Consider the following 325,071-nt stretch of genomic DNA (forward strand, 5'->3'; position numbering starts at 1 on the left):
CACCACAACCGCACCGCACGCCTCCCCAGCCTCGTCAGCCGCCGTCGCTTCGCTCCGGCAACTGACTCCAGCGAGGGACCGAAGGTCCCTCTGGCAGCCGGCGCGTAGCGCCGGCGACCTCGCGCACGCTGGCTTCGCGGCCTGCCGGCGGCTCGCAGGCACGCCCCACCGCGACGGTCGTTTACAACCGATACCGCGGCGGTCACCTATTTACCCACCCGCGCCCACGACCCGGCAATGACCGCTTCACGCGCGCCGGCCGAGCCGGCGGTCCGGGAGTTCGAAGCGACGGTCGACCGCGTCGACGGCCGCGAGGTCGTCCTCGACGAGACGTACTTCTACGCCGAGTCCGGCGGCCAGCCCGCCGATCGGGGGACGCTCGACGGCCACCTCGTCGACGACGTGACCGAACGGGGCGGAGACGTGGTCCACGCTCTCGACTCCGACGCCGACCCCGACTTCGCGCCCGGCGACGAGGTCACGGGCTTGGTCGACGACGCGTTCCGGACCTACTGCGCCCGCGCACACACCGCCTCCCACGTGCTGTACGGGGCCGCGCGCCGGATCGCCGAGGACCTCGGCTACGCCGGCTTCGACATCTCCGAGACGAAGGTCCGCGTCGACCTGACGACCGCCGAGCCGTTAGACGACGGCGACCTGATCGAGTTAGAGCGGCTCGCGAACCGCGCCGTCTGGGACTCGCTGCCCGTCTCGTGGGCGACCCACTCGGCCGAGGCGGCCCGAGATGTCGACGGGATCGCGTTCAACACGAAAACGGAGGAGGGTGCGATGAGCGGCGGCGCGGTCCGGGTCGTCACCGTCGGCGACGCGGACGACCCCTGGGACGTCGCCGCCTGCGGCGGGACCCATGTCGAGAACACCGCGGAGATCGGGCCGATCGCGGTGCTGGACCGGTCGAACCCCGGCGAGGGCGTCACCCGCGTCGAGTTCGCCGTCGGCCCGACCGCTATCGACGAGCTCGGCGCGGTCCACGCCGCCGCGCTCGACGCCGCGACGACGCTGGACGCGCGCGTCGGCGACCTCCCCGACGCGGTCGACCGCCTCCGCGGGGAGGCCGACCGGCTGGAGGCGGACCTCCGCGAGGCGCGCGGGGACCTGCTCGCCGCCCGCCTGCGCGACCTCCCGACGACCGAGGTCGACGGCGCGCAGTGGGCGGTCGGGACCGTCGACGACGCCGACCCGAACGAGCTCCGGGAGCCGGCGACCGCGCTCGTCGGCGGCGACGCCGACGCGGACGACGGCCCCGACGCCCTCGCCGCGATCGGTGCGGGTGACGCCCCGTTCGTCGTGGTCGCGGCCGCAGAGGACACGGCCGTCGACGCGGGCGACATCGTCGGCGCGATAACCGCCGAGTTCGGCGGCGGCGGGGGCGGCGGCCCGACGTTCGCGCAGGGCGGCGGCCTCGACGCCGACCCCCCGGCCGTCGCGGCGTGGTTCCGGAAGCGATGACGGGCAAGCTGGGTCCCGACGCGCTCGCCGCAGCGCTCGCGGCGACCGGCACGCCAGACGCCGCGGTGGCGCAGGGGCCGGCCTACGGGGAGGACGCGGCCGCGATCGACCTCGGCGACGCCGCCGAGACGCTCGTCATCGCGGCCGACCCGCTGTCGCTCGCGGCCGAGTCGGTCGGGACGCTCGCGGTCCACGTCGCCTGTAACGACGTCGCCGCGAGCGGGGCCGACCCGCGGTGGCTCACGCACACGCTCTTTTTACCCGACGGCGATCCCGACCGCCTCCGGACCGTCGTCGACCAGGTCGACGCGACGGCGCGCGAGCTCGGGTGCGCGGTCGTCGGGGGCCACACCGAGGTGCTCGACGCGCTCGACCGCCCGCTCTGCTCGATGACGGCGATGGGGACGACGGACCGCTTCGTGTCGAGCGGCGGGGCTGAGCCGGGCGACCGCCTCCTTCTCACAAAGGGGGCGGCGATCGAGGCGACGGCGATCCTCGCGACCGACTTCGGCGAGGAGTGCCGCGCGGCCGGCGTCCCGGCCGCGACGCTCGACGCCGCCGCCGGCTTCCTCGACGAGGTGAGCGTCGTCCCCGACGCGGCCGCGGTCCGGGACGCCGCGACCGCGCTCCACGACCCGACAGAGGGGGGCGTCGCGACCGCCCTCGTCGAGATGGCCGCGGCGAGCGACTCGGTCTTCGCCGTCGAGCGCGACGCGGTCCTCGTCCGCCCCGAGACGCGCGCCTGCTGCGACGCGCTCGGCGTCGACCCGCTCGCGACGTTCGGCTCCGGCGCGCTGCTGGCTGCGGTCCCGCCGGACCGGGTCGACGACGCGCTCGACGCCCTCGACGCGGTCGGGATCGGCGGCGCGGAGATCGGCTCGGTCGAGGGGGCTGCGGGCGACGCCGCGGGCTCGGGCGACGCCGCGGACTCGGCTCGCCCTGCGGGAACCGTCCGAATCGACGGCGAGCCGCTCGCCGAGCCGCCCCGCGACGAGCTGTACCCGCTGTGGGAGGCGCGCGAGGCGGAGGAGTAGGCGCGTCACCGGCGCCGGTGCCGAAGCCGTCCGGGACGCCGGGTCGGCCGGTCCCGCCGATCGCTCACCTTTTTCGGTGAGGGACCGAAGTCGGTGACATGACCGGAGCACGCGTCGGCTCGGCGCTCACCGACGAACAGCAGGCGGTCCGCGACCTCGTCGAGGAGTTCGCGGCCGAGGAGGTTCGACCGACGGCGGCCGAAGCCGACGAGACGGAGACGTTCCCGGAAGGCGTGTGGGACGGGCTCGCGGAACTCGGCCTGACGGGGCTGACGGTCCCGGAAGCGTACGGCGGGTTCGGCGCGGGGAAGACGACGTACGCGGTCGCCAACGAGGCGCTGGCGCACGGGTCCCTCGCGGTCGCGACGGCCCTGTCGGTCCACTGCCTCGCCACCTCCTGTATCGCCGAGTTCGGCAGCGAGACCCAGCGCGAGACGTGGCTCCCCGAGATGGCGGAGACGGGCCGCCCGGTGGGCATGTTCTGTCTCTCCGAGCCGCACGCGGGCTCGAATCCCGCGGAGATGTCGACGACCGCCACGTACGACCCCGAGGCCGACGAGTACGCGCTCAACGGCGAGAAGCAGTGGATCACGAACGGGAAGCGCGGCGGCGTGGCCGTCGTCTTCGCGAAGGTCGACGACGAGGCGCACGACCCCGACGACGACGCGATCACGCAGTTCCTCGTCCCCGCCGACACCGAGGGGTTCGAGGTCGGCAAGAAGGAGGAGAAGCTGGGCCTCCGGGCCTCGGACACGACCGGGATCACCTTCGACGACTGTCGCGTCCCCGCCGCGAACCGTCTCACCGAGCCGGGAAAGGGGCTCTCCGCCGCGTTCCGGACGCTCACCGAGGGCCGGATCGGCATCGCGGCGCAGGCGGTCGGCGTCGCGCAGGCGGCGCTCGACGAGGCGAAATCCTACGCCGAGGAGCGCGAGCAGTTCGACCGACCGATAAGTGACATCCAGACGATCCGGCACAAGCTCGCGGAGATGTCGACCGACGTGTCGGCGGCGCGGCTGCTCGTCCGCGAGGCGTGCCGGCAGGCGGAGGCGGGCGAGGACTATCGCGTCGCCGCATCGAAGGCGAAGTACCGCGCCAGCGAGGCCGCGATGTCGGTGACGAACGAGGCGATCCAGATCCACGGCGGCTACGGCTATACGACCGAGTTCGACGTCGAGCGCCTCTACCGCGACGCGAAGATCACGGAGATATACGAGGGGACGACCGAGGTCCAGAAGACGATCATCGCCCGCGGGGTGTTCGGCGAGTGACCGACGGTGACGGATCTCAGTTCGCCGCCTACGACGCGGTCGTCTACGACCTCGACGGGACGCTCGTCGAGCTCGCGGTCGACTGGGACGCGGTCGCCGACGCGGTTCTCGATGTGTACGCCGAGCGCGCCCTCATCCCCCCGACTGAGGAGCTGTGGGACCTCCTCGGCGCGGCCGACGAGTACGGGATCCGGGCTGAGGTCGAGGAGGCGATCGCGCTCCACGAGCGCCCCGGCGCCCGCGAGTCGACCCGGCTCCCGCTCGGGGACCGACTCGCGGCCGCGACCGCGGACGACGAGTCCGCGGACCCACACCCCCCGGCTGGCGTCTGTTCGCTCAACTGCGAGGACGCGTGCCGCATCGCGGTCGAGACGCACGGCCTCGGCGACGCGCTCGTCTCGGGTGCGATCGTCGGCCGCGACACCGTCGGAAGCCACAAGCCCGACCCGGCGTCGCTGCTCGCGGCGATCAACCGCCTCGGGGAGGCCCCGGAGGACACCCTGTTCGTCGGCGACTCGCAGAGCGACGCGGTCACCGCCGAGCGCGGCGGCGTCGACTTCGCGTGGGTCTCGGAGCTGCTCGCCGAGTAGCGACTCGCACCGCGCCGCCCGCGGGTCAGTCGATCTTCTCCCCCTCGTCAGTCTGTTCGTCGGTCGGCTCGGTAGACTCCGGCTCGGCGTCTCCGGCGTCAGCGTCGGCGTCCCGTTCCGCGCTCGCGTCGGCGTCGCTGCCAGAGCCGCCGTCGCCGGCCTCGGCGCGCCGCGCGTACAGCGCGACAGCGACCGCGGTGACGAACCAGATGGGCGCGCCGATCCGGACCGCGAACGCGGCGCGCGCGCCCCACGTCTCCAGCGTCACGAGCGTCGACAGCAGCGCCGCGGCGGGCGCGCCGACGAGGATGGTGACGACGAACGTCGTCTGCATCACCCACGCGTAGTCCACCCCCTCGTACTCGGCCCGCTCGACTGGTTGCACGCGACCGACTCGGCGGCCGAGCGGCAAATCGGTGGCGGTCGGCGGCGGTACCGGGGTCGCGCCGCCGCCCGGCCGCGCCGCCCCGCCTTTCCGGTTCCCGACGATTTTACGGCGTCGCGCGGGTGACTCCGAGGTATGACCACGACGCGGGGACTGCGGGAGGGCGACGATCCGATCACGATGTTGACCGCATACGACGCCCCGACGGCGGCGATCGTCGACGAGGCGGGGATCGATGTCGTCCTCGTCGGCGACAGCATGGGCAACGCCGCCCTTGGCTACGACTCCACGCTCCCCGTCACGCTCGACGAGGTGGCGAGCCGGACCGCGGCGGTCGCGCGCGCGACCGGGGACGCGCTGGTCGTCGCCGACATGCCGTTCCTCTCGTTCGGCGTCGACGAGGCCGAGTCCGTCCGCAACGCGGGTCGACTCCTAAAACAGGCGAACGCGGACGCCGTGAAGATCGAGAGCGGCCCCCACACCGTCGACACGACCCGTCGTATGACCGAGGTCGGGATCCCGGTGATGGCGCACCTCGGCCTGACCCCGCAGCACGTGAACCGGCTCGGCGGCTACACCCGACAGGGGACCGAGCAGGACGCCGCCGAGGAGATCATCGACCTCGCGGGCGCCCACGCCGACGCCGGGGCGTTCGCGCTCGTGCTGGAGCACGTGCCGGCGAACCTCGCGGGCGCGGTGACCGAGGCGCTGGATATCCCGACGATCGGCATCGGCGCGGGCCCCGACTGCGACGGACAGGTGCTCGTGATCAACGACGCGGTCGGGCTCGGGGAGTGGTCGCCGCCGTTCGCGAAGCAGTTCGGCGACGTGCGCGGCGAGATGGTCGACGCCGTCGAGGCGTACCGGGATGCCGTGACGAGCGGCGAGTTCCCGGCCGAGGAGCACTCGCACGTCGAGGAGTCGCTAGAGGACCTGTACTGAGGCCGCTCGATCGTCCGGGATCAGACCGGGAAGAACCCCAGCACCGTCGGCAGTTCGTTCGGGTCTACCTGCGTCACGGTGACGTAGAGGACAGTGAAGATCACGGCGTTGTGGAGGCCGTGGAGCAGCGCGGGGACGACGAGGTTCTCGGTGTACTCGTACACCGCGCCGAACACGAGGCTCGGCACGAACAGGATCGAGATCGTCGTCAGGCGCGCGGAGAGCCCGCCGGTCAGCGCCATCACGTGGATGGTCGCGAAGATGGCGGCCGCCAGCGCGATCGACGGGGCGGCCGGCAGCGACTCGCGGAGGCGCCCCTGGACGACTCCCCGGTAGAGGATCTCCTCGCAGGGCCCGATGACGAGGAACGACGCGGCGACGAACAGCGGGATGATCGCCGGATTCCCCATCGCCAGCTCCGCGCTCTGGTTCGCCGCGGTCTCCGTCCCGAGCAGCTGGACGATCGTCGAGACCACGAGGATCAGGATCAAGATCACGACCCAGCTGCCGAGGACGATCCCGATCTCCTTGAGGCTCGGCACCCGGACGCCGAGGTACGAGACGATCCCCTCGCGGTCGAAGCCGCGCCACGCGAGGTAGCCGACCGCGAGCCCGCCGAACGCGACGTACTGGCCGAACACCAGCGTGAGGACCACGCTCGCGACGAGCGAGAGCCCCCCGGTCAGCGAGTCGATCGCGAAGACGGCGACCCCGCTCGCGAGCGCGATGACCGGGCCGAGGACGCCGAGGAGGAGGGCCGTCGCGACCGCGACGCCCGGAGAGCCGGCGCCCCCGCCCGACCCGTCCGCGTCGCCGACGGCGTCCGGCCCGACGTCGTCGAACTCGTCCGAGACGCCGCCGTCCGTGGCCCGGTCGCCGCTGGAGGGATCTGTCATTGCCCCGCGTAGGGGCCGCCCGGCAAAATGGTTGTCCGTGTCGGAATCGACGACGGCGCGGTATCGTTCCGAGACGGCGACGGTGCGATATCGCGCGGAGACGGCGGCGCCACGACGCCGTGCCGAAACGGCGACGGCGCCGAAGGCGGGTCCCGACCGCCTACTGGTGGAGCAGCTCGTACCACAGCACCGCGGTGACGGCCCGCCCGTCGCGCAGCTCGTCGTCGACGACCGCGGCGAGCAGGTCGTCGTACGGCACCGTCTCGACCGCGATCGACTCGTTGTGGTCCAGCTCCCGCTCGGCGGTCGGCTCGCAGCCGGTCGCCAGCACGTGGTGGTGGACCGCGTTCGCCATCCCGTTCGTGGGCTCGACGGTCGTCAGCCGCTCGAACGCGTCCGCCTCGTACCCCGTCTCCTCGGCGAGTTCGCGGGCCGCGGCGCGCTCGACCGCGGCGGTCGTCGGCTCTCGGCCCGCGGGGCCGCCGTCCCCCGCCGCCCCGTCTTCCGGCTCCATCGTCCCGGCGGGAATCCCGCGGTTCACCCGGCCGACGGCCTGTCGCCACTCGTCGATGACGACGACGTCGCCGTCGGGCGTCAGCGGCAGCACGACGACCGCCGGCGGCTCGTCGACGTAGTGGAACCCGTCCGTCTCGCCGTCCGGGAAGCGCACCTCGTCCCGGCGCACGTCGAAGCCGGGGCAGGCGTAGTCGATGTCGCTGTCGAGCGTCTCCCACGCGAGGTCGGCGGAATCGTCCATGGATCGCAGTCGTCGCTCGGGGCGTAAATAGCCGGCCGTCGCGCGTTCGATCCGGTCGCACGCCCACGCCGGTCACGCGGCCCGGACGCGGTCGACCGCGAGACGGCCGACGGTCCCGGCGACCCACGCGAGCGTCCCCAGCGCGAGGGCCTCGACCCCGACGAAGACGAGCCCGTCGAGTCCGAGGAGCGCGGCGACGCGCTCCGCGAGGGGCCGCCCGGGCAGGCCCAGCAGGTAGTGGTCGGCGTTGCTCCCGAGCAGCGCTCCGTAGACGGAGAGCCACGCGAGCGCGACCCCGGCCCCTCGATAGGCGAGGCCCGCGGTCACGAGGACGCCGAGGGCCGCGGCGTCGAACGCGAGGAACACCACCCCGCCGGCGTGAGCGAAGAGCCCCAGCCCGTAGGCGGCGAAGGAGACGACAAAGAGCAGCGGCGGCACGAGGAGTCGGTACCGGCGCGGCGAGCCGTTCGAGTTCGAGCCGAGGAGGACGCGACGAGCGAGGGACATGTCTCCGGATCGTTTCGGCCGCCCCATGAATCCACGCGTCGGGCGCGGCTCACGACCAGTCGCCGAGCGACGCCTGTCCGTCCCCCGTCCGGCGCTCTGCCTCGTTCCCCGTCGCGTCGCCGTCCCCGGTCGGCTCCCCGTCTACCCAGTCGGTGAGCTTCCCGCCGTCGCCGTCGGTGCCGGCCGTTCGACCGACCGACCCGCGGGGGCGGTCGGCCGCGCCGTCGCTCCCGTCTCCCGGCCCGTCCCCCGGTTCGAATCCGCCGAGCGTCGCCTGATCCGTCTCGGCGAAGTCGAGCTTGGAGACGCGCACGCCCAGCTTGCGGACGCGGGTCTCGTCGAACTCGCCGAGCAGGTCGAGCGCCACCTCCTCGACGAGGTCGGGGTCGTCCACGGGACCGGGCAGGCTCCGGGCGCGGGTGTTGACGTCGAACGGCGGCTCGACCGCCTTGATCCCGATTGTGCGGTAGAGGCAGCCGCGCTCGCGGGCGCGGCGGGCAACGTCCGCGGCGAGCGCGGAGACGGTCTCGCGCTTCGTCGGCTCGTCGGCGGTCGTCGGGAGCGCCGACTCCCGCGAGAGGCTCTTGGGGAGGCCGGTCGGCGTCACCTCCCGGTCGTCGTCGCCCGCGGCGCGTCGGGAGAGCTCCGGCCCGCGCTCGCCCAGCTCCGCGGCGAGCCGGTCGCGGTCGGCCGCGGCGAGGTCGCCCGCGGTCTCGATGCCCAGCTCCGCCAGCGTCCCCTCGGTCACCGGGCCGACCCCGTGAACGTCGGCGGTCGGCAGCGGCGCGAGGAACTCCGCGACCGACCCCGGCGGCACGACGACCAGCCCGTCCGGCTTGTCGGCGTCGCTGGCGACCTTCGCGGCCGACATGTTCGGCGCGACGCCGACGCTCGCCGGCACCCCGGCCTCCCGCTCGATCCGGTCTTTCACGTGGCGGGCGTATCCCTCGGCGAGCGTCCGCGCCTCCGCGGGGCCGGCGGCCCCGCTCGGCGGCGGGTCGGTAGAATCGTCGCCGTCGTCCCCGTCACCGCCGTCGCTCGGACTCCCGCCGCCACCCCCGGCGACCGCCCACGAGGTCCGGTCGGTGGCGTCGAGGTACGCCTCGTCGATGCTCACCTCCCGGCGCGTGTCGGCGCAGTCGCGTAGGACCTCCTTCACCTCGCTCGCCACGTCCTCGTAGAAGTCGAGGTCGACGGGGAGGTACCGCCCGGTCTCCTCCGGGTCGGGCGCGTCCGGGTCGTCGGGGTCCGCGTCCGCGCGGCGGGGGAGCAGCTCCAAGGCCTCCGAGATCGGCATCGCGCTCTCGACGCCGAACTCGCGGGCCTCGTAGCTCGCCGTCGCGACCGCGCCGATCGACTCGCCCGGTTCGTACCCCATCCCGACCACGACGGGCTCGCCCGCGAGGTCGGGGCGGCGCAGCCGCTCGCAGGATGCGTAAAAGCAGTCCATGTCGACGTGGCAGACGACGCGGTCCGCGTCGTCGTCCCCGCCGCCGGCGCCCGGGAGCGTCTCCCCGGCGACTGGCGTCCCGCCGGTCATCGATCCCGACTCCGCGCTCCGCGGTCTTAAGAACCAGCCACGCGCGCCGGAAGTGGAACGCGGACCGCGGTCGCCGCCGCCCCCGGATCCAGATCCGATAGCCGGGTCGGTAGTCGTTTATTCCTCGCGATCGTTCGTTCACGTATGCCCGCCGCGATCGACGTGTTACACGTCGACGACGACCCGTCGGTCCTCGACCTCACGGAGGCGTACCTCGAACGCGAGATCGACTCCGTGGCGGTGACGAGCGTGACCGACCCCGAGACAGCCTTGGACCGGCTCGACGAGGCCGCCTTCGACTGCGTGGTCAGCGACTACGACATGCCCGCGATGGACGGGCTGGAGTTCTTCGACGTGTTCAGCGACCGCCACGGGGAGACCCCGTTCGTGCTGTACACCGGGAAGGGCTCGGAAGAAATCGCCAGTCAGGCGCTCAACGCGGGGGTCACCGGCTACTTCCAGAAGGGCGGTCCCGAGCAGCTCCGCCGGCTCGCGAACCGCGTCGATCAGGCGGTCGAGGAGCACCGGACCAAAGAGATCGCCGAGCGCTACTCGACGGTCATCGAGGCGCTCGGCTACCCCGTCTACGTCGTCGACGAGACCGGCGTCTTCCGGTTCGTCAACGAGCCGTTCGCCGAGCTCACCGGCTACGACCGCGAGGAGATCATCGGCCAGAAGCCCGGGTTCATCAAGGACGACGCGGCGGTCAAAGAGGCCGAGGACCGCCTCGGCACGATCCTCTCGTCTTCGGGGCCCGACGTCCAGCATTTCGGCGTCGACATCGTCCCGAAGGAGGGAGAGCCGATCCCCTGTCGCGACCACATGGCCGCGCTGCCGTACGAGGGCGACTCGTTCAACGGCAGCGTCGGCATCCTCCGAAACGTCTCCGACGAGCGCGAGCGCCGCGCGGAACTGGAGACGAAGACCCGCGCCCTCGACGAGGCGCCGGTCGGGATCACCATCACGGACGCGGACCGGGAGGACAACCCCATGGTGTACGTCAACGACCGGTTCGTCGAGATGACCGGGTACGACCGCGAGGAGTCGATCGGCGTCAACTGCCGGTTCCTCCAAGGGCCGGACACGGAGGAGGAGTCGGTTCAGGAGCTCCGCGACGCGATCGACGCCGACGAGCCGACGAGCGTCGAGCTGCTGAACTACCGGAAGGACGGGACGGAGTTCTGGAACCGAGTGAGCATCGCCCCGATCTGCGACCCGAACGGGACCGTCACGCACTGGGTCGGCTTCCAGGAGGACATCACGGCGTTCAAAGAGCGGGAGGCGGCGCTCGAACGACAGAACGACCGGCTTGACTCCTTCGCGAGCATCGTCTCGCACGACCTGCGGAACCCCCTCAACGTCGCGCAGGGCCGGGTCCAGCTCGCCCGCGAGGCGTCGGACGACGCGGAGAACCTCGACGCCGCGCTCGACGCGCTCGCCCGGATGGAGTCGATCGTCGAGCGGACCCTCGCGCTCGCCCGCGAGGGAGAGACGGTCGGCGACCCGGAGCGCGTCGACCTCGCGGACGTCGTCGCCGACAGCTGGTCAACCGTCGACACCGCGGACGCGACCCTCTCGGTCGAGACCGACCGCGAGGTGCTCGCCGACCCGGACCGCCTCCGGAACCTCTTCGAGAACCTGATGCGCAACGCGGTCGACCACGCCGGCGACGACGTCTCGATCCGGGTCGGCGACCTCTCGGACGGCTTCTTCGTCGAGGACGACGGGTCGGGGATTGACCCGGCGGTCGCCGACTCGCTCTTCGAACCCGGCGAGAGCGGCGGCGCGGGCACCACCGGATTCGGCCTCGCGATCGTTCAGGAGATCGCCACCGCGCACGGGTGGACGGTCGAGGCGACGACCGGCGAGGACGGCGGCGCGCGGTTCGAGGTCCGCGGCGTCGACAAGCGGACCCCGGCGACCCCCTGAGCCGCTCGGTCTCGGTCGACACCGAGACCGCGGTTCGACGCTCGTCGGCGACCGAAACCGGATCGACTCCCCCCGTTCACAAGCGCCTTTATCATCCGTTCCGAACCCAGAGTGAATGGGGCTCCTCTCCGGCGTCACCGACACCGACCGGCGCGTGATCGTGCTGGCGCTCGCGCGAATGGTCGGCGCCGCCGGGAACTCCTTTCTCATCGTCGTCCTCCCGCTGTACATCACCAGCGACCTCGTCGACATCGAGGGGTTACTCGGCGTCGAGGTCGGGGTCGGCGCGGCCGCGGTCACGCTGACCGAACCGCTCCTCATCGGCGTCGTGCTCTCGCTTTTCGGCTTTCTCAACAGCCTCTCGCAGCCGTTCACGGGGCGGCTCTCCGACCGCATTGGCGCCCGTCGTCCGTTCGTCCTCGCCGGAATCCTGCTCCTCGGAACCGCGAGCGGGCTGTACACGATCGCGACGAGCTACCCGGTGCTGGTGGCGCTGCGGGCGATACAGGGGCTCGGCGCGGCGCTCATCATCCCCGCCACGGTCGCCCTCGTGAACGAGTACGCCGCGAGCGACGCCGACCGCGGCGGCAACTTCGGCGTGTACAACACGTTCCGGCTCATCGGCTTCGGCTTCGGCCCGGTCCTCGCGGGCGCGGTCGTCGCTCGCGGGCCGTACGACCTCTCCGCCGTCGGGCTCCCGGTCCTCGACGGCTTCGACGCCGCCTTCGTCGCGGCCTGCGCGGGGGCGTACCTCAGCTTCACGCTCGTGTTCCTGCTCGTCCGCGACGCCGACGTCGAGGCCGAGGCGGGCGACGACGTGTCGATCCGGGTCCGCGGCGAGGACCGCCTGCTCGACCCCGTGTTCACGCTCGGGCTCGCGACCGTCGCCATGGGCGCGTGCATCGCCCTGTTCGCGACGCTCCAGAACCAAGTGAACGTGCGGCTCGACCAGCCCCCAGTGTGGTTCGGCGCCCAGTTCGCGGCCGTGACGATAGCGAACGTGGTCTTCCAGGTCCCCGTGGGCCGCGCCAGCGACCGGATCGGCCGCCGGCCGTTCCTGCTCGCCGGCTTCGTCATCCTCGTCCCGACGACGCTGCTTCAGGGGATCGTGACCGAGCCGGCGCTGATGATGCTCGTCCGGCTCGGCCAAGGGATCGCGGTCGCGTGCGTGTTCGCCCCGTCGCTCGCGCTCGCCGGCGACCTCGCCCGCGAGGGTGAGTCCGGGACCACCCTGTCGGTGCTCACGATGGGCTTCGGCTTCGGCGTCGCCCTGGGGCCGCTGGCGTCCGGCTGGCTCTACGGCTTCGGTTTCGTCGTCCCCTTCGCGGTCGGGGCCGCGGCCGCCGTGCTCGCGCTGATCGCCGTCTTCACGCAGGTGGAGGAGACGCTCGATACCGGCGACGAGCCGGCCGCGGCGGCCGGCGCGGACTGAGCGGGAGAGCGGGCGGAAATCCGCACCCGGCGCTCGTTTCGCGCGTCGTCAACACTCAGCTTCGGCGTAGTACATGCCTCCGCCGTTCTCGTCGACCGGACTGAACGCGGATACACACTCGTCGTCTTCACTCTCTTGTGCCACGCTCTCCGTGAATAGACTGGCTTCGTCGATCGAATCCGCGGATATCGTGAGTTCCAGGTCTCCCTCACCACTCATCCAACTTTCTTTTAAATACACTCCGCCCGTCGCTCCGCCTTGCTTCGGGCCGAATCGGAACCCGTCCTCGGATACGACCTCGTCGCCTCGCTCCGCAACTATCGTGACACCGACGGTCTCGTCCCGCAGATTCACCACGTCTATCTCCCGAATTTCCACCTGCGGGTCGTCGTCGGAAATACAACCGGCGGTGAGCCACCGCGAGGGCTCCGAGGACCTCGCGGCGTCTCCGTTTCGGCACTTCGGTTCACAATCCGGAAACATCGTTTAACCATGCGGCCCGTCGGAGTTCTCTGTTCCGACGAGTACAATCCGAGGCGCGTCCGGGTAGCAGACACGTCCTCTCGGCCCCCTCCGCAGTCAACAGAGCCAAACCGATCGCGGCCGAACCGCCTCGCGTGCCGAGCGACCGCCTCCGCTGCGTCGACTGCCGCGAGCCGATCCCCGCCGACGCGCGGATCTGCCCGCACTGCCGGACCATCCAGCCGTCGCCGCTGCTGGACGTGGGCGTCGTCGTCGCCGGCGTGTTCGCGCTGCTGTTCGGCGTCGTCCTGACGGTGATGACCGTCGGGACCAGTCGCCTCCTCGGGTTCGTCCTGCTCGTCGTCGGGTTCGGCCTCGCGGTCGGCGGGTATACGCGATACATCGATCGACGAGCGACGAGCCGGGCGCGGTGAGTCCGCCGCTCGCCGCCCGTTTTCCGTCCTCGCGGCTGCGACAATTTAAGTAGCAGCGCGCGCCACGGTACGGACATGCTCACCCCACTCAACGGCGGCTTGGTCCTCGCGGGGCTGGCGCTCGCGTTCGTCGGCGCGGCGGTCTCCGTCTACGCGGTGACGCTGACGGGGCTGCTCGTCGGCGCCGGCGCCGGCTACCTGCTCGCGCCGAACGTCGTCGGCCTCGTCGCGGTCGACGGCGCCGTCCTCACCGCCGGCGCGGTCGCGGTCGGCGGCCTCCTCGGCGGCTTCCTCGCGTACGCCGGGCTCTCCTTCGCGGTGCTCGGCATCGGCGCGGTCGTCGGCGGGTTCGCCGGGCGGTTCGCCGTCGGCCCCTTCTACGCGGCGGACGCCGCGGGGGTCGAGGGGACGGCGCTGCTCGTCGGCGCGACGCTGGCGGGCGTCGCCGTCGGCGCGCTGTTCGGGTTCGTCCTCACCCGGACGACGCTCGTGGTCTCGACGGCGCTCATCGGCGCGGCGTTCGCCTCGCGGTCGCTGACGCCCGCGAGCTTCGAGACGGCCGCCGCGGAGACGACCGTCCAACCCCTCCTCTTCGACCTCTCGGCGCCCGCGTTCCTCGCGGTATTCGTCCTCGGGGCGCTCTCGCAGCTGGGGCTGTTCCGGTTCGGCTACGTGACGAAGCTCGTCGGGCTGCTGCCCGGCGCGCGCCGGTGGACGGCGGACGACGACCGCGACGCGGACGCGGCCTGACCGCCTCTCAGACGCCCCGACGCGGTCACTCGTACTCGTAGAACCCGCGACCGGTCTTCTTGCCGAGGTCGCCCGCCTCCACCTTGCGCTTGAGGAGGTACGCCGGCTTGTAGCGGTCGCCGAGTTCGTCGTGGAGCGTCTCGCTTGCGTCGAGCGCCACGTCGAGGCCGATGTGGTCGGCGAGTTCGAGCGGCCCCATCGGGACGTTCGTGCCGAGCTTCATCCCGCGGTCGATGTCGGCCTTGTCGGCGACGCCCTCGTCGTACGCGCGGATCCCCTCGTTTATCCACGGCATCAGGATCCGGTTGGTGACGAACCCGGGCTTGTCGTCGGACTCCCACGTCTCCTTGCCCAGGTCCTCGGCGAAGGCGTGCGCGAAGTCGACGATCGCCGGGTCGGTGCGCTCGCCCACCACGACCTCGACGCCGTCCATGATCGGGACGGGGTTCATGAAGTGGAGGCCGACCACGTCGCTCGCGCGCTCCGTCACGCTCGCGATGGTCGTGATAGACAGCGTGGAGGTGTTCGTCGCGAGGACGACGTCGTCGTCGGTGACGCGGTCGAGGTCGCCGAACACGTCGCGTTTTACCTCGAGGTCTTCGATCACGGCCTCGACGACGAGGTCGGCGTCCGCGAGGTCGTCGAGGGCCGTCGTCCCCGTGATCCGGTCGCGGACCGCTTCGGGGTCCTCGTCGAGCGCGCCCTTTCCGGCCAGCCGGTCGAGGCTGTCCTCGACGCTGTCGAGGCCGCGCTCGACGTACTCGCGCTCCACGTCCCGCATCACCACGTCGTATCCCGCCGACGCCGCGACCTGCGCGATCCCGTTGCCCATCGTCCCGGCGCCGACGACGCCGACGACCTCGATTTCGGAAAGCGTTCGCATGTGACTCGCTGCCGCGCCGCGGCTGGTAAGTATTGCGAAAGCCGGGCCCGAACGCGTTCGCACCGGAGAAATTAACAATTCGAGTAGTAACGCGTTTCGAAGCCGATCGCGCAAAATCGACCCGAGGCGCCGCTCAATCGGCCGCTAAGTTTCTTTACGTCCGCCGACTTCACCACAGCCCTTTTTACGTATGTAACGGAACTACGAACTGATGCTTCCTCACGCCGCCGACGACATTTCGCGCGACGGTAAGTCGCTCATCCTCGCGTACGACCACGGGCTCGAACACGGGCCGGTCGACTTCGAGCCGAACCCGGACACGGCGGACCCGGAACGGATCTTCGAGCTCGCCACCCACGAGGCGGTCACCTCGCTCGCCGTCCAGAAGGGGCTCGCCGAGGCGTACTACCCCGACTACGAGGACGAGGTCAACCTCCTGTTGAAGCTCAACGGGACCTCCAACCTCTGGCGAGGAGAGCCGAACAGCGCCGTCAACTGTACGGCCGAGTACGCGGCCGAACTGGGGGCCGACGCGGTCGGGTTCACGGTCTACGGCGGGTCGAACCACGAGGTAGCGATGGCCGAGGAATTCCGCGACGCGCAGGAGGGCGCCCGCGAACACGACATGGCCGTCGTCATGTGGTCGTACCCGCGCGGGCAGGGGCTCCGCAACGACGCGAGCCCGGACGTCATCTCGTACGGCGCGCGGCTCGGCCTGGAGCTCGGCGCCGACGTGGTGAAGGTGAAGTACCCCGGCTCCGCCGAGGCGATGGGCGACGCCGTCGAGATGGCCGGCCCTGCCGACGTCGTCATGTCCGGCGGGACGATGCGCGACGACGAGGCGTTCCTCCGGAACGTCTCGAACGCCATCGACGCGGGGGCCACCGGCATCGCCGTCGGCCGAAACGTCTTCCAGCGCGACGAGCCTGAGCGCATCCTCGACGCATTGGAGGCCGTGATCTTCCAAGAGTCCGACCCGGCCGAGGCGCTGGCCGTCGCCGAGAGCGACGACTGATGTCCTCACCGGACTCGACCGTCGACGCGGTGTTCGACGCGGTCGCGGCGACGGCCCCCGAGATCCGCGCCGCGCTCCCCGGCCGCCGCGTCGAGAGCGGGACGGAGAACGAATCCGGCGAGTCGGTGCTCGCGGGCGACCTGTACGCCGACGAGCTCCTCGGCGACGCGATAACCGCGGTCGACGGCGTCGGCTCGTTCGTCAGCGAGGAGCGTGAATCGGCGGTCGACGCGGGCGGCGCCGTCGGGAGCGGCGCGGGCGACGCGCTCGCCGTCGCGATCGACCCCCTCGACGGCTCCTCGAACCTCCGGTCGAACAACGCGATGGGCACCGTCGTCGGCGTGTACGAAGCGCCGCTGCCCGCGAGCGGCCGCGACCTCGTCGCCGCCGGCTACGTCCTCTACGGCCCGATCACGACGATGGTCGTCGCCGACGAGACGGGCGTCCGCGAGGAAGTGGTCACCGCCGACGGCGACGGCGTCGAGAGGTCCGTCGTCGAGGCCGACCTCTCGCTGCCGGCGACCCCGACCGTCTACGGGTTCGGCGGCCGGGTCCCCGACTGGCCCGCGGACTTCCGCGCGTACGCCCGATCGATCGAAGACGAGCTGAAGCTCCGGTACGGCGGCGCGATGGTCGGCGACGTGAACCAGGTGCTCACCTACGGCGGCGTGTTCGCCTACCCCGCCCTCCGGAGCGCGTCCGAGGGGAAGCTCCGGCTACAGTTCGAGGCGAACCCGATCGCCTACATCGTCGAGCGCGCGGGCGGCGCGTCCTCGGACGGAACCGGCTCGATCCTCGACGTGGAGCCCGAGGCGGTCCACCAGCGCACGCCGGTTTACGTGGGCAACGAGGCGCTGATCGAGCGGCTGGAAGCCGCCGTCGACGCGGAGTAGCAGCGGGGTACCGCTCCGGACGAGCGGCGCGCCGCCCCGGGCCGCCGGCCGACGCGGGCCCGCCGAATCCCGCATGGAAAACTGTTTAGGATCCACCGCAAATCTTGCGTTCATGAAAGTCCACGTCGGCGCGGCGGCGACGCCCGAGGAGGCTGCGGCGATCGCGAAGTCGCTCGCCGAACACCTCGGCGTCGACGTCGACGTCCACGTCGAGGGCGAGGAGACGCCGGTCGCCAGCGCCGAGCCGTCCGAGCCGAGCTACCCGCTCGACGACGACCTCGGACCGACCGACCGCGAGCGCGACCTCCGCGCCGAGATAGCCGACATCCGCGAGGGCGGCCCGGAGAAGTACCGCGACCGCCTCTCGGAGCAGGGGAAGCTGTTCGTCCGCGACCGCCTCGACCTCTGGTTCGGCGGCGAGGGCGGGACCCGCGGGACCGGTGACGCCGGCGCCGCGGACGGCGACCCCGCGGGGGTGAAGTTCGAGGACGGGAAGTTCGCCGCGTTCGACGACTGGCACCCCGACGCGCCCGCCGGCGAGGACGAAGCGGGGAACGATCGCGGCGGCGACCGCCTCCCGGGCGACGGCCTGCTGACGGGCGCGGCCGAGTTCGAGGGGCGCGACGTCCACTTCATGGCCAACGACTTCACCGTGAAGGCGGGGTCGATGGCGTCGAAGGGCGTCGAGAAGTTCCTTCGGATGCAACAGCGGGCGCTGAAGACGGGGAACCCGGTGCTCTACCTGATGGACTCCTCCGGCGGTCGGATCGACCAGCAGACCGGCTTCTTCGCCAACCGCGAGGGGATTGGGAAGTACTACTACAACCACTCGATGCTCTCCGGCGCGGTGCCGCAGATCTGCGTTCTCTACGGCCCCTGTATCGCCGGGGCCGCCTACACGCCCGTCTTCGCGGACTTCACTGTGATGGTGGAGGACATGTCCGCGATGGCGATCGCCTCCCCGCGAATGGTGGAGATGGTCACCGGCGAGGAGATCGATCTGGACGACCTCGGCGGCCCCCGCGTCCACGCCGAGGAGTCCGGCTCCGCGGACCTCGTCGCGCGCGACGAGGAGCACGCCCGCGAGCTGGTCGCCGACCTGATCGGCTACCTCCCCGACCGGGCCGGCGAGAAGCCCCCGCGGCGCGAGACGAAGCCGCCGAAGCTCTCGCCCGACGGGATCGACGAGCTGATCCCCGAGTCGCCGAACCGCCCGTACGACGCCCACGACCTGATCGACCGGATCGCCGACGCCGAGTCGGTGTTCGAGCTGAAGGAGGGGTACGGTCCGGAGATCGTCACGGCGTTCTGCCGGATCGACGGGCGGCCGGTCGGCGTCGTCGCCAACCAGCCGACGGAGCGGTCGGGCGCGATCTTCCCGGACGCCGCGGAGAAGGCCGCGGAGTTCATCTGGACCTGCGACGCCTACGAGATCCCCCTGCTGTACCTCTGTGACACGCCCGGCTTCATGGCCGGCTCGCAGGTGGAGAAGGACGCCATCTTAGAGAAGGGGAAGAAGATGATCTACGCCACCTCCTCGGCGACGGTGCCGAAACAGACCGTCGTCGTGCGGAAGGCGTACGGCGCGGGCATCTACGCGATGGGCGGGCCGGCCTACGACCCTGAGAGCGTCATCGGCCTTCCCTCCGGCGAGATCGGCATCATGGGCCCCGAGGCCGCGATCAACGCGGTCTACGCCCGGAAGCTCGCCGAGATCGACGACCCCGAGGAGCGCGCCGCCGAGGAGGAGCGCCTCCGCGAGGAGTACCGCGAGGGGATCGACGTCCACCGCATGGCGAGCGAGGTCGTCATCGACGAAATCGTGCCGCCCTCGGACCTCCGCGCCGAGCTCGCCGCGCGGTTCGACTTCTATGAGGACGTTCAGAAGGACCTGCCGGACAAGAAGCACGGGACGATCCTCTGACCGGGTGAAACGGGCGGAGCCGGGCTACAGCGCCGCGACGAGGTCGCCGCCGAACAGCCCGACTGCGCTCTCGACGCCGAGCGCGACGGCCAGCCCGATTCCCAGGAGCGCGCCGGCGTAGGCGGCCGACCCGAGTAGCGACGCGGCGGCGAACCGCGGCGCGGACACCGACGACGCGCTCGCGCTGGGCACCGCGAGCCACCCGCGCGTCCCGGGGACGGCGTTCGAGGCGGCGACCGCCGGGAGCCCCCACCGGTCGAGCCAGCGCGTCGCGCCGTCCAGCCGCCCCGCGTCGACCGGGACGGCCCTCGACGCCGTCGGATCCAGGTCGAACCGACGGACGGCGACGAAGAGCAGCGACTGGCCGGTCGTCGCCCCGACGACGGCCGCCGCGAACACCGGGACGACCGCCACAGCGTCGACCCCCGCGGCGACCACCGCTGCGACAAAGAGCGTCCGCGCTGGCAGCACCTTCCCGACGAGGGCGCCTTCGAGCGCGAAGACGACGAAGACTGCGACGGCGCCGTAGGTGCCGACGAGGGCGAGCGCCGTCTCGGCGTGGGCTCCGATCACGACCGCCCTCCGGGCCCCACAGCTAAAACACCCCCCGAGCCGGCTGTTCGCACGCGTCAGGCCGCTCCGCGGACCCGGTCGCGGTCGCCGCCCCCGCCTCGGGTGGCTATTTATCGGCCGCGGGCCTCGTGGACGCATGGTCACCGTCGGCGACACCGCCCCCGACTTCGCCGCGCCCGCGGTCGGCGGGGCTCCGGAGGGCGACGCGGAGCGCACCGCAACCGAACTGGCGCTGTTCCGGTTGGTCGAGGCGCACGACGCCGTCGCTCTCTGTCTCGCGCCCGCGACGTTCGTGCCGCCCTGTACCGCGGCGCTCACCGCGGTCCGCGACGCCGGCTGGCACGACCGCGACGGCCTCGCCGTCGTTGCGCTCACGGGCGACTCGCTGTACGCGGCGTTCGCGTACGCCGACCGGTTCGGACTCCCCTTCCCGGTCGTCGCCGACTTCCACGGCGGCGTCGCCGAGTCGTACGACCTGCTCGCCGACTCGTGGGAGGGGCATTCGGGCATCCCGCGGCGCGCGACGGTCGTGATCGACGGGGACTGGACGGTCCGGTTCGCCGAGGCGACCGACGATCCCCTCGACCGCGCCGACCCGGCGCCGGTCCGGCGCGCGGCCGAGACGCTCCGCGAGATCGGGATCGACGTGGACCGGCCGCGGGTGAACTACGACGGGCCGTGGTGAGCGCGGCGCGGACGAGCGCGACGGCGGCGCGGTCCGTGACTCGCTCGGTCGCGTCACGCGTCGGCGTCGCCGTGGTTATTTGACGCCCCCGCGCGGAGGGGGCGACATGGACGCCGCCTTCGCGGAGTACCTCGACGAGTTCACGCGCCGCGACTGGGAGACGCTCGACCCGGCCGCCGTCGCCGACCCGGTCAGGGTCGCGGTCGTCGGCCTCGGCTGGTTCGCCCGGGAGTGGGCGCTGCCCGGCATCGCGCGGTCGGCGTACACCGAGGCCACCGTCGTCAGCGACGTCGACCCCGCGGCGGTCGAAGCGGTCGCCGCCCAGCGCGACCTGACGGGCCTCACGCCCGAGGAACTGCGATCGGGGGCCGCCGCGGACGCGTACGACGCCGTCTACGTCGCGACGCCGAACGCGACCCACCTGGAGTACGTCGAGGCCGCCGCACAGCAGGGGAAGGCGGTCCTCTGCGAGAAGCCGCTGGAGGTGACGCCGGAGCGCGCGCGGAAGCTGGTGGCGGCCTGCCGCGACGCCGGGGCGCCCCTGATGGTCGGCTACCGGATGCAGACCGACCCCGCCGTCCGGCGGCTCCGCGACCTCCTCGACGCGGGCGTCGCCGGCGAGGTGATCCACGTCCACGCGACGATGTCGCAGACGATGCTCGGCGAACTCGGAAGCGACACGGACCAGTGGCGGCTCGACCCCTCGCTGTCGGGCGGCTGCGCGGTGATGGATCTGGGCGTCTACCCGCTCAACACGACGCGGTTCGCACTCGGCGAGGACCCGGTCCGGGTGTCCGGCCGGACCCGGTCGGAGCACGAGGCGTTCGCCGACGTGGACGAGCACGCCTCGTTCCGACTCGAGTTCCCGGACGACGTCGACGCGTTCTGTACGGTGAGCCAGAACGCCCAGCACGCGAGCCGGCTGGAGGTCACCGGGACAGACGCCAGACTCGTCCTCGACCCGGCGTTCTATGAGCGCGAGGACCGCGGATTCGCCGTGGTTCGCGGCGGGACGCGGGTCGATGTCGACTTCGAGCAGGTCCACCAGATCGAAGAGGAGTTCGCCTACTTCGGTCACCAGCTGCTGGCCGACGAACCGTTCCACCCCGACGGCGAGCACGCGCTCACGGACATGCGCGCGCTCGCCGGCGTCTACGAGTCGGCCGAGACCGGGCGGCCGGTCGAACTCGGAGACTGAGCCGCGACCGCGGCTGCGAGCCCACTACTGTTCGATCCCGTACACGTCGCTCGTCCAGTCGCGGGCCGGGGTGTCGTACACCGGGGCGTCGCGGTCGCGCCCGTCGAGCCGTCGCCGATCGGCCTCGTCGAGCTCCCAGTCGAGGTCGGCGTTGGCCCGGACGTGCTCCGGGGTCGACGAGCGCGGTAGCGGGACGACGCCGCGGTCGATCGCCCACCGGATGATCACCTGCGCCGGGTGCTTGTCGTACTGCTCCGCCAGCTCGGCGACGACCTCGTCGCCGAACACGTCGGTCCGCGCGAGCGGGGCCGCGGCCTCGATCACGGTGTCGGTCTCGCGGCAGTAGTCGACGAGGTCGGGCCGCTGGAACCACGGGTGAAACTCGATCTGGTTGACCGCGATCGGCACGTCGGAAATGTGGTGCGCGCAGCTGAGCTGGTACGCGCTGAAGTTCGAGACGCCGATATCGCGGACGAGCCCCCGCTCGCGCAGCTCCACCATCGCCTGGAGCGTCTCGCGCAGAGAGATGGCGGGGTTCGGCCAGTGGATCAGGTACAAGTCGAGGTAGTCGGTGCCGAGCCGGTCGAGCGACGCCTCGCACGATTCGATCACCGACTCGTAGTTGAGGTTCTTCGCGAGCACCTTCGAGGTGAGGAAGACGTCGTCGCGGTCGACGTCGCTCGCCGCGAGCGCCTCCCCGATGACCGCCTCGTTGCGGTACCCCTCCGCGGTGTCGATGTGCGCGTAATCGGCGTCGAGCGCCGCCCGAACGCTGTCGGCCGTCTCGTCGTCGTCGAGGTCGTACGTGCCCAGCCCGAGCGCCGGCAGCTCCGCGCCGCTCGGGAGCGTCTTCGTTGGTACGGTCACGCGAGGGGGGTTCGCCGGATCACCGATTGAAAGTACCGGTCGGGGAATCTCGTGCGGCGGCGCGTGCCTGCGAGGCCGCCACGCGGCCGAGCAGCACGCGCGAGGGAGTCGCGAGCGAAGCGAGCGGAAGTCAGGCCGGTACATGACCGCAGGGAGTACACCGGCCGAGATTCGAACTCAGAATCAGACGTGCCCGCTCACGGCTCGCTCCGCTCGCCGTTCGCTGCGCGCGACTGATAGCGCTCAAGTCTCTCTCGGTGATTCTGCTCACTTCGTTCGCAAGTCCGCTGAGCGGAGTGAAGCGGACGCTGGCTGGCGCAGTCAGTCGGAAAATGCACCGGCCGAGACTCCCGCAAGCAGAGCGAGCGGGAGTCAGGTCGGGGCACGACCGCAGGGAGTGCACCGGCCGAGATTTGAACTCGGGTTGCAACCATGGCAAGGTTGCGTGATACCACTACACTACCGGTGCGTGCTTCGCATCCGATCGTAGTCCGGGTCGGAGATATAAGGGTTCCGAACGACGGTCGGCGGAAGGGTCATCGGTGCCGCGCCCCCACACGGATCCGTACCCGAACGATGACCGACCTGCCCGACCGCGCCGACCGACGCACCGTCCTCCGCGCGACCGCCGGGCTCGCCGGCATCGCCGCGTTTCCCGCCGTCGCCGGCTGTCTCGGGGGCGGCGGCTCTCCCGGCGGCGACGAGGCCGGAGGCTCCGGCGACGACGGCGGCGACGCCCCGCCGGACGACGGCGCGGGCGTCGCGTACGACGTCGAGACCGTCGCGGAGGGGTTCGAGAACCCATGGGCGCTCGCCTTCCTACCCGACGACGGTCGCCTGCTGGTCACAGAGCGACCGGGACGGCTCTCGCTTGTCGACCCCGCGGACGGGGCCGTCGAGGCGGTCGCGGGCGCGCCAGAAGTGTTCGCGGAGGGGCAGGGCGGCCTGCTCGACGTTGCGGTCCACCCGGACTACCCGGCCGACCCGCGCATCTACCTCACGTACGCGGCGGTGAACGACGCGGGCGAGGCGACGACGCACGTCGGGACCGGACGGCTCTCGCTCGACGGCGGCGACGCGCCGGTGCTCGACGAGTTCGAGCCAATCCGGGTCGCCGAGCCGTTCCGCGGCGGCGCGAACCACTTCGGCTCCCGGGCGACGTTCGGCCCCGAGGGGTCGCTGTTCGTCACGGTCGGCGACCGGCGCGACACGGACTTCGGACCCGACCACGTCTCGCAGGACCGTTCGAACGAGCTGGGCGCGACGCTGCGGCTGACCCCGGACGGCGACGCCCACCCCGACAACCCGTTCGTCGACGACCCGGACGCGGCCGACGCGCTGTACAGCTACGGGCACCGGAACCCGCAGGCGATGGCGGTGCGGTCCGAGACGGGCCGGATCTGGCAGTGCGAGCACGGCGAGGAGGACGGCGACGAGATCAACGTGATCGAGCGCGGCGGCGACTACGGCTGGCCGGTCGCCAGCGAGGCGTGCCGCTACGGGACCGACGACCCCTTCGCGCCGGGCCACGGGGACCGCGACGGCGTGATCGCGCCGGTCCACCACTGGCCGTGCGGGTCCGGCGGCTTCCCGCCGAGCGGCGCGGTCTTCTACGACGGCGACGCGTTCCCCGAGTGGCGGGGCGACCTGTTCGCGGGCACGCTCGCGGCGCGGTACCTCGGGCGGTTCACGGTCGACGGCGACGGCCTCGACGCGACCGTGACCGAGCGCGAGCCCCTGCTCGCCGACCGCGGGTGGCGCATGCGCGCGGTCGCGGTCGAACCGGACACGGGGAACCTCTACGTCGCGGTCGATGACGACGACGCGCCGGTGGCGCGGGTCGTTCCAACGTGAGGGGTCGCCTCCGCGGCGACGCGGATCCGTGTGACGAGTTGGCTCGGATTCGCGGGCGGAATCCCCGCGCAGACCCCGTGTGAACGCGGCACAGCCGGATATCGGGACCGCTATCCTTTTACCGTGCCGTCCGGAATCGAAGGTTACAGTCTCGCCACGATGCGTACCGAAGACGGACTCACGATCTGTGTTCCGTCTTCGCTCGTCCGGGAAGCCGAGGACGACCGCGAGGCGACTCGCAAACTCGGCTACGTCGCCCGTGCGGCGGCGGTGTTCCGGGCGGATCGGCTCGTGGTCTTCCCCGACCGGGAAGGCGACGGGCGACGGGGCGGGGAGTACGTCCGCACCGTGCTGGGGTACGCCGCGACGCCGCCGGAGCTCCGAAAGGACCTCTGGGGGCAGCGCGACGAACTCCGGTACGTCGGTGTGCTTCCCCCGCTCCGCGTGCCGTGGCGGACCGGCTCGACCCCTAGCGGGGAAGAGTCGAAAACACAGGGACTCGTGACCGAGGTCGGACCTGAAGGCCGCGTCCGGGTCAATTCCCCGCTGCGGGAACACCCGATCTCCCTGCTCGTCCCCTCCGGAATGGAGGTCGAGCGGGGGGAGCGCGTCACCATCAGGGTCTCTTCGAGAGAACCGGTCCGCGCCCGCATCACCGGGAAGCCGGAGGTCGGCTTCCAGGTCGCGGCCGCGGACCTGTCGGAAGCGCTCGCCGGCGACGGACTGGCCGTCGCGACGTCGCGACACGGAGCGGAACTCTCCGTCTCGCGGCTCGGCGACCTCGTCTCGGACGCCCGCGAGGCCGGCGGTTACACCGTCGCCTTCGGCGCGCCCGAGCGGGGGCTTCCGGAGATGCTCGGGCTTCCGCCCGACCGCATTCGGGCGGCCGTCGCCGACGGCCGCTCGGTCGAACCCGATCCGGGGTTCGACCTCTGGCTGAACACGATCCCGGCACAGGCGAGCGAGGTCGTCCGGACGGAGGAGGCTCTGTTCGCGACCCTCGGCTCGCTCACACTCACGGAGTAAACACATGCCACAACCAAGCCGACCACGAAAAGGCTCGCTGGGCTACGGCCCGCGCACCCGCGCAGACAGCGAGGTGCCGCGCATCCGTTCGTGGCCAGAAGACGACGGGGCCCCTGCGCTGCAGGGATTCGCCGGCTACAAGGCCGGGATGACCCACGTCATGATGGTCAACGACGAGGCGAACTCGCCGCGTGAAGGGATGGAAGAGGCCGTCCCCGTCACCGTCGTCGAGACGCCGCAGATGCACGCCGTCGCCGTGCGCGCCTACGAGAACACGCCGTACGGACAGAAGCCGGTCGAAGAGGTCTGGGCGACCGAGTTCCACGAGGAACTCGACCGCGCGCTCGACCTCCCGGCGGAAGACACCTTCGAGGCAGATGCCGACGAGCTCCGCGCGCTGCTCGACGACGACGTCGTCGACGACGTGCGCGTCATCACGCACACGGCGCCCTCGGAGCTCTCGAACGTCCCGAAGAAGAAGCCCGACATCATGGAGACGCGCGTCGGCGGCGGCTCCCTCGAGGAGCGCGCTGACTTCGCGCTGGACCTCGTCGCGGAGGGCGGCGCCCACGAGTTCGGCGATGTCTTCCGCGCGGGCCAGTACACCGATGTCTCCGGCATCACGAAGGGGAAGGGGACGCAGGGTCCCGTCAAACGCTGGGGCGTTCAGAAGCGGAAGGGCAAACACGCCCGCCAGGGATGGCGGCGTCGGATCGGCAACCTCGGTCCGTGGAACCCCTCCCGCGTCCGCTCCACCGTCCCCCAGCAGGGGCAGACCGGCTATCACCAGCGCACCGAGCTCAACAAGCGCCTCATCGACTTCGGCGAGGGCGACGACGCCTCCGTCGACGGCGGCTTCGTCAACTACGGCGAGGTCGACGGTGAGTACGCGCTCATCAAGGGCTCGCTGCCCGGTCCGGACCAGCGCCTGCTGCGGTTCCGCCCGGCCATCCGGCCGAACGACCAGCCGCGCCTCGACCCCGAGGTCCGGTACGTTTCCACCGAATCCAACCAGGGATAACCAATGAACGCAACAGTACACGACCTGGACGGCGAGGAGGCGGGCAGCGTCGAGCTGCCGGCCGTCTTCGAGACCGCGTTCCGACCGGACCTCATCGGTCGCGCGGTCGACGCCGCTCAGGCCAACCGGAAGCAGGCCTACGGGGCCGACGAGTTCGCCGGGCTGCGGACGCCCGCCGAATCGTTCGGCTCCGGCCGCGGGCTCGCGCACGTGCCACGTTCCGAGAACGTCGCCCGTCGCGTCCCGCACGCCGTGTCGGGGCGCGCCGCGCACCCGCCGAAGGCCGAGAAGGACCAGTCGAAGCAACTGAACGACAAGGAGCGACAGCTCGCGATCCGGTCGGCCATCGCGGCCACGACCGACGCCGAGCTCGTCGCCGAGCGCGGCCACGCGTTCGACGAGGACCTCGACCTCCCGCTCGTCGTGAGCGACGAGTTCGAGGACCTCGAGAAGACGCAGGACGCCCTTGGCGTGCTCGAAGCCGTCGGCGCCGACGCCGACATCGAGCGCGCCGAGGAGGGTCGCTCCGTCCGCGCCGGACAGGGCAAGGCCCGCGGCCGCAAGTACCGCCAGCCCAAGTCCGTCCTCGTCGTCACCAGCGAGGAGCCGTCCCGCGCCGCCCGCAACCTCGCGGGCGTCGACGTCGCGACCGCTCGCGAGGTCAACGCGGAGGACCTCGCGCCCGGCGCGCACCCGGGCCGACTCACGCTGTGGACCGAGAGCGCCGTCTCGGAGGTGGCCGACCGATGAACTCGATCATCGAGCATCCGATCGTCACCGAGCAGGCGATGAACGAGATGGACTTCAACAACAAGCTGCTGTTCCTCGTCGACGTGGACGCGACCAAACCGGAGATCGAGTCCGAGGTCGCCGAGCGCTACGACGTGGGCGTCGTCAACGTGAACACGCAGGTGACGCCGCAGGGCGAGAAGAAGGCGGTCGTCACCCTGTCCGCGGACGACGACGCGACCGAAATCGCCTCGCGTATCGGGGTGTTCTGAGATGGGACGACGAATCCAAGGACAACGGCGCGGACGCGGCGGCCCGACGTTCCGGGCCCCCTCCCACCGTTACAAGGCGGAACTGTCGCACAAGAAGCTCGAAGACGTGGACACGGTCACCGGCGAGATCGTCGGGATCGAACACGACCCGGCCCGCTCGGCCCCCCTCGCGGAGGTCGAGTTCGAGGACGACGACCGTCGGCTCGTGCTCGCGCCGGAAGGCGTACGCGTGGGCGAGACGATTCAGGTCGGCGTCTCGGCCGAGATCAAGCCGGGCAACACGCTCCCGCTGGCGGAGATCCCCGAGGGCGTCCCGGTGTGTAACGTCGAGAGCAACCGCGGGGACGGCGGGAAGTTCGCGCGCGCCTCTGGCGTGTCGGCGACACTCCTCACCCACGACCGCGACGTCGCGGTCGTCCAGCTCCCCAGCGGCGAAGTGAAGCGACTCGACCCGCAGTGCCGCGCCACGATCGGCGTGGTCGCGGGCGGCGGCCGGACGGAGAAACCCTTCGTCAAGGCCGGCAACAAACACCACAAGATGAAGGCGCGCGGCACGAAATACCCGCGCGTCCGCGGCGTCGCGATGAACGCCGTCGACCACCCCTTCGGTGGCGGTGGTCGCCAACACCCCGGCCAGCCGAAGTCCGTCTCGCGGGACGCCCCGCCGGGACGCAAGGTCGGTGACATCGCATCCAAGCGCACCGGACGAGGTGGCAACAAATGAGTTCAGACTACCGAACCGGCCGCGAGGGCGAGGAGTTCGCCTACCGCGGTCACTCGCTCGACGAGCTGCAGGAGATGGACGTAGACGAGGTCGCGGAACTGCTCCCCGCACGCCAGCGGCGAAGCATCGTTCGCGGACTCGGCACCGAACAGCAGAAGCTGCTGGAGACGGTCCGGAGCCGCGACAAGGAGACGACGGCGGACGACCCGATCCGGACGCACCTGCGCGACATGCCGATCCTGCCGGAGTTCGTCGGCGTCACCTTCGCCGTGTACAACGGCCACAGCTTCGAGCGCGTTCAGGTTGAGCCCGAGATGATCGGGCACTACCTCGGTGAGTTCCACCTCACGCGAAGCACCGTCGAACACGGTCAGGCCGGCATCGGCGCGACCCGGTCCTCGAAGTTCGTGCCCCTCAAGTAACCCATGGGAATCAACTACAGCGTCGAGGCCGACCCGGAGACCACCGCCAAGGGGATGCTCCGCGACCGGCCCATCAGCGTGAAGGACAGCAAGGAGATCTCCCGAGAGATCAAAGGCGAGACGGTCGCCGACGCGGAGGAGTTCCTCCAGGAGGTCATCGACGAGGAGACGTCGGTGCCGATGCGCCAGCACAACGCCGGCGCGGGCCACCGCTCCGACATCGACGGCTGGGACGCGGGACGGTACCCCGAGAAGGCCGCCAAGGACTTCCTCAAGCTCTTGGAGAACGTCAAGAACAACGCCGACGAGCAGGGGTTCGACGGCGAGGCGATGGTCATCAAACACGTCGCCCCTCACAAGGTCGGCGAGCGACCCGGTCGGAACCCCCGCGCCGCGGGCGCGACCGAGTGGAACACCACGCTCGCGGACGTCGAACTGATCATCGAGGAGCCGGAGGCTGACAACTAATGGCTGACGAACACCAATTCATCGAGGACGGCCTGCGCCGTTCCCAGATCAACGAGTTCTTCGCGGACGAGCTCGGCCGCGCCGGCTACGGCGGGATGGACGTCGCCCAGACGCCGATGGGCACGCAGATCGTCCTGAAGGCCGAAAAGCCCGGGATGGTGATCGGGAAGGGCGGGAAGAACATCCGCAAGATCACCACCGAGCTCGAGGACCGCTTCGACATGGACGACCCGCAGATCGACGTTCAGGAGGTCGACGAGCCCGACCTGAACGCACAGATCGTCGCGGACCGTCTGGCGAACGCCCTCGAACGCGGCTGGTACTTCCGGAAGGCCGGTCACACGACGATCGACCGCATCATGGACGCGGGCGCGCTGGGCGCCGAGATCGTCCTGTCCGGCAAGGTCACCGGCGCGCGCTCGCGCGTCGAGAAGTTCAACCGCGGCTACATCAAGCACAACGGCGAACCCGCCGAGGAGGTCGTCGACCACGGCCAGGGCGTCGCCGTCATGAAGCTCGGGACGATCGGCGTCAACGTGAAGATCATTCCGCCGGGGGCGACGCTCCCGGACGACTTCCAGATCCGCGAGGACGCCGAGGTCCCCGAGGTCGAGCAGGCGGCCGCCGGCGCCGGCGACGACGAGGGCGTCGAGGCGCTGCTCGAAGAGGATCCGGAGGAGGTTCCCGACGTGGGCGCCGACGAGGATGTCGATGTCCCCGACGAGGACCCCGCGGATGTCATCGACGAGGAGGTCGTCGAGGAGGTCGTCGAGGAGACGCAGGACACGGCCACCGAGGCGACCGACGTCGCCGCGGAGGAGCCGGTCGGCGACGCGGACGCCGACGAGCTCGACGAACTGGACGAAGAGATCGAGTCCGAGGCGGCCGACCTCGTCGCGGAGATGGAGGCGGCCGACGAGGAGGAGGAGGACGAATAATGGCGATCCTCTACACCGACGAGATCCGCGACATGACCGCGGCGGAGCGCCAGGTCGAACTCGAGGAGCTCGAGACCGAGCTGCTCAACTCGAAGGCGCAGCGGGCGGCCGGCGGCATGCCGGAGAGCCCGGGCCGCGTCAACGAGCTCAAGAAGACGATCGCCCGGATCAAGACGATCCAGGCGGAAGAAGGCGACTTCGACGAGGACGAAGCGTAAGATGATCTCCCCCGACACACTCGTCCGGCACGAGCTCGTCGGCCTCCCGGTTCGGGTGGCCGACGCCGACAGCGACGCCCACGTGGGTATCGCCGGTCGCGTGCTCGACGAGACGTTCGGTACCCTCGTGGTCCGAACGGCGTCGGGGGACAAACGCGTGCCCAAGTCGGGCGCGACGTTCGAGTTCGGCGTCGCCGAGACGCCGACCGCTCGCACAGATGAAGCCGCCGGCGACGGACAGTCGCCGGGGTCCGCGTCCCAACTCGGGTCGGATACTACGGGGGTCCGCCCCCGTCAGTCTGGCCCGTCCGGATCCGCAAGCGTCGTCGACGGTGACGGCGCGGGTCCGGCGAGCCGCCGAGGCGAGTGCAAAGACGCGGTCTACGCGACGGTGGATGGCGATCGGTTGCGATATCGGCCCGCCGAACGCACCGAATGAGGTGCCACACAATGGCGATAGGAATCGACGTACCCACGCCTCCGGAGCCAGACAACCCGGAGGATTACGACTACGAGAAATGCCCGTTCTACGGGCAGCTCTCCGTCCGCGGCCAGACCCGCGAGGGGACGGTCGTGTCGACGGATATGGAAAAGACCGTCATCGTCGAGCGAGAGTACGACGTGTTCGTACCGAAATACGATCGGTACATGAAGCGTCGCTCGCGCATCCCGGCCCACGTGCCGGGCGTGCTCGACTCGCTCGAAGTCGGTGACGAAGTGACGATCGCGGAGACGCGACCGCTCTCGAAGACGAAGTCCCACGTCGTCGTCGAGATCCGCTCGGGTGATCAGTGATGGAGGCGCTCAAGGCCGATGTCACGCAGGGGCTCTCGAAGGGCTCGCTGATCACGTGCGCCGACAACACCGGCGCCCGTGAGCTGAAGGTCATCTCCGTGTCGGGCTACTCCGGCACGAAGAACCGCCACCCGAAGGCGGGGATCGGCGACAAGGTGACCGTCTCGGTCACCAAAGGGACCCCGGAGATGCGGCGGCAGGTGCTGGAGGCGGTCGTCGTCCGCCAGCGCAAGCCGATCCGCCGTCCGGACGGCACGCGCGTGAAGTTCGAGGACAACGCGGCCGTCATCATCGACGACCTCGAGGAGCCGCGGGGCACGGAGATCAAAGGCCCCGTCGCCCGCGAGGTCGCCGAACGGTTCGGGAGCATCGCCTCGACCGCGACGATGATCGTCTAACTATGACGAAACAGCCACGCAAACAACGAAAACGGTCGGAGACCGCGCCGCTCCACGAGCGGCAGAATCAGGTCCGGGCCACCCTCACCGACGAGCTCCGCGAGGAGTACGGACAGCGCAACGTCCGCGTCAACGCCGGCGACACCGTCGAGGTGCTTCGCGGCGACGCGGCCGGCACGGAGGCGGAGGTCGTCTCCGTCGACCTGTCCGCCGAGCGGATCACGGTCGAGGACGTCACCGTCGAGAAGGCGGACGGGGAGGAGGTTCCCCGCCCGATTCCGGCGAGCAACGTCCGGGTGACCGAGCTGGACCTCGAGGACGAGCGCCGCGAGGCGCGGCTCCAGGAGGATAACGAATGACGCGACACCAGAAGCGACTGTCAGTACCGAACTCCTGGCCGGTCGAGCGCAAGACGAACACGTTCACCGTGAAGGCGGGCGCGGGCCCGCACGGCGAGGCGGGCGTTCCGCTCGTCGTCCTGCTGCGGGACGTGCTCGGCTACGTCGACTCGACGAAGGAGGCGCGCTACGCGCTGAACAACGACTCGATCCTCGTCAACGGGGACGCCGTCTCGGACGAACAGCGTCCGATCGGGATGTTCGACATCCTGGCGTTCCCCGAGCGCGGGGAGTACTTCCGCGTCTTCCCCGACGAGGGCGGTCGGCTCGCGCTGACTCCCGTCGACGAGGACGCCGCGGGCAGCCGGCTCGGGAAGATCACGAACAAGACCGTCGTCCCCGGCGGCGTCACGCAGCTGACGCTCCACGACGGGACGAACGTCCGCGTCGACGACGACGCGGACTACGAGACGAACGACTCGATCGTCGTCGACAACGAGACGAAGGAGATCGTCGCCCACTTCGAGTACGAGGAGGGCGCCTTGGTGACCGCCGTCGCTGGCCAGCACGCCGGCCAGATCGGCGAGATCGAGGACATCGACGTGACCCTCGGCTCCGGCGACAACACTGTGACCGTCGCCAGCGAGGACGGCGGCTACGAGACGGTCGAGGAGTACGTCGTCGTCATCGACGAGAACTTCACCGACGACGAGGGTGATGCGGATGAGTGAAGCCGAGAGCGCCGACCACGAGATGCGCGAGCCGTCCCTCGAGAAGGTCGTCGTCCACATGGGCGTCGGGCAGGGCGGTGAGCCGCTCGCGGACGCCGAGGAGATCATCGAGGAGATCACGGGCCAGCAGTCGGTCCGGACCACCTCGAAGCGCACCATCGCCGAGTTCGGGATCCGCAAGGGCGACCCGATCGGCGTCAAGGTGACGCTGCGGGGCGAGGACGCGCACGCGTTCCTCGAGACCGCGCTCGATCTCGTCGATGTCTCGCGGAGCCAGTTCGACGACACGGGTAACCTCAGCTTCGGGGTCGAGGACCACACCGACTTTCCGAGCCAGGAGTACGACCCCAACATCGGGATCTACGGCCTCGACGTGACGACGACGATCGTCCGTCCCGGCTACCGCGTCTCGAAACGCGACAAGGCGACGGGGACCATTCCCTCTCGCCACCGGATGACAGCCGAGGACGCGGCCGCGTTCCTCGAAACGAACTTCGACGTCGAGGTAACCGAATGAGCGAAGCGAACAACGACACGGGCGAGCACGCCGCGAAGCGCACCGACTCCCGGCACACGTGCCGGCGGTGCGACCGCGAGCAGGGACTCGTCGGCAAGTACGACATCAACCTCTGCCGGCAGTGCTTCCGCGAGGTCGCCCGAGACATGGGATTCGAGAAGTACAGCTGATCATGACGGGAAACGATCCATTCACCAACGCGCTCGCCGGCATGGACAACGCCGAGAGCGTTGGCCACCTGTCGTACACGGTAGAGCCCGCTTCGAACATCATCGGCTCCGTCCTCGAGGTCCTCTACGACCGCGGGTACGTCGACGGCTTCGAGTACGTCGACGACGGGAAAGCCGGGAAGTTCGAGGTCGAACTGAAAGGCGCGATCAACGAGTGTGGCGCCGTCAAGCCCCGCTACTCCGCGGGTGCGGACGAGTTCGAGAAGTGGGAGAAGCGGTACCTCCCCGCCCGTGACTACGGGACGCTCATCGTCACGACGAGCCACGGCGTCATGAGCCACTACGAGGCCCGCGAGGAGGGCATCGGCGGCCAAGTGATCGCATACGTCTACTAACAATGAACAGAGTCGAAATCGAGATTCCGGACGACGTCTCCGCCGAGACCGACCACCTCGAACTCACCGTCGAAGGACCCAACGGGAGCGTCACGCGACGCCTCTGGTACCCCGACGTCGACGTGACGATCGAGGACGGCGCGGTGGTCATCGCGACCGAGAACGAGGACGCGAAGACCAACGCCACCGTCGGCACCTTCGAGAGCCACGTCGCCAACATGATCCACGGCGTCACCGAGGGCTGGGAGTACGCCATGGAAGTGTACTACGCCCACTTCCCGATGCAGGTGAACGTGGAGGGCGACGAGGTCGTCATCGAGAACTTCCTCGGAGAGAGCGCCGCGCGGCGCACCCCCATCCGCGGAGACACGGACGTACAGATCGACGGCGAGACGGTCACGCTCTCGGGCTCCGACAAGGAGGCCGTCGGCCAGACCGCCGCCGACATCGAACAGCTGACGAAGGTGACCGACAAGGACACGCGCGTCTTCCAGGACGGCGTGTACATCGTCGAGAAACCCACCGGAGGTGCCTAACCGATGGCAGACGAACTGGAAGACATCAGCGGTGTCGGTCCCTCGAAGGCGGACGCGCTTCGCGAGGCCGGCTACGAGACGGTCGAGGACGTGAAGGCCGCCTCCCAGTCGGAGCTCTCCGAGGTCGACGGCGTCGGCAACGCGCTCGCAGCGCGTGTCAAGGCCGACGTCGGGGGGCTGGAGGTCGACGAGGAGGCGGACGCGGAGATTGAAGACGAGACCGACGAGGAGGAGCCGGTCGACGAGGCCGAGGAGTCCGAGACGGTCGAGACGGAGCTTCGGCCCCGCGGTCACGCCGACAAGACGCCGGAACTGGACGACGAGACCGCTCGCGCGCTCGCACAGAAGCACCGCGAGGGGAAACCGCAGTTCAACCGGCAGGACTACCACAAGAAAAAGCGGATCCCGACGTCGTGGCGCAAGCCGCGCGGCGGGCTCTCCAAGCAGCGCCGCCGCATGAAGTCGAAGGGGCCGGTCGTCGAGGCCGGCTTCCGTTCGCCGACGGCGTCGCGCGACCTCCACCCGAGCGGCTTCGAGGAGGTCCGCGTCCACAACACGGACGATCTTGAGGGCGTCGACGGCGACACGCAGGCGGTGCGGATCGCCTCGAAGGTCGGCGGTCGAAAGCGCGAACTGATCGAAGACGAGGCGGAGGAGCGCGGCATTCGCGTGCTGAACCCGACCTACGTCGAAGTGGAGGTCGACGATGAGTGATCTGAAGGCGCAGAAACGGCTCGCAGCGGACGAGCTCGACGTCGGCAAGGGCCGCGTCTGGCTCGACCCCGAGGCACAGGAAGAGATCGAGGACGCCATCACCCGCGAGGACGTCCGCGAGCTCATCGAACAGGGAACGATCCGCGCGAAGGACGCGAAGACGAACTCGCGCGGTCGCGCCCGCGAGCGCGCCGACAAGCGCTCGTACGGGCATCAGTCGGGCGCCGGCTCCCGCAAGGGTCGCTCCGGCGCGCGACAGGACACGAAAGACGACTGGAAGGCGCGCATCCGCGCACAGCGGGCCCGCCTGAAGGAGCTTCGCGACGACGAAGACGTGCTCGACGCCTCCGAGTACCGCACGCTGTACAACAAAGCGAGCGGGGGAGACTTCGAGGACGTCGCCCGTCTCGAGGCGTTCATCGAGACGCAGTACGGTTACGAGGTGACGGACTAATGGCGACAGGACCACGATACAAGGTGCCGATGCGGCGCCGCCGCGAGGTCCGGACGGATTACCATCAGAGGTTGCGCCTGCTGAAATCGGGCAAGCCTCGCCTGGTCGCTCGGGTGAGCAACGCTCACGTCAGGGCGCAGCTGGTGACCCCCGGATCCGACGGCGACGAGACCCACGCGGCCGCCTCCAGCGAGGAGCTCGGCGAGTACGGCTGGGACGCCCCCACGGGCAACCTCCCCAGCGCGTACCTCACCGGGTACCTCGCGGGCGCTCGCGCCGTCGACGCCGGCCTCGACGAGGCCGTCCTCGACATCGGGCTCAACACGGCGACGCCCGGCAACAAGACGTTCGCGGTACAGGAAGGAGCGATTGACGCGGGCCTCGAGATCCCGCACAACGACGACGTGCTGGCCGACTGGTCGCGCACGCGCGGCGAACACATCGCCGACTACGCCGAGCAGCTCGACGAGCCGCTGTACAGCGGCGCGTTCGACGCCAGCGAGCTACCCGAGCACTTCGACGACGTGCTCGCGACAATCCAGGAGGACCATGAGTAGACACAACGACGGCTGGGAACCGCGGACGCGACTCGGCCGCAAGGTACAGGACGGCGACATCACGTCGATGGAACAGGCGCTCCAGTCCGGGCTCCCGCTGAAGGAGGCCGAGATCGTCGACCAGCTCCTCCCGGGGCTCGAAGACGAGGTGCTGGACATCAACATGGTCCAGCGCATGACCGACTCCGGCCGCCGCGTGAAGTTCCGTTGCGTGGTCGCCGTGGGCAACCGCGACGGCTACCTCGGCTACGCGCAGGCCCGCGACGACCAGGTCGGCGGCGCGATCCAGAAGGCGATCGACGTCGCGAAGCTGAACATCATCTCGGTGGACCGCGGCTCCGGGTCCTGGGAGGACCAGCCCGGCGGCACCAACTCCCTGACCCGCACGGCGAAGGGCAAGGCCGGCTCCGTCACCGTCGAGATCAAGCCCGCCCCGCAGGGGCTGGGCCTCGCGGCCGCGGAGACGGTCCGCAACATCCTAGAGCTCGCCGGCGTCGAGGACGCCTGGACGAACTCCGACGGCAACACGCGCACGACGGTGAACCTCGCGAAGGCGACGTTCAACGCGCTGGAGAACGCGGCGCAGTCCCGTACGCCCCAGCACGCGCGCGAAGTCCACTACGACGAGGTGAGCGAGTGATGCAGGCGATCGTTCAGCTCCGCGGCGAGGTTAATCTCGGGTCCGGCGTTGAGGACACGCTCGACATGCTGAACGTCGGGCGCGTCAACCATGCGACGCTCGTCCCCGAGACGGACTCGTACAGCGGCATGATCGCGAAGGTCAACGATGTCGTCGCGTTCGGGGAACCGAGCGTCGAGGCCGTCGCGCGAACGATCGCGCGGCGCGGCGAGCCGCTCGAAGGCTCGGCCGACGTCGACGACGAGTGGATCGACGACAACACCGACTACGCCGACCTGGAGGCGCTGGCCGAGGCGCTCGTCGACGAGGAGACCACGCTGCGCGAGCAGGGTCTCTCGCCGACGCTGCGGCTCCACGCCCCCCGCGGCGGTCACGAGGGCATCAAACACCCCGTGATCGAGGGCGGCGAACTCGGGAAACACACCACCGAGGAGATCGACAGTCTCCTGGAGGCGATGCGATGACGAGCAAGAAACGACGACAGCGCGGCTCTCGGACGCACGGCGGCGGTACGCACAAGAACCGGCGCGGCGCCGGGCATCGCGGCGGTCGCGGCGCGGCCGGTCGCGCGAAACACGAGTACCACAACTACGGTCCGCTCGGCAAGCACGGGTTCAAGCGCCCCGAGGACGCTCAGACGGAGGTCCTCGAAGTGAAGATCCAGAAGCTCGACGAGGACGCGGCGCTGTACGCCGCGGACGGTCTCGCCGAGGAGGACGGCGACGCGTACGTCTTCGACGCGCGCGACGTCGTTGAGGACGGCCACGAGGCTGACGTGGTGAAGGTGCTCGGCGGCGGGCAGGTCCGCCGCGAGCTCCGCGTCACGGCCGACGCGTTCACCGCCGGTGCGGTCGAGCTCATCGAGGAGGCGGGCGGCGAGGCGACGCTCTCCGAGCGCGCCGAAGAGCCCGCTGACGAACCGGAAAACACTTCCGACGACGAGAACGACGAGGCGTAACATGAGCTGGAAGGAGGCCGCCGAACCGGTGCTCTCGCGGATGCCCGTCGTGGAGCGGCCCGCGGGACACGTCCCGTTCAGACGGAAGCTTACGTGGACGGCCGGAATCCTGATCGTCTACTTCTTCCTGACCAACATCAACCCGTTCGGGTTGGCGGTCGGGCAGGGGTCGGACTTCTTCGGGCAGTTCCGGTCGGTGCTCGCCGGGTCGTCCGGGTCGCTGCTACAGGTCGGTATCGGACCGATCGTCACGGCGTCCATCGTCCTCCAGCTGTTGGGCGGTGCGAACCTCCTCGGGCTCGACACCGAGAACGACCCGCGCGACCAGGTCCTCTATCAGGGCCTCCAGAAGCTGCTGGTGATCATCGTCTCCGCCCTCACGGCGGCGCCGATGGTGTTCACCGGGGGGTTCCTCCCCGCGGACGACGCGGTCGCGAGCGCGCTCGGCATCGGGACGTTCGGCGTTCAGGTGCTGATCTTCGCGCAGATCTTCGTCGGCGGCATCCTCATCCTGTTCATGGACGAGATCGTGAGCAAGTGGGGCGTCGGCTCCGGCGTCGGGCTGTTCATCATCGCGTCGGTGAGCCAGCAGATCGTCGGCGGCTTCTTCAGCTTCTCCGCACTCGGCGCCTCCGGCTTCTTCGCGAGCTGGTACGGCGTCATCTTCGGCGACGTGCCGGTGTCGATGTCGCCGTTCACGGCGGAGGGGCTCCAGAATCTCCTCTTCGATCCGGGGAACATTCTGGCGCTTTTCACCACGGTGTTCATCTTCGGGATCGTCGTGTACGCGGAGTCGGTCCGCGTCGAGATCCCGCTGTCGCACGCCCGCGTGAAGGGCGCCCGCGGACGCTTCCCGGTGAAGCTCATCTACGCGTCCGTCCTCCCAATGATCCTCGTTCGCGCGCTACAGGCGAACATCCAGTTCCTCGGCCAGATCCTCTCCTCGCAGTGGGCGGGGATGCCGGCGATACTCGGGACCTACAGCGAGCAGGGGCAGCCCATCGGCGGGTTGTTCTACTACCTGAACCCGATTCAGAGCCGGGGGCAGTGGATGTGGTTCCTCGGTGAGATACCGGCGTCTGTCGAGCCGTGGATGATCGCGATCCGGCTCGCAATCGACCTCGCGTTTATGATCGTCGGCGGCGCTATCTTCGCGATCTTCTGGGTCGAGACTACCGGCATGGGGCCGGAGGCGACCGCGAAACAGATCCAGAACTCCGGGATGCAGATCCCCGGGTTCCGCCGGAACCCGCAGGTCGTCGAGAAGGTCATGGAGCGGTACATCCCGCAGGTGACCGTCATCGGCGGCGCCCTCGTCGGGCTGCTCGCCGTGATGGCGAACCTGCTCGGCACCATCGGGCAGGTCTCCGGCACCGGGCTACTGCTTGCGGTCTCTATCACGTACAAGCTGTACGAGGAGATCGCCGAAGAGCAGCTCATGGAGATGCACCCGATGATGCGCCAGATGTTCGGCAACGAGTAGCGAACATCCACTCCTTTCCGTTCTTCTTCGTCCCTGAGCGACTGCGTCGTACTCAGCAGTCTCCTACCGGTGGGAGTCGAAGTGACCGACTCGGACGGCTTCTTCGAGCAACTCGACGAGACCGAGGCGATCGCCGACGATTAACCGGAATCTATCGAAACACCGGTCGAACAGACGGAAGCGGACGCCCCCCGCGCGGATGCGGATACAACGGCCGGCTCAACGTTCACCGAGCCACGACGACGTACTGGTACCTCCGGTACATCGCCAGCTGTCGATTCCGTCGGTGTAAATTCAAACGACACAGTATCGCGCCGAGTCGGTTCCTGACGCTTCGCGTCGACAACGGATCGAGAACTCGGCGTTAGGGGAGCGACCGGTCGGGTTCGGCCGCTATCGCCCGCGACTCCCGAGGTGTGACCAGATCGGGTTGTTCCGGCTGGTCGCCTTTCGCTCGGAGACGCACCGCTCGGCTCGATACCACCGAGGCCGCCGACCGCGGTCGCCCCGGCTATACGGCGTCGGACCGATCGCTCGCAGCGGCTTCGTCCGCCGCGTCCTCTTCGTCGTCGCTCATCTCCTCGGCAGCTTCTTCGACCTTTTCTTCGACGGTTTTCTCCACCGTCTCTTCGACTTTCTCGCCGACGGTTTCTTCGACGGTTTTCTCCACCGTCTCTTCGACTTTCTCGCCGACGGTCTCCTCGACGGTCTTCTCTACCGTCTCTTCGACTTTCTCGCCGACGGTCTCCTCGACGGTCTTCTCTACTGTCTCGCCCACGGTCTCTTCGACCTTGCCCGAGACCTCCTCGCTGACCGTGTCGCTGACGTCGTCGGCGACCTCGCCGACCTCCTTGTTGACGGTCTCGCCGACGCTCTTCTCGACCTCCTTGCTCACGGTCTCCTCCACCTTCTCGCCGACCGTCTCCTCGACGGTCTTCTCGACCTCCTTGCTCACCGTTTCGCCGACGGTCTTCTCGACCTCCTTGTTGACGGTCTCACCGACGGTCTTCTCGACCTCCTTGTCGACGGTCTCGCCGACGCTCTCTTCGACCTGTTTCCCGACCTGGTCGGCGACCTCGCGCGTCATCCAGTCCGGATCGAAGCGGGCCATCTTCCACACGACGTGGATCACGTACGACGCGAACACCCCGATCCCGAACGCGATCGCGACGTTGTTCACCTGCGTCGTCGCGATCAACACGATCGACAGGACGATCAGCGCGCCGTACGCGATGTCGGTCGCCGCGTCTACCCGCGCCGGGCTTACCATTCCCGGCCCTCCGTCTCCTCGTCGACCGCGCTCGCCCGCCGCGTGGGATATCCGTTCATACGGTTACCTTGCGAGCCCGCGGCGTAAAAGCCTCCCTCGTTGGGCGTCCGCGCCCCGCGCCCGGAGATCCGGAGCGCACCCCCGGACCCGGAGCGCGACCCTTTTACGCCGGATGGTCGAATCGAGCGTATGGACATCGAAGAGGGCGGACTCACCGTCTCCGTCCCGGAGGCTCGCGACGGCGCCAGCAAGGGCACCGGCGGCGGCGTCTTCTTCAACCCGACACAGGAGCTGAACCGCGACGTGACGGTCGCGACGCTGCGCGCCTACCGCGACCGCGAACCGCGCGTCGCCTCGTACCTCGACGCGATGGCCGCCTCCGGGGTCAGGGGGGTCCGCGCCGCCGCGGAGGGGTATCGGGTCACCTGCGCCGACGTCGACGCGGACGCGGTCGAGCTCGCCGCCACGAACCTCGACGCCAACGGCCTCGACGGCGAGGCGGTCCACCGCGACGTCAACGCCCTCCTGTACGACGAGGGGCCGTTCGACGTCGTCGATCTGGACCCGTACGGCACACCGATCCCCTTCGCGGACGCCGCGTTCGCGAACGGGCGCAACCTGGTCTGCGTCACCGCCACCGACACCGCGCCGCTGTGCGGCGCCCACCTCAACAGCGGGATCCGGAAGTACGGCGCGGTCCCGCGCAACACCGACTATCACCCCGAGATGGGGCTCCGAACGCTGATATCCGCCTTGGTGCGGACTGCCGCGCGCTACGACAAGGCGGCGACGCCGATCCTCTCGCACGTCTCCCGTCACTACGCGCGGACCTACCTCGAACTGGAGTCGGGCGCCCGCGCGGCCGACGACTGCCTCGACGGCGTGGGGTACGTCGACCACTGCGAGGACTGCCTCTGGCGCTCGGCGACGCCGGGGCACGTCGCCGACCCGGTCGACGCCTGCCCGGAGTGCGGGAGCGACCGCGTCCTCACGGCCGGTCCGATCTGGCTCGGCCCGGTCGCGGACGCCGACTTCGCGCGCGCCGTCCGCCGCGAGGTGACGGACGACATGGGCGAGGCGAAGCGTGCGCGCAAGCTGCTCGGGACGGTCGCTCGCGAACTCGACACCCCCACGCACTACGACCAGCACCGGCTGTACAAGGAGTGGGGTGAGCCCGCGATCGGGATGGACGAGTTCGTCGAGCGCGTCCGCGGGGCCGGCCACGAGGCGAGCCGCGCGCACTACCGTGGCACGGCGGTGAAGAGCACGGCGTCCATCCCCGAGATGCGCGAGGCGGTCCTCGGCGACAACGCGGACTGACGGGGCCGCGGCCGCGTTCGCTCCCGCCGCGAATTCCACCCCACGAGCGCCCGCCCGCGCCGCGCCCGGCACCCTCCCGCTTTTGTCGCGGTCGGTCGAAACGCGTGACGTGTCTCGACACTCGCGCACCGCGTTCGGGACGGTTCGACGCGTCGCCGACCTCGCGGTCGACAGGCAGGTGACGTTCCTCGCGGCCGCCATCGCCTACTACGCGTTCGTCTCGCTCGTCCCCGCGCTCCTGCTGCTGGTCGTCGTCGCCACCGCCGTCTTCGGCGAGACCATCGCCGCCGAGCTGGTGGCGTCCACGGGCGAGTTCCTCACGCCGGCCGGCGAGGAGGCGGTCGTCGGGGCCGTCTCCTCGGCCGGCGGGCGGACCGGCGCGAGCCTGCTCGGGGTCGGGCTGCTGATCTGGTCGACGCTGAAGGTGTTCCGCGGGCTCGACACGGCGTTCGTCTCGCTGTACGGCGGCGAGGAGGCGCCCGGCCTCCTCAAGCAGGTCGCCGACGCCGCCTCGGTCGTCGTCGGCGTCGGCGTCGGCCTCGGCGTGATGGTCGCCGTGGGCGCGTTCGTCGCGGCCGCGGACGCGCTTCCCCTGATCGAGGCGGCGAGCGTCCTCGCCCTGCCCGCTCTCCTCGCGGTCGTGTTCCTCCCGATGTACTACCTCCTGCCGCAGCCGGCGATCGCCGTCCGCGAGGCGCTGCCGGGCGCGGCGTTCGCGGCGGTCTGCTGGACGCTGCTTCAGGCCGGGTTTCAGGTGTACGCCGCGGGCGCCGCGCAGTACGAGGTGTACGGCGTCATCGGCGGCATCCTCCTGCTGGTCACGTGGCTGTACCTCGCCGCCGTCGTCGTCGTCCTCGGTGGCGTGGTCAACGTGGTGCTCGCCGGGCGGGGGACTGGCGGCGACGACTCCGGGGAGGCCGGGGGCGGCGGTCCCGCCGCCGCGTTCGACGGCACCGACGACGCCGCGGACCGGCAGTTACAACAGGACCGCGACCGACCCACGGGTATGAACGGCGAGTCGGATCCCGAGGGGGACGACGGCGAACGGCCGCGCGGCGCGCCGGACGTCGCCGCCCTCGAAGCGGAGGTCCGGGAGCTGCGGTCGCAGCTCGACGAGTTCGAGGACGACGTGGAACGCCGGACGGTCGACAAACCGGAGGTCGAGTCGGAGCTGAAGCGGTACGTCCGCTCGCGGATGCGCCGCGGCCACGCCCGCGGCTGGGGCCCGTACCTCGTGCTGCTGTACGGGACCGTGCTGACGCTCGCCGCGTTGACCTCCCTCGACGGGATCTACGCGGTCGGCGCCATCGTCGTCCTCGGACTCTCGACGCTCGGCCTGTACACGATCTTCGTCGTCGTCGGTATCGGCCTCAACCTGATCGAAACGCCGGGGAAGGCGCTCGACTACGCCCGCCGCCGCGGCGATGACTGACCGGACGACGGACGCGTGACGGGACTCGTCGCCGCCGAGCGTGGGATCGGCGAGTTCGCCGTCGTCGACGCCCTCCCGGAGGCCGTCGTCGTGGTCTTCGCGGCAGTCACCCACCTCGCGGACCCGTGGCTGCTCTTCGCCATGCTCGCCGTCGGCTACTGGTTCGCGAGCGAGGGGGTCGCGGGCTCGCCGCGCCGCGCCGGCGCCACGGCCATCGCGGCCGTCACCTGCGCGTACGCCGCGACGGCGCTCGGCAAGGCGTGGTTCGCGGCCCCCCGCCCGCCCGGCGCGATGCCCCCGGCGGACGTGCCGACGTGGCTCCCCGCGCTCCTGTCGGGCTGGTACGAGGCGCAGGTGCTCTCGGACGGGTTCGGCTTCCCGAGCGGGCACGCCACCGGCGGCGCGGCGGCGTACCTCGCGCTCGCGCTGCTGTACGACCGGCTCTGGACCGACCGCGCCCGCTACCTCGCGGCCGGGGCGGTCGCCGTCGCCGTCGCGGCCTCGCGGGTCGTCATCGAAGTCCACTACCTCGTCGACGTGCTCGCCGGCCTGCTCGTCGGCGCGGGGACCGTCGCCGTTGCCCTGCGGCTCGCCGGCGACCCGCGGGTCCGCGGCTCGCCCGGCACGGACGCGGCGGCCGGACCGACCGCCGATCTGAACCCCGCACCGGCGTTCGCCCTCGCGGCGGTCGTCTCCGCGGGCGCGCTGGCCGTCGCCGTCGCCGGCGGGCACACGGGGGAAGTCGTCGAGGCGGGGATCGGGATCGCCACCGGTGCCGGGGGCGCGATCGGCTGGCGGTTCGTCGACGGCGAGGAGCCGTCGGTCCCGCCCCGCGTCGCCGTCCCCGCGCTCGCGGTCACCGGCGGCCTCTGGGTCGGCGCGTACGCCCTCGCGGGGACGCTGCCGGTGACGCTGGTCGCGACGACCGCCGCCGTGGTCGCCGTCGTCGCGCTCCCGGCGCTGTCCGGGCGGATCGAGCGGTCGCTCGCCGAGTGACGCGGCGTCGGAAAAAGTCCCGTCGCGGACCGCGGTCAGGGGCTACTCGACTCGGACCGGGCTCAGAACGTCTCCAGGTAGCGGTCCTCCTCCCACTGCGACACCTGGGTGAGGTACTCGCTGAACTCCTGAGACTTCGCCTCGGCGAACTTCTCGGAGGTGTGCGGGCCGAGCGCCTCCTGGAGCACCTCGTCGGTCTCCAGCTCCTCGACCGCGGCGCCGAGGTTCGGGGGCAGCGTCTCGATGCCGTACTCCTCGCGCTTCGCGTCGTCGAACTCGTAGATGTCCTCGCGGACCGGGTCGCCCGGGTCGGCGCCGGTCTTGATCCCGTCGAGGCCGGCGGCGATGAGCGACGCCATGCCGAGGTAGGGGTTACAGGACGGGTCGGGGCTGCGGACCTCGAAGCGCGCGGAGACGCCCGCGGCGTCCGGGACGCGGACGAGCGCCGAGCGGTTCGTGTCGGACCACGCGACGTAGATCGGGGCCTCGTAGCCGGGCACCAGCCGCTTGTAGGAGTTCACGGTCGGGTTCGTGACCGCCGTGAACGCGGGGGCGTGGTTCAGGATGCCGCCCATGAACTGGTAGGCCGTCTCGCTCAGGTTGAACTCGTCGGAGTCGTCGGCGAAGGCGTTGCCGTCCTCGTCGAACAGCGAGATGTGGCTGTGCATGCCCGAGCCGTTGATGTCGGCGATGGGCTTGGGCATGAACGTCGCGTGGAGGTCGTGCTGCTCGGCGACCGCGCGAACGACGGCGCGGAACGTCGCGATGTTGTCCGCGGTCGTGAGCGCGTCGGCGTACTTGAAGTTGATCTCGTGTTGGCCCTCCGCGACCTCGTGGTGGGAGGCCTCGATCTCGAAGCCCATCTCCTCTAAGGTGAAGATGATCTCCTTGCGCACGTCGGACGCGAGGTCCTTCGGGGCGAGATCGAAGTAGCCGCCGTTGTCGTGCGGGATGGTCGTCGCGTTGCCGTCGTCGTCCTTCTCGAACAGGAAGAACTCCGGCTCCGGCCCGATCGAGACGGAGTAGCCCATCTCCTCGGCCTCGGCGAGGACCGACTTCAGGACCTGCCGCGGCCCGCCGACGAACGGCTCGCCGTCGGTGTCGACGATGTCACAGATGAGCCGCGCCGCGCCCGAGTCGCCGTCGTTGCGCCACGGGAGCACCGCGAACGTGTCGGGGTCGGGGACGAGCCGCATGTCCGACTCCTGGATGCGCACGAACCCCTCGATTGAGGAGCCGTCGAAGTAGATGCCTTCGGTGAACGCCTTCTCCGCCTGGTGGGCGGGGACGGAGACGTTCTTCACGACGCCGAGGATGTCAGTGAACTGAAGCCGCAGGAAATCGACGTTCTGCTCCTCGATCTCGTCGAGTACCGCCTGTTCCTCGGCCGTGAGGCCGCCGTCCGGTTTCGCGTGTTCGTCCGTCATGTTCTGGACGTTTGATTCGTTATCTGCCAGTATAAAGGCCTTATCGCTTGGCGCATGAACCGCCGGACAGGCAAAACTGCTGGACGTTCGTAAAATTCTAAACCCCCGAAAGCGTGGTTAGGTGTGATGACGTACGAAAACCTCGACGCGAAGCTCATCAACTCGCTGCTCAGCAACGGCCGCGCGAGTCTCCGGAGCTTGGGCGACGAACTCGACGTATCGGTGACGACCGTTTCGAACCACCTGCGCGACCTCGAAGAGGAAGGCGTCATTCGGGGGTACACGCCCGTCGTCGACTACGACAAGCTCGGCTACGACGTGACCGCCGTGCTCCAGCTCAAGGTCGAAGGGAGCGCGCTGCCGGACGTGACCGAGAAGCTGCGGCAGGAGAAACAGATGGTGAGCGTCTACGAGGTCACCGGGGATTACGACGTGATCGCCATCGGGAAGTTTACCGACACGGACGGGATGAACGACCAGATCAAGTCGATCCTCACGGACGCGGACATCAGGGAGTCGAACACGAGCGTCGTCCTCAACGCGGTCACGGAGAACGAGCAGTTCGACCTCGACGTCAAGGAGTAGTTCGGCCGCCGCCGGGGCCCTCTCCGCGCCGCCGACACCTCTCTTCGTACCGGCGCGAGCCGTCCCCGCGCTGCCCGCTGCCGGCTCAGTCTCTCCGCCGCTCCGCCGCCGCCTCCAGCGTCTCCACCGCCGGGAGCGGCTCGCCCGTCAGCGCGCGGATGTACGCGCCGCCCGCGATGGAGACGTGCGAGAAGTCCGCCTCGCTCAGCCCGTACATCTCGATGGCCCGCGAGGTGTCGCCCCCGCCGACGACCGAGAAGCAGTCCGTCTCCGCGATGGCGTCGAGGACGCCCACGGTGCCGTCGGCGAACCGCTCGTCCTCGAAGACGCCGAGCGCGCCCTTCACGAAGACCGCGTCGGACTCGCGGATCGCCGGCTCGTAGTCGGCGACCGTCGTCGCCCCCACGTCGAGGTACCCCGTCTCCTTCTCGCCGATGTCGTCGACGGGGACCTCAGCGCGCTCGCCGTCGGGACCCTCGTACGCAAGGTCGCTCGCGAGGCGGATCGCGTCGCCGCGCTCGTCGAGGACCGACTCGATCAGCTCGCGGTTCCGCTCCCACTGCTCGTCGAAGAGGTCCATCTCGCCCACGTCGCGGCCGACGGGGTGACCCGCGGCGCGGAGGAATAGCTCCCCGGCGACGCCGCCGAGGAGGAAGCGGTCGACGCGGTCGTCGAGGGCGTCCATTACGCCGATCACGTCGGTCGCCTTCGTCCCCCCGACGACCATCGTGACCGGGCCGTCGAACTCGTGGGTCGCGATCGCGGTGTTCGCCTCGTACTCCGTCTCCATCACGCGGCCCGCGTACGCGGGGAGGACGAGCGGGAAGCCGACGAGCGAGGCGTGCTTCCGGTGGGCCGCCGAGTAGGCGTCGTTGACGTACGCGTCGAACAGCGGCGCGAGCGTCCGGACGAACTCCGTCTCGGCCTTCTCTTCGGGCGACGCCTCCGGAAGCTCGTCGTCGCACATCCGCGTGTTCTCCAGCAGGAGGATCTCTCCCGCGTCGAGCGCGTCGATCGCCTCCAGCGCCTCGTCGCCGTACGTGTCGGCCACGAACCCAACGTCGCGGCCGACGCGGTCGGCGAGGATCTCGGCGTGGCCGCCGAGCGACGTGAAGTCGTCGCGACCGGGTCGGCCCTGATGGGCCAGCAGGACGACGCGGTGTCCCGCCTCGGCCAGCTCGCGGACGGTCTCCGCGTGGCGCTCGAAGCGGCGGTTGTCCTGCGGTGTTCCGTCCTCGATGGGCGAGTTGAGGTCCAGTCGGACGAGGACGCGCGAGTCTGCCGAGAGGTCGTCGAGGGTGTTGAACGCGGGCATGGGTGAGGAGTCGTCGATGAGCTCGTTAAGCGGTTGCGCTCCGGGGGAACGTTGCCGTCCGAAGGTCCGTCCCGTCGAACGGGCGGTGCGTGTCGAGCGCGTCGGTCCCGACGCGCCAGACGAACCGGCCGTCTACGCCTCGTCGTGGACGTACGCGGCCATGTCGAGCAGCCGGTTCGAGAAGCCGTACTCGTTGTCGTACCAGGTGAGGATCTTCAGCAGCTTCCCGCCGGCGATGACGTTCGTCGACTGGAGGTCGACGTAGCTGGAGAACGGGAGGCCGACGATGTCGGAGGAGACGACCTCGTCGTCGGTGTAGCCGAGAACGCCCGCGAGCGGACCGGAGTCGGCGGCTTCGCGGAAGGCGGCGTTGACCTCCTCCTCGGTGACGGTCTCGTCGAGGCTGACGACGAACTCGGTGAGGGAGCCGCTCGGGACCGGGACGCGCATCGCCATGCCGTCGATCTTCCCCTCCAGCTGCGGGAGGACCTTCTGCGCCGCGCCCGCGGCGCCCGTCGAGGTGGGAACGATGTTCTCGGCAGCCGCGCGGCCGCGGCGACGCTTGCTCATCGGGCCGTCGATGAGGCTCTGCGAGCCCGTGTAGGCGTGGACGGTGGTGAGGGTACCGGCGTCGATGCCGAACTCCGCGTCGAGCACCTTCGCGACCGGCGTGATGGAGTTCGTCGTACAGGAGGCGTTCGAGATCACGTCGTCGCCCTCGTACTCGTCGTGGTTGACGCCGTAGACGAGCTGTTTGACCGGCTTGTCGCCCTTCGGGGGCGCCGAGATGATCACGGTGTCGGCGCCGCCGTCGAGGTGCGCGCTCGCGTCGTCGCGGGTGCGGAAGACGCCCGTACACTCTAGGGCGACGTCGACATCGAGCTCGTCCCACGGGAGGTCGGCGGGGTCCTGAACGTTGAACAGCGGGACGGCCGTGTCGCCGACCGTCAGCTCATCGCCGTCGCGCTCGACGCCGTCGAGACGACCCATGACGGTGTCGTACTTCGCGAGATACCCCATGTCGTCGAAGTCCATCACGTCGTTGATCCCGACGAGTTCGATCCGCGGGCTCTCTAACACCGCGCGGAACACGTTGCGCCCGATGCGACCGAAGCCGTTGAGGCCCACCCGCACGACCTCGTCGTCGCTCACGTCGTCACCGGCCGCCAGATTCGATTTACTCATATTCGAAAAAGCCGAGCCGCAACTACTTAAATCCGGCCCAGTCGCGGCGAGACCGTCATAATCGTTGGAATTTGTTACGGCCGGTGTCGCGTCTCGCGGCCGAGGGCCGGCGACGGCGGTCGCTCGTCGTCCGCCGGATCGCTGCTTTCCCGCGGCGGATAGCGGCCGATACGGCGACCGACAGAAGGCTTATCGGGGTCACCGACCTCACGGAAGGTATGGACAGAGACGACCGCGACGATCCGTTCGGAGACTTCTTCGAGGAGATCGAGCGGATGATGAACGAGATGGCCACCGGCGACGCTCCGTCGGCCGACGACGCCGGGTTCGGCTCCGACACCCACGTCGACGCGTACACCACCGAGGAGTCGGTGCGTCTCGTCGCCGACCTCCCCGCCGTCTCGAAGGAGGACCTCTCGCTCCGCTGTGACGGCGACGCGCTCACCATCTCCGCGGTCTCCGACCGGCGCGAGTACGACGAGACGGTCGACCTCCCCGCGCCCGTCGACGAGCACTCCGCCGACGCGACGTTCAACAACGGCGTCCTCGAGGTCTCGTTCGACCGCGACGAGGACAGCGCGTCGATCGACCTCGTCTGAGCCGGCCCGCCTCCCGGGGCTCGCTCGCTCTCCTCACTCCTCCTCGGCGGTCCGCCGGACGAGCGCCGCGAACCGGTCGTAGAAGCCGTCCTCGTACTTCGTCGCGGCGTCGACCGTCGGCCGCGCGTTCGTCTCGTTGACGACGAGCCGGTCGTCGGTCGCGAGCAGGTCGACGCCGAGGTAGTCGATCCCCAGCGCCGCGGCCGCGCGCTCCGCGAGGTCGCGCGCTCGCGGATCGAGGTCGACGCCGCGAGCGGTCGCACCGCGGTGGACGTTGTGTTTCCACCGGCCGGCCGCGAGCGCGTCGGCGTCGAGTTCGCGTTCCACCGCCCCGGCGTACGCGCCGTCGACGACCATCGCGCGGTAGTCGCGCGCGTCGGGAAGGTACTCCTGAAGCAGGAACGACTTGTCGCCGGTCGCGCGGTAGTCGTGGATCAGGTTCAGGTAGTCGACGACGCCCAGCAGCGAGTCGAGGTCGGTCGCGGTCGCGACGCCCACCCCGCGGGTCGCGGAGTTCGGCTTCACGACGACCGGGTAGGAGAACTCGCTCGCGGCGTCGACGACGACCGACTCGTCGACGGGGTTCGACACGAGCGTCGTCTTCGGCGTCGGGAGGCCGGCGGCGGAGAGCGTCGCCAGCACGCCGGCCTTGTTGCGCGAAGTCACGACCGCGTCGCGGCCGTTCACCCACGGCACGCCCAGCCGCTCGTCGACGACCGCGCCCTCCATGAGCCGGGTGGGGTAGACGAGGCCGACGTCGAAGTCGGCGAACTCGTCGGGGTCGTCCGCGCCGTCTCGCGCCGCCGCGCCGCCCGAGACGCGCAGCGCTCGCTCTTTCGCTCGGACGTGACCGACGTCGATGCCGCGGTCCGCGAGGGGTCCGCGCACGCGCTCGAACGTCTCCGCGTCGGTGGTCATCGCGAGCCGGAGCATAACCGTGTTGGGGGCCGTTCGGACTTAAAAACGGCGCGAGCGGAACGACGGCAGCGACGCGTTCCGACGGCCGGTAGCGCGTGCCTCGCGGCCGGGGACTCGGAGGCGTTCACCGTCGATTCGCAGTCTGATACGTACGAATAAGCGGTCGAGGTGTCGGCGAGGTCTCCCGTCGATACGCGCGAAGCGACCTATTGGAGGTGGCCTTCCTCGCGGAGCTGTTCGGCCTCGCTCTTCTCGTAGCGCCACGAGATGTCGGCCTTCTCGTCCTGCCAGTCCCACGGCTCGACGAGGACGATGTCGTCTTCGCGGATCCACACGCGCTTTTGCATCCGGCCGGGGATGCGCGCGGTCCGCTGTTTCCCGTCCGCGCAGCGCACCTTGACGCGGTTCGCGCCGAGCATCTCGACGACCTCCGCGAACACCTCGTCGTCGTCGGGCATCCGGAGGTCGTTCCGACCGCCGCCGTCTCCGTTGCTCATGCGTACGCGGTGATACGCGCTCGCGGAAATAAAAGGGCCGCTCTCCGCCGGGACCGAAACGGCCCTTTTACCTCCGGGGACCGCCGAGGCGACGACATGCGTGACACGCTCGGACTCGAAGGCATCGCCGGCGTCCTCGTCGTCCTCGTCGGTATCGGTATCCTGACCCTCCGCGATCCGGTCGTCGCCGGCGCCCTGATGGTCGTGCTCGCCGGTCTCGCGCTGATCGCGAAGGGGCTCGTCGACACCGCCATGCGATCGTTCGGGCTGAAGTGAACCCTCGGCGGCGGTCCGACCGACTCCGGACGAGCGGCCGTCCGCTCGACGCGGCGTTCACCGTGGTCCCGAAAGAGTCATAATCGCCGACCGTCCCTCACCGGGTATGGTCGAAGTACCTGCCGTCGCGGTCGAACTCGTCGAACTCCTCGCCGCTGCCGTCGGCGCCGGCGCGGCCGCCGCGGTCGGCGTCGTGCTCGAACAGTTCGGGCTCTCCGCCGTCTCCGGCGGCGATCTCGTCCTCGGCGCGTGGGCCGTCGGCATGGGACTGATCGCGCTGTACGTCGGCCTCGTCGGTCTCGGCTACGAGCAGGCGCTCCCGCGGCTGCGCCGCCTCGCGAGCGGCGAGTAACTCACAGGTCCCCATCCGCGGCGAGTTCGCGCACTCGGTCGGCGCGCTCGCGGATCGCCGCCCACTCCTCGTCGTCCTTCTTGTCGACGTGCGAGTACATCAGCCCCATTCGCCCGGTGCCGCGGAGCGTCTCCTCGTTCTCCTTCAGGAAGTCCCAGTAGAGCGCGTTGAACGGGCAGGCCCCGTCGCCCGTGGTCCGCGAGACGGCGTACGGGCAGTCGGCGCAGTGGTCGCTCATCCGGTTGACGTAGCTCCCCGAGGAGGCGTACGGCTTCGAGGAGAGCACGTCCGTGCCGAACGACCCCATCGCGACGACGTTCGGCGTCGTCACCCAGTGGTAGGCGTCGACGAAGCCGAGGTGGAACCACTCGTTCACGTCGGCGGGGTCGGCGCCGTACACGAGCGCGAAGTTCGACAGCACCATCAGCCGCTCGATGTGGTGGGCGTAGCCGAACTCGCGGACGTGCCCGACCGCCTCCGAGAGACACCGCATGTCCGTCTCGCCGTCCCAGTAGGCGGGGGGAAGCTCCCGGTCCTGTTCCAACTGATTCGCCTCCGCGAGCTCCGGCATCGCCTCGCGGTAGACGTGGCGCATGAACTCCCGCCAGCCGATCACCTGCCTCACGAACCCTTCTACGGCGTTGAGCGGGACGGGGGCGGGCTCGTTGCCCCCGGCCGCTCTGCCCCCGGTCGCTCCGTCCTCGCCGTCCGCCGCGTCCCCGCCGAACTCGCTGAGCGAGGTCGCCGTCCCGCCCGCGTCGCCGTGGTCGTCTGGGTCGTACGCGCCGGGCTCGACCCCCCGCTCCTCGTAGGCGCGCTCGACCGCCCGCACCGGCTCGCGCGGGTCGAGCAGCCCGAGGTTGATCGCCGGCGACAGCAGCGAGTGCGAGAGGAACGGCTCGCCGCCGACCATCGCGTCCTCGTACCGTCCGAACGCGGACAGCCCGTCGCGGACGAACCGGTCGAGCGCCTCGCGGGCCTCTGCCCGCGTGACCGGCCACGCGAACCCGTCGAGCGCGTCGTTCCCCCACGTGTCGAACCGGTCGCACACCCACGCGTGGGTCTCGCGGGTCAGCTCGTCCGGCTCGAACGTCGGCCGCCCCGGCGGTTCCCAGTCCTCCGGCGGCGTCTCCTGATTCAGGTCGTCGTAGTTCCACTCCCCGCCGACCGGCTCGCCGTCGTCCATCAGCACGCCCGTCTCGCGACGGACGTGCCGGTACCAGTGCTCCTGCCGGTAGGTGCGCTCCGCGGCCCCGTCGGCGCCGATCTCGGTCCCCTCGTCGCCGGCCCACTCGCGCCAGTCCGCCGGCGTCGTCCAGAACAGCTCGTTGTCGACGAGTTCGAGGGTGCCGCCGCGCTCGGCGACCAGCCCGCGGAGCCGCTCGCCGGCGCCGTGGCTCGCGGGGCGCATGAGCCGCAGGCGCGGCCCGTCGTCGTCCTCGCCGTCGTTCGCCTCGGCCGCCCGACCGGCGAAGAACTCGTCGAGCCCCTCGCCGAACGACTCCGCCTGAACGTACGTCACGTCGTGGCCGCGATCGCGGAGGTCGTCGCGGAAGTGCCGCATCGCCGAGAACACGAGCGTCAGCTTGTGGGCGTGGTACGGCTTCCGGTCGGCGAACCCGTGCGCTTCGATCAGGAGGACCTCGTCGGCCGCGTCGAGGGCGTCGAGGTCGGGGTTGAGCTGGTCGCCGAGCAGCCAGCAGGTCGTCCGGTCGCTCACGGGACGAATAACGGTCCCGAGTCTCATAGCTCCGGCGGCGTCGCTCGGCCGCGACCTCCCGGAACGACGCGTCACCCGCGGACTTTTGTCGGCCCCCGTGTCGGGCGAGCCATGGACGAGATCCTCACGAACTGGCTGCTCGGCCTCATCGCCGCCCTCCTCGCCGTGCTGGTGCTCGACTCGACCGGACAGTCCTTCCTCGCGCCGCTCTCGCCGGTCGCGAACGTGCTCGCGCTCGTGACGTTCCTCGCGTTCGTCATCCTCACCGGGGCGTTCCTCGTGTACACGGCGTCGTTCCGGGACCTCTGATCCCCGCTTCGGGCCGAGCCCGTCGCTGCCGCCGCGCGTAGCTTTTTGTTCCGCCTCGAACTGGTGCGCGTATGGAGTACACCACGCTCGGCTCCACCGGCACCACCGTCTCGAAGATCTGTCTCGGCTGTATGAGCTTCGGCGACCCGGACTGGCGCGAGTGGGTGCTCGACGAGGAGGCGGGCCGCGAGCTCGTCGACCGCGCCGTCGAACTCGGCGTGAACTTCTTCGACACCGCCAACATGTACTCGAACGGCGCGAGCGAGCGCGTCCTCGGTGACGCCCTCGGCGAATACGACCGCGAGGAGTTCGTCGTGGCCACGAAGGGGTACTTCCAGATGGACGAGTCGAACCCGAACTCGGGCGGCCTCTCCCGGAAGGCCATCGAGCAGGAGCTGTCGAACTCCCTCGACCGGCTCGGCATGGAGACGGTCGACCTCTATCAGATCCACCGCTGGGACGACGACACGCCGATCGAGGAGACGCTCGCCGCGCTCGACGACGCGGTGCGACGGGGCGACGTGCGACACGTCGGCGCCTCCTCGATGTGGGCCCACCAGTTCGCCGAGGCGCTCCACGCGAGCGACCGCGAGGGGTACGAGCGGTTCGCCACGATGCAGAACCACTACAACCTCGCCTACCGCGAGGAGGAGCGCGAGATGCTCCCGCTGTGCGAGAAGGAGGGAATCGGCGTGATGCCGTGGAGCCCCCTCGCGCGCGGCTACCTGACGCGCCCGCACGAGGAGGTCGACGCCACCCTCCGCGGCGAGACCGAGGAGCACCTCTACGCGCACCCCTACCGCGAGGGCGGCGGGCGGGCGGTCAACGAGCGAGTCGAGGAACTCGCCGCGGAGGAGGGCGTGAAGATGGCGCAGATCGCACTCGCGTGGCTGTTCCACAAGGAGTGGGTCGACACGCCCATCGTCGGCACGACGAGCGTCGAACACCTCGAAGACGCGGTCGAGGCGCTCGACGTCAACCTCTCCGATTCCGACGTGGAGTGGCTCGAAGAGCCGTACGAGCCGGTCCGCGTCTCCGGTCACGAGTGACGGCGGAGCGCGACTCCGGCTGCGCGCTCGGCGACCTAAATCGTGTTTTAGGAATATGTCGATAAGTCATTTGTATGCTAGTGAATGTCTCACTCATATGGCCGACGACACCGACCGAACCCCGACCCGGTCGAGAACGGAGTACGCTCGCACCCGGATCCGGTGTCCGAACTGCGGCGACCGCGTGCCTGCGGCCGGCCGGGACACGGACTCGGCGGAGTGCCCGAACTGCCACCGGCTGATTCGGACCTGACGCCGGCTCGGGGCCGCCAGCGGAGCGCCGGTCCGACACCGCCGCCCGCCGGCTATTTATAAACACACCGTCGCGGGCGCCACGACAACCCTTTTCGGCGGCGCCGCCGAACCGTGGCGCATGGCAGACGACGACGCCACCGACCCCGAGAACGGCGAGGGCGGCGAACAGAGCGACGGCGACGACGGCGAGGAGAAGTCGTTCCGCGAGCGCGTCGAGGAGATCCGGGAGCGACGCGAGCAGGAGCGCGAGGAGGGCGACCGGCCCGACCCGGAGGAGATGATGGGCGGCGGCGGCGGCCCGCCGGGGATGGGCGGTGGCGGCGGCGGCAACCCCTTCGCGCAGATGATGTCCGGCATGATGGGCGGCGGCGGCCCCGGCGGCGCGGGCGGCCCGCCCGGCATGGGCGGCGGTCCAGGCGCGGGCGCAGAACAGGGCGCCCGCGGCGACGACGGCGGCAACGAGGAGCTCGTCCGCGAGGTGCGCCAGCTCCGCGACGAGGTCCGCGACGCCACCCGCCAGCTCCAGCGCATCGCGCAGGCGCTCGAAGACGACTGAGCCGACGGTAATCTCTTTTCGGTCCCGACCGCTTCACCTGACCCGAACAGCGTCACGCTCGTCTATCGACCGGTAGTGAACGCGCGCGGGAGCGTCAACGACCCGCAGAAAACCGCGCCGTCGACCGCCCGCTACCGACGTTCGCGCCGCCCGGCTAACACTCCGACCAGCCGCACGACTCGCACGTCTTACAGCCCTCGGAGTAGTAGAGGTTCATCCCGCCGCACTCGGGACACTCGGGCGACTCGCCCGCCGCGATGAGCTGCTGGGTCGAGTCGTCGGCGCCGGCCGCGTCGTCCTCGCCCGTCGGAGCGGTCCCGCTCGGGGCGCCGGTCGCCGCGCCGGCGTCGACCGCGCCGCCGTCGGTCTGGCTCGGCGGACTCGCGCTCGACGCGGCCTCCCCGACGTCGTCGAGGCTCTGCTGTTGAGGGATCCCCTTGTCGACGTCGTCGTCGAGGTAGCGCCGCAGCGCGGTGCCGATGGCGTCCGGGATCGACTGGATCTGCTCGCCCTTGTCCCAGGCGACCTTCGGGCTCCGGGTGCCCTGGAGCTCGTCGACGATCTCCTCGGGGTCGACGCCGGAGCGCAGCGCCGTCGAGATGACCTTCGCGAGCGCCTCGGTGAAGGAGTTGGTGTAGCCGCCGGAGTGGCCGATGTTCGCGAACAGCTCGAACGGTCGACCGTTCTCGTCCTCGTTGATGGTGACGTACAGCTTGCCGTAGCCCGTCTCGACCCGCTGGGTGACGCCCGACAGCGAGTCGGGGCGCGGGCTGCGCTCGCTGTAGTCGATCCGGGGCTGCTCGGTCGCTTCGAGCAGGTCCGCGACCTCCGCGTCGATCGCCGCGCGGACGTCCTCGTTGTCGAGGAACGCCTCGACGCCGCCGAAGACCTCGTTGATCTGCTCGACGATGGTCTCCGCGGCCTCGCTCTCGTCGGCGAACTCCGTGTTCTGCGCCCGCGTCGTGAGCACCTGCTTCGAGCGGGTGCCGTCGCGGTAGTAGGTGACGCCCTTCCCGCCGTTCTCGTAGATGTACTCGAAGACCTCCTTGGCGTCGCCCAGCGTCGAGTCGTTGGGCGCGTTCACGGTCTTCGAGATGGCGGAGTCGACGCCCTTCTGACAGGCGACCTGGACGCCGGCGTGGTCCTTCGCCGAGAGGTCGCCGGTGACGACGAACAGCTCGCCGATGGCGTCCGGGACGGTGTCGAGCCCCTCGACGCCGTCGAACGCGTTTTCGGCCATCTGCGCCTGCGCCTCGCGCTTGACGGCCTCGACGTCGACGTCGTTGGCCTCCAGCGTGCGCAGGAAGTAGTCGTCGAACTCGACGAGCATCTCGTCGCCCTGGACGTCGTCGGAGACGTTCTTGTAGTAGGCGACGTTGTAGATCGGCTCGCAGCCGCCGGTCGTGTTGCCGATCATCGACGTCGTGCCCGTGGGGGCGATCGTCGTCGTGTTGTGGTTCCGGATCGGGAAGCCGTCCGCCCACTCGTCGGCGTCGAGCCCGGTGAAGTGCTCGAACCAGTCGCGGTGCTCGGTCGGGTTCGCGTACTTCGAGTCCGCCCAGTCGTTGAACGTCCCGCGTTCCTCGGCGAGATCGTGGGAGGCAAGCTTCGACTCGTGGTTGATGTGGGTCATCAGCTGCCGGGCGATCTCGTTGCCCGACTCGGAGCCGTAGCGGACGCCGAGCTGGACGTACAGCTGCGCGAGCCCCATGATTCCGAGCCCGATCTTCCGCATGTCGCGGACCTTCTCCTCGATCTCGTCGACCGGGAAGTCGGACATCGTGACGACGTTCTCGAGGAAGCGGGTGCCGTACGCGATCCGCTCTTCGAACTCCTCGAAGTCGATCGCCTCTTCGAGGAACGCCTCGACCGCGGCCGCCTCGGAGTCGTACTCGTCAGCGTGCTCGTCCGACCAGACGCGCCAGTCGGGCGCGTCGAGGTCCGCGAGCGTCGAGAGGTTGATGTGGCCGAGGTTACAGGCCTCGTACTCCTCTAACGGCTGCTCGCCGCAGGGGTTCGTCGCGAGAATCTGGTGCTCCGGGTGCTCCTCCACGTCGAAGGAGTGCTCCTTGTTGATCCGTTCGAGGTAGACGACGCCCGGCTCCCCGTTCTCGTGGGCGCCCTGGATCATGTGATCCCAGATCTCCGCCGCCGGGACGGAGAGCTCCTCGCCGACCTCGACGTGCTCGCCGAGCCCGAACATGTCGTAGAGCTCCTTCGTCTCCGGGGTGGCGACGTGGGGCTCCTCGGTGCGGGGGTTGGTGAAGGTGAACTCCTCGTCGTTCGCCAGCGCCTCCATGAAGTCGTCGGTGACGCCGACGCTGATGTTGAAGTTCGAGAGGTGTCCCTCGACCGCGTTCCGGAGGTGCTCGGGCACCTTGCCGTCCTCGTCGATGAGCTCGCGGGCCTCCTCCAGCGCGTCCGCGAAGGAGTTGTGCGTGAAGTCGTCGGGGTCGTTGAGCCGCAGCGAGTGGGCCAGCGAGACGTCCTTGTTCTTCGCGTGGATGAACTGGATCACGTCCGGGTGCGAGATGCGCATGACGCCCATCTGGGCGCCGCGGCGCGCGCCGCCCTGCGCGATCGTCTCGCACATCTGGTCGAACGTCCGCATGAACGTGATCGGCCCGGAGGCGATGCCGCCGGTGGAGCCGACGGAGTCGCCGTACGGCCGGAGCTTCCAGAACGCGTACCCCATGCCGCCGCCGGACTGGAACACCTCGGCCGCCTCCTTGGCGGTCTGGTGGATGTCGGTGATGTCGTCGCCCGGCGAGTCGACGAAGCAGGCGGAGAGCTGCTGGAGCTCGTCGCCGGCGTTCATCAGCGTCGGGGAGTTCGGCATGAAGGAAAGCGACTCCATCCCCTGTCGGAACGTCTCGGCGGTCGCCTCGACGTGGTCGCGCACCCCGTCGGGGAGCTCGGGAACGACCGTCTCGTACGCGAACTTGTTGACGTTGTGGGCCGTGAGCGTCGCCTCCGCGTCGTCGTCGGCCGTCGTGCCCGCGCCGAACACGTCCTCGGCGAGCTCGTCGCGCCGCGGGTGGTCGGGCTTCAGCTGGTCGGGCGTGACGGTGACCTCGACGCCCTGGTTTTCAGCCTCGAAGACGGCCTCCGCGAGCGCGACGTTTCGCGCGACGCGGTCAAAGAGTTCCTCCTGGTCTTCGATCGGTTCGCCGTCCGCGTTCTTCCGGAGGTAGCGCGCGGGCAGGATGTTCTGGTAGGCGTTGCCCGTGAGGCGCTCCTCCATCGTCTCGCCCGTGGTTCGTTTGATCGGCAGTTCGACTCCGTCGGCGGAGACGCCGTCGCTGCTCATTCGGCGGCCACCCCGCTGGCTTTGCGTGGAATATGGATCATCTGTAGTGTTAGTGTACTGGCGAGGCGGGCCCTTGTACGTTCGGATGTTCGGCCCCGCCCGGCTTCTACATGTCCGATTCGGTATGTAACGTCTCTCCGGTGCGCCTGACGCTGAATCCGGTACGTCGGTAAGGAATGGGCTCTGGACACATAAGCATAGGTAGACCGGAGTGAAACTGGTCGTCGATCGAAAAAACCACACGATGTGAGCGGTCTCCCACGGGAACAGAAGGGGGGTCGATCGAGGCGGCAACCGCCGGCCCAGCCGGCGCCCGATACCGCCGTGTCGGCCGATGTCGGGCGGATCCACGCTCGGCCCCATCACCGGAATGCCTGAAGACCTATCAGAACTAGCAAACGACTTCCGGCTCCTCCCACAAGCTTATGCCCGGCGTCGCCGTGGTCCGGGACATGACCGCAACGTCGCTCGCGCTCGCGGGGCTCGCCGCGCCGGCACAGGCCGCGCTGCTCGGCAGTCAGGTCGGGCAGCTCCTGGTCGCCCTCGTCGCCGTCGCGCTCGTCATCGTCGTCGGCAAGTTCGTATTGAAGCTCGCGTGGCGGCTCGTCACGATCGGCATCGTCGTCGTCGCGGCGTTCTACCTGCTGTCGACGCTGGGACTTGTCTAAAAACCGCCGCGGGCCGGCCGCCGGTTCGGGTCGAAGCGCCCGGCTTACTGGAACGCCGCGCCCGGTTCGGCCTCGGTGCGGTCGACCTCCGACCGCTTGAACTGCTTTTCTATCTCCTCGTAGCGCTCGCGCGTCTCGGGGGTGACGCTCGGGTTCACCTCGCTCAGCGCGTCCTCGAAGTGCTCCATCGTCACGCGGACGTTGCCGACGGACTCGCCGACCTCCTCGCGCGTGACGCTGCCGATGAACTCCCGAGAGGCGTTCATCGACGCCTCGCGGGCGACCGCCTCGATGTCGGCCCCCACGTACCCCTCGGTCTTGCGGGCGAGGGCGTCGAGGTCGACGTCGTCCGCCAGCGGCTTATCCCGCGTGTGGACCTCGAAGATCCGGCGGCGCGCCGCCTCTTCGGGGACTGGCACGTGGACGTGCCGGTCTAAGCGACCAGGGCGGAGCAGCGCCGAGTCGATGAGGTCGGGGCGGTTCGTCGTCGCGACGACGACGACGTCCTCCAGCGACTCGAGGCCGTCGAGCTCCGTCAGCAGCTGGGAGACGACGCGCTCGCCCACGCCGGAGTCGCCGGAGTTCTTCCCGCGCTCGGTGGCGATCGAGTCGATCTCGTCGAAGAACACGATCGTCGGCGCGTTCTCGCGGGCCTTGCTGAACACCTCGCGGACGCCCTTCTCGGACTCGCCCACGTACTTGTTCAGCAGCTCGGGCCCCTTGATCGAGATGAAGTTGGACTCGCTCTCGTTGGCGACGGCCTTCGCGAGCAGGGTCTTCCCCGTGCCCGGCGGGCCGTACATCAGGACGCCCTTCGCGGCCTGCATGTCGAGCTCGTCGAACACCTCGGGGTACTCGAGCGGCCACTGGATCGTCTCGCGGAGCCGCTCTTTCGTGTCGCCGAGGCCGCCGACGTCGTCCCAGGTGGTGTCGGGGACCTCCACGAACACCTCCCGCAGCGCGGAGGGTTCGATCCCCTTGATCGCCTCCTTGAAGTCCGACTCGGTCACCTGGATGCTGTTCAGCACGTCGGCGTCGATCTCGTCCGATTCGAGGTCGATCTCCGGGCGGATGCGCCGCAGCGCGTGCATCGCGGACTCCTTCGCCAGCGATTCGAGGTCGGCCCCGACGAAGCCGTGCGTGTTCTCGGCGTACTCGTCGAGGTCGATCCCGTCGGTCAGCGGCATGTTCCGCGTGTGGACCTGAAGGATCTCCTTGCGACCGTCCCGGTCGGGGACGCCCACCTCGATCTCGCGGTCGAAGCGGCCGCCCCGTCGGAGCGCCTGATCGATGGCGTCGACGCGGTTCGTCGCCCCGATGACGACGACCTCGCCGCGCTCTTCGAGCCCGTCCATCAGCGAGAGCAGCTGCGCCACGACGCGGCGCTCCACGTCGCCGCCCGCCTCCTCGCGCTTGGGCGCGATGGAGTCGAGCTCGTCCATGAAGATGATCGACGGCGACTCCTCGGACGCCTCCTCGAACACTTCGCGGAGCTGCTCCTCGCTCTCGCCGTAGTACTTCGACATGATCTCCGGGCCGGAGATCGTGTGGAAGTTCGCGTCGATCTCGTTGGCGACCGCCTTCGCGATCAGCGTCTTCCCCGTGCCCGGCGGGCCGTGGAGCAGGACGCCCTTCGGCGGGTCGATGCCGAGGCGCTTGAACAGCTCCGGGTGCCGCATCGGGAGCTCGATCATCTCGCGGACCTGTTCGAGCTCGTCGTCGAGCCCGCCGATGTCCTCGTAGGTCACGTCCGGCCCCTCGCCGGTGCCGCCCGCGGCCTCGCCGCGGTCGGCGATCTCCTCGGCGGAGATCTCGGAGATGCTGATCTCCGTCTCGTCGGTGATGACGACCGTGCCGCCGGGGCTCGTCTCGGCGATCTTCATCGGGACCGCCTGCGACTGGCCGCCCATCAGCCCGAAGCCGAGCGAGGTCCGGATCGTCTGCCCCTCGGTCACCGGCTGACCGGAGAGCTTGTCCCGGATGAACGGGGCGATCTGCCCCCGCACCCGCAGCTGGCTGGGGAAGGCGATCGTCACCGCGTCCGCCCGCGAGACGTCGACGTCCTCGACGGTGACGCGGTCGTCGATCCCCACGTCGGCCTCCTGGCGGAGGCGCCCGTCGATGCGGATCACGCCCGTCCCGTCGTCCTCGGGGTAGCCGGGCCAGACGCGGGCGATCGCCGCCCCGTCGGCGCTCTCGACGCGGACGATGTCCCCGCCGGAGAGCCCGAGCTCGTCGGCCGCGACACGGTCGATTGCCGCCAGGCGACGGCCGGCGTCCTTCTGTTTCAGCGGCTTGACAGTGAGCTTCATCGGTCGCCCTCCACGGTGAGCACGCCGTTGTTCACCGCCACGTCGGCGGCCGTCCCGGGCAGCTCGAACTCCGATTCGACCGGCCCGTCCGGTCCCTCTACGACGACGATCGCCGTCTCGCCGACGGTGTCGACGGTGACGGCCTCGTCGTCGACGTCGAGGTCGGCGGCGACGGTCCAGCCGTCGTCGTACTCGTACCGGCGCAGCAGCGCGCCGTCGCCGGTCGATCGGGTCTGTATGTGATTCATCCTAACTACGAGTTAGTCGCGTAAGTATTTAAACTTGACGCTCAAAATCGCATGACGTGAGTGCCTCTTTGTACTAACGGTAGTGTAGCGGTTCGAGCGATTCCACCGCCGACCGTCCGCCGTCGTGCGGTCGGACCCGCGGCGCCGATCGAGTCGCCGAGCGCGCGTCGGCTCCCTCGGGCGCTTATACCGCTCGGCGCCGAACCGCCCGGACATGGAACGGGTCACCCACGACGGTCGCGCGACGGCGTACCGCCGCTTCGACCGCGGCGGCGACGGGCCGACGGTCTGCTTCGTTCACGGCAGCGGCGGCACGAAAGACATCTGGAAGTCGCAGGCCAGGCTGGCCGACCGGGTTTCGAGCGTCGCCGTCGACCTCTCCGGGCACGGCGACAGCGACGACGTCGCGACACCCGCCGGCCCCGAGACGCTCAACGCGTACGCGGACGACGTGATCGCCGTCGCGGAGGAGACGGGGGCGACAGTCCTCTGCGGCAACTCCCTCGGCGGCGCGGTCGCGCTGCGGGTCGCCTTAGAGCGCGACCTCGCGCTCGACGGTCTCGTCCTCGCGGGCACGGGCGCGAAGCTCGCGGTGGCCGAGCCCCTCCGCGGCGCGCTCGCCGACGATTTCGAGCGGGCCGTCTCGCTGCTCCACGAGCCGGACCGCCTCTTCCACGACGCGCCGCCCGAGTACGTCGAGCTCTCCGAGGCGGCCATGCGCGAGTGCGGGCGAGCGGTCACCGAACGCGACTTCCTCACCTGCCACCGGTTCGACGTCCGGGAGCGACTCGACGAGATCGGCGTCCCGGCGCTCGCGCTCGTCGGCGCGCACGACGAGCTCACGCCGCCCGCGTACCATGAGTACCTCGCGGACGGGATCCCGGCCGGAGAGCTCGCGGAGGTCCCCGACGCCGCGCACCTCGCGATGCTCGAAGCGCCGACCGCGTTCAACGACGCGCTCTCCGCGTTCCTCGGTCGATTGTAGGCCGCCCGTCTCGCCGGTCGTCGGCTCGCGACCGCGGGGACCCGCCGACCGCCGCGAGATTTAGGTCGGTCGCGCGTCCCGTGGGCACATGGTCGACAGCGACGACGGCGATACCGGTCGTGCCGACGGGTCCGGAGCGCCGGCGGGCGCCGAACAGCCTCCGGCCGAACCGCCCCCGGGCGACCCCGACATCGACGACCTGCTCGCGAAGCTCGACGCCCTGCGCGACACGGTCGACGAGGGCCACGAGCGCGAGGAGGTTCGACAGACGATCTCGCTCGTCGAGCGGATGCCCGGGAGCGGCGCGCTCGCGGAGCGGATCACGAAGTACACCTCCAGAGACCTCGCCGAGTCGTTCGTCGGGGCGGTGCTGTTCGCGCTCCCGCTGCTCGTCGAGGGCGGCGTCTTCGAGATCGCGGCCTGGTTCGCGGCGACGACCGTCGCGGGCGTCCCGGTCCTCCTGATCGGCCACGTCGGCTTCGTCTTCGTCGCGACCGCCGGGCTCCTCTACTACGCCGACTTCCGGCAGATCGCGATCCACCACCCGATCCTCGGCGTCATCCCGCGCCGCTACGCCGGGGTCCTCCTCGTCTCGCTCGCCACGTCGGCGGCCATGCTGCTGTTCTGGGGGCGCCTCCACGAGGGCGACCCCACCGCGCTCGAACGGGTCAGCCGGGTCGCGGTCGTCTGGGCCGCGGCGGCGTTCGGCGCGGGCCTCGGCGACATCCTCCCCGGCGAGTCGCAGGGGGACGACCTCGGGAAGTTCGACCTCGACATCGGCGACCGCGACTGAGCCGCCTCCCCGGGAGCCCCACTCGCTCCGCGCCACCAGCGGCACTCGCTCCGCGTCACCCGCGGTGGATCTCCCGCCCCGATCCGCCTTTTCCACAGGTTTTTCGCCGCGGCGATCCTACCGACCCCTATGTCAGCGCTACGCGACGCGCTCCGGGACCTCCCGGACGCGGTGTTTGCGGACCTACTCGAGTCCGACGACGGGTACGTCCTCGTCGTCGACCTCCCGGGCGCGACCGCAGCGACGACCGAGGTGCTCGTCGAGGACGGTCGTATCGACATCGAGGGTCGCCGCGAGAAGGCCGTCCCCGACGGGTTCGAGTACGTCCGGGAGGACCGCCCGCTGTTCCTCGACGCGGAACTCCCCCTCCCGAACGACGCCGACGGCGCGGGCGCCGACGCCGAGATCGACCGCGGCGTCCTCGAAATCTCCCTCCCCAAGCGAGAGCGTGACGTCTCCCGGACCATCCCCGTCGACGACGCGGACGGCGAGGGCGACGCCTGACGGGTGGTCACGCTGGTCAACCTTCGCGCCTACTGGCGGTTCGTCGTCGTCCTGCGGCAGTTCTCGCCGCTTATCGTCGCCTACTGGCGTGACCGCCGCCGCTACTTCCTGTTCGGCGGGAGCCGAGAGGTCGACGCCGAGACCCAGCGCGAGCGCGCCGCGGTGCTGCTCGACATCCTGCTCACGCTCGGGCCGACGTTCATCAAACTCGGACAGATCCTCTCGACGCGTCCCGACATCCTTCCCCCGGCGTACATCGAGGTCTTGGAGGGACTCCAAGACGACGTTCCCCCCGCGCCGTGGGAGGAGTCGCGGGTCGTCCTCGAAGACGAGTTCGGGCCGGTCGACGAGACGTTCGACGACTTCGACCGCGACCCGATAAGCGGCGCGAGCCTCGGACAGGTGTACACCGCCACCTACGAGGGCGACGAGGTCGCGGTGAAGGTGCGTCGGCCCGGCATCGAGTCGCTCGTCGAGGCCGACCTCCGCACGATCCGCTGGTCGATCCCGCTGGTCAAGCGGTTCACCGGCGCCGGCCGGTCGTTCTCCCTGGAGAACCTCGCCGACGAGTTCGCCAAGACGATCCGCGAGGAGATGGACTACGCCCGCGAGCGGACGATGCTCGAGGAGATCCGCGGCAACTTCGCGGACAACGATCGGATCCGGATCCCGGAGACGTACGAGTCGGTGTCGGGGCCGCGGGTGCTCACCATGGAGTACGTCCCGGGCACGAAGATCAGCGACATCGACGCGCTCGACGAGGCTGGTCACGACCGGACGGCGATCGCGGAGATCCTCCAGGAAGTGTACCTCCAGATGATCATCGACGACGGCGTGTTCCACGCCGACCCCCACCCGGGGAACCTCGCGGTCGCGGACGACGGGTCCGTGATCTTCTACGACTTCGGCATGGCGGGGCGGGTGGACCCGTTCGTCCAGGAGAAGATCGTCGAGTTCTACGTCGCGGTCGCGCGGCAGGATATCGACGCCATCCTCGACACGCTCATCTCGATGGGGACCCTCTCGCCGGAGGCCGACCGCGAGGTGATGGGGAACGTGATGGAGCTCGCCATCGCCGACGTCCGGGGCGAGGACGTCGAGCAGTACCAGGTGAACCAGATCATCGAGCAGGTGGAGTCGTCCATCTACGAGTTCCCGCTCCGGCTCCCGCCGAACCTCGCCTTGGTCCTCCGGGTCGCCACCGTCGTCGAGGGGGTCTGTGTCACCTTAGACCCCGAGTTCGACTTCATCTCGACGGCGACCGACTACCTCCGCGAGGAGGGGTACTACGAGCAGACCGCCCGTGACCTCGCCGAAGACGCCGGCCGGCAGGTGCAACAGACCACCGAGGCGCTGTTCACGGTCCCGCCGAAGGCCGACGAGTTCCTCGACCGCGCCAACCGCGACGACCTGACGGTCAACGTCGTCTTAGAGGACGACACGAAGGTCTTAGAGAAGCTGGCGATGCGGATCGCCTACTCGGTGCTACTCGCCGTCGGCGTCCTCTCGGCGACGATCCTCTACTCGTTCGCGAACAACTGGCGGCTCGCGCTCGTCGTCCTCGCGCTGGCCTCGCCGCTCGCGATCGCCTTGTACCGGTCGTTCCGGAAGAAGCGGGGACTCCGCACCACGCCGCAGTTCACCCGCCAGGGGATGAAACAGCGGCGCGACGACTGACTCGGCGACGGGGCGCCACTCAACGGCACAGCGACCGGACCGGCGGCGCGGCGACCGACTCAGCGGCCTTTTATCGACTCTCCTGTCGCCCGACAGATCCACACGTCTTCCGCTTCCTCGACCGCGTACTCCCGCGCCGTTAGCCACTCGCGGAGGGCGGCGGAGTCCGGGCTCATCGTCCCCTCGTCCGCCGCAACTCCCTCCGCTGACCCCGACTCGTGGACCTCCACGACGAGCAGCGGACGGTACGTCGCGAGCGTCTCCGCCGCGCCCCGGAGGACCGCCCCCTCGCGGCCCTCGACGTCGACCTTCACGGCGTCCGGCGGCGGGACTGTCCCGCCCCCGTCGGCTCTCTCGTCGCCGACGCCCTCGACGAGTTCGTCGAGCTGTCGGACCGGGACCGACTCCGTCCCGGCGACGCTCGCGCCCCACCTCGTCGCCAGATCGCGGTCGAACGCCGAGCACTTCGAGAACGTCGACCGATAGAAGGTAAGCGTCGCGTTCGCGTCGCCCGCGCCCGCCCGCCTGAGGTCGAGCCGATCGCCGAGCCCGTTCCGCTCGGCGTTCCGCGCCAGCCGGTCCGCGCTCTCGCCGTTCGGCTCGAACGCCACTACGCGACGGTCGGTCCCGCGGGTCAGCGGGATCGCGTGTTCGCCGACGTGCGCGCCCACGTCGAGGATCACCGCGTCCTCCGGGAGACGGTCGAGCGCGGCCAGTCCGGGGTCGTCGCCGTGGGGGTTCGTCGGCTCGTAGCTCCAGTACGTGCCGGCGACGGTCCGCTTCGGCGTCGCGACGCCGAGCGCGTACGTCAGGTCGGCGAGCCGGTACAGGGTTCGAAAGCCGAGCCGCTCGACGCGCGACCGAACCAGCGACGGCAGCCGTGCTATCGAGGGCATCGCGGTGTCACGCGCCGATGACTTGAATCGGGACGAGGAGGAAACAGAGCGCGCCGACGGCGAACGTGACGGCCCCGACCGCGATCCGCGGCAGCCCCAGTCCGTCCTCGTCGGCCGGATTCGCGGGTCCGTTGAACGCGATGACCGTCGCGAACACGCCCCAGAACGCCCACAGACCCACCGACTCGTTCAGGCCGAGCCCCCGCCAGAAGTAGAGGTAGGCGGCGATGGCGAACAGCGCGCCGGGGACGAGCGCCGCCACCGTCTCCTGTCGCGGCCCGAGCATCGCCCGGACCATGTGGCCGCCGTCGAGTTGGCCGACCGGGAGGAGGTTCAGGACGGTGAAGAACATCCCGACCCACCCGCCGATCACCACGGGGTGGGCGGTGAGCCGCGGGTCGCCGTAGCTCGTCGGCTGGCCGAGGGCGCCGGCGATGAAGTCCAAGAGTGGCGGGTTGTTGAACCGGATCACCGCGCCCGACGAGTTCGCGAGCTCCGCCGGCACCTGGATCGGGTCGAGCGAGAGGCCGATCGCGGTCACGACGACGGTCGCGAACAGCCCCGCGATCGGTCCCGCCGCGCCGATATCAAAGAGGACCTTCCGCGACGGCATCCGGCCGCGGATGCGGATCACCGCGCCGAGCGTGCCGAACGGGAAGATGAAGGGGATAACGTACGGCAACGAGACGGGGACGCCGTGGTAGCGACCGGCGGCGTAGTGGCCGAGTTCGTGGGTCATCAACACCCCGAGAACGGCGGCCGTGAACGGCCACGCCCGGAGCAGCGTCAGGGGGTTCGACTGGATCTCCGCGAGCGGCACGTAGTACCAGCCGTACGCGCCGACGAACAGCGTCGACAGCAGCGTGGCCGCGAACATGGCGACGTTCACCCACGGGATCCCGTCCCGGCCGCGGTCGAACGGCGTCGCGACGACGACGTGGCCGCCGTCGACGACCTCCACGTCGACCTCGTACCCCGCCTCTCGAAAGTGGGGGGTCAGCTTGCGCAACAGCGTCCGCTCCGGGACGTACGACTCGCCGCGGTATCGCACGCGACCGTCCTCGCGGCGGACCTCGTCGATCCGAAAGAACGTCCGGAGCGGCTCCGGACGCGGCGCGCCGTCGCCGGCCGTCGCCGCGTCCTCGTGTTCTGGCATCGTGGGGTCGTAGCTGGTCGGCGAGTATAAACCCCGCGTCGGCGGGCACGGGTACCGCAGACACGGCGCGGCGCGTGGGCTGGCGGAACTCGACGCGGACGCGCTCGCGGTCAGAAAAGCGCGGGACGGGGACCGGTTCGTGAACCGAGTGCGCCTCGGAGCGGTACTGCGTTCGTCGGTCGGCGGAGCGCGTCCCTCAGGCGGGTTCGACGCGCCAGGTCGTCGCGCCCGTGTACGACCACTTCTCGACGGTGAGCTCCGTCGCCGAGTCGCGGAGCTTCACCATCAGGGCGCCGATCTCCTTCGGCGAGAGGTCGACGTCGTCGGAGATGAACTTCCCCTTGAAGTACATCTCGCCGTCTTGGGCGCGGTCGAGCAGGTACTGCTTCAGCCGCTCTTCCTTGCTGCGGTCGTCGTTCGCGCTCGCGTTCGTGGAGGGGTTCGCAGTCGCGCTCATAGTACACCTCACCCTTGCTCCCGGAGGGTGTTATAAAGGCATCACCGTTGGGCGACGTTCAGGGGGTTTCAGGGCGTTTCACCGAACTCGCCGGGGTAAAACGTGTCTGACGGACTCTTTACAACGCTTCTAGAACACGCTAGAAATTTTACAACCCGTTTTGAACACGTTTCTCCGTCGCTGACTCGGTACGCGAGTAACTCGCCGCCGTCCGGTCCGACGGCCGGAAAGAAACAAAAAGCGCCGCGTATTCTCGGTCTCGGCGCGCTCGCGCGTCCTCCCCGCGACCGCCGAGACGACCTCTTGGGACCGATCGCGGCCGCGACGAAACCGGAAGCGGCGACGCCGCGCGCCGGTCAGTCCCGGCGGTGGACCCAGAACGTCTCCGACTCCGTCGCCTCTTTCTTGAAGATCGGCACCTCGTCTTTCAGCCGGTCGATCCCGTCTTCGACCGTCCGGAACGCCTCCCCGCGGTGCCCGGCCAGCACGACCACGAAGACGATGTCCTCACCCGCCTCGATCACGCCGGTGCGGTGGTGCATCCGCACGTCGAAGACCCCATCGCGGGCCGCTAGCTCCTCCGCGATGGCGGCCATCCGATCCTCGGCGACCCCGTCGTACTTCTCGAACGCGAGGTGCGTCGTCCGGTCGTCGTCCGGGCCGTCGCGGGCGCGCACGCGGCCGGTGAACGTCGCTATCGCCCCCGCCCGGTCCGCGTCCGGCGACGCCTCGGCGCGGCGCACCAGCGTCTCACGGGTGATCCACGGCTCCGCGCTGTCGAGGTCGGCGACGACGTCGCCGAGGTCGACCCTGTCGGGGGCGGTCGCGCTCACGACGACCGTCCCCGGCACGCGCTCCGGGTCCGGGTCGGACCCGAGGAGGACCGCGGGCACGCGCAACCGCGGCTCGCCGACCGCCAGCAGGTAGTCGTGGTCGGGGGCGAGCCCGTCGAGCAGGTCGTCGAACCCCTCGACGCTCCCCCGACCGCGCCAGTTCCCGTCTGCGTCGAACGCGACGGCGGTGTCCGCGCCCGAGCGCTGCGCCGGACCGACGACCCCCCCGTCCGCGGCCGGGTCGCTCCGTGTCGAGTCGCTCTCGGGGGCGCCGTTCGGGTCGTCGTCGCGCTCCACGACGGCGACTCGCCCGTCGAGTCGGTCCGCGAGCCGCCGGGCCAGCGTCGCCGCCCCGTCGCCGACGATCGATATCGGTCGCATACCCGAGAGCGGGCCGCGACCGATTTAGGCGTTTCCCGCCCGACGCGTCGGGCCGGATCGGGCTCGGGGCCGCTTCCACCGCGTCCGGGCTTGACAATCCTTAAGACTGCGACAGGGGTACTCCTCGGCAATGAGAATCGTCGTTTCTGTCGGCGGGAGCGTGCTCGCGCCCGACCTCGACCCCGAGCGCGTGGCCGCGTACGCCGAGGCGATCGAACGGCTGGTCACCGACGGCTGCGAGGTCGGGGTCGTCGTCGGCGGCGGCGGCGTCGCCCGCGAGTACATCGAGACGGCCCGCGAGATCGGGGGCAACGAGGTCGAGCTCGACCGGCTCGGGATCGGGACGACCCGGCTCAACGCCCGGCTGCTGATCGCCGCCCTCGGCGAGCGCGCGAGCCTCGCGCCCGCGGTCGACACCGAGGAGGCGGCGGCGGCCCTCCGCCGCGACGAGGTGTCGGTGATGGGCGGCGTCACGCCGGGGCAGACGACCGACGCGGTCGCCGCCGCGTTCGCCGAGTCCGTCGACGCCGACCTGCTCGTGTACGCGACGAGCGCCGACGGGGTGTACGACGCCGACCCCAACGCCGACCCCGACGCGGCGCAGTTCGCGGAGCTGTCGCCGGCCGAGCTCGTCGAGGTCGTCCTCCCGATGAGCCGCGACGCCGGCGCGTCCGCCCCCGTCGACCTCCTCGCGGCGAAGCTGATCGACCGGGCCGAACTCCGGTCGATCGTGCTCGACGGGACCGACCCGAGCGCCGTCGTCGACGCCGTGCTGCGCGGCGATCACACCGGAACGGACGTGGTCCCCCCGGGCGCCGGCGAACCGAGCCGCTGGACGGAGGCACGATGAGCGCGGACGACGCCTCCGACGACGCGTCCGCCGCCCCCGACGACTCCCCGCACATCCTCTCCGGGGGGTCCGCCCTCGACGACGGCGAGGACGCCGCCGAGGAGTCGACCGAGACCTTCCACGCCTTCTGGGCCGACGTCGTCGCCGACGAGGTCGAGGCCCGCGACCCCGACGAGCCGATCGTGATCAAGGGCGGTGTCTCGCCGTCCGGCGTCGCGCACCTCGGGAACTTCAACGAGATCATGCGCGGCTACTTCGTCGCCGAGGTGCTCCGCGACCGCGGCCACGAGGTCCGGCAGGTGTTCACCTCCGACGACAAGGACCCGCTGCGGAAGGTCCCGCGCAAGCTGGCGAACGCGGACGGCGAGATCGTCGGGCTCGGCGAGGTCGACGCGGGCGCGCTCGGCCGCAACCTCGGGAAGCCGTACACCGAGATCCCGGACCCGTTCGGCGAGGCCGAGTCGTACGCGGCCCACTTCGCGGGCCTGCTCAAGGCCGACGCCGACCGCCTGAACGTCCCGGTCGAGATGCTCTCGAACACCGATCTGTACGCCGACGGCGACTTCGACGAGGCGATTCGGACGGTACTCGCCGACGTCGAGCGCGTCCGCGAGGTGCTCTCCCCGTATCAGGACAAAGTTGACGACGAGTACGTCCCGTTCAACCCGGTCTGTGCGGAGTGCGGCAAGGTCACGGAGACGGTGACGGCGATCGACGCAGAGGCCGAGACCGTCGACTACGTCTGTACCGACATGGACGCCGGCGGCAACACGATCGAGGGGTGCGGCCACGAGGGCACCGCGACGTTCCGCGATGGAAAGCTCCCGTGGCGGTTGGAGTGGCCCGCGCAGTGGGGCGTCCTCGGCGTCGACTTCGAGCCGTTCGGTAAGGACCACGCGGAGGGGTCGTGGCCCTCCGGCGTCGACGTCGCGCGGAACGTCTTCGGCGAGGAGCCGCCCGTGCCGATGGTGTACGAGTGGTTCACGCTCAACGGCGACGCGTTCTCCTCCTCCGAGGGCAACGTCGTCACGGTCCAAGAGCTCCTGGAGCTGATCGAGCCCGAGGTGTTGCGCTACTTCTTCGCGCTCCACCCGAAGAAGGCCCGCGACCTCGACATTGAGCGGCTCGACCAACTGGTCGACCGCTTCGACCGGTTCGAGCGCGCCTACTTCGGCGAGGTCGACGACCCGGATCTGGTCGCCTTCGCCGAGCGCGCCTACCCGTTCGTCGTCGGCCGGCCCGACGACCCGCCGGCGGAGAAGCCGATCCGGCTCCCGTACACGTTCGCGGCGGTGCTCGGCATGGTCGACGACCCCGACTTCCGCGAGCGCCTCGCCCGCGACGAGGGCCATATCCCGGACGACGCCGACGCCGACATCGTCGACGCTGCGCTCGCCCGCGTCGAGCAGGCGCGGAACTGGGCCGAGCGGACGGGGAACGAGTACGACTACCGGCTCCAGACCGACCTCCCCGCGGTCGAGTTCGACGGAGACGTCGCGGCCGCGCTCGACGACCTCGCCGACTTCGTCGCGGCCGGCCACGACGGGGAGGAGATCCAAGGGGCGATGTACGAGACTGCGCGCGACCACGACATCGAGGTGAGCGAGTTCTTCGCGGCGGGCTACCGCCTCTTCTTCGACGACACGCAAGGGCCGCGGCTCGGGGAGTTCCTCGGCGAGCTGGAGCGCGACTACGTCGTCGACCGGCTCCGACGGGAGGCGTAGATGACCGAGGACCGCTCGCTCGACGACTTCGCCGCGGACGACGACGGCGACGAGTCCGCGGAGAGCGCTCCGGACGACGCGGAAGGTGACGGCGTCGACCCCGACGAGGCGACCGACGCCGCTCCCGCGACCGACGCCGCTCCCGCGACCGCCACCTCGACGTGGCACGCCGACGGCGCCGAGTGCGACCGGTGCGGCGAGCGTGTCGACCGCCGCTGGCGCGACGACGACGCCTTCGTCTGTCCTGACTGCGCCTCGTGGTGACCGCGCCGCCGCCGGTCGCCTCCCTGACCGGCGGTCAAAACTTAAGCCGTCGGCCGTCAAGGTGTTCCGTGAACGGAAAATTCGTTTGGAGTTAAACTAGATATAAATGAAATATATTCCGGACCTACTCCACGGGCGGTCGGCGACCGCCCTCACGGCGGCGTACCTGTGTATCGCGGCGGCGTCCGCGGTCGCGGTCGACCTCGCCGTCGCGTCGACGATTGGGGTCGCGGGCGGGTGGACGCCGACGCGTCTCGTCGGGGACTGGCTGCTCGTCGCCGGGTCCGGCGGGCTCCTCTACGGAGCGGTCACGCACCACCGCCAACGGGCGGAGACCGCGCGCCGAAACCTCGAAACCTCTAACCAGCAGATACAGGTTCTGAGTCGTGTGTTTCGGCACAACGTCCGCAACGATCTCAACGTGATCCGGGGGTACACCGACCTGCTGGCCGACCGGATCGACGACGAGCGGAGTCGAGAGTGCTTGGAGACGGTCCGGGAGACGACCGACGACATCGTCGAGATAAGCGAGAAGCTCCGCGTCATCGAGGACGCGTCGCCCGAGCGACCGGACGGCCGCGTCGACCTCGTCGCCGCGGTCCACGAGGCGCTCGACGTCGTCGACGCCGACGGCGCCGCGCTCACCGTCGAGACCCCCTCTGAGGCGTGGATCCGCGCGGACGACACCGTCGAGTTCCCGATCCGCGAGGTGTTCGAGAACGCGGTCACCCACAACGACGGCGCGACGCGCCGCGTGACGGCGACGATCCGCGAGAACGGGACGACCACCTGTCTGGAGGTCATCGACAACGGCCCGGGGATTCCCCCCGACGAGCGTGAGGTCTTACAGGCGGAAGAGGAGACGCCGCTCTCGCACGCGAGCAGCATCGGGCTGTGGCTCGTCAAGTGGATGTGCGAGACGCAGGGGGGAACCGTCCGGTTCGACGCGACCGACGACGGTACGACAGTCCGGCTCCGATTCGAGTCCGCGTCGCCGCCCGCTACTCCAACTCGGTGATCGTCACGGCGTACACCGCGCCGCAGTTCCCGCATTCGACGTGGACTCCCCGGCTCGTCTCGCCGCGGGTGAACTCGGAGATCTCCTCCGAACACGAGCACTCGAACTGGACTTTCATTACCTCTCCTTCATCCTGCTGATATTTAAAAGAAACCGACGCGGAATCAGCGGTGAAAACCGGTGATCGCGGTGCCGTCTCTCACCCGCCGTCGCGCACGGCGTCAGTCGTCGTCGACGATCACTTCGACCGGTCCGTCGCCGTCGTCGGCGGCGTCCTCGTCGGAACCGCCGGACAGGTCGGCGCCGCCGGACTGCTGCTGCTGGTAGTAGAGCCCGCCGGCGACCGCGAGGACGATCCACGACCGCCAGTTGGCGAGGTTCAGCGTGTAGCCGATGCCGAACGGCTTCTCGACGAGCATCCCCTTGCCGGGCTGCCAGTACGACGAGAGCAGCCGACCGAGGCTCGGTCGCTCGAAGTTGTACGGGATCCCGAGAACCTCTCCCGAAGACGGTTTGTCTGCCATATGAGTCTATCTGTCGGCCGACACCATAAATCGTGGCGACCCGGCGCGCCGATCGGAACGGCGCTGCGGCCGTCGCCGGTCAGGGCTCTGACCCCGGCCGAGCCGGCGGTTCGTCACCGGTAGCGGCCGCGGTCCGCCACGTCTCGGAGTCGGTCGAGGACCGCTTCGTCGCCGACGGCCTCGTACCCGCTCTCGAACGCCGCTAGCAACGGGCCGGGTTCCGTCGCGGTCGCTCGGACCGATCCCTCGAACACGTGGAGGTCCATCGCGTGGTCCTCGACGTGGCCCGTGTGGTAGCCGAGCCCGAAGTCGATGAGGTACGTCTCGGGCGGCGGGCTCGACCGCCCGTCGCGTTCCGTGCGCTCGCCGCGCTTCGACACCCGAACGTTCCGCGTCGTCGGGTCGCCGTGGACCATCTCGGCGCCGTGGAGCCGCGCGAGGTGGCGACCGACGGCCTCCGCCGTCCCCTCGTCGAGGGCGGCCGCGAGGTCGCGCTCCCCGACGTGCTGGAGCGTCAACGTCGCCTCCGCGAGGTCGACGTCGTACACGAGCGGCGTCGACACGCCGGCGCGCCGCGCCTCGCTCGTCAGCCGGGCCTCCGCGACGGTCCGGTCGCGCCTGATCGTCCGGTCGAGTTCGGGGTGTCGGTACGACTTCGGCACCCGTCGCTTGACCACGCGCCGGTCGCCGTCCGTCCCCTCGACCGTCACGGTCGCCTCCGCGCCGCGGCGGTCCGCCTCCGCGTCGCGCGCCGCGCTTCGCGACTCGGCCCCCCCGCGTCCGCGCGCGACCGACTCCCCGTCTCGCCACGTCACCGGCACCTGATCCGGCCGGAAGCTCGGGTCGACCGCGGACTCCGCGATCGGGACGGTGTCCCCGGCGGCGGCCATCTTCGCGCCCAACACGGCGATCATCCCGGCGTTGTCCCTGAGGAATCGCGGTTCCGGCGCGTGGAAGTCGGCGCCGCGGGCCTCGCACATCGTCGCCAACATCTCCCGCAGCCGGTCGTTCTGTGCGACGCCGCCGCCCAACACGAGCTCGTCCGCGCCGGTCAGCGACAGCGCGCGCTCCGAGACCTCCGTCAGCATCGCGAACACGTGCTCCTGGAGCGAAAAGCAGATCTCCTCGACGGGGACGCCGCTGTCCGCGGCGTCGTTGGCGGCCGAGCTGATCCCCGAAAACGAGAAGTCCATCCCCTTGACCACGTAGGGGAGATCGAGGAGGTCGGTCTCGGCGGCCGACCCCTCCTCGCCTCCGGCCCCTTCCCCTTCGCTGCCGACCTCGCCCGCGCCCGTCGCGAACTCGGCGGCCGCCGACTCCACCTTCGGTCCGCCGGGGTGGCTCCACCCGACGTGGCGCGTGAACTTGTCTATCGCGTTGCCCACCCCGGCGTCCATCGTCTCGCCGAGGACCCGGTACCGCCCGTCGTGGTAACCGAGCAGGTGCGCGTTCGCGCCGGAGGCGTTCAGACAGACCGGGTTGTCGAAGCCGGAGCGGTGGCGACCGATCTCGAGGTGCGCCACCATGTGGTTGACGCCGATGAGCGGGACGCCGAGCGTCCCGGCGAGCGACCGCGCCGCGGTCCCGACGATCCGGAGGCAGGGACCGAGCCCGGGGCCGCGAGAGAAGGCGACCGCGTCGACCGCGTCCGGACCGTGTCGCTCCTCGGCGGCGGTCAGGACGCTATCGACCACCTCCGGGATCGCCTCCGACATGTGTTCGGCGGCCTCGCGCGGGTGAATGCCGCCGCTATCCGGCTCATATGGGTCTGATTCGATGAGAACTGAGTCGGCCTCGGCGTCGTACAGCGCGGCGCTCGCGCACCACGCGGTACCCTCGATGCCGAGAACGCGCATCCGGCGGAGTTACGCTTCCTCGGCGTCCGCCTCGTCGCCGCCGATCTTGTTGCGCTCGAGCATATGGTCCTGCTCGACATCCAGCGCGTCGGCCGCGGAGTCGTACACCTTCGCGTAGCCGACCGTCTTGCGCATGCCGAACTTCGTGTCGAGCTCGTGGACGACGACCTCCTCGGAGTCCTTGTCGAGCTTCGCCGCCAGCGAGTCGCGGACCGACAGTCGGGAGGGCGTGGCCTCCTCGTGGGTCGTCTCGAAACGGATGTCCGTGCGGTGCAGCATCGGGTTCTCCTCCTCGGAGATGATATCGACGTCCATGGTTCAGTTAGGCGTATATCCCCTCGAAAGCTGTAAAAGGATTTCGAAGCGGGGGTGTCGCCGCCGAACTCCGGACCGACCGCCGACGAGACACACTGTTCGGCGTCAGGGTTTCCCCCCTCCGGTGCGTGCGTACCGTTACCACGCGGATGTCAGACGACACCCGATTCGACCCTACCGACCGGTCGCAGTACGAACTCACTCGGGCGGCGAACGTCGTCGTCCCGCTGTCACCCGTCCGAAAGGCCCGGATCTGCGGGACGCTGGCTCTCTTCGGGGCACTGACGGGCCCGCTCGTCGCGACCCTCCCCCCGGCCGTCCGCGAGGCGAACTTCTCTGGGCCGCCGCTCGCCGCCCACCTCGGCGTCGTGGCAGTCGTGTTGGCGGGGACGGTCGCCGCCGGCGGAGCCGGCCTCGGGCTCGTCGCGCTCCAGCGCCGGCTCGCGCGCGGTCCCGAACCGAGCGACGACCAGGTCTGGACGTTCCTCGCCCTCGAGGACGCGCTGACCGGGATCGGCTTCGTCACCGGCGGACTCGGCGTCGGCGTCGGCTTGGTCCTGCTGGCGAGCGGGCACTGGGGCGTCGAGGCCCTCGAAGCGCTCCGCCGCAACGGCGTCGAGCCGTACCTCTCTATGGGAGCGATTCCGACGACGCCCCTGCTAGCGACGGCGGCCGGACTGATCGCCGGTCTCGGGGTCCTCACGGCGACCGTCGTCGCGGTCGACGGCGAGTGATGCCGGTCGAGGCCGCGTCGCTCGGGCGGCCGTCACGCCGGATCCGTCGGATCTCTCCCGTCCGGGCCACCATCGTCGCTCTCACTCAGCTCGACGCCGAGGGCGTCGTAGCCGGCCGCAGTGTCGCCGGCGAGCCCCTCGAACAGTTCCCGAGCCCGTCGCCGGGCTTCGGGCGTGACCGCGACGCGGACCATCCCCTCGCCGGGCTGTCCGTAGACGACGGTGGACCCGAGCGGGGCCGCGAGCATCGCCGGCAGCGCCGCCAGGTCCTCCTCGCCGGTCACTTCGATCGTCACCGGCTCGTCCGCCGCGAGCGCCTCGGCGAGCGCGTCGAGCAGCGCCGCTGACAGCGCCGCGGCCGGGTTTTCGACCGCGATCCGCCGCTCCTCCGTCGCCGCGAGCGCGGTCTCGATCTCCTCGCGGACCGCCTCGCGCTCCGTCTTCCCGTCGACCAACGCCACGTCCGGGACGCGGCCGGCCTCTCGGAGGTGGTAGGTGACCACGTCGCCGACCGCGATCAGCTGCGGCGGTCCCCCCGCGGACGAGCCGCGTCGCTCGCGGGCCTCGTCGACGGCCTCCAAGAGCGCGCCGGCGTCCGTCGTCACCGGTCCCAGCGGCTCCTTGAAAGCGTCGCGGAGCGATTCGGGGAGGGTGAGAAGTGGGTCGCTCATCGGCTTCGTCCGGCGGCGCGGCGTTGGGTCACCGCACCTTGAGCGCGTACGCGCCCGCCTCGGAGACGTTCATCTCCTCGGCGATATCGCTGTCCTCGGGCTTGGTGATGATGACGTAGCCCGCCCAGTCCTCCGTCAGCGACGACGACCCGCAGAGCGCGCAGGTCTGAGCGTCCGGGTCGTTGACGTGGTGACACTCCCGGCACGCCAGGCGGTCCTCGGCCATCAGTCGGCCTCCTCACCGGTCTGTTCGCGGTGCTTCCGCTGCCCTTCGAGCCAGTCGTGCTTCCCGAGGCCGGGCTGTTTCGCCGTGAGCCCGATCTTCGAGTCCCGGGGGTTGCGCTCGTCGATGCTCTTGGTGACGACGCGGACGCGCACCGCGTCGTCGACCCCGAGCGTCTTGTCGGAGTCCGACGAGGCGAGCTGCTGGTTCGCGCCGTCGAACGTGAGGTACTCGTCGGTGATCTGCGAGACGTGGAGCAGCCCGTCCACCGGTCCGATCCCGACGAAGGCGCCGAACTCGACCGTCTCGACGACGGTTCCGTCGGCGACCTCCTGCATGTCGGGGTCGTAGGTGAGCGCGTCGAACTCCGCCTCGTAGTAGACGCCGGGCCGGTTGTGTAACACCGCCCCCTCGCCGATGTCGTGAACCTCGATGACGCTCACGACGCTGCCGACGTCCTCGTCCATCCGTCCTTCCAGCTTGTCCTGAAGCAGGGCTTTCACCCGCTCGTCGGTGACGTCCGCCAAGTGCTTCGGCGGGACCTCGACCGTGTCCTTGAGTCGAACTCGTTTGTACATGTTGTTGGTTGTCCGCGGCCGCTAGGGTTCCGTTATCGCCAGTGTGTTCCGACCCCTTAAACCGATTACTGGTGCGTCCGCCGCCAGCACCCGTTTCGCGAGGGGGCCGTCGTTGGTGACGACGGCGTCGACCCGGCCGGCCGCGGCCAAGGCGACGAGCGCGTCGTCGGCGTACGATTCGTCCGTCTCCACCGCCTCCGCCCGCTCCGCGAGGTCCGCGCCCACGCTCGCCGCGGTCGCCTCCGCGCCGTTCCCGGCCTGAAGCCCGTCGAGCTCCGCCAGGACCGCCGCCGGCACCACGGTCTCGTAGCCGCCGAGGAGCCGATCCAACTCCTCGAACAGCCGCAGGTCGGCCTCGACCGGCGCCATCAGCGCGCTCGCGTCGAGCGCGACGACGGGAACGCCGCTTCCCCCGAGCCCCTCTGCGCGGTCGTCGTCCGCGGGCGTCGCGTCGGGACCGTCTGCGGGGGCGTCGTCGGCCACGCTACGTGAGCGTTCCGACGCCGATGAGCCGCCAGCGCGCGCCGACGCGCCGGTTGATCGCGATCTGCGCGCCCTCCTCGGCGCAGACGGGCCGCTTGAGGCTCACCTCGCACTCACCGTCGCGCGCGCTCGTCACCGCGCCGACCGTCGTCGCGGTACCGACCGTGAGCATCAGGGGCTCGCCGGTGCTGATCTCCTCGATGTCGCTCTCGCCGCTCTCGTCGTCCTCCTTGCCGACGACGCGCTCGAGCAGGTCGACCGTCATCTCGAACTCCTCGCGGGTCGGGGGGAGCGTCCCCGGCTCGCCGGCGACCTGGCCGGCGAGGGCGTCGCCCTTCGTCAGGCTCGGGTCGAGCCCGGTGCCGACGCCGAGGAGGCCGCCCGGGTGGGCGGTGTCGACGTCGCGGTTGCCGGCTTGGAGCGACCGGACGGTCGTCTCCAGCGGCCGCCACTCCGTCTGGCCTTCCTCGTCCACCTCGCGCCCCGGTCGGATCTCCAGCCCGTCGCCGACCGACAGCTCGCCGCTGACGAGCGATCCGCCGACGACGCCGCCCTTCAGGTCCTCGGCGGTCGCGCCGGGGCGGTTGATGTCGAACGAGCGGGCGGCGTACATCCGGGCGCTCTCGCCCGGGTCGCGGTCCGGCGTCGGGATCTCGGACTCGACCGCGTCGATGAGTAGGTCGAGGTTGACCTCCTGCTGGGCCGAGACGGGGACGATCGGCGCGTCCTCCGCGACGGTTCCCTCGACGAACTCCTGGATCTGCTCGTAGTTGTCGACGGCGCGGTCGCGGCTCACCAGGTCGACCTTGTTCTGCGCGATGACGATGTTCTCGATCCCGATGAGATCGAGCGCCATCAGGTGCTCTTCCGTCTGGGCCTGCGGGACGTCCTCGGTCGCGCTCACGACTAGGACCGCCCCGTCCATGATCGACGCGCCCGAGAGCATCGTCGCCATCAGCGTCTCGTGGCCCGGCGCGTCGACGAACGACACCGTTCGGATCGGTTCGCTCTCGGAGCCGTCCTCGCACTCCTCGTCGACGGTGTAACACTCGGGCTCGTCGACGCCGGGGCAGCGCCGGAACGTCGCGTCCGCGTACCCCAGCCGAATCGAGATGCCGCGTTTCATCTCCTCGCTGTGCTGGTCGGTCCACGAGCCGGACAACGCCTGTACGAGCGTCGTCTTCCCGTGGTCGACGTGACCGACGAGACCGATGTTCACCTCCGGTTGTGTGTTGGCTTCAGTCACTGTTGGACCTCCTAACGGAGTAGTCTTATGCGAATTTCGCCCCGTGCGAGTGATAAAGTTGCTGTTATAGTGGCGTCAGCGCGCGCGACGACCCGGGGCGAGGTCGCGAGCGGTCGCCGTTCGGCGCGGGGCGCTCCACCTTCGACGCGGCTTTACGGCTCACCCGCGAATCTTCGACCGACATGGGATACGCGTGCCCCGTCTGCGACACCCCGCAGCGCGACGGCGAACACCTCGCGCATCACCTCGCGTTCACGGCGATGCTCCACGGCGGCGACCACGAGGCGTGGCTCGACGAACGCGTCGACGACTGGAGCGACCGCGAACCGGCGGAACTCGCGGCCGAGGTGACGCCGCACGCCGACGACGCCGAGTACGACGAGGTGTTCGAGGACACGGTCCCCCGAGGCCGCCCGGACGTCGGAATGGGGTCGGGCGGGGACGCGGCTCCCTCAGACCACGCTCACGACCACGGCCACGCCGACCCCGCTTCCGGGGCCGGCGTCCCGGATCCCGACGCCGTCGACGACCCAGCGGTCGCCGAAGCGCTCCGCGAGGCGCGCGAGATGACCAGAAACGCGGCCGCAGACGACGCCGATGAGGAGTCCGATTCCGCCGACCCCGACCCCGACGCGTAGCGGAACGCCCTTGCCCGCCCCCGGTCAATCGTGTCCATGGAGACCAGAGGCACGTTCGCCCCCCAGACGCGCGCCGAGGCGCTCGAACGGTACGAGGAGGTCGGTCCGGTCGCGCAGGTGGTCGTCCGCGAGGCGACGAAGGCGATGTCGTTCGGCGCCGATGAGTACGACGAGCGCGTCACCCCTGAGGTGATCCGAACCGCCCGCGACGCGACGTTCGCCGAGCTGCTCGCGGTCCACGTCGGCGAGGGCGACGAGTTCGACGCGTGGCTCGCCGACAGCGAGTTCGACGAGGACGCGGTCGTACGGATCGGCTCCGACAGCGTCGACAACGTCGTCTGGCACCCGATTCCCTTCGCGGACACCGTCGTCGCGGCGACGTACCAAGAGGAGCCGGACGCGGCGGCCAGCACCCTCCGGCGCAACGCCTTCGGGCGCGTGTACCGCGAGGAGTTCTACGAGTCGGGGCGGTAATCGGCCGACCGACACGAACGCCGGAGCGGCGGCTCTCCGAGCGGAACGGAAACCGCAAAAACCGGACCGCGGGTGCCGTCCGAACGGCGGCCCCGGCCTTACAGGCGACCGACGTTCTCGACGTTGACGGACTCGACGTCCTCGACCTGCGAGAACGCCTCCTCGACGGCCTCGGTGCCGCCGGCGCCGTCGGGGACGATGACGGTCGGCAGGAGCGCGACCAGCCCGAACGCGACGTCGTCGCGCTCGAAGCCGCGGATCTTCGCGCCCTCGGGGAGGACCTCCTCCAGCCGGTCCTGTAGCTCGTCGAGGTCGACCTCGGGGCTGTTCGGCATGACCTTGATCTTGGCGGCGACGTCGCCCATCTCAGGGCCCCCGGAAGCCGCAGTCGTGGCACTCGTAGAGGTTGCTCTGCTTCCGGCACTTCGCGCACCGGTAGATGGTGGCGCCGCAGTCCGGGCAGGAGAACTGCGCGGCGTTCATCCCGGACACCTGAATCCCACAGGAGACGCACTGCGGGGTGGCTTGAGAGTCGCTCTGGCTCATACACGTACCTACCGGCCGCGACTTTTAACCGTTGTTCTTTGCCTCGGAACCCTCCGTGCGTGACGGTACCGTGCCGCTGCTCGGGCGATCCGCCGCGTCCCGCCGCGGTCTCCGCGACGTCTCACCCGGCGATCAGCGGTCCGATCAACACGCCCATCAGGTGGACGCGCCGCGCGCCGACCCGGGGCGGGGCGAGCCCCAGCGCGCCGGCGACGATCAGGACGCCGACGCCGAACGCCCCGGCGAACGCGTACGAAACGAGCGCGAGCAGCCCCAACACGCCGACAGAGAGCCGGGTGTAGTCGGCGTTCCCGACGTCCGGAGGTACGGGTCGCCGACGAGCACGACCAGCGCGAACCCGAAACACGCCGCGGTCGCGGCCGCGACGAGCAGCAACGGGAGCGCGAACGGCACGCCGGCGCGGTCGATCGCCACGGTCACGCCCGTGCGCGGCGTCCCGAGCGCGACCAGCGCGAACAGCGCAAAGATCGTGTTCGCGGTGTTCGCGCCGCTCGTCGCCACCACGAACCCGCGGTCGACCGACTCGGAGGGCACCGCCGGCATCGCGGCCACGGCGGCGATGGCTGCCGACACGCCCGGCACGTAGCCGACCACCGCGCCGGCGAGCGAGCCGGCACCGGCGCTCGTTCCGAGGTCGCGCGCGTCCATCGCGATCTGCGGGTCGGCCTGCGGCGGGACGCCGTCGCCGCCGAGCGCGTCGACGAGGACCGGAACGCCGAACAGCCCGGCGAAGAGCGGCGCGAGGACGCCGCCGGTCGACAGCGGGGCCGCGGGGTCGGCGTCGAGCGTCGCGAGGCCGAGCGCGGCGCTCGCGAGGAAGGCGACGAGTCCGCCGACCGCCGCCCGCCGCGACGACTCCGTCAGGACGAGCGCGACGACGACGGCGCCGAGCAGCAGCGGGAGGTGCGCCCGCAGCGTCGGGTACCACCGGATCATGAGCCACGTGATCGGGACCGCCAGCGGCACCGCGAGCGCGACCGCCAGCCCGGAGCCGACGGCGGAGAGGCGGACCGCCTCTCTCCCCCGCCCCGCGATCACCAACCGATGACCGGGAAGCGCGGCGACTGCGGTCGCGGCGTCGGGGACGCCCAGCGCGAGCGCGGGGACGATGTCGAGGAACGAGTGGACGACGCCGGCGCCGAGCATCGCGACCCCGACGAACAGCGGATCGGCGGGTACCGACGGCGCGAACCCGGCCAAGAGCAGCGCGAAGTTGTTGGCGTGGAGCCCCGGGACCAGCCCGCTCGCGGTCCCGAGCGCGACCCCGGCGAGGAGGAAGGCGAGCGCCCCGGCCGCGAACGCCGGGTCGACCGTCGGCCGCACGAGCGCGTCCATCGAGGCGGCGTGGCCGCGGCTCCGGACTTAAGCGGTCGGACGGTCGGACCCGTCGGCAGAACCGGACGATTCGAACCGAGCGGTTACGCGTTCTGCGCCGCCTGCGACTTCTTCTGGGTGACGTAGCCGGCGATCCGGTTACGGACGCCCTTCGACTCGACGGTCGTCAGCGCCGTGACGCTCTCCTTGTTCGTCTCGAAGTCCGCGTTGAACGAGTCGGGATACTGCTCCAGCAGGAGGTTCCCGAGCTGTTTGATGTACTTGGGTTTGATGGCCATACCGAGCGGTACCGGCGGCCCGAACTAAAAGGGTTCGTTCCGCCGCGAGCGGCCGCGAGGCGCGCTCCCGGCGGCCGAAGCGAGCCTCGGTCGCTCCCGCCCCGTCACTCGCCGTCGCGCTCGCGCCACCCGGTCGCCTCGTCGATGCGATCGAACGCCTCGCGCTCGGCCGGCCCGCCGCAGCGCTCCACCACGTCGGCGAAGTAGCGGAGCCGGTCGAGCAGCTCGGCCGTGTCGAACGACGGCACGTCCAGCCGCGAGGCGGCCACCGTCGCGTCGACGACCGCGCCGAACCCCCGGTTGACGGTGGGAACGCGCTCGGCGACGACCGCCGACTCGACCGGCGACAGCTCCCACGTCCGGATCGTGGTCTCGCCCTCGGCCTCGGCCGCGACCTCCTCCGCGCGCACCTCGACCCACGCGTCGGCGCTCGGGAGGACGGGGTCGTCCGTCTCCCGGACCGTCAGCGCCGCGTCGACGAACGTCCGCGGGTCGACGGTGAACTGGACCACGCCGCCCCCGCGCTCGGCGAAGTTCCGCCACGTCCGGGTGCGGCCGTAGGTGCGCGCGGTGACCGGCTCGTCCGGCTCGTCCGGGGCGTGAACTCCGAGCGCAGCGACGTTCCACCGGTCGTTCGGCCCGCGCGTCGTCACCACCGACTCCGTGACGCCCCGGAGCGGCACCGGCCACCCGTCCGGGGCTACGCCGACGGGCCCCCCGTCCGGCGCTCCATCGCTCACGGCGCCACCTCCGCGCCGCGCCGGAGCGCGACGAACAGCGCCGCGCAGGTGAGGTCGGCGGTCGTGCCGGGGTTGATCCCCTCGGCGACGAACGCCGCCGCCAGCGACTCCGCGGCGTCGAGGTCGGCGCCGTGAACGGCCTCGGCGTCGACCGCGGAGACGTCTCCGACGGGGTCGCTCGGGTCGCTGCCGTCCGGATACAGGATCTCTCTCGCCCGCGCGCTCGCCTCGCGGGCCGTCTCCGCCCCCCGAGTCGACGCGACGAGGGTGTCCGGCTCCGCGGCGAGCAGCCCGAGGAACGCCCGCGCCGCCCGGTCGGCCAGCGGCCCCTCGTCCGTCAGGATCCACTCGGCCGCGCGGAACGTCCGCGGGAACCCCTCGACCCACTCCGCCGCGTTGCGGTCCGGGACGCGGTCAGAGGCGGCCGAGCCGCCCGCCGCCCCAGCGTCGACCGGGTCCGCTGACAGCGCGAGCACGTCCCGAAGCGTCGCCTCGCGCTCGCGGAGCGCGGGCTCGGCGGCGCCCCCGCGGCGCACGTCGAGGTCGGCCGCGCCCTCCGGCGGGTCGTCGACCGCGACGTCGACGACCTCGAACACCCGGTAGAACGCGACCGCGTCGTCGACGGTCGTCGACCGACAGACCGCGTCCACGCCGGCGGGGGAGAGGTCGCGGTCGGGGTCCGCAGCCGCCCGCACCAGCGGGACGAGCAGCAGGAGACAGCCGAACTGGGTGTTCGTGCCGGCGCGTGCGGCCATCCCCTCCACGGCCCGCTCGAAGGCCGCGCCGACCGCGGGCCGCTCGGCGACGCCGCCGTCGGTCTCGGCAGCCAGTTCGAGCCCCGGCCGGGCGCCGACCGCGCCGCCGAGGAACGCCTCGAACCGGAGGTCGTCGAGGTCGCGGCGGCGGTCCACGTTCCCGGGCTTCGGCGTGCCGGCCACCTCCACCAGGAGCGCGAGCGTCGCGTCGTCGACGGGGTCCGTCGCCCCGCTCGGCGTCACGTCTCCCGCCGGTTTCGTCGCATCTCCTGTCGGGCGCTCGTCACCGCTCACGGCCGCACCTCCGGCCCGGGATCCGCTTCGCCGGCGCGCTCCCGCAGCGATCCCGCCCGCCACTCATCGACAGCGTCCGCGACGCGCGCGAGGACCGGCGGGTCCTCCGTCGGGCGCCCCGCGCTCACCGCGTCGGCCCCGTGCGCGGCGTATTCGGCGACCGTCTCGCGGCCTCGGACGCCGTTGTTGGCGACGACTGTCAGGTCGGCGAGGCGGTCTCCGCCCCCGGATGCCGCGTCGACCGCCGCTGCGAGGTCCGCGATCACCGCCTCCGAGTCCATCGCGTCGACGTGGAGCCAGTCCGCGCCCGCGCTCGCGACGCGCTCCGCGACGGCGACGAGGTCGACCCCGGGCACCTCGGCGCGGACCTTCACGCTCGTCGTCGCGCCCGTCCCGCTCGCGGCGGCGACGTACCGCGTCAACCGGGCCGGATCGCGGAGCAGCGACTCGCCGCAGCCGACCGCGCGGAGTTCGGGCTGCCGACAGTGGGCGTTGACCTCGCAGACCGCGCCGCGGTCGGCGCAGATCCGCGCGGCCTCCCGGACCGGCTCCGGCGCCGCGCTCCGGACGTTGACCCCCGGCCGGACCGGAACCTCGGCGAGCGCGTCGATCTGGTCGGCGACGAACCCGAGCGGGTCGGTCGGGAGGAACTCCGATCGCCCGCGCGCGACGAGATCGCGGGCGGCCGCCCGACTGGCGGGATCGAGCGCGACCCCGCCGAGTAGCGCGGCGTCGACGTGCTCGGCCGCAGCGCGGGCCCACTCGCTGTCGGCCGCGCCGCTGAGGCTCGCGGCGACGAGGAACGGATCGTCGCCCGCGGACGCTCCGGCCGCGTCGGCGCGCCGGGTCACTCCGCCCCCTCCCGCGGCGCCCCCGCGTCCGCCGCGCCGCCGGCGACCGCCGTCAGCGCTCGTTCGCAGGCCCGGGCGACGCGCTCGGCGTCGTCGACGCCGTCGATCTCCGTGTCGGTGCGCTCGACGTGCCGATCGAGGTCGGTCGGGTCGTCGTCGTCGAGGACGAACGCGTCCGCGAAGGGGTACGCTTCGGCCACCCCCGCTGTCGAGGGCTCGCGGCCGACGCCCGCCATCAGCTCCGCGGCCGGGCCGGAGAACACCTCGTCGCCGACGAACGGCGAGACGGCGACCACGGGCGTCTCGCGGAGCGCGCGCTCGAACCCGGGGAGCGCCAGCATCGGGCCGAGGCTCGTCACCGGGTTCGAGGGGCCGATCACGACCGGGTCGGCGAGCGCCGCCAGCGCGGCGTCGGTCGGTTCCGCGTCGGCCGCCCCCCGGAACTCCACGTCGGCGACCGCGGGCTCGGCGCGGCGCGCGACCCAGTACTCCTGGAAGTGGATGGTCTCGCCGCCCTCGGTGTGGACCAGCGTCGCCACCGCGTCGTCGGACATCGGGAGGAGGTCGACGTCGAGGTCGAACGCCGCGGCGAGGACGCGGACCGCCTCGGTGAGCGACTTCCCCTCGTCGAGCAGGCCCGTGCGCGTGAGGTGGACCGCGCGGTCGCGGTCGCCGATCTCCATGAACTCGCCGACCGCGGAGAACCGCCGCCAGCGGGCGATCTCGCGGCCAGCGGTCTGCGTCGCGTCGTCGAGGTAGCGCGGGGTCCCCGGCTCGCCGTCGAGCGCGTCGCCCGCGGCGCTCGCGAGGCGGGAGAGCTCCTCGTGGGTCGCGGTCGTGTCGCCGTCGATCCCCCACCACGTCTCGCGGTCGAGGACGCCGCCGCCCGCGAACAGCACGGTGTCGACGTCGGGGCAGACGAGGTGACCGCCGATCTCGACGTCGTCGCCGGTGTTGGCGACGACCGCGGTCTCGGACGGATCGAACACCCGGGCCGCGCCGTCGAGGAGCTTCGGCGTGCCCGTCCCCCCGGCGAGGAAGGTTACCATACCGGCGCAAGGCGACGGTCGGGCTTGTATCCTCGCCTCCGCGGGCGACGAGGTACGACCGGTGCTACCAGTGGCGGTCCCCTCGAGTCACCGTCGCGGGGGCAGTCGACGGAGGCGCTGAAAGCCGCCAATAGGTGTCGAAAGCTACATATCAGACGAACCGAAAGAACCGTCTCGACACCGTCCTGTCCCCTCATGAATTTCACGACCGAAGCACACCTCGATGAATATATCATCGACGGAGAAAACACGGTCTCGTTTTCTGCGTCCGACGGGGAACTCACCTACCGTCGGCCGTCCGCGGACGAACCCGTCTCGATCCCGGTCCGCGATATCACAAGCGTCGAGTTCGAGCGGGACACGAGCCTCCACCGGCACACGTTCCTCGGACTGTTCTTCCTCGTCCTCTCGCTCGTCCTCACCGTCGGCGCTATCGGGCTGGTGTACACCGGACGCGTCGAGACCCGCCCCGAGATCGCGTTCGCGGCGTTCCTCGGGCTGTTCGCGGTCGGCGGCTGGAACACGACCCGCGACTTCCTCTCTCACTCGGACCGCGACGTGATCGACGTCTACGTCAACACCGAGGCGGAAACCCACGTCCTCTGCGGCGAGGTCGGTCACGCCGGGTTCGTCGACGCCTGCGGACAGCTCATCGACTCCGACGTTCCCACGACGAACCGCAACCGAAAGCTCGCGACCGCCCTCGAATAGCGCGGGTCCGTCGCCCGGCCGGGACGCCGCCTCGCCGCGCCGGACTCGCCGGCGGCTATTCGTGTGCGACGCTCGTCTGCATCCCCTCGGTGTTGAACGCGCTCCCGGCCGCGTCTGCGCCCGCCGCGGTCGGGTCGAGGACGATGACGCCCGCCCCCGACCCGGTCAGCTCCTCGAACTCCGCGATCGCCCGGTCCGCCGCCTCCTGCGCCCCGAGGCCGTCATCGAGGTGGCCGACCGCTCGTCGCGAGAGCGTCACCCGCGCGATGTCTTCGCCGGCGCCCGTCGCGCTCGCCCCGCCGGCCTCGGTACAAAAGAAGCCGGAGCCGACCTGCGGCACGTCGCCGACGCGCCCCGCGAGCGCGAACGACCGCCCGCCGGTCGAGGTGACCGCCGCGACGCGCTCCCCGTCGGTCGCGACCGCGCCGACGGTGTCGTGATCGGAGGCGCGGCCCGACGCCTCGACCCCCGTCCCGTCGCCGTCGTCCGGCCGCTCGCCGGCCCGATCGTCGCCCGACCCGAACCGCGACGCGAGCCAGTCGAGGTGCTCCCGCGGGCCGCCCCGCGGCGGGTCCTCCGCCTCGTATCGCTCCCGCGTCTCGTCGGTGAGCAGGGCGGCGCCCGTCTCGACGCCGAACTCCGCCGCGAGTTCGACGGCGTGTTCACCCGAGACGAAGACGTGCGGCGTCTCGTCACGGACGATCCGGGCGACGCTCGCCGCGTGTTCGACGCCCGGCATCGAGCAGGCCGCGCCGATCTCGCGGTCCGAGGTCATCACGCCCGCGTCGGTGCGGACGACGCCGTCGGACTGGACCGCGCCGCCGACGCCCGCGTTGAACCGGGGGTCCGATTCGAGGACGGCGACTGCCGACTCCACCGCGTCGAGCGGCGTCGCGGCGTCGGCGCCGCGCGCGGCCGCCTCGTCGAGGACCGCCTGCCTGGGCTCCGGGTCGTCCGGGGCGCCGCCGGCGCCGCCGTGAACGATGACTCGCATACCGGAGGCTCCCGCGGCGGCCACATAAGCGTCCGGAAGCCGGCGGCGACCGCTGGGGTCGACCGGCCTCCCCCTCCGCCGCCGCAAGACCTATTCCCGCCGCTGGGCGAGTCGGAGCCATCGTGACGACGGCCGATTCCGCCGGCGGCGCCGCCCCACGCCGCGCCGCGTCCCGGCTCCGCGCCGCGCTCCGCCGGCGACTCGGGATTGACCCCCGCGCGCTCGCCGCGTTCCGGATCGCGCTCGGCGCCGTCCTCCTCGTCGACCTCGCGCTCCGGTCGCGGAACCTCGTCGCCTTCTACACGGACGCCGGCGTCCTCCCGCGGGCGACGCTCACCGACGCGTATCCACTCGGCGCCCGCTTCTCGCTCCACGCCGTCTCCGGCGAGGCGTGGGCCGTCGCGCTGCTGTTCCTCGCCGCCGCGCTCGCCGCTGTCGCGCTCGCGGTCGGCCACCGGACCCGCGTCGCGGTCGTCGCCTCCCTGCTCCTGCTCGCGTCGCTTCAGGCGCGGAACCCCTTCGTCCTCAACGCCGGGGACACCCTCCTCCTCCAGCTGCTCGGCGCCGGACTCCTGTGCCCGCTCAGCGCTCGCTGGTCGGTCGACGCGGTCCGCCGCCGCGCCCCCGATGCCGCGGCCCCGCCCAGCGGCGACGGCCGCGACCGCGTCGCGGGCCCCGCATCGGCGCTTCTCCTGACGCTCGCGGTCGTCGTGTACGTCGCCAACGCGGTCGAGAAGTTCCGAGGGTCGATGTGGCCCGGCGGCGAGGCGGTCGCGCGCGTGTTCCGGCTCACCTACCTCCACGGCCCGCTCGGCGGGCTCGTCCCGGAGTGGCCGGCGCTGCTCTCGGCGGCCACCTACGGCTGGCTCGCGCTGCTCGTCGCCTCCCCGCTGCTGGTCGCGGCCGCCGGCCGGGTCCGGGCCGCGCTCGCGGGGACGTTCGTCGCCGCGCACCTCTCGATGGCCGCCGCGCTACAGATCGGCGTGTTCCCCGCGATCTCCGCGACCTCGCTGCTGCCCTTCTTCCCGCGGTTCGTCTGGGACCGCGTCGAGCGCGCGGTCGCCCCCGCCGCCGACCGGCTCCGCCGCCTCGCGGAGCGTCGGACCGTCTCCGCGGGACGACCGGCCGGTCCGCGGTCGCTCCGGGTCCTCCGCGAGGGAGTTGCGGCCGCGATCCCGGTCCTCGCCGCGGTCCTCCTCGTCGCGGTCGTCGCGTGGAACGGAATGGCGCTCGGGGCCGTCGAGACGCCCGACGCGGTCGCGTCGGTGTCCGACCCGACGGAGGGCGGCTGGACCATGTTCGCGCCGAACCCGCCCTCGACCGACGCGCGCGTGTCGGCGACCGCCGCGACCGCCGACGGCGACCGGATCGACGCGCTGTATGGCGACCGCGTCGCGCGCGACCGACCGCCCTCCGACGCCCGCGCGTACCCGACCGCGCGCTGGCGGAAGCTCCTCACGGCGCTCGCGAACAACCCTGACTCGGCCCGCGTCGACCCGCTGCTCGCGCACCTCTGCGACCGGGCGGGGGGCTTCGCCGAGGGTGGAGACGGCGCGATCCGATCGGTCACGGTGTCGGCCGTCGACGTCGACGTGAGGGACGGGGAGACGCGGGTCGACGAACTCGGGACGCGCTCGTGCTCGGCGCCGTGAACGGGGCGCGAGACTCGATCGCGGACGTTTACTTTCGGACCGCCCGATACCCCTGTCGTGACAGCTCCGGAACCGACCGCGTCGCCGGGAAACTCGACGCCGGTGTCCGTCCTGCTCCCGACCGTCCGCTGGACCGACGCCTGCGACGAGGTGGCGGCCCAGCTCCGCGGGTCCGAGGCGCTCGGCGGTGAGGCGAGCGGCGCGGCCGACGACGACGCGGACGCCGACGAACTCCTCGTGATCTGCGACTCCCCGGACGACCCGGTCGCCGACCGGCGGGGAGACCTGCCGCCCCGCGTCCGGATCGTCATCGCCGGCGAACCGGAGGGGTGTTCCGGCAAGGCCAACGCGATCGCCGCCGGGATGGCGGCGGCCGCGAACGACCGGATCGCCTGGACGGACGACGACTTCCGCCATCCGCCCGACTGGCTGGCGACGCTCGACGCCGACTACGACCGGCAGGGGCCCACCACGGAGGTCCCGGTGTTCGTCGGGCTCGACCCGCTGGCTCGCCTGTTCGAACCCGCGTACGTGATCGGTGGGACGCTCGCGGTGTTCGCGGCCGGCGTCGCGTGGGGCGGCGCGGTAATATTCGAGCGCGAGGACCTCCGCGCCGGGGAGGCGGCGTTCCGCCGGGACCTCCTGCGGACGGTCAGCGACGACGGGACGCTCACCGACCACCTCGACGTGGCGTCGGTCGACCGGACGCGGTACGTCCGGGCGGGCGGGTCGGCCCGGGACTCGCTGGAGCGGTTCGTCCGCTTCCTGACGATCACCCGGTACCACGCCCCCGGGGCGACCGCGTTCAACGCCGCCTTCGGCGTCTCGATGGCGGCGCTCTGCCTGTTCGCGCCGGTCGCCGGGGTGACGCTCGTCACGGCCCTCGCCGGGGCGGCGTACGCCCGGTTCGGGATCCGGCGCGCGACGTTCCTGCTCGCCGCGCCGGGCGTGCTGATCGCGCCCCCGCTGATGGCGTACGCGTTCGCCCGCCGGACGTTCGTCTGGGGCGGGCGCCGCTACCGCTGGCGGTCGCTGTTCGACGTCGAGGTCGAGCCGATCTGACCGCGGGACACCGCGGGGAGGCGTCGGGGCCGCCCGCGGTGAGAACGGGAGAGACTGCGAGAGCGCCCGCGGCGAGAACCGGCAAAGGCTGCGAGCGCGACGCTCACGCCGAAAACGGCAACCACTTTAGGGGGCCACGGAAATCGTCGAACGTTCATGAGTTACGATAAAGTCGATGTCCCTGACGACGGCGAAGCGATCACGCTCGCCGACGAGGAGACCGGCGAGCTGAACGTGCCGTCGAACCCCATCATCCCGATCATCCACGGCGACGGAATCGGCACCGACGTCGGGCCGGCCGCACAGCAGGTGCTCGACGCCGCCGCGGAAGCGACCGGCCGATCCATCTCGTGGATGCGCGTCTACGCCGGTGCCAGCGCCCGCGAGAAGTACGACGAGAACCTCCCCGAGGACACCGTCTCGGCCATCCGCGACCACCGCGTCGCGATCAAGGGCCCGCTGACGACCCCCGTCGGCGCCGGCTTCCGCTCGCTGAACGTCGCCCTCCGCAAGACGCTCGACCTGTTCGCGAACGTCCGTCCCACCTACCACCTCGAGGGCGTCCCGTCCCCCGTCAAGAGCCCCGAGGAGATGGACATGGTCACGTTCCGCGAGAACACCGAGGACGTCTACGCCGGCGTCGAGTGGGAGGCCGGCACCGAGGGCGCGGAGCAGGTACGCGACTTCCTCGAGGACGACATGGGCATCGCGGACGTCATCCACGACGGTCCGGTCGGCATCGGCGTCAAGCCCATCTCCGAGTTCGGCTCAAAGCGCCTCATCCGCGAGGCCGTCGACTACGCGCTCGCGAACGACCGCGACTCGGTCACCCTCGTCCACAAGGGGAACATCATGAAATTCACCGAGGGCGCCTTCCGCGACTGGGGCTACGAGGTCGCCGAGGAGGAGTACGGCGACGACGTGATCACCGAGGACCAGCTCTGGGAGGAGCACGACGGCGAGCAGCCGGAGGGCACCCTCGTCGTGAAAGACCGCATCGCGGACAACATGCTCCAGCAGCTGCTGACCCGCACCGACGAGTACTCCGTCATCGCGACGATGAACCTCAACGGCGACTACATGTCCGACGCCGCCGGCGCGCAGATCGGCGGCCTCGGCATCGCGCCCGGCATCAACCGCGGTCACGGCCGCTGTCTCGCCGAGCCCGTCCACGGCTCCGCGCCCAAGTACGCCGGCGAGGACAAGGTGAACCCCACCGCGATGATCCTCTCGGGCCGCGAGATGCTCGACTACCTCGGCTGGTCCGACGCCGCGGACCTCGTGCGCGACGCTGTCGAGGAGACCATCGCCTCGGGCAAGGTCACCTACGACCTCCACCGGCAGATCGAGGGCGGCGAGAAGCTCGCCACCAGCGAGTTCGCGGACGCCGTCGTCGACAAGATCGACGAACTGGCGTAAGGCTCCGTCGTCGACCCCGCGGTCAACGACTCCTCTTCTCTCCAAATCGTCGCTGCGTCCCCGCCTATCCCAACCGCTCGTCGAGGATGAGCCGCGTCTTCGTCGACTTGACCTCGTCCATCTCTCGGGCCTGCGTGATCAGTTCGTTGACCGCGCGCGTGTCGACCGCGTCGACGACGAGGACGACGTCCTCCTCGCCGGACACCTGCCAGACGAAGTCGACCTCCTCCCACTCCACCATCCGCTGGCCGACCGCGTCCGTGTTGACGTTCATCTCCACCGAGATCTCGATCATGGCCTTCACGTTGCCGGTGCGGGTCGTGACCGTGAACCGCTCGATCACGCCCTCGTCCGTCATCCGGTCGACGCGGTTGCGCACGGTCCCCTCGGAGGTCCCCACCCGGTCCGCGATCTCCGTGTACGGGGTCCGCGCGTCCCGTCGCAGGATCGAGAGGATCCGTCTGTCGAGGTCGTCCATACCGATCCGTCTCGGTCCGCCGACTTACCCGTTACGAATATCGTAACTAACCTTCGAACGACGCATTTATTATCCTTTACGCGTACGTTTCTCGTAATGTCGGACGCCTACATCGCGCTGGCCGACGGTCGCGTGCTCGAAGCGCGCGCCCGTGCGCCGGGGCGGACCCGCGGCGAACTAGTGTTCACGACCGCGTACACCGGCTACGAGGAGTCGCTCACCGACCCCTCCTACGCCGAACAGATCCTCACCTTCTCGTACCCCCTCATCGGGAACTACGGCGTCCGAACCGAGCGGTTCGAGTCCGAATCGGTCCGGCCGAACGCGGCGGTCGCCCGCGAGATGACCGACGACGTCGCCGACTGGCTCGCCGCGGAAGGCGTTCCGGCCGTCGACCACGTCGACACCCGCGAAATCGTCACCACCGTCCGCGAGGAGGGCGCGATGGCCTGCGGGATCGCCGCCGGCCCGGACGCGACCGCCGAGGACGCCGTCGAAGCGATGGAGGCGTGTGAGCCGATGAGCGACCACGTCGATATCGGCGCGCAGGTGTCCGTCGCGGAGCCGACCGTCCACGAGGGGGGCGGCGACGCCGACGTGGCCCTCCTCGACTGCGGCGCCAAAGGATCGATCATCTCCTCGCTCACCGACCGCGGCGCGGACGTCCACGTGCTCCCGTACGACGCGACCCCCGAGGACGTGGCCGCCGTCGGGCCCGACGTGCTCTTCGTCTCGAACGGCCCGGGCGACCCGGAGAACTTCGTCGCGGCCCAGGCGGTCGTCGACGAGTTCGCCGGCGACCTGCCGATGGCCGGCATCTGCCTCGGACAGCAGGTGATCACGAGCGCGCTCGGCGGCTCGACCGAGAAGATGGCGTTCGGCCACCGCGGCGTCAACCAGCCGGTGAAGGACCTCCGCACCGACAAGGTCGTGATGACCACCCAGAACCACGGCTACACGGTCGACGACACCGGCCCGCTGGAGGTGACGCAGGTGAACGTCAACGACGACACCGTCGAGGGGCTCGACAGCGAGGATCTCGACGTGATCACCCGCCAGTACCACCCCGAGGCGAACCCCGGGCCGCACGACTCGCTCGGCTTCTTCGACGAAGTGCTCGACCTGGCGACCTCGTCGCGCCGCGTCGCGGCCGACTGAGCCGGCGGTCCGCCCTCCCCGCTCCCGGCGGTTCCGACGCCCTCTGACTGACCACTCGGAGTACCACTCGGTCGGCGCTCGCGACGCCGTCTTCGCTCTCCGCTCTCACCTCTCGGTCCGTCCTTCGGTCTCCGCGCCCCTCGCCGCGGACCGGCGACGTTTTCTCCCGTCCCCCCGCACACCGTCGTATGCCAACCGAGATCCTGCTCACCAACGACGACGGGATCGACGCCGTCGGGCTTCGGGCGCTCGCGGACGCGCTCTTGCGCGACCACGACGTGACGGTCGTCGCGCCCGCGACGAACCAGTCCGGCGTCGGCGGCGCGCGCTCGTGGTGGGACACGACGGTCGACTACACCGAGACGGACCGCGGCTACGCGGTCGAGGGGACTCCCGCGGACTGCGTCGCGGTCGCGGACGTGGCGCTCGGGCTCGACCCCGACGTGGTCGTCTCCGGCTGCAACCACGGCCCGAACATCGGCGCGCACATCCTCGGGCAGTCCGGCACCGTCGGCGCCGCGATGGAGGCCTCGTTCCTCGGCACGCCCGCGATCGCCGTGTCGCTGTACGACCGCGGGAACCTCCCCGTGCCGCCGACGCTCGACAACGGCGACTTCGCGGTCGCCGGCGAGGTCGTCGCCGACCTGATCGACCGCGCCGAACGCGACGCCGGCGACGGCGCCCTCGAACTCCCGTTCGGCGCCGACGTGTTGAACGTCAACGTCCCGGCGGCGGACGACGAGGCCGCGGAGGACCCCACCTACCGGCTGACCGAGCCCGCCCGCGGCTTCGACGTGATCGAGTTCCGCCCGGGCGAGGAGGGACCCGACGACGAGAACGTCCCCGAGGGCTGGGAGTTCGGCGAGCGCCGCGGCGAGATGGGGATGGAACTGCGGGACCGCTTCTGGCGGGAGTTCCTGCGCGGCGACGTGGCGGACGATCCCGGGTCGGACCGCCGCGCGGCCGTGGAGGGCGAAGTGAGCATCTCCCCGCTGTCGAGTTCGCGCGCCGTCGCGGGCGAAAAGGCGGGCGAACTCGTCGAGCCGGTTCGAGGCGCAGAGACGGGAGCCGATTAACGGCGGTCGTCGGTCGGAGTACGACCACTATCGACCACTTCAGCGGCGCAGTCTGCTGATTTAGCGGCGCGGTCTATCGATTCAGCGACGCCGCCGGGGCCGTCGCCCGCTCCCGCTGAACTCCGCGGCGAGCCGACCGAGGTACCACACGACGACCAGCCCGACGAGGAAGCCGCCGCCGAGCGCGGCGAGCAACTGGAGAGGCGACGGGTCCAACTGGAGGGCGAGGAGCGGCGGCGAGGCCGTGACAATCGCGAGCAACGCGATCCTGATCTTCCGGTTCCCCGCGTCCCGTTCGGACTCGGAGATGGGTCCTACCACCGCGATCCCCTCATCTGTGTTCCGACGACTCCCGGCGCGACGCTCATGCGCCCACCACGTCCCCGGCGAACATCAAGGCGACGAACCGAACCCGTTCGTCCGAGTTCGGTGCCGCCGGAGCGACCGCGGAACTATCGTCGCCCCGGACCGTCCGTCGGACGTGCCCACGTCGACGGTCGATCGGTGCGTTCGGTCCCGCACGGGCAAAAAACTCTCGACCGTTCACGCCGTCTCTGGGCTCTCTCCGCCGTGAACGGTCTGGGTCGTTTAAGCCCGTTCGGCGGCTCGTGTCGAGTGCCCCTACCCGCCGTTCCGGTGCGACGGGCGCCGCGGCGACGCCGCCCTCGCCCCGCGTCGCCCGCTCCGCTCCGGGACTCGCCCCTCCCCGCCGTTTCGCGGCGTTTTTGACCCGACCCCGACAAGCGAGCGGCATGGACGACGAACTCCGCGAGCGCGTCGCGGCGGCCGGCGAGGCCGCGGCGCTTTTCAACGCGCTCAAACACGGCAGCGACCCGGACGTGGGCGCGATCATGGGGCCGATCATGGGCGAGAACCCCGAGTTCCGCCCGCACGGCGACGAGATCCCGGGCGTCCTCGCGCCGGTCGTCGAGGAGGTCGGCGAGATGGACGAGGCGGCCCGCCGGGAGCGGCTCGGCGAACTCGCCCCCGATAAGCTCGCGGAGCTGGAGGCCGACGACGAGGACGACGACCGCGTCCTCCCCGATCTCCCGAACGCCGAGGACGGCGAGGTCGTGATGCGCGCCGCGCCGAACCCCAACGGCCCGTGGCACGTCGGCCACGCGCGGATGCCTGCCGTCATCGGGACGTACAAGGAGCGCTACGACGGCGAGTTCATCTGCCGGTTCGACGACACCGACCCGGAGACGAAACGCCCCGACTTAGACGCGTACGACGCCATCCTGGACGACATCAAGTACCTCGGCTTCGAGCCCGACCGCGTGCTCTACGCCTCCGACCGGCTGGAGACGTACTACGAGCACGCCCGCGACCTGATCGACGCCGGCGGCGCGTACACCTGCTCGTGCTCCGGCGACGACTTCTCCGAGCTGAAGAACGCGGGCGAGGTGTGCCCGCACCGCGAGAAGGACGCCGAGACGGTCCGCGAGGAGTTCGCGGCCATGGTCGACGGCGAGTACGGCTCGGGAGAGATGGTCCTCCGCGTGAAGACCGACATCGAGCACAAGAACCCCGCGCTGCGCGACTGGGTCGCCTTCCGGATGATCGACACGCCCCACCCGCGCGAGGCGGCCGCCGACTACCGCTGCTGGCCCATGCTCGACTTCCAGTCCGGCGTCGACGACCACCTCACTGGCGTCACCCACATCATCCGCGGCATCGACCTCCAGGACTCCGCGAAGCGCCAGCGGTTCGTCTACGACTACTTCGACTGGGAGTACCCCGAGGTGCTCCACTGGGGCCACGTCCAGGTCGACGAGTACGACGTGACGCTCTCCACCTCGACGATCAAGGGACTCATCGCGGACGGCGAGCTGACGGGCTGGGACGACCCGCGCGCCCCGACCATTCGGTCGATGCGCCGTCGCGGGCTCCGGGGGCAGGCCTTGGTCGACTCGATGACGGAGCTGGGGATGTCGACCTCCGACGTCGACCTCGCGATGTCGTCCGTCTACGCGCACAACCGCGACCTCGTCGACGACGAGGCGGACCGCTACTTCTTCGTCCGCGACCGCGACGACGCGCCCGCCGTGGCGCTCCCGGTCGTCGACGGCGACGCGCCCGCGCCCGCGGCCGGCCATCCGCCGCTCCACCCCGACCACGAGGACCGCGGCGACCGCGAGGTGCCCGCCGGCCGGGTCCTCGTCGAGTCCCCCGACCTCCCGAGCGAGGGCGAGCGCGTCTGGCTCAAGGGGTACGGCTGCGTCCGGTACGAGGGCGACGAGCTCGCCTTCGTCGACGACGGCATCGAGGTCGTCCGCGAGGGGGACGTGGACGTAGTCCACTGGGCGCCCGCTGAGGAGGGCCTCCACACGCTCCTCCGGACCGTCGACGGCGACGTGCGCGGGATCGCCGAACCCGCGCTCGCCGACGTCGACCCCGACACGGTCGTCCAGTTCGTGCGCGTCGGCTTCGCCCGGATCGACGGGTTCGACCCCGAGGCGACCGACGAGGAGGACGGCCCGAACGGAACCGAGGACCTGCTGGCGTACTACGCGCACCCGTAGGCCGAGGTCGGCGATGTCCGGCCGCCCGGCGGCGCTGCGCTCGGTCGACCGAATCCGTTCGTCGGGGAATTTAAACCCGCGACCGGCGAAGCGAGGGCAACGATGGCCATCGACTCGAACTTCGAAGCGAACCGCGAGCGGGTCGGCGAGGAGGACGGCGTCACCGTGTGGGGGCCCGTCGAGCCGCCGGAGAAACAGGGGATCCGCGGCACCCACGTCGCGGTCGACTTCGACATCTGTCTCGCGGACGGCGCGTGTCTGGAGGACTGCCCGGTCGACGTGTTCGAGTGGACGGACACACCCGGCCACCCCGAGTCCGAGCGGAAGGCGAACCCAGCGGACGAGGACCAGTGTATCGACTGTATGCTCTGCGTCGACGTCTGTCCGGTCGACGCGATCGATGTCGACCCCGGACGCGAGAACCGATTATAAGTAGTCGTTCTCGTTGTGGTGGCGGTCTCTGTGTGCCGAGTTGTTCTTTTATAAATGGTCAACAGCGGATCGCCGTCGAACCTCTCCAAAGCCCCAGTCGCGAGGCGGATACACGCTCGCTGCGCTCCTCGTCGCTCACTTCGTTCGCTCCTGCGGTGCTTGCGTCGCCTGCGTCCGCCTCGCGACTGCCCCTTTGAGTCCCGCCCCGACCGCACAGCACGGCACCTCACGCCTCCCCAGCCTCGCGGTTCGCGCTCTCCGAGCGCGAACCGTGTCCCTCGCGCGTGCTCCTCACGCCCTACGGGCGTTCGGAGGCACGCGCCACCGCAGACCTGTTAGCAAGCGGCCGTAGCCGATCCGCTCATTCGCCGGTGAACCGCTCCCGTTCCGCGAGCGCGAAGTCGGTCCCGTACCGCTCCACGAGGGGGGTGTAGGCGTCGCCGAGCGCCCGCATACACGCGCTCGTCGAGGCGAAGCCGAGGTCGTCGGCGACTTCCTCCCACGGCCGGCCTTGGAGGACCTTCCGAACGAGCAGGCGCTCCGCCCGGTCGTCGAGGTCGGTCCCCTCGACCAGCGCCGCGAGCGCGAGGTCGCGGAACGCGCCGGGCGCGCTGTCGTACATCCCCGGCCCGACCGACGCCCCGACGACGGAGCGCCACTCGGTCTCGGTGAGATCGACCGGGACGGAGGCGGAACACGCACCCAGCGCGCCGCGGATCACGTCCGGGTCGACGTCGCGGTGCGCGTCGGAGAGCCCGTCGCGCTCGCGGTCCCGGAAGGCGACCGCGTGGCGGGCGAGCAGGTCGCGCCCGGCCGCGGTCTCCGGGCGCAGCATGATCGCGGAGTGCTCCCCCGAGGCGTCGTTGCGGCTCGTCGAGAGGTGGCCGATCCGGTATCCCGCGCGCTTCCAGAAGCGGAGCAGGCGCGGCGTCGCGCCGTAGCCGACCGAGAAGTAGTCGACCGGCTCTCCGTCGTCGTGAGTCGCTTCGCCGTCGCCCGCCACTTCCCCCCCGAACTCCGCGTGGACCTCGCCGAGCAGCCGCGAGCCGAACCCCGCGTCCCGGAGCGCGTGGTGGGTCGCGATCCGGACCGTCCGCAGGCCGCGCGGCTCGGCCGCGGCCTCGTCGCGGAGTTGGCTCGTGAGCACGTCCGGCACCATGTTGCCGCGGACGCGCTCACCCTCGTACATCCGCCGCCGCGTCTCGGGGTCGAGGCCGCCCTCCCGCGCGAGGAGCGCGACCGCGACGACCCGGTCGTCCGCGACGAGCGCGCGCGCGACGAGGTTCGGCGCGTCGAGCAGCCGCGCGAGGTCGTTCGGCTCCGTCCGGTAGTGTGCGGTGACGAGCAGCCCGAACGCCTCGCCGAGCAGCGTCTCGTCCGCGCGCAGTTCCTCCGGGTCGAGCGCCCGATACGTCGCGTCGTCGACCGACGCGTCCGCGACCGCGTCGTCGACCGCCGGGCGAGCGTCCAACAGGAGCGCCCGCGACGCCCACGCCTCCACCGGGTCGTTCCGCGCGTACCGGATCGGCTCGTCGAGCCGCACGTCCCGGACCGCGAACCGCGAGCCGACCAGCCGCTCCCGGAACCGGACCGCGAACCCGCGGCCCGCCCCCTCGTAGCCGTGGACCGTCGTACAGAACGCGACCGCGGGCGCGTCGAGGAACCCCTCCAAGAGCCGCACCGGGAGCGCCGCCGCCTCGTCGACGACCGCCGCGTCCGCCTCGCCCGCCGCCGCCGCGGCGGCCGCCGGCGGCAGGAAGCGTACCCAACCTCCCGCCGGCGTCCGGAGGTCGCGGTCGTCCGCATCGCCGTCGCGGTCGATCCCGTCGCGTTCCCAATCGGTCTCGCTCTCGATCAGCTCTCGGGCACGCGCGAACACCTCCGCGGCGTTCCGGAACGCGGGCGCGGTGACGAGCACGTCGGCGCCGCCGAGCGCGAGCGCGCCCGCCGCGATCCCGGCCGCGCTCGACTTCCCGCGCCCGCGGTTGGACTCGACGACGACCGCCGATCCGGGGTCGGCGAGCGCCTCGAAGGCCCGCACCGCGCGGGCCTGGTCGTCCGTGAGACAGGCGCCGTACGCGGCCGCGGGGAACGCCGCACCCGGCGGCGGGCTCGGCGCGTCGCGGTCGTCCGCGTCGTCGGGTTCGCCCTCGCCACCGCGTTCGTCCCCACCGCCGCGCTCGTCGCCTTTCTCCGCGGTCAGGCCGTCTCGTTCGAGGGCGTCGCCCGCGGGGTCGTCCCCCAGTGCGACGACCGCGATTCCGGGGTGCGTCCGGAGCGTTGAGACGAGGCGCTCGCGGAACCGCCCGGTCACGTCGCCGACGCCGTACGGGGGGACCGCGAGCGAGTCGTCGAAGCGGTCCCGGACCGCCGGCCAGTTGTCGAGCGGAGGCGTCAGCAGGATCAGGAGCCCCCCGCCGTCGACCGCGCCGACCGCGCGGCCGAGCGCGTTGGGGACGAACCGCTCGTGGCAGTCGAGGACGACCGCCTCGCGGGTGCGTCCGAGCAGCTCGTCGGCGCTCCGCGGGCGGTGCTCCTCGAACCGGAACCCCTCCCGGGTCGAGACGAGCGAGACCGCCTCGTCGTCGACGCCGAGGGACACTATCGCGTCGTAGGCGGCGTCGGTTCCCCGGTCGCGGTCGCCCGCCAGCACGAGGACGCGCCGCTCGTTCGTCCGCTCGGCCTCGGCGCGCAGTTCGCGCGCGACTCCCGCGATCATCTCCGCTCGTGGTTGCCGAGGCGCGGTCATGTGTCTTCCCCTCCGCGCGTCGCCGAGGCGAGTTGCTCGTTCACGACGCTCCGGCGACGCCGGCAAAGGCGGGAGGCTTACGGCCGCGCGGCGCGTCGCTCCCGGCATGACCACGGTCACGCTCATCGGGACTCGGCTCGCGGACGTGGGCCGCGAGTTCGTCTACGAAGGGGAATCGGCCGGCTGCGAAGGGTGTCCCTACCGCGGCCAGTGTCTCAACCTCACCGAGGGGAAGCGGTACCGGGTGACAGACATCCGCGAGAACGCCCAGACGCTCGACTGCGCCGTCCACGACGCGGGCGTCCGCGCGGTCGAGGTCGAGCCCGCGTCGGTCCCGGCGAACGTCCCGTCGAAGCGCGCGTACGCCGGGAGCAAGGCGTCGCTCGCCGGTCCCTGCCCGCACACCGAGTGCCCGAGCCACGGCTACTGCGTCCCCGACGGCGCCGACTTCGACGAGGAGCGCGTCATCGATCAGGTGCTCGGCGACCCCCCGCACGAGACGTGCGCGCTCGACCGCGACCTGACGCTCGTGGAGTTCCGCGCGGAGGAGTGAGTCCGGCCGCGGGGCCGCTCGCTTCGCTTACAGCGAGGTGATCGCGTTCAGCGTGATCCGGATCGCGCGCTCGACGTTGTCCTTCGCCTTCTCCGGTAGTTCGTCGTCGGAGTCTGCCCCCTTCTGCGTGCCCGCGACGAGGTTACCGTCCACCGTACAGATGGCGCCCGCCGCGAGCCCCTTGCGTCGCGCGAGCGAGAAGACGGTCGCCGCCTCCATCTCGATCGCGAGCAGGTTCGCGTCGTTCCAGTCCTCGACGTACTCGTCGTCCTCGTTGTAGAACGCGTCGTCCGAGACGATGGGGCCGACGTGGATCTCCTCGTCGTTGTCCTCGGCCGCATCGACCAAGCCGGTGAGTACGTCGTAGTCCGGGACCGCCGGGTAGTTCGCCGACTCGTACCGCTTGCTCGTCCCCTCCTCCTTGGCCGCGCCCGTCGCGACGACCATGTCGCCGACCTCCATCTCCGGCTGGAGCGCGCCGCAGGTGCCACACCGGACGAACGTCTCCACGCCGACCCGCGAGAGCTCCTCCACGGCGATGGCGGCCGACGGGCAGCCGATCCCGGTCGAGCAGATCGTGAGGTCGACCCCGTCGTAGGTCGCGTTGACGACTTTGTACTCGCGGTTCTGCGCGACGACCTCGCTGTCGTCGCACAGGTCGGCGATCCGGTCGACGCGACCCGGATCGCCCGGGATGACCGCGATCTCGTGGACGTCGCCCTCCTCGACCAGCAGGTGCGGCTGTTTCGCCATACGCGCCGCAACAGCGGCCGCGCGCAAAAACGGACCGGTCGGCGGGCGGGGATCACGCCGCAAACACAATTTGATATCGCGCTATGCGATTTACAACAGCGATCGAACGGCCGCGGTCCCCCCAGGCTGGACCGCCGACTCCACCGGATCGGACCGTTTTATCGCCCGAGGCCGCGACGTTCGACTATGACCGACGCTGACGCCTCCGCCGATTTCGGTTCGACGCTCGGTGCGCTCACCGTCGCGTTCCTCCTCGTGACACTCGTCGCCGGGACGCTGCTTGGCTTCAACTGGACGCAGGCGGTGTTGCTCGGCGGGTTCGCTGGCGTCGTGGCGGTCGGGTCGGCGTGGCTGACCGAGCGACGGACGGGCGGATGAACCGAACGACGGGCGAACGGATGAACCGAACGACGGGCGAACGGATGAACCGAGCGACGGACGGGCGGATGATCCCCGGTCTCCGCAGTTGTCGTCCGAGTATCGTGACTGAGAGGTCGACGGAGGCTTTTATACCCGCTCGGCGTCGACACCGCACAATGCGATTCAGTCGCGACCGTCGAGGCCAGTCGGTCGTGGTCGGGACGGTGATCCTGTTCGGGTTCCTGATCGTTGCGCTCGGAATCTTCCAGATTCAAGTCGTCCCGACGGAGAACGCGAACGTCGAGTTCGAACACAGCCAGCAGGTCGAGGACGACTTCGGCGACCTCCGCAACGACGTCCTCCGCGCCGGTTCGACGGGCTCGACCGGGTCGACGCAGGTCCGCCTCGGCACGCGGTACCCGGCCCGGACGTTCTTCATCAACCCGCCGCCCGTGTCGGGGTCGCTCGAAACGGAGCCGACGGGGCCGATACGGGTCTTGAACGCGACGGTCGGAGACGGCGCCCACCAGAACGCCCGCGACTTCTGGAACACGAGTCCCTCGTTCGAGACGCGCTCGCTCCGCTACGACGCGGAGTACAACGAGTTCGACGGCGCCCCCGAACTCGTCTACGAGCACTCCGTCGTCGCCGCCGAGTTCGACGACGCGGTCCTGCTCCGGACCGGCCAGACGGTCGTCTCCGAGGAGCGGATCTCGCTGACCGCGCTGAGCGGCTCGGTGTCGGAAACCGGCGTCGTTCCGCGTAGCGTCGACCCGCGCGCCGTCTCCGCGAGCGACACCACGGTTCCGCTCGAACCGAGAGGCGGGCAGATCACCCTCGAACTCCCGACCGCGGTCGGGAACGCCTCCGCCCTCGCGGAGCGCTGGAATGGTGCGCTCCCGGCGGGCGCGACCGCAACGCGGAACGCGACCGGCGAGGCGATCAACGTCACGCTGGCGAACGGTTCGGATCCTTATCGGCTGGCGCTCTCCGAGGTGTCGCTCGACGCGACCGGAAAGACGGAGCCGGCGTACGTCGTGCCGGTCGGCTCCGAGAGCGCCGCGGTCGGAGAGACGGTCACAGTCGAGGTGCGCGACCGGTACAACAACCCGGTGCCCGACGCGACGGTCGCGTTCGACGGCGCGAACCGCACCACCGGCGACGGGGGGCGCGCGTTCTTCGAAGTTAACGAGACCGAGGCCCTCATCGCGACGATCAACGGGACCGGCGGGCCGACCTACGAGCGGGTCACCTTCGACGTGTCAGAGGGCGGCGGCACAGCCGGAAATCAGACGTTCGATGTCAGGTGGATACCATCCTCGCCGGTGAACGCCACTGAGAACACCGATACGGATCTCGAAGTTCAGATATTTGACCGACAGAGCGGGGACCTGATTAACGACGCCACAATAGATTATTCTTTCGCACCGCTACAAAACGGGGGCTCTCCGAGTTTGAACCCACTATCATCTCCAGAACACGACGGCTCTGACACCCTCGTCTTCTCCCCGAACAACGCGGACGTCGGTGATGAATTCCACGTGTACGCAGCAGCGGGTGACGATGTCGATAGACTCCTGGTGCGAGTCATCGAGAGCGGTCAAGGAACGATGGCCGACCGCACGACTGTAACCGGAGAAGACACGGCGGGTGGAAACAACGATGTCACGTTCACCATCGGATCGTCCGGTCCGGACACACAAAGCATCGAAATAACCGACATCACAGTTGAGTCAGTTGAGACCAACACAGGGAATACCGATGTCGATAACGTCGAAGACACCGAAGGTGACACGTTCGTCAATGCTGGAACTGACACCACGTTAGTCAGCGGGCAAATTGATGTCGGCACTACGGCGACGCTGAGCCCTACGCTCCAGATCACGGGCGGAAACAGCGCGGACGTCCGGCTCGGCCAGTTCAGGGACGGTAACCAGAACGCGAACATGAACAAGGCAAACGTCGAACTAACTCTCCAATTTAGTGATGGGAGCAGTAAGACATTCCTGCTGACCCTCTAACCGAACGGCCTCAGCTGACGGGATTATATCGGGCCATCTCTCCATGACCGACGTATTTTATCAAAAGGTAATTCAAGTTCACGAGCGATCAATTGCGACCGCGGTAAAGAACGCGGTATTAAGATCTAACCGAGTAGCTGAGACTATGCGTAAAAACGGCTGATCTTGAAATAAATTGGCTGGGATCAAATCGTTATTTAGCAGGAAGTCGACACCAAACTCGGTTCGCGAACACTGACTGAATGGGACTCAGATACCTCTCTCGATCTGAAAAGAATCGATTCCAACAGAACGTCACAGTCTGATACGAGGCACGCCGGAACAGCGATGAACTCTCAGTGGGCTACCAACGGCTAGTTGGGTAGCAGTAAGTCTCAGTTTCTACGCTTATCGCTGTTGATATCTGCGACCGCATAATAAAATACCGCACCGGAAATAGTTGACCTGACTGTTCTCTCTATGCCTCGCCCCGCAACCGCCCGCGCTCAGTCCGAGACGGTCGGAATCATCCTCCTGCTCGCCGTCTTCGTCGTGAGCGCCAGCGCGATCGGGGTTGCCTACGTCGGCGGCGTAGGATCTAACGTCGACGAGGTTGTCGTCTCCGCGGACTTGAGCGCGGACGGGAGCGACCTCCGGGTCGACCACTTGGGAGGCGACGCGCTCCCGAACGACGAGCTGACGGTCGTCGTCAGGACGGACGGCAACGCGACTCGCTACCCGTTCGCGCCCCCGCCGGGCGAGTTCGGTCCGGGCGACCGCCGCACGTTTTCGGACGCGCTCGTCGCGAACGCGTCGAACGAGGTCCGGCTCTACCACGACGGTTCGGGCGGGGAGATCGAGCGGGCGACGCTGACGCCGGCGCCCGAACCGAGCGTCGAGACCGGCGCGATCGAGGGGACCGTCCTCGGCCCCGGCGCGAGGTCGATGCGGGTCGCCTCGGGTGCGTCGCTCGGACTTCGGCAGGTGGCCACTCCCCTCTCGGGCGCGACGGTCGTCGTCGACGGCGCCGGTCGCGTCGCCGAGACCCGGACCGGATCCGGTGGGGGATATCGTATCGACGGGCTCGCACCGGGCGAGTACGACCTCTCAGTGACCGCGCCCGGTTTCCTCGCGGTGACACGGTCCGTCACCGTCGAAGCCAACCGGACGAAGACTGTCAACGTCACGCTCGATCCCATCGAACCCGCCGAGTTCGAGGTCCGGATCGACGATACCGAGGCTCGCGTCGTCGGTACCGAGCCGGTCACCGTGAACGCGACCGTCGAGAACGTCGGCGACGAGGAGGGGACCCAGCGGATCGATTTTTCCGTGGCCGGCGCTGTCGTCGAGTCAGAGCCACTCACGCTCCCCGGCGGCGAGCGGCGAGAGCTCTCCATCACGTGGCGTCCCGACCCGACGGACGTCGGAACGGTCGAACTCGCGGTCGCGAGCGAGAACGACACGGCGACGACGACCGTCGAAGTGCTTGCTCCCGAGAGCGACGGCGTCGCGTACGTCGACCGTGACGGGGACGGGACCGCCGACGAGACGTTCTCTGCGGCGGAGTTGGCGGATCGCGGTGAGTTTGACGGCCACCTCGTCATCTTTGACGACGCAGAGATCCGTGGGGAATTCTCTGCTGAGGCCGACCGCATCACGGTTCGAGATGGGGTCTTGCTGTCGGCGGAGTCGGTCGACCTTGACGCGGACGGGGATGTCTCAATCGCTGGCGCGAGGATAGACGCCTCGTTCACCGGCTGGCTCGGTCTGTCCGGCGGCGACATCGATATCGACTCGGGCGGCCGAATCGCCGCCCGCGGGGCTACGGTCACCACTACGGCGCTCGTGGCTCCCGGCGACGTCGACCTGTCCGCCGCGGACGATATCGACCTCACGAACGGCGTGTTCAGCGCCCAGGCGACCGCGCTCGGATCCGACGGCGCGATCGCGATCGCGTCTGACGGCGGAACCGTCACGACCGACGGCGCGTGGTTCGCTCCCGATCCGACCGTTGAAGCCGGTGACGAGGACTGAGGCCGATCGCCGCGCTCGCATCCCGCTTCCTCGCTAGAGTCTCCGCCTGTGTTCCACAATCAACGTACTTCTCATCGACAAAGCCATATGCCGGCCGCATGAACGTCCGTGTATGACCGCAGTCGGGATCGACGGCATCGAGATCTGGACCGGGAAGCTCAAACTCGACCTGCCGGGCACGTTCGCGCCGGAGAAGGGCGACGACCCCGAGAAGTACACGAAGGGGCTCGGGCTCACCAACTCCTCGTTCCCCGACGTGTACGAGGACATCGTCACGATGGGCGCGAACGCCGCGAAGGGGCTGATGGACCGGAAGGGGCTCGAACCCGAGGACGTCGGCCGGATCGACGTCGCCACCGAGTCGGCGTTCGACCACTCGAAGCCCGTGTCGACGTACATCGCCGGCTGCCTCGAACAGGTGTACGACGGCGACTTCACCCACGCCAACAAGGGCGAGCGCAAGTTCGCCTGCCTCGCCGGAACGCAGGCCATTGACGACGCGTACAACTGGATCCGCGCCGGCCGGAACCGTGACCGCCCCGCGCTCGTCATCACCACGGACACGGCGCTGTACGCTCGCGGTGACCCCGGCGAGGCGACGCAGGGCGCCGGCGCCGTCGCGATGCTGATCGACGAGGACCCCTCGATCGTCGAGCTCTCGACGGACCAGGGGTACGGCTCGAAGGACGAGACTGACTTCCTCAAGCCGAACCAGCAGTTCCCCAGCGTCGACGGGAAGCGGTCGGTCCAGGTGTACCTCTCCCGGATGCGCGAGGCCCTCGAAGACTACGAGTCCGTCACGGACGACATCGAGCTGGAAGACTTCGCGTACGCGCCGTTCCACACGCCGTTCCCCGGCATGGTCCGGAAGGCGGCGCTCCTCGCCTACCGTCACGTCATCCGCGATACAGCACACGAGGACGCGCTCGCCGACGAGATCGGCCGCCAGCCCCGCGAGGGCGAGTACGACGACCGGGAGGCCTACGAGGAGGCGATCCGCGGGTACATGGACGAGCTGAAGACGACTGAGCAGTACCGGACGTGGTACGACACGGCCGTCGAGCCGACGCTCGGGCTCTCGCGCGAGGTCGGCAACTGGTACACGAGCTCGGTCCACATCGCCCGCGTGAGCGCCCTGCGCGACGCCCTGACCCGCGACCGCGAGTTCGTCGGCGACACGCTACTCGTCGCTTCCTACGGCTCGGGCGCGCAGGCCGAGATCCACGCCGAGACGATCCGAGAGGGGTGGCGCGCCGAGATCGAGAGGCTCGACATCGACGACCAGCTCGACGCCCGCTACGACCTGACGTGGGAGGAGTACGAGGACGTCCACGACGTCCACGAGTACGACGCCGACCTCGGGCGCGAGGTCGAGGAGTTCACCCAGCCCGACGGGGAGTTCGTCTTCACCGGCTGGGGGCGGATGAACGAGCGCCAGTACGAGTACGCCGAGTAGCGCCGCGACCGCCGCTGACCGGCACGCTCACCGAACCGTGAGTCATCCGCAGCGGCCCGCAATCCCGTGAAAACGGCTCACACGGGTCGTTCGCGATACGATGCTTTTAAACGACGCTGGCGTGAATCGACACACAATGGTGACCATCTACGACGTGCCGGCCGACGACCTCATCGAGGCCGTCGCCGCCCGCCTCGAGGACCGGATCGAAGAGCCCGACTGGGTCGAGTTCGCCAAAAGCGGCGCAGGCAAGGAGCTCCCGCCGGAGCAGGACGACTTCTGGTACGTCCGATCCGCGAGCCTCCTGCGAAAGGTCGCGCAGAACGAGCCGATCGGCATCGAGCGACTCGCGACCGAGTACGGCTCGAAGAAGCGCGGCTCCAATCGCTACATCGTCCGCCCCGGCGAGCACGAGGGGGGCTCGCGTAAGCTCATCCGTTCGTCGCTCCAGGCGCTCGAAGAGGACGGGCTCGTCACGACCGCCTCCGGCGAGGGTCGCCGCCTCTCCGACGAGGGCGAGGCGTTCCTCTCCGAGGTCGCGACCGAGGTCTTCGAGGACCTCGACCGTCCGGAACTCGAACGCTACGCGTAAACCGATATCTCTGTTTCTGGCCGCTTTACCGCCGTAGCGACTGCTTTCTCGGTCACATCGCACGCGTCTCGCAAGCGGCTGCTTCGTCTCGCGAGTTCGCCCGTTGCGCACGTCGTAAACCAAACACCGCTATACAAAATCTGATATCGGGTAAATCGACACATACGCGTCGGCCTTCTTCTCCTCGGACGCTCTCCTTCGGTCGCTCCCCCGCTACCTTCTTGATCCCGCGTCTCGGAGTGCCGGCGTGAGTCGCGCATGACGGAGTCACGCGTCGGCACGGTCGAACGAATTCACGTCGCCTCTGGGACGGGCGGCGACCCGGAGCCCCGGGAGGCGGTCGAGGCGGTCGCGGACCGCGGGCTCCGCGGCGACCGCTACTTCGACGGCGACGGGATCTACAACGAGCAGTCGGAGTTGGAGCCGAGCGACATCACGCTGATTGAGGCCGAGACGCTTGCGGCCGCGGCCGCCGAACACGGCGTCGACCTAGAGGCGGGCGCGCACCGGCGCAACGTCACGACGCGTGGTGTCGACCTCGGGGAGCTCGTCGGCGAGCGGTTCCGGGTCGGCGAAGCGACCGTCGAGGGGACGGGTCGCTGCGAGCCCTGCGGCTACATGGCCGATCTCGCGGAGGAGTCCGACGCGGTGACCGCGCTCGACGGTCGCGGCGGGCTCGACGCCCGCATCGTGGAGTCGGGAACGGTAGCGGTCGGCGACGAGATCGTCTGGTAGCGACCGACCCCGGGTTATCCGGTGTTTTTCATCCCGGCGGCGATGCCGTTGACGGTGAGCCGCAGGGTGCGCTCCTCCTCGTCGGTGCGGTGGGTGCGTCCGAGCAGGTTCGCCTGGAGGAGGTTCAGGGGGTCGACGTAGGGGTTCCGGCGGTCGAGGCTCTCTTCGAGCCACTCGCGGCGGAGCAGCTGGTCGCGGCCGCTGATCGACAACACTAGCTCGCGGCCGCGCTCGTACTCGTCGACGAGTTCGGGGAAGAAGCGCTCGCGGAGCTCGTCGTCGGCGAGGTCGGCGTACTCGGCGGCGATCTCCGGCTCAGTGCGCGCGAGCGCCAGCGAGGCGTTGTCGAGCGTGGTCCGGAAGAACGGCCACTCGTCGAACATCTCGCGGAGCGTCTCCATCCCCTCCTCCTCGCCGACCTCGTCGAGGTAGGCGTCGATCCCCGAGGCGATCGCGTACCAGCCGGGGAGGATGAGCCGCGTCTGGGTCCACGAGAACACCCACGGGATCGCGCGGAGGTCCTCGACGCTGCGCTCGCCGGAGCGGGAGGCGGGCCGGGAGCCGAGGTTGAGGTCCTCGACGACGCTGATCGGCGTCGCCTGCTCGAAGTAGGAGACGAATCCGTCGCTGTTCAGCAGGTCCCGGTACGTCTCCCGGGCGGCGGGCGCCATGACCTCCATCGCCTCCACCCAGCGGTCCGGCACGTTCTCGACCGGCTCCTCGTTCGCCTCCTTCCGGGCGCGGATCTGGGCGTCCAGCATCTGTTCGAGCTCGCGCTCGGCGATCCGCGGGTTGGCGTACTTCTCGGCGATCGCCTCCCCCTGCTCGGTGAACTTCACCTGTCCGGTGACGGTCTCGTTCGGGAGCGCGGTCAGCGCCTCGTTCATCGGGCCGCCGCCGCGCGAGATGGAGCCGCCGCGGCCGTGGAACAGCCGGAGGGTGACCTCCTCCTCGCGGCAGAACCGGGCGATCCGGCGCTGGTTCTCGTAGAGGTCCCAGTTCGCGGCGAGGAACCCGTTCTCCTTGTTGGAGTCGGAGTAGCCGAGCATGACCTCTTGGACCTCGTCGCGTGCCTTCAGCGCGGCCGCGTACGCCTCGTTCTCGAAGAGGGTACCGAGGATGCGTTCGGCCCCGTTGAGCGCCGATTCGGTCTCGAGCAGCGGGACGACGTCGACCGCGCAGTGGTCGGGTAAGGAGACGACGCCGACCTGGTCGGCCAGGAAGAGCACCTCCAGCACGTGGCTGGGTTCCTCCGTCATCGAGATACAGTAGGTGTCTATCGCCTGCTGGCCGTACTCGTCCTGCCAGCCCGCGAACGACGCGAACCGGCGGAGGACGCGCTCCGTCGTCTCGGAGACGTCGCCGGGTTCGTCGACGTCGACGACCGGGTCCTCTTGGAGGATCGCCTCGGTGAGGAAGTCGACGCGCTCGTCTTCGTCCATCTCGGCGTAGTCGACGCCCTCGGCCGCGACCGCCTCGGCGACGGCCTCGGTGTGGTTCTCGCGGTGGTCGCGCAGGTCGAGCGACGCCAGCGTGAGCCCGAACGTGTCGACCTGCCGGCGGAACGGCTCGACGAACGACTCCAGCACCGACTCCTGTCCGTCCTCGCGGAGCGACTCGGCGATCACGTCGAGGTCGTCGAGGAACGCGTCGCCGTCGGGGTACTCGCCCGGCCGGACGTCGTTGACGCGGTCGAGGCGCTCGCGCATCAGCCGGAGCTTCTGCCGGTACGGCTCGTCGGGGTACCGCTCGCGCGCCTCCTCGACGACGGTCGGGAACCGCTCGGCGTCGGCCGCGAGCGACTCCGCGAGCGCGTCGCCGTCGGCGTACCGGTCGCCGTCCTGGCTCAGCACCGCGGAGAGCCGCTTACAGCGGTCCCGGTACTTCTCGACGGCGACCTCGCGCTGGCGTTCGAGCGTCTCGTCGGTCACCTCGGGGGTGACGAACGGGTTGCCGTCGCGGTCGGAGCCCGCCCACGAGCGGAACTCGAAGAGCTTGGGGCAGTCGACGTCGTCGTACTCCTTCGAGATGGTCTCCTCGAACTCCTCGTAGGCGTCACCGACGACGTCGAACAGCGTGTTCTCGAGGTACCACTGGACGTTGCGCGCCTCGTCTTCCGGCTCGGGGGCCCGCTGGCGGACCTGTCGGGTGCCCCACAGGCTGGTTACCTCGGCGGTGACGTCGCGCCAGACGGCGCGCCGCTCGCGGTCGGTGAGGTTGCGCTCGTCGAGCTCGCCGAGGTGGTTCGCGATCGAGCGGAGCTTGGACTTCACGGTTGACCGCCGGGCCTCCGTGGGGTGAGCGGTGAACGTCGGCTCGATGAGCACGTCGGCGAGCAGCTCCTCCAGTTCGTCTGCGTCGACGCCGGCCTCGGCGAACTCGGCTATCGTCGCGTCGAAGGAGTCGTGGAGGGCGGTCCCGTCGTCGGCGTTCCGGACCGCGCGGACGCGCTCGCGCTCCTCGGCGAGGTTGATGAGCTCGAAGTACGTCGTGAACGCGCGGGCGACGACCTCCTCGCGTGTCGTCGAGAGGTCGGCGACCGCCTCGTGGAGGGCGGCCCGGTCCGCGGCGTCTCCCCGCCGGTAATCGATCGCCGCGTTCCGCAGCGTCTCGACCGTCTCGTACGCGTCCGTCGACGCCTGTGCGGCCAGGACGTCTCCCACCAGCGCCCCGAGTTCTCGAACGTCCGTCCGCACGTCCCGATTATGCAACTTCATACCACAGACAGTTCGGTCGGGATCGGTTAAATCCGTGGGCTAGACGAATGCTTGCCCCGGTTCCGAGTAAATTCGATCACGAACGTTCCTTGCCGACCCCGGCCGGAGGCGATGGCGGCGGCGACTCGTCGGTCCCGGGCGCGGCCCGGTTCCGAAGCGTCGCCGTCGACCCGGAATGGCTCCGATTCTCGCCGCTGTGGAGGGTTCGTCACCCTTTTTACCGATCCAACCTCAGTAGCGAGCATGAGTGCGTCCGATAAGTATCCGTCTGAGTCCGGGCGGCGACGCTTCGTGAAGGGCGTCGTCGGCGGCGCGGCCCTCGCTGGGGTCGGCGCGATGGGGTCGGCGACCGTGAACACCCTGACGACCGCCGGCGGCGTCGGCGGCGGGTCGACGATCGCGAAGACCATCGCGCAGACCGGCGGTCCGGCGCCCCGCGGGCTCCCGCAGATCCCGGTTCAGGTCAACGACGACGGGTACATTGAGGGCATCTGGCCCGAGACGACGACCATCACCCAGGAGGGACAGGAGATCGAGGTCGCACAAGAGGAGCTCGGCGGGACGACCTACTCCGGCGCGTGGTTCCAGTACTGCGGCGTCGAGTCGCAGGAGAACGTCCAGCCGAACTTCGAGTCCGACAACCTGTTCCGCGCCGCGAGCGGCCCGCCGTACGACTGGCAGTCGAACACCTACTCGGGCGGCGACCGGATCCACATCGACGACTTCGACGACTACGAGGAGTGGGGGAACGGGATCGGCAGCGACGGCGTCGGCAAGCCGGCGATGACCACGTGGCGCTCCGAGGACTCCGATACGAACCTCAACGCGATCGTGATCCGCTCGCCGGAGATCGAGGAGGCGGCCCAGAACGACGAGTGGCTCCAGGCCTCGACCGATCAGGGGTTCATGGCGTACCTCAACGTCTGTACCCACTTCTGCTGTATTCCGGGCTACAAGGAGCTAGAGGAGTCGGCCCGCTACGACGCCGCCGACGGCTCGTACTGCGTTTGCCACCAGTCGACGTACGACCCGTTCACCATCGAGGAGGCGCTGTTCATCGCGCGTCCCCGACCCGAAGAGTAATCCCAGCCCGAGGAGTAACCCCGCCCTGTCGCGGCTCCGCCCTCCTCTCCGCTCGTCCCTCGGACGTCTCGTGTAAGTCGTCGCCGCGCTTTTCACCTCGCTCGTCCGAGGGAATGACATGAGCGACGACCCCGCTTCCGACGAGTCCGTCTCCAAGGCCGCCGGCGACGACGACCGATCCGCGGCCGCCGGCGGTGCGGACGCCCCCGCGAGCGACGACTTCGAGGCGGAATTGGCCCGCGCCCGCGACCTGCTCGACGGCGACGACATCGACGCGGTCCACGTCGGCGTCGTCCGCGACGGCGAGGTCGACACCACGTTCGCCCAGCGCACCGACGACGACCCGGAGGGGGCGGGACTCCGCGCGCTCGCGCTGCTCGCCGCACACGTCAGGCTGGTCGCGGGCGAGGCCGGCGTCGAGCCCTCCACCGTCGCCGGCGACGCCGCGACGCTCGCGGGGCAGGTGGAACAAATCCCGACGGACACCGAGCAGATCCCCGATGAGTAGCGGGCCGGCTCGTCGTCGCCGGCTGTCTCCGGCGCCGGTCTACTCGGACCCGCCGGACTCCGCCGAGCGGATCCGACGGAGCTGGTGGGCCACGCCCGCGAGCGCGACGAGCAGGACCGCGAGGTTGAACACCGCGAGCGCCACGGACTGGTAGGCCGGATCGAACCACGTGCGGATCGCGTTGCCGGACTGGCTGTAGAACCCCCAGCCAGCCACGACCGCGAGCAGCGACAGCACTGCCAGCCCGACGCGGTCGAGCAGCCCGCGGAGGTCGTCGGTCGAGAGGCGGCCGAAGCCGCCGGAGCCGGCCGGCTCTGTCCAGTAGTCTGTGTCGGTCTCTTCCGGGTCCGTCCGGTCGGGACCCGTTTCCGTGCGGTCGGTCGCGTCGGTGTCGTCTGTCATTGGCTGTGGTGGGTCGCGGGTGCGGTCGTCGTCGGCAGTCGCGCGGTCGTCGCTCGGGCCGTCACGTGGCGGTTCGTCGGTCGTATCAGCACGCGGCGGTTCGTCAGTCATCGTCGCCTCCGTGCGAGCAGCGCCGTGACGACGAGCGCGACGAGCGCGACGAGCGGGCCGAAACCGGGCGTCGCGTCGCCGCTGGCGCCGCCGTCTCGCGTCGCTCCGTCGTCACCGGCACTGTCGCCGCCGACGCCCCCCTCGCCGCGCTCGAAGTCCTCGACGGTGAACTGTACGTCGCGGACCGTCTCGTTCGCGGAGAGGGTCTCCTGCGGGTTCAGGTTCGCGACGCCCTGCGTCTCGTCGACGAGCACGTCGTCGTCGAACAGCGCGGCGTCGACGTAGTAGTTGTAGCCGTTCGGCACCTCGACGGTCGCCGTCACGGTGTCGGTGCGACCGGGGCGGACGGTGCCGACGGTCTCCGTCGCCTCCCCGGCGATCACGTTCGACTCCGCCTGCCGGAGGTAGAGCCGGAGGTCGACGTCGTCGCTCGGCTCGTCGCCGCGGTTCGTCACGGAAATCGACGCCGACAGCGTCGCCGTCTCGTTGTCGGCCTCGGTGACGCTCACGGCGACCGTCGGCCAGACCGTCCCGTCGGTGAAGCCGACCCTCGTGTCCGCGTAGTCGGGCGTGAGCGCCGCGACGCCGCCGACGCGAGTGGTCTGTTCCTCGCGGCGCTGGCCGTCCGCGAAGACGACCGTCTCGATGCGGTAGCCCCCCTCGCGCTCGACGTCGACCGTGCCGTTGACCGTTTGCTCCCCCTCGAAGTCGACGTCGCCCACGTCGACCGTGGTCTCGTCGACGAGGAGGCCGGACTCGCTGCCGATCGCGCGGTGGCGGACCGTGACGTTCTCGACCGTCGAGCCGCGGTGGCGGAGGTCGGTGCCGAGCCGGAGCTCGGCGGTCTCGCCGCGCACCTCGCCGGGCGCGACGGTCGCGCCGGCGACGTCGATCCGGCCGGGCGGCTCGTTCGTCTCCCGCGGGTCGGTGATCGCGCCGGGGACGGCGACGGCGCCGACCGCGCTCGCGACGAGGAGGGCGGCGGCCGCCGCCAGGAGGGCCGTGCGGGTGTCCATACGCGACCCCTCACGAGCGTCATATAAGTGCTTTGTCCAGTCGGCGTCTGCGCTTGGAACCGAGCTCAGAGGAGGCGATACCGCCCGTTCGACTCGGTGAGTTCGCCGCGGTGCGCGAGGCGGGTCAGGATCTCGCGGGCCGCGTCGGCGGGGACGCCGTCGGCCGCGGCGCGATCCACGACGGCCGCCTCTGTCGGGTCGTCGAGGGCGTCGACCGCGTCCCGGACGACCTCGGTGCGGCTCCGGGAGCCGCCCCCGCCGCCCTCGGCGCGCGAGGCGGCCTCGTCGACGGCGTCGGCGTCGATGCCCGACGACTCGAGGTACTCGCGGTCGCCGATGCCGGCGTCCTCGACGGCGGCCTCGAGGTCGGCGACGTGGTCCACCTCGGCGAACGCCGCGCTGTCGCCGCGCTTCTTGGCGAGCAGCGCGGACCGCGCCTGGCGGGCCGCCGCGCGCTCCTCGGACTCGAAGAAGCGCTTGAGCTTGGCGGTCCGGTGGGTCTTGCCGCACCGCGAGCACTTCGCCGTCTCGCTCGTCTCCGGGTCCGTGACCAGCCACATGTTGGCGCACTCGTTACAGCCGACGACCGCGTACATGCGACGGGGTTCGCCGGCCCCGAAGTTGAACCCTCGGCTCCGAGACGCGGCCGGGCCCTCGACAACCCAACACGATGCCGTGGCGCGTGCCTCCGAGTGGCCGCCTCCGGCGGCCGCGAGGAGCACGCGCGAGGGAGTCGCGAGCGAAGCGAGCGACGAGGCTGGGGAGGCGTGAGGCGCGGTGCGGGGCGGGACTCGAAGGGGCAGTCGCGAGGACGACGCAGGCGACGTAAGCACCGCAGCGAGTGAACGAAGCGAACGAGCGAGGAGCGCAACGAGCGTGCGTCGTCCTCGCGACTGGGGCTTCGGCGGTGTTCGCCGTCGATCCGCCACCAGTCATTTATAAACAAGCGACTGTGGCTTCGGCGGTGTTCGCCGTCGATCCGCTATCAGCCAGTTATAACTGAACGGATACGGCGGCTATCCACCGATCGGCGACCTCGATTTATCACCTAACGACTCGGCACTGACCAGCAACGACTACGGACTCCGCTTATCAGTCTGATTCGATCTCGTTCGCGGCCGCGAGCACCTCGTCGTGGAGTGCGCCGTTCGAGGCGACCAGCCCGGTCGAGTCGTGCCGCCAGCGGTTCCCGTCCAAGTCCGTCACGCGCCCGCCGGCCTGTCGGATCGCGAAGACGCCCGCCACCGTGTCCCACGGGTTCGCCGCGACGTTCGTGATCGTCCCCTCCAGCCCGCCGGCGGCGACGGTGGGCAGGACCACCTGCGCCGCGCCGAGCCGGCGCATATCGCCGAAGCGGGTGACAATCGCCTCGCAGGCGCGGGCGTACTCGTCGCGGGCGTCGTATTCCCACCAGATCGTCGGGTCGACGGTCGCGTGCCGGGTCTCGGTCACGCCGCTCACCGCGATCGGTTCGCCGTTGCGGTACGCGCCCTCGGCGTCGGCGATGTAGGTGTCGCCGAGCGCGGGCGCGACGATCGCCGCCGCCACCGGCTCGCCGTCGACGACGGCGGCGACCGCGGTGGCCCACACGCGGATGTCGCGGACGTAGTTGTGGGTTCCGTCGATGGGGTCGATCACCCACGCGGGGCCCGACTCGGGGACCGTCTTGCGCTCGTCCTCTTCCTCGCCGACGACCGCGTCGTCGGGGTACGACTCGCGGATCGACTCGATGACGGCGCGCTGGGCGGCGCGGTCCGCCTCGGTCACCACGTCGTCCTCGCCTTTCGTCTCCACCGCGATGTCGCTCCGGAAGCCCTCGTTCGCCACCGCGGCGCCCGCCTCCGCGGCACGCTTCGCGACCGCGGCGCGTTCGTCGACGTCGCCCGCGCGGGCCGCGGGAGCGGGGACTTCCTCGCGCCCGCCCGAATCGGCGCCGCGCTCGTCTGCGTCGGTCATGCGCCCAGTCGACGCCGCCGCGGAGTATAAACGTCGGTTCGACGCGGGGCGCGAGTCGAAATTAACTCAGTTCCGAATCCGAGTACATTTAAGTAGGTCGGAGTCGGACAATTGGATATGAAACCCGAGGAAGCGGTCCGTCAGCTCGAGTACACCATCGACGCCTCGCTCGACGAGATCGGTCAGCGCGCCGCCGCCGGCTACCGGCCCACCTTCGAGCGCGTCGCCGAGCGCGCCGACGGGGCCGCGGTGTACGACCTCGCGGGCGAACTCTCTGAAGAGGTCGTCGACGGCTCTTGCCCCTCCCCGGCGGAGGCGAACGCGGCCGCCGAGCGCGTCCTCGACGACTGGGCGTACACCGACGGCGGGGAGTAGGAACGTTAGCCTCGCGGTCCGGCTCTTCTCTCGCGTCTCTTGTCTCGACCGCTACCCACGGCGATCACCGCGGCGCGCGCCGAACTAGGAATAGCGTCGCGAGGACGATCCCGACGAGCGCCGCGAGCCCCGCGAGGTCGCTGAGATCGAACTCGGACAGCTCTGGATTCGACCCGCCGCCGTCGTCCGCCGATCCCGGCGCTCCATCGTCGCCGTTCCCTACTCTGTCTCCGGCGTCAAACTCGGTTCCGTCGTCGCCCGAGCCCTCCGCTTGATCCGTCACCGTGACGGATCCGAGGATCGGACCGTCCCCGGTCGCTCTCGTCTTGACCGCCTCGCCCGCGAGAACGAGGTCGTACTCCCCCGGCTCACTGAACCGAACCGTCACCGACTCGGTCGCCGTCGCGCCCGGGCCGATATCGACCGCGACCGCTTCGTCGCTCGCGACCGCCTCGGCGTCGGCAGTCTCGACCCGGATCGTCTCGTCCCTTGCGGGGGCCGGCCCGCGGTTCTCGATGTCGACCGCGACCGTCAGGGGCTCGCCAGGCGCGACCTCCTCGTCGGAGAGGTTCGTCTCGGTCGGGGCCAGCGCCGGGCGCTCGGCCGCGACCGCGAACGCGGAGAACTCCTCGGTGGCGGCCCGCAGCCTGACCGTCTCGCTCCCCTCGTCGACGACGCGCATCTCGGCGCGCTCCCAGCCCGTCTCGGTCTCGCGGTAGGCGGCGACCCGCTCGGGGGCGACCCCGGCCGCGGCGAGCCGGTCGCGGTCCACGACGATCTCGGCGGTCGCCTCCGCGACCGGCTGGCCGGGCTCCGCGAACTCGACCGCGTAGTACCCGAGGGGGTCGACGCCAGGCGGTGGCGGCGGCGCCTCCGCAGGCCGGTCGCTCAGTCCCCGCACCGCGAACTCGACGTCGCCGGGCGACTCCCGGACGAACGTCAGCCGGTCGAGCCGGATCGCGGGGTCGCCGACGCGGAGCCCCCGCAGGTCGACCGCGGTCTCGTCCCCGCCGACGACCGACCGGAGCGTCACCTCTCGGACGCTCGGGGACGCGCGAGCGACCGAGACGATCGGGTCGGTGGTGAGGCTCGGGTCGTCGCCTTCGTCGCCGTCGTCGCTCGAGTCCTCCCCGCCGGACGGTTCCTCCGGCTCCGCGACTCTGGCGTGGACCGCAATCTCGTCGATGAGTCGGTCGCCCGGCGCGATCTCGGCGATACGGGTGTCGATTTCGACGCCCACCGGCACCGCGTCGTTCTCGGGCGTGAGCCGCGCGGCCCGCTCGGGGCTCTCGACCGACTCGCCGTCGACGACGAAGGTGACGCCCGTGCCCTCGTGTTCGATCCACGCCTCGGCGGTCGCGTTCCCGTCGTAGGTGATATAGAAGAGGCCGTCTTGGATGGCGACAGCGTCGACGTTGATGCCCTCGTGTTCGATCCGGGGGTTGTCCTCGGTGATGTCGATCGCCAGTTCGCCGTTCTCGTCGAGGTAGGCGTAGGGGTTGTCGCCGGGCTGGAGGGCGACGTCGTCGGTGATGGGGTCGGTGGGCTGGTCGACAAATGCGGCTCCTGTGGAGAGAATTAGGGCGATCGCTGTAATCCCGGCGAGCGTCACTAGCGTCGTCGCCGAACCCCGAGTCGTCATCACAGAGAGATAGAGGGATTATAGACACCAAAGTAATCTGTCCTCGATAGCGTATTGAGGATCGATTGTTCTCAAATAAGACACTAAGCTCCTGTTGAAATTTTCAACAGTGATAATTCTTGCCTCGGTGTTGTCAATACAGCATATGCGATGATTACTTGTCGTGTGGTGGCACGCCTTCAAGCGCCCAGTAGGGTTTGAGGAGTCCGCGAGAGACGCGACGACCGAAAGTGAGCCGCGACGCGTGGGGGCTTTGCGCCGCGGGATGGGATTCAAAATGGATGTTGATATCGGCTACTTGAGGCGAGTAATGCCTTACTGTCACGAGGAGCACACAGGCGACAGAAAGGTCGCAGGAAGCGAGCAACGCGAGTGACTGAGGGGACCAAAGCGAGCGTGTACGCTCCTCGCGACGGAGTATTAGAATCCTCAGCGACTAACCTCTGTGTCGTAGTACCGAGCGGCTGGGCTCTGGTTTCTGTCCTGAGCCTGCGGCGGTATTAACATAAGGTCGCAGAATGAGGCGGTAAAAAGATCAAGTGGTTCATGCGCTCGTTCGACCGCATCAAGAAGGGAGATTGATTGTACCGGTTTAGATTTTCTGGAGCGAGAAGCGACGCCCGAGCCGGTGATGAGGCTCGGTATCCAGCTCCATGTGGTTGGACTACCACTTCGGCATACCGTTTCCGTTTACGGCGCTAGACTGGAGATGTTTGTCTGTGCCTCAAGCGTCGTCGCATCCTGCTCACTGTACGCTTCGACAGCCAAGAACTGGCCAGAGAAAAGTTCATTTTCCTTCTCTGGACCGCTGAGTTCATACAATTCGCTGTTCACAATAACGCGTGCAATGACTTCGATGCTTTCACCAGCCCCAAGCAGGAGATGGCCCGTCTTGCTATCATCGCCGAGTGTGTTATAATTGCCTGCGTAGCTCGGGATCTTTGTCCGTGCTGAAACGTTACCTGACGGATCATTGAAATTACCGCTGTTGAAATTCGGTGCAGTGTCTCGATCGATGAGCGCCACACTGCCTCCCGAACTGTTTGGATCAATAAAATCGGAAGTAGCTGCAATGAACTGTACGTCAACTCCTGCAGGAACATCAACTTCTCGGTTGCCGCTTTGGCCCGTAAACGCGTCGTTAGTAGCAGGACTGGTGTATTCCGGGTTCCGGAGTGGGTTGGCGACCTCAACGTAGAGGTCATTGGTCGTCTGATTCTTTAGCGTGTACGCCGGGCGGGCTGACGTAACTCCGTCAGTGTTGACGCCTTTACCCCCGTTGTGGTCGCTAGCGAAATCAAGTCTGACTTGACCGTTGGTATTGACCGTGTCGACGAACTCGGAATCCGTGTTCGGAATAATACCGAGGTACGCTGCTCCGTCTCCTGCGACATCGACTGCCATCCCCCGTTCGGTACGGACGGTATCCAGCGCACCAGTCCCCGTTGCAGCTGCCCCGCCGGCAGCGAGCGATCCCATACCGATCAGGAATTTGCGTCGTTCCATGTCGTATCTCACCTGTGTTCGCGCACCCCCGCAACCCGGTCGTCCGGGCCGGGAGCGCTCGGATAATCCATACGGGGCATGGTACTTCGTTATGAAATTCTCGACACGATCACGCACCGGGCTCGATAACGCGACGTGAGCGCCTCAATACGGGTCGACCGCTCCTCGCGGCCCGTATCGAGCCGCGCTTGAACCCGACGTGGAGACGCTGAAGCCGGCACCTGAAGCGCTCGCCGCGTCTCAAACACTCCCTGAAAACCCGCGACGACCCCGCTCCGCGGTTCAACTGTCTCTCGAGGAACCGACGAGCCGAACGTTTTCTCATCACGTTTCTTAAATTAACAGGTTAATTATCCAACCTATTTATGATAGACACAATCACACATTATAAGCGAAAATCGCCGGTTCACGGGAGGGGGACCCGCCGGCGCGGAACCAGGTGATCACATCGATGCTCTCCACAGCGACAACGACCTACGGGGCGGGGCGAAACGGCGGCGGCGAACTGTCCGAAGACGAGATCTTCAAACTGCTGTCGAACAGGCGCCGCCGGTTCGTCATCCACGCGCTCAAGCGCGCGGACGAGCCGGTCGAGGTCTCGGATCTCTCCACGCACGTCACCGCGTGGGAGCGTGGCGTCGATCCGGAGGAGGTCCGGTACGAGGACCGACGGAACGTGTATAGCACCCTCCAGCGGACGCACCTGCCGAAACTGGAGGAGAAGAACGTGGTCACGATCGACGACGAGGAGAACCTCGTCGCGCCGACGCCCGAACTCGAGGAGCTCGACATCTACGTCGAGGTACTCCGGAGCAGAGAGATCCCGTGGAGCCTCTACTACGTCGGGCTCGCGGGCCTCGCCGCTTCGCTCCTGCTCGCCGTCGCTACGGGAACGCCGGGGTTCGCCGGGCTCGAAGCGATCGACGTGGGAGTGTTCACTGCAACCGTCTTCGGAATCTCTTCGGTCGCTCACCACGTGATCGGCCGCCAAGCACGCCTCGGAAACACGGAGAAACCACCCGAAATCCGCCGGCGAGAATGAGTATCCCGGCCCGGATGTCGTCGACCCGCGTGCGGCCCCTCCGCGCGCTGAGCCTCGTGCTCGCGTTCACCGCTGCGGTCGGACTGGTCTTCGGCACCGCCGGATTCACCGCGATGGAGGCCGAGCGGGGGCTCGCGGTCACCGTGACGAACGACACGAGCGCGTACCTCGGCTACGCGCCGCTCAGCGACGAGGTCCGCGACGGAGAGCTGACGGCAGTCGTCGAGTACCGCAACCGGTTCGGGAGCGGCCTCGACGACATCGACGTCGACGTATCGATCGCGCCGTCCGGATCGCCACGTGCGACGATCGAGTCAGTCGACTCCCCCTCGTCGCTCGACGAGGGCGCCGCCGCCGCGGTCGACGTCACCCTGCGCTGCCCGGTGCGGGAGCGAGTCCCGCTCGTCTTCGAGGTCGACGGGAACGGCGGCGGGGTGAGCGTCTCGCTCAGCCGCGTCCACACCGTCACCTGCGTCCCGACGAGCTCGATGGTGACCGGCGTCCGGTACGCGGGCGTCGGGAACGCCTTCGTCGAGGCGGGCGGGGAACGCGCGACCGTCGAGGCGACCGTTTGGCTCACCGACTCCGTCCCGGGTGCGAACGGTTCCGAGGGGAGTCTCCGGTCTGAAACTGTCGCGAGCCTGAATCCGTCGAGTCCAGTGCGGCCGCAGCTATCGACTAACGCGTCGAACGAGCGGATCGTCGGCGTCGCGTTCCCCGAGCAGGGGGTCGCGTACTTCCACCCGGGGTGGAACGGAGCGAACCACGTCGCTCCGAGAGAGGGCCCCGGCGTCAGACGAACGGGGGTTCCGCTCGACGCCGAAACCGTCCGGAACACGTCCGTCGTCGAGGACGAGTGACCCCGTTCACAGCTCGATTCGCTCGCCGACCTCGGGCGCGCTCGCGTCGACCCCGTCCGCGCGCAGGTCCGCGGCGAACGCCTCGCAGCGGTCGCCGTGGTTCACCAGCACGCGCGCGTCCCGGTACGCGTCGAGGAACGACTCCAGCCCCTCGCGGTCGGCGTGCGCGGAGAAGTCGTACGACGCCACCCGCGCGCTCACGGGCCTGACCTGCCCGTTCAGCTCCAACTGCCCGCGCTCCTGTAGCTCGCGGCCGGGCGTCCCCTCCACCTGATACCCCGTGAGCGTCACGAGGTTCGTCGGGCTCGTCCTGATCTCCGGGAGGTACGTCTGGACCGGGCCGCCCGCGAGCATCCCGGAGGTGGTGACGATCAGCGCGCTCTCGGCGGCGACCCGCTTCCGCTGGCCGTCGCGGCCCGTGACGACGCGCGCCTGCCCGACCGCCTCCCCGAACGCGTCGGCGTCACGGAGGAACGACGGGTACCGCCGGAGCGTTTCCGTCACCCCGACGCCCATCCCGTCCACGTACGGCGTGAGGTCGTTCGCGGCCGCGACGAGGAGCATCTCCTGCGTCCGGCCGATGGCGAACGCGGGCGCGACGACGGTGCCGCCCTCCCAGAGGGTCCGCTCGACGCGCTCGGCCCACGCCGACTCCACCGCGGCGCGGTCCTCGTGCGTCACGTCCGCGTAGGTGGACTCACAGATCACCGCGTCGGCGTCGGGGCGCGCCGTCGTCCCCGCGACCAGCCGCTGGTCGTCGGTGTGGAAGTCGCCGGTGTACAGCAGCCGAGTGTCTCCGTCGTCGACGAGGACGTGCGCCGAGCCCGGAATGTGCCCGGCCGAGAACAGCGTCACCTCGTAGCCGCCGCCGTCGATCCCGCCCGCGACCGGGAAGGGGTCGCCGTAGCCGTGTCGCACCTCCACTTCGCCCAACCGCGCGACGTGCTCGGCGCCGAACGGGCACAGCGGGCTGTTCCCGTGGAGCTTCAGCGTGTCCTCGGCGAGCGTCCGCGCGAGCTCCCCGGTCGGCGGCGTCCAGTGGATCGGCGGGCGGCGGTCGCCCTTCAGCAGCGCGGGGACCGCGCCGACGTGGTCGAGGTGTCCGTGCGAGACGACGACCGCGTCGGGCTCGGGATCGCGAACCGGGTACTGCGGCGGCTCCGCGGTCATCAGTCCGTAGTCCACGAGCAGCGCGTCGTCGACGAGGAGGGCGCTCCGCCCCACCTCGCGGGCGCCGCCGAGGAACTCGATCTCCATCGAGGGACCGTAGCGGCCGCTGGCGTTAGTGTCCGTCGGTCGGCCGAGCGGCGCTGTCGACCGCAGTGAGTCACTCACTTGGGCGACCGACCTCGCCGACCGCGGTCAGTCGATCCGCTCGGCGGCGTCGCGCTGGACGAGCGGATCGACGTTCTCGACGGGCAGTGAGACCACGTCCTCGCTCGCGAGCTCGTACTCCCGCTCGTCGACGCCGAAGATCGCTCCCACGTCGCGGGTGATCCGCACCGTGGCTCGCTCGGTGGGCCGGTCAGGCTTCGAACCGGCACCCGGCTCCGCAGCCGCGTCCGATCCGCCCCCTGCCGGCGACTCGGGGATCGCTCCCCCGTCCGTCGTCGCGCCGGGGTCGGCCCCCTCGTCCGTGTCTCCCGCGGGGCGATCGCCCGGGACCGTGCCGCTGTCGCCAATCGCGCTGTCGCCGATCGTGTCGTCGGCGTCGGCCGCGTCGTCGGCCCCGACCGCTCCCGGAGGCGCCGGTTCGGGGGGCACCGGCGTCGGACCCTCGCCGCCGTTGGACGCGGACTCGGGGTCGGGCGCCGGGCGGTCCTCGTTCGGCTCCGGCTCGGCGTCGGCGGAGGAGTCTCCCCCGTCGCCGCCCATCGCGCCGGCGAGGGCGCCGGCGTCGCCCGACGCCGTAGCGGCGTCCGACGGCTCGGGTTCCGGGTCGGCGGGAGCCGCGTCCGCGTCCGACGGCTCGGGGCCACCGTCGGGTGAGTCGGTGTCTGCCCGACTCGGGTCCGGCGTCCTCGCTTCGGGGGCCGAGGACCCCTCCTCGGTCCTGAGCGGCCGGTCGTCGCCGTCCGCGGTCGCGGACTCGTCCGGGACCGGCGACTCGCCCGCGAGCACGTCGAGCACCGCTGACTTGTTCGCGCTGATGCGCTCGACGAGGTCGTCGAACAGCCGCCGCTCCTCGGACGTCATTCCCTCCTCGTCGACGGACATGTCGGCCGCGGCGAAGGAGGCGAGCTTGACGACCTTCCCGACCCGGCGCTCGTAGAGCGCCTCGGCGACCTCCTCCGCGGTCTCCACCTCGTCGGAGAGCCGGCGGACGTCGTCGTCGGAGAACGGGTTCTCGACCTGCTCGGCGCGGCGGTCGCGCGCGGCGCGCAGGTCCGCGACGTACGCGCCCACGTCGTCGTAAAACGAGTCCCGCAGGTGCTGGAGGCTGTCCTTCCGGCGCTCCTTCGCCTGCGCGGATCGGAGTTCGTCGAGGTTCATTTGTCGTCGGTCATCGTTCGGGAGCTTTCCGCGCCTCGCCGCGGGCCATCAGGAAGGCTCCCGCGAACTCGGGCACGGTGTTTCTACCGGATTCAACTCTGACGCGCTCGCCGTTTAATTCTACCGTCCGATCCGCGTCCGTCTCGATCCGGATCTCGCGGCCGACGAACCGGTCCGGGACCGCGTCCCGGAGCGGGTCGAAGTCGGCGAGCTCGTCGCGGTCGAGCGGCGTGACGACGAGCGCGGAGCCGCCGTGGAGCGTCCCCGGGAGCCGGATGAGCCGCCGGGTATCGGTCGTCACCGGCTCGTCGATCGGCGCGGCGTCGGTCGCGGCGACGCGCGCGGCGAGCGCGGAGACGAGCCGGCGGACGCCCGGCCCGCCGGCCTCCACGTTGCCCTCGCGCACGGCGGTCGGGTTCCGGTCAAACGCGCCGCGGATCGTCTCCGCGCGCCCCTCGCCGATCCCGTCGAGTTCCATGAGGCGCTCGCGCGCGGCCTCGTCGCCCATCTCGCGGAGGTCGTCGGCGTACTCGACCAGCGCGTCGTGAACGCGCGCGCCCCACCCGCCCTCGGTGCGGAGGACGCGCTTCGTTGTCCCCCGGTCGGAGACCGTCCGGATCAGTCCGTCGCTGTCGAGGTCGATGGCGCGCACGTAGTCGACGATCTCGCGGCGCGCCTCGCTGTCCAACTCCCGCACGCTCTCGTCCCGGACGTGGACGTGGTAGCCCCGCCCGCCGGAGAAGACGACCGTCACGTCTTCGAACGCGAAGTCGTCGTCGATGAAGTCCAGCAGCCGCACGAGCGCGTCCTTACACGCCGCCAGCATCTCCGGGTAGGAGGTGGTCTCGGGGTCGACGCCGGGGAGGTGGTCGGCGTCCAGGTCGAAGACGAGGTCGGCGTTCCGCCACCCCTTCTGCCCCATCGTCGTCGCTCCGGGGTCGTCGTAGCGCGCGGCCGAGAAGTAGGCGTGCCGGGGCGCGTTGTCGGCGAAGAAGGTGTCCACGTCGCCGAGGTCGTACAGCGACTGGTGACGGACCATCGTCGTCCCCGACCCGGGGGTCCACGGGATGTGCCCCCACTCGCGGAGGTTCGCGTCGGGGGGGAGCGACAGCGACACCGACCGGTAGTAGTCGCCGAACCGCCCCCGGAGGTACTCGCGAGTCCGGTCGTCCATTCGTCTCCTCTTGTACCCGCGGTCGACGTATCAACGTTACCGTTCGCCGGTGTCCGCGACAGCACTCATCGAAAAGACGCGGCGGCGCGTGGCGACGAGCGCTCGAAGAGCGCGAGCCGCGAGGCTGGGGAGGCGTGGGGCGCTGCGCGGTACGGGCGCGGCCCCGCGGCTGGGAATTTGCGGTGTCCTCTGTCGAACTACGATCCATATGTGTAACCAGGCGGCCGTGATTTGGCCTCAGGCCCTCTCCTCGTCACTGACCGTCGACAGCATTTAGTCCGGCACCGTCGTCGGCCGAACACGGCCGGTCCCCATGCTCGACGAGACACTCGACCTGCTCATCGACGAGGTCGCAAAGCTGGTCCCCGATGTCGTGTTGGGCGCGATATTTCTGGTGACCGGTCTCCTGACGGCGATGCTCGGTGTGGCGACGCTTCTCGGCGTGGCGACGGTCGGGTGGTCACCGCGGTTCGGCGGGGTACTGACCGCCGTCGGCGCACTCCTCGTGGTCGGCGTGGTCGTCTGGTGGTATCGATGACCCTCCGGATCCGGTGAGCCCTCAGTCAGTCGCGAGAGTCTCGGCGACGGCGCCCCGTCAACCGCTCGACACCCTTCCGGCCACAACACTATCCGGGACCGCTCCGTACCGAGTGGTATGCGTTCGGAAGAGGAGATCAGAGAGCAGTACGAGTTCCTGCGCGAGCAGTTGGACGACGAAGAGATGAACCACCGCGGCGTCGAGGAGCTGTTCGCGCACTACAAGCGCGCGCTCGGCTGGGTGTTAGAAGAAGAACACATGTGAGCGGCGTACAACACGTTTATTACGCTCTACCTGCTATCGTCAGGTGACGCTTCGTCTGGAGGGCCGAAGCGTCAGCGGGGACCAATCGGCAGGCTCGACGCGGCTTTTTTCCGCGTCGGGCGTGCCTTCTTCGAGCGCGAATCCGACAGCGTCCGGCATATCCTGCTTCGATAGCGCCTCGCACGCCCTGATCCGATCGCGCCTCGCCTCCGTCTCGTCGCGCCCGATCGGAGCCGCTCGGTTTCTCTCCGATCGGCGCCCTGCTCCGACAGCCAGTCGTTCCTGTGAGCCGCGGGTTCCGGGCACGTATCAGGTAACCGTAACGACTTCCCATCGCCGAATACCCGCTCTATTTCGGATGACAGTTACGGAGTTGACAGAACGAACCCGTCGGTTACGGAGGCGTAGGTGCCGCCGGCTGGTCGTATGAGGACAGATGTAACGGTATATTTATTTATTTTCGGATAATATGTCTAAGCAGTCGTATGTATGACCTCACAGGTTTTCAGCGAGACCTGCTCTACGTGATCGCGGGGCTCGACGAGCCGCACGGGCTGGCCATCAAGGAGGAACTCGAAGAGTACTACGAAAAGGAGATCCACCACGGCCGCCTCTACCCGAACCTCGACACGCTCGTCGAGAAGGGGCTCGTCGAGAAGGGCCAGCGCGACCGCCGCACCAACTACTACACGCTGACCCGCCGCGGCCGCCGCGAGATCGAGGCCCGGACCGACTGGGAAGCCGAGTACATCGAGCACTGACCCGGCCGCCCGCCGCTCCCGCACTCGGTCGATAGCCGTCGGCCTCTCTTCTTCCTCGCCGTTTTTGCGATGCTCCTGTCGCGCCGCCTCGAACGGTTGGATTCAAGTCCGCCCCGGCGGAAGCGGAGCGTATGCAACCGGGAGATCGCGTCCGCGTCGAGCGCGGGGGCGTCACCAACGAGGGCGTACTGCTCCCCTCCACGACGCGCGACCACCTCGTCGTCAAGCTGGACGGCGGCTACAACGTCGGCATCGACCGCGAGGCGGCCGATGTCGAGGTGCTGGACTCCGCCGCCCGCGAGGTCGACCCTGCGGCCGAGACCGACGACGAAGCCGACGCCACCTCCGAGATCACCTTCGACGAGGACCTCCCCACCGTCTCGCTCATCTCCACCGGCGGGACGATCGCCTCCACCGTCGACTACCGGACCGGCGCCGTCACCGCGCAGTTCGACGCCGAGGACGTCCTCCGCGCCGTCCCAGAACTCGCCGGGCGCGCGAACTACCGCGGGCGCGTCGTCGCGAACATCCTCTCGGAGAACATGGAGCCGTCCATCTGGCGCGACCTCGCCGACGCGGTCGCCGAGGAGATCGAGGCCGGCGCCGACGGCGTCGTCGTGATGCACGGCACCGACACGATGCAGTACTCCGCGTCCGCGCTATCCTTTATGCTCGACTCGCCCGTCCCGGTCGTGTTCACGGGGAGCCAGCGCTCCGCGGACCGGCCCTCGTCGGACAACGTGATGAACGCGGTGTGCGCCGTCGAGGCCGTGAAGGCCGAGCATAGCGAGACCCTCGTCTGTATGCACGCCGACCCCTCCGACGACGCCTGCGCGCTCCACCGCGGCACGCGCGTCCGCAAGAATCACACCTCGCGCCGGGACGCCTTCGAGACGGTCGGCGCCGCGCCCCTCGGGCTGATCGACTACGAGCGCGCCGCGGAGGCGGGCGCCGACGGTGACGCGGCCGACGCTGCGATCGAGTGGAACCGCGAGCCGCGCTCGCGGGGCGGAACCGACGGGAGCGACGCGGCCGACGGCGACGCGATCGCGCTTGAGCCCTACCTCGACGGCGACGTGGAGCTGGTGAAGTTCACGCCCGGAATGGACCCGGCCGCGTGGGCGTACCTCGACGACAAGGACGGCGTCGTGATCGAGGGCACCGGGCTCGGCCACGTCCACACCGACCTCATCCCGCGGATCGAGGAGCTGGTCGAGGGCGGGACTGTCGTCGCGATGACGAGCCAGTGCCTCGAAGGTCGGGTCTGCGACCGCGTGTACGACACCGGCCGCGACCTGCTGGACGCCGGCGTCGTCGAGGCGGGCGACACCCTCCCCGGAACCGCGAAGGTGAAGCTGATGTGGGCGCTCGCGAACCGCGCGGACCCCGCCGACGCGATGACGCGTGACCTCGCGGGCGAGCTGACAGAGGAGTCGCGGCCCTGGCGATGAGCGAGGCAGCCGACGACGCCGACGAGGCCGACGCAGCGCCGACCGTCGTCGTCCGCGAGGCGCGCCCGGCCGACGCCGACGCGGTCGCGGCGTTCACCCGCGACACGTGGGGCGAGCGCCACGAGGACTACATCCCTCGCGTGTTCCCGGAGTGGGCCGCGTCCGACGACCCGGACCGCGGCACCTTCGTGGCGACGCTCCCCCCGGACGCCGCCGACGTGGGCGACCTCGACGGCAGAGACGCGGGCGACACGCACGTCACGGGCGACGGCGACGGCGCCGCCGACGCGGGCGACCCCGAGGCGGTCGTCGGCTGTATCCAGGGCGCGCTCCTCAGCGAGTGGGAGGCGTGGGGACAGGGGATCCGCGTCGACCCCGCCGCGCGCGGCCACGGCGTCGGGACCGCCCTCTCGGAGGCGGTGCTCGACTGGGCGCGCGGACGCGGCGCGACCGTCTGCCGCAACATGGTGTTCTCGTGGAACGTCATGGGACTCGGCCAGTCGCGCGCGGTCGGCTTCGACCCCGCGACGGAGTTCCGGTTCGCGGAGCCGGCGCCCGACCCGGACGCAATCGACCGCGACGCCGCCGGTCTCGACCGTCTCCCCGACCCCGACCCGAACGCGGCGTGGGCGTTCTGGAGCGACAGCGCCGCCCGCGACCGCCTGCGCGGCCTCGCGCTCGACCCGGACGAGTCGTGGGCCTGCTCCCGGCTCACCCGCGACGAGCTCGCGACAGCGGCCGCCGAGGACCGACTGCTCGCGGTTGCCGACGCCGACGCGCTCGCCGGCTTCGCGGTCCGGACCCGCGTGACGGAGCGCGAGGTCGACGGCGAGCCCACGCGGACCGCGGTCTACGGCGTCGCCGCGTGGCGCGACGTCGGCGCGGCGGGCGCGCTGTACGACGCGATCGCCGCCGACGCCGCGGCGGCGGACGCCGACCGCGCTCGCGTGCTGATCCCCGAGACGGTCGAGCACGTCAGCGACACCGGCGCGAACCGCGTGCCGGTCGCGGCGGAGCCGGACTTCGTCATGTGCGCCGACCTCACCGGTGGAGACGGATGACCCTCTTCGGTCTCGCTCTCCCGTGGTCGCTGCCGCTCACGCTCGTGATCTACGGCGTCGTCGTCGCCGCCGCGGTGTGGATCTACCGCGACGCGAGGGCGCGCGGGAGCCGCTACGCGGTCGTTTGGGCCGCCTCGACGCTCCTCTTCACGATCGTTCCGGTGCTGGCGTACCTCTATCTCCACCGCGACGCCGGTCCGGCGCGCTAAATTGGTCGCGCGCGGCACCGGTCCGAGCCCCCCGCCGAACCCCCGGCCGCTTATGTACGCCGACCCGGAACGACCGACGGATGCCCTCCTCTCGCCCGCCCGACGGGTTGCGCGCGCTGGCCCGCGGCCGTCGTCCCCGAGTCCTCTCGGTCGCGCTCGCGAACCTGCTCCCGCTCGTCGGCGTGGTCTCGCTCGGCTGGAACGCGGCCGCGCTGATGACGCTGTACTGGTTCGAACTCGGGATCGCCTCCGGGTGGGCGCTCGTCCGCGCGCTGTTCGCCGGACGCCCGTCCGAGATAGAACGCGACGGGCTGCTCATCGGCCCGCTCGCACAGCGACGGGTCGCCCTGTCGATCCCGTGGACCGGCGTTCAGGTCCGGCTCTCGTCGCTGCTCGTCCTCCCCGTCGCCGCGCCGATCCTCGCGGTCGTCTGGCTGGTCGTCGGCACGCTCACGGTCGGCGTCGTCGTCGAGGAGGGGACCGTCTCGACCGTGGTCGACACGGTCGCGCTCGCGACGCTCGCCCTCTTCATCGGCGAGGGGGTCACGACGCTCGTCGAGTACTTCGGTCGCGGCGAGCACCGGGATCACAGCGCGCAGACCGCGATCCAAGGCGTGTTCGCTCAGGGCGCGGCGATCTTCTTCGGCGCGCTGTTCACCGTCACGATCGTCGGCGCGGGAACGCTGGAGGAGGACACGCCGATCTCTGCGATCGATCCGGACGCGATCGGGATTCCCCTCCTGCTCGGCATCGTCGCGGTGAAGTTCGCTTTCGACCTCGCGAGCCTGTACGGCGACCGACTGGCCGCGTTCGACGAGTCGTCGTCGCTCGATCTGGGGCTCTCCTACGACCCGCCCGCGGCCGAGCCGGTCGACGGATCGCTCGCGAAGCCGACCGAGACGGTCCGCCAGCCCCGCCGCGCTCGTCTCGCCGGGGCGCTGACGACGCCGCTCGGCCACCCGGGGCTCTGGTACGTCGGCGGGGGCCTCGCGCTCCTCGGCCTCCTGTTCGCGTTCGGCGGCGACTGGGGGACCGTCGCCCTCCTCCTCGCGGCCGCGCTCGCGGTCCCGCTCGCGCTCGCCGCGCTCGACCACGAACTCCGGCACGGGCTCGTCGAGTACCGCGCCGGCGACGGCGCGCTCGTCGCGCGCGACCGCCTGTCCGGCGCGACGATGTGGCGCGTCGAGCCGTGGGACGAGACGGATCTGCGGGTGGAGCGCCGGCGGCTCGACCGGCGGCTCGGGACCGAGACCGTCGTGATCGAACTGCGCGACGACGAGTACCGGATCCCGGGCCTCGACGACCCGGAGCCTGTCCTCGACGTGTTCGATCGGCGGCCGGACCGGCCGGACGGCTGACGGCTATCGATATCGATACGCGAACCCGAACGCCTAATTGGTCCCGTCTCGCCCGTGGAGACATGGTTGCGACGCTGCCGGACCTCCTCCGACTCGTCGTCGTCCCCGTGTTCGCGTGGGCGGCGATCCGGGACGTCCGGACCCGGCGCCTCCCGAACAGGCTGTGGCCGCCGCTGTACCTGTTCGGCGCGCTGCTTCTGGTCTGGGAGATTGTGACGATCTGGCCTCTCGGGGGGTTCGTGGAGATGCGATTCCTGGTGCGAGTCGCGATCAGTCTGCTTTTCGTCGCGCCGCTGGGCTACGCGTTCTGGTACCTCGGGGCGTTCGGCGGCGCCGACGCCAAGGCGATGATCGCGCTCGCGGTGCTCTTCCCGACGTTCCCGGCGTACGACCTCGCCGGGGTCACGCTCCCGCTCGTCGACACCCAGCTCGGCGTGTTCTCGCTGACGATCCTCACGAACACCGTCCTCCTCGGGCTCGCGTACCCGGTCGGCCTCGCCGTCTTCAACCTCGTCCGCGGCGAGGCCTCGCGGCTCATGTTCTTCGCGCGACCGGTCGCGACCGACTCGCTGCCCGACCGGCACGGGCGGCTGTTCGAGGACCCCGACGGGCCGACCCGGAACGGCCTCGATCTCGACGCGCTCCGGATGTATCTCCGGTGGCGCGGCCGCACGCTCGCCGACGTGCGGGCCGACCCCGACGACCTCCGCGACCCCGCCTCGGTCGGCGAGACGTTCGCCCCGACCGACGGCGGGACCCACGTCGGTCCGCGGACCGACGGGGGGCGCGCAGTTGACGACGCGCCTACCGACGGGGGGCGCGCAGTTGACGACGCGCCCACCGACGGAGGACGGGCAGTTGACGACGCGGCCCCGGACGGCGGGCATGCGGCCGACGCGGAGACCGACAGCGACGCCGACCGCGAGTCCGACGACCCGTGGGCGGCAGAGCGGTTCCTAGACGAGATCGATCACGGCGCGTACGGCACCGACGCCGCGACGCTCCGCGAGGGCCTCGACGTCGTCGCCCGCGAGGACCGCGTGCTGGTCTCGCCCGGGATGCCGTTCGTCGTCCCGATGGCGGTCGGACTCGTCGCCTCGCTGACGTACGGCGACGCGCTGTTCGCGGCGCTGGGCGCGCTCGGGCTGGTGTGAGCCGACACTGACGACGCCATTTATAAACATATGAGCGGTGCGGCGGCGTGTGCCGACGAGCGGCCGCAGGCCGCGAGTCGCACGCGCGAGGGAGTTGCTGGCCCCGGAGCGAAGCGGAGGGCGCCAGCGACGAGGCTGGGGAGGCGTGAGGTGCGGCTGCTGTGCGGTCGGGTGAGACTCAAAGGGGCAGTCGCGATTCCCGCGAGCGAAGCGAGCGGGAATCGCGGCTGGGGCTTTGGAGGCGTTCGCCGCCGATCGCCAATCGCTCTTTTATCGGCGAGCAGCTGCGACTTTAGCGGTTTTTACCGCCGATCGGCGATCGACGATCCGTAAGCGATCAACGACGACCTCCCCGTCTCGCTAGCTCCCAGCGCGGAGGGCGGCCGCCGTCAGTACCCGCGTTCCGACCGGGCGCTTCACGAACTCCCCGAGGTCGCGGCCGACGAGGTCGCCGACCCCGCGCTGGGCCGCCACGTCGAGCAGCCGCTGGTCGACGGTGCCGTCGACAACGACGGCTCGCGGCGCGGGCTCGGCCCCCTCCACCGCGTCGAACGCGTCTCCCGCGTCGACCTCATCGACGACGCCGAACTCGTCGCCGAGGAGCCGGGCGCGGCCGGTCTCGCCGTCGACGACCTCGTCGACGTGCGCCGCGATCGACCGCGGTTCGTCGTGCTCGCCGGTCGCGCCGTCCGTCGGTTCCTCGTTCGCGGTCGCGCCGTCCGAAGGTTCCTCGTCCGCGGTCGCGTTGTCGCTAGCCATCTCGTCCGCGGTCGCGTCGCCTCCGGACACCTCGTCGGTCTCTCCGGCGGCGTCGTCCGCGACGGTGTCGGTACCGCCGGCTTCTTCGGGAGTTGACGCCGAATCCGCCGGTTCTACTTCGCCACCGGAGGCGGACGCGCCGCTCGTTCCGGCGACTTCGGCGTCGGCGTCCGTCGCGTCGCGCGATTCGGTCGTCGACCCGGCAGTCGGCGGCTCGGTCGATTCGGGCGACGGGTCGACCGCGTCGCCGCCCGCGGAACCGCTCGGCACCGCGCCGCCGTCGCCGACGCGCGCGGCCGACTCGGGACCGTCGTCGTCGGGTGCCACGTCGTCGGTAGTCGTCCCGTCGCTGACGGACGCCCCGTCGCCGTCCTCGGGATCCTCGTCGCCGGCGGCCGCTCGGAGATCGCCGGCGTCCGCGAGGCTCGCGTACGGGACCTTCCCGCGGAGCGCCTCGAAGACGGCGTCGCGGTCGAGGTCCTCGACGGACTCGCCGGGCGGCGCGAACGCGACGTAGTCCACGTCGCCCACCTGCGCGAGCTCGCGGAGGATGAGCTCCCCGCCGCGGTCGCCGTCGAGGAACGCGGTGACGGTCCGGTCGGCGGTCAGCTCGGCGACCGCCTCGGGGACGTTCGTCCCCTCGACCGCGACGGCGTTCTTGATCCCGCAGTCGAGCAGCGTGAGCACGTCGGCGCGGCCCTCGACGACGATGACGGCGTCTGAGTCGCCGACGCGCGGCCCGGCCGGGAGCCCCTCGTAGTCGACGATGCCCTCGACGCGGGCGGCGTCGCGCACCTCGTCTAACACGTCGCTGCTCGCGAGGCTCGTCTCCTCGAAGCCGCCCGCGATCAGCTCCTTTGCGCGCTCGACGACCTCGCGGCGCTTGGCCGCCCGTACGTCCTCGATGCTCGTCACCTCGACGGAGGCGTGACAGGGGCCGATGCGATCGATCGTCTCCAGCGCGGCGGCCAGGATCGCGGTCTCGACCTTGTCCAGGCTCGACGCGACGGTGACCTCGCCGAACGACTGGCCGTTCTCGGACTCGACGGAGACGTCGATCCGACCCACGCGCGAGGACTCCTGGAGGTCCCGGAGGTCCAGCTCGTCGCCGAGCAGCCCCTCCGTCTGGCCGAACACCGCCCCGACGACGTCGCTCCGCTCGACGACGCCGTCGGCCGCGATGGTGGCGTGTATCAGGTATTTCTCTGTGTCTTTCATGAGTGGTGAATGGTGATAGCGGGCGGTAGCGCCCGTCCGTGTATCGTTGCGCTCCTCGCGGAAAATAGCTATCGCCACGTCCCTCCGGCAACAGTTATCGAAGAAAATTTCTCTTCGATATGTGTGTTCGAACTTATTCGATAGCTCTTTGTGTTTATAGTCGTAGTTTCATTGTACATGACGCGCTTACGGAGCGATCTCGTTTGGATACCGACGTTCGCGATACTCGTTGCGTTCGCGGTGCCGTGGCCGCTGTGGGGCGTCGACCGCGTCGCCGCCGGGCTCCCGGTGTGGATCTGGTGGCACGTGGCGTGGCTCGGGCTGTGTGCGGGCCTGTTCGCGCTGTTCGTCCGGAGCGGCGCGTGGGAGCGCGGGATGGGCAGGCGGGTGGGGACCGACGCCGTGGCCGCAGATTCCGCGGCCGCCGACACCGTGGCCACAGATTCCGCGGCCGCCGACACCGTGGCCACAGATTCCGCCGCCGTGGACGGCGCGACGAGCCGCGACCCGTCGGAGCCGACCGGGGGTGACCGCCGGTGACGCTCGGCCTTTCGCTCGGCGTCGTCGTCGGCTACCTCGTCGTCGCGCTCGCGCTCGGCCTCGTCGCGTACCGCGTCTCGGAGACGACCGCCGAGGACTACTACCTCGCGAACCGGTCGATCGGCACGCTCGTGCTGCTCTTCACGACCTTCGCCACCCTGCTGTCGGCGTTCACGTTCTTCGGCGGGCCGAACCTCGCCTACCGCGCCGGCCCAGAGTGGCTGATCGTTATGGGGACCTTAGACGGCGTCCTGTTCGCGGTGCTGTGGTACGTCATCGGCTACAAGCAGTGGCTGATCGGCGCTCGTAACGGCTACGTGACGCTCGGCGAGATGCTCGGCGACCGCTTCGGCTCGACCGGGCTGCGCGCGCTGATCGCCGGCGTCAGCCTCCTGTGGCTGTTCCCGTACGTCATGCTCCAGCAGATGGGCGCCGGGGAGGCGCTCGTCGGCCTCACCGACGGCGTCGTCCCGTACTGGGGCGGCGCGGCGCTCATCACCGGGTTCATGATCCTCTACGTCGCCGTTGCCGGACTCCGCGGCGTGGCGTGGACCGACACGCTCCAGGGGCTGTTCATGCTCTCCGTCGTCTGGGTCGCCGCGGCGTGGGTCGTCTCGGCGCTCGGCGGCGTCGGCGCCGCGACCGAGGGGATGCTGGCGGCCCGGCCCGAGTTTGGGGGCTTCGGCGGCGGCGCGTACACGCCGGAGTTCATCGTCTCCACGGCGATCACCATCGCGTTCGGAGTGACGATGTTCCCGCAGATCAACCAGCGCTTCTTCGTCGCGAAGTCGGCCGCGACGCTGAAGCGGTCGTTCGCGCTGTGGCCCGTCCTCGTCCTGCTGCTGTTCCTCCCCGCGTTCATGCTCGGCGCGTGGGCGGCCGGGACGCCGGTCGAGGTGCCAACGGATGCGAACGTGCTCCCGGTCGTGCTCGGCGAGTACACCCCTGCGTGGTTCGCCGCGCTCGTCGTCGCGGGCGCGATGGCGGCGATGATGTCCTCGTCGGACTCGATGCTGCTCTCGGGGTCGTCGTACTTCACCCGCGACCTGTACCGACCGCTCGTCGACGCCGACGCCTCCGAGCGACGCGAGGCGTGGATCGCGCGGATCGGCGTGGCGGCGTTCGCGACGCTCGCGTTCGCCGCGAGCCTGTTCCGCCCGGGGACGCTGATCGAGGTCGGCGACACGGCGTTCTCCGGGTTCGCGCTGCTCGCGCTCCCCGTGATCTGCGCGCTCTACTGGCCGCGGACGACCCGCACGGGGATGATCGCCGGCGTCGCGGTCCCCCAGGCGGCGTACCTGCTCGTCGTGCTGTCCGCCGTCGTCGGTGCCGTCCCGACCCTGCCGAAGACGGTCCTCGGCGGCTGGGACGTTGCGCTCGGGCTGATGGCGCTGTCCGGCGCGCTCACTGTGGGGGTCTCGCTGCTCACGGCGCCGACCGAGGAGGGCGACGCCTCGCGGTTCGCGGTGGCCGGGGACTGACTCGGCCGATCCCCGTCAGTCGGGATTCGACCGCCGTCGGTCTCACTCGTTCCGCAGGAACCGGAGCGTCTTCGGATCGGGCCCGTCGTAGTACCGGTCGAGCGCGGTCCCGAACGGACCGTCCCCGTCCGCGACCGCGTCGAACAGCGTCATCGACGACCGGAACTTCAGGTCGTCCGGCGACCCGAACACCTCGTGGGCCGACCGCCCCTCCAGCCCGTTGACGATCGCCGTACACTCCCGCAGCCGCGGCCCCAGCGTCGGGTGCGCGAGGTACGCGGTCGCCTCCTCGCGGGAACCGATCGCGTAGCGCTGCGACCTCCGACTGGTCCCCAACCCCTCGACCTGCGGGAACACGAACCACATCCAGTGGCTCCGCTTCCGTCCCGCGCGCAGTTCCCGCTTGGCCGACTCGATCACGCCGGCCTGCGCCTCGACGAACCGTCGGAGGTCGTGGGAGTCGTTCGGGTCGGCCATCTCCTCGGGGACGTTCTCGTCGCTTGTTTATAAGAGTGGCCGGCAGTGCCCGTTCCCGCCGCGTCGAACCCGGCGAAAGCCAAAAGACCGCTTCGCCCCGACAACGCGTATGAACGAGCCCGGCACCGAGGGCGTGCTGTTGGACCAAGAGACGCTCCACGATCGGCTCGACGACGCGTCGCCGTGGTTTCAGGAGCACTACCGGACCTTCCGGGAGTCGATGCTCGGCGAGCGCGACGGGTCCCCGTTCCCCTGCTACTTCGGGATCGAGGTCGAGCGCGAGGGCGACATGTTGTACGCCGCCTGCGAGTCGACCACGGACCCGGCCGCGCTGTTGCGGCTGCGCGATGTCCTCTCAGAGTACCTCGACACGTACCCGGACCACGCCGACCGCGCGCCGCTCGCGGTGTTCTTCAGGCCGCCCGACGACGACCGCGGCGAGGCGCACTACCACGAGCGGCTCTGGCACGTCCTGGAGTTCCTCCACGTCCACGACCCGGAGCCGTGGCCGGACGACATCCCGGTCGACCCCGACACCCCGCGGTGGGAGTTCTGCTTCGGCGGCGAGGCGCTGTTCCCGACCTCGCGCGCCCCCTTCTACGACGACCGGAAGAGCCGCTACTCGCCGGTCGGCTTAGAGATCACCTTCCAACCCCGGAGCGTCTTCGAGGGGATCACCGCCGACACCGAGGCGGGCGAGCGCGCCCGCGAGACGATCCGAGGCCGGATGGAGGAGTACGACGGGGTCTGTCCCCACGCCGACCTCGGCGACTGGGGCGCCGAGGGCGACCGCGAGTGGAAGCAGTACCTGTTCCGCGAGGACGACGACGCGAGCCCGGACGCCTGTCCGCTCGACCCGACGCGCGAACACCCCAAGGCGTCCGAGTCGCTGCTCGAACCCGGCGCGTGGCGGGCGTTCGACGCGGCCGACACCGGGAGCGAATCCGACGCGCCCGTCAGTTCCGGACTCGGCGATGACTGACGACGCGGTCCTCCTCCTCGTCGACTTCCAAGTCGGGTTCGACGAGCCGGGGTGGGGCGAGCGCAACAACCCCGACGCCGAGGCGGTCGCGGCCGCGCTCCTCGACCGCTGGCGCGAGACGAACCGACCGGTCGCGCACGTCCGCCACGCCTCGACGGAACCCGACTCGCCGCTGCGTCCGGACGCCCCCGGCTTCGCGTGGAAGCCGGAAACGGCGCCCGCCGGGGGCGAGCCGACCTTCGAGAAGTCGGTCAACGGCGCGTTCCTCGACTCCGGGCTCGACGAGTGGCTCCGCGAGGCCGGGTACGAGTCGCTCGTCGTCTGCGGACTCACCACCGACCACTGCGTCTCGACGACGACGCGCGAGGCCGAGAACCGAGGCTACGACGTGCGCGTGGTCGCCGACGCGACCGCGACGCACGCCCGCGAAGCGCCCGACGGGGAGCGGATCGACCCGGAGACCTCCCACCGCGTCGCGCTCGCGCACCTGAACGGCGAGTTCGCGACGGTCGTCGAGAGCGACGACCTGCTCGCCGACCGCTGAGGAGAACCGCCCGTACGGCCCGTCGGTGACGGCGTCGCGGTCGACCTCGAACGTCGAGGAATTCGGTATTCCGACGGAGCCACCAAGCGCGGGGATCTACCGCGACCCGCACAGCAGAGAACGGAGGGACGCCGCGCCGGTCGCGGCCGCTCCGTGCCCCGCACGCGGCCGCCCGGCGCCCGCGAAGGGAAACCTCTTAATGGACTACGCGCGGAGTTCGTGGTATATGAGCAACGGCGATGATGACCCGGCCGACGCCGCGGACGACGGCGAGCCGGCGGAGACGGCCGCTCCGACGCTCCCCGACGACGCGACCGAGGAGTCCCTCACCGAGTACCTCGACGAGATCGCCGACCGCCTCGAGGCCGCCGAGACGGAGGCCGACCTCGACGACGTTGAGGCGCTCTTAGCCGACGCGGAGACCGGTATCGATGAGGCCGACCTCCCCGAGCCGGACGAGGACGATGAGGACGCGGACGACCCGCGCGGCGACCTCGAAGACCGCGTCGCGGAGCTTCGCGACGGCGTGGACGACGCCCGCGGCCCCTACGGGGAGGACGTCGTCGACGCGATCGAATCCGCCGCCGGGACGGTCGAAGACACGGAGTGGACCGACGACGGGCGCGAGGACGTCGCGGCCGCCGTCGAGTCGTTCGTCGACGCGGCCGCCGACGCGATCGACGACGCGCTCGGCGACGCCGACGAGGATCCCGAGGCGCTTCTCGCGGAAGGCGAGGCGGCCGACGCCGCGGCGCCGGCCCCCGTCGATCAGCTCGTCGCGGCGCTCGACGCGGTCGCCGGCGCGGTCACTGACGCCGACCTCGACGCGGACGACGACGCCGACGACATCGCCGCGCTGCTGGACGCGACCGACGAGCTGGAGGCCGGCCTCGACGACGCCGAGGAGTGGGACGACCTCGAAACCCACGAGCAGCTCCGTGCGCAGGGATACTACGACGTGCTCGGCCACTACAAGGACTTCCCCGTCGAGTGGGCGGCGCTGAAGGAACACGAGGCGCGGGGCAACGTCGACATGATCCTGCTCGCGCTCGACTCGCTCCAGTCCGAGTTCATGGAGCGCCACTGCCTGGAGGCGTTCGAGCGGATGGGCAAGCGCGGCAAGACCGAGGCGTCGGTCGAGGAGATCCTCGGCCGCGCCGAGAAGCGCGACCAGCCCGCGATCCGGATCCTCGGGACGATGGCGGCCGAAGAGGCGACCGACACCCTCGTCGAGTACGTCCCCGAGGACTCGAACCCGCAGCTCCAGAAGGTCGTGTTCAAGGCGCTCGGCGAAATCGGCGCGTCCGAGGCGGTCCAGCCGCTCGCGAACCAGCTCGACCCCGACGGCGACACCGACGAGCTCGTCCGCCCCCACGCCGCCCGCGCGCTCGGGCTGATCGGCGACACCCGCGCCGTCGACCCCCTCGCCGACGCGCTCGAGGCGCACCCGTCCGACGACGTCCGCGCGGCCGCCGGCTGGGCGCTCCGCCAGATCGGCACCCGCGAGGCGCTCGAAGCGGTCGCCGAGTACGCCGACGAACACTCCTTCGTCGTCTCGACCGAGGGCGAGAAGGCCCGGGACGCGCTCGACGACGAGGCGGAACCGGCGCCGACCGCCTGACGCGGCCCGCGTGATGCGGACCGCCTGACCCGACCCGCTCCGCCCGCCGTTCGACCGACCCTTTTCACCGATACCGAGGGCACTCCCCTCGTGTCACCCGCTCCGTTCCGTGTCCCGATCCACTCGACCGCGAGCGTCGCCGCCGTCGTCGCGCTCGGACTGCTCGTCTCCGCGGCCGTCGTCCCGGTCGCCGTCGCTGGCGATGCCGGAACCGGCCCGGGAGTCGGCAGACTCGACCCCGGCGGCGCCGCCACCGCACCGTCGAACGAGAGCCCCGAGAACCTGACGCTCGTGTCCACAACGCCGCGGATCGTCGAGCTGTTCCCGAACCCGACGACCGCGGAGAACCGCGGCGAGTACCTCGTCGTCCGGCTCCCCGAGCGCGGGAACTGGTCGCTCGCCGACGGACACCACGAGGCGGAGGTCCCGGCGAACGCCAGCGGCGTCGTCGCCCTCTCGATGGACCCCGCGAACGCGACGCCCCTGCTCGCCGACGAGACCGCGGTCGCCGGCAACGGCGGCACCGGGGACCCGACGCTCCGCGCGCTCGACGACCACTTCCCGCTCGCCGCGTCGGGCGACCGGATCGCGCTCCGCCGGAACGGGACGACGGTCGCCGCGGTCGACTACGACCGCGCGCCCGAGGGACACCGGTGGCGCGCCGACTGGGGGGAGTGGCGACCCCGCGGGTACGAACGGCGGTCGCCGCGTCGGACCGCGAACGCCGCCGTGACGCCGTTCGTTCTCCCCGACAGCCCCGGCCTGCCGGTCGAGCCGCTCCGCGACGCCGAGGACCGCCTGTTCGTCGCCGGCTACACGCTGACCTCGGAGCGGGTCGCCGACGCGCTCGTCGCCGCCGCGGACCGCGGCGTCCGCGTCCGCGTGCTGCTGGAGGGGTCGCCGGTCGGCGGTTTCCCGGCGCGGAGCGCGGAGCTGATCGACCGGTTGACGGCCGCCGGCGTCGAGGTCCGGATCCTCGACGGCGAGGTCGAGCGGTTCCGGTTCCACCACCCGAAGTACGCGGTCGCCGACGACCGCGCGGTCGTCCTCACGGAGAACTGGAAGCGGTCCGGCACGGGCGGGCGGAGCAACCGCGGCTGGGGCGTCGTCGTCGGAAGCGACGACACCGTGGACGCGGGCGGTCCCGGGACCGAGCGCGACGCGCTCGTCGCGGAGGACCTCGCCGCGCTGTTCGCCGCGGACTTCCGGGCGCGGGACGCGCGCTCGTGGCGCGCCTTCCGCGCCGACACCGAGTTCCATGGCGGCGGGCGCGTGAACGGCTCGTACCCGACGCGGTTCGACGCGCCCGCGAAGCCCGCCACGGCGAACGTGACCGTCCTGACCGCGCCGGGGAACGCCGCCGACCGGATCGTCGCGCGGATCGACGCCGCGGACGAGCGGGTGCTCGCGGTCGTGCCGCGGGTCGGCGGTCCCGACGATCGGATCGTCCGCGCGCTCCGACGCGCAGCCGACCGCGGGGTCGACGTCCACCTGCTGCTCTCGGACGCGTGGTACGACCGGGAGGGGAACCGGAACCTCTCCGAGTCGCTCAGGGACGAGCCGATCGCCGTCGACCTCGCCGAGCCGCGCGGCCGGTTCGAGAAGGTCCACGCGAAGGGGCTGGTCGTCGACGACACGGCGCTCGTCGGCAGCCTCAACTGGAATCCGAGCGCGGAGACGAACAACCGCGAGGTGGTGCTCGCGGTCGAGAACGAGTCGGTCGCCGACTTCTACGCTCGCGCGTACGCGGCCGACTGGCGGGGCGGCGGAATCCAGCTTCCGATCGCCTTCGTCGCCGGGTTCGGCGTCGCGCTCGCGGGAGCCGGCGCCGTCGCTCGACGGGAGCTCGCGTTCGGCTGAGAAACGAGGTCGGTGCGAACGGCCGCGGCGGTCGGCTCAGTCGTCGAGCGCGATCGTCGACGAGAGCGCCTCGTCGATCTCCGCCCCCGCCATCTTCTCGACCAGCGTCTCGATCACTTCGCTGCGGCGGCGCTTCACGAACTTGATCGAGCCGACGACGAGGTGGCCGCCCCCGGAGACGCCGGCCTCGGGGAGTTCCTCGTTCAGCTCGGTCACCATGTTCGGGATGTCGAGCCGGACGCCGTCGGACCGGAGGACGCAGAAGTCGGGGCCGTAGCCGATGGTGATGACGGGGTCGCCGGTCTCTTTCACTCTCGTGTCGTGGAGCTCGCCGGTCGTCTTGCCCGGCGCGGGGTAGGTGAATCGGTGCGCGTACTCGTCTAAGTCGATCCGGTAGAGGTGCGCGCCGGAGGCGAGCCGCTCGTGGTCGACGTGGTCCTCGACGGCGTCGAGCTGGCGCTCCACGTCGCGCTCGGCGCGCTCCGAGAGGAACTCGACGAGCTCCTCGTGGCGCGCCTCGTCGTCGCAACCGACGTTGAGCGCGTCGTTGACCAGGGTCTTCCCCTCGGAGTAGCGGAGCCAGTGGGCGGCGTAGTCGAGCGCCTCGCCGATGTCGAGGAGGTCGGACTCGTCGTACCCCGCGCCCTCGGCGAGCGCGACGTAGTCGTCCATCGCCTCCGCCTTCGAGCGGTCGGAGAGGCCGGCAACCGCCGGCACGTGTTCGAGCTCCTCGGTGAGCGACGGGTCGACGAGCCGGGCGAGCTCGACGCACATCATCCCGGTGGTGACCCGGTAGTCCTCGCCGTGGAGGTAGGGGTTCACGTGGGCGTCGAGCAGCGGCCCGACCGCCTCGGGGTCGGGGTGGTGGTGATCGACGGCCGCGATGGGGATGTCGTAGTGCGCGAGGTTCTCGTAGGCCGGCACGTCCTCCTCTGTCGACCCGTTGTCGAGCATGAGGAGGAAGGGGAGCTTCTGCCCGTGGCGCGCGCGGCCCTCCAAGGCGAAATTGAGGTCGCGGGTGACGTCCTCCATCTCGTAGTAGGGCGCCTTGCTCGGGAGCCGCTTGAACAGGTGTCGGGCGGCGTCGGGGTCGCCGTGGACCTCCTCGATGAGGTTCTCAACGGCGAGCTGTACCGGGATCGCGGCGCACATCCCGTCGCCGTCGGCGTGGTGTCGGACACGGATCGGGCGGCCGGCGAGGACCGTCCGGCGGAGCAACCGCGCGAGCTCGCGGAGGTCCTCGTGGATCGGCTCGAACGCCTCCCAGTCGACGAGCGGCTCGACGTCGGCCGGCTCGGCGCGCTCGTCGAGGGCCGCCTCGAAGCGATCGCGGGCTTCGGCGGCGCGCTCGTCGGGGAGCCGCGTCAGCGAGTCGACCTCCAACTGGAGCGCGTTCTCGCGGCTCTCGATCGCCCCCGAGACGTGGACCATGTCGCCGACCTCGACCTCGGGGTACGCCCGGACCCCGGCGGACTCGAAGGCGGCACAGGAGAGGACGCCGGAGGCGTCCGCGACGGCGAAGACGGTGGGACCCCCCGTCTGTTTCGCCTGAACGACCTCGCCCTCGACGGTCACCTCGTCGCCCGGCGTGAGGCCCCGGACCCGAGAGACCGTCGGCTCGTGGGCGACCGTCTCGGTGCGGTAGTCGTCGGGGTCGACGTCGTCGAACGCCACGTCGCCGTTCTCCTTGACCTCGGTGAGCCGGACGATCAGCCGGTCGCCGACCGCGTAGTCGCCGTCGAGGTTCGACTCGTGGACCAGCCCGCTCACGGCGTCGGAGAGGTCGACGAACACGCCGTAGTCGACGACGCCGTTGACTTCGGCGTGGTACAGCTCGTCGACTGCGGCGTCTTCGAGGGTACAGTCCGGCGCCAGATCGTAGACGGTCGGCCGGTCGTCGGCCGCCCCCTCCGCCGCGTCGGCGTCGGGTTCGGGGCTCGAATCGCCCCGCGTGCCGGAATCCCCGGCGAAGTTTTCGCTCATGGGCAGCCTTCGGGAACGGCCGGTGTTAAGCCTGTTCTCTCGGGGCTCGGGCCGGGAGTCCGCGTCGCGTTCCGCGGTCCGGAACCCCTATGAGGCGACGGCGACTTATCCCGCTTATGCGACTGTTCCGCTCGGACGAGCTCCTCGGCATCGCCCGAGAGACCCTGGATTTCGTCCTCGAGGCGAGCGAGGAGACGCACCCCAACGAGTACATGGGGTTCCTCCGCGCGGACGACGCCCGGAAGCTCGATCTCGACCGGGACGGACAGGTGATCACCGACGTGCTCGTCATCCCGGGCACGGAGTCGAGCCCGACGAGCGCCAGCGTCCGGACACACATGAAGCCGAACGACATGCGCGCGGTCGGGTCGGTCCACTCCCACCCCAACGGCGCGCTGCGGCCGAGCGACGCCGACCTCGCGACCTTCGGGCAGGGGAAAGTACACATCATCGTCGGCGCCCCCTACGGCTGGGGCGACTGGAAGGCGTTCGACAACGAGGGGCGACAGACCACCCTCGACGTCCTCGACGTGGAGGTGCCCGACGAGCACTTCTTCGATTTCACCCAGGAGGACATCGACCGGGAGCTCGACGAGCGCGACCGCGGCGGCTTCCTCTCGTGGTTCCGATGACGCGGGTCGTCGCGCAGGGGACGTTCGACCTGCTCCACCCCGGCCACGTCCACTACCTGGAGGACGCCGCGGCCCGCGGCGACGAGCTCCACGCCATCGTCGCCCGCCGGACCAACGTCACGCACAAGCCCGCACCGGTGCTGTGCGCCCGCCAACGGCGCGACATGGTCGCGGCGCTCGACGCGGTCGACGAGGCGCACCTCGGCGATCCGGGGGACGTGTTCGTCCCCATCGAGCGGCTCGACCCCGACGTGATCGTGTTGGGGTTCGACCAGCACCACGACGAGGCCGACATCGCCGACGCGCTCGCGGACCGGGGTATCGACTGCCGGGTCGAGCGCGCGTCCGGCCGCGAGCCGAAGTACGAGGACGAACTGCTCTCCAGCGGCGACATCGTCGACCGGATCCTCCGAGAGCGCGGCGGCGAGGCGGACGCGGACCGGGACTGAGCGCTGACGGACGCCATCCACTCGGGTCCGCGTTTTCGCCCGCCGCTTGCCGCCGTTTTGTCGAAGCGCGGAACATATATGGGTCCGATTCGTAATTCACGCCACGTGACGCTCCCAGACAGATTCCCCGCGGTGTTGGCCGCGGCCGCGATGGGCGTGTACCTGCTCGTCGTCGTCGGCGCCACCACCTCGCTCACCGAGGCGGCGACCGCCTGCGGCGCCTGGCCGGCCTGCGGGAACGGCGCCGCCCTCCCGACGGCGACCGAGGGGTGGATCGCCCTCGGCCACCGCGCCCTCGCCGCCGTCGTCGGTCTCCTCGTCGCGCTCTCCGCCGCGCTCGCGTGGCGGGACGGCGCCGACCGCCGGGTCAGGGTCGCGCTCGCCGTCGCGCTCGTCGTCTATCCCGCGCAGGCCGGCGTTGGCGCGCTCGTCGCGCTCGGCGACCTCCCGGCCGCGCTCGGCTCCGCGCACCTCCTGATCGGTATCGGAATCTTCGGGGCCGTCCTCGCCGCGCTCGCCTGGTGGCTGGAGGCCGAGACGGGCGACCCGGACGACGCGCCCGACGAGTTCGAACCCGGGACCGACGACCTGCCGCCGGTCGAGGAGGCCCCGGAACCGGACATCCCGTCGGCGGCGCTCCCGCGGCTGAAGGCGACCGCGACCGCGTACTTCCGGCTGATGAAGCCGCGGCTGATGTGGCTGCTCTGCCTCGTCGCCGCGGCCGCGATGGCGCTGGCGGGCGGCTCCGGTTTCACGCCGCCCGTCGTGGCGGCGACGCTCGCCGGCGGTGCGCTCTCGATCGGCGCCTCCGGGACGTTCAACCACGTCCTCGAACGCGACGTGGACAAGCGGATGCAACGCACCAGCGACCGCCCGCTCGCGACGGACCTCGTGCCCGTTCCGCACGCCCTCGCGTTCGGCGGTCTGCTGACGCTCGTCTCGCTCGGCCTGTTCTGGACGGTGAACTCCTTGACGGCCGCGCTCGGGCTCGTCGCGATACTGTTCTACAGCGTCGTCTACACGCTCGTCCTCAAACCGAACACGGTCCAAAACACCGTCATCGGCGGCGCGGCCGGCGCGCTGCCGGCGCTCATCGGGTGGGCCGCAGTCACGGGCGAGGTCGGCGGCGGCGGGGTGCTGCTCGCCGCGGTCATCTTCCTGTGGACGCCCGCACACTTCTACAACCTCGCGCTGGCGTACAAGGACGACTACGAGCGCGGCGGCTTCCCGATGATGCCCGTCGTCCGCGGGGAGACCGCGACGCGTCGGCACATCCTCTGGTACCTCGGCGCGACGCTGGTCGCCGCGGTCGCGCTCGCCGCGGCCGCCGACCCGCTCGGCGCGCTGTACGCGGTCGTCGGCGTCGGCGTCGGCGGGGTCTTCCTCTGGATGGTCGTCCGGCTCCACTACGAGCAGACCGAGGGGGCCGCCTTCCGCGCGTTCCACGCCTCGAACGCCTACCTCGGCCTGTTGCTGTTCGCCGTCGTCTTCGACGCGCTGGTGGTCTGACACGGCGATATCGTCGCGAGCGCGCCGCGACCGACCGGGACCTGTCCCTTTAATCCTGTTCGTGTCCTACGCTGTGCCATGACACGCGTTGAAGTCGAGTACTGCGTCCCCTGTGGCATGTTGAACCGCGCCCGAGACGTCTCCGAGGCGATCCTCAAGCAGTTCGGCGAGAGCGTCGACGAGGTCGCTCTGGTGACCGGCGACGACGGCGTGTTCGTCGTCCGCGCTGACGGCGAGGTCGTCTTCGACAAGACCGAAGACGAGTACGACGTCGACGCCATCGTCCGCGCGGTCAAGCCGCACGTCGGCGCGACGGCGTAGTCACTCGGCTGTTCTCAGACTGGAGACGCCCGAGGAGGACTCTTCGACGGGTTACATTGATCACTGTTCTCACGCCGCAAGCTAATTACGACTCGCCGACAAATCTCGGTGACGATGTCGGACTCATCGGAACGGACCCGGACCGAGGCGGTCGCCCCCGGCGATCCGGCGGTCGACGCCGCCGCCGAGAACCGGTCGCGGCTCGCGCGGACGTGGTACCGGTCGCGGTTCGGCGTCGGCGTCATCGCCGCCGACGTGCTCCTCACCGTCGGCCTCGCCGCCGGGGCGCTGCTGGTGACCGACGGCCCGTTCCCCGGGTTCGCCGGCCTCGGTTCCGGAGTCGTTCCGCCGTTCGTCCCCCTGTTCAGCCTGCTCGGCGCTCTGGGGTTCGTGTTCACCGCCCTCGTCGAGCGGTTCGACGCCTCCGTCGGCACGCTCGTCCGGTACAACCTCCGGCTGCCGGCCGCCCTGCCGCTCGGCGTCGGGGTGTACCTGCTCTCCGACATCCTTCTCGGCGGGACGACCGGCGACGCGCCCCTCGTCGCCGGCGTCGTCTTCCTCTCGGGACTGTACGTGAACCTCGCGTACAAGCGCCTGGGGGCGTTGGCGCGCCGCCTCCTCCCCGCGAGCGCCGATCGGAGCGCGGGCTCGGGAGACGGGGAGAGCTGACCCCGGCCACGCCGGACTCAGTCGGGGTCGAACACCGCACGCGCGGAGTTGGTCACGACGAGGATGCTGCTCGACGCCATCGCGAGCGCGGCCAGCAGCGGGTTGAGGACGCCGGATAACGCCAACGGGATCGCGACCGCGTTGTAGACGAACGCCCAGCCGAGGTTCTGTTTCAGCCGTCGGTTCGTCCCGCGCGTGACGGCGAACAGTTCGGGGACCGCCGAGAGCCGGTCCTCCAGGAGGACGGCGTCGGCCGCGTCCGCGGCGAGGTCGGTGCCGGAGGCGATCGAGACCCCGAGGTCGGCCGCGGCGAGCGCCGGCGCGTCGTTGCTCCCGTCGCCGACCATCGCGACCGAGCCGTCGGTGCCGAGCCGCCGGACCGTCTCGGCCTTCGCCTCCGGCGGCACCTCGGCGAACACCTCGTCGATCGCGGGGTGCTCCGCGAACCGCCTCGCGGCCGCGGGCGCGTCGCCGGTGAGCACCACCACCCGACGGCCGTCCGCGTCGAGGTCGGCGACCACCGACTCCCACCCGTCGCGCACCTCGTCGCCGACCGTCAGGACGCCGCGGCCGCGACCATCCCAGCCGACGTAGACGGGCACGTTCCCGCGGTCGCGGGCGGTCGCTCCCGCCTCGCGGAGCGTGTCCGGTATCGGCCAGCCGCGCTCGTCGAACAGGCCGGGGTGGCCGACGACGACCTCGTCGCCGTCGACGCGCCCCGCGACCCCGCGGTCGAAGACGTCCACGTCCGTCGCTGACGGGCCGCTCGGGGCGGGCGCGTCGTCGGTCTCGCCGACGCCGTCGGCGGTCGAGTCCGCCGCGGTCGCCGCGCCGCCGTCGGTCGCCGGCCGCTCAACAGTTCGCCCCTCCGAGTCCCCCAGCACTCCGGAGACGATCGCCTCGGCGACCGGGTGGACCGAGGCGCGCTCGACGGCGGCGGCGCGGTCTCGCACGCGGTCGACCGGCGTCCCCGCCGCGGCCGTCGCGTCGAGCAGCCGCATCTCGCCGTCGGTGAGCGTCCCGGTCTTGTCGAGGACGACGGTGTCGACGTCGCTCGCCGACTCGAAGACGGCGTCGGAGACGACGACGATGCCGCGGTTCGCGGCGTCGCGGATCCCGGCGGCGACCGCGAGCGGCGTCGCCAGGCCGAGCGCACACGGACACGAGACGATGAGCACCGTCAGCCCGACGAGCGCGGCCTCGATCGGCGCCGACCCGAGCGCCAGCGTCGCGGCGGCGCCGACGGTCGCGACCGCGACGACGAGGGGGACGAACACCGTCGCCAAGCGGTCGACGAGCCGCTGGACGCCGGACCGCGAGCTCTGGATCTCCCACAGCAGCCGCACGAGGGTGTCAAGGGTGTTCGCCGCGTCCTCGCCGACCTTGACGACGACCGGCGAGTCGGTGACGACGGTCCCGCCCCGGACCGCGTCGCCCTCGCGTTTCGTGGCGGGGAGGGACTCGCCGGTGACGAGCGCCTCGTCGACAGCGGCCGTTCCCTCGGCGACGGTCCCGTCGAAGGGCACGCGCTCGCCGGGGCGCACGAGCAGCCGGTCGCCGGGGTCGACCGCGTCGGCGGCGACGGTCTCGCCCGCCTCGGTCCGCACCGTCCGGTCCTCGGTCGTCGTCAGGTCGGCGAGCATGCCGGTCGCCCGCCGCTTGATGATCGACTCGTAGTGGTTGCCGGCGGTGACGACCAGGATGACGGCGATGGTCACGTCGAAGTAGAGGTCGGTCCGGCCGACGAACAGCGCGAGCGTGCTGTAGACGTACGAGCTCGCGGCCGCGAGCGACACCAACAGGTCCATGTTCGGCTGCCGGGCCCGGAGGCTCACGTACGCGCCCCGCAGGATCGGGTAGCCGGTGTAAAACAGGACGATGGAGGCGAACACCCAGATCTGCGCGAACAGGTACGTCCCGGAGACGCCGCCTAAGTCGAGTATCGGCTCGTACCCGAAGTAGGTCGGATACAGGAAGAGGACGTACCACAGCATCGCCATCATGCCGAAGAACCCGCCGCCGATCAGGAATCGCACGACTGCGTCGTTGTCCTCCGCGTCCGGGTCCGCACGGTCGCTCGCCGAGTAGCCCGCGACCGAGAGCTGCCCGGGAAGCTCCTCGGCGCTCACGGCGTCGGGGTCGTAGTCGACCCGGATCGTGTCCGTGGCGTAGCTCGCCTCGGCGGCCGCGACCCCCTCCTGCTCGCCGGCCGTCATCTCGAGGAACGACTCGCAGGTGGCGCAGTGCATCCCGTCGACGTGGAGGAACGTCGTCTCGCCGTCGAACTCGTCGCCCGGCGTCGCGTCCGGCCGCTGCTCGTCGAGGTCGTCGAGGTCCTCGACGTCGTCCAGCGACCGCGCGACGGTCAGACAGCCCCGGCAGCAGAACTCGCCGTCGACGTCGGGCGCGGTGTGCGGGTCGTCCCCAGTCGGGAGGTCACAGAGCGTACAGCCTGTCATTGGTGGTCCGTTCGCGGTCGGTGGGGCGGTCCGCGGACCGGGGGCGGCGGGTCCCGCGGTTCGTGATCGATTACGCGTGCTCGGAGTCGGCCGAGTCGCCGGCGAACCCCGGGAGGGCCCCGCCGGTCGCGATCCGGAGGCTCCCCCAGATGAGCAGGACGTTCACCAGCGTCACCGCCACGACGAACTCCGCCCGATCGGCGATGAACACCATCGCGGGGACGAGTCCGCCGAGGACGAGGAGTACGGCCTGTTGGATCGAGAAGTCCATGCCGTAACCATGCGCTCGCCGGAAATATATAACACCCGTGTTTTCAGGGTGCGAGAACGGGTAGATCTTATATGGCTCTCTACTGTCAAAGTCGCCTATGGGCCAAAGTGAGGCAGCAAACGCTCCGACTGACGATGTCGGCGGCGAGGGAGAGGATTTCGACCCGATCGGCACGCTCACGCTCATCGGAATTTACTTCGCAATCTTGGTACTCGCGTGGGTGTACATCTACTTCGTAGAGTTCCTCGGCCGGGACCTCGTCGTGGTGGGGTGATCACACGTGCACATTCACGCCTACGAGAAGCTCTGGCTCGCGCTGTCGATCGTCCTGATTCTCGCGCTCATCGGCACCGTGACCTACGGGGCGGTCGGTCCCGGCGTGGCGATGGTCGCCGACTCGCAGTCGACGGTCGACGCCGCGGCGCTCGACGAGGACGAGCGGTTCTCCGAGCCCCGCGTCGAGCAGGTGGGCGAAAACGAGTACGAGGCGTACATCGTCGCCTACCAGTTCGGCTTCGAACCGTCTCCGATCGTCGTGCCGGCGAACAGCACCGTGACGTTACACGTCACCTCTCGCGACGTGATACACGGCTTCGAGGTCGTCGGCACGAGTGCGAACACGATGGCCGTCCCCGGCGAGGTCTCGGAGATCACGGTCGAGACCGAGGAGCCGACGGAGTACGGGCTCGTCTGTAACGAGTACTGCGGCGCCGGTCACCACGTCATGGAAGGAAAGATCAACGTCGTGAGCCAGTCGGAGTTCGAGAGCCGCGGAGGTGACTCAGAATGAGCACCGCCATCGAGTCCGAACAGACGTTCGTCGACAAGTTCCCGGACGAGGCGAGGGTCGTCCGCGCGGCCTTCCTGAGCTCCTTCTTCGCCCTGTTGCTCGGCGCGATCTTCGGGATCATCCAGACGCTCCACCGGACCGACGTCGCGCGGATCATCCCCTCGACCGACTACTACACCGTCCTCACCGCGCACGGCGTGTTCATGGTGATCAGCTTCACGATATTCTTCCTCGTCGGGCTGTTCACCTGGGCGCTGACGCGCAGTCTGGACCGGCCGCTCCTGAACATCAAGATCACGTGGACGTGGTACGGGCTGATGGCGACCGGCATGACGCTCACGGGGATCTCGATCCTCGCCGGGTTCGTCGATTCCATCGACATGAGCGCGGACGTGCTGTACACGTTCTACGCGCCGCTTCAGGCGCACCCGCTGTTCTACGCCGGGCTCACCGTGTTCATCGTCGGGACGTGGATCGCGGGCGCCGACTGGTTCCGGACGTTCCTCGCGTGGCGGCGCGAGCACCCCGACGAGCGGATCCCGCTCCAGACGTTCATGGTGCTGACGACGATGACGATGTGGTACATCGCCTCGTCCGCCGTCGCCGCCTCCGTCCTGCTGTTCCTGCTCCCGTGGTCGCTCGGCTTCATCGACCAGGTGAACCCGACGCTCACCCGGACGCTGTTCTGGTTCTTCGGCCACCCGGTCGTCTACTTCTGGCTCATGCCGGCGTACATGCTCTGGTACACCGTCCTGCCGAAGATCGCCGGCGGCCGCCTCTTCAGCGACCCGCTGGCCCGGGTCGTGTTCGTGCTGTTCGTTCTCCTCTCGACGCCGGTCGGGATCCACCACCAGTACCTCGACCCGGGGATCGCCGAGGGGTTCAAGTTCATCTCGATGACGAACACGATGTTCCTGCTGTTGCCCAGCCTGCTCACCGCGTTCACGGTCGTCGCGAGCGTCGAGTACGGCGCCCGTCAGCGCGGCGGCACCGGGCTGTTAGGCTGGCTCACGAACCTCCCGTGGCGCAAGCCGGAGTTCACCGGCATGATGCTTGCCGGCCTGATGTTCGCGGCCGGCGGCTTCTCGGGCATGGTCAACGCCGGGATGAACATCAACTATCTCATCCACAACACGCTGTGGGTGCCGGGTCACTTCCACCTCACCGTCGGGACCGCGGTCGCGCTGACGATGATGGCCGGGACCTACTGGATCTGGCCGCAGATCAGCAACAAGCCGATCTACAGCAGCCAGATCGGGCTGTTCCAGGTCGTCCTCTGGTTCATCGGCATGGCGCTGATGTCGAACGCGATGCACGCGCAGGGGCTCCTCGGCGTCCCGCGACGCACCGCCGAGCCGGAGTACTCCGGCTTCGACTACCCGACGATGTTCGGCGGCTTCGAGGAGCTCAACATCCAGATCGCGATCGGCGGGACCCTGCTCTTCGTCTCGACGATCCTCTTCCTCGGGAACCTCGTGTTGACGATGGGGAACCCGAAGGTGTCCGGGCTCGCGGAGCCGCTCCCCAGTCCGGTCTCCGGCGCGGAGGACGCGCCGCAGGTGCTCGATAACCTCCGCCTGTGGGTCGGCATCGCGCTCACGCTCGTCGTCCTCGCGTACGCGCTGCCGATCGCGGCGATCATCAACCGCGGCGGACTGCTCGGACCGGGCGTCGGCACCTATCCGGTGTGGCTCGCGCCGCTGTTCGACGCGCTGGCGGACGCGGCCGCCCCGCTGTTCGGCGCCGTCGCCGACCTCTCGGCCTCGCTCATTGAGGTGGTCCGATGAGCGTCGACATCTCTCGCGGCGGGCTGCTCGTGACGCTCGCGATCTTCGGCGTGATCGTCTACGAGCTCCGGACCGTGCTCGACTTCGTCGGTGTCGAGCTGCCGATCATCCCGTACATGGGGGCCGTCTTCGTCCTCGCCGGGGCCTCCGTCTGGTACGTCACGCTGAAGGGCGGGTGGCGGACCGAGCCCGAGCCCGACGAACCGGCGTAGCGACGCCGGTCATTCCCGCCGACGCGCCCTCGCGCTCTTCTCTCCGACGCCGACCGCGTCGACGGAAGCAGTTATCACCGTCGACGCCCAATAATGCGTATGGAATCCAATACTGCCTCGAACGCCTCCGAGGCGCCCTCCTCCGGATCGTCCGGCACCGACCGGCCCGTTTCGCTCGCGGACGAGGACGCTCTCGACGCCTTCGTCGCCGACGCGGACGCCGCGCTCGTGGAGTTTTACACCGACGGCTGCGGCATCTGTGCCAGCATGGAGCCGGTGATCGGGAACGTGGCCCGCGGCGCCGAGGCCGACTTGGCGGTCGGCCTGGTGAATCCCCGCGACGACCCGCCGCTGGTCGAGCGGTTCGACGTGCGGAGCGTCCCGCTGTTCGTCCTCTTCGTCGACGGCGAGCCGGTCGCGCGGCGCGCCGACGGGTTCATTTCGGGCGACGACCTGACGGCGTGGGTCGACGAGCACGCGGCCTGACCGAGGCTGATGTGTCGGTTCGGACTCGTTCCGGGGGTCGCCGACGGACACCACTGAAGCCCCAGTCGCGAGCCGGGCGCACGCTCGTTGCGTTCCTCGCTCAGTCGCTCCACTCTGTCGCTGTGGTACGTACACCGCCTTTGCCCGCCTCACGACTGCCCCTTCGAGTGCCACCCCGTACCGCTCGGCCCCGCACCTCACACCTCCCCAGCCTCGGCGGACGCACCGGCGCGGGCGCCGCCGCGCCGGCCCGCCGCCTCCCTCGCGCGTGCTGGCTTCGCGGCCGCCGCTGACGGCCGCTCGCAGGTGCGCGCCACCGCACTTTCCGTACTCACTCGTCGTTTGGCTCTCACCTATTTATAAACGATCGCGCTCGACGGAACCCTTTTGAGCCGGAGCGGCGTACTGTGCGCCAGTATGGGACTGGGCTCGGACATGTACCGACAGCAGATCCTCGACCACTACAAGAACCCGCGAAACTACGGGGAACTCGAGGATCCGGACTTCACGCACGTCGGCGAGAACCCCTCCTGTGGCGACACGATCCGGATGGACGTGGACCTCGACGACGAGGAGCAGACGATCGAGGCGGTGCGGTTCACGGGCGACGGGTGCGCCATCTCGATGGCCTCCGCGAGCATGCTCTCGGAGCGGCTCCACGGGATGAACGTCGACGAACTCGACGGGCTCGACACCGACGACGTCACCGAGATGCTCGGCGTCGACATCTCGCCGATGCGCGTGAAGTGCGCGGTGCTGGGGCGACAGGTCGCGCAGGACGGCGCGAAGATCCACCGCGGCGAGCTCGACCCCGACGACCGGACGGTCACCGAGGAGTGAGCCCGCGGGCCGACGGCGCCCGTCGGCTCCCGCCACGGCTCGTCCCGAGCCCACCGGACTTTTGCCCGCGAACCACGTTCGTCAGCCCATGAGCGACGACTTCGACAAGGAGGCGGAACGCGAGAAGCTCCGCGAGAAGTTCGCGGACGACGAGCAGAAGCGCGAGCACACCCAGCGGATGTCCGAGCTCCTCCTGAAGGGCGCGACGATGACGAACCGCCACTGCGAGGAGTGCGGCGACCCCATCTTCCGTCACGACGGTCGCGAGTTCTGTCCCACCTGCGGGAACGAGGCCGGCGGCGCGGCGGGGGCGAACGAGGCGACCGGGACCGCGGCGGAGCCGGACGCGGCGGGAGGCACCGAGGCGACGGGAGCCCCGCCGGACGTGGACGCCGGCGCGGCGGACGGCGTCGCCGAGAACGGCTCGGTGGGTGCCGACTCCGGTGTGACCGATCCCGCCACGACCGAGTCCGGTGCGACCGAGAGCGCGGGGCCGCGGCCCTCCCGCTCGGCCGCCGTGCAGTCACAGGGGTCGGCGCCGCCGCAGGGGTCAGCGCCGCCGCAGCAGTCCGACTCCCAGCGGCCCGAGCCGCGGCGGCCCGACTCCCGACCGCCCGAGTCCGGGCGACCCACCCCGCCTCAGTTGACGGACGACGCCGAGGGCGTCGGCGCCGCCCGCGCGTCGCTGACCCGGACGCTGACGCGGTTCGCCCGTGCCGCCGAGGAGACGGACGACCCGCGGCGCGCCCGCGACCACCTCGAAGCGGCCCGCGAGGCGGCCGAGGCGCTGGCGGCGCTGGACTGACGCTACTTATAAACACGTCTCCGTGTCGCGGCCGCGGTCGAGGTCTCGGCTGTCGGTTAACAACCTGATCCCGGTAGATCGGCGGCGAGCCCCACCAGAGTCTCGGCCGACCGTTTATGAGTAATCGACTGCGGATCGCCGGCAATCACCGCCAAAGCCCCGCGACCGCGCCTCACGCCTCCCCAACCTCGCGGCTCCCTCCGCTTCGCTCCGGTCGCCGCGTCCCTCGCGCGTGCTGTCTCGCGGCCGCCGGTGGCGGCCGCTCGTAGGCACGCGCCACCGCAGTTTCGATTATCAAATAGCCTGCGCTACCGCCCGCTCTCGACGGCGACGCGCATGTCCGCCGCCAGCCGCTCGGCGCGGTCGGCGTCGGCGGACTCGGCGTAGATCCGGATCTTCGGCTCGGTGCCCGAGGGGCGGACCAGCACCCACGCGTCGCCGTAGTCGAGCCGATAGCCGTCCGTCGTGTTCGGCTCCGCGTCGGCGGTCTCGACGTAGGCGCGGGCGGCCGAGAGCATCTCGTCGCGCTCGTCGTCGTCCGCGTACTCGACGTTCTCCCGCACGAAGTGGTAGTCGGTGTACGGCGCGACGACCTCGCTGACGGGCGCGCCGTCCGCGGCCGCGAGCAGTTCGAGGAAGCGCGCGCCGATGTACGCCCCGTCCCGCGAGAGCCGGTACGGCGGGAAGAACAGCCCGCCGTTCCCCTCGCCCGCGATGGGGACGTTGACCCCCTCGTCGTGGAGGTCGCGCGTCCGGGTGATGATGTTCGTCGCGCCGATGGGCGTCAGTTCGAGGTCGGCGTCGTTGGCGGCGCAGACGTCGACGAGCCGCTGGGAGACGTTGACCGCGCTAACGACTGCGTCGCCCGGTTCGAGACAGGCGTCCGCCAGCGCCGCGAAGGAGGTGTCGCCGTCGACGAACCGCCCCCGCTCGTCGACGAAGACGGCACGGTCTGCGTCGCCGTCGTGCGCGATCCCCACGTCGGCGTCGGAGGTCGCGACCAGCCGCGAGAGGTCCGCGAGGTTCTCGGGGACCGGCTCGGAGTCGCGGCCGGGGAAGTGGCCGTCCGGCGTCGCGTTCACCGTCAACACCTCGCAGCCGAGTTCGCGGTAGATCCGGGGGGACGCGACCGAGGCCGCGCCGTGACCGGGGTCGACTGCGACCGTGAGGTCGGCGTCCGCGACCGCCTCGCGGTCGACCGCAGCGGTCAGTTGGTCGGCGTAGTCGTCGACGGCGCCATCGATCGGCGTCGTCGCGCCGGCCGACCGCCAGTCGGCGTGGTCGTACTCGTCGTCGAGGACGCGCCGCTCGATGCGCTCTAACACGTCGACGGAGAGCTCGACGCCGTCGGCGCCCACCAGCTTGATGCCGTTGAACTCCGGCGGGTTGTGCGAGGCGGTGACGAGGACCGCGGGGACCCCGTCGGCCTCGCAGTAGTTCCCGACCGCGGGCGTGGGCACGACGCCGAGGCGGTCGACGTCGCAGCCGACCGCGGCGAGGCCGCTCGCGGCCGCGTTCGCGAACAGCTCGCCGGTGGTCCGCGTGTCGCGCGCGACGGCGACGCGGTCGGCGTCCCACACCGTTCCGGCCGCCTTCGCGATGTCGAGGACGAGCGCGGGCGTGAGGTACCGCAGCGCGACCCCGCGGATGCCACTCGATCCGAACAGCTCCATGCGGGGCCATCCGCCGGCCGAGGGGAAAGCGGTTCCGAACCGCTCGGCCGGTCGCGTGTCGCTCGACCGACATCCGCGGTCGTTCCCGCGACGACGCGTGCGGTTCATGCCGGTGGCGTTCGTTCGACCCGTATGGACCACACGCGACGCGACGCGCTCGCCGGGAGCGCGCTCGCCCTGTCCGTCGCGACGGCGGGCTGTCTCGACTTCGCGGCGGGCGACGGACCGCAGGGCCCGGAGGGAACGCCGGCGACGCTGACCTGCGACGACGACGGGTTCGTCCGCCTCGGTCAGCCGTTCGAGGCGTCGGTCACCGAGACCCTCGTCGAGACGGACGAGACGACCGTTGAGCTCTCCACGGAGGGAGCGACCGAGACGTACGGCCAGTCGCTCCGGCTCGTCCTCCGGAACACCGGCGACGCTCCCGCCGCCACGCTCGGCGAATCCGCCTACTCGCTCCAGCGCGAGACGGGGGAGGGGTGGCTCGACATCCGCGGCTCCACCTCGGGCGAGGCGGTCGAACTCCTCCGGACCGAGGCGTCGCTCGACACGAGTTCGGCGTACTCCTGGGACATCACGTTGACCGAGTCGGCGATCGCCGACGCGGTCGACGGCGTCGACTTGGAGGTCTGCCCGCCGCTGGGCGACGGCACCTACCGGTTTGTCTACTGGGGGCTCGTCGACGCGCCCCCGATCGGCGCGGAGTTCGAACTGGTGGGGTGAGGCCGGTTCGACGCGAGCCGCGGGGATCTCGGGCCACGGTGCGGCTCCCGGCTCAGAAGGGCTCCCAGTCCGACGGCTGGCCGACCCGGCCACGGACGCGGAACTCCCGCGCGTCGTCGTCGACGCGGGTCTCGACGACGACCTCGAACGGCTCGTGGAGGGTGTGAACGACCTGTTCGTCGTGGGCGGTCGAGCCGACGACCCCGACGAACGGCCACCCCTCGCCGGAGGTCTGCGAGGTCATTACCCGGGTGAACCGGTAGATACGCTCTGGCTCCCAGTACATCAACAGCTGGGACAGCGAGTAGACGCCGACTGCGCGGTCGCGGCCCACGGAGGACTCGACGATGTCGGTAAACTTGATCCCGATGTCGGTGAGGTTGCCGGCGCTGGCGACGTACTTCGTCGCCGGCGTGTCCTCGCGCTTGTCGCCCTGCTCGTGGGTGACGCAGTCGATGACGACCACGTCGTCGCCGTCCGCCCCCGTCAGCTCCTCGTAGTCCTCGCGGACCTTCTCCGCGGTCCGTCCCGTCGAGATCACGACCGGGCCCGTGGACCACCCTGCGAGCAGCCGGTTGAACAGGTCGTACTTCCCTCTCATCGGCGGACCGCTGATGAGGACGCTGTCGGCACCGCGGACAGCGTCGGGAAGCACAGTCATTTTGTGGACGTGAGAGTGTGTCGGGTAAAACCCTTCCGAGGGATCACTTTCGAAGCATGGAGGGGAGGTCGAGCGACGAGGGCGGGCCCTCCCGCGGCCCGTCGGTGAGTGTCAGTTCGCGTATCGCCCCGGGGAGCGCGGCCGGCACCGGAGACTCGCGCGGTGCGCCGGCGCCGTCGACGAGCGACGACCAGACAGCCTCGTCCTCCGGGTCGTCCCGCTCCGCTTTCGCCTCCAGCGCCTTCGTTCGCCCCTCGTCGTAGGCCAGCTCGACGATGCTCCGGTCGTAGCTCCCCGAGAACGTCTCCAGCACGCGGTCGAGCTCTTCCGGGCGGGGGTTGTCGACGCCGGCCGCGACGCCCAGCGCGAAGGCGCGCTCGACCGCCTCCTCGCGGGAGAGGTCGTCCCACTCCGTGCCGAACGTGCGGTCGTACATCAGTGCGTCACCGTCGCCGCCGGGCCGACGCGGAGCCCGCCGTCGGTGAACTCCACGTCTTGGATGTCGGTGTCGACGTCCGTTCCCCGCATTTTCAGCACCTGGACCCCGCGGCGCATCCCCTCGTCTTCGAGGTAGTTGTGCATGAAGACGACGCCGTGCGCGAGGTAGTGCTCCTCGGAGTACGCGCTCGGGTCGGTCATCTCGGAGATCAGAAGCGTCGTCGCGTCGGTCCGCTTCAGCGAGGAGAGCAGCTGGATCATCGTGTCCTCGTCGTCGTCTAAGAGGAACCGCAGCAGCATCGTCGAGTCGAAGACGACGCGGTCGATGTCGCGGGAGTTGATGAACCCGGTGAGCCGGTTGGTGACCCCCGAGCGGTCGCGGCGGTCGCCGGGGAGCCCGAAGAAGCGCCGGCCGTCCGACGAGAAGGAGTCGAGGAAGGTGACGCGGTCGGAGTCGAGCGCGCGGTCGAACCCGAAGTCGTAGCCGCTCATGTCCTCGCGGATCCCGTCCTTCGTCTCGTGCATGCTGATGTAGAGGACGTCCTCGCCGTTCCGAGCGCCTTGGGCCGCGAACTGTGAGCAAAACGTCGTTTTCCCGCTCCCGGGCGGGCCGCTGACAACGTAGAGGCGGTCCTCGGGGAACCCGCCGTCGACGAGGTCGTCGAACCCCGGGACGCCGCTTGAGACGCGCATACGTAGGGACCCGTTGGACGGCTGATAAGCGTTGGCACCCGGTTCTCACCCGTGAGAACCGATCGCCGGCGGACGCCGACGCGGTCGCCCGGCGCTCGCTCCGCCCTCTCGGCTACGCTTCCGCGGCCTCGACGTCGTCGAGGTCGCCTGCGATGGCCTCGTCGACGTCCGGCGAGACCCACACGACAAACCGGTCGTCCGACTTGACGATACCGCGGACGCCCTCGTCCTCGACGGTAGTGCTCTGATCGACGTCCTCGGGCGAGACGTCGCGAACCTGGAACACCTCATCGACCATCCAGCCGACCGTGCCGCCCTCGTCGATCTCGTCGTCGTCGAAGACGACGATCCGCTCTCGCGGACCGGCCTCGTCGATGTCGAACAGCGTCTTCGGGTCGACGATCGTCGTCGTCCGGCCGCGGAGGTCCATGACGCCCTCGACGTGGTCCGGCGAGTTGGGGATCCGCGTGAGCTCGCCGGCGTCGACGATCTCGTCGATGACGCCGATGTCCAGACAGTACGTCCCGTCGCCCAGGCCGAACTCCAGCACCTTGGTCGGTTCGGCGTCCGCCTCTGTGGCTGCCATGCCCGTACCTGCGGTGAACCGACAAATAACCGTGTTCCCTGAATTATCAGGGGTGATTACTGGGTCCGTGGATTTATGCTGATTCTGGGCGCGCTGTGGAGTATGAGCAGGACGACGGATCGGCGCGGCGGTCGGGACGGGTCGCCGCGGGTGGTGGTCGTCGACGATTCTCCGTTCATGCGGGGATTGATAAGCGACCTCTTGAGCGACGCCGGGGTCGCGGTCGTCGGCGAGGCGGGGGACGGAGAGGAGGCGCTCTCGGTGGTGGCCGAGACGCGCCCCGACGTCGTGACGATGGACGTCGAGATGCCCGGAATGGGCGGGCTCGAAGCCGTCGAGCGCCTGATGGAGGAGACGCCGACGCCGGTGTTGATGCTGTCCGCGCACACGGACGAGGGGGCAGAAGTCACCTTCGAGGCGCTCGACCGGGGCGCGGTCGACTTCTTCGCGAAGCCGGGCGGCGAGGTGTCTACCGGCGTCTCGCGGGAGTCGGACCGGCTCGTCGAGGCGGTGCGCTCGGTTGCGGACGCCGACCTCGACGCCGCGACCCGCGAGCGTGACGATCCGAGCGCCGCGGCGTCGCGCTCGCCGGGCGCCGCGTCGGAGGCGGACGCCGCGGACGTCGACGGCCCGCTGACGGTCGTGATCGCGGCCTCGACCGGCGGCCCGAACGCAGTCGAGCGCGTGCTGTCGGCGCTGCCGATGGCGGACTGCCGCGTGGTGATCGTCCAGCACATGCCCGAGGCGTTCACCTCGCGGTTCGCGAACCGGCTCGACGAGGCCTCAGCGTACGACGTGCGGGAGGCGAGCGACGGCGCCCGGATCGGCGCCGGCGAGGCGCTCGTCGCCCGCGGCGGAAGCCACACACGCATCGACAGCTACCGGTCGGGGCGGCTCCGGGTGAAGCTCGACGAAGACGACGACTCCCACACTGTCACCCCCGCGGCGGACGTGACGATGCGCTCCGCGGCCGAGGTGATCGACGACCCGCTCGTCGGCGTCGTGCTGACCGGCATGGGCTCGGACGCGGCCGAGGGGATCCGCGCGATGGCCGACGCCGGGGCGTACACGCTAGCGCAGAGCGAGGACACCTGCGTCATCTACGGCATGCCGAAGCGCGCCGTCGAGACGGGCGGCGTCGACGCGGTGTGCGACCTCGACGACGTCGCCGGCGCGATAGTGGGGGGTGAGGCCTGATGGACTCCCACCGCGCCGCGTTCGTCGCCGAGGCCGAAGACGGGATCACCGACCTCAACAACGCCCTGCTCGCGCTCGAAGCGGACCCCGAGGACGCCGAGGCGATGGACGACGTGTTCCGCGTCGCTCACACCCTGAAGGGCAACGCCGCGGCGATGGGGTACGAGGGCGTCTCCGACTTCGGGCACGCCCTCGAAGACCTGCTCGACGCGGTCCGACAGGGCGAGCGCGAGGTGACGCCCGAGCTGATGGACCTCCTCTTCGAGGGGGTCGACACCGTCGAGGCGATGGTCGACGAGATCGCCGACACCGGCGAGGTGTCGACGGACCCCTCCGACCTCGAATCGCGCCTGCGCGAGATGGAGGAGCACGGCACCGTCGGCGGGAGCGACGCCGGCGGAGACGGCGATTCGGCCGGCGGCGCCGGCGATGCCGCGGCCGACGAAGGCGACGCCGGCGGTGACGATGATGGCGGAACCGAAGCCGACGCGGACGGGGAGGCCCCCGACATCTCGGTGCCGGAGCCGCCGGCGGCCGCGGACGACCTCCCGGACCCGGTCGCGTACGCGGACGTGACGATCGGCGAGGCCCAGATGCCGGGCGTCGACGCGGCGCTCGTCCTCCAAGCCCTCGACGAGCAGTTCGACGGGCACGTCACCGATCCCGCGCCCGAGGCGCTGGAGGACGGCGAGTACGACGAGGGGTTCGACGCCTTCGTCGGCGGCGCCGACCCCGAGGTCGTCGCCGAGGGGCTCCGGGCGCTCACGCAGGTCGAGGCGGTGACGGCGGCCGCGGTCGGCGGCGGCGACGCCGCCGAGGTCGAATCGAGCGACCCGGACGCCGAATCGGCGGCCCCCGAGCAGTCAGCCGCCGAGTCGGGCGACGCCGGGCCCGAACCCGCCGACCCCGGCGACGCTGACTCGGGCGAGATCGACGCCGAAGGCGCGGCGGAGCCGGCCGCGGCCGACGCGGACGACGAGCCCGACCAGTCCGACGACGACGGCGAAGCCGAGCCGTCCGCTGACGACTCCAGTTCGCCGTCGGACGACTCCAGTTCGCCGTCGGACGACTCCAGTTCGCCGTCGGACGACTCCAGTTCGCCGTCGGACGACTCCGGGTCCGCCGGCGGGACCGACTCCAAGTCCGGCGACGAGATCAAGTCGATCCGCGTCGACGTCGATCAGGTCGACGAGCTGTACGGGCTCGTCGAGCAGCTGGTGACGAGCCGGATCAAGCTCCGCCGCGAGATCGAGGGGACGGACGCGGAGTCGGACGCCTTAGACGAGCTCGACAAGCTCGCCTCCAGCCTCCAAGACACGGCGATGGACATGCGGCTCATCCCGTTCTCGCAGGTGTCCGACTCGTTCCCGCGGCTCGTCCGCGACATCTCGCGGGACCTCGACAAGCGGATCGACTTCGAGATCGAGGGCGACGACGTCGAGCTGGACCGCACGATCCTCACGGAGATGCGCGACCCGCTCGTCCACGTCCTGCGGAACGCGGTCGACCACGGGATCGAGTCGCCCGAGGAGCGCGAAGCGGCCGGCAAGGACCCGACCGGCCACGTGTCGCTCACGGCGGAGCGCGAGCGCGACCACGTGATCATCGAGGTGTCGGACGACGGCGGCGGGCTTGACCCCGACCAGCTCCGCGAGAAGGCGGTCGACGAGGACGTCAAGAGCCGCGAGGCGGTCGAGGCGATGGAGGACGACGAGGTGTACGACCTCGTCTTCCACCCCGGCTTCTCGACCGCGGAGGAGGTCACCGACGTCTCCGGCCGCGGGGTCGGGATGGACGTGGTCCGGACGACCGCGCGCGACCTCGACGGCTCCGTCTCGATCGAGAGCGAGCCCGGCGAGGGGAGCACGGTCCGGTTCCGGCTCCCGGTCACCGTCGCCATCGTGAAGGTGATGTTCGTCGACGTGGGCGGCACGGAGTACGGCATCCCGATCAAGTCGATCGCGGAGGTCGCCCGCGCCGACGACGTCGAGGAGGTCCACGGCGACGAGGTCGTCAGACACGAGGACGACCTCTACCCCGTCGTCCGGCTGAACGAACGTCTCGGCGAGATCGATCCGACCGCGGCGGAACGGCCGACCGAGACGCCAGCCGCCGACGGCGGCGTCGCGGCCGACGAGCCGGGAGACGACGGGTTCGTCCCGGCCGACCCCGCGGCGCCCGACGGGTCCGGCGAGGGCCCGAGCGACGACGGCATGCTCGTCCGGATCCGCGAGGAGACGCGCAAGGTCGCGCTCCACTGCGACGCGGTGCTAGACCAGGAGGAAGTGGTCGTCAAACCCCTCGACGGCCCGCTCTCGGGGACGCCGGGCCTCAGCGGCACGGCCGTCCTCGGGGACGGGGACGTCGTGGCCGTCCTCGACGTGGTGAGCCTATGAGCGGGTCGGCGGACGACGGCGAGACGGCGTTCGAAGGCGTCCTCCGGCAGATCGACGACACGGTGCCGTTCGAGCCGGGGTACTACAACGAGTCGTACCTCGACCGCCGGATCACGGCGCGGATGCGGCGGCGCGACACGGAGTCGCACGCCGAGTACGAGCGGATACTCCGCGAGGACGCCGACGAGCGGCAGGCGCTGATGGACGCGCTCACGATCAACGTGACGGAGTTCTTCCGAAACCCGGAGATGTGGGACGTGCTCCGGGACGTGCTCCGCGAGCGGACCGCAGACCAGCGGCGCGTCCGCGTCTGGTCCGCGCCCTCGGCGGACGGCCGGGAGCCGTACTCCGTCGCGATGCTGGCCCGGGACGACCCGGAGATCGACGAGTCGCGGATCGAGGTGCTCGGCTCCGACATCAGCGAGGAAGCCCTCGAAAACGCCCGCGAGGGCGTCTACCACACGACGCGCACAACGGACATCGCCGAGGAGCTGGAGCCGCTCTCCGACCCCGACAAGTACGTCGAGCGCGACGAGGACACGTTTCAGGTGCGCCCGGCGGTCAAGCGCCTCGTCGACTTCGAGACGCACGACCTGATCCGCGACGGCGCCCGCGACCCGTTCGACGTGGTGCTGTGCCGGAACCTGCTGATCTACATCGACGTGGACCACAAGGCCGCCCTGTTCGACACGCTGGAGGCGTCGCTGGCGGACGACGGCGTCTTAGTGTTGGGGATGACGGAGAGCGTCCCCCCGGACCGCACCGACCGCTACGAACCGATCGACAAGCGACGACGGGTGTTCGGGAGGCGCTGATGTCGCTGTACCAGCACGCCCGGGACGGGAACGCGGAGCGCCTCCGGGACGCGCTCGGCAGCGACAGCGCGGCCGTCAGGCGGCGGGCGGCGGAGTTCCTCGGCGAAGTCGGCGAGGAGAGCGATCAGGCGACGGTCGACGGGCTGCTCCGCGCGGCGACGACGGACGACGACCCAGAGGTCCGCGGGTCGGCGGTCGACGCGCTCGACGCGATCGGCGAGGAAGCGCTCCAACAGCTCCTTGAGGAGCTCACGGGCGGCGGCGGCGACGCCGAGGCCGAGTGGGTCACCGCGCGGAAGTTCGCCCGCGCGCTGAAGGCTGACCGCCCGGAGCTCCGGATGGCGGCAGCGAACGCGCTCGGGCGGCTCGACGACGCGAGCGGGGTCCAGCCGCTCGTCGGCGCGCTCGACGACGAGGACGCCCGCGTCCGGCTCCGCGCGGCGCAGGCCTGCGGGACCTTCGCGGACGCCCGAGCGGTCCCCGGCCTCCGCGAGCGGCTGGACGACGACGACCCGCGCGTGCGCCGCGCCGCGGCCAACGCGCTGGGGACGATCGGCACCGACGAGGCGCTGTCGCCGCTGTTGGACCTGCTCGACGACGGCGACGAGTCGATCCGCCGGATCGCGGCCGGGGCCCTCGGGAAGGCGAGCACGCCCGAACCGGTCGAGCCGCTCGCGCGGGCGCTCGGCGACGAGAGCGCGGTCGTGCGCAACGCGGCGGTGTACTCGGTGATCGAGCTGCTCTCGAACGTGCCCACCCAACAGAGCCACGCGGTCCGCGACCAGGTGGTCTCGGAGCTGAAGGCGGCCGACGACGCGACCGTCGTCGAGCCGCTCGTCGAGATCCTCACCGACGGCCAGCAGAGCCGCCAGCGGCGGAACGCGGCGTGGATCCTCGGCCGGGTGGCGGACCCGGACGCGTCGACGGCGGTGGAGGCGCTCGCCGACGCGCTCGCGGACGACGACCCGCAGACCGCGCAGTTCGCGGCCACGAGCCTCAAGAGCCTCGGCGGGCCGGTCGTCGAGGACCGTCTGCTCGACAAGCTGAGCCCCGAACACCCGGAGGACGCCCGCGCGAAGGCGGTGTTCGTCCTCGGACAGATCGGCGGACAGGAGACGCTCAACCGCTTGGAAGAGTACGCGGACGACGACAGTCAGGCCGTCAGGAAGCGCGTGTTCTCGGCCGTCTCGAAGCTCCGCGCGGGGGGTCCGTAAATGGCGCAGGACCAGGGCGAGTACAAGATCACCGACACGCAGGCGAAGTTCGCGGTCGCGGTCCGCGAGGGGCGGAAGGTGAGCGACGTCTCGTGGACGCCCGGGCGCGTCCTGCTCTCGAACCGGCGGCTAATCCTGGCCGGCAACGACGGGAAGCGGACGATTCCGCTGTCGAAGCTGGAGCGGCTCGGCGGCCGCCACGACGCGAACCAGTCCGTCGCGCGCGTCTCCAACTACGTGAGCTTCGACTTAGGCGATCAGGTCATGCTCGTCGCCGCCTCCGACCACGAGTCGTTCGAGCGCGACGTCTACCGCGCCCTGCTTGACCAGAAGACCGTGATGGCGAAACACCCCGCGATCGAGGGGGGCGTCGTCCAGGACACCGAGTGGGAGCAGGCCCGCGTGAAGATCGACGAGAACGGGCTCAACGCCGCCTTGGAGCGCGGCGCGTTCGTGAAGTTCGACCTCGACGACATCAGCGGGCTCGACGCCGCGAAGCGCACGGTGAACGGCGAGAAAAAGCCCGTCATCGAGGTGTCGCACACGGACGACGAGGGGACGAGCATCGAGACGCACGTCGCTGGCGACCCGAGCCGGATGCGGTTCGTCGAGTCGTGGCTCCGGAAGGGCGAGGAGCGGTCGTCGACGAACGTCGACCTCTCCAGCCGCGACCGCGAGGTGCTGATGGCGCTGTACTCCGGCGTCTCGCCGTTCGAGATCCCCTCGTTCCTCGGGATGGACGTCGACGACGTCGAGGAGACGTTTGAGCGGCTGGTCGAGCTCGAAGTGGTCGAGGAGGTCCGGATCCGCCGCGAGGTGGCGCTCAACTCCCGCGGCCGCAACATCGCCAGCGAGGCGATGAACGAGCAGTGAGGCGCGGTCTCCGCTTCTCGACCGCGCGGTGTCGCCGCGTCGAATCACAGTTAAGTCGGTGCCGCGTCGAGTCCGCACATGAGCTACGAGGCGGTCCTCTTCGACCTCGACAACACGCTGTACCCGTACGCCCCCTGTAACGAGGCGGGCAAGCGGGCCGCGCTCGACGCCCTCCGCGAGCGCGGGTACGAGCTCGACCGCGCGGCGTTTGACGACCTCTACGCGACCGGTCGACGGGAGGCGAAACGCGAGACGCGAACCACCGCCGCCTGCCACGACCGGCACGTCTACTTCAAGCGCGGGCTGTACCGTCGCTCCGGCGAGCCGGACGTCGCGGCCGCGCTGGCGGCCGGCGACGCCTACTGGGACGGATTCCTCGCGGAGATGTCGCCCTGCGACGGCGTCGAACCGGCCTTCGACGCGCTCGACGCGGCCGGGATCGACGTCGCGGTCGTGACCAACCTCACGACGCGGATCCAGCTGCGCAAGCTCACGGCGCTCGGGGTCGACGACCGGATCGACTTGCTCGTCACCTCCGAGGAGGTCGGCCGCGAGAAGCCGAGCGCGCTCCCGTTCACGACCGCGCTCGCCGAGCTGGACCGCCGGCCGAGCGAGGCGCTGGCGGTCGGCGACAACCCCGAGACGGACGTCGCCGGCGCGAACGCGGTCGGTCTCGACACCGCCCTCTTCGTCGCCGACGGCGACGCGCCCGCCGAGGCGGACCTCTCGGCGCGGCAGCGCCCCGACCGTCGGCTCGACGCGCTCACCGAGTTGACGGAGGTGGCGGCGTGACCCGCGACGACGCCGGGGGAGACCCCGAGCCGGGAGCGAACCCCGACCTCCTGCGCGAGGCGCGCGACGCGGTCGCCGAGTACGCGCCGGCGCTCGCCGATCTGACGCCCGGCCGGACCGGAAACCTGAGCGTCCGCGACGGCGACGCGGTGGCGGTCACGCCCACCGGCGTCCCCTACGACTCCTTCGACGCGGGGGACGTGCCCGTGGTGTCGCTGGACGGTGAGCGGCTCGCCGGGCGCATGGCGCCGTCGAGCGAAGTGCCGATGCACACGGGCATCTACGGGCACGACCGGCCGGGCGCGATCGTCCACACCCACTCGCCGTGGGCGACGACGATGGCGACGCTCGGCCGGAAGCTCCCGCCGGTCCACTACATGATCGCCGCGGTCGGCCGTGAGGTGCCGCTGGCCGACTACGCGCCGTACGGGACCGAGGAGCTGGCCGCGAACGTCGTCGCCGCGATGGCCGAGGCGGACTCCGACGCCGCAATCTTAGCGAACCACGGGCTCGTCGTCACCGGCCCGGACGTGGAGACGGCGGTCGAGAACACCCGCCACGTCGAGGACATCTGCCGGCTCTACCTGCGCGCGTCCGCGGTCGGCGAGCCGCACGTCCTCACCGACGAGCAGATGGCGACCGTCGAGGAGCGGTTCGAGAGCTACGGCCAGCAGCCGGACGCGGAGTAGGGGCGGCGGCGCCGGCAGTCGGCCGGTTTTATAAATACACGGGCGGCTACCGGATCGGTATGACAGACACGGAGCCGGCGCCGGCGGTCCGTGAGACCGCCGAGTCGATCGCGACGATGGAGATCCGCGGCGCGGCGACCATCGCCTCCGCGGCCGCCGAGGCCCTCGCCGAGCAGGCGGAGGCGGCGGCCGCGGCGGACGCGACCGCGAGCGACCCCGCGGCGTTCCGCGCGTCGATGCGCGCCGCGGCCCGCACGCTCCGCGAGACGCGCCCGACCGCGGTGTCGCTGCCCAACGCGCTCCGATACGTCCTCCAGCGGATGGAGGGCGACTCGGTCGACCGACTCCGCCTGAGCGTCGCCGACGCGAGCGAGGCGTTCGTCCGTCAGCTCGACCGCGCGCAGGAGGACCTCGGGCGGGTCGGCGCGAACCGCCTCGCCGACGGCGACACGGTGATGACCCACTGCCACTCCACCGACGCGCTCGCGTGTATCGAGGCGGCCGTCGAGCAGGGGAAGTCGATCTCGGCGGTCGTCAAGGAGACGCGCCCGCGCCAGCAGGGCCACATCACCGCCGAACAGCTCCGCGACGCGGGCGTCCCCGTCACGCTCATCGTCGACTCCGCGGCGCGGCGGTACCTCGACGAGGTCGACCACGTCGTCGTCGGCGCGGACTCGATCGCCGCCGACGGCGGCGTCATCAACAAGATCGGCACCTCGGGGCTCGCGGTCAACGCCCGCGAACGCGGCGTCCCGATCATGACCGCGGCACAGACGATCAAGCTCCACCCGGAGACGCTGACGGGCCACACCGTCGAGATCGAGATGCGGGACGAGAGCGAGGTCATCGACGCCGAGACCCGCGGGGAGATCGGTGAGATCGCGGTCGAGAACCCAGCGTTCGACGTGACGCCGCCGCGGTACATGGACGCGATCGTCACCGAGCAGGGGCAGTTCCCGCCCGAGAGCATCGTGACGCTGATGCGGGAGCTGTTCGGCGAGGGCGCGGCCGAGCCGTGGGCGGAACCATGAGCGGACGCGACGGCGCGGGCGACGACGACATCGCGTCCGAACCTGGCGACGGCGAGGGCGTCGACGACTGGGACGAGACGGTCGCGGCGTGGGGCCGCGAGGTCGACGAGTGGGAGGGCGAAGGTTCCGAGGATCGAGGGGACGGCGACGGCGGCACCGCGACCGACGGGGCAGCCGACGACGGCGCGGGGAACGACGGCGCGGGGAACGAGGCCGCCGACGGCGGTGCGCCCCCCGCCGGCGACGGGGTCGACCCGTCGGTCGACCGCGACCCCGACCTGAACCCCGACGACGCCGACCGCGTCCCGAAGGTCGTCTCGGCGGGCCACATCAACTGGGACGTGACGATCCACGTCGACCGCCTCCCCGAGCCCGACGGCGAGACGCGGATCGACCGGCTCGAACAGTCCGGCGGCGGCAGCGCCGCGAACGTCGCGGTCGGGCTCGTCGACCTCGGCGGCCAGTCGGTCGTCTACGGCAGCGTCGGCGGTGACGAGTCGGGCGCGCTGGCGCTGCGCGAGCTCGCCAGCGCCGGCGTCGATCCCGGCCAGGTACTCGTCGACGCCGCCGAGCCGACCTCGGTGAAGTACGTCATCGTCGACGGCGGCGGCGAGCTGCTCATGCTCGCGAACGACGGCGCGAACGAGTCGTTCTCCGCGGCCGGGCTCGACCGCGACACACTCGCAGCCGCCGACCACCTCCACCTCACCGGCCAGCAGCCCGAGACCGCCGCGGCGCTCGCGACCGCGGCCGCCGAGGCGGGTGCGACCCGGAGCTTCGACCCCGGGCGCCGCGTCGCGGACCGGGAGTTCGACGCCGCGCTCCACGCGAGCGACGTGCTCTTCGTGAACGACCGGGAGGCCGACGCGCTCGCGGCGGCCACGGACGTCGATCCGTGGGAGCCGGAGGACCGCGTCGTCGCGATCAAGCTCGGCGACGAAGGCGCGACGGTGCGGACGCCGCACGGCAGCGTCTCGCACCCCGGGTTCGACGTCGACCCGGTCGACACGACCGGCGCCGGCGACGCCTTCGCGGCCGGGTTCCTCGCGGCCGCGCTGCGGGAGCCGGAGATCACCGGCGACGGGTTCTCGCACGACCCGCGCGACTACCAGGTCCCGATCCTGGTCGGCAACGCCTGCGGCGCGGTCGCCACCGAGTCGGTGACCGCGCGCACGGACCTCTCGTGGGACCGCGTGCGGGACCGGATGGGCGAGTCGCCCGAGACGGACCTCCTCATCGAGGTCCGCGGCTGAGACGCCGCGGTTTGACGCCGGGCCGCCGCGTCAGTCCTCGTAGTCGAACGCGACGGCGAGGTCGTCGGCGCCGAAGAAGACGAACCGATAGCGGCCGGGAACGAGGTCCGGACAGACCCGGAACGCGTCCGCCTGCGGCCCGTCCCCGACGAGCCCGGACTCGCTCATCTCGAACTCCCACGTCAGCGTCCCCCCGGGCGGGACGCCGATCGCCACGTCGTCGTAGCCGACGGCGGGGTCGCCCTCCGTCGCGCGGAGCTCGGTCCAGCCCGCCTCGGTCAGGATCTCCAGGTTGTACTGCCCGCGACTACCGACGTACGCCGTGCGACCGGAGACGTTCGTCAGTTCGATCCGGAACGCAGTCCCGCGGCCGATCGCGAGCGGATCGGACCCGGGGGCGTCGTCGCCGGGGATCACAACGCGGAGCGCGAGCGGGCCGTCGCCGCCGGCGCTAGTGCCGACCCCGCCCGCGCCGCCCCAGTTGACGCCGCCCTCGTAGAGCTGTGGGTGACGCTCGGCCCCCTCCGCGCCGCAGTCGAACGAGGCGGGGACGTTCGACGGCCCGTGGTCGGGTCGGATCTCCCCGGCGAGCCCCTCCGGGTCGCGGATTCCGTCGGCGTCGCGCACCGTCCCGGTCTCGCCCCAGCCGTCGGTGACCGAGAGCCGCGCCGCCCGGGGGAGGGGATCGCTCGTGACCCGGAGCAGCGCGGCCGAGTAGGTGATCGCCTCGCCGCAGGTGACATCGTCGCCCCCCGGCCCCTGAACCGTCGCGTTCGCGACGAGGGTGCCGTCCTCGACCGCGACCCCGCCGAACGCGATCTCGTCGTGACAGGTGTCCGGCCCGACGGACTCGACGTAGCAGAGCCTCGACGCCGCGAAGTCGGTCTCCTCGACGAACGCGCGGACCCGTTCGGGCGCGTCGTCGAACAGCCCCGTGCCCTCGCCGTGCTCCTCGGTGATCAGCGCGCAGAACCCGCGTCGCTCGTTCCGGTTCCACGCCGGCCCGGAGAGGGCCGCGCCGACCTGCTGAACCGCCGTCGTCACCCCGTCGCCGCCGTCCCCGCCGTCGCTCGCGTTACCGTCGCCGTCGCGTCGGTCGCCGCCGTCCGTTCCGTTTCCGCCCGGGATCGGGTCGCCCGCCTCGGTACATCCCGCGAGCGCGGCGACGCCTCCGACGGCGACGCCGTGGAGGGCCGCTCGCCGCGTGAGACCAGTCATACCTCGCGGTACGCTGTCGATACGTAAGTCCCTCCTGTAGACGCAAACGCGCGTCTAACCAACCGGTCCGCGGCCGGTCCGGGAGCGCGGGACGCGTTCCGGCCGGCCTACGCCGGCGGTGCGAACAGCGCCTCGACCCCCTCGGCGTCGAGGTCGGCGGCGAGGCCGAGCGCGAGCGCGACGCGCGCCTTCGGGGCCGGGAGGTCGCCGGCGAACGTGACGCCGTGGTCGGCGAGCGTGACGGCGCCGCCGGCGGTCCCGTACACCGGCTCCGTCGGCCCGGCGGGCGGGCGCCCGGCCACGACGACCGGCACGGACTCGACCGCTTCGCCGATCGCCTCTCCGAGCGCCCCGGTGACGTTCCCGAGACCGGTCCCCTCGACGACGATCCCGCCGACCCCCGCGTCGAGCGCGTGTTCGAGCGCGCCCGCACCGACGCCGGTGCCCGAGTGGATCACCGGGACCTCAGGCACGTCCTCAGCACCCTCGACGGCGTCTGCGAGGGGATCGACCGAGACGCCGCGCTCGGGGGTGCGGACGACGCGCGAGGCGGCGCGGGTGAACGTCGCGACCGGACCCGCGCCCGGCGAGGTCATCGTCGACAGCGCGTTGCTGTGGCCCTTCACGACGTCGCGGGCGGCGTGGAGTTCGTCGTCGAACGCGACGTGGACGCCGCGCGAGAACCGGCTGTCCGCGGCCGCCCGAACCGCGAGCGCGAGGTTCGCCGGTACGTCGCTGGAGGGCTCGTCGAGCCGCCGCTGCGCGCCGGTGACGACGACCGGCGCGTCGAGGTCCGTGAGGAGGTCCAGCGCGAACGCGGTGTCCGCCAGGGTGTCCGTCCCGTGGGTGACGACGATGCTGTCGGCAGCCTCGTCCGCGCTCACGCCCGTCCGGTCCGGGCCTTCGCCCACCGCCTCGCGCGCCGCCGCCGCGGTCGCGAGCACGTCGCGCCACCGGACGTCGAACCCCGGCCGCGAGCAGACCTCTCTGGCCGTCACCCGCGCGTGGTCGCTCACGGCCGGCACCGCCGCCACGAGGTCGTCGCCGGTCTTCTCCGGCGCCGCACCGTCCTCGCCCGGTTCCGAGGCGATAGTGCCGCCGCAGGCCACCACCGCCACGCCCGGGCGACCGCCGTCGGTTCGCGCCGCGGGTCGCTCTCGGTCGCTTCCGGTGCCGCCGCGCCGGCCGTTCGAGTCGCCGCGCCGGTCGCGGTGATCGGTCTCGGTCATACCGGTCCTCGCTCCCCGACGGACAAAGCGATTGGTACCGCGGCAGGCGCTCGGCTCGGCGCGCGCCGGACCGCGACCGGGGTCGACTACCGGCGGCTCGCGGCGGTCGGACTGCTCCGCGGGCCCAGACGCTCCGAAACCCTCGGTTCGGCACAGATCTCGAAACAAAGGATTAGCGGAGCCGATAAACAGTTAAAATATCTCTGAGCGGGTTTTAAAACGTCCAAACCGACCGAGAAACGTGGTGAAATTCGTCGAACCCTCGTCGGGCTATATGTGGTCCCCCTTCCTACGGAGAGGTGTCCATGTCAACCCCCGCTCCCACGCAGATCGCCTCCGGCGAACGGCTCGCCGGGCTGATGACCGGCACCGTGAAAGCCGCCGCCTTCTGGGCGGCCATCGCCATCCCGGCCGCGTACCCCGCCCTCCTGTACGCGGGCCTCGACGGCGGCACCGGGCAGCTGTTCGTCGCCCTGCTGTTCGCGAACGCCCTCGCGCTCGCGCTCGGTCACGACCACAAGCGCTGAGACCGCCGCCGCCGACTCGACCGCTCGCCGACCGCCGAGGCGTCGCGTGGACACCGACGCTGCGCCCTCCCGCCCTCCTCCGGGCCGTTCTCCTATCTCCGGGCCCTCCTCCCGGCCGCCCCCGCGCGCTTTCAGGCCGCGCCGTTCCGCTCTCGAAGCGCTTACCCCCGTCCCGGGCCGACTGCGGGTATGAGCGACGAGACCCGCGTCGAGTGGCGCGACTGGGGCCCCGAGGCGTTCGCCGAGGCCGACGAGCGCGACCGCCCGGTGCTGCTCTCGCTGTCGGCCACCTGGTGCGAGGGCTGTCACGAGATGGACGCGATCACCTACGCGGAGCCGCGGATCGCTGCCAACGTCAACGAGGGGTTCGTCCCCCTCCGCGTCGACGTCGACCGCCACCCGCGGGTGCGCGAGCGCTACAACATGGGCGGGTTCCCGACGACCGCCTTCCTCACGCCCGAGGGGAGACTGCTGACCGGCGCGGGCTACCTCGACGTCGACGGGATGCGGCAGGTCCTCGAATCGGTCCGACAGATGTGGACCGACAAGGGCCGCGACGCGGGGCGCGTCCCCCGGGCGCTCGACGCCGACCTGCCGCCCCGCGGCGACGTGACCGACGGGATAGAGAGCCACCTCGCCGGGCAGCTAGAGGCGAAGTACGACGCCGAGAACGCCGGCTGGGGGACAGACGCGAAGTTCCCGCTCCCGCGGACCGTCGAGTTCGCGCTGAAGCGGGACCGGAACCGCGCGCTCCGGACGCTCGACGCGGTCCGCGACCACCTCACCGACGACGTCGACGGCGGATTCTTCCGCTACGCGGGGACGTCCGACTGGGGGGACGTCGCCTACGAGAAGCCGCTCGACACAAACGCCGCCGTGACCCGCGCGTTCGCGAACGCCTTCCTCTACACCGGTGACGAGGCGTACCTCGACCCAGCGCTCGACGCCGTGGACTTCCTCACCGACGACCTCTGGACCGGCTACGGCGTCGGCGGCAGCCTCGGTCCCGGGCTCGGCCGCGCCTACTACGCCGCCCCCGCCGAGGACCGCGCGGACCTCGACGACCCCCGCCGCGACCTGACCGTGTTCGCCGGCGGCAACGCGCTCGCCGCGGACGCGCTGCTCGCGGTGGCCGCCTACACCGACGACGAGGGGGCCCGCGAGTACGCCGACCGGATCCTCGACGGCCTCGAACGCGACCTGATCGACGCCGACAGCGGCGCGGTCACCCACTACCGCGGCAGCGACGAGGCCGGCGAGTCCGACCTGTTGGAGGACGCCGCCCGCGTGGTCGGGGCGTACGTCCGCGCTGCCGGCGTCCGCGGCGAGGGGGCCGACGTGGCCTGCGCGGTCGCGGACCGAGCGATCGACCGGCTCCACGTCGAGGGGTCGTTCGTCGACGGGCCGCGCTCGGGGGCGGGACTGCTCGACCGGTCGTTCCGCCCGCTCGACGCCAACGTCGAGATGGCGACGGCGCTCCTCGACCTCGCGGCGCTCACCGGCGAGGACCGCTACCGCGAGGTCGCCCGCGAGACGGCCGAGGCGTTCGCCGGCGCGACCGAGCGCCTGAGCGTTCAGGTCGCCGCGTACGGGAGCCTCGCCGCCCGGCTCCGGCGCGGCACGACCGTCATCGCGGTCGGGACCGAGCCCGGGAGCGACCTCCACCGCGCCGCGTGGCGGGTCGCCGACCACGAGAAGGTGATCGCACCGAACGCACACGAGGCCGACGCGCCCGCGCCGCGGACGGTGCCGGAAGGAACCGCGGTCGTCCTCGCGGGCGACGAGACCTCCGAGCCGGCGGAAACGCCCGACGAGTTGATGCGTCGCGTCGGCGACGTCCTAGCGTAAGTCGCGCCGATACGCCGGGCAAAAATCGCCGCGTCGCGCCGGTGGCGGCGAGGACGCCCGATCGGTCGGTCCGGATCGTAAACGGGCGACGCGTTTATACGGGTGCCGCGGCATCCCCGGGTATGGCATCTCTCCGCGACCTGGGGCTCTCAGAGTACGAGGCCCGGGCGTACCGCGCGCTCCTCCGGACCGGTCCGACGACGGCGAAGGACCTCTCTCGGGCCAGCGAGGTCCCGATGGGGCGGATATACGACGTGCTCAACAGCTTAGAGCAGCACAGCCTCGTCCGCAGTCAGGCCGCCAGCCGACCGAAGAAGTACGTCGCGGTCGAGCCCGACGCCGCGTTGGACCGCCTGCTCGACGAGAAGAAACAGGAGCTGCGGACGCAGGCCGAGCAGTACGAGTCGGTGGTCGACGACCTCTCCGCCGAGCTCGACGCCGGCGAGCCGGTCGACGGCCAGTTCTGGACCGCGGCGGTCGGGGCCGAGGAGGCGACGGACCTCCTCTTGGAGCGGATCGCCGCCGCGGAGCGCAGGGTGGTCGTGGTCGCGGGCGCGCCGGCGACTGGCTTCGACCTCGGCACGATCGGTGAGCGCGTCACCGCCGAGCTGGAGTCCGCGCTCGAACGCGGCGTGGAGATCCGGGTGCTGCTGTCGCCGGCGACGGTCGACGAGCTCCCGCGGAGCGTTGGCAGCCGGTACACCTCCGAACTCGCCGACATGGACGGGTTCGAGGTCCGGACGTCGCCGAACGTGGACGGGACGTTCAACGTGTTCGACGAGATCGAGGTGTGCATCGAGGTGCCACACCCCCTGTCGGCGGACGAGCCGTTCGCGATGATCGACGTCAAGGACATCGACTTCGCGACGAGCGTGAAAGAGCAGTTCGAGCCGCGGTGGGCGGAGGCGGAGCCGCTGACGTTCGGGTGAGCTGACACCGAGACGGGACGCGGCGCGCGGTGCGAGACGCTTACCGGCCGAGTTCGCCGCGCAGGTCGCCTAGTCTGACCTCGCGTTCGGCGTGGGCGTTGTGCTGGTGGATCGACTCGTCGTTCGACTGTTTCATGCGGATCACGGCGTCGTCCGAGAGGTGCGGGAACTCCTCGACGGTGCCCTCGGCGAGCGCGCGGACGCAGTCCTCGACGAACTTCGCGTCGGCGTGGGCCTCGTAGGTCATGTGGTCCTCGTCGGGCCGCTTCGCCATGTTGTAGATGCGCGCGCTCATCGAGTCCCGGGCGACGTCGATCACGTCGCGGAGGTCGACGTCGGGGTGGCCGTCGGTCGTGATCGTCAGGGTCGCGTGGCCGCGCTGGGAGTGGCCCGGCTGCGGGACGGCGTCCAAGAACTCCTCGGTCGTCTCCTCGTCGATGCCGAGTTCGGCGAGCTTGTCGCGGGCCCGCGACTCGCTCATCCCCTGCGAGCAGGGGCAGACGGTCATCCCCGTCACTTCGGCGCCGATCTCCTCGCGCGTGCCGTCCTCGGTCGCCTCGGCGCTGGCGACGATCGTCGCCGTACTCTGCGTCTCGATGTCGGAGGCGGGCGTGTTCTCGCGGGTGACGAGCTCCGCCGTCATCGACACCTCGGCGGTGGTGGTGTAGTCGTGTTTCTCGAGGAGTCGCTCGGCGGCGTCGCCGCAGACGTCCTCGACGCGGTACGCCTCCTCGCGGGTGATGTCTTCGAGGATCTCGTCGACCGTCGCGAGGTTCCGCGACATGTCGATCCCCTTGCGACCGCTCGGGAGGTCGACGAACACCTCGAACTCCGCCATGAGGACGATGGGCCGTTTGTCGCCGCGCGCCAGCTTCACGAGCTTCTCCACGCCGGTGACCCCGACCTGCGACAGCCCGACGGTGACATCGGGGGCCGAGGCCTGTACGTCCGGCAGCTGATGACTCATTACGAACATGATAGTGACTCTCGGGATTAGCCCTTTCGGAAGGGGGAGGTACGTCGGGTAGTCGCGCGCGTGCGTCCCGGCCGCGCACGACGCGAAACGTGAGGGGCACCGCCGATCCGCGCGTGTGAGACCTCCACGCCCCGCGGGCCGTAACGCACGATTTATAACGGCGGCAGCGGAAGGTGTTCCAAGACCATGCCGAGTTCCAATGGGCCGCAGAAGGCGACTCGCGACAAGCTCTCGAACAAGCCCCGCAACCGCGGCACCTCCCCGCCGCAGCGAGCGATCCAGGAGTTCGAGGAGGGGTCGCAGGTCCACCTCAAGATCGACCCGAGCGTCCCCAAGGGGCGCTTCCACCCGCGCTTCGACGGCCGGACGGGCACCGTCATCGGCAAGCAGGGGTCGGCGTTCAAAGTCGAGATTCCGGACGGCGGCAAGACGAAGACGCTCATCGTCACCGCCGCTCACATGCGGGCGCAGCAGAACTGAGATGACGATCTTCAAAGAGAATCCCGTTACTGCGCGTTAGTATTCAACGCCGCTGTTTTTCTCGGATCACCGCGCTCAGAGAGACGGGTGTGCCTATGATCTCGCTCTTATGTAGAACTACGGAAAGCCCCCATAACAAGGCAGTCAATGGTGATATCGACGGATGCGCCTGTGAGATTCAGCGATCTAATGATCCCGAATGTATGAGCGGCCTGTTCCAAGCCTTGCTTGGACAGGCCGCGGAACTTCCGCAGCCACGGTTGAACAAGCGAAAACAGGCATTCTGCCTGATTGATGTGGACTCCGTCAGGCGATACGTACCTCTCTTTGTGGACGACCGTTCGGTGATCCCGATCCATCTCGCGGTACGCTTGGAGTCCATCTGTCCAGACCTCTCCCAGCCGCTGGGAGAGGTCTTCAGCTTCCTGAATCACTGGCTCAAGATCGCCTTCGTAGTCGATCCCACGCTGTCCGCGAATCACACGAAGCGAGTCGCGGCACGCCGCGACGAGCGTCAGCTGGTCACCGTGACGCCCTCGCCAGCGTGATCGGCCAGTGCGCGACGAGCCGCCGCGAGAACGACTGTTTCGCGGCGGCTCTTGACCTTTGTAACCAGAACAGACTTTGCCAGATTCGTCGACCTGTGTCGGTCCATCGATGGTCTGGTTAAACAGTTCCCAGGTGAGGGGGAAGCCGCGCTGAACCGCGGCTTCCGCCTCCCGAATCGCCGTGTGAATGGTTTTGTAAGCACGACCGAGCAGCGGCGCAATCTGGTTGATGCTCAGCAGTGTATCTGCGTAGAGGGTGAAAGCGAGAAGCACCTCACCGCAGGAGAGGTGCTTCTCGTGAAATGGCGTTCCATGGGTGTATACTGGCTTAAATTCGCAATTACGACACCGAACTCGGTCGTGTTTTTCCCACGTCATAATGCTCTGGTGACCGCAGCGAGGACAGGATGTATTCTCCCAGAACTGCTTGAGCCGCCGCTCGATGCGGGCATCGAGCGGCTCGGTGTTGATCTCGATAACTCCGAGCTCGATTAGCTGCCGAAACATCCCGCCGAACGCTGACCCAGTGGAAGACATATCGCCAGATTAGAACTGTCTGAGTGTAATTATACGGGCTTTCCGCGTTTCTACATAAGAGCGTATGATCTTAACCAACGAGAACGGCGGTTGTCGGATGTTGTTGGTTAATAGTATCTCCCCGTCTTAGGCAAGGCTGGTGGAGGCCAGCCCGTGGGTGTTGTCGCTCACCCGACTATCACGCTCCGTCAGTCTCTGCGCTCGCCCCAAGTTAGTTTGCCATCGGTGGTGAGTTGTAGGCATGGCTGTCAATACAGCGGTGAACTTCCTCACGTTCGTCATCGAGGAGGTCGGGGCTTTCGCTTTCGGTGCCGCCGTTGTCGGGTGGGTGGCAAGGGATCTAATCAGCCAGCACTTCGACAAGGAGTTGAGCAAGTATCAGGCGGAGGTCGACAAAGAACTGAATCGGTATCAAACCGAATTGGAGAAGGACAAACTACAGTTCTCCGAGCTACATACCCAACGGGCGGAGATAACTGCGGAGCTATACGAGCGGTTCGTGGAGTTCGAGGAGGACATGCGGAGTCTCACAGACCTAATGGAACGATCAGATGAACCACCGAAAGACGAGAAACTGGAAATAGCAGCAGAGTCAGGGAATCAGTTCATCAACTTCTACATGAAGAACAAGATATACTTCCCCCCGCAAATCTGTGAGACAGTCGAGGAACTGAACGAGGAAATGAGAGACATATTTGTAACATTCAGGATTTATATGACGTACGACGGTTCGCCAGGCGACCCACACGACCTTGACCAATGGCATGAGTCTTGGAAAAGGGTAACAGAGGATGAAGTCCCTGAACTGAAATCCGAGCTGGAAGACCGCTTTCGAGATCTCTTGGGTGTCGAATTTGAACGGGATAACGACACTCTACGAAAGGTGGAAACGGAGCAAGAGTCCGAGACGGACACAGCGAAAGAATAGAACGGACTGCGGGTGCTTTACGCTAGCTCTGCCGTCAGCTCCACCGACTCTATCTCATGTGTCTCCACGTCGGCGCGGATCGTCGCACGGATCACTCCGTCCCGATCCCGCCCCTCGACGTGGAGCGGTTCCGCGAGATAGACGACGATCGTCTCCTCTATGATCTCGGGGCGGGTCGGCTCGGGATTGAACAGGAGTTGATCGAGGGCAATCTGTGGCGGAACTAAGCCGTGCGTGTTGGCAGTCACCACGTCGGCGTCGGCATCGAGGCAGCGGGCGTTGCCAGCCACGTCCCGAACGGCGGAGTCCGAAGGGATCGGAACGGTCGACATACTGCCAAAGTCGGGGGTGCGCTCCGTGTTCCACGTCCAACTGTGTGACTGACTCATAGTGAATCACCGTGATTCGCCGCGTAAGGCGCACATTTCGCTATCTCCGCTCGGAGCGGATGCGGAGCCGTCGCCGCCGTCTCCGTGATACTCTCGTCGCTGTTGCGTCCGTCGTTGGGCTTATCGCCCGTGGTTGCGTTGGTCGACATGGGTTCTGCTCTGACATCGAACCCACCCGCTCGCGGTCCCTACACCGCGGGCATCTTCTGCCTGGGGCGGGTTCGACGTATAGACTGTATCGCGGATACCACTTGAAACTATTGGATTTTGATACTTCTTTAAACAGACACCCAAACAGAGGCGTTTTAGGCGCTCTAACCCACCACCACGTTGATTACAGAGCAGACAGAGTATATCAACATGTAGGGAGGTGTTCCCCTTCGCGCCGTTTTGCCGTGGATATTCACGGGTTACAGGCACCCCTGCGGGCAGGGATACCGCTGTGCGTTCCGCACAGGATAGGTCGGCCCGCAGGACTCCCCACGGGGATTGTTGTGTGAGGGAAGAATCCCGATCACCCCGCCGACTCACTCACAGAATTTTACCAAATAGTGTCAAACATCTACCTACGTCAAATCGTTCACCCTCACGTCAGGTAGTCCCGAGCAAGTTGGTGGGCCGACAACTGTTAGTCGGATACGTTCATAGCCAGATCTGTGTCCTCAGTAAACGAAACCGAAACATTCTGATCAAAGTATGCCTCTTGATTTACTTGAAGCTGAGCCGATGACGTATCTTCTGGCACAGAAAATACGGTCAGCCCTGAGTATGACGCACCAGGGTTGAGAGAGACACTGGATAGGCTGTTACCAGAGCCGAACAGTCCCTGGTAATCATATACGACTCCATTAGATTCTAATCGTAGTAGCCGTGGTGTCAACTCTATCTGATTGTCGCCTGTGTTTGTGATTTCCATCCGTACAACGACAAACTTCTCTCCATCATTAGATCTATAAGTGGAAAGATCCTCCGCGTCCAAATCGACAGCAGACTGTGCTCGGGAGTTCCATCTGATTTCAAGTGATTGACTGGCGTCTGGTGGTGAAGCATCTTGAGCTGAGACACTAACATTCGAGACATCTGCTCCTGGGATGGAACCACCGCCGCCACCTGATAACGCGACAACAAGAAGAACGGCGACGGCAGCTATTATTGCGAACGTTCCGATTCCAATAGTAGCACCACGCGAAAAATTAATCCCTGCTCTACTAGCGATTAAGCGTCTAATCGGCGGGAGAATGAGCAGTCCTAGCACTAATGGCACTAAGCCAAGGAATGACTGAATCGTAAGCAGCAGAGAAACAAGAACCAGCGGTATGCCAACTACATAGCTAACAATTTTACCAAGTGTTATGTCCATATGACTACATTACTACTATACACATTATACTTTTGGGAGTGAACATTACGCACGTCGAGAGTCGAGGAGTTACAGGAACTGAAATATACGCTGGTCCCTGTAAATCAGACACAGCCTTTGTGTATCACAACAGCTCCCCGATCTATTCAGTAAATATAGTGATTATAGATAGTGGTTTAGCCATCATCCCATATCCCACAGAGATCGATGGCGACTGGAAGATTTCGCAGTTGGAGGAGAAAATTGGGCAGATTCTAACTAATGATGTAGGCCTGTTCTATGACAGGCTGAAAGAAGCAGGCATCGACGTTACGGACGATACAATTACGCCGCGTTGGCGCTATTTGCTGAGGGAATAAGTTCACCTCTGTTTGCCCGCTTCTCGGGTATGTTCTGTAATGGACTACGGCGGGCAACCACCCCGCCGTCCCGTACCGTCCCTCAACGGGGAGGATACGTACCCTTCGTAGGGTGACATGCGCACGCGCGCAAAACCCTGCCAAACGCTTATTGGTTGACTCGCTGTCCGTTTGTGTAATGGCTGACGGGTGGGACTCGTACCCACACGACTGGGATGAACGTCGCCGTGCGGTCTACCAGCGGGACGAATATCAATGTCAGAACTGTGGTCGACGTGGTGGCGCGGCAGGGAACGCCGAACTACACTGCCATCATATTGTGCCTAAAAGCAAGGGCGGATCACACGACACGAGCAATCTTGTGACGCTCTGTCGGGATTGTCACAACCAAGCCCACGATCACCACATCCCGAAGATGTCGAACGTGAGTAGTGGGAGTCGTGGACAGAACGCAGGGTTAGACGACTGGCAGTCCTCGACGCAGGCAAGTGAGAGCCTTCAGGCAGTTGCGGATGAACACTTTGAGTCCAATACAGAGAACCACAACGATTCAGATAGTGCCAATACATCCAGCAAAGAAGCGTCTGCGGGCGATAGTGGTCCTTCTCGTCGGATGCCTACTCGGACGTGGGTCGGCTCGTTCGGTTGGATTCTGTATGGGACTATGTTGTTTGGATTTGTGGTTCTCATTCTAAGTGGAAGCTCCGACGTGGGCTTAATCAGCCTCAGCTCATCGTTCTACCTCTTTGGTATCCCGATAATCCTTCTCTGGACGAGTCCGTATAGAAAGGAGACAATTAGTGTACTCCTGTTAGCGGTCCCTGTTTGTTTCGCACTTGGTATTGTTGGAGGGATAGTACCAGAGGGAAGTCTCATTAGATCTTGGACCGCTCTCATGGCAGTCGCATTTTCATACGCTCTGTCCCGCTGTGAGACTTCAGGCACCTCCTACTACGGAAAGATACGAGAACGGTATACCATGGACATGGAGACCAACGGACCAAACCACAACTAATCTGGTCGACCCTATGGGATAGACTCCGCCTCAAATTCTCGAAGGGTGTCCATCGCATCAGCAAGTTTCGTGTGATTCTGACTGCCGCCGAACGTGTGGCGGTTGTCTGAGGCAACATCGATGAACGCTGCTGTCTCGACCGCGGCGTCAGGTTCGGCCCCTTTGAGCGCGAGTTGCGGGAATTGCTTTGCGAGGTAAATCGCCCCACGGGATTGTACGTCGCCGTCGGTGAGTCGGTCTGCGCCCGTCTCGTCACGAAGGATGTCGTCAAACACACCCGTCCCGCTCGTCTTTGCTGACAGTCTCTCGGGGTTGGCGAGGAGTGGGTCAGGTTCGACACGAACGACGCCGTCCGTGAGTTCCACGTCGTCGGGGGCGTACTCGACGGGCTGACTTTCGACGGCGGCGGTGTCGTTGGCGGCGGACTGTTTGGTGGTTTCACCATCGAAGTCCCCACCGCCACGGGAGTCCCCGCCGTCATGCGGTTTCCCGTCATCCCCGTCGTCTTTGATCTCTATGTGTGACTCCACGGACCCGAAGGCTGCCGCGTTGAGGTATCTCGTCACCATCCGAGTGAAATCGGAACGTTCGACGGCGTCGAATCGGTCATAGTAATACAGGTAGCAATGGACGTGCGGCGTGGCCCAGTCATCGGTCCCTGCGAGGCTCCACACGTACGAGAGAAGGCCCTCTCCGACGTTTCTCGGAATTTCGTCGCGGGCTTCGGCCCATGAGTCCTTCGTATCTTGGACGAGCGTGTACGGCGTCACGAGCTTCTCACGGACATCTGTGGGCGACGGACGGAGACTTACGAGCACCGTCGTAATGTGGTCCGTACAAATCGGCCCGTTGGCGGTGTAGCCGTCGCCGTTTGTTGGATTCGGGCCGTTTGCTCGGAACGCCGCCGAGTCCGCCTTTGTCGTTTTCGAGTATTTCTGTGTCCCGCGCTGTACGTCGTCGCCGTCGCGGTCATCGGCAGCGACGTTCGCGCCCTCGGCTTTGCGATAGATACGACGAGCGCCTGCGAGGGTCACGGGGATGGGTGCGGGACAGTCAATCGATCCCCCGTCGCCGTCAAGGAAGTGACGCTCGTCGCAGTTGCCGCACCCACAGGCGACATACTTCGCAGGGAAGTCCTCGCTATACGGGGCTGACGGCGGCGCGACCAATGACTCGTCTCTGTGCTGCTTTGTGACTCGGTAATCACTCGGTGTCACGTCAGTCGGGCCTTTATATACCCCTGTCCCGCGGTCTGAGTTGGGATTGCTGGTGTGAGTGGGTGACTCCGTAGATTGGGAGTCATGAGAAGGGCGGAAGTGGGGTGTTGTCGACAGTGTATCGTCCCACGCACCACCCCCCTCTAACGGGACTGGCTCGAAGCAGTCTGTGTCGTAGGGGTGGACTGGCGTCGAATCCTCTCGCTGGATATAGAAACTCGGTGGTTGCCCTGGCTCTGTTCCATCGACTCCTTCCAGCACGTCTGCGAAAACCCCGTCTTTTTCCGCGTGACGGATGTCGTATTCCTTCTTCGCACGACCGACGGTACTTTTCGACACATCAATATCAAACGCCTCGCTAATTGCCTCGGCAGCGTCTCGAAGCGATAAGACGTGTTTCTGAAACGCACAACGAAGGACCGCGGGCTGACGGTAGGGATCGCGTCCGTCGTCAGGGTCGTAGCGATCTTGTAGATCGGCGGATAGTCCCGTCGACACTATTCGACCCCCCGTCCGCTGTCGTCGACATCCTTGATCTGTTCCGTCGCGTTACTGTCGTCGTTTTCGCTGGTGTCTGCCATCGTTGGATTGACAGACCCGACGGCGTCACTCGTCGCGGATCCGATTGACCCGAACCGTTTTTAGCGGAGAGAACGTAGAATGATACGGACACAGTCCCATCGTGTCTGTCTCACAGAGGCGTTAGTGCGCCTCGTTCCCCCACCTTATCGAGCGAAACTCGGACTGGTTAGTCTACTATGTAGTTCGTGGTGTGGATACAAAAATCTTGATTAGGTGTGTGAACGTAAGATAAACTTATATATCGGACAGCAAGGTTTCACGCTCGTTCGGTAGTTCTGCCGTGGGATTCAAATAGTGGACACACAAATCGTGTAATGCGAGAGATAGGACGTGATCCTTTGTTGGACAACCCGTCACACGGTTGCGCCGACAGGTCTTCAATGACAAAAGGACATACTCAGACCGTCACCACAGAACACGTCCGTACTCTCGCAGAGGCCGACAACCCCGCCGCCGACGTTGCCCGCTTCATCCTCGAAGTCGAGGGGGGCGGCGACGAACGGCAGGTGGTATCAGCCTCGGTCCGTGGCGAGACGGAAACGCCCGCCGACTGATACTCGTGCGGTGACGCACCCGTCGTTCCCGCGGGCCAAATCACTCGTCTCCCAGAAACTTCTCTACAAGCTCAGGGTTCTCTGCTGCGACTTCTGGATTCTCTTGGATATACGTGCGGACGGCGTCGACAGCGTCCTTTTCGGCGTCCGTGTCTGCTTCCATTGCGCCTTCGTGTACCGCGTCTTCTATCGCATTCTGTGCCGACTTCGCGTCGGGCGTGAACACGGTCCCGCACCGAACGCAGGCCTTCGCGTTGTCGGGTAGCGGCTCCCCGCAACTCGGACAGTATTCCTCGGGGGATAACGAGGACTCTCCCTCCTCGCGGATTCCCGCACCAATCTCGGCTTTGACGGCGTAGTCTTCCCCTGAAAGGTGGTTGTACGTCGTACTCATGACGTTGCTGTCGGGATCGTGGCCGATCAGAAATTTCACCGTTTCGTTGTCTTGGTTATATTCCCGTTTACAGATTGAGACGAAATTGTGTCTCATCATGTGGGGATGAAGTGGCTTGTCGATCCCCGTTTCCTCCTTTACTTTCTCCATCACCCGTGAGATAGTCCGATCCGAGACTGGCTCTGTGGGATCGACCCGCCCCCACTTCGGGCGTCCTGTAATGAGATACGCATCTTCGTTGTCGGGGTCGGGGTGGTACCGAAGCCACGCACGGATTGCCCCGACAGCGCCGAGAAGCGGGCGGGGCTGGTTCGGACGAGAAAAGTCTTTGAGTCCATCGGCGTCGGTATTCACGTAGTACCGCCCGTTCTCTGTGTCCAGATCGACATCCCCGATTCGGAGCGTTCGGAGAGCTGTGTTCCGAAGCCCCGTGTAGAGCAAGAGATAGACGACAGCCTCGTCCCGCGGATTATCAGGCGCTTCACGCACCTTATCGACCTCCTCTTGGGTTAGCATATCCGATGGGTCGACGCCCGTGCTCTGTTGTTCAAACACTTGTATCTCATCGTAATCTACCTCAAGATCGTCGTGGAAGCGATAGAAGATCCGCGCCGTATTTTGGTAGGCTCGGGCCGACCCTTTCGTTATCTCGTCTTTGTCGGCAAGCTCACCGCGGATCATCTTTCCCGCTACCTGATTGATCTCTTTTGCCGTCGTATCGGTGAGAGTGAGATACTTCGCCCAGATGGTCAAGTGGTACATCCAGTTGGCGAGCGTCGACGCCTCCCGATATGACGTAAGTCGTGAGGGAGCATCACTCCACGTCGGTTTCGGTACCTCGGGCCGATCCTCATCGAAGGCATATACCACATCCTCTATTGCCTCCTTATCCTCGGAAGCCACTTCCCCGCTCTCAACGGCTTCCGATAGATACTCCCGTTTGCGTTGATAGAAATCAGGATATGACTGTGGCATCAACCGATCACGTGGTATCACCCACGCACAGTAGCGTCAAAAAAGTTCTTGTGAATACCGACACCCTATGACAATATTCAAAGAGAAGCTCGACGAGGAGTACGTCACCACCTCCGAGGCGAAGGAGATCCTCGTGGAGATCGAAGACGAGCGCGCGGCCGACGAGGACCGCGATCTCCGCTACGAGCTTGCCCGCGCGATCGAACACGTCAACCGCTTCGCGGACCTCGACGCCGACGAGTCCCGCGAGCTCGTCGAGGAGCTGACCGACCTCGACCAGGTCGACGTGCCGACCGCCGTGAAAATCACCGACCTACTCCCGGAGGACCGCACGGAGCTCCGCTCGGTGTTCGCCCAAGAGCGCTACTCGCTCGACGGCGAGGAGCTCGACGAGATCCTCGACGTCGTCGCGAAGTACGCCTGACCGCGAGATTCTTCCGGCCCGGTGGGGGGTCCGTCGCCACGTTTTTTCAGATTTCCGCCCGTATGTCGAGCCGCATGTACCAGACCACCCTCGTTCCGACCGGCGAGGGCGTCGCCGCCCTCGACGCGGTCGACGACGCGATCGACGTCACGGCGGCCGACGGGACGGTACACGTCCTCGGCGTCGTCGAGGAGATCCCGATGTACGACCGGTCCGGCAAGCCGGAGAAGTTCGACGACGACGACCCCGAGCGCCGCGACGAGCTGGAAGCGGCGGTCGACCGGGTCGCGACGGCCGTCGCGGACGCCGGCATCGACAGCGAGACCGCGGTCGAGTCCGGCGTCCCGGCCCACGAGATCGCGGCGTACGCCGACGCCGTCGACGCGGACGCCGTCGTGATGGGCAAACGCGGCCTCGACGCGGCGGCCGGCGACCTGCTCGGGAGCACGACCGAGCGCGTCATCCGGAACGCCGACGCGACGGTCGTCTCCGTCCCGGTCTCCGAGTGAGCACGCGCGGCCGCCCCCGCCCCGCGTCGTCGGCCCCCGTGCGTCACCGGTTCCGGCCGGTCTCAACGGCGATCGTCCCGAAGAGCCGCTGATCGCGCTCCCGGACCGCGGCGCCGTCGTCGAGCGCGCGACGCGCGGCGGCGGTGCGCTCCGCGAGCCTGCCGAGCGGGTCGTCGCCCCGCGCGTCGAAGAGGCGACCGTTCACCGCCACGAACGCCCGGAGCGCGGCGTTCGCCGCTCCGTTCCCCTCCGGGACAAACGCCGCGACGACGACGGCGTCCGCGAGGTCGCACCAGCGGCTCACGACCCGGTACGGGTCGGCGAACAGCGACGTGACGAACGTCGCGAGGACGCCGTCGGCGGCCGCGACGGGCGGGCGCTCGGCGTCGCCCTCGACGAGCGAGACGTTCCCCCAGTCGTGCCGCTCGACGAGCCCGGCCGCGCGGTCGAGCATCCGCGGCGAGACGTCGACGCCGACGACGCGCCCGCTCGGCCCCACCGCGTCGCGGAGCGCGGGGAGGTTCACTCCCGGCCCGCAGCCGAACTCGACGACCGTGTCGCCGGGGGCGAGGTCGAGCGCGCGGACGCAGGCGGCCCGGACGCCGCCGACGGACGCCGTAGCTCGCGCGAACCAGTCGTAGACCCGCGCCCACGCGTCGTAGCCGCGGCGGATCCGACGCAGTCGACGCGGATCCGTTTCCGGATCGCCGGCCACCACGGAGTCGCCGTCACGGTCCCGGGTCACGAGTCGACGCCGACGGCCGCCGGCGGGGTCTTCGGCCACCACCGCGCCGGCCCGTCGCGCGCGACTGTCGAGCGACACCGCTCCGAGTCCGTACAGCCCCGCGGCCGCTGGTAGGCGATCCCCCGCTCGGCCAGGTACGACACGTACCCGTCGTCGACGCGGTCCAGCTTCTCGTGACAGACCCACCGGTCGCCGCACGTTCCGGCGGCGACGCTCCGGTACGGGCAGGTGAACGTCGTCTCCTCGATGCCCGCCTCGGACGCGGTCTCGTCGATCCGCACGCCGACGGAGCGGTACGCCAGCCGGAGTCGCCGGACGACCGCGCTCGGCGACGACGCGCCGAGGAACAGGACGTGCGCGAGCGCGTATCCGAAGTCGTGGAGCAGCCGCTCGCCGCGCGTCAGCGACGCTCGGTCCCCTTCCAGCCGCGTCCGGAGCGTGCCGTACCACTCCGCTATCTCGCGGACCTCGTCGCGCAGCGCCGCCGCCTCCGCGAGCGCCTCTCGCCGCTCCGTCAGGGGCGTCGGCCCGTCGGAGAGGCGGAACGACGGCACCGCCTCGACGTGTTCGAGCACGCGCTCGCGGAGGCAGTCGCCGTCCGCGTGCGCCGCGGCTCGGCGGCGGAGCTCGGGGTACCAGTCCCGCGTCAGCGCGCCGTACGCGCCGTCGAGGAGCTCGTCGACCCGTGCCGCGTCCTCCGCTCCGCTCGCTCCGCCGCGATCCGTTCCGCCCGCCCCGGCGGTCCCCCCCGGGAACGTCTCGACGAGTCGCATCACCGCCGTCGGCTCCGGTTCTGCCATGGTATCACGTGTCACTCGACGCTATTGAATCCGCCCGGCGGCGGCCGCCGTCGCCGCGGCCCCGGCAGCGGTTTTTTCACCGCTCGGAGCGTTAAACGATACATGGACAACGCCGACGGCGACGGGACGCCGGAGGACGACCGAACGGGCGGCGACGCCGCTGCGGACGCCGGGGAGACGCCGGACGAAGACGCCGCCGGCGACGGCCGGGACGGACCGACCGCCGTCCTCCTCGACGTGCTGCCGAACGGGCGTCCCGACGACGACCGCCCGCAGTCCCGCAAGTCGCCGGTGGCGTACGGGCTCGGCGACGACTCGTTCGCGCTGTACGAGCTGATGCTCGCCGCTGACGCGGACGTCTCCGTCGGCGACCGGCTCGGGCTGGACGGGCCCAACGTCGGCCGCTACCGAGAGGTCTCCTTCGACGGCCTCACCCGGAACGCGGCCGCGGAGATCGAGTACGCGGCCGAGGCGATCGTCGAGGCCGACGAGGAGCGGTTCGTCGACTTCTACAACGAGGCGGGCCCGATCACCCTCCGGCTCCACCAGCTGAATCTGCTGCCGGGGATCGGCAAGAAGCTGCGGAACGACCTGCTCGACGAGCGGAAGCGCGGGCCGTTCGAGAGCTTCGCCGACGTCGAGGAGCGCATCTCCGGGCTCCACCGTCCCCGAGAGGTGATCCTCGAACGGATCGTCGAGGAGATCCGCGAGGACGACCTGAAGTACCGGACGTTCGTCGGCCGCGAGGAGTGAGCGACGGGCGGCCCGTGCCCCCCGCGACCGTGGGCACGACCGGGAGTCGCCGCGATCCGCCGCCGCGACGCCCCCGAAACGAGACTTTTACCCGAACACCGCGTGTATCCCGGCCATGACCGACTCACCGACGGGTGAAGCCGCCGGCTACGGGAGCCGCGATCCCGACGCGCTCGCGCGGCGGGCCGGCGCGCGGGCGGACCCCGACCGCGACCAGCACTTCCTCGTCGACGACCGGGTCCTCGACCGGATCCCCGGCTACCTCCCGGCCGACGCCGACGGGAGTCACCTCCTCGAGATCGGCGGCGGCGCGGGCGCGCTCACGGACCGCCTGCTGGCGGCGGCGACGGCCGACGGGACCGCGGACTCCGGCCGCGTCACCGTGATCGAGCGCGACGGGGCGTTCGCCGACTTCCTCCGCGAGGAGTTCGCCGCCGCCGTCGCCGACGGCCTCCTCGACGTGGTCGAGGGCGACGCGCTCGACGTCGACCTCCCGCCGTTCTCGGCCTGCGTCGCCAACCTCCCGTACGGCGTCTCCTCGGAGATCGCCTTCCGCCTGCTCCCCGAGAAGAAGCCGCTCGTGTTGATGTTCCAGGCGGAGTTCGCCGACCGGATGGTGGCGTCGGCGGGCGAGTCCGAGTACGGCCGCCTCTCGGTGTCGGCGCAGCACTACGCCGACGTAGAGATCGTCGAGCGCGTCCCGAAGGAGGCGTTCGACCCGCAGCCGGCCGTCGAGAGCGCCGTCGTGCGCTGTGCGCCGCGGGACCCCGACTACGTCGTCGGCGACGAGGCGTTCTTCCTCCGGTTCGTGAAGGCGCTGTTCACCCAGCGGCGCAAGACGGTGCGGAACGCGGTGCGGAACACGGCGCACATCTCCGGGCTCGACGAGCCGGAGGCCGTCGTCGACGCGGCCGACGAGGAGCTGTTGCGCAGTCGCCCGGGGAAGCTGGACCCGGCGGCGTTCGCCGCGCTGGCGGAGCTGGCCCGCGAGCGCGGCTCGCCCACGGGGGCGTGACATGGCCGGGTGGATCGGCCTCGTGGCGGCGGTTCAGCGCGCGCTCACGGGCAACGCGGAGCGGTTCGCCGCCTCCGCGGGTATCGTCGCCGCCGTGCTGATCGTCCGGTACCTCACGCGACGGCTGCGCCACGGCGACCGAGACCTCTCCTCCACCCAGCGGCTCCTGCTGTCGGCGGGGGTCGGCGTCGCCACCGCCGCGGGGGCGATCACGCTGATCGCGGTGTGGGACCGGAGCGGCGCGCTCTTCGAGACGGCGCAGTCGGCGCTCAGCGCCGATCAGGTGTCGAACGTCGTCCTCAGCGTGATCCTCCTGGCTATCGCGTACGCGCTCACCGACTTCCTCGGGGGCGTCATCCGCGAGATCGGTGCGGAGAGCGCGTCGATCTCGCAACACCAGCAGGAGGTGATCCTGCGAATCACGCAGCTGACCGTCTACACGTCGGCGGTCCTCGCGGTGGTGGGGCTGTTCACCGACAACGTCGGCAGCCTCCTCGTCGGCGCGGGGTTCCTCGGCATCGTGGTCGGCATGGCGGCCCGCCAGACGCTCGGGGCGATACTGGCCGGGTTCGTGCTGATGTTCTCCCGGCCGTTCGAGGTCGGCGACTGGGTCGAGATCGGCGACCACGAGGGGACCGTCACCGAGATATCGATCATGAGCACACGGCTCCGGTCGTTCGACGGCGAGGTGATCACGATGCCGAACGACGAGGTCCGGTCGGGGTCGATCGTCGACCGATCGCGGCGGAACCGGCTCCGGGTGGAGGTCGAGGTCGGCGTCGACTACGACACCGACGTCGAGCGCGCGGTCGCGGTCGTCGAGGAGGCGGTCGCGGGCGTCGAGGACGTCGCCGAGATGCCCGAGCCGAACGCCGTGACGAAGCGCTTCGACGACTCCGCGGTCGTCCTCGGCCTGCGCTACTGGATCCGCAACCCGAGCATGCGGAAGCGCTGGCGGACCCGGACCGCCGCGATGAACGCGATGAAGGGCGCGCTCGAGGACGAGGGGATCGTCATCCCGTTCCCGCAGCAGACGCTCTCCGCTCGCGCCGAGGGCGCCTCCGGGCCGCAGTTGGACGCGGCGGTCGAGGGCCGGGCGGCGACGCGGCCCGGCTCCGCCGACCCGAACGGCGCCGATGTCGACGCCGACGACGCCGGCGAAGCGACCGACGGCGACGCCGGGGAGGCCGACCGATGACCGACGACGCGAGCGAGGGCGACCTCGCGGCGCGCCGGGGTCTCGACGACGCCGTCGTCTACCAGCCGGCCGAGGACTCCGGCCTGCTCGCGGAGGCGGCGGTCGCGGAGGCGCGCGGCCGCGTGCTGGAGGTCGGAACGGGGTCGGGCTGGGTCGCCGCGCGGGTGGCGAGCGAGCGCGACCTCGACGTGGTCGGCAGCGACCTCAATCCGCACGCCGCGCGACAGGCGCGCGACCGCGGCGTCGGGGCCGTCGTCGCCGACCTGCTCTCGCCGTTCCGCGCGGACGCGTTCGACACGGTGTGTTTCAACCCGCCGTACCTCCCGACCGACCCCGAAAACGAGTGGAGCGACTGGATGGAACACGCGCTCTCGGGCGGCGAGTCCGGCCGGGAACTCATCGAACCGTTCCTCGCCGACGTGGGGCGCGTCCTCGCGCCGGGCGGGGTCGTCCTCCTGCTCGTCTCCTCGCTCACCGGGTACGAGGAGGTGCTCGCACTCATCGAGGAGGCCGGGTTCGACCACGAGGTCGTCGTCGAGGAGTCGTTCCCCTTCGAGACGCTCACGGTACTGGCGTTGCGTCGGGCGTAGCGGGGTCGCTCGGCAACTGATTACTACAAAACATAACGCGCATTAGCAAATATTATACGACGGTATATCCAACGATCGGTGATGACCGAACGTGTCGCGGCGACGCCGGGGCTGTATCCGCTCCCGGACCGGGCGAAAGAGACGCTCTCGGACCTGAAGGGCCACCAGAAGGGGGACCTCCTGAGCGGCGACGAGAGCGAGGCGATCGTGGCGGCGTACGACGAGGTGCGCGCCGAGTACGTCGACGACCAGCTGGACGCCGGCCTCGACCTGATCTCCGAGGGGCAGGGCCGCTGGGACGACATGATCGCGCACCCGCTGACCGTCAGCGACGCCGTCGAGACCGGCGGCATCGTCCGGTACTACGACAACAACAACTTCTACCGGGACCCGCGGGTCGTCGACGACCTCGACTTCTCGGGCGACGTGGCGGGCGAACTGGAGAAGGCGACCGACCTGCTCGCCGACGCCGACGGGGTCGACGACGCGTCGCTCGCGGCGACGCTTCCCGGGCCGTACTCGCTCGCCGACCTCGCGACCGACGAACACCGCGGCGACGAGGCCGATTTCCAGGCCGCCATCGCCGAGTTCCTCGCGGGCGAGGTCGAGGCGTTCCCCGACCACGAGACGCTGTTCCTCCTCGAACCGTCGCTCGTCACGAACCCGCCCGCCGAGGGCGAGGAGGCGGGCGCGACGGACGCCATCTCAACGGTCGCCGACGCGACCGACGCCGACGTGGTCGTCCAGACGTTCTACGGCGCGCTCGGCGAGAAGCTGTACGCGCACCTCGTCGACGAGGCGGGCGCGGACGCGCTCGGGCTTGACCTCGTCGCCGGCGACCGGGACGACACCGTCTACAACGTCCAGGAGTTCGGCTCGACCGACTCGCTGTCGCTCGGGCTCGTCGACGGGCAGAACACGCTGGTCGAGGAGCCGGAGACGATCGCGGAGCGCGTCGAGTGGTTCGAGTCGCAGATCCCGCTGGAGGGGTTCGACCGGACGTACCTCACGCCGAACACCGAGCTGTTCTACCTGCCGACGAACAAGTACCGCGCGAAGCTGAACGCCCTCGCCGACGCCGCGGAGGTGCTCGATTAATGGTCCGAAACCCGTCCGCCAACCGCGACCAGTTCCGTCCGGACGACCACCCGAACGACGCGTTCCTGCTCACGACCGTCGTCGGCTCGTACCCGAAGCCGAAGTGGCTCAACCGCGCCGACGAGCTCGTCGACGACCCCGACTCGAAGTTCGACGAGTCCGACCTCGAAGAGGCGCACGACGACGCCTGTCGGCTCATCACGCACGAACACGAGCGCGCCGGGCTCGACACGGTCGTCGACGGCGAGATGCGCCGCAACGAGATGGTGGAGTTCTTCGCCGACCGCATCGACGGCTACGAGTTCAACGGGCCGGTGAAGGTGTGGGGCCACAACTACTTTGACAAGCCGAGCGTGGTCGAGGAGGTTGCGTACGACGAGCCGTGGCTCGTCGACGAGTTCGAGTTCACCTCGAACGTCGCAGAGCGCCCGGTGAAGGTCCCGATCACGGGGCCGTACACGCTCGGCTTCTGGGCGTTCAACGAGGCGTACCCCTCCACCGAGGAACTCGTGTACGACCTCGCGGACCTCGTCAACGAGGAGGTTGAGAAGCTGGTCGAGGCGGGCGCGCGCTACATCCAGATCGACGAGCCCGCGCTGGCGACGACGCCGGAGGACCACGCCATCGTCGGCGAGGCGCTCGAACGCATCGTCTCGGGCATCGACGAGGACGTCCGGATCGGCCTCCACGTCTGCTACGGCGACTACTCGCGGATCTACCCCGAGATCAACGACTACCCGATCGACGAGTTCGACGTGGAGCTGTGTAACGGCGACTTCGAGCAGATCCCGACGTTCACCGACCCCGAGTTCGAGCCCGACCTCGCGCTCGGCGTCGTCGACGCCCACACCGCCGAGGTCGAGCCGGTCGAGGAGATCAAAGCGAACATCCGGCAGGGCCTCCGCGTCGTCCCGCCGGAGAAGCTCACGATCTCGCCCGACTGCGGGCTGAAGCTCCTCCCGCGCGACATCGCGTACGGCAAGACGGAGAACATGGTGACCGCGGTCCGCGAGGTCGAAGCGGAGATCGACGCCGGCGACATCGACCTCGACAACCCGCTCGCGGACGACTGATCCGCCGACGCTATTTATAAGAAGTCGCCGCACCCACCGTCCGGCATGGACATCGGGGTGACGGTCGGCGACGACCTCGACCGCCTCGCGGCGTCGCCGGCGCGGTTCGACTTCTGCGAACTCGGCGTCGGCGAGCCGACGCTCGTGCCGGACGAGGTCGACCCCGGCCGCCTGACGGACGCGCTCGGCGGCCGCGACCTGCTCGTCCACCTGCCGTACAGCCAGCGACTGGCCAGCTACGTCCCCGAGGTGAACGACGCCATCGTCGACTACCAGCGCCGGCTCCTGACCGCGGCCGGCGACCTCGGCGCGGAGAAGGCGGTCCTCCACGCCACCTCCGCCGACCGCGACGACGTGGCGTTCCGCGAGACCGCGGCCGACCAGCTCCGGCGCGTCGCCGACGTCGGCCGCGAGGCGGGCGTCGAGGTCGTCGTCGAGAACGTCGGCCACCAGCACGCGGGGCTCCAGCTCTCGGTCCTCGGCGACCTCGCCCGCGAGACCGACACGCCGATCTGCTTCGACGTGGGCCACGCGTACATGGAGGGCGGCAACAAGGCGATCAGGCGGTTCCTCCGCAGCCACGGCGACCGGATCTCGCACCTCCACTGTCACGACGTGCGCCGCCGCGGCGACACCCACCTCCCGGTCGGGGCCGGCGAGGTCGACTACGACCTCGTCGCGTCCGAGCTCGACGACTTCGGCGGGACGGTCGCGCTGGAGGTGTTCACCGACGATGCGGCGCTGCTCCTCGACTCGGCCGAGCGCGTCGCCGACCGCCTCGGCGCGTCCTTTTGACTCCGCGGCTCAGTTCGCTCCGCCGGCCGCGTCCTCGTCGTCCGCTCCGGGCGCGTCGTCGCTCGCGTCGGCCGCATCGCCGCTCGTCTCGGCCGCGTCGCCGTCGACCTGCTGTTTGATCGACTCCAGCTCGGACTCCACGTCGACCTCCGGCGGCTCGTCGGCGGCGTCACCGCTCGCATCGCCCTCACCGGGCGCCTCGTCGCCCGCGTCGTCGCTCTCGCCGGGTTCGGTCACGTCGATCCGGACGGGGTTCGCGCCGTCGCCTCGGTCGGACCGCTCCTCGGCGTCCCCTCGGCTCCGCGCGTTGCGGTCGCCGTCGGGGTCGCCGCCCAGCCGCCGGTCGCGCGCCGCGTCCGCCTCGCGGCGCCCCTCGTCGATGCGGGACTCGATCTCCGCGGTGAGGTCGCGCGCGTCGGCGATGATCGAGCGCGAGGCGGCGTCCTCGGGGAGGTCGGCCTCCGAGAGCGCGGTCCGGAGCTCCGAGAGGGAGCGCGAGAGCCCGGCAGTCGCGCCGTCGCGCACGTCCGCGAGGCGGTCGCCCGCCCCCTCTGCGCCCTCGGCGACGCTCCGCCCCGGGTCCGCGAGCCGGAGCGTCCCCCGGAGCAGTTCGAGCGACTTGATCGTCGTCTCCAGCAGCGCGATGACCGTCGGGATGGTGTACTGCTCGGTGAACCGCACTAGCTCCGAGAGCCGCGGCGGCCGCGGGGGACCCCGGCGGTCGCGCTCGCTCTCCCGGAGGTCGGCCCGGAGCTCGCCCAGCACGTCCTCGAGCTCGTCGAGCCGCTCCTCGAGGTCGTCGTCGCGTCGGTCGCGGGAACTCATGCCACCTGCTACGGCGCGCGCGGATAAAAAGCCCGGCAGCGGTCGCGCCCGGCCCAGACCGGCCGCACCGCCGCCGGTCAGAAGGCCTCGCGCAGGAACGTCGGCCGCGGCGGGAAGAGTGCGCCGAGGTCGGCGGCGAGCCCCTCGCCGAAAGCGCCGTCGCCGACGTCCAGCGCGCCGTGCGCCCGGAGGTCGTCGACGCCGCGGTACCCGGCGTACAGCTGCGAGAGCGGGCCGATTCCCGCCGCTACGTCGGCGTCGTCCGGGCTTCCGGGGTCTCCGCCGGCGTCGACCCGCTCGGCGTCGACCTCGCCGCCGGCGACTGTCACCCGGATCGGTCGGTCGTGCCAGCCGACGAGCGGGTCGTCGACCGCGAGCGTGAACTCGGCGTCGAGATCCGGGTCGGGGGCCAGCTCTCGCAGCGCCGCAGGGACATCGACGAGCCGGAACATCGGTCCGGCGCGAACCTCCTCGGTCACCGCCCGCGGGTCGTCGACGCGGTCGAGGAGGCTCACGTCCGCGGGGAGGCGGAGCCGGACGCGCTCGACCTGCGAGTCGTGGTCCCGACAGAAGCGGAACACCTCGTCCCACGCGGACGGGTCGGCGACGGCGGCGTCGGAGACGACCATCGCCTTCCCGTCGCCGTCGTCGCGCTCGGTGAACGTGTACGACAGCAGCGCGCGGAGGTCGTCGTCCCGTCCGAGGCCGTAGACGAAGGGATCGGTCTGCCACCCGCGGAGGGTGTTCTCGCGCCACCACGCCGCCGTCCGCGCCATCGTGAAGTCGTACCGGTCCGCGGTCGCGGCGAGGAGGTCTGCCGCCGCCTCGTAGTCGCCCTCGTCGAGCCGCCGGAATTTCCCCGTTTCGTCACCTCCGTCAGTCGCGTCGGCCGCGAACGCCAACTGTTCTGGCGGCGTCTTCACCCACCGATATCGACTCACCGTCCCCCACCCGTACCGGCGGTAGAAGGGGTGTTCGAACGGCCACAGCACGGAGTACCGAATCTCGTCTTCCCGGTACTCCGTCAGCGACTCGCGGAGGAGCCGCTCGATGTGGCCCTGGCGCCGGTGTTCCGGCGGGGAGGCGACCGCGGAGAGGCCGGCGGCGTCGCGGTCGCGCCCGCGGATCCGGAGCGTGAAGTCGTGGTGGCCGCACACCGCGACCGCCTCCTCGCCGTCGAACAGCCCCCGGTACTCGGCGAGGTGCTCGCGGTCGTCGTCGTCGGCCTCGGGGTCGTACGGCCCCTGCTCGGGAGAGAAGGCGTACCGCATGAACGCGCTGAACTCGTCCTCGCGCTTCTCCGGGAAGGGCCGGTAGTCGAGGTCGCCCATACGCCGTCGGCACCCGGGAGCCTGATAAGTGTTCCCGGCGCCTGCGTGTGGTTCTCACGCCACCGCCGCCCGCGGCCGGTCGCGCGGCCGGCTTAGTCGAACCGGCCGCGGCGGTACTGGACCGGCCACTCGACGTCCGCGCCGAGTTCGTGGGCGGCCTCTAGCGGCCAGTGCGGATGGCGGAGCAGCTCGCGGCCCAACGCCACGAGGTCGGCCCGCTCGTTCCGCACGAGGGCGTCGGCGTGGGTCGGCTCCGTGATCCCGCCGACCGCGGCGACGGGCACGTCGGTCCCCTCGCGGATCGCCTCGGCGTACGGCACCTGGTATCCCGGCCCCGCGCTCGGGAGCTCCTGGTCCGGGTGGATGCCGCCGCCGGAGACGTCTATCAGGTCGGCGCCGGCGTCGGCGAGGAGGGGGGCCAGCCGCACCGAGTCGTCCACGTCCCACGACTCGCGGTCGGGGAGCCAGTCGGTCGCGGAGATGCGGACGAAGACGGGTTTCCCGTCCGGCCAGACGTCGCGGACGGCCGCGACGACCTCGCGCAGGAGTCGCGTGCGGTCCTCGAAGCTTCCACCGTACTCGTCGTCGCGGTCGTTGGTGACGGGCGAGAGGAACTGGTGGAGGAGGTAGCCGTGGGCCGCGTGGACCTCCGCGACCTCGAACCCGGCGTCGCGCGAGCGTTCCGCGGCGGCCGCGAACGCGTCGATCACCTCGTCGATCCCCGCCTCGTCCAGCCGGCGGGTGTCGGCGAGTCCGTCCTCGCCGACCTCCGCGTGGGGGTAGGGCTCGCCGGTCGCGGAGACGGTCTCCCACCCGTCCGCCTCGTCCCCCGGAATGGGGTCGCCCCCCTCGGCCGGCGGCCGGTGTGAGGCCTTCCGACCGGCGTGTGCCAGTTGGATCCCCGGCGCCGCACCCTGCGACCGGACGAACTCGACGATCGGTTCGATCGCCTCGGCGTGCTCGTCGGACCAGATCCCGAGGCAGTCCGGCGTGATCCGTCCGCGGGCCTCGACCGCGGTCGCCTCCGTCATCACGACCCCGGCGCCCCCGGCGGCGCGGGCGCCGAGGTGGACCCGGTGCCAGTCGGTGGCCAGGCCGTCGTCGGCGGAGTACTGACACATCGGCGACAGCATGATGCGGTTCCGGAACTCGGTGTCGCGAAGCGAAAGCGGCGTGAACAGCGTGTCGGTCACGGATCGGCGCACGACCGCCGCGACGTAAGGCCCTCCGATCCCCCGCCCGGATCGCCGCCGCTGGTTTAGGCCGACCGAAATCTATATGCCCGCCGCTCCCTGAGCGGGGTGTAATGACAACGGGAGACCGGATCGAGCCGGACGCCGAGCCGGCGACCGAGGAGCGACCGACGGTCGCCGCGACCCGCTGCTCGGAGGAGCGGACCGTCTTCGCCGAACAGGGCAACACCGACGCGTGGATCGCGACCGACCTCACCGTCGATCTCGAACGGTAACGCGTCCTCAACGGCGCTCGACCGGCGCGGCGTCTCCTCCCGCCCAGCCCGTCGAGTTCACTCTTCCGAGCGGAGCGTCTCTCCGGTCGAACCGGCGGTCCGCGGCGTCGCAGCCGTTCCCGTGCCCCCTTCTTCCCTGCGCTGCGCGTCGGCGAGCGCGCGGATCCGGTCGAGGATCGCGTCGTATCGCCCGCGGTCGGATCCCTTCTCGAAGTAGGCGTCCGCGCCGGCGCCGAACGCCGCCGCCTCGCACTCCTCGCTCGGACACGTGCTGTGGAACACGACCGGGAGCGCCGGGTCGACCTCGCGCAACCGTTCGGTGAGGTCGACGCCGTGCCCGTCCGGGAGCCGCTGTTCGGTCACGACGCAGTCGACCGCGACCCGCTCGCCGCCGACCTCGATGCCGGTCTCGATGGCGTCGACCCCGTCGGCGAGGCGCTTCACGGACCGGACGTGGACGCGGTCCGTGATCCGCTCGGCGAACGTCTCGAAGAGCTCCGCGGAGCGGGCGTCGGGCTCGATCTGGAGGACGGCGATCGGCGCTTCGCGGTTCTCCTCGCTGACGGTCGTTTCGACTCGGTCGGTGGCCGCGGTCGTGTCCGCGTGTGTTTCGGACGGCGGTGTCTGGTCGGTCATGGGTTGTGGCGCTGGCGACGACTCGTCGAAGAATAACTTACTACGACGGTTGTAATCCTTCTACCAACAGTAGCCGCGGGAACGGTATAATAATTCCGCGATCACCGTTGTCACGCCCCTCAAACGCGATTATCCGGTAGTATTAGGTGAAAATTCCCGGACGTACGGAGGATTTCTCTCTCTGGGCCGCACGCGGCGCGACGCCGTGGGCGCGCGGCTCACGCCGGAGTGCCCGCTGACGGGATCGAGCGTCGCCGAAGGGCCCGTTACGGCGTCGAACGCCGCCGGCCGAGAGGCCTCAGGCGAACAGGTCGCGCGCCTCCCGGACCGCGTCGACCAGGGCGTCGACCTCCTCGACGGTGTTGTAGAAGTAGAAGGAGGCGCGCGCGGAGGCGGCGACGCCCATCTCGTCGTGGAGCGGCTGCGTACAGTGATCCCCGGCTCGGATCGCGACGCCGTAGTCGTTGAGGATGCTGGAGAGGTCGTGGGCGTGGACGCCGTCGACGTTGAACGCGACGAGGCCGCCGCGGTCGTCCCCGGGCGGGCCGTATATCTCGACGCCGCCGAGTTCGTCGAGTTCGTCGTAGGCGTACTCGGCCAGCAGGTCCTCGTGGGCCTCGATCCGGTCCATACCGATCGCTTCGACGTACTCGATCGCGGCCGCGAGGCCGATCCCCTGAGCGATGGATGGGGTTCCGGCCTCGAACTTCCACGGCAGGTCCTCCCACGTGGAGTCCTCGAAGGAGACCCGCCGGATCATGTCCCCGCCGTAGAGGTACGGGCTCATCTCGTCGAGGATCTCCTCGCGACCGTAGAGGACGCCGATCCCGGTCGGGCCGCACATCTTGTGGCCGGAGAAGGCGAGGAAGTCGACATCGAGCTCGTCGACGTCGACCGGGCGCGTCGGCACCGACTGCGCGGCGTCGGCGAAGACGTACGCGCCGTGATCGTGGGCCAGGTCGGCCAGCTCCCCGATCGGGTTCACGGTGCCGAGCGTGTTCGAGACGTGGACGACCGACACCATCTCGGTGTCGTCGTCGACGAGCTCCGCCGCGTGGTCCATGTCGAGCCGCCCCTCGTCGGTGACGTCGATGAAGCGCACGTCGGCGCCCGTCCGCTTGCCGATCTGCTGCCAGGTGACGAGCGAGGCGTGGTGTTCCATCTCGGAGAGGACGACGTTGTCGCCGGGGCCGAGCTCCTCCAGCCCCCAGGCGTACGCGACGAGGTTCATCGCCTCGGTCGTGTTCTTGGTGAAGACGATCTCCTCGCGGCCCGCCGCGCCGATGAAGTCGGCGACCGCGTCGTGGGCCTCCTCGTACGCGACGGAGGCCTCCTGGCTCAGCTGGTGGATCCCCCGGTGGACGTTCGCGTTGTAGCTCCGGTAGTAGTCGGAGATGGCGTCGACGACCGGGTCGGGCGTGTGCGAGGTCGCTGCGTTGTCGAGGTAGACCAGCGGGGTGTCGTCGCCCGCGCCCTCGCCGGCCGTCTCCGGGTCGCCGCCGACCTGCCGATCGAGGATCGGGAAATCGGTGCGGAGCGCCTCCACATCGAACGGGTACTGTTCGTGGACTCCCATTACCTGTTATCAGGCCCCGAGCACTAACACACCTTCGGTCCGGTACGTCTTGCGGGTATCGCAGACGCGCGATATCGGCCGGTCCGCGGCGGGGTACCCCCCGGATCCGCCCCGCGGCGACTTGCGCCTCGGACCGCCCGGCACCTCCTCGGACCCGCCCCCGCTCCGACGACTCCCGCGGCCGCCTACTCCCCCCAGTCCGGATCCGCCCGCGGCGGCGAGAAGATGTCGAAGCCGACGACCGGCTCGTCCGTCCGGTTCTCGGCCGCGTGCGGCTCGCCGCCGGGGATCACGTAGGTGTCGTCGGGGCCGACGACGCGCTCCTCGCCGTCCGCGACGAACGTCAGCCGCCCGGCCGTGATCACGCCGACCTGCTCGTGCGGGTGGTCGTGTTCGGGCACCGTCTCGCCCGGTTCGATCTCGAACCGCTGGATGCTCACGTCGTCGCCGACGGCCCCCTGCGTGAGGAACACGCCGTCGACCGCCTCGACCGCCTCCGCGTCCGCGTCGGGTGCGACGTCCATACGGTCCCCCGCGACCCCGAGCCACCTAAATCCGCGGGCACGGGCAGTCGGCGCCGGGAGGGTCGGACAGCACCGTCGGCGTCTCCGACCCAGCCGCAGTCACGGGAACGGGTGGTACGGCCGGTCGAGCGCGGGCTCGAACCCCATCGACCGCGGCACCTCGCGGGCGCGGTCGCCGAAGAACGGGTCGCCGGTGAACAGCGGCTGTGCGCCCGGCACGAGCACCCGCGCGGCCTCGAAGCCCACCGCAGCGAGGTCGCGGGTCGTCACCCGGGCGACGTACGGGTCGAGCCCGACGGCCTCGACGCGGTCGACGACGGCCGACAGCTCGGCCTCGCCCGTCAGCTCCGGCTCCCCGAGCCCCTCGGCCGAGACGGACGCGTCCGGGTCGAAGAACGCGGCCGTCTCCCCGGGCAGGTCGGCGTGGTGGCCGATCGCCGCCCCCTGCTCGTCGGCCGCCTCCCGCCCCATCGAGCGGAGCTCGGTCCAGTTCTGGAGCGCCTCGGCGAGCGCGCTCCGCGCCGCCGCGGCCGGGTCGAGGTCGGCGCCCGACCCCGCGGCGAACCGCGGCCAGTCGCCCTCGCGGCTGACCCCGACCGCGACGACGGGCACGTCCACGTCGGTCGTGACGAGCAGCGGCGTCACCGACAGCGACTCCGCCCGCGCTCGCTTCTCCAGTTCGGCGAAGCCCGGGTCGTCGACGTCGAGCCCGAGCGGCTCCGTCGTGGAGTACCAGCTCGTCATCGTCGCGTCGCGCTCGATCGCCTCGTACAGCCCGGAGAGCGCGGCGTCCGGACCCGAGCTACCGAGGCCGAGCCCGGTCGTGATCGGCGGCCGGTACCGCCGCTCCGGCGGCGGGAAGTGAACGAACTCCGCCGGGAGGCTCGCCGGTTCGCCCGTCCCGAGTCGTTCGCCGCGGACCCACGGGAGCCGGTCGTCGCGGTCGTACGCCTCGGCGCCGTCGGGGCGGACGAACGCGTCCGGGGTGACCGGGTTCGGAACGTTCGCGGCCGGCGCGCGCGTGAACGACGCCTCGCGGTAGACGCCCGCCGCGTACCGCTCTAGCCCCTCGCCGAGCGCCTTCATGAACGCGGCGTCCCAGTCGGCGGCCGCGCCACCGCCGAAGTCCGCCGCGTCGGCGTCGGAGAACGGGGTGGTGTCCGCGACCCGCGCGACGTAGTACGGCACGGGGAACGACTCCTGCTCGCCGACCTCCGCCAGCGCGCCGATCCGGCGGTCGACGGCGCGCTCCGCCCGGTCGATCGCCTCGTCGAGGCCGCGGTCGGCGTGGTCGCGCGGGAGCGCGTCCCCGGGGCCGTCGCCGCAGCCGCACCCCGGTATCGGGAGGAGGGTCCGCTCGCCGCCCGGCACCTCGACGACCGTGTCCGCCACCGGGTCGCCCGCCAGGAGCCGGATCGTCCGGCGTCCGGCCACCGCGCCGGCGTAGCGCACGGCGGACCGGCGGCCGGTCGGCGCGTCGGCGGGCTCCGACCCGCCGCTCTCGACCCGGGCGCGCAGGCAGTCGTAGCAGGCGTCGTCGAAGACGGTCACGGCGGCGTCGAGGTCGGCGAGGGGAACGCCGCCGAGCCCACCCACCTCGACCGCGACCCACCGATCGAGCATGTCGTCCGCGGCCCCGAACGTCGCCGACCCGGCGGTGTCGACGACGACCGCGGCGTCGAATCCGTCGAGGAGGTCGGCCTCGACCGGCATCGCGTTCACGTCGACGTCGCCGAGCGCGGCCTCGGCGGCCTCGACCGCGGGGCCGTCGCCGACAAGTCCGATGTCCATACCCGGTCGACGCGAGGCGGCGAAAAAAAGCCGCGGGTCCGCGGCGCGCGGCGGCTCGTTCGGCGCGTCCGCGGAGGGAGTCCGAGAGCGCTCGCGGGCGCGCTCAGGCGGGCGTCGCCGCCAGCATCTCGGCGGCCTCGGCGGCCAGCTCTGCGGCGTCGATGTCCCGGAGCCGGTCGTCGCCGAGCTTCAGGCGGAGCCGCGGTCGGCCGACGTCGATCGGGACCTTCTCCGTGTCGATGATCCCCTGATCTTCGAGGCGCGTCTTCGTCCGGGAGAACGTCGCCTTCGAGGCGATACCGACGTCCTCGCCCCACTTCGAGAGGTCGTAGAGGAGCACGTCGTTCTTCGCCGCGACGAGCAGCGAGACGGTCACCTCGTCGAGGTCCACCCCGTCGTCGCGCTCGGTCGCGTCGAGGACGGCGTCGAAGTCCGACCGGGCCTCCTCACCGATCTCGGACTCCAGCGTCTCGCGGACCCGGGCGATTGCTGGCGTGCGGAGCGCGTACGCCTCTGCGTCGTCGAAGGCGGCGCGCTGGGTCTCGTACACCTCCTCGACGAACTCCGCGTCGTCGGTCGAGAGCGCGGCGACGCCCTCCCCCGCGGTGACCAGGGCGACGACCCGAGAGGGCGAGACGAACAGGGCGTTGTCGACCTCCCCGTCCAGCACTCGGATATCCAGGTCGCCGTCGGCGACGAGGTCCGCGGCCCGGGACGCGACGACGAAGTCGTCGAGCACGTCCTTCAGGGTGCGTTCGTCGGCGAGCATCGACAGCTTCGGGAGGTCGTCCCACCCGACGGCCGTCTCGACCAGCGATACGATCGTCTCTGCGGCGGGGTCCACGACGAGCAGCTCGTCGTCGTCCCCGTCGAAGGCCGCTTCGAGCGCGGCCTCGACGTCGGCCGCCAGTAAATTCGATACCATTTGTCTCTCGGTATGAAAGCCGGTTGCGTATTTAATATTAACGGGGTTCATGGAACGAATAACCCGATAAGCGTGCTTGAGGCGGGTAAATTCGGCAGATCGGGGTTACCCAAGCGCAGTCGACGCGAGGCGGCCTCGCGTCCGGTCGCCGCGGGTCGCGCGCGCGCCGGCGACGGAAGGATTAATGCGCGGTCGCGCCCGGGTTCGCACATGGACCACGAGCACGTCCGGGAGGTCGATCCGGCGGTCGCCGACGCGCTGGCGGGCGAGCGCGACAGACAGGAGCAGACGCTCGCGATGATCGCGAGCGAGAACCACGTGAGCGAGGCGGTGCTGGAGGCGCAGGGGAGCGTCCTCACCAACAAGTACGCCGAGGGCTACCCCGGGTCGCGCTACTACGCCGGCTGCGAGTACGCCGACGAGGTCGAGGAGCTGGCCATCGAGCGCGCGAAGGAGCTTTGGGGCGCCGACCACGTCAACGTCCAGCCGCACTCCGGCACGCAGGCGAACCAGGCGGTGTACTACTCCGTCCTCGAACCGGGGGACAAGATCCTGTCGCTGAAGCTCAACGACGGCGGCCACCTCTCGCACGGCCACCCCGCGAACTTCACGGGGCAGCTGTACGAGGTCGAGCAGTACGAGGTCGACCCCGAGACGGGGTACATCGACTACGAGGGGCTCCGGGAGGTCGCCGAGGAGTTCGACCCCGACATCGTCGTCTCGGGCTACTCCGCGTACCCGCGCGCCGTCGAGTGGGAGAAAATCCAGGCGGCGGCCGACGCGGTCGACGCCTACCACCTCGCGGACATCGCCCACATCACCGGGCTCGTCGCGGCGGGCGTCCACCCCTCGCCGGTCGGCGTCGCCGACTTCGTCACGGGCTCGACCCACAAGACGATCCGCGCCGGCCGCGGCGGGATCGTGATGTGCGACGCGGAGTTCGCGGACGACATCGACTCGGCCGTCTTCCCCGGCGGGCAGGGCGGCCCGCTGATGCACAACGTCGCCGGCAAGGCGGTCGGGTTCAAGGAGGCCTTAGAGCCCGAGTTCGAGGAGTACGCCCAGCAGGTCGTTGACAACGCGGAGGTGCTCGCCGAGACGCTTCAGGAGCACGGGCTCTCTTTAGTCTCCGGCGGGACCGACAACCACCTCGTGTTGGCCGACCTGCGCGACTCCCACCCCGACCTCTCCGGCGGGGACGCGGAGGACGCGCTCGCGGCCGCGAACATCGTCCTCAACGGGAACACGGTCCCCGGCGAGACGCGGTCGGCGTTCGACCCCTCGGGGATCCGCGCGGGCACCGCCGGGCTCACCACCCGCGGCTTCGACGCCGACGCGATCGAGGAGGTCGGCGACCTGATCTACCGCGTCGTCGACGACGTCGACAGCGACGACGTCATCTACGAGGTCGGCGAGCGCGTCGTCGAGCTCTGCGAGGCGCACCCGCTGTACGAGTAACCGACCGCTGCGATGCGGGATCGCCCTGTCGCGAGACCGCACCGGCGCGGACGAATCCGTGCGTAAAAGTGGGGCCGGCTCGCAGGGGTCGGTATGGACGCTCCGCCGTTTCTCGCCGCCCGCCTCGACCGCGGCGCCGCACCGTTCGCCGTCGGGGACGTGATCGCGTTGATCCTGTTACTGACCGTCGGGACGCTCAACCACCAGACCGTCGAGTTCCTCACCGCGAACCCGCTGTACTTAGCGGGCGTGTTCGCTCCCTTCCTGATCGGCTGGGTCGTGGTCGCGCCGCTCGTGGGCGCCTACTCCGCCGGCGCGGTCGAGACCGCGAAGTCCTCGGTCCCGCTCGTGATCCGGTCGTGGATCCCGGCCGCGGTCGTCGGACTCGCGCTGCGCGCGTTCGTCTTCCGCGGCGGGGCCGAAGTCACGTTCGCCGCCGTCATGCTCGTGTTGGGATCCGTCGCCCTCGGCGGCTGGCGGGCCCTCTACTTCCGGTTCCGATAGTCACCCGCGCTCTCTGCGCGCCGAGCGCCCGACCGCGGTGCCTCGCTTCTCGCTGACGCGGTCGACCGGCCGACTGTGGTGTTGCTCTCCTTGCTGGCCGTTCTCCTCCCCGACCTCTCTTCCCACTGGTCCCTCCTCTCGCCGACTTCCCATCCCGAGTCGACGGAGCCTCGGGCCAAGCCATAAGTTATGAGTAACATCCGCGTGTTCACGAGCGAACTGCTCCCGAACCGCGGGAAAAATTTAATATGGATTTTCGACTACTAGCTAATGGAAGCATGACTGGATACTACGACTACGTGCTTGGGCTCATCCCGGTGGCGTTGATCGGTGTGACCGCCTCGCTCACGCTGGTCGGACTGTCGTTGACGTCGGCGCTCCCGGTCGGTGCCGTCGCCGCGGCCACGGTGATGGCTCACGCGATGTTCGTCCGAAATCCAGTCGCGGACGGCGCCCCCGAACGGCGGCCGTTCGACGGCGACGCCGGCGAGCGCTCCGCGGGCGGCGGTTCCTCGGCGGGCACCGCCGACTGAGGCGCGGAGTGATTCCCGGTCGCCGCGGCGTCGCGTTCCCGGTCGCCGCGTCCTGTACCGTTTAGTCCCCGCGCCACGAGTGGCCGACTATGACGGAGACCCTGTTCCTCACTAGCTCCGAGGTCGACGGCCTCGCGGACCCGGCCGACTACGTCGCCGCCGTGCGCGACGCGTACCGACAAGTGGGCGAGGGAGCGCCCGCCGAGCCGCGGACGAAGCTCCTCAACCGCGAGCCGCCGGGCATGCTCACCACCTACGCCGCCCTCCTCCCGGAGACGGGCGCGATGGGCGGGTACACCTACTCGGCGGGGTTCGGCGCGGGCGACGCGTGGTTCATGACGCCGCTGTTCGACGCCGAGTCGGGCGAACCGCTCGCGCTGCTCGACGGCGCGTCGATGAACCCGTTCAAGACCGGCGCCGCGGGCGCGGTCGCGGTCGACGCGCTCGCCCGCGACGACGCGACCGAGCTCGCCGTGATCGGCAGCGGCGCGCAGGCGCGCGGACAGGTCGCGACGACCGCCACGGTCCGCGAGTTCGAGGCGGTCCGCGTCTTCTCGCCGACCCGCGAGAACCGCCAGGCGTTCGCCGCTGACTTCGGCGACCGGCTCGCCGCCGACGTGACCGCGGTCGAGAGCGCGAGCGCCGCGCTGGCGGGGGCCGACGTGGTCATCACCGCGACGACCGCCAGCGACCCCGTGATCGCCGACGCCGACGTGGAGCCGGGGACTCATGTCACGGCGATGGGCCAGTACCACCCGGAGAAGAACGAGCTCCCGCCCGAGCTCGTCGCTCGGGCGACGTACGTCCCCGACCTGAGGGCGCGCGCGACGCAGGACGCCGGCTCGTACCTCGCCGCGGTCGAGGCCGGCCTGATCGAGGCGGGCGAGGGGATCGCCGCCGACCTCGGCGCGGTCGTCGCGGGCGACCACCCCGGCCGGGCGAGCGACGACGCGGTGACAGTCTTCGACTCCGGCGGCACCGGCGTCGAGACGGTCGCGGCCGCGCACATGCTGTACGAGCGCGCGAGCGAGAAGGGTCGGGGGCAGACCATCGACTTCGCGCCCGCGAGCGAGGCGCTGACTGGCGAGTAGGCGGGGGTTGAAGTGGCGCGCCGCCGACCGGCCGGTATGCTGATCGGCATCGTCTCAGACACGCACGACGACTCGGCCGCGGTCGAGGCGGCCGTCTCGCTGTTCGAGCGCGAGGGGGTCGACGCGGTCGTCCACTGTGGCGACTTCGTCGCGCCCTTCTCAGTGACCCCGTTCGACGCCGACTTCGCGTTCCACGCGGTCCGCGGGAACAACGACGGCGAGTGGGCGGTCGAGTCGACCGTCGAGGAGTTCGGCACCTACCACGGCGAGGCTGCCGCGCTCTCGTTCGGCGGCGGAGACGGAGCGGGTGACGCCGTCGACGTCGCGGTCACCCACGGCACGAGCGACCTCGTCGTCGACGCGCTCGTCGACTGCGGCGACTACGACTACGTGCTCCATGGGCACACCCACGCGCACGGCGCCGAGGCGCGCGGCGGGACCGTCCGGGTGAACCCCGGCGGGCTCCCGATCCCGGTTGACGGCGCGGACGACGCGTTCCGCGTGGCGACGCTCGACACGGCGGCCTCCGGCGTCGACGCCGTGACGCACCACGTCCTCGACCGCTGACGCCCCGTGGTAACGGACGCGCCGCTCGCACCCCGAGTTTTATCGCCGCTCGCTCGCTCCGTACGTCCATGAGACACGCACAGGGCCCGCTCCTCACGATCGACCTGACGGAGCGGACCGCGTCGACGACCCGGATCGACGACCGGCTGGCGTCGTTCGTCGGCGGCCGCGGGCTCAACACGTCACTCGCGTACGACCGGATCCCGTTCGACGCCGACCCGCTCGGCCCGGAGAACCGCCTCTTCCTCTCGACGGGTCCGATGCAGTACTCGACGACCTCCTACACCGGCCGGATGGCCGCCACGGCCGTCTCGCCGCTCACGAACGGCCTCTGCTCGTCGAACGCTGGGGGATTCCTCTCGCGGAACTTCACCGGCGCGGGGTACGCGGCCGTCGAGATCACGGGCGTGAGCGACGACCTGCTCGCGGTCCACGTCCGCGAGGTCGGGCCGGACGGCGAGCCGGACGTGACCTTCGAGGCGGTCGACGACCTGGAGCAGGCCGAGGTGTCGGCGGTCTCCGATCGGTTCGCCGAGACGCACGACCTCGGCCCCGAACACGTCGCCTGCGTCGGGCCCGCGGGCGAGAACGAGGTCCGCTTCGCGTCGGTCATGACCTCCGACACCCGGGCGTTCGGCCGCGGCGGGCTGGGCGCCGTCCTCGGTGCGAAGGGCGTGAAGGCGCTCACGTTCGCCGGCGACGCGGACGCCGAAATCGAGGTCGACTGGCCCGACGAGGCGGCCGAGGTCCACCGCGAGGCGGCCACCTCCGACTCGATCATGAAACGGCAGGGGACGACGAGCGTGACGGAGCTGGCGAACGAGGTCGACGCCCTCCCGTCGTACTACTTCGCGGAGACCTCCTTCGAGGGCGTCGAGGGCATCTCCGGCGACCGCGTCGAGGAGAAGAAGTACGAGAAGGGGACCTGTTCGCAGTGCGCGTTCGCCTGTAAGCTCCCCACCCGCGACGAGGCGACCGGCGTCGAGACGGAGGGCCCGGAGTTCGAGACGGTGATGGCGTTCGGCTCGAACGCGGGCGTCGACGACGTGGTCGACGTGATGCGCGCCAACGAGCTGTGCGACGAGCTCGGGCTGGACACCATCTCCTGTGGCGACGTCGTCTCCATGTTCTTAGAGAGCGAAGACGAGTTCGGCAACGCGGACCTCGTCCGCTCGCTCGTCGAGCAGATCGCCTATCGCGAGGGCGTCGGCGACAAGCTCGCGGAGGGCGTCCACCGCGCACACGAGGAGTTCGGCGCGGACGACTGGACGGTCAAGGGGATGGCCTTCTCCGGCCACGACGGCCGCGCGCTCAACGGGCAGGGACTCGCGTTCGCGACCGCGAACCGCGGCGCGGACCACATGTACGGGGAGTTTTACCCGTACGAGTACCCGCTCGTCGACCCCGACGAGGCGTTCGACCCGCAGGGCCTCGACGGGAAGCCGCCGAAGCTCGTCGCGAAGGAGAACCGCAACGCGGTCCTCGACTCGGCGGTGGTCTGTAAGTTCTCGCGGGGAACCGTGACCGACGACCGGCTCGCGGCGCTGCTCGACGCCGACTACGACGACCTCCAGTCGCTCGGCGCCCGGGTCGTCGAGTTAGAGCGCGCGTTCAACAACGCCCGCGGCTTCGACCGGAGCGACGACACGCTCCCGTACGCCGACGCCATCGACGGGTTCGACGCGGCGCTCTCCGAGTACTACGCGCTCCGCGGCTGGAACGACGACGGCACCGTCCCGGGTCACGGCGACGGGCTCGACCCGGCCGGCGCGGCGCCCGCCGACGACTGACGGGCGCGCTCGGCCCGCGCCTCCGCCCGCCTACCCGTCGCCCGGGTCGAGGTCGACGCCGCGGAACTCGAACCGGGCCCCGCCGGCCTCGCTCTCAGCGAGCTCGACCGCCCAGCCGTGCGCCTCCGCGACCTCGGCGACGATCTTCAGTCCGAACCCGGTCCCGTCGTGGTCCGTCGTCACGCCCGCCTCGAACACCTCTCCGCGGTCTTCGGGGTCGACGCCGGGGCCGTCGTCTTCGAGGTAGAAGCCGTCGTCGAGCGCCCCGACCGTGACCGCCACGTCGGGTCCGGCGTGGGCGACCGCGTTGGCGATGAGGTTCTCGAGGGCCTGTCGCAGGCGGCTGCGGTCCGCGGCGACGACGGCGTCCGTCTCGACCGCGATCGTCGCCGACTCGGTGTCGACGGTCTCCCAGCACTCCGCGACGAGGTCGGGCAGCGCGACGGGCTCGGTCTCGTCGATGCTGGCGCCCTGCCGCGCCAGCGCGAGCAGGTCCTCGATGAGCACGTCCATCCGGTCGAGCGAGCGCTCGACCGCGCCCAGCTCCTCCACGTCGACCGACTCCTCCGCGAGCCGCTCCGTGACGATCTCGAGGTTCCCGGTGGCGACGTTGAGCGGACTTCGGAGGTCGTGCGACACGAGGCTGGCGAACTCCTCTAACCGGTCGCGCTCGCGCGCGATCTCCGCCTCGCGCCGCCGGAGCTGCCGCTCGCGCTCGATGCGGACCAGCACCATCGTCACCGTCGCCGCCCAGATGCGCGCCACCGCGAGGTCGGAGTCGTCGAAGGCCTCCGGGGCCGTCGCGCCGACGTTCAACACGCCGTACCGCCCGAGCGGGACGACGAGCTCGCTCCGGATCGTGGCGTCGTCGCTGTGGCGGTCGGGGTCGTCGTGGACGTCCGCGACGTACGTCGGCTCGCCGCTCTCGAAGACCTCCCAGGTGATGCTCAGCTCGTCGGCCGCGAACGTCGGATGCTCGCCGACGACGTCGTCCGCGGTGTCCGTCCAGACGATCGGTTCGAGCGCGTTTTCCCGCTCGTCGTACAGCCATATCGCGGCGATCGGGTGGCCCAGCACGTCGTCGACGTACGACACCGCCGCCTCGGCGGCCGTCTCCCTGTCGGTCGTCTTCAGCAGCTCTCTGGTCGCCTCGTGGAGGGATTCGAGCGTCTTCGTGCGGCGCTGGAGCGCCAGCCGCCGCGTTCGCTCGTTCGTGACGTCGATCGCCGTGACGACCGCGTACGGGTCGCCACCGATCTCGAACGGGCCGACGCTGACCCGAACCGGGACGAGGACGCCGTCCCCGCGGCGCACGGCCAGTTCGAACCCGTCCGCCATCGACCGCGCCTCACCGGCGCGCGTCGTCTCGATCAGCGCCGTCACGTCGTGTCGAGACCCGTCTCGTTCGGCTCTCGCCTCCTCGCCGCTAAGGGGGGCACCCTCCTCGCCGTCTCCGGGTGCGCTCCCCTCGGCACCCCCCGGCGCAACCCCCTCCGCGTCTCCGGCTGCGCCCGCTTCGCCGCCGTCTCGGTCGGCGACGGAGGGCGGCGACGCGACGCGTCCCCAGTCCAGTTCGGTCGGATCCTCGAAGACGTCGCCGATCGCTCGGCCGGAGAGGTCGTCCGGATCGATCCCGAACACTGTCTCAACGCTCGGCGTCCCGGCGTGGACGACCCCGTCGCCGTCGACGACGAGGGTCGGGTCGGGCGTCGCGTTGATCGCTTCCGGAAAGTGGTCCATGGTCACTCTTCTGCCGGCTCGTGGACGTGGCCGCACTCGGGGCAGCGCACCTCCTCGCCCCGGAGGTCGGCCGAGGAGGCTCGCACCTCGCGCATCACCTCGCTGATCCTGTCTTCGGCCTCCAACTCGTCAGCGACGGCGAGGTCGACGCCCTCGACCTCCAGGAGGAACTTCGCGACCTCGGTCACCTCGTACATCATCTCGTCTAAGTCCTCGGCGGTGAAGAACCCGGACATCGCGCCGTAGAGAAACGTCGCCCCCGCCTTCGTCACCTTCTCCTCGAAAGAGTAGCGCGCCTGGTTCACCGCCTGCGGCGTGTACGTGTCGGTCATGAAGGGGATGAGCTCCGGGAGGTTCTCGCCGATCTTCGTCATCTCGACGCCGGTCTCCGTCCGGAAGTCGGCGCAGAGCCGGGCGATCGCCCACTCGCGGGCGGTGATGTACGTCCGGTCGCGGAGGAACTCGTTGACGCGCTCGTAGCGCGCGCCGTCCATCTTCTTGAACCGCTCGTACTTGCGGACATCCCGCGGCACGTCGTCGGTCGCGTCCGCCTCGTCTCCGGACGCCCCCGACGCCCCGGCGGTCGTCTCCGCGTCCGGTTCGTCGCCGGCGTGCGGATCGGGGTCGCCGTCGTCGTCGGAGGGTGACCGGTCCGTGGCGGCGTCGCCGGTCCCGTCGGCCGAGTCGGCCGTCGAGCCGGAGGGATCGCTCATACGTGCGACACTCCGCGGGCGAACAAAAGCCTTGTCGGTGGCGGTCCGCTCGGAGATCCACTTTTGTACCGTCGCGTGGAGGGGTTGGGCATGAAGGTGCTCTGCGGGATCGGCGGCAGCGACGACTCGTTCCGCGCGCTCGACCGGACGGTCGAGCGCGCGGCGGTCGCGAGCGACGACCTGACGATCGCGGTGGTGGACAACGAGGACTCCTCAGTGTCCCCCGACGAGGTCGTCGAGCGCGCCGAGGCGGCGGTCGAGGAGGCGGCGATCGACGCGGAGGTGCGGCGCGTCGAGGGCGACCCCGGGAGTCGGCTGGTGGACATCGCCGAGACGGAGGGGTTCGAGGAGATCGTCTTGGGCGGCGGACACACGAGTCCGATGGGGAAGATCACGATCGGGTCGATCGCGGAGTTCGTCCTGTTGAACGCCAAGACATCGGTCACGCTGGTCAGATGAGCGATCGAGGCTACCCGGACGCGGTGGCGGACGAGTTCCCGCCGCCGCCGACCGCGTTCACCGACCGCGAGGACCGCCGGATCGAGGTCCGGCCGTACGAGGGCGACCCGGCGGCCAGGGAGTCGCTCGTCGAGATGTACGACGCCTTCGACCCGGCGGACCGCGCGCAGGGGATCCCGCCCGGCGGCGAGGAGCGCATCCGCGAGTGGCTCGACGCCATCCTCGCCGACGACTGCTACAACGTGATCGCCTGGTGCGACGACGCGGCCGCCGGCCACGCGACGCTCGTCCCCGACGGCGACGCCTACGAGCTGGCGATCTTCGTCCATCAGGAGTACCAGCGTGCCGGGATCGGCACCCACCTCATCCGCGGACTGCTCGGCCACGGGCAGGCGAACGGCGTCGAGAAGGTGTGGCTCACGGTGGAGCGGTGGAACCGCGCCGCCGTCTCCTTGTACAAGAAGATCGGCTTCGAGACCTCCGACGCCGAGAGCTTCGAGCTGGAGATGGGGCTGCGGCTGCGCGCCGACGGGGAGACGGCCGCGGAGGGAGACGCGTCCGCGACCCCCGACGAGTCCGACGCCGACGAGTAGGGTTGGCCGGAATCTTCAAGCCTTTAGGGGCGGCCCGCGACCGCTCCGATATGAGTCACCGAATTCTGCTGCTGGGGGCGCCGGGTGCCGGGAAAGGGACACAGAGCGCGAAGCTGGCCGACGCGTACGGCGTCGAGCACGTCACGACCGGCGACGCGCTCCGCGCGAACAAGGACATGGAGACGGAGTACGGCACGCCGCGCTCGTTCATGGAGGCGGGCGAGCTGGTGCCGGACCCGGTCGTCAACGAGATCGTCGAGGCCGCGATCGGCGACGCCGACGGGTTCGTCCTCGACGGCTACCCGCGCAACCTCGATCAGGCGGAGTACCTCTCGGAGATCACCGACCTCGACGCCGTCATCCTCCTCGACGTCGACGAGGAAGTGCTCGTCGACCGGCTCACCGGGCGCCGCGTCTGCGACGACTGCGGCGCGAACTACCACGTCGACTTCCAGCCGCCCGAGGAGCCGGGCGTCTGCGACGAGTGCGGCGGCGAGCTGATCCAGCGCGAGGACGACACCGAGGAGACCGCCCGCGAGCGGCTCGACGTGTTCTACGACAACACCGAGCCCGTGATCGACCACTTCCGCGACGAGGGCGTCCTCGTCGAGGTCGACGGCGAGGCGACCCCGGACGAGGTCTTCGCTCGGATCCGCGATGTCGTCGAGAGCTAATCCGCCGCGTGGCCGGGAGCCAATCCGCCGCGTGGCCGGGAGCCAATCCGCCGCGTGGCCGGGAGCCAATCCGCCGCGTGGCCGGGAGCCAATCCGCCGCGTGGCCGGGTGCCAGTCCGACCGGCGCCGGGGGCCGACCGAGCGACGATCCTACAAGGTTCTTAACCGTCGACCGCTAACCGGCCGCTAATGAGCAAAGTCGAACGGCGAGTCCGCTCGCTGGTCCGCGAGGACGGCGAGATGCGGGACGCCATCGAAACCGTCCTCGACAACGCTAGCGGCGGCGAGGTGCGTTGGGTCGACGTCCGCGACCAGATCACCAGCGGACAGTGGGGCCGGCTCATCGAGAAGGAGATCCTCGTCGACGGCGAGGAGGGCTTCGCGCTTGCCGACCGCGACGACATCGAGGCCGGGATGGAGGACGACTCGGGCGGCGGCGACGTTGAGACGCCGGAGACGACCTCCTGGTCGAAGTGGGATAAGCTGGCCGGGCTGGCGACGCTCGGCGCGTTCGTCGGCTACGCGGTCTCGCCGGTCCGGAACGCGATCGCCGGCGGCATCGACGTCGTCCTCGGCCCCCTTCTGAACGTCGTCCCCTTCTACGTCGTCATCATGGTCATCGCGCTCGGCACGGGGATGTACTCGACGCTGCTGCGCGCCGGGCTCATGGACATGGAGAAGATGGGCGCGTATCAGGAGCGGATGAAGGACATCCAGGAGCGCCGGAAGGAGGCCGAGAAGCGCGACGACGACGAGGCGCTCGACGAGATCCAAGAAGAGCAGATGGAGGCGATGGGCGACCAGCTCGGCATGTTCAAAGAGCAGTTCCGCCCGATGGTGTGGATCATGTTCCTCACCATTCCGGCGTTCCTCTGGATGTTCTGGGTGATCGGCTACCGCGGGTCTGAGGCCGCGTACCCGGCCGTCGCCGCCCAGGAGCTCGTCGTCCCGCTCGCGGGCACCGTCACCTGGGACACGGGGATCGTCGGCCCGATCCAAATGTGGATCCTCTGGTACTTCCTCTGCTCGATGGCGTTCACCCAGCTCGTCCAGAAGAGCCTCAACATCGAGATGTCGCCGTCCGCCTCGTAGGCAGCGCCGCGCTCTCCGGCGCTCCCCCTCCGTTTCCCTTCGCCGCCGCCGTTCTCCCTCTCACTCCCGTTCCGCGAGGAGCGCTTCCACCTCCTCGCGCGACGGGATCGACCCCATCCCGCCGACCGACCGGACCGAGAGCGCGGCGGTCGCGTTGCCGAACGCGACCGCCTCGCGGAGCGCCTCCGCGTCGGCTCCGGACTCAGACTCGGCACTCCCCGCGAGCCGCGAGAGCAGGCCCGCGGTGAACGCGTCGCCGGCGCCGGTCGCGTCGACCGCCTCCGCCGGGAACCCGTCGTGCCGGACCGTCGTGGCCCCCCATGGCGCGTCGTCGGTACTGACCGCGAGCGCGCCGTCGCGGCCGAGCGTGACGACGACGGTGTGGGGGCCGAGCGCGAGCAGGTCGCGGGCCAGTTCCCCGCCCTCGCTCGTCGACAGCCCGGCCGCGGCGGCGTCCTCGTCGCTACACAGCACGACGCCGCTCTCGGCGACCGTCTCGCGGACCGCGGTCGACGCCGCCTCCGCCGTCTCCGGCGGCACCAGATCGGAGCGGTAGTTCACGTCGAACGAGACGGGACACCCGGCGGCGGTCGCCGCCGAGCGGAGCTCGCGGGTGGCCGCCCGCCCCCGCAAGTGCGTCAGCGCCACGCCGCCGAGGTGGACCCACGGCGGCGCGCTCGCGCCCGCCGGCGACGCCGCGCCGTCGTCGCCCGTCAGCGCTTCGGTCGGGACTGCGTCCGGGTCGAACCCGAACGTCGCGTCGCGGTCGCCGTAGAAGGAGAACCGCGGCCCGCCTTCGCCGGGCGGCGACACCACGGCGAGCGTCGTCTTCCCCTCGACGCGCTCGACGTGCGTCTCCGGAATCTCCGCCGCGGCGAGCGTCTCGGCGAGGAAGTCGCCGAACGCGTCGTCGCCGAGGCGCGTCCAGAACGCCGGCGGCGAGCCGAGCCGCGCGAGCCCGACCGCGACGTTGGCGGGCGCGCCGCCGGGCCGGTGGGCGTAGCTGTCGACCTCCCGCAGCGTCTCCCCGGAGTCGGGCACGAAGTCGACGAGCGTCTCTCCGGCGACGAAGATGCCGGCCATTGTCCTACTCGGCCGCCGCGGCCTCGTCGGCGCCGCTCGCCTCGGCCTCGACTTCCTCGGCGACGGCCTCGAACGCCGCGAGGATGACGCGCTTACACGCCTGTCCCTCGGTGCTCCAGTGGTGGGCGTAGTCCAGCATGTCGTCGTAGATGTCGGGCTTACAGCCCGCCGCCTGCGGGTGCCCGCCGCCGTTCACTCGGCCGGCGACCTCGTGGGCGTGCCGGAAGTCGTCCGACCCCCGGATCGAGGCGGAGCCGGCGGGCTTGACGATCACGGCGGCGTCGGCCCCCGCCTCGCGGAGGCGCTCCGCGACCTCGTTCTGCGAGCAGCGGCCGTAGGTGACCGCGACGCGCCAGTCGCCGACCTCATGCGTGACCGCGCGGTCGACCGCGAGGTCGATGCGCGCCTCCTTCTCGACCCGGCGCTCCGCGACGAACGACCGCACCGCTTCCGGGAGGTCGACGCCGTACGCGCCGACGACGGCCGCGTACTCCTCGGCGCCGGCCCAGTAGGAGTAGTCGGCGAGGTCGTCGGAGCGAGGGTCCTCCTTGAGCCAGAGGTCGTGGTCGCGCGTGACCTCGGCGAGCTCGGCCCAGCGGTCGTCGAAGGCGTAGTCGAGCGACCGGAGCGTCACGTCGGCGGTACACTCCTCGTCCGACTCGCCGACGACGAGGTCGACGCCGGCCTCGCGGACCGCGTCGGCGGTCTCGTCGTCCCACTGGTGGTGGTCGAACCACCGGATCGCGTCGGTCGAGTCAGCCAGCTCCGTTAACGGCTCCGCGATCCACTCGTAGTCGTCGGGGCAGAGGTCACAGACGAACAGGTCGATCCCGTCGTCGGCGTACTTTTCGACGCGTTCGAGCGCGGTGTCGATCGAGTACGGCCCCGCCGAGACCAGCCCGACCGGGGACTCGGCGTGGGCGTCGCCGAGGGGGTCGTCGTCGCCCTCCCCCTCGTCGTCCGCCGCGGGCTCGTCCGGCTCGTCGCTCCCGCTCTCGCCTTCGAGCCGGGCCGCGACGGCGTCCTCGAAGGGTCCGACGTCGAGGGCGGCGTCGTACGCCTCGCGGATCATCGCGGCGCAGGCGAGACCGTCGGCGTCGCCGTCGGCGATCACGACCGCCTCGCTGCCCTCGATCGCCTCCCTCGCCCGCCGCTCCGCGCGTTCGTCGTCCAGCGAGTCCGGGTAAAAGAAGCCCTTCCCCGGCAGCTTCGTGTACCGCGACCGGGGGGCATCCCCCGTCTCGATGAGGTCGTCGTCCATACCGTCGAGGCGGGCGGCAGCCGGAAAACTCCGCCGCTCTCGCGGCGAGCGGCGGTCGCGTCGCCTTCGCGACGCTCAGATCGTCGTCCGCCGAGGGTCCTCGTCGGTCAGCTGTCGGACCGTCAGCACCGGGACCGGGCAGGTCCGGACGACGCGCTCGGCGACGGAGCCGATGAGAAAGCGGTTCTCGCCGTGGCGGCCGCGGGTGCCCATCGCGACGAGGTCCGCGTCGGCAGACCGGGCGTACGCGTCGATCTCCGAGGCCGGACGGCCCTCGCGGACCTCGATGGTCACGTCGAGGTCGCCGTCGCGGTCGTGGGCCGCGTCCGCGACGCGGTCGAGCGCGTCGCTCCCCTGATCGTCGAGCGCGTCGCGGAGGTCCTCCCGGACCGTGTCGGGCGACGACTCCACCTCGCCGGCGTCGACGACGTACACCGCGTGGACCTCGGCGTCGAACCGCGCCGCCACGTCGACCGCGACCGAGACGGCCCGTTGAACGCTGTCGGAGCCGTCGGTCGCGACCACGATGGTGTCGAACATGGCCACCCGTTCGCCGCAACGACACCTAAAACCCGGCGGTCGGCGGAAGCGCACGCGGTCGGCGGACACGCCGACGGTTCGCCGCCGACTATGTCTAAAATCCTCGCCAGTCGGGCGCCGCTACGCCAGGAAGACGTGGCGCGGGCGATCGGCGAGCACGTCGCGGCCCCACTGGACGGTCTCGGAGAACTCGTCGGAGCGGAAGAAGCCCATCGCGTCCTCCTTCGCGTTCCACTGGCTGGCGATGAACATGTCGTTCTCGTCTTCGGTGTTCACCATCAGGTCGGTCTCGACGTGGCCGTCCATCTCGGCGAGCAGGTCGCCCACGTCGTCGAAGGTGTCGACGAACTCCGTCTGGTAGTCGGGCTTGACGGTGTAGAACATCCCCATCGTGCCGAAGCCGGACTCCTCGCCGGCGCGGGCGACGATGTCGGGCAGCTCCGAGAGGAACCCCGCCGCGGTCTCCGCCGCCGACGCGGTGTCCCAGATCGAGACGACGGCGGCGCGGTCGGTGTGGCGCCCCTCGTACACCGCGGTCTTGACGTGGGTGCCGTAGTGGTCGAAGTTGCCGCGGAGCCCCTCGACCTCGTCGAACAGCTCGTCCACGTCGGCCTCGCTGTACAGCACGGTGGCGTACACGTCCTCGCCGTGCGGCTTCCCGGCGTAGATGTCGAGGTCGGCGAGCTCGCCGCGGATATCCTCGTCCGAGGCCCCGCCGTCGCCCTCGTCCTCGCCGTGGGGGTGGTCGCCCTCGCCGCCGGCATCCCCCTCGCCGTGGGGATGGTCGCCGTGCGCGGAGCCGCCGCCCGCACCCGAATGGTCGTGGCCCTGACCGTGGCCGTGCGCGTCGTCGCCGTGACCGCCCTCGCCGTGACCGCCCTCGCCGTGCGGGTGGCCGGCGCTGTCCTGCTCGGGGACGCGCCCGGTCGGGACCGACTCGCCGCCGAGGAAGGCGTCGAGGTCGCGCGGCGGGAACCGCCGGCCGACGTAGAAGTCGCCGAACTCGCCGTAGCGGGAGGAGGCCGGGTCGAACCGCATCTCGTAGACGATGTCCTTGATGTCGGTCGGGTCCGCGCCGAACAGCGTGACGCCCCACTCGTGGTCGTCGAAGCCGACCGAGGAGGCGATCACCTGCTTGATCTTGCCCGCGTACTCCTTGCCGACCTCGCCGTGGCCCGCCATCAGCTCGGCGCGCTCCTCGAAGTCGAGGTCGTACCAGTTGTGTTCCTCGCCGCGGCGCTTGCTCATCGGGTAGAAGCTGACGTACTCCTCGTCGGGGATGTCGGGCTTCAGCTTCCCCTCGATGTACCGCTTGAGCCCCTCGTCGACGGCGTCGGCGCCCTCCTCGAAGTAGTCGTCCGAGACGTAGCCAGACACCTCTGTGACGGAGACGTAGGAGGTCTCGCGCTCGGTGAACTTCGCGAGCGCGGTGTCCTCGAAGCGGCGCTCGATCGCGGAGAGGTCGTCGAGCGACGGCCGGAAGTGGAGGAAGAGGAGGTCCGCCTTGTGTCCCAGCACCGAGAACAGCGCCGACTCGCCGTCCTCGGCGTCGGCGACCAGCTCGCGGTGTTTCAGGAAGGCCTCGCCCTCCTCGATCGCTCGCTGCCGCTCAGACTCGGGCGCCTCGCGCCAGGCGTCCCAGTCGATCGATCGGAAGTCGTGCAGCGAGAACCACCCTTCGGCGGTCTGTGGAGCCTCGACCATACGTCGGGTTCGGGCCGCGCGACTTAGGGGTTTGCGGGTCGTCCCGACGCGCTGTAATCCGTCGGCTCGTCCCCGTTCGTGCCCGAGTCGAAGCCGGCACCAGTGGTTTCGAAGCCCCAGCCGCTCGGCAGTACGTGAGTTCTTATGACCGGTCGATCGGCACGAACATCCCGAAGCCCCAGTCGGGAGGCGGTCGCACGCTCGCCGCGCTCCTCGTCACTCTCTCCGTTCGTTCCTGCGGTGCTCGCGTCGCCTGCGGCCGCCTCCCGACTGCCCCTTCGAGTCCCGCCCGCGACCGCACCTCACACCTCCCCAGCCTCGTCGGGCGCGTCTTCGGGCTCCCGCCGGTCGCCCTCGTCGCGCCCGACCCCCTCGCGCGTGCTCCTCGCGGCCAAGGGCCGCTCGCAGGCACGCGCCACCGCGATTCATATTATTAGCGCATCACACCCGCCCCCGTCCGCTCGGGTCACCGACGCCCGCGAACCGCTCCGGTCGTCGCGACTCGCGCCGCTCGCCGTCGCCGTGACCGAAACCCTTTCGACGCGACCCCGAAAAGTCGGGACGATGCGGAAAAGCGGCCCGCCGAAAGGACTGATCTCGTACCTCGTCTTGGAGCTGCTCGACGAACGCCCGCGATACGGGTACGAGCTGCTCGGCGAGATAACCGAGATCAGCGGCGGCCACTGGGAGCCCTCCTACGGCTCCGTCTACCCGATCCTCTACAAGTTCGAGGAGGAGGGAGTCGCCGAGCGCGTCGAGCGCGCGGACGAGCCCGACCGCAAGTACTTCGCGCTCACCGACGCGGGCCGCGAGGAACTCGCCGAGAAGCGCCGCGAGATCGGCGGCGAGGCGCGGGACTTCGGCGACGTGGTCCTCGGATTCTACCACCTGTACGCCGCGCTCGCCACAGACGGCCGGTTCGAGGTCGACGACGCGGACGCCGACTGGGCGTTCTCGGAGCGGTACAGCGCGTGGATCGTCGAACAGATGATCCGCCACCACGAGCGCGACTTCGGCGAGTTCGAGCGGATCGACGCCTCCCCAGACGAGTTCTACGCGCGGGCGGACGATGCGGACGCGCCGTCGGAGTCCGGGGGTGCCCCCGGCGAGGCCGAGACCGCGGACGACGCGGAGGAGTCGGAGGGGGCGTCCGGCGCGGCCGACGACTGATTCCCTAGTCGGCGGTGAGCGGCGACGCCCCGCGACTCACCGGTGAAGCAGCCGCCACAGGAGTCCGCCGGGGAGCCCGGCGCGGACGAGCCGGTCGTACAGCCGGTCGGGGAGGACGCGACCGAGCCGCGGTAGCCACCGCGCTCGGCGGCTCACCCGATACCGCGTTCGCGGTCGGTCGGCGGTCGTCGCCGTCACCACGCGCTCGACGACGGTCTCGACGTCCGTGGCCGCCGGGGAGTACCCCTCGAACGCGCGGTAGGCGGCGGCGTACGGCCCGTCGCCGTCGGCGGCCTCGACCGCGGCGGCCGCCCGCTCGTTGAAGCCGGTCCGGACGGGACCGGGCTCGACGAGCGCCACGTCGACCCCGCGGGGCGTGACCTCCCGGCGGAGCGCGTCGACGTAGCCGTCGAGCCCCGCCTTCGCGGCGCTGTACGCGCCGTGGTACGGCAGCGCGACCGACCCGACCATCGACCCGACGACCACGACCCGTCCGCCGCGCTCGCGGAGCGTCGGGAGCGCCGCGGAGACGGTCACGTGGACCGCGGTCAGGTTCGTCTCTAGCTGTCGCCGGAACGCCTCGGCCGAGGCGTCCTCGACTGCCGCGATCTCGTAGCCGCCGACGCAGGAGACGACGGTGTCCAGGGGACGGTCGGCGAGCAGGTCGCGGACGGCGGCCTCGTCGCGGAGGTCGACGACGGCGGTCTCGACCGCCTCGGGCAGGTCGGCGAGCCCGTCCGCGTCGCGGTCGACGCCGAGCACGTCGTGGCCGGCGGCGGCGAGCGAGCGCGCGACGCCGCCGCCGATCCCGCCCGCGGCCCCCGTCACGAGAACGTCCATGACGGGCAGTGCGCGGCGCCCCCAGTAGACGGTGGCGGTTCGCGGCGCCGGCTCCGGGGGCCCGTCTCGACCCGCCGCCCGAAGGCATATATCCGCCACGGGCGATTGTCGGCGTAATGTCCACCAACGAGCCGTCCGTCCCGATCGTGTGCGACGAGTGCGAGACGGAGACCCGCGTGCCCCTCGACGACCTCGCGGACGCGCTCGATAAACACAACGACCAGAAACACGGCGGCGAGGCCGTCGCGGAGGTCGATCCGGCGATCAAAGACCGGCTCGCCGACCTCGTCGCCGAGGACTTGGGGCTGTTCGACGAGGAGCCGGCCGAGGGGGCGTGAGCGCCGCCGCGAGCGACCACCGGGAACCGGAGCGCTCGGCGGCACGCGCCAGCAATATTTGCGTCGTTCGGTGACGAGTGTTTTCGCAGTATCTCCGGTATACGGGGCTTTGAACTCTCGAAACGCCACTTCCGTCGTCTTCCGCCGTCACCGGAACGCGCTTCCGTTGCTGGTGACGCGAGAGTGTTGCCCGCGGGGCCGCTTCCGTAGGTATGTACGACTCAACGCGGACAGCGTCGCGGCGGTCGTTCCTCGCGGCCGCGGGCGGAACTGCGACGGTCGGCCTCGCCGGCTGCCTCGGCGGCGGGAGCGGCGGGCTCGACGAGATCACGGTCGCGCACATGCCGATCTACCCCGACCTCCAGTGGTACGTGATGGAGGGCGAGGGATACTTCTCCGAGGTCGACGCCGAGGTCACCGGCCAGGAGTTCGGCAACGGCCCCGACATCGTTCAGGCGCTCGGCGGCAGCGACATCGACATCGCGATGTTCGGGATCGTACCCGCGATGATCGCGATCGACCGCGGTATCGCCGCGCGGGTGACCGCCGCGAACATCCGGGAGCCGATGGGGATCATGGCCGAGTCCTCGTTCCACGAGACGTTCGAACAGCAGGGCGCCGACGCGTTCGCGGCGTGGGAGGAGGAGCAGGGCGAACCGTTCACCTTCGGCACGTTCCCACAGGGGAGCGTCCCCGACGTGCTGTTGCGCTTCTGGCTCCGCGATGTCGGCGTCGACCTCGCAGCGAACGACAGCGTGGAGATCATCGAGATCAGCGGGGCGAGCTCCGTCTGGCAGGCGATTGCCAACGACGAGATCGACGGCACCTCGATCATGGAGCCGGTGCCGACCATCGCGCAGGCGGAGGGGTCGTCGGTGGAGATGCTGCGGACCGCCGCCGAGGTCCTCCCCGGCCAGCCCGCCGCGGTCACCCTGATGAGCGACGAGGTCCGGGACTCCCCGATCGCGGCGCAGTTCCTCGAACAGCACGTCCGCGCGACCGACTTCATCGAGGAGAACCCCGACGCGACCGCGGGCCACGTCGAGGAGGGAATCGGGATGCCAGTCGACCGCGCGCGGAAGGCGCTCGACTCGCCGCTGTCGAACTTCATCACCGACCCCGCCGAGATCACGGACGCGACGCAGGTGTTCGCCGAGTTCGCGGCCGATAACGGCCAGACCGACGAACAGCTGTCGAACGACCAGATATTCGACCTCGGGGTGTACGACTCGCTCTGATGGCGACCGAAACCGCATCGCGCGTCGACGAGGACGGCGCGTTCGCCGGCGTCGGGCTCGGAGACGGGCGGCGGCTCCTCCGGGGCGCCGCGGGGGTCGTCGGGTTCCTCCTCGTCTGGCACGCCGTCTCGCTCACCCAGGATCCGTTCGTCCTCCCCTCGCCGGTCGCGGTCGCCGGGGCGTTCGCCGGCGAGCTCGCGTCGGGAGACATGACGACGGCGCTGTATCAGAGCGTCCGCCACTGGATCCCCGGTACCGTCGCCGGAACGGGCCTCGGCGTGGCCGCCGGCGTCGCGTTCGCTTGGAGCGGCCTGCTGGACGACCTGACGGCGCCGCTCGTCCGCACCCTGCGCCCCGTCCCGCCGCTCGCGCTGATCGGCTTCGCGATCGCTTGGTTCGGGATCAACGACTGGGGCGCGGCGTTCATCATCGCGGTCGGCGCGTTCTGGATCAACTTCTACGCGGCGTACGGCGCCGTGGAGGGCGTGAGCGAGGACCTCCTCGACGTGGGGCGGACCCTCGGCGTCCGCGGCGACCTCGACGCGGTCCGGTCGATCGTCCTGCCGGCGTCGCTGCCGGGGATCATGACCGGGATCCGGACCGGACTGGGACGGTGTTGGATGCTCGTCGTCGCCTCGGAGATATTCGGCGTCCCCGGGGTCGGCCGCGAGATCATCCGCGCCAGCAACAACCTGCGCGTCGACCGGGCGATCGCGTACATCCTCGTGTTGAGCCTGATGTACCTGCTCGTCGACGTCGCGTTCCGCGCGGTCGAACGGAGGGCGTTAGCGTGGCGGGCGTGAACGGAGACGGCGCGGCCGGACGCGACGGGGAGACTCCCCCCACCGCGGCGGCCAGCGTCGCGCTCGACGGGGTCGGGAAGACGTACCCCGGCGACGGCGAGGGCGGCTCGGTGCGCGCGCTCGACGACGTGTCCTTCTCGGTCGCCGACGGGGAGTTCGTCTGTCTCGTCGGCCCGTCCGGCTGCGGGAAGACGACGCTGTTCCGGGTCGTGGCCGGGCTGACCGAGGCGACCGACGGTCGCGTCCTCCTCGACGGCACCGAGGTCACGGGGCCGACGACGGACATGGGCGTCGTCTTCCAGGAGTACCACCTGTTCCCGTGGCTCACGGTCGAGGAGAACGTCGGGTTCGGGCTCGAACGGAGCGACCGATCGGCCGCCGAGCGCGAGGCGCGCGTCGACGAGATGCTCGACCTCGTCGGGCTGACCGAGTTCCGCGGCGCCTACCCGAAGTCGCTGTCGGGCGGGATGAAACAGCGCGTCGCCATCGCCCGGTCGCTCGCGGTCGACCCGGACCTGCTGCTGATGGACGAGCCGTTCGGCGCGGTGGACGCTCAGACCCGCGAGATGCTCCAGCGGGAGCTACTCGACGTGTGGGAGTCGACGGGGAAGACCGTCCTCTTCGTCACGCACGACGTCGCGGAGGCGGTGACGCTCGCCGACCGGGTCGTCGTGATGGCCGCCGAGCCCGGCCGCGTCCGCGAGGTCGTCGATGTCGACGTCGAGCGCCCGCGCGACCGCGGCGACGCCGCGTTCGCGGAGTACGTCGGCCGCGTGCGAGAGCTGATCGGCGCCCACCCGTAGCCCCGTCCCCTTCGCGCCCGGCGCCTCACACCCTACTCCTCGCCGTCCGCCTGATCCTCGACGCTCGCCGACAGCTCGTCCACGTGGGTACGGAGCATCGCGAGCGTCGCGTCCGCGTCGGCGTACCCCTCGTCGTAGTCGTCGAAGGCGGCCGTCGCCCGGTCGAGAAATCGCTCTACCGCCGCGTCGGTCGGCTCGTCGGTCATGGGTCACGCTCCGCCGGCGAGCGGTTTATGTCTCCCGGCGGGGAGCGCGCGGCGACCGTCAGCGCCGACGGAGGGCGTACGTCGTGTAGCCGACCGCGACGACGAGCGCGCCGTACAACAGCGTTCCGAGCAGGGCGGGCGACGCGGTGACGTACTCGCCGAACGGGTCGGTCAGCGCCAGCACGGCCACGATGAGCGCGGCGGAGATGGCGATCCCGACCGCGCCGAACGTCTTGAACGCCGCGTCGAGGTCGAATCCACGCGATCCCGGTTGGTGGCTCATACCCCTTCGTACGCGCTCAGGTTATAAATCCGTCCGACTGGATTCTCAGCCTCGGGGAACGGTGGTGACCGGACCGCCGGGGCTGTGAGCGCGGTTTACTATTATCATTGATAATTTGCTCCGAGGCGTTTTAGCCCTCGGTCGAAACCGGTGCGACATGACGCAGACGGGACCCACGACGCTCTCTCGACGGCGGCTCGCCGCCGGTCTCGGGGGGGCTGTGGCGGGCGCGCTGGCCGGGTGCCTCGGCGACGAGGCCCCCGGTTCGGCGTCGATAGACACCGGCAACGACGAACCGGCGGACGACGAGGCCGACGGGGGAGACGCGATCCGGAACGCGGCGGACGCCAGCGCGACGGTCGGGATGATCTACGCGCTCGGCGGGCTAGACGACCGGTCGTTCAACGACGCCGCGAACCGGGGCATCCAGCGCGCGCGCCTCGATCACGACGTGGCGTTCGCGAACGAGGAGCCGACCTCGATCCCGGAGTTCGAGACCGCGCAGGACGCCCTCTCGTCGTCGACCGACCCCGCCTACGACCTGATCTGCTGTATCGGCTTCCTCCAGGCGGACGCGCTCTCGACGGTCGCGGGCGAGCACCCCGACCAGCGGTACGCAATCGTCGACTCGGTCGTCGACCGCGACAACGTGGCGAGCTACGTGTTCCGCGAACACGAGGGGTCGTTCCAGGCCGGCCACCTCGCCGGGCTGGTGACGGACCGCGACGTGTCCGTCGGCGCGGGGTCGACCGTCCCCGACGAGCGGACCGTCGGCTACGTCGGCGGCGTCGACTCGCCGCTCGTCCGCAAGTTCGAGGCCGGCTACCGCGCCGGCGTCGACCACGCGACCGCGGACGTGTCGGTGCTGTCAACGTACCTCGGCGCGTTCGACGACCCCGAGGGCGGGTACGCCGCCGCCGCGGAGATGTTCGAACAGGGGGCCGACGTGGTGTACCACGCGGCCGGCGGGAGCGGACTCGGCGTGTTTCAGGCGGCCCAGGAGTACGGCCGGTACGCGATCGGCGTCGACTCCGACCAGTCGCGCAGCAACCCGCGGTACGCCGACGTGATCCTCGCGTCGATGGTGAAGCGGGTCGGCACCGCGGTGTACGACGCCGTCGAGGAGACGATCGACGACGACCTCGCCACCGGCTCCACGACGGCGCTCGGGCTCGCCGAGGACGGCGTCGCGCTCGTCTACGGTACGACGCTCGGGCCGGTGATCCCCGACGACGTGCGCGCCGCGATCGTCGACTCCGGCGAGCGGATCGTCGCCGGCGACCTGTCGGTCCCCACGGACCCGGAGGCGGTGAACTGATGGCACCCGACTCGTTCGAGCGCCTCGTGCGCGCGGTCGGGCGGCTCCTCCCGAACGCGGTGCGCCGCCGGTACGCCGCGAAGTTCGCGCTGGCGTTCCTCGTGGTCGCGGCGGTCGTCGTCGCCGGGGGCGCGTTCACCTACCTCCAGACCGAACAGACCGTGGAGTCGGACGCGACGACGCAGCTCGCCGAGACCGGCGGCCTCCAGGCCGACGCGATCGGGTCGTGGACCGAGCGGATGAGCACCGAGACGCGGTCGATGTCGGCGGCCGACGCGCTCCGGTCCGACCGGCGCGCGCCGGCGTACGTGCTGTTGAAAGACCAACTGCTCTCCGAGGACATCGTTAGCATCCACCTCGTCGACGCGGCGCAGGACCGGGTCGTCGCCAGCACCGAACGCCCCTTAGAGGGGCGCGCGCCGAGCGACCTCGACGCGCCGTGGAGCGACGCGGACGTCCCCGAGGGGGTCGGCGAGGACGACCGGGTCTGGCGGTCGGACCGCTCGTACCGGTCGCCCGTACTCAACGATCGCCCGGTGATGGCGTTCGCCAGCTCGGTGCCGCGGGCCGATGGCCGGTACCTCGTCGTGGTCACCCGCATCCAGCCGCAGCTCGAACGCATCCAGAACAGCGACACCGGGGAGGAGACGATGATCCTCAACGCCGCCGGGCAGACCGTCCTCGACATCGACGGCACGGTCGACGAGGCGGAACACGCCGACGGCGTCGAGGCGATCCGGGAGGGCAACGCCACGACCGCGACGCGGATCGGCGACGGTCAGGTCCACGCGTACGCCTCCGTTCCCGACACCGACTGGGTGGCCGTCACGAGCGTCGACCAGTCGACCGCGTTCGCCGTCCGCAACGACGTGGGGAACTCCGTGCTGCTCCTCATCCTCCTCACGCTCGCGTCGCTGGGCGTCGTGGGCGCCGTCCTCGGAACTCGAACGGTGCTCCCGCTCTCGCGGCTCCGCAACCGCGCCGAGCGGATCGAGTCGGGGGACCTCGACGTCGACCTGTCGACCGGACGGATCGACGAGATCGGCCGCCTGTTCAGGAGCTTCGGGGAGATGCGGGACTCGCTCCGGGACCGGATCGCCGAGGCCGAGACCGCCGCCGACGAGGCCGAGGCGGCCCGCGAGGAGGCGGAGGCCGTCACCCGCGACATGGAGGCGCGTGCGGCCGACTACAGCGAGGTGATGGGCGCGGTCGCGGACGGTGACCTCACGCGCCGGATGGACCCGGACGCGGACCGCGAGGCGATGCGCGAGATCGCCGAGGAGTTCAACGACATGGTGGCCCAGCTGGAGCGGACCACCGCGCGGGTCGCCGCCTTCGCCGGCGAGGTCGACGGCGCGAGCGCGGAGCTCGCGGCCGGCGCCGACGAGGTCGAGACCGCGAGCGGGACCGTCAGCGAGCAGATTCAGGAGATCGCCGACGGCGCGATCAGTCAGGACGAGCGCCTCGACGAGGTGAGCGACGAGATGAGCGACCTCTCCGCGAGCATCGAGGAGGTCGCCTCGTCCGCCGCGTCCGTCGCGGAGACCGCCGAGGCCGCCGCGGAGCGCGGCGAGTCCGGCCGCGAGGCCGCCTCGGAGGCGCTCGACGAGATGGACGCGATCGAGGCGCGCTCCGCGGCCGCGGTCGAGCAGATGGAGGCGCTCGACGAGCGCATGGACGAGATCGACGAGGTGGTGGAGTTCATCACCGACGTGGCCGAGCAGACGAACATCCTCGCGCTGAACGCCTCGATCGAGGCCGCCCGCGCCGGCGAGGCCGGCGAGGGCTTCGCGGTCGTCGCCGACGAGGTGAAAGAGCTCGCGGAGGAGACGCAGGAGGCCGCCGCCGAGATCGAGTCGCAGATCGCGACCGTCCGCGAGGAGACCGACGCGACGGTCGATGACATCCGCGAGACAAACGAGCGGATCGACGAGGGGGCGGACACCGTCCGCGAGGCCTCGTCGTCGCTCGAAGCGGTCGTCGACGCCGTCGAGGAGACGAACCACGGCGTTCAGGAGATCAGCGAGGCGGCCGAGGACCAGGCGCGGTCGACGCAGCGCGCGGTCGAGGGCGTGGAGGACGTCGCCGAGGTGAGCGGGGAGGTCGCCGCCGGCTCCGAGCAGGTGTCCGCCGCCGCAGAGGAGCAGACCGCGACCGTCGCCACCATCGCGGAGAACGCCGACCGGCTCCGGGGACAGGCCGAGTCGCTCTCCGAGTCGGTCTCCGCCTTCGATGTCGATGTCGACCCCGAGGAAATCGAGGGCGCGGAGTCCGACGGCCTCGACGGGGCCGAGGGCGACGACGCGGTCGGAGGCGACCAGCGACGCGACGCCGGGAACGGGACCGTCGGGGACGCCGACGGATCGCCGTCCGGTGACGGGCTCGCCGCCGACGGCGACGGGCGCCCCCCGTCGTCGGACGAACGTTAGCCCTGCTTCGGGCTCGCTATTGACGAACGAGCGCGAGGGCGACCTTTCGACTGCGTACCGACGAACGAGCGTTACTCCCCGCTCTCCGGGTGTCCCTCGACGATAGCCACGCCGGACGACGCGCCGATCCGCACCGCGCCGGCGTCGAGCATGGCCGTCGCCTCCTCGTAGGAGCCCACGCCGCCGGAGGCCTTCACGGGAAGGTACTCGCTCATCAGCTCCACGTCGGGGACGGTCGCGCCGCCGTCGGCAAACCCGGTCGACGTCTTCACCATGTCGGCGTCGGCGGCGACCGCGGCCTCGCACGCGCGGCGCTTCTCGGCGTCGTCGAGGAGGGCGGTCTCGATGATCACCTTCACCGGGACGGGCACGGCCGCGACGACGTCCGCGAGCTCGTCGGCGACCGCGCCGCCGTCGCCGGCCTTCAGCCGGCCGACGTTGATCACGAGGTCGACCTCGTCCGCGCCCGCCTCCCACGCCGTGACCGCCTCGTCGCGCTTGACCGTCGGGTCGTGTTGCCCGTGCGGGAACCCCACCACGGTGGCGATCGCCGCGGGCTCTGCCTCATACTCGGCCGCTTCGGCGACGTAGCACGGCGGGATACACGCGTTCATCCCGTGCGCGGCGGCCTCGTCGAGAACGGTCCGCACGTTGTCCCAGGTCGTCTCCGGACCGAGGACGGTGTGGTCGATGCTGGCGGCGAACTCGTCGCGGTTCATGGGTCGACCGTCGCGCGCGGCAGTAAAAGGCGTGCGGGGTCGGCGCGACCGACTTGACGACCGGTCGCTCCGGCACGAACGGGAGCGCGTTCGGAACAACGAGGGAACGGAACTCGCGGGGAGGGGGCCCGGCGCGATGCCGGTCCGTCGCGACTACGGGGCTCGGAGACCGAGGGTCGCGGGCCGAGCGCGGCGGCGTCAGCTCTCGATCTCGATCTCCGTGCCGCTGACGGCGCTCTCGACGGTCACGGGGAGCCGCACCGTCAGGATGCCGTTCCGGTATTCGGCCTCGATACCGTCCTCGTTGATCGCCTTCGGGAAGCGGAACCGACGGTGGTACGTCCGCCGGGTCCCGCGGTGTTCGTCCTCGTGTTCGCCGGCGACGTTAAGCACGCCGTCGTTCCACGAGGCGGTGATCTCCGACGGGTCGAACCCCGGAAGCTCGACCGACAGGACGAACTCGCCGTCCTCCTCGTACAGTTCGTAGTCGTTGCTACCGGATTCGAACAGTCTGCTCGGGAAGTCGAGTCCCTGTGTCCACGTGTTCGCTGGCTCGAGCATGGGCATCGCTGACCACCTCGAACTCATCTAATTATAGGGTTGCGATTCTATAAAAATCTAACGTATCTTGGTGTTGAGTCTCACACAACGGTCGACGGCCCGTCCCACCGAGCGGCGCTCCGTACAACTGCGCCGACGGATCCGGTCGCCGTCTCAGGCGCCGTCTGGCGAACAAGAGTTAGAGATTTCTCCAACGTTCGCGCGTTCGCCACGAATTTATTCCGTCCGCGTGCCACCGGGAGGCATGGATCGCGACACCGCCACGCCTGCCGTCGCCGACCTGCCGGGCGAGCGCGCTCGCGAGTGGGTCGATTACCACCACGAGTCGGCCGCGCCGAGCACCTACGTCTACGAGTTCGTCTGGGACCGCACCGCCCCCGCCGAGGGCCCGTTCTGTACCGACGTCGACGGCAACGTCCTCATGGACTTCACCAGCCACGTCGCCGCCGCGCCGCTCGGGTACAACAACCCGCTGATCATGGACCGGCTCGCGGAGTTCGACCTTGTCGACCCGCTGAAGATCGCCGGGCAGGACTTCTACGCGGCGGGCGGCCCCTCACCCGGCGACGGGATCCCCGGGGCTTCCGGGCTCATGGACCGCCTGACGGACCTGACGAGCCACTACGACATGGACACCGTCTTCCTCTCGAACTCCGGCGCCGAGGCGGTCGAGAACGCCATCAAGATCGCGTACGACGCCTCGGACGGCGCGAAGTACGCCATCACCTTCGACGGGGCGTTCCACGGGCGGACGCTCGGCGCGCTCTCGCTCAACCGCTCGAAGTCCGTGTACCGCCGCGACTTCCCCGAGGTCAGCGGCGTGATGGACGTGCCGTACTGCGACGACCGGACCTGCTCGCCCGAGACCTGCTCGTGCGGCTTCTTCGCCGACGGCGTCTCCCGGCTCCGCCGGAAGCTCGACCCGGAGCGCGGGAACGTCCACCCGGACGACGTGGCCTACCTCATCCTCGAACCGATCCAGGGCGAGGGCGGCTACCGCTTCCCCTCGGACGCGTTCACCGACGAGATCGCGGCGCTCGCCGACGAGCACGACATCACGGTCATCGCCGACGAGATCCAGTCCGGGGTCGGCCGCACCGGCGAGATGTGGGGCTCGGACCACTACGCGTACGACCCCGACGTGATCACGAGCGCCAAGGGGCTCCGCGTGGGCGCGACCGTCTCCCGGAGCGACGTGTTCCCCGAGGAGAGCGGCCGCCTCTCTTCGACGTGGGGTGCCGGCGACCTGATCGCCTCCGCGCAGGGCGCGCTCACGCTCGACGCCATCGAGGAGGCGAACCTCATGGACAACGCCGTCGTCCGCGGTCGGCAGTTCAAGGAGACGCTGCGCGACGCCGACCTCGACCCCGTCGCGGACGTCCGCGGGAAGGGACTGCTGCTCGCTGTCGAGTTCGACACGAAGGAGCGCCGGGACGCGGTCGTGGAGAACGCGTTCGAGCGCGGGCTCCTCACGCTCGCGTGCGGCCACAAGGTCCTCCGGATCCTCCCGCCGCTCGACGTCACCGAACGCGAGATCGACCTCGGCTGCGACCTCCTCACCGACGCGATCGCGGACACGGCCTGAGCCGCCGGGGAGCGAAACCGAGCCTCAGCGGTCCGCGTACCACTCCGCGAACTTCTCTAAGGCTCGCCCGCGGTGCGACACCGCGTTCTTCCGGTCGGTGTCCATCTCCGCGAACGTCTCGCCGTCGTGTTCGAAGATCGGGTCGTAGCCGAAGCCGCCGTCGCCCCGCGGCGCGACGATCCGGCCCGGGACGTACCCCTCGAACAGCTTGACCGGGAGCGGCTCCGCGCCGGCTCCGGCCGCGCCGCCCTCGCCGTCGCTCCCGCCCTCGCCCGCCGCGTCCGGTCCCGCCGCCGCGGCCGCGTCGCGGTCGCCTTGGTCGACGGGGTCGGGGCTCGCGGCGAACCCCTCGCCGTCGCAGTAGCCGAGCGTACACCGGAAGGCGGCGCGGCGGTCGTCGAGTTCGCTCGCGACCTCGTGGACGCGCTCGATCCCGAGCGTCTCCTCAACGTACGAGGAGTACGGGCCCGGGAACCCGTCGAGCCCCTCGACGAACAGCCCCGCGTCGTCGACGAGGACCGGGGCGTCGGCGTGGCGGTACGCCTCCCGGGCCCCCTGGGCCGCGATCGGGCCGAGGTCGTCGGCCTGGACCTCCGTGTAGTCGAAGTCGAGTCGCTCCACCGAGCCGTCCGGGAGGTACCGCTCCGCCTCGCGGACCTTCCCCGGGTTCGTCGTCACGTACCTGAGCACGGATCCACGTGGGTGCGCCCGCGAGGAATAGCCGTCGGTCGCCCGCAGGGAATCGACCGACTCCGGCAGTACGTTTTTATCGCCTCGGCGACAGCAGTCGCGCATGGCCCTCCCCACGTTCGAGAAGAAGCGGCTGATCGGTCTCATCGCGATCCTCTCGTTCGGGCTCACGTCGCTGTCCGCCGTCCTCCTCCCGAGCCCGGTGGCGCCGCTCGGACCGGCGATTTTCATCACCGGCTTCTTCATCCTGATCCCGCTGGTGGTGGTGCTCGGCGGGGACTTCCCGCTCGTCGCCGCGGACGATGCCGACGCAGGATCGGCGTCTCCTTCCGCCGAACGGCCCGTGGCGGCGCTGCGGGAACGCTACGCGAACGGCGAGATCGACGAGGCGGAGTTCGAGCGGCGGCTCGACCGGCTGCTCGCGACCGAAGACCTCGACGAGCGGTTCGAGCGAACGTCCGCCGGGTTATCCGACCGGTCCGGCGAGAACAGAGCACGCGAGTACGAACTGGAGTGACGCCGGCCGGCCCGACGCGGCAACTCCCGCTCAGGGGTCGACGCGGGCGATCCACGCGTCCGGGTCGTCCAGCTCGTCGCCGGTCGGGAGGTTCTCGGCGCGCTCCCACACCGCGCCCGCGGCCTCGATGCCGCGCTCGTCGGCGACGTGCCGGAAGAACGCGGCCCCGCGCTCGTACTGCCGCCGCTTGAGGCCCAGTCCCAGCAGGCGCTGGGCGAGCCGCCGCACCGGGCCGCCCCCGCCTCGACGCTCGTCCAGCTTCGCCCGGAGGTCCGCGTACTCGCCGTCGAACGCGCGGTCCATCAGGACCTCGGCGTACCCCTCGACCGCCGTCATCGCGGCCTGGAGCTCCGCGAACGCGTCGGGGTCGAGCCCGCGACTCACGCCCCCTTCGCCGCCGACCATCCCCTCGACGCCGCGCTCGACGCGCGACTCGAGGTACTCTGGGAGCCACGGGGCCGCGCCGAACTCGGCGGCGTGGGTCACCTCGTGGAACGCGATCCACCGCCGGAAGCGGGGGTAGTCCACGTCGAGCGCGCTCGCGACCGCGACGATGTTCGGGTGAACGAAGTAGAGACCGTGGTCGGCGTCCGGCTCGTCGGCGAGGAGGAGGGGGTCGTACTGGCCGAGGACGTTCCGCGAGAGGAAGCCCAAGGCGAACGCCATCGACCCCGTGTTGGCGACTCGGCTGACGTCCTGCGCGAACGCGGGGCCGCGCTTCGCGGGTGTCGCGTCGAACGTCCCGTCGGGTCCGCCGGGGTCCGCCGCGGCCGCCTCGATCGGGTCCATCACGCGCCGGAACGTGCCGACGCTCGCGTCGATCCAGTGGTGGCGGTTCTGTACCTCGACGGTGTCGGGCACGTCGAACTCGATCCCGGCGACCTCGGTGAGCCGCGAGCGGGCGTCGCGAACGTCGGCGGCGTACCCCGCGCGCTCCGCGTCGGAGATCGCGATCGATCCGGGGTCCGTGGCCTCCTTCGCGGCCGACGCGGCCCGATCCCAGTCGACGACGCCCGGTCCCTCGGCCTCGGCGACGGCCCGGACGCTTCGGAGGATGTCCATACGGACCGGACGTGCGGGCGACTCAAAGCGCTTGTGTCGACCGATCCGCGCCCCGGCGGACTCGCCGGCGGTCCCGGCGCCGAACGCCGACACCGACGTTTTCTTCCCGGCCGCCCCACAGCCACCGAGCATGGACGACACGCGCCGCGCGTTCCTCGACGACCTCCTCGCGACGCCGAGCCCCTCGGGCTTCGAGACGGCCGCCCAGCGCGTCTGGACCGACTACGTCCGCGCGTTTGCGGACCGGGTCGACACCGACTCGTACGGCAACGCCGTCGCGGTCCACGAGGGCGACCCGGACGCGCCGACGGTCGCCGTCACCGGCCACGCCGACGAGATCGGGTTCATCGTCCGGGACGTGCTCGACGACGGCTTCCTCCGGATCGGGCGGATCGGCGGCGCCGACCGCACGGTCTCGAAGGGCCAGCACGTCACGGTCCACGCCGACGAACCCGTTCAGGGCGTGATCGGCCAGACCGCGATCCACCTCCGTGACGGCGACGAGGAGTACGAGGATATCGCCGGGCAGTTCGTCGACATCGGCGCCGCCGACGCCGACGCGGCGCGCGACCGCGTCGAGGTGGGCGACCCGGTCACGTTCTCGACCGGGCTCCGCGACCTCGTCGGCGACCGGATCGCCGCCCGGGGGGTCGACAACCGGGCCGGCGCGTGGGCGGCCGCGGAGGGGCTCCGGCGCGCCGCCGAGGCGGACGTCGACGCGACGGTGTACGCGGTCTCCACCGTTCAGGAGGAGGTCGGGCTCCAAGGTGCGCGAATGGTCGGCGTTGACCTCGACGACGTCGACGCGTTCGTCGCGGTCGACGTCACCCACGCGACCGACAACCCGGACGTCGACCGCGAGCGACGCGGGCCGGTCGAACTCGGCGCCGGCCCGGTGATCGGCCGCGGGAGCGCGAACCACCCGGTCCTCGTCGACCTCGCGCGCGACGCGGCCGCCGACGCCGGCGTCGACGTCCAGATCCAGGCGGCCGGCACCCGGACCGGGACCGACGCTGACGCGTTCTACACGGTGCGCGGCGGGACCCCCGCGCTCAACGTCTCGATCCCGAACCGCTACATGCACACGCCGGTAGAGGTGATCGACACCGCCGACCTCGACGGCGTCGCCGACCTCCTTGCGGCGCTCGCCGCGGCCGCGGGCGACCGCGAGGGGGCGACGAATCCGTTCGCCGTCGACGTCTGAACCGGCCGCCGTCGGTCCGCTCGGCACGACAAACCGGGGCACGGCGGCGTCGAAACGGAACTGTTTTACAATCGTCTTTCCTACCGTCAATTGCGACGAAAGACGTGCTCTGGTGGTGTAGTCCGGCCAATCATATCACCCTCTCACGGTGATGACCTGGGTTCAAATCCCAGCCGGAGCATTTCTCTCTCGATGCGACCGAACCCGATCAGTACCGGCCGTACTCGACCGCCCGCCGTCGGTCGACGCATCGCTCCGCCTCCGTCGGTCGACGCATCGCTCCGCCTCCGTCGGTCGACGCATCGCTCCGCCTCCGCCGGACCGATCGGCCACCGTTCGAGGTAGCGGCAGGTGTTGAGACGGCGTCCGGGTTTTAGCTGGCGGCGCGCGAGCCACGGCGTATGAGCGACGCCGCACGCCCCGCCCCCACCGCCGACGAGGCGCTCCACACGACCGTCGACCTCCCCTTCGAGGACGCGGTGCCGTTCGTCCAGCTCGAACACGAACTCGCCGACTTCGAGACCGTGCGCGTCACGCGGCTCGACGAGATGATCGAGGGGATGCTCGGCCACGACGACGCCGAGCGGACCGCGCTGATCGTCGTCTGTCACCCCGAGATCGCGTCCGACGCGCTGCGGATCGACCCGACGCTCGCCGGTATGCTCCCCTGTACCACGGTCGTGTACGAACGCGCCGGCGACGACCGCGTCCACGTCCACCACGTGTCCGCCACCAAGGCGATCCGCGACCTCGGCTGCGCGTCGGCGGCCGGGGCCGACGAGGGCGCGGTCGAGGACCTCGTGGCGAAGACCGGCGAGCTGATGGCCGTCGTCTGGGAGAACATCGAGCGGCACGGCCGGGAGTAGCCTCGGACGGCTCGGCCGCGCTCACCGGTTCAGCCGCCACCGGATCACCGCGGCGGCGACGAGGACCGTCCCGAACGTGACGACCCCGGAGATCAGCGCGCCGCGGGCGCTGTTCGCGCCCGTCGCGAACGCGCTCACCGACGCGGAGCCGCCGACCAGCGCCGCCCCGCCGGCTACCCCGCCGAACCCGATACAACAGAGGCTCAACAGGCCGACCGCGGACAGCGACCCGAGGATCCCGTCGTCGCTCATCGCTTCCCTCACCGCGGGCGACGGGGAAATAGGTGGTGGGGTCGGGCGCGACTGGCGCCCCGTCGTCGGGGGGCGGCCGGCGTCGCTCGTCGGCGTCCCGCGGCCGTGGTCGCCGCCCAAGCGAGGGTTTAATTCCGACAGCGCGCGAGGGCGTCGTGTGGACCCGAGCCGGATCCCCGCCGAGTTCCCCGCCCCGAGCTTCCGCGGCGCGCAGGAGCAGGCCCTCGCCGACATCCGCGACGCGTTCGCCGCCGGTAACCGCGTCGTGTTAGTGCGCGCGCCGACGGGCAGCGGCAAGTCGCTGCTCGCCCGGGCGATCATGGGCGCGGCCGAGACCGCGGGCGAGGCGGCCCCCAGCGAGGCGACCGGCGCCTACTACACCACCCCGCAGGTGTCGCAGATCGACGACGTCGAGGCCGACGACCTCCTCGACGACCTCGCGGTGATCCGCGGGAAGTCGAACTACGACTGCGTGCTCCCCGGCGAGCACGACACGCCCGTGAACCGCGCGCCCTGCGCGCGCCAGCAGGGGTTCGACTGCTCGATCCGGCACCGCTGCCCGTACTTCTCCGACCGGGCCATCGCGTCCGGCAACCGCTTCGCGGCACAGACGTTAGCGTACTTTATGCGCACCGCCGGCTCCGAGGTGTTCCGGAAGCGCGACGCCGTCGTGATAGACGAGGCGCACGGGCTCGCCGAGTGGGCCGAGATGTACGCGACGATCGAGATATCGCCCGACCGCGTCCCGGTGTGGGACGACGTCGGCGTCCCGGACGTCGCGGCCGACGCCGGCCCCGAGGAGGACGCGGTCGACCGGACCGCGCGGTTCGTCGAGACGCTCCGCGACGTGGCGATCCGGGCGAAAGACGAGCTGGTCGGCCGCCCCGAGCTCGACCGCGAGGAGGTCGCCCGGCGCGACCGGCTCCAGGAGCTCATAAGCGAACTGGGCTGGTTCCTCGAGGACTATCGCGACATCGAGTCCCCGACCTCGTGGGTCGTCGACCAGCCGGGCGGCGAGGGGTCGGCCCTCGATATCAAACCGCTCGACCCCGCCCGGTACCTCCGGCACACCGTCTGGGACCGGGGGAACCGGTTCGCGCTGCTGTCGGCGACCATCCTCTCGAAGGAGGCGTTCTGCCGCGGCGTCGGGCTCGACCCCGCCGACGTCGCCCTCGTTGACGTCGAGCACACGTTCCCGCTCGCGAACCGCCCGCTGTACGACGTGACGCAGGGGTCGATGACGTACGAGAACCGCGACGAGACGGTGCCGAAGATCGCCCGGCTCATCGTCCGGCTGATGGCGGAACACCCCGACGAGAAGGGGCTGATCCACGCGCACTCGTACGACATCGCCGAGCGGATCACCGAGCGGCTCGGCGAGTTCGGCGTCGCCGCGCGGGTCAGGCGGCACGACAGGCAGAACCGCGACGCCGAACTGGAGGCGTGGAAGGCGAGCGCGGACCCGGAGGTGTTCGTCTCGGTGAAGATGGAGGAGGCGCTGGACCTGAAGGGCGACCTCTGTCGCTGGCAGGTGGTGTGTAAGGCGCCGTACCGGAACACGAACGACTCGCGGGTCGCCCGCCGGCTGGCGGACGGGCAGTGGGCGTGGTACCACCGGACGGCGCTGCGCACGGTCATCCAAGCGTGCGGGCGAGTCGTCCGCGCCCCGGACGACTACGGCGCGACGTACCTCGCCGACGACTCGCTGCTCGACCTCTTCGACCGCGCCGCGGCCGACACGCCCTCGTGGTTCCGCGATCAGGTCGACGCGATGACGACCCCGTCGCTCCCGGCGTTCGACCCCGACGCGGCGCTGGCGGGTATCGACGCGTCGGCGGCGAACGGTGCGCGGAGCGGACGGCGGCGGAGCCGCCGCTCGGGTGGGTCGAGGGGTTCGGATCGCTCGTCGCCTGCCGACGGCGATTCCTCGGTCGGCGACGGGGACGCGACCGCCGACAGCGGAACGACCGACGACGAGTCGGTCCGGACCCGCTCCGAGCGGGACGCGGAGCGACGGCAGAACCACCCGCTGTCGGACGTGTGGGGCGACGGCTGACGAGGCGCTATCCAGACGCGGCCGTCACAGCAGCGAGACGCCGTACGCGACCATGGAGCTCACCATGAGAAACGCGAAGAACAACGCCATGAGCTGTTGTCTGTCCATATCGGCGTTCGACCGCAGAGGCGTATAACTCCTGCGGGCGAGCGACGACGACGCGTGCGTCATATTACCACCTCCGAGCCGATCGTTCGTCAATATATATCGTATAAGGTGTATCAGGGGCCTGAATGAAGTAGTAACCTTCATAATCCCTCACGCGACTACTGGATGTATGGCCACGAACGGGCTGTCGAGTGCGCTGACGCTGTACGGTGCGCGAACCCTGACGCTGTCGCAGGCGGCCGCACAGGCAGGGCTCAGCGAGGCCGAATTCATCGAGCAACTCGAACGCCGCGGCATCGAGGTAACGGAGTCCGAGCGCGCCGCCGCGCTCGGCCGCGAGCAGCCCGCCCGCGCCGACTGAGCGGTGTCCCCCGCGGTCGGGGATGCCGACGCGTCGACGGTTTTCGCGACGCCGTCTCACGAACGATCAGTTCTACGGCCCTCCAGCCGTCCTCGTAGCGCGTTCGGTCCGGCTCGCAGCGATCCCTCAGTTGCCGCTCCGAGCCGACTCCGCGGTCCGTTCCGCCTCGTCGTCGGGCACGAGGTGGACCTCACCGCCGTGTTCGAACGCGAGGACCACGTCGGCGTCGCCGTCGACGAACGCCGGGTTCGGGACGGTCTTCGCCTCGTAGGTGACGGGGTCGAGCACCTGGATCGCGTTCTCGTCTTCGACGGTCACCACGGTGGTCTCCGTCGCGTCCGCGCGGGTCCCGAGCCGGGTCGCGTCGGGGGCCTCCGCGTCCGCGAACGCGGACGTGTACTCCGCGCCGCTCGCGAGCCGGATCCCCTGGAGACGGCCCGAGACGCCCGTGACGAGGACCGGCCCGTCGCCGTCCTCGGGGTCGACGATCTCGCCCTCCGCGTACTTCGGGAGCCGCACCGCGAACGTGACCCGGTACACCTCGTTGCCGTCGCCGTCCTCGGTGACGAGCGTCGGATACGACTCGAAGCTCCCGCCGAGCGACTCGGTGATCCGCGTCGCCACGTTCTGCGCGAGCCGGTTCGAGGAGAGCTTGATGTCCGGCCCGTCGTCCGTCTCGTTCACCTCGGTGATGAACGCCTCGCGGTCGCCGTCGGCCTCCTGGTCGGCGACGTACGACTCCGCGATGTCGAGCGCCTCGGCGCGCTCCGCCGGGGTGAGGTCGCGCTCGTCCGCGCGGACCTGAACGATCCCGGCGTAGTAGCCGCCGGCGATGCGCCCGCAGCGGTCGCAGGTCCCCCGTGATATCTTCACGGGGACCGTCACCTCCGCGGAGCGGAGGGTCCCGCGGACGACGCCCGAGAAGCGGCAGTGCATCCGGACCGTGTTCTCGTCGACCTGCTCGGGCTCGACGCCCCACTCGACCTCCTCGGCGTCGACGTGGACGCCGAGCGCCTCCGCGACCTCGTCGACGGCGACGTCGGTGTAGTCGCGCGCGCCGACGTCGCGCCACGACTCGCCGCGCCTGACGGCGCCGCAGCCGGAACAAACCAACACCTCGATCCGGTCGGGGGCGTCGACCAGGTCGAAGTCCTCGAAGTAGCAGTCGTCGCAGAGCAGCGCGTCTCGCCCGCGCGGCTCGCCCGGAAGGGGGTCGCGCCGCTCGGGGACCGGGTCGCCGCAGCGCGGACAGAACTCCCGCGACTCGCTCATTACCCGCGGCTACGCCGAGGGCCCGTTTAAACGACGCGGACCGTCCCCGTCGGCGTCGACGGTTCTGCGGGCGGCTCCGGCCGTTCCGCGCGGGTCGCGACCTCCGAAATGGTTTTTCGCACGGACCGAGAACGGGTGCGTATGAGCGGTAACCCAGACGACGAGCGGCTCGAAGAACTGCGCGAACAGAAGATGGAGGAGCTTCGCGAGCGACAGGGCGGCGAGGGCGACGCCGCGGAGGCCCAACAGCAGGCCCAAGAGCGCGCCGAGGCCCAGCAGGAGGCGGTGCTGAAACAGTACCTCACCGACGGAGCCCGCCAGCGCCTCAACGCGGTCGAGATGTCGAAGCCGCAGTTCGGCGAGAAGGTGAAGAAACAGGTCGCCGCGCTGGCGCAGAGCGGACGCATTCAGGGACAGATCGACGAGGACCAGATGCGCGACCTGCTCAAAGAGCTCCAGCCCGAACAGAAGAGCTTCGACATCCGCCGCCGGTAGATGGAGCTCGCGCTGCTGTACAGCGGGGGGAAAGACTCCTCGCTGGCCGCCCACCTGCTCGACCGGTTCTACGACGTCCGCTGTGTCACCGGGAGCTTCGGGCTCACGGACGACTGGGAGCACGCCGAGCGGGCGGCCGGCGAACTCGGGTTCCCGTTCGAGCGGGCCGACCTCGACCGCGAAGTGGCCGAGCGCGCCGCCGAGACGATGGTCGCGGACGGCTACCCCCGGAACGGGATCCAGCGCGTCCACGAGCACGCCCTCGAGACCATCGCCGCGCTCGACGTCGACGCCATCGCGGACGGCACCCGCCGCGACGACCGCGTCCCCACGGTGTCGCGGGCGCAGGCGCAGAGCCTCGAGGACCGAAACGGGATCGACTACATCTCCCCGCTCTCCGGGTTCGGCCGCCACGCCGTTGACCAGCTCGTCGAGGCGACCTTCGATGTCCAGCAGGGACCCAGCGAGGAGGTCCCCAAGGCCGACTACGAGGACGAGCTCCGGACGCTCATCGCCGACGAGTACGGCGAGGGCACGGTGGGAGAAGTGTTCCCGGACCACGACCAGACGTACGTCCACGGCCGGACCGACTGACTCCCGCAGACCCGGAAGCGCCGGAACTCCTTTCGACCCCGCGGTCGTAGCGTCGGGCATGTCATCCGACCGAGTCGTCGACCTGCTCAAGACGGCGTACGCCGACGAGATCGAGACCGTGATGAACTACCAGACGAACGCGATCGTCCTCGACGGCGTCCGGGCCGAGGAGATCAAAGAGAGCCTCAAACAGGACGTCCAGGAGGAGCTCGGCCACGCCGAACAGCTCGGGCAGCGGCTCAAACAGCTCGACGCGCGGCCGCCCGGCTCCGCCGAGTTCACCGCCGGGCAGGAGTCGCTCCAGCCGCCCGAGGACTCGACGGACGTGTTGGCCGTCATCAACGGCGTGCTCGACGCCGAGGAGGACGCGATCGCGACGTACCGCGACCTGATCGACGCCGCGGAGGCGGCGGACGACCCGGTGACCGAGGACCTCGCCGTGACGCTGCTCTCGGACGAGGAGGCCCACCGGACCGAGTTCCGCGGATTCCAGAAGGAGTACCAGCGCGAGTAGACGGCCCGCGGAGCCGCCGCCCCTCGGCCGCGACCGCGCGCCGATCCCGGCTGTCCCGCCCCGAAGGGATGCTTTCAAGCGGGCGCTCGCCGAACCGGCGTCCATGTACGACGGCCTCAAAGGCTTCCGCGACTTCTACCCCGGCGAGCAGTCCGCCCGCCGCGAGGTGACCGACGCGATCGAGGACGCGGCGGCCCGCCACGGCTTCCGCGAGATCGCGACGCCCGCGCTAGAGCGGACGGAGATGTACGTGGACAAATCCGGCGAGGAGATCGTCGAGGAGCTGTACGCCTTCGACGACAAGGGCGGCCGCGGCGTCTCGATGACGCCGGAGCTCACGCCGACGGTCGCGCGGATGGTCGTCGAGAAGGGCCAGGAGCTGTCGAAGCCGATCAAGTGGGTCTCCACCCGCCCGTTCTGGCGCTACGAGCAGGTCCAGCAGGGCCGGTTCCGCGAGTTCTACCAGACGAACATCGACGTGTTCGGCTCGTCGGCGCCCGAGGCCGACGCCGAGGTGCTCGCGACCGCCGCCGACGCCCTGACCGACCTCGGACTCACCGGCGACGACTTCGAGTTCCGCGTCTCGCACCGCGACATCCTCGGCGGTCTCGTCCGGTCGCTCGCCGCCGACCCCGACGCGGTCGACACCGCCGCCGCGATCCGCGCGGTCGACAAGCGCGCGAAGGTCGACGACGCCGAGTACGTCGGACTGCTCTCCGACGCGGGCCTCGCCCGCGACACCGCGCGCGACTTCGACGACCTCATCGCGGGGGTGGAGACCGTCGACGACCTCGACGCGGTCGCCGAGGCGGGCGACGAGTCGGTCGAGGCCGCGGTCGAGAACCTCCGGAACGTCCTCGCCGCCGCCGCCGACTTCGGTGCGGGCGAGTTCTGCGACGTGTCCCTGACGACCGCCCGCGGGCTCGACTACTACACCGGGGTCGTCTTCGAGTGCTTCGACTCCACCGGCGAGGTGTCCCGCTCCGTCTTCGGCGGCGGGCGCTACGACGACCTCATCGAGAGCTTCGGCGGCCAGCCCACCCCCGCGGTCGGGGTCGCCCCCGGCCACGCCACTCTCAAGCTGCTCTGCCAGCGCGCCGGGGTCTGGCCGGACGAGGAGCTCTCGACCGACTACTACGTGCTCGGCGTGGGCGACACGCGGGGCGAGGCGGCCGCGCTCGCGAGCGACCTCCGCGCGCTCGGCGACGACGTGGTGGTCGAACAGGACGTCTCCGACCGCTCGTTCGGCGCGCAGTTGGGCTACGCCGACTCGATCAACGCCGAGACCGTGGTCGTCGTCGGCGAGCGCGACTTAGAGAACGGCGAGTACACGGTGAAGGACATGGAAAGCGGCGACGAGACGACGGTGCCTGTCGAGGAGTTCCCGCCCGAGGAGGGGCTCCCGACGTACGAGGACTACGAGTAGGCGCGTCGGTCGCGGCCTGAACCCTTTTCAGGGTCGCACGGGGAACGGGAGACGATGATCCCGCTCGCGACGACGATGCCCCCGACCGAGGTCGCGCTCCGCGTGGCCGCGGGCGTCCTCCTCATCCTGATCAACGCGTACTTCGTGGCGGTCGAGTTCGGCCTGACGCGCCTCCGGCAGTACCCGGAGTCGGAGATGGACACCCCCGGACTGCGGCGCGCCTGGGAGATGACGGACGACCTGGAGTTCTACCTCACCACCTGTCAGGTGTGGATCTCCGGCACGAGCATCGCGCTCGGTATTGTCGCCGAGCCGGGGCTTGCGGCGATCTTCGCGCCGATATTCGAGAACACCGCGCTCGCGTCGGCCGGCGCGGGCTCGCTGTTGGGTTTTTTCCTCATCAACATGGTCCACCTGACTCACGGCGAGCAGACGCCGACGTATCTCGGCGTCGAGCGCTCGAAGCAGGTCGCGAACTACGGCGCTCGGCCGCTGTACTGGTTCGCCTGGAGCATCTCGCCGCTGATCAAGTTCGGCGACTGGGTCGCGAAGGCGACGCTGGGGCTCTTCGGCGTCGAGATGACCGGGTCGTGGACCGAGGCCGAAGGGGAGGTGCTGGAGACGCGCGCGCAGCTCCGCACCCGCCTCGGCTCGATGATGGAAGACATCGAGCTACCGAAGGAACGGCGCGAGGAGATTCTCAACGCGCTCGACGTGGATCGGGTCACCGTCGCGGACGTGATGACGCGGCCCGACGAGATCGTCTCGCTGACCACGACGGCGTCGGTCGACGAGAACCTCGACCGGATCCGGGACACCCCGCACACGCGCTTCCCGCTCGTGGGCGAGGACCGGGGCGACTTCGAGGGGATCGTGTACGCCCCCTCGATCGTGAGCCGCTTCGACGCGCTCCGCGACGGCGACCTGACGTTCGCGGACGTCGCGGCCCCCCCGCTGACGGTCTCCCCTGACGCGAGCGTCAGCGACGCCTACGACCGGTTCCAGGCGGAGTCGCAGGAGCTCGCTCTGGTCGTCGCTGACGGCGAGGTCGTCGGCCTGCTCACCGCGACCGACGCCATGGAGGCGGTGATGGGCCAGCTGGAGGACCCACTGGACGCCGGCGAACTGTAGCGCGCGACACGACTCCGGTCAGTCCTTGTACGCCTCGCGCAGGAACACCAACGCCCCGCCGAGCATCGCGAGGTTGCCGAAGAAGGCGAGCCGCTCGCCGCCCTTGTCGTCCTCGTCGGCGTTCCAGAAGTCGTGCATCGTCGCGGTGACGACGGTCAGGAACGCGACCGCCGCGCCGGTCGCGACCCGCGGGAGCCGCCAGAGCGCGATGCCGACGCCGGCGACGATCATCATGCCGGAGGCGAACGGCGCGGCCACGTCCGGCATCGGAACGCCCGCCGACTCGGCGTACTCGATCGTGTCGTCCATGTCGCGGAAGTCCTCCGAGGCCTGCGCGGCGAGGCCGGCGCCTAGGAGGACGCGCCCGAGCCGCGACGGCGCGCCGCGGCCGGTCGCCTCGTCGCTCGCGTCTGGTGTTTCGTCGTCGCTCATACCGCACACAACGCGGCCGCGCCTCATAAATCGCGGTGGCGGCGGACGCGGCGTCCCGTCGCGCCGCCCCCTCGCGCCGCGTCGGTCGCCCCTCACGCCCGGTCGATCTGCGCCAGCAGCTCCGCGGTCGCCGCCTCGTCGAAGCCCATCGGGCGGCGCCACCAGGGCCCCTTCCCGGAGTCGCTCGACAGGTCGGTGACGATCGGGTTCGCCTCCACCCCTGCGTCGGGCGCACTCAGCGGAACGACCCGGTCGAAGCGGCCGGACGCGTCCGGGTCGCCGACCGCGACGACGCGGGCGTCGAACGGGTCCCGCTTCAGGTGCGCGTTGGTCGGCGCCGCCGCGGCGGCGGCGGCGCGGTCGACGACGCCGTCGCCCTCGGCCGGCGAGAGTACGCGCTCGATCCGGATCCCCGCGAAGAGGTACGCGCCCCAGTCGGGGGCGAGGTCGTCGTCGACGGCGACGCCGTGCTCTCGGAGCCACGCGCCGCCGCGGTCGTCCGCGCCCGCGTCGCCGGGGCGCTCGTCGCCCGGTCCGGCCCAGTCGCGCGGCCGCAGCGACAGCGTCGCGTAGAACAGGAGCCGGTCGCCGGGTTCGAGGGTCGCGATCCGCCCGGCCTTCACCCCGTGCGGGTCGCCGTACGTCGCGCGCTCGCGGCCGTGGACGCCCGGGAACTCGGGGTCGGCGTGGACGGGCACCTCGCGCAGGGCCTCCGGGACGGCGAACGGGAGGTCGAGGTCGCCGTAGGTCGGGACCGGCTCGTCGACCGGGGCGCGCCCGCGCGGCAGCGTCGCCGCCGACTCGGGGATCGGGACGTACGCGAAGGAGCCGTCGGGGTAGACGGGCCCCCGGAACCCGGGTTCGTTCGTGTTGGCGGCGACGTTGACCGCGAGGGCGCGAGGGTCCGGCATCGAAAAAGCGCGGGCTCAGTCCGCCGTCGCCGCGGTCGCCTCGTGGTCGATCTCGGTCCCGAGCAGGTCGAGGAACTGTGCGATCCACTCGGGGTGATCGGGCCACGCTTGGCCGGTGACGAGGTTCCCGTCGGTCGTCACGCCGTCGACCCACGAGCAGCCGGCGGCCTCGACCTCCGGCCTGACGGCGGGGTACGCCGTGATCTCGTAGCCGTCGAGGACGCCCGCCGCAGCGAGGATCTGCGGGCCGTGACAGATCGACGCGACGGGCTTGTCCGCCTCGAAGAAGTGCCGCACCGCGTCGAGCACCTCGTCGTAGCCGCGGAGGTACTCGGGGGCGCGCCCGCCGGGAACGACTAAGGCGTCGTAGTCGGCCGGGTCGACCTCGTCGAAGCCGTGCGTGAGCTCGAAGTCGTGCCCGCGCTCCTCCAGGTACGTCTGGTCGCCGCGGAAGTCGTGGATCGCGGTCTTGACCGTCTCGCCGCCCTCCCTGCCCGGACAGACGGCGTGGACCTCGTGGCCGACCGCCTGGAGCGCCTGGTACGGCACCATTATCTCGTAGTCCTCCCCGAAGTCGCCGACGATCATCAGTATCCGTTGTCCTGTCATGTGTGCGACACCACCTCTGCGTACGCGCTGCTGGCCAATAACGATACTGGCGTGAGATATCATACCACGAACAAGCCGCTTTCGATCACCGACGCGTCGGCCGCACGGCGCCCTCAGCGCGGCGGGCTCGGCGGCTGGAGGTCCCGCTGAAACTCGTCGAACTGCTCGAGGTCGTCCGGGAGGTCGTACTCGATCTCGCGGTCGTCCTGGTTGTCGGGGAGCCGGCCGTCCTCGATCTCCTCGGCGGCCTCCTCCCACCCCGGCTTCACGCGGACACTGCGGGCGGGCGATCCGACGACCACGTGATGGGCGGGCACGTCGCCTTGGACCACGGATCGCGCGCCCACGACGCTGTTCTCGCCGACGCGGCAGCCGGCCCGGACCATCGCGTCGTAGGTGACGCGGGCGTCGTCCTCGACGATCGTGTGGAAGTTCCGGACCTCGGTCTGGTCGACGATGTCGTGGTCGTGGCTGTAGAGGTGGACGCCGTCGGAGATGGAGGCGCGGTCGCCGATCGTCAGCTTCCCGCGGTCGTCGAGGTGGACGTCGTCGTGGATCACGACGTTGTCGCCCACCTCGATGTTGTGGCCGTAGGTGACGGAGATCCCCTTGAAGAAGCGACAGTCGTCGCCGCACTCGGCGAAGAGGTGGTTGCCGAGCATCTGCCGGAACCGGAGCGCGAACTCGACGTTGTCGGCCATCGGTGTGGCGTCGAACTGGCGCCAGAGCCACTGGAGGTGCTTCGAGCGCTGGAAGCGCTCCTCGTCCTTCTCGGCGTAGTACTCCGACTCCAGCGTCGCGTTACACGGGTCGTACCCCTGGAGGCGCACGCGCTCGGCGCGCGACACCGATTCGCCGCTTTGCCACGCCTCCCACGCCTCCCGGTCGCCGTGGAGGTCGATCAGCACGTCACGGACGACCTCGCAGGTGTCCTCGTCCGAGGAGAGCCGCTCGTCCACCTCGTCGATGAACCCTCGGACCCCGGCCTCGGCGCCGTCGGGCAGGGACACGTGTCGCTTTGTCATCGGCCCTCCTTCGTCGCCATCACTCAAATGGATTCGGTTGTGCGACCACGGCGCCTCAGCCGATCAGTACAGTTCCTCGGCGGCAAATATGCCGACGAGAACGCCCGTGAAGGCGATCACGAACGCCGGGGCGATCGCGGCCCTGCCGAACGAGAGCAACAGCGCGGTGACCGCGACGACGGCGATGATCCCGAGCAGGGCGATCACGGCGTCGAGCCGCCAACGGAGGGAGTCGTCCATGGGCGGTCGACGAGCCGGGATCAAGTAATAGGCGGCGGGACGAGCCGAGACGAGCGAGCGTGATCGCCGCCCGCTCCACCGCCCCGAGACCGACAGCGATCGCCGGCCGTTCCACCGCCCCGAGACCGACCGCGCCCGATAAGTGTCCCGACCACCAACCGGTTGGCATGCAACACCGCGAACTCGGTAACTCGGGCGTCGAGGTCTCGGAGGTCGGCTTCGGCGCGTGGGTCGTCGGCACCGACTGGTGGGGCGACCGCTCGGACGAACAGGCGGTCGGGATGGTCGAGGAGGCGCTCGACGCGGGCGTCACCTACGTCGACACCGGCGACGTGTACGGCCACGGCGACAGCGAGGAGATAATCGGGACGGCGATCGCCGGCCGCCGCGACGAGGTGACGCTGTCGACGAAGATCGGCTACGACTTCTACGACAACCCGCAGGCCGGTCACGGCGAGCTCCCGAAGGAGCTGAACCGTGAGTACCTCACCGAGGCGTTCGAGGCCTCGCTGGACCGCCTCGACACGGACTACGTCGACGTGCTCCAGCTCCACAACGCGAACGTCGACGAGGTGACCCCCGAGGTGCGCGACCTCCTCCGCGAGTGGAAGGCCGACGGGCGCGTCCGCGCGCTCGGCTGGGCGCTCGGCCCCTCGATCGGCTGGCTCGCCGAGGGCGACGCCGCCGTCGAGTACGAGGAGTTCGACGCGGTCCAGACCGTCTTCAACCTGTTCGAGCAGGAGCCCGGTCGCCACTTCGTGGACACGATCCGCGAGAGCGGTTCGGACACCTCCGTCATCGCTCGCGTCCCGCACTCCTCCGGCCTGCTGAACGAACAGGTGACGCCCGACACCGTCCTCGAGGACGGCGACCACCGCTCGCACCGCCCGAAGGAGTGGTACGAGACCGGCTGGGAGAAGGTCGACGCGATCCGCTTCCTCGAAGACCCCGACGGCGTTGAGGGGACGCGCACGATGGCGCAGGCCGCGATCCGCTGGCTGCTCGCGCACGACGAGGTCGCCTCCGTCACCCCGACGTTCCGCGACGGCGCCGACATCGCCGAGTGGAGCGCCGCCGCCGACGTGCCGCCGATCTCCGACGCCGAGTACGAGCGGCTCGACGATCTGTACGCCCGCAACTTCGACATCGACCGCGACGACGGGATGGACGTCCTCCGCACCTCCGTCGACGGCGAAGACATCGAGGCCGCCGGCCTCGACAAGCGCGCCGCGTCGTACTGAGCGGCGACCCCGCGTTCGATCGACGCCGATCGACCCGGCCTCTTCGCCTCGAAACCGCCAGACAGCGCCTTGACACCGTCGCTCAGGACCACTTTCACTCCGGGGCGGCTCGGCCGCGCCGCTGGCGGGTGTGGAAACGGTGGCTCGGTCGAAACCCGTCATCACAAGGGGCTCAGTGGGGGTAACCGACTCGTCATCGCCACCACGGTGCGATCTACTCGCTCGCGGGTATAAACTGATCGCGACGGCCCCCGACGACCGGCGGCTGTGGTCGCGGCGACCGCTCGACCGGGCGCCCGGGCCTGCGACCCGTGAGGAGAGAGCGACCGAAGCGAGCGAGTAGGGCGGAGCGGAAACTAACATGATACTGAGCAACTGTTAATCTACATCCCGCTGTATTGGCGACTGGTGCTGTGCTGGCACAAGTCCCGCGCAGTGCGGGTCGCAGTAGCCCGGCCCCGAACGGTGGGTTCACCGACTCCGAAGGGCGTTCGGTAGGCGGGGCGCATAAAACGCCCCGTCGCGTCGCATGACGGCGAGGACCACATCGAAGCCCCACCCTCAACGAGCGAGCCCCCCCAACGAGCGAGCCTGTCAGCGCGAGCGAAGCAGGGTGAGGTCGGTTACTCGCCCCCGCTACAGACGAGGACCGGCCGTTCGGTGTCGAGGATGACGCTCTGCGTGACGCTGCCGAACAGGACCTTCCCGGTGGGGGTGCGCTTCCGCCCGGCGACGACGATCTGGTCGGCGTCGTACTCGTCGGCGACGTTGAGGATCGCTCGGGCCGCGTCACCGCCGTACCCCTCGGGCGTCACCTCGATCCCGGCGTCTTCGAGTCGCGACCGAGCGACCCGAACTGACTTTACCTGTTCGACGGTGCCCCCCTCCCTGTTCTCGCTGAAGGAGTGAACGAGGACCGCCGTCACGTCGTCCGTCTCCAGCGGCATCGACGCGATCGTCTCGGCTTGCGCGCTGGCCCGGTCCTCGTCCGCGTCGATACCCACGACAAAAGTGAACATGCGACAGTCGTTGCGGCACTCGCATTTGACTGTTTCGGCGGACCGGATCGCTCCGCGCGGTGCTCTCGAGCGCCGCGGCGACCGAAGGACTGCCCGCAGGCGAGTGAATCCATCCCTAATGATTATGTAGTACGTTGCTCTGGGTGGTAGGTAGATACTCATGACAAATGATAACACAGGGGATCCGACGAGGCTGTACCGGCGGCGCAACGTCCTGAAGAGCGGTGCCGCCGGAGCGGCGACGCTGGCGCTCGCCGGATGTATCGGCGGCGGGGACGGCGGAGACAGCGGAAGCGGCAGCGGCGGCGGAGGGAGCGGGGGGATGCCCGATTCCGTTACGGTGCCCGGGATATACGACGAGAGCGGCGCGACTTCCGACGTGGGCCGGCCGACGGCCATCGGCTCTCGCGACACCATCACGTACATCAACGAGAACGACCTGTTCGACGTGAGCATTGACCATCCGAACAACGACTACGCCTACGAGGTGCCGCAGGCCCAGCAGTACTACCAGCAGTACACCTCGGAGTCGTCGCCGCCGCTGATCATCGGCTGGGGGACCGCCGACACCGAGGCGCTGGCGGGCACCGTCGCGGACGACGAGGTGGTGTACGTCTCCGCGTCCTACTCCGCGAACCTCGTCACCGAGGAGTTCCCGTACAACTTCTTCGGGAACCTCGATTACACCAGCCAGGCCCGCGCCCACCTGCGGTGGATCGCGGACAACGACCCCGAGGCGACGGTCGGGTTCATCTTCTCTAACACGGCGTTCGGGCGGTCGCCCGTCGAGGGCGGCAAGCAGTACGCCGAGGAGCTCGGGCTCGACGTGGCCTCGGACATCAACCTCCCGCTGACCGCCAACTCCGCGACCACGCAGCTCAGACAGGCCCGCGACCAGGAGATCGACTACCTCATCCACCAGAACACGTCCGCGCCGATGCGGGTGCTCTTGGAGGACCGACAGGACATCTACCCCGACCTGACGGTGTGCGGCCTGACCTACACCGTCGACGAGCGCGTGGTCCAGCAGTCGCCCGACATCTTCGAGGGCGTGCGATACGTCAACGCGTTCCGAACGTTCCAGGGCGCTCTCGACAGCGGCGGCCGGGGCGCGGAGATCATCGAGGCGAACTTCGAGCGCGAGGGGCGCAGCATGGACGACCCGGAGGTCGCCCAACTCAACTACGTGCGCGGCGTGATCCACGCGCTGCTCGCGCTGAAGGGCCTGCAGAACGCGGCCGAGGCCGGGAACGACGTCACGACCGGGCCGAACGTCAGACAGGGGATGTTCGGCATCGAGGACGACGACATGTTCGGCCTCGCTGAGCCGTTCAGCTACGCGGAGGACGACCGGCGCCCGACGATGAACGGGCGGCTGTTCGAGGTCACCGACGGCAGCCTGAGCTTCGACACCAGCGTCGAACTGCCCCGTCGCGACTCCTGGATCGGACTGTGATGGCGACCGACGAGCAAACGACCGCGGACGCGACGGCCGCGGCGGGCGACGGCGATCCACCGGTCGTCGAACTCGACAACGTCGAGATCGTCTACGACCGGCACTTCCTCGCCGTGCAGGGCGTCTCGATGTCGGCCAGCGAGGGCGACATCGTCGCGCTGCTCGGCCCGAACGGCGCCGGGAAATCGACGATACTGAAGATGATCAGCGGCATCGGGCGGAGCGAGCGCGGCGAGGTCACGCGGGGTCGTGTTTTCCTGCGCGGCGAGGACGTGACCAACTACGGCGCCAACGAGATGGTCGGCCGCGGCATCACGCACATCCTCGAAGGAAGGCGGGTGTTCGAGGACCTCACCGTCGAGGAGAACCTCCGGTGCGGGCTCTACCGCGAGGGCCGCCGGTTCCGGTTCGACGAGGACGACTACCAGATCGCCTTCGAGTACTTCCCGCAGTTGGAGGACATCTTAGACCTCAAGGCGGGCTACGCCAGCGGCGGGCAACAGCAGATGCTCGTCATCGCGCGAGCGCTCATCCACCGGCCGAACCTGCTCCTGTTGGACGAGCCGTCGCTCGGCCTCGCGCCGAAACTTGTCAGGGACATCTTCGAGACGCTCGTGGAGATCAACAGGAAGGAGGACATCACGATGCTCATCGCCGACCAGAACGCCAAGCGCACCCTGGAGATCGCCGACTACGGCTACGTCATGGAGAACGGGCAGATAGAGCTTCACGACCCGGCCGACGATCTCGTCCAGCGCGAGGAGATCAAGGAGTTCTACCTCGGCACGTCCAGCGAGGACTCCCGCTACACCGACATCAGGCACTACAAGATCCGCAAGAGGTGGACCTGATGAGCGCCGATCAGGAGGCCGAGATGCGGGCGGCGGCGCTCAGAGGCGGGACTCACGTTTCTCCCGAGGACGCCGCGATCGGCTGCCGGAACGTGACCAAGACGTTCGGCTCGATCACCGCCGTCGACGACGTGGACCTCGGTGTCGCCGACGGCGAGTGGGTGTCCATCGTCGGTCCGAACGGGGCCGGGAAGACCACGCTGTTGAACATCCTCAACGGTTTCTACACGCCCGACGCCGGGAGCGAGGTGTTCCTGAACGGCGAGGAGGTCAGCGGCAGGCCGGAACACTACCGCGCGCGCCACGGCATCGGGCGGACGTTCCAGGGCTTGGAGCTGTTCGAGAGCGAGGACGTCTTAGAGAACGTGATGACAACCCGGGCCGTCGCCGAGCGCCCGAACGTACTCTCGGCGATGCTGTACTACGGGACCGGCCGGAAGACGGAGGCCGAGAACATGCGGTTCGTCGAGGAGATACTCGACTACCTCGAGCTCTGGGAACACCGCCACACGACGGTGTCGACGCTGCCGCTCGGCGTTCAGCGGCGCGTGGACCTCGCCCGCTCGCTCGCGCTCGAACCGGACGTGCTCCTGCTCGACGAGGCGATGAGCGGGCTCACCTTCGACGAGAAGTACGACATGATCCGCTTCCTGACCGACCTCCACGAGGAGGAGGGGCTGACGCTCGTGATGATCGAGCACGACCTCGAAGTCGTCACCGCCGTCTCCGAGCGGATGATCGTCATGCAGAAGGGCGGCGTCATCGCCCGCGGGCCGCCCGAGGAGGTGACGAACGACCCCGAGGTCGCCCGCGTCTACACGGGGGTCGAGTAGATGGCGGCCGACAACGCTGAGAGCGAGGGCGTCGCGTCGGGCGACTCCGACGACTCGGGGCTCTCCGTCGAGCGCGTCCTGACCGCGCCGGAGGGCGAGTCGGTTCCCATCGTCTCCGACCGGGCGCTCCCCGAGATCCTCATCGACCACGCCGCCGAGCATCCTGACGACATCGCCCTGCGCTGGAAGCGGTACGGAGTCTGGCAGGAGTTCACTTGGGAGGAGTACTACGACCGGGTGGAGCGGTTCGCGCTCGGCTTAGAGGAGTACGGGTTCGGCGACGAGGACGTGCTGTTCACCATCGGCTACAACCGCCCGCACCAGCTGTGGGCGTGGATCGCCGCGCAGTCCCTCGGCGGGATGGCGGCCCCGAACTACGAGGACATGCTGCCCGAGGACATCGAGAAGCAGCTCCGACTGCTCGAGCCCGAGGTGGTGTACGCGGAAGACCAAGAGATGGTGGACAAGCTCCTCCTCGTCTCGGGCGACGTGCCGTCGCTGTCGACCATCATCTACCGGGACGACAAGGGGATGTTCCGGTACGAGAACGGCGAGAAGACCGAGCCGGGCGACCCGGAGATCGTCGCCTACGAGGACGTCGAGGAGCGCGGCCGCGAGCGCCGCGAGTCCGGGGCCGTGAGCGACGACTACCTCGCGTCCGAGATCCAGGCCGTGCCCGCGGAGGCGACCGCGATGCTCGCGCCCACGTCGGGGACGACGGGGATGCCGAAACGCGTCCGGCTCTCGCATTTCAACCTCGTGAACCTCGCCAACGCCGCCATCGACATCGACCCGCTGCCGAAGGAGTCGGACTACTTCTCCTACCTCCCGATGGCGTGGGTGGGCGAGCAGATGATCCTGCTCGCGGCCGCGTTCGTCGCCGGCTGGACCGCGAACTTCCCCGAACAGCCCGAAACGGAAGAGGAGGACCTCCGCGAGATCGGCCCGGAGATCATCTTCTCGTCGCCGAAGCGGTACGAGGCGTGGGTCGCGGATATCAAGGCGAAGGTCGAGAACACCACCCGGTTCAAGCGCTGGGTGTACGAGAAGGCGACGAGCATCGGCGAAAAGTACGCCGAGTACGTCATCGGCGACAGGAACGACGAGGAGCCGCCGGCGTGGCTGCGCGGCGCCCACTGGCTGTCGTACTGGGTGGCGTACCGCCCGATACTCGACAAGATCGGGCTGAAGCGCGCGAAGAACGTCTACACCGGCGGGGGCCCGCTCGGGGAGGACCACTTCGAGTACTACCACGCGATGGGCGTCCCGCTCAAGCAGATCTGGGGGCAGTCCGAGGTGTGCGGCTTCGTGACGATGCACCGCGACGACGATGTCCAGGTCGAGACGGTCGGCGAGGTGTTCCCGAACGTCGAGGTGGGCATCACGCCGGGCGGTGAACTCCTTGTCCGCGGCCCGGTCGTCACCTCCGGCTACTACGGGATGCCGGAGAAGACGGAGTCGGCGTTCGAGGACGGCTGGCTCCACACCGACGACTTCGGCGCGCTCACCGACGACGATCACGTGCGGATCTTCGACCGGATGGACGACGTGTTGGAGATGAGCGACGGCACCGCCGTCGCGCCGATCAGCGTCGAGACGAAGCTGAAGTTCAACCCCTACGTGAAGGAGGCGATGGTCGTCGGCGACGACCGCGCCGAGCTCACCGCGGTGCTGAACATTCGGTACGACAACGTCGCGGAGTGGGCCGACCAGCGAGACATCCAGTACGCGGGGTACAGCGACCTGACGCGGAAGGAACCGGTCTTAGAGCTGCTTCGCGGAGTGGTCGCCGAGACCAACGAGGACCTCGACAACCCGATCCGGCGGTTCGTGCTCCTGTTCAAGGAGTTCGACGCCGACGACGGGGAGCTCACCCGCACCGGGAAGCTCCGCCGCGAGGTCGTCGTGGACCGGTACGGCGACCTCGTGACCGCCCTGTACGACGGCAGCACCGAGATAACAATGGAGCTCACAATCACGTACCAAGACGGCAGAGAGTCCGATGAACGCGGCGTCATGCGCATCGTCGACGTGGACCAACCGGTCCTCGACGACGACCGCGAACTGGAGGTGAGCTAGATGGTCGACTGGGTCACGTTCATCGACATCTCGCTGAGCGGACTCGGACTGGGCGCGCTGTACGCGCTCGTGGCGATGGGCTTCTCGCTCATCTACAAGGTGACCGGTGTCCTGAACTTCGCGCAGGGCCAGATCGCGATGATCGGCGCGTACGGGGTCGTGGTCTTCGGCACGGCCACCGTGCTCCCGGCGGCGATCCCCGCGTGGGCCGCGGTGCTCGTGACGGTCCTGCTCGGCCTCGTGCTCGGGCTGGCGCTCGAACGCGTCGTGTTCCGCCAGTTCATCGGCGAACCGGTGCTGTCAGTCATCATCGTGACGCTGGCGCTCGGCAGCATTCTCGAGGGCGTCGTCTTCTTCCTGTACGGCCAGAACGCGCAGGCGTACCCGTCGGCGCTGACGTTCGGCGGCCAGCTCAGCCTCCCGCTGGGCACCTCGATACAGGCGGCGTACGCCATCGCCGTCGCCATCGCGCTCGTCGTTGTCGCCGTGCTGATGCTGTTCTTCCGCGAGACCGTCACCGGGTCGATCCTCCGGGCGTCGGCCAGCGACGAGCAGGCGGCGATGGTGCTCGGCGTCTCGATCGAGCGCACCATCGCGCTCGCGTGGACGCTCTCGATCGCCATCACCGCCATCGGCGGCATCCTGCTCGCGACCTCTAGCGGCGGGGCGGCGGTCTCCATCGAGAACACGGGGATCATCATCTTCGCCGCCGTCGTGTTGGGCGGCCTCGACAGCATCCCCGGGGCGTTCATCGGCTCGATCGTCGTGGGCGTCCTCCAGGAACTCGGCTCGTACTACCTCGTGGGCGGCACGGCGGTGTACGTCCCGTTCACGGACGTTCAGGCCAACTTCGGCGCGGGGTTCGGGGAGATACTCCCCCTCATCCTCCTGCTCGTCGTCATCCTGGTGAAGCCGTACGGCCTGTTTGGCACCGAGCGGATAGAGAGGCTCTGACCATGAACGGACACAGTTCGCGCGCCACGCGGCGCTCCGGCGGCGTACCGACGACTCGAACGGCTGCGGCCGAAGGGGGGTGGTCGCATGCCCTGCGGTGAGTACTTCACCGACTACGAGTCGCGGATGGGCCTCGTCCGGTGGCGGACGCAGAAGATCGCGCTCGCCCTGGGGCTGCCGATCCCCTTCATCGCGCCGTTCCTGCTCGGCGGCGGGACCGTGACGCTGCTGACGCAGGCGTACATCTTCGCCATCGCGGTGTTGGGGCTCAACGTCATCCTCGGCTACGCGGGCGAGATCGTGCTCGCGCAGGGCGCGTTCATGGCCATCGGCGCGTACAGCACGAGCAGGCTGCTCGCCGTCGGCGCGGGGCTGTTTCCGGCGCTCGCCGTCGGCGGCCTGATCTCCGCGCTGGTCGCGGTCGGCTTCGGCCTCCCGTCGTTCCGGGTCAAGGGGTTCTACATCGCCATCTCGACGCTGGCGCTCCAGTTCATCGCCGAGGAGTGGTTCTTCGTGAACCCGCAGCTCGCGTTCATCCACGGCGGAACGACCCAGTCGGTGCCCTCGAACGTGGGCCTCGTCGGCCCGGTCGGCGCCCTCGGCACGACCATCGACAAGTACCTGCTCGCGCTGGTGCTGTTGTTAGTGTTCGCGCTGCTGTCGCTGAACCTCTCGCGGACCGGGATCGGAAAGACGTTCCGCGCCATCCACGAGAACGACCTCTCCGCGTCCGTCCTCGGTGTCAACGTGTTCAAGAACAAGCTGCTCGCGTTCGCCATCGGCGGGTTCATGATCGGTGTCGCGGGCGGGCTGTTCGGGTTCCAGATCGGCTTCATCAACGCGGAGTACTTCACCCTCGGGCTCACGCTCGAACACTACGTCATGCTGCTGTTCGGCGGCCTCGGGCGCGTGTGGGGGGCGCTGCTCGGCGTCGGCGTCGTCACGCTCGTGCAGGACTACCTCAACGACGGGCTGAACTACCTCGCCGACCTCACGGGAACCAACGCAACCGCCCTGCTGCCGGTGTTCTTCGGTTCGATCATCATCGTCGTGCTCGCCGTCGAGCCGAAGGGGGTGTTGGCCGGGCTGGGCAAGATCAAGGAGTACCTGCGCACGTGGCCGTTCGCGTACTGAGCGCGACGGCCCGCGCGCCGCGATACGGTCGCGTCGCTCCCGTCTGACCTGACGCGATCCGTCTGATCTGACGCGGTCGACCTCGACGCCGCGCCCGTGACGGAGATTTATGTGCCAGTTTTTCGTGTGTTAACGCGATGTACGACGACAGCACACTGGCTGCGGTCGGGGAGCAGTTGGAGCGGGTCGCCGACCGCGACTTCTACGCCGAGAAGTTCGCGGACGCGGGCGTCGACCCGACGGCGGTTGACTCGTGGGCCGACTTCCGGTCGCTCCCGTTCACCACGGCGGGGGAGCTCGAGGCCGACTTCGAGGCCGCGCCGCCGAGCGGGTCGCTGTACGACGGCGCAGCCATGGTCACGTTCTCGCCGATGGGCGAGCAGCTGCGACCGGTGTTCGACACGGCCGACGACCTCGAGGCCCAGGCCGCCGCCAACGCGGACGTGCTCGAACGCGCCGGCGTCGAGCCCGGCGACCGCGTCGTCAACACGTTCGGTTACGAGCTGTTCGGCACCGGGTACGTGCTCCATCGGGCGCTCGAACGCCTCGGCGCGGAGGTGTTCCCGCTCGGCCCCGGCGACTCCGAGCAGGCCGCCGCCACCATCGAGGCGTACGACGTGGACGCCGTCGTGGGCAACCCGAGCTTCGCGCTGAAGATCGGCGCCGAGGGCGGCTCGGTCGACACGTTCGTCGGCGCGGGCGAGCCGTTCACGTCGATCCCCGGCCGCCGCGAGGCGGTCAAGGACGCGCTCGACGCCTCGACCGCGGTGGACTACTTCGGTACGCGGCACATCATGCCCGTCGCGGCCGAGACCGCGGCCGAGGACGGCCTCCGCGTCGTCGACGACTACGCGGTGGTGGAGGTCGTCGACCCGGACACCGGCGAGGTGCTGGACGCCGGCAAGCGTGGGGAGGTCGTCGTGACGCACCTCAGGAAAGCGGGGGTTCCCCTTGTGCGCTACCGGACCGGCGACCTCGCCGAACTCGCGGTCCGGGACGGGACGGTCGTGCTGCCCGACGGCGTCATCGGCCGCACGGACGAGCGGCTGAAGGTCAAGGGCGTGAAGGTGTACCCGGAGAGCATCGAGACGGTGCTCGCCGGCTTCGAGGGACTGACCGGTGAGTACCGCGTCGAAGTGTCCCAGCCCGAGACCACCGACCGCCTCGTCGTGATCTGCGAGGGCGAGGCCGACGCCGACGAACTGCGCGCGGCGCTCGGCGACCGCCTCATCGTGACCCCGGACGCCGTCGAACTGGTCGCCGACCTCGACGAGCCCGGCGTCGTGGACGAGCGGTACTAAGCGCCCGGCGAGCATCGGCGTCGCTCAGTCGCCGTCGAGGAGGCGGCATCGTCGCTCAGTCGCCGTCGAGGAAGCGGCGCGCGGTCCGAGAGAACATGTTCCGTTGCGCCTCGACCGGGAGATCCCGCGCAAGCAGGTGCTCTCGTTCCCGGGCGTACGGATACGGAATGTTCGGGTAGTCGGAGCCGTACATGACCGACTCCGAGAGCTCGATCAGCGTCTCGTCGGCGACCGTCGCCGGGTCGAACTCCATGTACGTCTCGGCCACGCTCGACATGGCGAAGGTGGTGTCGAGGAAGACGTTGCCGTTGTCGCGGGCGAGTTCGACGAACGCGTCCACCTCGTACGTCCCCATGTGCGCGGCGCACACCCGCACGTCCGGGTAGGAGGCGAGGAACGACTCGAAGCGCTCGACGCCGACGTGGGGGCTGTCCTCGAACATCGGCGCCGTCCCGGCGTGGAGCAGGACCGGCACGTCGCGGGCGGCGACGGCCTCGTAGGCGGGGTCGAGCCGCGGGTCGTCGGCCGCGAACCCCTGGACCGGCAACTGGAGCTTCAGGCCGCGGGCCCCGGCGTCGAGGGCGTCCGCGACGACGGTCCCCGGGTCGTCGTCGCCGGCGTGGACGGTGGCGAACGGGACCGCCATCTCGGAGTCCGCGGCAGCCTCGATCACCCACTCGTTGAGGTCGGCCGCCGTCCCCGGGCGCGAGGCGTACGGGAGCGCGACGTACCGCTCGACGCCGGCGGCGGTCAGTGCCGCTTCCATCCGGTCGCGGTCGGTCGGGTGGTCGAACGTCCAGCCCGCGGCCTCGCCCAGCGCCTCTCGGATGGCGGCCATCAGCCGCTCGGGCATCAGGTGGACGTGCGCGTCCACGACGCCGTCGACGGGGAACTCAGTCATCGGTGAGCTTGTAGACGCCCGTGCCGGTCGCGCAGACGGCGTCCCCGGACTCGACTTCGACGCTCGCCACGCCGATGTCGGCGCCGCGGCGGTCAACCGTTGCCGTCGCGTACAGCGGCTCCCGGCCGGCGGCCTCGAGGTAGTTCACGCGGAGGTCGATGGTGGGCGTGAACGCCTCGCGCCCGCCGACGAAAACGGCGGCGCCGGCGAGATCAACGAGCGCGCTCACGACGCCCCCGTGGACCGCGCCGAGGTCGGGGTTGCCCACGAGTCCGGGATCGAACGGCAGCTTGACGCTGGCGCGCTCGGGTGTCACGGCGAGCACCTCCAGGTCGTGCCGCCGGTGGAAGGGGACCTCGCCGTACAGCCGCTCCACGACCGCCGTCCGGTCTGCCTCTCCCGAACTCGGCGCCGGCCGGCGGTCGCTGTCGCCGGCTCCCGGACCGGCGTCGCTCGGGTCGGGCATGCGTGTGCCAACGCACGGCACGCCCCCGCATAAATCAACCGCCCAGGTCGACGAGACCGTTCGAGACGTTGGAGAGCAGCGAAGCGATGGGTAGTCCGGGGGAACGGCTTTGTGGTCACGGCGCGCGCTTGGGGGTATGAACGAGGACGCGATGCGACGGTTCCCCGTGCCCGACTACGAGGACCTCCCCGAGGACCTCCGCGACCGCATCGACGAGGAGACGGAAGACGCCGGATTCACGCCGAACGTGTTCTCGGCGTTCGCGTACAAGCCCAGCCACTTTCGGGCGTTCTTCGCGTACCACGACGCGCTCGTGTCCGACACGCCGCTGGCTCGGGAGGAGGTCGAGATGATCGTCGTCGCGGTGTCGGGCGCGAACGACTGCCTCTACTGCGTGGTCGGCCACGGCGCGCTCTGTCGGATCTACGCGGGCGCGCCGAAGCTCGCCGACCAGCTCGCCACGAACCACAGGCAGGCCGACGTCTCCGACCACCACATGGCGATGCTCGACTTCGCCGTCACGCTCACCGAGTCGCCCGAGGCCGTGACTGACGAGGACGTACAGCGGCTCCGAGACGCCGGCTTCTCCCCGGAGGAAGTGTGGGACATCGCCTCCGTGGCGGCTTTCTTCAACCTCTCCAACCGCATGGCGACCGTCGCGGACATGCGTCCGAACGACGAGTTCTACGCGATGGGGCGCAGCGACTGACCGCGCCCGCGCCGCCACCGCCGACGCACCGCCACCGACGACGCGCCGCCACCGACGAGGACGGCTCGCGACCGGTCCGGAACCCGTTTGAACCTCGGCGACCTCGAATCGGCCATGCGGGAAGTGACGTTCCGGATCCACCACGCGGGGGAGCCGGAGTGCGAGGTGAGCGCGCGCCACCCGGAGGTGCGGTACCGGTCCGTCTCCTCGATGACCGGCAGCGGGTCCGAGCGCAAGCGGATCGCCGAGCTCACCGGTCCGGCGGCGGAGATCGCGGCGTTCGTCGAGGACTTCCGCGAGTTCGACCTGATCGTGTCGGCCGAGCCGCTCGCGCCGATCGAGGGCGCCCACGCCTACGTCGCACTGACGATCGACGTCTCGGCCGCCGACTGGGACGGGATCGGCGAGCGGTTCTCGCGGCTGGGGATCCACTACCGGACGGGGACGACCATCTCCGGCGGCGTCGAGCGCTGGACGGCGTACCTGGAGGACGACGACGACCTCTCGGCGGTAATGCGCGAGCTCGAACGCGGCGGGAACGAGGTGGAACTGGCGCGGAACGTGGAGCTCGCGTCCATCGAGCGCTCGCCGCAGCTCCCCGCGTCCGGCCTCCTCGACGGGCTCACCGACAGGCAGCGCGAGGTCCTCGCCACCGCGATCGCCGCGGGCTACTACGACCACGGCGGCGGCGTGGGCGTCGAGGAGGTCGCCGCCGAACTCGGCCTCGGCTCGACGACCGTCTGGGAGCACCTCTCTCGCGCCGAGTCGTCGGTGATGAACGCGCTGTTCGATCGCTTCGCGGAGGGCGAGCCAATCGACGCCGCGTACGGGGGAGACCGGACCGACTTGTCGTGAGCCGGACTGATCGCCCGCGAGCGGGGCCGGACCAACGCTTTTGTAGCTTCGGGACGGAGCGCCGCGTATGGACGAGGGAACGGTGACCGTGCCGGACGAGCAGTACGAGCGGCTCGCGGCCCTCGCCGCCGCCCGCGGCGTGAGCCCCGAGACGCAGTTAGCCCGGCTCATCGACGACGCGTACGCCGGCCTCGACGCGGACGGCGACGCCCCCGAGTCGCTCCCGCTCGGCGTCTGCGACGGTTCCGACGAGGAATGAGCCGAGCGGCGGCCTGACGAGCCGTCCGCGAGCCGCCGCGCCGGACTCGGGGCCGGCGCCCCGCCCCGCCGGTCCCCTTGCGGCCACGCCGAGAGGCGCTCGCCGAGGACCGACGAGATGCTCACGACAGGTTAAGAAACGATCCGCCCGGAGGGCGTCGGGACCTCTCTACGACCGCTACCGTGTTTCGAGACGATATCGAGCGGGTCCTTCGAGACCGTCAGCAGCGCGACGGCTACCTCTTCCCGGCGTACGAGGACTACTGCTTCGGGAACGTCCCGGACACCGTCCGATCGGTGCTCGACGCCGGCGGCCGCCGCGCCCTCCCGAGCGACGTGTTCGACGGCGTCGAGACGGACGTGGACACGGTCGTCCTCCTCCTCGTCGACGGGTTCGGCCTCGACGGCTGGAAGCGCCACCGTCCACGGTGTGACCTCCTCGACCGGCTCACCGAGGCGGGAACGGTGACCCCGCTCACCTCGGTCTACCCGTCCGAGACCGCGGCGGCGATCACCACGCTCGAGACGGGGCGACTCCCGTGCGAACACGGGTGCGTCGGGTGGAACGTCTACGACCCCCGGTTGGACACGGCGTTCCTGCCGCTCGGGGGGGATGTGAAATCGGGCGCGGCGGCGGAGCGAGTCCCCGAGGGGTCGGTCGTCGGATGCGAGTCGCTCTACGCTCGGATGCGCGACGCGGGGGTCGACTGTCACCGCCTCCAGCCGTTCGACGCCGGCGGCGAGGACGTGACCCAGCACGTCTACGACGGCCTCGGTTCGTTCGGCGAGCGCCTGTCGGCGGCGGTCGCGGCGAGCGGCGACCCCGGATACGTCTACGCGTACGTGCCGCACGTCGACCACGTCTCCCACGCCGAAGGCACCGACGGCCGGGCGTACGGCGAGACGGTGGCGACCGTCTGCGAGCAGGTCACCGCCGCTCTGCGGCGGGTCGATCGGCGGACCGCGGAGCGGACGCTGCTGCTCGTGACGGCCGACCACGGCCACGTGAACACGGACCCCGACGCCAATCTCGACCTCTCGGCGAACGAGGCGGTGACGGGGAACCTCCGACGGCACGCCGACGGCACGCCGGTCAAGATGTCCGGCAGCCCCCGCAACGTTCACCTCCACCTGCGACCGGGAACGGTCCCGGACGCGCGGCGAGCGCTCTCGGACCACGACGCGCGGACGTTCACCCGGCGGGAGGCGATCGACCGCGACCTCTTCGGCGACCGCCCGGTCTCAGACCGGTTCCGACGGCGCTGCGGCGACCTGATCGTCACGCACCGCGACTCGGGAGTGTGGTTCGGCGACGTTGAGCCGGAGAAACTGTCGTACGTCGGGATACACGGCGGGCTCAACCCGGCGGAGATGCTGGTCCCGTTCGCGGCGGCCCGCGCCTCGGCGCTCGACTGACGCGGCGCGCGGTCCGGACTCGACGCCGGCCTCTGCCGGGTGTCTTCCGTCGACCTCCCGGGCTTACCCGTCGTAGGGCCACCGCCCGCCCGTCTTCAGTTCCTCGACGTACCCCTCGTCGATGGCGTCGCGGATCGACTCCCGCGATCGGTGGTCCGCCGCCACGTCACCCGTCGCGAACCGGTAGACGGCCGCGGTCACGAGCGTCGCCACCTCGCGGAGGTCGCGGGAGTCGAGCTTGTCGAGGGTGTCGGCGTGAGTGTGGCCCCAGCCGCGCCCTGACTGGTCGCTCGTCGTCGACGCCATCACGGCCGGGATTCCCTCCTGAACGAACGCCCACTGGTCGCCGTGGGGCGAGATCGTCTCGCCGGTCGTCAGGGGGGCATCGAACGCGTCCGCGACCGCCTCGAACGGCTCGCGCATCCCGTCGAACCCGTTCGTCCCCACGCGGAGGTTCCGCGAGCTACACGCGCCGTCGAGGTTCACCACGCAGGCGATATCCTCCTTCGGGGTCGTCTCCGCCGAGTGGTATGCCCCCCACAGCCCGATCTCCTCCGAGCCGAAGGTGACGAGGCGCACCCGCGTGTCGAGGTCGCCCTCGACCGTCGCGAGCAGGCGACCGACCTCCGCGACGAGCGCCGACCCCGCGCCGTTGTCGTTGGCGCCGTCGCTCACGTCGTGGGCGTCGACGTGGGCGGTGAGGTACACCGCCTCCTCGGTGTCCGGGCCGACCTCCGCGACCGCGTTCACCGAGGTCGTCGGCTCGTTGCGGCAGTCGACGTCGAGCGAGACGGTCGGGCGGTCGGCTCCCGAGCCGCGGCCGCCTCCGCCGTCGCCGTCCGCGGCCGTCTCGGCGAGCCGCGAGAGCCGGTCGCCGACCTCCTTCGAGACGCCGACGGCGGGGATCGGCCCCGGTCGGTTGTGGTACCCGATCTCGCCGGTGGGCGGGAGCGCCCCCTCGATGTGGTTCCGGAAGACGAACCCGACCGCGCCGCGTTCCGCCGCCGCGACGTACTTCTCCATCCGGTGGATCCACCGGTCGTGGCTCTCCGGCGTGCGAGAGGAGGCCATCGCGACCGCGCCGTCCAGCGCCTCGCCCGCGGCCGCGAACTCCTCGTCGGTGCCGTCGCCGACGTCGACGAGGGGGGCCGTCACCTCGCCGCTCGGGGTCCCGGGCAGCGCGATCACCTCGTGGGAGTTCCCGTGGTGCCGCTCCACCGCGCCCGACACCGACAGCGAGGAGTCGCCGCGCCACCAGCCGGGGATCTCGAACTCGTCGAGCCCGGCGTTCCGCAGGCCGGCCGCCTCGAACGCCTCGACGACGCGCTCCGCGCCGCGCCGCTCCCCGGTCGATCCCGCCATCCGGTTCCCGATGTCGGTCAGGTCCGTGAGGAGGCTCCACCCGAAGTCGCTCGTCCGCGCGTCGCCCACGACGCGGTCCGGTAGCTCGGTCATACGGTTCGGTAGTGCCCCGAGCGAAAAGGGGTTGCGGGAGTCGCGGATCGCCTCGTCCGGCTTCGCGAGGCCGTACCGGTTCACTTCCACTCCTCGGCGTCCTCGGCGGCCTGCATCTCTCCTTTAGCTCGTCTCGGCGCCCGCCGAACCGTCAGCGCGATCACGACGACGTAGAACCCGCCGACGAGCGCGAGCACGAGCGCGCCGGGGATCGGCCCAACCGACGCCGTCGCGACGACGCCGTTTCCGGCAGCGGTGAACACCGTGAGCCGCACGACCCACGCGGCGACGAGGACGGAGACGAGCGGCGCGTACACCCGTCGGAGACGCCGCGAGACCGCCTCGACGGCCGGCATCTTGATAGTCGGCTCGCGGAGGTCCTCGCTCAGCAGCGCCCGCCAGTTCGACTGCTCGACGCCCTCCGGATCGAGGGCGTTCGCGAACACGTTCTCCTCCAGCAGCCGGACGCGGGACCGCCACACGTCGAAGGTGCGGTACCGACGCGTCTCGATGCCGAGGAAGACGCTGAGCATGACGAGCCCGATGAGCAGCACGTAGTGCGGCCGCGACGCGCTCGAGAAGGTCCACGTGAGCAGGGACGCGGTCACCACGACCGCCCAGTTGGTCGTGCGGTCGATGCGGGTCCGCCACGAGCTCGTCCGTCCGAGCTCGCCGCGGTATGCGTGGCCCATCAGCGAGAGGAAATCGGACCGGTCGCCGGCGGCCTCGGCGGCGACCTCGCGCTCCTCCCGAGACTCGGGGTCGAAGTCCTCCGACGGTTCGGACATACCGACCCGTACCGAGGCGGGGCAGGTAAAAGCGAGGCGAGACTCAGGCGGGGTCCGCCGCGGTCACCTCGACGTCGACCTCATCGGGGTCGACGCCGATCCGCGCGAACTGCGTCCGGACGTGGTCGCGGGCCGCCTCGACCGCCTGGTCGCGCGTGTCGAACCCGCGGGGCATCGGCTCCTCGAAGGCGACGCGGATCTCCTCGCCGTCGACGACGAGCGGGGAGCCGCCGCTCTCGACCTCGTAGAAGGAGTCGCACACCCACACGTACGGCGCGTCCTCGTCGGGCGCGCCCTTGTACGCCGGCGGCTCTTCGCCGCGCTCGAACACCGTACCGGTGAGGTCCGTCCCGCCTCCGCTGCCGCGAACGAGTATCATGGCACGGGTACGGGGTCGAGCGGGATAAGGGCGCCGCGGGAGGGGTTCCCGTGCGTCCCGGCGGGAGGGCAAACGCTTTCGGCCCAGCGGTCGGTGGATACGCCATGACGCTGGAGGATTTCACCGAGTTCACCGGAGACGGTGACGGCGACGGCGGCGCGCCGAGCGAGGCCGACGGCGGAGGCGACTCCACGGCCGACGGCGGGGTTGCCTCGGCGGCCGACGGCGGGAGTGCGGCCGATGCGGGGGGTGATTCGGCGACCGAAGCCGGGACCGCTGACGCGCGCGGCGACGCGGAAGACGAGGCGTTCGCCGCCTACGACGCGACGCCGGCCGGCAGCGACGCGGGGCTCGGCGTCGTGTCGGTCTCTCAGGGGCTCCGCGTGGCCGAGGAGGAAGACGAGACGTCGCTGAAGGCGTTCGTCACGACCGGCAACCGCGAGTCGGTGCGGCTCGGAAAGTACCTCCTGATCCCGTACCCGGACGGCGAGCGGCTGTTCTGTCGGATCACGGGACTGGAGTACGCGCAGGAGTTCCAGTCCGACGACGCGACCGAGATCCACGCCCGCCGGCAGATGCGCCGCGAGGAGTTCGCCGAGCGCGACTACAAGTTCGTCGCCGACCTGGAGCCGATGTCCGTCGTCTACGGCGAGGGCGAGGGGATGAAACGCCGGATGACGGACCGCGTGCCGAAGCCGGGCGCGGTCGTCGAGGAGGCCGATGACGACGCCGAGATCAAGACGGGGCTGAAGATCCCCGACGACGGCGTCTTCCTCGGCCACCTCTCCGTCGGGGGCGAGAAGGTCCGCACCGCGGCGGAGCCCCCGACGGTCGACTACCGCGTCAAGGACGACTACGGCGACGGCGACCCGCTCGCGTTCCGGCACACGCTCGTCGCCGGCGGCACCGGTTCCGGGAAGACCCACGCCTCGAAGAACGTCCTCCGCCAGTTCCTCGACTCCGACCGAACCTACCCGATGGGCGACGGCCGCGAATCGCGAATGGCAGTCGTCCAGTTCGACCCGCAGGACGAGTACGCGCAGATGCACGACGACAACCCCGACCTCGACGACGCGTTCGCGCGCCGGCTGGAACGCGAGGGGATCGCCCACGGGGGCCACGACGACACCGTCGCCCTCGTGCCCCGCGTCGCGAACGCGACGTACCCCGGCGAGGGGCACCGCGCCGAGCGCGTCGAGTTCACGATCCCCTTCTCGCTGGCGAAGGACATGCCGTGGCTGGTCGCCGGCTCCGGGCTCAACGACAACCAGTACCCCGCGCTGTTGACCCTCATCAACCGGTTCTTCGACAACTACGGCGACGCGGGCACCTACAGCGAGTTCCTCTCGTACCTCGACGACCCGGCGCTCAAAGAGGAGCTCCACGAGAGCGGTCGGATCCACGAGGCGACGTTCGACGCGGTCAAACGGCGGGTCCGCGGGGTCCCGAGCGGGATCTTCGATCAGGACGCGAAGCCGATCACGGAGCTGGACCACACCCTCGTGCGCCCCGGCGGGCTCTCGGTCGTCCCAACCTACCACCTGCCGACCTCCCGGCAGAAGGAGATCGTCGTCCTCGCGGTCGCGGGGCTACTCGTCGACGACAAGCTCTCGAACGACCCGGAGAGCGACCGGATCAAGGAGACGCCGCTCCTCGTCGGGATGGACGAGGCGCACAACTTCCTCGCCGACGCCGACAACGTCCAGGCCCAGAAGGTGGTCCAGAAGTTCACGGAGGCCGCGAAGCAGGGCCGCAAGGAGCGGCTGGGCCTGTTCCTGATCACGCAGGACCCCCAGGACGTGGCCGAGTCGGTGTTCAAGCAGGTGAACACGAAGATCGTCTTGAACCTCGGCGACGAGGACGCGATCTCCAGCGTCAACATCCCGTCGAACCTCGCTGGCAAGGTGCCGTACATGGAGAAGGGGCAGATGGTCGTCTACTCGCCGGACAACTCCGAGCCCGTCGAGCTGATCGGCCTCTCGGAGTGCGTGACGCGGCACGACTGAGACGAGCGCCGCGCGGCCGGCGAGCGCTCCGCGACCGACTGCCCCGCCGCCCGGTCCCGGCCTACGGCCTCGCGGTGAATTGTCGCCGACTCGAACTCATCGCCGCCCTTTTTGTCCGGAGCAGTCGAACCGCCGCGTATGAGCAAGCGCATCCTCGTCGCGGTGGACGGGTCGGAAGAGGCGGCCGAGGCGCTGCGGTTCGCGGCCGACGAGTGGCCGGACGCCGACCTCACGGCCCTTCACGTGATCAACCCCGCCGACTCGGCGACGGGCGCCGACGGCGGGTTCCCGGGCGCGTCCGACCAGTGGTACGAGAGCGCCAAGCAGCGCGGCGAACGGGTCCTCGCCGAAGTGTCGGAGATAGTCGACCGGGATGTCGAGACGCGGCTGGAGGTCGGCCGCCCGACGAAGACGATCCTCGGCGTCGCGGGCGGCGAGAAGCCGGTCGGCGAAGACGGCGAGGACGGCGAGCCGTTCGACCACCTCGTGCTGGCGAGCCGGGGCCGGACCGGCCTCTCGCGGGTCCTCCTCGGCAGCGTCGCTGAGGGCGTGGTGCGCCGCGCCGAGGTGCCCGTCACGGTCGTCCGCTGAGCGCGCTCCGCTGACGAGGCGGTCCGGCTACCCCTCGGCGCGCTCGGCCGCGACCACCTCGCCGACCATCGACCACCCCTCCTCGTCGGGTCCGGAGCGGCCGAGCAGGATGTCCTCGTAGTCCTCGGAGCTGATCAGGCGGAACTCGGCGTCGGCGTCGCCGTCGGTTCGGACGCCCTCGCCGCGGAACTCCCGCTGGAAGAACTCCGTCGACGAGAACTCGAAGACGCCGGTCTCGCCGGAGTCGAGTTCGAGCCGAACCGGTCGGGGCTGGACGTTGTGGATCCGCTTCGCGATCGGGTTGAGATCCGGCATACCGACGTGTCGGTCCGGTCCGCTCATAAGTGGCCGCCTCCGCGGACGGCCCGAACCCGGACGGTGCGGAGGGCACGCACCCCGATGACGCGGACCGCGGTGTAACGGGTCGGAATCAAAAGCGGCGCCGGAAAGCGGAGAGCCGGAAAAAAGCGTTACTCGTCGAGGACGTCGTCGTACTCGCCGGCGTCGACGCGGTCGTCGAACGTCCGGGCGTCCTCGCCCTCGATGGTGACGCCGAGGGAGGCGCAGGTGCCGCCGACCTCCTTGGCGGCGGCCTTCGTGTCGTACGCGAGCAGGTCGCTCGACTTCTGCTCTGCGACCTTCTTCACCTGTTCGATCGACATGTCGGCGACGAAGTTCTCCTGCGGCTCGCCGGAGCCGGTGTCGAAGCCGGCCTCGTCCTTGATGAGCTCCGCCGTGGGCGGCACGCCGACCTCGATGGTGAAGGAGCCGTCGTCGTCGTACTCGACGGTGACGGGCACCTCCATGCCGTCGAAGGCAGCGGTCTCGTCGTTGATCTCCTCGACGACGTCCTGAACGTCCACCGGCGTCGGTCCGAGCTCGGGACCGAGCGGCGGGCCGGGGTTGGCCTGCCCGCCGGGGACGAGCGCTTCGATAGTTCCAGCCATGTCCGTACGAACCCGACGCCGACTTTTAACGGTTGTTCTTTCGGGCAGGGGGCGATAGCGGTTCGCATACGGCGTCCCGACGCCCCGCCGGAAGGAGTTCCCGTCCCGCCGGTCGGGCGGCGACGAGCGCGGCTACGCGTCCGTCGCGACGGGGTCGTTCCCGCCGGCCTCGCCCGCGGCCTGCCCGGGCAGGAACGTCCCGGTCTCCCGTCGGACTCCGAAAAGGAGGACGACGCCGGCCAGCAGCGGGAGGACGGCGCAGGCGGCGTAGATCGGCGTGAAGCCGACCGCCTCGATGAGGGGGAGCGACACCATGGGGCCGAGCCCGCCCCCCACGTCGCCGAGGACGTTGTTCGTTCCCGAGGCGCGCCCCATGCGCTCGTCGGGGGTGAGGTCAGCGAGCAGCGCCATCATCGGGCCGCTCGTCCCGCCCTGTCCCGCGCCGATGAAAACGCAGGCGAGACCCAAGGAGAGGACCGAGCCGGCCCGCGCGAGCAGCAGGAACCCGACGAACGAGACGACGAGGAATGTCAGGAGGATCGGCGTGCGGGAGTCGCGGGTGTCGGAGACGCGTCCGCCGACGAGCATGAAGAACGCCGCCGAGAGGACCGTTCCGGCCATGAACAGCCCGGAGGTGCCCTGCGGGGCGAGACCGAACAGCGAGATGTCGTTCGCGCCGAGGAACAAGACGAGCGTGGAGAACAGCGCGCCGATGTACGCGAACATCAGTCCGAAGTTGACCAGCCCGACCGTCAGCGCCGGGACGGCGGTGTCGATCTCCCACGGCCTGATCGAGTCGTCGGAGCGGTCGCCGGTGACGTGCGTCTCCGGGACGTACCGGTAGGCGACCGCGCTCGCGGTGAGCGCGAAGGCGGCGGCGACGGCGAAGGCGGCGACGTTGCCCACGAGCGCGGAGACGACGCCGCCGAGGACGAGGCCGGCCGGGAACCCCATCGTGATCCCGCCGCGGACGATCCCCATGTTCGTCCCCCGCGAACCGCTGTCGGAGAGGTCGGCCGCAATGGTGTACGCCGTCGCGAACACCGCCGCGGAGCCGAGCCCCCAGAGGACCCGCGCGAGCAGGAACCACGTCTCGGGCGCGACGGCGACGCCGATCGGGGCGAACCACTGCTCGGGACCGACGACCAACGGGCCGACGGCGAACGCGGGGAGCGAGGCCGCGAGTGGACGGAGCGCCTCCGCGGGGGGCATCGCGAGCGCGACGACGTAGCCGAGCGTGGCGACCCCCTCGACGAACAGCCCGGCGACGAACGGCGTCCGGGTCCCGTACCGGTCGACGAGGGCGCCGGCGGGCGCGTTCGCGATGAGTCGAACCCACCGGTTCGCGGAGAGGATCGCGCCGACCATGAACGCGGAGATACCGAGGACTGCGCCGAGGTTCGGGAGGATCGGGAAGACGACGCCGCCGCCGAAGCCGACGAAGAACGTGCTCGCGATCACCGCGAGCAGCACCGGCGGCGGTCGCTCGAACCCGAAGCGGCTCATTCGCCGGGGTCCGTGGACCTGCCGGCCGCTCCGTCGTCGTCGACCGACTCGTCAGGGTCGGCGTCGCCCCGAAGCGCGTCGATCGACTCGTCGAGCGGCGGCAGTTCCACGCCCTCCGCGAGCAGCGGGCCGACGATCCGCCGGAGCGTCGCCTCTGCGACCTCGCGGGTGTAGCCGGCCGCGTCGTCGTCGCGCCCGGCGCCGGCGAGGGTGATCTGTCTGGTCCGGGCGCCGTCGAGGGTGGCCACGAGCAGCGCCGCCGTCTCCTCCGCGTCGACGTCGCGGAAGACGCCGGCATCGATCCCGTCCCCGAGGATGTCGGCGACGGTGCCCCGGAGCAGCCGGTCGCTGCGCGCCAGCTGCTCGCGGATCCGCTCGTTGAACGGTCCCTGCGTGCGCAATTCCAACAGGGCGATGTGGAACGCCTCGCGGTCGGCCTCGTCGGGCGCGAAGACGAACCACCCGACGAACTGGACCAGCCGCTCGACGGGCGGGTCGTCGGCGCGGGCCGCGATCCGCTCCTCCGAGTCGGTGACGACGTAGTCGAGGAAGGCGACGAGCAAGTCCTCCTTCGTGTCGTAGTGGTAGTGGAGCAGCGACTTGCTCTTCGAACACTCGTCGGCGATGTCCTGCATCGTCAGGTCGGCGTACCCGTGAGCGCGGAGGGCGCTGTACACCCCGTCCATGATCTCCTCCGCCGCGCTCGGCGCGTCGCTCATTGACTGACTAGTCAGTCAACGAGCGGTAAATCCCTATCGGTCGGGGTCGGATCGGGTGTTTCGCCGTCGGCGCCGACCGGGCCTACCGCCCGCGGTGGCCCGCGATCCGGAGCGGCCGCTCGAAGGGTGAAAGCGGTCAAAAAGCCGATTCGCCTCGGGTGTCGTCGCCGACTTACAGACGGGTGACGTTCGACGCGCGCGGACCCTTGTCCGCCTCCTCGATGTCGAACTCGACTTCCTGACCCTCTTCGAGGTCCGGACCGCCGACGTCCTCCATGTGGAAGAACACGTCCTCGTCCGCGTCGTCAGTCGAAATGAAACCGTAGCCGCCAGTGTCGTTGAAGAAATCGACTTCGCCTTTCGCCATTGCGACCGAAGAAGCGGGAGTGGAACATAAAAGGCTTCCGTGACGGTGCGGTCCCTGAAACCCGGTCTCACGGGCCGGTCCGACGGCGTCGCGCCGCCGCGAGCCGGCTCTCGCGGAGCGTTCAAAAATTCGCCATTTCGGGTCGTTGCGTCCGTTTCGCGGGCGTTCGTCGCTCGCCGAGATCCGGGAGCGAGCCCCGCCGTGTTAGTAACTACTATACGACCCCGGTTCAGAACCGTTAGGTATGAGTCAGTCGTACAATCGAGGCCTCATCGAGGACTTCGGCCGTTGGCGGGAGTTCGAGGCGGGGATGTGGGCGTGGATCTTCCACAAGTTCACCGGATGGGTGCTCATCGGGTACCTGTTCACGCACATCGCCGTGTTGAGTACGGGGATTCCGGCGGCCGGCGCCAGCGAAGCCGCGATCGCCGCGGGCAACGACGTGTACACGCAGACGATCGTCTCGCTGGAGGGGCTGCTGCTCGTCCGCATCCTGGAGGTCGGCCTGCTGGCGGTCGCCGTCTTCCACATGCTCAACGGCACCCGGCTCCTCCTCACCGACCTCGGCATCGGGTTGGACGCACAGGACAAGAGCTTCTACGCATCGCTAGTCCTCACCGGAGCGATCACCGTCGCGTCCGTGCCGACGTTCATCGCGGGGGCGTTCTGAGATGGCCGAGCGCTACTCCTCGTTCCAGTCGGGCGGCCGGATGTGGCTGCTCCAGCGGATCACGGCGGTGTTCCTGCTGGTCGTGTTGGCGTTCCACTTCTTCCTGCTCCACTTCGTCCACCACGCCGACGAGGTGTCGTTCCTCGCCAGCTCCGGCCGGATGGAGCAGCTGAGCTACTACTCGCTGATGATCCTCTTCCTCGTGACAGCGACGTTCCACGGGGTCAACGGCGTCTACAACGCGCTGGTCAACCAGGGGCTCACCGGCACGAAACGCACAGTGATCAAGTGGACGCTCGTCGCCGCGAGCGTCGTGCTGATCGCGCAGGGAATCCGCACCGCGAACGCGTGGGCGGGCATCGGACTCTACTGAACCGACAATGAGCACGCAAATTCCGAAGCAGACCGAGGAATCGACCGAGGCCGAAACCGAGACGGAGCCGGCCTCGAAGGGCGAGGAGCGCCGCGCCGAGAAGCGGCGCCGCGCGGCCGAGCGCCGCCAGCAGCGACAGGAGGAGGAAGCGGAGAAGGCGGCCGCCGACGAGAGCACGGTCGAGCTGAAGGTGTTCCGCTACGACCCGCAGGTCGAGGGGAAACAGGAGCCGCGGTTCGACACCTTCCACGTCCCGTTCACGAAGGGGATGACCGTCCTTGACGCGCTGATGTACGCGCGAGACACGTACGACTCCTCGCTCACGTTCCGCCACTCCTGCCGGCAGGCGGTGTGCGGCTCCGACGCGATGTTCGTCAACGGCGGCCAGAAGCTTGCCTGTAAGACGCAGATATCGGACCTCGAGGAGCCGGTCCGCGTCGAGCCGCTCCCCCACGCCGAGGTGACGAAGGACCTCGTCGTCGACATGGAGCACTTCTACGAGCAGATGGAGGCCGTCGAGCCGTACTTCCAGACGGACGAGTACCCGGACGGCGAGCTCGAAGAGCAGCGCCAGGACCGGGAGAACCGCGAGAAGATCAAGATGTCCACGCGCTGTATCTGGTGTGGCGCGTGTATGTCCTCGTGTAACGTCGCCGCGGGGGACAACGAGTACCTCGGGCCGGCCGCGATCAACAAGGCGTACCGGTTCGCGATGGACGAGCGCGAGGGCGAGGAGATGAAACAGAAGCGCTTAGAGATCATCGAGCAGGAGCACGGTGTCTGGCGGTGTCAGACGCAGTTCTCCTGTACGGAGGTGTGCCCGAAGGACATCCCCCTCACCGAGCACATCCAGGAGCTGAAGCGCGAGGCGGTCAAAAACAACCTGAAGTTCTGGTAATCCCGACAGACAGTATCAAGGGACTTCGGAACTTACGAAATTACATACCAACAATGCACGAACACGATGTCGTCGTCGTCGGGGCCGGCGGGGCGGGACTCCGGGCGGCGATCGCGGCACAGGAAGCGGGCGCGGACGTGGCGATGGTGTCGAAGCTCCATCCCGTCCGGTCGCACACGGGCGCGGCAGAGGGCGGGATCAACGCGGCGCTGCGCGACGCCGACTCCTGGCAGGACCACGCGTACGACACGATGAAGGGGTCCGACTACCTCGGCGACGCGCCCGCGGTCGAGGCGCTCTGTCAGGAGAGCCCCGAGGAGGTCATCCGCCTCGAACACTGGGGGATGCCGTTCTCCCGCGAGGACGACGGGCGCGTCTCGCAGCGACCGTTCGGCGGCCTGTCCTTCCCGCGTACGACGTACGCGGGCGCCGAGACCGGCCACCAGATGCTCCACACGATGTACGAGCAGGTGGTCAAACGTGGGATCACGGTGTACGACGAGTGGCACGTGATGGACCTGGCCGTCACCGACGAGGACGATCCCGCGGAGCGGACCTGCCACGGTGTCGTCGCGTACGACATCCAGAGCGGCGAGATAAGCGGCTTCCGCGCCGAGAACGGCGTTATCCTCGCGACCGGCGGGATGGGGCAGGTGTTCGACCACACCACTAACGCGGTGGCGAACACCGGCGACGGCGTCGCGATGGCGTACCGAGCCGGCGTCCCGATGGAGGACATGGAGTTCATCCAGTTCCACCCGACGACGCTGCCGTCGACCGGCGTCCTCATCTCCGAGGGCGTCCGCGGCGAGGGGGGAATCCTCTACAACAGCGAGGGCGAGCGGTTCATGTTCGAACACGGCTACGCGAACAACGACGGCGAGCTCGCCTCCCGCGACGTCGTCTCCCGCGCCGAGCTGACCGAGGTCAACGAGGGGCGCGGCATCGAGGACGAGTACGTTCACCTCGACATGCGCCACCTCGGCGAGGAGCGCATCCTCGACCGCCTGGAGAACATCCTCCACCTCGCGGAGGACTTCGAGGGCGCCGACGGGCTCACGGAGCCGATGCCGGTCAAGCCCGGCCAGCACTACGCGATGGGCGGCATCGAGACGAACGAGTTCGGCGAGACCGTCATCGACGGGCTGTACGCCGCCGGCGAGTGCGCCTGCGCCTCCGTCCACGGGGCGAACCGCCTCGGCGGTAACGCGCTGCCGGAGCTCATCGTCTTCGGCAAGCGCGCCGGCCGCCACGCCGCCGGCGAGGAGATGGGTGAGGCCGAGATCGAGACCGGCCGCTCGGGCGACTGGCAGCCCGCCGACTACGAGTTCGGTGTTGAGGTCGGCGAGACGAGCGGTTCGGGCACGGCCGCGGCCGACGGCGGCGCCGTGGCGACCGACGCCGAGAGCGTCCTCGGCGGCGCCGTCGACCGAGCGCAGGAGCGCGTCGACGAACTGCTCTCGCGGAAGGGCCGCAACCACGCCGAGATCCGCTCCGCCGTTCAGGAAACGATGACGGACAACGTCAACGTGTTCCGCGAGGAAGGGCGACTTGAGGAGACGTTAGCCGACCTCCGCGAGGCCCGCGAGGCGTACAAGGACGTCGCGGTGTCGGACCCGTCCCGGACGTTCAACACCGACCTCATCCACACGATCGAGACGCGGAACATCTTGGACCTCGCGGAGGCGCTGACGATGGGCGCGCTCGCTCGCGAGGAGTTCCGGGGCGCCCACTGGCGCAAGGAGCACCAGGAGCGCAAAGACGAGGACTGGCTGAAGCACACGCTCGTCTCGTGGAACGACGGCGAGCCGGAACTGTGGTACAAGCCGGTCGTCCTCGAGGGCGAGAACAAGACGTACGAGCCGAAGAGCCGGTCGTACTGAACCGCCCGGGACGCTCGGTCGCCCGCGGCGGCGCGTCGCGGCTCCGACCTCTTGGGCCGGAGTTCGCCCGGTCCGGTCGCGGCCCCCGATCCGTCCGGCGGCGGCCCCGGATCGTTTCGCCCGATCGATCCGGATCGTTCACGGTTCCTTATCCGTCGACGGTCGAAACCGAGCGTCGATACGCGTCGATTCGCCGTTCGTCGATCGACGTTATCGGTCCGATTTAAGAGAAAAATGGTTTCAGGGCCGTTCTCAGACCGATTCACGCTGTTTCGACGAACGTTGAATAGGGGGTTTATTATCGTCGAACCCGTCATATCGGACAAGATGATCGAGACGGAGACCGCGTCCGCGGCGGCCCCCGCGCTGCCCCGGGAGCTCCAGTCGCCCCGCGCCAAGCTCGTGTACCTGTACCTGACCACGAACGGCGACGCCACGGTGTCCGAGATGGGCGAGTCGCTCGGGATGAAGAAGCTCTCCCTGTACAGCATCCTGAAGACCCTCCGCAGCGAGGGACTCGTCGACTGCGACGGCGACCGGTACGTCCCGAACTGAACGGGCCGCGCCACCGCCGCACGCTGCTTTTCACGCTCGTTCCGCACCGCCTCGTCCTCGTACGGCCCTCCCCGGCGGAGCGTTTAGGGACGCGGAGCCCACAGAGCAACCGTGGACGCGAATCAGACGGATTTCGAGAACCCGTTCGCGATGGACGCCGACTGCGAGAACTGCGCCGAGCTGTGCGGCGCTCGCGACCGCGTCGTTCACGGCTACGGCGACGTCGGCGCGGAGTTCCTCGTCGTCGGGACCGGCCCCACGGAGGCCGCCGAGCGCAACGGCGTCCCCTTCACCGGCGCGGGCGGCGGCGAACGCGTCCAGTCGATCTTCGCCGACCTCGGGTTCGTCCGGTCGGCGCCGGACGCCGCGGAACCGGACGTACAAAACCTCTTCTTCACGAACCTCACGCGGTGTCGCCACCCCGACCGCGAGCCGACGGACCGGGAGGTCGACACCTGCGAGCCCTTCCTCAACGCGGAGATCCGGATGATAAACCCCCAGATCATCGTGCCGGTCGGCGACCGACCGCTCCGCGAGCTGGCGGTCGAGTACACGACTCGCCGGCCCGACTCGTTCGACGTCGACTCGGAACACGCGACGACGATTCGCGGACGCGGGTTCGAGCTCGTGCCGATGAAAGAGCCGAGCGAGATGAGCGACGCCGAGGCGGACGCCTTCTGCGACCACATGCGCGAGAATGTCCTGAGCCGGGACTACCGGCAGACGAAGGGCCGACAGAGCCGCTGAGCGGTCGCGACCTCTCCTGAGCGTCGCTCAGTCGTCGAGGTCGATGTCCTCGATGATTCCCTCCGTCGCGTCCTTGCTGTCCGCGCCGAACGCGCAGTCGACGATGATGTGCCCGCCGAGCGTCGTCGGCGAGATCACCTGGTCGGCGCCGGCGCGCCGGAGCTTGTCGACGTTCTCCCGCTGCGTCACCGCCGCGACGATGCGCACGTCGGGATTGAGCTGGCGGGCGGTGAGGATGGCCAGCGCGTCGTGCGCGTCGTCTTCGGTGGCGGCGACGACCGCCCGGGCCCCGTCGAGGTTCACGTGTTCGAGCGGGTCGACGTCGCTGGGATCCGCGGTGTACACCGGGATGTCGCGGTCAGCGAGCCGCCTCGCGGCGGTCTCGTCCGGCGTCACCACGGCGTACTCGACGCCGTCGCGGGCGTCGAGCTCTTCGAGTATCGGTTCCGTCAGGTCCCCGTAGCCGAGCACGAGGACGTGGTCGTCGAGGAGGTCGATCTGTCTGTCGGTCATCTTTCCGAGCGCCTTGGAGAGCTGCGCCTCGATGGCGGGCGTGAGGAGGACCCCGAGCGCCACCGCGAAGGCGGCGACGTTCACCACGAGCGAGGAGAGCGCGAACAGCTGCGCGATGTCGGAGGCGGGACCGGTCGCGGGGTGGACGTCGCCGTACCCCACCGTCGAGGCGGTGACGACGGTGAAGTAGAAGGCGTCGACGATCGTCTCGATGCCCTCGAACTGGTCTCTGAGGGCGTACGACCCGAGCGTCCCGTACGCGACCGCCCCCACGAGCGCCGCGCCCGCGGCCAACTGCGTCGGGGAGGGCCTGAAGTCCCGGTCGAACCGCCCCCGGTTGACCACGAGCGTCGGCACGGAGAGGAGCGACAGCGCCACGAGCGGGAACGACAGGACGGAGGCCTGCATCAGCCCCTGAAGTGCCGTCAGCGGCAGCAACACGGCCGTGGTGTACCACCCGATCCGGTAGCCGTTCCGGAGCGCGAACCCGCTCCCGAACATCGCGAAGCCGGTTATCGTCCCGGTGAACCCGACCGTCTGGCGGACGACCGGGAGCACGTACGGGGCGAGCGGCCCGTCGACGCCGAGCCCCCCGATCTGGGCCAGCCCGGCGAGGATCGACAGCACCGCGACCGCGAACGTCAGGAGGATCGACGCCCGAACGGTCACCCAGTCCCGGGTCAGCTCCATGTTCCCGGGTCGCCGAGACCGAACTTAAACCCCGCGAGGCCGCCGCGGAATCGATCCGACGGGCGCTCCGCGCGTCGCTCGCGCCGATACTGGTTTAACCGCGCCGCGGATTGGACGCCGTATGTCGCTGCCCGTCGAGATCGTCTTCGGCGTCTACCTCGGCGTCATCACCGGGATCGTTCCCGCGCTGGTGGCCGGGACCCTCGGGTTCGTGTTCAAGTACGTCACCGACGTGACGATCCCCGGGCTCGGAGTGGTCGTGCTGTCGCTCGCGATCGCCGGCGTCAACGGCGGCCTGCTCGCGCTCAACGACGAGACGATTCGGTCGTCGGAGCGCGCGCCAGCGATCCTCACGGCGATCGTCGTGGTGTTGATGATCTCGCTGTACGCCCACGCGCAGGGGGACCGCCTCGGCGCCAGCGCCCCCAAGCGGATCTCGCTCAAGCAGCTCCGCGACCGCACGCTCTCGACGGACGTGATCGAGCTCGTCGGCGGCCGCGGGCGCGTCTCCGTCGAGGTCGCCGGCGAGGTGACCGACATCGAGGGGTACCCGCCGCTGCCGGCTGACACGCGCGCCGCGATCCTCGACGGCGACTGGACGTTTCCGGCCGACCTCCCGCTCGCGGAGCTGGAAGACCGGTTCGCGGAGCGGCTCCGCACCGAGTTCGACCTGGCCGACGTGTCGGTCCGGATCGATGAACAGGCGCGCGCGACGGTGTCGGCCGCCCCGCCGACCGGCGCGCTCTCGAAGCGGGTGCCCGCCGGGAAGCGCGCGGTGTCGGTGTCGGCGCTCGTGCCGACCGGGATCGCCCGCGGCGACGTCGTTCGCGTGATAACGCCGGATATCGGCGTCGAGGGCGCCGTCATCGCCGCGCAGTCGAGCGGGAAGCCGGAGCCGGGCGCCGGGGCGGCGTCGACTGTGGTTCCCCCCGCGGGCGACGACGCGGATTCGGAGGACTTCCGAACCGACGGCGGGGAGACGGACGTTCCCTCGCCCCCGGCGGCGACCGCGCCCACGACGACCGGGGGTGAGGGGCGGGTGACGCTCGCCGTCGACCGCTCCGAGGCGACGGATCTCCTCCGCGCCGACCGCGGGCGCGTGCTGGTGCTCTCGCGAGGCACCCGCCGCGAGTACGAGCTCACGGCCCTGCTCCGGCGGGCGGGGAAGCGGTTCCGCAAGGTCACCGTCGCCGCCGGCGGACCGTTGGACGGGCACACCATCGGCGAGGCCGAGGTCCGCGAAGCCTACGACGTGGCCGTCCTCGCGGCCCGTCACGGCTCGTGGCGCGTCGCGCCCGACGGGACGCAGCCGCTGTCGGCGGGCGACGACCTGTTCGTCGTGGGGAGCCGCGACGCGCTCGACCGGTTCGCGGAGGTGGCCGCGTGAGCCCCGCGCTCGGTGCGGTCGCCGCCGTCGGCGTCTCCCTCGCCGCCGCTGATGTCCCCCTCGCCGCCGTCGAGGTCGGATTCGCGCGGCCGCGACAGGCGGCCGTCACGCTCGTCACGTTCGCGGTGGTCGCCGCCCTCCTGACCGGGGGCGCGGCGCTCTCCTACCGCTGGTACTTCCGAACGGCGATCCCCGAGGGGGTGACCGGGCTGCTGGGCGTCGCGGTCGTCGCGCTGTACCTCAACACGACCTCGCTGGGGTCGGTTGCGATCGGCGATAATCCGACCCTGTTGGCGCCCGAGAGCGTGTTCTTCAACCTCGTCTCGCTCGGCGTCGCAGTGGTGATGGCGCCCGTCGGCCGATACGCGGGCGACAGGCTCGCGGTCGACGTGTTCGCGCTCTCCGGCGCCAAGCAGCTCGACGGCGAACTGAGCGGGGTCGTGCGCGCTGTCGGGCGGTTCACGGCGGTGACGCTCCCACCGGCCGACGAGATCGGCGACATGGAGACGTACGACCCCGTCTCCCCGGAGAAGAAGGACGAGATCGCCGAGAAGACGCTGCTCTTCCCCCGGAAGCTCTCTCCGGAGTCGCTCCGCGAACGGCTCGTCACCCGGCTCAAAGACGAGTACGGCGTCGGCTACGTCGACGTCGACCTCGACGCGGACGGGTCGGTCGAGTACTTCGCGGTCGGCTCCCGCGCCGCCGGGCTCGGCCCGACGCTCGCGCCGGAGTCGGCGGCGGTGGCGGTGGCGGCCGACCCGCCGAACAACGCCACCGCCGGGGACACGGTCCAGCTGTGGCGCGACGACCCGGAGCCGGAGCGCGTCGCGACCGGCGAACTGCGGGGCGTCGCCGGCGACGCGGTCACCGTCGCGCTCGACGAGTCGGACGCCGAACGCCTGACCGACCAAGGCGGCTATCGGCTCGTGACGCTCCCCGCCGAGCCGCGGGCGGATCGCGAGTTCGCCTCGCTGCTGCGGAGCGCGGACGAGACGATGGCCTCGGTCACGGTCGCGGCCGGGAGCGACCTCGACGGGAGCACGGTCGGCGAGGTCGGCGCCGTCGTCGCCGCGGTCCGACCGGCGGCGGGGTCCGTCCAGCCGATCCCGCCGCACGACTACGCGTTCGGCGCTGGCGACCTGGCGTACCTCGTCGGGCGTCCGGACGCGATCCGGTCGTTCGAGGCGGCCGCGTCGACCGCGGGAAGCGCCCAGACGGCGGCGTCGGCCGCGGAGGCCGCAGGCGCCGCCCAGTCCGCCGCGACCGGGGACGGCGACGCGGCGGGGGTCGAAGACGACGGCGACGCCGCCGTCGACTCCGACGGGACGCAACGCTCTTGAGCCGCCCGCGCGGGGATCCGCTATGGAGTGGAAGCTGTTCGCCGACCTCGCGGAGATCGCGGGCGACCGCGCGGTGACCGTCGACGCGGAGCCGGGCGACACGGTCGGCGACGCGCTCGACGCGCTGTTGGACGCGCACCCCGACCTCCGGGACCGCGTCATCGAGGACGGGAGCGTCGCAGACCACATCAACGTCCTCCGGAACGGGCGGAGCGTCCGCCACGACGACGGGCTCGACGCGACGCTGGAGGCGGGCGACGAACTGGCGCTGTTCCCGCCGGTGAGCGGTGGGGCCGCCGACCGATAGATCGGTCGTTTCAAACGCGCGCCGACCCCAGTCGGAGCCATGACCGACAGCGACGGGGACCCCCGAGACGACGCCGCGGACGCCGGTGGCGAGGATCACGGCGGTGAAGGCGATCACGCCGACGGTGACGGCACCGGCGGCGAGCCGAACCGCGAGGAGTTCCACGAGGACCCGGTCGGCCACACGCGCGCGACGGCGGGGATGACGGTGAGCGAACTCGTCGACGGCTACGGCGACGCGGGGATCGGGGCGGCGTCCGTCAACGAGGCGGGCGACGTGCTCGCCGATATGCTCGCGAACGACGACTGTACCGTGTTCCTCTCGCTCGCCGGCGCGATGGTGCCCGCCGGGATGCGCCGGGTCGTCGCCGACCTCATCCGCGACGGCTACGTCGACGCGCTGGTGACGACCGGGGCGAACCTCACCCACGACGCCATCGAGGCCATCGGCGGGAAGCACCACCACGGGCGCACCCACGACCCGGAGAAGAGCCTCCGCGAACACGACGAGGGGCTCCGCGACGAGGGGGTCGACCGCATCTACAACGTCTACCTCCCGCAGGAGCACTTCGCCGAGTTCGAGGGGCACCTCCGCGAGGAGGTGTTCCCCGCGCTGGAGGCCGACCCCGACGCTGACGGGACCGACGCGGTCTCCATCGCCGACCTCACGCGCGAGCTCGGCCGCGCCAACGCCGAAGTCAACGACCGCGACGACGTCCCCGAGGGGCCGGGCGTCGCGGCCGCCGCCTACGAGTCCGACGTCCCGATCTACTGCCCGGCGGTCCAGGACTCCGTGCTGGGGCTTCAGGCGTGGATGTACGCGCAGACGGCCGACTTCACGCTCGACGCGCTCGCGGACATGACCGAGCTGACCGACCTCGCGTTCGAGGCCGACGACGCCGGCTGCCTGCTCGTCGGCGGCGGCGTGCCGAAGAACTTCACGCTCCAGACGATGCTCGTCACGCCGCGGGCGTACGACTACGCCGTCCAGATCACGATGGACCCCGAGGCGACCGGGGGGCTCTCCGGCGCGACGCTCGAGGAGGCGCGCTCGTGGGGGAAACTCGAGAAGGACGCGCGCAACGCCTCCGTCTACGGCGACGCGACCGTGATGCTCCCGATGCTCGTCGCCGCCGCCCGCGACCGCGTGGAGTAGGGTCGCGTCGCCGGTCGCCGGCGAGCGCGCAGGCGATCTTGGCCACGAGCGAGGCCGGACGCCGCACGCGATACGGGGAGAGATATATGCGTGAAGACACCGATACGTGCGCGTATGGGCTCGATCGGCGGCCGGCCGGAACTGCTCGGGGGGCCCGACGACGTCCTCGATCCGCGCTCGCGGCACAACGTCCACGTCACCCGCGCGGCGGACCTCGACCCGGTCGGTCCGTGGTCCCGCGAGACGCTGTACGCGGTCGTGCGGCGAGCCGACGGCGAGGAGCGAGTGGTCGTCCTCGATTACGGTCGTCGCGAGATCTACCTCACGGCCGGGGACGGACTCGCGTACGAGCCACCGCAGGGACTCGGCCTCGCGTCGCCGCCGACGCTCCGCGTCGCCGAACCGCATCGAGTCGCCCCCGACCAAGGGGCGGTCACCGCTATCGACCCCGTCGACGTCGCTCCCGAGTTCGACGTCCTCGTCCCCGCCTTCGACTGGGACGAGATCGACGAGGACGACGTCTTACCCCCGGTTCACCGCCGGCCGTCGGGGGCGCCCGCCGGAAGCGGCGCCGGCACGTCCGGCTGACGTTCGGTGCGCATCGACCGGTCCGCCCCGCCGATGTCGGCATCGCACGCGGGGACAGCTACCCCACGCCGTCGCCACAATTTACACGGGAGGCCCGAGTACGCGACGTATGACGCGAACAGCGGTCATCGCGGGCGTCGGTCCGGGACTCGGCGAGTCGCTCGCCAGAAAGTTCGCCGCCGAGGGCTGTCGGGTGGCGCTCTTCGCTCGCTCGGCGGACTACCTCGAAGACCTCGCCGCGGACCTGCCGGACCCGGGCGAGGGGCTCGCCGTTCCGACCGACCTCACGGCGGTCGAGCAGATCCGGGACGGGTTCGAGACGGTCCGAGAGGCGTTCGGGCCGGTCGACGTCCTCGTGAACCACGCGAGCGCCGCCTCCTGGACGGGACTCATGGACACGAGCGTCGAGGAGTTCGAGGAGGCGTGGGCGGTGAACGGCCGCGGCGCGTTCGCCTGCTCGCAGGAGGCGGTCGGCGACATGCTCGAGACGGGCGGCGGGACGGTCGTCTTCACCGGCGCCACCTCGTCGGTGCGGAGCCTCGGCGGCGCGATCGGGTTCACGGCCGCGAAGTTCGCGGCCCGCGGGATGGCGATGGACATCGCGCAGGAGTTCGGCCCGGAGGGCGTTCACGTCGCTCACGTCGTCATCGACGGGCAGATCGACTCGCCGGGGGTTCGCGAACGGTCCCCGGACCGGGACGGCGACACGTTCCTCGACCCCGACGAGATGGCGGAAACGTACTGGCACCTCGTCGAACGGGACGACGTCGGCACGCAGCCGTTCGAGGTCCACGTCACGAACGGGCCGCGGAACTCCGAGTTCATATAACGGGATCGGTACAGCGGACAACGGACGGTGCGGTGACGCTCAACTGTCACGGAAGAACCGGCCGTGGAAGCCGAACGGCTCCGCGTGGGGGAGCGACGCGTCGGCGAGGAGTGCGAGCGTCCCGGCGTCGAAGACGAGCAGGCGGGTCTCCTCCGCGCGGCTGTCGAGCGCCGGCGCGACGACGACGCCGTCGTCCTCGGCGGTCGCGCCCGGCCGCCGCACGGGGATCGGCTCCTCCACGAAGACGCCGTCCTCCCACCACTCGCGCGTCCGACCGGTCTCGACGTCGAGCTTTACCAGTCCGTTCGTGCCCTCGCGGTCCGTCGCCTGCGCGTACGCGTACCGGTACTCGCGGCCGACGACGTCGGGGGCGACTCGGGGGAGCTCCACGCCGACCTGGTGGAGCGTCGACCGGTCGACTTCGTTGGACCGCAGGTCGACCCGATACCGGACTGGGCGCCCGTCGGGGACGTCGACGTCCGAGGGGTCACCGTCGAGCGCGTCGAGGCGCATCGCGTCGACGATACCGGGGTCGGGAAACTCGACGAGGTCTACGACGACCTCGTCGCCTGTCGCGTACGCGTTGACGTGGTGGAAGGCGAAGACTGGCGGGAGCGCGGGATCTGCGACGAGGTCGCCGGTCTCGCGATCGACGACGAGGACGCGCGTGCCGCGCTCCGGCTGCCAATCGAGGACGTCGAGGATGCCCTCGGAGAACGGGCTCAGCGCGCGGCGGATCGGCATCACGAGCGGCGTCTCGACGAGGACGACGTGATCGGTCGTGATGCTACAGTCGTGGATGTACCCCGGGCCGTCCGCCGCGATCGACGCGACCCGTTCCCTGGCGCGACGGTCCGGGGCGAGCCGGTAGACGTGATACTCGGGCGTTCGACCGAACTCGGTCACGAAGCCGAACCACGCGTCGGTCTCGGGGTCGCGCACGAGGTGCGCGGCGGTGACGTGCTCGCCGAGGTCGTCGTCGAAGCCGAATGCGCCTCGGGTCTCGAGCGTCGCGGGGTCGAACGCGATCCGACGCGGCGCCTCGGTGAGCGCGACGTGCTCGCCGTCGAGGCGGGCGACGTGAACGTTCGCGTTGTCCGTGATCTCCGGCGGGCCGAGCGCCCGCAGCCACGACGCGATTTTCCCCATGCCCGTCCGGTCGGTCCCGAACTGCCCGGAGACGGAGCCGTCCATCGCGTCCGCGTAGGCGTCCGTACGGAGGAAGCGATTCGAGTACGACAGCGCCCCGTCCTCGAACGCGTATCGCCGAAGCATCGCGAGTCCGTCGAACCAGTGCCCGAGTCGCTCACCGCCGACATCGAACAGCCCCGGACCGTTCCGAATGAGCGTCCCCGACAGCCACGACGGGATGTCGCCCTCGACCGGGGGACGGTGGTCCGTCACTTCCGTCGTGAGCGATCGGAACCCGACTCCGTAACCCTGCCCCATACGGACCGCTGATACGGACTGTACGGTAATCAATTGACCCGTCCCTCGAGGCGGAACGGGCGGAACGACCCCGAGCAACCACGCATCCCGGCTCCGGAACTCGCAGGGGCACCACCGGAACTCGTCATGAGGGCCGGTTCAGTCGGCGTCGAGCGCCGCCGCCAGTTTCGTCGCGCCCCCCTCGGAGACGCTCTCGCCGTGCCCGACCAGGATTCGCTCCGGGCGGTAGTCGGCGAGGCCCTCCGGCGCCTCGTCGAGCGCCGGATGGACGCCGACGTCGTTGTCGCCCTCACAGAACCCCGGGAGGGTGCCAAGCGTCTCCATGACGACGAGGGTCCCACCGGACTCGTCGACGAGGACCGCCTCCTCCCACTCGTCCGTGTCGATGAGGCGGTGGGCCTCGTAGTTCGTGCCGGGGAGCTCCGCGTCGAACGGCTCCGGCTCGCCGTCGAGTTTCTCTCGCGTCAGGTCCATCCACTCCGGGACGGACACGGCGACGCCGTGGCGCGCCGCGATCGCTTCGGCGTCCCGCGTGTGTCGGTCGTGGGTCACGACCACGCCGGCGACCTCGCCGAGGTCGCTCAGCCGGTCGTCGAGCCCGTCGGCGTCGAGCGGGTCGACGACCCAGACCCCGCCCTCGGTCGCGAGCGCGTGACTCCCGCGCATCGCGTCTTCCTCGGGATGCGCGACCCAACTGACGCCGCCGTCCCATTCGGTCACCGCCTCGAGCGAGGGTCGCCCCGTCGGCTCGTCGTCGGACATGTGTGCGACTATTAGGCACACGACTAAACGCCTGTCCGTACCGGAACCGAGGCGGGCCGTCCGTCACCTCCCGTCACTTCGACGGTCTGTCGTCGCCACGGTCGCTACGGCTCGCCGTCGGGGCGTCAGTCGTCCGCTCGCCAGCCGTCTGCGCGTCAGTCGGCGCGTAGATCTAGGTCCGTCGCTTCGGCGAGGAGCGCGTGCGAATCGAGCGCGGCCTCGCGGTCCGGCACCGTGTGCTGGATCATCACCTCGTCGACGCCGACGCGGTCGGCCAACTGCTCCAGCAGGCCCGACATCGTCTCCGGGCTCCCGGAGATCGACCGCGGCCACTCGTCGTCGTCCAGCGTCGCCGGCGTCGGGTCCGGCGCGCCGCCTAGCTCGTCGATCGCCTCCTCCTCGGTCGGCGTCTCGTCGCCGAGCTCACCGCGTTTCATACGCCGGAACGTCGCCTCTGCGGGCGCGCGCCGACGGGCCGCGGCCGCGTCCGTCTCGGCCGCCACCGCGTTGACCGCGACCATCCCTTGCGGCTCGTCGAGGCCGCCGGGGCCGGCGTCGGGGTCGAACGCCTCGCGGTACGCCGCGAACGCGCGCTCGGCGAACCCGGGCCGGATGAAGCCGGCGAAGCAGTAGCGCAGGCCCAGCTCGCCGGCGATCTCCCCGCTCGCCGGACTCGACCCCAGCACCCACGGGACGGCCGGCCCCTCGGCCGACCCGGGCACCGACAGGTCGGCGTACGGGTGTTCGTCCGGATAGGCGTCGCGGAGGTGGTTCACCACCGCGGTGATCCGCTCGCGGTGGTCCTCGTTCGGGTTCTCGACGCGGCGGTCGGTGCCGAGCGCGCGGTCGGAGGCGGGCGAGCCGTTTGCGCGGCCCATCCCGAGGTCGACGCGGCCGGGCGCCAGCCCGTCGAGGACGCCGAACGACTCGGCCACCTTGAACGGGCTGTAGTGGTTCAAGAGGACGGCCCCGCTTCCGATCCGGATCGAGTCGGTCGCGCCCGCGACCCGACCGAGCAGCACCTCTGGCGTGGTGCCGGCGAGGCGGTCGCCCATCCCGTGGTGTTCGGCGACCCAGAACCGCTCGTAGCCCAGTCGCTCGGCGTGGCGCGCGGCGTCGACCGTGTTCGCGAACGCGTCCGCCGCGGTGCCGCCCCGGGGGACCGGCGAGAGGTCGACGACTGAAAGGTCCATACCCGCGTTCGGCGACTGATCCGGTTAACGGTTGGCTCGGCGGCGGAGCGGTCGGGGGATCGAAACCGCGCCGACCGCGGGGCCGGGAGGACCAGCCGAGCGAAACGCCGCGGCTAGTCGACGGTGAAGACGAAGCGAAGAGAAGAACCGCAGTTCAGTTGTCGCCGGTCTTCGACTGCCAGGCGTAGTCGCGCCGGGAGGCGGACTCGCCGAAGCCGCACGAGGAGCAGCGCTCCTTCTTGACGTGGTAGGACTTCTCGCCGCAGCGTCGACACTTCACGTGAACCGTCTTGTTCTTTTTCCCTTGGGAGGGCGTACCTGCGCCGGTCATGCTTTGATTGTGACGACGTTATCGCCGCGTATAATCGTTGTGTCTTCGATCGCGACCGCGAACTCGCCGTCGAGGTCTTCGTCGACGCGGCCGTCCACGTCAGCCTCCGGCTCGATGACGACGTTCATGTGCTGGTCGTAGCCGCCGAGGACGCCGTAGTACGTCGTGCCGTCCTTCAGGTGTACCGTCACGGGCTCCTCGAGCGACGCTTCGAGCACGTCGAGGGGTCGTCCACTCATTGTCCGTATCGCCGCCCGTCGCGGTAATAAAAATACCGGGACGGAGCCCCCGAGGCCGGTCGGTTTGACACGAACTTCGCGCTCGCGCCCGCCGCAGTCCGTCAGTCCAGCCGCTCGCGGACGAACTCGCTCGCCGCCGGGACCGCCGCGGCGTACAGGGCGACGTACTCAAGGGTCGCCTGCGCCCGCCGGGCCGAGCTGTACCCCTCCTCGACGCGGTCGGCGACGTACTCGAAGCCGTCCAGCCCGGGGCGGACGAGCCGCGTCGCCAGCGGATCGTCGCCGGCGACGGCCTCGCCGACCGCCGTCCGCGCCCGCTCCGCGGCCGACCGCACGGACGACTCCGAGGGGGCCTCCCGGTGTTCGCCGTCGCGGATCTCGCCGACGGCCGCCCGAAACGCGTCGAGCTCGGCCAACGCAACGCCGGACTCGACGACGGCCGTGGCGCAGTCGCCGGCGTCGACCGCCCGCTCGACGTCCTCGACGGCCGAGTCGGTCCGGAGCTCGCCCGTGGCCACAAGCTCCTGTGCGACCGTCCCGCTCAGGTCCTCGCCGCCGAGCGGGTCGTCGCCGCCGGCGCGCTCCCGCACGGTCGAGCGTGTCCGACTCACGGAGCCCCGCAGCTCGTCGGCGGCCGCGACCAGCGACGCCCACCGCGGGACCAGTCCGTCGCGCCCGTCGAGGTGCGCGTTCCGGAGGCTCTCGGCGTCGTCCGCGGTCGCCCGCGCGCGCTCGACCCGAGCCGTCGCCTCACCGGCTCGGAACGGCTCGGCGACCGGGTCGGCGGGGTACGTCAGCTCCGGCCGGACGTGCCGCTCGCACTCCGCGAGCAGCGATTCGACCGGCTCGTACGCCAGCGCCGCCGCGACCGGCGACTCGGCTCGGTACTCCACCTCGGCGGCGAGCGCGCCCCGAGCGTCCCGGACCGCGCTCCGCCGAGCGGCCAGGTCCGCGCCGTCGTCGACGCCGGTGGCCGCGCGGTACGCGCCGCGCACCGCCGCGGCGTCCTCCCGACGACGACGCCACGCCGAGAGGACGTCCACCGGCCACTCGGCTGTCACTCCGGCGTCCGCCCGCTCCAGCGCCCGCTCGCGGTCGGAACCGATCTCCGTCGCCACCGCAGCGTTGGCTATCCCCGGCTCGGCCGGCACGTCGTCGAGTAGGCTCCGGGTCCGCGCCTCGTGGGCGTCCGCGAGCGACTCCGGTACGGTCGCCGGAAACGGCGACGCCGGCCAGTCGACGGTCCCCACGGCGCCGGACGGGAGCGATACGGACGAGCCGCGGCGCTCCTCGCCGCCGCCGAACGGGAGTCCGGAGCAGCCGGCGACCGCAGCCGTCCCGACCGCCGCTCCGACCCCTGCGAGGAACCGGCGGCGAGAGCTTGAGCCGCCGTGCGAACCGGACCCGCGACCCGTCGACTCGCGGCTCACTCGCCATCACCTCCCGCACCGGGTGCCGAGGAGTTGAACACGGCAGGCGGATCTCCCTGTCGACAGGAGCCACGCATCCCCATTCCGCTCCCGCTCGACCGCTCCGCCGCCACGGGGAGTCGGATCGCGAAGCCGACGGTGTGGACGGCCTCCGGATCGCACTCGACGTCGGCCGGGCGGTACGCCCGGCAGAAGTCGGCTCGGGGGTGGAGGTCGCCGTCGGCGAGCTCCGACGGCTCGACGGCGACAGACCGGAGCCGGACATCGCGACAGGCCGTCACCGGCATCGAGAGAAGGTAGGCCGACGCCGACTCGAAGTCCGTCCCGTCGAGGAACGACCGCAGGCGGTCGGCGGCCGCGGTCTCGGCGAAGTCGAGTGCGTCGAGGCCGTCGCCAGAGACCAATACGCGCCGGGCGCGAGGCCGCCGTCGCCCGCGCTCGTCGGTCTCGTTCGACGGCGTCTCTTCACCGCCGGTGAGGATCGGCTCGCCGCTCTCGTCGCGCGCTCGTTCGAGTTCGTACCCGTCTATCGGTTGATCGCCCCGGACGGGGTAGCTGTTCGACGCGGAGTCGCTACCGGCGCAGCCGGCCAGCGCGGCGATCCCTGACGCGGCCGCGAGGAGGGCTCGGCGGCGGGGTACGTCTGCCATCGCCGGGGGTTCGATCGAGAGCGTGAAACCCTTTGTGGGGCCAGTTCGGGCGCGAATCCCCGCCGCGGGGCCGAACCCGGGAGTTTTTAACGTGCGCGGGAGTACGCCGATGTACCACACTCCCGCGGGACACGGTGAGTCGCGGTGACTCGGCCGTAGCGGGGCCTTCAACGACGCGCGGTAGGACGTAGCGCCGACGGCTCCTTGCGGGGTTTCAGTGACCGGCGCCGACCACGGCGTCAAACACGACAACACCATGGAAATCGAAATTGCGACACTCGGCGGTTACGAAGAGGTCGGTCGACAGATGACGGCGGTCCGGGCGGGCGAGGACATCGTCATCTTCGACATGGGCCTGAATCTCAGTAAGGTCCTCATCCACGACAACGTGGAGACCGAGAGCATGCACAGCCTCGACCTGATCGACATGGGCGCTATCCCGGACGATCGGGTGATGAGCGAACTCGAAGGCGACGTCAAGGCGATCGTCCCCACCCACGGGCACCTCGACCACATCGCGGGGATCCCGAAGCTCGCCCACCGCTACGACGCGCCGATCGTCTCCGCGCCGTACACGATCGAACTGGTGCGCCAGCAGATCGAAGACGAGGGCAAGTTCCAGGTGGACAACGACCTCGTGAAGATGAAGCCCGGCGCGTCGATGGCGATCGGCGACTCCGAGCAGGTCGAACTAGAGTTCGTCAACGTCACCCACTCGATCATCGACGCGATCAACCCGGTCCTCCACACGCCCGAGGGCGCGGTGGTCTACGGCCTCGACAAGCGCCTGGACCACGACCCCGTCATCGGCGACCCGGTCGACATGGACCGGTTCCGCGAGATCGGCCGGCAGGACGAGGGCGTCCTCGCGTACATCGAGGACTGTACGAACGCCGGGAGCAAGGGCCGGACCCCCTCCGAGTCGTACGCGAAGAAACACGTCGAGGACACGCTGAAATCGATGGAGGACTACACGGGCGGCATCATCGCCACCACGTTCTCCTCGCACATCGCCCGCGTGAAGACCCTCGTCGAGTACGCCCGCGAGATCGGCCGCCAGCCGGTCCTGCTCGGGCGCTCGATGGAGAAGTACTCCGGTACGGCCGAGCGGCTCGACTTCGTCGACTTCCAGGGCGACGTCGGCATGTACGGTCACCGGAAGTCGGTCGACCGCGCGTTCAAGCGGATCATGAAGGAGGGGAAGGGCAATTTCCTCCCCATCGTGACGGGCCACCAGGGCGAGCCGCGCGCGATGCTCACTCGCATGGGCCGCGGCGAGACCCCCTACGAGATCGACGACGGCGACAAGGTCGTCTTCAGCGCGAGCGTCATCCCGGAACCCACCAACGAGGGGCAGCGCTACCAGTCCGAACAGCTGCTCCGGATGCAGGGCGCCCGCCTCTACGACGACATCCACGTCTCCGGCCACCTCCGCGAGGAGGGCCACTACGAGATGCTACAGGCGCTCCAGCCGCAGCATCTCATCCCCGGCCACCAGACGCTCAAGGGTCGCTCGCCGTACGTCGACCTCGCGAAGACGCAGGGGTACAAGCTCGGACGCGACGTCCACGTCACGCAGAACGGGTCCACGATCCAGCTCGTCGAATGACGAGCGAGACGAAGGAGGCGCGGGTGCTCGACGCCATCCGCGAGCGGCGTGAGCTCGTCAACGCCGCTATCGACGAGGAGCTGCCGGTCCAGGAGCCTGAGCGACTGTACGAGGCCACCCGATACATCCTCGAGGCCGGCGGCAAGCGGCTCCGCCCGACGGTGACGACCCTGGCCGCTGAGGCGGTCACCGGCACCGAGCCGATGGGCGCCGACTTCCGCGCGTTCCCGTCGCTCGACGGCGACGAGGTCGACGTGATGCGGGCCGCGGTCGCCATCGAGGTGATCCAGTCGTTCACGCTGATCCACGACGACATCATGGACGAGGACGACCTCCGGCGGGGCGTCCCGGCAGTCCACGAGGCGTACGACGTCTCGACGGCGATCCTCGCGGGCGACACCCTCTACTCGAAGGCGTTCGAGTTCATGACCGAGACGGGCGCGGACCCGCAACACGGGCTCGAAGCGATGCGGATGCTCGCGTCGACCTGTACCGAGATCTGCGAGGGGCAGGCCCTCGACGTCGCCTTCGAGAGCCGCGACGACATCCTCCCCGACGAGTACTTGGACATGGTCGAGCTGAAGACCGCGGTGCTGTACGGCGCCTCGGCCGCGACGCCCGCCCTCCTACTCGGCGCCGACGAGGCGGTCGTCGACGCCCTGTATCAGTACGGGATCGACTCCGGACGCGCGTTCCAGATCCAAGACGACGTGCTCGACCTCACCGTCCCCTCGGAGGAGCTCGGGAAGCAGCGCGGCTCCGACCTCGTGGAGGGGAAGGAGACGCTCATCACGCTCCACGCCCGACAACAGGGAGTCGACGTCGACGGGCTCGTTGACGCCGACACGCCCGCGGCGGTGACCGAGGCGGCCATCGACGACGCGGTCGCGGCCCTCGAAGAGGTCGGCTCGATCGAGTACGCCCGCGAGACCGCCGAGGACCTCACCGCGCGGTCGAAGGACCACCTCGGAGTGCTCCCCGAGAGCGGCTCTCGGAGCCTGCTCGAAGACCTCGCGGACTACCTCATCGTCCGCGGCTACTGAGCGGGCCGCGGCGCGACGGACCCGCCGGACGGGTCGGGACTTCCAGACACGGCGTCACGGCCGGACGAGCCGGCACCGGCGGTCCGGGCCGCGACGGACACCGCTTTACCCGCGGCCCGCGTTCGGTCGACCGTGTCACGGTACCGAGACGCCCTCCTGTTCTTCACCCTCGCCCTGCTGTGGGGCGGATCGTTCGTCGCCATCGAGGTCGGCCTCGACTACTATCCGCCGGTGTTGTACGCCGCCTACCGGTTCGACGTGGCCGCGCTGGCGCTGCTGTCGTACGTGTTCGTCACGCAGGACGGTCCGTTTCCGCGGACGCGCGGCGACCTCGCCGCGATCGGGTTCAGCGGCGGACTCTCCGTGGCCGCGAACAACGCGCTGCTGTTCGTCGGCCAGCAGTACACCACGAGCGGCATCGCCTCGATCACCTACAGCCTCGTCCCCATCGCGACCGCGGCGGTCGCCGCCCTGTGGATCGGCGGGGCGGACCTCGACGCGCGCGGCGCGGTCGGGGTCGTCCTCGCGTTCCTCGGCGTCGGCCTCGTCGCACAGCCGGACCCCGCGAGCCTCGGCGGGGGCGTCGCGGTCGGCGTCGGGCTGATCGCGATCGGCGTCGTCGCCGTCGCGGTCGGCAGCGTCGGGCTCCGGACCGTCGAGACGTCGTTCTCCAGCGTCGCGCTCACCGGGTGGGCGATGGGGTTCGGCGCGCTGGCCATCCACGCACTGAGCCTCGGGATCGGCGAGAGCCAGCGCCTCCCCGCCGCGGCGCCGCGCGCGCTCCTCGCGCTGGCGTTCCTCGGGCTCTGCTCGTCGGCGGTGGCGTACACCATCTACTTCACGCTGCTCGACCGGCTCGGCCCCTTCGAGATCAACCTCGTCTCGTACGTCGTGCCGGTCGTCGCCACCGTCGCGGGCGCCCTGCTGCTCGCCGAGCCGGTAACGGCGTTCACCGTCGCCGGCTTCGCGGTCATCGTCCTCGGCTTCGGCCTGCTGAAGCGCCGCGAGATCGCCGACGCGGTCGCCGGGATCAGCCCGTCGGGATAGCGGTCGCCCTCGACGGCGTCGACCGCCCCGATCAGCCGTCGAGCGCGCGGATGTCGTCGAGTATCTCGACGGCGTGGTCCTCGGGGGAGACCCCCTCGTACGCCAAGACGACGGTTCCCTCGTCGTCGATGACGTACGTGTTCCGGAACACGCCGTCGAAGGTGTTCCCGAACATCGACTTCTCGCCGTAGGAGTCGTACGCGCTCGACACCGCGCCGTCCGGGTCCGAGAGGAGCGTGAAGGGGAGGTCGTACTCCTCGGCGAAGGGTTCGAGGTCCTCGACCGGGTCGTCGCTGATCCCGACGACGGCGATGTCGGCGTCCTCGAACGCGTCCCACTCGTCGCGGAAGCCGCACGCCTCGGCGGTACAGCCGGGAGTGTCGGCGCGTGGGTAGAAGTACACCACCGTGTGGCCGGCCGCGGTCGGGTCGACGGTGGCCGTCTCGCCGCGGTGGTCGGTGAGCGTGATCGCGGGCGCGTCGTCGCCGGGTTCGAGCATACGGATCGACGCCGCTCGAACTGGTTAGAGGATTCGGTCCCTTTTTACCGACTACTCGCATCCTACCGGTATCGATGGCGTGGCAACCGACGCCGTACACGGTTCCGCTGCTCGTCGCGGCCGTCGCGTCGTTCGGATTCGCCGCGTACGCGGCCGCGAACCATTCTCGCGGCGGCCGGGCGCTCCTGTGGAGTTTCGTCGGCGTCGCCGGCAGCGCCGGCGTCTGGTCGCTGGCGTACGCGGCGCAGCTGTCGGCGACCGCGCTCGGTCCCACGCTGCTTTTCAACCGCCTCGTCTGGCTCGGGACCGCGGGGCTGGCGGTCGCGTGGCCCGCCTTCGTCCTCTCGTACGTCGACCGGACCGAGTGGCTCGGTCCCCGCCGGTTCGCGCTCTTCTGGGTCGTCCCGGCCGCGACCGCCGTTGCCGTCTTGACGGTCGGCGCCGACCCGCTGTTCTACGCCGACCCCTCGCTCGTCGACGCCGGCGGGTACCGCCTCCTCGGCTACGCGCCGACGCCCGCCCTGCTCGGATTCGTCGGGTACACCTACGCGGTCAACCTGTTCTCCTTCGGCGTGCTCGGCTACGCCGCGGTCTCCCGTGACGGCGTGTTCCGCCGGCAGGCCGCCCTCCTCTTCGCCGCCGGCGTCGCGCCGCCGGCGCTCGGCGCGGCCGGCATCTTCGGGCTCGTCGGTCCGGCGGACGGCGTGGTCGACTTCACGCCGATCGCCTTCAGCGGGACCTCGGCGCTGCTGGCGTGGGTCGTGTTCCGGTACCGGCTGCTCGACGTGTCGCCGATCGCCCGCGACGCGGTGTTCGCGAACCTCTCCGACGGCGTGGTCGTCTGCGACGCCGACGGCCGGGTGATCGACCGCAACGACCCGGCTCAGGCGCTGTTTCCCGACGCCGAACTCGGCGCCCGCGCCGACGAGGCGTTCGCCGACGCCCCGCCGGTCGTCGACGCGGTGACGGAGGCGGGGTCCGACGAGGGGGAAGCGTCGTCCGACGACGAGTTCCGCGTGACCGTCGGCGGCGACGACGCCGCGCCGCGGTTCCTGACGGTTGACGTCCACGACATCACCGGCCCGGGGACGACCCGCGGCGGGACGGTCCTGCTGTTCCGCGACGTCACCGAGCGGGAAACGCTCCAGCGGCGCTACCGCGCCCTCATCGAGAAGTCGCCGAACGTGATCGCGGTCTGCGGCGAGGACGGCCTGATCAGGTACGTGAGCCCCTCGATTGAGCGCCTGCTCGGTCACGCTCCCGCGGCGATCGAGGGGCGTCCTGTGATCGACCTGGTCCACCCGGAGGACCGACGCGAGGCGCAGCAGGCGTTCGAGCGCGCCTTCGAGGGCGCCGAACCCCAGTCGATCACGCACCGGATCGCCCGGGGCGACGGCAGTTGGCGCCGGTTCGAGACGGTGATCGAGCGGCTGTTCGAGGACGCGCGCGAGGTCGTCATCACCGCAACCGACGTGACGGAGGCCCGGCGGTACGAACAGCGGCTCCAGGTTCTGAACCGCGTGCTGCGCCACGACCTGAAGAACGACACCAACGTCATCGGCGGGTACGCCGACCTGCTCCGCGACCACGTCGACGAGGAGGGCGACCCGTACCTCGACGTCATCGACCGGAAGGTACAGACGCTGACGCACCTCAGCGATCAGGCGCGCGAGATCGATGTCGCGCTGCACAGCGACGCCGACAAGACCGAGATCGACCTCGCCGAACTCGTCGACCGCCTCTGCGAGTCGCTGGGCTCGTCGTTCCCGCGGGCGACGGTGACGGTGACGGTGCCCGACTCCGCCGTCGTCGCCGCGGACGAACTGCTGGAGTCCGCGGTCCGGAACGTGCTGGAGAACGCTGTCGTCCACAACGACGACGATGATCCGCACGTCGAGGCGACGGTCGTCGCCGACGGCGACCGGTTCCGGCTCGACGTGGCCGACGACGGCCCCGGCATCCCGCCGGTCGAGCGGACGGTGTTCTCGGAGGCGCGGGAGACGGCGCTCGAACACGCGAGCGGGCTCGGCCTCTGGCTCGTCCACTGGATCGTCACGGAGTCCGGCGGCGACCTCGAGATCGACACCCGTGAGCCGACCGGCACGGTAGTCCGGATGTGGCTCCCGCGAGCGGCCGAAGAGTGCGAGTAGATCCGCCGACCTTCCGGTGTCGGCTCAGACGCGGACGCGGACGACGTGACCCCCGCAGCCGCACCGCTCGATGTACTCCCAGTCGAGGTCGCTGCCGAGCTCCGATTCGAGCGCGTCGACGAGGTACGTCTCCGGGTGGCCGTGGTCGCCGTGGGTGACGAGGTTGACGTGGTTGCCCGCGGCCGTGTGCTCGACCGCTTCGATCGCCTGTCGGACGAGCAGATCCCGGTCGTCCGCGTGTTCGGGGCCTTCGAGGTTCGCGGACCACGAATTCTCGTGGACGTGGTCGGTCACCGGGTCCGCGTCGTGATCGTGGCCTGAGGGTGTACTCGACATGTCCGATCCGACGCCCTCAGTTCCCCTACGTCTTCGAGCGAACATGTTCGCGCGGAGCGTCGACCGACGACCGGCGCGCGAACGTCTTGGGGACAGGAGACACTCCCGCGGGACCCGACGACAGACTCATCAGTCGCGACCCGTTCGGCGACGCGGACGAGCCCTTGGACGCTCGCGAGATAGACGACCCCGACCGGCGACGCGTGGTACGTCGAGGTCACGAACGGGGCGTAGTCGACCGCCCTCCGCAACCTCTTTGCGCGCCCTCGCCGAAGCCGGAGCCATGAGTCACGGACCTCTGGACGAGGACGTGGTCGAAAGCTACCGCGAGGCCGGCGCGGTGCTGGTCGAGGCGATGAACGAGGCCCGCGAGATGGTCGAGCCGGGCCGGACCCACCTCGAAGTCGCCGAGTGGACGGAGGACTTCGTCCGCGAGCAGGGGGCGGGCCTCGCGTTCCCGGTCAACATCAGCGTCGACCCCGAGGCGTCGCACGCGACGCCGGGTCGGGACGACGAGACCGAGTTCGGCGAGGAGATGGTGTGTCTCGACGTCGGCGTCCACGTCGACGGCTACATCGCCGACGCCGCGGTGACGGTCGACCACAGCGGGACGCCCGAACTCGTCGAGGCCGCCGAGATGGCGCTGGAGGCCGCGCTCGACGAGGCCGGGCCGGGCGTCGAGGTCGGCGTCGTCGGGCAGGCGATCGAAGACGTGATCCGCGGCTACGGCTACACGCCCGTCCTCAACCTCTCCGGGCACGGCGTCCAGCGCTACGACGCCCACACCGGGCCCACGGTACCGAACCGCGGCGTCGACCGGTCGGTCGAGCTGGAGCCGGGGCAGGCGGTCGCCATCGAGCCGTTCGCCACCGACGGCCGCGGAAAGGTCGGCGAGGGGACCGACGAACAGATCTTCGAGCAGCAGGGCTCCGCGAGCGTGCGCGACCGGCGGGCGCGGCAGGCGCTCGAAGAGATCGAGGCGTTCGACGACCTCCCGTTCGCGGCCCGCTGGCTGAAGACGGACCGGGCGGGGATGGCGCTTCGTCGCCTGAAGCAGGCGAACGCGATCAAGGGGTACCCCGTCTTGAAGGAGGACGACGACGCCCTCGTGAGTCAGGCGGAGCACACGCTGCTCGTCACCGAGGACGGCGTCGAGGTGACGACCGCGGGCATCCACGGCTTCGACGACTGATGGACCGGATCTTCGCGCCGTGGCGGATCGAATGGGTCGAGCGCGACGCCGACCCGATCGACGGCTGCCCGTTCTGCGTCCTGCCCGAGCGCGAGGACGCCCGCGAGGCGCGCGTCGTCGCCCGCAGCGAGCGCAACTACGTCCTCCTGAACAACGCGCCGTACAACCCCGGTCACGCGATGGTGATCCCGGACGCACACGTCGAGGATCCGACCGGCCTCGACGACGCGACACTCCTCGATCACGCGAAGCTGAAGGCGGCGACGCTCGCCGCGCTGCGCCGCGACGTGAACCCCGACGGCGTCAACACGGGCCAGAACCTCGGCGGCGACGCCGCGGGGGGGTCGATCGACCACCTCCACACCCACGTCGTCCCGCGCTGGAGCGGCGACACGAACTTCATGCCCGTCACCGGCGCCACGAAGGTGATCGTGGAGGCGATAGACCGCACCTACGACCACCTCCACGCGGGCTTCGCGGCCGACGACGCGGTCGTCGATCCGGGAGACGCCGAGGCGGGCGAGGCGGTCGAACTTGACTTCGGCGTCTAACTCGGCGGTGTCGATCACTCATAAACAAACGGCGTGGCGGCGCGTGCCGATGAGCGCCCGTATGGCGCGAATCGCCCGCGCGAGGTCGCCGGCGCGAAACGCCGGCTGCCGGAGAATCTTCGATTCTCGCCGGAGTTGCTGGCTCCCGGAGCGAAGCGACGGGTGCCAGCGACGAGGCTGGGGAGCCGTGAGGTGCGGTCGCTGTGCGGGGTGGGACTCAACGGGGCAGTCGCGAGAAGGCGGGAGGCGATGTAAGCACCACAGCGAGCGGAGCGAGGAGCACAACGGGCGTACCGTCTCCTCGCGACTGGGGCTTTGGAGGTATTCACCGCAGCGTCGTCGATCACCCGACCGGATCGCTGTATTCGACCGATCTCCCGCCTCCCCTCGACGCAAATTAGTACACCAGTTCGCCCGAGATGAACTTCCGGGTGCGCTCGTCGGCGGGGTCGTCGAAGATCTCCTCGGTCGGACCGATCTCCGTGATCCCGTCGTCGAGCAGCACCGCGACGCGGTCCGCGACCCGCTCGGCCTGATGCATGTCGTGGGTCGCCACGACCACGCCGATCCCCCGCGCTTTCGCCTCACCGATCGCCTCCTCGATGACGGCCGTGTTCCGTGGGTCGAGGTCGGAGGTTGGTTCGTCGAGCAAGAGGGCGTCGGGGTCGTACGCCAGCGCGCGGGCGAACGACACCCGCTGGGCCTCGCCGCCGGAGAGCGAGTCGGCGGGCTGGTCCGTCTTGTCTGCGAGTCCGACGACCTCCAGCGACTCGTGGACCGCGTCGGCGGCGCCGGACAGCCGGAAGAGCGAGGCGATCCGCTCGCTCCACGAGCGGCGGACCCGGAGCCCGTACTCGACGTTTCGGGCGACCGATCCCCCGAAGAGGCTCGCCTCTTGGAACACCATCCCGACGCGGCGGCGCAGCGCGAGCCGCGCCGACTCGTCGACGGCCCACGCGTCGGTCCCGTCGAGCGTCACCGTCCCCTCGTCCGGCTCCAGCGACAGCGCGAGCGTCCGCAGCAGCGTGGTCTTGCCGACGCCGGAGGGACCGATGACGGCGACGACCTCGCCCGCGTCGACGTCGATCGTGAGGTCGCGGAACACTCTCTCGTCGCCGTACGACCGCGACACGCCCGTCGCGCGGAGCATCAGCCGGACACCTCCCGCCGCATCAGGCCACCCCCCGATCGCCGAAGCGGACCACGATCGCGTTGACGGTCAACACGAGCGCGACCAGCACCGCGCCGAGCACCATGGCGGTCTCGTACCGCCCCTGCCGCGCTTCGAGCTGGATCGCGGTGGTGAGCGTGCGCGTCTTCGAGATGCCGTCGGCGCTCGTGATGTTCCCGCCGACGATCAGCACGGAGCCGACCTCGCTCACCGCGCGACCGAACCCGGCCAGCACCGCGGTCGCGATCCCGTACTTGGCCTCCTTGATCACGACCAGCGCCACGTCGATCCGCGTCCCGCCGAGGACGCGAGCAGCGTCCCGGACGCCGTCGTCGACGCCGCTCACGGCCGCGAGGCTGATCGCCGTGATCGGTGGCGTCGCGAGGACGAACTGCGACATGATCATCGCCTCGCGGGTGAAGATGAGCTCTAGCGACCCCAGCGGCCCCTGGTTGGAGACCGCGAACAGCACTACCAGCCCGACCACCACGCTCGGGAACCCCATCCCGGTGTTGACGACCGACTTCACGAACCCCTTCCCCGGGAACTCCGCGAGGCCGATCGCGACGGCCGCCGGCACGCTGACGAGCGTGCTCAGCGCCACGGCGGTGAGGCTCACGTACAGCGAGACCGCGATGATGCTCCCGACGTACCCCTCCCTGAACGAGGCGCCGAGCAGGGACGCCGCGGGGCCCGCGCCCGAGTCGAGGAGGGCGGGGGCCAGCTGTGCGACCGGTTCGAGCGGCACGCTTACGCGTCCGAGTCGTCGCTACTCCAGCCTTCCGGAACGTACTGTTGGAAGTCAGGGTCCTCCGAGACGGCCTCGGGGAAGAACAGCTGTTCGCCGTTCACCTGGTACTCTGCGATGGCCTCCTGGACGCCGGGACTGGTGATCCAGCCGATGTACGCCATCGCGAGGTCGTAGTTGGCGTTCTCGTGGACGCCGGGGTTGACCGCCATGACGCCGTACGGGTTCGCGAGGATCTCCGGCCCGCCCTCGATCGGCCCCTGAACGAGGATCGTCAGGTCGATCTCCGAGCGCTGCGAGATGTAGGTTCCGCGGTCCGAGAGCGTGTACGCGCCCTGCTGGTTTGCGATGTTCAGCGCCTCGCCCATCCCGGTGCCGGTCTCCTGATACCAGTCTCCGCCGGGATCCGTGCCCGCCGCGTCCCAGAGGTTCAGCTCCTTCGTGTGGGTCCCGGAGTTGTCGCCGCGAGAGACGAACGTCGCCTCCGCCTCCGCGATGGTCGTCAGCGCCTCGGTCGCTGAGCCCGTCCCCCCGATTCCCGCCGGGTCGCTCTCGGGGCCGACGATCACGAAGTCGTTGAACATCAGGTCGCGGCGGTTGATCCCGTACCCGTTGCGCATGAATTCGTCTTCGAGGCCGCGGGCGTGGACCATCACGATGTCCGAGTCGCCGTTGCGCGCGGTCTCCAGCGCGGCGCCCGTCCCCTGCGCGACGGCGTCGACCGTGACGCCGTACATCTCCTCGAAGTCCGGGTGGATCGCGTCGAGGAGCCCCGTGTCGTAGGTGCTCGTCGTCGTCGTGAGCGTCAGCGTCTCGCCGGCGACGCCGACGCTCTCAGCGCTGTTTCCGCCGTCGGTGCCGTTGCCCCCGGTCCCGTCGCCGCTGCCGCCGTCGTTCGTCGACGAACAGCCGGCCGTACCCACGATCGCTCCGGCGCCGACCGCGGCCACGAACTTCCGTCGTTGTATCGGCATAGATACAACGGCGGGGCGACACGACATATAAGTTGCGTCACGGTGGGGAACGTCGGCCCGGAGCGGCCCGAGGGCGCGTCGAAACCCCCAACACGTCCCGGACGCATCCCCCGAGCATGGGAGAGCCGACCGACTCCGGTCCCGCCCCGGCCGCGGGGCGCGGACGAGCCGCGCTGATCGAGGACGGCGTCGAGTTCGACGGCCGCGACGCGGCCCTGTTGCGCGCGGTCGACGCGGCGGGATCGGTCGCGGGCGCGGCCTCGGAGCTCGGCCGCTCCCGCGCCCGCGCTCTCACCCGGATCGAGACGCTGGAGGACGCTTACGGCACGCTCGTCGAGCGCCGTCGGGGCGGCGAGGGCGGCGGCGGGAGCCGGCTCGCCGCGTCGGCTCGGGACCTCCTCGACCGCTACGACCGCCTTCAGGCCGTCCTCGCGGCGACCGCGTCGGTGCCCGAGACGGTCCTCGACGGGACCGTGGCCGCCGTCGACGGCGAACTCGCCGTCGTCGACACGCCGGTCGGAGAGCTCTCCGGACTCCACGGCGGCACCGTGGACGACGAAGGCGCAGACGACAGGGCCGACGGCAGAGACGCAGACGACGGGGCCGACGGCAGAGACGCAGACGACAGGGCCGACGGCGGCGCGGTCGCCGTCGGCGACGCGGTTCAAGTCCGGATCGGCGCGGACGCGGTCACCGTCAACGACGCGGCCAACGCGGTCGACCCGGACGCGACGAGCGCCCGGAACCGCCTGGCCGGCCGCGTCTCGCGCATCGACTCGGGCGAGACGGTGTCGACGGTTCGGATCGTCGTCGAACCGGTCGACCGGGGAGGGACAGACGACGCCGCCGTCGAGGTCGCGGCGCTGATCACCGCCGAGAGCATCGACCGGCTCGGCCTCGCGCCCGGTGACCCGGTGTCGCTCCGGTGGAAGGCGACCGCGACGCGACTCGTTGCGCAGGTCGAGTGACTCGGCCGACCGGAGTAGACCAGCGTTCTGAACCGGGGGGCGGACCGGCGTTCCGGACAGGCGGGCCGTGCCAAGCGCTCCCGCGCAAGCGAACGGTTTTTGCGTCGACCGACGGGAGAGGTGGTATGGACGAGGACACCCCCGAAGGGACGACGCCGGGCGGTGACGGGCGCGAGCCCGACGCCGACCGCGGGCCGTTGACGCCCCCCCGGACCGACGGCGGGACCGACGCGGACGAGCCGACCGAGGACGTCGCGCTCGACCCGTGGGGGTCGGCGTCGGTCGGGGACTACGCGGACCTCTTCGCGGAGTTCGGCATCGAGGCGTTCGACGAGGTCGACGACGACGTGCCGGACCCGCACTACCTGATGCGCCGCGGCGTCATCTTCGGGCACCGTGAGTACGACGCGGTCGCGGAGGCGATGGCGAACGACGAGCCGTTCGCGGCGCTCTCCGGGTTCATGCCCACGGGGGACCCGCACATCGGTCACAAGCTCGTGTTCGACGAGATCATCTGGCACCAAGAGATGGGCGGCGACGCGTTCGGGCTCATCGCCGACCTCGAAGCGCATTCCGCGCGCGGGATGTCGTGGGACGAGATCGACGAGCACGCGCGGAACTACCTCCTGAGCCTCCTCGCGCTCGGCTTCGACGCCGAGGACGGCGAGATCTACCGCCAGTCCGACAACCGCGAGGTCCAGGACCTCGGCTTCGAGCTCGGCTCGAAGGCGAACTTCTCGGAGTTCGAGGCGATCTACGGCTTCGACGGGGAGACGAACGTCTCGCACATGCAGAGCGTGATCACCCAGACCGCGGACATCCTCTACCCGCAGCTCGTCGACGAGCCGAAGCCCACGGTGATCCCGGTCGGTCCCGATCAGGACCCGCACGTCCGGCTCACCCGCGACCTCGCGACCCGCGTGCGCTACTTCAAGGTGACAGAGGCGTTCGCCTCCTTCGAGCTCGACGACGACGAGCGCCGGCTCGTGCGGGCCGCCTACGACGCGCTCGCGGCCCGCGACCAAGAGAACGACGCCGCCGGAGACGCGGACGCCGCCGCCGAGACCGACGTGCGCTGCGAGGACGCCGCCGAGTGGCTCGCCGACTACGAGCCGCCGGAGAGCGACCGCGAGAGCGTCGACCTCGCGGCCGCGAAGGCGAGCGCCCTCGACAAGCTCGAGGCCGGCGGGAAGGAGCCGCTCCGCCCCCGCGTGCGGTTCTTCGACCGCAACGCCACCGACGAGGCGTTCGAGGCGCTGATCGAGGCCGTGGAAGGGGAAAAACGCGTGTTCGAGGGCCACGTCGACGCGTTCGACTTGACCCGCGACGAGGCCGAGTCCATCGCGCGCGAGGTCGAGATCGACCACGACGGGTTCGGCTTCCGGCAGCCCTCCTCGATCTACCACCGGTTCATGACCGGGCTCACCGGCGGCAAGATGTCTTCGTCGATCCCGGCGAGCCACATCTCGCTGCTCGACGATCCTGAGGACGGCTACGACAAGGTGAAGGCGGCGACGACCGGGGGCCGCGACACCGCCGAGGAGCAGCGCGAGCTGGGCGGCGAGGCCGACGAGTGCCCGGTCTACGAGCTGTACGCCTACCTGCTCGCGGGCGACGACGACGAACTCACCAAGGAGGTGTACTCCGAGTGCGTCAACGGCGAGCGCCTCTGCGGCGGCTGTAAGGAGCAGGCCGCGGAGCTCATGCGCGAGTTCCTCGAGGACCACCAGGAGAAGCGCGCGGAGGCCGAGGAACTCCTCGACGACCTCGACATCGACCTCGACTCCGACCGGCGCGGCACCGGCGGCGAGCACTGAGGCGTCTCTATTGAGGCCGCAGGGCAACTCTCACGAGCTGTTTTATAAACGAACGGTGCGGTGGCGCGTGCCTGCGAGGCCGCCTTGCGGCCGAGCAGCACGCGCGAGGGAGTCGCTGGCTCCCGGAGCGAAGCGGAGGGTGCCAGCGACGAGGCTGGGGAGGCGTGAGGTGCTGTGCTGGGCGGGACTCAAAGGGGCAGTCGCGAGGACGAAGCACGGCGACGTAAGCACCGCAATGAGGGAGCGAACGGAGTGAGCGACCGAGTGAGGAGCACAGCGAGCCGCGCGAGTCCTCGCGACTGGGGCTTTGGAGGCGTTCGCCGCCAATTCACGGGTAGCTGTTTATAACCGAGCGACTGGGGCTTTGGAGGCGTTCGCCGCCAATCCGCAATCGATTTCTATAACTAACAGCGACCGCCTTACAGCTCGTTCTTCACGTACACGCCCAGCAGTCCGCCGAGCGCGCTCAGAACCACGGAGTAGGCGACGCCGCCCAACACGATGAGGGCGGCGACGAAGACGACTCCGCCGGCCGCGAGGCCGACTTCGAGCGGGAACCCGAAGAACCCCAAGAACGGGAGGAAAACCAGCACGAGCAACAGCAGTCCGACGATCGGGATCGCGGCGATCGCGCCGGAGAGCGCGCCGACCCGGAGGCCGTCGTCTCCATTTAAGTACCCGGCTACCGCGCCGCCGAGGAGCGGTGAGATGCCGGTAAACGAGAGCACCGTCGACGCGATAGCGCCGACGACCGCGTTGAGGAGGGTGTTCTCTGTGTCCATGCGCGGTCGAACTCCCGGCGGCGGCATACGTTTTGGGAAGCGCGGCGGCCGGGCCGGCCCGCGCTCGGCACGACCGGACGGCGAGCGAGCCGATAGTTTATGAGGTGGGCGCCACCTCTCACGGGTATGAGCGAGGAGGAGGCGATCCACGTCGCGGACGTCAGCGAGGGGATCGGCGGCGACGCGACGGCGGAACCCGGCTCGCCGGTCGAACTCCCGGTCGTCGACGTGCTCACCGGCCGGTCCTTCATCACGGGGAAGAGCGGGTCCGGGAAGAGCAACACCGCAAGTGTCGTGATAGAAAATCTGCTATCTAACGGATTTCCTGTCATGATCGTGGACACAGACGGTGAATATTACGGTTTAAAGGAAGAATATGAAATTCTTCACGCCGGCGCCGACGACGAGTGCGACATCGTCGTCTCCCCCGAGCACGCCGAGAAGCTCGCGACCCTCGCCTTAGAGCAGAACGTCCCGATCATCTTGGACGTCTCCGGCTACCTCGAAGAGGACACCGCCAACGAGCTCCTCTTGGAGGTCGTCAAGCAGCTGTTCGCGAAGGAGAAGCGCATGAAGAAGCCCTTCCTGCTCGTCATCGAGGAGTGCCACGAGTACATCCCCGAGGGCGGCGGCATGGACGAGACGGGGAAGATGCTGATCAAGGTGGGGAAGCGCGGCCGGAAGCACGGGCTCGGCATCGTCGGCATCAGCCAGCGCCCGGCCGACGTCAAGAAGGACTTCATCACCCAGTGCGACTGGCTCTGCTGGCACCGGCTCACCTGGGACAACGACACGAAGGTGGTCGGGCGCATCCTCGGCTCGAAGTACGCCAGCGCGGTCGAGGACCTCGGCGACGGCGAGGCGTTCCTGATGACCGACTGGGACGAGTCGATCCGCCGGATCCAGTTCCACCGCAAGGAGACGTTCGACGCGGGCGCGACCCCCGGGCTCGACGACTTCGAGCGCCCCGAACTGAAGTCCGTCTCCAGCGACCTCGTCGGCGAGCTCCAGTCGATCTCCGACGAGAAGGAGCGCCGCGAGTCCGAGATCGCCGACCTCAAGCAGGAGTTACAAAAGAAGGACCGGCGGATCGCCGACCTCGAACGCGAGCTGGAGGAGGCCCGCGACCTGAGCGACATGGCCGACCAGTTCGCGCAGGCGCTCCTCGGTAAGGCGGAGGCCCCGTACCGGGGCGGCGGTCGACCTCCGGCCGGCGACGAGCGACTCGGAGGGACGGACGACGGCGACGAGGGCCAGTCCGTCCTCAAGTCGTACGACGAGGCGGTCGCCGCGACCGAGGAGAGCGACGCGGACGCGGAAGCGGAGACCGACGCCGCGCCCGGACCGGGCCCATCGGCCGCCGACGGCGGCGCCGAGGTCGACGCCGACGCCGCGACCGGTGACGCCGCGACCGGTGACGCCGCGGATGTCGACGCGACGGCCGCCGATTCTGCGGACGAACCGAACCCCCCGGACGACGTCGACCCGGTCACCCGCGACGACGTGGCCGAGAGCGCGCTCCGGTTCGACGAGGCGATCGAGCTCGGTACCCGCGAAGCGGTCATCGATGAGCTCCGCTCGCGGATCGAGTCCCTCCCGGAGCTCTCGCGCGGGATGCTCCGCCACTATCGACGCGAGGGCGCGAGCGACCCCGTCGCGGCCCACATCGACGCCGGGGGCGACGGCGACTCCGGCCACGCGTACAGCCGTCACCGCCCGATCCGGCGGGCGGGACTCATCCGCCACGCCGGTCGGGGCAGCTACGCCTACGCGGTCCCGGACCTCGTCCGGGAGGCGTACGCCGACCGCCTCGACGAGGCGCAGGTCGACGAGATCGTTCGCGCCGTCGAGCGCGTCTTCGTCCCGTCCGCCGAACTGGACTACCCGCCGGACGCCGCTCCGGCCGAGGTCGGTGACCGGGCGCCCGCCGGAGACGACGAGGCCGAGGAGAACACGGACACCGACGCGGCCGACGGGGACGAGGAGCCTTCGGCGCCGACCGACGCCGGCCTGAGCGACGCCGCGCGTCGGTTCGCCGAGCGATCGGAGCGCTGAGGCCGGAGTGCCGGGGCCGGAGCGCTGAGACCGGAGCGCTGCGGTCGGCGAACCCCGCGGCCGGCTCTCGAGGTAACTCTCCGCTCGGTAGCCCGGTCAGAACGGGACCGAGAGGTACTCGCTCGGCACCGCGTTCCGTGCCGTCACCTGCGGGTCGACCACCTGACTGATCTCCAAGCCCCCGACGAGGCTGGAGAAGAGATACGCCTCGGTGCGCGAGAAGCCGTGGTGGTGCGCCAGCAGGTCGAGCATGTCGGCGTTCGCCAGCTCGACCGCCCCCTCCAGCGTCTCGGCGCTCGCGAGCGTCTTCACCGCGTCGCCGGTGTCGAGGAGCGGACGGTCGAGCGGCACGGCCGGATCCTCGACCACGGAGAGCGTCGCGTCGACCTCGACCGCGATCTCCGCGCCGGTCCCGCACATCTCCCCGTCCGCCATCGCCGCTTTCGCGTCGCCCAGCGCCAACATGGCGCCCTCCTGAAACACCGGGAAGTAGACGGTCGTCCCCCCGGTCACGTCGGTCGTGTCGAGGTTACCGCCGTGGTCGTCGGGCGTGAGCGTCGAGACCGTCCCGCCGCCGGTGGCGACCCCGATCGTTCCGATCACGGGTTCGATCGGTACGTCGATCCCCTCGAACTCGACCGCCCCGGCCTCCGACTCGTCGGTGTCGACCTCGGTGATCCGCGTCGCGGGGTGGTCGATCTCGGGGTCGTCCTGAAGCAGTCCGAACCCGGGTGCGGTGAGCACACGGCCGCGGTCTTCGGCGACGCGCACGGCCTCGATCTCCACCGCGAGGACGTCGCCGGGGCTCGCGCCGGCTACCGCGATCGGTCCCGTCGCGGCGTTGACCTCTTCCGGGATCGCGTCGAGGAGGTCGTCGTCGCGCTGAATCTCGCCGTTCAGACTGTCGATCGTCTCGACCGTCAGCGACTCGCCGTCGGCGGCCTCGTAGACGGGGTCCATCTCCGGACCGAACTCGTAGACGTGGCCGTCGCGGTGTGAGACTGTCTCTCGCGTCATTACGTCCACCTGGGCGCCCCGGTAACAAAAAGCCCGGCCGGCGTCAGCGCGGCGCCGCCGCCTCGGGCGGGACGAGCAGGACGTTGTTCGTCCCGCGCGCGACGATCGACTCCGCGGTGCTCCCGAGGAGGAGCCGCCGGAGTCGGCTCGTCCCGCGCGCGCCGATGAGCGTCGTCGTCGCGCCCACGCGCTCCTCTTCGGCCGTGATCTCGTCGACGGGGTTGCCGGACCTGACGTTGGTCTCGACGTGGAACCCGGTCCGGTCGCCGAGGTCACTCGCAAGCTCGTCCAGCCGCTCCTCGGCGGTCGCCGTCGACTCCGCGTCTCCGCCGCCCACGTGGAGCAGGTACGCCCGCTCGGTCGCGCCCGTCAGCGCCGGGAAGTAGTCGTAGGCGCGCGCCGCGTTCTCGGAGAAGTCGGTGGCGTACAGCACGTCCTGGAACAGGTGTTCCTTCTTGACCGCGTGTCCGTCCGGCGTCTCCTCGATCCGCTCGACGAGCAGCGGCCTGACGGCCGTCCGCGCGACGTTGCGCACGGTGCCGCCGATGAGCCGATTCTGGAGCGGCGCCTGTCCGCGCGACCCGACGACGATCATGTCCGCGTCGAGCCGCTCGGCCAAGCCGTTGATCCGTCGATGCGGCGTCCCGCGGGCGACGTGCGTCTCCACGTCGAACCCCGCGCGCTCGAACACGCTCCGCTGCGGCGCGAGCGCCTCTCGGGCGTCGCTGGCGGCGTCCATCCCCGGCAGCCCGCTGGAGACGTTGTCCGGGACGACCGTCAACAGGTGAACCTCGCTGACACCGATATTGTCGAGACACTCCAGACAGGTCCGAGACTCGATCGCCGCCTCGTTCGCGTCCGAGAGGTCTGTCGCGAATACGATCCTCATACGCGACTGTTCGTGCTGATGAGTAATATTGTTTTTGTTGTACAATACAAGAGCCTTCGAAGACGGCACAGCGGTCGGTCGGTGACGGCACACTCCGGTTCGGGGCCGGTCGCTGCCGGGGAGCAACCCGCCTCAGGCGTCCGGGTCGGCCGCCGCCGACGGTCCGTGATCGAGGAGCGGTGAGTCCGCGTTCGCACACTCGTCCCGGCCACAGACGCCGGCGTCGTCGCCCGCTCGCTCGACGCCTGCCGTGAGTCCGCCAATCTGCCAGTCGACGGCGTGCCCCGTCGCGCGCTCGTGGTCGTCGAGCGCGGTCCGCGCCCGCCGGAGCGAGTCGAACGCTTCGTCGTACGCACAGTCGGTACAGCGGACGCGAACGGTCGTCGACATGGCCCTCTCTTCGGTCTCGACCACCGTAAGTGCCGCTATCGGCTACTGGGCCGATCCCCCCGGCGTCGGATTCCCTCGGACGGGACTGTATTGAAACAGATACGCAAGATTAAAACACCTGTGCGTAGTATTGTCTTTTGCGCACAAACTACTAACCCATGAGCACCGAACTCGATATCGCGGAGACGCTGGACGTGAAAGGACTGAGCTGCCCGATGCCTATCGTGAAGACGAAGGGCGCGATCGACGACCTCGCCCCCGGTGAGGTGCTGGAGGTCGTCGCGACCGATCCCGGAAGCGTGAGCGACATCGACGGGTGGGCGACGGGCACCGACGGCGTCACGCTCCTTGAACAGGAGGAGGGCGACGACGTGTACACGCACTACGTCCGCAAGGAAGAATGAGCATGGACGAGATCGGCATCATCGTCTCCAGCGACGACCCGAAGAGCCTCGCGATGGCGACCAACCTCGGCCACGTCGCGCTGACGATGGACACCGACGTGTTCCTTTACTTCACCTTCGACGGACTGACGCACCTGCTGGAGGGCGAGAAAGACCTCTCGTCGGTCCAGCCGCTGCTCGACGAGGGGATGCCGAACCCCTACGACATGCTCGACCAGCTGATCGCCGACGGCGGGGAGGCGGTCACCTCGGTCGCGTGTACGACCACGCTGGACATGCTCCAGTGGGAGCAGGAGGCCATCGACGACGACCTGACGACGCAGTTCGCCGGCGCGGTCACCTTCCTCGAGGCCGCCGAGGAGGCCGACCACGTGTTCACGTTCTGAGCGCCGGCGTCGCGTCGGTCCGCTCCACCTTTCCCGCCGCTGTACGTGTGCCCCTGAGACGTATCGCCGTCCGAAACAACTCTCCCACCGTCCGAAACTCCCGCGCCGTCCGAAGCTTGCCACCGCGAGACGTGTCCGACTCGACGTGAGAACGGATCGATCCTCAATCGGGAGCGTACGGATCACAACTATTTTGGAGAGTACTGGAAAAATCACGCACATGCCCTCTGAACAGACCTGTCCGGACTGCGAGGAGCCGCTAGAGGAGATGGAGCTACAGGGAACCGACGCTCTCGGGACGCTCTCCCTTGTCTCCGACGGGTCGAGCGACGGGTTTCTCGGCGGCCTCAGCGCCGACGAGATCCTCACGCCGGTCCCGTACGTGTGCCCCGAGTGCCGGCGGACCCTCATCTACGCGGAATAGCGACCGAAAGTAGCGCGCGAAACCCTGCGACGCCCACCGCCCTCGCGTCGAGTCCGCCTCGTGAGGGGTCTCGGTGCTCCGCTCAGCTCTCGACGGCGGCGCGCTCGGGTTCGTCGTACTTCTCCTCGAACTCGCCGATGAGCTGGCCCATCTTCGCGTACCAGTCGTTGAGCATCCGCTGCATGTCGTCGGCGATCTGGGACGGATCCGTGGGGCTGTACACGTGGTAGTAGCCGCCGTGGTCGTAGTTGATCTGTTCCTTCTGGATGAAGCCGGCGTTCAGGAGGCGCTGGACCGCGCGGTAGGCGGTCGAGCGCTCGCGGTCCACGCGTTCGGCGACCTCGTCGATCGTGAGCGCCTCTTCGGCCGAGACCATCGCTCGGTAGCAGTCCTTGTCCAACCGTTTCAGACCGTGGAAGCACTCGAGTAACCCCTCGCACTCCATGTCTCGTTGGAGCTGTTCGGACATCGAATCGGACATTTTACGTGGTAACTGACGGTTTCCGCCGCAAAAAGTGTTGTGTGTGTCGTACAATCGCGCGCTTCCGAGCCCGGACTCCCGCTCCTCCCGGCGCTGCCCGCGCCGGTCGCTCCCGCCGCGAGGAGGCGCGGCGGCGCGGTTCGGTCCCGGCTCCCGCACGCGGTCGCTACTCGTCGCCGTCGGACGCGTCGTCGTCCGTCTCCTCCGCGTCCTCCTCGTCCGCCGCGAGCCCGGCGGCCTCGACGGCGGCCTCGACCTCGTCGGTCGGGACCGTCCGGAAGCCGTCGGCCTCGGTCACGGTCGCGACCGCGAGGTCGGACGCCTCGAACTCGTCGTCGTGGGCGGCCAAGGCCGCGACCGCGAGTTCGATGCCGTCCTCGAGCGAGAGGTCGTCGCTCCACTCGTCTTCGAGGTGTCCCTGAATGTCCTGCCGGCCGCCGCCGATGACGGTCGCCTTCCACTCGTTGGGCGTACCCGAGGGGTCGGCGGCGAACAGGCGCGGCTCGCCGTCGTCGATGCCGCCGATGAGGAGGGCAGCACCGTACGGGCGCGTGCCACCGCGCTGGGTGTTCTCTTGGATGTGGTCGGTAATGAACTTCGTCAGCGTCTCGACGCCGACGGGCTCGCCGTAGCGGAGGCGGTTCCCCTGCGACTGGCGGCGCGCGAGGTCGATCAGCTGCCGGGCGTCGGCGACGTGGCCGGCGCTCGCGGTGCCGACGTGGTCGTCGAGCTTGTGGAGCTTCTCGATGCTCTCGGCCTCCATCAGCGACGAGGAGGGGCGGGACATCGCGACGAAGACGACGCCGTCAGTCGTCCGGACGCCGACGCTCGGCGCGCCGCGCGAGACCGCCTCGCGGGCGTACTCGACCTGATATATCCGGCCGTCCGGCGAGAACAGCGACGTGCCGCGGTCGTACGCCTGCTGGTCGTTGCCGCCCATCATCGCCGATCACCCGCTCGCGCGGTGTCGCGTTCGGTCATTACCCTCACTTACGTCGGCCCGTTGAAAAAGCATCCGTAACCGGTACGTCTCGGTGGCCGTCGAAACCGCGGGTCCCCGCCGGCCGCGTTCGCCGCCTAGCGGCGGAGTCGAGTTCGCCGACGAAGCGCCGGTAGGAGCCGTCAGCTTCCGTCGCCGACGGATATAACCACGCAGGTCGCGTAGTCATAGTGACATTGACGCCCACACGAACTACAGCCGCGCTGCTGGCCGCGTTAACGGTGCTGTCCGTCGTCGGCGGCGGGTTCGCGGTCGGCGGCGCGGCGGCGGTACCGGACGCGCGGATCACCCTCACCGAGGTCGGCGTGTCTCCGGGCGCTCCGACCGTCGACGAGCGCGCGACCCTGAACGTCACGGTCTCGAACTCCGGCGGCAGCGACGCGGCGGCGAACCTCACGACGGTCCGCGTCCGGGACGCGGACGGCGACGTGCTCGACAGCGCCTCGGGCGTCGGGGCGCTCTCGGCGGGCGACTCGCTGGACGCGACGCTGTGGACGACGTTCAGGGAACCGGGCGAGAGGCGGCTCACCGTCGAGGTCGTCGCGAACCAGTCGACGAGCGGCGAGTTCGTGACTGTCAGCCGCGACGTCGTGTTCGAGGTGCGCCCGACCGAGGTCGCGCTCGACCTCCGCACCCGCGCGCTCGACCCCGAGGACCTCCGGAGCGACGACGAGAGCGAGAGCGCCACCGGCGACCTCGGCATCGGCGGCATCCAGGGCGTCTTCGGCGGGGGCGGCGGGCTCGATACCGGCGACGGCGGTCAGGGCGAGGCGTCGCCGCCGGCCGTCGATTCGCCCGTCGAGGTGACCGTGGTCAACACCGGTACGACGGCCGCCGACCGGATCAGCCTCCGCGCCGTCGGGGCCGCGGTCGACGGTGACGGCGCGGAGACGGTCGACGTCGGCCCGTTCGTCGTCGAGGGCGTGGCGCCCGGCGAGGAGCGACGCGTGATCGTCGATCTCGGACCGCTCGACCGGCGCTCGGACGTGACGGTCACCGCCGCCTTCCGCGCCGACACGGACCGGCGGAACGATCGCGGCGCCGACCGGAGCGCGGAGTCGACGGTGACGTACCCCGTCCGCGAGGCGACGCCGACCGTGACCGACGCGACCGTGCGCGAGACCGCTGACGGCGTCGTCGTCGACGCCAACCTCGGCAACGCGGGGAGCGGCGAGATGACCGGTGCGGTCGTCTCGGTCGGCGACGCGCCCGGCGTCGCGCCGACCCCCGCGGGCGGCGAGTACTTCGTCGGGACGCTCGGCGCCAGCGACTTCGTCGGCTTCGACGTGACGACCGCGGCGAACGTCACGGTCGCCGAGGAGATCCCGATCCGCGTCACGTACACCGAGCGCGGCGTGCGGTACACGGAGACGTTCTCGGTGGCCGCGCCGGAGCCGGCTACCGACGATCGCGACGGCGGCGGCACCCTCGGCCGACTCGGCGCCGGCGGGCTGGGGACCGTGGGGACGGTCGCGAGCGGCCTCGCGCTCGTCGGCCTCGCCGGGGCGGTCGGCGTCGCGGTCAGGACCGGACGACTCGGGGGACCGACCGGGCGACGACGCGACGGGTCGGCGCCGTGAGCCGGAACCGCACGACCGACGAGGCGGAGGATCTTGCGGCCGGTCGGGCGACGAACGGCGCTGCGGCCGACTGGGAGACGAGCGGCGACAGCAATCTCGCTGACGACGACTACGCCGTCGCGCTCCGCGGGGTCGTCAAGCGGTATCCGAGCGGGGGCGGCGAGCCGGTGGTCGCGCTCGACGACGTCGACTTCGCGGCCCGGCCCGGCGAGTTCGTCGCGGTAGTCGGGCCGAGCGGCTCCGGCAAGTCGACGCTGCTGAACGTCCTCGGGCTCCTTGACGACCCCACTTCCGGCCGACGGCTGCTCGGCGACACCGACGTGACGAGCCTCTCCGTCGCGGAGCGAACGCGGGCGCGCAAGGAGTCGATCGGGTTCGTGTTCCAGGACTTCCACCTGCTGCCGACGCTCACCGCCGTCGAGAACGTCGCGATGCCGACGGCGTTCGACCCCGGCGACGCGAGCGACCGGGCCGCGAACCTGCTCGCGCGGTTCGGGCTCGGCGACCGGCTCGACCACGAACCGAACGAGCTCTCCGGCGGGCAGAAACAGCGCGTCGCGATCGCCCGGTCGCTGATAAACGAGCCCGCGGTCCTGCTCGCGGACGAGCCGACGGGGAACCTCGACACCGACACCGGCGAGGCGATCCTCGCCGAGTTCGAGCGCGTCAAGGCCGAGGGGGTCGCCGTCATCGCCGTCACGCACGATCCGCTCGTCGAGGAGTACGCCGACCGCGTCGTCGACCTCACCGACGGCGTGCTGACCGGCGGCTTGCCCGGCGAGTCCGATCCGCACGCCGACGCGGACCGGCGCGGCGGCCGCGACGCCGGCCGGACCGCTCCGGGACCGCAGGTGGGCGGTGACCGCGGATGAGCGGGGACCACGGATGAGCGCCGACGACCGCGCACCGGGGGGCGCCGCCGGCTGGCTCCGCGGCTGGCGCCCCGCGGTGTCGATGGCGTCGCGGAACCTCCGACGAAACCGGGTCCGGACCGTGCTGGCGGTCCTCGGGGTCTGTATCGGGGTCCTCGCGGTCGCGGCGCTCGGCATCTTCGGGAACGTGCTGGCGCTGGGCGCGGACGACGCCATCGGCGATATCGGCACGCAGGTCGTCGTCTCGCCGAACACCGACGCCGGCGTGGAGTCGCTGTCCGACGCGGACATCGCCTCGATCCGCCGGGCGGTCGGCGAGCCCGCAGTGATCCCGCTGTACTCCGACAGCGCCACGGTCGCGCGGCAGGGCGACCAGACGTTCGCGACGGTGTACGGGGTCGAAGAGCCCGCGCTGGCGTACGAGGCAGCCGAGGGGCGACTCCCCGAGCGGCACCGACAGGGCGCGATCCTCGGCGCGGGGATCGCCGAGGACCTCGGCGCCGGCGCGGGCGACACCGTCGAGATCGCCGGCTCGCAGGTCCGCGTCATCGCGGTGTTGGTCGAGAGCCAGACGTTCAGCCCGGTCGCGCCCGACGACGCGGTGTACCTCCCCGAGTCGGCGTTCTCGGCCGACGGCTACGCGCAGGCGCTCGTCGTCTCCGACACCGGCGCCGAGGCGCGGGCGGCCGCGGACGCCATCCGCGAGGCGGTGAACGCCCGCGAGGACCGGGTGGAGCTGTTCGAGCTGGCCGCCCTCGTCGACGAGATCAACGAGTTCTTCGGCCTCCTCTCGACGTTCCTGCTCGGGCTCGGCGCGATCTCCCTCGTCGTCGCCGGGGTCTCGATCCTCAACGTGATGCTGATGAGTACCGTCGAGCGCCGGCAGGAGATCGGGGTGATGCGCGCGGTCGGCGTCGCCCGCCGCGACGTGTTGCGCGTCCTGCTCGCGGAGGCCGGGCTGATCGGCGCGGCCGGCGCCGCGGCCGGCACCCTGCTCACCGTCCTGCTCGTCGCGGGCCTGGTCCTCGCGACGCCCGCCGTCGACACGGCGCTCGTGCTCGACCGTACGAACGCCTACTACCTCCTCTTGGCGCTCGGCTTCGGCGTCGGCGTGGGGCTCGTCAGCGGCGCGTACCCCGCGTGGAAGGCGGCCAACGAGCGGCCCGTCGAGGCGCTTCGGAGCTGACGCGGTCGCCGACATCCACAGCCGAGCGTCCGCGGGACTCCTCGCGACGGTCCGACCGGATCTACTCCAGTCGGCGGTCGCGGAACGCGCGGATCACATCCTGACGCGCGATGATCCCGATGATACGGCCGTCGTCGTCGACGACGGGCACGCGGTTGATATCGGGGTCGTCGCCGACGAGCAGATCCAGCACGTCGTCGACGCTCACGTCCGGCGTCACGGTCGCCACGTCCGCGCTCATCACCTCGGAGACGGGTCGGTCCGCGTTGCGGAGCATGTCGACGCCCAGATCGAGGTCGGCCCACGGGCGCTTCACCTGATACGAGAGGGTGTCCACGAACGGAGGGAGTCCGACGGGGATCCACAGCGTCTCGTCCTCCGGCTCGAACAGGTCGACGAGGTCGGACTCGGTGACGATCCCGACCACCCGCTCGTCCTCGTCGACGACCGGGAACCCGCTGAACTCGTACCGAGCGAACCGCTTGAACGCGTCGGCGACGTCGTCGTCCGGCGAGACCGTCTTCACGTCCGGCTCCATCAGGTCGCGGGCGGTCAGTGTCATACCGGAGCGTCACGGCGGGAGGCCGTAGGCGTTTCGCCCCGACAACGCGACGGGACCGCGAGCTCCGCGGACGCGTCCGGAGACGCGCCGTGGGGGGTCGCGTCTCGACGTAACGGACTTACGGACCCGGAACGCAGTCGTCAACATGTACCGGAAGGGACACGTCGGGGCCTCGCTCGTCGTCTACGCCCCGTTCGGGTTTCTCGTCACCGCCCTCCTCTCGATAGAGGCCGGCCTCGTCGGCGCCGCCGGCGTCGCCTCGACGGCGATGGTCCCCGACCTCGACATGCGAGTTCCCGTCGTCAGGCATCGGGGGATCACGCACACCGTCTGGTTCGCGCTGCTCGTCGGAGTCGTCCTCGGGGGCGTCGGGCTGGCGGTCGGGCTTCAGCGCGGACTCGCCGAGGCGCTGCTGTTCGGCGCCGCCGCGTTCCTGTTCGGCGCCGTGACGATCGTCTCGCACATCCTCGCGGACGCGCTCACACCGACGGGCATCCGACCGTACGCGCCCGTGCGAGACACCGAGTATTCGCTCGACCTGTTCACCGCGGCGAATCCCTTCGCGAACTACGGACTGTTGGGACTGGGCGGCGTCGTCGTCGCGGTCGCGCTCGTCGCCGGCGAGGCGGTTCCGGTGTAGCACTCGATCCGGCGGCGACGGCGGACGGATCGGCGGGGCCGGCGCTCGCCGACCGGTCGGTCGTAGAAATGGCCGGGGTGGGCTCCGAACCCACGATCTCCGCATGTCCCAGGTCCGAGGCTCGGCGGAGCCACGGGAAGGACGCGGACGCTTCCAAGGCGTCACCGCACCGAATCTCCGAACCCTATGAGTGCGGCGCTATGTCCAGCTAAGCCACCCGGCCTCACCTTCTCGTACCGCGATGAGACCCTTTAACCTTCCCATCCGTCGGAGGGTTGTGAACCGATCGCAGATCGCCGCGGCCGGTCGCCTTCGGGAGGATCGCTTCAGGGCTGTCACTTTCGGGAGGATCGTTTCGGGGGCTGTCACTTTCGGGAGGATCGTTTCGGGGGCTGTCACTTTCGGGAGGATCGCTTCGGGGGCTGTCGCTTTCGGGAGGATCGCTTCGGGGGCTGTCGCTTTCGGGAGGATCGCTTCGGGGGCTGTCGCTTTCGGGGGCGATCGCTCCCGCCTCGGGCCGGCGGCGCGGGCGGCGCGTCGGGAGCGCGGTGAACGCGGTGACTGGGCTCGATCGACCCCGAGCCAGCGGATTTATGCCGGGCGCGGCGTATCTCCGGCGTATGAGCCTTCCCGACCTGCTCGCGGGGACCGTCGGCGACGAGGACGTCGTCGCCGAGGTGCCGTTGGGCGGCGACGATCGACTCGCGGTCACGCCCACCCGGACCCTCGTCTACCGCGGCGACGGACTCCTGTCCGACGAGTCCGTCGACGAGTACGGCCACGACGTCGAGCGAATCGAGGTCTCGACGGGACGCCGCAAGGCGAAGATCACCCTCGGGTACGGCCTCGACGGCGACGAGACGCTCTCGGTACCGACCAAGCGCGTCGACGATGTCCTCCACCCGATCCTCGCGGGCGTCCTCTCCGCGAGCGGCGTCACCGGGCCCGGCGAGACGGTCGTGCGCACCTTCCGCTTCTCGGAGCTCACCCTGATCGTCACCAGCGAGCGACTGGTCAAACACGTCGGCTCGGCGGTCTGGGACCCCGAGTTCGAGGAGTTCGGCTACGACGACCTCACCGGGCTCGACTTCGAGGAGGGGACCGTCGCCACCGCGGTCGTCCTCGTCCACGACGGTCGCTCGGAGCGGTTCAAGGCCCCGAACGAGTCCGCCCGGGCGGTCCGGGAGACGCTCGCCGACGCGGTGTGCTCGTTCCACGGCGTCGACAGCTTAGAGGAGTTCCGCGTCGCCGCCGCCGAGGCCGAGGAGGCGGCGTCCGACGCCGAACAGACCGGCACGACCGACTTCGGCGAGGGACCGGACCCGCTGTCGGCTTCCCCGGCCGCCGACGCCGAGGCGGACGCCGACGCGGCGCCCGGCGCCGAGGCGGAGCCAGACTCCGGCGGGCTCGGAACGGAACCGAAGGGCGCGGGCGGACGCGACTCCGCCGGGGGGTCGGAGTCGCTCGCCGGGGGCGACGGGCCCGGAGCGACGACCGAGAGCGCGGAGTCGGCGTCGGTCGGATCGCCGGAACCGAGCGGCGGCAGCGACCCGCTCGACGACCCGCTCGCCGCGGACGCCGCCGTCGACGACGCGGCCGAGGACCCTCTCGCGGGAGACGCGGGCGCGACGGATTCGACGGACTCCCCCGCCGGCGACGCGCCCGAAGCCCCGGCGGAAGGCGCCGAGCGAGGGGCCGGAGGCGAGCCCGCGGCGGCGGTCGGCGAGGAAGCGGTCGCGGCGGACGGCGAGACCGACGGCGTCGTCCCGGACGACGACGCGTTCGACGGCTCGCCGTTCGAGAGCGCCGGCGTCGAGGACGCGGACCTCGCGAGCGAGGTCGCCGCGCTGCGGCGCACGGTCGAGGCGCAGTCCGAGCGCCTGGACCGGCAGTCGACGCTCATCGAACAGCTGATCGAAGAGCTCCGACGCGGCCGGTGACCGGGAGCAGGGCAGTCGCGGCCTCCTTCCCCGCAGCGGTCGTGCCGATTCTCTCCGCTGAGACTCGCGTCGGATCCGTTAACCGAGCGGCGGCGAACGTCAGACCGTGATAGGCGGACTGGGAACGCGGATCGGCGCGGTGTTGAGCGACGTATCGAGCACGGAGGGGCGGCTGGCGGTCACCGCGGCCATCGCCCTCGCGACGCTCGGCGTCGGCTGGCTGCTGCTGCCGCGGGCGGTCCGCGCCGGCGAGCAGACCGTCACCGACTGGGTCGGGCGGCTCCTCGACGAGCGGCTGTCGGAGTCGACGGAGGGCGCGGTGGAGACGCTGCGGGAGGGGATCCCCGCGTCGTTCCTCCTGCGGCTCGCGGTCGGACTCCTACAGCTCGCGCTGTTCGCGCTCGCGGGCGTCGCCGTGCTGACGCTGTGGGGCCGGTTCGCACTCGTGGTCGCGGTGCTGCCGCTCGTGGAGAACGCCGCCCGGGTCGGCGGGCAGGTGATCGCCTCGGCGCTGCTGCTCGGCGGTGCGTACGTCGTCAGCGACGTGGTGGAGACGTACGTCGGCGAGCTGTCGGCGGACAGCGACCGGATCACCGCCCACCAGGAACAGCTGCTCACCCGGCTCGCACAGGTCGGCCTGCTCGTGCTCGCGCTGATAACCGTCCTTGGCATCTGGGGCGTGAACCTCGGCGGCCTCCTCGTCGGGGCTGGGTTCCTCGGGATCGTCCTCGGGATGGCGGCCCGGCAGACGCTGGGCTCGCTCATCGCCGGCTTCGTGTTGATGTTCGCCCGCCCCTTCGAGATCGGCGACTGGGTGGCGATCGGCGACGAGGAGGGGTTCGTCACCGACATCACGATCATGAACACCCACATGCGCAACTTCGACGGGGAGTACGTCGTGGTGCCAAACGACCTCGTCGCCAACCAGGCGATCACCAACCGGAGCCGGGAGGGGCGCCTCCGGATCCACATGGAGGTCGGGATCGGCTACGACGACGACCCGGACGAGGCCAGCGAGATCGCCGAGGATGTCTTAGAGAACATCGGCGTCATCGCGAACAACCCCCAGCCGTACGCGATCCCGTCCGGATTCGGTGACTCGGCGATCCTGCTCGACCTCCGGTTCTGGATCGACCCGCCGACCCCGCAGGCGCGGTGGCGCTCGAAGGCGCTCGCCGTCGAGCGGATCCAAGAGCGGTTCGCGGACGCCGGCATCTCGATCCCCTACCCGCAGCGGACCGTCTCGTACCCGCCGGAGAAGGCGGCGGCTGACGACACGGTCGAACGCGTCGAACAGACCGACGAAAACGGCGACGGGCGGTCGCGAGACCGACCGGCCTGACGCGCCGCCGCGGCGGCGCTCTCGCTACCCGTCTGGCCCCTTCTGCTACCCGCCGGACCCTCCCGCTACCGGTCGGTCGGACCGGTGTAGCCGCTCGGCAGCTCCGACCCGCGGCCGGTGAACAGCCGCTCGAACCGCTCGATCTTGTCCAAGACGTAACTGAGCGCCGCGGTGAGCGAGTCCGCGCCGATCGAGAGCAGGTGGCGCGCCCCCTTCGTGCGGTCGGCGTGGTAGAAGCTGACCTCGCCCTCGGGGTCGGTGTTCCGCTCCGGCATCACCACGAGGTCCTGTCTCGTGGGGCCGTGACGGAAGACGAGCACGTCCGTGAGCGAGTCCGCGCCGTAGGTGACCACGTCGTGGAGGACGCTCCACTTCGGCGGCGTCTCCTCGGCGAGCGCGTCCGCGTCGACGACGTTCCGCATCGTCGTCGCCGCCGAGACGCTCTCCAAGCTCGACGCGCGTCGCTTCCGAAGCCACGCGAGCAGTCGCTCGACGAGGTCGCGGAAGCCGTCCGGCCCCGAGAACCGGCCGGCCGACCGCTCCGCGGGCAGCGACCCCCGCGTCACTTCGGTCCGCTCTCCCATGCGAGTATCCCCGGTCCCATCGCGTTAATAGATATCGGTCGGTACTGTCGATCGCCTCGCCGCGGGGCGACCGGCCTCGCGGCTCAGCGGTCCCGACCGAACCCGGCCGCGACCGTCTCCTCGTCGACCGAGAGGACGGTCGGCCGGCCGTGCGGACAGGCGTACGGGCGGTCGCACTCGCCGAGACGGTCGAGCAGCCCCCGGAGGTCGTCGTGAGCGAGGTCCGAGAACTCGCCGCGCTTCAGCGATGGGTGACACGCCAGGTCCGCGAGCAGGTCGTCGCGCGCGTCTCGCGCCGTCCCCGGGTCCGCCCCAACGAGCGCGGCGAGCGCGTCGCGGAAGGCGTCGGCGTCGGCGGTCCGGCCGAACGGCGCCGGGACAGTCCGGAGGCGACGCGTGCCGCCGCCGAACGCCTCGGTCTCGAAGCCGAGCGCGGCGAGGTCGTCCGCGTGCGCCCTCGCGGCCGCCGCCTCGTCGGTCGACAGCGAGACGGTCGCGGGCGGGTCGAGCGGGGCCGTCGGCACCGGCTCGCCGTCGAACGCGCGGGCCAGCCGCTCGTAGTTCACCCGCTCGTGGGCCGCGTGGCCGTCGATCACGAGGAGCTCGTCGCCGGCCTCGACGAGGACGTACAGGTCGCGGAACGTGCCTATCGGCACGGCGTCGGCGAACGCGCCGGGCCGCGAGCCGTCGTCCGCGCCGACCGGATCGAGGGCGCCGTCGAGGTCGGTGGCGACGTCCGCGGCCCGCCGGAGGTCCGCGCCGGTGAGCGCGTCCTCGACGACCGACGCGACCGCGTCGGCGACCGCGTCGGCGTCGCGGAGCCCCACCTCCCGCTTCGCCGGGTGGACGTTCGGGTCGACCCGAGCGGGCGGCAGCGACACGTCGACCGCGGCCACCGGCTCGCGGCCGTCGGGGAGGAGCCGCCCGTAGCCGTCGCGGACCGCGGCCGCGAGCCGGTCGTTCCGGACCGGGCGGCCGTTCACCGAGACGCGGACGTGATCGCGGGAGGACCGGGTGATCGACGGGTACGCCAGCGTGGCCGAGACCTCGACGCCGACGGCGTCCGCGTCACCCTCCCCGCCGGGCGGCGCGTCGACGCTCGCGGCCACCGTCGTCGACCGGCTCGCGGTGTCGCGGTCGTACACGCCGAGCAGCGCGTCCGTGCGGTCGGTCCCCGGCGTCGACAGCGTCGTCGACCCGTCGTGGTCGAGCGTGAACGCCACCGACGGGTTCGCCAGCGCGTAGTCGGCGACGAGCGAGGAGATCCGCGCGAACTCCGCGTTCGCCCCCGCGAGTGACTCCCGACGCGCCGGCCGGGTCGCGAACAGGTCCCCGACGAGAACCGTCGTCCCGCGGGCGCGGCCCGCGGGTTCGACGCTGACGCCGTCGGTCGAGTCGGACGCGCTCGACCGGTTCCCCCGGTCGGCGGTCCCGTCGACGACGACGCGGGTGCCGACCCCGTCGCCGGAGCTCGTGACGACCTCCAGCCGGGCGGCCTCGGCGATCGCCGCGAGCGCCTCGCCGCGGAACCCCAGCGACGGGACGCCCACCGGGTCGCCGTCGGGCGCCAGCTTGCTCGTCGCGTGGCGCTCGACGGCCCGGGCCGCGTCCGCGCGGGCCATGCCCCGACCGTCGTCCGCGACGCGGATCCGGTCGGTGCCGTCGCCGTCGACCGCGACGTCGATCCGCGAGGCGCCCGCGTCGAGCGCGTTGTCGACGAGTTCGCCGACGACGCGGGCGGGTCGAGTGACGACCTCGCCGGCCGCGATCCGGTCGACGGTCGCCGGGTCAAGCCGACGGACGCGACTCTCGCTCTTGGACCGATCACCGGTACCCGACCGGCCGCGCTCGCCGTCTCGCTCACCCGTCATCGTCGACTCGCGACTGGAGGTCGTGGAGGGCGTTCAGCGCCTCGATCGGCGTCATCCGCGCGAGGTCGAGGTCGCGAAGCTCCGCGGCGAGGCCGGGGGGCGCGCCGGCGGCAGGCCTGTCGTCGTCGCCGCCCGTCGGCTCCGCCCGCTCGCTTTCGGGCGGGGTGTCCGCCTCGGACCCGGATCGGCTGCCGTCCTCCGACGCCTCCTCCGCGAGGAACTCGCGCAGCGACGCGTCGCCGTCCCGGTCGCCCTCTGCCTCGCCCTCGCCCGACCGGTCCGCCGGGTCGACCGCGTCCTCGCGTCCGGCTCCGCTCGCCGCCCGCCACCGGTCCGCCTCCTCCGCGGCGACGAGGTCGCGGGCGCGGTCGACGACCGCCCCCGGGACCCCGGCGAGCTCCGCCACCTCGACGCCGTACGACGACGACGAGGCGCCCGGCACGACCCGGTGGAGGAAGGTAACGTCGCCGTCTTCCCGGGTGGCGGTGAAGTGGAGGTTGAAGACGCGCTCTCGCTCGTCGGCGAGGTCGGTGAGCCCGTGGTAGTGCGTCGCGAAGAGCGCGGTCGCGCCCAGCTCGTCGTGGAGGAACTCGGCGGCCGCGCGGGCGATGGCGCGCCCGTCGGTCGTGGCCGTGCCCCGGCCGACCTCGTCGAGGAGGACGAGCGAGTCGGGGCCGGCGTCGTGGAGGATCTCCGTCAGCTCGCTCATCTCTCGCATGAACGTCGACTGGCCGCCCGCGATGTCGTCGGAGGCCCCGACGCGGGTGAACACCCGGTCGAAGACGGGGAGCGTGGCGGCCTGCGCTGGAACGAACGACCCCGTCTGCGCGAGCACGACGGCGAGCGCGACCGACCGCATGTACGTCGATTTCCCGCTCATGTTCGGCCCGGTGATCACGGCGACGGAGCCGCGCGGGAGGTCCGCGTCGTTCGGGACGAACGCGTCCTCGGCCCGCTCGACGACCGGGTGTCTGCCGCCCTCGATCTCGACGCCCGCGGTGGCCGCCCCGTCCGCGTCGGGGGACTCGTCGACGCCCTCCCGCAGTTCGGGCCGGACGTAGTCGTGTTCGACCGCGACCGCGGCGAGCGACGCCAGCGCGTCGAGTTCGGCGAGCGCGTCGGCGAGGGCCTGGATCCGCTCGGTCTCGGCCGCGACGCGCTCGCGGACGTCGACGAACAGCTCGTACTCCAGCGCGTCCGCGCGCTCTGCGGCCCCGACGATCTCCTCTTCGCGCTCCTTCAGCTCCGGCGTGACGTAGCGCTCGCTGTTCTTCAGCGTCTGCCGACGCCGGTAGTCGTCGGGGACGCGGTCGAGGTTCGCGTCCGTCACCTCGATGTAGTAGCCGTGGACCTGGTTGTGGCCGACGGACAGCGAGTCGATCCCGGTGCGTTCGCGCTCGCTCGCCTCCAGATCCGCGACCCACTCGCGGCCCTCGCGCTCGGTGGCGCGCAGGTCGTCGAGGTCGCCGTCGAACCCCTCGCGGATCACCCCGCCCTCGGTGATCTCCTGTGGCGGATCGGTCGCGATCGCGTCGTCGATCAGCCCGCGGACCCCGGCCAGCTCGTCGACCGCGCCGTCACCGAGGTGATCACGCCCGGGACCGTCGTCGAGGACGACCTCCTCGAGTCGGGGACGACGAACTACGGC

At 70.2% G+C, this 325,071-nt stretch carries 347 protein-coding genes, 3 tRNA genes and 3 pseudogenes; 212 read left to right on the plus strand and 141 right to left on the minus strand.

Annotation, left to right across the window (positions count from 1 at the left end):
• The first annotated feature begins 237 nt into the window (after positions 1-237).
• The 4 genes from EXE47_RS00005 to EXE47_RS00020 all read left to right on the plus strand — a co-directional run bounded on the left by EXE47_RS00005 (position 238) and on the right by EXE47_RS00020 (position 4,365).
• Entirely contained in the window at positions 238-1,470 is a 1,233-nt protein-coding gene (locus EXE47_RS00005) for an alanine--tRNA ligase-related protein (RefSeq protein ID WP_137707931.1), read from the plus strand.
• Positions 1,467-2,504, plus strand: coding sequence for an AIR synthase family protein (locus tag EXE47_RS00010; protein WP_137707932.1), 1,038 nt, complete (start codon positions 1,467-1,469; stop codon positions 2,502-2,504). Before EXE47_RS00005 ends, EXE47_RS00010 begins: the two co-directional genes overlap by 4 nt.
• Before the next feature lie 98 nt (positions 2,505-2,602).
• Entirely contained in the window at positions 2,603-3,775 is a 1,173-nt protein-coding gene (locus EXE47_RS00015) for an acyl-CoA dehydrogenase family protein (protein WP_089308370.1), read from the plus strand.
• Positions 3,772-4,365, plus strand: coding sequence for an HAD family hydrolase (locus EXE47_RS00020; protein ID WP_198945662.1), 594 nt, complete (start codon positions 3,772-3,774; stop codon positions 4,363-4,365). The genes EXE47_RS00015 and EXE47_RS00020 overlap by 4 nt, the downstream gene beginning before the upstream one ends.
• A 25-nt stretch (positions 4,366-4,390) precedes the next feature.
• On the opposite strand, the gene EXE47_RS00025 is transcribed toward EXE47_RS00020, so the two are convergent.
• Positions 4,391-4,750 (minus strand): DUF5822 domain-containing protein, encoded by a 360-nt coding sequence (locus EXE47_RS00025; protein WP_094494716.1) that lies wholly within the window; start codon positions 4,748-4,750, stop codon positions 4,391-4,393.
• A gap of 135 nt (positions 4,751-4,885) precedes the next feature.
• Here EXE47_RS00025 and panB point away from each other — a divergent pair, with 135 nt between their 5' ends.
• Entirely contained in the window at positions 4,886-5,692 is an 807-nt protein-coding gene (panB, locus tag EXE47_RS00030; RefSeq protein WP_089308368.1) for a 3-methyl-2-oxobutanoate hydroxymethyltransferase, read from the plus strand.
• Between the two features lie 20 nt (positions 5,693-5,712).
• On the opposite strand, the gene EXE47_RS00035 is transcribed toward panB, so the two are convergent.
• The 4 genes from EXE47_RS00035 to EXE47_RS00050 form a co-directional block, all read right to left on the minus strand.
• Positions 5,713-6,588, minus strand: coding sequence for a CPBP family intramembrane glutamic endopeptidase (locus EXE47_RS00035; RefSeq protein WP_049930147.1), 876 nt, complete (start codon positions 6,586-6,588; stop codon positions 5,713-5,715).
• 160 nt (positions 6,589-6,748) lie between these two features.
• Positions 6,749-7,345: an NUDIX hydrolase gene (locus tag EXE47_RS00040; RefSeq protein ID WP_086216912.1), complete on the minus strand. Its 597-nt coding sequence runs from the start codon at positions 7,343-7,345 to the stop codon at positions 6,749-6,751.
• Between the two features lie 72 nt (positions 7,346-7,417).
• Entirely contained in the window at positions 7,418-7,852 is a 435-nt protein-coding gene (locus EXE47_RS00045) for a hypothetical protein (protein WP_049930149.1), read from the minus strand.
• Between the two features lie 49 nt (positions 7,853-7,901).
• A complete protein-coding gene (locus EXE47_RS00050) occupies positions 7,902-9,392 on the minus strand; it encodes a DNA polymerase IV (protein ID WP_137707933.1) in 1,491 nt (496 codons plus the stop codon).
• A 144-nt stretch (positions 9,393-9,536) separates the two neighbouring features.
• Here EXE47_RS00050 and EXE47_RS00055 point away from each other — a divergent pair, with 144 nt between their 5' ends.
• Positions 9,537-11,321, plus strand: a complete 1,785-nt coding sequence (locus EXE47_RS00055) for a PAS domain-containing protein (RefSeq protein ID WP_094583030.1) — start codon at positions 9,537-9,539, stop codon at positions 11,319-11,321.
• Between the two features lie 115 nt (positions 11,322-11,436).
• Complete coding sequence (locus tag EXE47_RS00060) at positions 11,437-12,753, plus strand: MFS transporter (RefSeq protein WP_137707934.1); 1,317 nt, start codon at positions 11,437-11,439, stop codon at positions 12,751-12,753.
• Positions 12,754-12,801: 48 nt separating this feature from the next.
• Here EXE47_RS00060 and EXE47_RS00065 read toward each other — a convergent pair whose 3' ends face one another.
• Positions 12,802-13,236, minus strand: a complete 435-nt coding sequence (locus EXE47_RS00065; RefSeq protein WP_241990582.1) for a hypothetical protein — start codon at positions 13,234-13,236, stop codon at positions 12,802-12,804.
• A 134-nt stretch (positions 13,237-13,370) separates the two neighbouring features.
• Between EXE47_RS00065 and EXE47_RS00070 the strand changes: the two genes are divergently transcribed.
• Complete coding sequence (locus EXE47_RS00070) at positions 13,371-13,649, plus strand: zinc ribbon domain-containing protein (RefSeq protein ID WP_049930159.1); 279 nt, start codon at positions 13,371-13,373, stop codon at positions 13,647-13,649.
• 75 nt (positions 13,650-13,724) lie between these two features.
• Positions 13,725-14,399 carry a phosphate ABC transporter permease gene (locus EXE47_RS00075; protein ID WP_086216120.1) on the plus strand — a complete coding sequence of 225 codons (675 nt, stop codon included), beginning with the start codon at positions 13,725-13,727 and terminating at the stop codon, positions 14,397-14,399.
• A gap of 25 nt (positions 14,400-14,424) precedes the next feature.
• Here EXE47_RS00075 and EXE47_RS00080 read toward each other — a convergent pair whose 3' ends face one another.
• The gene (locus EXE47_RS00080) at positions 14,425-15,282 is read right to left on the minus strand and encodes a 3-hydroxyacyl-CoA dehydrogenase family protein (RefSeq protein WP_137707935.1); all 858 of its coding nucleotides are present in this window, start codon (positions 15,280-15,282) and stop codon (positions 14,425-14,427) included.
• 211 nt (positions 15,283-15,493) lie between these two features.
• Between EXE47_RS00080 and EXE47_RS00085 the strand changes: the two genes are divergently transcribed.
• The 3 genes from EXE47_RS00085 (at position 15,494) to EXE47_RS00095 (ending at position 19,114) form a co-directional block, all read left to right on the plus strand.
• Positions 15,494-16,297, plus strand: coding sequence for a class I fructose-bisphosphate aldolase (locus EXE47_RS00085; RefSeq protein WP_049930164.1), 804 nt, complete (start codon positions 15,494-15,496; stop codon positions 16,295-16,297).
• Positions 16,297-17,190 carry a class 1 fructose-bisphosphatase gene (locus EXE47_RS00090; RefSeq protein WP_137707936.1) on the plus strand — a complete coding sequence of 298 codons (894 nt, stop codon included), beginning with the start codon at positions 16,297-16,299 and terminating at the stop codon, positions 17,188-17,190. Before EXE47_RS00085 ends, EXE47_RS00090 begins: the two co-directional genes overlap by 1 nt.
• Before the next feature lie 112 nt (positions 17,191-17,302).
• A complete protein-coding gene (locus tag EXE47_RS00095) occupies positions 17,303-19,114 on the plus strand; it encodes an acyl-CoA carboxylase subunit beta (protein ID WP_089308364.1) in 1,812 nt (603 codons plus the stop codon).
• Positions 19,115-19,138: 24 nt separating this feature from the next.
• On the opposite strand, the gene EXE47_RS00100 is transcribed toward EXE47_RS00095, so the two are convergent.
• Positions 19,139-19,687, minus strand: coding sequence for a VTT domain-containing protein (locus EXE47_RS00100; protein ID WP_049930168.1), 549 nt, complete (start codon positions 19,685-19,687; stop codon positions 19,139-19,141).
• Positions 19,688-19,823: 136 nt separating this feature from the next.
• Between EXE47_RS00100 and EXE47_RS00105 the strand changes: the two genes are divergently transcribed.
• Positions 19,824-20,372 (plus strand): redoxin domain-containing protein, encoded by a 549-nt coding sequence (locus EXE47_RS00105; protein ID WP_089308363.1) that lies wholly within the window; start codon positions 19,824-19,826, stop codon positions 20,370-20,372.
• 106 nt (positions 20,373-20,478) lie between these two features.
• Positions 20,479-21,570: a D-xylose 1-dehydrogenase Gfo6 gene (gene gfo6, locus EXE47_RS00110; protein WP_049930171.1), complete on the plus strand. Its 1,092-nt coding sequence runs from the start codon at positions 20,479-20,481 to the stop codon at positions 21,568-21,570.
• 24 nt (positions 21,571-21,594) lie between these two features.
• Here the strand turns inward: gfo6 and EXE47_RS00115 are convergent, their stop codons facing one another.
• Together EXE47_RS00115 and EXE47_RS00120 are read right to left on the minus strand one after the other, a co-directional pair.
• Complete coding sequence (locus tag EXE47_RS00115; protein WP_137707937.1) at positions 21,595-22,437, minus strand: aldo/keto reductase; 843 nt, start codon at positions 22,435-22,437, stop codon at positions 21,595-21,597.
• A gap of 398 nt (positions 22,438-22,835) precedes the next feature.
• Positions 22,836-22,906 (minus strand) — tRNA-Gly (locus tag EXE47_RS00120).
• A 107-nt stretch (positions 22,907-23,013) separates the two neighbouring features.
• Here EXE47_RS00120 and EXE47_RS00125 point away from each other — a divergent pair.
• The 26 genes from EXE47_RS00125 to secY all read left to right on the plus strand — a co-directional run bounded on the left by EXE47_RS00125 (position 23,014) and on the right by secY (position 38,795).
• Positions 23,014-24,291 carry a PQQ-dependent sugar dehydrogenase gene (locus tag EXE47_RS00125; RefSeq protein ID WP_089308360.1) on the plus strand — a complete coding sequence of 426 codons (1,278 nt, stop codon included), beginning with the start codon at positions 23,014-23,016 and terminating at the stop codon, positions 24,289-24,291.
• A gap of 159 nt (positions 24,292-24,450) precedes the next feature.
• Positions 24,451-25,317, plus strand: a complete 867-nt coding sequence (locus EXE47_RS00130; RefSeq protein ID WP_086220222.1) for a putative RNA uridine N3 methyltransferase — start codon at positions 24,451-24,453, stop codon at positions 25,315-25,317.
• Positions 25,318-25,321: 4 nt separating this feature from the next.
• Positions 25,322-26,338 carry a 50S ribosomal protein L3 gene (locus EXE47_RS00135; protein ID WP_089308359.1) on the plus strand — a complete coding sequence of 339 codons (1,017 nt, stop codon included), beginning with the start codon at positions 25,322-25,324 and terminating at the stop codon, positions 26,336-26,338.
• Between the two features lie 3 nt (positions 26,339-26,341).
• A complete protein-coding gene (gene rpl4p, locus EXE47_RS00140) occupies positions 26,342-27,088 on the plus strand; it encodes a 50S ribosomal protein L4 (protein WP_086216128.1) in 747 nt (248 codons plus the stop codon).
• Positions 27,085-27,339 (plus strand): 50S ribosomal protein L23, encoded by a 255-nt coding sequence (locus EXE47_RS00145; RefSeq protein WP_049930182.1) that lies wholly within the window; start codon positions 27,085-27,087, stop codon positions 27,337-27,339. The genes rpl4p and EXE47_RS00145 overlap by 4 nt, the downstream gene beginning before the upstream one ends.
• A 1-nt stretch (position 27,340) precedes the next feature.
• A complete protein-coding gene (locus tag EXE47_RS00150) occupies positions 27,341-28,063 on the plus strand; it encodes a 50S ribosomal protein L2 (RefSeq protein WP_049930183.1) in 723 nt (240 codons plus the stop codon).
• Positions 28,060-28,485, plus strand: coding sequence for a 30S ribosomal protein S19 (locus EXE47_RS00155; RefSeq protein ID WP_049930185.1), 426 nt, complete (start codon positions 28,060-28,062; stop codon positions 28,483-28,485). The genes EXE47_RS00150 and EXE47_RS00155 overlap by 4 nt, the downstream gene beginning before the upstream one ends.
• 3 nt (positions 28,486-28,488) lie before the next feature.
• Positions 28,489-28,953 carry a 50S ribosomal protein L22 gene (locus EXE47_RS00160; RefSeq protein ID WP_006114468.1) on the plus strand — a complete coding sequence of 155 codons (465 nt, stop codon included), beginning with the start codon at positions 28,489-28,491 and terminating at the stop codon, positions 28,951-28,953.
• Positions 28,953-29,891 carry a 30S ribosomal protein S3 gene (locus EXE47_RS00165; protein WP_049930186.1) on the plus strand — a complete coding sequence of 313 codons (939 nt, stop codon included), beginning with the start codon at positions 28,953-28,955 and terminating at the stop codon, positions 29,889-29,891. Before EXE47_RS00160 ends, EXE47_RS00165 begins: the two co-directional genes overlap by 1 nt.
• A complete protein-coding gene (rpmC, locus tag EXE47_RS00170) occupies positions 29,891-30,109 on the plus strand; it encodes a 50S ribosomal protein L29 (RefSeq protein WP_006114466.1) in 219 nt (72 codons plus the stop codon). Before EXE47_RS00165 ends, rpmC begins: the two co-directional genes overlap by 1 nt.
• A gap of 1 nt (position 30,110) precedes the next feature.
• On the plus strand, positions 30,111-30,548 hold the full coding sequence (locus tag EXE47_RS00175; RefSeq protein WP_137707938.1) for a ribonuclease P protein component 1: 438 nt from the start codon (positions 30,111-30,113) through the stop codon (positions 30,546-30,548).
• An 11-nt stretch (positions 30,549-30,559) separates the two neighbouring features.
• The gene (locus EXE47_RS00180; RefSeq protein ID WP_006114464.1) at positions 30,560-30,904 is read left to right on the plus strand and encodes a 30S ribosomal protein S17; all 345 of its coding nucleotides are present in this window, start codon (positions 30,560-30,562) and stop codon (positions 30,902-30,904) included.
• A complete protein-coding gene (locus tag EXE47_RS00185) occupies positions 30,904-31,302 on the plus strand; it encodes a 50S ribosomal protein L14 (protein WP_004597429.1) in 399 nt (132 codons plus the stop codon). Before EXE47_RS00180 ends, EXE47_RS00185 begins: the two co-directional genes overlap by 1 nt.
• Before the next feature lie 2 nt (positions 31,303-31,304).
• Complete coding sequence (rplX, locus tag EXE47_RS00190) at positions 31,305-31,661, plus strand: 50S ribosomal protein L24 (RefSeq protein WP_049930190.1); 357 nt, start codon at positions 31,305-31,307, stop codon at positions 31,659-31,661.
• On the plus strand, positions 31,658-32,371 hold the full coding sequence (locus tag EXE47_RS00195) for a 30S ribosomal protein S4e (protein ID WP_049930192.1): 714 nt from the start codon (positions 31,658-31,660) through the stop codon (positions 32,369-32,371). Before rplX ends, EXE47_RS00195 begins: the two co-directional genes overlap by 4 nt.
• Positions 32,364-32,888 (plus strand): 50S ribosomal protein L5, encoded by a 525-nt coding sequence (locus tag EXE47_RS00200; protein ID WP_049930678.1) that lies wholly within the window; start codon positions 32,364-32,366, stop codon positions 32,886-32,888. Before EXE47_RS00195 ends, EXE47_RS00200 begins: the two co-directional genes overlap by 8 nt.
• Entirely contained in the window at positions 32,885-33,058 is a 174-nt protein-coding gene (locus tag EXE47_RS00205) for a 30S ribosomal protein S14 (RefSeq protein ID WP_004597423.1), read from the plus strand. Before EXE47_RS00200 ends, EXE47_RS00205 begins: the two co-directional genes overlap by 4 nt.
• A 2-nt stretch (positions 33,059-33,060) precedes the next feature.
• Positions 33,061-33,453 carry a 30S ribosomal protein S8 gene (locus tag EXE47_RS00210; protein ID WP_004047215.1) on the plus strand — a complete coding sequence of 131 codons (393 nt, stop codon included), beginning with the start codon at positions 33,061-33,063 and terminating at the stop codon, positions 33,451-33,453.
• A 2-nt stretch (positions 33,454-33,455) separates the two neighbouring features.
• Entirely contained in the window at positions 33,456-33,989 is a 534-nt protein-coding gene (locus EXE47_RS00215; protein ID WP_049930194.1) for a 50S ribosomal protein L6, read from the plus strand.
• A gap of 3 nt (positions 33,990-33,992) precedes the next feature.
• Positions 33,993-34,703, plus strand: coding sequence for a 50S ribosomal protein L32e (locus tag EXE47_RS00220; RefSeq protein WP_049930196.1), 711 nt, complete (start codon positions 33,993-33,995; stop codon positions 34,701-34,703).
• Positions 34,696-35,157 (plus strand): 50S ribosomal protein L19e, encoded by a 462-nt coding sequence (locus EXE47_RS00225; protein ID WP_049930197.1) that lies wholly within the window; start codon positions 34,696-34,698, stop codon positions 35,155-35,157. Before EXE47_RS00220 ends, EXE47_RS00225 begins: the two co-directional genes overlap by 8 nt.
• Positions 35,157-35,714, plus strand: a complete 558-nt coding sequence (locus tag EXE47_RS00230; protein ID WP_049930198.1) for a 50S ribosomal protein L18 — start codon at positions 35,157-35,159, stop codon at positions 35,712-35,714. The genes EXE47_RS00225 and EXE47_RS00230 overlap by 1 nt, the downstream gene beginning before the upstream one ends.
• The gene (locus tag EXE47_RS00235) at positions 35,707-36,354 is read left to right on the plus strand and encodes a 30S ribosomal protein S5 (protein ID WP_049930200.1); all 648 of its coding nucleotides are present in this window, start codon (positions 35,707-35,709) and stop codon (positions 36,352-36,354) included. The genes EXE47_RS00230 and EXE47_RS00235 overlap by 8 nt, the downstream gene beginning before the upstream one ends.
• The gene (locus EXE47_RS00240; protein ID WP_049930202.1) at positions 36,354-36,818 is read left to right on the plus strand and encodes a 50S ribosomal protein L30; all 465 of its coding nucleotides are present in this window, start codon (positions 36,354-36,356) and stop codon (positions 36,816-36,818) included. Before EXE47_RS00235 ends, EXE47_RS00240 begins: the two co-directional genes overlap by 1 nt.
• Entirely contained in the window at positions 36,815-37,312 is a 498-nt protein-coding gene (locus EXE47_RS00245) for an uL15m family ribosomal protein (RefSeq protein WP_086216135.1), read from the plus strand. Before EXE47_RS00240 ends, EXE47_RS00245 begins: the two co-directional genes overlap by 4 nt.
• A gap of 1 nt (position 37,313) precedes the next feature.
• A complete protein-coding gene (gene secY / locus EXE47_RS00250) occupies positions 37,314-38,795 on the plus strand; it encodes a preprotein translocase subunit SecY (RefSeq protein WP_049930205.1) in 1,482 nt (493 codons plus the stop codon).
• 511 nt (positions 38,796-39,306) lie between these two features.
• Here the strand turns inward: secY and EXE47_RS00255 are convergent.
• Complete coding sequence (locus EXE47_RS00255; protein ID WP_049930207.1) at positions 39,307-40,065, minus strand: hypothetical protein; 759 nt, start codon at positions 40,063-40,065, stop codon at positions 39,307-39,309.
• 189 nt (positions 40,066-40,254) lie between these two features.
• On the opposite strand from EXE47_RS00255, the gene EXE47_RS00260 reads away from it, so the two are divergent.
• The 3 genes from EXE47_RS00260 to EXE47_RS00270 all read left to right on the plus strand — a co-directional run bounded on the left by EXE47_RS00260 (position 40,255) and on the right by EXE47_RS00270 (position 43,813).
• Entirely contained in the window at positions 40,255-41,385 is a 1,131-nt protein-coding gene (locus EXE47_RS00260; protein WP_049930208.1) for a tRNA (guanine(26)-N(2))-dimethyltransferase, read from the plus strand.
• A gap of 109 nt (positions 41,386-41,494) precedes the next feature.
• Entirely contained in the window at positions 41,495-42,817 is a 1,323-nt protein-coding gene (locus EXE47_RS00265; protein ID WP_089308357.1) for a YihY/virulence factor BrkB family protein, read from the plus strand.
• Between the two features lie 15 nt (positions 42,818-42,832).
• Positions 42,833-43,813, plus strand: coding sequence for a phosphatase PAP2 family protein (locus EXE47_RS00270; RefSeq protein ID WP_049930211.1), 981 nt, complete (start codon positions 42,833-42,835; stop codon positions 43,811-43,813).
• 62 nt (positions 43,814-43,875) lie between these two features.
• On the opposite strand, the gene glnA is transcribed toward EXE47_RS00270, so the two are convergent.
• A complete protein-coding gene (gene glnA / locus EXE47_RS00275; protein WP_086216099.1) occupies positions 43,876-45,240 on the minus strand; it encodes a type I glutamate--ammonia ligase in 1,365 nt (454 codons plus the stop codon).
• Between the two features lie 126 nt (positions 45,241-45,366).
• Between glnA and lrp the strand changes: the two genes are divergently transcribed.
• Positions 45,367-45,825 carry an HTH-type transcriptional regulator Lrp gene (gene lrp, locus EXE47_RS00280; RefSeq protein WP_008441157.1) on the plus strand — a complete coding sequence of 153 codons (459 nt, stop codon included), beginning with the start codon at positions 45,367-45,369 and terminating at the stop codon, positions 45,823-45,825.
• Between the two features lie 85 nt (positions 45,826-45,910).
• Here lrp and EXE47_RS00285 read toward each other — a convergent pair whose 3' ends face one another.
• Positions 45,911-47,140, minus strand: coding sequence for a phosphoglycerate kinase (locus tag EXE47_RS00285; RefSeq protein WP_137707939.1), 1,230 nt, complete (start codon positions 47,138-47,140; stop codon positions 45,911-45,913).
• A 132-nt stretch (positions 47,141-47,272) separates the two neighbouring features.
• Positions 47,273-48,325: a type I glyceraldehyde-3-phosphate dehydrogenase gene (gene gap / locus EXE47_RS00290; protein WP_137707940.1), complete on the minus strand. Its 1,053-nt coding sequence runs from the start codon at positions 48,323-48,325 to the stop codon at positions 47,273-47,275.
• A gap of 218 nt (positions 48,326-48,543) precedes the next feature.
• Here gap and EXE47_RS00295 point away from each other — a divergent pair, with 218 nt between their 5' ends.
• Complete coding sequence (locus EXE47_RS00295; RefSeq protein WP_049930219.1) at positions 48,544-48,924, plus strand: Hsp20/alpha crystallin family protein; 381 nt, start codon at positions 48,544-48,546, stop codon at positions 48,922-48,924.
• A 33-nt stretch (positions 48,925-48,957) separates the two neighbouring features.
• On the opposite strand, the gene EXE47_RS00300 is transcribed toward EXE47_RS00295, so the two are convergent.
• Both EXE47_RS00300 and eif1A read right to left on the minus strand, forming a co-directional pair.
• Positions 48,958-49,857: a RimK family alpha-L-glutamate ligase gene (locus EXE47_RS00300; RefSeq protein ID WP_094553473.1), complete on the minus strand. Its 900-nt coding sequence runs from the start codon at positions 49,855-49,857 to the stop codon at positions 48,958-48,960.
• Between the two features lie 191 nt (positions 49,858-50,048).
• Positions 50,049-50,339: a translation initiation factor eIF-1A gene (gene eif1A, locus EXE47_RS00305; protein ID WP_004597376.1), complete on the minus strand. Its 291-nt coding sequence runs from the start codon at positions 50,337-50,339 to the stop codon at positions 50,049-50,051.
• Between the two features lie 96 nt (positions 50,340-50,435).
• On the opposite strand from eif1A, the gene EXE47_RS00310 reads away from it, so the two are divergent.
• Positions 50,436-50,615: a hypothetical protein gene (locus EXE47_RS00310; RefSeq protein WP_049930222.1), complete on the plus strand. Its 180-nt coding sequence runs from the start codon at positions 50,436-50,438 to the stop codon at positions 50,613-50,615.
• Between the two features lie 106 nt (positions 50,616-50,721).
• On the plus strand, positions 50,722-50,967 hold the full coding sequence (locus tag EXE47_RS00315; protein ID WP_089308354.1) for a hypothetical protein: 246 nt from the start codon (positions 50,722-50,724) through the stop codon (positions 50,965-50,967).
• 1 nt (position 50,968) lies between these two features.
• Here EXE47_RS00315 and EXE47_RS00320 read toward each other — a convergent pair whose 3' ends face one another.
• Positions 50,969-52,687: a cryptochrome/photolyase family protein gene (locus tag EXE47_RS00320; protein WP_137707941.1), complete on the minus strand. Its 1,719-nt coding sequence runs from the start codon at positions 52,685-52,687 to the stop codon at positions 50,969-50,971.
• A 111-nt stretch (positions 52,688-52,798) separates the two neighbouring features.
• On the opposite strand from EXE47_RS00320, the gene EXE47_RS00325 reads away from it, so the two are divergent.
• The 4 genes from EXE47_RS00325 (at position 52,799) to EXE47_RS00335 (ending at position 54,856) form a co-directional block, all read left to right on the plus strand.
• Positions 52,799-52,996 carry a hypothetical protein gene (locus tag EXE47_RS00325; RefSeq protein WP_049930226.1) on the plus strand — a complete coding sequence of 66 codons (198 nt, stop codon included), beginning with the start codon at positions 52,799-52,801 and terminating at the stop codon, positions 52,994-52,996.
• A gap of 71 nt (positions 52,997-53,067) precedes the next feature.
• A complete protein-coding gene (locus EXE47_RS00330) occupies positions 53,068-54,045 on the plus strand; it encodes an aldo/keto reductase (RefSeq protein WP_089308352.1) in 978 nt (325 codons plus the stop codon).
• Between the two features lie 97 nt (positions 54,046-54,142).
• Positions 54,143-54,298, plus strand: a complete 156-nt coding sequence (locus tag EXE47_RS18585) for a hypothetical protein (RefSeq protein WP_176450687.1) — start codon at positions 54,143-54,145, stop codon at positions 54,296-54,298.
• Positions 54,299-54,418: 120 nt separating this feature from the next.
• Positions 54,419-54,856: a hypothetical protein gene (locus EXE47_RS00335; RefSeq protein ID WP_094494609.1), complete on the plus strand. Its 438-nt coding sequence runs from the start codon at positions 54,419-54,421 to the stop codon at positions 54,854-54,856.
• Between the two features lie 154 nt (positions 54,857-55,010).
• Here the strand turns inward: EXE47_RS00335 and EXE47_RS00340 are convergent, their stop codons facing one another.
• Positions 55,011-58,166, minus strand: a complete 3,156-nt coding sequence (locus EXE47_RS00340) for an adenosylcobalamin-dependent ribonucleoside-diphosphate reductase (RefSeq protein ID WP_049930231.1) — start codon at positions 58,164-58,166, stop codon at positions 55,011-55,013.
• A 425-nt stretch (positions 58,167-58,591) separates the two neighbouring features.
• On the opposite strand from EXE47_RS00340, the gene EXE47_RS00345 reads away from it, so the two are divergent.
• The gene (locus EXE47_RS00345; protein WP_049930233.1) at positions 58,592-58,834 is read left to right on the plus strand and encodes a hypothetical protein; all 243 of its coding nucleotides are present in this window, start codon (positions 58,592-58,594) and stop codon (positions 58,832-58,834) included.
• 44 nt (positions 58,835-58,878) lie between these two features.
• On the opposite strand, the gene EXE47_RS00350 is transcribed toward EXE47_RS00345, so the two are convergent.
• Both EXE47_RS00350 and EXE47_RS00355 read right to left on the minus strand, forming a co-directional pair.
• Positions 58,879-61,146, minus strand: coding sequence for a CDC48 family AAA ATPase (locus EXE47_RS00350; RefSeq protein WP_137707942.1), 2,268 nt, complete (start codon positions 61,144-61,146; stop codon positions 58,879-58,881).
• Entirely contained in the window at positions 61,143-61,394 is a 252-nt protein-coding gene (locus tag EXE47_RS00355) for a hypothetical protein (RefSeq protein ID WP_049930235.1), read from the minus strand. The genes EXE47_RS00350 and EXE47_RS00355 overlap by 4 nt, the downstream gene beginning before the upstream one ends.
• 214 nt (positions 61,395-61,608) lie before the next feature.
• On the opposite strand from EXE47_RS00355, the gene EXE47_RS00360 reads away from it, so the two are divergent.
• The 4 genes from EXE47_RS00360 (at position 61,609) to EXE47_RS00375 (ending at position 65,353) form a co-directional block, all read left to right on the plus strand.
• Positions 61,609-62,379 (plus strand): alpha/beta fold hydrolase, encoded by a 771-nt coding sequence (locus tag EXE47_RS00360; protein ID WP_137707943.1) that lies wholly within the window; start codon positions 61,609-61,611, stop codon positions 62,377-62,379.
• Positions 62,380-62,467: 88 nt separating this feature from the next.
• The gene (locus tag EXE47_RS00365) at positions 62,468-63,172 is read left to right on the plus strand and encodes a hypothetical protein (protein WP_049930238.1); all 705 of its coding nucleotides are present in this window, start codon (positions 62,468-62,470) and stop codon (positions 63,170-63,172) included.
• Between the two features lie 129 nt (positions 63,173-63,301).
• The gene (locus tag EXE47_RS00370) at positions 63,302-63,676 is read left to right on the plus strand and encodes an Hsp20/alpha crystallin family protein (RefSeq protein WP_086219246.1); all 375 of its coding nucleotides are present in this window, start codon (positions 63,302-63,304) and stop codon (positions 63,674-63,676) included.
• A gap of 3 nt (positions 63,677-63,679) precedes the next feature.
• Positions 63,680-65,353, plus strand: coding sequence for an AarF/ABC1/UbiB kinase family protein (locus EXE47_RS00375; protein ID WP_049930241.1), 1,674 nt, complete (start codon positions 63,680-63,682; stop codon positions 65,351-65,353).
• A gap of 59 nt (positions 65,354-65,412) precedes the next feature.
• Here EXE47_RS00375 and EXE47_RS00380 read toward each other — a convergent pair whose 3' ends face one another.
• From EXE47_RS00380 to EXE47_RS00395, 4 genes are all read right to left on the minus strand, one after another.
• A complete protein-coding gene (locus EXE47_RS00380; protein WP_129452439.1) occupies positions 65,413-66,249 on the minus strand; it encodes an FkbM family methyltransferase in 837 nt (278 codons plus the stop codon).
• A 7-nt stretch (positions 66,250-66,256) separates the two neighbouring features.
• Complete coding sequence (locus EXE47_RS00385) at positions 66,257-67,405, minus strand: site-2 protease family protein (protein ID WP_049930244.1); 1,149 nt, start codon at positions 67,403-67,405, stop codon at positions 66,257-66,259.
• 196 nt (positions 67,406-67,601) lie between these two features.
• Complete coding sequence (locus tag EXE47_RS00390) at positions 67,602-67,862, minus strand: hypothetical protein (protein WP_049930246.1); 261 nt, start codon at positions 67,860-67,862, stop codon at positions 67,602-67,604.
• A 356-nt stretch (positions 67,863-68,218) separates the two neighbouring features.
• Positions 68,219-69,076, minus strand: a complete 858-nt coding sequence (locus EXE47_RS00395) for a molybdopterin synthase (protein ID WP_137707944.1) — start codon at positions 69,074-69,076, stop codon at positions 68,219-68,221.
• 130 nt (positions 69,077-69,206) lie between these two features.
• Between EXE47_RS00395 and pyrH the strand changes: the two genes are divergently transcribed.
• The 4 genes from pyrH to EXE47_RS00415 all read left to right on the plus strand — a co-directional run bounded on the left by pyrH (position 69,207) and on the right by EXE47_RS00415 (position 72,932).
• Positions 69,207-69,926 carry a UMP kinase gene (gene pyrH, locus EXE47_RS00400; protein ID WP_089308346.1) on the plus strand — a complete coding sequence of 240 codons (720 nt, stop codon included), beginning with the start codon at positions 69,207-69,209 and terminating at the stop codon, positions 69,924-69,926.
• Positions 69,923-71,650 carry a lysine--tRNA ligase gene (gene lysS / locus EXE47_RS00405; protein ID WP_137707945.1) on the plus strand — a complete coding sequence of 576 codons (1,728 nt, stop codon included), beginning with the start codon at positions 69,923-69,925 and terminating at the stop codon, positions 71,648-71,650. The genes pyrH and lysS overlap by 4 nt, the downstream gene beginning before the upstream one ends.
• Positions 71,651-71,914, plus strand: coding sequence for a hypothetical protein (locus EXE47_RS00410; protein WP_049930252.1), 264 nt, complete (start codon positions 71,651-71,653; stop codon positions 71,912-71,914).
• A 106-nt stretch (positions 71,915-72,020) separates the two neighbouring features.
• Entirely contained in the window at positions 72,021-72,932 is a 912-nt protein-coding gene (locus EXE47_RS00415) for a sensor histidine kinase KdpD (protein ID WP_086219241.1), read from the plus strand.
• Here EXE47_RS00415 and EXE47_RS19160 read toward each other — a convergent pair.
• From EXE47_RS19160 to EXE47_RS00430, 4 genes are all read right to left on the minus strand, one after another.
• A complete protein-coding gene (locus EXE47_RS19160) occupies positions 72,916-73,050 on the minus strand; it encodes a hypothetical protein (RefSeq protein WP_004597316.1) in 135 nt (44 codons plus the stop codon). The two genes, EXE47_RS00415 and EXE47_RS19160, sit on opposite strands and share 17 nt — an antisense overlap.
• A 103-nt stretch (positions 73,051-73,153) precedes the next feature.
• Positions 73,154-73,456, minus strand: coding sequence for a DUF5808 domain-containing protein (locus tag EXE47_RS00420; protein WP_049930257.1), 303 nt, complete (start codon positions 73,454-73,456; stop codon positions 73,154-73,156).
• A gap of 113 nt (positions 73,457-73,569) precedes the next feature.
• Entirely contained in the window at positions 73,570-75,312 is a 1,743-nt protein-coding gene (locus tag EXE47_RS00425; protein WP_089308344.1) for a bifunctional N(6)-L-threonylcarbamoyladenine synthase/serine/threonine protein kinase, read from the minus strand.
• A 9-nt stretch (positions 75,313-75,321) separates the two neighbouring features.
• Complete coding sequence (locus EXE47_RS00430) at positions 75,322-75,627, minus strand: 30S ribosomal protein S24e (RefSeq protein WP_049930261.1); 306 nt, start codon at positions 75,625-75,627, stop codon at positions 75,322-75,324.
• Between the two features lie 149 nt (positions 75,628-75,776).
• On the opposite strand from EXE47_RS00430, the gene EXE47_RS00435 reads away from it, so the two are divergent.
• On the plus strand, positions 75,777-76,361 hold the full coding sequence (locus EXE47_RS00435) for a hypothetical protein (protein WP_049930263.1): 585 nt from the start codon (positions 75,777-75,779) through the stop codon (positions 76,359-76,361).
• A gap of 32 nt (positions 76,362-76,393) precedes the next feature.
• Here EXE47_RS00435 and EXE47_RS00440 read toward each other — a convergent pair whose 3' ends face one another.
• From EXE47_RS00440 to EXE47_RS00460, 5 genes are read right to left on the minus strand one after another with little or no spacing between them, the layout of a single operon-like run.
• Complete coding sequence (locus tag EXE47_RS00440; protein ID WP_049930264.1) at positions 76,394-77,032, minus strand: GTP-dependent dephospho-CoA kinase family protein; 639 nt, start codon at positions 77,030-77,032, stop codon at positions 76,394-76,396.
• Between the two features lie 28 nt (positions 77,033-77,060).
• On the minus strand, positions 77,061-77,258 hold the full coding sequence (gene spt4 / locus EXE47_RS00445; RefSeq protein ID WP_006114409.1) for a transcription elongation factor subunit Spt4: 198 nt from the start codon (positions 77,256-77,258) through the stop codon (positions 77,061-77,063).
• Positions 77,258-77,833: a DNA-directed RNA polymerase gene (locus tag EXE47_RS00450; RefSeq protein ID WP_006114408.1), complete on the minus strand. Its 576-nt coding sequence runs from the start codon at positions 77,831-77,833 to the stop codon at positions 77,258-77,260. The genes spt4 and EXE47_RS00450 overlap by 1 nt, the downstream gene beginning before the upstream one ends.
• 21 nt (positions 77,834-77,854) lie before the next feature.
• Positions 77,855-78,316, minus strand: a complete 462-nt coding sequence (locus tag EXE47_RS00455; RefSeq protein ID WP_049930267.1) for a DUF188 domain-containing protein — start codon at positions 78,314-78,316, stop codon at positions 77,855-77,857.
• A gap of 1 nt (position 78,317) precedes the next feature.
• Positions 78,318-79,562 (minus strand): translation initiation factor IF-2 subunit gamma, encoded by a 1,245-nt coding sequence (locus EXE47_RS00460; protein ID WP_049930268.1) that lies wholly within the window; start codon positions 79,560-79,562, stop codon positions 78,318-78,320.
• Positions 79,563-79,744: 182 nt separating this feature from the next.
• On the opposite strand from EXE47_RS00460, the gene EXE47_RS00465 reads away from it, so the two are divergent.
• Entirely contained in the window at positions 79,745-80,200 is a 456-nt protein-coding gene (locus EXE47_RS00465; RefSeq protein ID WP_049930271.1) for a DUF5810 domain-containing protein, read from the plus strand.
• A 36-nt stretch (positions 80,201-80,236) separates the two neighbouring features.
• Positions 80,237-80,674 (plus strand): DUF5809 family protein, encoded by a 438-nt coding sequence (locus EXE47_RS00470; RefSeq protein ID WP_049930273.1) that lies wholly within the window; start codon positions 80,237-80,239, stop codon positions 80,672-80,674.
• 98 nt (positions 80,675-80,772) lie between these two features.
• On the opposite strand, the gene EXE47_RS00475 is transcribed toward EXE47_RS00470, so the two are convergent.
• The 8 genes and pseudogenes from EXE47_RS00475 to cofD all read right to left on the minus strand — a co-directional run bounded on the left by EXE47_RS00475 (position 80,773) and on the right by cofD (position 86,543).
• The gene (locus EXE47_RS00475; RefSeq protein WP_049930274.1) at positions 80,773-81,039 is read right to left on the minus strand and encodes an elongation factor 1-beta; all 267 of its coding nucleotides are present in this window, start codon (positions 81,037-81,039) and stop codon (positions 80,773-80,775) included.
• A 1-nt stretch (position 81,040) separates the two neighbouring features.
• Positions 81,041-81,220, minus strand: coding sequence for an HVO_2753 family zinc finger protein (locus tag EXE47_RS00480; RefSeq protein ID WP_049930276.1), 180 nt, complete (start codon positions 81,218-81,220; stop codon positions 81,041-81,043).
• A gap of 121 nt (positions 81,221-81,341) precedes the next feature.
• Positions 81,342-82,576 (minus strand): annotated as a pseudogene (locus tag EXE47_RS00485) (tripartite tricarboxylate transporter permease).
• Between the two features lie 83 nt (positions 82,577-82,659).
• Positions 82,660-82,854, minus strand: a complete 195-nt coding sequence (locus EXE47_RS00490) for a 30S ribosomal protein S17e (RefSeq protein WP_049930279.1) — start codon at positions 82,852-82,854, stop codon at positions 82,660-82,662.
• 104 nt (positions 82,855-82,958) lie between these two features.
• A complete protein-coding gene (locus EXE47_RS00495) occupies positions 82,959-83,594 on the minus strand; it encodes a DUF447 domain-containing protein (RefSeq protein WP_089308343.1) in 636 nt (211 codons plus the stop codon).
• Positions 83,591-84,592, minus strand: a complete 1,002-nt coding sequence (locus tag EXE47_RS00500; protein WP_089308342.1) for a triphosphoribosyl-dephospho-CoA synthase — start codon at positions 84,590-84,592, stop codon at positions 83,591-83,593. The genes EXE47_RS00495 and EXE47_RS00500 overlap by 4 nt, the downstream gene beginning before the upstream one ends.
• Before the next feature lie 47 nt (positions 84,593-84,639).
• Complete coding sequence (locus EXE47_RS00505; protein ID WP_086219230.1) at positions 84,640-85,494, minus strand: tRNA-dihydrouridine synthase; 855 nt, start codon at positions 85,492-85,494, stop codon at positions 84,640-84,642.
• Complete coding sequence (gene cofD, locus EXE47_RS00510) at positions 85,491-86,543, minus strand: 2-phospho-L-lactate transferase (protein WP_049930284.1); 1,053 nt, start codon at positions 86,541-86,543, stop codon at positions 85,491-85,493. The genes EXE47_RS00505 and cofD overlap by 4 nt, the downstream gene beginning before the upstream one ends.
• A 195-nt stretch (positions 86,544-86,738) precedes the next feature.
• On the opposite strand from cofD, the gene EXE47_RS00515 reads away from it, so the two are divergent.
• A complete protein-coding gene (locus tag EXE47_RS00515; RefSeq protein ID WP_086219228.1) occupies positions 86,739-87,254 on the plus strand; it encodes a hypothetical protein in 516 nt (171 codons plus the stop codon).
• 55 nt (positions 87,255-87,309) lie between these two features.
• Here EXE47_RS00515 and EXE47_RS00520 read toward each other — a convergent pair whose 3' ends face one another.
• Positions 87,310-88,248: an isoaspartyl peptidase/L-asparaginase gene (locus EXE47_RS00520; protein WP_049930288.1), complete on the minus strand. Its 939-nt coding sequence runs from the start codon at positions 88,246-88,248 to the stop codon at positions 87,310-87,312.
• A gap of 122 nt (positions 88,249-88,370) precedes the next feature.
• Here EXE47_RS00520 and EXE47_RS00525 point away from each other — a divergent pair, with 122 nt between their 5' ends.
• The 3 genes from EXE47_RS00525 to icd all read left to right on the plus strand — a co-directional run bounded on the left by EXE47_RS00525 (position 88,371) and on the right by icd (position 92,381).
• On the plus strand, positions 88,371-89,900 hold the full coding sequence (locus tag EXE47_RS00525) for an HTTM domain-containing protein (protein WP_089308341.1): 1,530 nt from the start codon (positions 88,371-88,373) through the stop codon (positions 89,898-89,900).
• 57 nt (positions 89,901-89,957) lie between these two features.
• The gene (locus EXE47_RS00530; protein WP_049930293.1) at positions 89,958-90,962 is read left to right on the plus strand and encodes a glycosyltransferase; all 1,005 of its coding nucleotides are present in this window, start codon (positions 89,958-89,960) and stop codon (positions 90,960-90,962) included.
• A 156-nt stretch (positions 90,963-91,118) separates the two neighbouring features.
• Positions 91,119-92,381, plus strand: a complete 1,263-nt coding sequence (gene icd, locus EXE47_RS00535; RefSeq protein ID WP_089308340.1) for an isocitrate dehydrogenase (NADP(+)) — start codon at positions 91,119-91,121, stop codon at positions 92,379-92,381.
• Positions 92,382-92,445: 64 nt separating this feature from the next.
• On the opposite strand, the gene EXE47_RS00540 is transcribed toward icd, so the two are convergent.
• Entirely contained in the window at positions 92,446-92,859 is a 414-nt protein-coding gene (locus EXE47_RS00540; protein ID WP_006114390.1) for an Lrp/AsnC family transcriptional regulator, read from the minus strand.
• Between the two features lie 96 nt (positions 92,860-92,955).
• Here EXE47_RS00540 and carA point away from each other — a divergent pair, with 96 nt between their 5' ends.
• Both carA and surE read left to right on the plus strand, forming a co-directional pair.
• Positions 92,956-94,017, plus strand: coding sequence for a glutamine-hydrolyzing carbamoyl-phosphate synthase small subunit (gene carA, locus EXE47_RS00545; RefSeq protein WP_049930296.1), 1,062 nt, complete (start codon positions 92,956-92,958; stop codon positions 94,015-94,017).
• 188 nt (positions 94,018-94,205) lie between these two features.
• On the plus strand, positions 94,206-95,093 hold the full coding sequence (surE, locus tag EXE47_RS00550) for a 5'/3'-nucleotidase SurE (RefSeq protein WP_089308339.1): 888 nt from the start codon (positions 94,206-94,208) through the stop codon (positions 95,091-95,093).
• A gap of 81 nt (positions 95,094-95,174) precedes the next feature.
• Here the strand turns inward: surE and EXE47_RS00555 are convergent, their stop codons facing one another.
• Positions 95,175-95,414, minus strand: coding sequence for a hypothetical protein (locus EXE47_RS00555; protein ID WP_080508553.1), 240 nt, complete (start codon positions 95,412-95,414; stop codon positions 95,175-95,177).
• Positions 95,415-95,845: 431 nt separating this feature from the next.
• Between EXE47_RS00555 and EXE47_RS00560 the strand changes: the two genes are divergently transcribed.
• Both EXE47_RS00560 and EXE47_RS00565 read left to right on the plus strand, forming a co-directional pair.
• Complete coding sequence (locus tag EXE47_RS00560; RefSeq protein ID WP_089308338.1) at positions 95,846-97,618, plus strand: glutamate--tRNA ligase; 1,773 nt, start codon at positions 95,846-95,848, stop codon at positions 97,616-97,618.
• Positions 97,619-97,720: 102 nt separating this feature from the next.
• Positions 97,721-98,050: a ferredoxin family protein gene (locus tag EXE47_RS00565; RefSeq protein WP_086219222.1), complete on the plus strand. Its 330-nt coding sequence runs from the start codon at positions 97,721-97,723 to the stop codon at positions 98,048-98,050.
• A 361-nt stretch (positions 98,051-98,411) separates the two neighbouring features.
• Here the strand turns inward: EXE47_RS00565 and tmcA are convergent, their stop codons facing one another.
• Positions 98,412-100,769, minus strand: a complete 2,358-nt coding sequence (gene tmcA / locus EXE47_RS00570) for a tRNA(Met) cytidine acetyltransferase TmcA (RefSeq protein ID WP_137707959.1) — start codon at positions 100,767-100,769, stop codon at positions 98,412-98,414.
• Positions 100,770-100,905: 136 nt separating this feature from the next.
• Here tmcA and EXE47_RS00575 point away from each other — a divergent pair, with 136 nt between their 5' ends.
• Positions 100,906-101,352, plus strand: coding sequence for a UPF0179 family protein (locus EXE47_RS00575; RefSeq protein WP_049930303.1), 447 nt, complete (start codon positions 100,906-100,908; stop codon positions 101,350-101,352).
• A 27-nt stretch (positions 101,353-101,379) separates the two neighbouring features.
• Here the strand turns inward: EXE47_RS00575 and EXE47_RS00580 are convergent, their stop codons facing one another.
• Complete coding sequence (locus EXE47_RS00580; protein WP_049930305.1) at positions 101,380-102,105, minus strand: nucleoside phosphorylase; 726 nt, start codon at positions 102,103-102,105, stop codon at positions 101,380-101,382.
• A 186-nt stretch (positions 102,106-102,291) separates the two neighbouring features.
• Here EXE47_RS00580 and EXE47_RS00585 point away from each other — a divergent pair, with 186 nt between their 5' ends.
• The 6 genes from EXE47_RS00585 (at position 102,292) to EXE47_RS00610 (ending at position 109,282) form a co-directional block, all read left to right on the plus strand.
• Positions 102,292-102,483: a hypothetical protein gene (locus EXE47_RS00585; protein ID WP_137707946.1), complete on the plus strand. Its 192-nt coding sequence runs from the start codon at positions 102,292-102,294 to the stop codon at positions 102,481-102,483.
• Positions 102,484-102,641: 158 nt separating this feature from the next.
• Positions 102,642-104,486 carry a hypothetical protein gene (locus EXE47_RS00590; protein WP_089308335.1) on the plus strand — a complete coding sequence of 615 codons (1,845 nt, stop codon included), beginning with the start codon at positions 102,642-102,644 and terminating at the stop codon, positions 104,484-104,486.
• A gap of 459 nt (positions 104,487-104,945) precedes the next feature.
• Entirely contained in the window at positions 104,946-106,499 is a 1,554-nt protein-coding gene (locus tag EXE47_RS00595) for a carboxypeptidase regulatory-like domain-containing protein (protein WP_089308334.1), read from the plus strand.
• Positions 106,500-106,611: 112 nt separating this feature from the next.
• The gene (hmgB, locus tag EXE47_RS00600) at positions 106,612-107,955 is read left to right on the plus strand and encodes a hydroxymethylglutaryl-CoA synthase (RefSeq protein ID WP_089308333.1); all 1,344 of its coding nucleotides are present in this window, start codon (positions 106,612-106,614) and stop codon (positions 107,953-107,955) included.
• A 136-nt stretch (positions 107,956-108,091) separates the two neighbouring features.
• Positions 108,092-108,547: a 30S ribosomal protein S19e gene (locus tag EXE47_RS00605; protein WP_049930313.1), complete on the plus strand. Its 456-nt coding sequence runs from the start codon at positions 108,092-108,094 to the stop codon at positions 108,545-108,547.
• 258 nt (positions 108,548-108,805) lie between these two features.
• Positions 108,806-109,282 carry an MOSC domain-containing protein gene (locus EXE47_RS00610; protein WP_049930314.1) on the plus strand — a complete coding sequence of 159 codons (477 nt, stop codon included), beginning with the start codon at positions 108,806-108,808 and terminating at the stop codon, positions 109,280-109,282.
• 14 nt (positions 109,283-109,296) lie between these two features.
• Here the strand turns inward: EXE47_RS00610 and ppc are convergent, their stop codons facing one another.
• Positions 109,297-111,999, minus strand: a complete 2,703-nt coding sequence (gene ppc / locus EXE47_RS00615; protein ID WP_089308332.1) for a phosphoenolpyruvate carboxylase — start codon at positions 111,997-111,999, stop codon at positions 109,297-109,299.
• Between the two features lie 243 nt (positions 112,000-112,242).
• Here ppc and EXE47_RS00620 point away from each other — a divergent pair, with 243 nt between their 5' ends.
• The gene (locus tag EXE47_RS00620; RefSeq protein WP_089308331.1) at positions 112,243-113,082 is read left to right on the plus strand and encodes a cytochrome B; all 840 of its coding nucleotides are present in this window, start codon (positions 112,243-112,245) and stop codon (positions 113,080-113,082) included.
• Between the two features lie 118 nt (positions 113,083-113,200).
• Positions 113,201-113,590, plus strand: a complete 390-nt coding sequence (locus tag EXE47_RS00625; protein WP_049930320.1) for a hypothetical protein — start codon at positions 113,201-113,203, stop codon at positions 113,588-113,590.
• A gap of 39 nt (positions 113,591-113,629) precedes the next feature.
• Here EXE47_RS00625 and EXE47_RS00630 read toward each other — a convergent pair whose 3' ends face one another.
• From EXE47_RS00630 to EXE47_RS00645, 4 genes are all read right to left on the minus strand, one after another.
• Entirely contained in the window at positions 113,630-114,103 is a 474-nt protein-coding gene (locus tag EXE47_RS00630; RefSeq protein WP_137707947.1) for a hypothetical protein, read from the minus strand.
• Complete coding sequence (locus EXE47_RS00635) at positions 114,100-115,119, minus strand: PGF-CTERM sorting domain-containing protein (RefSeq protein ID WP_086220236.1); 1,020 nt, start codon at positions 115,117-115,119, stop codon at positions 114,100-114,102. The genes EXE47_RS00630 and EXE47_RS00635 overlap by 4 nt, the downstream gene beginning before the upstream one ends.
• 65 nt (positions 115,120-115,184) lie before the next feature.
• A complete protein-coding gene (locus tag EXE47_RS00640; protein WP_049930326.1) occupies positions 115,185-115,715 on the minus strand; it encodes a DUF5817 domain-containing protein in 531 nt (176 codons plus the stop codon).
• Positions 115,716-116,211: 496 nt separating this feature from the next.
• Positions 116,212-117,075, minus strand: a complete 864-nt coding sequence (locus EXE47_RS00645; RefSeq protein WP_089308329.1) for an inositol monophosphatase — start codon at positions 117,073-117,075, stop codon at positions 116,212-116,214.
• 117 nt (positions 117,076-117,192) lie between these two features.
• On the opposite strand from EXE47_RS00645, the gene EXE47_RS00650 reads away from it, so the two are divergent.
• Complete coding sequence (locus EXE47_RS00650) at positions 117,193-117,450, plus strand: hypothetical protein (RefSeq protein WP_049930330.1); 258 nt, start codon at positions 117,193-117,195, stop codon at positions 117,448-117,450.
• 64 nt (positions 117,451-117,514) lie between these two features.
• Here EXE47_RS00650 and EXE47_RS00655 read toward each other — a convergent pair whose 3' ends face one another.
• Entirely contained in the window at positions 117,515-119,092 is a 1,578-nt protein-coding gene (locus tag EXE47_RS00655; RefSeq protein ID WP_089308328.1) for a DUF1102 domain-containing protein, read from the minus strand.
• 546 nt (positions 119,093-119,638) lie between these two features.
• Between EXE47_RS00655 and EXE47_RS19340 the strand changes: the two are divergent.
• Positions 119,639-119,783: pseudogene (locus EXE47_RS19340) on the plus strand (IS6 family transposase); the annotation flags it as partial.
• Here EXE47_RS19340 and EXE47_RS00660 read toward each other — a convergent pair.
• Positions 119,783-120,598: a hypothetical protein gene (locus EXE47_RS00660; RefSeq protein WP_137703501.1), complete on the minus strand. Its 816-nt coding sequence runs from the start codon at positions 120,596-120,598 to the stop codon at positions 119,783-119,785. The pseudogene EXE47_RS19340 and the gene EXE47_RS00660 sit on opposite strands and share 1 nt — an antisense overlap.
• Before the next feature lie 451 nt (positions 120,599-121,049).
• Here EXE47_RS00660 and EXE47_RS00665 point away from each other — a divergent pair, with 451 nt between their 5' ends.
• Both EXE47_RS00665 and EXE47_RS00670 read left to right on the plus strand, forming a co-directional pair.
• Positions 121,050-121,640 carry a transcriptional regulator gene (locus tag EXE47_RS00665; RefSeq protein WP_089308413.1) on the plus strand — a complete coding sequence of 197 codons (591 nt, stop codon included), beginning with the start codon at positions 121,050-121,052 and terminating at the stop codon, positions 121,638-121,640.
• Positions 121,637-122,500: a hypothetical protein gene (locus EXE47_RS00670; protein WP_241988199.1), complete on the plus strand. Its 864-nt coding sequence runs from the start codon at positions 121,637-121,639 to the stop codon at positions 122,498-122,500. Before EXE47_RS00665 ends, EXE47_RS00670 begins: the two co-directional genes overlap by 4 nt.
• 6 nt (positions 122,501-122,506) lie before the next feature.
• On the opposite strand, the gene EXE47_RS00675 is transcribed toward EXE47_RS00670, so the two are convergent.
• The 3 genes from EXE47_RS00675 to priS all read right to left on the minus strand — a co-directional run bounded on the left by EXE47_RS00675 (position 122,507) and on the right by priS (position 126,167).
• The gene (locus EXE47_RS00675; protein ID WP_089308326.1) at positions 122,507-123,757 is read right to left on the minus strand and encodes an MBL fold metallo-hydrolase; all 1,251 of its coding nucleotides are present in this window, start codon (positions 123,755-123,757) and stop codon (positions 122,507-122,509) included.
• A gap of 105 nt (positions 123,758-123,862) precedes the next feature.
• Complete coding sequence (locus tag EXE47_RS00680) at positions 123,863-124,993, minus strand: hypothetical protein (protein WP_089308325.1); 1,131 nt, start codon at positions 124,991-124,993, stop codon at positions 123,863-123,865.
• Between the two features lie 10 nt (positions 124,994-125,003).
• Positions 125,004-126,167 (minus strand): DNA primase small subunit PriS, encoded by a 1,164-nt coding sequence (gene priS, locus EXE47_RS00685; protein WP_089308324.1) that lies wholly within the window; start codon positions 126,165-126,167, stop codon positions 125,004-125,006.
• Positions 126,168-126,480: 313 nt separating this feature from the next.
• On the opposite strand from priS, the gene EXE47_RS00690 reads away from it, so the two are divergent.
• The 8 genes from EXE47_RS00690 (at position 126,481) to EXE47_RS00720 (ending at position 132,963) form a co-directional block, all read left to right on the plus strand.
• Positions 126,481-126,705, plus strand: a complete 225-nt coding sequence (locus tag EXE47_RS00690) for a hypothetical protein (RefSeq protein ID WP_049930346.1) — start codon at positions 126,481-126,483, stop codon at positions 126,703-126,705.
• Between the two features lie 117 nt (positions 126,706-126,822).
• The gene (locus EXE47_RS18590; RefSeq protein ID WP_167373080.1) at positions 126,823-126,969 is read left to right on the plus strand and encodes a hypothetical protein; all 147 of its coding nucleotides are present in this window, start codon (positions 126,823-126,825) and stop codon (positions 126,967-126,969) included.
• Between the two features lie 485 nt (positions 126,970-127,454).
• Positions 127,455-127,730 (plus strand): PadR family transcriptional regulator, encoded by a 276-nt coding sequence (locus EXE47_RS00695; protein ID WP_004597247.1) that lies wholly within the window; start codon positions 127,455-127,457, stop codon positions 127,728-127,730.
• A 131-nt stretch (positions 127,731-127,861) separates the two neighbouring features.
• Complete coding sequence (gatD, locus tag EXE47_RS00700) at positions 127,862-129,181, plus strand: Glu-tRNA(Gln) amidotransferase subunit GatD (RefSeq protein WP_089308323.1); 1,320 nt, start codon at positions 127,862-127,864, stop codon at positions 129,179-129,181.
• Entirely contained in the window at positions 129,178-130,242 is a 1,065-nt protein-coding gene (locus tag EXE47_RS00705) for a GNAT family N-acetyltransferase (RefSeq protein WP_089308322.1), read from the plus strand. The genes gatD and EXE47_RS00705 overlap by 4 nt, the downstream gene beginning before the upstream one ends.
• Entirely contained in the window at positions 130,239-130,451 is a 213-nt protein-coding gene (locus EXE47_RS00710; RefSeq protein WP_049930351.1) for a hypothetical protein, read from the plus strand. Before EXE47_RS00705 ends, EXE47_RS00710 begins: the two co-directional genes overlap by 4 nt.
• A gap of 80 nt (positions 130,452-130,531) precedes the next feature.
• A complete protein-coding gene (locus EXE47_RS00715) occupies positions 130,532-131,809 on the plus strand; it encodes a DUF6498-containing protein (RefSeq protein WP_089308321.1) in 1,278 nt (425 codons plus the stop codon).
• A 62-nt stretch (positions 131,810-131,871) separates the two neighbouring features.
• Complete coding sequence (locus tag EXE47_RS00720) at positions 131,872-132,963, plus strand: A24 family peptidase (protein WP_049930356.1); 1,092 nt, start codon at positions 131,872-131,874, stop codon at positions 132,961-132,963.
• 360 nt (positions 132,964-133,323) lie between these two features.
• Here EXE47_RS00720 and dnaG read toward each other — a convergent pair whose 3' ends face one another.
• Positions 133,324-134,940 carry a DNA primase DnaG gene (dnaG, locus tag EXE47_RS00725; protein ID WP_089308320.1) on the minus strand — a complete coding sequence of 539 codons (1,617 nt, stop codon included), beginning with the start codon at positions 134,938-134,940 and terminating at the stop codon, positions 133,324-133,326.
• Positions 134,941-135,117: 177 nt separating this feature from the next.
• Here dnaG and EXE47_RS00730 point away from each other — a divergent pair.
• Together EXE47_RS00730 and EXE47_RS00735 are read left to right on the plus strand one after the other, a co-directional pair.
• A pseudogene (locus EXE47_RS00730) lies at positions 135,118-135,324 on the plus strand (hypothetical protein); the annotation flags it as partial.
• A gap of 152 nt (positions 135,325-135,476) precedes the next feature.
• Positions 135,477-136,961, plus strand: a complete 1,485-nt coding sequence (locus EXE47_RS00735; protein ID WP_049930359.1) for a sodium:solute symporter — start codon at positions 135,477-135,479, stop codon at positions 136,959-136,961.
• A gap of 42 nt (positions 136,962-137,003) precedes the next feature.
• On the opposite strand, the gene EXE47_RS00740 is transcribed toward EXE47_RS00735, so the two are convergent.
• Complete coding sequence (locus EXE47_RS00740; RefSeq protein ID WP_086219400.1) at positions 137,004-137,438, minus strand: DUF1810 domain-containing protein; 435 nt, start codon at positions 137,436-137,438, stop codon at positions 137,004-137,006.
• Positions 137,439-137,547: 109 nt separating this feature from the next.
• Between EXE47_RS00740 and EXE47_RS00745 the strand changes: the two genes are divergently transcribed.
• The 4 genes from EXE47_RS00745 (at position 137,548) to EXE47_RS00760 (ending at position 142,445) form a co-directional block, all read left to right on the plus strand.
• Positions 137,548-138,420 carry a YqcI/YcgG family protein gene (locus tag EXE47_RS00745; RefSeq protein WP_086215835.1) on the plus strand — a complete coding sequence of 291 codons (873 nt, stop codon included), beginning with the start codon at positions 137,548-137,550 and terminating at the stop codon, positions 138,418-138,420.
• A complete protein-coding gene (locus EXE47_RS00750; protein WP_094494536.1) occupies positions 138,413-138,964 on the plus strand; it encodes a cysteine hydrolase family protein in 552 nt (183 codons plus the stop codon). The genes EXE47_RS00745 and EXE47_RS00750 overlap by 8 nt, the downstream gene beginning before the upstream one ends.
• 226 nt (positions 138,965-139,190) lie before the next feature.
• Complete coding sequence (locus EXE47_RS00755; RefSeq protein ID WP_089308315.1) at positions 139,191-140,585, plus strand: HEAT repeat domain-containing protein; 1,395 nt, start codon at positions 139,191-139,193, stop codon at positions 140,583-140,585.
• A 90-nt stretch (positions 140,586-140,675) separates the two neighbouring features.
• Positions 140,676-142,445 carry a phospholipase D-like domain-containing protein gene (locus tag EXE47_RS00760; RefSeq protein WP_089308314.1) on the plus strand — a complete coding sequence of 590 codons (1,770 nt, stop codon included), beginning with the start codon at positions 140,676-140,678 and terminating at the stop codon, positions 142,443-142,445.
• Between the two features lie 36 nt (positions 142,446-142,481).
• On the opposite strand, the gene EXE47_RS00765 is transcribed toward EXE47_RS00760, so the two are convergent.
• Positions 142,482-144,428: a DHH family phosphoesterase gene (locus tag EXE47_RS00765; RefSeq protein WP_049930369.1), complete on the minus strand. Its 1,947-nt coding sequence runs from the start codon at positions 144,426-144,428 to the stop codon at positions 142,482-142,484.
• A 116-nt stretch (positions 144,429-144,544) separates the two neighbouring features.
• Between EXE47_RS00765 and EXE47_RS00770 the strand changes: the two genes are divergently transcribed.
• The 5 genes from EXE47_RS00770 to EXE47_RS00790 all read left to right on the plus strand — a co-directional run bounded on the left by EXE47_RS00770 (position 144,545) and on the right by EXE47_RS00790 (position 148,008).
• On the plus strand, positions 144,545-145,060 hold the full coding sequence (locus tag EXE47_RS00770) for a Mov34/MPN/PAD-1 family protein (protein ID WP_049930371.1): 516 nt from the start codon (positions 144,545-144,547) through the stop codon (positions 145,058-145,060).
• Positions 145,057-145,509 carry an adenylyltransferase/cytidyltransferase family protein gene (locus EXE47_RS00775; RefSeq protein ID WP_049930683.1) on the plus strand — a complete coding sequence of 151 codons (453 nt, stop codon included), beginning with the start codon at positions 145,057-145,059 and terminating at the stop codon, positions 145,507-145,509. The genes EXE47_RS00770 and EXE47_RS00775 overlap by 4 nt, the downstream gene beginning before the upstream one ends.
• A 105-nt stretch (positions 145,510-145,614) precedes the next feature.
• Complete coding sequence (locus tag EXE47_RS00780; protein ID WP_049930373.1) at positions 145,615-147,018, plus strand: heme o synthase; 1,404 nt, start codon at positions 145,615-145,617, stop codon at positions 147,016-147,018.
• Between the two features lie 78 nt (positions 147,019-147,096).
• On the plus strand, positions 147,097-147,339 hold the full coding sequence (locus EXE47_RS00785; RefSeq protein ID WP_049930374.1) for a SelT/SelW/SelH family protein: 243 nt from the start codon (positions 147,097-147,099) through the stop codon (positions 147,337-147,339).
• A 114-nt stretch (positions 147,340-147,453) separates the two neighbouring features.
• Entirely contained in the window at positions 147,454-148,008 is a 555-nt protein-coding gene (locus EXE47_RS00790; RefSeq protein WP_049930375.1) for a hypothetical protein, read from the plus strand.
• A gap of 17 nt (positions 148,009-148,025) precedes the next feature.
• On the opposite strand, the gene EXE47_RS00795 is transcribed toward EXE47_RS00790, so the two are convergent.
• Positions 148,026-150,467: a cation-translocating P-type ATPase gene (locus tag EXE47_RS00795; protein ID WP_137707948.1), complete on the minus strand. Its 2,442-nt coding sequence runs from the start codon at positions 150,465-150,467 to the stop codon at positions 148,026-148,028.
• A gap of 70 nt (positions 150,468-150,537) precedes the next feature.
• Positions 150,538-150,738: a hypothetical protein gene (locus EXE47_RS00800; protein WP_049930378.1), complete on the minus strand. Its 201-nt coding sequence runs from the start codon at positions 150,736-150,738 to the stop codon at positions 150,538-150,540.
• 97 nt (positions 150,739-150,835) lie between these two features.
• Here EXE47_RS00800 and EXE47_RS18595 point away from each other — a divergent pair, with 97 nt between their 5' ends.
• The 5 genes from EXE47_RS18595 to EXE47_RS00820 all read left to right on the plus strand — a co-directional run bounded on the left by EXE47_RS18595 (position 150,836) and on the right by EXE47_RS00820 (position 154,013).
• Positions 150,836-151,012, plus strand: coding sequence for a hypothetical protein (locus tag EXE47_RS18595; RefSeq protein ID WP_007345353.1), 177 nt, complete (start codon positions 150,836-150,838; stop codon positions 151,010-151,012).
• Positions 151,013-151,018: 6 nt separating this feature from the next.
• Positions 151,019-151,528 (plus strand): cytochrome c oxidase subunit II, encoded by a 510-nt coding sequence (locus EXE47_RS00805; RefSeq protein ID WP_007345352.1) that lies wholly within the window; start codon positions 151,019-151,021, stop codon positions 151,526-151,528.
• Positions 151,525-153,315 carry a b(o/a)3-type cytochrome-c oxidase subunit 1 gene (locus EXE47_RS00810; RefSeq protein ID WP_086215828.1) on the plus strand — a complete coding sequence of 597 codons (1,791 nt, stop codon included), beginning with the start codon at positions 151,525-151,527 and terminating at the stop codon, positions 153,313-153,315. The genes EXE47_RS00805 and EXE47_RS00810 overlap by 4 nt, the downstream gene beginning before the upstream one ends.
• A complete protein-coding gene (locus EXE47_RS00815) occupies positions 153,312-153,527 on the plus strand; it encodes a hypothetical protein (RefSeq protein ID WP_049930382.1) in 216 nt (71 codons plus the stop codon). Before EXE47_RS00810 ends, EXE47_RS00815 begins: the two co-directional genes overlap by 4 nt.
• Positions 153,528-153,626: 99 nt before the next feature.
• Positions 153,627-154,013, plus strand: coding sequence for a co-chaperone YbbN (locus EXE47_RS00820; RefSeq protein ID WP_049930383.1), 387 nt, complete (start codon positions 153,627-153,629; stop codon positions 154,011-154,013).
• Between the two features lie 197 nt (positions 154,014-154,210).
• On the opposite strand, the gene EXE47_RS18355 is transcribed toward EXE47_RS00820, so the two are convergent.
• A complete protein-coding gene (locus tag EXE47_RS18355) occupies positions 154,211-154,348 on the minus strand; it encodes a hypothetical protein (RefSeq protein WP_158093601.1) in 138 nt (45 codons plus the stop codon).
• Between the two features lie 82 nt (positions 154,349-154,430).
• Here EXE47_RS18355 and sufU point away from each other — a divergent pair, with 82 nt between their 5' ends.
• On the plus strand, positions 154,431-154,853 hold the full coding sequence (sufU, locus tag EXE47_RS00825) for a Fe-S cluster assembly sulfur transfer protein SufU (protein ID WP_049930385.1): 423 nt from the start codon (positions 154,431-154,433) through the stop codon (positions 154,851-154,853).
• Positions 154,854-154,941: 88 nt separating this feature from the next.
• Entirely contained in the window at positions 154,942-155,658 is a 717-nt protein-coding gene (locus tag EXE47_RS00830; protein ID WP_089308312.1) for an Sjogren's syndrome/scleroderma autoantigen 1 family protein, read from the plus strand.
• 308 nt (positions 155,659-155,966) lie between these two features.
• Here EXE47_RS00830 and glmM read toward each other — a convergent pair whose 3' ends face one another.
• Complete coding sequence (gene glmM / locus EXE47_RS00835) at positions 155,967-157,331, minus strand: phosphoglucosamine mutase (protein WP_049930388.1); 1,365 nt, start codon at positions 157,329-157,331, stop codon at positions 155,967-155,969.
• Between the two features lie 132 nt (positions 157,332-157,463).
• Here glmM and EXE47_RS00840 point away from each other — a divergent pair, with 132 nt between their 5' ends.
• Positions 157,464-158,054: a hypothetical protein gene (locus EXE47_RS00840; protein WP_089308311.1), complete on the plus strand. Its 591-nt coding sequence runs from the start codon at positions 157,464-157,466 to the stop codon at positions 158,052-158,054.
• Between the two features lie 52 nt (positions 158,055-158,106).
• Here EXE47_RS00840 and EXE47_RS00845 read toward each other — a convergent pair whose 3' ends face one another.
• The 4 genes from EXE47_RS00845 to EXE47_RS00860 all read right to left on the minus strand — a co-directional run bounded on the left by EXE47_RS00845 (position 158,107) and on the right by EXE47_RS00860 (position 160,432).
• Entirely contained in the window at positions 158,107-158,715 is a 609-nt protein-coding gene (locus EXE47_RS00845; RefSeq protein WP_137707949.1) for a hypothetical protein, read from the minus strand.
• 43 nt (positions 158,716-158,758) lie between these two features.
• Positions 158,759-159,151 carry a hypothetical protein gene (locus EXE47_RS00850; RefSeq protein ID WP_049930392.1) on the minus strand — a complete coding sequence of 131 codons (393 nt, stop codon included), beginning with the start codon at positions 159,149-159,151 and terminating at the stop codon, positions 158,759-158,761.
• Positions 159,151-159,846 carry an ATPase domain-containing protein gene (locus EXE47_RS00855; protein ID WP_049930394.1) on the minus strand — a complete coding sequence of 232 codons (696 nt, stop codon included), beginning with the start codon at positions 159,844-159,846 and terminating at the stop codon, positions 159,151-159,153. Before EXE47_RS00855 ends, EXE47_RS00850 begins: the two co-directional genes overlap by 1 nt.
• Before the next feature lie 112 nt (positions 159,847-159,958).
• Positions 159,959-160,432, minus strand: coding sequence for a chemotaxis protein CheW (locus EXE47_RS00860; protein ID WP_049930396.1), 474 nt, complete (start codon positions 160,430-160,432; stop codon positions 159,959-159,961).
• Between the two features lie 102 nt (positions 160,433-160,534).
• On the opposite strand from EXE47_RS00860, the gene cheB reads away from it, so the two are divergent.
• The 9 genes from cheB to EXE47_RS00905 all read left to right on the plus strand — a co-directional run bounded on the left by cheB (position 160,535) and on the right by EXE47_RS00905 (position 170,692).
• A complete protein-coding gene (gene cheB / locus EXE47_RS00865; RefSeq protein ID WP_176450746.1) occupies positions 160,535-161,629 on the plus strand; it encodes a chemotaxis-specific protein-glutamate methyltransferase CheB in 1,095 nt (364 codons plus the stop codon).
• On the plus strand, positions 161,629-164,025 hold the full coding sequence (locus EXE47_RS00870; protein WP_137707950.1) for a chemotaxis protein CheA: 2,397 nt from the start codon (positions 161,629-161,631) through the stop codon (positions 164,023-164,025). The genes cheB and EXE47_RS00870 overlap by 1 nt, the downstream gene beginning before the upstream one ends.
• Positions 164,022-164,840, plus strand: coding sequence for a protein-glutamate O-methyltransferase CheR (locus EXE47_RS00875; RefSeq protein WP_049930399.1), 819 nt, complete (start codon positions 164,022-164,024; stop codon positions 164,838-164,840). The genes EXE47_RS00870 and EXE47_RS00875 overlap by 4 nt, the downstream gene beginning before the upstream one ends.
• On the plus strand, positions 164,840-166,054 hold the full coding sequence (locus EXE47_RS00880; protein WP_049930400.1) for a HEAT repeat domain-containing protein: 1,215 nt from the start codon (positions 164,840-164,842) through the stop codon (positions 166,052-166,054). The genes EXE47_RS00875 and EXE47_RS00880 overlap by 1 nt, the downstream gene beginning before the upstream one ends.
• Entirely contained in the window at positions 166,055-166,927 is an 873-nt protein-coding gene (locus EXE47_RS00885; RefSeq protein ID WP_049930402.1) for a CheF family chemotaxis protein, read from the plus strand.
• A 78-nt stretch (positions 166,928-167,005) separates the two neighbouring features.
• Positions 167,006-167,719 (plus strand): HAD family hydrolase, encoded by a 714-nt coding sequence (locus EXE47_RS00890; RefSeq protein WP_137707951.1) that lies wholly within the window; start codon positions 167,006-167,008, stop codon positions 167,717-167,719.
• Positions 167,716-168,408: a class II aldolase/adducin family protein gene (locus EXE47_RS00895; RefSeq protein ID WP_137707952.1), complete on the plus strand. Its 693-nt coding sequence runs from the start codon at positions 167,716-167,718 to the stop codon at positions 168,406-168,408. Before EXE47_RS00890 ends, EXE47_RS00895 begins: the two co-directional genes overlap by 4 nt.
• 59 nt (positions 168,409-168,467) lie before the next feature.
• Positions 168,468-169,439: a ribose 1,5-bisphosphate isomerase gene (locus EXE47_RS00900; protein WP_086215819.1), complete on the plus strand. Its 972-nt coding sequence runs from the start codon at positions 168,468-168,470 to the stop codon at positions 169,437-169,439.
• Positions 169,436-170,692 (plus strand): carbohydrate kinase family protein, encoded by a 1,257-nt coding sequence (locus tag EXE47_RS00905; RefSeq protein WP_086215818.1) that lies wholly within the window; start codon positions 169,436-169,438, stop codon positions 170,690-170,692. Before EXE47_RS00900 ends, EXE47_RS00905 begins: the two co-directional genes overlap by 4 nt.
• Positions 170,693-170,722: 30 nt before the next feature.
• Here EXE47_RS00905 and EXE47_RS00910 read toward each other — a convergent pair whose 3' ends face one another.
• Positions 170,723-171,910 carry a hypothetical protein gene (locus tag EXE47_RS00910; RefSeq protein WP_137707953.1) on the minus strand — a complete coding sequence of 396 codons (1,188 nt, stop codon included), beginning with the start codon at positions 171,908-171,910 and terminating at the stop codon, positions 170,723-170,725.
• A 107-nt stretch (positions 171,911-172,017) separates the two neighbouring features.
• Positions 172,018-173,139: an asparaginase gene (locus EXE47_RS00915; RefSeq protein WP_137707954.1), complete on the minus strand. Its 1,122-nt coding sequence runs from the start codon at positions 173,137-173,139 to the stop codon at positions 172,018-172,020.
• 305 nt (positions 173,140-173,444) lie between these two features.
• On the opposite strand from EXE47_RS00915, the gene EXE47_RS00920 reads away from it, so the two are divergent.
• The 3 genes from EXE47_RS00920 to EXE47_RS00930 all read left to right on the plus strand — a co-directional run bounded on the left by EXE47_RS00920 (position 173,445) and on the right by EXE47_RS00930 (position 176,443).
• Complete coding sequence (locus tag EXE47_RS00920) at positions 173,445-173,666, plus strand: hypothetical protein (RefSeq protein WP_049930415.1); 222 nt, start codon at positions 173,445-173,447, stop codon at positions 173,664-173,666.
• A 189-nt stretch (positions 173,667-173,855) separates the two neighbouring features.
• On the plus strand, positions 173,856-175,514 hold the full coding sequence (locus EXE47_RS00925; RefSeq protein WP_089308304.1) for a DUF255 domain-containing protein: 1,659 nt from the start codon (positions 173,856-173,858) through the stop codon (positions 175,512-175,514).
• 122 nt (positions 175,515-175,636) lie between these two features.
• Positions 175,637-176,443 (plus strand): TrmB family transcriptional regulator, encoded by an 807-nt coding sequence (locus EXE47_RS00930; protein WP_049930418.1) that lies wholly within the window; start codon positions 175,637-175,639, stop codon positions 176,441-176,443.
• A gap of 40 nt (positions 176,444-176,483) precedes the next feature.
• Here the strand turns inward: EXE47_RS00930 and mptA are convergent, their stop codons facing one another.
• Positions 176,484-177,410 carry a GTP cyclohydrolase MptA gene (gene mptA / locus EXE47_RS00935; RefSeq protein ID WP_049930419.1) on the minus strand — a complete coding sequence of 309 codons (927 nt, stop codon included), beginning with the start codon at positions 177,408-177,410 and terminating at the stop codon, positions 176,484-176,486.
• Between the two features lie 195 nt (positions 177,411-177,605).
• Between mptA and EXE47_RS00940 the strand changes: the two genes are divergently transcribed.
• On the plus strand, positions 177,606-177,899 hold the full coding sequence (locus EXE47_RS00940; protein WP_049930420.1) for a 50S ribosomal protein L21e: 294 nt from the start codon (positions 177,606-177,608) through the stop codon (positions 177,897-177,899).
• Positions 177,900-178,006: 107 nt separating this feature from the next.
• Here the strand turns inward: EXE47_RS00940 and EXE47_RS00945 are convergent, their stop codons facing one another.
• The gene (locus EXE47_RS00945) at positions 178,007-178,984 is read right to left on the minus strand and encodes an IS1595 family transposase (protein ID WP_137703498.1); all 978 of its coding nucleotides are present in this window, start codon (positions 178,982-178,984) and stop codon (positions 178,007-178,009) included.
• 241 nt (positions 178,985-179,225) lie between these two features.
• On the opposite strand from EXE47_RS00945, the gene EXE47_RS00950 reads away from it, so the two are divergent.
• Positions 179,226-179,912: a hypothetical protein gene (locus tag EXE47_RS00950; protein ID WP_137703497.1), complete on the plus strand. Its 687-nt coding sequence runs from the start codon at positions 179,226-179,228 to the stop codon at positions 179,910-179,912.
• Positions 179,913-179,929: 17 nt separating this feature from the next.
• Here the strand turns inward: EXE47_RS00950 and EXE47_RS00955 are convergent, their stop codons facing one another.
• Positions 179,930-180,301, minus strand: coding sequence for a hypothetical protein (locus EXE47_RS00955; protein ID WP_137707955.1), 372 nt, complete (start codon positions 180,299-180,301; stop codon positions 179,930-179,932).
• Between the two features lie 628 nt (positions 180,302-180,929).
• Positions 180,930-181,661, minus strand: a complete 732-nt coding sequence (locus EXE47_RS00960) for a DUF4352 domain-containing protein (RefSeq protein ID WP_137703495.1) — start codon at positions 181,659-181,661, stop codon at positions 180,930-180,932.
• 38 nt (positions 181,662-181,699) lie between these two features.
• Here EXE47_RS00960 and EXE47_RS00965 point away from each other — a divergent pair, with 38 nt between their 5' ends.
• Complete coding sequence (locus EXE47_RS00965) at positions 181,700-182,020, plus strand: hypothetical protein (RefSeq protein ID WP_137703494.1); 321 nt, start codon at positions 181,700-181,702, stop codon at positions 182,018-182,020.
• A gap of 178 nt (positions 182,021-182,198) precedes the next feature.
• A complete protein-coding gene (locus EXE47_RS00970; RefSeq protein ID WP_137703493.1) occupies positions 182,199-183,035 on the plus strand; it encodes an HNH endonuclease in 837 nt (278 codons plus the stop codon).
• A gap of 11 nt (positions 183,036-183,046) precedes the next feature.
• Here the strand turns inward: EXE47_RS00970 and EXE47_RS00975 are convergent, their stop codons facing one another.
• Positions 183,047-184,750: a hypothetical protein gene (locus tag EXE47_RS00975; RefSeq protein ID WP_137703492.1), complete on the minus strand. Its 1,704-nt coding sequence runs from the start codon at positions 184,748-184,750 to the stop codon at positions 183,047-183,049.
• A 464-nt stretch (positions 184,751-185,214) separates the two neighbouring features.
• Here EXE47_RS00975 and EXE47_RS18360 point away from each other — a divergent pair, with 464 nt between their 5' ends.
• Positions 185,215-185,388, plus strand: coding sequence for a hypothetical protein (locus EXE47_RS18360; protein ID WP_158293583.1), 174 nt, complete (start codon positions 185,215-185,217; stop codon positions 185,386-185,388).
• Between the two features lie 40 nt (positions 185,389-185,428).
• On the opposite strand, the gene EXE47_RS00980 is transcribed toward EXE47_RS18360, so the two are convergent.
• Entirely contained in the window at positions 185,429-186,757 is a 1,329-nt protein-coding gene (locus EXE47_RS00980; RefSeq protein WP_241988198.1) for a tyrosine-type recombinase/integrase, read from the minus strand.
• Positions 186,758-186,824: 67 nt separating this feature from the next.
• Here EXE47_RS00980 and EXE47_RS00985 point away from each other — a divergent pair, with 67 nt between their 5' ends.
• Complete coding sequence (locus EXE47_RS00985) at positions 186,825-187,181, plus strand: RNA polymerase Rpb4 family protein (protein WP_049930421.1); 357 nt, start codon at positions 186,825-186,827, stop codon at positions 187,179-187,181.
• A 74-nt stretch (positions 187,182-187,255) separates the two neighbouring features.
• Positions 187,256-187,690, plus strand: a complete 435-nt coding sequence (locus EXE47_RS00990; protein ID WP_049930422.1) for a universal stress protein — start codon at positions 187,256-187,258, stop codon at positions 187,688-187,690.
• A 43-nt stretch (positions 187,691-187,733) separates the two neighbouring features.
• Here the strand turns inward: EXE47_RS00990 and EXE47_RS00995 are convergent, their stop codons facing one another.
• Both EXE47_RS00995 and EXE47_RS01000 read right to left on the minus strand, forming a co-directional pair.
• The gene (locus tag EXE47_RS00995; RefSeq protein ID WP_049930684.1) at positions 187,734-188,474 is read right to left on the minus strand and encodes a class I SAM-dependent methyltransferase; all 741 of its coding nucleotides are present in this window, start codon (positions 188,472-188,474) and stop codon (positions 187,734-187,736) included.
• Positions 188,432-189,235, minus strand: a complete 804-nt coding sequence (locus EXE47_RS01000) for a hypothetical protein (protein ID WP_089308303.1) — start codon at positions 189,233-189,235, stop codon at positions 188,432-188,434. The genes EXE47_RS00995 and EXE47_RS01000 overlap by 43 nt, the downstream gene beginning before the upstream one ends.
• Before the next feature lie 102 nt (positions 189,236-189,337).
• Here EXE47_RS01000 and EXE47_RS01005 point away from each other — a divergent pair, with 102 nt between their 5' ends.
• From EXE47_RS01005 to EXE47_RS01035, 7 genes are all read left to right on the plus strand, one after another.
• Positions 189,338-189,988 (plus strand): DUF655 domain-containing protein, encoded by a 651-nt coding sequence (locus EXE47_RS01005; protein WP_049930425.1) that lies wholly within the window; start codon positions 189,338-189,340, stop codon positions 189,986-189,988.
• Positions 189,989-190,103: 115 nt separating this feature from the next.
• The gene (locus tag EXE47_RS01010) at positions 190,104-191,003 is read left to right on the plus strand and encodes a 16S ribosomal RNA methyltransferase A (protein WP_086220330.1); all 900 of its coding nucleotides are present in this window, start codon (positions 190,104-190,106) and stop codon (positions 191,001-191,003) included.
• Between the two features lies 1 nt (position 191,004).
• A complete protein-coding gene (locus EXE47_RS01015) occupies positions 191,005-192,201 on the plus strand; it encodes a mechanosensitive ion channel family protein (protein WP_137703491.1) in 1,197 nt (398 codons plus the stop codon).
• The gene (locus EXE47_RS01020; protein ID WP_049930429.1) at positions 192,198-192,791 is read left to right on the plus strand and encodes a HemK2/MTQ2 family protein methyltransferase; all 594 of its coding nucleotides are present in this window, start codon (positions 192,198-192,200) and stop codon (positions 192,789-192,791) included. Before EXE47_RS01015 ends, EXE47_RS01020 begins: the two co-directional genes overlap by 4 nt.
• Before the next feature lie 81 nt (positions 192,792-192,872).
• Positions 192,873-193,889, plus strand: coding sequence for a 5-methyltetrahydropteroyltriglutamate--homocysteine methyltransferase (locus tag EXE47_RS01025; protein WP_089308301.1), 1,017 nt, complete (start codon positions 192,873-192,875; stop codon positions 193,887-193,889).
• Complete coding sequence (locus EXE47_RS01030) at positions 193,889-194,962, plus strand: methionine synthase (protein ID WP_086215646.1); 1,074 nt, start codon at positions 193,889-193,891, stop codon at positions 194,960-194,962. The genes EXE47_RS01025 and EXE47_RS01030 overlap by 1 nt, the downstream gene beginning before the upstream one ends.
• 45 nt (positions 194,963-195,007) lie before the next feature.
• Positions 195,008-195,757: a sugar phosphate isomerase/epimerase gene (locus EXE47_RS01035; protein WP_089308300.1), complete on the plus strand. Its 750-nt coding sequence runs from the start codon at positions 195,008-195,010 to the stop codon at positions 195,755-195,757.
• Positions 195,758-195,766: 9 nt separating this feature from the next.
• Here EXE47_RS01035 and EXE47_RS01040 read toward each other — a convergent pair whose 3' ends face one another.
• The 3 genes from EXE47_RS01040 to EXE47_RS01050 form a co-directional block, all read right to left on the minus strand.
• Positions 195,767-196,582, minus strand: coding sequence for a hypothetical protein (locus EXE47_RS01040; protein ID WP_089308299.1), 816 nt, complete (start codon positions 196,580-196,582; stop codon positions 195,767-195,769).
• 77 nt (positions 196,583-196,659) lie between these two features.
• The gene (gene eis, locus EXE47_RS01045; protein WP_089308298.1) at positions 196,660-197,913 is read right to left on the minus strand and encodes an enhanced intracellular survival protein Eis; all 1,254 of its coding nucleotides are present in this window, start codon (positions 197,911-197,913) and stop codon (positions 196,660-196,662) included.
• 92 nt (positions 197,914-198,005) lie between these two features.
• On the minus strand, positions 198,006-199,106 hold the full coding sequence (locus EXE47_RS01050; protein WP_049930439.1) for an NADH:flavin oxidoreductase/NADH oxidase: 1,101 nt from the start codon (positions 199,104-199,106) through the stop codon (positions 198,006-198,008).
• Positions 199,107-199,219: 113 nt separating this feature from the next.
• On the opposite strand from EXE47_RS01050, the gene EXE47_RS18600 reads away from it, so the two are divergent.
• Complete coding sequence (locus tag EXE47_RS18600) at positions 199,220-199,381, plus strand: hypothetical protein (RefSeq protein ID WP_167373079.1); 162 nt, start codon at positions 199,220-199,222, stop codon at positions 199,379-199,381.
• Positions 199,382-199,438: 57 nt separating this feature from the next.
• Here the strand turns inward: EXE47_RS18600 and EXE47_RS01055 are convergent, their stop codons facing one another.
• The 5 genes from EXE47_RS01055 to tbsP all read right to left on the minus strand — a co-directional run bounded on the left by EXE47_RS01055 (position 199,439) and on the right by tbsP (position 204,833).
• Entirely contained in the window at positions 199,439-200,017 is a 579-nt protein-coding gene (locus tag EXE47_RS01055; RefSeq protein ID WP_086219550.1) for a response regulator, read from the minus strand.
• Positions 200,018-200,315: 298 nt separating this feature from the next.
• Positions 200,316-201,593: an aminotransferase class V-fold PLP-dependent enzyme gene (locus tag EXE47_RS01060; RefSeq protein ID WP_089308297.1), complete on the minus strand. Its 1,278-nt coding sequence runs from the start codon at positions 201,591-201,593 to the stop codon at positions 200,316-200,318.
• Positions 201,594-201,778: 185 nt separating this feature from the next.
• Positions 201,779-202,117, minus strand: a complete 339-nt coding sequence (locus tag EXE47_RS01065; RefSeq protein ID WP_049930444.1) for a cupin domain-containing protein — start codon at positions 202,115-202,117, stop codon at positions 201,779-201,781.
• Between the two features lie 99 nt (positions 202,118-202,216).
• The gene (locus EXE47_RS01070) at positions 202,217-203,908 is read right to left on the minus strand and encodes a YcaO-like family protein (protein WP_089308296.1); all 1,692 of its coding nucleotides are present in this window, start codon (positions 203,906-203,908) and stop codon (positions 202,217-202,219) included.
• A 103-nt stretch (positions 203,909-204,011) separates the two neighbouring features.
• Positions 204,012-204,833, minus strand: coding sequence for a transcriptional regulator TbsP (tbsP, locus tag EXE47_RS01075; protein WP_137707956.1), 822 nt, complete (start codon positions 204,831-204,833; stop codon positions 204,012-204,014).
• Positions 204,834-205,043: 210 nt separating this feature from the next.
• On the opposite strand from tbsP, the gene glyA reads away from it, so the two are divergent.
• The 6 genes from glyA to EXE47_RS01105 all read left to right on the plus strand — a co-directional run bounded on the left by glyA (position 205,044) and on the right by EXE47_RS01105 (position 210,776).
• Positions 205,044-206,291, plus strand: a complete 1,248-nt coding sequence (gene glyA, locus EXE47_RS01080) for a serine hydroxymethyltransferase (protein ID WP_049930449.1) — start codon at positions 205,044-205,046, stop codon at positions 206,289-206,291.
• A gap of 93 nt (positions 206,292-206,384) precedes the next feature.
• Positions 206,385-206,795, plus strand: a complete 411-nt coding sequence (locus EXE47_RS01085) for a DUF3054 domain-containing protein (protein WP_049930450.1) — start codon at positions 206,385-206,387, stop codon at positions 206,793-206,795.
• Positions 206,796-207,073: 278 nt separating this feature from the next.
• On the plus strand, positions 207,074-207,328 hold the full coding sequence (locus EXE47_RS01090) for a hypothetical protein (RefSeq protein WP_049930451.1): 255 nt from the start codon (positions 207,074-207,076) through the stop codon (positions 207,326-207,328).
• Between the two features lie 89 nt (positions 207,329-207,417).
• A complete protein-coding gene (locus EXE47_RS01095; protein ID WP_089308295.1) occupies positions 207,418-208,419 on the plus strand; it encodes an ornithine cyclodeaminase family protein in 1,002 nt (333 codons plus the stop codon).
• A gap of 36 nt (positions 208,420-208,455) precedes the next feature.
• A complete protein-coding gene (locus tag EXE47_RS01100; protein WP_049930454.1) occupies positions 208,456-208,986 on the plus strand; it encodes a YfcE family phosphodiesterase in 531 nt (176 codons plus the stop codon).
• A 68-nt stretch (positions 208,987-209,054) separates the two neighbouring features.
• The gene (locus EXE47_RS01105) at positions 209,055-210,776 is read left to right on the plus strand and encodes an aldehyde ferredoxin oxidoreductase family protein (protein WP_089308294.1); all 1,722 of its coding nucleotides are present in this window, start codon (positions 209,055-209,057) and stop codon (positions 210,774-210,776) included.
• A 30-nt stretch (positions 210,777-210,806) separates the two neighbouring features.
• On the opposite strand, the gene EXE47_RS01110 is transcribed toward EXE47_RS01105, so the two are convergent.
• Both EXE47_RS01110 and EXE47_RS01115 read right to left on the minus strand, forming a co-directional pair.
• A complete protein-coding gene (locus EXE47_RS01110) occupies positions 210,807-212,522 on the minus strand; it encodes an ATP-binding protein (protein WP_089308293.1) in 1,716 nt (571 codons plus the stop codon).
• Positions 212,519-213,229: a DUF5806 family protein gene (locus EXE47_RS01115; protein ID WP_049930460.1), complete on the minus strand. Its 711-nt coding sequence runs from the start codon at positions 213,227-213,229 to the stop codon at positions 212,519-212,521. The genes EXE47_RS01110 and EXE47_RS01115 overlap by 4 nt, the downstream gene beginning before the upstream one ends.
• A gap of 90 nt (positions 213,230-213,319) precedes the next feature.
• Between EXE47_RS01115 and EXE47_RS01120 the strand changes: the two genes are divergently transcribed.
• The 4 genes from EXE47_RS01120 (at position 213,320) to EXE47_RS01135 (ending at position 216,047) form a co-directional block, all read left to right on the plus strand.
• Complete coding sequence (locus tag EXE47_RS01120; RefSeq protein ID WP_049930461.1) at positions 213,320-213,688, plus strand: universal stress protein; 369 nt, start codon at positions 213,320-213,322, stop codon at positions 213,686-213,688.
• Complete coding sequence (locus tag EXE47_RS01125; protein ID WP_049930463.1) at positions 213,685-214,281, plus strand: GNAT family N-acetyltransferase; 597 nt, start codon at positions 213,685-213,687, stop codon at positions 214,279-214,281. Before EXE47_RS01120 ends, EXE47_RS01125 begins: the two co-directional genes overlap by 4 nt.
• Positions 214,282-214,331: 50 nt before the next feature.
• Positions 214,332-214,955, plus strand: coding sequence for an adenylate kinase (locus EXE47_RS01130; protein ID WP_049930465.1), 624 nt, complete (start codon positions 214,332-214,334; stop codon positions 214,953-214,955).
• A 189-nt stretch (positions 214,956-215,144) separates the two neighbouring features.
• Positions 215,145-216,047 (plus strand): DUF106 domain-containing protein, encoded by a 903-nt coding sequence (locus EXE47_RS01135; protein ID WP_049930467.1) that lies wholly within the window; start codon positions 215,145-215,147, stop codon positions 216,045-216,047.
• A 60-nt stretch (positions 216,048-216,107) separates the two neighbouring features.
• Here the strand turns inward: EXE47_RS01135 and EXE47_RS01140 are convergent, their stop codons facing one another.
• From EXE47_RS01140 to EXE47_RS01155, 4 genes are all read right to left on the minus strand, one after another.
• Positions 216,108-217,130: a carbohydrate kinase family protein gene (locus EXE47_RS01140; RefSeq protein ID WP_089308292.1), complete on the minus strand. Its 1,023-nt coding sequence runs from the start codon at positions 217,128-217,130 to the stop codon at positions 216,108-216,110.
• A 4-nt stretch (positions 217,131-217,134) separates the two neighbouring features.
• Complete coding sequence (locus EXE47_RS01145; protein WP_089308291.1) at positions 217,135-218,391, minus strand: DHH family phosphoesterase; 1,257 nt, start codon at positions 218,389-218,391, stop codon at positions 217,135-217,137.
• Between the two features lie 75 nt (positions 218,392-218,466).
• The gene (locus EXE47_RS01150) at positions 218,467-218,931 is read right to left on the minus strand and encodes a universal stress protein (protein WP_049930471.1); all 465 of its coding nucleotides are present in this window, start codon (positions 218,929-218,931) and stop codon (positions 218,467-218,469) included.
• 120 nt (positions 218,932-219,051) lie between these two features.
• The gene (locus EXE47_RS01155; RefSeq protein WP_089308290.1) at positions 219,052-220,635 is read right to left on the minus strand and encodes a heme-binding protein; all 1,584 of its coding nucleotides are present in this window, start codon (positions 220,633-220,635) and stop codon (positions 219,052-219,054) included.
• A gap of 564 nt (positions 220,636-221,199) precedes the next feature.
• Between EXE47_RS01155 and EXE47_RS01160 the strand changes: the two genes are divergently transcribed.
• A complete protein-coding gene (locus EXE47_RS01160) occupies positions 221,200-221,805 on the plus strand; it encodes a PadR family transcriptional regulator (RefSeq protein WP_049930475.1) in 606 nt (201 codons plus the stop codon).
• Positions 221,806-221,841: 36 nt separating this feature from the next.
• On the opposite strand, the gene EXE47_RS01165 is transcribed toward EXE47_RS01160, so the two are convergent.
• Positions 221,842-222,645 (minus strand): SDR family oxidoreductase, encoded by an 804-nt coding sequence (locus tag EXE47_RS01165; protein WP_167373078.1) that lies wholly within the window; start codon positions 222,643-222,645, stop codon positions 221,842-221,844.
• A 116-nt stretch (positions 222,646-222,761) separates the two neighbouring features.
• Between EXE47_RS01165 and EXE47_RS01170 the strand changes: the two genes are divergently transcribed.
• The 4 genes from EXE47_RS01170 (at position 222,762) to EXE47_RS01185 (ending at position 225,827) form a co-directional block, all read left to right on the plus strand.
• The gene (locus EXE47_RS01170) at positions 222,762-222,983 is read left to right on the plus strand and encodes a hypothetical protein (protein WP_089308289.1); all 222 of its coding nucleotides are present in this window, start codon (positions 222,762-222,764) and stop codon (positions 222,981-222,983) included.
• A gap of 212 nt (positions 222,984-223,195) precedes the next feature.
• Positions 223,196-224,221 (plus strand): ABC transporter substrate-binding protein, encoded by a 1,026-nt coding sequence (locus EXE47_RS01175; RefSeq protein ID WP_089308288.1) that lies wholly within the window; start codon positions 223,196-223,198, stop codon positions 224,219-224,221.
• Complete coding sequence (locus EXE47_RS01180) at positions 224,221-225,024, plus strand: ABC transporter permease (RefSeq protein ID WP_049930481.1); 804 nt, start codon at positions 224,221-224,223, stop codon at positions 225,022-225,024. The genes EXE47_RS01175 and EXE47_RS01180 overlap by 1 nt, the downstream gene beginning before the upstream one ends.
• The gene (locus EXE47_RS01185) at positions 225,012-225,827 is read left to right on the plus strand and encodes an ABC transporter ATP-binding protein (protein WP_089308287.1); all 816 of its coding nucleotides are present in this window, start codon (positions 225,012-225,014) and stop codon (positions 225,825-225,827) included. The genes EXE47_RS01180 and EXE47_RS01185 overlap by 13 nt, the downstream gene beginning before the upstream one ends.
• Positions 225,828-225,859: 32 nt before the next feature.
• Here EXE47_RS01185 and EXE47_RS18605 read toward each other — a convergent pair whose 3' ends face one another.
• Positions 225,860-226,033 carry a hypothetical protein gene (locus tag EXE47_RS18605; RefSeq protein WP_167373077.1) on the minus strand — a complete coding sequence of 58 codons (174 nt, stop codon included), beginning with the start codon at positions 226,031-226,033 and terminating at the stop codon, positions 225,860-225,862.
• Positions 226,034-226,091: 58 nt separating this feature from the next.
• A complete protein-coding gene (locus tag EXE47_RS01190) occupies positions 226,092-226,316 on the minus strand; it encodes a hypothetical protein (protein ID WP_089308286.1) in 225 nt (74 codons plus the stop codon).
• A 157-nt stretch (positions 226,317-226,473) separates the two neighbouring features.
• Here EXE47_RS01190 and EXE47_RS01195 point away from each other — a divergent pair, with 157 nt between their 5' ends.
• Both EXE47_RS01195 and EXE47_RS01200 read left to right on the plus strand, forming a co-directional pair.
• Complete coding sequence (locus EXE47_RS01195; RefSeq protein ID WP_089308285.1) at positions 226,474-227,634, plus strand: BMP family protein; 1,161 nt, start codon at positions 226,474-226,476, stop codon at positions 227,632-227,634.
• A complete protein-coding gene (locus tag EXE47_RS01200) occupies positions 227,634-230,063 on the plus strand; it encodes a methyl-accepting chemotaxis protein (protein ID WP_089308284.1) in 2,430 nt (809 codons plus the stop codon). Before EXE47_RS01195 ends, EXE47_RS01200 begins: the two co-directional genes overlap by 1 nt.
• 71 nt (positions 230,064-230,134) lie before the next feature.
• On the opposite strand, the gene deoC is transcribed toward EXE47_RS01200, so the two are convergent.
• Entirely contained in the window at positions 230,135-230,782 is a 648-nt protein-coding gene (gene deoC, locus EXE47_RS01205; RefSeq protein ID WP_089308283.1) for a deoxyribose-phosphate aldolase, read from the minus strand.
• A gap of 198 nt (positions 230,783-230,980) precedes the next feature.
• Positions 230,981-231,343, minus strand: a complete 363-nt coding sequence (locus tag EXE47_RS01210; protein ID WP_089308410.1) for an Hsp20/alpha crystallin family protein — start codon at positions 231,341-231,343, stop codon at positions 230,981-230,983.
• 244 nt (positions 231,344-231,587) lie between these two features.
• On the opposite strand from EXE47_RS01210, the gene EXE47_RS01215 reads away from it, so the two are divergent.
• Complete coding sequence (locus EXE47_RS01215) at positions 231,588-232,928, plus strand: aminotransferase class III-fold pyridoxal phosphate-dependent enzyme (RefSeq protein WP_089308282.1); 1,341 nt, start codon at positions 231,588-231,590, stop codon at positions 232,926-232,928.
• Positions 232,929-232,952: 24 nt separating this feature from the next.
• Here the strand turns inward: EXE47_RS01215 and EXE47_RS01220 are convergent, their stop codons facing one another.
• Positions 232,953-233,618 (minus strand): non-canonical purine NTP pyrophosphatase, encoded by a 666-nt coding sequence (locus EXE47_RS01220; protein WP_049930492.1) that lies wholly within the window; start codon positions 233,616-233,618, stop codon positions 232,953-232,955.
• 103 nt (positions 233,619-233,721) lie between these two features.
• Here EXE47_RS01220 and EXE47_RS01225 point away from each other — a divergent pair, with 103 nt between their 5' ends.
• Complete coding sequence (locus EXE47_RS01225) at positions 233,722-234,135, plus strand: SHOCT domain-containing protein (protein ID WP_089308281.1); 414 nt, start codon at positions 233,722-233,724, stop codon at positions 234,133-234,135.
• Between the two features lie 30 nt (positions 234,136-234,165).
• Here the strand turns inward: EXE47_RS01225 and EXE47_RS01230 are convergent, their stop codons facing one another.
• Positions 234,166-235,197 carry a zinc-dependent metalloprotease gene (locus EXE47_RS01230; RefSeq protein WP_086215679.1) on the minus strand — a complete coding sequence of 344 codons (1,032 nt, stop codon included), beginning with the start codon at positions 235,195-235,197 and terminating at the stop codon, positions 234,166-234,168.
• A gap of 130 nt (positions 235,198-235,327) precedes the next feature.
• Here EXE47_RS01230 and EXE47_RS01235 point away from each other — a divergent pair, with 130 nt between their 5' ends.
• The 3 genes from EXE47_RS01235 (at position 235,328) to EXE47_RS01245 (ending at position 237,267) form a co-directional block, all read left to right on the plus strand.
• Entirely contained in the window at positions 235,328-236,401 is a 1,074-nt protein-coding gene (locus EXE47_RS01235; RefSeq protein WP_089308280.1) for a M28 family peptidase, read from the plus strand.
• Positions 236,402-236,507: 106 nt separating this feature from the next.
• Positions 236,508-236,582: transfer RNA gene (locus EXE47_RS01240), tRNA-Glu, on the plus strand.
• A 220-nt stretch (positions 236,583-236,802) separates the two neighbouring features.
• Complete coding sequence (locus EXE47_RS01245) at positions 236,803-237,267, plus strand: DUF302 domain-containing protein (RefSeq protein WP_086215672.1); 465 nt, start codon at positions 236,803-236,805, stop codon at positions 237,265-237,267.
• Positions 237,268-237,288: 21 nt separating this feature from the next.
• Here the strand turns inward: EXE47_RS01245 and EXE47_RS01250 are convergent, their stop codons facing one another.
• The gene (locus EXE47_RS01250) at positions 237,289-237,519 is read right to left on the minus strand and encodes a hypothetical protein (protein WP_049930499.1); all 231 of its coding nucleotides are present in this window, start codon (positions 237,517-237,519) and stop codon (positions 237,289-237,291) included.
• Between the two features lie 157 nt (positions 237,520-237,676).
• Between EXE47_RS01250 and EXE47_RS01255 the strand changes: the two genes are divergently transcribed.
• Positions 237,677-239,575: a helicase C-terminal domain-containing protein gene (locus EXE47_RS01255; protein WP_089308279.1), complete on the plus strand. Its 1,899-nt coding sequence runs from the start codon at positions 237,677-237,679 to the stop codon at positions 239,573-239,575.
• Between the two features lie 24 nt (positions 239,576-239,599).
• Here EXE47_RS01255 and EXE47_RS18365 read toward each other — a convergent pair whose 3' ends face one another.
• Positions 239,600-239,746 carry a hypothetical protein gene (locus tag EXE47_RS18365; RefSeq protein WP_155120030.1) on the minus strand — a complete coding sequence of 49 codons (147 nt, stop codon included), beginning with the start codon at positions 239,744-239,746 and terminating at the stop codon, positions 239,600-239,602.
• Positions 239,747-239,852: 106 nt separating this feature from the next.
• Here EXE47_RS18365 and EXE47_RS01260 point away from each other — a divergent pair, with 106 nt between their 5' ends.
• On the plus strand, positions 239,853-240,044 hold the full coding sequence (locus EXE47_RS01260) for a UPF0175 family protein (RefSeq protein WP_017344020.1): 192 nt from the start codon (positions 239,853-239,855) through the stop codon (positions 240,042-240,044).
• A gap of 126 nt (positions 240,045-240,170) precedes the next feature.
• Here EXE47_RS01260 and EXE47_RS01265 read toward each other — a convergent pair whose 3' ends face one another.
• Positions 240,171-241,316, minus strand: coding sequence for a 60S ribosomal export protein NMD3 (locus EXE47_RS01265; protein WP_049930503.1), 1,146 nt, complete (start codon positions 241,314-241,316; stop codon positions 240,171-240,173).
• A 141-nt stretch (positions 241,317-241,457) separates the two neighbouring features.
• On the opposite strand from EXE47_RS01265, the gene EXE47_RS01270 reads away from it, so the two are divergent.
• The 5 genes from EXE47_RS01270 to EXE47_RS01290 all read left to right on the plus strand — a co-directional run bounded on the left by EXE47_RS01270 (position 241,458) and on the right by EXE47_RS01290 (position 245,476).
• Entirely contained in the window at positions 241,458-241,811 is a 354-nt protein-coding gene (locus EXE47_RS01270) for a DNA-binding protein (RefSeq protein WP_049930504.1), read from the plus strand.
• The gene (locus EXE47_RS01275) at positions 241,812-242,405 is read left to right on the plus strand and encodes an alpha hydrolase (protein WP_089308278.1); all 594 of its coding nucleotides are present in this window, start codon (positions 241,812-241,814) and stop codon (positions 242,403-242,405) included. It begins immediately after the preceding gene.
• 58 nt (positions 242,406-242,463) lie between these two features.
• Positions 242,464-242,919, plus strand: a complete 456-nt coding sequence (locus tag EXE47_RS01280) for a DUF892 family protein (RefSeq protein ID WP_049930507.1) — start codon at positions 242,464-242,466, stop codon at positions 242,917-242,919.
• A gap of 103 nt (positions 242,920-243,022) precedes the next feature.
• Positions 243,023-244,345 carry a histidine--tRNA ligase gene (hisS, locus tag EXE47_RS01285; protein WP_049930508.1) on the plus strand — a complete coding sequence of 441 codons (1,323 nt, stop codon included), beginning with the start codon at positions 243,023-243,025 and terminating at the stop codon, positions 244,343-244,345.
• 54 nt (positions 244,346-244,399) lie between these two features.
• Positions 244,400-245,476, plus strand: coding sequence for a CNNM domain-containing protein (locus tag EXE47_RS01290; protein ID WP_049930509.1), 1,077 nt, complete (start codon positions 244,400-244,402; stop codon positions 245,474-245,476).
• Between the two features lie 18 nt (positions 245,477-245,494).
• Here the strand turns inward: EXE47_RS01290 and EXE47_RS01295 are convergent, their stop codons facing one another.
• The 5 genes from EXE47_RS01295 to EXE47_RS18370 all read right to left on the minus strand — a co-directional run bounded on the left by EXE47_RS01295 (position 245,495) and on the right by EXE47_RS18370 (position 248,693).
• On the minus strand, positions 245,495-245,908 hold the full coding sequence (locus EXE47_RS01295) for a DoxX family protein (protein WP_049930511.1): 414 nt from the start codon (positions 245,906-245,908) through the stop codon (positions 245,495-245,497).
• Between the two features lie 92 nt (positions 245,909-246,000).
• Positions 246,001-246,819 carry a hypothetical protein gene (locus tag EXE47_RS01300; protein WP_089308277.1) on the minus strand — a complete coding sequence of 273 codons (819 nt, stop codon included), beginning with the start codon at positions 246,817-246,819 and terminating at the stop codon, positions 246,001-246,003.
• 15 nt (positions 246,820-246,834) lie between these two features.
• Positions 246,835-247,428, minus strand: coding sequence for a DJ-1/PfpI family protein (locus EXE47_RS01305; RefSeq protein ID WP_086220127.1), 594 nt, complete (start codon positions 247,426-247,428; stop codon positions 246,835-246,837).
• Positions 247,429-247,541: 113 nt separating this feature from the next.
• The gene (locus EXE47_RS01310) at positions 247,542-248,453 is read right to left on the minus strand and encodes an acyltransferase (RefSeq protein WP_049930517.1); all 912 of its coding nucleotides are present in this window, start codon (positions 248,451-248,453) and stop codon (positions 247,542-247,544) included.
• A gap of 63 nt (positions 248,454-248,516) precedes the next feature.
• Positions 248,517-248,693, minus strand: coding sequence for a hypothetical protein (locus tag EXE47_RS18370; RefSeq protein ID WP_158293584.1), 177 nt, complete (start codon positions 248,691-248,693; stop codon positions 248,517-248,519).
• A gap of 167 nt (positions 248,694-248,860) precedes the next feature.
• Between EXE47_RS18370 and EXE47_RS01315 the strand changes: the two genes are divergently transcribed.
• The gene (locus EXE47_RS01315; RefSeq protein ID WP_089308276.1) at positions 248,861-249,934 is read left to right on the plus strand and encodes an aldo/keto reductase; all 1,074 of its coding nucleotides are present in this window, start codon (positions 248,861-248,863) and stop codon (positions 249,932-249,934) included.
• A 623-nt stretch (positions 249,935-250,557) separates the two neighbouring features.
• Here EXE47_RS01315 and EXE47_RS01320 read toward each other — a convergent pair.
• Positions 250,558-250,953: a universal stress protein gene (locus EXE47_RS01320; RefSeq protein WP_049930521.1), complete on the minus strand. Its 396-nt coding sequence runs from the start codon at positions 250,951-250,953 to the stop codon at positions 250,558-250,560.
• A gap of 160 nt (positions 250,954-251,113) precedes the next feature.
• Between EXE47_RS01320 and EXE47_RS01325 the strand changes: the two genes are divergently transcribed.
• The 7 genes from EXE47_RS01325 (at position 251,114) to EXE47_RS01355 (ending at position 259,561) form a co-directional block, all read left to right on the plus strand.
• Positions 251,114-252,409 carry an ABC transporter substrate-binding protein gene (locus EXE47_RS01325; RefSeq protein ID WP_080508555.1) on the plus strand — a complete coding sequence of 432 codons (1,296 nt, stop codon included), beginning with the start codon at positions 251,114-251,116 and terminating at the stop codon, positions 252,407-252,409.
• Positions 252,409-253,260: an ABC transporter ATP-binding protein gene (locus tag EXE47_RS01330; protein WP_049930523.1), complete on the plus strand. Its 852-nt coding sequence runs from the start codon at positions 252,409-252,411 to the stop codon at positions 253,258-253,260. Before EXE47_RS01325 ends, EXE47_RS01330 begins: the two co-directional genes overlap by 1 nt.
• Entirely contained in the window at positions 253,260-254,093 is an 834-nt protein-coding gene (locus EXE47_RS01335) for an ABC transporter ATP-binding protein (protein ID WP_137703502.1), read from the plus strand. The genes EXE47_RS01330 and EXE47_RS01335 overlap by 1 nt, the downstream gene beginning before the upstream one ends.
• The gene (locus EXE47_RS01340; protein WP_137707957.1) at positions 254,094-256,172 is read left to right on the plus strand and encodes an AMP-binding protein; all 2,079 of its coding nucleotides are present in this window, start codon (positions 254,094-254,096) and stop codon (positions 256,170-256,172) included. It begins immediately after the preceding gene.
• On the plus strand, positions 256,173-257,126 hold the full coding sequence (locus EXE47_RS01345; RefSeq protein ID WP_049930529.1) for a branched-chain amino acid ABC transporter permease: 954 nt from the start codon (positions 256,173-256,175) through the stop codon (positions 257,124-257,126). It abuts the gene before it with no gap.
• 87 nt (positions 257,127-257,213) lie between these two features.
• Positions 257,214-258,260 (plus strand): branched-chain amino acid ABC transporter permease, encoded by a 1,047-nt coding sequence (locus EXE47_RS01350; RefSeq protein WP_049930531.1) that lies wholly within the window; start codon positions 257,214-257,216, stop codon positions 258,258-258,260.
• Between the two features lie 137 nt (positions 258,261-258,397).
• A complete protein-coding gene (locus tag EXE47_RS01355; RefSeq protein WP_049930533.1) occupies positions 258,398-259,561 on the plus strand; it encodes a phenylacetate--CoA ligase family protein in 1,164 nt (387 codons plus the stop codon).
• Positions 259,562-259,616: 55 nt separating this feature from the next.
• Here EXE47_RS01355 and EXE47_RS01360 read toward each other — a convergent pair whose 3' ends face one another.
• Together EXE47_RS01360 and EXE47_RS01365 are read right to left on the minus strand one after the other, a co-directional pair.
• A complete protein-coding gene (locus EXE47_RS01360) occupies positions 259,617-260,462 on the minus strand; it encodes an amidohydrolase family protein (protein WP_089308222.1) in 846 nt (281 codons plus the stop codon).
• Positions 260,455-260,928, minus strand: coding sequence for a PaaI family thioesterase (locus EXE47_RS01365; RefSeq protein ID WP_086215546.1), 474 nt, complete (start codon positions 260,926-260,928; stop codon positions 260,455-260,457). Before EXE47_RS01365 ends, EXE47_RS01360 begins: the two co-directional genes overlap by 8 nt.
• Before the next feature lie 136 nt (positions 260,929-261,064).
• Here EXE47_RS01365 and EXE47_RS01370 point away from each other — a divergent pair, with 136 nt between their 5' ends.
• From EXE47_RS01370 to EXE47_RS01385, 4 genes are all read left to right on the plus strand, one after another.
• On the plus strand, positions 261,065-261,637 hold the full coding sequence (locus EXE47_RS01370) for a peroxidase-related enzyme (RefSeq protein ID WP_049930536.1): 573 nt from the start codon (positions 261,065-261,067) through the stop codon (positions 261,635-261,637).
• 114 nt (positions 261,638-261,751) lie between these two features.
• Positions 261,752-262,492 (plus strand): helix-turn-helix domain-containing protein, encoded by a 741-nt coding sequence (locus EXE47_RS01375; protein WP_089308221.1) that lies wholly within the window; start codon positions 261,752-261,754, stop codon positions 262,490-262,492.
• Between the two features lie 67 nt (positions 262,493-262,559).
• Complete coding sequence (locus EXE47_RS01380; protein WP_049930539.1) at positions 262,560-262,751, plus strand: hypothetical protein; 192 nt, start codon at positions 262,560-262,562, stop codon at positions 262,749-262,751.
• Between the two features lie 182 nt (positions 262,752-262,933).
• Positions 262,934-264,166, plus strand: a complete 1,233-nt coding sequence (locus EXE47_RS01385) for an alkaline phosphatase family protein (protein WP_089308220.1) — start codon at positions 262,934-262,936, stop codon at positions 264,164-264,166.
• 63 nt (positions 264,167-264,229) lie between these two features.
• Here the strand turns inward: EXE47_RS01385 and EXE47_RS01390 are convergent, their stop codons facing one another.
• From EXE47_RS01390 to EXE47_RS01400, 3 genes are all read right to left on the minus strand, one after another.
• Entirely contained in the window at positions 264,230-265,621 is a 1,392-nt protein-coding gene (locus tag EXE47_RS01390) for a M28 family peptidase (RefSeq protein WP_089308402.1), read from the minus strand.
• Positions 265,622-265,701: 80 nt separating this feature from the next.
• Positions 265,702-266,409, minus strand: coding sequence for a DUF2270 domain-containing protein (locus EXE47_RS01395; RefSeq protein ID WP_049930541.1), 708 nt, complete (start codon positions 266,407-266,409; stop codon positions 265,702-265,704).
• Positions 266,410-266,452: 43 nt separating this feature from the next.
• Complete coding sequence (locus EXE47_RS01400) at positions 266,453-266,788, minus strand: hypothetical protein (RefSeq protein ID WP_086215542.1); 336 nt, start codon at positions 266,786-266,788, stop codon at positions 266,453-266,455.
• Positions 266,789-266,892: 104 nt separating this feature from the next.
• Here EXE47_RS01400 and EXE47_RS01405 point away from each other — a divergent pair, with 104 nt between their 5' ends.
• A complete protein-coding gene (locus EXE47_RS01405; RefSeq protein WP_089308219.1) occupies positions 266,893-268,794 on the plus strand; it encodes an ATP-binding protein in 1,902 nt (633 codons plus the stop codon).
• Positions 268,795-268,932: 138 nt separating this feature from the next.
• Positions 268,933-269,385 carry a universal stress protein gene (locus EXE47_RS01410; protein WP_049930546.1) on the plus strand — a complete coding sequence of 151 codons (453 nt, stop codon included), beginning with the start codon at positions 268,933-268,935 and terminating at the stop codon, positions 269,383-269,385.
• A 27-nt stretch (positions 269,386-269,412) separates the two neighbouring features.
• Here EXE47_RS01410 and EXE47_RS01415 read toward each other — a convergent pair whose 3' ends face one another.
• From EXE47_RS01415 to EXE47_RS01435, 5 genes are all read right to left on the minus strand, one after another.
• Positions 269,413-269,700: a hypothetical protein gene (locus tag EXE47_RS01415; protein ID WP_049930547.1), complete on the minus strand. Its 288-nt coding sequence runs from the start codon at positions 269,698-269,700 to the stop codon at positions 269,413-269,415.
• A gap of 155 nt (positions 269,701-269,855) precedes the next feature.
• Positions 269,856-270,332: a 50S ribosomal protein L11 gene (locus EXE47_RS01420; RefSeq protein WP_049930549.1), complete on the minus strand. Its 477-nt coding sequence runs from the start codon at positions 270,330-270,332 to the stop codon at positions 269,856-269,858.
• A gap of 132 nt (positions 270,333-270,464) precedes the next feature.
• Positions 270,465-271,838, minus strand: coding sequence for an MFS transporter (locus tag EXE47_RS01425; RefSeq protein WP_049930551.1), 1,374 nt, complete (start codon positions 271,836-271,838; stop codon positions 270,465-270,467).
• On the minus strand, positions 271,835-272,557 hold the full coding sequence (locus EXE47_RS01430) for a TetR/AcrR family transcriptional regulator (protein WP_089308218.1): 723 nt from the start codon (positions 272,555-272,557) through the stop codon (positions 271,835-271,837). The genes EXE47_RS01425 and EXE47_RS01430 overlap by 4 nt, the downstream gene beginning before the upstream one ends.
• Before the next feature lie 172 nt (positions 272,558-272,729).
• The gene (locus EXE47_RS01435; protein WP_004596869.1) at positions 272,730-272,924 is read right to left on the minus strand and encodes a cold-shock protein; all 195 of its coding nucleotides are present in this window, start codon (positions 272,922-272,924) and stop codon (positions 272,730-272,732) included.
• A 244-nt stretch (positions 272,925-273,168) separates the two neighbouring features.
• Here EXE47_RS01435 and sdhC point away from each other — a divergent pair, with 244 nt between their 5' ends.
• The 6 genes from sdhC (at position 273,169) to EXE47_RS01465 (ending at position 278,050) form a co-directional block, all read left to right on the plus strand.
• Positions 273,169-273,594, plus strand: coding sequence for a succinate dehydrogenase, cytochrome b556 subunit (sdhC, locus tag EXE47_RS01440; protein WP_049930554.1), 426 nt, complete (start codon positions 273,169-273,171; stop codon positions 273,592-273,594).
• A gap of 1 nt (position 273,595) precedes the next feature.
• Positions 273,596-273,967, plus strand: a complete 372-nt coding sequence (locus tag EXE47_RS01445; protein ID WP_049930555.1) for a succinate dehydrogenase hydrophobic membrane anchor subunit — start codon at positions 273,596-273,598, stop codon at positions 273,965-273,967.
• 7 nt (positions 273,968-273,974) lie between these two features.
• Positions 273,975-274,865 carry a succinate dehydrogenase/fumarate reductase iron-sulfur subunit gene (locus EXE47_RS01450; protein ID WP_089308217.1) on the plus strand — a complete coding sequence of 297 codons (891 nt, stop codon included), beginning with the start codon at positions 273,975-273,977 and terminating at the stop codon, positions 274,863-274,865.
• Between the two features lie 53 nt (positions 274,866-274,918).
• On the plus strand, positions 274,919-276,748 hold the full coding sequence (locus EXE47_RS01455) for an FAD-binding protein (protein ID WP_049930559.1): 1,830 nt from the start codon (positions 274,919-274,921) through the stop codon (positions 276,746-276,748).
• Between the two features lie 327 nt (positions 276,749-277,075).
• Complete coding sequence (locus tag EXE47_RS01460; RefSeq protein WP_086215536.1) at positions 277,076-277,303, plus strand: helix-turn-helix domain-containing protein; 228 nt, start codon at positions 277,076-277,078, stop codon at positions 277,301-277,303.
• A 111-nt stretch (positions 277,304-277,414) separates the two neighbouring features.
• A complete protein-coding gene (locus EXE47_RS01465; RefSeq protein WP_089308216.1) occupies positions 277,415-278,050 on the plus strand; it encodes a uracil-DNA glycosylase family protein in 636 nt (211 codons plus the stop codon).
• 27 nt (positions 278,051-278,077) lie between these two features.
• Here the strand turns inward: EXE47_RS01465 and EXE47_RS01470 are convergent, their stop codons facing one another.
• On the minus strand, positions 278,078-279,253 hold the full coding sequence (locus EXE47_RS01470) for an NAD-binding protein (protein ID WP_086219535.1): 1,176 nt from the start codon (positions 279,251-279,253) through the stop codon (positions 278,078-278,080).
• A gap of 121 nt (positions 279,254-279,374) precedes the next feature.
• On the opposite strand from EXE47_RS01470, the gene EXE47_RS01475 reads away from it, so the two are divergent.
• The 6 genes from EXE47_RS01475 to EXE47_RS01500 all read left to right on the plus strand — a co-directional run bounded on the left by EXE47_RS01475 (position 279,375) and on the right by EXE47_RS01500 (position 284,859).
• A complete protein-coding gene (locus EXE47_RS01475) occupies positions 279,375-280,640 on the plus strand; it encodes a potassium channel family protein (protein ID WP_089308215.1) in 1,266 nt (421 codons plus the stop codon).
• Positions 280,637-281,980, plus strand: coding sequence for a potassium transporter TrkA (locus tag EXE47_RS01480; RefSeq protein WP_086215534.1), 1,344 nt, complete (start codon positions 280,637-280,639; stop codon positions 281,978-281,980). The genes EXE47_RS01475 and EXE47_RS01480 overlap by 4 nt, the downstream gene beginning before the upstream one ends.
• A 22-nt stretch (positions 281,981-282,002) precedes the next feature.
• Positions 282,003-282,287, plus strand: a complete 285-nt coding sequence (locus tag EXE47_RS01485; protein WP_049930569.1) for a ubiquitin-like small modifier protein 1 — start codon at positions 282,003-282,005, stop codon at positions 282,285-282,287.
• Positions 282,288-282,326: 39 nt separating this feature from the next.
• Positions 282,327-283,442, plus strand: coding sequence for a deoxyhypusine synthase (locus EXE47_RS01490; RefSeq protein ID WP_049930571.1), 1,116 nt, complete (start codon positions 282,327-282,329; stop codon positions 283,440-283,442).
• Between the two features lie 114 nt (positions 283,443-283,556).
• Positions 283,557-284,030, plus strand: coding sequence for a hypothetical protein (locus tag EXE47_RS01495; protein WP_089308214.1), 474 nt, complete (start codon positions 283,557-283,559; stop codon positions 284,028-284,030).
• A gap of 109 nt (positions 284,031-284,139) precedes the next feature.
• On the plus strand, positions 284,140-284,859 hold the full coding sequence (locus EXE47_RS01500; protein WP_089308213.1) for an SDR family NAD(P)-dependent oxidoreductase: 720 nt from the start codon (positions 284,140-284,142) through the stop codon (positions 284,857-284,859).
• A gap of 39 nt (positions 284,860-284,898) precedes the next feature.
• On the opposite strand, the gene EXE47_RS01505 is transcribed toward EXE47_RS01500, so the two are convergent.
• From EXE47_RS01505 to EXE47_RS01535, 7 genes are all read right to left on the minus strand, one after another.
• Positions 284,899-286,308, minus strand: coding sequence for a carotenoid oxygenase family protein (locus EXE47_RS01505; RefSeq protein ID WP_089308212.1), 1,410 nt, complete (start codon positions 286,306-286,308; stop codon positions 284,899-284,901).
• 138 nt (positions 286,309-286,446) lie between these two features.
• Complete coding sequence (locus EXE47_RS01510) at positions 286,447-287,070, minus strand: hypothetical protein (RefSeq protein ID WP_089308211.1); 624 nt, start codon at positions 287,068-287,070, stop codon at positions 286,447-286,449.
• 155 nt (positions 287,071-287,225) lie between these two features.
• On the minus strand, positions 287,226-288,263 hold the full coding sequence (locus EXE47_RS01515) for an MsnO8 family LLM class oxidoreductase (protein ID WP_089308210.1): 1,038 nt from the start codon (positions 288,261-288,263) through the stop codon (positions 287,226-287,228).
• Between the two features lie 154 nt (positions 288,264-288,417).
• Positions 288,418-288,594: a 50S ribosomal protein L37e gene (locus EXE47_RS01520; RefSeq protein ID WP_006112801.1), complete on the minus strand. Its 177-nt coding sequence runs from the start codon at positions 288,592-288,594 to the stop codon at positions 288,418-288,420.
• On the minus strand, positions 288,591-288,833 hold the full coding sequence (locus EXE47_RS01525; RefSeq protein WP_049930582.1) for an LSM domain-containing protein: 243 nt from the start codon (positions 288,831-288,833) through the stop codon (positions 288,591-288,593). The genes EXE47_RS01520 and EXE47_RS01525 overlap by 4 nt, the downstream gene beginning before the upstream one ends.
• Positions 288,834-288,934: 101 nt before the next feature.
• A complete protein-coding gene (locus tag EXE47_RS01530; RefSeq protein WP_089308209.1) occupies positions 288,935-290,263 on the minus strand; it encodes a hypothetical protein in 1,329 nt (442 codons plus the stop codon).
• The gene (locus EXE47_RS01535) at positions 290,260-290,913 is read right to left on the minus strand and encodes a hypothetical protein (protein ID WP_089308208.1); all 654 of its coding nucleotides are present in this window, start codon (positions 290,911-290,913) and stop codon (positions 290,260-290,262) included. The genes EXE47_RS01530 and EXE47_RS01535 overlap by 4 nt, the downstream gene beginning before the upstream one ends.
• Before the next feature lie 256 nt (positions 290,914-291,169).
• Between EXE47_RS01535 and EXE47_RS01540 the strand changes: the two genes are divergently transcribed.
• The 3 genes from EXE47_RS01540 to EXE47_RS01550 all read left to right on the plus strand — a co-directional run bounded on the left by EXE47_RS01540 (position 291,170) and on the right by EXE47_RS01550 (position 294,612).
• On the plus strand, positions 291,170-292,522 hold the full coding sequence (locus tag EXE47_RS01540; RefSeq protein WP_049930694.1) for a ribonuclease J: 1,353 nt from the start codon (positions 291,170-291,172) through the stop codon (positions 292,520-292,522).
• Positions 292,519-293,565, plus strand: coding sequence for a geranylfarnesyl diphosphate synthase (gene idsA3, locus EXE47_RS01545; protein ID WP_049930588.1), 1,047 nt, complete (start codon positions 292,519-292,521; stop codon positions 293,563-293,565). Before EXE47_RS01540 ends, idsA3 begins: the two co-directional genes overlap by 4 nt.
• 132 nt (positions 293,566-293,697) lie before the next feature.
• Positions 293,698-294,612, plus strand: coding sequence for a DMT family transporter (locus EXE47_RS01550; RefSeq protein ID WP_049930589.1), 915 nt, complete (start codon positions 293,698-293,700; stop codon positions 294,610-294,612).
• Between the two features lie 31 nt (positions 294,613-294,643).
• Here EXE47_RS01550 and EXE47_RS01555 read toward each other — a convergent pair whose 3' ends face one another.
• The gene (locus tag EXE47_RS01555; protein WP_049930591.1) at positions 294,644-295,111 is read right to left on the minus strand and encodes a peroxiredoxin; all 468 of its coding nucleotides are present in this window, start codon (positions 295,109-295,111) and stop codon (positions 294,644-294,646) included.
• Positions 295,112-295,185: 74 nt separating this feature from the next.
• Here EXE47_RS01555 and EXE47_RS01560 point away from each other — a divergent pair, with 74 nt between their 5' ends.
• Positions 295,186-297,261, plus strand: coding sequence for a histidine kinase N-terminal 7TM domain-containing protein (locus EXE47_RS01560; RefSeq protein WP_089308206.1), 2,076 nt, complete (start codon positions 295,186-295,188; stop codon positions 297,259-297,261).
• Positions 297,262-297,285: 24 nt separating this feature from the next.
• Here EXE47_RS01560 and EXE47_RS01565 read toward each other — a convergent pair whose 3' ends face one another.
• Positions 297,286-297,597: a CGCGG family rSAM-modified RiPP protein gene (locus EXE47_RS01565; RefSeq protein WP_089308205.1), complete on the minus strand. Its 312-nt coding sequence runs from the start codon at positions 297,595-297,597 to the stop codon at positions 297,286-297,288.
• Between the two features lie 283 nt (positions 297,598-297,880).
• Here EXE47_RS01565 and map point away from each other — a divergent pair, with 283 nt between their 5' ends.
• On the plus strand, positions 297,881-298,789 hold the full coding sequence (map, locus tag EXE47_RS01570) for a type II methionyl aminopeptidase (protein WP_089308204.1): 909 nt from the start codon (positions 297,881-297,883) through the stop codon (positions 298,787-298,789).
• On the plus strand, positions 298,789-299,340 hold the full coding sequence (locus EXE47_RS01575; RefSeq protein ID WP_086215521.1) for an HIT domain-containing protein: 552 nt from the start codon (positions 298,789-298,791) through the stop codon (positions 299,338-299,340). The genes map and EXE47_RS01575 overlap by 1 nt, the downstream gene beginning before the upstream one ends.
• A 397-nt stretch (positions 299,341-299,737) precedes the next feature.
• Here EXE47_RS01575 and EXE47_RS01580 read toward each other — a convergent pair whose 3' ends face one another.
• The 3 genes from EXE47_RS01580 to EXE47_RS01590 are packed head-to-tail and all read right to left on the minus strand — an operon-like array spanning position 299,738 to position 302,233.
• Complete coding sequence (locus EXE47_RS01580) at positions 299,738-300,490, minus strand: amino acid ABC transporter ATP-binding protein (RefSeq protein WP_049930600.1); 753 nt, start codon at positions 300,488-300,490, stop codon at positions 299,738-299,740.
• Positions 300,491-300,512: 22 nt separating this feature from the next.
• Entirely contained in the window at positions 300,513-301,259 is a 747-nt protein-coding gene (locus EXE47_RS01585) for an ABC transporter permease (RefSeq protein WP_049930601.1), read from the minus strand.
• 2 nt (positions 301,260-301,261) lie between these two features.
• Entirely contained in the window at positions 301,262-302,233 is a 972-nt protein-coding gene (locus EXE47_RS01590; RefSeq protein ID WP_049930602.1) for a substrate-binding domain-containing protein, read from the minus strand.
• A 116-nt stretch (positions 302,234-302,349) separates the two neighbouring features.
• Between EXE47_RS01590 and EXE47_RS01595 the strand changes: the two genes are divergently transcribed.
• Both EXE47_RS01595 and EXE47_RS01600 read left to right on the plus strand, forming a co-directional pair.
• Entirely contained in the window at positions 302,350-303,201 is an 852-nt protein-coding gene (locus EXE47_RS01595; protein ID WP_089308203.1) for a TOBE domain-containing protein, read from the plus strand.
• 125 nt (positions 303,202-303,326) lie between these two features.
• A complete protein-coding gene (locus tag EXE47_RS01600; protein WP_089308202.1) occupies positions 303,327-305,018 on the plus strand; it encodes a tryptophan--tRNA ligase in 1,692 nt (563 codons plus the stop codon).
• A 419-nt stretch (positions 305,019-305,437) separates the two neighbouring features.
• Here the strand turns inward: EXE47_RS01600 and EXE47_RS01610 are convergent, their stop codons facing one another.
• On the minus strand, positions 305,438-305,800 hold the full coding sequence (locus EXE47_RS01610) for a DUF5518 domain-containing protein (RefSeq protein WP_049930606.1): 363 nt from the start codon (positions 305,798-305,800) through the stop codon (positions 305,438-305,440).
• A gap of 126 nt (positions 305,801-305,926) precedes the next feature.
• On the opposite strand from EXE47_RS01610, the gene EXE47_RS01615 reads away from it, so the two are divergent.
• On the plus strand, positions 305,927-307,855 hold the full coding sequence (locus EXE47_RS01615; protein WP_089308201.1) for an ATP-binding protein: 1,929 nt from the start codon (positions 305,927-305,929) through the stop codon (positions 307,853-307,855).
• Positions 307,856-307,951: 96 nt separating this feature from the next.
• Here EXE47_RS01615 and EXE47_RS01620 read toward each other — a convergent pair whose 3' ends face one another.
• The 3 genes from EXE47_RS01620 to EXE47_RS01630 all read right to left on the minus strand — a co-directional run bounded on the left by EXE47_RS01620 (position 307,952) and on the right by EXE47_RS01630 (position 310,151).
• Entirely contained in the window at positions 307,952-308,872 is a 921-nt protein-coding gene (locus EXE47_RS01620) for an acetamidase/formamidase family protein (protein ID WP_049930610.1), read from the minus strand.
• Positions 308,873-308,915: 43 nt separating this feature from the next.
• Entirely contained in the window at positions 308,916-309,761 is an 846-nt protein-coding gene (locus EXE47_RS01625; RefSeq protein WP_049930612.1) for a universal stress protein, read from the minus strand.
• 132 nt (positions 309,762-309,893) lie between these two features.
• Positions 309,894-310,151: a hypothetical protein gene (locus tag EXE47_RS01630; RefSeq protein WP_176450674.1), complete on the minus strand. Its 258-nt coding sequence runs from the start codon at positions 310,149-310,151 to the stop codon at positions 309,894-309,896.
• A 158-nt stretch (positions 310,152-310,309) separates the two neighbouring features.
• On the opposite strand from EXE47_RS01630, the gene EXE47_RS01635 reads away from it, so the two are divergent.
• The 3 genes from EXE47_RS01635 to EXE47_RS01645 all read left to right on the plus strand — a co-directional run bounded on the left by EXE47_RS01635 (position 310,310) and on the right by EXE47_RS01645 (position 311,365).
• On the plus strand, positions 310,310-310,555 hold the full coding sequence (locus EXE47_RS01635; protein ID WP_004596950.1) for a sulfurtransferase TusA family protein: 246 nt from the start codon (positions 310,310-310,312) through the stop codon (positions 310,553-310,555).
• A gap of 2 nt (positions 310,556-310,557) precedes the next feature.
• Positions 310,558-310,941 (plus strand): DsrE family protein, encoded by a 384-nt coding sequence (locus tag EXE47_RS01640; RefSeq protein WP_049930616.1) that lies wholly within the window; start codon positions 310,558-310,560, stop codon positions 310,939-310,941.
• A gap of 220 nt (positions 310,942-311,161) precedes the next feature.
• Complete coding sequence (locus tag EXE47_RS01645; RefSeq protein ID WP_089308200.1) at positions 311,162-311,365, plus strand: hypothetical protein; 204 nt, start codon at positions 311,162-311,164, stop codon at positions 311,363-311,365.
• A gap of 82 nt (positions 311,366-311,447) precedes the next feature.
• Here EXE47_RS01645 and EXE47_RS01650 read toward each other — a convergent pair whose 3' ends face one another.
• Both EXE47_RS01650 and psmA read right to left on the minus strand, forming a co-directional pair.
• Complete coding sequence (locus EXE47_RS01650; RefSeq protein WP_089308199.1) at positions 311,448-311,846, minus strand: helix-turn-helix domain-containing protein; 399 nt, start codon at positions 311,844-311,846, stop codon at positions 311,448-311,450.
• Positions 311,847-312,012: 166 nt separating this feature from the next.
• Positions 312,013-312,789 carry an archaeal proteasome endopeptidase complex subunit alpha gene (gene psmA / locus EXE47_RS01655; protein ID WP_176450675.1) on the minus strand — a complete coding sequence of 259 codons (777 nt, stop codon included), beginning with the start codon at positions 312,787-312,789 and terminating at the stop codon, positions 312,013-312,015.
• 227 nt (positions 312,790-313,016) lie between these two features.
• On the opposite strand from psmA, the gene EXE47_RS01660 reads away from it, so the two are divergent.
• Genes EXE47_RS01660 through EXE47_RS01670 form a run of 3 tightly spaced genes read left to right on the plus strand, consistent with a single transcriptional unit; the run spans position 313,017 to position 316,484 of the window.
• Entirely contained in the window at positions 313,017-314,426 is a 1,410-nt protein-coding gene (locus EXE47_RS01660; RefSeq protein ID WP_199237856.1) for a CARDB domain-containing protein, read from the plus strand.
• Complete coding sequence (locus tag EXE47_RS01665) at positions 314,423-315,298, plus strand: ABC transporter ATP-binding protein (protein ID WP_394338097.1); 876 nt, start codon at positions 314,423-314,425, stop codon at positions 315,296-315,298. Before EXE47_RS01660 ends, EXE47_RS01665 begins: the two co-directional genes overlap by 4 nt.
• Positions 315,299-315,311: 13 nt before the next feature.
• Positions 315,312-316,484 carry an ABC transporter permease gene (locus EXE47_RS01670; protein WP_086217015.1) on the plus strand — a complete coding sequence of 391 codons (1,173 nt, stop codon included), beginning with the start codon at positions 315,312-315,314 and terminating at the stop codon, positions 316,482-316,484.
• Between the two features lie 61 nt (positions 316,485-316,545).
• Here the strand turns inward: EXE47_RS01670 and EXE47_RS01675 are convergent, their stop codons facing one another.
• Complete coding sequence (locus EXE47_RS01675; RefSeq protein WP_086217016.1) at positions 316,546-317,046, minus strand: HPP family protein; 501 nt, start codon at positions 317,044-317,046, stop codon at positions 316,546-316,548.
• Between the two features lie 145 nt (positions 317,047-317,191).
• Between EXE47_RS01675 and EXE47_RS01680 the strand changes: the two genes are divergently transcribed.
• The gene (locus EXE47_RS01680) at positions 317,192-317,686 is read left to right on the plus strand and encodes a metal-dependent hydrolase (RefSeq protein ID WP_089308197.1); all 495 of its coding nucleotides are present in this window, start codon (positions 317,192-317,194) and stop codon (positions 317,684-317,686) included.
• 69 nt (positions 317,687-317,755) lie between these two features.
• Here EXE47_RS01680 and EXE47_RS18375 read toward each other — a convergent pair.
• Positions 317,756-317,909 (minus strand) — tRNA-Met (locus EXE47_RS18375).
• 62 nt (positions 317,910-317,971) lie between these two features.
• On the opposite strand from EXE47_RS18375, the gene EXE47_RS19345 reads away from it, so the two are divergent.
• The 3 genes from EXE47_RS19345 to EXE47_RS01700 all read left to right on the plus strand — a co-directional run bounded on the left by EXE47_RS19345 (position 317,972) and on the right by EXE47_RS01700 (position 320,968).
• Positions 317,972-318,238: a pentapeptide repeat-containing protein gene (locus EXE47_RS19345; RefSeq protein ID WP_080508563.1), complete on the plus strand. Its 267-nt coding sequence runs from the start codon at positions 317,972-317,974 to the stop codon at positions 318,236-318,238.
• 68 nt (positions 318,239-318,306) lie between these two features.
• Complete coding sequence (locus EXE47_RS01695; protein ID WP_089308196.1) at positions 318,307-319,626, plus strand: hypothetical protein; 1,320 nt, start codon at positions 318,307-318,309, stop codon at positions 319,624-319,626.
• 106 nt (positions 319,627-319,732) lie between these two features.
• Positions 319,733-320,968, plus strand: a complete 1,236-nt coding sequence (locus EXE47_RS01700; RefSeq protein ID WP_198943844.1) for a mechanosensitive ion channel family protein — start codon at positions 319,733-319,735, stop codon at positions 320,966-320,968.
• A 65-nt stretch (positions 320,969-321,033) separates the two neighbouring features.
• On the opposite strand, the gene EXE47_RS01705 is transcribed toward EXE47_RS01700, so the two are convergent.
• The 3 genes from EXE47_RS01705 to mutS all read right to left on the minus strand — a co-directional run.
• A complete protein-coding gene (locus EXE47_RS01705) occupies positions 321,034-321,552 on the minus strand; it encodes a hypothetical protein (protein ID WP_089308195.1) in 519 nt (172 codons plus the stop codon).
• An 83-nt stretch (positions 321,553-321,635) separates the two neighbouring features.
• Positions 321,636-323,423 (minus strand): DNA mismatch repair endonuclease MutL, encoded by a 1,788-nt coding sequence (gene mutL / locus EXE47_RS01710; RefSeq protein WP_089308194.1) that lies wholly within the window; start codon positions 323,421-323,423, stop codon positions 321,636-321,638.
• Positions 323,413-325,071: DNA mismatch repair protein MutS (gene mutS, locus EXE47_RS01715; protein WP_137707958.1), on the minus strand; the 1,659-nt coding region annotated here is incomplete at its 5' end. The genes mutL and mutS, both read right to left, overlap by 11 nt.

It is taken from the genome of Halorubrum sp. GN12_10-3_MGM (assembly GCF_005435235.1).
GTDB lineage: Archaea > Halobacteriota > Halobacteria > Halobacteriales > Haloferacaceae > Halorubrum > Halorubrum ezzemoulense.

Bases quoted from the DNA above. Each gene is read 5' to 3' on its own strand.
- EXE47_RS00650 (WP_049930330.1), top strand. From the start codon at position 117,193: ATGAAACCCGAGGAAGCGGTCCGTCAGCTCGAGTACACCATCGACGCC.
- EXE47_RS01210 (WP_089308410.1), bottom strand. From the start codon at position 231,343: ATGCTCGAGCCAGCGAACACGTGGACACAGGGACTCGACTTCCCGAGC.
- tmcA (WP_137707959.1), bottom strand. From the start codon at position 100,769: ATGATCGCGGGAGTCGCGCGCGAACTGCGCGCCGAGGCCGAGCGGACG.
- EXE47_RS01235 (WP_089308280.1), top strand. From the start codon at position 235,328: ATGGACGACACGCGCCGCGCGTTCCTCGACGACCTCCTCGCGACGCCG.
- EXE47_RS18595 (WP_007345353.1), top strand. From the start codon at position 150,836: ATGGGCCAAAGTGAGGCAGCAAACGCTCCGACTGACGATGTCGGCGGC.
- EXE47_RS01245 (WP_086215672.1), top strand. From the start codon at position 236,803: ATGAGCGACGCCGCACGCCCCGCCCCCACCGCCGACGAGGCGCTCCAC.
- EXE47_RS01450 (WP_089308217.1), top strand. From the start codon at position 273,975: ATGAGCACGCAAATTCCGAAGCAGACCGAGGAATCGACCGAGGCCGAA.
- EXE47_RS00980 (WP_241988198.1), bottom strand. From the start codon at position 186,757: ATGCCACAGTCATATCCTGATTTCTATCAACGCAAACGGGAGTATCTA.
- EXE47_RS00985 (WP_049930421.1), top strand. From the start codon at position 186,825: ATGACAATATTCAAAGAGAAGCTCGACGAGGAGTACGTCACCACCTCC.
- lysS (WP_137707945.1), top strand. From the start codon at position 69,923: ATGAGCGCGGACGACGCCTCCGACGACGCGTCCGCCGCCCCCGACGAC.
- EXE47_RS01310 (WP_049930517.1), bottom strand. From the start codon at position 248,453: ATGACAAAGCGACACGTGTCCCTGCCCGACGGCGCCGAGGCCGGGGTC.
- EXE47_RS01485 (WP_049930569.1), top strand. From the start codon at position 282,003: ATGGAGTGGAAGCTGTTCGCCGACCTCGCGGAGATCGCGGGCGACCGC.
- EXE47_RS00910 (WP_137707953.1), bottom strand. From the start codon at position 171,910: ATGACTGGTCTCACGCGGCGAGCGGCCCTCCACGGCGTCGCCGTCGGA.
- EXE47_RS01395 (WP_049930541.1), bottom strand. From the start codon at position 266,409: ATGTCCGAACCGTCGGAGGACTTCGACCCCGAGTCTCGGGAGGAGCGC.
- EXE47_RS00860 (WP_049930396.1), bottom strand. From the start codon at position 160,432: ATGGCAGCCACAGAGGCGGACGCCGAACCGACCAAGGTGCTGGAGTTC.
- EXE47_RS01055 (WP_086219550.1), bottom strand. From the start codon at position 200,017: ATGACCGACCAGACACCGCCGTCCGAAACACACGCGGACACGACCGCG.
- pyrH (WP_089308346.1), top strand. From the start codon at position 69,207: ATGAGAATCGTCGTTTCTGTCGGCGGGAGCGTGCTCGCGCCCGACCTC.
- EXE47_RS00145 (WP_049930182.1), top strand. From the start codon at position 27,085: ATGAACTCGATCATCGAGCATCCGATCGTCACCGAGCAGGCGATGAAC.
- EXE47_RS00665 (WP_089308413.1), top strand. From the start codon at position 121,050: ATGCTCTCCACAGCGACAACGACCTACGGGGCGGGGCGAAACGGCGGC.
- EXE47_RS01345 (WP_049930529.1), top strand. From the start codon at position 256,173: ATGGTCGACTGGGTCACGTTCATCGACATCTCGCTGAGCGGACTCGGA.
- tbsP (WP_137707956.1), bottom strand. From the start codon at position 204,833: ATGGTATCGAATTTACTGGCGGCCGACGTCGAGGCCGCGCTCGAAGCG.
- EXE47_RS01150 (WP_049930471.1), bottom strand. From the start codon at position 218,931: ATGTTCGACACCATCGTGGTCGCGACCGACGGCTCCGACAGCGTTCAA.
- EXE47_RS00635 (WP_086220236.1), bottom strand. From the start codon at position 115,119: ATGGACACCCGCACGGCCCTCCTGGCGGCGGCCGCCGCCCTCCTCGTC.
- EXE47_RS00950 (WP_137703497.1), top strand. From the start codon at position 179,226: ATGGCTGTCAATACAGCGGTGAACTTCCTCACGTTCGTCATCGAGGAG.
- lrp (WP_008441157.1), top strand. From the start codon at position 45,367: ATGACGTACGAAAACCTCGACGCGAAGCTCATCAACTCGCTGCTCAGC.
- EXE47_RS01575 (WP_086215521.1), top strand. From the start codon at position 298,789: ATGGACCGGATCTTCGCGCCGTGGCGGATCGAATGGGTCGAGCGCGAC.
- EXE47_RS01415 (WP_049930547.1), bottom strand. From the start codon at position 269,700: ATGCCGGATCTCAACCCGATCGCGAAGCGGATCCACAACGTCCAGCCC.
- EXE47_RS00210 (WP_004047215.1), top strand. From the start codon at position 33,061: ATGACGGGAAACGATCCATTCACCAACGCGCTCGCCGGCATGGACAAC.
- EXE47_RS00230 (WP_049930198.1), top strand. From the start codon at position 35,157: ATGGCGACAGGACCACGATACAAGGTGCCGATGCGGCGCCGCCGCGAG.
- EXE47_RS00335 (WP_094494609.1), top strand. From the start codon at position 54,419: ATGGCAGACGACGACGCCACCGACCCCGAGAACGGCGAGGGCGGCGAA.
- EXE47_RS00225 (WP_049930197.1), top strand. From the start codon at position 34,696: ATGAGTGATCTGAAGGCGCAGAAACGGCTCGCAGCGGACGAGCTCGAC.
- EXE47_RS01460 (WP_086215536.1), top strand. From the start codon at position 277,076: ATGATCGAGACGGAGACCGCGTCCGCGGCGGCCCCCGCGCTGCCCCGG.
- deoC (WP_089308283.1), bottom strand. From the start codon at position 230,782: ATGAACCGCGACGAGTTCGCCGCCAGCATCGACCACACCGTCCTCGGT.
- EXE47_RS01335 (WP_137703502.1), top strand. From the start codon at position 253,260: ATGAGCGCCGATCAGGAGGCCGAGATGCGGGCGGCGGCGCTCAGAGGC.
- EXE47_RS01025 (WP_089308301.1), top strand. From the start codon at position 192,873: ATGACCGAACGTGTCGCGGCGACGCCGGGGCTGTATCCGCTCCCGGAC.
- EXE47_RS00480 (WP_049930276.1), bottom strand. From the start codon at position 81,220: ATGAGCCAGAGCGACTCTCAAGCCACCCCGCAGTGCGTCTCCTGTGGG.
- EXE47_RS00820 (WP_049930383.1), top strand. From the start codon at position 153,627: ATGGAATCCAATACTGCCTCGAACGCCTCCGAGGCGCCCTCCTCCGGA.
- EXE47_RS01675 (WP_086217016.1), bottom strand. From the start codon at position 317,046: ATGACACTGACCGCCCGCGACCTGATGGAGCCGGACGTGAAGACGGTC.
- EXE47_RS01600 (WP_089308202.1), top strand. From the start codon at position 303,327: ATGGACGAGGACACCCCCGAAGGGACGACGCCGGGCGGTGACGGGCGC.
- EXE47_RS00800 (WP_049930378.1), bottom strand. From the start codon at position 150,738: ATGGACTTCTCGATCCAACAGGCCGTACTCCTCGTCCTCGGCGGACTC.
- EXE47_RS00005 (WP_137707931.1), top strand. From the start codon at position 238: ATGACCGCTTCACGCGCGCCGGCCGAGCCGGCGGTCCGGGAGTTCGAA.
- EXE47_RS00050 (WP_137707933.1), bottom strand. From the start codon at position 9,392: ATGACCGGCGGGACGCCAGTCGCCGGGGAGACGCTCCCGGGCGCCGGC.
- glnA (WP_086216099.1), bottom strand. From the start codon at position 45,240: ATGACGGACGAACACGCGAAACCGGACGGCGGCCTCACGGCCGAGGAA.
- EXE47_RS01315 (WP_089308276.1), top strand. From the start codon at position 248,861: ATGCAACACCGCGAACTCGGTAACTCGGGCGTCGAGGTCTCGGAGGTC.
- eis (WP_089308298.1), bottom strand. From the start codon at position 197,913: ATGGGCGACCTCGACTACCGGCCCTTCCCGGAGAAGCGCGAGGACGAG.
- EXE47_RS00060 (WP_137707934.1), top strand. From the start codon at position 11,437: ATGGGGCTCCTCTCCGGCGTCACCGACACCGACCGGCGCGTGATCGTG.
- EXE47_RS00870 (WP_137707950.1), top strand. From the start codon at position 161,629: ATGGACTCCCACCGCGCCGCGTTCGTCGCCGAGGCCGAAGACGGGATC.
- EXE47_RS00940 (WP_049930420.1), top strand. From the start codon at position 177,606: ATGCCGAGTTCCAATGGGCCGCAGAAGGCGACTCGCGACAAGCTCTCG.
- dnaG (WP_089308320.1), bottom strand. From the start codon at position 134,940: ATGAAAGACACAGAGAAATACCTGATACACGCCACCATCGCGGCCGAC.
- EXE47_RS01475 (WP_089308215.1), top strand. From the start codon at position 279,375: ATGTCGCTGCCCGTCGAGATCGTCTTCGGCGTCTACCTCGGCGTCATC.
- EXE47_RS00395 (WP_137707944.1), bottom strand. From the start codon at position 69,076: ATGCGACCGATATCGATCGTCGGCGACGGGGCGGCGACGCTGGCCCGG.
- EXE47_RS01000 (WP_089308303.1), bottom strand. From the start codon at position 189,235: ATGGCAGAACCGGAGCCGACGGCGGTGATGCGACTCGTCGAGACGTTC.
- EXE47_RS00710 (WP_049930351.1), top strand. From the start codon at position 130,239: ATGACCCTCTTCGGTCTCGCTCTCCCGTGGTCGCTGCCGCTCACGCTC.
- EXE47_RS18605 (WP_167373077.1), bottom strand. From the start codon at position 226,033: ATGACCGACGAGCCGACCGACGCGGCGGTAGAGCGATTTCTCGACCGG.
- icd (WP_089308340.1), top strand. From the start codon at position 91,119: ATGAGTTACGATAAAGTCGATGTCCCTGACGACGGCGAAGCGATCACG.
- EXE47_RS00130 (WP_086220222.1), top strand. From the start codon at position 24,451: ATGCGTACCGAAGACGGACTCACGATCTGTGTTCCGTCTTCGCTCGTC.
- EXE47_RS01495 (WP_089308214.1), top strand. From the start codon at position 283,557: ATGGGCTCGATCGGCGGCCGGCCGGAACTGCTCGGGGGGCCCGACGAC.
- EXE47_RS01190 (WP_089308286.1), bottom strand. From the start codon at position 226,316: ATGAGCCACCAACCGGGATCGCGTGGATTCGACCTCGACGCGGCGTTC.
- EXE47_RS01015 (WP_137703491.1), top strand. From the start codon at position 191,005: ATGGCCGGGTGGATCGGCCTCGTGGCGGCGGTTCAGCGCGCGCTCACG.
- EXE47_RS00385 (WP_049930244.1), bottom strand. From the start codon at position 67,405: ATGCCAGAACACGAGGACGCGGCGACGGCCGGCGACGGCGCGCCGCGT.
- EXE47_RS00430 (WP_049930261.1), bottom strand. From the start codon at position 75,627: ATGGACGTCGATATCATCTCCGAGGAGGAGAACCCGATGCTGCACCGC.
- EXE47_RS01630 (WP_176450674.1), bottom strand. From the start codon at position 310,151: ATGTCGACGACCGTTCGCGTCCGCTGTACCGACTGTGCGTACGACGAA.
- EXE47_RS00855 (WP_049930394.1), bottom strand. From the start codon at position 159,846: ATGCGCGTCTCAAGCGGCGTCCCGGGGTTCGACGACCTCGTCGACGGC.
- EXE47_RS00185 (WP_004597429.1), top strand. From the start codon at position 30,904: ATGGAGGCGCTCAAGGCCGATGTCACGCAGGGGCTCTCGAAGGGCTCG.
- EXE47_RS00080 (WP_137707935.1), bottom strand. From the start codon at position 15,282: ATGCGAACGCTTTCCGAAATCGAGGTCGTCGGCGTCGTCGGCGCCGGG.
- EXE47_RS01695 (WP_089308196.1), top strand. From the start codon at position 318,307: ATGAGCCTTCCCGACCTGCTCGCGGGGACCGTCGGCGACGAGGACGTC.
- sdhC (WP_049930554.1), top strand. From the start codon at position 273,169: ATGAGTCAGTCGTACAATCGAGGCCTCATCGAGGACTTCGGCCGTTGG.
- EXE47_RS00330 (WP_089308352.1), top strand. From the start codon at position 53,068: ATGGAGTACACCACGCTCGGCTCCACCGGCACCACCGTCTCGAAGATC.
- EXE47_RS01275 (WP_089308278.1), top strand. From the start codon at position 241,812: ATGGAGCTCGCGCTGCTGTACAGCGGGGGGAAAGACTCCTCGCTGGCC.
- EXE47_RS01175 (WP_089308288.1), top strand. From the start codon at position 223,196: ATGTACGACTCAACGCGGACAGCGTCGCGGCGGTCGTTCCTCGCGGCC.
- EXE47_RS00930 (WP_049930418.1), top strand. From the start codon at position 175,637: ATGGCATCTCTCCGCGACCTGGGGCTCTCAGAGTACGAGGCCCGGGCG.
- EXE47_RS01120 (WP_049930461.1), top strand. From the start codon at position 213,320: ATGAAGGTGCTCTGCGGGATCGGCGGCAGCGACGACTCGTTCCGCGCG.
- EXE47_RS00920 (WP_049930415.1), top strand. From the start codon at position 173,445: ATGTCAACCCCCGCTCCCACGCAGATCGCCTCCGGCGAACGGCTCGCC.
- EXE47_RS00200 (WP_049930678.1), top strand. From the start codon at position 32,364: ATGAGTGAAGCCGAGAGCGCCGACCACGAGATGCGCGAGCCGTCCCTC.
- EXE47_RS00620 (WP_089308331.1), top strand. From the start codon at position 112,243: ATGAGTGCGTCCGATAAGTATCCGTCTGAGTCCGGGCGGCGACGCTTC.
- EXE47_RS01160 (WP_049930475.1), top strand. From the start codon at position 221,200: ATGCGGAAAAGCGGCCCGCCGAAAGGACTGATCTCGTACCTCGTCTTG.
- rpl4p (WP_086216128.1), top strand. From the start codon at position 26,342: ATGAACGCAACAGTACACGACCTGGACGGCGAGGAGGCGGGCAGCGTC.
- gap (WP_137707940.1), bottom strand. From the start codon at position 48,325: ATGAGTAAATCGAATCTGGCGGCCGGTGACGACGTGAGCGACGACGAG.
- EXE47_RS00645 (WP_089308329.1), bottom strand. From the start codon at position 117,075: ATGACCGACGCAGACGAGCGCGGCGCCGATTCGGGCGGGCGCGAGGAA.
- EXE47_RS01325 (WP_080508555.1), top strand. From the start codon at position 251,114: ATGACAAATGATAACACAGGGGATCCGACGAGGCTGTACCGGCGGCGC.
- mptA (WP_049930419.1), bottom strand. From the start codon at position 177,410: ATGAGTCATCAGCTGCCGGACGTACAGGCCTCGGCCCCCGATGTCACC.
- EXE47_RS00885 (WP_049930402.1), top strand. From the start codon at position 166,055: ATGGCGCAGGACCAGGGCGAGTACAAGATCACCGACACGCAGGCGAAG.
- EXE47_RS00360 (WP_137707943.1), top strand. From the start codon at position 61,609: ATGGAACGGGTCACCCACGACGGTCGCGCGACGGCGTACCGCCGCTTC.
- EXE47_RS00540 (WP_006114390.1), bottom strand. From the start codon at position 92,859: ATGGACGACCTCGACAGACGGATCCTCTCGATCCTGCGACGGGACGCG.
- EXE47_RS01100 (WP_049930454.1), top strand. From the start codon at position 208,456: ATGCTGATCGGCATCGTCTCAGACACGCACGACGACTCGGCCGCGGTC.
- EXE47_RS00745 (WP_086215835.1), top strand. From the start codon at position 137,548: ATGAACGAGCCCGGCACCGAGGGCGTGCTGTTGGACCAAGAGACGCTC.
- EXE47_RS00955 (WP_137707955.1), bottom strand. From the start codon at position 180,301: ATGAGTCAGTCACACAGTTGGACGTGGAACACGGAGCGCACCCCCGAC.
- EXE47_RS00790 (WP_049930375.1), top strand. From the start codon at position 147,454: ATGTCGGACTCATCGGAACGGACCCGGACCGAGGCGGTCGCCCCCGGC.
- EXE47_RS00150 (WP_049930183.1), top strand. From the start codon at position 27,341: ATGGGACGACGAATCCAAGGACAACGGCGCGGACGCGGCGGCCCGACG.
- EXE47_RS00435 (WP_049930263.1), top strand. From the start codon at position 75,777: ATGTCAGACGACACCCGATTCGACCCTACCGACCGGTCGCAGTACGAA.
- EXE47_RS00490 (WP_049930279.1), bottom strand. From the start codon at position 82,854: ATGGCCATCAAACCCAAGTACATCAAACAGCTCGGGAACCTCCTGCTG.
- EXE47_RS01105 (WP_089308294.1), top strand. From the start codon at position 209,055: ATGAGACACGCACAGGGCCCGCTCCTCACGATCGACCTGACGGAGCGG.
- EXE47_RS01350 (WP_049930531.1), top strand. From the start codon at position 257,214: ATGCCCTGCGGTGAGTACTTCACCGACTACGAGTCGCGGATGGGCCTC.
- EXE47_RS00095 (WP_089308364.1), top strand. From the start codon at position 17,303: ATGAAAGTCCACGTCGGCGCGGCGGCGACGCCCGAGGAGGCTGCGGCG.
- EXE47_RS01620 (WP_049930610.1), bottom strand. From the start codon at position 308,872: ATGACGCGAGAGACAGTCTCACACCGCGACGGCCACGTCTACGAGTTC.
- EXE47_RS01705 (WP_089308195.1), bottom strand. From the start codon at position 321,552: ATGGGAGAGCGGACCGAAGTGACGCGGGGGTCGCTGCCCGCGGAGCGG.
- sufU (WP_049930385.1), top strand. From the start codon at position 154,431: ATGGGACTGGGCTCGGACATGTACCGACAGCAGATCCTCGACCACTAC.
- EXE47_RS00010 (WP_137707932.1), top strand. From the start codon at position 1,467: ATGACGGGCAAGCTGGGTCCCGACGCGCTCGCCGCAGCGCTCGCGGCG.
- EXE47_RS01625 (WP_049930612.1), bottom strand. From the start codon at position 309,761: ATGAGGATCGTATTCGCGACAGACCTCTCGGACGCGAACGAGGCGGCG.
- EXE47_RS00765 (WP_049930369.1), bottom strand. From the start codon at position 144,428: ATGAGCGAAAACTTCGCCGGGGATTCCGGCACGCGGGGCGATTCGAGC.
- EXE47_RS00180 (WP_006114464.1), top strand. From the start codon at position 30,560: ATGGCGATAGGAATCGACGTACCCACGCCTCCGGAGCCAGACAACCCG.
- EXE47_RS00205 (WP_004597423.1), top strand. From the start codon at position 32,885: ATGAGCGAAGCGAACAACGACACGGGCGAGCACGCCGCGAAGCGCACC.
- EXE47_RS01130 (WP_049930465.1), top strand. From the start codon at position 214,332: ATGAGTCACCGAATTCTGCTGCTGGGGGCGCCGGGTGCCGGGAAAGGG.
- EXE47_RS01420 (WP_049930549.1), bottom strand. From the start codon at position 270,332: ATGGCTGGAACTATCGAAGCGCTCGTCCCCGGCGGGCAGGCCAACCCC.
- EXE47_RS01615 (WP_089308201.1), top strand. From the start codon at position 305,927: ATGAGCGAGGAGGAGGCGATCCACGTCGCGGACGTCAGCGAGGGGATC.
- EXE47_RS00605 (WP_049930313.1), top strand. From the start codon at position 108,092: ATGGTGACCATCTACGACGTGCCGGCCGACGACCTCATCGAGGCCGTC.
- EXE47_RS00925 (WP_089308304.1), top strand. From the start codon at position 173,856: ATGAGCGACGAGACCCGCGTCGAGTGGCGCGACTGGGGCCCCGAGGCG.
- EXE47_RS01215 (WP_089308282.1), top strand. From the start codon at position 231,588: ATGGATCGCGACACCGCCACGCCTGCCGTCGCCGACCTGCCGGGCGAG.
- EXE47_RS01280 (WP_049930507.1), top strand. From the start codon at position 242,464: ATGTCATCCGACCGAGTCGTCGACCTGCTCAAGACGGCGTACGCCGAC.
- EXE47_RS00585 (WP_137707946.1), top strand. From the start codon at position 102,292: ATGACCGACGCTGACGCCTCCGCCGATTTCGGTTCGACGCTCGGTGCG.
- EXE47_RS00090 (WP_137707936.1), top strand. From the start codon at position 16,297: ATGTCCTCACCGGACTCGACCGTCGACGCGGTGTTCGACGCGGTCGCG.
- EXE47_RS01645 (WP_089308200.1), top strand. From the start codon at position 311,162: ATGCCCTCTGAACAGACCTGTCCGGACTGCGAGGAGCCGCTAGAGGAG.
- EXE47_RS00260 (WP_049930208.1), top strand. From the start codon at position 40,255: ATGGACATCGAAGAGGGCGGACTCACCGTCTCCGTCCCGGAGGCTCGC.
- EXE47_RS01455 (WP_049930559.1), top strand. From the start codon at position 274,919: ATGCACGAACACGATGTCGTCGTCGTCGGGGCCGGCGGGGCGGGACTC.
- EXE47_RS01635 (WP_004596950.1), top strand. From the start codon at position 310,310: ATGAGCACCGAACTCGATATCGCGGAGACGCTGGACGTGAAAGGACTG.
- EXE47_RS01340 (WP_137707957.1), top strand. From the start codon at position 254,094: ATGGCGGCCGACAACGCTGAGAGCGAGGGCGTCGCGTCGGGCGACTCC.
- EXE47_RS00705 (WP_089308322.1), top strand. From the start codon at position 129,178: ATGAGCGAGGCAGCCGACGACGCCGACGAGGCCGACGCAGCGCCGACC.
- EXE47_RS01375 (WP_089308221.1), top strand. From the start codon at position 261,752: ATGCGGGAAGTGACGTTCCGGATCCACCACGCGGGGGAGCCGGAGTGC.
- EXE47_RS00105 (WP_089308363.1), top strand. From the start codon at position 19,824: ATGGTCACCGTCGGCGACACCGCCCCCGACTTCGCCGCGCCCGCGGTC.
- EXE47_RS00810 (WP_086215828.1), top strand. From the start codon at position 151,525: ATGAGCACCGCCATCGAGTCCGAACAGACGTTCGTCGACAAGTTCCCG.
- EXE47_RS00035 (WP_049930147.1), bottom strand. From the start codon at position 6,588: ATGACAGATCCCTCCAGCGGCGACCGGGCCACGGACGGCGGCGTCTCG.
- EXE47_RS01680 (WP_089308197.1), top strand. From the start codon at position 317,192: ATGTACCGGAAGGGACACGTCGGGGCCTCGCTCGTCGTCTACGCCCCG.
- EXE47_RS01295 (WP_049930511.1), bottom strand. From the start codon at position 245,908: ATGAGCGACGACGAAACACCAGACGCGAGCGACGAGGCGACCGGCCGC.
- EXE47_RS00770 (WP_049930371.1), top strand. From the start codon at position 144,545: ATGCGACTGTTCCGCTCGGACGAGCTCCTCGGCATCGCCCGAGAGACC.
- EXE47_RS00850 (WP_049930392.1), bottom strand. From the start codon at position 159,151: ATGTACGACCGCACGTTCGGCACGGAGTGGGACGACCTCTCCCGCGAG.
- gatD (WP_089308323.1), top strand. From the start codon at position 127,862: ATGCAACCGGGAGATCGCGTCCGCGTCGAGCGCGGGGGCGTCACCAAC.
- EXE47_RS00880 (WP_049930400.1), top strand. From the start codon at position 164,840: ATGTCGCTGTACCAGCACGCCCGGGACGGGAACGCGGAGCGCCTCCGG.
- EXE47_RS00660 (WP_137703501.1), bottom strand. From the start codon at position 120,598: ATGGAACGACGCAAATTCCTGATCGGTATGGGATCGCTCGCTGCCGGC.
- gfo6 (WP_049930171.1), top strand. From the start codon at position 20,479: ATGGACGCCGCCTTCGCGGAGTACCTCGACGAGTTCACGCGCCGCGAC.
- EXE47_RS00165 (WP_049930186.1), top strand. From the start codon at position 28,953: ATGGCTGACGAACACCAATTCATCGAGGACGGCCTGCGCCGTTCCCAG.
- EXE47_RS01430 (WP_089308218.1), bottom strand. From the start codon at position 272,557: ATGAGCGACGCGCCGAGCGCGGCGGAGGAGATCATGGACGGGGTGTAC.
- ppc (WP_089308332.1), bottom strand. From the start codon at position 111,999: ATGAAGTTGCATAATCGGGACGTGCGGACGGACGTTCGAGAACTCGGG.
- EXE47_RS01165 (WP_167373078.1), bottom strand. From the start codon at position 222,645: ATGGACGTTCTCGTGACGGGGGCCGCGGGCGGGATCGGCGGCGGCGTC.
- EXE47_RS00475 (WP_049930274.1), bottom strand. From the start codon at position 81,039: ATGGGCGACGTCGCCGCCAAGATCAAGGTCATGCCGAACAGCCCCGAG.
- EXE47_RS01270 (WP_049930504.1), top strand. From the start codon at position 241,458: ATGAGCGGTAACCCAGACGACGAGCGGCTCGAAGAACTGCGCGAACAG.
- EXE47_RS00590 (WP_089308335.1), top strand. From the start codon at position 102,642: ATGCGATTCAGTCGCGACCGTCGAGGCCAGTCGGTCGTGGTCGGGACG.
- EXE47_RS00875 (WP_049930399.1), top strand. From the start codon at position 164,022: ATGAGCGGGTCGGCGGACGACGGCGAGACGGCGTTCGAAGGCGTCCTC.
- EXE47_RS01040 (WP_089308299.1), bottom strand. From the start codon at position 196,582: ATGAGTTCCCGCGACCGACGCGACGACGACCTCGAGGAGCGGCTCGAC.
- priS (WP_089308324.1), bottom strand. From the start codon at position 126,167: ATGGACGACCGGACTCGCGAGTACCTCCGGGGGCGGTTCGGCGACTAC.
- EXE47_RS00315 (WP_089308354.1), top strand. From the start codon at position 50,722: ATGGTCGAAGTACCTGCCGTCGCGGTCGAACTCGTCGAACTCCTCGCC.
- EXE47_RS00845 (WP_137707949.1), bottom strand. From the start codon at position 158,715: ATGACTGTGCTTCCCGACGCTGTCCGCGGTGCCGACAGCGTCCTCATC.
- EXE47_RS00340 (WP_049930231.1), bottom strand. From the start codon at position 58,166: ATGAGCAGCGACGGCGTCTCCGCCGACGGAGTCGAACTGCCGATCAAA.
- EXE47_RS01410 (WP_049930546.1), top strand. From the start codon at position 268,933: ATGAGCAAGCGCATCCTCGTCGCGGTGGACGGGTCGGAAGAGGCGGCC.
- EXE47_RS00655 (WP_089308328.1), bottom strand. From the start codon at position 119,092: ATGACGACTCGGGGTTCGGCGACGACGCTAGTGACGCTCGCCGGGATT.
- EXE47_RS01225 (WP_089308281.1), top strand. From the start codon at position 233,722: ATGGCCCTCCCCACGTTCGAGAAGAAGCGGCTGATCGGTCTCATCGCG.
- EXE47_RS01290 (WP_049930509.1), top strand. From the start codon at position 244,400: ATGATCCCGCTCGCGACGACGATGCCCCCGACCGAGGTCGCGCTCCGC.
- EXE47_RS01035 (WP_089308300.1), top strand. From the start codon at position 195,008: ATGGACATCGGGGTGACGGTCGGCGACGACCTCGACCGCCTCGCGGCG.
- EXE47_RS01200 (WP_089308284.1), top strand. From the start codon at position 227,634: ATGGCACCCGACTCGTTCGAGCGCCTCGTGCGCGCGGTCGGGCGGCTC.
- EXE47_RS00295 (WP_049930219.1), top strand. From the start codon at position 48,544: ATGGACAGAGACGACCGCGACGATCCGTTCGGAGACTTCTTCGAGGAG.
- EXE47_RS00470 (WP_049930273.1), top strand. From the start codon at position 80,237: ATGGAGACCAGAGGCACGTTCGCCCCCCAGACGCGCGCCGAGGCGCTC.
- EXE47_RS00300 (WP_094553473.1), bottom strand. From the start codon at position 49,857: ATGCTCCGGCTCGCGATGACCACCGACGCGGAGACGTTCGAGCGCGTG.
- EXE47_RS00960 (WP_137703495.1), bottom strand. From the start codon at position 181,661: ATGGACATAACACTTGGTAAAATTGTTAGCTATGTAGTTGGCATACCG.
- EXE47_RS01535 (WP_089308208.1), bottom strand. From the start codon at position 290,913: ATGGCAGACGTACCCCGCCGCCGAGCCCTCCTCGCGGCCGCGTCAGGG.
- EXE47_RS00195 (WP_049930192.1), top strand. From the start codon at position 31,658: ATGACGCGACACCAGAAGCGACTGTCAGTACCGAACTCCTGGCCGGTC.
- hmgB (WP_089308333.1), top strand. From the start codon at position 106,612: ATGACCGCAGTCGGGATCGACGGCATCGAGATCTGGACCGGGAAGCTC.
- EXE47_RS01095 (WP_089308295.1), top strand. From the start codon at position 207,418: ATGACGGAGACCCTGTTCCTCACTAGCTCCGAGGTCGACGGCCTCGCG.
- EXE47_RS01030 (WP_086215646.1), top strand. From the start codon at position 193,889: ATGGTCCGAAACCCGTCCGCCAACCGCGACCAGTTCCGTCCGGACGAC.
- EXE47_RS00215 (WP_049930194.1), top strand. From the start codon at position 33,456: ATGAACAGAGTCGAAATCGAGATTCCGGACGACGTCTCCGCCGAGACC.
- EXE47_RS00785 (WP_049930374.1), top strand. From the start codon at position 147,097: ATGACACGCGTTGAAGTCGAGTACTGCGTCCCCTGTGGCATGTTGAAC.
- EXE47_RS00840 (WP_089308311.1), top strand. From the start codon at position 157,464: ATGGACCACACGCGACGCGACGCGCTCGCCGGGAGCGCGCTCGCCCTG.
- EXE47_RS00065 (WP_241990582.1), bottom strand. From the start codon at position 13,236: ATGTTTCCGGATTGTGAACCGAAGTGCCGAAACGGAGACGCCGCGAGG.
- EXE47_RS01525 (WP_049930582.1), bottom strand. From the start codon at position 288,833: ATGAGTGGACGACCCCTCGACGTGCTCGAAGCGTCGCTCGAGGAGCCC.
- EXE47_RS00740 (WP_086219400.1), bottom strand. From the start codon at position 137,438: ATGGCCGACCCGAACGACTCCCACGACCTCCGACGGTTCGTCGAGGCG.
- EXE47_RS18585 (WP_176450687.1), top strand. From the start codon at position 54,143: ATGGCCGACGACACCGACCGAACCCCGACCCGGTCGAGAACGGAGTAC.
- EXE47_RS01400 (WP_086215542.1), bottom strand. From the start codon at position 266,788: ATGATACTCGTTCGCGGCAGCGGAGGCGGGACGGACCTCACCGGTACG.
- EXE47_RS00125 (WP_089308360.1), top strand. From the start codon at position 23,014: ATGACCGACCTGCCCGACCGCGCCGACCGACGCACCGTCCTCCGCGCG.
- eif1A (WP_004597376.1), bottom strand. From the start codon at position 50,339: ATGAGCAACGGAGACGGCGGCGGTCGGAACGACCTCCGGATGCCCGAC.
- EXE47_RS01170 (WP_089308289.1), top strand. From the start codon at position 222,762: ATGTCCACCAACGAGCCGTCCGTCCCGATCGTGTGCGACGAGTGCGAG.
- EXE47_RS01145 (WP_089308291.1), bottom strand. From the start codon at position 218,391: ATGGACGACGACCTCATCGAGACGGGGGATGCCCCCCGGTCGCGGTAC.
- cofD (WP_049930284.1), bottom strand. From the start codon at position 86,543: ATGGTAACCTTCCTCGCCGGGGGGACGGGCACGCCGAAGCTCCTCGAC.
- EXE47_RS01510 (WP_089308211.1), bottom strand. From the start codon at position 287,070: ATGTCCGACGACGAGCCGACGGGGCGACCCTCGCTCGAGGCGGTGACC.
- EXE47_RS00890 (WP_137707951.1), top strand. From the start codon at position 167,006: ATGAGCTACGAGGCGGTCCTCTTCGACCTCGACAACACGCTGTACCCG.
- EXE47_RS00990 (WP_049930422.1), top strand. From the start codon at position 187,256: ATGTACCAGACCACCCTCGTTCCGACCGGCGAGGGCGTCGCCGCCCTC.
- EXE47_RS00565 (WP_086219222.1), top strand. From the start codon at position 97,721: ATGGCCATCGACTCGAACTTCGAAGCGAACCGCGAGCGGGTCGGCGAG.
- EXE47_RS00135 (WP_089308359.1), top strand. From the start codon at position 25,322: ATGCCACAACCAAGCCGACCACGAAAAGGCTCGCTGGGCTACGGCCCG.
- EXE47_RS00630 (WP_137707947.1), bottom strand. From the start codon at position 114,103: ATGACTGACGAACCGCCGCGTGCTGATACGACCGACGAACCGCCACGT.
- EXE47_RS01155 (WP_089308290.1), bottom strand. From the start codon at position 220,635: ATGGTCGAGGCTCCACAGACCGCCGAAGGGTGGTTCTCGCTGCACGAC.
- EXE47_RS00515 (WP_086219228.1), top strand. From the start codon at position 86,739: ATGAATTTCACGACCGAAGCACACCTCGATGAATATATCATCGACGGA.
- EXE47_RS00905 (WP_086215818.1), top strand. From the start codon at position 169,436: ATGAGCGGACGCGACGGCGCGGGCGACGACGACATCGCGTCCGAACCT.
- EXE47_RS00235 (WP_049930200.1), top strand. From the start codon at position 35,707: ATGAGTAGACACAACGACGGCTGGGAACCGCGGACGCGACTCGGCCGC.
- EXE47_RS01305 (WP_086220127.1), bottom strand. From the start codon at position 247,428: ATGACAGGACAACGGATACTGATGATCGTCGGCGACTTCGGGGAGGAC.
- EXE47_RS01435 (WP_004596869.1), bottom strand. From the start codon at position 272,924: ATGGCGAAAGGCGAAGTCGATTTCTTCAACGACACTGGCGGCTACGGT.
- EXE47_RS01355 (WP_049930533.1), top strand. From the start codon at position 258,398: ATGTACGACGACAGCACACTGGCTGCGGTCGGGGAGCAGTTGGAGCGG.
- EXE47_RS00915 (WP_137707954.1), bottom strand. From the start codon at position 173,139: ATGACCGAGACCGATCACCGCGACCGGCGCGGCGACTCGAACGGCCGG.
- EXE47_RS00055 (WP_094583030.1), top strand. From the start codon at position 9,537: ATGCCCGCCGCGATCGACGTGTTACACGTCGACGACGACCCGTCGGTC.
- EXE47_RS00970 (WP_137703493.1), top strand. From the start codon at position 182,199: ATGGCTGACGGGTGGGACTCGTACCCACACGACTGGGATGAACGTCGC.
- EXE47_RS01195 (WP_089308285.1), top strand. From the start codon at position 226,474: ATGACGCAGACGGGACCCACGACGCTCTCTCGACGGCGGCTCGCCGCC.
- EXE47_RS18360 (WP_158293583.1), top strand. From the start codon at position 185,215: ATGACAAAAGGACATACTCAGACCGTCACCACAGAACACGTCCGTACT.
- EXE47_RS00610 (WP_049930314.1), top strand. From the start codon at position 108,806: ATGACGGAGTCACGCGTCGGCACGGTCGAACGAATTCACGTCGCCTCT.
- EXE47_RS01180 (WP_049930481.1), top strand. From the start codon at position 224,221: ATGGCGACCGAAACCGCATCGCGCGTCGACGAGGACGGCGCGTTCGCC.
- EXE47_RS01230 (WP_086215679.1), bottom strand. From the start codon at position 235,197: ATGGACATCCTCCGAAGCGTCCGGGCCGTCGCCGAGGCCGAGGGACCG.
- EXE47_RS01405 (WP_089308219.1), top strand. From the start codon at position 266,893: ATGACGCTGGAGGATTTCACCGAGTTCACCGGAGACGGTGACGGCGAC.
- EXE47_RS01515 (WP_089308210.1), bottom strand. From the start codon at position 288,263: ATGGACCTTTCAGTCGTCGACCTCTCGCCGGTCCCCCGGGGCGGCACC.
- EXE47_RS00380 (WP_129452439.1), bottom strand. From the start codon at position 66,249: ATGCCCTCGATAGCACGGCTGCCGTCGCTGGTTCGGTCGCGCGTCGAG.
- EXE47_RS00670 (WP_241988199.1), top strand. From the start codon at position 121,637: ATGAGTATCCCGGCCCGGATGTCGTCGACCCGCGTGCGGCCCCTCCGC.
- EXE47_RS01520 (WP_006112801.1), bottom strand. From the start codon at position 288,594: ATGACCGGCGCAGGTACGCCCTCCCAAGGGAAAAAGAACAAGACGGTT.
- EXE47_RS01670 (WP_086217015.1), top strand. From the start codon at position 315,312: ATGAGCGCCGACGACCGCGCACCGGGGGGCGCCGCCGGCTGGCTCCGC.
- EXE47_RS01320 (WP_049930521.1), bottom strand. From the start codon at position 250,953: ATGTTCACTTTTGTCGTGGGTATCGACGCGGACGAGGACCGGGCCAGC.
- EXE47_RS01580 (WP_049930600.1), bottom strand. From the start codon at position 300,490: ATGCTCCGCGCGACGGGCGTGTCGCGGTCGTACGGCGACGAGAGAGTG.
- EXE47_RS00220 (WP_049930196.1), top strand. From the start codon at position 33,993: ATGGCAGACGAACTGGAAGACATCAGCGGTGTCGGTCCCTCGAAGGCG.
- EXE47_RS00695 (WP_004597247.1), top strand. From the start codon at position 127,455: ATGTATGACCTCACAGGTTTTCAGCGAGACCTGCTCTACGTGATCGCG.
- EXE47_RS00720 (WP_049930356.1), top strand. From the start codon at position 131,872: ATGGTTGCGACGCTGCCGGACCTCCTCCGACTCGTCGTCGTCCCCGTG.
- EXE47_RS00370 (WP_086219246.1), top strand. From the start codon at position 63,302: ATGTCAGCGCTACGCGACGCGCTCCGGGACCTCCCGGACGCGGTGTTT.
- EXE47_RS01590 (WP_049930602.1), bottom strand. From the start codon at position 302,233: ATGCCGATACAACGACGGAAGTTCGTGGCCGCGGTCGGCGCCGGAGCG.
- EXE47_RS00750 (WP_094494536.1), top strand. From the start codon at position 138,413: ATGACTGACGACGCGGTCCTCCTCCTCGTCGACTTCCAAGTCGGGTTC.
- EXE47_RS00045 (WP_049930149.1), bottom strand. From the start codon at position 7,852: ATGTCCCTCGCTCGTCGCGTCCTCCTCGGCTCGAACTCGAACGGCTCG.
- mutL (WP_089308194.1), bottom strand. From the start codon at position 323,423: ATGACGGGTGAGCGAGACGGCGAGCGCGGCCGGTCGGGTACCGGTGAT.
- EXE47_RS19160 (WP_004597316.1), bottom strand. From the start codon at position 73,050: ATGAAAGTCCAGTTCGAGTGCTCGTGTTCGGAGGAGATCTCCGAGTTC.
- EXE47_RS00075 (WP_086216120.1), top strand. From the start codon at position 13,725: ATGCTCACCCCACTCAACGGCGGCTTGGTCCTCGCGGGGCTGGCGCTC.
- EXE47_RS00160 (WP_006114468.1), top strand. From the start codon at position 28,489: ATGGGAATCAACTACAGCGTCGAGGCCGACCCGGAGACCACCGCCAAG.
- rpmC (WP_006114466.1), top strand. From the start codon at position 29,891: ATGGCGATCCTCTACACCGACGAGATCCGCGACATGACCGCGGCGGAG.
- secY (WP_049930205.1), top strand. From the start codon at position 37,314: ATGAGCTGGAAGGAGGCCGCCGAACCGGTGCTCTCGCGGATGCCCGTC.
- EXE47_RS00245 (WP_086216135.1), top strand. From the start codon at position 36,815: ATGACGAGCAAGAAACGACGACAGCGCGGCTCTCGGACGCACGGCGGC.
- EXE47_RS01610 (WP_049930606.1), bottom strand. From the start codon at position 305,800: ATGGACACAGAGAACACCCTCCTCAACGCGGTCGTCGGCGCTATCGCG.
- EXE47_RS01085 (WP_049930450.1), top strand. From the start codon at position 206,385: ATGGACGCTCCGCCGTTTCTCGCCGCCCGCCTCGACCGCGGCGCCGCA.
- EXE47_RS00815 (WP_049930382.1), top strand. From the start codon at position 153,312: ATGAGCGTCGACATCTCTCGCGGCGGGCTGCTCGTGACGCTCGCGATC.
- EXE47_RS01250 (WP_049930499.1), bottom strand. From the start codon at position 237,519: ATGAGCGACGACGGGATCCTCGGGTCGCTGTCCGCGGTCGGCCTGTTG.
- EXE47_RS00675 (WP_089308326.1), bottom strand. From the start codon at position 123,757: ATGGAGATCGAGTTCCTCGGCGGCGCCCGCGAGGTGGGGCGGAGCGCC.
- EXE47_RS00015 (WP_089308370.1), top strand. From the start codon at position 2,603: ATGACCGGAGCACGCGTCGGCTCGGCGCTCACCGACGAACAGCAGGCG.
- EXE47_RS01470 (WP_086219535.1), bottom strand. From the start codon at position 279,253: ATGGAGCTGACCCGGGACTGGGTGACCGTTCGGGCGTCGATCCTCCTG.
- spt4 (WP_006114409.1), bottom strand. From the start codon at position 77,258: ATGGCCGAGGACCGCCTGGCGTGCCGGGAGTGTCACCACGTCAACGAC.
- EXE47_RS18600 (WP_167373079.1), top strand. From the start codon at position 199,220: ATGACAACGGGAGACCGGATCGAGCCGGACGCCGAGCCGGCGACCGAG.
- EXE47_RS01505 (WP_089308212.1), bottom strand. From the start codon at position 286,308: ATGGGGCAGGGTTACGGAGTCGGGTTCCGATCGCTCACGACGGAAGTG.
- EXE47_RS00085 (WP_049930164.1), top strand. From the start codon at position 15,494: ATGCTTCCTCACGCCGCCGACGACATTTCGCGCGACGGTAAGTCGCTC.
- EXE47_RS01445 (WP_049930555.1), top strand. From the start codon at position 273,596: ATGGCCGAGCGCTACTCCTCGTTCCAGTCGGGCGGCCGGATGTGGCTG.
- EXE47_RS00560 (WP_089308338.1), top strand. From the start codon at position 95,846: ATGGACGACGAACTCCGCGAGCGCGTCGCGGCGGCCGGCGAGGCCGCG.
- EXE47_RS01090 (WP_049930451.1), top strand. From the start codon at position 207,074: ATGACTGGATACTACGACTACGTGCTTGGGCTCATCCCGGTGGCGTTG.
- EXE47_RS01330 (WP_049930523.1), top strand. From the start codon at position 252,409: ATGGCGACCGACGAGCAAACGACCGCGGACGCGACGGCCGCGGCGGGC.
- EXE47_RS01010 (WP_086220330.1), top strand. From the start codon at position 190,104: ATGACCGACTCACCGACGGGTGAAGCCGCCGGCTACGGGAGCCGCGAT.
- EXE47_RS01650 (WP_089308199.1), bottom strand. From the start codon at position 311,846: ATGTCCGATTCGATGTCCGAACAGCTCCAACGAGACATGGAGTGCGAG.
- EXE47_RS01595 (WP_089308203.1), top strand. From the start codon at position 302,350: ATGGGAGAGCCGACCGACTCCGGTCCCGCCCCGGCCGCGGGGCGCGGA.
- EXE47_RS00715 (WP_089308321.1), top strand. From the start codon at position 130,532: ATGCCCTCCTCTCGCCCGCCCGACGGGTTGCGCGCGCTGGCCCGCGGC.
- rplX (WP_049930190.1), top strand. From the start codon at position 31,305: ATGACGAAACAGCCACGCAAACAACGAAAACGGTCGGAGACCGCGCCG.
- EXE47_RS00285 (WP_137707939.1), bottom strand. From the start codon at position 47,140: ATGCCCGCGTTCAACACCCTCGACGACCTCTCGGCAGACTCGCGCGTC.
- EXE47_RS00255 (WP_049930207.1), bottom strand. From the start codon at position 40,065: ATGGTAAGCCCGGCGCGGGTAGACGCGGCGACCGACATCGCGTACGGC.
- EXE47_RS00440 (WP_049930264.1), bottom strand. From the start codon at position 77,032: ATGAGCGACCCACTTCTCACCCTCCCCGAATCGCTCCGCGACGCTTTC.
- EXE47_RS01490 (WP_049930571.1), top strand. From the start codon at position 282,327: ATGACCGACAGCGACGGGGACCCCCGAGACGACGCCGCGGACGCCGGT.
- glmM (WP_049930388.1), bottom strand. From the start codon at position 157,331: ATGGAGCTGTTCGGATCGAGTGGCATCCGCGGGGTCGCGCTGCGGTAC.
- EXE47_RS01640 (WP_049930616.1), top strand. From the start codon at position 310,558: ATGGACGAGATCGGCATCATCGTCTCCAGCGACGACCCGAAGAGCCTC.
- EXE47_RS00900 (WP_086215819.1), top strand. From the start codon at position 168,468: ATGACAGACACGGAGCCGGCGCCGGCGGTCCGTGAGACCGCCGAGTCG.
- EXE47_RS00350 (WP_137707942.1), bottom strand. From the start codon at position 61,146: ATGAAGCTCACTGTCAAGCCGCTGAAACAGAAGGACGCCGGCCGTCGC.
- EXE47_RS01540 (WP_049930694.1), top strand. From the start codon at position 291,170: ATGGAAATCGAAATTGCGACACTCGGCGGTTACGAAGAGGTCGGTCGA.
- EXE47_RS00755 (WP_089308315.1), top strand. From the start codon at position 139,191: ATGAGCAACGGCGATGATGACCCGGCCGACGCCGCGGACGACGGCGAG.
- EXE47_RS01135 (WP_049930467.1), top strand. From the start codon at position 215,145: ATGAGCAAAGTCGAACGGCGAGTCCGCTCGCTGGTCCGCGAGGACGGC.
- panB (WP_089308368.1), top strand. From the start codon at position 4,886: ATGACCACGACGCGGGGACTGCGGGAGGGCGACGATCCGATCACGATG.
- EXE47_RS00465 (WP_049930271.1), top strand. From the start codon at position 79,745: ATGGGATACGCGTGCCCCGTCTGCGACACCCCGCAGCGCGACGGCGAA.
- EXE47_RS00240 (WP_049930202.1), top strand. From the start codon at position 36,354: ATGCAGGCGATCGTTCAGCTCCGCGGCGAGGTTAATCTCGGGTCCGGC.
- psmA (WP_176450675.1), bottom strand. From the start codon at position 312,789: ATGATGGGCGGCAACGACCAGCAGGCGTACGACCGCGGCACGTCGCTG.
- EXE47_RS00520 (WP_049930288.1), bottom strand. From the start codon at position 88,248: ATGCGAGTCATCGTTCACGGCGGCGCCGGCGGCGCCCCGGACGACCCG.
- EXE47_RS00410 (WP_049930252.1), top strand. From the start codon at position 71,651: ATGACCGAGGACCGCTCGCTCGACGACTTCGCCGCGGACGACGACGGC.
- EXE47_RS01370 (WP_049930536.1), top strand. From the start codon at position 261,065: ATGAACGAGGACGCGATGCGACGGTTCCCCGTGCCCGACTACGAGGAC.
- EXE47_RS18365 (WP_155120030.1), bottom strand. From the start codon at position 239,746: ATGACGCACGCGTCGTCGTCGCTCGCCCGCAGGAGTTATACGCCTCTG.
- EXE47_RS00625 (WP_049930320.1), top strand. From the start codon at position 113,201: ATGAGCGACGACCCCGCTTCCGACGAGTCCGTCTCCAAGGCCGCCGGC.
- EXE47_RS01060 (WP_089308297.1), bottom strand. From the start codon at position 201,593: ATGGGAGTCCACGAACAGTACCCGTTCGATGTGGAGGCGCTCCGCACC.
- EXE47_RS01390 (WP_089308402.1), bottom strand. From the start codon at position 265,621: ATGACCGAGCTACCGGACCGCGTCGTGGGCGACGCGCGGACGAGCGAC.
- EXE47_RS01115 (WP_049930460.1), bottom strand. From the start codon at position 213,229: ATGAGCGATCCCTCCGGCTCGACGGCCGACTCGGCCGACGGGACCGGC.
- EXE47_RS01125 (WP_049930463.1), top strand. From the start codon at position 213,685: ATGAGCGATCGAGGCTACCCGGACGCGGTGGCGGACGAGTTCCCGCCG.
- EXE47_RS01565 (WP_089308205.1), bottom strand. From the start codon at position 297,597: ATGTCGAGTACACCCTCAGGCCACGATCACGACGCGGACCCGGTGACC.
- idsA3 (WP_049930588.1), top strand. From the start codon at position 292,519: ATGACGAGCGAGACGAAGGAGGCGCGGGTGCTCGACGCCATCCGCGAG.
- EXE47_RS01500 (WP_089308213.1), top strand. From the start codon at position 284,140: ATGACGCGAACAGCGGTCATCGCGGGCGTCGGTCCGGGACTCGGCGAG.
- EXE47_RS00175 (WP_137707938.1), top strand. From the start codon at position 30,111: ATGATCTCCCCCGACACACTCGTCCGGCACGAGCTCGTCGGCCTCCCG.
- EXE47_RS00680 (WP_089308325.1), bottom strand. From the start codon at position 124,993: ATGAACCTCGACGAACTCCGATCCGCGCAGGCGAAGGAGCGCCGGAAG.
- EXE47_RS00640 (WP_049930326.1), bottom strand. From the start codon at position 115,715: ATGTACGCGGTCGTCGGCTGTAACGAGTGCGCCAACATGTGGCTGGTC.
- EXE47_RS00425 (WP_089308344.1), bottom strand. From the start codon at position 75,312: ATGCGCGTTCTCGGCATCGAGGGTACCGCGTGGTGCGCGAGCGCCGCG.
- EXE47_RS00945 (WP_137703498.1), bottom strand. From the start codon at position 178,984: ATGTCTTCCACTGGGTCAGCGTTCGGCGGGATGTTTCGGCAGCTAATC.
- EXE47_RS18590 (WP_167373080.1), top strand. From the start codon at position 126,823: ATGCGTTCGGAAGAGGAGATCAGAGAGCAGTACGAGTTCCTGCGCGAG.
- EXE47_RS00575 (WP_049930303.1), top strand. From the start codon at position 100,906: ATGACCACGGTCACGCTCATCGGGACTCGGCTCGCGGACGTGGGCCGC.
- EXE47_RS00345 (WP_049930233.1), top strand. From the start codon at position 58,592: ATGCCCGGCGTCGCCGTGGTCCGGGACATGACCGCAACGTCGCTCGCG.
- EXE47_RS01365 (WP_086215546.1), bottom strand. From the start codon at position 260,928: ATGCCCGACCCGAGCGACGCCGGTCCGGGAGCCGGCGACAGCGACCGC.
- EXE47_RS00830 (WP_089308312.1), top strand. From the start codon at position 154,942: ATGAGCGACGACTTCGACAAGGAGGCGGAACGCGAGAAGCTCCGCGAG.
- EXE47_RS01070 (WP_089308296.1), bottom strand. From the start codon at position 203,908: ATGGACATCGGACTTGTCGGCGACGGCCCCGCGGTCGAGGCCGCCGAG.
- EXE47_RS00040 (WP_086216912.1), bottom strand. From the start codon at position 7,345: ATGGACGATTCCGCCGACCTCGCGTGGGAGACGCTCGACAGCGACATC.
- EXE47_RS01005 (WP_049930425.1), top strand. From the start codon at position 189,338: ATGGACAACGCCGACGGCGACGGGACGCCGGAGGACGACCGAACGGGC.
- EXE47_RS00775 (WP_049930683.1), top strand. From the start codon at position 145,057: ATGACGCGGGTCGTCGCGCAGGGGACGTTCGACCTGCTCCACCCCGGC.
- EXE47_RS00155 (WP_049930185.1), top strand. From the start codon at position 28,060: ATGAGTTCAGACTACCGAACCGGCCGCGAGGGCGAGGAGTTCGCCTAC.
- EXE47_RS01140 (WP_089308292.1), bottom strand. From the start codon at position 217,130: ATGGCCGGCATCTTCGTCGCCGGAGAGACGCTCGTCGACTTCGTGCCC.
- EXE47_RS00450 (WP_006114408.1), bottom strand. From the start codon at position 77,833: ATGTACAAACGAGTTCGACTCAAGGACACGGTCGAGGTCCCGCCGAAG.
- EXE47_RS01020 (WP_049930429.1), top strand. From the start codon at position 192,198: ATGACCGACGACGCGAGCGAGGGCGACCTCGCGGCGCGCCGGGGTCTC.
- EXE47_RS00690 (WP_049930346.1), top strand. From the start codon at position 126,481: ATGCTCGACGAGACACTCGACCTGCTCATCGACGAGGTCGCAAAGCTG.
- EXE47_RS00595 (WP_089308334.1), top strand. From the start codon at position 104,946: ATGCCTCGCCCCGCAACCGCCCGCGCTCAGTCCGAGACGGTCGGAATC.
- EXE47_RS00415 (WP_086219241.1), top strand. From the start codon at position 72,021: ATGAAATATATTCCGGACCTACTCCACGGGCGGTCGGCGACCGCCCTC.
- EXE47_RS01555 (WP_049930591.1), bottom strand. From the start codon at position 295,111: ATGCTCGAACCCGGCGACGACGCGCCCGCGATCACGCTCACCGACCAC.
- EXE47_RS01425 (WP_049930551.1), bottom strand. From the start codon at position 271,838: ATGAGCCGCTTCGGGTTCGAGCGACCGCCGCCGGTGCTGCTCGCGGTG.
- map (WP_089308204.1), top strand. From the start codon at position 297,881: ATGAGTCACGGACCTCTGGACGAGGACGTGGTCGAAAGCTACCGCGAG.
- EXE47_RS00310 (WP_049930222.1), top strand. From the start codon at position 50,436: ATGCGTGACACGCTCGGACTCGAAGGCATCGCCGGCGTCCTCGTCGTC.
- surE (WP_089308339.1), top strand. From the start codon at position 94,206: ATGCCAACCGAGATCCTGCTCACCAACGACGACGGGATCGACGCCGTC.
- EXE47_RS00355 (WP_049930235.1), bottom strand. From the start codon at position 61,394: ATGAATCACATACAGACCCGATCGACCGGCGACGGCGCGCTGCTGCGC.
- EXE47_RS01560 (WP_089308206.1), top strand. From the start codon at position 295,186: ATGGCGTGGCAACCGACGCCGTACACGGTTCCGCTGCTCGTCGCGGCC.
- EXE47_RS01360 (WP_089308222.1), bottom strand. From the start codon at position 260,462: ATGACTGAGTTCCCCGTCGACGGCGTCGTGGACGCGCACGTCCACCTG.
- EXE47_RS00580 (WP_049930305.1), bottom strand. From the start codon at position 102,105: ATGGCGAAACAGCCGCACCTGCTGGTCGAGGAGGGCGACGTCCACGAG.
- EXE47_RS01300 (WP_089308277.1), bottom strand. From the start codon at position 246,819: ATGCCGGACCCTCGCGCCCTCGCGGTCAACGTCGCCGCCAACACGAAC.
- EXE47_RS00365 (WP_049930238.1), top strand. From the start codon at position 62,468: ATGGTCGACAGCGACGACGGCGATACCGGTCGTGCCGACGGGTCCGGA.
- EXE47_RS00390 (WP_049930246.1), bottom strand. From the start codon at position 67,862: ATGAGCGCGACTGCGAACCCCTCCACGAACGCGAGCGCGAACGACGAC.
- EXE47_RS00420 (WP_049930257.1), bottom strand. From the start codon at position 73,456: ATGGCAGACAAACCGTCTTCGGGAGAGGTTCTCGGGATCCCGTACAAC.
- carA (WP_049930296.1), top strand. From the start codon at position 92,956: ATGTCGGACGCCTACATCGCGCTGGCCGACGGTCGCGTGCTCGAAGCG.
- cheB (WP_176450746.1), top strand. From the start codon at position 160,535: ATGAGCAGGACGACGGATCGGCGCGGCGGTCGGGACGGGTCGCCGCGG.
- glyA (WP_049930449.1), top strand. From the start codon at position 205,044: ATGGACCACGAGCACGTCCGGGAGGTCGATCCGGCGGTCGCCGACGCG.
- EXE47_RS01265 (WP_049930503.1), bottom strand. From the start codon at position 241,316: ATGAGCGAGTCGCGGGAGTTCTGTCCGCGCTGCGGCGACCCGGTCCCC.
- EXE47_RS01260 (WP_017344020.1), top strand. From the start codon at position 239,853: ATGGCCACGAACGGGCTGTCGAGTGCGCTGACGCTGTACGGTGCGCGA.
- EXE47_RS18370 (WP_158293584.1), bottom strand. From the start codon at position 248,693: ATGGACGACTCCCTCCGTTGGCGGCTCGACGCCGTGATCGCCCTGCTC.
- hisS (WP_049930508.1), top strand. From the start codon at position 243,023: ATGTACGACGGCCTCAAAGGCTTCCGCGACTTCTACCCCGGCGAGCAG.
- EXE47_RS01380 (WP_049930539.1), top strand. From the start codon at position 262,560: ATGGACGAGGGAACGGTGACCGTGCCGGACGAGCAGTACGAGCGGCTC.
- EXE47_RS01065 (WP_049930444.1), bottom strand. From the start codon at position 202,117: ATGGACGTCGCACCCGACGCGGACGCGGAGGCGGTCGAGGCGGTCGAC.
- EXE47_RS00795 (WP_137707948.1), bottom strand. From the start codon at position 150,467: ATGACAGGCTGTACGCTCTGTGACCTCCCGACTGGGGACGACCCGCAC.
- EXE47_RS00325 (WP_049930226.1), top strand. From the start codon at position 52,799: ATGGACGAGATCCTCACGAACTGGCTGCTCGGCCTCATCGCCGCCCTC.